General features: G+C 56.8%; 299 protein-coding genes, 5 tRNA genes, 2 rRNA genes and 1 pseudogene (1 of these 307 running past the window's edge). 158 read left to right on the top strand and 149 right to left on the bottom strand.

The genetic code is table 11. The features are described 5' to 3' along the window. The 3 genes from ACGY09_RS19265 to ACGY09_RS19255 all read left to right on the top strand — a co-directional run. Positions 1–497, top strand: partial view of an FHA domain-containing protein gene (locus ACGY09_RS19265; RefSeq protein ID WP_373653329.1) — the 3' portion only. Its footprint begins 208 nt before the window's first position; 497 of the gene's 705 nt are visible here — the last part of the coding sequence; its start codon lies off the left edge, out of view; its stop codon occupies positions 495–497. Positions 498–544: 47 nt separating this feature from the next. Further along, positions 545–952 carry a hypothetical protein gene (locus ACGY09_RS19260; protein ID WP_397569028.1) on the top strand — a complete coding sequence of 136 codons (408 nt, stop codon included), beginning with the start codon at positions 545–547 and terminating at the stop codon, positions 950–952. An 81-nt stretch (positions 953–1,033) separates the two neighbouring features. After that, entirely contained in the window at positions 1,034–1,840 is an 807-nt protein-coding gene (locus ACGY09_RS19255; protein ID WP_397569027.1) for a class I SAM-dependent methyltransferase, read from the top strand. A gap of 125 nt (positions 1,841–1,965) precedes the next feature. Here ACGY09_RS19255 and ruvX read toward each other — a convergent pair whose 3' ends face one another. Further along, positions 1,966–2,481 carry a Holliday junction resolvase RuvX gene (gene ruvX, locus ACGY09_RS19250; protein ID WP_397569026.1) on the bottom strand — a complete coding sequence of 172 codons (516 nt, stop codon included), beginning with the start codon at positions 2,479–2,481 and terminating at the stop codon, positions 1,966–1,968. Between the two features lie 481 nt (positions 2,482–2,962). Between ruvX and ACGY09_RS19245 the strand changes: the two genes are divergently transcribed. From ACGY09_RS19245 to ACGY09_RS19220, 6 genes are all read left to right on the top strand, one after another. Continuing rightward, positions 2,963–3,658, top strand: a complete 696-nt coding sequence (locus ACGY09_RS19245; RefSeq protein ID WP_397569025.1) for a hypothetical protein — start codon at positions 2,963–2,965, stop codon at positions 3,656–3,658. A 181-nt stretch (positions 3,659–3,839) separates the two neighbouring features. Next, a complete protein-coding gene (gene rph / locus ACGY09_RS19240; protein ID WP_397569024.1) occupies positions 3,840–4,595 on the top strand; it encodes a ribonuclease PH in 756 nt (251 codons plus the stop codon). Positions 4,596–4,981: 386 nt separating this feature from the next. After that, entirely contained in the window at positions 4,982–6,187 is a 1,206-nt protein-coding gene (locus ACGY09_RS19235) for a serine hydrolase domain-containing protein (RefSeq protein ID WP_397569023.1), read from the top strand. Positions 6,188–6,322: 135 nt separating this feature from the next. Beyond that, positions 6,323–7,378 carry a DUF4838 domain-containing protein gene (locus ACGY09_RS19230; RefSeq protein WP_397569022.1) on the top strand — a complete coding sequence of 352 codons (1,056 nt, stop codon included), beginning with the start codon at positions 6,323–6,325 and terminating at the stop codon, positions 7,376–7,378. A 61-nt stretch (positions 7,379–7,439) separates the two neighbouring features. Next, the gene (locus ACGY09_RS19225) at positions 7,440–8,051 is read left to right on the top strand and encodes a carbohydrate-binding family 9-like protein (protein ID WP_397569021.1); all 612 of its coding nucleotides are present in this window, start codon (positions 7,440–7,442) and stop codon (positions 8,049–8,051) included. Between the two features lie 228 nt (positions 8,052–8,279). After that, on the top strand, positions 8,280–10,373 hold the full coding sequence (locus tag ACGY09_RS19220; protein ID WP_397569020.1) for a thioredoxin-like domain-containing protein: 2,094 nt from the start codon (positions 8,280–8,282) through the stop codon (positions 10,371–10,373). A gap of 173 nt (positions 10,374–10,546) precedes the next feature. Here ACGY09_RS19220 and ACGY09_RS19215 read toward each other — a convergent pair whose 3' ends face one another. Then, complete coding sequence (locus ACGY09_RS19215) at positions 10,547–12,004, bottom strand: type I 3-dehydroquinate dehydratase (protein ID WP_397569019.1); 1,458 nt, start codon at positions 12,002–12,004, stop codon at positions 10,547–10,549. A 203-nt stretch (positions 12,005–12,207) separates the two neighbouring features. Between ACGY09_RS19215 and ACGY09_RS19210 the strand changes: the two genes are divergently transcribed. Continuing rightward, positions 12,208–13,236, top strand: a complete 1,029-nt coding sequence (locus ACGY09_RS19210; RefSeq protein WP_397569018.1) for a bifunctional oligoribonuclease/PAP phosphatase NrnA — start codon at positions 12,208–12,210, stop codon at positions 13,234–13,236. 229 nt (positions 13,237–13,465) lie between these two features. Here ACGY09_RS19210 and ACGY09_RS19205 read toward each other — a convergent pair whose 3' ends face one another. Beyond that, positions 13,466–14,980 (bottom strand): hypothetical protein, encoded by a 1,515-nt coding sequence (locus tag ACGY09_RS19205; protein WP_397569017.1) that lies wholly within the window; start codon positions 14,978–14,980, stop codon positions 13,466–13,468. Between the two features lie 484 nt (positions 14,981–15,464). On the opposite strand from ACGY09_RS19205, the gene ACGY09_RS19200 reads away from it, so the two are divergent. Continuing rightward, entirely contained in the window at positions 15,465–15,887 is a 423-nt protein-coding gene (locus tag ACGY09_RS19200) for a MerR family transcriptional regulator (RefSeq protein ID WP_397569016.1), read from the top strand. A 1,002-nt stretch (positions 15,888–16,889) separates the two neighbouring features. On the opposite strand, the gene ACGY09_RS19195 is transcribed toward ACGY09_RS19200, so the two are convergent. From ACGY09_RS19195 to ACGY09_RS19180, 4 genes are all read right to left on the bottom strand, one after another. After that, positions 16,890–18,056 carry a hypothetical protein gene (locus ACGY09_RS19195; RefSeq protein ID WP_373653343.1) on the bottom strand — a complete coding sequence of 389 codons (1,167 nt, stop codon included), beginning with the start codon at positions 18,054–18,056 and terminating at the stop codon, positions 16,890–16,892. 197 nt (positions 18,057–18,253) lie between these two features. Next, positions 18,254–19,117, bottom strand: a complete 864-nt coding sequence (locus tag ACGY09_RS19190; RefSeq protein ID WP_397569015.1) for an ion transporter — start codon at positions 19,115–19,117, stop codon at positions 18,254–18,256. 128 nt (positions 19,118–19,245) lie between these two features. Beyond that, positions 19,246–20,361 carry a hypothetical protein gene (locus tag ACGY09_RS19185; RefSeq protein WP_397569014.1) on the bottom strand — a complete coding sequence of 372 codons (1,116 nt, stop codon included), beginning with the start codon at positions 20,359–20,361 and terminating at the stop codon, positions 19,246–19,248. 71 nt (positions 20,362–20,432) lie between these two features. Further along, positions 20,433–21,848 carry a c-type cytochrome gene (locus tag ACGY09_RS19180; protein ID WP_397569013.1) on the bottom strand — a complete coding sequence of 472 codons (1,416 nt, stop codon included), beginning with the start codon at positions 21,846–21,848 and terminating at the stop codon, positions 20,433–20,435. A 99-nt stretch (positions 21,849–21,947) separates the two neighbouring features. Here ACGY09_RS19180 and ACGY09_RS19175 point away from each other — a divergent pair, with 99 nt between their 5' ends. Continuing rightward, positions 21,948–22,799 (top strand): SDR family NAD(P)-dependent oxidoreductase, encoded by an 852-nt coding sequence (locus tag ACGY09_RS19175; RefSeq protein ID WP_373653347.1) that lies wholly within the window; start codon positions 21,948–21,950, stop codon positions 22,797–22,799. Between the two features lie 187 nt (positions 22,800–22,986). Continuing rightward, the gene (locus ACGY09_RS19170) at positions 22,987–23,589 is read left to right on the top strand and encodes a hypothetical protein (RefSeq protein WP_397569012.1); all 603 of its coding nucleotides are present in this window, start codon (positions 22,987–22,989) and stop codon (positions 23,587–23,589) included. A 328-nt stretch (positions 23,590–23,917) separates the two neighbouring features. On the opposite strand, the gene ACGY09_RS19165 is transcribed toward ACGY09_RS19170, so the two are convergent. Further along, positions 23,918–25,306: a peptidylprolyl isomerase gene (locus tag ACGY09_RS19165; protein WP_397569011.1), complete on the bottom strand. Its 1,389-nt coding sequence runs from the start codon at positions 25,304–25,306 to the stop codon at positions 23,918–23,920. A 451-nt stretch (positions 25,307–25,757) separates the two neighbouring features. Between ACGY09_RS19165 and ACGY09_RS19160 the strand changes: the two genes are divergently transcribed. The 4 genes from ACGY09_RS19160 (at position 25,758) to ACGY09_RS19145 (ending at position 35,228) form a co-directional block, all read left to right on the top strand. Further along, on the top strand, positions 25,758–26,903 hold the full coding sequence (locus ACGY09_RS19160) for a redoxin domain-containing protein (RefSeq protein WP_397569010.1): 1,146 nt from the start codon (positions 25,758–25,760) through the stop codon (positions 26,901–26,903). A gap of 1,965 nt (positions 26,904–28,868) precedes the next feature. Further along, positions 28,869–30,032, top strand: a complete 1,164-nt coding sequence (locus tag ACGY09_RS19155; RefSeq protein ID WP_397569009.1) for a hypothetical protein — start codon at positions 28,869–28,871, stop codon at positions 30,030–30,032. Between the two features lie 478 nt (positions 30,033–30,510). Next, entirely contained in the window at positions 30,511–31,065 is a 555-nt protein-coding gene (locus ACGY09_RS19150; RefSeq protein WP_397569008.1) for an ECF-type sigma factor, read from the top strand. Between the two features lie 251 nt (positions 31,066–31,316). After that, entirely contained in the window at positions 31,317–35,228 is a 3,912-nt protein-coding gene (locus tag ACGY09_RS19145) for a protein kinase (RefSeq protein WP_397569007.1), read from the top strand. Between the two features lie 213 nt (positions 35,229–35,441). On the opposite strand, the gene ACGY09_RS19140 is transcribed toward ACGY09_RS19145, so the two are convergent. Together ACGY09_RS19140 and ACGY09_RS19135 are read right to left on the bottom strand one after the other, a co-directional pair. Further along, the gene (locus ACGY09_RS19140) at positions 35,442–36,347 is read right to left on the bottom strand and encodes a PEP-CTERM sorting domain-containing protein (protein ID WP_397569006.1); all 906 of its coding nucleotides are present in this window, start codon (positions 36,345–36,347) and stop codon (positions 35,442–35,444) included. A 1,420-nt stretch (positions 36,348–37,767) separates the two neighbouring features. Then, positions 37,768–38,682 (bottom strand): sugar phosphate isomerase/epimerase family protein, encoded by a 915-nt coding sequence (locus ACGY09_RS19135; protein ID WP_373653822.1) that lies wholly within the window; start codon positions 38,680–38,682, stop codon positions 37,768–37,770. Positions 38,683–39,143: 461 nt separating this feature from the next. Here ACGY09_RS19135 and ACGY09_RS19130 point away from each other — a divergent pair, with 461 nt between their 5' ends. Beyond that, positions 39,144–40,118, top strand: coding sequence for a tetratricopeptide repeat protein (locus ACGY09_RS19130; protein ID WP_397569005.1), 975 nt, complete (start codon positions 39,144–39,146; stop codon positions 40,116–40,118). A 169-nt stretch (positions 40,119–40,287) separates the two neighbouring features. On the opposite strand, the gene purH is transcribed toward ACGY09_RS19130, so the two are convergent. After that, a complete protein-coding gene (gene purH / locus ACGY09_RS19125; RefSeq protein WP_397569004.1) occupies positions 40,288–41,895 on the bottom strand; it encodes a bifunctional phosphoribosylaminoimidazolecarboxamide formyltransferase/IMP cyclohydrolase in 1,608 nt (535 codons plus the stop codon). A gap of 368 nt (positions 41,896–42,263) precedes the next feature. On the opposite strand from purH, the gene ACGY09_RS19120 reads away from it, so the two are divergent. After that, positions 42,264–43,538: a purple acid phosphatase family protein gene (locus ACGY09_RS19120; protein WP_397569003.1), complete on the top strand. Its 1,275-nt coding sequence runs from the start codon at positions 42,264–42,266 to the stop codon at positions 43,536–43,538. Positions 43,539–43,832: 294 nt separating this feature from the next. Here the strand turns inward: ACGY09_RS19120 and ACGY09_RS19115 are convergent, their stop codons facing one another. The 3 genes from ACGY09_RS19115 to ACGY09_RS19105 all read right to left on the bottom strand — a co-directional run bounded on the left by ACGY09_RS19115 (position 43,833) and on the right by ACGY09_RS19105 (position 47,538). Continuing rightward, a complete protein-coding gene (locus ACGY09_RS19115; RefSeq protein WP_397569002.1) occupies positions 43,833–45,341 on the bottom strand; it encodes an HTTM domain-containing protein in 1,509 nt (502 codons plus the stop codon). Positions 45,342–45,595: 254 nt separating this feature from the next. Next, the gene (locus ACGY09_RS19110) at positions 45,596–46,078 is read right to left on the bottom strand and encodes a hypothetical protein (protein WP_397569001.1); all 483 of its coding nucleotides are present in this window, start codon (positions 46,076–46,078) and stop codon (positions 45,596–45,598) included. 431 nt (positions 46,079–46,509) lie between these two features. Beyond that, entirely contained in the window at positions 46,510–47,538 is a 1,029-nt protein-coding gene (locus ACGY09_RS19105; RefSeq protein WP_397569000.1) for a DUF1559 domain-containing protein, read from the bottom strand. Between the two features lie 1,137 nt (positions 47,539–48,675). Here ACGY09_RS19105 and ACGY09_RS19100 point away from each other — a divergent pair. From ACGY09_RS19100 to ACGY09_RS19050, 11 genes and pseudogenes are all read left to right on the top strand, one after another. Next, on the top strand, positions 48,676–49,329 hold the full coding sequence (locus ACGY09_RS19100; RefSeq protein ID WP_397568999.1) for a DNRLRE domain-containing protein: 654 nt from the start codon (positions 48,676–48,678) through the stop codon (positions 49,327–49,329). Positions 49,330–49,470: 141 nt separating this feature from the next. Further along, entirely contained in the window at positions 49,471–50,829 is a 1,359-nt protein-coding gene (locus ACGY09_RS19095; RefSeq protein WP_397568998.1) for a DUF1501 domain-containing protein, read from the top strand. 197 nt (positions 50,830–51,026) lie between these two features. Continuing rightward, entirely contained in the window at positions 51,027–53,501 is a 2,475-nt protein-coding gene (locus ACGY09_RS19090) for a PPC domain-containing protein (protein ID WP_397568997.1), read from the top strand. Positions 53,502–53,560: 59 nt separating this feature from the next. Further along, positions 53,561–56,011 (top strand): DUF1549 domain-containing protein, encoded by a 2,451-nt coding sequence (locus tag ACGY09_RS19085; RefSeq protein ID WP_397568996.1) that lies wholly within the window; start codon positions 53,561–53,563, stop codon positions 56,009–56,011. Positions 56,012–56,133: 122 nt separating this feature from the next. Further along, positions 56,134–57,837: a c-type cytochrome domain-containing protein gene (locus tag ACGY09_RS19080; RefSeq protein WP_397568995.1), complete on the top strand. Its 1,704-nt coding sequence runs from the start codon at positions 56,134–56,136 to the stop codon at positions 57,835–57,837. A 46-nt stretch (positions 57,838–57,883) separates the two neighbouring features. Beyond that, positions 57,884–58,594 (top strand): PQQ-binding-like beta-propeller repeat protein, encoded by a 711-nt coding sequence (locus tag ACGY09_RS19075; RefSeq protein ID WP_397568994.1) that lies wholly within the window; start codon positions 57,884–57,886, stop codon positions 58,592–58,594. A 96-nt stretch (positions 58,595–58,690) separates the two neighbouring features. After that, positions 58,691–59,883: pseudogene (locus tag ACGY09_RS19070) on the top strand (ISAs1 family transposase). Between the two features lie 129 nt (positions 59,884–60,012). Then, positions 60,013–60,444 (top strand): hypothetical protein, encoded by a 432-nt coding sequence (locus ACGY09_RS19065; protein WP_397568993.1) that lies wholly within the window; start codon positions 60,013–60,015, stop codon positions 60,442–60,444. A 1,138-nt stretch (positions 60,445–61,582) separates the two neighbouring features. Beyond that, complete coding sequence (locus ACGY09_RS19060) at positions 61,583–61,975, top strand: ArsR/SmtB family transcription factor (RefSeq protein WP_397568992.1); 393 nt, start codon at positions 61,583–61,585, stop codon at positions 61,973–61,975. A 17-nt stretch (positions 61,976–61,992) separates the two neighbouring features. After that, positions 61,993–62,655, top strand: coding sequence for a carbonic anhydrase (locus tag ACGY09_RS19055; RefSeq protein ID WP_397568991.1), 663 nt, complete (start codon positions 61,993–61,995; stop codon positions 62,653–62,655). Positions 62,656–62,685: 30 nt separating this feature from the next. Further along, positions 62,686–63,627: a bestrophin family protein gene (locus tag ACGY09_RS19050; protein WP_397568990.1), complete on the top strand. Its 942-nt coding sequence runs from the start codon at positions 62,686–62,688 to the stop codon at positions 63,625–63,627. A 475-nt stretch (positions 63,628–64,102) separates the two neighbouring features. Here the strand turns inward: ACGY09_RS19050 and rho are convergent, their stop codons facing one another. After that, positions 64,103–66,229: a transcription termination factor Rho gene (rho, locus tag ACGY09_RS19045; RefSeq protein WP_397568989.1), complete on the bottom strand. Its 2,127-nt coding sequence runs from the start codon at positions 66,227–66,229 to the stop codon at positions 64,103–64,105. Between the two features lie 1,563 nt (positions 66,230–67,792). On the opposite strand from rho, the gene ACGY09_RS19040 reads away from it, so the two are divergent. Continuing rightward, positions 67,793–72,322 carry an amidohydrolase family protein gene (locus ACGY09_RS19040; RefSeq protein ID WP_397568988.1) on the top strand — a complete coding sequence of 1,510 codons (4,530 nt, stop codon included), beginning with the start codon at positions 67,793–67,795 and terminating at the stop codon, positions 72,320–72,322. A 113-nt stretch (positions 72,323–72,435) separates the two neighbouring features. Here the strand turns inward: ACGY09_RS19040 and ACGY09_RS19035 are convergent, their stop codons facing one another. Beyond that, a complete protein-coding gene (locus ACGY09_RS19035; protein ID WP_397568987.1) occupies positions 72,436–72,672 on the bottom strand; it encodes a hypothetical protein in 237 nt (78 codons plus the stop codon). Here ACGY09_RS19035 and ACGY09_RS19030 point away from each other — a divergent pair. Next, positions 72,645–72,730 (top strand) — tRNA-Leu (locus ACGY09_RS19030). The genes ACGY09_RS19035 and ACGY09_RS19030 overlap by 28 nt on opposite strands. Before the next feature lie 320 nt (positions 72,731–73,050). On the opposite strand, the gene ACGY09_RS19025 is transcribed toward ACGY09_RS19030, so the two are convergent. Beyond that, complete coding sequence (locus ACGY09_RS19025; protein WP_397568986.1) at positions 73,051–73,662, bottom strand: hypothetical protein; 612 nt, start codon at positions 73,660–73,662, stop codon at positions 73,051–73,053. Positions 73,663–73,933: 271 nt separating this feature from the next. Further along, a complete protein-coding gene (locus ACGY09_RS19020; protein ID WP_397568985.1) occupies positions 73,934–74,674 on the bottom strand; it encodes a hypothetical protein in 741 nt (246 codons plus the stop codon). Between the two features lie 509 nt (positions 74,675–75,183). Between ACGY09_RS19020 and ACGY09_RS19015 the strand changes: the two genes are divergently transcribed. Further along, positions 75,184–76,827, top strand: coding sequence for a hypothetical protein (locus ACGY09_RS19015; RefSeq protein ID WP_397568984.1), 1,644 nt, complete (start codon positions 75,184–75,186; stop codon positions 76,825–76,827). Positions 76,828–76,964: 137 nt separating this feature from the next. Next, the gene (locus ACGY09_RS19010; protein ID WP_397568983.1) at positions 76,965–78,179 is read left to right on the top strand and encodes a PQQ-binding-like beta-propeller repeat protein; all 1,215 of its coding nucleotides are present in this window, start codon (positions 76,965–76,967) and stop codon (positions 78,177–78,179) included. 151 nt (positions 78,180–78,330) lie between these two features. On the opposite strand, the gene ACGY09_RS19005 is transcribed toward ACGY09_RS19010, so the two are convergent. Both ACGY09_RS19005 and ACGY09_RS19000 read right to left on the bottom strand, forming a co-directional pair. Then, complete coding sequence (locus ACGY09_RS19005; RefSeq protein WP_397568982.1) at positions 78,331–78,915, bottom strand: redoxin domain-containing protein; 585 nt, start codon at positions 78,913–78,915, stop codon at positions 78,331–78,333. Next, the gene (locus tag ACGY09_RS19000; RefSeq protein ID WP_397568981.1) at positions 78,912–79,934 is read right to left on the bottom strand and encodes a YheT family hydrolase; all 1,023 of its coding nucleotides are present in this window, start codon (positions 79,932–79,934) and stop codon (positions 78,912–78,914) included. Before ACGY09_RS19000 ends, ACGY09_RS19005 begins: the two co-directional genes overlap by 4 nt. A gap of 509 nt (positions 79,935–80,443) precedes the next feature. On the opposite strand from ACGY09_RS19000, the gene ACGY09_RS18995 reads away from it, so the two are divergent. Together ACGY09_RS18995 and ACGY09_RS18990 are read left to right on the top strand one after the other, a co-directional pair. Then, positions 80,444–83,023, top strand: a complete 2,580-nt coding sequence (locus ACGY09_RS18995) for a CehA/McbA family metallohydrolase (protein WP_397568980.1) — start codon at positions 80,444–80,446, stop codon at positions 83,021–83,023. A gap of 117 nt (positions 83,024–83,140) precedes the next feature. After that, positions 83,141–85,132: an alpha/beta fold hydrolase gene (locus tag ACGY09_RS18990; RefSeq protein WP_397568979.1), complete on the top strand. Its 1,992-nt coding sequence runs from the start codon at positions 83,141–83,143 to the stop codon at positions 85,130–85,132. 303 nt (positions 85,133–85,435) lie between these two features. Here the strand turns inward: ACGY09_RS18990 and ACGY09_RS18985 are convergent, their stop codons facing one another. The 6 genes from ACGY09_RS18985 to nusA all read right to left on the bottom strand — a co-directional run bounded on the left by ACGY09_RS18985 (position 85,436) and on the right by nusA (position 94,999). Continuing rightward, on the bottom strand, positions 85,436–86,188 hold the full coding sequence (locus ACGY09_RS18985; protein ID WP_397568978.1) for a YebC/PmpR family DNA-binding transcriptional regulator: 753 nt from the start codon (positions 86,186–86,188) through the stop codon (positions 85,436–85,438). Positions 86,189–86,324: 136 nt separating this feature from the next. Further along, entirely contained in the window at positions 86,325–88,610 is a 2,286-nt protein-coding gene (locus ACGY09_RS18980; RefSeq protein WP_397568977.1) for a tetratricopeptide repeat protein, read from the bottom strand. 124 nt (positions 88,611–88,734) lie between these two features. Continuing rightward, complete coding sequence (locus tag ACGY09_RS18975) at positions 88,735–89,652, bottom strand: hypothetical protein (protein ID WP_397568976.1); 918 nt, start codon at positions 89,650–89,652, stop codon at positions 88,735–88,737. Positions 89,653–89,698: 46 nt separating this feature from the next. After that, positions 89,699–90,190 (bottom strand): 30S ribosome-binding factor RbfA, encoded by a 492-nt coding sequence (rbfA, locus tag ACGY09_RS18970; protein WP_373653398.1) that lies wholly within the window; start codon positions 90,188–90,190, stop codon positions 89,699–89,701. 74 nt (positions 90,191–90,264) lie between these two features. Then, complete coding sequence (gene infB / locus ACGY09_RS18965; protein ID WP_397568975.1) at positions 90,265–93,189, bottom strand: translation initiation factor IF-2; 2,925 nt, start codon at positions 93,187–93,189, stop codon at positions 90,265–90,267. Positions 93,190–93,574: 385 nt separating this feature from the next. After that, a complete protein-coding gene (gene nusA, locus ACGY09_RS18960) occupies positions 93,575–94,999 on the bottom strand; it encodes a transcription termination factor NusA (RefSeq protein WP_373653400.1) in 1,425 nt (474 codons plus the stop codon). A gap of 562 nt (positions 95,000–95,561) precedes the next feature. Between nusA and ACGY09_RS18955 the strand changes: the two genes are divergently transcribed. Further along, positions 95,562–97,004 carry a tetratricopeptide repeat protein gene (locus ACGY09_RS18955; RefSeq protein ID WP_373653401.1) on the top strand — a complete coding sequence of 481 codons (1,443 nt, stop codon included), beginning with the start codon at positions 95,562–95,564 and terminating at the stop codon, positions 97,002–97,004. A 371-nt stretch (positions 97,005–97,375) separates the two neighbouring features. Here the strand turns inward: ACGY09_RS18955 and ACGY09_RS18950 are convergent, their stop codons facing one another. The 8 genes from ACGY09_RS18950 to ACGY09_RS18915 all read right to left on the bottom strand — a co-directional run bounded on the left by ACGY09_RS18950 (position 97,376) and on the right by ACGY09_RS18915 (position 105,557). Beyond that, a complete protein-coding gene (locus ACGY09_RS18950; protein WP_397568974.1) occupies positions 97,376–98,692 on the bottom strand; it encodes a beta-ketoacyl-[acyl-carrier-protein] synthase family protein in 1,317 nt (438 codons plus the stop codon). Positions 98,693–98,800: 108 nt separating this feature from the next. Further along, positions 98,801–100,042, bottom strand: coding sequence for a beta-ketoacyl-ACP synthase II (gene fabF, locus ACGY09_RS18945; RefSeq protein WP_397568973.1), 1,242 nt, complete (start codon positions 100,040–100,042; stop codon positions 98,801–98,803). Positions 100,043–100,045: 3 nt separating this feature from the next. Next, positions 100,046–100,282, bottom strand: coding sequence for an acyl carrier protein (acpP, locus tag ACGY09_RS18940; protein ID WP_373653404.1), 237 nt, complete (start codon positions 100,280–100,282; stop codon positions 100,046–100,048). A gap of 254 nt (positions 100,283–100,536) precedes the next feature. Next, positions 100,537–101,445, bottom strand: a complete 909-nt coding sequence (fabD, locus tag ACGY09_RS18935) for an ACP S-malonyltransferase (RefSeq protein WP_397568972.1) — start codon at positions 101,443–101,445, stop codon at positions 100,537–100,539. 29 nt (positions 101,446–101,474) lie between these two features. Next, positions 101,475–102,482, bottom strand: coding sequence for a phosphate acyltransferase PlsX (gene plsX, locus ACGY09_RS18930; protein ID WP_373653406.1), 1,008 nt, complete (start codon positions 102,480–102,482; stop codon positions 101,475–101,477). A gap of 6 nt (positions 102,483–102,488) precedes the next feature. Continuing rightward, positions 102,489–102,668 (bottom strand): 50S ribosomal protein L32, encoded by a 180-nt coding sequence (gene rpmF / locus ACGY09_RS18925; protein WP_373653407.1) that lies wholly within the window; start codon positions 102,666–102,668, stop codon positions 102,489–102,491. A gap of 137 nt (positions 102,669–102,805) precedes the next feature. Further along, the gene (locus ACGY09_RS18920) at positions 102,806–104,185 is read right to left on the bottom strand and encodes a DUF1501 domain-containing protein (protein WP_397568971.1); all 1,380 of its coding nucleotides are present in this window, start codon (positions 104,183–104,185) and stop codon (positions 102,806–102,808) included. A 460-nt stretch (positions 104,186–104,645) separates the two neighbouring features. Further along, positions 104,646–105,557, bottom strand: a complete 912-nt coding sequence (locus tag ACGY09_RS18915) for an FAD-dependent oxidoreductase (RefSeq protein WP_397568970.1) — start codon at positions 105,555–105,557, stop codon at positions 104,646–104,648. A 435-nt stretch (positions 105,558–105,992) separates the two neighbouring features. Between ACGY09_RS18915 and ACGY09_RS18910 the strand changes: the two genes are divergently transcribed. Next, positions 105,993–106,331 (top strand): hypothetical protein, encoded by a 339-nt coding sequence (locus ACGY09_RS18910; RefSeq protein WP_397568969.1) that lies wholly within the window; start codon positions 105,993–105,995, stop codon positions 106,329–106,331. 111 nt (positions 106,332–106,442) lie between these two features. Here the strand turns inward: ACGY09_RS18910 and ACGY09_RS18905 are convergent, their stop codons facing one another. The 6 genes from ACGY09_RS18905 to ACGY09_RS18880 all read right to left on the bottom strand — a co-directional run bounded on the left by ACGY09_RS18905 (position 106,443) and on the right by ACGY09_RS18880 (position 114,974). After that, entirely contained in the window at positions 106,443–107,837 is a 1,395-nt protein-coding gene (locus ACGY09_RS18905; RefSeq protein WP_397568968.1) for an MBL fold metallo-hydrolase, read from the bottom strand. A 232-nt stretch (positions 107,838–108,069) separates the two neighbouring features. Next, positions 108,070–109,155 carry a Holliday junction branch migration DNA helicase RuvB gene (gene ruvB, locus ACGY09_RS18900; RefSeq protein WP_397568967.1) on the bottom strand — a complete coding sequence of 362 codons (1,086 nt, stop codon included), beginning with the start codon at positions 109,153–109,155 and terminating at the stop codon, positions 108,070–108,072. 289 nt (positions 109,156–109,444) lie between these two features. Continuing rightward, the gene (locus ACGY09_RS18895; protein WP_397568966.1) at positions 109,445–111,049 is read right to left on the bottom strand and encodes an ATP-binding protein; all 1,605 of its coding nucleotides are present in this window, start codon (positions 111,047–111,049) and stop codon (positions 109,445–109,447) included. 21 nt (positions 111,050–111,070) lie between these two features. After that, on the bottom strand, positions 111,071–112,573 hold the full coding sequence (locus ACGY09_RS18890) for an ATPase domain-containing protein (protein ID WP_397568965.1): 1,503 nt from the start codon (positions 112,571–112,573) through the stop codon (positions 111,071–111,073). 444 nt (positions 112,574–113,017) lie between these two features. Beyond that, positions 113,018–113,521 carry a GNAT family N-acetyltransferase gene (locus tag ACGY09_RS18885; RefSeq protein ID WP_397568964.1) on the bottom strand — a complete coding sequence of 168 codons (504 nt, stop codon included), beginning with the start codon at positions 113,519–113,521 and terminating at the stop codon, positions 113,018–113,020. Positions 113,522–113,552: 31 nt separating this feature from the next. Further along, positions 113,553–114,974, bottom strand: coding sequence for a DUF1501 domain-containing protein (locus ACGY09_RS18880; protein ID WP_397568963.1), 1,422 nt, complete (start codon positions 114,972–114,974; stop codon positions 113,553–113,555). Positions 114,975–115,572: 598 nt separating this feature from the next. On the opposite strand from ACGY09_RS18880, the gene ACGY09_RS18875 reads away from it, so the two are divergent. Both ACGY09_RS18875 and ACGY09_RS18870 read left to right on the top strand, forming a co-directional pair. Then, positions 115,573–117,372 (top strand): hypothetical protein, encoded by a 1,800-nt coding sequence (locus ACGY09_RS18875; RefSeq protein ID WP_397568962.1) that lies wholly within the window; start codon positions 115,573–115,575, stop codon positions 117,370–117,372. A gap of 26 nt (positions 117,373–117,398) precedes the next feature. Then, a complete protein-coding gene (locus tag ACGY09_RS18870; RefSeq protein WP_397568961.1) occupies positions 117,399–119,660 on the top strand; it encodes an ATP-binding protein in 2,262 nt (753 codons plus the stop codon). A 198-nt stretch (positions 119,661–119,858) separates the two neighbouring features. On the opposite strand, the gene ACGY09_RS18865 is transcribed toward ACGY09_RS18870, so the two are convergent. Next, positions 119,859–121,523 (bottom strand): arylsulfatase, encoded by a 1,665-nt coding sequence (locus tag ACGY09_RS18865; RefSeq protein WP_397568960.1) that lies wholly within the window; start codon positions 121,521–121,523, stop codon positions 119,859–119,861. Positions 121,524–121,831: 308 nt separating this feature from the next. After that, the gene (locus ACGY09_RS18860) at positions 121,832–122,602 is read right to left on the bottom strand and encodes an RNA polymerase sigma factor (RefSeq protein WP_397568959.1); all 771 of its coding nucleotides are present in this window, start codon (positions 122,600–122,602) and stop codon (positions 121,832–121,834) included. Positions 122,603–122,903: 301 nt separating this feature from the next. Between ACGY09_RS18860 and ACGY09_RS18855 the strand changes: the two genes are divergently transcribed. Then, positions 122,904–125,021 (top strand): serine/threonine-protein kinase, encoded by a 2,118-nt coding sequence (locus tag ACGY09_RS18855; protein WP_397568958.1) that lies wholly within the window; start codon positions 122,904–122,906, stop codon positions 125,019–125,021. A gap of 121 nt (positions 125,022–125,142) precedes the next feature. Here ACGY09_RS18855 and ACGY09_RS18850 read toward each other — a convergent pair whose 3' ends face one another. From ACGY09_RS18850 to ACGY09_RS18830, 5 genes are all read right to left on the bottom strand, one after another. Continuing rightward, positions 125,143–126,435, bottom strand: coding sequence for a PP2C family protein-serine/threonine phosphatase (locus ACGY09_RS18850; protein ID WP_397568957.1), 1,293 nt, complete (start codon positions 126,433–126,435; stop codon positions 125,143–125,145). Between the two features lie 466 nt (positions 126,436–126,901). Then, positions 126,902–128,248 (bottom strand): phosphoglucosamine mutase, encoded by a 1,347-nt coding sequence (gene glmM / locus ACGY09_RS18845; protein ID WP_397568956.1) that lies wholly within the window; start codon positions 128,246–128,248, stop codon positions 126,902–126,904. 34 nt (positions 128,249–128,282) lie between these two features. Then, the gene (locus ACGY09_RS18840) at positions 128,283–128,627 is read right to left on the bottom strand and encodes a hypothetical protein (protein WP_397568955.1); all 345 of its coding nucleotides are present in this window, start codon (positions 128,625–128,627) and stop codon (positions 128,283–128,285) included. A gap of 280 nt (positions 128,628–128,907) precedes the next feature. After that, the gene (locus ACGY09_RS18835) at positions 128,908–130,449 is read right to left on the bottom strand and encodes an MFS transporter (protein WP_397568954.1); all 1,542 of its coding nucleotides are present in this window, start codon (positions 130,447–130,449) and stop codon (positions 128,908–128,910) included. Positions 130,450–130,638: 189 nt separating this feature from the next. Next, positions 130,639–131,193, bottom strand: a complete 555-nt coding sequence (locus ACGY09_RS18830; protein ID WP_397568953.1) for a hypothetical protein — start codon at positions 131,191–131,193, stop codon at positions 130,639–130,641. 226 nt (positions 131,194–131,419) lie between these two features. Between ACGY09_RS18830 and ACGY09_RS18825 the strand changes: the two genes are divergently transcribed. The 6 genes from ACGY09_RS18825 to ACGY09_RS18800 all read left to right on the top strand — a co-directional run bounded on the left by ACGY09_RS18825 (position 131,420) and on the right by ACGY09_RS18800 (position 138,649). After that, positions 131,420–133,336 carry a hypothetical protein gene (locus tag ACGY09_RS18825; RefSeq protein WP_397568952.1) on the top strand — a complete coding sequence of 639 codons (1,917 nt, stop codon included), beginning with the start codon at positions 131,420–131,422 and terminating at the stop codon, positions 133,334–133,336. A 138-nt stretch (positions 133,337–133,474) separates the two neighbouring features. Beyond that, positions 133,475–134,380: a hypothetical protein gene (locus ACGY09_RS18820; protein WP_397568951.1), complete on the top strand. Its 906-nt coding sequence runs from the start codon at positions 133,475–133,477 to the stop codon at positions 134,378–134,380. A gap of 288 nt (positions 134,381–134,668) precedes the next feature. Then, on the top strand, positions 134,669–136,162 hold the full coding sequence (gene glpK / locus ACGY09_RS18815) for a glycerol kinase GlpK (RefSeq protein WP_397568950.1): 1,494 nt from the start codon (positions 134,669–134,671) through the stop codon (positions 136,160–136,162). Positions 136,163–136,164: 2 nt separating this feature from the next. Then, a complete protein-coding gene (locus ACGY09_RS18810; RefSeq protein WP_397571888.1) occupies positions 136,165–137,736 on the top strand; it encodes a glycerol-3-phosphate dehydrogenase/oxidase in 1,572 nt (523 codons plus the stop codon). Positions 137,737–138,026: 290 nt separating this feature from the next. Next, positions 138,027–138,287 carry a hypothetical protein gene (locus ACGY09_RS18805; protein ID WP_373653430.1) on the top strand — a complete coding sequence of 87 codons (261 nt, stop codon included), beginning with the start codon at positions 138,027–138,029 and terminating at the stop codon, positions 138,285–138,287. Continuing rightward, on the top strand, positions 138,284–138,649 hold the full coding sequence (locus ACGY09_RS18800; protein WP_397568949.1) for an STAS domain-containing protein: 366 nt from the start codon (positions 138,284–138,286) through the stop codon (positions 138,647–138,649). Before ACGY09_RS18805 ends, ACGY09_RS18800 begins: the two co-directional genes overlap by 4 nt. A gap of 287 nt (positions 138,650–138,936) precedes the next feature. Here the strand turns inward: ACGY09_RS18800 and ACGY09_RS18795 are convergent, their stop codons facing one another. From ACGY09_RS18795 to ACGY09_RS18760, 8 genes are all read right to left on the bottom strand, one after another. After that, positions 138,937–142,233, bottom strand: coding sequence for an efflux RND transporter permease subunit (locus ACGY09_RS18795; RefSeq protein ID WP_397568948.1), 3,297 nt, complete (start codon positions 142,231–142,233; stop codon positions 138,937–138,939). Between the two features lie 124 nt (positions 142,234–142,357). Beyond that, positions 142,358–143,677: an efflux RND transporter periplasmic adaptor subunit gene (locus ACGY09_RS18790; protein WP_397568947.1), complete on the bottom strand. Its 1,320-nt coding sequence runs from the start codon at positions 143,675–143,677 to the stop codon at positions 142,358–142,360. A gap of 637 nt (positions 143,678–144,314) precedes the next feature. After that, positions 144,315–149,045: a PVC-type heme-binding CxxCH protein gene (locus ACGY09_RS18785; protein WP_397568946.1), complete on the bottom strand. Its 4,731-nt coding sequence runs from the start codon at positions 149,043–149,045 to the stop codon at positions 144,315–144,317. 169 nt (positions 149,046–149,214) lie between these two features. Beyond that, the gene (locus ACGY09_RS18780; protein WP_397568945.1) at positions 149,215–150,651 is read right to left on the bottom strand and encodes a DUF1501 domain-containing protein; all 1,437 of its coding nucleotides are present in this window, start codon (positions 150,649–150,651) and stop codon (positions 149,215–149,217) included. Positions 150,652–150,763: 112 nt separating this feature from the next. Next, positions 150,764–151,762: a WD40 repeat domain-containing protein gene (locus tag ACGY09_RS18775; protein ID WP_373653436.1), complete on the bottom strand. Its 999-nt coding sequence runs from the start codon at positions 151,760–151,762 to the stop codon at positions 150,764–150,766. Between the two features lie 312 nt (positions 151,763–152,074). After that, positions 152,075–155,761 (bottom strand): PQQ-binding-like beta-propeller repeat protein, encoded by a 3,687-nt coding sequence (locus ACGY09_RS18770; protein WP_397568944.1) that lies wholly within the window; start codon positions 155,759–155,761, stop codon positions 152,075–152,077. Positions 155,762–155,768: 7 nt separating this feature from the next. Continuing rightward, positions 155,769–157,286 (bottom strand): serine/threonine-protein kinase, encoded by a 1,518-nt coding sequence (locus ACGY09_RS18765; RefSeq protein ID WP_397568943.1) that lies wholly within the window; start codon positions 157,284–157,286, stop codon positions 155,769–155,771. 126 nt (positions 157,287–157,412) lie between these two features. Further along, positions 157,413–158,027 (bottom strand): RNA polymerase sigma factor, encoded by a 615-nt coding sequence (locus ACGY09_RS18760; RefSeq protein WP_397568942.1) that lies wholly within the window; start codon positions 158,025–158,027, stop codon positions 157,413–157,415. A gap of 446 nt (positions 158,028–158,473) precedes the next feature. On the opposite strand from ACGY09_RS18760, the gene mfd reads away from it, so the two are divergent. Further along, complete coding sequence (mfd, locus tag ACGY09_RS18755) at positions 158,474–162,175, top strand: transcription-repair coupling factor (RefSeq protein WP_397568941.1); 3,702 nt, start codon at positions 158,474–158,476, stop codon at positions 162,173–162,175. 25 nt (positions 162,176–162,200) lie between these two features. Here mfd and ACGY09_RS18750 read toward each other — a convergent pair whose 3' ends face one another. From ACGY09_RS18750 to solA, 4 genes are all read right to left on the bottom strand, one after another. Further along, the gene (locus ACGY09_RS18750; RefSeq protein ID WP_397568940.1) at positions 162,201–163,820 is read right to left on the bottom strand and encodes a DUF6798 domain-containing protein; all 1,620 of its coding nucleotides are present in this window, start codon (positions 163,818–163,820) and stop codon (positions 162,201–162,203) included. Between the two features lie 269 nt (positions 163,821–164,089). Beyond that, the gene (locus tag ACGY09_RS18745; RefSeq protein WP_397568939.1) at positions 164,090–164,305 is read right to left on the bottom strand and encodes an RNA polymerase subunit sigma; all 216 of its coding nucleotides are present in this window, start codon (positions 164,303–164,305) and stop codon (positions 164,090–164,092) included. Positions 164,306–164,458: 153 nt separating this feature from the next. Further along, the gene (locus ACGY09_RS18740; protein WP_397568938.1) at positions 164,459–165,622 is read right to left on the bottom strand and encodes a S1C family serine protease; all 1,164 of its coding nucleotides are present in this window, start codon (positions 165,620–165,622) and stop codon (positions 164,459–164,461) included. A 627-nt stretch (positions 165,623–166,249) separates the two neighbouring features. Next, positions 166,250–167,407, bottom strand: coding sequence for an N-methyl-L-tryptophan oxidase (gene solA, locus ACGY09_RS18735; protein ID WP_397568937.1), 1,158 nt, complete (start codon positions 167,405–167,407; stop codon positions 166,250–166,252). Positions 167,408–167,749: 342 nt separating this feature from the next. On the opposite strand from solA, the gene ACGY09_RS18730 reads away from it, so the two are divergent. Beyond that, on the top strand, positions 167,750–168,166 hold the full coding sequence (locus tag ACGY09_RS18730) for a hypothetical protein (protein ID WP_397568936.1): 417 nt from the start codon (positions 167,750–167,752) through the stop codon (positions 168,164–168,166). Between the two features lie 81 nt (positions 168,167–168,247). On the opposite strand, the gene ACGY09_RS18725 is transcribed toward ACGY09_RS18730, so the two are convergent. Both ACGY09_RS18725 and ACGY09_RS18720 read right to left on the bottom strand, forming a co-directional pair. Beyond that, the gene (locus ACGY09_RS18725; RefSeq protein ID WP_397568935.1) at positions 168,248–169,183 is read right to left on the bottom strand and encodes a hypothetical protein; all 936 of its coding nucleotides are present in this window, start codon (positions 169,181–169,183) and stop codon (positions 168,248–168,250) included. A gap of 231 nt (positions 169,184–169,414) precedes the next feature. Beyond that, positions 169,415–171,508, bottom strand: a complete 2,094-nt coding sequence (locus tag ACGY09_RS18720) for an ATP-dependent helicase (protein WP_397568934.1) — start codon at positions 171,506–171,508, stop codon at positions 169,415–169,417. Between the two features lie 1,090 nt (positions 171,509–172,598). Here ACGY09_RS18720 and ACGY09_RS18715 point away from each other — a divergent pair. Continuing rightward, positions 172,599–174,824, top strand: a complete 2,226-nt coding sequence (locus tag ACGY09_RS18715) for an RND family transporter (RefSeq protein ID WP_397568933.1) — start codon at positions 172,599–172,601, stop codon at positions 174,822–174,824. Between the two features lie 376 nt (positions 174,825–175,200). Here ACGY09_RS18715 and ACGY09_RS18710 read toward each other — a convergent pair whose 3' ends face one another. After that, positions 175,201–175,386 carry a hypothetical protein gene (locus ACGY09_RS18710; protein ID WP_373653449.1) on the bottom strand — a complete coding sequence of 62 codons (186 nt, stop codon included), beginning with the start codon at positions 175,384–175,386 and terminating at the stop codon, positions 175,201–175,203. Positions 175,387–175,610: 224 nt separating this feature from the next. Between ACGY09_RS18710 and ACGY09_RS18705 the strand changes: the two genes are divergently transcribed. After that, positions 175,611–176,261, top strand: coding sequence for a hypothetical protein (locus ACGY09_RS18705; protein WP_373653450.1), 651 nt, complete (start codon positions 175,611–175,613; stop codon positions 176,259–176,261). A gap of 506 nt (positions 176,262–176,767) precedes the next feature. Here ACGY09_RS18705 and ACGY09_RS18700 read toward each other — a convergent pair. Further along, complete coding sequence (locus ACGY09_RS18700; RefSeq protein WP_397568932.1) at positions 176,768–177,613, bottom strand: tetratricopeptide repeat protein; 846 nt, start codon at positions 177,611–177,613, stop codon at positions 176,768–176,770. A 535-nt stretch (positions 177,614–178,148) separates the two neighbouring features. Beyond that, positions 178,149–178,222 (bottom strand) — tRNA-Arg (locus ACGY09_RS18695). A gap of 217 nt (positions 178,223–178,439) precedes the next feature. Here ACGY09_RS18695 and tpx point away from each other — a divergent pair. The 3 genes from tpx (at position 178,440) to ACGY09_RS18680 (ending at position 180,873) form a co-directional block, all read left to right on the top strand. Further along, entirely contained in the window at positions 178,440–178,952 is a 513-nt protein-coding gene (gene tpx / locus ACGY09_RS18690) for a thiol peroxidase (RefSeq protein ID WP_373653452.1), read from the top strand. A 266-nt stretch (positions 178,953–179,218) separates the two neighbouring features. Beyond that, a complete protein-coding gene (locus ACGY09_RS18685) occupies positions 179,219–179,878 on the top strand; it encodes a hypothetical protein (protein ID WP_397568931.1) in 660 nt (219 codons plus the stop codon). Positions 179,879–179,937: 59 nt separating this feature from the next. Then, positions 179,938–180,873: an SGNH/GDSL hydrolase family protein gene (locus ACGY09_RS18680; protein WP_397568930.1), complete on the top strand. Its 936-nt coding sequence runs from the start codon at positions 179,938–179,940 to the stop codon at positions 180,871–180,873. 225 nt (positions 180,874–181,098) lie between these two features. On the opposite strand, the gene ACGY09_RS18675 is transcribed toward ACGY09_RS18680, so the two are convergent. After that, positions 181,099–181,842: a HEAT repeat domain-containing protein gene (locus ACGY09_RS18675; RefSeq protein ID WP_397568929.1), complete on the bottom strand. Its 744-nt coding sequence runs from the start codon at positions 181,840–181,842 to the stop codon at positions 181,099–181,101. Between the two features lie 226 nt (positions 181,843–182,068). On the opposite strand from ACGY09_RS18675, the gene pruA reads away from it, so the two are divergent. Beyond that, positions 182,069–185,158: an L-glutamate gamma-semialdehyde dehydrogenase gene (gene pruA / locus ACGY09_RS18670; RefSeq protein ID WP_397568928.1), complete on the top strand. Its 3,090-nt coding sequence runs from the start codon at positions 182,069–182,071 to the stop codon at positions 185,156–185,158. A 132-nt stretch (positions 185,159–185,290) separates the two neighbouring features. Here pruA and ACGY09_RS18665 read toward each other — a convergent pair whose 3' ends face one another. Then, on the bottom strand, positions 185,291–186,214 hold the full coding sequence (locus tag ACGY09_RS18665) for a hypothetical protein (protein WP_397568927.1): 924 nt from the start codon (positions 186,212–186,214) through the stop codon (positions 185,291–185,293). Positions 186,215–187,186: 972 nt separating this feature from the next. Further along, entirely contained in the window at positions 187,187–189,112 is a 1,926-nt protein-coding gene (locus ACGY09_RS18660) for a hypothetical protein (RefSeq protein WP_397568926.1), read from the bottom strand. A gap of 455 nt (positions 189,113–189,567) precedes the next feature. On the opposite strand from ACGY09_RS18660, the gene ACGY09_RS18655 reads away from it, so the two are divergent. The 3 genes from ACGY09_RS18655 (at position 189,568) to ACGY09_RS18645 (ending at position 192,511) form a co-directional block, all read left to right on the top strand. Continuing rightward, on the top strand, positions 189,568–190,407 hold the full coding sequence (locus ACGY09_RS18655; protein WP_373653459.1) for a SirB1 family protein: 840 nt from the start codon (positions 189,568–189,570) through the stop codon (positions 190,405–190,407). 28 nt (positions 190,408–190,435) lie between these two features. After that, on the top strand, positions 190,436–191,110 hold the full coding sequence (tmk, locus tag ACGY09_RS18650) for a dTMP kinase (protein WP_397568925.1): 675 nt from the start codon (positions 190,436–190,438) through the stop codon (positions 191,108–191,110). Between the two features lie 135 nt (positions 191,111–191,245). Then, positions 191,246–192,511: a C45 family autoproteolytic acyltransferase/hydolase gene (locus ACGY09_RS18645; protein WP_397568924.1), complete on the top strand. Its 1,266-nt coding sequence runs from the start codon at positions 191,246–191,248 to the stop codon at positions 192,509–192,511. Between the two features lie 158 nt (positions 192,512–192,669). Here the strand turns inward: ACGY09_RS18645 and ACGY09_RS18640 are convergent, their stop codons facing one another. Both ACGY09_RS18640 and ACGY09_RS18635 read right to left on the bottom strand, forming a co-directional pair. Then, on the bottom strand, positions 192,670–193,965 hold the full coding sequence (locus tag ACGY09_RS18640) for an NAD(P)/FAD-dependent oxidoreductase (protein WP_397568923.1): 1,296 nt from the start codon (positions 193,963–193,965) through the stop codon (positions 192,670–192,672). A 210-nt stretch (positions 193,966–194,175) separates the two neighbouring features. Next, on the bottom strand, positions 194,176–195,195 hold the full coding sequence (locus ACGY09_RS18635) for an ATP-grasp domain-containing protein (RefSeq protein ID WP_397568922.1): 1,020 nt from the start codon (positions 195,193–195,195) through the stop codon (positions 194,176–194,178). 327 nt (positions 195,196–195,522) lie between these two features. On the opposite strand from ACGY09_RS18635, the gene ACGY09_RS18630 reads away from it, so the two are divergent. Further along, positions 195,523–196,722 (top strand): Gfo/Idh/MocA family protein, encoded by a 1,200-nt coding sequence (locus ACGY09_RS18630; protein ID WP_397568921.1) that lies wholly within the window; start codon positions 195,523–195,525, stop codon positions 196,720–196,722. A 5-nt stretch (positions 196,723–196,727) separates the two neighbouring features. Continuing rightward, complete coding sequence (locus ACGY09_RS18625; RefSeq protein WP_397568920.1) at positions 196,728–197,207, top strand: hypothetical protein; 480 nt, start codon at positions 196,728–196,730, stop codon at positions 197,205–197,207. Between the two features lie 235 nt (positions 197,208–197,442). Here the strand turns inward: ACGY09_RS18625 and ACGY09_RS18620 are convergent, their stop codons facing one another. The 4 genes from ACGY09_RS18620 to ACGY09_RS18605 all read right to left on the bottom strand — a co-directional run bounded on the left by ACGY09_RS18620 (position 197,443) and on the right by ACGY09_RS18605 (position 203,232). Further along, a complete protein-coding gene (locus ACGY09_RS18620) occupies positions 197,443–198,018 on the bottom strand; it encodes a carboxypeptidase-like regulatory domain-containing protein (protein WP_397568919.1) in 576 nt (191 codons plus the stop codon). Positions 198,019–198,599: 581 nt separating this feature from the next. Next, positions 198,600–200,072 (bottom strand): SDR family oxidoreductase, encoded by a 1,473-nt coding sequence (locus tag ACGY09_RS18615; protein WP_397568918.1) that lies wholly within the window; start codon positions 200,070–200,072, stop codon positions 198,600–198,602. Positions 200,073–201,154: 1,082 nt separating this feature from the next. Further along, positions 201,155–202,540 carry an ATP-binding protein gene (locus ACGY09_RS18610; RefSeq protein ID WP_397568917.1) on the bottom strand — a complete coding sequence of 462 codons (1,386 nt, stop codon included), beginning with the start codon at positions 202,538–202,540 and terminating at the stop codon, positions 201,155–201,157. Next, on the bottom strand, positions 202,537–203,232 hold the full coding sequence (locus ACGY09_RS18605; RefSeq protein WP_397568916.1) for a response regulator transcription factor: 696 nt from the start codon (positions 203,230–203,232) through the stop codon (positions 202,537–202,539). The genes ACGY09_RS18610 and ACGY09_RS18605 overlap by 4 nt, the downstream gene beginning before the upstream one ends. Before the next feature lie 191 nt (positions 203,233–203,423). Here ACGY09_RS18605 and ACGY09_RS18600 point away from each other — a divergent pair, with 191 nt between their 5' ends. Further along, positions 203,424–203,978, top strand: coding sequence for a hypothetical protein (locus ACGY09_RS18600; RefSeq protein WP_397568915.1), 555 nt, complete (start codon positions 203,424–203,426; stop codon positions 203,976–203,978). 76 nt (positions 203,979–204,054) lie between these two features. On the opposite strand, the gene ACGY09_RS18595 is transcribed toward ACGY09_RS18600, so the two are convergent. Beyond that, positions 204,055–205,302 carry a rhomboid family intramembrane serine protease gene (locus ACGY09_RS18595; protein WP_397568914.1) on the bottom strand — a complete coding sequence of 416 codons (1,248 nt, stop codon included), beginning with the start codon at positions 205,300–205,302 and terminating at the stop codon, positions 204,055–204,057. A 737-nt stretch (positions 205,303–206,039) separates the two neighbouring features. Here ACGY09_RS18595 and ACGY09_RS18590 point away from each other — a divergent pair. From ACGY09_RS18590 to ACGY09_RS18580, 3 genes are all read left to right on the top strand, one after another. Then, positions 206,040–206,927, top strand: coding sequence for an alpha/beta hydrolase (locus ACGY09_RS18590; protein WP_397568913.1), 888 nt, complete (start codon positions 206,040–206,042; stop codon positions 206,925–206,927). Positions 206,928–207,247: 320 nt separating this feature from the next. Then, positions 207,248–208,372 (top strand): FtsW/RodA/SpoVE family cell cycle protein, encoded by a 1,125-nt coding sequence (locus ACGY09_RS18585; RefSeq protein ID WP_397568912.1) that lies wholly within the window; start codon positions 207,248–207,250, stop codon positions 208,370–208,372. A gap of 239 nt (positions 208,373–208,611) precedes the next feature. Continuing rightward, positions 208,612–210,000 (top strand): DUF1501 domain-containing protein, encoded by a 1,389-nt coding sequence (locus ACGY09_RS18580; protein ID WP_397568911.1) that lies wholly within the window; start codon positions 208,612–208,614, stop codon positions 209,998–210,000. Between the two features lie 57 nt (positions 210,001–210,057). On the opposite strand, the gene ACGY09_RS18575 is transcribed toward ACGY09_RS18580, so the two are convergent. From ACGY09_RS18575 to ettA, 3 genes are all read right to left on the bottom strand, one after another. Further along, positions 210,058–211,437, bottom strand: coding sequence for a GntP family permease (locus ACGY09_RS18575; RefSeq protein ID WP_397568910.1), 1,380 nt, complete (start codon positions 211,435–211,437; stop codon positions 210,058–210,060). Positions 211,438–211,887: 450 nt separating this feature from the next. Next, positions 211,888–213,096, bottom strand: coding sequence for a Gfo/Idh/MocA family protein (locus ACGY09_RS18570; protein WP_397568909.1), 1,209 nt, complete (start codon positions 213,094–213,096; stop codon positions 211,888–211,890). Between the two features lie 355 nt (positions 213,097–213,451). After that, entirely contained in the window at positions 213,452–215,125 is a 1,674-nt protein-coding gene (gene ettA, locus ACGY09_RS18565) for an energy-dependent translational throttle protein EttA (RefSeq protein WP_397568908.1), read from the bottom strand. 372 nt (positions 215,126–215,497) lie between these two features. Between ettA and ACGY09_RS18560 the strand changes: the two genes are divergently transcribed. Both ACGY09_RS18560 and ACGY09_RS18555 read left to right on the top strand, forming a co-directional pair. Further along, complete coding sequence (locus ACGY09_RS18560) at positions 215,498–216,949, top strand: DUF1501 domain-containing protein (protein WP_397568907.1); 1,452 nt, start codon at positions 215,498–215,500, stop codon at positions 216,947–216,949. After that, positions 216,946–217,989, top strand: a complete 1,044-nt coding sequence (locus tag ACGY09_RS18555; protein WP_397568906.1) for an endonuclease/exonuclease/phosphatase family protein — start codon at positions 216,946–216,948, stop codon at positions 217,987–217,989. The genes ACGY09_RS18560 and ACGY09_RS18555 overlap by 4 nt, the downstream gene beginning before the upstream one ends. Positions 217,990–218,114: 125 nt before the next feature. On the opposite strand, the gene ACGY09_RS18550 is transcribed toward ACGY09_RS18555, so the two are convergent. Continuing rightward, on the bottom strand, positions 218,115–218,759 hold the full coding sequence (locus ACGY09_RS18550; protein ID WP_397568905.1) for a DUF1080 domain-containing protein: 645 nt from the start codon (positions 218,757–218,759) through the stop codon (positions 218,115–218,117). Between the two features lie 189 nt (positions 218,760–218,948). Beyond that, positions 218,949–220,013 carry a DUF1559 domain-containing protein gene (locus ACGY09_RS18545; RefSeq protein WP_397568904.1) on the bottom strand — a complete coding sequence of 355 codons (1,065 nt, stop codon included), beginning with the start codon at positions 220,011–220,013 and terminating at the stop codon, positions 218,949–218,951. 298 nt (positions 220,014–220,311) lie between these two features. Here ACGY09_RS18545 and ACGY09_RS18540 point away from each other — a divergent pair, with 298 nt between their 5' ends. Next, positions 220,312–221,418 (top strand): Gfo/Idh/MocA family protein, encoded by a 1,107-nt coding sequence (locus ACGY09_RS18540; RefSeq protein WP_373653483.1) that lies wholly within the window; start codon positions 220,312–220,314, stop codon positions 221,416–221,418. 903 nt (positions 221,419–222,321) lie between these two features. Here ACGY09_RS18540 and ACGY09_RS18535 read toward each other — a convergent pair. Beyond that, positions 222,322–223,827 (bottom strand): IS4 family transposase, encoded by a 1,506-nt coding sequence (locus tag ACGY09_RS18535; RefSeq protein ID WP_397568903.1) that lies wholly within the window; start codon positions 223,825–223,827, stop codon positions 222,322–222,324. A gap of 551 nt (positions 223,828–224,378) precedes the next feature. Then, positions 224,379–226,454: an HlyD family efflux transporter periplasmic adaptor subunit gene (locus ACGY09_RS18530; RefSeq protein ID WP_397568902.1), complete on the bottom strand. Its 2,076-nt coding sequence runs from the start codon at positions 226,452–226,454 to the stop codon at positions 224,379–224,381. 293 nt (positions 226,455–226,747) lie between these two features. Here ACGY09_RS18530 and ACGY09_RS18525 point away from each other — a divergent pair, with 293 nt between their 5' ends. The 9 genes from ACGY09_RS18525 to ACGY09_RS18485 all read left to right on the top strand — a co-directional run bounded on the left by ACGY09_RS18525 (position 226,748) and on the right by ACGY09_RS18485 (position 243,409). Beyond that, positions 226,748–227,782: an AAA family ATPase gene (locus ACGY09_RS18525; protein ID WP_373653490.1), complete on the top strand. Its 1,035-nt coding sequence runs from the start codon at positions 226,748–226,750 to the stop codon at positions 227,780–227,782. 404 nt (positions 227,783–228,186) lie between these two features. Further along, positions 228,187–229,098, top strand: coding sequence for a DUF58 domain-containing protein (locus tag ACGY09_RS18520; RefSeq protein WP_373653491.1), 912 nt, complete (start codon positions 228,187–228,189; stop codon positions 229,096–229,098). Beyond that, the gene (locus ACGY09_RS18515) at positions 229,095–231,095 is read left to right on the top strand and encodes a BatA domain-containing protein (RefSeq protein ID WP_397568901.1); all 2,001 of its coding nucleotides are present in this window, start codon (positions 229,095–229,097) and stop codon (positions 231,093–231,095) included. The genes ACGY09_RS18520 and ACGY09_RS18515 overlap by 4 nt, the downstream gene beginning before the upstream one ends. Next, complete coding sequence (locus ACGY09_RS18510; protein ID WP_397568900.1) at positions 231,092–233,308, top strand: hypothetical protein; 2,217 nt, start codon at positions 231,092–231,094, stop codon at positions 233,306–233,308. The genes ACGY09_RS18515 and ACGY09_RS18510 overlap by 4 nt, the downstream gene beginning before the upstream one ends. A 377-nt stretch (positions 233,309–233,685) precedes the next feature. After that, positions 233,686–236,979 (top strand): hypothetical protein, encoded by a 3,294-nt coding sequence (locus ACGY09_RS18505; RefSeq protein WP_397568899.1) that lies wholly within the window; start codon positions 233,686–233,688, stop codon positions 236,977–236,979. A 129-nt stretch (positions 236,980–237,108) separates the two neighbouring features. Then, entirely contained in the window at positions 237,109–238,137 is a 1,029-nt protein-coding gene (locus tag ACGY09_RS18500) for a hypothetical protein (protein ID WP_397568898.1), read from the top strand. 163 nt (positions 238,138–238,300) lie between these two features. Then, on the top strand, positions 238,301–239,176 hold the full coding sequence (locus ACGY09_RS18495) for a hypothetical protein (protein WP_397568897.1): 876 nt from the start codon (positions 238,301–238,303) through the stop codon (positions 239,174–239,176). Positions 239,177–239,395: 219 nt separating this feature from the next. After that, positions 239,396–240,463, top strand: a complete 1,068-nt coding sequence (locus ACGY09_RS18490; protein ID WP_397568896.1) for a prenyltransferase/squalene oxidase repeat-containing protein — start codon at positions 239,396–239,398, stop codon at positions 240,461–240,463. Between the two features lie 156 nt (positions 240,464–240,619). After that, positions 240,620–243,409, top strand: a complete 2,790-nt coding sequence (locus tag ACGY09_RS18485) for a TlpA family protein disulfide reductase (protein WP_397568895.1) — start codon at positions 240,620–240,622, stop codon at positions 243,407–243,409. Positions 243,410–243,557: 148 nt separating this feature from the next. Here the strand turns inward: ACGY09_RS18485 and ACGY09_RS18480 are convergent, their stop codons facing one another. Continuing rightward, on the bottom strand, positions 243,558–244,598 hold the full coding sequence (locus ACGY09_RS18480; protein WP_397568894.1) for a methyltransferase: 1,041 nt from the start codon (positions 244,596–244,598) through the stop codon (positions 243,558–243,560). A gap of 565 nt (positions 244,599–245,163) precedes the next feature. Here ACGY09_RS18480 and ACGY09_RS18475 point away from each other — a divergent pair. Beyond that, positions 245,164–253,515, top strand: coding sequence for a right-handed parallel beta-helix repeat-containing protein (locus ACGY09_RS18475; protein WP_397568893.1), 8,352 nt, complete (start codon positions 245,164–245,166; stop codon positions 253,513–253,515). Between the two features lie 228 nt (positions 253,516–253,743). Here the strand turns inward: ACGY09_RS18475 and ACGY09_RS18470 are convergent, their stop codons facing one another. From ACGY09_RS18470 to ACGY09_RS18435, 8 genes are all read right to left on the bottom strand, one after another. Beyond that, on the bottom strand, positions 253,744–254,433 hold the full coding sequence (locus ACGY09_RS18470; RefSeq protein ID WP_397568892.1) for a DUF1080 domain-containing protein: 690 nt from the start codon (positions 254,431–254,433) through the stop codon (positions 253,744–253,746). Positions 254,434–254,620: 187 nt separating this feature from the next. Continuing rightward, on the bottom strand, positions 254,621–256,012 hold the full coding sequence (locus tag ACGY09_RS18465) for a Gfo/Idh/MocA family protein (RefSeq protein WP_397568891.1): 1,392 nt from the start codon (positions 256,010–256,012) through the stop codon (positions 254,621–254,623). 377 nt (positions 256,013–256,389) lie between these two features. Next, on the bottom strand, positions 256,390–256,953 hold the full coding sequence (locus ACGY09_RS18460) for a DUF2617 family protein (protein WP_397568890.1): 564 nt from the start codon (positions 256,951–256,953) through the stop codon (positions 256,390–256,392). A 301-nt stretch (positions 256,954–257,254) separates the two neighbouring features. Then, positions 257,255–258,982: an NADPH-dependent assimilatory sulfite reductase hemoprotein subunit gene (locus tag ACGY09_RS18455; RefSeq protein ID WP_397568889.1), complete on the bottom strand. Its 1,728-nt coding sequence runs from the start codon at positions 258,980–258,982 to the stop codon at positions 257,255–257,257. 516 nt (positions 258,983–259,498) lie between these two features. Beyond that, a 5S ribosomal RNA gene (rrf, locus tag ACGY09_RS18450) occupies positions 259,499–259,608 on the bottom strand. 75 nt (positions 259,609–259,683) lie between these two features. Then, positions 259,684–262,500, bottom strand: a 23S ribosomal RNA gene (locus ACGY09_RS18445). A 308-nt stretch (positions 262,501–262,808) separates the two neighbouring features. Next, positions 262,809–262,881: transfer RNA gene (locus ACGY09_RS18440), tRNA-Ala, on the bottom strand. A 5-nt stretch (positions 262,882–262,886) separates the two neighbouring features. Then, a tRNA-Ile gene (locus tag ACGY09_RS18435) sits at positions 262,887–262,960 on the bottom strand. A gap of 356 nt (positions 262,961–263,316) precedes the next feature. Here ACGY09_RS18435 and ACGY09_RS18430 point away from each other — a divergent pair. The 3 genes from ACGY09_RS18430 (at position 263,317) to ACGY09_RS18420 (ending at position 267,903) form a co-directional block, all read left to right on the top strand. Continuing rightward, entirely contained in the window at positions 263,317–264,297 is a 981-nt protein-coding gene (locus ACGY09_RS18430; protein WP_397568888.1) for a glycosyltransferase family 2 protein, read from the top strand. 65 nt (positions 264,298–264,362) lie between these two features. Beyond that, positions 264,363–266,429 carry an asparagine synthase (glutamine-hydrolyzing) gene (asnB, locus tag ACGY09_RS18425; protein ID WP_397568887.1) on the top strand — a complete coding sequence of 689 codons (2,067 nt, stop codon included), beginning with the start codon at positions 264,363–264,365 and terminating at the stop codon, positions 266,427–266,429. 124 nt (positions 266,430–266,553) lie between these two features. Further along, entirely contained in the window at positions 266,554–267,903 is a 1,350-nt protein-coding gene (locus ACGY09_RS18420; RefSeq protein ID WP_397568886.1) for a DUF1501 domain-containing protein, read from the top strand. A gap of 2,128 nt (positions 267,904–270,031) precedes the next feature. Here the strand turns inward: ACGY09_RS18420 and ACGY09_RS18415 are convergent. From ACGY09_RS18415 to ACGY09_RS18395, 5 genes are all read right to left on the bottom strand, one after another. Next, on the bottom strand, positions 270,032–270,523 hold the full coding sequence (locus ACGY09_RS18415) for a hypothetical protein (RefSeq protein WP_397568885.1): 492 nt from the start codon (positions 270,521–270,523) through the stop codon (positions 270,032–270,034). A gap of 71 nt (positions 270,524–270,594) precedes the next feature. Further along, entirely contained in the window at positions 270,595–271,557 is a 963-nt protein-coding gene (locus ACGY09_RS18410) for a DUF1559 domain-containing protein (RefSeq protein ID WP_397568884.1), read from the bottom strand. A 304-nt stretch (positions 271,558–271,861) separates the two neighbouring features. Beyond that, positions 271,862–272,929 (bottom strand): RNA 3'-terminal phosphate cyclase, encoded by a 1,068-nt coding sequence (gene rtcA / locus ACGY09_RS18405; protein WP_397568883.1) that lies wholly within the window; start codon positions 272,927–272,929, stop codon positions 271,862–271,864. After that, entirely contained in the window at positions 272,930–274,447 is a 1,518-nt protein-coding gene (locus ACGY09_RS18400) for an RtcB family protein (RefSeq protein WP_397568882.1), read from the bottom strand. It lies immediately after the preceding gene. Positions 274,448–275,436: 989 nt separating this feature from the next. After that, complete coding sequence (locus ACGY09_RS18395; protein WP_397568881.1) at positions 275,437–277,017, bottom strand: RNA-binding protein; 1,581 nt, start codon at positions 277,015–277,017, stop codon at positions 275,437–275,439. Positions 277,018–277,221: 204 nt separating this feature from the next. Here ACGY09_RS18395 and rtcR point away from each other — a divergent pair, with 204 nt between their 5' ends. Beyond that, positions 277,222–278,823: an RNA repair transcriptional activator RtcR gene (gene rtcR, locus ACGY09_RS18390; protein WP_397568880.1), complete on the top strand. Its 1,602-nt coding sequence runs from the start codon at positions 277,222–277,224 to the stop codon at positions 278,821–278,823. 131 nt (positions 278,824–278,954) lie between these two features. Here the strand turns inward: rtcR and ACGY09_RS18385 are convergent, their stop codons facing one another. Continuing rightward, positions 278,955–279,461, bottom strand: coding sequence for a hypothetical protein (locus ACGY09_RS18385; protein WP_397568879.1), 507 nt, complete (start codon positions 279,459–279,461; stop codon positions 278,955–278,957). Between the two features lie 596 nt (positions 279,462–280,057). Here ACGY09_RS18385 and ACGY09_RS18380 point away from each other — a divergent pair. The 5 genes from ACGY09_RS18380 to ACGY09_RS18360 all read left to right on the top strand — a co-directional run bounded on the left by ACGY09_RS18380 (position 280,058) and on the right by ACGY09_RS18360 (position 285,758). Then, a complete protein-coding gene (locus tag ACGY09_RS18380) occupies positions 280,058–281,107 on the top strand; it encodes a hypothetical protein (RefSeq protein WP_397568878.1) in 1,050 nt (349 codons plus the stop codon). 232 nt (positions 281,108–281,339) lie between these two features. After that, complete coding sequence (locus ACGY09_RS18375; RefSeq protein ID WP_397568877.1) at positions 281,340–282,395, top strand: hypothetical protein; 1,056 nt, start codon at positions 281,340–281,342, stop codon at positions 282,393–282,395. Positions 282,396–282,457: 62 nt separating this feature from the next. After that, entirely contained in the window at positions 282,458–283,447 is a 990-nt protein-coding gene (locus tag ACGY09_RS18370; protein ID WP_397568876.1) for a DUF1559 domain-containing protein, read from the top strand. Positions 283,448–283,600: 153 nt separating this feature from the next. Further along, a complete protein-coding gene (locus tag ACGY09_RS18365) occupies positions 283,601–284,653 on the top strand; it encodes a hypothetical protein (RefSeq protein WP_397568875.1) in 1,053 nt (350 codons plus the stop codon). Between the two features lie 202 nt (positions 284,654–284,855). Beyond that, positions 284,856–285,758 carry a WD40 repeat domain-containing protein gene (locus ACGY09_RS18360; protein ID WP_397568874.1) on the top strand — a complete coding sequence of 301 codons (903 nt, stop codon included), beginning with the start codon at positions 284,856–284,858 and terminating at the stop codon, positions 285,756–285,758. Between the two features lie 251 nt (positions 285,759–286,009). Here the strand turns inward: ACGY09_RS18360 and ACGY09_RS18355 are convergent, their stop codons facing one another. After that, a complete protein-coding gene (locus ACGY09_RS18355; protein ID WP_397568873.1) occupies positions 286,010–287,914 on the bottom strand; it encodes a redoxin domain-containing protein in 1,905 nt (634 codons plus the stop codon). A 629-nt stretch (positions 287,915–288,543) separates the two neighbouring features. Between ACGY09_RS18355 and ACGY09_RS18350 the strand changes: the two genes are divergently transcribed. The 3 genes from ACGY09_RS18350 (at position 288,544) to ACGY09_RS18340 (ending at position 292,522) form a co-directional block, all read left to right on the top strand. After that, complete coding sequence (locus ACGY09_RS18350) at positions 288,544–289,350, top strand: hypothetical protein (protein WP_373653524.1); 807 nt, start codon at positions 288,544–288,546, stop codon at positions 289,348–289,350. Positions 289,351–289,478: 128 nt separating this feature from the next. Further along, positions 289,479–291,578: a serine/threonine protein kinase gene (locus ACGY09_RS18345; protein ID WP_397568872.1), complete on the top strand. Its 2,100-nt coding sequence runs from the start codon at positions 289,479–289,481 to the stop codon at positions 291,576–291,578. Beyond that, complete coding sequence (locus tag ACGY09_RS18340) at positions 291,575–292,522, top strand: hypothetical protein (protein WP_397568871.1); 948 nt, start codon at positions 291,575–291,577, stop codon at positions 292,520–292,522. The genes ACGY09_RS18345 and ACGY09_RS18340 overlap by 4 nt, the downstream gene beginning before the upstream one ends. 174 nt (positions 292,523–292,696) lie before the next feature. On the opposite strand, the gene ACGY09_RS18335 is transcribed toward ACGY09_RS18340, so the two are convergent. Next, positions 292,697–293,008 carry a cupin domain-containing protein gene (locus ACGY09_RS18335; protein WP_397568870.1) on the bottom strand — a complete coding sequence of 104 codons (312 nt, stop codon included), beginning with the start codon at positions 293,006–293,008 and terminating at the stop codon, positions 292,697–292,699. Beyond that, positions 293,005–293,463 carry a hypothetical protein gene (locus tag ACGY09_RS18330; RefSeq protein ID WP_397568869.1) on the bottom strand — a complete coding sequence of 153 codons (459 nt, stop codon included), beginning with the start codon at positions 293,461–293,463 and terminating at the stop codon, positions 293,005–293,007. Before ACGY09_RS18330 ends, ACGY09_RS18335 begins: the two co-directional genes overlap by 4 nt. Before the next feature lie 373 nt (positions 293,464–293,836). Here ACGY09_RS18330 and ACGY09_RS18325 point away from each other — a divergent pair, with 373 nt between their 5' ends. The 3 genes from ACGY09_RS18325 (at position 293,837) to ACGY09_RS18315 (ending at position 297,612) form a co-directional block, all read left to right on the top strand. After that, positions 293,837–294,382, top strand: coding sequence for a DinB family protein (locus ACGY09_RS18325; protein WP_397568868.1), 546 nt, complete (start codon positions 293,837–293,839; stop codon positions 294,380–294,382). A 155-nt stretch (positions 294,383–294,537) separates the two neighbouring features. Then, the gene (gnd, locus tag ACGY09_RS18320) at positions 294,538–296,010 is read left to right on the top strand and encodes a decarboxylating NADP(+)-dependent phosphogluconate dehydrogenase (protein WP_397568867.1); all 1,473 of its coding nucleotides are present in this window, start codon (positions 294,538–294,540) and stop codon (positions 296,008–296,010) included. Between the two features lie 519 nt (positions 296,011–296,529). After that, entirely contained in the window at positions 296,530–297,612 is a 1,083-nt protein-coding gene (locus tag ACGY09_RS18315; protein ID WP_397568866.1) for a GNAT family N-acetyltransferase, read from the top strand. Between the two features lie 141 nt (positions 297,613–297,753). On the opposite strand, the gene ACGY09_RS18310 is transcribed toward ACGY09_RS18315, so the two are convergent. Beyond that, positions 297,754–298,476 (bottom strand): alpha/beta hydrolase-fold protein, encoded by a 723-nt coding sequence (locus ACGY09_RS18310; RefSeq protein ID WP_397568865.1) that lies wholly within the window; start codon positions 298,474–298,476, stop codon positions 297,754–297,756. Between the two features lie 169 nt (positions 298,477–298,645). Between ACGY09_RS18310 and hpt the strand changes: the two genes are divergently transcribed. The 10 genes from hpt (at position 298,646) to ACGY09_RS18260 (ending at position 313,425) form a co-directional block, all read left to right on the top strand. Beyond that, positions 298,646–299,164: a hypoxanthine phosphoribosyltransferase gene (gene hpt, locus ACGY09_RS18305; protein ID WP_397568864.1), complete on the top strand. Its 519-nt coding sequence runs from the start codon at positions 298,646–298,648 to the stop codon at positions 299,162–299,164. A gap of 219 nt (positions 299,165–299,383) precedes the next feature. Then, positions 299,384–301,015 carry a hypothetical protein gene (locus tag ACGY09_RS18300; RefSeq protein WP_397568863.1) on the top strand — a complete coding sequence of 544 codons (1,632 nt, stop codon included), beginning with the start codon at positions 299,384–299,386 and terminating at the stop codon, positions 301,013–301,015. A 554-nt stretch (positions 301,016–301,569) separates the two neighbouring features. Continuing rightward, positions 301,570–303,027, top strand: coding sequence for a DUF1501 domain-containing protein (locus ACGY09_RS18295; RefSeq protein ID WP_397568862.1), 1,458 nt, complete (start codon positions 301,570–301,572; stop codon positions 303,025–303,027). 76 nt (positions 303,028–303,103) lie between these two features. Further along, positions 303,104–303,457, top strand: coding sequence for a hypothetical protein (locus ACGY09_RS18290; protein WP_373653536.1), 354 nt, complete (start codon positions 303,104–303,106; stop codon positions 303,455–303,457). A 217-nt stretch (positions 303,458–303,674) separates the two neighbouring features. Beyond that, entirely contained in the window at positions 303,675–304,325 is a 651-nt protein-coding gene (locus ACGY09_RS18285; protein ID WP_373653537.1) for a sigma-70 family RNA polymerase sigma factor, read from the top strand. A gap of 89 nt (positions 304,326–304,414) precedes the next feature. Next, positions 304,415–306,097: a serine/threonine protein kinase gene (locus tag ACGY09_RS18280; protein ID WP_373653538.1), complete on the top strand. Its 1,683-nt coding sequence runs from the start codon at positions 304,415–304,417 to the stop codon at positions 306,095–306,097. Between the two features lie 194 nt (positions 306,098–306,291). Further along, positions 306,292–307,149 carry an efflux RND transporter periplasmic adaptor subunit gene (locus ACGY09_RS18275; protein ID WP_397568861.1) on the top strand — a complete coding sequence of 286 codons (858 nt, stop codon included), beginning with the start codon at positions 306,292–306,294 and terminating at the stop codon, positions 307,147–307,149. Between the two features lie 1,346 nt (positions 307,150–308,495). Continuing rightward, on the top strand, positions 308,496–309,287 hold the full coding sequence (locus ACGY09_RS18270) for a phosphoadenylyl-sulfate reductase (protein WP_397568860.1): 792 nt from the start codon (positions 308,496–308,498) through the stop codon (positions 309,285–309,287). Between the two features lie 48 nt (positions 309,288–309,335). Further along, a complete protein-coding gene (locus ACGY09_RS18265) occupies positions 309,336–311,849 on the top strand; it encodes a PSD1 and planctomycete cytochrome C domain-containing protein (RefSeq protein ID WP_397568859.1) in 2,514 nt (837 codons plus the stop codon). Positions 311,850–311,961: 112 nt separating this feature from the next. Next, complete coding sequence (locus ACGY09_RS18260; protein WP_397568858.1) at positions 311,962–313,425, top strand: DUF1501 domain-containing protein; 1,464 nt, start codon at positions 311,962–311,964, stop codon at positions 313,423–313,425. Between the two features lie 88 nt (positions 313,426–313,513). Here the strand turns inward: ACGY09_RS18260 and ACGY09_RS18255 are convergent, their stop codons facing one another. The 3 genes from ACGY09_RS18255 to glgP are packed head-to-tail and all read right to left on the bottom strand — an operon-like array spanning position 313,514 to position 318,271. Then, positions 313,514–314,767: a dipeptidase gene (locus tag ACGY09_RS18255; protein ID WP_397568857.1), complete on the bottom strand. Its 1,254-nt coding sequence runs from the start codon at positions 314,765–314,767 to the stop codon at positions 313,514–313,516. A gap of 1 nt (position 314,768) precedes the next feature. Beyond that, positions 314,769–316,055 carry a hypothetical protein gene (locus ACGY09_RS18250; protein WP_397568856.1) on the bottom strand — a complete coding sequence of 429 codons (1,287 nt, stop codon included), beginning with the start codon at positions 316,053–316,055 and terminating at the stop codon, positions 314,769–314,771. A gap of 53 nt (positions 316,056–316,108) precedes the next feature. Continuing rightward, on the bottom strand, positions 316,109–318,271 hold the full coding sequence (glgP, locus tag ACGY09_RS18245; protein WP_397568855.1) for an alpha-glucan family phosphorylase: 2,163 nt from the start codon (positions 318,269–318,271) through the stop codon (positions 316,109–316,111). Positions 318,272–319,121: 850 nt separating this feature from the next. Here glgP and ACGY09_RS18240 point away from each other — a divergent pair. After that, positions 319,122–320,069 carry a GNAT family N-acetyltransferase gene (locus ACGY09_RS18240; protein ID WP_397568854.1) on the top strand — a complete coding sequence of 316 codons (948 nt, stop codon included), beginning with the start codon at positions 319,122–319,124 and terminating at the stop codon, positions 320,067–320,069. Between the two features lie 390 nt (positions 320,070–320,459). Continuing rightward, positions 320,460–321,974 (top strand): chromosomal replication initiator protein DnaA, encoded by a 1,515-nt coding sequence (gene dnaA / locus ACGY09_RS18235; RefSeq protein WP_397568853.1) that lies wholly within the window; start codon positions 320,460–320,462, stop codon positions 321,972–321,974. A gap of 172 nt (positions 321,975–322,146) precedes the next feature. Here dnaA and ACGY09_RS18230 read toward each other — a convergent pair whose 3' ends face one another. Next, positions 322,147–322,824, bottom strand: coding sequence for an HAD family hydrolase (locus tag ACGY09_RS18230; protein ID WP_397568852.1), 678 nt, complete (start codon positions 322,822–322,824; stop codon positions 322,147–322,149). Between the two features lie 1,433 nt (positions 322,825–324,257). Here ACGY09_RS18230 and ACGY09_RS18225 point away from each other — a divergent pair. The 3 genes from ACGY09_RS18225 (at position 324,258) to ACGY09_RS18215 (ending at position 327,138) form a co-directional block, all read left to right on the top strand. Further along, the gene (locus ACGY09_RS18225) at positions 324,258–325,211 is read left to right on the top strand and encodes a DUF1559 domain-containing protein (RefSeq protein ID WP_397568851.1); all 954 of its coding nucleotides are present in this window, start codon (positions 324,258–324,260) and stop codon (positions 325,209–325,211) included. 209 nt (positions 325,212–325,420) lie between these two features. Beyond that, on the top strand, positions 325,421–325,798 hold the full coding sequence (locus ACGY09_RS18220) for a hypothetical protein (protein WP_373653550.1): 378 nt from the start codon (positions 325,421–325,423) through the stop codon (positions 325,796–325,798). Positions 325,799–325,812: 14 nt separating this feature from the next. After that, positions 325,813–327,138, top strand: a complete 1,326-nt coding sequence (locus ACGY09_RS18215; RefSeq protein ID WP_397568850.1) for a carboxymuconolactone decarboxylase family protein — start codon at positions 325,813–325,815, stop codon at positions 327,136–327,138. Positions 327,139–327,324: 186 nt separating this feature from the next. Here ACGY09_RS18215 and ACGY09_RS18210 read toward each other — a convergent pair whose 3' ends face one another. The 3 genes from ACGY09_RS18210 to ACGY09_RS18200 all read right to left on the bottom strand — a co-directional run bounded on the left by ACGY09_RS18210 (position 327,325) and on the right by ACGY09_RS18200 (position 331,674). Beyond that, positions 327,325–330,273: an FAD-binding and (Fe-S)-binding domain-containing protein gene (locus ACGY09_RS18210; RefSeq protein WP_397568849.1), complete on the bottom strand. Its 2,949-nt coding sequence runs from the start codon at positions 330,271–330,273 to the stop codon at positions 327,325–327,327. A gap of 45 nt (positions 330,274–330,318) precedes the next feature. After that, on the bottom strand, positions 330,319–330,888 hold the full coding sequence (locus ACGY09_RS18205; RefSeq protein ID WP_373653553.1) for a YqgE/AlgH family protein: 570 nt from the start codon (positions 330,886–330,888) through the stop codon (positions 330,319–330,321). 315 nt (positions 330,889–331,203) lie between these two features. Next, a complete protein-coding gene (locus ACGY09_RS18200) occupies positions 331,204–331,674 on the bottom strand; it encodes a hypothetical protein (protein ID WP_397568848.1) in 471 nt (156 codons plus the stop codon). Positions 331,675–332,167: 493 nt separating this feature from the next. Between ACGY09_RS18200 and ACGY09_RS18195 the strand changes: the two genes are divergently transcribed. Further along, the gene (locus ACGY09_RS18195) at positions 332,168–335,464 is read left to right on the top strand and encodes a response regulator (RefSeq protein ID WP_397568847.1); all 3,297 of its coding nucleotides are present in this window, start codon (positions 332,168–332,170) and stop codon (positions 335,462–335,464) included. Positions 335,465–336,249: 785 nt separating this feature from the next. Here ACGY09_RS18195 and ACGY09_RS18190 read toward each other — a convergent pair. From ACGY09_RS18190 to ACGY09_RS18170, 5 genes are all read right to left on the bottom strand, one after another. Next, positions 336,250–336,618, bottom strand: a complete 369-nt coding sequence (locus tag ACGY09_RS18190; protein ID WP_397568846.1) for a hypothetical protein — start codon at positions 336,616–336,618, stop codon at positions 336,250–336,252. Between the two features lie 635 nt (positions 336,619–337,253). Further along, entirely contained in the window at positions 337,254–340,097 is a 2,844-nt protein-coding gene (locus ACGY09_RS18185) for a PSD1 and planctomycete cytochrome C domain-containing protein (protein ID WP_397568845.1), read from the bottom strand. Between the two features lie 228 nt (positions 340,098–340,325). Beyond that, positions 340,326–341,306, bottom strand: coding sequence for a DUF4351 domain-containing protein (locus ACGY09_RS18180; protein ID WP_397568844.1), 981 nt, complete (start codon positions 341,304–341,306; stop codon positions 340,326–340,328). A gap of 37 nt (positions 341,307–341,343) precedes the next feature. Beyond that, on the bottom strand, positions 341,344–343,737 hold the full coding sequence (locus ACGY09_RS18175) for a hypothetical protein (protein WP_397568843.1): 2,394 nt from the start codon (positions 343,735–343,737) through the stop codon (positions 341,344–341,346). Between the two features lie 416 nt (positions 343,738–344,153). After that, complete coding sequence (locus tag ACGY09_RS18170; RefSeq protein ID WP_397568842.1) at positions 344,154–345,209, bottom strand: DUF1207 domain-containing protein; 1,056 nt, start codon at positions 345,207–345,209, stop codon at positions 344,154–344,156. Positions 345,210–345,800: 591 nt separating this feature from the next. On the opposite strand from ACGY09_RS18170, the gene ACGY09_RS18165 reads away from it, so the two are divergent. Beyond that, a complete protein-coding gene (locus tag ACGY09_RS18165) occupies positions 345,801–345,965 on the top strand; it encodes a hypothetical protein (RefSeq protein WP_397568841.1) in 165 nt (54 codons plus the stop codon). A 152-nt stretch (positions 345,966–346,117) separates the two neighbouring features. Here the strand turns inward: ACGY09_RS18165 and ACGY09_RS18160 are convergent, their stop codons facing one another. The 5 genes from ACGY09_RS18160 to ACGY09_RS18140 all read right to left on the bottom strand — a co-directional run bounded on the left by ACGY09_RS18160 (position 346,118) and on the right by ACGY09_RS18140 (position 354,258). Continuing rightward, entirely contained in the window at positions 346,118–346,987 is an 870-nt protein-coding gene (locus ACGY09_RS18160; RefSeq protein ID WP_397568840.1) for a hypothetical protein, read from the bottom strand. A gap of 45 nt (positions 346,988–347,032) precedes the next feature. Next, a complete protein-coding gene (locus ACGY09_RS18155; RefSeq protein WP_397568839.1) occupies positions 347,033–350,023 on the bottom strand; it encodes a sigma 54-interacting transcriptional regulator in 2,991 nt (996 codons plus the stop codon). A gap of 782 nt (positions 350,024–350,805) precedes the next feature. Continuing rightward, positions 350,806–352,977 carry a hypothetical protein gene (locus ACGY09_RS18150; protein WP_397568838.1) on the bottom strand — a complete coding sequence of 724 codons (2,172 nt, stop codon included), beginning with the start codon at positions 352,975–352,977 and terminating at the stop codon, positions 350,806–350,808. Continuing rightward, positions 352,970–353,851: an ABC transporter ATP-binding protein gene (locus ACGY09_RS18145; RefSeq protein ID WP_397568837.1), complete on the bottom strand. Its 882-nt coding sequence runs from the start codon at positions 353,849–353,851 to the stop codon at positions 352,970–352,972. Before ACGY09_RS18145 ends, ACGY09_RS18150 begins: the two co-directional genes overlap by 8 nt. A gap of 17 nt (positions 353,852–353,868) precedes the next feature. Continuing rightward, positions 353,869–354,258 carry a GntR family transcriptional regulator gene (locus ACGY09_RS18140; RefSeq protein WP_397568836.1) on the bottom strand — a complete coding sequence of 130 codons (390 nt, stop codon included), beginning with the start codon at positions 354,256–354,258 and terminating at the stop codon, positions 353,869–353,871. A 431-nt stretch (positions 354,259–354,689) separates the two neighbouring features. On the opposite strand from ACGY09_RS18140, the gene ACGY09_RS18135 reads away from it, so the two are divergent. Further along, complete coding sequence (locus ACGY09_RS18135) at positions 354,690–354,944, top strand: hypothetical protein (RefSeq protein WP_397568835.1); 255 nt, start codon at positions 354,690–354,692, stop codon at positions 354,942–354,944. Between the two features lie 286 nt (positions 354,945–355,230). On the opposite strand, the gene ACGY09_RS18130 is transcribed toward ACGY09_RS18135, so the two are convergent. The 6 genes from ACGY09_RS18130 to ACGY09_RS18105 all read right to left on the bottom strand — a co-directional run bounded on the left by ACGY09_RS18130 (position 355,231) and on the right by ACGY09_RS18105 (position 361,481). Beyond that, on the bottom strand, positions 355,231–356,805 hold the full coding sequence (locus ACGY09_RS18130) for a M14 family zinc carboxypeptidase (protein ID WP_397568834.1): 1,575 nt from the start codon (positions 356,803–356,805) through the stop codon (positions 355,231–355,233). 115 nt (positions 356,806–356,920) lie between these two features. Next, complete coding sequence (locus ACGY09_RS18125) at positions 356,921–357,607, bottom strand: hypothetical protein (protein WP_373653567.1); 687 nt, start codon at positions 357,605–357,607, stop codon at positions 356,921–356,923. A gap of 321 nt (positions 357,608–357,928) precedes the next feature. Beyond that, positions 357,929–358,090 (bottom strand): hypothetical protein, encoded by a 162-nt coding sequence (locus ACGY09_RS18120; RefSeq protein WP_397568833.1) that lies wholly within the window; start codon positions 358,088–358,090, stop codon positions 357,929–357,931. A gap of 208 nt (positions 358,091–358,298) precedes the next feature. Beyond that, positions 358,299–359,444 carry a methionine adenosyltransferase gene (metK, locus tag ACGY09_RS18115; RefSeq protein WP_397568832.1) on the bottom strand — a complete coding sequence of 382 codons (1,146 nt, stop codon included), beginning with the start codon at positions 359,442–359,444 and terminating at the stop codon, positions 358,299–358,301. Between the two features lie 161 nt (positions 359,445–359,605). Further along, positions 359,606–360,481, bottom strand: coding sequence for a DinB family protein (locus ACGY09_RS18110; protein WP_397568831.1), 876 nt, complete (start codon positions 360,479–360,481; stop codon positions 359,606–359,608). Between the two features lie 4 nt (positions 360,482–360,485). Beyond that, complete coding sequence (locus ACGY09_RS18105; RefSeq protein WP_397568830.1) at positions 360,486–361,481, bottom strand: response regulator; 996 nt, start codon at positions 361,479–361,481, stop codon at positions 360,486–360,488. Between the two features lie 586 nt (positions 361,482–362,067). Between ACGY09_RS18105 and ACGY09_RS18100 the strand changes: the two genes are divergently transcribed. After that, positions 362,068–362,295: a (2Fe-2S)-binding protein gene (locus ACGY09_RS18100; RefSeq protein WP_397571887.1), complete on the top strand. Its 228-nt coding sequence runs from the start codon at positions 362,068–362,070 to the stop codon at positions 362,293–362,295. Here the strand turns inward: ACGY09_RS18100 and bfr are convergent. Beyond that, on the bottom strand, positions 362,265–362,747 hold the full coding sequence (gene bfr / locus ACGY09_RS18095; RefSeq protein WP_373653572.1) for a bacterioferritin: 483 nt from the start codon (positions 362,745–362,747) through the stop codon (positions 362,265–362,267). The two genes, ACGY09_RS18100 and bfr, sit on opposite strands and share 31 nt — an antisense overlap. A 515-nt stretch (positions 362,748–363,262) precedes the next feature. Between bfr and ACGY09_RS18090 the strand changes: the two genes are divergently transcribed. Then, positions 363,263–365,482: a serine/threonine protein kinase gene (locus tag ACGY09_RS18090; RefSeq protein WP_397568829.1), complete on the top strand. Its 2,220-nt coding sequence runs from the start codon at positions 363,263–363,265 to the stop codon at positions 365,480–365,482. A 918-nt stretch (positions 365,483–366,400) separates the two neighbouring features. Here the strand turns inward: ACGY09_RS18090 and ACGY09_RS18085 are convergent. Both ACGY09_RS18085 and ACGY09_RS18080 read right to left on the bottom strand, forming a co-directional pair. Continuing rightward, positions 366,401–366,823 carry a hypothetical protein gene (locus tag ACGY09_RS18085; RefSeq protein ID WP_397568828.1) on the bottom strand — a complete coding sequence of 141 codons (423 nt, stop codon included), beginning with the start codon at positions 366,821–366,823 and terminating at the stop codon, positions 366,401–366,403. 863 nt (positions 366,824–367,686) lie between these two features. Further along, the gene (locus ACGY09_RS18080) at positions 367,687–367,857 is read right to left on the bottom strand and encodes a hypothetical protein (RefSeq protein ID WP_397568827.1); all 171 of its coding nucleotides are present in this window, start codon (positions 367,855–367,857) and stop codon (positions 367,687–367,689) included. Between the two features lie 222 nt (positions 367,858–368,079). Between ACGY09_RS18080 and ACGY09_RS18075 the strand changes: the two genes are divergently transcribed. The 7 genes from ACGY09_RS18075 (at position 368,080) to ACGY09_RS18045 (ending at position 377,491) form a co-directional block, all read left to right on the top strand. Further along, complete coding sequence (locus ACGY09_RS18075; protein WP_397568826.1) at positions 368,080–368,298, top strand: hypothetical protein; 219 nt, start codon at positions 368,080–368,082, stop codon at positions 368,296–368,298. Between the two features lie 468 nt (positions 368,299–368,766). Further along, a complete protein-coding gene (drmD, locus tag ACGY09_RS18070; protein WP_397568825.1) occupies positions 368,767–370,767 on the top strand; it encodes a DISARM system SNF2-like helicase DrmD in 2,001 nt (666 codons plus the stop codon). Between the two features lie 68 nt (positions 370,768–370,835). After that, positions 370,836–374,096, top strand: coding sequence for a hypothetical protein (locus ACGY09_RS18065; protein WP_397568824.1), 3,261 nt, complete (start codon positions 370,836–370,838; stop codon positions 374,094–374,096). Then, the gene (locus ACGY09_RS18060) at positions 374,093–374,875 is read left to right on the top strand and encodes a hypothetical protein (protein WP_397568823.1); all 783 of its coding nucleotides are present in this window, start codon (positions 374,093–374,095) and stop codon (positions 374,873–374,875) included. The genes ACGY09_RS18065 and ACGY09_RS18060 overlap by 4 nt, the downstream gene beginning before the upstream one ends. 213 nt (positions 374,876–375,088) lie before the next feature. Then, on the top strand, positions 375,089–375,322 hold the full coding sequence (locus ACGY09_RS18055; protein ID WP_397568822.1) for a hypothetical protein: 234 nt from the start codon (positions 375,089–375,091) through the stop codon (positions 375,320–375,322). Between the two features lie 60 nt (positions 375,323–375,382). Beyond that, positions 375,383–376,792, top strand: coding sequence for an IS66 family transposase (gene tnpC, locus ACGY09_RS18050; RefSeq protein WP_397568821.1), 1,410 nt, complete (start codon positions 375,383–375,385; stop codon positions 376,790–376,792). A 264-nt stretch (positions 376,793–377,056) separates the two neighbouring features. Next, complete coding sequence (locus tag ACGY09_RS18045; protein WP_397568820.1) at positions 377,057–377,491, top strand: hypothetical protein; 435 nt, start codon at positions 377,057–377,059, stop codon at positions 377,489–377,491. A 25-nt stretch (positions 377,492–377,516) separates the two neighbouring features. Here the strand turns inward: ACGY09_RS18045 and ACGY09_RS18040 are convergent, their stop codons facing one another. Both ACGY09_RS18040 and ACGY09_RS18035 read right to left on the bottom strand, forming a co-directional pair. Then, complete coding sequence (locus tag ACGY09_RS18040) at positions 377,517–378,707, bottom strand: ISAs1 family transposase (protein ID WP_397568819.1); 1,191 nt, start codon at positions 378,705–378,707, stop codon at positions 377,517–377,519. A 458-nt stretch (positions 378,708–379,165) separates the two neighbouring features. Continuing rightward, positions 379,166–382,984 (bottom strand): UvrD-helicase domain-containing protein, encoded by a 3,819-nt coding sequence (locus ACGY09_RS18035; protein ID WP_397568818.1) that lies wholly within the window; start codon positions 382,982–382,984, stop codon positions 379,166–379,168. 199 nt (positions 382,985–383,183) lie between these two features. On the opposite strand from ACGY09_RS18035, the gene ACGY09_RS18030 reads away from it, so the two are divergent. The 6 genes from ACGY09_RS18030 to ACGY09_RS18005 all read left to right on the top strand — a co-directional run bounded on the left by ACGY09_RS18030 (position 383,184) and on the right by ACGY09_RS18005 (position 388,277). Beyond that, positions 383,184–383,663: a 3-hydroxyacyl-ACP dehydratase FabZ family protein gene (locus ACGY09_RS18030; RefSeq protein WP_373653588.1), complete on the top strand. Its 480-nt coding sequence runs from the start codon at positions 383,184–383,186 to the stop codon at positions 383,661–383,663. A 93-nt stretch (positions 383,664–383,756) separates the two neighbouring features. Beyond that, complete coding sequence (gene fabG, locus ACGY09_RS18025) at positions 383,757–384,512, top strand: 3-oxoacyl-[acyl-carrier-protein] reductase (protein ID WP_397568817.1); 756 nt, start codon at positions 383,757–383,759, stop codon at positions 384,510–384,512. A 144-nt stretch (positions 384,513–384,656) separates the two neighbouring features. Further along, the gene (locus ACGY09_RS18020) at positions 384,657–385,052 is read left to right on the top strand and encodes an acyl carrier protein (protein ID WP_373653590.1); all 396 of its coding nucleotides are present in this window, start codon (positions 384,657–384,659) and stop codon (positions 385,050–385,052) included. A gap of 323 nt (positions 385,053–385,375) precedes the next feature. Continuing rightward, on the top strand, positions 385,376–385,882 hold the full coding sequence (locus tag ACGY09_RS18015; RefSeq protein ID WP_397568816.1) for a 3-hydroxyacyl-ACP dehydratase FabZ family protein: 507 nt from the start codon (positions 385,376–385,378) through the stop codon (positions 385,880–385,882). A gap of 82 nt (positions 385,883–385,964) precedes the next feature. Then, on the top strand, positions 385,965–387,245 hold the full coding sequence (fabF, locus tag ACGY09_RS18010; RefSeq protein ID WP_373653592.1) for a beta-ketoacyl-ACP synthase II: 1,281 nt from the start codon (positions 385,965–385,967) through the stop codon (positions 387,243–387,245). A gap of 21 nt (positions 387,246–387,266) precedes the next feature. Further along, on the top strand, positions 387,267–388,277 hold the full coding sequence (locus ACGY09_RS18005) for an alpha/beta hydrolase (RefSeq protein WP_397568815.1): 1,011 nt from the start codon (positions 387,267–387,269) through the stop codon (positions 388,275–388,277). Here the strand turns inward: ACGY09_RS18005 and ACGY09_RS18000 are convergent. After that, entirely contained in the window at positions 388,237–389,628 is a 1,392-nt protein-coding gene (locus tag ACGY09_RS18000; RefSeq protein WP_397568814.1) for a hypothetical protein, read from the bottom strand. The genes ACGY09_RS18005 and ACGY09_RS18000 overlap by 41 nt on opposite strands. 850 nt (positions 389,629–390,478) lie before the next feature. Here ACGY09_RS18000 and floA point away from each other — a divergent pair. The 3 genes from floA to ACGY09_RS17985 all read left to right on the top strand — a co-directional run bounded on the left by floA (position 390,479) and on the right by ACGY09_RS17985 (position 393,124). After that, a complete protein-coding gene (gene floA / locus ACGY09_RS17995; protein ID WP_373653595.1) occupies positions 390,479–391,438 on the top strand; it encodes a flotillin-like protein FloA in 960 nt (319 codons plus the stop codon). A 96-nt stretch (positions 391,439–391,534) separates the two neighbouring features. Next, complete coding sequence (locus ACGY09_RS17990; protein WP_397568813.1) at positions 391,535–392,149, top strand: redoxin family protein; 615 nt, start codon at positions 391,535–391,537, stop codon at positions 392,147–392,149. A gap of 57 nt (positions 392,150–392,206) precedes the next feature. Next, the gene (locus tag ACGY09_RS17985) at positions 392,207–393,124 is read left to right on the top strand and encodes a putative DNA-binding domain-containing protein (RefSeq protein WP_397568812.1); all 918 of its coding nucleotides are present in this window, start codon (positions 392,207–392,209) and stop codon (positions 393,122–393,124) included. Between the two features lie 158 nt (positions 393,125–393,282). Here ACGY09_RS17985 and ACGY09_RS17980 read toward each other — a convergent pair whose 3' ends face one another. Continuing rightward, complete coding sequence (locus ACGY09_RS17980) at positions 393,283–393,735, bottom strand: hypothetical protein (RefSeq protein WP_397568811.1); 453 nt, start codon at positions 393,733–393,735, stop codon at positions 393,283–393,285. Positions 393,736–394,055: 320 nt separating this feature from the next. Here ACGY09_RS17980 and ACGY09_RS17975 point away from each other — a divergent pair, with 320 nt between their 5' ends. From ACGY09_RS17975 to ACGY09_RS17965, 3 genes are all read left to right on the top strand, one after another. Then, on the top strand, positions 394,056–396,524 hold the full coding sequence (locus tag ACGY09_RS17975; RefSeq protein ID WP_397568810.1) for a DUF1553 domain-containing protein: 2,469 nt from the start codon (positions 394,056–394,058) through the stop codon (positions 396,522–396,524). A 191-nt stretch (positions 396,525–396,715) separates the two neighbouring features. After that, positions 396,716–397,747, top strand: coding sequence for an aldo/keto reductase (locus ACGY09_RS17970; protein ID WP_397568809.1), 1,032 nt, complete (start codon positions 396,716–396,718; stop codon positions 397,745–397,747). A 477-nt stretch (positions 397,748–398,224) separates the two neighbouring features. Next, positions 398,225–399,604 (top strand): DUF1501 domain-containing protein, encoded by a 1,380-nt coding sequence (locus tag ACGY09_RS17965; RefSeq protein ID WP_397568808.1) that lies wholly within the window; start codon positions 398,225–398,227, stop codon positions 399,602–399,604. Positions 399,605–399,993: 389 nt separating this feature from the next. Here the strand turns inward: ACGY09_RS17965 and ACGY09_RS17960 are convergent, their stop codons facing one another. Next, a complete protein-coding gene (locus ACGY09_RS17960; protein ID WP_397568807.1) occupies positions 399,994–401,196 on the bottom strand; it encodes an ABC transporter permease in 1,203 nt (400 codons plus the stop codon). A 33-nt stretch (positions 401,197–401,229) separates the two neighbouring features. Next, entirely contained in the window at positions 401,230–402,345 is a 1,116-nt protein-coding gene (locus ACGY09_RS17955; RefSeq protein ID WP_397568806.1) for a Gfo/Idh/MocA family protein, read from the bottom strand. A gap of 749 nt (positions 402,346–403,094) precedes the next feature. Here ACGY09_RS17955 and ACGY09_RS17950 point away from each other — a divergent pair. Further along, positions 403,095–403,796, top strand: coding sequence for a hypothetical protein (locus ACGY09_RS17950; protein WP_397568805.1), 702 nt, complete (start codon positions 403,095–403,097; stop codon positions 403,794–403,796). A 263-nt stretch (positions 403,797–404,059) separates the two neighbouring features. Here the strand turns inward: ACGY09_RS17950 and ACGY09_RS17945 are convergent, their stop codons facing one another. From ACGY09_RS17945 to ACGY09_RS17935, 3 genes are read right to left on the bottom strand one after another with little or no spacing between them, the layout of a single operon-like run. Further along, positions 404,060–405,193, bottom strand: a complete 1,134-nt coding sequence (locus tag ACGY09_RS17945; protein WP_397568804.1) for an alpha/beta fold hydrolase — start codon at positions 405,191–405,193, stop codon at positions 404,060–404,062. 37 nt (positions 405,194–405,230) lie between these two features. After that, entirely contained in the window at positions 405,231–406,070 is an 840-nt protein-coding gene (locus ACGY09_RS17940) for a hypothetical protein (RefSeq protein ID WP_397568803.1), read from the bottom strand. Then, positions 406,070–409,681: a tetratricopeptide repeat protein gene (locus ACGY09_RS17935; protein ID WP_397568802.1), complete on the bottom strand. Its 3,612-nt coding sequence runs from the start codon at positions 409,679–409,681 to the stop codon at positions 406,070–406,072. Before ACGY09_RS17935 ends, ACGY09_RS17940 begins: the two co-directional genes overlap by 1 nt. Positions 409,682–410,615: 934 nt before the next feature. On the opposite strand from ACGY09_RS17935, the gene ACGY09_RS17930 reads away from it, so the two are divergent. From ACGY09_RS17930 to ACGY09_RS17915, 4 genes are all read left to right on the top strand, one after another. Further along, positions 410,616–411,719 (top strand): SGNH/GDSL hydrolase family protein, encoded by a 1,104-nt coding sequence (locus ACGY09_RS17930; protein ID WP_397568801.1) that lies wholly within the window; start codon positions 410,616–410,618, stop codon positions 411,717–411,719. 607 nt (positions 411,720–412,326) lie between these two features. Next, positions 412,327–412,890, top strand: coding sequence for a hypothetical protein (locus tag ACGY09_RS17925; RefSeq protein WP_373653611.1), 564 nt, complete (start codon positions 412,327–412,329; stop codon positions 412,888–412,890). Positions 412,891–413,150: 260 nt separating this feature from the next. After that, positions 413,151–414,623, top strand: a complete 1,473-nt coding sequence (locus ACGY09_RS17920) for an aldehyde dehydrogenase family protein (protein WP_397568800.1) — start codon at positions 413,151–413,153, stop codon at positions 414,621–414,623. Continuing rightward, positions 414,611–415,723 (top strand): DSD1 family PLP-dependent enzyme, encoded by a 1,113-nt coding sequence (locus ACGY09_RS17915; protein ID WP_397568799.1) that lies wholly within the window; start codon positions 414,611–414,613, stop codon positions 415,721–415,723. Before ACGY09_RS17920 ends, ACGY09_RS17915 begins: the two co-directional genes overlap by 13 nt. A gap of 763 nt (positions 415,724–416,486) precedes the next feature. Here ACGY09_RS17915 and ACGY09_RS17910 read toward each other — a convergent pair. Beyond that, positions 416,487–417,050, bottom strand: a complete 564-nt coding sequence (locus tag ACGY09_RS17910) for a pyridoxamine 5'-phosphate oxidase family protein (protein WP_397568798.1) — start codon at positions 417,048–417,050, stop codon at positions 416,487–416,489. A gap of 344 nt (positions 417,051–417,394) precedes the next feature. After that, positions 417,395–418,375 (bottom strand): methyltransferase domain-containing protein, encoded by a 981-nt coding sequence (locus tag ACGY09_RS17905; RefSeq protein WP_397568797.1) that lies wholly within the window; start codon positions 418,373–418,375, stop codon positions 417,395–417,397. A 365-nt stretch (positions 418,376–418,740) separates the two neighbouring features. Here ACGY09_RS17905 and ACGY09_RS17900 point away from each other — a divergent pair, with 365 nt between their 5' ends. The 3 genes from ACGY09_RS17900 (at position 418,741) to ACGY09_RS17890 (ending at position 422,737) form a co-directional block, all read left to right on the top strand. Continuing rightward, positions 418,741–419,835, top strand: a complete 1,095-nt coding sequence (locus ACGY09_RS17900) for a hypothetical protein (RefSeq protein ID WP_373653616.1) — start codon at positions 418,741–418,743, stop codon at positions 419,833–419,835. Between the two features lie 105 nt (positions 419,836–419,940). Next, the gene (locus ACGY09_RS17895) at positions 419,941–421,377 is read left to right on the top strand and encodes an aldehyde dehydrogenase family protein (protein ID WP_373653617.1); all 1,437 of its coding nucleotides are present in this window, start codon (positions 419,941–419,943) and stop codon (positions 421,375–421,377) included. A gap of 49 nt (positions 421,378–421,426) precedes the next feature. Next, positions 421,427–422,737, top strand: coding sequence for a PQQ-binding-like beta-propeller repeat protein (locus tag ACGY09_RS17890; protein ID WP_397568796.1), 1,311 nt, complete (start codon positions 421,427–421,429; stop codon positions 422,735–422,737). Positions 422,738–422,921: 184 nt separating this feature from the next. Here ACGY09_RS17890 and ACGY09_RS17885 read toward each other — a convergent pair whose 3' ends face one another. Further along, positions 422,922–425,903, bottom strand: coding sequence for an MMPL family transporter (locus ACGY09_RS17885; protein ID WP_397568795.1), 2,982 nt, complete (start codon positions 425,901–425,903; stop codon positions 422,922–422,924). 966 nt (positions 425,904–426,869) lie between these two features. Between ACGY09_RS17885 and ACGY09_RS17880 the strand changes: the two genes are divergently transcribed. After that, entirely contained in the window at positions 426,870–427,250 is a 381-nt protein-coding gene (locus ACGY09_RS17880) for a hypothetical protein (protein WP_373653620.1), read from the top strand. A 197-nt stretch (positions 427,251–427,447) separates the two neighbouring features. On the opposite strand, the gene ACGY09_RS17875 is transcribed toward ACGY09_RS17880, so the two are convergent. Further along, entirely contained in the window at positions 427,448–428,587 is a 1,140-nt protein-coding gene (locus ACGY09_RS17875) for a PLP-dependent aspartate aminotransferase family protein (protein WP_373653621.1), read from the bottom strand. Positions 428,588–428,852: 265 nt separating this feature from the next. Here ACGY09_RS17875 and ACGY09_RS17870 point away from each other — a divergent pair, with 265 nt between their 5' ends. From ACGY09_RS17870 to ACGY09_RS17860, 3 genes are all read left to right on the top strand, one after another. After that, entirely contained in the window at positions 428,853–430,061 is a 1,209-nt protein-coding gene (locus tag ACGY09_RS17870; RefSeq protein ID WP_397568794.1) for an inositol monophosphatase family protein, read from the top strand. 32 nt (positions 430,062–430,093) lie between these two features. Continuing rightward, positions 430,094–431,617 carry an ArnT family glycosyltransferase gene (locus ACGY09_RS17865; RefSeq protein ID WP_397568793.1) on the top strand — a complete coding sequence of 508 codons (1,524 nt, stop codon included), beginning with the start codon at positions 430,094–430,096 and terminating at the stop codon, positions 431,615–431,617. Positions 431,618–431,851: 234 nt separating this feature from the next. Then, positions 431,852–433,018: a type IV pilus twitching motility protein PilT gene (locus ACGY09_RS17860; RefSeq protein ID WP_373653624.1), complete on the top strand. Its 1,167-nt coding sequence runs from the start codon at positions 431,852–431,854 to the stop codon at positions 433,016–433,018. A gap of 122 nt (positions 433,019–433,140) precedes the next feature. On the opposite strand, the gene ACGY09_RS17855 is transcribed toward ACGY09_RS17860, so the two are convergent. The 3 genes from ACGY09_RS17855 to ACGY09_RS17845 all read right to left on the bottom strand — a co-directional run bounded on the left by ACGY09_RS17855 (position 433,141) and on the right by ACGY09_RS17845 (position 437,707). Continuing rightward, a complete protein-coding gene (locus ACGY09_RS17855; protein ID WP_397568792.1) occupies positions 433,141–434,229 on the bottom strand; it encodes a hypothetical protein in 1,089 nt (362 codons plus the stop codon). A gap of 430 nt (positions 434,230–434,659) precedes the next feature. After that, positions 434,660–435,922 (bottom strand): DUF1501 domain-containing protein, encoded by a 1,263-nt coding sequence (locus ACGY09_RS17850; protein WP_397568791.1) that lies wholly within the window; start codon positions 435,920–435,922, stop codon positions 434,660–434,662. A 135-nt stretch (positions 435,923–436,057) separates the two neighbouring features. Next, on the bottom strand, positions 436,058–437,707 hold the full coding sequence (locus tag ACGY09_RS17845) for a DUF1549 domain-containing protein (RefSeq protein ID WP_397568790.1): 1,650 nt from the start codon (positions 437,705–437,707) through the stop codon (positions 436,058–436,060). Between the two features lie 260 nt (positions 437,708–437,967). On the opposite strand from ACGY09_RS17845, the gene ACGY09_RS17840 reads away from it, so the two are divergent. Next, entirely contained in the window at positions 437,968–439,224 is a 1,257-nt protein-coding gene (locus ACGY09_RS17840; protein ID WP_397568789.1) for a hypothetical protein, read from the top strand. A gap of 344 nt (positions 439,225–439,568) precedes the next feature. Here ACGY09_RS17840 and ACGY09_RS17835 read toward each other — a convergent pair whose 3' ends face one another. Further along, on the bottom strand, positions 439,569–439,973 hold the full coding sequence (locus tag ACGY09_RS17835; protein ID WP_373653629.1) for a hypothetical protein: 405 nt from the start codon (positions 439,971–439,973) through the stop codon (positions 439,569–439,571). Between the two features lie 334 nt (positions 439,974–440,307). Between ACGY09_RS17835 and rfbF the strand changes: the two genes are divergently transcribed. The 12 genes from rfbF to ACGY09_RS17775 all read left to right on the top strand — a co-directional run bounded on the left by rfbF (position 440,308) and on the right by ACGY09_RS17775 (position 452,875). Next, positions 440,308–441,123 (top strand): glucose-1-phosphate cytidylyltransferase, encoded by an 816-nt coding sequence (gene rfbF, locus ACGY09_RS17830; protein ID WP_397568788.1) that lies wholly within the window; start codon positions 440,308–440,310, stop codon positions 441,121–441,123. Between the two features lie 15 nt (positions 441,124–441,138). Next, positions 441,139–442,188, top strand: coding sequence for a GDP-mannose 4,6-dehydratase (locus tag ACGY09_RS17825; RefSeq protein WP_397571886.1), 1,050 nt, complete (start codon positions 441,139–441,141; stop codon positions 442,186–442,188). Further along, on the top strand, positions 442,107–443,372 hold the full coding sequence (locus ACGY09_RS17820; protein WP_397568787.1) for a class I SAM-dependent methyltransferase: 1,266 nt from the start codon (positions 442,107–442,109) through the stop codon (positions 443,370–443,372). Before ACGY09_RS17825 ends, ACGY09_RS17820 begins: the two co-directional genes overlap by 82 nt. A 150-nt stretch (positions 443,373–443,522) precedes the next feature. After that, entirely contained in the window at positions 443,523–444,065 is a 543-nt protein-coding gene (gene rfbC, locus ACGY09_RS17815; RefSeq protein WP_373653633.1) for a dTDP-4-dehydrorhamnose 3,5-epimerase, read from the top strand. A gap of 22 nt (positions 444,066–444,087) precedes the next feature. Next, positions 444,088–444,999, top strand: a complete 912-nt coding sequence (locus ACGY09_RS17810) for an NAD-dependent epimerase/dehydratase family protein (RefSeq protein ID WP_373653634.1) — start codon at positions 444,088–444,090, stop codon at positions 444,997–444,999. Further along, positions 444,983–446,203 (top strand): class I SAM-dependent methyltransferase, encoded by a 1,221-nt coding sequence (locus tag ACGY09_RS17805; protein ID WP_397568786.1) that lies wholly within the window; start codon positions 444,983–444,985, stop codon positions 446,201–446,203. Before ACGY09_RS17810 ends, ACGY09_RS17805 begins: the two co-directional genes overlap by 17 nt. Before the next feature lie 64 nt (positions 446,204–446,267). After that, positions 446,268–447,281: a glycosyltransferase family 2 protein gene (locus ACGY09_RS17800; protein WP_397568785.1), complete on the top strand. Its 1,014-nt coding sequence runs from the start codon at positions 446,268–446,270 to the stop codon at positions 447,279–447,281. Beyond that, positions 447,271–448,266: a glycosyltransferase gene (locus ACGY09_RS17795; protein WP_397568784.1), complete on the top strand. Its 996-nt coding sequence runs from the start codon at positions 447,271–447,273 to the stop codon at positions 448,264–448,266. The genes ACGY09_RS17800 and ACGY09_RS17795 overlap by 11 nt, the downstream gene beginning before the upstream one ends. A gap of 23 nt (positions 448,267–448,289) precedes the next feature. Continuing rightward, positions 448,290–449,123 carry a glycosyltransferase family 2 protein gene (locus tag ACGY09_RS17790; protein ID WP_397568783.1) on the top strand — a complete coding sequence of 278 codons (834 nt, stop codon included), beginning with the start codon at positions 448,290–448,292 and terminating at the stop codon, positions 449,121–449,123. Between the two features lie 246 nt (positions 449,124–449,369). Then, complete coding sequence (locus ACGY09_RS17785) at positions 449,370–450,329, top strand: lysophospholipid acyltransferase family protein (protein WP_397568782.1); 960 nt, start codon at positions 449,370–449,372, stop codon at positions 450,327–450,329. A gap of 291 nt (positions 450,330–450,620) precedes the next feature. After that, positions 450,621–451,295 carry a penicillin-binding protein activator LpoB gene (locus ACGY09_RS17780; RefSeq protein WP_397568781.1) on the top strand — a complete coding sequence of 225 codons (675 nt, stop codon included), beginning with the start codon at positions 450,621–450,623 and terminating at the stop codon, positions 451,293–451,295. A gap of 170 nt (positions 451,296–451,465) precedes the next feature. Then, positions 451,466–452,875, top strand: coding sequence for a COG3014 family protein (locus tag ACGY09_RS17775; RefSeq protein WP_397568780.1), 1,410 nt, complete (start codon positions 451,466–451,468; stop codon positions 452,873–452,875). Positions 452,876–452,972: 97 nt separating this feature from the next. On the opposite strand, the gene ACGY09_RS17770 is transcribed toward ACGY09_RS17775, so the two are convergent. From ACGY09_RS17770 to ACGY09_RS17755, 4 genes are all read right to left on the bottom strand, one after another. Beyond that, complete coding sequence (locus tag ACGY09_RS17770) at positions 452,973–453,998, bottom strand: hypothetical protein (RefSeq protein ID WP_397568779.1); 1,026 nt, start codon at positions 453,996–453,998, stop codon at positions 452,973–452,975. A gap of 327 nt (positions 453,999–454,325) precedes the next feature. Continuing rightward, a tRNA-His gene (locus ACGY09_RS17765) sits at positions 454,326–454,398 on the bottom strand. Between the two features lie 98 nt (positions 454,399–454,496). Further along, entirely contained in the window at positions 454,497–455,300 is an 804-nt protein-coding gene (locus tag ACGY09_RS17760) for a hypothetical protein (protein WP_397568778.1), read from the bottom strand. Positions 455,301–455,461: 161 nt separating this feature from the next. After that, complete coding sequence (locus ACGY09_RS17755; protein WP_397568777.1) at positions 455,462–456,550, bottom strand: VWA domain-containing protein; 1,089 nt, start codon at positions 456,548–456,550, stop codon at positions 455,462–455,464. 318 nt (positions 456,551–456,868) lie between these two features. Here ACGY09_RS17755 and ACGY09_RS17750 point away from each other — a divergent pair, with 318 nt between their 5' ends. Beyond that, positions 456,869–457,813: a hypothetical protein gene (locus ACGY09_RS17750; RefSeq protein WP_397568776.1), complete on the top strand. Its 945-nt coding sequence runs from the start codon at positions 456,869–456,871 to the stop codon at positions 457,811–457,813. Between the two features lie 222 nt (positions 457,814–458,035). Here ACGY09_RS17750 and sucD read toward each other — a convergent pair whose 3' ends face one another. Together sucD and sucC are read right to left on the bottom strand one after the other, a co-directional pair. Then, a complete protein-coding gene (gene sucD, locus ACGY09_RS17745; protein WP_397568775.1) occupies positions 458,036–458,935 on the bottom strand; it encodes a succinate--CoA ligase subunit alpha in 900 nt (299 codons plus the stop codon). 119 nt (positions 458,936–459,054) lie between these two features. After that, positions 459,055–460,242, bottom strand: coding sequence for an ADP-forming succinate--CoA ligase subunit beta (gene sucC / locus ACGY09_RS17740; protein ID WP_397568774.1), 1,188 nt, complete (start codon positions 460,240–460,242; stop codon positions 459,055–459,057). Between the two features lie 478 nt (positions 460,243–460,720). Between sucC and ACGY09_RS17735 the strand changes: the two genes are divergently transcribed. After that, a complete protein-coding gene (locus ACGY09_RS17735) occupies positions 460,721–461,152 on the top strand; it encodes a hypothetical protein (RefSeq protein WP_397568773.1) in 432 nt (143 codons plus the stop codon). The last annotated feature ends 221 nt before the right edge of the window (positions 461,153–461,373 follow it).

Raw genomic sequence — 461,373 nt, 5'->3', positions numbered from 1 at the left:
ATGGCCATGCGGTCCAGATGCGGGTTCTGCAACCGGGTGACATCATCGCTGTCGGGCGATGTCTACTGCTCCTGTCGGAACAGGAAGATAGTGATCTAACCCCGATCGGTGGTGCAGACCAGACGTTTTACGCGGGCAGCGGCATTACCTACGACGACAGCAAGGATGACGACTGCGAGTTTTTCGCACCGTTGCCACGCTCACCGGAAGAACCGGTTGAGCCATTTCAAAAAGGCTGCCCGGAACTTCCGATTCGGCTCGACGCGCTGCAGCGAGTTCAACTCTCTGACCTGCTTTCTTATGTTCACGAGCAGATCGGCCGTGTCGTCAGGAATTCCATTCAGGAAATTGAGAACCCTTCTCCCGAAGAACTGGTTTTGGACAATCCCCAGGAACGCGTTTTCCGCTGCGACTGGGAAAACTGGTCACATCTGGTCGCGCTGCACGCAAAGCTGGCAGAGTGCGTTTGCGCCGTCAACAACCCCGATCATTCGTGATGGACTCGGTCGTTCGAGTCGACCTCAATGGTGATGTGCGGTCCTCTATGTCACACCCTTCGCGCATTGACCGCCGACAGTTCGCCGGAAGCCTGCTCGCGGCTACGAGTGCCGGTGTCCTGTTAACGACTTCATCGGGTGTCGCGGCAGAGGACGACAATCCCCCCTTGGAGAAACCTCCGCAGGATTCGCCGACTGAGGCCAATCAAGAAGAAAAGACGACTGAACCTGCTCCTGAAACAGCTCCTGAAAAGACTTACCCACCCCAGGAAATCCTTCTGCTCACCTGCCTGATTCAGCGTTATCCGAGCAAACATTTTGACGAGACAGCCTTGCAGGGAATCCACCGGGATCTGCGTGGCGACCTTGTACGAGGTCGGATTCTCAGTGAATTCCCCTTAAAAAACTCGGATGGACCTGGATTTGTTTTTCAGGCATTGCCCATTCAAAAATAGATGCCGACAAAGACCAGTCGGGCTCGTCCATTCCCCGAATCGACGAGTTGTCGCTGGTACTGTCACACGTGCGAGAACCCCATGATCGACGAAGAATATCGTCGGCAGAATCGAGCGGCCTGGGATCGACTGTCGGACGGAAGCCAGTTTGCCCATCGGGCCACTGATGAAGAATGCCTGGATCCGATCAAGACCCTGGACGGCCGTGGATGGCTGCCCAAGAGTGTCGCCGGAATGGACGTCCTGTGCCTGGCCTCGGGGGGCGGCTGGCAGTCGATTCTATACGCTGCCGCAGGGGCCCGTGTCACAGTCGTCGACTTGAGCGAAGGGATGCTGAGTCTTGATGAACGCGAAGCTGCTCGTCGCAGGCTGTCGGTGAAAACCATTCATGCGTCGATGGACGACCTGTCCATGCTGGAAGACCAGTCCTTTGACATCGTCCACCAACCGGTCAGCACATGCTACGTCCCCGATCTCTTACGGGTCTATTCCGAGATCGCCCGTGTCTGCCGCGATGGAGGCGTTTACATCAGCCAGCACAAACAGCCAACAAGTGCCCAAATCACTCATCGCAATGAACGCAATCACTTCGTGATTGGCATCGAATACTATCACGAAGGCCCCCTTCCCCGCACGGAAGATACGTCCTACCGTGAACGGGGCGCTGTCGAGTATCTGCATCGCTGGGATGAACTGGTGGGTGGACTGTGTCGCTCGGGATTCGTGATCGAAGATCTGCGGGAACCACGACGGGCCGATCCCAAAGCTCCCGTCGAGCATTTCGGCTACCGGGGCAGGTTCATCCCCCCGTACGTCCGTATGAAAGCCCGCCGACTGCCACGAACAACTCAGCCCGAACCCCGAACACCGCAGATCTGGATCCCCTGACGCGAACGGACTCCACTAAGTTCGCTCGCTCCGGAGGCTTTCCCCGACGTTGCCCTTCGTCCACGACTTGAAGGGGGCCAATACAACGCGAAACGTTCAAGTCTCTGTGGCGACACTTAAGGCGCTCAACTTGCGGGCTGAGTGCTGCTCGCCGCACTCGGAGCCGGAGGGGGCACGATTCGTTCCGGGGCATCGAGATAAGACTGCAAGATGACCTTGGCCGCCAGACTGTCGAGAGGCTGCTTCCGTTTAGACGGCGATTCACCCCGCATCCAGATCAGTAGTTCGGCTTCGGCGGAGGAGTATCGCTCGTCAATGTAGACCAGAGGGATTGATGTCTGTGCGGCCACCCAGGTCCCGAATTCGCGGACCTCTGCGGCAGCGGTCCCCTCTTCTCCATTCGTTCGGATAGGAAGACCGAGTACGATCCCCACCGCACGGTATTCCTGAATCAGTTCCCGAATGTACTTCAGATTTGCCGCCGGCTGCCGAACCAGCCACGTCTCAACCGGGACGGCGACCGTCTGATCGGAATTCGAAACAGCCACCCCCATCCGCTTGGTACCGTAATCCAACCCCAGTAGCGCTCCCTGCTTGGGCAACAGGGTTCGAGTCGGCTCAGTGGAAGGGTGATCGGTCATTACAGGCACTTGTCAAAGTAATAGGGCGTCTGGGGGACTCATCGAGGATGGGGCCTCAGCCATATGAACGTCGCCCCACGGACACTCCCGGCGGACCAAAAATCAGCCATACGGAGCGTTCCTGACAAGTCCCAGAGTCCAAGTTATCAGATTCCCCCCGCATGGTCATGCCCTCGGCGTTTCCCTTCGAATCGCACCATCTTAAAAAAACGGCATGGCATCACGAATAAATCAGCTCCGCACAGCTAAACCAGTTCTGCACCTCGACCTGAACCGGCGTGGAACACGCCGAATCCGTTCTGATACTTGACCGCAACTTGCGGGACAGTCCCCGACAAGCGAGCCCGAATGACGTCGACGGAATCTGGATTTCTGGCTACAAGTCTCCGGTGCAGTGGTGCGAACTCTCAGGTGCGGAGGCTCCGCGACTGCGACCGATTTTGGTTCGGCTCTCGCCATTCTTGTCTCAGATCAGGTTGTCATGGAATCGACACTTCATCGTGAACTTAAGCTGCTCTACAGCGGTTCGGCAGAAGACGTTGAAGTCCAGGTCGATGGTTATCGGATCGACGCCGTCGTTGATGGGACTCTGTTTGAAATCCAGCAGGCGTCGCTGGGCGCTCTTCGCAGCAAAGTCCGTGCACTTCTGGATCGTCATGAAGTCGTGGTCGTGAAGCCACTCGCCTCACGCAAACGACTCATCCGGCGTGCCAAAAAAGATGGCCCGGTGATCTCGTCGCGTTTCAGCCCGTTGCGGGAATCGATCTTCCACTTGTTTGAGGACCTGGTCTACTTCGTCGATCTTTTCCCGCACCAACGATTGACGCTGGAAGTGGTGCTGACGGAACAGGAAGAACATCGCATCAGTAAGGTCCGGCGGCGGCGATTCGGTCCCGACTACCGCGTGGAAGACAGACGCCTCGTGCAGGTGGTCTCGTCGCATTCGCTGCGTACCCTGGCAGACCTGCGAGCTCTGTTGCCGGTGACGCTGGTCTCTCCCTTCACCACCGAGGATCTGGCGCGCGAGGCGCGGATCCCCCGGTGGATCTCGCAGAAAATGGCCTATTGCCTGAGAAAAACCGGTGCCGTCAACGTCATCGGAAAGAGAGGCCGATCCATCCTGTACGAGCTCCCCGTTGAAAAGCTGACGAAGCGAAGAACGCGGAAAGCTGCCTGATCGGATCATCCCATCAACCGGCCTGCGAGCGCCGGCAGAACTGTCCCCCAGGCCTTCTGTCTGAACGGGACATGGCAGAAACGAGTCTCTCGCATTGAACGCGATGTGCTGCGAGAATACGTTGCTGACCAATCTGCAAATTGAATTTTTCTGCGACGAAGAGCAAACGAACGAGACCCCCATGCGCCACGACCAGCGACAACCCGAAGAATTGCGACCGATCCGAGTTCAACGCCACTTTGTTGGAGCAGCCCCCGGCAGCGTGCTGATCTCTGCCGGCAAGACGACGGTGCTGTGTACCGCCAGCATTGACAGCACTCTTCCCCCCTGGAAGGCCAACTCCGATCCCGCCACACTTTCTGGCTGGCTCACCGCCGAATACTCCATGCTCCCCGGCAGCACTTCGCCACGAAAGCGACGCGAACGTGACAAGATGGACGGCCGCACGACCGAAATTCAGCGACTCATCGGACGCAGCCTGCGCTCAGCACTCGATTTCCGCGCCCTTGGTGCCCGCACGATCGCCATCGACTGCGATGTGCTGGAAGCGGACGGCGGCACCCGAACGCTGAGCATCACGGGGGGGTTCATTGCCTTGTGCGATGCCATCGCCTCGATTCGTAGCGAACTCCCTGCCGATCGCCCCGTCATCGAGCGCAGCATCGCGGCGATCAGTGTCGGCGTCGTCAACGGGACGCCAGTACTGGATCTGGATTATGTGGAAGACAGCACCGCCGAAGTCGATATGAACGTCGTGATGAGCGGTACGGGCCAGTTCATTGAAGTGCAGGGAACCGCCGAAGGCAAACCCTTCTCACGCGAATTCCTCAATCAGCAACTCGACCTCGCTGCAAAAGGGATTGAACAACTGACTCGCCTTCAGCGCGAAGCCCTCGGCCCCGACTGGCCCTCCTTCGACCCCTCCATCACGTGCTGAATCAGGAAAGCATTTGACACAGTGGGAACGTCATCGCGTGCCGGTCCACGATCAAGTGACAATCAAACCGCTTCGCTCCGAATCCGCGCCATTATGAACAACCCTTTGCGTGACGAGGTGACCAACTTTCGTCACGCGAAGGCCATTTGCACAACTCGTGGGCTTAATTCGCGGTCTGAAGCAGTACGATAATCGGCGCGAATTGGACTCGTTTGCTGCCGGTGTTGCCGGAGATATCCGAGTAGCTCAATCACACCGGCAGAGAAATTGCAGGGGTCGACTGGGGCGCGGGCATCTGCTGAAGTAGGATCTGATCCGGCAAAGCGAAAATTCATTGAGCGGAATGTTGACCGCAAACTGGGACGGGACACGCGAGGACGTTGAGCATGAAAAGCCAGGGACTGACGAAAACGGGACTTGATCGGCTGAATCGAGTTCTTTGCGGATATGTCGAACGGAAGGAAGTTCCCGGGTTGGTGGCGCTGGTGAGCCACGTTGACCAGGTCCATATCGAGGGACTGGGGACCATGTCGGTTGGCGAAGACGCTCTCATGAAGCGAGATACCCTGTTCCGGATTGCGTCGCTGACCAAACCGATCACAGCCGTTGCGGCCATGATTCTGGTGGAAGAATGCCAGTTGCGGCTGGATGAATCGATCGAAACGTGGATGCCGGAACTGGCGAACCGACGCGTCCTGAAGTCATTGGCATCGGAATTGGACGACACGGTTCCCGCCGCCCGCCCAATCACCTTGCGTGATTTACTGACCTCACGCATGGGGATTGGCAGCGTGCTGGCTCCGCCGGATACGTACCCGATCCAGAAGCGGATTCGCGAAGATCACATCGGCGGTGACCGCCCTCCTCTTCCGACGCTCATCTCGGGAACCGACGAGTGGTTGCAGAAACTTGGAGCCCTGCCCCTGATCGCACAACCGGGGGAAAGATGGATGTATCACATCAGTCAGGATGTTCTGGGCGTCCTGATTTCGCGCGTCTCGGGTCAGTCACTCGGGGACTTCATGCGTGAACGGATCTTTGAGCCTCTGGGGATGGAAGACACCGCGTTCCACGTCCCCGAGCAAAACCGGGATCGGCTGCCCACTTGTTACAATTTCAATCGCGAGACGCAGGAGCTGCATGTCTACGACGACGCTCAGAACAGTGCCTGGCATGCGGAACCGGCGTTTGAATCCGGCGGCGGGGGACTCGTTGCGACGATCGAAGACTACTTCGCGTTCACGCTAATGATGCTGAATAACGGTTGGCACGGACGCAAACAGATTTTGTCCCGCGCATCGATTCAGCTCATGAGGTCAGATCAACTGACGCCAGAACAACGAGCGGGGTCGGAGGTCTTCTTCGGCCGTCACGGCAGCTGGGGATTCGGTGTGGGAGTCGACATCTTCCGCGACGACATCTTCCGCACACCCGGCCGCTTCGGGTGGGACGGAGGACTGGGAACCTCGGCCTACATCGATCCCGCCGAAGGGATGATTGGCATTCTGATGACGCAAAGTCTGTTGCATTCCCCCACCCCACCCAAGATCTTCACCGATTTCTGGACGCTGGCATACGGAGCAATGGAATAAACCAATTCTCTATCACTGAAAACAGGGAACCGGAACTCGTCGTGCTTCGGCATCACGATTCAATTCATGAGCCAGTCCCTTTGACCCGCTTTGTTCTCGCATCTCAGTTTCCCCCTTTAAGAAGCGATTACCCTGATGAATCGTCGCACCTTCCTGACGACTGCTGTGGCTTCCACCGTAGGAAGCGCGATGGTCTCCGGTCAATCAGACAATCCTCGTAAACAGACCCGGGGTGTCGTTCTTTATCCGTTCGATTTGTCTCTCCGCGACTGGCCCGAGCGATGCGCTCAAGCCGGGATCAATACCATCGGGCTTCACGCGGCCCAGCGATTCAATGTTCTGATCAATTTTATTCAGAGCGACGCGGGACAGAGCTTTCTCAATCGGTGTCGACAACTGGGAATCGAAGTCGAATACGAACTGCACGCCGTCGGCGAACTGCTGTCGCGCGAACTTTTCTATAAAGATCCAACGCTGTTTCGCCTGGATGAACACGGGAATCGTACTTTCGATTCGAACTGTAATCCGTTCTCGAAAACAGCTCTCGACCTCATCGCGGAAGAAGCCGTTCGCATTGCGAGAATCCTCACGCCGACGACCCATCGCTATTTCTACTGGCCCGATGATGGGGCGAAATGGGACTACAGCGAACAAGCCAAAGGACTGAATGCCAGTGATCAGGCACTGATTGTCGAAAATCACATTCTGAAAGCCCTACGAAGGGAAGTGCATCCAGCGGCAACGCTTGCGCATATCAGCTACAGCCACACGCTCGCTGCTCCAACCCAGATTCGCCCGGAACCCGGCATCTTTCTGGAATTCGCGCCGTTCGCACGCGACCTAAATAAGCCGATCTCTGACCGGGAAGCCAAGACTCGCAGTACGAACCCTGACCCCAGCACCAATTTCGGGTATCTCGACATCCTCAAGAAGAATATGGACGTGTTTGGAGTCGAGAATACACAGGTCCTGGAGTATTGGCTGGACGTGTCGTTGTTCTCGCGCTGGACCCGGCCCGCCGTCAAAGTCCCCTGGAAAGAAGAGGTCTGCCGGTCCGATGTGGCGACTTACCGCCAACTCGGTGTACGAAACATTACGACCTTCGCCACGTACATCGACGCCGACTATGTCCAGAACCACGGTGATCCGCAGCCCGTCCTGAACTCGTACGGAAGAGCCCTGGCACAATAGCAGCCGGGAATCTGTTCGCAGCCACCGGCATCCCGACGATGATCATTGGAGTGCGTCTCGAATGAAGCCCACACTGTTTGTCTTTTTCCTCCTGATGAGTCTCATCGGAACCACAATCTCAGACTTTACGTTTCCCTGGTCGGATAAGCCTGCTCCACCAACGACGTTCAAAGCAAAGGTTGTGGGGGACCGACTTCACTTCTCTTTCGACGTCACCGACTCCGACGTGATCTGCAGTAAGGAGTGGAAAGGAGAATCGACAGTCGATCACGAGGATCGCGTCGAAATCTTCATCGCGAAAGACAACGACCTGCACGACTACTGGTGCATCGAAATCGATCCGGAAGGACGTGTCCATGACTACTATGCCCGGCATTACCGCAAGTTTGACAGCAAGTGGAACTGCCCCGGATTGAAAACGCTCGCTCGACGTACCGACCACGGTTATGAAGTCGAAACGAGTCTGCCGCTCGCGACACTCAGCGATCTTCTGGGCGAACCGATTCAAAGCGGCAGTCGGATTCGTATCGGTCTGTTTCGGGCCGAGTTCTACGGAACAGCCGAAGGTTCACGCGGCGAGGCGAACGACAATTGGATCAGTTGGGTCAAACCCACGACCCAGAACCCCGACTTTCATATCCCGTCCGCGTTCCGTGAATGGCAGGTTCCCTGAGGGGCGCGAGAGACGAAGTGAAAAGGGTGTCCCCTGCTCACGGGTGTCTCCAGTCAAGGTTTCGTCCGCGCACGAAGATCGCCGCTCTGCAACAGGGTAGTCACGCTCATCAAGTTGACCAGTCGATTCACGTGATGGAATTCGACTGTTAGGATGCGTTCGGGTCGGTATGGAACTGGCCGGGAGTCTGATTCGTTAATTTGAGCCGCGACAATGGAGATGCGTCTGATGAGTCTCGTGCTTTCGAACCTCAAACCATCGTCTTGGACGGTCCCGCTCGGGGTCGTTCTCTGCAGCCTGTTCCTTCTGGTAGCATCAGCGACTCCGGTTGTCGCGCAAGAAGCCAAAGTGGCCGAACCGGAAGGCGTTGAAAATCCCTTCCCCCGACGACATCCCTCACCCGAACTGGATGGCGGGGTTGAATGGCTCAACGCGGCCGGCCCAATTTCAGTCAAAGATCTGCGTGGCAAGATTGTCCTGGTCGACTTCTGGACGTTCTGCTGCATCAACTGCATTCATGTCCTGCCCGATCTGGCGTACCTTGAACACAAGTATCCCAATGAGCTCGTGGTGATCGGTGTTCACTCCGCCAAATTTGACAACGAAAAAGAAACGGGAAACATCCGCAAAGCAATCCTGCGTTACGAGATTGAACATCCCGTCGTCAACGATGCCAATATGACGATCTGGCGTAAGTTCGGCGTGAACTCATGGCCCTCGCTTGTCGTCCTCGACCCGGAAGGATACTACTGCGGCTATGTTTCCGGAGAAGGAAATCGCGAACTGCTGGAAGAAGTGATCGAACGACTGATCGCCTACCACAAAGCGAAGGGGACACTGGACGAAACCCCCGTCCGCTTCGATCTCGAACGGAACAAGGTCAAGGATACGCCACTGCGTTTTCCAGGCAAGATCGTGGTCGACGAGCAGCATGGTCGTCTGTTCATTTCTGACAGTAACCATAATCGCATCGTCGTCAGCACACTCGACGGCAAGTTACTCGATGTCATCGGGGCCGGCGCCATTGGGCACAAGGATGGAGGCTACTCAGAAGCTCAGTTCGATCACCCGCAAGGGATGGTACTGGTCGATCAGACCTTGTACGTTGCCGATACCGAGAACCATCTGCTGAGGACCGTCGATCTGGAACGCAAGACTGTTTCGACACTGGCAGGAACCGGGGAACAAAGCCGGACGCGTTCTCCGGGGGGGCCCTTGCTCCAGACAGCATTGAATAGTCCCTGGGACCTGACCGTCGTCGATGGGACACTGTATATCGCGATGGCCGGCCCGCATCAGATCTGGGCTCACAAACTGGGCTCCGAAACCCTCGCGCAATATGCCGGCTCGGGTCGAGAAGACATCATTGATGGCAGTCTGGAAGAATCCGCGCTGGCCCAGCCATCAGGAATCGTCAACGACGGCTCGTTTCTCTACGTGGTCGACAGTGAAGGCTCATCCATCCGCAAGATCTCGACGAATCCCGACAACGATCTCACGAGCCCGACAGGTGAGGTTACGACGATTGCGGGGACTCACGACCTGCCACGCGGCCGAAGTTTGTTTGAGTTTGGTGATATCGACGGTGCCGGTGAAGACGCACGGCTGCAGCATCCGCTGGGACTGGCAATTCATAATGGGACACTGTTCGTTACCGATAGCTACAACCACAAGATCAAGCAGGTCAATCTGGAAACCCGCGAGGTGAAAACGTGGACTGGAAATGGCCAGACCGGTACGACACTCGAACCTCTGCAGCTTGCGGAGCCTGCCGGAATTGCGATCGCCGGAGGTAAGGCCTATGTTGCTGACACGAACAACCACCGTATTGTCGTCATCGAGATGAATACCAGAAAGTCAACAGAATTTATGATTACGGGACTGACTGCCCCCCAGCTTTCCGACAGCCCCTTCGCCCTTCCCAGCGAACCCGTCAAGGCGACCGAAATCGAGTCCCAGGACCTGAGTCCCACCGACAGTATCGCGATCCAGGTTGAGCTTGAACTGCCCGAAGGTTTCAAGTTGAACGAGTTGATGCCGGTCTCATATCGACTCAAAGCCGATGAAGGTCAGACTCTGTTCGCAGACGACCAGCTCGGGGTCAAGCAGGAGATTGAAGCGAAAGGGACGTCGATCAGCCTGTCGCTGCCCGCGGTCCGGAAAACGGGAACCGCCACGGCCATCCTCTCGTTGACTTACGGATACTGCCGTGACGGGAATGGTGGTGTCTGCAAGGTTGGGACTACGCACTGGAAGATCCCCATCGCCACGAAAGAAGGAGCAAGTGGAAAGGCGATCAGCCTCAAGTCCGTCGCAAAGTAGGTCCGGGGACACCCCGGCGTGACCACGATGCGTGATCCAGCTCTTCCACCATCAAATCGAAAAAGCCACACGCGGCAGAATTGTCGCATGTGGCTTTCTCACTGGTACAATTTCAGACGGCGTGCAGAAGGGAGGAAACCTCCCGCAAACCCAGAGCATTCCGCTCGTGCCGCTCAGTCCATCAGCCCCTCTGCAATCGCGGTCGGTGGAAGGTCCTGACCCGTCAGTGACTTGAACAGGGCACCAATGTAACTGACGAAGACTTCGGCGGGATCAACAACCTTACAGTCGCGACCACGCGCCTCCTGTGTAAATTCCGACTCGCCCGGAAGTCGGCTGAGATCCATGACAGTCATGCCTGGCCGGAACAGCGACGGATTGAGCGGCGTCTTCTTCGAAGCATAGTCGAGCGTGTTCGTCGTGAGCACGATCACGTCCACCAGCGTTTCGTACAGCTTGGCAACGGGGACATAGCGCAACTCGCATTCGCGAGCGATCTTCTGTGCCTCAACCTCGTCCCCCGAACAGATGCTGACCAGCCCGTTCCTTCTTTTTGCCCCTTGAGCCAGCGAGATTGCCAGTCCGTTCGAGCCGATGATCAACGTGTTTCGACGGTCCAGAGGCCGATCCTCGGCAGACTTTCGCCCCATTTTTTCTTCCAGGGCCCGCACAGCCGATTTCCAGATCAGGTTGTGTGCCTGCCAGCCGTCGGCCCCTTTAATGACTACGTCGCTGTGCTGCGCCGCTTGAGCCACATCGTCCCCCTTGGACGCCAGCCCCATGACTCGACGCCCTGCATCCGGGGTGGCAATCATCGCCGGAACCTTCAGGATATCGAGCATCTTGGGGAGTTGATCGAGGGACTTGAAGTCCAGCGGCAGACAGCGGGTGTTCATGCCCAGAATGTCGAAGCCTGCGTTGAGAATCTTTGAAATCGCATGTTCCATGACTCCTTCGCCAACCACGCCGATAAATCGGGTCTTGCCATCTACGCTGCGCCAGCGGTAGACATCATCCAGCTCCCCCACCGTCGGCTGCCCCGGAAAAGCTTCCATCCCCTTCTCGAGCGCCGCGTAGATCCAGGGCGAACCATATTTCCGCCCCAGCAGCGAAAACGTCAGCCCACTGCGTCCCAGTCCCAGACCGACGACGGGAAGCACCCGCTTCTGGCTGGCCACCGCCAGCAACGGCCAGGCAGCCTCGAGGGTCTGGGTAGGCCACGTGAACTTGACGATGTCTGCCTGACAACGAGTCGCTTCTTCAAATGCCTCTTCGACATCGTTCAGGGGGCGAGTCAGGCTGGCGAAACTGACCACACGCTGAGTTTTACCAAAGCGGGGAATCTTCATCGCTGAAACGGGATCAAGTTCCACATAGTCGGGACCCGCGATTATCGCCTGGCGAAGTAGTGCCAGCCGTTCGTCTTCGGTCCCGTCAAATTTTCCCCCTTCTTGCGGAGGCCGGCAGGAGATCAGCACCGGCTTCTTGCATCCGGAGATCATGTCTTTGACGTCCGGTTCTTTGTGCAGGCGGTCGAGGCAAACTTCGACCAGATCACATTGATTCGCGGCGTTGTAAATGTCGACTTTTGCCAGTTGACGCGATTCGGGAGTGACAGAAATGCAGATCATGATGTCGAGACAGGCTCCAGCACGAGAAATGAGATTGACGTCAGTTTAGCCCAGTATTACGCCTTTTCGCAGTCTCATCGTGTTGAGAGAGACTCGTCAATCGACAGATCATAAGGATGTCAGTCTGTCGATTGCCACACGGAATTTCCGTAACCCTTCTGTACGACTTGCCAAGGAGACTTCTCGAATCCTACGATGTCGCGATGAACATTAACTGGGAACCATTGCGTCAAATTATCGAAGATCACCAGCACTTTGTGATATCCAGCCATGTGCGTCCTGATGCGGACGCCATCGGTTCCGAAATCGGTCTCGCCCGAATCCTGGAGTCGCTGGGAAAGTCTGTTTCGATCGTGAATTCATCCGCCACCCCGGCGAATCTTTACTTTCTGGACCCCTCGCGTCAGGCACAGCAACTGGGAGCCGCCAAACCAGAATTGGTAACGCAGGCGGAAGTCCACATCATTGTCGACACCAGCTCATGGACTCAGTTGTCTGACGTCGGCAAGTTGATGCGGACATCGAGCTCAAAACGGGTCGTGATTGACCATCACGTCAGTTCTGACGATCTGGGCGCCGTTGAATTCAAGAACACGTCCAGTGAAGCCACAGGATCGCTGATTTTCCAGCTTTCGGAAGCGCTGAATGTCAAACTGAGCCCCGAGGCGGCAACAGCCCTTTTTGCGGCCATCGCCACCGACACCGGTTGGTTCCGCTTTCCTGCGGTCTCGGCCGAAACCATGCGAATCGCCGGACGACTGATCGAATACGGTGCCTCCCCTCAGGCCATCTATCGCGAGCTGTACGAACAGGGAAGCCTCGCCAAAATGCATCTAGTCGGCCGAGCTCTCGGTCGGATGAAAGTCGAATGCGATGGTCACCTGGCGTACACCTACATCGAATGGAACGAGTTCACCGAACTGAACGCCGTTCCCGCCGATACGGAAGACCTCGTCAACGAATGCCTGAAAGTGCTCGGAACCAAAGCCGCTTTCATCGCGATCGAACAACAGAATCGCCAGGCAAAGTTCAGCTTTCGAAGCCGGTCTGAACATGTCAACGTCGCGGCCGTGGCGGAGACATTTGGAGGAGGTGGACATCGAATGGCCGCCGGGGCGACGCTTCCCGGGCCCTTCATGACCGCGTTTGCGAGTGCGCTCGAAGCCATGCGAAGTGCAGTCCTGGCCGCTAGTGCTCTCGAAGCAGCTCCTGCCCCTGAACCCGCATCCTGAATGCCACTGTTCAATGATAGCTGCCGAATCGTCGTAGCGAACAGAGGTTGGTGAGACGACGACCAGCCGGCACCGGCAGGTCGCATCACACTTACGGAACAGAGGTCTTCCTTTCCGAAGGGATGCGATTTACTGCAGGCTGGCCGTGGTACACTGTTGTGAGGGTGCACCGTTGGGAGGTTTCGCGATTGGCTCTCCTGTCTCATAGCGACTAGCCTACCAGCGGGCCTCAGAGTCGTTTCAAAATATCCAGTGCTTTCGCTTCGAACAGGGGTTGCCATTCGGGGGCCAGAATACAGTCGCTATCTTCCTGGGCGTTACCGACATTCAGCAGTTGCTCTGTCGTCGGAGCATAGTAGATATAACCGTTGGTATAGCCCCCCACGAAGGTGGGCTGGTGCGGTGAATGCTTCTTGATATTCAGCCCGATCTGGACTGTCAGCTCGCCCGGAAACGTCAGCAGCAGAAAGTTACCGACCCGTAGACCGACGACTTCGACTTCAACGGTTCTCTTTCCTGCAGCGACATTTTCGGCCTGATGTTTCTTCAGCAGCGCCAGGTTAGTTTGAACTCGGGTCAGGTGCTCCATCGTCTCAATGTTCTCGATGTACTGCTGAATGTTTCTACGATTATCCGCATCAAGCTTGCTGAGATCCGAACGGCCCAGCTTCTTCTCCTGAAGATATCGGTGTGAGTAATAGGACGGAAACTCATCCGACAGGCTATACTTTACGACCAGCGGCATGAACGTCTTCAGGTTGAGTGTCGTTCCTCGTAGCGACTTCAGTAGTCGCTGTAACTCATCCTCCATCGCGGCGATCCGCTCTGCGACATCCGCACGGGGTAGTGCCAGCGTCTCATTGATCACCTGCAGACGGGCATCGTTCCCAACCTTAATCTTCCGCACTCCCTGCAACGTGCTGAGCCCCAGAAGATTGCCGAGTGGTTCGGCCGAGCGAGGATGCTCGACATCCTTGTAGAGCACCGGGTTGATGTCCCCCCCGCATCCCTGCAGAAACAGAGCGATGGTCCCTTCGCTCAGGTTATCCTCGATGACGCGACTGGCATACCCAATGATGTCCGCCGTGTTTCCTCCATTTGCCGCACCCTGAATCGGATGGCAGGCAAAGTTATAGAGAACCGCCAGCGTCGTTCCATCCATTCGGTCGAGCCGCAGAATCCCGATCTGGGGATCGATCGGACCAACCTCAGCCACCTCGTCATCCGCAGGCATCGAGTACGCGTGCCGGACATCGACCACCCGGCCACTTTTCAGTTTGAGCCGGCGATTCTCCATGATTCGGTCTTCGTGTCCCTCCCCTGCTCCGACCTTGACCGGGACCAGATTCTGCATGGCAAGCGTCACCGCTTCGACGGTCAGATCATCCGTATCTGCGCGAACGATCCCATGACAATGACTGGCATTCACCAGAAAGTTTTTGGGATTGATGCCCAATTCTTTTTCCAGTCGAGCCCGCACCTTCGGGAGATAGTCGTTCTTGATGTAGCCGATCTCGCCGATCGCGACCGCGTCGACCGTCACCAGCGCGACGAGTGTATTGTCGCTCTTGATCACCAGAGCCTTCGCATACAGTGGGTCGTTGACCGGTCCCGCGTCCCGATCCGTGATATCGACCTTCGCGGCACCGGCCATCAGCGATGCCGCGTTCGCTGATGGCACGAGAATGCCCCCGATGAGAACCATCGTGATCGCTGCTAACCACCGTCCGAAAAGCAAGTTCATGGGATTCTAATCCTGTTCCAGTAGATCAACGCAAAGGAGGTCTCGAACCCGTCCGGAAACGCATAGACGGACATTGTTCCGACATTAGTCCGACTGAGCAACTCGCAGGACGATTCTCGTGAGCCGCTAAAATGTTCGTGGGGGCTGATCGTACCGCAATCGGCGATCGCCCAGCCCTCCACGATTGACCCGATTCAGACTGTCCAGTCTTGGAAACCCACCCGGTCGCTGGCTGCCCTGAGAGGAAGGGACAGACGATCATCAATCCGCGTTGCGCGTTGAGAGACGATCTCCTCAAACGCAGATCCGTGAATTCGGAAAATATTTGGAGGCCGGTTCTTGACTCCGTAGTATGGTACGGAGTCGATAATGAGTCTCAGTGAAAGCGACAGAAACCGCTGAAAGACGATCAAGCAACGGTCTGTGATCCCGGAAGTCTCGGGAAGCGGGCAGTCGCCGTCTGACAGCGGTGGCGGAGAAACGCATGGCGACGTTTACGATCGGGGCACTGGCTAAAGAGGCGCACATCGGCGTCGAGACAGTGCGATTCTACGAACGTCAGGGACTGCTGGAACCGCCACAAAGGAAGGGATCAGGTTACCGTCAATACGACGAACAGACAGTACAACTATTGCAATTTATTCGCCGAGCCAAACAACTCGGCTTTACCCTGAAGGAAATAAAAAGCCTTATTGCATTGCAATCGGATGTGGCAGCGCCGCGTAGCGAAATTCGGCGGCAAAGCCTGCAGAAGATTGCCGAAATCGATGCCAAAATTGCAGACCTGCAGCGAATGCGAAGCGACCTGAAGTCGCTTGTTGACCAATGTCACGGGGATGGGTCCATCCAGGGATGCCCCATCTTGGACGCACTTCACGGAATGGATCACGACTGTCACTCGGGTTGAGACTATGTTTAACAGGCACACTATCACCGCTCTGACTTGCGTCTGCCTGGTTACCAGCAGCCCATGGCTGGCGGCGCACTCAGCCTGTTGCTGCACCAAACCAGCAGCGGTCAACAAGCCTGTTGCGGCCTGCTGCCAGACCAAAGCGAAAACGGCTGCTCAAGCGAAGGCGAAAGTTCGTCACTGCTGCGCCAAGCCAGGCACTCAAGTCCACCTCACGAAGCTGACCTGTCCCTGCTGTGTGAAGTCTATTCCACAGCCCCAGCCGACGAAGGTCAGTTCATTCACGGGCGGGGACGATGTCGCCTCACTGGCTTGGATCTCCGCTGCTGTTACACCCATTTCATTGAGCCTGGCGGCCCTGACGAGCCCCCAGGCGAACTCTACGATATCCGGCCCGCCGCTGCTGGCCCTTTACTGTCGATGGCTGAAATAAAGCATTCGAAGCCTCATCACTTCTTTGCTTCACGTTTCAATCATTTGTCAGTAAGGAATTTTGCTATGAACCGTTTTTCATTGCCCGCAATCGCAGCAACCCTCGTTTGTTCATTGACCTATGCACTCGCACCAATCGGTGCCACTGGGAACCTCCTCTCTCAGGCCTCCACTTGTTCGTGCGTCGAATGCAAGTGTCCTGATTGCAACGGGGGTGTCTGCACCTGTCCGACTTGTGAATGTGTCGGTTGCGGTTGTCGCGCCAATGCCGCTGATGCCACTAGTGCAACTGCCTCGCTGGCACTTTCCAGCTGCTGTGCGGTCGCCAGTGCGACGGCCGCTGCTTCTAACTGCAGTTGCTCACCCGGCGAATGCACAGCAGGTTGCTGCGAAAGTGCAGACTGCGCCGCCGGCGTCTGTCACGTCAAATAACCCTGCGACGGAGCGTGAGTGCCGTCGATAACACGACCTGCGGGAGCGACTTCGGACGCTCCCGCAGGTTTCTTTTTTAAATACTTCTTGAAGATCCGATGTTCACGTCGAACTGCGCCAAATCCGCAGGGCGGGTCAATTTTTGCGGGTTAGATCGTGATAGTGATGACGTCCCCCATTCTGCCGGGCCAGACGCTTAAGGAATGAGTCCTTCGAGAGGTCTGCCTGGATTCCAAATTCCACCACGTGAATGGTCGCCTTGCTGCGATTCCGTCGTTGAATTTCACGGAGTTCCTGTGCGTCGAGTTCCGGCGCGTCGGCATCCGTCAACACAAACACCGTGTCCGGCCTGAAGCTGAGTGCCAACAGAATCGCCGCCATCCGATCGGTACCTGAATCGGGCTGAATCCCGTTGATAAACTGCTTGGCGGCTCGCAGATTGACCGAAGTGGCGGCGACAAGCTTCGTCTTGTCCTGGGGACGGCCAAAGGTGTGAATTGCCAGGTTGAAGAAGATGATCTGAAACTGGGTGTCTGGATTGAGTTGCTGCAGACTTTCCAGCAGACGTCGTCGAGCAAGCTCCATGGCGCGATGCTGACGCATCGATTCCGAAGCGTCGATCACGTAAACAATCCTTCGCGTCGTGGAAGGAATTCCGAAGAACTGAGTTTGTCGTCCACCGGCAGCGGTGCTCGGTCCCTTTCCGTTACCGCCGTGGTCTGCGGCATCCGAATCGCTTGGCGCTACAGCAATCTCGTCTGTGTTAGAACCCGTTCCTTCCGAGTCCACATCCCCGTGCTCCTCGGTCGATTTCGTCTGAGAAGTCTCGACCGCGGCGGTTTCAATCTCCTCCTCGATCTCAGAGACGTGTTCCCGGCGACTCGTCGCCAAGCTGATGGAAGACGCGTCTGTAAACAGATTCTGTGATTCCGCAACGGTGGACTCGGGGGCGTCCGTATTGAAAACCGAGTTCGGATCAATCTCTTCGACGGCCAGCAGTTTCGGAGCCGACGCGGCGGGTGCTGGGGCGGCGGCTTCACTCACAGTAAACGCCCCGGATGAGTCTGCATTCGCAAGCGCGGTGTCCAGCTTTCCGCCCGATCCATCCCCCTCTGACGCATACCAGTCAACTGAAAAGACTTCTGTATCGCCACGACCGAACGTCCCTGCTCCGAAGGGACTCGTATTCGCCACCAGAAGCAGCAGACCCAGAACCAGGCCGTGAAATGCGATCGATGCCAGCAGGAACCTGCAGTTCGTTCCCCAGGATTGGGGACGCCCCCGCATCGCAAAATATGTCAAATTAGCGACCTTTCGCAGATTGCTCAGTCCCGCGTATTTCACGCGCCGCCACGACTACGCGCTGCACGTCACACATCTTTCAAATCCCTGCGACTGGGGGAAGGCCAGATTGGGGACAGGGGCCAGTTTAAGGGAGGGCTGACCGAGACAAAGACAGTAGAGTGGTCCTGCTTTTGCCAGAAAGCGTCCGCTCCGATTCACCTCTCGGCAATTCGCAGAATTTCCTTCCGAGCCGCTTCTGACAATTCGGGCCAGCTCGCCATGATTCGGGTAAGACGGGGATCGGTATTCGCGGACGATTTCGCCTGGATTGCATCCAGGCGACTTTGAATCACGACCAGTTCGGATTGGATAGTCGCAAAATTGATGTCACGGCGTGCTCGCGCTGGCTGCAGGATCCACGAGGTGACGGAACCGCTGAGCATACCGAACATCCCCACTCCGCAAACCATGACAATGCTGGAGATCATCCGCCCGATCGACGTGGTGGGATACTTATCCCCGTAGCCCACTGTCGTCATGGTCGCGATTGACCACCACAAGGCGTCAGAGGGAGTTTTGATATTGGCCCCATCCACCTGCTCAACCTGAAGGATTGCAATGCTGGAGAGTAGCAGCAGCAGAATCGAGCTCAGGATCACCGTCAGAAGGGTACCGTCCGCTCGGTGATGCTGCAGGTAGACACTCATAATTCGCGCTAAACGGAATCCTCGCAAGACGCGCAGAATGCGGAAGATCCGTACCACCCGGCCAAGCCGCAGCGCGTCCAGTACAGGGATGCTGGAGACCAGATCGACCCAGCCCCAGACCATAAACTTCAGTTTGTTTGGAGCAGCGATGAACCGAACGAGGAAATCAATGAAAAAGATACCGCAGATCACGTTATCGACGGCGTCGATGATCTCGGCATCCTCGGCCGGAAGGTGGATGAATGTTTCCAGTCCGAGCATCAGTAACGAGAAACAGCACAGCAACACGATGAACAATTCGTATGGCCGCAATCCCGTTTCCGTCTCAGCCTGCGGTGCGGACAATGTCAACGGGGTCTCAGAGGAACTCATTTCCGCATACCTTCTTCAGCCAGCTCAACGACCATTCTCTGGTAATCAGTCAGATCCCTTCCCTGGAGATGGCCGAATACTTCTGAGGCGGACGTTAAACAACTGCACGGAATCCGCCAAGTACAAGTTCAAGCGTTGCTCGTCGTGGTTCCCGTCCGGACCAACTGGATACACCAGACGATCAGCAAACTGACCACAACCGCCGCCAGCAGAAAGACTCCAAATCCCCCCACTTTGGCCGCTTTTGCGTGGAGATCAGCCAGGCTCAGCAGATCGACCGCGCTAAGGCGAACCGCTTCCCGTAAAACGGAAATGCAGACTAAGGTCGCCAGTGACCCCGCAGACACGAATCCCAACAGAAGGAGCGAAAGGCGATTCTGTCTGAACATCGAAATCCAGCCACCAATCTGCAGGCCGACCCCCAGAGCCCCCATCATCAGGTACGGGCGTCCCACATTGCCAAACACCAGCCCCTTCGCAGACGTTTCAATGACCAGAATATAGGTCGCCCCTGCCAGCACACTGACAACTAATCCGCCGATGGCCATCCGCGATAACGCGCGCGTTCCCCAAGCGTCCTGCCCTAATTCATTCTGTGCACCGTCTCGACTCACTCTCTCACGATAAAACAACTGCCACCCCAGAATGACGCACATCGTGGGAAACGAACCTGCCAGCCAGACCAGCATTCGCACGATGACTTCCGTGTACGTGAATGGCAGCTGGCCAGTCGTGTAGACCTCCGGCCAGGTCGATCCCCGATTGGCAATCAGGTGATTGGCCGTCCAGCAGAACCCGACAAAGACAAAACAGGCGGACGTCACCAGTAGAACTGCGACGCGAACGAGATAGGGCCACGTCCAAAGCCGGTGACTTTTCACGAGGTAGGTCAGGTAAAATCCGACAATCAGCACGGGGACGACAATCATCCAGCGCCACCAGAGCAATAGATTCGCCGTGTAGAACTGGTGCTGATAGACGATCTGAATAAACAGTAGCGGAGCCACCCCTGCCGTAATGGCTGCGCTTAGCAGAAACGGGATCCACTCTCTCAGTGTGGCCAGAAGAGGTTGTTCTGCCCACGCGACCGTCTCTTGGCGTTGTGAGAGGGTGAACCACGTCAGGCACAGGCTGCCGGCGAGAACATAGTGCATGAACGCGTGATGCAGAACAAAGGTCAGAATATACAGCACAAGATAGAAAGCGGTCGCCACGGGGAAACCGAACGGAAATGCACTATCCATTATGGGGCCCAGATGAGGTTCGAATCCAGGATCGTTGGTCGATACGCGCGGCTGATAAAGTCAATCAGCAACTAAGGTGATGCGGTCCGCTTCTTGTTCTGCTCAAAATCCCCCTGCAATGTCCCCGCCTGTTTCAGCCAGGATTCAATCTTCGCAATCGTTTGTGAATCGTCGCTCACCGGCCACTCCTTTGGATGTTCGCGGTTCGACCAGTTGAGGTACTGTACCAGTGCCTCGACCTCTTCTGCGTTCCCGGCGAATGGGGGCATGAACGGTTTTGTATGCTGCAGCTTCGCAATGTTCATCCGCATCTGGTCGTTGTCCCACGACCCCGTCAACTCTGCCACGGCATTCGTCCCATGGACCGTATGACAAACACTGCACTGACGTCGAAAAACCTTGGCACCCATTCTCACCTGATCGTTGGCGTACATGTCATCATTCCGCAGCCCGTACGGATCATGTGCAGTACACCCCGTCTCGCGCAGGGATTCCACTTCACCCGGTTCGATCGCGTTGGAATACAGGACCTTGCGGATGGAATAAGGCTTACGCGAACCTTCACGCACGAACTCACCCCCGGCGGTCGCACCGAACGCGAGCAGCAACAGCAGCGAGGCGGTTGCGCCGTTGATGTAAAGTCGCTGCATGACCATTCCGATGATGGCGTATCCGCCGATCGCGAGTGATGCACCAATCGAGATATTCAGAAACAGCATCATCGCGGGACTTCCCCCCAACACCCAGCTCCGGCTGTCGGGTGGCATCGCCAGCAGAAACCAGATTCCCAGCACAGGCATCAGCGCCATGGGAATCAGCAGGTGCGCCGCGCGATTGATCAACCGGCGCTGGGCATCCCGATCGAGGGTACTCATCAAGTTCGTGACGACGCATCCGACCAGCCCCGCCAGCGTCAGCGAAACCACGGTCCGAAAGAACAGGCTGGGCCAGAAGCTGGGATTGAAAAAGCCGTCGACAATTGACCGTGTCTCAAGCCAGTGGCCCGGCGTGAGCTGCCAGGAAAGAATGCCGTTAATGATGAACAAGCTCATCCACGACGCCCCTGCATAGATTGCCAGCAGCGTCATCGCGGCGCGATCATTCAGTCGGGCGTGATAACGATAGAACGCATAGCCCGAGACAATTTCAAGACAGAAGAAAGTCCACTCGGTCGCCCACAGCCAATGGAAGTTATCAACCATCGCGCCGATCGTGGCGGGACTGACCTGGATCGCCGTCAGCCAGATCCCGACCCCCGTCAGGGCCCCCAGTACGAAGCTGACCAGGACGACGACTTTGAAGTACCCCTCGACAAACTGGCGAGCGTGTCGATCGCGTCCCGTCATGGCCAGCCACTGAAAGTAGCAAAGCAGGAATCCCCCCCCGACCGCAAATTGGGCGAGAAACACATGCACAATCGCCACGGCTCCCATCACCAGCCCGGGCATCAGCGGCCCGTAGTCATTCACCGGAAATACATGCGTCATTCCAATGGCCCTCCTGCAACGAGTTGTACCATTTGACCAGCGCCGTTGCACTCGGTTGCATGCGGGCCAGTAACAATTCATGCTGTCGGTGTGAGAGTCATGCAAAAAGACAGCATCAATCGAAATCAGGGGATTAATACGGTGAGCGATGTACTGGCAGGCAAAGTTGCGTTGGTAACAGGAGCAGGACGCGGTCTGGGGCGCGCTTTCGCTGAACGGCTGGCAGCCATGGGATGTGCCGTCGGGATTCATGGCATGCGGGAAAATGGTCCGGCCGAATACGGGGAAGGAACCACCCTGACCGATACGGCAAACCAGATCGCCACCAAGTACGGTGTCAAAACGGTGAGAGTTCTCGGTGACCTCACCCAGAATAACGAAGTCGCTCGAGTCGTCGAGGAAGTGAAACAGGCACTGGGCCCCATCTCGATTCTCGTCCATAACGCAGGGGGTGACATTGCGGCAGCGGGAGGAAAACCGAACCCAAACGATGCGGTCAATATCAAGGAAATTGACGTCCGAGCCGTACTCGATCGGAACCTGATCAGCACCATCTTCACCTGTCAGCATGTCGCACGCGGAATGATGGACCAGCGCTGGGGTCGCATCGTCACCATCAGCTCGATCTCGGCCTTCAAAGGCAACGAATCGAGCTGCATCTACTCCACCGCCAAAGCAGCCGTTGTCGAATATACCCGTTGCCTTGCGGCCCAGCTTCGCCCGTATAATATCACGGCCAATACACTGGCTCCAGGAGATACGCGAACGGGTCGCTTCCTGGGAACGCGGTCGGTCGCCGAAGAACGGCTCGTCACCGACGGAACCCTCGACCGCATCGGTCTGGTGGATGAAGTCGCTCGCGTCGTGGAAGTCTTCGCCGGACCCCTCGGTGACTTCATCACCGGGCAGGCTCTTCGCGTTGACGGGGGAAGCCAGTGCTGGCCAGCCTGAACTCCCAGGCAACTTGAAACGGACGGGATTCCTCACACACACGTTTGTCGTCGAAGTGGGCCAGAGCCGACTGCAAGCGGCTCTGGCTTGCAACTGACGCATCACATGGGTGTGACGAGAGCCCCCCGGTAAAATGGTATTGAAACCTCCCCCTTCCCCAGTGATGCTTGAAAACGGGTTGATCATCATGAGAAAGTGGCTTTCACTCTGTTTGTGTGGTTTGTCTGTTTCGGGATGTGGACTAGCGGGAGTTGAGACGGACATTCCGGTCCCGACCGCGAAAGCGCAGCCGCTGGGGGGTACTCCCAAGCAGAATGAATCGCCCCGAACAACTCTCGAACCGACAGAGCGATTGATCGGTGGCGTGAAGTTCGAAGTTCCCGCAGGATGGGAAGAGAAAAGTCTCTCAAGCTCAATGATCCTGGGGGAGTACTCGCTTCCGGGTGAAGCGGGCAACGCACGTCTGACGCTGTCCACTGCGGGTGGCGGCACAGCAGCCAACCTTGAACGCTGGCGAGGTCAATTTCAACCCGGCCCGAATGATCCTCCCGCAAGTGAAACAGCACTCACCGCAGCCGGAAAGGAAGTCACACTGCTGGACGTGCACGGCACGTTCAATGACTCGTTCGGCGGGGGAGGCCCCAAGCCGAACTGGCAACTCCTGGGTGTGGCCATTCCGATCGACCCGGACCACAACTACTTCGTCAAGTTAACCGGTCCCAGTGAAACCGTCACCGCCCGACGTGAAGAGTTTCTCAAGTTCGTCTCCTCAGCGCGGTTCGAGAAATGAACTGAGTCTTAAAAAAGTCTCCGGCTGCCGACAGACCGCCGGGATTGGTGTCGGATCAAGGGTACAACAGAGGTAGACCAAGCCTCTGCATGACCCACTCGCGGACAACATCCGAGTGAGCCTCAACGACGGGACAGCGCGAGGTTGCGGCCCGTTTCTTATGGACGGGCATTGCGGCTTACGTGGGGTGAGGGAACTCGGTCCCCTGCTTGCCAGTCATGCTCCTTGCCCTGAGCGATGACCATTCACGATTGGAGCCCCTGTCGGGTCGCCACAGCCTGAGCCTGATCGGCATTATCTACACGTATCTGCGTAACGCAACCGCGAATCACTCTGAGGCGAAATCGGGGATCGAGTACTGGGTCTCGATCACGGCGTTGGCGAAGAGTTCCTTCAAAAGTTTCTTCGGACGGTTCTTGTTTCGCTCTTCCGTCAGTGTCTCTCGAATTTCTTCGTAGACATCTTCAAACGGCTTGCGGCTCGCTTCCTTGCGTCCAATCACGCGTACAACGCATACGGAATCGCGGCCCTCGTGGACCTCGCTCAACTTCTTGACCGGCATCTCGAACAGCTTTTTCTCAAGCTTCGTGTCGGCCAGGTTTCCTGTTTCCATCCAGTCCCAAAGGCCCCCATCATTGGCCGTGGGTCCGTCAGAATACTTCCTGGCAACCTTGTCGAACGAAACACCCTGATTGAGCTCGTCGATGGCCTCCTGCAATTTTTTCATCGCGGCCGACTTGCTCGTTTCCGGCGTGACCGACACTTGAATCTGCTGCCACTTCACTGTGGCAGGTACCAGAAATTTGTCGGGATTGGCTTTGTAATACGCGACCAGATCAGGCCGTTCGATCGGATCGGGCTTTTCTGACTTCGCCACGAAATACTCCATCGAGAGTCGGTCGAGAGCGAAGTTGTCTTTCACATTCTGAAGGGTGGTCCCCTTCTTGTTGAGTTCCAGTTCCAGCTCCGTCTTGTTCGTAACCTGCAAATCCTTCTTCAGTTTCTCGACCTCTTTCTCAAACAGTTGATCGATGTGGCCATTCATCTGCTTCATCTGATCAGGTTTGAGGCTACCCTTCATCCGCTCGACAAGAACTTTCTTCTGAATCTGCGCGACGATATCTCGCTGAATCAAAGAGTAGCGAAGTTTTTCGTAGTCATCCGGCGAGGGTAACTGCTGGCTGCCGGTCTGATTCTTCGGATCACTGGCAAAGGCCTGCATCTGCTCGCGGACACTGATCAGATAACCGGAATACCGGTCGAGCACATCACCATTCAGGATCGGTGCACCGTTAACTGTGGCCGCCACTTGCGAATTGAAGATGGTCGTATCATCTTCCCAGCCGGCCCAGGGATTCTTATCGAGTGACGCACGGACCTGTGTAATGTCCGAACCATCGTCTTCAGGCAGGTCTCCGCTGTCTTCCTCGTCGCTGTTCTGCGCGACCATGACTTCATCATCGTCGTCGTCGTTTTCGATTCGCTCAACGCGCCGGGGGGCCTCGACCATCACGGGATTTTCGTGTTTCTTCTGCAGCGACTTGCAGCCTGTTGTTCCCAGGGACGAGACAACCAGGGTCAAAAGCAAGGCAAGACGCAGCATGCGGGCGGGGTCCTGAACTAACGGAAATCCCAACGTGCGAAGCACCGAATGAACTGGCAGACCGCGACTTGACAGGCCGTGAGCCGGCAGTCCCGACGGGTCGGCGGCGGTCATTTCTGCCGTATCCTTCGTCCCGAAAACATTCAGGAATCCGGCCGGAAGAAATTTCGAGCGGGCTCGCGGGGCCTTGTTCACACTGGAAGAAGAGTGATCACAGCGCGACGACAGATCACAGCGTACGGAGGTTGGGCAAAGTCGCGGATTCATAGTGACTATCCCCTTATTTCCGTAGGTTGGGTGATGGGCGCGCAAGCCCCGAGCGATGATGAGACCACTGATCGATCAAGGCGAGTTTTGACGTGATGGCGGGTTTGTAGTCAAACCGTCGTTTTTAAGGCAAGATCGAATTATGAATGGGGCAAAAGAGATGCTCGCCCCTGTCGCACGTTGGCTACAGTTCGGCTTGTCCGGTTCCTACAGGACCGTTACTCTCTGAGTACAGCCGTTAAGCCCACGTTCCGTCATGTGGCAGGCATCCCCTCGGAAAGGCAGGTTCAACTCCTAGATGATGATGAAACAATTTATCGCGGCCTGTGCCATCGCTGTCGCCACATTGACGCAAGTAGTTTCCGCGCAAGAGCTCACGATTGGATCCAAGGCTCCGAAGCTGGAGCTGAAAGAGTTCATCAAGGGTGAAGAAGTCAAAGGCTTCGAGAAAGGTAAAATCTACGTCATCGAACTGTGGGCCACCTGGTGTGGACCATGCCGCGTGACCATCCCGCACTTGACCGAACTGCAGAAGAAATTTGAAGACGTCGCCATTATCGGTGTCGCCGTTCTGGAAGAAGATCAAGCCGCTGTCGCTGACTTCGTCAAAGAGATGGGCGACAAAATGGACTACCGCGTCGCGCTGGATCTGGTTCCCGAAGACGCCGAACCGACCGAAGGGAAGATCGTCACCAACTGGATGCAGCCAGCCGAACAACAGGGGATTCCCGCCGCCTTCATCATCAATGGCGATGGCAAGGTTGCCTGGATCGGGCATCCGGGGCAAATGGAAGAACCATTGGAAAAGATCGTTGCAGGAACATGGGACCTTGAAGCAGAAGCACAGAAACTGGCCGACATGAAGGCCCTGCAGAAGAAGCTGACAGCCACCATTGGCCGGTTGCAGGAACTGTTTAAGGAATTCAGCGACGACGGTGATCCGAAGGATCTGCTGGCCGAACTCGACACAGCTTCGGAAGAAATTCCTGACCGGGCCGAGATGTTCAACCTGATCCGCTTCCAGGTCCTCGCTCTGTCCACGGAACGAAGCGACGAAGCGGTCGACGTCGGCAACAAGATTATCGAAACAGAGCAAGGCGAAGATCCGGGCCTGTTGAGCAACATGGCTCGCGTCATTGTCGATCCCAACCGCGACCACAAGGCTTCACCCAAGCTGTTGAAGTTCGCTCTGAAACTCGCACAGAAGGCCGATAAGCTCGTCGATGGTGAAGACGTCATGGTGGCAGACACCCTCGCCAAGGCTTACTTTGACACCGGCGACGTCGCTGAAGCAGTGAAAGCGCAGGAACGGGCCATCGAACTGGCCGAAGGAACCCGTGCGGCCGCAGATCCCTCCTTGAAAAAGCGGCTGCGACAGTACAAAAAGGCCCTGGACTCGGCGAACGAAAAAGAAGAGAAGCCCGCCGAAAAGCCTAAGAAGTAATCCCGACCAGTTCGTCACACTCGACGACCGCTGATGCTCTGGAAAGGACGACTGCCACACGCAGTCGTCCTTTCTTTTTTGCCCGGCAAGTGGTGCTTCACGGAACGGTAAGTCCCCACCTCAGAGCCGTAATGACGGGAACCGTTAGCGGTGAGACAGTGTGTCCGCCCCGAAGCGGCATCGAAAAGCCCCCAGACACAACCTGGACTCGACGAACACCAACAGGAGACCAGCCGGCCGTGGGGGCCAAACCCCGGTTTGGTCGCGACTGATTCCGCTGCGGAAAATCTGAGACAGGCCCCCTCTGCGGTGACTGAACCCTATTTCCAACGAGCAGCCAGCGACTCATCACCTTAAAGCGCTACCTTCCGCAACCGCTTCGAACAGCGCGGGAGGTGGCATCGTTCGTACCGAATTGTCAAATAGCGAAACGTGCATCGACTCAATTTCCGGCTGCTTACAAAGCCGGGACAAGAGGCCTCCCTGGGACCTCTCAACTTTCGTCCGTCAGCATGTCATTGCGGGAAGTGGCCCTATCGTCTGCTGATCAATCGGAGGCTGGCACTGCCCAGGCCCCCTGCCCCACTCTGTAACCTGCCGGGTCCTGGTTCCTCCCGGTATGTCGGCTTCCCCAAAGCCATCCAAGACTGGAGTGCCGCATCTTCAACGACGTAAACTCACGTCTTAATCCGATGACGTGAACGGGATTGTCAGCCACATTCCGAAAAACCTTGGCCAGCCGGGCCAGTCGCCTGAAAAATGCTTAAACCTTTACTATCCCAACATATGGGACTGGCCACCGACTGGCCAAAGTTTGGCCAGCTGGCCACCCCGTTCCCCTCGTCATTAAGACTCATCTGAAGGTGGCCGTGACGATCGTAGAAGCGGCGTCCCATCGCTTCATCTTCTCCACTCAAAATCCAACCTCATGTCACCACAGTACTTCCTCCTTCCCACCCTCACTCCACTCCCCCCTTCTCATAGCCGCCTCAGATTCAGCCCGGTAGCTGCGGTTGCCCCATGCAGTCTGGCCACCGTTTTTGTGCGCGAGGATCCCTTCGAACGCCCTGACAAGGATGCGGATTCCAGTCTTCCGCGCGCAGACACAACACCGATAGAGTTCTGGCCTCGGCGCTCCTCACCCGCTGGCAGCGGATTTTGGAGTACCAGCAGTGTCAGCAACAAACAGAAATGCGACGAGTCCAAGTATCCAAACCTTTGGAACAAACGCACGCTTCATCGCCGAGCAAACAAGCCATCCCGACCGGAACCGGTCTCCCCACAACCAGCCCAGCGCGGAGATCGCCGCAATCGCCGCCTTGGGCTGGCCTGTGGATGCCGCTCAGGCAAAAGAATCAAACGCTGAACCGTATTGAGCGCAACAGGATATGCTGCGTCCCCAACCCCCATGTCCATCCCCCCCCCCCCCATGTCCCTCCGGCCCAAAGGGCCATCCATTCCCATAGCCCAGCCCATCGGGCTGGGATGTGATTCGATTAAACATCATCAGGCCTGAAGGGCCGACCGTTCGAACGCATGCCGAGCCGCAACCAAATCATATCCGGCCTCTGCCCGTCATTGCGGACCCTGTTCTGCTCCATCTCATCTGGCTCTTCTGCCTACCCCTTCAACAGAATCCGCTATGTCCCCGTTTATCCACGTTCTTAGCAACAGCTCATTGACAAACGCCGGGAATATCTGGACTCTAAATCGTCATCCATTCAAAGAAATCTCGGACCCGCTTGCGAATGATCGTTTTGTCGACCTGCCGCGGCGCAGGCGGTATGAACGATAACAAAGTCCTGTATTCAACATTGATGAAGATATAACAGTCTCAATCCCATCTTGGGTCGACTTTGTCGTTTCACGATAGATCACTTCGCTAACGACTTCCCCGCACTTCGGTTAGAAATCGAGTTAGAACCGTGACGATCAAGGTCAGGATGCTCTTCGGAGAACTCCGCAATGATGCTTGTCTTTCGGGTCATGACCGCTGCGTGCCTGCTGAGCCTCCTGCTGCGTCAAGTTGATGCGCAATCACTTGACGCCTCGACCGTGTATGAACCCGATGTCAGAGAGGTTCTTAATTCGGTCCTGAAGGAGCGAGCACGCCTCAAGTCCTGGAGATTTCAAGCCGTTGTGACCCGGAAAGACGACCGGTGGAATCAATCAACGCGGTCCGCCCTGCTCAGCATCTACGATCACGCGTCACGGCGCATGCGACTCGAAACCGAAGGCGATGCGAGATCGGTCCTCACGTCGAACCTGGAGCCACCGTGTGATCCGTCAGATCTGGACCGGACGCCTGAATCGCTGGCTCGGTTGAGGCGTCATAGTTGCAGGTCTTTCATCGTCGACCAGCACGACTATCGTGTGGAATGGTACGGAATCGGTAACACCCAGTCCCCCGACGCTGAGACGACGCACGCCCATCTTCTGAACAATCTGGAGACTCCGCCCTACCGCTGTTCACCGGCCATCGACCCGCGATCTGCCGGAGTGCTTGATCAGACGAGTCCCACCCTGCTGGCATCGCTGGAATCGTGTCTTGTCCATTTCAACGACGGTGCAGAATTAGCGACCCTGGATCGCTCTGACGCACCACAGCTTCGTATTGTCTTCGATTACTCGATACCCGTTCGTCGAGTCATCCACATCGACCAGGAACGAGGGTACACAATCACACGGTGCGACACCATCGTACTGACCGACGACCGTTCCGAACTGGTGACCCCTCGTACGACATCGGCTGCTGAATGGGAGCAGTCCGACCTGCCCGACGGGCCATGGGTTCCGACGAGAGCCTCGTGGGCGGACGTTGATCGAAATGGAAGCGTGAGACGAACGTCGTACGCGTTTCAGTGGCAGGAAGTCAATCCGCAAAGCTTCGACGACAATTTGTTTGATGATCGAATCAACGAAGAATATGGGAATGATCAGATCCTGCTCGACAGCCACACCGCTAGCGTCACGGAACCTGAAGAGCCGTTTACCGCCGGTGCATTCTCAACACCGCAACCGGCCGTAGCCACAAATCCGGCTGTCGTGCCATCGCAAGATCCCTGGCTGTGGGCGATGAATCTCGCAGTGCTGCTGGGGGTCATCACCATGCTTACCCCGCGTCTGTAAAGTCCTTCGCTCGCAGCCGCGAAACTCACGTCAACCGTTCTTTACAACGATGCAGGCTGAACCCGCCTGCCGACGGCAGGCAGACACATGTCCATTCGAAACGACGGCGAGTCGCTCGACGGTTTCGGCTGCGCGCTGTGCCGCTGTCCCCCTCGTTAAGCTTCGCTCGCACCCGGCTGTCATCCGTGGTCGTAGACGAGACGTGGACTCCCGGACGTGCGACGTACTCACGGCTGCCTCCGCTTTTGATTCCAGCAGAAGTGGAAATGTCGGTTGTCTGCGTAACGATTCTCAATTGACGAGTTCGCCAGACGATATCGAGCAATTTCTCGTTTGAATTGGCGCCTGTGCCCTGTCGCCGTATGGTTACTTCACATTCACGATTTCAAGACATGAGCCCTCTGTGACTTCTATTCCTCGGGCGTGGCATTCCCCAAAACGCCTGAGTGAATGCACCGATTCGACTGAGATCTGCAGCATGTCTGAAATTACCGCTGTTCTTGATGAAATGCGTACCGGGGATGCGGATGCATCGGCAAGACTTCTGCCGCTCGTCTATGCAGAGCTTCGGCGAATTGCCGCTTTTCGGATGAGCCACGAAAAATGTGGCAACACCTTGCAGCCCACGGCCCTGGTTCATGAAGCCTGGCTCCGGATGGCAACTTCTCCTTCGGGAAATCAGTGGGAAAATCGACAACACTTTTATGCCGCAGCCGCTGAGTCCATGCGCCGCATCCTCGTCGATGCCGCCCGACACAAGGCGGCTCAAAAACATGGTGGCAAGTTTTCCCGACTTCAATTGAGTGAAGACGAGCTTCTCTGTCCCAGTCCCGCAGCAGAAATCGTGGCGGTGAACGATGCGCTGGATCAATTGGAGGAGGACGATTCTGTGGCCGCAGAATTGGTAAAGCTGCATTACTTCGGCGGACTTTCGCTGGAGGAAGCAGGAGAAATGCTCAACCTCTCAAGAGCGAGTGCATATCGCGTTTGGACGTATGCGAAGACCTTTCTGCGAGTCCATTTGACGGATTAGTACAAGCCCAGAAAAAGAACCGCCAGATTGTCTGTTCAATGTCTTCTTTTCTGAGACATTTGCGAGGGAATTGCCGCCAATCTCTTTGCGACAATTTGTTTCAACACTTACCCCGCGTGAGTTCCCCCTCTCCCGGTCGGGTAAGTTCCCGCTGAAGTTTCCGGGTGAACTTTCAATGTGAAAAGGTCGGTCCACGATGTCGAGAGTCATCCGCGCCACTATTCTCGCTGGTTGGTTGGGAGGGAGGTTTTGTGTTGGATGACACTGCCCATTCAGCGCGAGAGATCTTTCTCGAAGCCATTGAAAAGCATCAGCCACATGAGTGGCTGACTTTTCTAAAGTCAGCGTGCAACGGTGACGAGTCGATTCAACGGCGAGTCGCGGTATTGCTGAAAGGTTACGAGGAGTCGGGGTCATTTATGGCGCGCCCCGCGACTGCGTTTCTTACCGAGATTTTTGACCTGCCCCCGGAATTCGAGAACCCCGCCCACACGATTTCCGAAATAGGACGTTTTCGCCTCATTGAACGAATTGGTTCTGGCGGGTTCGGAGTTGTCTTCCTGGCCGAAGATCCTGTGCTTCAGCGGCGAGTCGCGATCAAGATTCCGCGGCCCGAGACGGTCTCCACGGCGGACCTTCAGCGACGATTCGTTCGCGAATCACAAATTGCCGCTCAGCTGATGCATCCCCATCTCGTCTCGATCCATGAGGCGGGGCAGGCCGGGTCCGTCAGCTACCAGGTGACATCCTTCTGCGCGGGTGGCAGCTTGGCCTCCTGGCTTCGATCGGATGAGGTTCCTACCAGACTTGCGATTGACCAGCCTGACACGGGGGGTTCACGGAAGTCGCATACGTCCCCACAACGGCAGCTTCCGATTGCAGTCGCGGTTGAACTATTAATGGGACTCGCCGAAGGTGTGCACTACGCTCACGAGAGAGGAATCCTGCATCGTGATCTCAAGCCATCCAATATTCTTTTGCACCCAAAGTGGGACTTGTCCGGCAAAGAGAGTCGAACTTCAGAGCCCCTCTCTTCCACTGGAAACGCATCACTCCCACCGCTGGAATCAATTGCAGAGGGAGACTCAATCCTTCCGGGATCGGTACCATTGGATCAGCTTTGCAAGCTGTTTCAACCGATGATTTCCGATTTCGGGCTGGCCAAATTTTATGATGAGACTGAAATTGCGGCACCATCGCAAACAAGTGGCGAAACGACATCCGCGCGGCAAACCTCGCTGATGGGGACGCCAGAGTACATGGCTCCGGAGCAACTCAATGGACAGTTGGGGATCATCGGACCAGCGACGGATATTTATGGACTGGGAGCGGTACTGTATGAGGTGTTAGCGGGCCAACCTGTCTTTCCACATGGGTCATTTCCGCCTGTCCGGAATTCGGTCGTTCGGCAAACACCCCCGCGTCTCAGGCAACTACGACCTGAAGTCCCGCGAGATCTGGAAGCAATTTGCCTGAAATGTCTGGCTAAATCGCCGTCGCAAAGATACAGCTCCGCTAAGCAACTGGCAGAAGATCTCGAATCATTCTTACGAAATCAGCCCGTCACCGCCCGCTCGTGGAGTTTGCACGAGCGACTGTTTAACTGGACACGAGGACGGCCCGCGGTTGCCACACTTTCGCTTGTTGCCGGGAGTTTGTCTTTAGGATTGATTTGTTTCGGAGTGTGGCACCTCTATCAACTCAATGAGTTGAATTTCAAACTCGTTTCGACGATTCAGGAACGTGAACTTCAAACCCGCGTCGCTCGCCACGCCCGGTCCATCGCAGTGGAGCAGGCAAAAATTGCCCAAGAGCAAAGTGATCTGGCGAATCAACAAAGTTATCGTTCTGAAGAGTTAGCATGGCTTGCCGGTCAGCGAGAGTATGCTGCAAACATGTGGCGAGCCGCCGAACACCACCAGAAGCGGCAATTGAGCTCCATGGGAACGGTGCTGCAAGAATTCATTCCTCGGTTCGATTCGCGTTCAAACGACGTTGTTTCGATCAGACGCAGTGAACCTGCAGGGACCGGAGCAGCTTATCGAGTACCGGAGTTTACAGGTCCAGAGGATTCGCGCGGGTTTGAATGGTATTACCTATGGAATCAAGGCCTCAATCTCCTTGAGCTGAAAGGCCATAGCGAGTCAATTGTGGATGCCGCCTTGACTCCTGACGGTCGAGTTTGTTTTTCCGTGGGACAGGATGGAACCGTTCGCCGCTGGGATCCGAAAACGGCATCCCTTCTCCAAACGTGGTCGCTAGGTGAACCCGCGACCCGACACCAAGCCCGGATCAGTCGCGATGCAACACGAGCCATTATCGCGAGGAATATTGCGGAACAGCATCTCTGGGAAGTACTTGCCTGGGACTTAGTTCAGGGAAAGATGCTTCAGCGATTCATGATTCATGAAAATGAATACGGAACGATTGCCATTTCGCCTGACGGGACGTGGGGTGTGATTGCAAGTGACAACATCGACAAAAGCACTCTCCGCCGAGCTCGGGTGAGTATCTGGAACTTCGACTCGGGACACTTCCATCATATCGAAAGCATGGATTCCCTGGCACTGCCCAACAGTGGAACGCGGGCGATTGCCGTCTCCCCCGACCATGCTGAACTGGCCATTTGTCTTCATCAGGGTTCTTTGAGCGACCAAGCGCGAATGCAGCATCGACTCCTTCGGGTCAGGCTGCATGGGATCGACGGTGAGCCATTGGACCGCTTATCAGTCCCCGCAAAATTTGGCCCCTGTGAATACGTCAAGGAATGGGAACCTGGGATTGGCCTCTCACTCACCTTTTCCCCTGATGGTCAGCAGCTCGCACTTTCGACTCACTTTCCACCTCGTGTTGAACTGTGGGATTGGCCCAATCGACGACTGATCGGAGCGGTTCCCAATCTCTCCGAAATCGGCACCGGATTGTCGTTCGATGCGAAGGGGAAATCTCTCGGGTTTGGCACCTATGTGAAAGTCGCAGCAAAGGCGACTTCAGGAGCCAGCAATCCAGCCAATGCGTCGGACTCTTTTCGTGCAGACTTCAGGCTCTGGAGTACCTCACTGAATAGCCTCCAATCGAGCGGCTACCCGGCCTATCAGGAGATTCAAACAACTCGCTTTCACGAACCTTCGTCCACCTGGGTCATCGGCGAGTCGAGTGGTCGACTGAGTCTTTGGCGTCCTGAGACGCCGGTCCCCTATCACGATCTCCCTGGTCATCGACCAACCGAGGCGTGGGGACTTGCCTTCGCTCCCGATGGCAAAACGCTCTATACCGTCGGTGATGATTCCTGCCTGCGTGCCTGGAACATGAAGACATTTGAGGAAATCACCAGCTCGCGAGAGCATCAGGCTCTTGTCTCCTGCATCGCTGTTTCGCCGGATGGACGTTGGATTGCTACCGGCAGCTATGACGATGAGGTGATCATCTGGAAGGCACAGCCGCTCAGCGTCCATGCGATCTTAAAGGGTCACACCCACGATCTTCGAGCTCTGGCGTTCTCGCCAGACGGTCAGTCACTGGCGAGCGCAGGTCGCGATCGAGTGATTCGATTGTGGAGCGTTCCCGAGGGAACCCTCAAGGGGACTTTTGATCGTGACGGAGGCGTCGTCCGTGCCATCGCATTTTCGGAATCCAACACAATTATCGAAGGGAGTGCAGACGGAAACATCGTCGTCTGGCAACCTACGGGAAATTCCGAAAAACTCCGTACCATCAATTCGGAGATCAATTGTCTGGCTTTGTCTCCTGCAAGTTTGATTTGGCCTCAGTTGACGGCACAGGGTGTGCCTTCATCGATGCCGATTGTCAAATCCCTGGGAGCAGGAGAACTGATGCTGTACGGATCAAAATTCGGCACCTTCAAGCTGATGCACATCCCAACCCGACAAATCTGGTTTGAACACACTTACCCTGGAGTGAATATTCGATCGGTGGCCTTTTCACCTGACGGACGCATTTTTGGTGTTGCGGGGGATGACCGGGCAATACACTTGTGGCACGTCGCATCACGACAAGAGGTTCTGACTTTCTCGGACTTGCCACACTCGGTCAACCAGATTGCGTTTTCACCTGATGGCCAGGTGCTTGCCGCTGCTCTTCATAATGGAACCGTGCGGCTGTGGCTCGCGCCCAAAGTCGGTGACCAGAGAATCAGTCCGTAGACAGCGTCTTCAGGCGTCTTTCGCAAGTGCGGCGCCGCCATATCGTGGCGCCCTCTTGGGTGAGGAGGCAAAACAAAAGACGCCCTTCGCGGAGCGTCTTTTGGCGATCATTGGTCAATGGTGAGTCCGTGTTGCACAGACGCGTCGCGTTGAAACAAGAGTTTTACTCTGTGAATCGTGCTTTGCGGGGCACCACACTCAACTGAGAGCGATCTAGGCAGCGAGCCGACGTCGACGATAGGCCGAGAGAGCAACGCCAATTCCGCCCAAGCCAGCCAGAGCGAGAGTTGACGGTTCGGGGACGGAGGAGACGTTGGGAGACACCATGCCTGAACCGAAGATCAGGGAATAACCATGACTTTCCGGAGTGGTGCCGTCTGCAAAGGTGATTGACTTTAGGGTCAACGTATTGATGAAGTTGGAACTAGCAGATCCATCGTCAGAATATGTATAAGCAGCGAGATTATAACTGAATTCCCCATATCCGTCGCTTAAATCCAGCCTGCTGTTCACTACATCACTAATAATGAGCGATTGATCTTCGGGATTCCTATAATCTGTCTGAAGTTCGGCATAATAAGTTTGGTCCGAAAAATAACCGAAAACAGAAGACCAAATGTTTCCGATTTCGCGGTCGGTGCCCGAACCTTGCGTCACAAGTTCACCTTCAATCGTGAAATTAAGTACGAGGCTGTCGCTCAAGCGATGCCCCCCCACAGGAGGCGACACTAATTGAACGCTGTCACTCCAGGTAATATTACCTTCGGCCGAGGAGATCACTCGCCCACTACTCGCCGCGTACACTCCTAAGTTCCCGTTTCTGGAAGTGATAGCCGAAGACGTGTTCACTTCCAGAATACCCTCTTTCGTCTGGGAATAGCTGATCAAACTTTCTGATTCCGATATGCCGACATCGGAACTATAATTGAAGGACCTCGATTCGTACTCAGGGTCGTACATTATGTGCCCGTCCCCGTCGGTCTTGTTGCCGTACCCCGTTCCGTAGACGTTCAGCTGTCCGTATGTAACCGGCCCCGCATGAACAGTGTTGCCACTGAGCGATGAGATGAATGATATGATGGTGATGCCAGTGACGATCATACCTGTCGCGGCGCGCATCTTCGAATTCCTTGAAAAACAGCATTTGGCCGTCGCGTTCATGAGTCCACCAACAAATCGCATATTACCTGTGGTCCGAAACATAGAAGCCTTTCTCTCGACAATTGTTCAATAATTCGGTCGTGTCCGTGTTGCTCTGCGGCGAGTCCTCAAACACGTGTCGATTCGTGCGATCGCGAAGTGAATCTGAAAACACCGAAATCACTCCTCTCAAAAGCTTTCGGCGCGTGATCTCGATCGACATCGCCATGCACACTTCCACCTCTCACTTTTGAGCGAGAATTGACAGCTGTTTGTCTCAAAGAATCTCAAAGAATTTGAGAGAATATGAGAATTACGGAGCCGGTCGTGATTGATACTGCCGCCTGGAGGTGTCCGAGGCCGTTCATTGGCAGATGACGATGCGGGAGTGTGAATGAAGCTTGGGACGCGCCCAGCCATCAGTTGTCGGGTGATTGATTGCTCAAAACACTCGCAAGAGAGACAACACGGAGGCCAGGGTCCTTGCGGAGATGTTGGCGCTGGATCGGTTTCCCGATTGTCTCGATCGCCCCTGCGACAGAGCGCACATCGGTCCTCTGTTCTTCGGCGGCCACACGTTCGTCGGCGAATGGCCGCCGTTCGAAACAAGATTCGTCGTCGATTGATCGATGAATCCCAGCTAACGATCGCGATCAAGACACCAGGCCAACTTGATCTGGGAGGCTTCTCGAACGGTCTCAGGAAATCGTCACGCCATCCACGAACGCTTGTACCTTCAGCCTATTTCAACGCATTGCTGTCAGTCATGCTGGCGCGGTGGCGAGGCGGACCAAGTTTCCGGCGAGCTGGGATCTCTTGCTGAATCTCCTCAACGGGTGGCCGAGACTACCGGCATGGCTAACAATCGGATGAAAACCGGGGACGGGCTCGAATGGCAGTGTCGTGCTGGAAGGGGATTTGAGCACAGACTTTCTCAAGTGGAACCTTCAATCGATTCGAGGCCGCTGCATAAACTCGTACTGCTTCAGTTGCTTTTTGAGCAGGCGGATAGAAGCACCCGATGATAATGAACACTCCGAAGAACAAGGAGACGCTCCCGAAGCCCCAGGAAAACGCCGCAAGCCGCGATGCACTGCGAGCCATCGTCCACTGAAGTCCGATCAACAAAACATCGAGCATAACTGTGAACAGCATCTAGACAAATCAGAAATTCGACGTTTACGAATCCTCTTCGTCCCGTCCGGATGCGCACTACTGCACCCGGGGTCCATCGGCTGTGTCAGCCCTGTTCATGGGTGAGAACATCCGCCTGAAAACACTGGTCCGCCTGTCTGCTCGAAACGACAGCGAGGCGCTCGGCGAGCATTGAGACTCAGTCCCTCTTCTCGTCCGAGCGACCTGGCAAATCGTGATTCCGTTCGAGCGTGACGGACATCGCCTACTTCTTGCCGAGCATGCGATCCAGGGAATCGCCGGTCTGATAGACCAGGGCTTCGGGCCAGTACTGGTAAGGGTGGAAGTATTCGAACGTCAGATAGCGGTCGTAGCCGGTGGCTTCGAGTGCGTCGAGGACCGCAGGCCAGTTGGTCGTACCGTCCAGCAGTGGGCGGAATGCTTCCAGCGACGAATCAGTCCCCTTCTTCGTAAATTCCTTCAGATGGACGTTTCGAATCCGCTTCCCGAGATACGCAATCCAGTGCTCGGGGAACTGGTACTGCATGATGTTCCCGGTATCAAAATGGACCTGCAGGTACTCGGACTGGAATCCATCGACGAAGGCCGCCATCTCCATCGGGGTCATCAGATAACCGTTGAAGAAGATGTTCTCGATGTTCATGTGAATCTTCAGTTTCTCGGCGGTCGGCAGCAGCTTCCCGATCGCTTCTTTCGCGCGCTGATCACAGACATCATTCGCGACCGGTTCATAGTCCGTACGCCAGGGAATATGGACGGCTCCGGGAACCACCAGCAGATTCTCGGTTCCCAGATCATGCGCGGCCTTGGTCATGAGCCCCGCGAGTTCCATGGCACGGGCGCGCTTGGCGGGGTCGTTGCTTGTGAGCGGATAGGGCCAGAAGAGGAACGAACACAGGCCGCTGATCGCAATCCCGATCTTGTCCGCCAGTTGACGGATTTTGGTGAACTCGGCCGTACCCGACTTGGGCGAGAGTTCGCTGTCCAGATCGTAGTTCAGTTCGATCCCATCAAAGCCTGCATCTTTCGCCAGGCGAAGACATTGTTCGAGCGACATTTTCTCGGGGTAGGGAAACGCCCAGAGATTGATCGACTTCTTCATTGCATAGCGTTTCCCGCGGGTGACCCCGGTGGCCGCCGGTTCAGCGGCAGTGGCCATTCCCCAGGGTCCACGCATGACCGCCGTCGCGGCGCCAGCGGCAGCGATTGCCGATCCGAGAACCTTCCGCCGACTGAAACCGTGAGTTGCGTCTGGCAGTTGCGAATCTGACATGTGATGACTCCTCCTGAGGTGAAATCATGGGATTGAACAAAATTGATCGATGTGAGTCGATCAGGATCTTACCCCCGAGAAGTCGGATGTGGGACTGAGCCGGAAAAATTCCGGGCTGCCCCGCACGCGATGACGCCCAGGGCGAGACGACGCCGGACACGCCACGAAGACGAGTCGGGTGAAAAACTTGAGAAAATTTTCTGTCCGCCGCAAATTTGACTCAAGCCCGCCAGACCGTGCGACCGAACTAGTGAAACTGGACGTGGGCCGGTCTCGCACTCATTTCTGTTGATGTCCCTTCAACCGAGTCACCCCGCGGTCCCTTCCCTGCAGCAAGGATTTTGGCCATGCGGATTGTCGCAATCACTTCTGTCGCCATGGGATTCTTCCTGCAATGCGGCTGTGTCTCGACCTTGTCACCGACCGCGACCCCGAGTCGACTGCAAGCCTACCATGATCAGATTGCCGGGCAATACGTGACGGCGAACGACATGGAGCGACAAGGCGATTACGAAGGTGCTCGCCAGATCTATCTCGACCTGCACGAAAAACACCCCAGAAACTCTGACTACCTGCATCGTCTGGGTGTCGTGAGTACGAAGCTGGAACGGTATACCGAAGCTCAAAGTTACTACAGCCAGGCTCAGTCGCTCGATCCGACCAATGTCAGGCTGCTGGCAGACATGGGTTACACGTTCTATCTGACGAAGAATCTCGCTGAAGCCGAGGTGGTGTTGCGAGAAGCGCTTCGTCACAGTCCCAACGATCCACGGTCGACGAATAATCTGGCTCTGGTTCTGGGATTAAACGGCAAGATGAACGAGTGCATGGGACTGCTGAGCCGAGTGAACACCCCCGCCGAGTCACTCGCCTGCATGGCCTATATTCACGCAGAGCGAGGCCAGCTTGAACTGGCCGAGGATCGCTATACGGAAGCATTAACGCTCGATCCCAACCTGAAGAATGCCGCGAAAGCACTGGCAGAACTTCAGAAGCGGAACCCCAGCCAGAACCTGGTTGCCCAGACGCTTCCGGATACGGCTCTTGCCGACGACACCCCCATGAATACTCCGCGTCGCGAATCGTCCCCCATCCGGCAGGTGAATGCCACGCAGCACATCGACATGGATGTAGACCTGGAACCCCGGCGCTCACAAGTGGTCACAGCCGACTTCCATGACGACGCCGCCGGCTTGGGAGAGCAGAACCTGCGCGATGCCCGGTTTGAACTCGATGAGATGGAATTCTCATCGGGCAATTCCGCAGCGGCCCGTCCTGAGGAGTTAAGCGAAGAGACGTCCGACTGGGATGCGGAGCAGTAGTCGCGGTTCCCGAACGCCATTCCGCCGTAGGGGCCGATCAAATTCGGCCTGAAGAGACGATGAGGCGCCGTCTGGTCCAATGACCGATTGAAATCAAAAAACCGACCACGTCCTGTTGGGGGCGTGGTCGGTTCAGGTTTTTACGACGTGTGACGATCCGCACCGATGATCAATGTCGGAAATGCCGGCGGCCGGTGAAGATCATGGCGATGCCGAACTCATTACAGGCGGCGATGACTTCGTCGTCCCGTTTCGAACCGCCCGGCTGAATGACGGCCGTGATTCCCGCCTTGTGAATCTGATCGATGCCGTCGCGGAACGGGAAGAACGCGTCCGAGGCACACACGCCCCCTTTTGATCGCTCACCCGCTTTGTAAGCAGCGATGTAACTGGAATCGAGGCGGCTCATCTGTCCCGCACCCACCCCAATCACCTGCCCTCCCTTGGCGAACAAGATGGCGTTGGATTTCACGTGCTTGCTGACCAGCCAGGCAAACTCGAGGTCCTTTCGCTCTTCCTCGGTCGGGGTTCGCGAAGTGACCACGCGCCATTCGGACACGGCTTCTGCGGTTTCATCGCGGTCCTGAACCAGCAGCCCACCCGTCACCCGGCGCGACTCCTGACTGACCGGTCGTGCATCGAGCATGCCGGGGCACCGCAGCAGCCTGACGTTGGCCTTCCATTTCGGCAGGGTCGTCAGCTTTTCGAATGCGCCACCTGAGAAGGAAGGAGCAATAATCGCTTCAATGAAGTGGCCCGGAGCACACAACTGATCGGCGGTCGCTTCGTCAACTTCACGGTTGAATCCGAGGATCGATCCGAACGCGCTGACAGGATCACCGGCGTCTGCCTTGACGTAGGCGTCGGCAAGCTGATCAGCGACGGCGCAGCCACACGGATTATTGTGCTTGATCACCACCGCAGCAGGCTGAGCGAACTCACGCACGATCAGCATGGCAGCGTCAAGATCCAGCAGATTGTTGTACGAGAGTTCTTTTCCATGCAGGATTTCAGCCGCGGCCAGTGTGGAGGGTGCGGGAGAGGACTCGACATAGAAGGCTGCCCTCTGGTGAGGATTCTCGCCATAGCGAAGCGAGGAACGGCGTTCGTACGACAGAGTCAACTGAGTCGGGAAGGCGGCATCCGTCTCGGCAGCACCGCTTGCTGCAGGAGCGGTAGCACCCTTGGCAAACTGAGCAGACAGGTAATCAGAAATCGCGCGATCATAACGGGCCGTCATTTCAAACGCGGCAGCGGCGAGCTCGCGGCGGAATTCCAGCGTCAGGCATCCTTTGGCCAATTCCTGCAGAACTCGCTCGTACTGCGCAGGATCGGTCACCACACCGACGTACTTGTGGTTCTTCGCAGCCGACCGCAGCATGCTCGGCCCACCGATGTCGATCTGCTCGATCGCTTCCTCGATGGTGACACCCGGCTTGGAGATGGTTTCGACGAACGGGTACAGGTTGACGACGACCAGTTCAAACGGCGTGATCCCATGGGCGGACATCGATTCTGCGTCAGACTTCAGATCAGGACGGCCCAGCAAACCTCCGTGGACACGGGGATGCAGCGTCTTGACTCGTCCGTCCATCATCTCCGGAAAACCGGTGTACTGAGCAACGTCGATGACCGGAATACCGGCGGTTTCAAGGGCTTGACGCGTCCCACCGGTCGAGAGCAATTCAAAACCCAGCTGCACAAGCTGCTGGGCAAAGTGGACAAGCCCCTGCTTATTGCTGAGACTGATCAAGGCACGTCGCGAACTCACTGTCATGGATCCAACTTTCGACTGGCGGAAAAACCGTCAACTGCGGCAAGAGTAAACAAATTCTGATGGATGAGACATCCATTCCTTCAGTTGCCAATCATACAAAAAACTCGGACAGGATTCTTTCGTACGCAGGTCTGTTGGAACGATCATTCGAAACCCTGACAGTTTCGCGACGTTCCCAGCGATCTCCTGGAAATGCCCCGAACGTTCATCGAAATTGCCCGGAACCTTCATCTGCTCTTCTTCCGAAATTGAAGAATCAACCCACTCGCCAAGGATTGCGGGTCTGGGCTTGACTTCGGCCATGGGATTTGGGCTGCATCGGTCCAGGTGAAATGACAACATCTCTGACCTGATGAGGGAAACATTCCATGTCACCGTTGAATCGTCGCAGTTTTCTCAGCACATCCCTTGGAGGTCTTGCGGCGGCATCTGCCTGTCATCCTTCGCTTTTGGCACAGGACTCAAGCTCACTCGCAGAGGCGTCGAACCCTGCGGCCTCATTCGCACCGGATACTCTTTTTCTCACCTGGCAACGAGATCCGACGAGTACAATTACGATCCAGTGGCTGGGGGCTGAAACCAGTGCGGATACTTCCATTCAGTTCGCAACTCTGGAGGCCCCTGTCTGGCAGATCGCCAAGACGATCACCAAGCCATACACGAACACTGATCTGAAAGTGTTTCGGTGCGAGTTGACCGGGCTTCAGCCAGGACAAGAATATCAGTTTCAGATTGCCAACGCCGCCGAAGTCTATCGGTTTCGCACCATGCCCGGCAAAGCGACGGATACCTTCCAATTCGTGTCAGGAGGCGATTCCGGTGTTGGTCTTCATGCGATCAATACCAACATACTCGCCGCCAGGCAGGAACCGTATTTTGCGTTGATCGCCGGGGATCTCGCCTATGACAATGGACGGTCTCCCGAGACGTTCGCGAAATACCTTCAGAACTATCACGAGCACATGATTGACGCGCAGGGGCGACTGATCCCTATGGTGGCCGCCATCGGGAATCACGAAGTAGATGGCGGTTACAAGAGGCAGAGGCAGGATGCACCTGCCTACCTCAGCTTCTTCGACGGATTCTACCCCGAAAAAACATACGGGGTGCTGGACATCGGCGACTATCTCAGCCTCGTCGTGCTGGATACCGACCACATCGCCCCGATTGCTGGCGAACAAACTGACTGGCTCAGGCAAACCCTCGCGGATCGACAAGAACGGCCGCATCTCATCGTTGCCAATCACGTCCCTGCCTATCCCTCATACCGGTCACCACAAGGAGCGAACGACCATCTCGGCACAGGGGAAGAGCAGCGAAAACACTGGTGCCCATTGTTCGAGCAGTACAATGTTGACGTGGTTCTCGAACACCACGATCACACCTTCAAAAGAACGCATCCTCTGACGAACGGATTGCGCGACAAACATGGTGTGCTTTACCTGGGTGATGGATCATGGGGCCAACTCCGCGTCCCGAAAACTCCTGAAGAACGCCCCTACCTCGCCGCAGTCAGTTCCGCATACCACATGACGGTCCATCGACTGGAAGGTGATCAGCGGTTCCATATGGCTATGGAACAATCAGGCAAAATCGCCGATGTCTGCATGACAACGAGTAAGCGTCCTGCAAAACGGGGTTGAGCGCATAACGTTCATGCCGGCCCGCAGCCACGATACATGGAGCTGACAGGGCGGGGGCAATCCAAAACCGGCCCCCCCCGCCCTTGTTGCTGGCAGACCCGGAAATCTGCGAATCAGGTCCTGTCCCAATCACGATTGAAACGAGCCCATCCGCTCGCGCTGAGCAAAAGAGATCACCTGCCCGTCAAACCGTCGGCCATCAGCACCGCTGTAACGACATCCTTCGCGAGCCTGTGCTTCGCAGTTCAATCGTCTGTCGCTGACGCTGCGATTCGACCTGGAACCTTCTCGCCGCTATTTCCGCCCGACTTCCTTGACGTCGATCAAACGCTCCCATTGGGACGGGGGGATCATCCAGGGATCTTTTCTTAGCGGTTCAGTCAGCGGGCGAATCCAGGATCGTTGGTAGTAACCTCTTGGCTCTTTCGACAGATCGACCGTCGGGTCGATGAGTAATTGCGGTTTCCGACCGTTCAACGACGTCAATACAAGAGCTCGGACTTCAAACTCCCGACCGGTCAGTTTCAAATAGTCCTCGGAGATGAAATGCGCGAGATGCAGGATCATTTCAGGGTCACGAACGAATCGAATCTCCTGGTCAGGCGTAATCCACTTTCGCACATCGGGATTCCAGCTCAGCCCCGTTTGGGGATCGGTCACCAGATAGCGAAAGCCGCTCGTCTTCCCTCGCAACATCATCCGCCACGAGAAATGATGTCCCCGTTCGGTCCAGCTGGTGTCTCCCTCTTCCAAAAAATGAACCAGAGGCCATGCGAGGTGAAAGAGGCAACAGAGCCCTGCAAACCCCATCGCCGCAAATCTGCGCCGAAACATCCAGGGGCATGGATCCTCAGCGGAATGAGCTTGATTCAACGTCGCCTCTGCCGGCCTCACTCCCATTTCTAAACGTGAAACAGGCACCTCGTTGAGCGCGGATTCCGCGCTGATCTCGGGATTACCGCGAAGCCCTCTCACTATCTTCAACAGTCTGTCAAGGGAGGGACGTGGCCAGTCGGGACTGAAGAAGATGGTCGTCGCCACGATCATGAACCAGGGAAAAACGTGAATCGAATCGAAGACCATTGAATTGATCAGATGGAACGCCAGACATATCAGATAAGCAAGACTGCGTGTCCGCTTCCAAATCAGGAGCGGAACGACAAGTAAATCAAATAAAGCTCCCCCCCAGATAAACACCTGAACCACCGACTCCAGCGTCAGCCAGGGGCCAATGAAAGGGAGATCCGACCGGGAAGCCAGCATCTGGCGCAATGGGGCTCCTGCAAACCAATCGTGATTCAGTTTCGCAACTCCCCCGAAGAAATAGGGAAGCCCCACATGAAACCTGAGCAGCCAGACTGACCACGCCGCGATCGATTCCGACCGAAGTGATGGCCACAATATAGAGTCGATCGACCATAAACGGTGGGCGGGGATGAATACCATCAACCACCCTAGCAGCATGAGCAAATAGTAGTGATTCTGATAATTCGTTCGATCGAGCAACAGAAAATACGTAAACAGCAGTGCCAGCGACGGAGTCGTCGCTCGGTAGAGCAGCCCCCCCGCAACGAACAAACCCAGTACGGACATTGCGACAAAAAAAAGTTTCATCCCATTCAGCGAGAATGGCTGAACCCAGTCGAAACCGTAGTAAGTAAAATGAAAATCCGGTTTGACGTACAGTTCGTACGCTCGTCCTGCAACAAGATAATCAATTCCGAGCCACACCATCACCAGACCGAATCCAATTCGAAATACGACTACTGACGCACCATCGACAGGTGTGAAGAGAAATCGCATCCATCTTCGACACCACCCGTCCACGGTGGTTGCTTCTCTCTCAAGGCTCTGCTTCATTGCGCTGTTATCTGCTGTTTGAGCGACCGTTTCTCTTGCCAGCCTGAGGTTCATCTCAATCGACTGGTGGAGGTGACAGACCAATCTCTATCACCTTGTCCGACGGATGATCACCTTCGCGGAATTTCGTTCTCTGCGAGGGGAACAAAAGTTCTATTAAGCTTCTGCGCCGCCCACTGGAAACGTGATATCCGAAATCATTGGATATCAAGTTTCGAATCCGCGTCATCCGCAGCAGCACCGCCTGTCAATCTGACCGGGCGGCCGTTTCCCTTCTTCGCTGGTTTCGCTGGCAGCGTTACGTTGATGGTGTTGGTCTGACCCGCAACGATCTCAACTTCCATCACATTCTTCTCGGAATTGGTGGCGCAATCACAGCTCACGCTTGCATCACCTCCAACCCGGACTCGATGCTTACCAATCACGGCACCGTCATTTCGTCCATACGTCGACAATTGAAACGCACCATCGTGATCGCTAAATGCAAACCCCTGCTTACCGACTTTGGCTGATTTCCCAACTACCATCGGCTCGAAATAGACTTGAACATTTTCGACGGGCTCGCCATTGCAAAGTACGACCCCCTCAGTCCGCGCCACTGCGAATCTTTCACTTCCTGACCCGCAGCCAACGCACAAAGGGAACGTGACAGCCACTAATACTGCAATTCTCTTGATCATTATCTCTTCCTTTCATCCCAATCACTCAAGAGGAACAGTTCGTTCCTCGCCTGATGGCGGAAACTGAACTTGATTTGCTCATAAACTCTGACACGGAAGAGATTCCCTGACGGGCTTCTGCTACCTCCAAGCCCCGGCCACAGCATCCGTGTGTTCGATTGCCTCAGTTTCCATGCGAGCTTCGGTATCGCAATCAGCACCGGGTTGCCGCTCGGCACATCCGAGTCAAGCTTTCCTCGAAGTCACAATCCGACTTCATTCCTTATCCATCCCAGGGCATGGCACCATAAATGCCATGCCCCACGCCCTACCCCAGCTCGATCCTGGAATACACCTCGTTGCCTCTCAATACGAGGACTGTCGATTCGAGGAACACGACATCTTGCTACTTAAGAGACTGCATAGGCGCACACGTCGCTTTGGCCAGACTCCTAAAACTCACCGATCGTGTTTCCATCCCGAACACTATAGAGGTTGCAAAGAATCTCGATCGCAACATTCTCGCTCACGAAACGAACCGAACCGTCGCAGAGCGTAAACTGAGCTCCACCGGTGTGATAGCTGAAGGCATTGTCATCGTTATTGGCAAAGTACATCGTGGAAAAGTTAACAGTTGCATTGATCGGAGAGTTTGTCCGCCCGTTCGTCCGTACGGTCTCATCGTTACCACCACCGGGCGCACCGATCCAGATCGGCCAGTCATTGAAGGCCGTCGGCGCGGTCGTTCGGCGCGAAGCAGCACTCGTCGTACTGGTAACATACGTTGACTCTGCCACCGCGATCGTGTTACTCAATCCATCGATCACGTCACGAAATGCCTTCCCGCCCCCTTCCCATTGCTTGTGCATAATGCTGTCATCGCCATAGCAACTTCCACCCGCTGTCTTGTAAGACGAAGTCGCATATCCGACGATCGCCGGATTGCGGGGCGGAATCGATCCCCCTCCCACCAACTGCGAGCCTGGAATCTGCCACGACGCTGGAACCGTCGTGGGGAGTGCTGACGACGGACACAAGTAAGCGGGAAGAACAGTCTCACCACCGGGAACCCGCAGAGCTCCGACGCCGTAGTACCGTTCGCGAGTGGGAACGTCGCTGACAACTCCAGGATAACCTTGAGGATTGATTCTATTGTAAAGATTCGCCTGATCGATGTAGGGAAGAATGGAAACCATCCAACCAAGCCCGTCATCCTGGAAGGAGGTGTTCGTCGCTTGTGTCGCTTCTGTCGAGATTGACGCACCCCACAGTGCAGCAGGAAAGCGACCAAAAGTCCCTTCATAATTATGCAGTGCCAATCCAATCTGCTTAAGATTGTTCTTACACTGCGTGCGGCGTGCTGCTTCACGCGCCTGCTGTACTGCGGGCAACAACAGCGCGATCAACACTGCGATGATGGCAATCACCACGAGTAATTCGATCAGCGTAAACCCACGCGGCCGCCTTCGAGATACCAGCATTTCTTTCTCCAATCTCAGATTTGAATCAAGAACGACTCTCGCAGCACCTGGACGTCCCCGCGAGCCCCCCAACGCGAGGGACATTGCCAATCCAGTTCCCCATCATTCCCGTACGAGCCGGATCGAGCACCCGTTCGCGGGCCCATGAACAATGCTGCGAAGGAGAATTTACGCATCAACATGAATAACAGATGAAGGGTTAGTGAAATCCTTTTCGCTCTCTTTAATTGTGCTGCAGGCTGCTGAGGTTTGGGAATTGTGTTCGATGTAATCCCTATGGCAGATTAGTACTCACGCGAACCCAGGTGCCTGGCATTCTTTCTTTCGGATCCAGTACTGCATGGAGTCCTGATGTATGCCGAAGCCTGACGTTGATTCTGATGATCAGGTGAAGTCGATCTCGAGACTTTGGCAGCCCCCCCCTTATCCACTTTCCTAACTGCCCGCCAGGCCCCCGGAACAGACACCACGCGCAAGACAACCCCGCCATCGGTTTTCGGACTTTATTGGAGCCAAACCCGCTCTCCAACATCCTCCTGCAACGCGTTGACAACCCTCCCCGAGTCCCTGGCTGAATCATCGAGCAGACCACACGACTTCTGAGTTTTCACTCATTCTTAATGATTGCTTCTTGATTCATTTTCTTTAGCTTGGACAATCGCTGCACCTGTGAGACGAATCCGACTCTGTACGTGCAACGTTGACATCTAGAATCTGAGACACTTCATCCGGCGTTATTTCGTTCTCAATGCTTAAACACTGAAGAAGCTGAAGTCCTGATTGGAGAATCCGTTACGGGAACGGTGCTGACGGCCTTGGGTCTATGTCCGTTTTAAACCTACGTTGGTTTGCGCTGCGAGCTTGTGAATTCGCCTTCGAATCGCCCTGCATTCCGAGGATGAAACGTGATTGAAGACAGATGTGGCAACTGTGACGTGTTCGCCCTCAGCAGCCCCCATCGAGAAGCAGCGAGTTACGTCACATCTTGGCTTGACCTGTGGTGCGGAATTGGACGCGCATCTCGTGCAGTATGAGTTCCCCATGAATTGTCGCTCAGCGTCGATGCCAGTTCCTGCCCTTTCGACAGACAGTTAATTGTTACGTTCTTCGGTTGTAACAAGGAAGATTAGGATACACATGAGCTCTGTAATCAAGACTGTATTTACAGGAGTGGCGCTGGCAGGACTGACCTGTCAGTGCATTTCGGCCCCCCCGAAGTCTCGTACGGTTTCATTTCAAGAAGGTGCTAATGGCTATGCAGGCACCGTCGATACAGAGATCTGGGCGTTGGCGACGACGACGATTCTGGCGGCCAATCCCAATGCCTCATCTGATTCGAACAACGACGGAGGGGAAAGCCAGGTTCTGCTCCGATTTGATGACATCATTGGTGACCAGAAGGGTCAGATAAACCCGCATGCTCGAGTCATCTCTGCCAAGCTACTGGTGAGCGCATTTGACCAGGGTGATACGGTCAACCTGCACCGGATGCTTGTCCCATTCGACCGTGCAGCAACCTGGAATAGCGTCGTCGCGGGCATCTCGGCCGACGGTTTTGAAGCGTCACGGCATAAAGACAGCTTTACCTTCGGGAAGATCTCAGCCAACGCGTCAGAAATCGTGTTTGATGTGACAGACACGGTCCAGTCCTGGGTCAATGGGGATGACAACCACGGCTGGGCGTTTCTCAACACCGGAGGAAATGGATGGGACTTTTACACATCGGAGGCCGAAATCCTGTCACAACGTCCGAAGCTGGTTGTGGAGTTATCTGACGCTCCAGTTCATTAGCCTTGTCTGTGCAATCAATTAAGAGTCGCGTTCGTTATATGTTCCGACCACCACACAACAGATGATCGTCTTTTGTGGTCCCGACGTCCCGTTTTCACTTCACCAGGTAGTCACTTACTCGCTCATTCAGGAACGAAAGCTATGTCAGAACCTGCTGCCGGCACGTGGTTCAGTGATCCCGCTCATTTTCAGCGACCCAGTCGTCGCGACATCTTGAAGGTCGGTTGGCTGGGAGGACTAGGACTGTCGCTGGGTGATCTGCTTCGGCATGAATCTGTCGCAGCGTCAAAGGGACGCAACATCCCCGCAACGGCAAAATCGGTGATTCACGTTTATCTGCAGGGTGGGTTTGCCCACATGGATAGCTTCGATCCGAAGCCGGATGCACCGATCGAATATCGCGGAATTCTGGACCCGATCAGTACGTCGTTGCCCGGAGTCCAGTTCAGTTCACACATGCAGGAAATGGCAAAAGTCGCCGACAAGCTGACAGTCGTGCGCAGTATGTCACACACAGAGGTGGATCATGCACGTGGCGAGCATAGTATGTTTACGGGATATCGTCCCAGTCCGGCACTGGTCTACCCCAGTGTCGGAAGCGTTGTCTCGCACGAGTTGGGTCCTCGCGGTGCCCTTCCCCCTTACATCTGCATTCCAACTCAGGGAAGTCAATACTTTGGTAGTGGCTACTTGAGCAACTCCTGTGGACCGTTCGCCTTGGGGACGGATCCCGCTCGCCCCGGTTTCACCGTGCGAGACCTGAGTCTGCCCAAGGGTGTCGATGAGCAGCGTTTTTCTGACCGCAAGTCGTGGAAGGAACTCGTTGATGACCATTTCCACCACACGGAACGTGACGACTCTTTGACGACCATGGATTCATTTTATCAGCGGGCCTATGACCTGCTCGACTCACCTCAGGCCCGTCAGGCATTCAGTCTGAAAGGGGAAACGGAAGAGACGAAAGAGCTTTACGGAATGAAGAGCTGGGGTCCCATTTTGCGTCCTTCTGCAGGAGCAAGGTTCCTGGTCGCCCGTCGACTGATTGAAGCAGGTGCCCGTGCCGTGACCGTGACCTATGGGGCCTGGGATACTCACGCTTACCACTATCGAGGCATCGAGACTCAGTCGCCCGATCTCGACAAGGCCTTTGCCGGCCTGATCCGAGACCTTGATCAACGTGGAATGCTCGATTCCACACTGGTCCTGATTACCAGCGAATTTGGCCGAACTCCCAAAGTGAACGCCGGTGGGGGTCGCGATCACTGGCCCCGTGTGTTCAGCATCGTCATGGCAGGAGGTGGAGTTAAACGAGGTCACGTCTATGGATCATCTGACGGACTGGCCGCAGAACCGGTCGATTCTCCACTCTCCGTGGAAGACTATACCACCACGGTTTACCACCTGCTCGGAATCGATGCCAGCAAGGACCTGATGACCCCAGGCGATCGCCCGCAGCAAATCGTGCTGGGAGGCAAGCTCGCTACAGGGCTGTTGGCATAGTCGTAACAGTTGTCCTTCGGTGGCGGGGGAGGGATTGTCATCAGCTCGGCAGCTCAGACGCCAGTTCCGGACGTGAGACAGAACCCCTGTTCGAGATTCGGTGGAATGGTCTTTCCGCTGCGTGACGACCTGCCCTCTGACCACCCGGGGACAGGGACAACGTTTCTCTCGTTCATACGCATCATTTGGATTTCATTATGCGAATCATGCTGACAACAGCGTTTCTTGTGGGGCTGCTGAACACGACTCAAGCTGCCGGTCCTTCGGTTGAGTCTGTGATACCGGCAATCGGACAACGCGACACCAGTTTCACTCTCAAACTCGTGGGAGCGGGGTTGTCGAAGGCCAGCGAGCTAATGCTCTATTCTCCTGATGTTGTCTGCACCGAGTTGAAACCCGTCACGGACAACGAACTTCTGGCGACGCTGAAGACGACGCACGACTGCCGTCCCGGCACATATGCATTTCGGGTCCGTTCCCCGCAGGGAGTTTCGGAACTGCGGATCTTTCGGATCACTCCATTTCCCGTCGTAAATGCAGATGAACCTAATGAATCCCTTGAAGAGGCCATGTCGCTGGACAGGAATGTCACGGTGACCGGTCTGCTGGAAAAAGGAGATCGGGATTATTTCAAGCTGAGACTTCGCCGAGGAGACCGACTCTCTGCAGAAGTGGAGGCGGTTCGATTGGGGGCGACCATGATCGACACGGTTTTGACCGTCTTAGATGCGGAAGGAAAAGAGCTCGCCAGTGCGGATGACACACCTCTTTTCGGACAGGACCCCTATGTGTCGGTGATCGTCCCGGAAGACGGAGATTACTTCGTACGAGTTCAGGAAGTAAATCTGGATGGGGACGATAGCGGTTACGCCCTGCACGTAGGAACTTTTCCGCGTCCTTCGTCCGTCTTCCCAGCCGGTGGCCGAATTGGAGAAAGTCTTACGGTTCGCTTTCTGGGAGATGCCGCGGGGCCGTTCGAACAGAAAGTCCAGCTACCAGCTTCACCTGACAACACCCATGGCCTGTTTGCCAGTCATCTGGATACGACCTCACCAACCGCCATCCCCTTCCGGATTTCACCCTTTGAGAATGTTCTTGAGGTGGAGCCAAATGATGCCGCTGGGACTTCGTCAAACCCAGCAATCGATCTCCCTGTCGCTTTCAATGGTGTTTTAAGCCAGATCGACGATATCGACCTGTTTCGATTTCGCGTGAATGCCGGTCAGCGATTTCAGTTCGAAGCGTTTGCAAGCCGCCTCGGTTCACCCGCCGATACAGTGATTTCCATTCTAGATTTGGACGGAAGTATTCTCGTCAGCAACGACGATGACGGGTCTCACGACAGTCGGCTGGTATTTCAAGCTCCCCGCACAGGAGAGTATCTGCTGCGGGTCGTTGATCAACGTGGAGCAGGTGGCGAACACTTTTTCTACCGGGTCGAGGCCACTCTGACACTCCCAGCCCTCACGGCTTTTCTGCCACGCCCCAATCGACTGTCACAAGAACGACAGGCGATTTCTGTACCGCAGGGAAATCGAATTGTCACTTTCCTGGGAGTCAACCGAAAAGGGGTGACGAGCAAAGTGCAATTAACTCCGCAGGGACTTCCCTTGGGGATCAAGAACTTCCCTACGACGATTGACTCCGATCGCTTCCAGGTCCCGGTCGTGATTGAAGCGGAGGCGGATGCGCCAATCGCGGGGGCCCTGGTGCAGTTGAACGCGACGGGAAGTGCGAATCAGTCAACCGTGACAGGGACATTTCAGCAGGTGGTCGATCTGATCAATATGTCGGCCGACCGACTTTATCAGTCGGTCAGTGTGGACCGCCTGATGATCGCCGTGGTCGAACCGGTTCCGTTTCGAATTGAACTGGAACCGTTGAAGTCGCCACTGGTCCAGGATGGTTTCGTGGAATTAAACATTCACGTGCACCGCGACCCGGGATTCAACGACGCGATCGATATTACGTTTCCCTTCCTCCCGCCGTGGGTTGATGGACCGCCACTCATTACTGTCCCGGCGGACAAGACAGTCGGAACATACCTGGCTCACGCACACCCGCAGGTGGAACCTCGGAAGTGGACAATCTGTGCCGAAGGACGAGTCTCTACAGGGCTTTCACGGGGTCCCGTTTCCGACGACATCGAGATGGCTCCTGCCCCTCGAGGTCGCGGTCGACGCGCACAGATCGACACGGCAGTTTCATCTCAACTGATCGAACTCGACATCACCAGATCCCCGGTTAGTGGAACGATCGGCCGAGTCGCCGGCGAACAAGGAACGACACTTCTCGTCACTTGTTCCATCGAGCGGAATGGCGAACTCCCCCATCGACTCATCGCAACGCTCGAAGGATTGCCGAATCGCGTGCACGTCGAACCCGTACAAGTCGACTCCCAAGCGAAACAGGTCACGTTTTCGGTCAAGCTGGATCCCACGGCACCCGTTGGCGAATTTGACAGCCTGGTCTGTCGCTTGACCGGTACCCGGGATGGACAGTCTGCCTCATTCAACCTTGGCAGGGGTGGGCTGCTCAAGATCGTTCCTCCCGGCGGCCTCGTCACCGACGCTGAAGGGAGACCGCTCAGCCCGCTAGAGGCTTTGAGAAAAACACAAACTGAAGCCGATCCGGAAAACACCGTCGGCGGCAACAAGGCAAGCTCTCGTTAACAAGATCATCCGCGCCAATGGAACTCGCCCCTCGCCCATTATTTGTGAGCCATTCTCCTATGACGTTCTTACATCGCCTGGCACCGTTGTCGGTTGCCCTGCTCCTGACCGCTTCAATCGCCCCTGCGGCCGAAATGAAGAAAGTTGAAGATCAGGTCGCGCCCCGTCTGCAGGCATTTCCTGCAAAAATCTCACTGACCAATCGTCGAGAATCACAAGAAGTCGTCGTCCAACTTCTTGCAGCAGATGGCAGCAACAAAGACGTGACTGATTTGGCCCGGATGGAGATCGCCCTGCCCGCCGTCGCCCGGTTAGCAAGCGGATTCGTCGAACCGCTAGCGGATGGCCAAACAGAACTCGTGATCCAGTACGAGAGTTTTTCGACACGCATCCCGATTGAGGTATCTCATTCAAAGGATCCGGCCGAGTTTCGGTTTCGTAACGATGTATTGCCTGTCTTGACCCGTGCCGGTTGCAACACTGGCAAGTGTCATGGATCTGCATCGGGGAAAGACGGTTTTCGACTAAGTCTGTTTGGATACGATCCGGCAGGTGATCACTATCGCATTACGCGCGAGTTGAGCGGTCGTCGGATCAATCTGGCGGCACCAGCGGATTGCCTGCTTGTCAACAAAGCGATTGGGCAGGTCAATCACACGGGAGGCCAGTGCATTGAGCCCGATACCGCTCACTATCAGACATTAATCCAATGGCTGACAGCCGGAGCACAGCCAGATCCGGAAGATACCGCAAAGCCCGTTCGGATCGAAGTCTTACCGCAAAATGCGATCTTCCGTGCCCCGGGCGACGACCAGAAACTGCTGGTCACCGCGTACTACAGCGACGGCACCGATCGGGATGTCACCGACCAGGCTGTCTTCATTAGCAACAATGATTCCGCAGCCAAAGTCTCCGTTGACGGTATCGTCTCGGCAATGGGGCCCGGAAGTGCATTTGTGATGGCCCGATTTGATCAGTTCACACAAGGGGCCTCGATCATCGTTCGTCCCGGAACGGCGTTCCAGTTCCCAGACATTGCAGCTCATAACTTTATCGATGAGCACGTCCACGACCACTGGCGCAATATGCACCTGCTTCCTTCTGAAGTCTGTAGCGACGAAGTGTTCATGCGACGTGTTTATCTTGATCTGATTGGTCTGCTGCCATCAGCAGAAGAGCGTCACTCGTTTCTCAATGACCAAGCGAGCGACAAGAGGGAGCGATTAGTCGATCTGCTGCTTCAGCGGGACGAGTTTCTGGACCTCTGGGTCATGAAATGGGCCGAGACGCTCCAAGTCAGGACAAATAACGGAGTCAGCTCCAAAGGACTCATGCTCTACGACCGGTGGCTGCGAGACCGGGTTCGATCCGGCGAATCAATTGACAAGATCGTTAATGAACTGATTCCCGCAACCGGAGGGACATTCGAGAATCCTGCCACGAATTATTTCCAGACGGAAACGACACCCGAACTGCTCGCCGAAAATGTGGCTCAGGTTTTTCTCGGAACACGAATTCAGTGTGCCCAATGCCACAACCACCCGTTTGATCGCTGGACCATGGACGACTACTACGGCTTTGCGTCGTTCTTCAGTCAGATCGGTTACAAACAGGCCCAGGATCCACGCGAACTGACCGTCTTCAATTCTGGTGAAGGTGAGCTGCGACACCCTGTCAGGGGCGAAAAGGTTCTGCCGAAGTTTCTCGGTGAAGCAGGTCCCGACCTCAATCCCGAAGACGATGTCCGGAAATCGCTCGCCGACTGGTTAACCTCTAAAAGAAATTCAGAATTCGCCCGAAACACGGCAAACATTGTCTGGTCTCACTTCTTCGGTATCGGGATCGTCGAGCCGGTCGACGATATCCGGGTCAGCAATCCCCCTTCTAATCCGGCTCTCTTTAAAGCACTTGGTGACCGATTCGTCGCATACAATTTTGATTTACGATCGCTTGTAAGAGACATCTGCAACTCTCGAACGTATCAATTGTCGACACATCGCAATCCCTCGAATGAATTCGACGAACGCCACTTCTCTCATGGACGAATCCGGCGACTCCGTGCCGAAATCTTGCTTGATTGCATCAATCAGGTGACTCAAGCTTCGGATCGCTTTCCTGGTTTGCCGGAAGGAGCCCGAGCAGTGCAGATCGCCGACGGTCGGACCCAGAACTACTTCCTGACCACATTCGGACGATCCACACGTCAGACCCCCTGCACATGTGAAGTGAAAACAACTCCGACTCTGTCTCAGGCTCTGCATCTGCTCAACGGCGAAACGACCTCTGGCAAAATCGCTCAAGGCGAAGTCGTGGAATCCCTGCTTGAGGAGGACTCTGATCCTGTCGCCGTCGCGAATCGGCTCTACGAGAAGTGCCTGTCTCGTCTACCCACAGTGAAGGAGTCGAAGGCGATCCATGACAAGCTCGCTGCTGCAACGGACACACAGGCGGCACTGACAGATCTGTTCTGGGCACTTCTGAATTCAAATGAATTCGTTTTCAACCACTGAGTCATCACTGCCGGTTGAAAACATGAGACGGGCACCTCGGATAAGACAATTTCTCGTTGATTTCGGGACGGCAGCGGAACCAGTCCCCACTTTTCAACACACTGATAAAAGCGAGTCGTCAAGTGAAGTCATTTTCCTCTGCGATCACCACGTTCTCATCACTGATGATCGCCCTTTATGCCTCAACCCTCCTCGGGCAAACGAACTCTTCGAGCACCGCCATTGTTACCTACGATCAGGTGCAACCTGTATTCAAGAAGCATTGCGTCAGTTGTCACGGCATCGAACGTGAACGGGGCGATCTGGACCTTTCGTCGACAGAGGGAATCAAGTCGGGCTCTTCATCGGGACCCGTCGTGATTTCCGGCAAGCCTGAAGAAAGTCTGCTTTACGCCGTGACTGCACATCTTGAATCGCCCCGGATGCCGCCAGGGAAAGCGAAGATTCCGCAACGGGAACTTGACCTGATCCGAAGCTGGATCGAAGGGGGACTGCGAGAAAAACCCGGAAAGTCCATTGCCGCGACTTCGGTGAAGAGTAAAGCCCCTTCAACCACGGCAGCGACTAAAGAGCCTGTTCCGAATTCGATCACTCGATCACTGCCCCGCCTGACTGCCGTGACGGCACTGGCGATCAGTCCCAAAGATGGATCCGTTGCCGTATCGGGCTTGAAAGAGATCCTGGTGTTTCCTCAAGGAGGGGCGACACCTCCCAAGGTCGTTCCTTTTCCGGAAGGCGATCTCCATGCGCTGCGATACTCGCGCGACGGTGAATGGCTGATTGCCGGCGGAGGAATCGGTGCCGAATCGGGCAAAGTCGTCGTCTTTAATGCCGCAACCGGGCAGAGACTGTTCGATGTCGGCAACGAAGCCGATGTTGTGCTGGCTTTTGATGTCTCACCCGACCGTCGATTGATCGCACTCGGTGGTCCCGGCAGAAACGTGAAACTCTTTCGCACATCAGATCAACAACTCGTTCATACATTACAAAAACATACGGACTGGATCTTGTCGATTGCGTTCAGCCCGGACGGCTTGCTCCTGGCCAGTGGTGATCGATTTGGTGGTCTGCAAATCTGGGAAGCTGCAACAGGAAAGCCCTTTTACTCGTTGCGCGGACACACCGGTTCAGTGACTGCAGTTGCCTGGGGAAAAACTTCTGACAACCTGCTATCCACTGGTCAAGATGGATTCCTGCGATTGTGGGACATGCATCAGGGCTCACCCATCAGGACGTGGAATGGCGAGCTGGGAGGAATCGTCTGTGCAGAATGGACGACATCCGGTGAGATTGTCGCAGGTGGACGGCGGAAACAGTTCGCTGTTTTTGACCCACAGGGACAGCGACTGCGGGACTGGACCATGTCCGATGAAGTTGTCGAACTGGCGGTCAACTCCGATGGAACTCAGGTGATTGCCGGAGACGCATCAGGACATCTGGCAGCCCGGTTCATTGCGAATGGAGAGTCGGCTGGGGACTACTTGATTCCCGTCGCAGAACATTCATCGAGCGAACGTACAGGCAACGCGGCCGCGTCAGCTGCACTCTCAATACCGCAGCGCAAGCCACGTTCAAAACCCGTCAATGCATCCTCCACTGATCATGCCTCGATGAGTTCACCATCGCCCGGTGCCTCATCTGAAGTCACAACCGATGAAGCGAGATTACAGAAAACACTCGAGGCGCTTCACGATACGGAGGCTGCGATTCGGGCCACGGAAGAGTCTCTGGCAAAACTCAAGACTTCTGCAGCGGCGCTGCGACAGCTGATCGAAGCCCAATCCACTCAAGCTGAGAAGGCGAAGGATGCAGCAAAAGCAAAATAGGTCAGCGTCACGCGACGATTGAAGTGTCTACTACGAAGGATTTGATGTGAAACTGCGATCAATACTGCTGCTACTGACTTTGATTGCCGCATGCGTCGATTCGACAAACGGCGAAGACTGGCCGGGATGGCGTGGCCCCCGTGGAGACGGCATCAGTCTGGAAACATCCGCACCGCTGTCATGGTCTGCAACTGAAAATATTGGCTGGCGCACTCGATTACCGGGAAATGGACTCTCTTCTCCGATCGTCTTGGGAAGCCGCGTATTCGTGACAGCAGGTGACTCGAGCGATGAAACACGCCGGGTAATCTGCCTTGATGCAGCAACGGGTGAAATCCTCTGGAACGTCTCGGTCCACCAAGGTCCCGGTGGCACCATGCACCGATTCAACTCAACGGCGTCGAGTACCCCGGTCAGCGACGGTAAACTCGTGTTTGCGACATTTGTTGATGACCGCGGACTGTACGTCGTCGCCCTGGACTTTGATGGGACGATTGTCTGGGCTAAGAACCCAGGGACGTTTTACTCGAATCACGGATTCGCTGCGTGCCCTGTCATTTACGGTGAGGGAGTCATCATCAACGGACAGCAGGACGGCGAAGCGTTTGTCTGTATGCTTCGCCGAACGGATGGTCACGAACTCTGGCGTCACATCCCGACGACGAATCTCCGTTCCTTTTCCACCCCACTGTTAACCACCGTGGAAGGAGAGGACCAACTCATCCTGACCGCAGGGCCAGCGCGCACTCGGCGGTAAATAGGTAAGATGGGGTAACTTGCGCCAGGGGCCTAATCATCATACCTTGATGCGATTGTTTGCGACAAGAAGCGAGCTGCGGCATTAAGGTGGATCATGGCGAAGAAAGACTCTGGTAGCGTTCGTCTGAGCTTGGATGAAATCATTCCGTATTTCGCGGAGCTCGAGGATCCTCGTTCTTCCATCAATCAGAAGCATCCCCTCGTGAGTGTCATCGTGATCTCCATCATGGCCGTGCTGGGTGGTTGCAGTGGCCCTACGGGAATCGCGGAATGGGCAGAACTGAAGAAGGACTTCCTGCTGGGTCTGCTCGACTTGCCGCAGGGAATTCCTCGCAAGGATGTCTTTCGTCGAGTGCTGATGTCGTTGAACCCCGGCGCCTTTCAGGCGTGCTTCACGCAATGGCTGGAGGCCTTACGGGCCGCAGCGGCGGAGGTTCTGGATCATGATCAATTGCTGCTGGCGATTGACGGCAAAACATTACGCCGCAGCCATGACCGGAAGAAGGGGTTGGGGGCTCTGCATTCTGTCAGCATCTGGGCCAGCGAAATGGGCTTGAGCCTTGGGCAAGTCGCGACTGACGAGAAATCCAATGAAATCACGGCGATTCCCGAGATATTGAAACTCGTCGATCTCCGAGGCGCGATCATTACGATCGACGCCATGGGAACCCAGACAGCGATCGCCAAACAGATCATTGCGGCGAAGGCCGACTATGTTCTCGCTCTGAAAGGGAATCAAGGATCCTTGTACCAGGCAGCGACGGATTATCTCGAAGAACAGATGCAAACGGATTTCGCCGATGTGGACGCTCGTCGGCACACAACGACGGAGACCGGACATGGTCGACGGAGACCGGACATGGTCGCACCGAGACACGTACCTATGTGCAACTCCCCATTCCAGATGTTCTTGCGGGTGCTGATCGCTGGGCGTCACTGAAGACGTTAGGGGCGGTCATCTCGATGGTCGATCGTGGAGGCAAGGAAACCGTCGACATCCGGTATTTTATCAGTAGCCTCCCCTTGGGAGTGAAGTGCTTTGCCAAGGCCGTTCGCAGTCATTGGTCGATTGAAAACAGTTGCCACTGGACCTTGGATGTCACGTATCGAGAAGACGAGTCCCGCATCCGAGAAAAGCAACTTCGGGAGAACATGGCGTGGCTCAACCGACATACTCTTTCGCTGCTCAAGCAACAGCAAAACAAGAAAAGCGTCGCCATGAACCGCAGAAGATGTGGCTGGGATGATAACGTGATGCTCAAAACACTAATGGGAATCAAGAGTTAGTACGCGCTGGCCCTGATCCTGACCGGTTCAGCCAAAACCCTTGGTCTGAACCCGAACACTGGTGAAACGGTCTGGCACGCGGATGGACCAAGTCAGAAATTTGTCTGCACACCTGCCGTCGGCCATGGGATGGTCTTCAGTTTTGGTGGTTCACCCGATAAGCACGCGATGGCCTTACGACTGGGAGGACGGGGTGATATCCTGCAATCCGGACTCGCCTGGCGAAACGAAAAATCCATGCCGTATGTCCCATCACCCATCCTGGTCGGAAATTACCTGCACATCATTAACGACAATGGTGTCTATACCTGCCTGGAACCTCGTACCGGCAAGACTCTCAAAACAGCTCGAAAGTTTGGATCGGTCTACAGTTCTCCGATCGCCGTGGCTGACCGAATCTACTTCTTCGAAGATTCGGGGAACTGCACAGTCATTCAAAACAATGACCGTTTTGAGGTACTCGCTCAGAACGCACTCGGTGAACCTACCCAGACGACCCCCGCCATCAGTAACGGCAGACTCTACATCCGCACTGACTCACATCTGGTACAGGTTAAGTGACCAGCGTATCGCATGGTCTTCAGCAGACGTGACTGAACATCAGGCGTCTTACCTCGCTCAATCCACCCACGGCGAGCAGGTTGTCGCGACCAAGATCACTTCGCGGAAATTAGCCAACGCACGGGAGCATGATGCGATCAATCGAGTGCTCCTTGTTCTCGTTACTCGCAGTCGTTTTAAAAACCTATTCTGCCGAATGTGGTCAATCGAGTTCTGGACGAGAACCCAGGTGCAAGCGGGTTGACTGTATGAACGGGCTGGCACCGCGAACATTTTCATATTCACGGAACCACTGGCTGGGTGGCGAAGTTACTGTCAGACAGACCAAAACAAAGATCGACTGGGCTGTAGAAATGGCTCAGTCGCTCGAAGGTCGATAAGCGACGTCAGTAAAAATTATTCTGGCCTTCGACCATCTAAACACGCTCACTAAAGGTCTGTTTGACGAGGCATTCGAACCGGGCCGTGCCCGAAAACTCGTCCGACGGATCGAGTTTCACTACAGCCAAAAAAACACGGCAGCTGGCTGAACATCGCTGAGAATGAACTCCACTCGTCACCCGTCTCCCCTTCCCTCTCTCCCCCCTGCAGACGCATCTCCTGATTTCACAAGCATGATCTGACAGGGGTGGATCTCTACGCGGGGCGCTGGGTTCGGGGCTTGCGAGCCCTGGATCGCGGCGTTCAACAGACTCCGTTCCGAACGCTGCACCGCCCGTCCTTTGTCACCCGACGTTGTCACTCTCCCGCTCTGCCGGTGAAATTCGCGACACTTTGTACGGCATTTGTGTGAGCCGGCAATGTCAGCATTGCCGATGGAAACCTTACGAAATTTTCATCCCAACCGCCTTGAACTGCGTTAGGGTCCTCGCCTCACCGGCCCGCTTCAGCCGGCTCAAAGGATTACAAAAATTCACACCCGCAAAACATGCGAATACTTAAACAATTGAAATACAATGATTTACAAACTCCAAAACCAATGAAACCAGTGCTAGAACCTGTGCTCAACAAGTTGTTTTCTGGCAAAATCGGGGGTGGTCATGGGAAAACCCTGCTTGACTCAAAACTTACGAAAACGTAAGATTTACACCTACTTAGATTCAAATGTTTGAATCCATAAGACGAAAGGGACTTGCTCATGTCACACAAGACTCTTGTCGCCAAACAACTCGCAGAACTTTTGGGCGCACTCTCGCACCCCCACCGCATTCGCATCATCGAAGAGTTACGAGACGGTGAGCAAGATGTGAATTCACTTCAGCTCGCACTGGGAATCAGTCACTCCGGCGTGTCGCAACACCTCATGGTACTTCGAGCCAATCGGCTCGCGTCCGAACGGCGTGAAGGACGCCACGTCTTCTATCACCTTCGCCAACCCGCGATTGCAGGCTGGCTGCTGAAGGCGACTCAGTTCCTTGAGAAGGGAACGGTTGAAGCGGACGAACTACGAGAAGCGATCGACAAAACCCGCAAAGAATGGGCGGCCAGTTCGGATCAGTCCCATGTCGAAGTCCAAACCCCAACTAAGTAACGAGAGGCATCACGATAATGCAAAAGCTGATCAAGGGCATCCATCAGTTTCAGGAAGAAAACTTTCGACCCCTGCAGGGACTGTTCGAAAAGTTGTCCAAGGGACAAAATCCAGAGACACTGTTCATCACCTGCTCGGACTCCCGAATTGACCCGAATCTCCTGACGCAATCGCAGCCGGGCGACCTGTTCATTCTGCGAAATGCAGGAAACATTGTCCCTCCTCACGGAGCGGCGAATGGGGGCGAAGCGGCGACGATCGAGTTTGCTGTCGCAGCCCTCGGTGTCAAAGACATCATCATCTGCGGCCATTCTCACTGCGGTGCGATGAAGGGGCTTCTGGAGCCTGAGGCCGTGGCGACTCTGCCCGCCGTTTCGTCCTGGCTCTCACACGCAGAGACAACACGCCGCATCGTCCAGGACAATTACGGCCATCTGGAAGGTGACAAACTGGTCACCGCCACGGTCGAAGAAAATGTACTGGTTCAACTTGAGAATTTGCGGACCCTGCCCGCCGTAGCTTCGCGCCTGGTCAAGGGAGATCTTCATCTGCATGGCTGGGTCTATAAAATTGAAACGGGCGACGTATTTGCTTACGACTCAGCCGAGGGGCAGTTTGTTCCCGTGTCGCAGCACCAGCCCAGTGAAGCCCTCAGTCGGCGACGTACGGTCACCATCTGACATGTACACTGCACCCTGTGGAGGGAAAGCATGACAATCCGTGACTCTCGGAAATTCTGGCGTGAAGCGTTCACCTGGCATGGCTCAGTCACCCCCCTGGTGATGCCCAATGTCCTGTTATTCGGTCTGTTTGCGACCGTCGTCTGCCTGCTGGCATGGCTGGAAGAACGCTACTATCAAGTTGAAATCGGGCTGGAAATCGCCCCCTTTGAAATTGCCGGGGCGGCACTGGGCCTGCTGTTGATTCTCCGTACCAACGCAGGACACGATCGCTGGTGGGAAGCCCGAAAACTGTGGGGTGGAATCGTCAACCAGTCTCGAAACGTCGTCATCAGTGCCCTTTCCTACGGCCCTGAAGACACCGTTTGGAGGACGCGATTCGTGCGTTGGGCCGCAGTATTTCCGCATGTTTCCCGCTGCCAGCTACGGGGCGAACCCCTGTCGCCGGAGATCACTGAACTTGTCGGCCAGAACACCGCAGAGCAGATTGGTGCGTCAGTGCATCCCCCCAGCTACGTCGCCATGCAGATGGCGACGCTGCTGCGGGAGGCCTATGAAAGTGGCCAGATGGACCGTTTCGCATTCATGCAGATCGATCGCGAACGTGCCACGCTGATTGATCATATTGGTGCCTGCGAGCGAATCCTGAAGACGCCGCTGCCAAAGGTCTATGCCATCAAGATCCGGCGGTTCCTCGCCCTGTTCCTGCTCACGCTGCCGTTTGCACTCCTGCACCGCATGAGCGGAGCATGGCTGGTTCCCGTGATCACAATGATGGTCGCTTATCCCCTGATGGCACTCGACCAGATTGGCATTGAACTTCAAAATCCTTTTGCCAAGGCCAATCTCAGTCACCTGCCGATTGGGGATATCTCGGCCAATATCGAAAAGAACCTGCTCGGCTTCCTGCGCGAAAAAGAAGAAGCCGCGATCGACGAAGAACTGCACCAACGGCTCAGCCTTCATCACTGACACGCACACCCTGGGCATCAGATGATACACAGCACAAGCCGGCCATTCCTCCACCCAGGGTGGAGGAATGGCCGGCTTGTGAATTTATCAAGCGGGGACTTCGTAGCCCTCACTCGACGTCACACTGAGTGACGTGCCAGTGATTGACCCAGTCGAGCCCCCTTCAGCACTCTGCACCAGGCGACTTCCACGACCTTCGACTCCCTCTGCCCCTCCATCGCGATCACCACCAACGGAGCCATGGAGCAGCCTGATTGGCGTGCCTTCGGGGCGACGGGAAGGTGCTGACCATACCTGCTTTGTCGTCACGGAGGGGAGCCACTGCTGCACAGCACGTCAATGCGGCACAATTTACAACCCGCAACGGAATCACGTCATCAGCACGGGAGAGAGCGCAACAAAAAAACCGCCCGATACGTCATCGACGCAGGGGCGGTTTTCAAATTGCGATGCCTCTTACAGAAGCGGCGATTCATTAAAGGATCGATCGGACTTTCGCCAGGAAGTCGGCGTTGGTCGGATACTTCTGCAGGATCCGAGTCAACTGTTCCATCGCTTCGACCGGGCTCAGAGAAACCAGGCTGCGTCGCAGCAAGGTGACCCCTTCCAGCACTTCGGGCGACAGAATCTTTTCTTCGCGTCGGGTACCCGATTTGGAAATATCGATGGCTGGCCAGATCCGTCGTTCGGCGAGTTCCCGGCTCAGCACCATTTCCATGTTTCCGGTCCCCTTGAACTCAAGGAAGATCGCCTCGTCCATACGGCTGCCGGTCTCAATCAGAGCGGTCCCGACCACGGTCAAGGAGCCCCCTTCATCAAACTGACGAGCCATACCGAACATCTTCTTCGGAATGTCCATGGCCTTCACGTCCAGACCACCGGTTCCCGTGCGACCCGTGTTCGTCCACTTGTTGAACGCGCGGGCCGTTCGAGTGATGCTGTCGAGCAGCACGAAGACGTCACGGCCGGCCTCGGCCATTCGCTTTGCCCGCTCGAAAACAAGCTGGCTGACACGAATGTGGTTTTCGACTTCGCGATCCAGCGAGGAAGCAACAACTTCCCCCTTCACCCGGCGACGCATTTCCGTCACTTCTTCAGGACGTTCGTCAATCAGCAGAACAATCAGGTAAATGTCCGGATAGTTCGTGCTGACCGAGTCTGCGATTTCCTGAAGCAGCATCGTCTTGCCTGAACGTGGCGGTGCCACGATCAGAGCCCGCTGCCCCTTGCCGATTGGCGTGAGCAAATCCATGACGCGCATCGTGATCGGCGAAGCACCCGTTTCGAGCTTGATCTGCACGTTCGGGTTGATCGGCGTCAGCGAATCAAAGTTCTTGATCTCGGCATACTGCTCGGGAAGACGACCTTCAATCGACTGAATCGAACGAAGGCGGGGGCCCTGCCCGCGGCCACCGGGAATGCTTTCTCCGGTGATCAACACCCCTTCACGAATGCCATACTTTTCCAGCAGTGAGCCGGACACGAACGAATCGGTTTCCTGCGAAACATAGCCCGCTTTCGGATCACGCAGAAAACCGTATCCCTTCGGATGCAGTTCCAGAATCCCCTGGACCAGCGTCACGGAGTCTGGACTGACGTTACGATCCTGATTCCCGCGGGGCTCGGAATAGTTGCGGTTCCCCCCGGGGCCGCTGTACTGCGAGCGCCGGTTGTCCTGTGACGGACGTCGCTGACCGCGACCGGAAGACTGCTGGCCGTAACCACCCTGGCCCTGCTGACTGTAGCCACCTTGACCCTGCTGATTATATCGCCCCTGTTGGCCACGCTGCTGGGGCTGGTTTGGCTGTCCGCCCCCTTCGGCCTGTCCACCAGGACCACGTCCGCGTCCCCGACGACGGCGACGGCGACGATTCTGTCCACCTTCCTGGAAGCCATCTGGTCCGGTTGAGTAGCCGTCTCCACCTGACTGGCCGCCATTGGCACTGCCGGCCGATTCAAGCGAGTCACCCGTAGAGGACTCGACGTGATCCTCAGGTCCGAAGCTCTCGGCGGTGCTTCGGGACTCGACAGTATTTCTGGGCTCAACGGTACGTGAAGTTGATTCAGCACGTGAAGTCGATTCAGCCGGTACTTCTCGCGGTGCTCGTGGTTCGCGAGGCGCTCGCGGTTCCCGGCCTTCGCGAGTTGATGTTGATCGCGATTCAGACGAACGGGATTCTTCTGATTGACGGGCTGCACGACTGGGGGCTGCAGCAGGAGTCGCTTCAGGCGACTCAACGGGAGCAGCCGCTTCGGGAGTTGCTTCTGCACTTCGACTCGCTGCGGTGGAGCGAGTACGGGTACGGCGGGGCCGCTCGGTGCTTGCGGTCGTGGCCGCACTCGAATCAGCGCGGCGGGTTCGCGTGCGGCGTGGAGCAGGTTCGGCTTCCAGCGCCTCGAAGTCCATGTCTTTTTCGGTGGGATAGCCTTCTGTTTCCGCTCGCACTGCCGCGATCTCGTCCAGCACATCTTCGATCAGCGGCTTAGCCGTCTGCGATTCCGCGCCACTCTCACGCAGTTCGTTGGATTCGGCCGCATCGACCTTCTTCGTACGGCGACGCACGACGCGCTTGGGAGATCCGGAACTTTGCTCTGCTGTCATAAACACTTCCATTGGCTAAACACGCTCAGCAAGAGCGGGCAAGAATACCTCAACGCAGTCGAACGGCGGCTGCCATTCGGCGGAGTACACATCGGTCCAGATAGGAATCCCCAGCACATCCAGGCGGGTTCCGTTCAAGTTGTCTGACCCCGTCAAACGGGATCCAAGATGAAACAAACGAAGAAAAAAACGTTTCCAAAACTGATTGATCAGGGACTGTCAAAAGGCAGCTCAACACCCGAAGGACAATTCCTGCGATACGCACGAGAAACCGAACCCAGCTTCGCTCGATCGTTACTGTCCCCGCCTGTGGCGAAAGACCGTAAATTTTGACCTGAATACGAAAAATTCCTTACCTGCCCGACATTCTCGACTGCAAAAGTTTTCGTGAACCTCACATGCGAGCGCGATTGGGATTCGCTTCGATAGAAGTGTTCTCGACGAAAACGAGCCGGTGCCAGGCAAATCCAACTCGTGAAAACACGTTGAGTGATCGTCGAAAGCCTAAAGCGGAATGCAAGCAGAAAGCGTTCCGAACTGAAGAGCTAGAGGACGAAGAACTCAAGATGCCACAGCCCCCATTTCTTTGAACACCGAACTGCAACGGATACCGTCACAACTCGAATTCTTGGGAACCGTCACGAACACGGGGACATCTTGCGAAGCGAGGTGACTCATTGGACAGGCCGTTGAGTCAGTGCCTTTCGGAAAGCACGTATCGACATTGGGATCATATCGAGCTTAAGAGTTATGTCAATTCAAGTCTTTTGCACAATTCCCCAATTTTCATCAGAGTTCTCCAATGAGATCGGAAATTCGCTGAAATTTCCCTCCTCTGCCTCTGACCGGCACCCTCAAAGGATGCCTTTTTTCGCTGCAAAACAGACCTGTTCAGCCCCTTCCATCACCCTCTCAAATCCCCTCGTCACACTTCCCGCAAAACCGACGGAAACGACGAATTTTCACCCGCCACGCGCGCGTTGACACCTCCCTTTTCTCCCGCATCGCACCATCATCCCAATTGAGCCGCACCTCCCTGGCCCCAAAATCGACTCTGCAGTCCCACCCTCGTCCGAGCAACAAACCCTCTCACACTTCGACCGGCTAAGCACAAAGCCAGGACAATCCGTTACACCAGCCGTTGCTGCCCATCGTCTACTGATTGCGTTCGCTCAACTCCCAAGTCCTGTAGCGTGCCTCTGGTTGGAACGTGTCTGGAACAAGAACCATGCGCTCATGTCCGCAGATGCAGACATCCCCCCCCAAAGCAAAAAGACCGCAAGAGTCCCGAAACTTGCCCAGAATACCGCTGGTCAACGGGGCCATCGAGACATTAGTCTGCACCGTGAATGCAGCTGCTCGTCTTCCCACCGAAACGAAACTGTGATTCATTCGGTCCCTGACCGGACTTCGCGGCAGTTCCTGACAGATCTTCCGTCAACTGGGCCAGCCCCCGCCCCCAACGCCGGATGGCTCTCAACACCGCCGCCCCCGTCCTCACCCGAGGCTGACTTGTGCCCCCCGGATTGCGACTCGTTTGGAACTTACACCAGGAATAACACGTTGCGTTCCCTCTCCAATGCCTCGCTCTGCCGCTTCACTCAAGAATTTTTGATGCTGCTGATCACGCTGCTGATCGGTCTCAGCCGGGCCAGCGCCGACGACCATCAAGGCTATCAGATCCAGACATTTGCCATCCGTAACGCGCGCATCGTCACAGCACCGGGGCAAGTCATTGAAAGGGGAACGATCCTTGTGGATCACGGCCGTATCGCTGCAGTGGGCCCCTCCGTTGAGATCCCCCGGGATGCCGACATCATCGAAGGGGAAGGGATGACAGTGTACCCCGGCTTCATCGATGCCGGGGCGACCGCCTTTCTGGACGACTTCAAACCAGTCCCGGTGGAAGGCCGACCATTCGATACGTCCCGCTATGCCCTCGCCGGCATGCGCAGCGACAATCGCAGCGGATTGACTCCGGAATTCTCCGTCGCCGAACACCTGAAGCTGGCAAAAGAGGATCTCGACAAGTACCGCCAGGCGGGTTTCGTCGCCGTCCACGTCCTGCCCAGTGGCCGCATCGCCAGCGGACAGGGAGCCGTCATCCGATTGGCTTCGCTGCCACGCCGTGAAGCGTTGCTGTCTCCCAGTTCGTTCGCCACGTTCCAGCTTTATGAACGAGGCGGCGACGAATACCCCTCGACCAACATGGGAATTCACGCCCACCTGCGACAGACATTCCTCGACGCCCAGCGACATCAACAGCAGCAGCGATTGTTCGCCGGGAACGCTCCGGGCATCGACCGCCCTGCCTCGGACCCCGCGCTCGACGCCTTCAACGCGATTCGCTCCGGGCAGACCCGATCACTGTTCCTCGCCGATATCCGCGATGACCATGATCGGGCTCTGAACTTCGCTGCCGAACATCAGCTTCGCATCGCCATCTGGGGGGGGAATGAAGCCCATCGATTGGTCGACCGCTTGAAGGCAACTCAGACCGACCTGATTCTGCACGTCGACTTTGGCGATGAGCCCAAGTCCGATGCCGCCAAGTCCACCGACGACGAATACGCCGATCTCCCCGAGTCACCGCAGGTCACCGCGTACAAGCGTGAACTCTGGAAACAGCGGATCGCAGGACTGGCCAAACTTCATCAGGCGGGCGTCCGTTTCGGCATTTCCTCCCGCGACGGAAAGTCACCCGAGAGCCTGCTGAAAGGTCTCCGTCAGGCGATAGCAAACGGTCTATCATCGGACGGAGCCCTCGCCGCACTCACCACGCAGCCCGCAGCGATCCTCGGCCTTGACCGGGAACTCGGAACGATCGCCGCCGGCCGCCCCGCCTACTTCATCGCCCTGACGGGCTCTTTCGATAACGACCAGTCGAAAGTCAAACACGTGGTCATTGGCGGACAGAGGTACGAATACCATAAGGACGCCAAAGCCGCCCCACCGACCAAGGCCACCGAGTCCCCCACGTTACAGGTTGCCGGAAAATGGGCCGTCGAGATCGCCTCGACCGACGCCAAGGTTCGTGGAGATCTCGAACTGACTCAATCGGAAACCAAGCTCTCCGGCCGGTTCGTCTGCGAGCAAGGGGATGGACGCATCACATCCGGATCGATCACCAAAGACGGGCTCGAGTTCGTCGTCTCGATCGGAGCCGGTGATTCCTCCGTCAGCCTGAAGTTCGAATCCACCAGCCCCGCCAGTCCCGCCAGCCCCGCCGACGCCAATCCCAACGAAACGACCCCTTCGGCTGACCCGGTGACCGACAGCCTGCGCCCCCGGCAATTGCAGGGAACAATCAAATCCCCCTTCGGGGCCCCCACGACCTGGACAGCCACCCGTATCGAGGCCCCTGCGGTGTCCCGGCCGGACGTGCAGCTTTCAGGAATCGATACCAGCGACGATCCTGCGGATTCCGAGGCGAAGGAAACCGCCACCGGTGCCAGTGCGCTGGCGCCCGCCAACAATACGGTCACCCCTGCGGCGGCTTCGTCACCGACCCCGGCCAGCCCCCACGAACAGCCGATCGAAACACCCGCTCACCGCACGGCACGGCCACTGGTTACCGGTGGAAATATCCTAATCAAGGATGGAACCATCCTCACAGGTACCGGGCTGACACTCCCCCGCACTTCGATCCTGATCAAGCAGGGAATGATTGTCGCCATCGGCGAAGACCTGCAGCCGGAACCGGGGATCACCATCATCGATGCCACCGGGCGCTTCGTCATGCCGGGGATTATCGATACCCACAGCCACATCATGATTTCCAACGGCATGGCGGGAATCAACGAAGCGACCGCGTCGATCGTCTGCGAGGTTCGCGTCCGTGACGTCATCTACACCGCAGATGCAAGCGAATACCGAGCCCTGGCTGGCGGCGTCACCACCGCTCGTTTGCTGCACGGTTCCGCCAACTGCATCGGCGGACAGGACGCCGTCGTCCAGCTCAAACACGGTACCACCGTCGAGGAACACCTCTATCCCTACGCCAACTCAGGCGTGAAATTCGCCCTGGGTGAGAACGTCAAATATCGCGGCGGCCGCTTCCCCAACACGCGACTCGGCGTCGAAGCGACACTCAACCGCGCCTTCCTTGAAGCACTCGACTATCGCCGCGTCTGGCTGGAGCATGAACAGGCCAAACGCCGAGCAGGAGGTGCCGCCGATCAATTGCTCGAACCACGCCGGGACCTGCGGCTGGAAGCACTGGTCGACCTTCTGGACCATCAGAAGTTCATCCACTCACACTGCTATCGCGCCGACGAAATCCTGATGCTGCTACGCGTGGCCGAGAATCACGGTATCCGAGTCCGCTCGCTGCAGCACGTGCTCGAAGGCTACAAAGTCGCTCCCGAGATCGTAAAGCACGGGGCCAGTTGCAGCACGTTCGCCGACTGGTGGGCTTATAAAGTCGAAGCCTTCGACGCTGTCCCCCATAATGCGGCACTGCTCCATGAAGCGGGCGCAAATGTCGTCATCAAGAGTGATGACTGGGAACTGATCCGTCATCTTTACGTCGAAGCGGCCAAGACCGTCCGTTACGGCAACATGCCGCCTGACGTCGCCCTGCAGGCGATCACACTCAATCCGGCCCGGGAACTCGGCTTGTCCGACCGACTCGGTTCAATCGAAGTCGGCAAGCAGGCTGACATTGCCATTTTCAGCGGGCACCCCTTGAGCGGTTTCTCTCGCTGTGAACAAACCCTGATCGCCGGAGAACCCTACTTCATACGTGAAAAACAGCCGAGTGTCATGAGTACCGCAGCGGTCCAGCGTTCCGCCAAACCTCCTGAACTGGTCCTGCCGAAACCGGAAGAGCGAGTCGGCAAGATCGACCTCTCTGCCGCCACCGCCCCCCGGTTCGCCATCGTCGGAGCGACGCTGCACCCCGTGGATGCTGCGGACATCCCCGATGGAGTGCTGATCGTCGATCAGGGGAAAATTGTCGAACTGGGTGCGGGTCTGCCCGTCCCTGAAGGAATTCCCGTCCTCCAGGCCACCGGCCTGCATGTGTACCCTGGACTGATTGACGCCGGAACCTCCGTGGGGCTGATCGAAATCGGCAAAGTCCGCGAAACGAGCGACCTCAGCGAGATTGGGCGTTTCCAGGCCGACCTGCGTGCCGGGATTGCCATTAATCCCGATTCAGAACTGATCCCCGTCGCGCGGACCGGAGGAATCACGAATACATTGTGCCTGCCTGCGAGAGGAGCCAACATGACCTCCCACGGCCGGGCTTATGGGGCCATCATTCCCGGCCGCACGTCACTCGTCCAATTGGCGGGCTGGACCATGCCAGAGATGGTTCTCGACATGGAATCAGGCCTGCAACTGCTGTGGCCTCACGGCGACAACCGTAAACAGGCCATCGAAGACCTGTCGAACCACCTGAAAGCCGCGCGACTCTACGACAGTGTCCGAAGTGAACCTGCCTCGACCGACAGTGCCCCATCAACCAGAGCCAATCCGCCCAAGCTGCTGGTGGATCCCCGCTTCGAAGCGCTTCGCCCGTTCGTACGAGGAGAGAAGACGATCTACATCGAAGCAGAAACAAAGCAGGAGATCACCGAAGCCCTGCACTTCGCCCGCAAAGAAAAACTCAAAATCGTTCTCTGCGGTGTCACTGACGGCTGGAAAGTCGCCGACAAGATCAAAGAAGCCAATGTTCCCGTCATCGTCGGCCCCGTGATGCGAAAACCGATCGACGACTTCGATCCCTTCGACGCTCCTTACGCGAACGCAGGCCGACTGTACGAGGCCGGAGTGAAACTCTGCTTCCGTTCTGACACGGCCTCAAACAGCCGTAACGCTCCGTTTGAAGCAGCGATGGCCGTCGCCTACGGCCTGCCAGAAGCCGAAGCTCTGCGAGGCGTCACACTCAGCTCTGCCGAGATCCTCGGTGCCGCCGACAAGCTCGGGTCGATCACGGCGGGAAAACAGGCGAACCTGCTGATCACCGACGGGTCTCCTCTGCAGCAGACAACGCAGATCAAAGGAATCCTGATCCAGGGCCAGCCCTACCAACCCGAAAGCCGCCAGACCCGCTTCTACGAAAAATACCGGGCCCGACTGAACAAGTAATTCGCCTCGCATCACTCACTGTGTAAGGCCCCCTCCGACCCAAGCGACGTGAGAAACCCATGCAGCAATCCATCGGAGCGAGAATCAAGCCGGTTCACGCTCCGATAGACGCCTCAGCGACTCCAGCCCCCCTCCTCCAGCCCCGGCCTCATCAGAGCAGCGCGCAACGCGATTCGGGCCAGCGCGGTGCAGCGGGAGTCGCGCCGTGCACCACCGGCAGGTCCGAAACCCGGCATCGCCAGCTCCGCCGGTTCCGGAATAATTCCCCCCCCACCAGTCTTGCAGTGCCGCCATCCCCACGCCACAATCCCAGACTCCACCCGGCCGAGTGGCGAAACAGGCAGACGCACAGGACTTAAAATCCTGTGGGACGAAAGTCCCGTGCGGGTTCGAGCCCCGCCTCGGCTAATAACTTACGGCGATTCTGAGGGATAACTAAAAGTCTTGATCCACGTATCATCAATGACCGCAATCAGCCGCTCCTCCAGATTTGAGCCTCGTGGGAACTAAAAGGTTGTCCACCAGCTTTCTCAGTCGCCTCGCCATGTTCACGTCACCATTGGTCATCTCCAGCGACTGGTGCTGAATAGAGCCCCTATGAATCGCTGCACCGAGCGCCGAAAACGCGACGTGCGGATTTTAGTTTTCAGACCATGGCATGTTGCCATTCTCTGTCGAGCATTCATGGCCTTTCTCGCCAGCGTCTTCTCATCGCCGTTTGGACTAGCTCACTTTGCTTTCGATCTTTGAATCTCGATGGAATACCACTCTGTGACGATGCGGTCCGACCACTTTCGTTCCGGGGTCGTTTCAACGTCGAGAATGGAAGCAGTCGGCGCGTCCTGGTCTGGACGCGCATCGATTTCAGGGACAGGAATCACGTATTTTGGGACCCCGTTGCCGGAACCGATGTGGAACGTGTGGCCCTCTTTCGTCCCAGAGATATCAAATTGCCAACGGCGCTCTTTTTGAGCCCCAATGACCAAAATCTGCTCGACATCAGTGTCACTCAACGCTTCTCTGCGAGGACTCTTCAATCGGATGGGAAACAGGATCGGCGAAATGCCTCTTGCCGTGACAACATATGCTGACCACTCGAATCCACGCGGCAGTCCCTCAACATTGTTCACATCGATTATCCTGTTTGTCTCGACCCGGAATTCGGACCGGTCGGGATCGATCACGAGGAATGAAGAAATCGATTTCTCATCACGCGCGTCCGCCGCAAGATGCAGGTCCTGCCAGACGTGATGAACTCGCATGTAGCGCTGTTGAACGTCGGCATCGCTCATCGGACGGACCGCAGCCACGAATGTCAGGAACAGGAAGACAGGATTCATAAACCTCCCTCGCGATGATTTCCGATAGGGCCGGCATCCCAACGCCGCCTGCAATCGACTTCGACGGGTATCACATCAGGGAGGGATCGGTTCGTCCAGATCAACCTGTCTCGGGTAATCGGAAGGAGACGCCGTGCAACAGAGCCGCCGCGATGGTATGAGCGTATGAGACAGCGATCCCAAGACAGTCGGCGCGGGTCACCTTTGTCATGTCATTCAATGAGCGGTTTCAATCGCTGAAAAGCAAGGGGCTGCTTCGAGGCTGTCCATTTTAGTTCAAACTTTCTTCGTCCAGATCCGTAATCAAGCTGGTTGTAGTGGGAGAGGTGAACTCTTTCTCGAAGGGAACTTCGGCTTCTGCTTCGGCGGCTGTCTCAACTTCATCTTCGGCTTTCAGCAGGACGTGAGGGATCAGGCGATGTGTTGTAATCCCCGCTTCGATCCCTTGTGGAGTCATATGATGTTCGACCCCGATAACAATCATCTTGGAACCCCCTTCGGGGACGACGATCTCGCCGACCCGTGGGACCGCCGGCGCGAACACACCGTGCAGTCGGTTCCGTGCTCCGGCCGTACAGTCAACGAGTTCCATAAAATGAGTTGCCCCGTGCCAGTTCCGTTCTGGAGGTGACGACCGCTTTAAATGGTGAAACAGGGAGTCTGGTTCTTCAATCAACTTTTCGATCGCAGCAGGAAACCGTCCCTGCATCCGGCACAGTTCGATGATCTTTCCCGCATCCGACTGATCGACATTGTCGCTCCGAAGTCGCCGCATCACATTGTTCGTATCTGAAGTGGCTTCTTCGTTCTCGATCTCCTGAAGGAATGCCTCGACTTTGGCCTGCGTCTCTTCGCTGATTCCGTAAGAATCGATCTCTGCATTCACGATACTTTCGAATCCATGCAGCAGTCCGAATATCCGGGTGGCTTCGATCGAGTCACCTCCTTCCCACCGCTCGAGTCGAAGTAATTCAGCCAGAATCAATGACGACGGAACATGATGGCTGTTCATGACTGCAACCCTTTCTGGAGAGAGACCTCGCTTGCTGCCACCCTGGACCAGACGGTCGCGGCGCTCAGTCCAAATCCTCCAAGCAAGCCTTATACCAGTCGTAAAGTCCAATCAACGGATTCGGGAGGGGGCGATGGTCCGACCTCAGGTCAAAGATGGTGACCGTCGCATCGTTTAACGAGAAACCTCTTCCACTGATGCTTTCATGCGATTCGTTGTGCCCGACACGGGTCATTGCATCGGCTGCGATTAGCGTGACGGACCTTGCATTTAACCCATGCCCCCCTGTGCTTCCTCGGCCCGATCAGGTGGAGCGGGATCACTCCCACTGCGCGCCGGCGGACCGCCCCGACGTCAAATTTGTCGTGGTGGGTGAGTTGTATAAATCGACACGGATCCACAAAGTCTTTTTGATGTGATGCGTCAGCACATCGCACTTTGAACGGTCGCGGCCAACCTCTTCGTTCGCGACCTGGACGACTTGCAGAGGAATTCCAGAGGCACCCCCGATGATGCGCCGACTTTTTTTCCTGGCCGTGATAACCGCTTCAAACAGCTTGTTCGCGGCTGACAACCAACAGGCTCAGACCACGTCGACTCCGGTGGCAATCGGGACACGACGCGAATTATTTGTGGAATCGACGCTCATTGAGCGTCTATCCGGCAAGGCCGAATTACGACTGCATGCTCCCATCGCGAGAGAAATCGTGCTGGAACACGGGGAGCCGTGGGAAGGGAGCGGCTGCGTCTATCATAGCCTCTTCAAAGATGGTGACCTCTACCGGATGTACTATGCCGCGGGACACCTCAAGGTGACGCCTCAGGGTGTCGATGCCGGGTCGCACGGCCAGGTTTGCTGTTATGCCGAAAGCGATGACGGAATTCACTGGCGTAAACCACATCTGGGACTGCATGAGTTCAACGGCAGTAAGGCGAATAACATCGTCATGGTCCAGCAGAAAGTGGGCAACGCCCTGTCCGTCCCGGGAGAGCCCGCCGTCTTCAAGGACGGAAACCCTGCGGCACCACCGGAAGCCCGCTACAAGGCGCTCCTTCCCGCTAATCGACTGCCGAACGACTACAGTCGCGGTCTGCTCGCATTTCAATCCCCCGACGGGCTGCGCTGGACTCCGATGAGCGACCAGCCGGTCATCACCGACGGCGCATTCGACTCGCAGAACCTCGCCTTCTGGGATGCCGAAAGCCAGGTTTACCGCGCTTACTGGCGTTATTTCACCAAGGGAGGCTACGACGAAAAGACCTGGGACCCGCAAGGGGATCGCGCCATCCGCACGGCGACGTCAACCGACTTTCTGAACTGGACCAACCAGGCCGACCTGGCCTACGTCGACTCCCCGTCCGAACAGCTCTACACGAATCAGGTCAAGCCCTATCATCGAGCCCCCCATCTGCTGCTGGGCTTTCCCATGCGGTATATCGAGCGGGGGCACCAGGATCCCCCGGGCCACGAGTCGCGGGTCAGTGCCACGGCGACCCACATCGCACGCTGGTCCCCTGCTCTCCGCGCCCTGCCTGAATACGAGAATCGGGTGTGGCGGTCGAGAACCAATGAACGATATGGTCGAGCGATCACCGAAGGCCTGCTGATGGCCAGCCGCGACGGTGTCACCTTTCACCGGTGGAATGAAGGCTTCCTGCGGCCGGGAATCGAACGGGACGGAACCTGGAACTATGGACATCAATGCATCGCCTGGCATCTGGTCGAAACGAAAGGGACGCTGGAGGGGGCTCCGAACGAGCTTTCCCTGTACGCAGTGGAAGGGTACTGGACCGGGAACAGTGATCAGGTGCGACGATACTCGCTCCGCCTGGATGGTTTCGTGTCGGCCTGGGCTCCGATGCGCGGCGGAGAGCTGGTGACGAAACCAATCACCTTCACAGGAAAGCAGCTCTCGCTGAATCTGGCCACCTCCGCCGCAGGAGGGATCCTGGTCGAGATTCAGAACGAACAAGGTGAACCATTTCCCGGCTTCGCTCTGAAGGACTGCGAAGAGGTCTTCGGAGACACACTGGATCGAAATGTCACCTGGAAGTCTCAGGAAAGCCTCGCCCACCTCATCGGCAAGTCCGTGCGAATTCGCTTCGTACTCCGTGACGCAGACCTCTACTCGTACCAGTTTCGGGATCAGTAATGAGACAGGCAAGAAAACCATCGAAGCGACTGGAGAAGTTCCGAAGCCCCGGCATCGAACAGCAGCGATACGCTTGAACTCTGCTTCGCTCTGCTATCTACTCAGTCAGCTCGGGTCCCGTCTTCAGGAGAATTGCCGTGCGTGAACTTGGGTTTCTGGCCATCTGCCTGTTCGTTTCCACCGGCCTGTTCGCAGGGGACTCTCCTCAATTTCGAGGTGCAGGCGGCGAAGGGCATTCGGACGAAACAGCACTACCGCTTACCTGGAGCGAGACGGACAACATTCGATGGAAGACCGACATCGCCGGTCTCGGCTGGTCGACTCCCTCGATCGCCGGAACCGAAGTCTGGCTCACCACGGCTCTTGATGAAGGAAAGTCACTACGAGTCATCTGCCTGCATCGGGACACCGGCAAGGAACTGCATAACGTCGAAGTCTTTCACCACGACGATCCCGGGCCCGTGCATGGCAAGAACAGTTATGCCTCTCCCTCCGTATTAATCGACGGGCCGCAACTGTTCGTGCACTTCGGCAAACTGGGAACAGCCTGTCTGACGCGTGGCGGAGAAATCGTCTGGAAGACAGAGCTTCAGTACAACCACCGCCACGGACCGGGCGGCAGTCCCGTCGTGTTCGATGATTTACTGATCATCGCGTGCGATGGAACCGACGTGCAGTATGTGACGGCCCTGAACAAGAAGACGGGCGAGGAAGTCTGGAAGACACCGCGCGACGGCAAAATGGCCTACTCGACTCCGCTTCTCATCGAAGTCAACGGGCAGCCGCAACTGGTCAGTACCGGGGGAGAGTGGGCGATCGGCTACGAACCGCGCACCGGCAAAGAGATCTGGCGGTTCCGGTATCCGTCCGGCTATTCCAACGTGCCGCGTCCAGTCCACGGGCAGGGTCTCGTCTTCCTCTGCTCAGGTTACGACAAGCCGTGGATTTATGCGGTTCGGCCTGACGGGACGGGTGACGTGACCGAATCACACATGGTGTGGAAGCTTGATCGCGGGGCACCGCTTAATCCCTCCCCCCTGCTCGTCGGCAACGAACTTTATCTAATCGCCGATAACGGAATTGCGACCTGCCTGGATGCGAAAACGGGAAAGCAGCACTGGCAGAAGCGACTGGGTGGCAACTTTACGTCATCGTTACTCTTTGCTGAAAACCGGATCTACCTGCTGGATGAACAGGGAAAAACCTACGTCATCGCTCCCACGAAAGAAGCGTATACCGAGCTGGCCGTCAACGAGCTTCCCGGGCGAACGCAGGCGACCATCGCGGCCGCAGATCGATCGCTATTTCTACGGACTGACACCAGACTCTATCGAATCCAGACACCGCAGTGATGCCAACAAGCATGACGAGAGGGTCAATGCACGTCTGACGCGGGAAATCAGAAACAGGCTCGCTGCGCGTGACGGCAGGCAGAATCTGCAGGCCTCGACGGAAACTCGATACCGGAACAAACACCTTGTCCGGCATCGGTCGAGTCAGGGTTTATTTCTTCGCGAGTGACTGTATCAGCTGATCGATGTCATTCTCGGGTTTGGGCACTGGGCCGAGATGCGCCACCATGCCTCGCCGGTCGATCAGGAAGACCCCGGGAAGGGTCTTGTCATTGGCAGGATTCAGTCGTCCCCAGCGCCGATGAATGCGAAGCGTTCCTTCGGGAGATTGCGGATCGATATCCGAGACGATCGGGAACGGGAATTTCCCACCGGCTCTCTCCATGGCCGCACGATTCTCCTGGGGAATGGTCGCCGTCACTCCGACCACCTTGACGTCATGTCCCTGCAGTTCGGCATAACGATCCCTCAGTCGCAGCAGATTGGTGTCCTGGTCGGCTCCGGCCTCTCCGTCGAAGAACACCACAATGATGCGGTGGCGCCCCAACCAGGAATTGAGACGAACCAGATGACTGTCCGAGTCGAGAGCATCGAATCCCGCTGCAGGACGCATGATCGTCGCTGCAGCAACCTGTTCTTCATAGCTGTGAGGCTTATCCGTAACAATTCGAGCGACCGAGACGATCGCAATCACAACTCCGAGGAAGAGCACCAGGCCGAGACGCCAGTCTTTCAAGATAATGTCCAATCCACAATCTGCTGGTCGAGCCAGGCTGGTCCGCGAGTCGTCACGAAGCCAATATGCCCCCCGTACCGTGGAGCCCGCAACAGAATCGAAGAAGAAAGCGATGTGTCCAGAAACGGCGTAAAAGGGATTACGGGATCATCTTGAGCAGCAATCAGCAGCGTCGGAACCATCACCTGGGACAGATACGAACGGGAACTGGACTTCTCGTAGTAGTCTGCCGCCGAAGCAAATCCACAAACCGGTGCGGTGAACGTTTCATCAAATTCCCGCATCGTACGAGGCGGTCGATCGAACCAACCCGCGGGAATGACCGAATCGGGCCGGGCACTCAGTCTCCGACGAACGTTCTGGATGCACGTCTTGGTGAAGTAAGCGTCGTAAGCACGTGCCAGCCCCATCCCGATGAAGTCGATCGTCAGCGAAAGATCGATCGGCGGGCAGACGGCAACGGCTCGCGAAATCCCATCCAGGGGTCCCCTTTCACCCAGAAATTTCAGAGCGATGTTCCCCCCCATTGAGAAGCCGATGAGACTCACGGGAGACCCCGGGCATAGCTCCTGCACCGCTCTCAACGTCGCCAGCAGATCGTCGGAACGACCGCTGTGGTAAGGGTACCGGGCCAGCGTCATCCCCGCGCCGCAGCCACGAAAATCCATCCGCATCGTCCGGACGCCGTGCTGACACAATTGCACGGCGATTCGCTTCATGTAAGGACTTTGATGCGAACCCGCGAGTCCATGCAACATGATGGCAACGCGATCACCGGGCTTCCATGCAACAGGGCAATCATCATGGAAGACAACTCGGTCACCGTTATCCACGCTGACCAGATGCTGCACGGTCGGCGCGGCGAACGTCAGACGATCCGTGTTCCGGCCGAACAGATAGGTTCCGGCCAGTGTCTGAACATGGCCGTTCCGAAAGATCCAGGGAGGTTGGAACGAGTCCCTCGGGCGAGCAGGTCCGTCCAGGGACGAAATTGCAGACTCGGTCGACATCGCGGACATGATTAGAAGAAATCCTCCCAAAACAAGGTCGTGTATCATCCTGACTCTGAGCAATGTCGTCTAGAGAGAGTAACGGTGAAACGCACCTCTGTTCAACCTTGTCTGGCCTGCACGGGGACCCCACACGTCCGGCTGCAACGAGGCCCCGACATCACGAACAGAGCAGCTTCCTCAAGACCAATCACGGCCCTGATCGCCCCTCTCATCACTGCCGCCGTCCGATACGTTCTGCAGAGGGACGCGGTACCGAGTGCGTCGGAGCCCCTCTGCCCCCTTGAATCATGCTCCACAAAAGAGGATTTGAACAGCCGAGTTTTCGTTTACGAAGGGGAGCTGACTGTGAAGCTGACTGTGAAACAGAGCGGCCGAGTTGGACACAAATACGAATTGTCGTTGAAACAGGAAATTTCCCGCCCCCCGGTTTGGAATCTGGCAGGGGCCATTTTAGAATTTGCCTGCTGATTCATGGACGACGTGAAACGCTTGCATCAAGAACGAAGGGCCTGCTGATGAAGTCTTTGATGGCAGTGCTGGGAACAGTCCTTTTGCTGGGACTGGTCGTCGGTCTGGGAACCGCTCGTCAGGTGATAAAAACCGGTGAAAGCTTCGTTGAAATCGGAGTTTTATCGGAAGAGACCTGGAATCGGTTCGTCGCGGATGGGAAGGAGGTCGACTCGATCTACGGCGACATCGCCCTGCGGAACGATTACCTCTCTGCCGTGATCGGCCAACCGATCGCCACCAGACACGCAAACATGACCGTAAGGGATATCGCCGGGGCGCTCATCGATCTGGCCGTTCAGTCCGCTCCCAGTGATCAACTGGCCGCGTACTATCCCGGTAAACGACGATACCCATTCCGACAAGCAGCCATCGTCAACGCCGAAGGGGCCGAAGTATCGCTCGATCAACCCTATCGTTCCGGTCAATCCGCGGCGGTGGTTCTCAAGGCCGAAGCGGGTGAGGACCGACCTGAAGCCACGGTCCGCTATCAGTTAGGTCCCCACGATCGCTTTCTGACCGTCGTGACCACGCTCACGAATCGCTCGAACAAACTGCAGTCGGTTCCGCTGGAAGATGATTTTCGCGTGGACGGCGGCAAGGAAGAAATGCTGCGGACACCTAATGGCACCGTTGATCAATTCTGGGTGGAAGACCGCTACTGGGATCAGGCCTATGGGTTAGATGCCGAAGGTTTGAAGCTGCAACTGACCAGCGATGCTCGAGTCACGGCCATCAAGTATGAACGTCCCGACGGCGCGACAAGCGTCGCATTAGAACCCGGTCAGTCCTACACGTTTCAACGTCGTCTTTATCCCGGAAAGAACCGGCTGGAAGTCAACGCAATTGCGCGGGGCCTGACTGCCGGAAATTCGACGGCACACCAACTCGTCGTACTCAACAAACGTCATCGTCCCATCCCGCGGACGCTGGTGGAATTCAAGCTGGGCAGTACCTCTTACGGGACTGCTCGAACCGACAACGATGGACGACTGAAGGTCGTGACCCCCAGCGAACCGGTCACAGTAGACCTGTCAGCCTTCGGGAACAAAATTGCGGCCAACCTGCCACTGAAGACGGATGGTCAACCCGATGTACTCACGGTCGACTTTGATCCCGGAACCGTGACGGCGACCATCACCGATGGCCAGCAGCGACTCATTCCCTGCAAGGTGGAGTTCAAACCACTCGACGGTCACTACAAACTTGACTACGGTCCGGAAAGCGGCGAGTTTGCCGTTCGGAACCTCATCTACACCCCCAACGGTAAATTCCAGAGACTGATCCCCCCCGGTAAGTATGCGGTCACGATCAGCCACGGCCCCGAATTTGACGCGGTGTTCACGGAACTCGACATCTCGCCCGGTGAATCGGCCTCTCTGGTCGCGTCGCTTTCCCGTACGGTCGAGACGCCGGGATGGGTCAGCAGTGATTTTCACAGCCACAGCAGCCCTTCGGGTGACAACACCTCCAGCCAGTTAGGTCGCGTTCTGAATCTGGTGGCCGAGCATATCGAGTTTGCCCCCTGCACAGAGCACAACCGGGTCAGTACCTACCAGCCACACATCGACCGGTTGGGGATCGGTTCGCAAATGATGACAGTCTCGGGGATCGAACTGACCGGCCTGCCCCTGCCACTGAACCATCAGAACGCCTTCCCGATCAAACTGGTTGAGCGAACGCAGGACGGAGGGGGACCTGTGACCGGCCCTGATCTCGAATCGCAGATTGAGCGTCTGGTCCTGCATGATGGACGCAGCGAGAAACTGCTGCAGGTTAACCACCCGGACCTCGGGTGGATGTTTTACGACAAAGACGGAGACGGCAAACCTGATTCTGGTTTTGAACGCGCCTTCCCCTTCATGGATGTGGTTGAAATTCATCCGATCGACCATGTTCTGGAACTCGGCCCGATCGTCCAGCGAGGGACTCGGCAGCAGCCAAACACGATCTTCAACTGGCTCCAGTTGCTGAATCAGGGATTCCGGATCTACGGCGTCGTCAACACCGACTCACACTACAACTTCCACGGATCGGGCTGGTTACGCAACTGGGTCCAGTCATCGACGGATGATCCTGCGAAAATTGATCCCATGGAGATGGTCCGTTCCGCTGAACGGGGACGCCTGGTGATGTCGAACGGTCCTTACCTTGAGGTCCAAGCTCACGAATCAGGTCGCTCTGAGCTTCACGTCTCTGGTGAAGACTTGAAAGCCCCCAGCGGACGGGTGTCTCTGAAGGTTCGTGTGCAGTGTCCCAACTGGCTCGACGTCGACCGATTGTTCGTCCTCGTCAATGGACGTGTCCATGAGCAGCATAACTACTCACGCGAGAAAACCCCCGATGCCTTCCGGGGTGGAGTTGTGAAGTTCGAACGAACGCTCGACCTGGAGATATCGTCCGATGCTCACATCATCGTGGCAACCGGAAACACTCAAGGAAAACTAACAAACATTTACGCTACAGACGTCGGGAATGCGCGTCCTGCCGCAATGACGAACCCGATCTTTGTTGACGTCAACGGGGACGGATTCCAGGCGAACAAAGACACACTGGACGTTCCACTTCCCACCAAGTTCTCCAGGTAAGCGGCCCTGCACCACCGACCTCGCTGGCTGCAGGCCCCCCATCGGCCCCGGCGCGGACGGTCCCAAACATGATGATCCGAAGGGCGATTCCCTCACTCCTTTGACTTGGACAAGTTCATGAGACGAATACCGTGCTTGCGCGTTTACCAGACGTCTGTCGGCTTCGGCATCATCGTGTTGACCATGGGATTACTGGGACACCACCGGATGTCAGTCGCTGCCGAGGGTGTGAAGGAATTGGGTCCACCGGTCGACGTCAGTTTCATCGCCCGCCTGGATGGAACAGAGCAGCGTTACGTGATTCAGAAGCCACGTGATTCTCGCGAAGATCAGCCGTACAGCCTGCTGATCGCGTTGCACGGTCACGGGTCAGACCGCTGGCAGTTTGTGAACGATGGGCGGGGTGAATGTCGTGCTGCGCGCGATGCCGCCGCGCAGCATCAGATGATCTACGTCTCTCCCGACTATCGTGCCAGAACATCCTGGATGGGCCCCGCCGCCGAAGCAGACATGCTGCAAATCATTGACGATCTTCACCAGCAATTTCGTATTGAAAAAGTGATCGTCAGTGGTGGATCCATGGGAGGAACATCTGCCATGATCTTCGCAGCACTCCATCCAGAAGTGGTCGACGGTGCGGTCAGTCTGAACGGGACCTCGAACATGGCCGAGTACGAGGGATTCCCCAAAGAAATTGCCGAGTCTTACGGCGGAACGAAAGCCGATGTTCCTGCGGTCTATCGGGCACGCTCGGCCGAACTGTTTCCAGAACGACTGACAATGCCCGTGTCATTCACCACGGGAGGACGGGATACTCTTGTTCCGCCCGACAGCACACTGCGGTTGGCCGCGGCGATGAAGGATCGGGGGGCACCTGTCAATCTGCTTCACCGGCCTGAAGGGGGGCATGATTCCAGTTACGAAGATTCGCTCCAGGCCTTTGAGTATGTGATCAACAAGGCGCTGGCGGTCCCCGAGTTAACGCCTCGCATCACGCTCAAAGAAGGCCCCGTGAAGGTCGTTTGCCTGGGTGATAGCGTTACCGGTGTTTACTACCATACCGGCGGACGCCGCGCGTACCCGGAAATGCTGGAGGTCGGACTCCGGAAGATTCTGTCTCGCGAAGACATCACTGTCATCAACGCGGGGATCAGCGGCAACACCACACAGGACGGACTGAACCGTCTCGACACTGACGTGCTCGCTCATCATCCACAGATCGTCACGATCAGCTTCGGATTGAACGACGTCACCCGGATCCCCCTCGAGACATTCCGGGCCAACCTTGAGTTACTGACGAAACGATGCCGCGATGCGGGTAGCGAGGTGATCCTCTGCACCCCCAACTCCGTGATTACGACTGCGAGTCGCCCGATCGAAAAACTGCTCACCTACTGTGACACCATTCGCGCTGTAGGACGAGAAATGAACGCCCCCGTTTGCGACCAGCATCTCAGCGGGACAAAGCTCCTCAGACGAGCACCCTGGACCTGGCGTCTCACGCTAAGCGACGAGATTCACCCCAATATGGCCGGCCATAAGAGAATGGCAGAAGAACTCTGCCGAACAATTACGGGCAAGGGAGTCTCTCTCGATCAAGTGGGGCCACTCCATCCGTCCCTGCCTCGTCTCGCGTCGCTGCTGAAAGAAGACCGGCCCATCAAGGTCCTGGCGATGGCACCTTACAACGAGCTGATCGGCAACGCGATCAAGAACCTGAAGCCCACCGCACAAGTGGAGGTCAGTGGCTGGGAACCCAAGGGCAAATCGATCGCGGCCCTGGAAGCCGAGTCCAAAGCGCTCGTCCGGAATCTCAAACCCGATCTCGTGCTCCTGGCCGTGCCACGAAGTGCGTCTGCGAAAGTCGACGAGGAATTCGTACGCAATTTCTCATGGATCATGAACTGGGCACTCAGCTTCGCTCATCAAGAGTGGGACTGCATCGTTATTCATCCCTCGGTCGCTGACCCCGACTCGAAGGGGTCGACAGACGAGACTTATCGTCAACTGGTACACGCTCAGGATCTGGGACTGATCGATCGGAAACCCGATGACCGCGCGACGGCCGCAGAACTACTCTCGAACGGAATCAAACAGGCGGTCGAGTAACCGGAAACACCGATGTAGCAGGGATACAGTGCGCCGCGGACATTCCAGGCGTTTGGAAGACTGCTTCCCAAGGACGGGATGCGTCGAAAAAAAGAATCCTTTCCTGACAACCCTCAAGTAGACCGCCCGTTTGAATGCTGTCGCGATCACGGGGTTCCGCTGGCGATGCCGCGGTTCGCTTCCTGTCGGACGGCTTGAAGAAACGAAGGAAGCGGAAACGGTCACGCCCACCCCTGAGGCCGTCTCGGTACGGGGTGACCGAGGTGAAGCAACGACCGGCCTGCAGAGCGAGTCGGCGCGCGATCAGCCCGCTTCTAACTGAGCAATCACTGAGTCGGGAATATTAAAATTCGCCGTCACGCTCTGCACATCGTCGTGATCTTCGAGCAGTTCCATCAACTTCAGGACAGCTCGAGCCGCTTCGACATCGAGATCCACCGTGTTGGAGGCGACACGCATCACTTCCGCCGATTCGGTAGGAATCTTGGCCGTTTCGAGGGCAGTCGTCACCGTTTGAAAAGCATCAGGAGTACAACTGACTTCAAACATGTCACCAACCTGCTGCACATCGGATGCTCCCGCCTCCAGAGCAACCTCGAACAGCTGGTCTTCGGCAACGGCTTTCGTCGGAATCTGGATAATTCCTTTGCGTTCGAACAGATACGCGACGCACCCCGTGCTGCCCAGGTTTCCGCCGTTCACTTCGAATATCTTACGAATTTCGCCCGCAGTCCGGTTCCGATTTTCCGTCAGAATTTCGCAGAGAATGGCCACACCATTTGGCCCATAACCTTCGTAAATGACCTCGTCATAGGTTTCGGTCTCAAGTTCCCCGGTCCCCTTTTTGACCGCCCGGTCGATCGTGTCGTTCGGCATCGAGGCCTTGCGGGCGCGGTCGATTGCGTAGCGTAACGCCAGGTTCGCGGCAGGATCACCGCCGCCGCGACGTGCAGCCACGATGATGTAACGTGAGAGCTTGCCGAAGAGTTTTCCTCGTTTTTTATCAACAAGGCCCTTCTTGAACGCGATATTCGCCCAGTGGGAATGTCCTGCCATATTTGGTTAAGTCAGATTCGAAGTAATGCGAGGGGTAAGGGCGCACCCGGAATGGTCTCGGGTGCAGAACGGGTCGGGCGAGAGAATAATCTGCTCGGCAAGCAGTCTCAACCCCGGTAACAGCAGACTCGCAGGTTCAGGGTGAGCCCTTCTCTGCTGGCTTGGGTCGTGACTGAGCTCCGTGCTGTTTCAGCTTCTCCCGAATCCGTTCCATCAGCTCTACGTCAGGAGAATTTTCTTCTTCGGAATGCTCAAGGGCCGTCTGCCAGGCTTCAATGGCCTTTTCCGTCTGCATGGCTTTCAACAAGACATCACCCAGATGATCCCATAGGGTTGCGTCGCCGCCGAAACTGTTTTGAGTGGCCTGCTCCAGAGGCGGAATGGCCTCTTCAATTCGGTCCAGCTTGAACAAGACCCAGCCCAGGCTGTCCAGGTACGCCGGATTCTCCGGCTCGGCCTGCAGGGCTTTGCGAATCATTTTCTCGGCCCGTTCCAGGTTCTTGCCCTGCTCGGCCCATAAATAACCCAGGTCGTTGTTCGCCTGCGAACTTTCAGGATCCATTTCCAGGACCTTTTCGAGGATTTCCTCTCCCTTGCGCATCTCACCCTTCTGAACGTAAACGTTCGAGAGGCTGAACTGGGCACGAGTGATGACTTCGGGGACATCCGGGAAATCCGTCATCACCTGCTCCAGCTTGAGGAGGGCTTCATCCCAGCGGCGGGCATGGGTGTAGATCCCCGATTCAAACAGGCGAAATTCGTAGTTGTCGTCATCCAGTTGAATCGCTTTTGTGATCGCTTCGAGGGCTTTGTCAATCTGATTGTCTCGCGTCAACACTTGCGTCAGCGAGAAGTAGGTCCAGGCCCTCCCTTTTTCCGTCAACTGACCGGACTCGAGGATTTCGTGGTAGGCCTCAGCAGCGACGCGATATTTACGCAGGCGGGCCATTGTGTCCGCAAACTCGATCTGAGTGGCGATCTTCGGCCGATTCGGGCTGGGAGGAAGTGACAGTGCCAACTGGAAGAACTCTTCTGATGCATCCGCCTCTTTCAAGGCAGCCGCCAGCTTGGCCAGCAGAATGGCTTCATCGAGCTTCAGTTCGCCTGCTTTGGCACGTGTTCGGCCCGACTCAATCAACATGGCGACGAGCGCCTTGTCTTCGGCCAAGGCTTTCACTTCGGACTCCAGCGACGCAATCGCTTCTTCACCCCGAGCCATACCGCGACCGAGTGCGTCAAGCAGATCATCCGACTTCTGCATTTTTCGTAAGACACGAGCGAGTCCTGCATACCCCGATGCGTCCCCGCCACTTTGCAGCATGGTGTCGTAGATCTTCCGGGCACGCTCCAGCTCGTTTACGTCCGTCAGACGTTCCGCCAGGTAATACTGGAGCGCGACGTTCTGTGCGTCATTCTCTGCCAGCGTTTCCAGGCGTCCGATCAATTCGTCGGATTTATTGAGCTTCTCGAGAATCTCAGCCAGCAGTCGATAGGCGTCACGCCCCTTCGACGTCCGCTGCGCATCAAAGTACTTCTGGAGTTCCGCAAGAGCCTCTTCAGGCTTGTCTGAAAGCAGGAGAACTCGCGCCCGGTTATATGCCAGATTACCAGCACCTTGCCGGGTCGTTCCGGCCAGTTCAAATGCTTCGAGCGCAGGTTTCAGGCGATCGCCGTCGAGCAGAATCTGCCCAATTCTCTCGTAGGTTGAAGTGGGATCAGCCAGCAGGCTCTTTTTGGCGCGGGAATCGAGACCGTACTTTTCCGGATCTTTGATGGCGTCAAACAGAATTTCGTAACAGTCCGCCGCCGATTCCTTCTGTCCGGTAACGGCATACAACAGGCCAAGACTCTTGTTGAGTCCCACATATTCCGGAGAGGTCTTGAGAATTCGAGGCGATTTAATCGCTTGCTCCAGGTGCTTGATGGCTTCTGGAAGCTGCCCGGAAATCGCCGCCTGCCGAGCGAGCAGTTGCAGGATTTCAACGTCATCCGGATCGAGTTGAACGGCCTTGGATGCATAACGAACGGCCGCTTCCAGGTTCTCGTGCTGCAATTCCAGCGGAACCAGTTCCCGGTAGATTTCGACCGCTTCGGGATCGAGTTTCACCGCTTTTCGGAAGGCGTTCAAAGCCTTGCGAGGCTCGTTTCGATGTGTTGAGTCGAGGAGTCGCCCCGTCATGTACCACGACAAGGCTTCATTGCGGGCGGTAATTGCGGCGGAACGAGGCACCAGGGGCTTCAGCGGCAGAGCGACATCATCCGATTCCTGCTGCTGATAGCCTTTGACATCAGGTGACTCTGCCGTCGAAGAAGGAGATTCGGCCTGCGGCTTCTGGGGTTCATCCTGCGACAAGGCTGGCTTCGTCAGACCGAAGGCAAGAAGTCCCACAAGCCCTACTCGATACCGAAGTAAATTGCTCATCGCCCAATCTCCTCGCAATCCGATTTGATGATATTCAGTATTCGTTCTTCCGTGTGATTGGGAAGCCTGCTCGAGTTGATTTACCTTAATTCGCACAGGGAAAACGATGCCAAATACCGCTCGTTCAGCGACTCTTCTTGACCGGCTTCTTCGCAGCCGCAGCCTTTTCGACAACTGCGGGGGCTTTGGCCGCAACGGCCTTCTTGGTCGCCGGCTTAGCCGCGGCCGCTGTGTCTGCTTTGGAAGTCTTGGCAGCTGCTGCCGGTGCCGGTGCAGCCGTCGCAGCGACTTTCTTGGCGGCACTCGCCTTAACCGGCTTCTCGAGGCCATTCTTGAACAGACTCACCAGCCGATCCGCAGCCGTGTCGGTGTCGTACCCTCCTTCTGGAGGTGGGTACTTCGCAGGATCAAACGCCGGTTGCAGCGACTGATCACCGGCGACACAACGCATCGTGAAAACGAAAGTCTCCACCTCCGCCTTGCGGACGGCGGCTTTCATCATCTCGCCAATTTGTTCAGGCGTCTGACTCGGTACCGCCAGACCAAGCCAAATCAGCAGACGGGCCAAGGCTGGATCGATCGGGATCAGGTGGGCCCCCGTGACTTCATGCAAGGTGTAGTCACGCACAAACGGCGACAGATCCTTGATCTTCGCCAGTTGTTTTGTAGCCAGGTCGAGCGTCTTCTTCCGAAGGTTCTCGAACTCGAAAGAGTAAGACTTATCAAACACAAACTTGAGGACCGAAATGACACGGAAAGCGCGCCATTCAGAAGCGGTCTGGCCCGCAAAGGCCCGTTCGATTTCGCCGACGCTGCTGACCCGCACTTCGTTCAGATCAGGAAATTCGGAAAATAACCGCTGGAAGGAGAGGTCTGCTTCCTCGACCGTTGAGTCCTCAAGACAAATGGCATACAGCATCGTTTCCAGGACAGGTTTGTTTCCCTTCGGGATCTGGACCTTGTACTGTTTTTTGATGATTGGAAACAGCTTCTTGAGAAGCGCTGCCCGATCGGACGCCTTGGCACGGGACGCTGCTACCATGGGCTTGTCTCAACTCCGTTCTGGAACCATCTACGACGAACTTTGATTACCGCAAGTCGGCACTTCCCGACTCGCTCTCGTCGTCAACATCGTCGGTATCACTCTCATCATCGTCGCCTTCGTCGTCGTCAGATTCGGCGGTGTTGCTGTCGAACTCGGACTCTTCCGAATCAACCGCGCCTGCAACACCGTTCTCGTCTGGCATCACTTGACGCAACGTCTGAGATGTTTCTGCACTGAACTTCACACCAGGATCGAGGACAAACTTCAACACAGGAGTGTTCTTGGTCTGCAATCGATCCGCGACCTTCGCCTGAATATAGCCTCGCGCCGATTCGAGGCCGTGCATCGTGAGGGACTGGGCTTTCGCATCCCCCATGATTGAGACGTACACCTTGGCATTGCGTAGATCACCACTCACTTCTGCCCGCAAGACAGTGACGTTCTTCACACGTGGATCCCGAAGTCCGACGAGAATCGTCATGCTGACCGATTCTCGAATCGCTTCTGCAGCTTTGGCAACGCGACGCGTGTTCATGAAACCCCAAACTATCGATCGACAGGACCGCCGTGGTGACGGCAAAAAATACCATACGCCTCAAGTCGCGAAGACTATTCCAGCTTTCGTTTGACCTCTTCGATCTTGAACGCCTCAAGCAAGTCACCTTCCTTGACGTCGTTATAGTTCTCGAGACGAATACCGCATTCCATCCCTTCACGAACTTCGCGAGCATCTTCCTTCTCACGCTTCAGCGAAGCGATGTTGTAGGTATTGATGACACGCTGCTCGCGGATCAGATGAATCCGGCTGGAACGTTCGATGGTCCCATTGAGCACGCGACAGCCCGCGATGGTACCAAACCGCGTGATGCTGAAGGTTCGCAGCACGATCGCTCGACCGGTTGCCACTTCCTTCTGCTCGGGCTTCAGCATTCCTTCGAGAATCTTGCGAATCTCGTCCATCACCTCGTAGATGATGTTGTAACGCCTAATCTCGACACCTTCCTGCTGCGCCAGCAGTTGAGCCCGATCTTCCGCAATCACATGGAAGGCAAAAATCACAGCATTCGAAGCGGATGCCAGATAAACATCGCTTTCGTTCACCCCACCGACACCCTGGTGCAACAGCTTGACGCGAACTTCCGGATGCTCAAACTTGTTGAGTTCGCTGCGAATTGCTTCCAGCGATCCCGGAGTATCCGCTTTGACGATCACGGCCAGATCGCGAATCTCGCCCTCGGTTGTCGCATTGAGGATATCCTCGAGCGTTCGCTTGCCACCCATATTCGCCAGAACGGTTGCTCGCCCCTTTGAGCGACGCTCTTCAGCCGCTTCGCGAGCCGCGTCAACGTCTGGCAGAACCAGGAATTGCTCACCCGCACCCGGTACGATGTCCAGACCGGCGATCTTCACTGGCGTCGAAGGCAGAGCTTCGGTCAGTTCTTCATCACGCTCGTTGTACATGGCTCGGATTCGGCCATAGGCACCGCCACACAGGACAACATCGCCAACGCGGAGCGTTCCTCGCTGAACGATCAGCCATGCCAGTGGACCGCGACCTTCATCACGGAATGCTTCCAGGCAGGCACCCGAAGCAGGACGGTTGGGATTAGCGGTGAACTCATGAAGCTCGGCCGTCAACAACAGCGTATCGAGCAGTTCAGGCAATCCCTGGCCGGTCAGACCCGAGGTTCGGATTACTTCGACGTCACCACCCCATTCGGCCGCGAGCACGTTATGCGACGACAACTCCGTCAACACACGCTGTTCATTTCGCTCGGGCAGGTCGACCTTGTTCATGGCAACGACCAACGGAACCCCGGCGGCACGTGCGTGCGAAATACACTCGACCGTCTGAGGCATCACGCCATCGTTAGCCGCCACCACGAGAACGACGATGTCTGTCACGTGTGCACCGCGAGCACGCATTTCACCGAAGGCAGCGTGACCAGGTGTATCCACAAAGGTCAGCTTACGACCGTTGTGTTCGATCTGGTAGGCCGCGATGTGCTGGGTGATTCCACCATGTTCAGACGCAGCGACGTTCGCAGAACGCAGTTTATCGACCAGCGTCGTCTTACCATGGTCGACATGCCCCAGAATCGTAATGATCGGAGGACGAACCTGAAGATCTTCCGGCTTGTCTTCACCTTCAACGACTTCAGTCACTTCGTCCTCGATCGTTTTCGGACGGTGGATCTGCAGATCGACACCCAGTTCCAGGCAAACCTCGACAGCAACGTCTTCTTCGAGAGCGGAGTTGATGGTGACCATGTCACCTCGTTGCCACAGAATCTGCATAATCGATTTCGCAGGTCGTCCGATTCCTTCCGACAACGAACGAACGGTCAACGGAAGTTCGAGTTCGGCGGTCGACTTGAGCGGCACTGGCCCCGAGCGACGCTGTGGCTTCGGCCGTACACGCGATCCCCGGCCACCGCGATCTTCGTCTTCATCGATGTCCTTCAGCGTGACTTTGCGTCGCTGGTTACGGGCATCCTGAAGAGACGCACCACCGACGTGCTTCTTGACCTTGCCGTCATCCGGTTCGTCGTCACCAATCTTCTTCTTCGTAGTCGTGGTTTCAGCACGCTTGCGAACAATCGGCCCGAGCGGTGCATCCTTTGGCGGACCGTCAGCATTGAAACGCTGGGTCGGTCGCTGCGGTGCCGCCTCTTCCGGCTTGGGAGCCTTCATCGACGGAGGAGCTTTGAATCGCGGAATCTCAGCGATCAACGGCGCGACGGTCTTGGCCTTCTTTGCAGAGGCAGACCCCTTCGCTCCACCCATCTCATTCGTACCACGAGACACCATGACACGCATGGATTTCTGTGGGGGAACAGGGGCGGCGAAGTCCGAACGGGGCGCCGGCGGCGGCGACAATACCGGCCGTTCTTCGGCGGCAGGAGTCGGACGACTTTTAGGAGGAGCAGATGGGGGTTCTACAACAGGTTTCGCGACTGCGACCACGGGCGGAAGCTCTGGAGGTAATTCGGGGATCGGCTTTGGGGCCACGACAGGCGCAACCGGCGCCGACTTCTTCTCCAAGACAGGAGCGGGTTGCGTGGGTACTTCAACTTTTTCTTCGACAACCGGTGGGGTTGGAGGAGTTACGACAGGCGGCGCCGGTGGTACCGGGGCCGGTGCGATCTCTTCCGTCGGCTGCACAGGTTCTTCAACTTGCGGCTCAACTGGCGGCTTGGGTGGAACCGATTCAGAGGGGCGAGATCGAGGTACCATCAGCGGTGGCTTGGCACCCATGACTCGGATCGGCCGCGATTTCACGGCAAGATCGGCAACCGGCTCACGCGTCGCTGCCACAGGGGGCGGAGCTGCGGCCGGGGCTGCCGCCACGGGGGGCGCAGCGGTAGTGGAGCCACTCGACCGAATAATCTCCATCACCCGATCGCGCTCTTCTGGCGAAATGCTCGCCAAGGCGGAGTTCTTGATCGTAATTCCTGCCTTCGTGCAGAAATCAATCAAAATCTTGCTGTCGATATCAAGCTCTTTGGCAAGAGCGAAGATCCGGATTTTCAAACGCGAGTCCTTCGTGGGGAAAAGCCCGACCGGTAGTCCCGGCGTGTCTGCAACAACAAAGAGTTCCGCCGGAACACGACGTACGCACTCCGACACCCCTTGCCCGAATTCGTTTTTACTCAAACGCCATCAGGTGAGGCCGACCCAAACCCGCCAACCCCAATCGGTCGCGCGAATCGAATGACCCCTCACCGCCTGTACCTCGTTCGTGTGATGATGACGAAGTTGAACTTCGGGCTGCCAACCCTAATCGGCACGTCCTACGGGCTTCTCTATTTCCCTAAAAGAGGCGTCTACTCTAAATAATCACCTCAGATCAGAGCCGCGAGCGGGTTTCATCTGAAGTTAGACTCGAATTCGAAGAGACCCAAGTTTCTGCTTGCACTCAATCTACCGAGGGACTTGACTCATTCCCAGTCCCATGAGCGTCATTTGCAGCAACTCCACTCCCTTTTTCCTCGCCAGCGTTACTATCGGGTTCACTTACCGAACCATTGACCTCTGCCAGCACCACTTCATTCTGTTCAGCAACAGGAGCGGCCTTCTCGGCTGCTCGCTGCTTTCGCTGTTCCTGGTCTGCCTTGTCATTATCGTGGCGTGAACCGGAAGAAGAATGAGATTTTTCCTGTGCCCGTCGCTGACGCTGCTCCTGCTCGAGCCGCTCACTCTCTTTCTCCGCGTACTCCACGATCTCTTCGCACTGCTCCTCGGTCAGACTGCCCATTTCCGCCAATTGATCAGGCTCAATGACAGACAAGTCGTCAAAACTGAGAAAACCTTGCGCCACAAGACTTTCCGCCAAATCTGGCGTTACACCTGGAGTTTCCGAGAAAGCTTGAACAGCACGTTCGAGCTGCTCATCAAGCTCCTCTTGCGTCATGACTTCGATATCCCAACCCACCAGCTTCGAGGCGAGGCGAACATTCTGACCTCGCTTCCCGATAGCAAGGGACAGTTGGTCATCCCGCACCAGCACGATCACCCGCCCCAGCATCGGGCAGAGGATGACGTCCTCAACCTCAGCCGGCTGAAGCGCATTCGGCACCAGCACTTGCAACGAGTCATTCCAGCGAACGATATCGATTTTCTCGTCGCCCAACTCACCCGTAATATTCTTGATTCGAGCCCCGCGAACACCAACACAGGCACCGACGGCATCGATATTGTTGTCAATGCAACTGACCGCAACCTTCGACCGATATCCGGCTTCGCGTGCCAGCGAACGAACTTCGATAATCCGTTCAGCGACTTCCGGGATCTCAAGCTCGAACAGTCGACGAACAAACTCAACGTGCGTACGCGAGAGTATGATCTTTACTCGACTGCCGGACTTGCGCACCTCCAGCACAATCGCCCGAACCCGATCACCAACCCGAAATCCTTCGCCAGGAATCTGCTCTCCGCGGGGAAGCAGGCCTTCAACCTTACCGAGATTGACGATGGAAGCCCCGCCCTCAATCTTGGCGACAGTTCCCGTAACAATCTGATTCCGTTGATCGACATATTCGTCGAACAGAGCATCACGCTCTGCTTCGCGAATCTTTTGAATCATGACCTGCTTGGCAGTCTGGGCGGAAATTCGTCCCAGCAACTCGCCAAGCGCGTCCGAGTCGACATCCTGACCATTCGTCTTGACAGTAGGGTGCCCCGAAGACCGATCGACATGGACCTCGATTGCCTCTTCTTCGCCGTAGTGCTTGCGCGCCGCCGAAAGAATAGCCTGCTCGATCCCTTCGAACACGATCTCCTTATCAATACTCTTATCTCTGTGAATCGAATCGACGATTCGCAAGAGTTCGGGGCCGTTCATTTCTCTACCTCTCAAACCAATACCGAGCGGCGAAGACCACGACAACAAGCAACCGCCACCAAATCCCACCTCATAAAACAAAAAAAGCGGGCACAAGTCCCACTTCGTTCGCGACCGAATCCACCGACCGGACTCGACCATGACACCTGCACACAACCGAAAATCGGCCGCGTATCGCGGTGTCGACCAGGAACCTGTCGTTGTTTCAGGCTACATGGACAATGACTCCGCTCAGAAGCTGAGACTCAGGACCACACTTCATGGACGCTCATTCCACATCATTTCGCCTGAAACTGAAAACCAGTGTCTGCCGACATGCAGAGGAACGTCCGTTCCATGCAACTGCCAACATACTCTGACTTAGCCGCGGTGTCAAGGAGTTATGTTGTCTGATCCTGTCCCCACCCGCTGCGGAATGAAGCAATTATAGCGAGTGTGGAAACTTGGATGCATCCTCCCTTGAAGCTGGGATGGGGGCGATCAATGACCCGATGCTTTCTGCATAACATGTTGACGTAATGATCCGTTCCGGATTGAATTGCAGGATGCAAGGATGAGTCGCATGTCAAAACACTTGGAGTTCGCCATGTTTCGTAGCCATTGGATTGTGTTCGTGCTCTGTTTTGGGTCGATTGCCTCAGGTCAGGCCAACCCCGAACACGAAAAAATGAAAGCGGAAGCAGAAACCGCCTACCAGCAGGCCGACTTTGCGAAATGCAAGGAACTCACCAGCAAGGTCCTGGCCCAGAACCCCAAAGACCATGCCGCAATGTACCTGCGAGCCAGTTCCCGAGTCGAACTGGGTGTTGTGAAGCGAGACGTTGCCGAACTACGGGAGGGGATCCAGGACGCCCGGGAATCACTCAAGATCGGCGGCAGTTCGGAAGTTAACTATTACCTCCCCTACCTCTATGGGATGATCGCTCTTGCAAACATGGAGGATAAGAAAGAGCACGCCAATGTCGCGGTCGACGTGGCCACCAAAAACGTGCTCAACCGAACCAACCTGAAGCCAGAACAGCGCGCCAACGTCCTGTACCAGCGCGCGGCGGCCTACATTCACCTGAAAAACCTGAATTCTGCCATCGAAGATTATCAGGCCGCGATTGAAGCATTCCCCGGACATCTCGGCTCTCACGTAGGACTCGCAGAAGCCTATGTGGTTTCTGGACAAGCGGATAAAGCACTTCAAGCGTTCTCCGCCGCAGTCGAGACATTCCCCGAAAATCATCTCGTCTACAACAACCGGGGACTCTTCCTCCAGCAGCAGGGGAAATCCCAGGAAGCGCTCGCGGACTTCAACAAAGCCCTCGAACTCGACAAGAACTTCGCAGTCGCCTACACGAATCGTGGTTACACTTACCAGGCGGCAGGAAACCTTGCCGACGCCGAGAAAGACTTCACACGAGCCATCACGATCGAGCCCAATAACCCGCTCTTCACAAGCCTGCGAGGAACATGCCGCCTTTCGCTCGGGAACACAACCGGGGCTATCGAGGACTACACCAAAGCAATCCAGCTGGCTCCCCAAAACCCGGTTGCTCACGCCGACCTGGGATTCGCCAACTTCTTCTCCAAAAACTACGCTGGTGCTGTCAAGGCGTTTGATGAAGCCATCCAGATCGACCCGCGAGCCATGCGCTACCTGAACCCCTGGCTACTCTGGTCACTTGTCCTGTCGGGTAAACCTGACACCGTCGGTCAGATTGCCAAGGAAAGCGAAGACAAGGCAGAAAAAGAACGCGACTGGATCGACGCTCTCGTCCTGTTCCTCAGCGGAAAGCTTTCAGAACAGCAACTGGTCAACTTCGTTTCCACGACCACCGACGCCAAAATGAAGAACGCACAGCTCTGCGAAGCCTACTTCTTCATCGCCGAACGACGATCGCAGGCGAACGACAAGACCAACGCGACAGCGTTCTACAAACAAGTGATTCAAACCAAGGCGACACAGCTCTCTGCCTATCGCGGAGCCCAGTACGTCCTGCAGAGCTTCGGAAAATAATGCCCCGCGGAGCGACATCGATGAAGCCCGGTTCCCCCAGGAACCGGGCTTTTTTTATTCGCGTCGGGAAGATTCCCGCTGTAAACGCCACTCGATCCGCTTGAAGAGATCGACACTCACCAATAAGGCCCCGTCCAGGGCCCACGAAAAACGGGAAGCCTGACAGGTAACCTCGCTGTCGCAAAGGGACAACGAACCCTCAAGAATACGGTCTCAATCGGAAACCGCGCGGGCTCGCATCACGATATCCGCATGCTTCATGCGGCAATGAATCAGACTTCCGCGCTACGTCGGGTTGCAGTCGCTCAAGGACCTTCAGCTACTGAAACGCCAGTGCGGCCCCGATCATCCAGCCCCAAAACAGCCAGCGCTTATGCTCCCACCTTCACGATTGAGGCGGCGGCTTGACCGATCTTGGTGACGTTAATGCTCAACACCACGTTATTCGAAGTGGGTTGTGGCTGGCCGACGACAATGTTCAACGGACAAGCCGGATCCGGCGTCTCATAGTTCAGGGTCTGAGGAATGACTCCGTGAGTCAGACTGACCACCGAGGCGGCCAATTCCAATAGACCAGATCCTGCACCGGAATTCCCGATGAAGCTCTTAATCGCCGTCACGGGAATGTTGCGGCCTAAATCACTTCCGAAGACATCGTGTATTGCCGCGGCCTCCGCGATATCGACTTCCTTCGTCCCCAGACCGTGAGCATTGATATGCCCAATCTGATCGGGAGTCAGATTCGCATCTCGCAAAGCCCCGCGCATCGCATTCGCCAAAGCGAGACGATAATTCGCCTCTTGATTGGTGTTCGTGACACACGAGGAACCCGTTCCGAGAACGCGACCCCAGATCTTTGCGCCACGCTCTTCGGCGTGTGCACGATCTTCCAGAATAAACGAACAGGATCCTTCGGCCACCACACGACCCGCTCGATTCAGATCGAATGGTCGAGCCCGACGCTCGGGCTCTGCCGGAGTCCGAGCCAGATCATCCCACAGGGCCTGGTGCAATGTTTTGATCGGGTGCAGCGTCGTACCTGTCACGCCAACAATCATCATATCCGCAGCACCACGAAGCAGAATCCGCATCGCTTCGCCGATGACAGTATTCCCCGAGGCGTCATCGAGTGTCAGCGAGTTACTGGGACCGCGCGCATCGGCCGAAATACTGATATGGCAGGCCGGCATATTGGGCAAGTAGCGGAGCAACCACAATGGCTCCAGCTTGGTCAGACCCTTCTGCCCCCATTCGGAGGGCTGGAATTTCGTCGTCCCTTCCTCGCAACAGGCTTCGCAGCCTTCCAGGAGGACTTCAGGAGGACTGAGCATGAGGTTGGCGCCGAACTCGACACCGAGCCGCTCATGGTTGATTTGACTGAGATCAATAGCGGAGTTCTGGAGCGCCAACAAGGCGGAGGCAACACCGAGCTGAATTTCCCGGCACATCGCCTTCAAATTCTTGCGTTGTTCCTTCAGATACACCTTGCGCGCGGACTCATCGGTGAAGTCCAGCACCTCGGCGCATACCCCGTCAGGAGCGGCAAAGCCCGGGAACAACTTGCCGTGTCGAATCCCCGACTGACCGGTGGACAAATTCTTCCAGAATTCGTCCACACCAATGCCGATGGGGCTGACGATACCGACGCCCGTGATGACAACTTCCCGACTCTCTGAACTTTTGGTCACGATTTGGTGCTCATTGGCGGCCGGCCGTCTGCCCCCCTCCTTCGCCCCAGGCGAGTGCCGCAGCGAACGATGAAGCATAGACCGATAAAAACATCAGACAAACATCCGTCAGTTCACTCGCCCAACAACCAGACAGGCGTTGTGACCACCGAATCCAAAACTGTTCGACATCACTCGATTGACAGCTAATTCCCGAGCCTTGTTGGGAACGTAATCCAGATCGCAATCCGGATCGGGGTTCTCAAGATTGATTGTAGGAGGAATCAGCCCATGCATCAGAGTCAGGACAGCGACAACGAATTCAACGCCGCCCGAAGCACCCAGCAAGTGACCTAGCTGACTTTTCGTGCTCGAGACGCAAATTCTCTTCGCTTCCGACTCAAACACGCGCTTGATTGCATTCGTCTCGGCCTTGTCCCCGAGCGGGGTACTCGTGCCGTGAGCGTTAATGTAATCAATGTCGCTCACTGAGAGGCCAGAATCTTTGAGTGAAAGACTCATTGCCCGAGCGGCGCCTGTCCCTTCCGGGTCAGGAGCGGTCATGTGAGTTCCATCCGACGACATCCCGTAACCGAGAACTTCGCCGAAAATTGTCGCGCCTCGCTTCTTCGCGTGCTCCAGTTCTTCGAGGACAACGACTCCTGCCCCTTCTGACAGGACAAAGCCGTCGCGATCTCGATCAAACGGCCGGCTGGCCGTCTCAGGAGCGTCATTGCGAGTCGACAGGGCACCCATGCGAGCGAATCCCGACAGCCCCATCGGGGTAATTGCCGCTTCGCTGCCGCCAGCAACGAGAATATCAGCAACGTCATGCTGAATCAGGCGAAACGCATCGCCGATGGCATTGCTTGCTGATGCACACGCTGTGGCCACCGCACTACTGGGACCCTTCAGCCCGAACTGGACTGAAATATTCCCGGTTGCGGCGTTCACCATGAGCTTCGGGATCATGAACGGCGAGACTCGAGAAGGACCACGATCGAACAGCTTGGCATGCTGCTCTTCGATCTCGTTCAACCCTCCGATTCCGCTACCGATGATGACACCGCAACGATAGGGATCCGCTACCGACTGAAAGTCAATTCCGGACTGTCGAATCGCTTTCTGAGCCGCCGCAAGCGCAAACTGACTGAAACGATCCAGTCGCTTGGCTTCCTTCGAGTCAAAATGCTCATCGGGGCGAAAGTCCTTGACTTCGCCTCCGAAATTGACCTTAAAGTCGGAGCAATCAAATCGCCCCAGTCGGCTGATCCCGCTTCCGCCTGCGCACAAGCGGTCCCAGAACTCAGAGACTTCTGAGCCCAGCGCGGTGATCACCGACATTCCTGTCACGACGACGCGTCTGAACATCCGTCACTGCTTCTCCGTGATGTATTTCACTGCATCACCAACTGATTTGATTTTTTCCTGATCAGATTCGGGGATCTGCACACCGAATTCGTCCTCGAACTCCATAACGAGTTCGACCAAATCGAGCGAGTCAGCTTTAAGATCGGCAACAAGTTCGCTGCTCAACTTAATATCTTCTTTGGGAATATTCAGTTGCTCACTGACGATTCCAACCACTTTCTCTTCAATCGACGACGCCACGCCTCACTCCTTTGGAGTCGAATCTAGAAACTTGTACTGACCATCACGGCGATCGTGGTGGATTTTGCAGTGTCAATCCGCAGAGGGAAATAGTTCAATCTGGCTGATTTGCGAGGGTATACAGGGTTTGAAGAGTTATGTAAACGGCAACAGAAATATCGGAGGAATCAAATTAGAACCAACCGAGTGCCCATCCCTGCCGTTCAGGGGAATCACTTCTGATTCACTCCCATGAAACCTCCTCGTCCCTCACATCAACTATCGTTTACCGACTGGCAATCCACTTTCCGATCGATCCGCTTCATCAGCGACTTCAAAACCTTCCCCGGCCCGACTTCAAAGAACTGATCACAGCCTGAGGCGAGGAGTTGACGCACACACTCTTCCCACAAGACAGGCTGAGTCACCTGCTTGATCAGAATCTGACGCAGCTCATCCGGGTCACTGTGGACCTTCGCATCAACGTTCGAAACAACGGGAATGCGACCCGGCTGAATCTTGATATCTTGTAGAATGCTTTCGAGCCGCTCGCAGGCAGAGGCCATCAGCGGGGTATGGAACGCTCCGGCCACGACGAGCGGCTTGGCACTTCCCCCCGCCTCGGCAATCAGCTCAGCAGCTCGTGCACACGCCGGATTATCGCCTGAGAGCACTGTATTTCCAGGACAAAGAAAATTGGCGAGCCAGATCTGACCGGCGGATGATGCGTCGTCACGAACCTTGGCAACCTGTTCCGTATTGAGCAACAGGGCACTGACCATCCCGGAAGGATTTGCATCGGCCGCCTGCTGCATCGCTGCGCCACGTGCCTGGACAACTCGCAAACCGTCTTCGAATGACATCACACCGGCGAAAACAAGTGCCGTGTACTCGCCGAGACTGAGGCCAGCCGCCATCGAACAGTTCTCGACCACGTCAGGCTGTTCGGCCCGCAGCATTTCCAGTGCGGCTAAACTGCTGACGAACAACGCAGGCTGGCTGATGGCTGTCGTGTCGAGCCGTTCAGCCGGCCCTTCGAAGCAGAGTGACGCCAGATCAAAGCCAAGCACATCCGCGGCACGGTCATACAGCGATTTTGCCTGAGGGAATCGCTCAGCAATGGTTTTCCCCATGCCGACGTGCTGGGCACCCTGACCCGGAAACAGAAACGCAATCTTTGCCACATTTCCCTCGACATTCGACTGATTCTGCGTCAATCGACCAAAGCAGACGAACTCGACAGTTCGTCCACAATCTGCTCATTAATTCTGCGATTCTTGAGAGTTGTGGCGACGCGCAAAGCGTTATAAATCGAGCGAGAGTTGCTGGAACCGTGGCAGATGATGGCGATTCCATCAACCCCCATCAGTGGCGCCCCACCCGCTTCATGATACTCAAACCGCTTACCCAGCTTACCGAAGGCCTCAACTGCTTTTGACTTCTCCTGATCTAAAGCTACCAGGACTTCAGCAGAGACAGTCTTCATCAGCATATCGACCATCCCTTCGGCGGCCTTAAGCAGAACATTTCCGACAAATCCCTCACAGATCACCACGTCGGCACCTCCCTGATAGAGATCCCGGCCTTCGACGTTCCCGACGAATCGATCACGGAAGGGACTTTTGGCGAAGAGAGCGAGCGAATCGCGGACGTCATCAGTCCCCTTCCCGTCTTCGCTGCCGATATTCATCAGCCCGACGGTCGGACGTTCGATACCCAGCATTTCACGGGCATAAATGGAACCCATGGTTCCGTACTGCACAAGATGCTCTGGACGGGCTCCCGGATTGGCCCCAACATCCATCAGGACCGTCTTGCCCTTGGTCGTCGGAAGCGCAACAGCAATCCCCGGCCGTTTCACTCCCTTGAGGAACAGTCGGGTGCGCAAACCGGCAGCGACGACAGCACCGGTATGACCGGCGCTCACGACAGCATCCACCGCCTGCGTTGCCATCAATTGCCAGCAGACGATGATCGAACAGTTAGGCTTTTTGCGCAACGCCTCGACAGGCTTTTCGCTCATTTCAACCCAACCATCGGCGGGACGAATCGACAGCCGACGATCATCAAAACCGGAAGCCGCCACCAGCGACCCGAGTACCCCCGGATCACCGACCAGCGTCACCTGAAGTTCCGGATTTTCGCGAAGAGCCTCAATCGCTCCATCAATGTTGGGCTGTGAACCGTAGTCCCCTCCCATCGCATCCAGTGCAATCCGCATAGAGGACTATTCCTCGATTTCGACGAGTGTTCGCCCCATGTAATCGCCACACGTCGGACAAACGACGTGGGAAGGGATCTTCGATTGGCATTTTGGACAGTTGTGCAGCTGAATCGGGGTCAACGCGTCATGACTTCGACGACGACGTGAACGACCTTTGGATTGACGACGCTTTGGTGCGGCCATGTTGAGTTGTTCCCAACGGATCGAGGCAAAAAAAGAACGGTGGAAATAGACCCGTCATCCAACATGGCGACAGGCCCTCCCGACCGAATGAAGAGGCAGATGGTACGCGAACAGGAAATAACGGTCAAGGAAGGACCTTACAGCAATTCCTGGATCACTGCTCCCGGCTCCAGCGCCGGCGTTGGCCGGCCACTGTGATTGAGGAAATTCATATTCGGATCCACCCCAAGTACATGGAAAATAGTGTGATGGATATCGGCCGGGGTGACAGGCCGGTCCAGTGGAACTTCGCCGAGTCTGTTCGTTGAGCCGATAATTCGGCCCCCCTTCACACCTCCTCCACCGAGGAGGCAGAACATGGCATTCCCCCAATGGTCGCGGCCGGGGCTCCCCATGCTCAGCGGAGGACCGCCGTTTCCACCGTCGTTCATGCGGGGTGTCCGGCTGAACTCGCCACAGAGCACCACGAGCACGTCGTCCAGCAATCCTCGCTGCGACAAGTCTTCGAACAGGGCCGAAACCAGCTTATCCACGATGGGTAGATAATTTTCCATCCCCGTCTTCAGGTCCCAGTGATGGTCCCATCCGCCAAAGTGGACAGTCACAAAGGTGGACCCCGCTTCGACCAACCGTCGTGCCAGCAGAGTGCTCTGACCCCAGCTATGTCGACCATAACGATCGCGGGTGCGGTCATCTTCCAGGCCGATATTAAATGCCTTGCGAGCGGCACTCCCTGTCACCAGTTCCATCGCCTGCCGGTCGAACCGGTCCATGGAATCCATCATTCCACGCGTTTCAACTGCCCGACTTAACCGGTCGATATGTTTAACGAGCGATGCTCGATCATCCAGCCGGTCGATCGTCATTCCCGACGGCATCTGCAGGTTCTGGACATCGAACGTCGCCGCATTCGGATCTCCGTCGGTTTCAAAGGGATTGTGCGAGGCCCCGACGTAGTTGGCTCCGAAGTATCCGGGACGCAATCCGATGCTCATCCCATAGGGGACCGCGACATACGCTGGCATCCCCGGCTGGCGGGCTCCGCTCATCCTGGTGGCGATTGAACCAATGAAGGGCGATTTCCCTTGTGTATCCGCTCCGCTGACCCCACCCCGACCGGTCAACATGTAATGGCCAGCCGTGAAGTGATCGCCCGTTCCATGATGGAGCGAACGAACAATGGAAAATTTGTCGGCACACTTGGCCTGAAGCGGAAACAGCTCGCCAATCTCGATTCCCTCGACATTGGTCCGGATGGGATTCCAGATCCCCCGGCACTCAGCCGGAGCCTCGGGCTTGAGATCGTAGAGATCCAGATGACTCGGCCCACCATCCAGCCATAACAGTATGACACTGGTTTTCTTGCCAGGAATCCCCTGCTGAACTGAAGCCTCTTTCGCTCGCAGGATCTGCGAGAGACCCGTCGAGGCCATTCCGGCCACACCCAACTGAACAAAACTGCGTCGAGTCATTCCGTCGCAATAACGATGAGTTGAACCTGAATCCAGTCTGAACATGGGTGGGCTTTCATCTTCCAGCGGAGGGATTTTGGGCGGGCTGGCAATATATCGGTCGGCTTTGATCTTAATCGACGCTGACTCTGATGGTCAATTATCTTTCGCCACGGGAGTGGTGAGCGGATTTCCATCATTCCGTGGCATGCCCCATCTTATCCCCTTTTCATTGCAACCTCGGATCAGGCGATGCTCTTTCCTCGCTGCTCACGCAGCGCACTGAAGACATGTACACACTTGACCCATTCCACAGAAACCACGGCGACTGGAACACGGGAGGAACACCTCATTCACCAGCTTCTTCTCCCTTCACCAGGCCAAACGGGAGACTCTGCAGGATTGAAAGTCACCTCCCCGCAGACCGAACTCGACGAGGGGCTCTGCCAGGTTAAAGCGAAATGATCGCGACCAGTCGATCGCGATCATTCGCTTTTTCAGATCAGGGCCGAGTTCAGTCCCTTCGTCAGGAGGCCGAGACGAGTCGACTTCGTTGAGAGCTGCGGCCAGAGAACCCCACGACATCGCCGACAGCCACGACATGAGGAGACCACGTCTGACCGGCAGAATCGCACCAGACCCTTCCCCGTTCGTCCAAGCCTACGTCGACGGCTTCGAGATTCAGACCTCGCGTATTTCCCTCGCGGCCGACGCAGACCACAATCACGTCCGCCCTGAGAATTCGACCGCTCGCCGTTCGTACCGCAGGCTGACGGTTCTCAATCAATTCTGTTCCGATCACTTCTTCACCCAGTCGAAACGCGATCTGCATCGATTGAAACAGATCGAAGGAATCGTCGAAGATCTGAAACAGATCGAACAGACTGATGTGCTCGTCGACGACGGTCACATCGACCCCGAGGCGCGCGAGCGTCAGGGCCGCAGTTCGTCCCGTCACCCCGGCTCCGACAACAAGAGCCGATCGCGGGATTTCATCCAGCTTCATGAGCGTTTCCGCAACGACGACTCGGCGGCCATCAATCTGGAATGAAGCGGGCTGGCGCGAGACGGTTCCACACGCAATCACAAACCGCGCCGCCGACGCCAACTGATTCTGCTGCCCCGCCCTAATTTCGACAGACGTAGGCGCGACGAACCGGGCCCTTCCAGGAAACTGGTCGATTCCGGCGGCCCGCAGCAGAGAATCCTGGCCTGAACGGAGTTGATCGGTCAGTCGCTCGATCTCACTGCGCCACCCCCACATGGTCACACCACGGCGCCGCTGGACCTCCAGTTCCGCCCCTTTCGCCAGAATCTCGGCCGAGGGGGGCTGCTCATGGTCCAGAACGATGGCGGCTCTGTGACCGAGGCCCGCTGTCGTCACGGCACGGTCAAGGCCTTCGCGATCGTCACCAATTACCAGCAAGTCGTAAAACATGGCCTTCTCCGCGTCAATTTGGGTACTATGGAGAAAATCGACCAACCACAACCTACGCGTGAACAAAGAGTTTCACGCTTGCGAAAAGTTTGCCGGTTACCGGCGAAGACTCCGATTACAGGGATTGTGCCACCCGTTTTCTGGGCTGACTGCGAAGTCGTCCACGTTTCGGGTCAGGTAACTGCACAACGAACTCGCATACTGCTGTTCGGTTTGTCTCCCGTAATATCAGCGATGCTAGAAACAGCCGCGTCCCCGGACAGATTGAACGGGAACGACGGGCGAATCGATCTTGGGAACTCAGATCGGTTGTTTAAAAGATCTGCTGATCCAAATCAGGGTAGAGCCCGTTAGCAGGATGCTGTGCAGCTAGCTCCTCGAGCCAGTTGGGGGGCGCCATTTCCGTGCCGTTGATACGCGTGCTGGGGCACTGCCATGTTCGACTTCGACGACGATGTCCCCAACGATGACTGGAACAAGTGGGGATGGGGTATTTGCGTTCCCATCCTGCTCCTGTTGACGGCATTCTTGCGGCTGGCCTACCGACACGATTTTCCAGGAGGTCGTGCCGCTCATCGGTTAGCACTCTCGGGAAAGGACGCCCCCTGGCTGGCTCTGCTGCTAATCTCGATTGCCCTCTTGATTCACGTCCGGTATTTCTGGACCAATACCGAGAGACTGGCTCCGTTTGCTGACTTGGGAAAGCTCGTTGCACTGCTCATGTTCATTGGCAGCCTGGGCATGCTGCTCGCAACGCATGTTGTCATTCTCTGAGTCAGGCAGTCCGCAGTCCTGGCATTACCCTGCCTTGGTTAACCCGGAGCCGGGGCTTGTCGAACATGCTGCGATGAAGTGAGCGTCGCTGGTGACGTGACACCGATGAGCTCAAACCTCAAACGATTCACCGAACTGAGGGATCGTCGGAGGTTCATCACAAACGTGATCCAGTAGCTGTGAGAGCGCGACGGCGGATTCCTGTTCGCCATGAACAATGAAGGCGCGGCCGACACCCCGCACGGCCCCGAGACCTTCAAACCACCATTTGAAATCTTCCGCATCCGCATGAGCTGACAACCCCTGCAGGACTTCGACATCAGCCAGCAGTTCAATGTCTTGATCAAGAACACGGACAACCGGCATCCGCTCCTGAATACGACGTCCCAGCGTGTTTTCCGCCTGGTACCCGATTAACAGCACAATGTTATTGGGATCCTGCAACCCGTGCAGCAAATGGTGGACGACCCGGCCGGCCTCGCACATTCCGCTGGCAGAAATCACAGCGAATGAACCTTTGCGCTGATTCAGCCCCATACTTTCAGACTGTGAACCGATGTAGCGCAGTCCGGGAAAACTGAATGGATCGCGATCGGACTGCAGCCGACGATGAAAAGCCGCGTCCAGACTGCTTGCATGCTTCCGATAGATGGACGTGATTTCGTATGACAGAGGACTATCCACAAACACGGGAATCGACGGAAGTTCCCCCGCGTTGTGCAGCTCATTCAGAAAGTAGATGAAGGTCTGCGTTCGGCCGAGACTGAATGCAGGAATGATCACCCGCCCCCCCCGCCGGGCAGCTCGGTTCAGAATCGCCTTGAGCTGCGTCTTGATGTCATCTTCCGGAGGATGAATGCGGTTGCCGTAAGTGGACTCGGTGATCAGGACATCGCAGCCTTCTACACGCTGCGGGTTGTGCAGCAGGGGTGTACCGCGGCGTCCGAGGTCGCCAGTGAAGACAATCCGCTTCCAATCCCCCTTGTCCCGAATTTCGATTTCGGTGATGGCCGAACCCAGGATGTGACCCGCTTCCTGAAACCGCAGCCGGAGATCTTTTGAGAGCTCGTGCCATTCGCCATAGGGAATTGTCTCCAGCAGTTTAACGACTTCCGTCACGTGGTCGTCGTTATAAAGTGGCAGGATTCGCGGCGCGTCGGGCGGATGCTTTCGGTTCAGATATCGCGCATCTTCTTCCTGAATATGCGCACTGTCGTGCAGCATGATGTCGGTCACGTCTGCCGTCGCAGGGGTGCAGAAGATCGGTCCCCGAAAGCCCGCCTTGTAGAGGCCCGGCAGATTACCACAGTGGTCAGCATGGGCGTGCGAAAGAATCACGCCGTCCAGATTCTTGGGGTCACAATGAAATTTTTCGTTCTTCCGGCGCGCTTCCAGACGGTGTCCCTGAAACAGGCCACAGTCGAGCAGAATTCGCAGGCGATCCGTTTCAATCAAGTGCTGACTGCCTGTCACTTCACCCGCCGCACCGAGAAATGTGATTTTCATGTGAGCATCCAAATTGAAACGCGGAACGAATGAACTTTAACTTCCATCATCGGGTCGCTTCGTAAGTGCTGGGAATGACAATTGTAATTGACAGGCCGACAGAAGCTTGACGAATGACCAGCAATGGACGGGGACACACTTCCGTACCAGTCCCCTCAGGAAATGCACAGCAACTTTCATGCGCCGCAGAGCAGAGCCCTTTCTACGCTTCCAATCCCCGCCGCAAAGGGTACTAGAACAGCCGCTTCTGGGCTCCTTCTCCCCCCGGTGGGTTCAGCCCGAGATGATTGAGTCCCGCTGCGGTAATCATCCGACCTCGCGGGGTGCGCTGGATGAAGCCGACTCGTAGCAGGAACGGTTCCACTTCATCTTCCAGCGTATCGGCGGGGACGTTCATCGTATGTCCAATCGCCGACAGCCCGGCTGGCCCCCCGGTAAAAACCGTGCAGAGCGTCTGCAGATAACGCCGATCCTGCGCCTCCAGACCGACCGAATCAATTTCGAGCATCGCCAGGGCATTTTCCGCCGCGACGTGCGTGATGTTTCCGTTTGGTTCCCGGACAGTGGCGAAGTCACGCGTCCATCGAAGCAGATTGTTTGCTTTACGCGGAGTCCCTCGGCTTCGATCGGCGATTAACCGGGCTGCATCCCCGACGATTTCCGTACGCAACTTTTTCGAGTTCCGATACACGATCTCCTGGAGTTCGTCCAGATCGTAGAAATCGAGGTGTTCGCGATGCACAAACCGGTCTCGCAGGGGGGCTGTCAGCATCCCACTGCGTGTGGTCGCGCCAATCACCGTGAACGGTTTGAGCTTCATATTAATCGTGCGTGCGTTCAGTCCTTCGCCCAGAACAATATCGACACGGAAGTCCTCCATGACGGGATAAATGAACTCTTCCACGGCGGGAGGCAGTCGATGAATCTCATCGATGAACAGGACCGAGCCATAGCTTGCGTTCGTCAGGTACGACAGGAGGTCCTTCGGCGCTTGCAGGGAGGGCCCCGAAGTGATCTGGCACTCAGTCCCCATTTCGCGGGCGAGCGTCATCGCCAGTGTCGTCTTCCCCAGCCCCGGGGGCCCGTCGAACAGAATGTGCCCGAGAGCTTCCTTGCGCTTCAGCGTCGCATCGAGAACGATTTTCAGCCGATCGACAACCTTCTTCTGTCCCACGACATCATTCAGTTTCTGCGGTCGCAGCTCATCATCCAGCTTATCATCGTCGGGATTGAAGTCTCCTGACAATCCGGGAGGAGCGGGATGGGAAACTCGTTCGGGATCCTCACCGCCCCCTTCAATAATTTTCTTCCGTGCCATCTTTGATCACGATCCATCACAAATTGAAAAATGCGTACTTGCATCGGTTCACCGTGACGATCAGAACAAGTCTGAAACAACGGCATCCGGCCGATGGCAGGGCGCCGGCACCTGCAACCGCCACTGAGGAACACTTGGTGAATGTAACTGCGGTTTAGTCCAGATGACAGTCAATTACGCGATGAATGACGGTTCACGCCAGTCCCTACGTTGTGAATGTGCCTGGCCGGACAGGGGAGTCCACCTGGCGGAACAGGCCGAGAAAGAGGAAGAGCGGAAATTGGCTTGATCAAGTGTGGGCGATCTGGCTGGGGCTGATCAGTCGCAAAATCGTGGCGAGAAGCTCTGCCGGTTCCACGGGTTTCGCCAGATGGGCCTGGAAGCCTGCGGCGATGGAGCGGCTTCGATCTTCGACACGGGCAAATGCGGTCAAGGCGATGGCAGGAGTCATGATGCCATCATTTCGCAAGGCTTTGATGAATTCATACCCGTCCCGATGCGGCATGCCGATGTCGCTGATGATCAAATCAGGCCGGAAGGTCGCGAGCTGGAGTCTCCCTTCATCGGCCGAAGCCGACGTCAGCATGATCGCCCCACGGTCGGAAAGAAGTCGCCTCATCAACTCTCGAGCATCGAATTCGTCGTCGACCACCAGAATTTTCAAGCCCGACAGCCCTTCTCCATCGGCCCTTGCCAGGGGCGTCGCACACCCAGCAACTGATTGCCGCTCGTCGAGCGGCGAGGACGACGACGCGGGAAGCCGGACAAGGAAGGTCGAACCGGCCCCCAACCCCGGGCTCGCCGCGTGAATCGTTCCCCCGTGCAACTCGACGAGATTTTTGACGATCGAAAGTCCAAGCCCCAACCCCCCGTGCCGCCGTGTGGTAGACCCGTCCGCCTGGCTGAACCGTTCGAACAGGTGAGGCAGAAATTCCGGCTCGATCCCTTCACCGGTATCCGTGACGCTGACCTCAACGCACGAATCAACCTGCTGACAACGTAGGTGCACAACCCCATCGATCGAAGTGAACTTGACCGCATTCGTGACGAGATTCCAGATCACTTGTTGCAGCCGATTGAAGTCGCCGTACACGATGGGTAACGGGACCTCGACGACCCGTTGCAGACGGATTTTCTTCGCCTTGGCAGCGGGAAGGACGGCATCGATCGCCGCGTCGATCACATTTCCCATGTCGACCGGCATGATGTCCAGGTTGATCTTGCCAGAGATAATGCGGCTCATGTCCAGCAGATCTTCAATCAGTTGGGTCTGCATCCGGACATTCCGGTCGATGACAGTCACTGCTTCCCGTACCTGATTGGCATCGTTGGGCTTCATCTTGAGAAGCTGAGTCCAGCCGAAGATCGCGTTCAGCGGTGTTCGCAGTTCGTGACTGAGCGTGGCGAGAAACTCGTCTTTGATCAGGTTCGCGCGTTCTCCCTCACGCCTGGCAGCCTGTTCGCTCTCAAGAAGCTGCTGAATCTGGTACTGCCGCCGGCGCGCGCGCAACGCCGCCTGCACTGAACTGACGACAGTGGAGGTTGAAGCGGGCAGTTCGATGAGAGTGACGTTGGTTAATTGGCCAACAAATTTGCTGGCCGCTGGTGAAGGTGTCCCCTGAAAGAGCATGAGGACAACGGGCAGGTCTGACCAGGTCTGCTGCTGTTTCAGCGTGGTGAGGAAAGCGTTAATTCCGAGCTGAGTTAGGACTTTTTCCGTCAGCAGGACCGCACCAGCACCTCTTCTCACTTCTTCTGCCAGGTGAATCATGTCAGTACATGGAAATGGGTGCATTCCCGATTTCGCCAGAAGATCGCACGTGACTTCACGGTCACGACGGGTGGGGGGGAGAAACAGGATCCGTTCTCCGGAGTTCAGTTCGTCACTGCTCACGTTGGTTTCCTTTTCCCCGACTCAACTCTTGGATTTGTCTAGACTGCTCGTATCAATCGGGACGCCATTCAAAATTCCACGGAAATGAGTGAGCGGTTCGCTGAGGTGAATCCCATTACTGTCAAATCTCAACTCCCGAATCGTCTCTTCGTGTGCTCCACTTCGCTTCTTCACCACTGAGATTGCTTTTTTTACCTGGCCCCCATACTCGAAGAATCGAAACGCGACGACGGAATCAGCGAGATAACTCGTGTCCACAGGAGTCTGCATGCATGACCCGATCATGCCATGCTGGGCGACAATCATCAGCGTAGTCACGCCTTGTCGTCCGAGATAAGTCAGTAGTTCGTGTAGCTGAGGCGTCAGAAACTTCTCCTCAGGCATTGAATGCAAGTATCCATTCAAGCTGTCGATGACCACGATCCTAGCCGAGTCAACCTCAACGGCATGTCGAACGAGGGAGACGAATTCGCCGGGTGTCATTTCCGTGGGATCGATCTGCTGGACTCGAACTTCTCCCTTACTTAATCCCTGCTTCAACTGAATTCCCAATGCCGAAGTTCGTGTTTCGAGAGTTGCCAGACTTTCATCAAATGCAAAGATGGCAGCGTGATCCCCTCGGTTAGCTGCTGCGACTGCATACTGCACGGCCACACTGGACTTCCCGGATCCAGCCGGGCCGACCAGTAACGTACTTGTCCCGCGGTCGGGTCCGCCTCCCAACAGGTCGTCCAGTGCCGCGACCCCACTTTGAATTGGTCCCTTCCGGTAAGGTTCGGAGTGATCCGCCGCCACCAGACGCGGAAAGACCTTCAGCCCCCCCTGGCGGATGACGTAGTCATGATAGCCCCCGCGAAAGTCTGTGCCTCGAAACTTCATCACCTGTAGACGGCGCCGAGAAGTGCCATAGGCAGGCGTGAACTGTTGCAACGAGACGACGCCATGAGCAATGCTATGCAACTGTAGATCCCCCGCTTCGCCTGTCATGTCATCGAGCAACACGACGGTACATTTGCGACCACTGAAGAACTGCTTGAGGGCGAGAATCTGCCGCCGGTACCTCAAGGGACTCTGAGCTAAAAGCCGTACCTCGGACAGAGAGTCGAGCACCAGTCGCGAAGGTTGGACCCGTTCGACTGCGTTCAGGACTCGTTTCGTTGTCTCCGCGAGCTCCACCTCTGACGAAAGGTACATTGTAATTTGCGAATCGCTTTCCAGATCCGACTCATCCGCCGTTAGCTCAATGATTTCGATACCATCAAGAGACCATCCATGCGACTCGGCCCCCGCACACAATTCATCCTTGGTCTCTGACAGCGAGATATAGAGGCATTTCTCGCCCGCCTCGATTCCTGACCGCAGGAACTGCAGAGCAAGGGTCGTCTTGCCAGCACCCGGATCTCCTTCCACGAGATACATTCGGTGAGGGATCAATCCCCCCATCAGAATATCATCCAGACCACTCACACCTGTGGCCGCCCGATCACGATGGGTGTCCCGTTCGATTTGGTTTTCTTTTGTCATGTGATTAATCCCGCCGCGATGCGAATTGAAGTGGCCCAATGAACTTCAAGTCATCAAGCACGACCAGTTCCCTGGCCCTTGAAGTGTTTCCGCGATGAAATTGCAACAATTCCTCAACAAACGAGAAATCCGGTTGCAGGCGAGAGTTTCGCATGACGTGCCGGGTTCTTGATGGTGATCCACTCCAGTGGTTGATAAGCGATCAATCAATTATTCTGAGTGCTGGAAACAAGCGAAAATGAACTCTCCTGCGTCATCAAATTCGATCGCCCGAAGAGTGTTCCTGATAGCTCCGGAAGGTGGGAGCAAATTTTAGGCCGATCGATTCCAGAAACTATTGGTCGTCAAAAATGGTGGCCCACTCAACAGTCCACTGTTCCGTCCACAGTCAAAGGCGGGATCTGCTGAGGCGCACGATACCCCTCACAGCGCTGCACGCTGGCTTCACGATTCCAGGCTCGCGAACTCGGTCGAATACCGGACCAGTCCCTGGCCCCGCGGTGCCGCATGCTCGGCGAACTCCAGAACCTGAAAGGCATCGCCCCCACCATAGTCATCGAACAGACCGAATTGGCGTGCGGGTTGAAAACCAAATCTACGGTAGTACTGTGGCTCACCGAGTACCACACACCACTGGTATCCCTCGCCCCGGACCGCCCGCAGGCCGGACTGAATCAATGCCGCAGCAATCCCTTGTCTGCGATGTGACGCAGCCACGCAAACGGGAGCCAGGCCTGCTCCTCGTTCGCCCGAAACGACCTGGACCGGGCTGAACGCGACATGCCCCACAATCGTATCGTCCAGTTCTGCGACAAGTGAGGTAATGAATCGCCCGTTCGCTCGCAGCAGATTCACCAGTCGCGCCTCCTGGGGGCCGGGGAATCCTGCCAGATGCAGTGCGTCAATGTTCGTTCGATCTGCGACGGTTTCCGGACGTATGCTCAACATCGATCTGGCCCATTCCCGTGTAAGTGCAAAGTCAAATCCGGAGTATTTCGGATACGGGCTCTCCCGTGCTTGCGGGATGAGTGAACCCGTCTAACCCAATACGCGAATTTGGGTCAATCCCCATCGCTTTGAAGAGCGTCGCACTGAAATCTTCGGGAGTGACAGGCTTATCGCGCACATAGGAGCCCTGGGGGTCAGATGCTCCGTAGACCAATCCCCCCTGCACTCCTGCTCCCGCAATCAGGGCGGAATAACAGGCGGGCCAGTGATCTCTTCCCTGCTCGAAAATCCGGGGAGCACGGCCGAACTCCCCCACCAGGACGACCAGTGTCTGTGCGAGCAATCCCCGATCATCCAGGTCTTCCAACAGCGCTGAAACCGCCTGATCGACACGCGGGAGCGCAAAGCCAAGTCCGAACGAGCCACTGCCGAAAATACTCCCCAGGTGCGAACCCGCCGACGGACCGTGCATATCCCAGGTTTGCGTGTGCACGAATTTCTCTCCTTCGGCCACCCCACACCAGGCCGTGACACTGACCTGACGGACACCCGCTTCCACCAATCGCCGCGCCATCAGCAGGTTCTGCCCCAGCGGGTGATGGCCGTAACGATGACGCATATGAGATGATTCGCGAGACAGATCGAATGCCGCACTCGCGTGAGTCCCCGTGATCAGGTCGAAGGCCTTCTCCTGGAATCGCTGGAATCCGCTGACGGGACTCTTTGAAACGCTTTGTCCCTCCTCCGCATCTGCCGCAATGAGCCTGTCAGAGAGTGCCTGCAGCAGCTTCTGTCGGCTTTGCAGTCGCTCAGGCGCGTTCCCTTCCAGCGGATCAAACCCCGCAAAGTGAAAGTCGCGGGCACTGGGGTTATCGAGATCGGTTCCGACCCGCAATGGTCCGTGACTGACGCCCAGAAATCCCCCTTTCAGATAGCGGGGCTCGACATCGCCTGCCAGATTCTGCAACCAGACATAGGAAGGGATGTTCCGGCGCGCAGGCTGAAGTCGTGAGATGACGGAACCGAAGTAAGGCGTTTCGGGCCTGGGCATGCTATGCCCGGTCATTGCGACATGCATCCCCCCATCATGTCCGGGATTCCCATGCGTCATGGAACGAATGATGGTGAACTTGTCCGACTGCTGCGCCAGTTGAGGCAGGTGCTCGCAGACCTCCAGTCCCGGCGTCCGCGTCGCGATCGGTTGAAAGGGTCCACGAACATTGTCCGGCGCCAGGGGCTTGAGATCGAAACTGTCGATGTGACTCGCCCCGCCGTACTGCACGATGAAAATACATGAGTAGCCAGGCTCCGGCCTAAGAGATGTCGATGTCCGCCCTGGCAGTGGAGCTTCGGCAGCAAGCTGCCCGGCACAGCCCAGTCCGAAAACTCCGAGACATCCCTGATGAAGTAAACGGCGACGTGACACTGGCAGTGAATGATGGTTGCCCCACATGCGCTCGTCTCCAGCTTGTGGATTGCAGGATCAAAATCGCGGGCGTGAATGACCATGAACGACTGTGTTCGTTAGCCCCCTCGCTCTGAACTGCAAGGAGTGACCTGGCAACGGGACATCCTCGGTCTCTCGTGACCTTGTTCCGATCGCAATCGCGCACGGTCCGTCAGGCTACCGAGATTCACGCCGTCGTTGCAACACCCTGTCTTCCCATCAGATCCCGTGTAAACTCGAAGGGGCAACGTCGAAAATGGTCTCTGAAACAACGAGTCAAGAGAAACCTGTCCCCGGGAAGATAAACGCCCAAATCGCGGTTCACGACCCCGGCGGAATCTGGTATGAGGCGCATCGGAAGGTCATCGCACAGTGTTTCTCGCTGGGATTCTCCAGCAGCACGCCGTGCGCACAATCGGCACCGCCACGATGCCTGGGAGAGCTGACAAAGCATGAGCAGCGAATGGCCAGCGGCCTGCTTCCCGCTTGACTGGCGGTACTTTCCCCCAGCACGATAAGTCAGCAGGTTCTGATGAGCGAAAGAGGCTGCCGGGATGCAAGCGGCATCGTTCACGATCCGGAAAACGTTTGAGATATGACAAACATGGATCCACAGTCGAATCCGACCAAGCCTGCGCGGAAATCCAAACAGGCCAACCCCGCCACCAGTTTCGCTCACGCCATCCTCGAATTGCTCGAACGCCGCCCCCCTGAAGCCCCTGCCTGGGTGACTGGTTCAGAATTGATTCACGAAGTTCCGGAGCTGACGGCCGAAATCGTCGCCGAAGCCCTTTCCACATCCCCCGCGAAAAGCCGAGTGATCGTCATTCGCCCGCCAGCGCTCGACAGCCCCGTCATGCTTAAGGAAAAGCTCGACGTCTGTGCGGCAGATCGTCGTTTCCTGCAATGGCTGACGGAACAATATTGCACGGCCGAAACGCCCGTCGTTTCTCTGGGGGAGCTCACGCAGGGACTGGATAAGCGGTTGAAAAAGCTCGTCGAGGCCTACTGGCCCCTCCATCGGGAACAGCTCCCGGTGGGACTGACACCGAAGCTGTTGCAATACGGCCGCAAAAAGCTATTCGCGATTCACGACCAGCGTTTCGCATTGCCCGAAGAGGAACTCAGTCAAAAACTCGTCGAGGCCCTGCACACTCAGAAACAGTCCGGCGGCGATGGATACCCGGCGGGCTGGGAGACGCTGGCGTCTCTCGCCGGAAGTCTCATCGATAACCGGCTGCTGCAACAGGCCGCCTCTATCCCACCGTTTACGAACCATGCTCGAGAACTGACGGAAGGGCCGAATCCGCTTCACGCGTTCATCGGCGATGTTTCGGACATTCTGCTGACAGATGCCTTCCTCAGGCAACTTGTCCAGGCGACCTGCACAGCCGCGCTTCCTGAAGTCAAACTTTCCGTCCTCGCAAAGCAGGTTTCCCGAGATCTGCGGCCATCGTTCGTTGATGGTTGGCTGAAACAGGCCGCTCAGCGACAGGATCTCGGCTTTGGGACTCTGCATTCCGCCGCAACCAAGAAGAAAACGGATGTCCTGATCCGCGACAAGCGGTTCCCCCCTCCCGAACTTGCCCTGGCCGAGGAATTCGTTCGGTACGTGGCAAAACGGAAAGCAATAGGCGAGCGAGCCTATCCGGTCCCCCTGCGTCAGTTGCTGGATGCGAACGCAAGTTACACCACGACAACGATCCGGAATAAGGCCCTGCAATCAGAACTGTTTCGATCGCAGGTGACGATTTCCCTCGCCGAAGTGGCTGATGCCGAAGTTGTCCTGCGGGGCGACGAGGAACAACTGGGCCGCTCCCCGGCCCTCCTGCTGGCAACGCTGCGGTCGCTGCGCAGTCATGATAATCATGCTGTCGCGATCGACAAGCTGGTGAGTTACAAGTCGCTGCATCCAGCCGTCAGAACCAGCCTGAAACTTCACGTAGAAGAGGCGATCGCGAATCACTCGCTGCCGCGGGGGATCGGCGCCATTAGCATTTCCAAAAAATGGTCCCTGTTCTTACTGGATGACGTTGTTGGAGCGACCGCCGAGCCCCCCGCAGCGGTGAACCTGCCAGTGCCCTCCTCGACTCCTTCGCAGGCTCCGGACAGGGATGGCAGTCGCTTCGCCGAAGACTTTGATGCGGCATTTGCGAGACTGGACGGAAAGCTCGGGCTGCCGCACTACGCCAGTCTGGTCGATCTGCGTCCCGCCTTACCGCAGTATCCCCGCGATATCTTCGATCGTGAACTACTCAATCTTCGCCGGGCGGGAAAGTACTCCCTCAGCCTGGTCGAAGGGAGATTCGGCCTGACTGACGAAGAACAACAGGCATGTCTGATCGTCGACCATGTCCCTCACCTGCTCGTACAGAAAAAATCCAACGGATCCCACACTCACTGATCCCTTTTTCGGAAAAGGCCAAAGTCATGTCACTGTCGGAACCGACTCGGGAGATGTTTGCCGAGCATCTGCGGTATTCAAATCCGTTCGACGAGAACCGCGTCACGCAGACTGATTCCCTCAGCAACGACGTTCCACAAATCCATGCCGAGGCCTTCTCACAACTGACACTGCGCGCCGAGAAGACGGCTCAGAGTGATGAGATGGGCTGTGGTGTCGTCGTAACGGGCCCTCCCGGGGTGGGGAAAAGTCACCTGCTGGCACGCTTTGGAGACTGGGCACGACGCGAAAAATACCCGTTTGTCTACCTGCTGAATCTTCAGTCCGGTCCCCAGGACATTCTGCGCACGATCCTCAGGACGTCGATCAGCATTCTCACCAAAGGCCTGGCCAAGGCCCCTGCACAAACTCGATTGTATCGGCTGGTGAGCGTCGCCCTGAATCAGGCTCTGGCCGCGAAAGGGATCACTCAGTCGGTCGAACTACCGACAGCCAGGCAGGCCTATCTGTCGCTGCTCAGCCATCTGGATGCCGACCCCGCCATCTATCGCGTCCTTTGGATTTTCTTCGACGATGTAATCCATCAGGCCAACGGACATCCCTCGAATGGACGAGCAGAACTGGCGAAACGCTGGCTTTCGGGGGGCTATCTTGACCCCGTCGAGGCCAGCCAACTGGAACTGACCGTTTCCAGCGTTTCAGAAGAAGGCTGCTCTCTCAACCTCGAGCAGATGAAGCAGGTGCTGAAAGTCTTGTGTCAGTTCGCCGGATTTCGACGTCGGTCATTTATCCTCTGCTTTGACCAGGTCGACACACTCAGCGAAGAACAGGTCCAAAGCTGGTCTGCCACCACGCACGCTCTCCTTGATACGTGTCCCCGCCTGCTGGTGGTCACCAGCGGCGTTGACGATACGTTTATCCGCTGGACCCGTCATCAACTGATGCCTCAGTCCAGCTGGGACCGTATTCGCCAGTTCACGATCAGTCTGTCGGGCATCGACGCCAACGCGGCGAAATCCATGGTCAAAGACCGTCTGGATGGAGCTCTTCGTCCTTTCGACGCCCTACCCGAAGTCTCGGAACTCCGTTCGCGCGATCCCCTGTTTCCTCTCTGTGAAGCGTGGGCAGTGCGTCATTTGAGCGATGAATCAGGTCAGAACAAGACTGACCTGCGTCCCCGACAGATCATTAACCAGGCCGGCAGCGCCTGGGATCACGAGGCCGCTGCGGTGCAGACTACGGGCTTTGCTGACTGGCTGCAGTCATGGTCCAAGCCCGGACAAACGCATGAAACCGCGCCCTCGGTCAGCGACGTGGATCTGTCGGATTTGTCGGGGCTGATCGACCAACGCATTGCGGCAAAAATTGAAGAGCATCGTCACTCGCGTCTATTGCGACCGGAAGAACTTCCGGTCGATGCGGGCAACGTGCTGGGACTGCTCAAATCGATCCTGGCGGCCTGTGAAACGCTGGATCCAGCCACACGGCTGAAGTTCTATCCCCATTTCGGAGGCTTGATTCCCGATGCCGTGAAAAACCGATCGAAGCCCGCATTCCACCTGATGGCGCAAACGTCATTCGATTCCTCCGATGCCCCACCGACGACAATCGGAGTGGCGATTGCCGAAGCTTCCAGCGGGCTTGCGGCCACGAATCAACTCAAGCGGATTCTCGCCGCACTGGAAGGGCCCAATTCTCCCGATCGCGCCATTCTCATTGTGGACGGTCGGGAACCATTGCAACTGGCAGAGGCCGGACGGTCTCAACTGAATCAACTGCAACAGAACGAGCATCGCTTCACTCTGCAGACACTCGATTTTGCTCAATATGCCACTCTCGATGCTTGCGAGGCAGTCGTCGGACTGGCGCGGGCGGGCGATCTGGAGGTGGTTCTCCCAACAGGAGAAAGCCGACTGATCACGGAAGCCGAAGTCTACGATTCCCACCACCGCCATCAGCGGTATCTTTCGCTTCCCGTCATCTGCCAATTGCTCGGGACCTGTCTGGACAAGCCGGGGGTGCCAGCATCACCGATGAATCTGCAGCAGTTGGAACAAGCCGTGTGCAGACAATTGGAAATGTCTCCCGGCCTCACGACGATCCAGCTCGGAAAGTGGTGGATCGACCAATACGAACCGGATGCAGATGAGCAACGGCGGGAACTGATCCATGAAGGATTCAAGGAAGTTGTGCTGAAGCTTCACGACGAAGACAAACTGCACGCGACGGCGATCAATGACTACTACCAGATCTACCCGACATCCAGGCGGGCGGATCCGACAACCTGATCCCTCAGGAACGTGCAGTGTGTCGTGCCGGTCCACCCCGGTTTCCGCATTGATGCGGTCGCCGGGACGAGCACGTCGCCAGAAGTTTTTCCAGAATCACGCTCCGCGATCGCATTTTCGCATTCGCAACAACGTCGCTTTTCCAGGTCATGCGAACGGCGTCACCCCATTCAGAGCGTGACGACGTTTCCTGTGGCTTCAATCTTCCTGGCTGAGGGTTTGGAACTCTTCCAGTTTTGCTTCCCAGAGCTTCTGAAGTTCTGAAAGCTTCTCGGGAAACTGCATTGCCAGATTCCGGGTTTCGCTTCGATCTGCTTTCAGGTCAAACAGTTCCCAGGCTCCCTCCACCCCCCAGGAGACGATTTTCCAGTCACCTACGCGGACGGCCCGATTTCCCTCATGGAACCACCACAGATACTCGTGTGGAACGGTCACATCCTGTGCGAATGCCGGAATGAGACTTGTCCCTGGCGGTGCTGGAACAGGCTTCCCGTTCCACGTTTCCGGCCGCTTTGCTCCCGTCACTTCGAGCACGGTCGGAACGAGATCCACGAGGTGCGCCGGAGTGTGGCGAAGAGTCCCCTTTTCGGTGATTCCCTCAGGCCAGTGAACAATTAACGGGCTTGAGATCCCCCCTTCGTGCACCCAGGATTTGTGCATGCGGAACGGAGAATTGGACATTGTGGACCAGCCGGGTCCCAGTCCCAGATACGACCGACCGGATCCCAGTGGAGCTTTCGGATCGTGGCCGTCGCCGCGAATAATCTGCTCTGCGCTCGCTCCGTTGTCGGAGACGAACATGATCAGTGTATTGTCGAGAACCTTCATCTCCCTCAGTTGATCGATAACGCGGCCAATCTCGCGGTCCATTCGATCAACCATCGCCGCATGGATGGCCATCTTTTCGGCCTGGAACAGACGCTGCTCTTCCGTCAAATCGTTCCAGGCCACAGCGCGACCAATTTCACCGGGGCCCACTTTCTCATGAAGGACTGCTTCGGTCGGATTCCAGCGAGGTGCCGAATTTTCCAGCCGGGGAGCCAGATCGCAGTTGATCAGCCCCAGCTCTCGCTGGCGGGCAAATCGTTCCGATCGCAAGACGTCCCAACCGGCCAGATACCGATTGCGATACCGGGCGATGTCCTCGGGCAGTGCATGCAGCGGAAAGTGGGGCGCCGTGAAGCACAGATACTGAAAGAACGGTTGATCGCTGAACTGCCGGGCGTGTTCCTTCAGGACCTTGATCGAATGGTCGGCGATGGCGTTGGTCAGGTAGAACCCGGAATCGCGGGGGACGGCGGGCAGACGTTGATCATCCTCCGTGTGATTCTGCGGATAGAAATATCGGTCATGGTCTTCGATCGTATAGGCATGGTCGAAGCCATTCTTCATCGGCGAGCCATCGATGTGCCATTTGCCCGAATGGTAGCTTCGATAGCCCTGCTCCCTCAGCATGGTCGGAAGAAGTTGCGCCCAACCGGGCCGAATCCCGCGGCCTCCGGCACTGGGGACCTTCGGCATCGAATCGCGACGTACCTGTTGCGCGTAATAGCCGGTAAGAATCGCCGCCCGCGAAGACCAGCATCGCCCCGTGCTGTAACACTGCGAAAACTTGAGCCCATTCGCTGCGAGCCGATCAAGCTGCGGGGTCTCGATCTCACCTCCATAGCATCCCAGGTCCGAGTAACCCAGATCATCCGCCACGATGATGAGCACGTTGGGCCGTTTGCCTTCGGCGGCAGACAAACTGCCTGCTGCCAGACACAAAACCGCAACCAGATACCCCAGCCAGCGCTTGATCACCTCTCCTCGAGGGACCTCCGTACCCGAGAGATGCGGTGCAGACCGTAATGAGACTCTCACTGATGACTCCTCAGTTGGGAATTTCCTGCTTGCTGTTTTCAATCGATTAATGTGCATCCGGTGCGATGAATCGCCGTTGTGCACGAACGCCGAATTGACCGACGCCGCTCACCAAGACGAGCGCTGTGCCACGACGGGCGACCATCGCGACAGGTGACCATATCGCATGGCCCGCGTGAAACTCAACCAGTACCCACCGGGTTATGAGACTCTGAAGGTTGGCTGCTCGATGGAGTCTCGTTGGCCCAGACACTGATCCTCTGGCTAGACGAGCACAATTCCCCACCTGCGCCGGATCCGTTGCCGAATCACTTCGAGTGGGGGGAACTGAGAACGACAAACAAATAGCGAAGTTCATCCTCGATATCGGCTTTCGTCGCGACAGTCTGGGCGATCTCATCCCGCAGCAGAGCCCGATAACGTTTACGCAGTCGATGTGCGGCAACACGCGCGGCCGCTTCTGTCGTGTTGAGTTCCGCAGCCACGTCCGCGTAACGGATCGAGTCCTGATCGACTGTCAGAAACGGCTGCAGAGTTTCGAACAGGGCCTGTTTCTGTGCCCCGCGGTACTCATCCCGCAGACGATCAAGAACTCGCTCAAGCAAGGCCAGCGCCCATTGCCGCTCGAACAACCGCTCAGGAGTGATCTCGTGCGATGGCTCCGTCAAAAAACGGGACTCGCCCGATTCCCAATCGAACGGCAGGAGATCGAGCGACACGCCTCGTCGACCTCCTCCTCGCTTCACGGCATTTTGCTGGTCCCAGTGGTTGCAGAGAAAGTGTTCGACCGCTGCCAGCAGGAACGCCCGGAATCGCCCTTTGGCAGGGTCGATGTTCTTGAGAAAGTCCTGTTCGAGCAGTTTCGCGAAGAATTCCTGAGTCAGGTCCTGAGCCTCATGCCTGTCCCGGCAACGCCGACGCAGCAGCGCATACAACGGATACCAGTAAGCCCGGCACAGATCTGCCAGCGCCGTTCGCGCGTCTGCCGTCGGGCGATCCTTGGCAGACAAGACCAGACTCCACCGCGTGGTCGCAAACCGCGCCGACTGTCCCATTGCAAACGAAGAATGACGAGACATGGTGTTTCCACTGCTTCGGTCGATCGATCATGAGCATAACATACCCACGCGAATGAGACATTCGAATGATATTTTGCCAGGGATCACTGCAAGATCACGATTAAAGACGCAAACTCTGGTGTGCGCGATCGCGGAACGCAACTCCGCCATCGGGGGATGATCGGTGGAAGAAAGCCACCGCGATGGAAGAATACCTCCCGAATTCGACACCGATGGCAGGATTCTTTGTAACGTTTTGTTGAAGATCCTTCTTAATACAGAAGAGACTCATTTCTTCTGTATCTCACCCACAGGTCTTGCCATGAGCGAATCCGAAAAATGCCCTCGTTGTGGAAACGAGTTACCTGCCAACTTTCAGTCGGGAGTCTGCCCGGCCTGTCTGTTGCAGCAGGGTCTCTCACCCAGCACCTTCATGAGCGGTGCGGCATCAGACAGCTCTCGCTCTCATTCCGGAAATCGCCGCAGCTGGATTCCCCCCACCCCGGCAGAACTGGCCCCCCGGTTTCCCCAGCTCGAAATTCTGGAACTCCTGGGTCAAGGTGGCATGGGTGCAGTCTACAAGGTCCGGCAACGGGACCTGGACCGCCGGGCCGCGCTCAAAATCCTGCCCGAAGAAGTGGCGCAGGACCCCAATTTTGCCGAACGATTTCAGCGTGAAGCGCGGGCACTGGCCCTGCTGGGCCATCAGCATATTGTCATCGTCTACGAGTTTGGACAGCGGGATGGTGTTTATTTCCTGCTGATGGAATATGTCGATGGCGTCACTCTCAGACAGGCCTTGCGAGCTGGCCAGATCACGTCAGCCGACGCGTTGGGTATCGTGACGCAGATCTGTGACGCGTTACAGTTCGCCCACGAAGAAGGGGTCGTGCATCGGGACATTAAGCCCGAGAACATTCTGATCGACAAACGGGGTCGCGTGAAAATCGCCGACTTTGGTCTGGCAAAACTGCTGGGAGGTCCTGCTGACGTCCCCATGCTGACGGGCACGCACCAGGTGATGGGGACGCCGATGTATATGGCTCCGGAACAGATGGAGGGGACTCGCAGCGTCGATCATCGCGCCGACATCTTTTCGCTGGGAGTTGTTTTCTACGAACTCCTGACGGGCGAACTCCCGCTCGGTCGTTTCGCCCCTCCGTCACAGAAATATCAGCTCGACGTTCGCCTGGATGAAGTTGTTCTGAGAACGCTCGAGAAAGAGCCGAACCGCCGCTATCAGCAGGCAAGCGAAGTCAAATGCGACGTCGAATCGATCCGTTCCCCTGTCATCTCCCCTCAGGAGAAGCAAAAGATGAGTTGGGCTCAAAAACGTTTCTGGCTCAGCCTTGCGATTCTCGGGGGATTGCTCGCGATCGCTCTGTTCAAAATGATACCTCCGTTTCCTGTCACAAATTATGCGAAGCTTCAGAAGACGATTAATGAACTTCAGAATGAAAAGAACAATCTGAGTCTCCAGCTACTGCGTATGAGCACGATTTCTCCCCCGGCTCTTCAGCAAAATCCTGATGGGCAACCCGCATCGGACGACCAATCCATAAGTGACGACCCCAATGAAGCTCTTGCCATCGTTCAATTCTCCGATGAGAAACCTCGATTAAACCCGAATTTTGCAACAGAAGTCCTCACGTCGGAGCATCGGCAGAGTGTCAACGAAATCCTGAGCAAGGTACACGACCGTTATCTTGCCTTGGAAAAGACCCATACGAAGTTTGAAAGACGAAAAGATCAAACGGTTCTCGCTGAAATTGCGCCGTTCCCCGACGAAGTCGCTGAACTCGAGAATGAACTCTGGACCGCGCTCGACTCGCAACTTTCCCGGCCCCAACAGAAATTCCTCCGAAACACCTTGCCGCTCTATTCCGAACTCACCCAGCCTCCACCGCTCATTGACTCGAGCAGTCAACGTGCGTCAGAAGCGGCGATGGAAATGATGGCGTCAGGAGGCATGGGAATGGGTATGGGTGCAATGATGGGAGGAGCATCGAATATGCCGCCAGCAATGCCGGGGGGAATGAGTCCCATGGGTGGAGAGCAACGACATGAATTCGGCCTCTACGCACGTTATCCGCAGCTTTTAGGCTGGAAAGCCAGCATTCTGCCACTTCGAATCACTATGGGTCGTCGCGGCAAATGGTTCCGCTGGTCCATTGAGAATGACAAGTTCTCAGAGAAATTCTCAGACGGGACAGTTCGCGATCAATATCAGCAATTGGACTCAGGCGAAGCCCCTGATTTGCCCACCGGACTACGACGATTCTGGAAGTTCCAGACACTGGAAGCCCCCGTACTTCGCGAAGAGTCAAAGTTCGAAGAAATACCAACTGTTGAGCCCCCCGCAACTCCCTCAGAGCCATCGGCGCCAGAGATTCCCACAAATCCAGCGGAGCCTGTCACGAATGGTACCTCTGAAGATTAAAGCCGGAAACACGACAAAACTTCGGAACCGGAGAAAAGTCTTTCTCGAAGAGCCATTCCCGCTGTTGGCGGACCTGCTCGGGATTCAGTCATCCGTCATTCGTGACAAAAGTGGGACAGGGCTATACCAGACGTGCCACAATCATCGTTCGGTCGTCGTCAGCGGGCCGGCCATTGGCAAATCGTTCAACGGACCTGAGCACAGAATTCAGCAGCGCGTTGGCCAGTAACGAACATTTCTCCAACTCGTGATCGAGCCGTTCCGTGCCGAAGAACTTACCGTCGGTGCTTTGCGCTTCGGTGATGCCATCCGTATAAAAAATGATCTGGTCCCCCTGCTGCAGTTGAAGCTCTGCTTCTTCGTAGTGAGTTTCTTTCACGATACCCAAGGGCAGTCCGCGGGCCTGATCAAGCGACAGCAGCGAGCCATCCTGACAGCGTTTCAGCCTCGGTGGATTATGACCGGCACATGCGTACGTGATCACTCGCCGCGCCGGGTCATAGATGCAGTAAAACCCCGTCACAAATCGCGACGACGTCCCGATGTAACGGGAACAAAGGTGGCAGTTCAGGTATTCCAGCAACTTCCCGGGTGGCAATGGGGGACCTGGATGGGTGTGAGCAATGCAATGAGTCACCGCCATCAGCACTGCCGCCGGGGTTCCATGGCCGCTGACATCAGCAATGAAAATCCCCCACTTCCCATCCGGCATGGGGAAGAAGTCGTAATAGTCCCCCCCGGCTCGCTGCGCCGGCTGGTAATAGCAGGCGATATCCAGTGTCGGGATGGAAGGGAGCGACGAGGGCAACAGCGAGCGCTGGATATCCCCGACCGCTTTCATCTCGCGGTCCAGCACCTGATAGGCCTGTCGAAGCTCTTCCTTCAGCACCAGGTTGCTGGTCGCCCGGCCGAACAGATTACTGCGCCAGACGAGATCAGGGATCTGCTCTTCTTCAAACCCATTCGGCTCCTGCTGGAGCATGATCACCATGTTCATCGCCACCCCCTGATCATACATGGGAACGGCGAGTAACGATCGATAACCCTGGAGAAGCTCGTACGCCGGCTCAGCTGGGTCGAGCTGCAGATCATTGATGAGGACCGGCTGGTCGCCATGAATCAGTCGTCCCAGCAGGCCCCCCTTCAGCAGCGGAAGCCGATCCGGCTCTTTCCACGGATTGATTTCCTGAGACCACGACGTGTTGCGGGTGACACGGTACCAGGGTGCTTCAAGGCCACGCCGGCTGATCGAGATACGACAGTCGACCGAGAGCAACTGCTGAATCTTCTCGCCGTACGACTTAACCATCGCCTGAGGATCCGTGTGCTGACTCATGTCACGCATCATATCCACGATCACATCAAGCCGTCCCTGCCACGTGGTCGGCTCATTCACTCGGCTTTGCGTCGTCATCGTCATCATTCCTGACTCGAACTGGATCGGAACGTCTGAGATTCTCACAGAATTCGCGCCGGTTGAAAACTTGACCACAACCGCATCCATAAAGATTGATGCGGGATCCCTTCTCCCAAGGGGGATTTCCGACAGGACCGGCTACTGGAACAGACTTCATGTCAGGCAATACCGAATGGACCAGCGGTTCTCTGAGACGGGGCGTTTGCACTACCTCGCGAATGTGACACGGAAGGAACTGCAAACGGCGTCGGCAGATTGTGCGAGAGAGAACTACTGAGAGGAGTTTGTAATCACAAGCCCCGGCGTTTCTGGAAGGGCGCACGACGAACGTTCATCACCTTGCGTGACGTCCTTTGCGGAGGTTCGAGACGATTTCCCTGACACGCAGGGAAATTCATGCAGCCCCCGTTTGCAACAGCGTTGCCATACTTAAGCGGTGCCGCAGGAGTTTTTTCACCCGCGACTAGACCACTGCTTTTTTGGCCAGGGCCACAGCTTCAGCACACAGGGCGATGGCTTTCGCTTCGTCGGGAGCTTCGGCAATCACCCGAATGATCGGTTCAGTGTTGCTGGCGCGGACCTGGACCCAGCGGTCAGGCCAGTCCAGACGCAAGCCGTCCCCTTCCGTCGCGGTGGCGGACGAATAAGCGTGGCGCAGGGCGGCACAGGCTTGCTCGACCCGTTCACGCGGGCAATGCAGTTTATCCTTGACGATCGTGTACTTGGGCAACGTCTCGATCCATGCGTTCAGGGTGGTCCCGCGAGCAACCAGTGCGTCCAGCACGTACGCCATACTGACGAAACTGTCGCGCACGAACCCCACCTGGGGTTCGATCACCCCCCCATTCCCTTCACCGCCGATCAGCGCTCCGACTTCACGCATCTTCGCCACGACGTTGGCTTCCCCCACGTGGGACCGATAGAAGGGGCAGCCGTACTTCTCGGCGATATCCGCCGTCACGCGACTGGTAGAACCATTGACGACCACTGGCCCTTTCTTGCGGGAGAGGACGTGATCGACCGCCAGCCCCAGCGTCAGTTCTTCACCGATGTAGCGTCCCTTGTTGTCGACAATCGCCAGGCGGTCTGCATCGGGGTCCTGAGCGAATCCGACGTCGGCCCCGTGTGCAACCACGGCAGACATCAAGGTCGAGAGATTCTCTTTGAGTGGTTCGGCGGGATGTGCGAATTGCCCGTCTGCGACCCCACCCATCACGATGACTTCACAACCGAGCTCACGCAATAACTGAGGGCCCAGCAAACTGCCGGAACCATGGTTGCAATCGAGCACGACCTTGAACTTGCGAGACTTCACGGCAGGGACGTCGATCAGTTCGAAGACACGTCTCTGGTGCTCACCCGTCGGATCAGCAAAGAACTCCACGGATCCCAACCGGGACCACGGCCGATAGTCCGGTGACCCATTGATCACGCTCAGCAGTCGCTCACCCGTGCTTTTGTCGAAGACACTTCCCTCTGGTGAAAAGGGTTTGAGACCATTCCATTCGATCGGGTTGTGACTGGCAGTGAGTTGCAGTCCTCCGGCCGCCTTCAAAGCGGTCACCATCACTCCGCACGTCGGGGTTGAGGCGATTCCCAGATCCAGCACACGGCATCCGGTCGACAACAACCCCGCCAGCACGGCGTGCCGCAGCATTTCACCCGTCGAACGACCGTCACGAGAGAGAACCACGGTCCCTCCGTTGACGATCGTTCCGAGTGACGCAGCAAAGCGAGTCACGTATTCTGGGTCGAGCCCATCACCGATGACACCGCGTAAACCCGAGATACTCAGAATCCGTTCTGGCATTTCTCTTCCTTGAATCACCGGTGGAAAAAACGACCTATCGATACATGCTACCGCCAAAAATCCGTGCTAATCCATAGTACAGTCGCGCCTTGCGCTGACAGGCACGAGGGCGATCGGAACAGGCACAGGCGGCGGTCATGTTTGCGAGGAACTGCCGATCACATTCCGCACGAGGAATCCCGCTGCCGGTGTAACACGCGTCATGGGCGGCACATGCCGGGCGGAAATCGGCACCGTGGAACCCCTGAGGAATCAATCGGTTCCCGCCAAACGAATTCCCGGGACCGCAGGGACGCCACGGAGGACACTCGGCCTGTGCAGTGGAACTGATCGGCATACTCGCACAAGCGAAAACAATCGCCATCAAGAAAGTTCGCATTTGACTTAACCTCAAAATCGCAGCCTGAAACCCACAGAGCCGGACTTAGATCCTGCCCCCGGAGGAAAAGCCTCCTGTCAAGGAATGTTGGCGACTCAAAAGAGGAAACACAAGTTGAGTTGAGTTTTCCTATAAAACAAAATAGCCATCACAGAATAAATAGGTTGACTTCGATCGACGATACCTTCTTTTTCGGATCGACAGTCGCAAATACCTCTCTCCGATGAACTTGCTGCCCGAGAGGGCAAAAACGACCGAAACGAAAAGAACAGGAGGGGAATCACGCTTCCTGCTCGATTGCGACGTCTGGTGGACTGTAGAACGCCGCGACGGGTAACATCAGAGCGGCCGCCATGCCGAACAGCGACGCGTAGGGAAGCATCAGCGTATCCACCAGCAGGACTCGGCCTGCAAAGCAAACAGCACCCGCGGAAGCGATACCAATCCAGTTGATCAAATTGTTGGCCCCGATGATCCGCCCCTTCTGCTCCACGGGTGCCGAGGCCTGCAGGAAGACCTGTAGCGGGACACTGTAGAAGCCGGCAAACAAGCCCACACAGATCAGCGCAACCACACTTCCATAAGGTCCCAGCAGCGTCCCACGGTAGAACCGCTCGGCAGGGCTGAGTCGTTGATCGCGGGCAGCGCGCTCAGCGGTCTTGTCCGCGACCTCACCTGTCGCTGCCACCTGCACCTGCTGATCCCGTTCAGTCTCAGAAATAGTCGTAGTCTTCTCCGCGCCAACTCCGGCAGTCCCTTCGACTGCTGGGGTTCCGGCCGAATTCACAGCGACTGCGGTTGGGTTGGCAGGAACGGACACGCCCGCGACGGACTTCAACTCGCGAATTTCGTCACGAACTTTGTCCCAGCCCGGGCCGGGCAAGGCGAGAGCGAGAAGGCTGAGCGTCAGTCCCCACGCTCCCATCCTCACAATCCAGCCGCGGACTCGATTTTTCGAAAGAATCCCCGCCACGACGCAGCCAAGCGCGATTCCCACCCCCGTACTGGCGGCCATCATGCCGGTGATCAAATCATCCAGATGAAACTGCTCCTTCGCCAATGCATTGATCGCTGGCGGATAGACAGTCCCCCCGACGAACCAGAACGCCGATGACATCAAGAGCACCCAAAGCAAGCTGGGTGAATTTCGGAGAAGCTGGCGAGTCTGAGATGCGATCAGCAGTGAAGAGGCGTCGAACTTCAGATTGGGTTGTGCGACCGGCGTAGGCCGGATCGCCAGCGAGGTCACCAGCCCCAATAAAGCGATCACCAGGCAGGGGAGGCTCGCCAGCCAGAGTGTGGAATTAAAAAAGTACTTTGCCATGCCGGCCGCTGTCAGACCGAAAATAATGGCCAGGAACGTCGCCATCAACATCATCCCGTTGGCTCGCGGCAAGTCCTGATCGCGCAACATTTCGGGCAGGATGCCGTACTTGGAAGGGCCGAAAAAGGCACTATGAGCCCCCATCAGGCAAAGGACCGCCAACAGGAACGGAAGACTATGCAGCAGGAACCCGATCATCCCCAGGATCACAATCAGCACTTCGGCCATTTTGCACAGAACGATAATGGTCCGCTTGCTGAATCGGTCTGACAGAAATCCCGCAAAGCCAGAAATTCCGATGAACGGAATGGAAAACAGGACGAGTCCTAATCCCTGGAGGTCCCGTCCCCCCTGACTCGCCTGATCGAGACAGTCGAGCATGACAAGTTGCTTAAACAGGTTATCGTTAAAAGCACCAAAGAACTGGGTCAGATTCAGCCCCCAGAAGCTACGGTCCTGAAACAGTGGCGGGCGAATAAGGGTCGCTTCCTGGGTCATGCTGGGCAGGCTTTCTCACAAAACAAAGATCGAAGGCGATCCAAGATCAACGCTGCCGGATTCTTGCAGGATATTCTGGATCAGGAAAGCCAGACTTGCCGACCGGTTTTCAGCAACCAGGCAGGCCGTACACACTGGATCCGACAGCCGTAAAAGCGGTGAGGCAAGCTCAATTGCGATGGACGCAACTCATTCTCGGGATTCTTCGTAAACAAGTTCCCCACCAGAGTACTCAGCCCTTTTGGAATAGTCTGGAAGCTCGATCAGGTACAGAGTTGAGTTTTTCTGATCCTCAGGACGAAAACCCACCAGATACACAAACCTCTCGAACTCACGCGGATTCATCCGTGCTTCAAGTTTGTAGTAAAAGTCGGGAATCAAGCCATAGTCGTGATATTCTTCCCTGTAGGCTGACAAGAATGGCAGAGCTTGAACCGCCGAGGGAAAGATCAACATCTTGCCCACCACCACGAACAGGCACGCCAGGATTCCGCAGACAAAGCTAATCAGCAACGGTGCCGGGTTCTTCATTAACCGGCCTCTATTATCAGGTCTCTGCAAGACAACCAAAGTCAGTCCGCCCCCCGATTCGCTTTCTGTCACCTTTTGAACCTGAAATTCACCGGGAAAGGTTTCTGTCCAGTCCACCCACATCGCCCCTTTCAAGGCCGCGGAATCTGCGATGTGTGCACGGGCCCGCGCACACATCGGACGGTCGACAAGTTCCATAATCAACGCAGACATTGTACAACGCACATCATCATTGCGCGTAGTGGATTGCGTCGCTGCTTTCGACTGAGCGTACGAGAAGCTCAAGCCCGGACTGAACGCGTGATGCGACCACTGAGCCGACCGATCTGTTACCCTTCACGATTCGGTTCCGCAGCAGTTTCTCTCGGCGTCATCCGGAATGAGCACACCGCGCGGTGACTACAAGTAAACACGGTCAGGACGGCGAGCGGTAAAATCCATGTCGATTCAAATTCCATGTCCGAACTGCGGAAAACACCTCAAGATTCCCGATCGAAGTCTGCTGGGACGAAAGGGAAAATGTCCTAAGTGTGCGCACACGTTCGTGCTCGCGGAGCCAACCGTCGTTCCCCCCGAAGCGACCGGGTCCCCGGCACCCCCGCCGAATCGTACCAGCGAAGACTCTGCTCCGTCGTCCTCGAAGACAGAAACGGTTCCGTCGGGCCAGATCCCGAGTGAGCCAGTGGCTTCCCCGCAGGGTGCCCCTCCCGATTTCAACTTCAGCGTTCCACCTGAGCTGGCCGCACTCGACCGGATTGCCACCACCAAAGGAACAACGGAGCGACTGAAGGAACGACAAAAGCAGAACTCCCGTCGCAGAAATATCGGCCTGGGGCTGACAGGACTGGCCCTGGCGGTCATTGCCGGTATGGTGTTTATCGTTCCCCGCTTCACATCCAAAACGTCGTCGGAACTGCCCAATCAGGCTTCGTCTGACGCCGCTTCGCAGGAGCACGACGCCGTGAGCGAGGCCGGTTCGAACGAGGGCCCCGCCCATTCGAGCCCGACTCACGGCAAGCCGATCGAACTCCAGTACATTCCCTTCGGATCGCAGGTCGTGCTGAATCTGAGACCGGCCGAACTCTGGAAGCCCGATAGCCTCGGAGAAGAAATTCGCTTCTGTGCCCCGGCACTCGCTCAGTTCATTGAAAAGACACTTCAGGATCTCTTCCAGCGAAAACCCGAGCAGGTCGAAGAGCTGATGATCTGCCTGATCCCCGGAATGCGTGGGACGCTGCCCGATGTTGCCGCTGTCGCACACCTGACCGAAGAACAAAAACGCAGCCAGTTGATCGAACAATTCGGCATGCGCGATGACAGCTATTCTCAACCTGTTTACATTTCGGAACAGCGCGCCTACATGATCGTCGATCAGCGGACGCTGGTTGTCTGCCCGAAAAGCCAGGCACAAGAGATGGTCGATGCCGTGACGCAGCGACACCCCGCCGAAGCAATCGACCCGCTGCTTCCCTTTACCGATCGTGATCGACACCTGACCGCAATCTTCAATCCACAAACACTGACACTGCAGGAGACCTGGTTTCCGCAGAACGTCCTGCCTTTGATTCAGAACTCCGTCGACTGGCTGGGGGATGATGTCGAAACCGTCGCCTGGAGCATCCAACTGTCGCCCGACGAATTCTTCTCGGAAATCCTGCTGCACGGAAAAGGTGTGACCGGCAAGAAGGCGATCCTGAAGCTGGAGAACGAGCTTCAGGAGAAACTGGCCGGACTTGCCGAACACCTGCTTCCCTATTTCCAGCAGATGAACCCCCAGGAAAAAGGCAAACGGATGGTCATTGGACGCGTCCCGGCGATGATGGAAGTATTCTCGATGGCAACCGAGTTCCACCACGGACCAGAGCACGTTCAACTGGTCACCAGCCTGCCCGATGTCGCCGGTCCCAATCTGGTGCTGGGAGCCATGCTGTCCTGGGAAGAGTCCACCAGAACAGACTTCACGAAGTCGCGCCCCCTACCTGCCGACCCGAAGCAATCCAAAATTCCGGAACAGGTCGCCGATCGGCTGCAGATGCGGATCGATGTCGATTTCCGTCGAATGCCACTGAATGAAGCATTCGACTTCATCGCCGGGGAAATTAAGACACCTATTGAAATCGATGGCGACGCACTCAAACTGGGGGGCTTTACCAAGAATATTGCACAAACCTTCAAGATGGATGGAGCTCCCGTAAAGGACGTCGTCTTAAAGATCTTCGCAGACTCGAAGGGGATTGATCCCAAACCTGAAAAGACGTTAGTCATCATCGTTGATGAAGCCAGGAAGAATCTCCTGGTCACCACCTTGGCCGCAGCCAGCGCGAGCGGGTTGAAACCATTTGAGCTGACGAAATAAATTGAGAAGACGAACGGCAGGTCTGTTCATCTGCAGTCCTGCCATGCTGTTCCGTAATAACATCACTTCTTTGAGACAACGTGAAGGATTCGGTCACTCAAGTTCCTTCTCCCCTTCTTCTGAAAATTGGTTCTCGTAATGTCCGGTCGTTCTTCCTGTCCTGAATGCGGTACGACTCTGCGGATTCGCGATCGTTCGTTTATCGGCAGGCGGGTCAATTGTCCGGAGTGCAAGACCGCACTGCGCATCACTGAAACGACCGGCGACGGACAATACGGGATTCGCCGACTCACCCCTGACGAGCTTGCCAGTCACGAACATGCTCGCCGCAGCAGGAAGTCCCCGCAGGACAAAATTTACGTTGCAAAAGCGCCGACCTCGACGACGTTTCAGCGCCTGATCAGTTCTCCCCTCACCGCGGCGTGGCTCTTGGCAATTGCGATTTCCGTGTTCGTCGCTGTCCTTGCTCTGCGTCCCAAGCACCGTCTGGTCCCTGCACCGCCCCCTTCCCCCATCGACGTCACCGGAATGCCCACCGAGACGTTGCCAGAGAACATCGATACCGACCAGCAACCCTCGCCAGCCCCCGTCGGCGCATCGGATCCCACACCCCCGGTTGCCGTCGTGCCATCACCGGTCGAGAATCCTGACGTAGTTGCCAGTGCGCTCGAACCATTCAATCGCGACGCTCCCCTGCCTCCGCACCTGGCCCAGGCTCCAACCGACATCATCCCGGAGGACGAGAGCCCGACGTTTCCACCCCCGCCGCCGAAGGTGGATGTCGAGGGAAAGCTGACTCAACGGCTGCTGCTCTACAAACAATCGAAGCCAGTCAGTCGTCGGGACCTGTTGGAAGCCCTCCAGGAACACCTGGGAGCCCCCATTCTCTATGACGACGATGATCTGGGCCGTGATCGGTTGAGCAAGACGATGACCTTCGAGCTCGAAAACACGACGGTCGGGGGAGTGCTGCAGACGATTACCGATTCGGCCGGCTGGACCATCCAGATCGAAGCGACGGGATTGCGATTGCGAGGAGAGTAGATTGCGATCCCCGACAATATATTTCGCCTGCCGCAGCTCGTCACGTCCTCCTCAATGACAGTTGTCTCTCCGCTCTGCCCCTTGACCTCATGGAAGCCGCGGTCCCTCACGAGGGGGCGCTTCAATTCAAAAATGTCGGATGGTCTCCAGCGACGAAGCGGCGGATTCGCGTGATGGATTGCACCGGCGCGGGTACAATGAGAGGCGTCCCAATCACCGCAATCGAAATCAAAATCTCAGGTCGGCAGAACCCTTCCCTTCACGCCGCATTTCGTGAGTATTGCATTCATGCCCTACGTACTCGCACTCGACGCCGGAACGACCAGTTGTCGGGCACTCATCTTTGATGAAACGGGTCCTGTCTGCCAGATCGCACAACGCGAATTCCGGCAGCATTACCCCCAGCCCGGCTGGGTCGAACACAACGCCCACGACATCTGGGAAACGCAGCTGTCCGTGGCGCGACAGGCGATCGAACAACAGGGAATCCATGCCCGCGACCTTGCAGCGGTAGGGATTACGAACCAGCGTGAGACCACCATTGTCTGGGATCGTAAAACCGGTCAGCCGATCTGTCCGGCAATCGTCTGGCAGGATCGACGTACCGCACCGATGTGTGATCGGCTCCGCCGCGACGGGGTTGAGGGACTCGTCACAGAACGAACCGGACTGGTTCTGGACGCTTATTTTTCCGCAACGAAAGTTGCCTGGATTCTGGATAACGTCTCCGGTGCGCGTGAGCGGGCAGCAGCAGGAAAACTGGCCTTCGGGACTGTCGATACCTGGCTCATCTGGAATCTGACGAAAGGGAAAAGCCATCTGACAGATGTCACGAATGCCTCCCGGACGCAGCTTTTCAACATCCATACCCGGCAGTGGGATGCCGAACTGCTCAGTCTCTTCGGAATCCCCCGGGCAATGCTTCCGGACGTTTGTGAATCCAGTGGTCAGCTCGCCGAAGTCGCCGCAGAACAATTCGGAGCTGCAATTCCCATTGCGGGTATCGCGGGTGATCAGCAGGCGGCACTCTTCGGACAACTGTGCGTCCACCGAGGCGAAACCAAGACAACGTACGGGACCGGTTGTTTCATGCTGCAGCACACCGGAGACACTCCGGTCGCGTCACGTAGCCGGTTGATCACGACCATCGCTGCGGCACCTGCCGGCCAGGTCGCTTATGCACTCGAAGGAAGTGTCTTCATTGGCGGGGCGGTCGTGCAATGGTTGCGAGATGGATTACGGGCGATTGTCTCATCTGAGGAGATCCGCGACCTTGCCGGATCGGTTCCAGACAGCGGCGGCGTCTACTTTGTGCCTGCATTTGCCGGCTTGGGAGCCCCCTACTGGGATGCAAATGCACGAGGAATGATCATTGGTCTGACACAAGGAACCACCGTCGCACATATCGCCCGTGCTGCGGTCGAGTCGATTGCGCATCAAGTCGCGGATCTCGCCGCTGCGATGCAAAGTGACTCGGGCGTCACGCTGCCGGAAATGAAAGTGGATGGAGGGGCAACACGGGATGACCTGCTGCTCCAATTCCAATCGGACTTGCTGCACGTCCCTCTGGTTCGTCCAGCGGTTACCGAGACCACGGCGCGCGGGGCGGCGTTCCTGGCAGGTCTGGCAGCAGGCGTCTGGACCGACGTGTCTCAACTGGCCACTTTAGAAAAGATCGATCGACGATTTGAACCTCGAATGGATCAGGCCGTTGTGACCCAGGCCCGGGAACGCTGGAAAAGGGCCGTCAGTCGCTGCAAAAACTGGGAAGGAGATGAATGACTATGAAACGGGAACAGATGCGAGAACGTCTGGAGAGTCGTCGCACCCCCTGGGACATGCTCATCATCGGTGGCGGCGCGACAGGTGTCGGGGTCGCGGTCGACGCAGCGTCACGCGGCTACGAGGTCTTGTTGCTTGAACAGCATGATTTCGGGAAAGGGACCTCCAGTCGCAGCACGAAGCTCGTGCATGGCGGCGTCCGTTATCTGGAACAGGGGAATATCTCGCTGGTGATGGAAGCGTTGAAAGAACGGGGACTCCTCCGTCAGAACGCCCCACATCTGGTCCATGATCTGGCCTTCATCGTTCCGAGCTACACCTGGTGGGAATCCCCCTTTTATGGCTTCGGGCTCAAGGTCTACAACCTCCTGTCGGGGCGGTACCGCTTCGGCCCCACAAGTCGTCTGTCGCGTGACGAAATCCTGAAGCGGCTCCCCACCATCAAGACCGAGGGCCTGCAGGGAGGCGTCGTTTACTATGACGGACAATTCGATGACGCGCGGCTGCTGATCAATCTGGCGACCACCGCCAGCGAACGAGGAGCGGTGCTGCTGAATTATATGGAAGTCACCAAACTGCGACGTGATGTCGACGGTTTTATCAGCGGTGTCGTGGCACGGGACCGCGAGACAGATCATCAGCTCGAAATCGCTGCCCGCGTCGTCATCAATGCCACCGGAGCTTACTGCGACGCAGTCAGAAAAATGGCAGACCCCGCGGCGTCGACCTTGATCGCACCCAGCCAGGGAATTCACCTCGTTTTTGACCGTTCGTTCCTGCCCGGTAACTCGGCCATCATGGTTCCCCATACTCCTGACGGTCGCGTGATGTTCGCCATTCCCTGGCACCAGCATACGCTCGTCGGAACTACGGACGTTCCGCTGAATGACATTCCGATCGAACCCGTGGCCACCGAAGAGGAAATTGACTTCATCCTTGAGACCGCGGGTCGCTATCTGAGCAAGCCCCCCAGAAGGAGCGACATTCTGAGCGTCTTTGCGGGGATCCGCCCCCTTGTCCGTACAGGAGACGGCACCAATACGGCGGCACTTTCTCGCGACCACACGATTCACATCGACCACTCAGGCCTGTTGACGATTGCCGGTGGCAAGTGGACGACCTACCGGAACATGGCCGAAGACTGCGTCGATCAGGCCGCCACATTGGCTCAATTGCCTGAGCGACATTGCCTTACGAGAACGCTCGCTGTACACGGTGCTGCCTCGTCCGCCAGCGTGACGTCACATCTGGCAGTCTACGGATCCGATGCCGTCAGAATCGAAGATATTGCCAGCGCAAATCCCGAACTGCGAGATCGGCTCGACCCTGCGCTCCCGTATATCGGGGCCGAAGTGATTTTTGCCGTACGGCACGAGATGGCCCGAACGGTCGAGGACGTGTTGGCGCGACGAACCCGATCTCTGTTCCTGAATGCCAAGGCAGCGGTCGAAATGGCTCCACGTGTCGCCCGCCTCATGGCAAGAGAGTTGCCACGAGATCAGGCCTGGATTGCCGATCAAATTGCCCAATTTGAACAGACTGCAGCCAGCTATCGGGTATCCACAAACGTCTGAAAGCTCTACAAAAAAAGGGGTTTCGTCGAATTCCCCCCCTGAAAAATCTGGTAGTCAGGTGGTCATTCACTCGACCGGAACTGAATTTGCCTGTCAGACACTTCCAGCACTGCTAGACGCGGTTCAGTTCTTGAACCGTTTGCCAGTTTGGTCCAGGAAGGCTACCAGTCCTACTTGGGCTTCCTCAGGTTTTCACAATCGCTTCGCGAACACTTCACACTTGATTTTTACACTTTTCATCTCCAGCACAGTTTTTATTGTCTGGAATACCATTTGCTACGTGGACCGCCATGAAACTCACCGAAAAACATCTCGACAAATCGACCGACAGCTTGTTTGACCATATCCGTGCCAAGACCTTCGGCCGGTTGCACAAGCTCGACATTACCCAGAATTCTGAAGGCCGATTTCGCATTTATGCGGTAGCGCATTCCAGGTTCGTAGGACAATTGACGGAATGGGCCGTTTTTGAACGTGTTCCGCCGCAGGATGTTGACCTGGAAATCTTTGTCAGATTGCCGTCACCTCCCCTTACTGAGATCCATTCATGACCGCAGTACTTGCTCAGAGTTTTTATGTCGAACAAGTCAACGATGTGACTGTCGTGTGCACTATGGTTCCTGCCATTGTCGACGGCAACTACGAACTCATTTCTGACGAGCTTTTCGAACTTGTGGAACATATCACAGCACACGGTCCGATTCAGGTTGTGATGGATCTGGGCAGCTTGAAATCGATTGACGATTGGGGCGTCGCCATGTTGCGGGCCTTCGATGAAACAATCGAAAGCTGTGGTGGAGTTACCATTTTCTGCCGCCTCTCAGACAACGTGGCTGCAGCTCTGCATGAGAGCGGATTGAGCAGCAGCCTTCGCATCTGCGAGACGTGTGCTCAGGCCGTCTGGTCCTTCTAAGGCAGATCCTGCCTTGCAAAACTTACGACGCGGTACAGATCCCGTTGTCGATTTTGCTTCTACTGCCCCCTCGGAAACTGGTCGCGCGCGATCCCCGTGGAATCATTGACCGCATGAGACGCACGTGGCGCAGACTTTCGTCATCGTGCTGATGTCTCGCCCGGATCGCCACCCCGGCGTCACCCAACGTGTGACATCACCGGTCAGAAGTGTTTCCGTGCGTAGAGACAGACAGACTCTGCACGATGGATTTCAAGGAGGAAGCCGAGCGAACCGACGACGACGGCCTAATCAGCATCACCAATCGCACTACGGATCTCATTGCGGACCGGCGGTTGAGCGGATCGCTTTCGCACCATCTTTCTGACGGGCGCCAGCGTGATCACTGCCAATACAAATCGAGCGACCCTGGCGGGGAACGAGTTCGCTAGCCACTGCCACCCCGACATCTTGTCGATGACGTAGAAGAAGACGGGTGTCAGGAAGATCCCGAAGAAGGTCACGCCGAGCATTCCGCTGAAAACCGCCGTTCCCAGGGCACGACGCATTTCGGCACCCGCACCGGTGGCAATCACCAGCGGCACGACCCCCAGAATAAAGGCGAACGACGTCATCAGAATGGGTCGCAGTCGCAGTTCGCATGCATGCAGAATCGCCTCTCGGGCAGGAACCCCTTCACTGCGGCGATACTTTGCGAACTCCACGATCAGAATGGCATTCTTACACGCCAACCCGATCAACACGATGAAGCCGATCTGAGTGAACAGGTTGATGTCCATGGAGGCAATCGCCACGCCCGTGATGGAACTCAGCACGCACATCGGCACCACCAGAATCACCGCCAGTGGCATCGACCAGCTTTCATACAGGGCTGCCAGTACCAGGAACACAAATACAACCGATAAAGCGAAGACGATGATCCCCGTATTCCCCACCATCCGCTCAAGATAGGTGATCTCGGTCCACTCCATGGACATCGTATTGGGAAGTTCGGTGCGGGTCAGTGCTTCAACCTGTTCGATGGCCTGCCCCGTACTGAATCCCGGTTCGACGTTCCCGTTAATTGCCGCCGCGGGATACATGTTGTACCGAGTCAGAACAAGTGGTGAGCTGATTTCGCGCACGGAGGCAATCGCGGCCAGAGGAACCATCTCGCCCATGCGGTTACGAACTCGCAACCGGCCCACATCCTGAATTTCGTCGCGGAATTGCGAGTCGGCCTGAACGACAACTTGCCACGTCCGGCCAAAGCGATTGAAGTTATTGACGTAACGGGACCCCAGATACGCCTGGAGCGTCCCGAAGACATCGTTTAGCGAAATCCCCTGCGTTAAACAGGCACGACGGTCGATGTCGACGAACAGTTGAGGTGAATTGGCCTTATAGACCGTGAACAGCCCCGTCAGTGCTGAGGCGGACGGCTTGTTTCCCTGAGAAACGATGTTATCCGTCTGCTCCTGCAATACCTTTAGCCCCACTTCCCCACGGTCTTCAATCATCAGCTTATAACCACCTGCACGCCCCAGTCCGCTTACCGCAGGGGGAGGAAACACGTTGATGATTGCTTCCGGAATCTCGGTCGCGTACCGCTTCCGTAATACTTTGAGGATTTCATCGGCTTGCATCGACGGATCGCGCCGATGGTGGAAGTCTTTCAAGATGATGAACATCGAACCAAAGTTTGATCCGTACGCACTGAGCACGAACGAGTTGCCAGCGACGGAGTTCACGTTCTTGATCCCCGGTGTTTCCAGCGCGATTTTCTCGATACGTGCAACCACATCACGGGTACGAATTGCCGCGGCGGAATCGGGAAGCTGGATACTGGCGATGAAATAGCCTTTATCCTGCGTCGGAATGAAACCCGTGGGTAGGCTCTGGAACGTGGCATTCGTCAGCCACAGCAACCCGACATACGCCACCAGCACCAGAATCGGGACACGCAGGAGCCCGCCCACAATCCCAATATACAGCCTGGTGGAAAGTCCGAAGGTACGGTTGAACAGCCAGAAGAACCAGCCGAACAGAGTATCGATCAACCAGGTTAAAGGATCGCGTCCCGCCGACTTCGGCTTCAGCAGCAGCGCCGCCAGCGCCGGACTGAGCGTGAGCGAGTTGAAAGTCGAAATGATCGTAGAGATGGCGATCGTTAACGCGAACTGCCGGAAGAATTGCCCCACAATCCCGGAGAGGAAAGCGCACGGGATAAACACGGCGCTGAGCACGAGTCCCACAGCAATGACGGGGCCCGAAACCTCTTCCATGGCCCAGATCGCGGCTTCTCGCGGAGAGAGTCCCTTCTCGATATAGTGCTCAACCGCTTCCACCACCACGATGGCATCGTCAACCACGATCCCGATCGCCAGCACCAGACCGAACAAGGTCAGATTGTTGATGCTGAAGCCGGTGATGGCCATTGCCGCAAAGGTCCCCACGATCGCCACAGGAACCGCGATCAGAGGAATGACCGCAGCCCGCCACCCCTGAAGGAAGATCAACACGACGAGCGCCACCAGAATCACGGAATCGCGCAAAGCCTTAACGACCTCTTCAATCGATTCCCGAATAAAGGGGGTCGTATCGTAACCGACTTCGTAGTGAACCCCGTCCGGAAATGACTCCGAAAGCTCTTTCATCTTATTCTTGATGAGGTCGGCCGTTTCCAGCGCGTTCGCGTCAGGCAACTGAAAAATCGCCAGACCCACCGTCGGCTTACCATCAAAGCGGTTGCTGACGTCCTGGGAGCGTGCCCCCATCTCAACGCGACCAACATCCTTGATGCAGATGATTTCGCCTTCGCCCGACATACGGACAATGACGTTCTCGAATTCTTCGACGGTGGAGAGTCGGCCCAGAACATCGATCGGCAGTTGCCGCACGACGTCATTAACGTCCGATTTGGGTGGTGTAGGAGACTGACCGATCTGGCCAGCGGCCACTTCCAGATTTTCTTGACGCAGTGCGTTGACGACGTCGCTGATTCCCAGTTCCCGCATCGCCAGTTTGTCGGGATCGACCCAGATTCGCATACTGTAGTCGCGCTGACCGAACACCAGCACTTCACTGATCCCCGGAAGGCGAGCCAGTTCATCCTTCACTCGCAGCACGGCGAAATTGCTGAGATATAGCTGATCGTAGCGATCATCCGGACAATTGAGACTCACGGTGAGCAGAATGTCAGGAGAACGCTTTCTGGTCGTCACGCCAGTCTGACGAACCACATCGGGAAGAGAGGGAATCGACAGGCTGACACGGTTCTGAACGAGCACCTGTGCCAGGTTCAGATCGACGCCCGGTTTGAAAGTCACCGTCAACGTGTAAGAGCCGTCACTGGTACTTTGTGACGACATGTAAAGCATGTTTTCGACGCCATTGACCTGCTGCTCAATGGGTGCCGCGACGGTCTGGGCCACCACCTGGGCACTGGCCCCCGGATAATTGCAGTCAACCTGAATCGTAGGCGGGGCGACGGGGGGATACTGAGCGATGGGCAGTTCGAAGACCGCAAGACCGCCCGCCAGAGTGATCAGGATCGACAGGACACTGGCGAAGATCGGTCGATCGATGAAGAACCTTGAAAACATGAGAACTCTCGTCAGGTGACGCCAGGGTGGGATCGTTGCAAAGTGACAATCAAACCACCTCGCCAGGTTGGGGATGGAACCCACCCGCAGTCAGCCCGCAGTGGATTCCTCTCCCCAGGAACTGTCAGGGACGGCCAAGCACGTCCGTGGTTGCCTTGGCTTCGATGGCTTTATGCCCGCCTGTCGAACTGCTCTCTGGTTTCCGATCGATCGATTTGGCGGGAACGGATTCTCCTCCGGAAGCCGGCGATGCTGCCGATTCAGGACTTTTCTGGGCCACCAGTTCGGGGTTCACCTTGATCCCGACGCGAGCACGCTGCAAACCCGAGACGATCACGCGATCTTCGGGGCCGAGTCCCTCTTCAATGACGCGGCGTCCTTCTTTCAGCAAGCCGATCTTCACGCGGCGATAGGTCACGACATCTTCATCGTTGACGACATACACATAACGCTGCCCCTGATCGGACCCGAGAGCTTCTTCCGGAATCAGCAGGGCAGGATGAGGATTACCAATCGGAACATGCAGGCGGATGAACATCCCCGGTTGCAACAGCAGGTTGTCGTTGTCGACGGTCGCACGCAGGCGCAGGGTGCCCGTGGTCGCCGAAATGTGGTTATCAAGGAAGTCGATCTCACCCGTGCGGGTAAATTCGGTTTCGTCCGCCAGCGCGAAACTGACGTGATACTTAGAATCGCGTGGCGAAGGAATCTTCCCTTCCCGGATCAGTCGCTCGACCCGAAGTACGGTTCGTTCGTCGATATCGAAGTAGGCATAGATCGGATTCAGTGACATCACGGTCACAAGCGGTGTCTCGTCGGCTTTGACCAGGTTACCGGGATCGACCAGTCGTCGACTGATACGTCCGGTAATCGGCGACGAGATCTTGGTGAACTCGAGATTCAGTTCGGCGATTTCCCGGGCCGCGATCAAACCATCGACTGCCGCCCTGGCTTCCGCGAGGTCTGCCGACACCAGATCCAGATCGGCCTGCGTGGTATTCTTCGTGCCGAACAGCTTGCGAATACGTTCTTCTTCACGTTTCAGGCGATCGACACGTGCACGACCTTGTTCGACATTGGCGCTGGCCCGGGCGAGTTCTGCGGCGTACGGACGTGCATCGATTTCAAAAAGTGGCTGATCTTCCTGAACGTTCGATCCGTCGACGAAAAAGGTTCGATCCAGATATCCGCTCACTCGCGACCGAATTTCGACCGCCTCCCGGGCGACCAGTCGGCCGGTGGTCTCTTCAAACTCTTGAACTTCTTCCACCACGGGCACCGCAACGCTCACCACCGGGGGGGGGGCTTCTTTGGACGGTGGAACTGTCTTCTGGCACCCCGTCGCCAGTACGCCCGCAAGCAAGACCATGGCCCGTGGAGAACGAGATACGAGACTGCGGATGACGACTGAACTCACGTCAAAGCGAAAGGGGAATATTGGCATAAGACGAACCTAACATAGCCCAATGTTATACAGGCAGGAGGGTAGGAAGCAGCAAACCGGAGGGACCCCTAGGCAGCGATCTCTATCTTAGGCTGTCGAACCACTCCGAGACAACCGGTTTGCGTCCTCACTGCATCCAATTCAGAATATTGAATTCCCAGCCTTGGAGCCGATAAAGAACACCTGTCCACTCGACCTTGTACGCTCGATTCCTTCGTGATTTTTCGGAAGAATACGGGGAACCGGAATGGGGCTGACACACCCGTATTCGCTCGAGAAACAAAGTACTTGACGTCTCGAAAACTTAATCCAGAAAGGGGAATCAGTACACTCGCGCACGATCGTCCACATCTGCGTGACCTGAATTCTGATTTAAGGTTACTTCCGATGGGGTTATACCTTCATAACCTCACACGGCTTCGTGTCGCGCTGCGGTCAACGGGATCCAGCCGGAAAGTCCTGCTCCCTTTGATGTGCAGCGCCCGGCTCTCGGCGCGCTGCAATTCGTTCGGATATCCAGTTCGGATATCCACACAGCAACCGGGCCTCGCTTCGCCTGCATTGCGCGAAGGCTCCCCGACCGCGTGAGATCTTCCTCCCCAAAGCGAACCCTCAGACGACCGCGGTCAATTCCTGCCTAGCGATCCGTCCTGGTCAGCTTGATATAGTCCAGGCCGACCATATAGCCCTTCACCGCATTCGGGTTCGCACCGGTAATCTGGAAGCCCAGTTTGTGCGTCCCCTTGGTCAATCTTCTGATCCCGAATGACAATTCGCCGGTTGTGACGACATCGATATCGTAGCAGTCGGCCGGAGCGCCGATCGGTTCGTCATCAAGCAGAAGTTGCACGATTCCGTAGTCACGGGCCATCGTCAGGACGGCATCGATCTCATAGGTTCCTTCGGTTTCCACCGGCAGTTCCAGTTCCAGCTTCGCTCCCGGGGATGCCCCCGTCCACCAGAGATGGTCGTTCCCTGACCACTTATCCTTGGTAAAGCCTGCCATGGGCTGACTCGACACATTCCCTGCGGACTTCCCAACGATCTTCAGCCCCTCGCCTTCAATGGCGTTGGGAACGCGACCCGTTTGCGGATCAATCGGCCCCTTGGGTCCTCGTAGAGCAACCTGGTGGGGCGACCCCAGATAAGCGATCAGGTCGCGCTGTTCGTCTGGTGTCAGTTGGTTCATTTGGCCTTCAGGCATGAGCGACAACTCAGAAAGAGTTCGCTCATCGATATCTGACTTCGCGACCACAACCGTGTCATTGATCGTCCTGAGCGTTACCGCACTGTCCGTTTCCTTTTGGATCAATCCCGAGATCACTCGGCCATCCGTCGTCGCGATGACTGTCATGCGATAGTCCTTCCCGACAATCGACGAGGGATCCAGAATGTTCTCCAGCAGGTAATCGACGTTGGCACGATTTGAACCCGTGATGTCGGGACCGATCTTGCCCCCTTCTCCAAACAGGACGTGACACGCGGCACACGTTTTCGCGAACAGGCGACGGCCATTTCCGAGATCCGCCGTCTTCAACCGGGCCGGGGAAAGACCTTCCTTATGCTTGGCAATCAGGGCGAGTTTGTCACTGGCCGTGGGACGAATATCGCCCCAGACCGACTGAATCCGTTTCGCCAATGCCTCGTCCTTGAAGCCGAGCAACTGCTGAACATGGTATGCATGCACATCGGTCCGCGGCACGGTCCCCTTCTCGATCGCGTCGAACAGCTTTTCTGCCGACCGGGGACGGCCAACCAACGTGTTGATCGCATCGCGCTTTTCGCTGTCGGGAAGCTTGCCATAGCGTTCAAGAATCTGGTCAGGAATCTTTGGCTTGTCGTAGGCCCCCAAAGCCCGGATTGCGGGACCACGCAGTTCAGTCTCGTCGAGCACCGCCAACAGAGAATCTGCCGCTTCGGTGTCACGACCTTTCACAATCAGTTCCAGAGCTTTCTGGCGTTGGGGAAGCGGCGCGGACGAATCCTGCAGCAGGGCTCGCATCCGCGGCAAAATTCGTTTGTCGCCAAAGGCGACCGCCACCTGGTCCGCCCGTGATCGAATTTCCGCATCGGGGCTGTTGACCAGTCGATCGTAGGCAGGGGTCCACGCTGCGGGCTGCGGAATATTGACGCGGCCTTCAAACGCCTTGTTGATCTCTTCGAGAATCTGCTTCTGCGTCGCCGGTTCCGAAGCACTCGCCAACCACTCGATCGCCGCATTCAATGTCTTCTCTGTTGCTGCCGCTCTGCGGACAATGTATCGAGCGACCCGTTCAATCCGGGCACCTTGGGCCATCGCAATGGCTCGTTTGGGATCCGCTTCAACCAGCGGTTCAATTCCGTACCACAGCACGAGTGGCAAATTGTGGTCATCGGCATCCTCGCCGTGTCCGACCAGAGCTGACGCCAGTTCCCAGCGCTGTTCCAGCGGAAGTCGCTGCAACGCCGACGCCAGGTAAAGCCGGACGACCGGGGATGAATCGGTCTTTGCCAGCGTCACCAGCGTGGCAAGTTCACCCGACGTAACGGCTCGGTCTTCGAGCATGAGCTGAATCGCCCACGCCCGCAGGTCTTCATTCTCAACTCCGGGCAATGCGAGCAGTTGCATCCCCAGATCATGATCAAGTCCGAATACCGCATGGATCGTCCACACGATACGCAGCTTCTGTGGGACGCCGTCTGCCTGGTCCAGTTTCTTTCGCAGAGCCGACCGAATTTCCATCAGCGAGGGGCTGCCAGCCTGTTGCTTTTCCGCCTGAGCGACGGCTTCCTGCAGCCGCCGGCGTGCCATCCTCACATACCATTCATTCGGATGGTCGAGCAGCGCTACCAAATCTGGCAGCCGGCTCCCGGAGAGCGTCTGAAGCATTGACTGAATCTGCTTCCGGTCGGGGCGCCCGGTCCCCTCATACGCGAGATTGTAGACGCGTCCGTTCGTGCGATCCCAGATCTCGGGATTTGTCCGGTGGCAGGCATTCTTGTCGTACCAGTCAATCAGGTAGACCGAACCATCGGGTCCGTACTTCAGATTGATTCCTCGGAACCATCGATCATTGGCAATCAGCGTATCGGGGGCCCGCTTGCCGATATAGCCCGATCCGGATGGCTCGAGCAGACATTCGTTGATGCGGTTGCCGTGGACATTGTGCATAAAGATCTGGTTACGATAGCCCGCGGGCCAGTTGTCACCCAGATAGATCATTGCCCCGCAGTGAGCGTGCCCACCTCCGGCTGCCAGAGTATCGGCCGGTGCGTGTGGTTCATGCCCCCACCAGGCATGGTCGGCCAGATTCCCTACGTAGTGGGCGTGGTCAGCAATGGTCTTGATGTCTTCGAATGTGTAGGGATTAAAATGCTGCCCCCCCTGCCGGTGATAGCGTCCCCCCTGCACCATGTGCCACAGGTGCGGAATCACACAAGCAGTGATGAAGGCGTGACCGCGATCGTTGAAATCGACTCCCCACGGGTTACTGGTTCCATGCGAGAAAACTTCGAACTGATGTTTCGTCGGATGATATCGCCAGACACCCGCATTCAGTCCCTGACGATCCTTGTCAGCAGTTCCAGGCTTCCCGACTTTTGAATGTGTGAAGACTCCGTGACAGCCGTAGAGCCAGCCATCAGGTCCCCAGATGAACGAGTTCAATGTCTCGTGCGTATCCTGCCACCCGAACCCGTCCAGCAGGACGGTCGCTCCCGTGGGAACATCCCTGGGGAACTGGACGTTCGCATGGCTCACAGGGTTCGGAACCTGATCGGGAACATCGTCGCCGTCCTGGTCAGGGATGAACATCAGATAGGGAGCGGCACCGACCCAGACGCCGCCGAAGCCCAGTTCCAGACCGCTGACCAGATTCAGCCCTTCAATGAAAACTTTTCGTTTCTCAAACCGGCCGTCGCCATCCGTGTCTTCGAGAATCACGATCTTGTCCTTGCCTTCACCGTCGGCGGCACGGATCGGGTAGGTGTATGCCTCGGCCACCCACAGACGGCCGCGATGGTCAAGCGTGAATGCCACTGGCTGATGCACCAGTGGCTCGCCCGCCGCGAGGCTGACGACAAATCCGTCCGGCGCAGTCATGTTCGCTGCCGCCTCTTCCGGAGAGAGTCCCTCGGCCATCGCAATTGACTTTTTCGGCTGAGCTGCTTGCCACTCCGCTTTGGTGACCTGCGAAACCGTCTGACTGAGAACGTGACAGCCTTTCATGCCCCCCACGACGATGTCAGGCCGTTTGTCTCCATTCAAATCCCCCACGCTGAGCTGCCGCCCGACCCCGGCTTCGCCATCGATCTGGTAGGGAATCCAGTTGATACCCGACGTGCTTCGTTCCAGCTTGAACCAGTACACCACGGCCCCCGCGTCCCACATGGGACTTTGCTCATGATGGGACCAGTAGGTCTTGCCCGTGACGATGTCTTTCAGGCCGTCGCCATCCATGTCGTGCAGCGCCAAAGTGTGCAATTCGGTAAACAGCACTCCGTAGGGGCTTTCTTCCCGTTTCTCGCCCATGATCAGATGTTTGACAAAACTGATCTCATTCCCATCTCGCGTCTGTTCGTACCATGCGAGCCCAAATGCGTGTGCGTTCAGGCTGGTGATGACGTCATTGTCTCCATCCCCATCCACATCATACGCAAACATGTCACCTCCCCCTGCCCCGGCGAAGGCAAAAGGATGCAGTTTCCAAAGAGGATCACCGGCGAGTGACTCGGGCTGTTCCAGCCATCCACCTTTGAACAACAAATCCAGACGGCCGTCGCCATTCACATCACCGACACCCAACCCATGGCCAAACGGAGTGTCCGCGATTTTGTCACTGATCACATGGAATGTCTGATTGGCGAAAGACTGTCGGGGATCGAACGCGATATATCCGAACACGCCATCACGTGCGAAAACCAGTTCGGGCTGAGCGTCGCCGACAAAGTTGACGAACTGAGGTGATTCATTCCCCACCTGATCGGAAAACTGATGGCGTTTCCAGTGTTTGTCGAGATTCTTCCCCTGCGGATTTTCGAAGATGAAACCCGGTGTTCCGGGAAGTCCCACGGTCAGGACATCGTTCCAGCCGTCACCGTTGAAGTCGTAAACCCACGAAAAGAAGTTGTCGGAATAACCCCGCCGGTTCTGCGACTTGGCGGGATAGATCTCATGTCGACGCTCAAACTTCGGGCCTTCCCACCAGTAGGGCCCATGCACGATGTCGACGATCCCATCCTGGTTGAGGTCCCCGAAGCTGGCCCCTTCAGAAAAGTAATCCTCCGTGAGCGGCTGTCGCTCGAACCGAGTCAACAGAAACTCTTCAGCGCTGACCGTTCCACTGACGGTCACGAACAGGCACAGCAATGAAAACAGGGAATAGCGCATCGTTGAAGATCTCATCGCGGCATTGAAGGCAAACCAAATTCAGTCAGGGAGAGCTGCCAAGTATGGCATCCCTCTACGGTCAGGACAAACCACTTTCAGCGTGGGAACCACGACCGGAGCGGAAGTACAGCGATCGAGACTGGACGAGCCAGGAAGGAGGGGACCCTCTTCAACTGAGGATCTCGTGAATTGTATTACCACCGTGCGCGATTGCGAGCGGACGTCCGAGACGGTCGGGGACTGTCATGTGCGGGTCAATTCCCAGCAGGTGATAGACCGTCGCAACCAGATCGCCGGGTGAGACAGCATGGCTGACGGGATACGCAGCCTGCCAGTCGGTTTCGCCGAAGACCATTCCCTGCTGCACACCGCCGCCGAAGAGCAGGCTGAACCCGCACTGAGGCCAGTGATCTCGACCCGCCTTGGAATTCACTTTGGGAGAACGGCCCATTTCACCCATCACGATGATCAGGGTCGAATCGAGCAGCCCTCGTTGTTCAAGATCTTCGACGAGAGCAGGGACGCACTGATCCAGAATGGGCAAGTTATACTCCTTGAGCATGCTGAAATTGTTTTCGTGCATGTCGTAGGAATGTCCGTACCGCCCGAAAATCTCGGCGTGAACGCTGATAAACGGGACCTGAGCTTCAACCAGGCGCCTCGCCACCAGCATGCTCGATCCGTTCAGGTCCCGTCCATACCGCTCGCGCAGGGCATCCGTTTCCTGATCGAGATCGAACGCGTCGCGTGTTCTGCTGGAGGTCAGCATGTCGAACGCGTGCTGCTGGAACTGACTCAATCGATCAAGGACGCCCGAGCGGCGAGTCTCTTCAAATTCGATATCGAGTTGATCGAGAATCGACCGACGGCGACTCAATCGGTCAACGGTAATGCCGGGCAGTTCGTCCAGCGAAGGAAGCCGCGGTTCGCCCAGCGGCAGAACCGGGTCGTAGTACGATACCTTCGGTTCCCGCTGAAATTTCGGGTCGCAGACGGCGAACAGCGGGTCATATTGGCTACCGAGAAAACCACCGTAGGGTCCGGGTCGTCGAATCCCCGGATACATGGCACTTTCACCCCAGCCGGGATAACAGGGAAGGCAGACAGCGCCCGGCATCCCTTTGGGGCTCATTCCCAGGTACTGACAGATGGCTCCGATATCGGGCGGATCTGTCGGTTCTGCCTTGATCTGGGCGAAGCTGCCGTCGGTAAATCCCGTCATGATCGGCAACGGATTGTGTGCGTTATATCCGTGAGACACCGTTCGAATGAGACAAGCCTTGTGCATCAATCCGGCCACGTTCGGAAGATGCTCGCAGATTTGTAAACCGGGGACTGACGTTGCGATGGGCTGAAATTCGCCCCTGACTTCCACAGGTGCCAGTGGCTTCATGTCAAACATATCCAGTTGACTGGGACCACCGAGCAGGTTGAAGAGAATCACCGACTTGACGCGGCCTGCGGGCTTTTGCGGTGACGCTTCCGACGCATGAAGCAATCGCGGAAGACTGAGCCCCCCGAAGAGTGATAACGCTCCCACTCGCATGAGTTCACGACGAGTGACTCCGTCACACAGTTTCGCAGCACCACCGAGGATCGTCAGCATCGCCTGCACCCCTGTGAACCCACAACCTATCAGCAGAAGTTTATCAATCTTCTGCCGCTGAGGAAGTCACATTCAGGTTTCACTGCGGTCTCCGTCAGATCTTCGCAATGAATCATCGTTTACTTTTACGCCCTTCGTTGAGACGCTGAATCAGATCGACCCGACTCATTTCGCGATTCTCAGAGATGGACCATGTACGAAGTGTTCCATTTCCGCTGGTCGAATAGATCACGTCGCTCGATCTGGCAAAAGCAATTCGAGGGAATTCCGCCTCGACAGGCAGACGATGCAGCGGTGTCCCCTCTCTCGCATCGAAGATCTGAATCCCCGCAGCGGGGGATGTTGCGGCCAGCCAGCCACTCTCCCGCGTGAAAGCAAGGCTGATGAACGGCACCCCTTCAGACATCTTCGTCAGCCAAAGTTTTTCACCACTCGGGGCGTCATAGACAATCACGTTCCGGTCTTGCACGACCGCGAGCAAACCGCCGTCATCGGAAAACAGCAGTGACTTCACATGACGACTGTCATCGCGAAATGAGTGAATCCTCACTCCATTCATCACGTCATACAGGGCAATCCCATTTGTCAATGTCGAGACGGCAAGAACCTGGCCACGTGGGTCCAGAGCCAGTTTTCCTGCGGGGATTTCCAGGGTGAAGTCGACGACCAGCGGATCGTCTTCGGAAAACTTCCAGTAACGGGCGAGTGTTCCGTTGGCGACCCGGATTCCGGACTGACCATTCGCAGCCAGGTCGGTCAACAACCGCTGGCATTCTGGAACTTGTTCAGAAATGAGAGTGGCACCATCCCGAATGATTTCCACTTCGTTGTCCTGGTTGGAGTACAGAACGGTTCGGCCATCAAAGCTGATTCCCCAATTGCCGATCGCATCATTGCGGCGACGATACACGGGTTGGACTTGATTCGTCTCGAGATCGACGGCAATCAGTTCCCACATCCCGAGTTGACACCAGAGTGTCTTTCCGTCGGATGTCATCGCGGTTCTCATGATCTGCTGAACTTCAGCGTGAAGCTCATCAGAGTTGCCACCTTGATCAGGAATGAAGAGCGAGTGGCACCCGATAAACCCGATCCAGATCAGGCTCGTCACGATAAACACTTCCAGTGCCAGAGTGAGGATCGAGTGCCCGCTTCTGTCCGGGCGCCGGGACTCTTTCTGCGCAGAACAGCGATTCTTTGTTCGCTCGTCCAGGGCCCCACCCGGGAAGCACTCAAGGGGTCGAGTGCCGTCGGGATTCGAACGAGTACGGTATCGCTTCATCGAAAATCTCCGCAGAGTGAGCCCGTTCCGTGAGGAACCACTGGTCAGCCACATCCGATCGTGTGAGCGCACGGCGATCCACGCTCGCCGCTTCCGCACGAGAAAAAAGAGAGAAAGAAGGCAGCGGGTCGAAGACTGAAATCAGTCGTCGCAATAATCGCCGCTGAGATAGATCAGCCGCTGTCCATCCGGCGTCCAGGACATGTCAAAGTTATTACGCGTCGGATCCTGACCAGGCACAAGCTCTACCGAACCAGGCTTGTCAGGGTCGAACTCATACAGTTGTTTCAGCCCCTTGCGAGCCGAACAAACCCCTGAAAAAACAATCCGATCTCCAGCAGGATGCCAGGCAAAGTCCGTCATTACGTTCTGGCGGAATGTATGATGAACCTTCAGATCGGCAATGTCGTCAATTCCGGTCATCGTCGTCGTGCAGATATCGCGTGCGCCGTTGGAACGAACACCCACAAAGCAGAATGACTTCCCATCCGGTGACCACGTTCCATTAGAGACAATGTGAATGAAGGGATTGGATCGCCCCCCGATAATGGTGCGATTGGTCCCGGGTGTCAGGTCCAATACCGTAAGTTCAGGGCTGAAGGTCACGGCAACTTTGGTACCATCGGGCGACATCTGACCACCTGATCCAGGCCTGATAAAGGTGCGTTCCTGAGACTCCCGATCAACGCGCCAGATGCCCGAACGGGGTTCCTGACGCGTACAGAGCAAGTACCGGCCGAAAGGGAACCATGTCGGCATCTGGCCTGAGCAGATGCGTTTCGGGGGCCCACCATCAATCGGCATGACAAAGATCTGCATATCGTCTGAGTTACCAAGGGGAGCCGCGTCAAACGCGATCCATTGACCGTCGTGAGACACCGCCGGAGATCCGACCAGGGGGTGCCCTTCGAACTGATACAGCAACTTCAATTCGCTCCCGTCCCGACTCAGTGAAAAAAATTCGTTCGGTTTTTTCTCGAGTGGTTTCGCGGAAATTCGCGTCACAGGCTCACCCCGAAGCGGAGTGCTTGCCGGCGTGCTGTTGTCGCGCCCGGAAGTGGCCTTCGCAGAATTCTCCTCGGACTTCGGGGTCACCAAGATCGGGGCCGAACGGTTAAGCGTTGAGCTACTGAAGCTTCCTCTCACAGAACTCGATCGAGCGACAGACGGTACAGACTTCGGGTCACTCCACCGAGTCTCCTCACCCTCAATCAATTCTGTAGCACGTCGTTTCACAATCTGGGTTCGTTGAGCCTTTCGTTGTTCGAGTTGCTCCTCCATCCGACTGAGCCGTGCCTGCATCTCCCGTAATCGAGATTGCTCGATCTGGGTCTTAAGATCCAGTGCTTTGGCCAGTGTCTCTTCCAGTGCCTGTCGCGCGTCCTGGATGGCATCTGACTCAGGAGTGCCAACCGGACTGACCTTCAACATCTGCCGAATCTGTTCGGCTTGTCGAGTTGATCGGGATTCATACTTGGCAACCTCATCCTGCAGCCGTCTCACCTCCGCAGAATCCAGCGCCAGTCGCAGTTTTTTTTGAGCATCTCCGGGAGCCACCAGCTCGGGTCCCCCCTGCACCGAATCCGGCTGAACAACATCCGGTGAAGTCCATTCGCCACTCCTGGATGACAGGACGTAGATCTGATCTCCAATTTTGACGGACAGCGTATTCCGCAAATGAACCGGCTCCGCATCCCTCACGATCTCAGGCGGAAGTCTTAACATAGCCCAGCGACCAATCTTGCTGCTGTACCCAAAGATCTGTTGATTGATCACGACACTTGCGAAGACATCGCTTAATGTCGCCTTCTTCAACCTCGACGAACCATCGTCTGGATTTGCAACTGTCAGAGTGTCCCACTTGCCAAGCGACGAACTGTAAGCCGCGATACCGTCCTTTGTTTCCACCAGCAGCACGTCAGCGCTCTCCAGACGTGACAATGGATTATCGGTTTTCAAGGAACCTGGTTCAGCCACGGATGAGTCAGCGGAGGGTGTCTGAGAATTCGGCTCAACGGTCGGCTCACGGGCAGGCGGTTGTGCCGGACGACTTCCTTGACCGGACACAGGTCCGTCGATTGTTTCAGCTAAGGGATTTGACGTCGCGGAGACTGTCGTCTCGTCCGTCCGCCGTGCATCGCTTCCCGGAGAATTGGCGCCGGACTTGAGAGCATAGAGCCGATTCTGACTGGCCACATAGAGTGTGTCGTTCGCCACAATCGGCGTCGTCCGGATAGACTTGTCGAAGCGATTCTCAGCGAGAACCCGATGAGTCTTTGATAGTTCGAAGACCACAACATCCCCACCCACGTCGCAGATGTAGACTTTGTCCTCCACGATTAACGGAGAAGACTGGACGGGCGAAAACATGTCGTGAGTCCAGTAAACAACTGGCTTACCCTCGTTAACTTGCTTCGCATCCAGGCAGTGCACAACGCCTGACAGGTCGGGCACAATCAGCAGATCATTCTTAATCGCAACACTGCTGACCGTACGATGCAGGATCTCTTCAAATTCAATCTTCCGATTCTCGTTACGGTCGCTTTGGTCGTACTGCCATCGCAGGGCCGAGTTGGGATTCGGAATTGCCTGGTGTCCCTGCGTGGGATCAATGGCCGCCAGCCGTTGTGGGGGGACTTCCTTCCCTTCAGAGTCGACCGCCAGTTCAATGCTGACGTCCCCTTCACGGGTCGGATCGATGCAGTACAGCATCCCCGCTCCGTCACTGCTTTCCTGGTCTTCCCCCATCCCGATATAGAGATAGCCATCGTAGAATACCGGCGTCGCCACAATCGGATTACGGATCTGATCAGTCCCGCCGACATTGACCGAGTATTGGACCGCTTTGGGATTTCCATCAAATTTCCAGAGGAGTTTGGCTCGCCCCAATCCGTCTCCTGCCGGGTCAAAGCTGTAGATCCATCCGTCGCCCCCGGCCATGACCACCTGGTCTCGTCCCCCTGCATGGAAGATGCAGGGACTTGACCATTGGCCGTGCAGGATGTTTCCTCCCGGCGAACTGTCGGACCAGATCAGTTCGCCAGTCGACTTGTTCAGGCAGATGAAACTGGGTGCCTTAGCGGTCGGAATGCTCAGATGATTCGAATCCACGCCGTTACCCGTGATGACAAAGCAATATTCCCCCAGGCACGTGATCGAGCAGGAACTATGCTTGTGAGGGGTCACTCCCAACTGCGTCATCATGTCGAAGTGCCAGACAATGTCGTCCTCGTCCCGATTCTTATTGCTCTCGGACTTATACGGTCCATCGTTCTGGGCATCGTGGAACCCTTCCGTATCGAGACAGACGACTTCCGCACGTCCCGTCACGTACCAGAGGCGATTCCCCTCGCAATAGGGCGTTGAACAGTTCCCCAAACTGGCGACGAAGTTGCTTCGCCCCGTTGCCAGCATCAGCGTGGACGCCTGCCACAGGAATGCGCCCGTCTTTTCTTCAAACGCAATCAACGCCCCCAGATTCATCTGAGAGGGATAGCGCTTCACGTACCCGTGTGTGTTATTCGTTCCGACAAAGATCTTACCATTTGCGACGACGGGACTTCCGTTCGTCTGCGAGCCAAGTGGCACTGACCACAGGACATTCTCTCCTGTGCGGACATCCCAGTGAACGGGGATAGCTGTCCCGGCAGGAGTATTGTTTCGTCGAGACGAGCCGCCCCATTGAGGCCAGTCGAGGGGACCGACTCTCATCGCCTCCAGACTTTCCAGTACATCCCGGGTGGGATCAAACTTCTCGTCAGCCGCAGCGTGCTGGAACAGGACGAGACACGCGACAACTGCGGTGATCATTGAACGGAAACTTGACATGACAACCTCAATTGTGCTTCGAATCGGTGAATTCAGAGTCGTCCGCCAGTGTCGCCTCGAGCAGTTCGACCAGCTCTTCGACAGCGTCCAGTTCCGAAGCGGTGTCGTTCCAGTGCGGCAGAACGGGCACTGTCCTGGCTTCCTTTTGTGCATCGCTCGCTCCAGCCGCATCGATACCGTCCAGTTGCTGGAGATCGCTACCAAGCGACGTCACTAGCGAATCGGTCCGGGTGGAGAGATTCCACGTTCCCCAGGCAGCGAGCGTGCAAAACCCCAGTCCAATGACTGTCCTGCTGACCAGTCGCCGGGATCGCCCGGCGCCAGCGGAGGCGGAGCGTCCTTCCTGCGGCCGCAACTCCCAGTCACCGACACCTTGAGGAAAAGGGACCGTCGTCGGTTGCTGGACGTGCGCCAGACAGGCTTCGAGGAGATTCGAAACATCCTGAGCCCGGGCGAAGCGACTGGCCGCATCTTTCGAGAGCAGTTTCATGACGATCCGCTCAAGCCACGCGGGAATGTCCGGATTGATCTCTCGAATCGGGCGAGGCGAGGTTTCGCGGATCCGGCGCAGAATTCCGAAGGTCGTTTCCGCACGAAACGGCGGCCGACCAGTACACATGGCGTAGAGCACGCCTCCCAGGCTGAACAGGTCCGAGCGGCGATCAACGGCGTCACCATTCGCCTGCTCGGGTGACATATACTGTGGCGTTCCGGCAATGATTCCCGTGCGAGTGAGTGTCGCGTCGTCGACTGCTCGGGCCAGGCCGAAGTCCGTCAGCAACACCCGATCGACATTATTCTCCAGCAGGATATTGGCCGGCTTGACATCGCGATGCACGAGCCCCTGGGAATGAGCCGCTGCCAATCCCGCCGCCGTCTGCATTCCGATGCGAAGGATATCCTTCAGTTCAAGTGCCCCTTTCCGGTCGAGTCGTTCCTGCAGCGACTCACAGGCAACCAGGGGCATCACCAGAAACGGCAGTTTGGCCGTTGCATTCACCGAGTGGATCGCCATCACGTGAGGATGGACGACCGCGGCAGTCGCCTGGGCTTCGCGGGCGAATCGACGCCGGGCCGCACCACTGGTTGCCAGATTGGGCGACAGGACCTTGACCGCCACATGACGATGAAGTTCCTGCTGATAGCATTTCAGCACGATCCCCATCCCGCCCCGTCCAATCACTTCCAGCACTTCATACTCACCCAGCCGTCCCAGCGATCGGTCGTCGTCGCTGGGGTCCAGAAAGTCGACCGCGAAGTCCGAGGAAAAGTGCGAGACGTCCTCGTCGTAAGGTGGGGGACTGTAATTCGTCATGACCGTGCGACGAGCGGCGCTGCGTGCGAGTCGCTGACTCGCTTCTTCCCACCAGTTGGTTTGAGCGGCGAGGACTTCAAAATCCCGACGACAGTCGTCGCATGAAGAAAGATGCTCTGCAATCAGCGACTCTTCCGGCTCGGGAAGTGATTCTGTCAGCAGCTTTTCAAGCTTCGCGTGATCGCAATGCTGAGTATGTCGATCGTTCATGGCACGAGGCTTCACTACAAGGTTTTGTCGGAGCAGATTCTTCTACAATCGCAAAGTCAGTTACAAGGTTCGAAGAGATCACCCACTAGCCGGTCCGCCATCCGGAATCCGCGCATCAGACTCAGGTCACGTATCACGCTCAGCCTCAAATCCCTCGACGATCTGCCGCAGTCGGGCGATGACCCGGCTGCGCGCGACATAGACGCTTCCCGTCGTCATTCCCAGGCTCTCGGCCACATCTCCGATCGGTTCGTTCAACACGCAGGTGCGCCAAAACGCTTCCCAAGTTGAAGGCTGAACTTCGCGCCGAGCCCGATCGGCCGCCGCGTCGAAAATCTCGTTGCGATATTCTTCATCGAACGCGGCACACGTCCGATGATCGGGCTCGGGCAGACTCTTGAGCACCAGGAGCATGTCGGAACCACCCACTCCGCGACGCGCCGGCCCCCGTGCCGGAACTCCACGCTGGATGAACTTCAGTGCCAACCGGCGAGCAATCGTAAACAGCCACCTCCGAAATGAGGCTTCGCGGCCATCAGGTTGCCATTCCTCCACCGCAAGAGCGACCGCCATGACGACTTGCTGGGTGACGTCCCGTGCATCCGCCTCCTGCAGCCCCCGCTCCCGCAGCATTCGCAGCAACAAAGGTTCATACATGGCAATGAATTGGGCCCACGCCTGCTGATCCTGGGGATCACGCAGCCGCAACATCAAACTCGCACGGGTCTGGGGGTCTACCATTCATGACGCTCCAAATTGCTGCGTATCTATTCCACAGACGCCGGCGATCTTACACAGGATTTTTCATTTAAGACAGAATAACTAAATCGTTATGAACGGCGATGCTATTCTGCCGAACTTCGAGACATTGCGGTAAGCAAAAACTCAAACTTTGCCGGGATCTCCGTGATCTTCAGGAGAATTCGATGGACCGCTTTTCCCAGCCTGCCATCGCGATTGGACGTCAAATCCTGATTCGACCGGGGCACAATCGCACGTTCTTCGTCCACCCGTCCGTTCCTCTCGCGAATCCGGGGTGAGTTATCTATGATCCTTGAAATGATCGATTGATAGACTTTTCCCGCATCGCCCAGACGGGCTGTGTTGGGATGTTGTCGTTTGCGCCGCGGCAAATCAGGAGATTGAGCTGCGGCCTCACTCAGTTATGGATGGCAGCAACAGAAAATATGATTGCACAACTAACGGACCTTCCTGGCCGGATGCTGACTCAACCGGGAATGGCAGACGTGATTGCCCGGTTGCGCGCAGGCCAGGATGCAACCGTCGACGGCGCATGGGGATCCTCCGCTTCCCTAGCGGCCGTGACTCTCAGTCAACAGGCTCCGGGTACGTTGATCGTTGTCCTGCCACATGAAAAGGATGTGGACGGGTTCATTTCGGACGCCAGTTCGTTCGGAATCGAGCCGGACAATTTTCCCGCCTGGGCTGCTGTCCCGCACGAACTGAGTATTACCGATCCCATTCTCGGTAACCGGCTGCGGATTCTGCGCGCATTTGAGTCTGCATCTCCCCCGCGAATGATCGTGACCACGATTCACGCGCTGCTTCAGCCGGTCCTCACCCGCGAAGCACGTTCTGTCGCTTCTCGGACAGTTAAGGTCGGGGACGAGCTCGATCTGGACGAACTCACCACCTGGCTTGTTCGTCATGGATTCGAAAGAACAACGGCCCTGGAACTCCCGGGCGAGTTCAGCATCCACGGGGGGATCGTCGATGTTTATTCCCCCGATGCAAGCGACCCGGTGCGCATCGAGTTGTTCGGTGACGAAATCGAATCGATCCGCCTGTTCGACGTCGAGACGCAACGAAAGGTCAAGGACCTGACCGAAGTCGATCTGGCCATCGTCACGCAACTCGGCCACGAAGGGGATGCTGCACCACACACCCCTGAGCCGCAGGAGGGGGGGACGGTCAATGACACGGTCGCTCTTTCGAACCTGAACGCCTCGGCACTGGACTCACTTCCTGAAGATGCCTGGATTGTTCTTTACGACCTGTCCGAGATTGTCATGGAAGGGGGGCGATACCTTGACCGGATGTCGGAACCTCGCGGCCTCTTCAGCGTTGCATCGACCTTGGAACGATGCACCCGACGGCCCTATGTGACGATCGCTCCCTTGCTTGCAGAAACCACGTCCCCAACCTGCCATTTACAGGTCGAATCGATTGAGCGCGTAGGGGGAATCAAAGGTGAAGCACTCAAGTCGCTGGTCGAAGTCCTGAGGGACGACGAGTCGGTGCTGATCGCCTGCCATAACGAAGCCGCACGGACTCGATTGAGCGAACTGCTGACCGAGGTTTTCCCTGACCCGGCGACCGTCGAGGCTCAATCCTCGTCCGATGAGGGCGCTGCGGGACGTGGCACCACGGAAAGGGATCCAGCGTCACCCCCCTCCCCTCATGCGGAACCACAAAGTCCTGTTTCCAGGAAAAAAGGGACCGACGAGAAACCATCCATCGCCAGAGAGTCCACGCCGATCAGCCGCGCAAAAATGGATAATGCGGCCGGCGGAGGCTTGAAGAGGTTTTTGCGCAACGCGGCGAAAGACGCCACACCCGCTAGCGCCAGCGACAAAACTAACACGGAAGCGGCGCCCGCTCAGAAAACACCTTCCACCCATACAACGTCCTACATTCCGGAACTGAGTGCCACGAGCCTGGCCGCAGATCCGATCAGCACTCATCCGATACTTTCGCGGATCCGTCTTTGCGTCGGTCATGTAGGCCGCGGGTTTCGACTGCGATCAGATCACCTGATCGTGCTGGGTGACAATGAACTGTTTGGCCGGTCCGAAGTCCGACGTACCACGAAGAAAAGCAAAATCGAATCGCGAGCGATCGACAGCTTCCTGGATCTCAGCCCCGGAGATCTGGTCGTACATCTCTCGCACGGGATCGCCCGTTTCCGGGGGATGGAGATTCAGCAGAAGGGAGATCACACCGAGGACCACCTGGCGCTGGAGTTCGGTGGCGGCGTAAAAATGTACGTCCCGGTGTCGCTGATCCATCTGGTTCAGAAATACATCGGCGGTGGGAAAGCTTCACCTGAGCTTTCGAAACTTGGAGGATCCAGCTGGGCGACCAAGAAGAAACGCGTCGCAGAAGCGGTCTGCGACATGGCTGCCGATATGATCAAGTTGCAGGCCGAACGTGACATGAAGCCGGGCCTGCAATGTCCGCCCGACAGTCACTGGGTCGAAGAGTTTGATGCAGCCTTCCCTTACACCGAAACCGTGGACCAGTTGCTGGCGATATCAGATCTGAAGAAAGACATGGAGCAGTTACGCCCCATGGATCGACTGATCTGCGGTGACGTCGGTTATGGCAAGACCGAAGTCGCCATGCGCGCGGCCTTTAAAGCCGTCGATGCCGGTCGTCAGGTCGCGATCCTGGTTCCCACAACTGTCCTCTGTGAACAGCACTTCCGCAGTTTCAGCGAGCGAATGGCCGAGTTTCCGGTCAACATTGCGTCACTCAATCGTTTCAAGTCTGCCAAAGAAGTCCGTGATACCCTGGCCGGCCTCGCGGATGGCACGATCGATATCTGCATTGGGACCCATCGCCTGGTCAGCAAAGACGTCCGCTTCAAAGATCTGGGGCTGCTGATCATTGATGAAGAGCAGCGGTTCGGCGTTGAGGTCAAAGAACTGCTCAAGCATCTGCGACTGGAAGTCGATGTGTTGACCCTCTCCGCGACCCCGATTCCGCGCACACTGCATATGTCACTGGTCGGCGTGCGAGACATCTCGAGCCTGGAGACCCCTCCTCAAGACCGGCAGGCGGTCGAAACCCATATCTGCCGCTGGGATCGGGAATTGATCCGGTCTGCGATCGTTCGTGAACTGAACCGTGACGGACAGATCTACTTCGTTCACAATCGCATTTACAACATCGAATCGATTGCAGATCAGATCCGCAGCATCGTCCCCGAAGCCAAAGTCGACATCGTTCATGGGCAGATGAGCGAAGATCCGATGGAACTGGCGATGTGGAAGTTCGTCCAGGGTGAGACTGACGTTCTCGTCGCGACCACGATCATCGAAAGTGGACTGGATATCCCGAACGCGAACACGATCTTCATTCATCAGGCCAACAACTACGGCCTCGCAGAACTGCATCAGCTACGCGGTCGCGTCGGTCGGTATAAGCACCGGGCTTACTGCTATCTGGTGCTCGAAGAGGGAAAGACCCTGACGCCTCAGGCTTCGCGAAGACTGAAAGCGATCGAAGAATTCAGCGAACTGGGGGCCGGTTTCAAAATCGCCATGCGCGATCTGGAAATCCGCGGTGCGGGAAACATTCTTGGAACCGAGCAATCCGGACACATCGCCTCCGTTGGTTATGAGCTCTACTGTCAGTTGCTGGAAAACGCGGTTCGTGCAGCCAAACGACAGCCGCTGCGTGAACATCGACACGTGGAAGTGAATCTCCCCGTTACAGCATTCCTTCCGTCCGAGTACATCCCCGAGGGGCGTCCCAAGATCGAGATGTACCGCAAGTTTTCAACCGTTGCGACGCTGGAACTGCTGGAAGAATTGAAGACCGAACTTCGCGACCGATATGGGCCGTTGCCCGAGCCCGTTGAAAAGATGATTCAGATCCGCGAACTGCAAATCCTGGCGGTCCAGTGGCAGATCGATGACATTCATCTGGAGCCGGGGTACGTCGTCTTCGGATACCGTAATCCGAAAAAGATCGCCAAGCTGGCACGACTGAGCTTCGACCCCATCCGCATCGTGGACGAACGCGAAGCCTGTCTCGTCCTGCCGCCCAAGCCACCTGAACCGGAAGAACTGCTCGGGCTTCTCAAGCGAGTCCTTCAGTCGGAACTCCCCAAGTTCGCGGACAAAGGCTACCACAGCGACTGACCAACGGACGAACAGCCACGCACGACTAATCGAGACTTTCCAGGTCGTAGACCTGGAAAGTCTCGTTCTTGTAGGCGGGGGTCAGTTCCATCGGACCCAGTCGGTCCGTCAGCAGGTGCGTCGCACCGGTCCGGGCTCGCAGATCCTTGAGTTCTGCGTTCGAGTACAGTCCATCCGCGTAGTTTTCTTCAAACCACTTCTGCAGGAAGTTCAGCCGGCGATTCCATTCGACGATCCCCGCGGCATCCTGTGGACAGTCCTTGAAAGAAACATATTCCGCACGACGTGCAAACCACTTGAATGCCCATCCGTTACTGGGCGATAGAACCAACGCGTCCTGCTTGAGATGGGTGTCGATCCAGCCACAGGCATCCAGCCAGTCGTGGCGATTCTCGCGCGAGTAGCGGTTCTGGTCCGTCCGGGAATGGGCCAGCAAGGCGGCTCCCAGAAAGCAAACCAGCAGCAGCCACTGCGGTTTCCAGATCAGACCAGCAAGACCGGGTGAGCGTGGTGCCACCAGCAGAGTTCGTTCAAGCACACTGACCAGACTGATGCTGAAAGCAACGGGCAACAACACGTCGGCCAGCCGAAAGGGATAGAATTTCAGCAGGTTCATTCGTTCGGCAAAGTACGGCATCAGTTTCGCCGGACGAGGTCCCCAGCCGATCAGAATGCCGACGAACGCGAAGACGACCGCCCACAGCACGATTCCATCCAGGCGGATTTTCGCCAAGGTGCGCCCACCCCATGCCACGCTGCAGACCCAAAGAATCAGCAGAATTGCGTAGCCGACATACGACTGGGCGGAAAACATCATCGGATCAAGATGATGGGCGAGGCGGAAATAGACCTGCAGGTAAGTCCCGGCGTAACGCGTCTGGGCCGGTACCGTTTCGGTCAACAAACGGAAGACCGGGATCAGTCCCGGTAGCGAGACAACCGTGAAGATGGCTACTGCAATCCACGCCTGACGGGCTGAGTGGCCTGTTGCTGTCGAGGCCTGCGGATTTCCCATTTCGGCCGCAGCGGCATCTTGCCGCTGATAAAGCAAGCTGGACGTGAATGACCGGCGGTACCGGCGGGAATCCATCACGAAACTGACGATGCGACTCAAGGCATACGCCAGAACACCCCAGACACCGACGACAGGGTGAAAACTGATCGCCAGGCCCGCCCAGAGAGCCGCGCATCGGGGTCGCTGCTGAAGCGTCTCGGCAAAGGCCAGCAGCAGGAACCCATAGCAGGGAACTTTTCCCTCTACGCCGCCAACAAGCCACTCACCCGAAAAATTGCCGATCGAGGCCAGAGTCAGATAGACCCAGGCGACCCACAGACTGGACCACTGCGAGCAGAAGATTTGCGAGAGGCTTCGGGTCCAGCCCAAGGCGAGCAGAAAATAGACGATGCCCCGCCCCGCCCACGCCGCCTGATCCAGCGAGAGAACCTGGGTCAATGCCCCGATCGTCGCATAGAACACCGTATGAGCATTCGGAGAGGTTAGAAAGAAATCCGGTGCACACCAGTCGGGCTGCCAGTAATGGAGTGATTTGCAAAGATAATGAGGCTCGTTCGCGCCGGGAACCGGCGCGGCCAGAGCGCTATAAAGAAGAAATGTTGCCCATACTGCGATGAGTACGGGCCACATTGGTTTTTTGTGCGCTTCACTCATGACGGGCGGGCAATCAGACATCGGCTAAAACCCCAGGCGGGCCATTCGCCGATGATACGGCAATACACAGGCAATGACCGCTTCACCGCTCACGTAACGCGGTGGCCGGCTGCAACGGAGACAGGCGACCTGCGGAATGAGACTGATACTCGTCACCGAATCGACAGGACACATTCGATTCAGAGGGGCGCAGATCGCGATGGCCAGGTCTGCGGCAGAGTCCAGGACCGCATCCGCAAGCAGGATTATTTCTTCTTGGTGGCGGCCTTCTTCAGGGCGCTCTTCTTGGCAACAGCCTTTTCGGCTTTTACAGCCGTCTTCTCAACCTTCGCAGCGGCGACCTTCTTGGCGGCGACCTTCTTAGCAGAGGCAGCTTTCTTTGTCGCTGTGCCACCGAAAATACGGTCATAGTTCTCCCAGAACTTTGGTGTTGTACCAGTACGAACAATTGGACCGCCCATTAAATACTCCTCGTATGATGAATCAAGATTGCGGCCGGCATCCCGCGATAGGTTGATAACATTGCCGTAGAACAGTTTGCGCTATCAGACGCGCGACGATTCTTCAATCGATAGACTCGACTGTCAAGCGAACCGCGCGTTGTTCACTTGAAATTACTCAGCTCGTTCGACCGATTCCGGTGTCCCCAGCTTCAGCGGGATCGTAATCCGTCTCCCTTCGCGTACGATTGTCAGCATCACTCCATCACCCGGTTGCTTCCCTTCGATGTACCCGAGGAAATCGTCGGCAGTCACGACTTTCTGATCATCAATGGCCACGATCAGATCTGCGGCCGATCGATCTTCGCGGTTCAATGTAAAGGGACCTCGCCGCGTCTTGGTAATCTTGGGACCACGTAATCCTGCTCGCTCGGCCGGCCCGTTGGGTCGCATCTCGGCGATCAAGAGACCCTTCTCGGTTTGATAGACTTTATCAATCCCACTTTCCGGTCGGATGACCCGCCCATTCTTGAGAAGTTGCGGAACCACTCGCGAGATCAGGCTGACAGGAATTGCAAAACCGACTCCCGAACTTTGCCCCGATGTCGTGGCAATGGCCGTGTTGATCCCAATCAAACGTCCGTGTGAATCGAGCAAAGGCCCCCCCGAACTTCCCGGATTGATGGCCGCATCAATCTGGATGATCGATTTGATCTTCCAGTTCCCGTGGATCTGCAGAGACCGATTGAGGCTCGAGATGATTCCCGTGGTAAGCGTTCGCTCGAGACCAAAGGGATTCCCCAGGGCAAAGACCCGCATGCCGACGCGCAGGACGCGTGAATCCCCGAACTGCACGGGAAATAACTCACCTTCGATGTTCTCGATCTGGATCACGGCCAGATCATTTAGTGGGTCTGCCCCGATCATGGTTGCCGTGTAGCTGGTTCCGTCGTAAAGGGTCACATTGATTTCACGAGCCCCTGTCACGACGTGGTAGTTCGTAAGGATATGTCCTTCGTGATCGATGATCGCTCCTGAGCCTGTCCCCTCGGAGTGTTCGGTCAGTAAGAGTCGCTCGGTCTTCACCGATTTGGCGGTGATGTTCACGACGCTCCGATTGACCGCTTCGTATACGGCAACAGAGATCGCCTCTTCAGGAGAGAAGCCATCTTCGTCGTAGATTCGCGAGGTACTCGGGCGGACTCGCTCGACAGGAGATTCCATCCGCGTTCGCCGATCTTGTGCCGTCAATACCCCGTCCACAGGCCCTTGAGTCATCCAGATTGTAAACAGACTTGCCAGCACGGCGGATAACAGACAGCCCAGAAAAAACCGCATGATGCACCTCGTTGATCTGGCGAATGACTGAAGAGACCTGCGAGTCTGTTGCCATCCCGGCGGCACACTTCAGTGCGCGCCCGCCAGCACTCTCAATACTGATGGATTGAAACATTCCGAAACTCGCCCGCCCGCCAATGTTCTCGACAGGCAATCACGGTTCGTCCTGACATCTGGTGATACCCTCGAATGAATCCACGAAGCAGACTGCCGTAACCCTGCGCCGTCCCGTGCGTCACTCACCGAATCACAGGTTCCGCATGCATCTGACCAGACGCAAACACTCCATCATGGCATCCTGTGATACTTCGTGGTGTTCTAGGAGAAAACGGGCAACAGCGGAAGATGAAGTCATACCGGAACCGCTTCATGCGCGACCAGAACCGACTGCCGCTGGAGTTTGCCACTTACCGTTCACTCGAAAGTTCGTCGTCCAGACCAGATCTGGCTCTGGAAATTGGGGGACGGACAGAGCACTCCTTTCCCCCGCGCCGAGTTGTTACCCGTTACCCGTTACCCGTTACCCGTTACCCGTTACCCGTTACCCGTTACCCGTTACCCGGCGCTAAGCTGAAAATGCAATCAGCCGATTTGTAAGTGCTCAGATGATACCGGCGGGCCGGAATATCATCCCCTGAGCGCAGGACGCGAAGTACCGAGAAAGCCGATCGGCAGCGAGGTGGTTCCTTCGAGTGCCAGATCCGCCAACGCTTCGCCGACGACCGGACAGAATTTGAAACCATGTCCCGAGAACCCTGCCCCCACGACGATGTTCCTCCAGACGGGATGAGTATCAATCACAAAGTGCTGATCGGGAGTCACCGTGTACAGACAGACCGAATGGCGAACCGGATCCGGCAGCGCGTCGGGGATGAATTGCTCGACGAACGACTGGAGCCGGACCAGGTCTGAGGGATGCAGTTCGCGATCGACTGTGGCGGGATCGTCAACGGGGTCCCCTCCGGAATGTTCTGCCACTTTGATCGTGGTTCCGTCCAGGCTGGGAAATCCATAGAACGTCCCGTGCGGCAGTTCATAGAAGTAGGTCGGGGCTCCCTGGTCTGCCGCCAGTCGGGGCTGACGAAGGGGGAACCAGCAGACAGTCTTGCGAAGCACACGGAGTGGCAGATTTGCTTGCTTGAGCAAGTCTTTTGCCCAGGCCCCCGCAGTCACGACAAGTGATCGAGCCTGATACTGACGGCCACTCGTCCGCACCTGCACCGTGGTGCCGTCCGTCGACCAATCCAGTACCGGCTCACTCTCGCGGATGAGAGCGCCGTGACGAACGGCCTCGTCGATGTGGGCTCGCACGCAATCATCGACGAGCAGCGTCCCCGCGCCTGATTCAAAGGCGACCGCGTGTTCCGGGGGAAAAACTAATCCTGAAAATCGCCGTTGAGCCTCTTCGGGGGACAGATTCTCCAGTTGCAGTCGATGGAGTTCCGCCGATTGCCGAGCCCCGCGGATCGTCTCTCCTTCAGGGGGGCCTGATAACACGAGCCCCGTCGGCAGCAAGAGCTTTCGTCCCGTAGCGGACTCTAACTGGCTCCACAGGTCATAGGCCCGATGCAGCAGGGGAACATAGTCGGGATGTTCGAAGTAAGCTTTCCGGATAATCCGCGATTCGCCGTGCGAGCTACCGCGATTATGGCAGAGCGGATACTGCTCCAGTCCCAGTACTCGGACACCACGGCGCGCCAGTTCAAGACACGCGGCCGAACCCATTCCTCCGACGCCCAGCACGATGGCATCGAACATCCGGTCATCGTCAGTTGGCGATTGCATAGGCGATCTCGTTCTCATCCGCTGCTCTAACACTGCATCGTCAAGCAGTGTCTCACGAAACTCAACTGGTGGGAAGTTCACCGCGGCTGCTACCGGATGCTGATGGTCAGCAGGATCAGGGATCCAGTCGCGGCGGCCCCGCTTGACGCCCTGAGGAACGTCGAGCGGGTGGAGCAATCCACTTCCAGCAATTTCGGGAAGCCACCGCATGAGTCCGCCGGAGTGACCTTGCACGGTTCAGCCGAAGTTGGTTGGATCGATGCCACAACTTCAGTCCCTCACACCCGGAACATGTTTTCATCGAAGTCCGCTGTCGATTTCACAGCTCTCGGAGAATGTGGCATGGGTGACTACTTCCAGTACCGGCGTCGATGGATCGGTATCCCGATCCTGTTCGTGACTTGCCTGATGGCCGGGGCTCTGGTCGATAGTTATCTTCGCTTTCGACTGATTCAGGTCTATGAAAACCCGCGTGAATTTGTTTACTGGTCACTCTTGTCACAACGAGGCAAACTGACGCTGACAAGGCATGCGACAGGTATCTGGTTCGGCCTTCCAATTCAGTTCCATCGAACGGGTCGTCTGACGAATTGCGAAGACATCGATGGGATTCCCTACTGGTATATCGTGTCGCCTCTTACCGTGCTCTCCGCCTGCCTGCTGCTAACTCGTCCAGCCTCATTCAGAAAGAGAACCCCGACTCCGAACAGCCGCAACCGGCTGATGGGGACGCCCGTTTTCGGCGTGCGCCCTTCGTAGTCACCGCCCCCCTGAACGTGTTGTCGATGGAAAGAAGATCGGATACTTCTGCCTCGTGTCCCTTCGTGCCAAGCGACCGCACTACGGACGCGGACCGAGTTCCGGAAAGAAACTTCCTCCAGCATGTTGTGCAGCGACATCTCCCAGCAAGTCGCGCCACATCCGGTACGGGTCGCCGAACACGTCCTGCCCCAACTCAAGATCCGCGATCGAGGCGGCGAGTTGTCTGATCCCATCCGGGATTGTAAACGCATTCTCGAGGTACAGCAGGCGAACCCCCACAGCCTCGCGCCCCATCACCTCCATGCCCGCTGCAATCTCGATGCTGTCGCGCCGCGCAAAACCGACACCACACACGCCGATCAGACAGCGGTCCCATTCCTGTCGAGTGCTTTCTTCCGCAAAACGGCGCAGTCCCGTGACAACCGATTCGTAGACCGCTTCGCCGACGGCGGTGACGACCTGATCAAGATCAGGCTTAACCCGGTTCATGGCGGTCGAAAAAATGTCGGCACTCACCGGCTGACCTGCGACCCAGCCTTCGGCCAGTCCCCGCAGCGTCTGCATCACGGCCGATGCCGCAGGAACGATGGCTGCAGGAAGTGTTTGAGGGATCATCATCTCGGCCCCCTTGACTGACTGGGCCAGGAGTGCGGCATCCGACTCGGCCGACTTCCGATCACGCGAGCGAACCAGCCGGGCCGCCGTCGCCTGGGCTGCAATGACGGCGTGCATCAAACCTTTGACATCACGAAGCCACGCAGGAGGTGCATACGAACGTACGGGAACACCAAACTCCACGCGCCAGATCTCACCCGTCCCGATCAAGGTGAGCCCAGCCAGGGGCGTGGAGGGCATGAGCTCGTCTCGATTTTTGCGATAGAGATCGCGAAATGTCATATTCAGGCGATCTGCGGGAGTAGCTGGCTCCTGGGCTCCTCCGGGTGCGCCGTTCGCTGCTTCAGGATCCAGCGCCGCCGCGGCCGCAACGACACCACCTGCATTGAGTACGAACATTCGACGATCCATCTGGGACATCATGAGGCCACTCCGCAAAAGGAACGAATTCGATCTGCGGAGTGTAACCCTCCGGTGTTTCACGAGTGAACCACTCTGCAGGATTTATCTGGGCGAAACCGCCTGTCTGCTCTCGGCCTGCCAGGTTCTCCTCCCGTGAAGAACAAGCTCTGGTCTAGAAGACTCAAGCTAGCCTGGGGGGAAGTGGACCGAGCGGACCACGGGTGCCATTCAATGAGCGTCTGAGCTGGACGAGTCTTCACCGAGCTTCCGCAGCATCTCTTTCAGGAATCGCGAGGGCTTGGTGTTGTAACGCTTGCCCCACTTCATACGTGTCTGGGCATAGCTGATCGTCAGCAAATCCTTCGCCCGCGTGATACCGACATAGGCGAGTCGCCGTTCCTCTTCGATGGCCGAAGGATTGTTTTCCAGCTCATCCGTGATTGACCTCTTGTGAGGCAACAGCCCCTCTTCGAGCCCCACCAGATAGACATGAGGAAACTCCAGTCCCTTGGCACTGTGCAGCGTCATCAGTTTGACGGACGTCTGCTCCATCGAGTCGTCTTCGCCAAAGTTGCGGTCGTTGCCGTTCAATGAGGACTGTTCAAGGAAATCGGAAAGTCCAGGATTTGGCGTACGTTCCTGGTACTCCTGAAGGGCAGAAATACATTCGTCGAGCACCGCGGATCGAGCCAACTGCTGGTCGGCCGCCGAATACTGCTTCTGGATTTCCCCTTCGTAATCGATATCGTGAATCAGCGAGCGTAGCGTCTCAGCGAGATTGGCACCTGGGGCTTCGAAGCGCTGCTGATAGTCGGCCAGCATTCGACGGAAGTTATCGATCGCCGTCGCGGTCTTGGGCGAAATCTCTTTTTCCGCGACCGCGTCTGGAATGACCTGCCAGATTTTTCGTCCGCACTTCACAGCGCGTGCCAGCACACGCTCGATCGATGTTTCGCCAATGCCCCGGCTGGGTGTGTTGATGATTCGCAGTAGTGACGTCTCGTCCGCAGGATTCGACAGCAGCTTGAGGTAGGCCATGATGTCCCGGACCTCTTTCCGGTCGAAGAACGACTGGCCGCCGATCAACTGATAAGGGACGCGCACGCGTCGCAGTTCCGATTCAAACAAACGTGGCTGTTCGTTCGTCCGGAACAGGATGGCGATATCTTGCGGTGGAACCTTCAGATGGTTCACCAGATAGCTGATGTCCCGCACGACACCTTCGGCTTCGGTCTGTTCGTCGGCGTAGGGCTTAATCAGGGGAGTGGGCCCCTCCTTGTGTGCAACCAGCGTCTTGTCGTGGCGGCCCTGGTTGTGTTTCACCAGTTGATTGGCCAGTCGAATGATTTCGCTCGTGCAGCGGTAGTTGTCCTGCAAACGGACGATTTTTGCCCCGGGGAACTGATTCTGAAAGTTGAGGATGTGTTTGACCTCGGCACCGCGCCAGCCGTAGATCGATTGGTCATCATCCCCCACCACGCAGATATTGCGGTGCGGCTTCACCAGTGCCGACACGATTTGAAACTGCATTTCATTCGTGTCCTGGTATTCGTCAATTTGAACCTGTTCGAACTTTGCCTGCTGGCGCTGCAGGACCTCGGGAAACTGCTCAAACAACTGCGAAGTCAGCAGCAACAGATCGTCGAAATCGACCGCACCGGAGGCACGCAGGCTGAGCTGATAACGCCGATAAGCCGACGCGGCGAGGAACCCTCGATCGTCATCGGAGTACTCGGTCGCCAGTTCGGGCAGCACCCCTACCATCTTCCACCGGCTGATCTGGGCCAGCAGATCCGCAGGCCGCAGCGCGGTTTCTGCGACCTTGATGTCCCGCAGCGCCCGGCGCGCAGCAGACTCCTGATCACCACGATCGTAAATCACGAACTTACTGGGATAGCCGAGGGCTTCGATCTCTTCGCGCAGGATTCGCACGCAAAGAGAGTGAAACGTCGAGATCACCGGTCGACTGCTCGGCCGCCGTCCCATGAAATGGGACATACGCTCGGCCATTTCCTTCGCCGCTTTATTCGTAAAGGTCACTGACAGGATCCGGCTGGCCTCGACCCCGTTGCGAATCAGCTCGGCCATGCGGAAGGTAATCACGCGGGTCTTACCCGTTCCAGCCCCCGCCAGTACCAGCAGCGGGCCACTCAAAGTCACCGCCGCATCCAGTTGCGACGCATTCAACTCCTTCAGAGTGGCCCCTGTGTACAGCTGTCGACTTTGCGCAGGGGGACTGCTCGGCTTGGGCGGTGACGAGAAATTCCCCGGTTTCGGAGCTGCGGTACTGAGAAAAGGCGAATACGGTAACTGCGAAGACACAGCCCATCCTTGAAAGAAAATTCAGACGAATCCAGCGACATGGCCGGGCCCCTGCCTCGGTCCGCCGAGCGGTCCATGCGACACGCGGCGTCACCGGCAGAACGCGTCAGAGTACATCTATCCCGTACTGACTGTCCAGCACATCGTTTCACATCCTGTTTCGTCCTTCCGGTCGATGCAGCTTTTCTCAATCGCGCTGAATGAGCGAGTTCCCTCTGAAGTCGCAATGCCACTTCCAGGGCAGCAGCGGACCAGCCAGCATTTTCCTCGATTTCAAGGAAACTCCCTGACGAATTTGCCGTACACCCCTTCACCTCCCGCCCTTGAACAGCCTGAATCTCAATTCAGAAAGAGAGAAAAATCCTCGGGTTGCCGAGCTCGGAACCGCGGGAAGAGCCGGATGTCCGGGATGACGGAAGCTACCGCTTATTTCATGATCACTGATCGATCAGAGTCTCGCTCCAGCCAGTCAGCGAAAACCCGGCCAGCGAACCCAGGCACTGGTACGCAGGGATGCAACCTCAGCGGCCGCCCCCTGCCCTGATCCACGTGTTCTGCATTCCGTGTTCTGCTGTAGACCGGGACCGAACGGGCTCTTCTTTTGTCGATCGAACAGTCCTCTTCAGGCCCACGAGCCTGACGCCTGTTCTGTTGATCGAACTGAAATCCACCTCAGATCAAGAGACGCACGGTCGGGCAATACGGGAGTCCCGGACGGGCTCTTCAACAATCTTGGGCCTGTCGGCAAAGTTTACCCGAGAGGGGCTTTCGTCGCGGATCGGCGGTCCTTCTGAATTCGTGCGCATGAAACGATCAAACCAGGACCTGAAACCGTCGAGAAATTGTAATGAGAATTGTAAACGGTGCACAAAACGGAACATCGCCACCGTGCTGCCAGAGGCTGATCTGGTCATTACCCCTGTGACGCCCAGATCAAAAAATACGCGTGCTGCGAATTGCGAGTCATCGCAATCGCTCCCGGAAATTGTCAAGGATTCGACACCTGAACCATCATTGGAAGATTACCTCGCTTTCCGGCCTATACGACAAACGCTGCTCGTTGCTTAGCCAGAAAGAGACGTCGCACTAGATGATATCCCAATTCTATCGACGATACAGCGTCACAATCCTTTGGCTGGTAGGATTGAGCTTTCCGTGGCTGTGGTACCAGGCCGAACAGATGCCGGCCAACAACGACATCGAAACCTGGCTTCCGCGCGAAACGCCAGTCCGCTTGCTCTATGAAGAGTTCAAGCAGGATTTCGGTGCGGAAGAGGTTCTGGTCATCGGCATCCCGCAAGAGCTGGTGACATCCAAGCTCGTGGAAGCATTCGCCAGCCGTATGGAACGGCTCGAGGGAATCCGCCACTGCTGGACACCCGACCGGATGACGGCGCGGATGCAGGAATTCGGCGTCGATGAAAAAGACGCACGCGAACGCCTGGACGGCCTTCTCACGTCCAAATCAGGCGAGCTGATCGGCATTGTCGCTCAATTGACTGACTGGGGGATCAAGAACCGGGCCCAGGTCGTTGAAGACACCAAAGAGACACTCACCTACTGTCAACTTCCCCTCGAATCGGTGGCTCTGACAGGTGCCCCCGTGATCGTGACGGAACTTGATCGACTCGGCAGTCAGAAGACCAGTCGTCAGTTCTTTTTGCTCACCATCGGTATCAGCCTCGGCCTGCTGTACTACTCGTTTGGCCACTGGGGATTGTCGCTCGCGGTGCTGGGAACAGCGCTGTGGGGGATCTTCCTGAACCAGACCATCATGTGCTTCATGGGCGGCGAGATGAATTTCATCATGGGCTCGCTGTCCGTGATGGTCATGATCTTCACCTTGTCGATCTCGGTTCACGTTGTCAGCTACTACGATTCCGCCCATAAAGAGGGCCATCCCGAGCCGCTGACCGCCGCGATCGTCGAATCATTCAATCCCTGTATGCTGTCGACGCTCACGACCCTGATGGGCCTGATCTCGCTCAACGTCAGCACCATCCTTCCGGTCAGCCAGTTCGGCTACGCAGCCGCCTGCGGCGCGGTTGTCGCGCTGATCGTGGGGCTGGGGATCACCCCGGCACTGCTGACGGTCATGCCCCATTGCATGGTCCGCTCCGTGCGGTACCGAATCAATTTCCGCTGGTGGGGTTCACAAGTGGCCGCCCATCGCGGACTCGCCCTCGGCGGAGCTGCCGTACTGCTTGGCATCACGTTTCTGGGCATCCTCAAGTTGGAACCCAGCATCAATCCGACGGAGTTTTTACCTCGTAACAGCAAGATATTGTCTGACCTCCACCGTATCCAATCCGACTTGACCAACGTCGATTCGATCGAAGCTGTTGTTGACCTGGGAGGCGAAAAGCTCGCCTTCATGGACCAGCTCCAGAAGATTCGTACAATTGAAGCCAAGATTGCCGCCCACCCCGGTGTCCGGCATACGCTGTCACTGGCGACGTTCTTCCCCGAAGAAATGCCAGACAGCACCATGGCGGCCGCGCGAATTCTGGGTCACGCCAAGTCGTACTCTGGCGAAGAGGGCTTTGTCGCCGCCCGCCAGAGACTCTGGAGAATCTCAGCCCGAATTCGCCATGACTCGGGCCTCAATCCGGTCGAAGTCCTGAATCAATTGACCGAGCAACTCGCCGACGAGCCGCTCCATTTCACAGGACTGACCCCGCTGCTCAAGAATGCTCAGCAGGAAATTTTCGACGGGTTCTGGGAAAGCTTTACCGCCGCCTGTCTCACCATTTCGATCGTGATGATTCTTTCCTTGCGTTCTGTGGTCGCCGGCATCGTCGCCATGATTCCGAATATTATTCCGATCTGGCTGGTGTTCGGGAGCGTCGGTTTCCTGGGAATGCCCGTGGATATCGGCATGATGATGACCGGCAGTATCGCGTTGGGAATCTCTGTCGACTGCACCTTCCACTTCCTCGTGAAATACCAGGCAGCATACCGGAATGGAGCCAGCTCAAAAGAAGCCGTGCTGCAATCGCTTGAGCACTCCGGCGAACCGATGCTGGATTCCACCTTGATCTCGGCACTGGGTATGCTGGCCCTCTGTTTCAGCAGCTTCGCACCAACGGCCCGATTCGGCTGTCTGATGGCCTCGCAGATGCTGGCTTCCCTCTTGGGCGAACTCGTCATTCTGCCTGCGATGCTGTGCTGTCGCCCCGGCCTGCGACGGCAAACCGCTCCCGAAGCGGCAAATGAACCTGTCACCGCCAGCAAGCTGGAATCGGTTCCGCAGATTCACCCGTTTCCTGCAGAACTGCCTGCCCCATCTCGCCGAGCCCGAGCGGTGGCACGCTAATCCCCTTCGACGCTGTCACGACTCCGTTCCCTCTCCTCGCGATGACCGAGTGAGGGAACAGAGTCGTCAGGTGTGCTCAGGTCCCTCGCCCCTCTCTTCACGGGCGAGTCGAACCAGGCGCTGACCGAACGAGTCGCCGTCGAGGTTTCCTCCCGACCGACGCGCAATCGGGCTCAACGTTCTCCGGACCGTTCCTCGCGCCGAATCCTGACGGAGGTAACGACGCCCTCTCTCACAGTCAGTGGCCTGCAGCGCGTCAAAGTTCAGGCCGGCTTGCTGGTCACTTGAACGGCTCAGCGGTGCGCTGACTAACACATTCGTCTGCTTGCATGCGTCGAATCGTCACCCTCTTAATGAGCGGCCCATGGCCTTACGCTCAAAAACAAGACACCACTCGCCGGCACGCCGCCTGCCCCATCTCCAGTCCCACGAAGAGGATATGGCGTCCAGAGAACGGACGGATCAAAACTGTCGCCGACTTGCGCAGCTCTTTAAGCGACTCACTTCGCATCTGCTGATCGCTTAATTTTTCAATATGATTGTCGCTGGAAGCGACAAACATATTGGACACCCGTCCTTTTTGTCAGAGAATCAATGTTGAGCAAACCGAAGTTCAGGAATTTTCCCCTTTCGATTCGCTTCATTTTTTATAACCTCACGCATAAAACCAAAAAGTAGGTGACAAAGGCGCACGCCTGACCAGTTTCCTCTAAAATCTCACAGACATCGCGACAGGAGCTCAGTCACGACGTCTCAATTCACACTTATCCTCAGGCTTCGATTCCGATGACCCCGGTCGCCAGCTTTTCGTCCCTCCCAGTCCTTAATGAACTCGTCACCAAGGTGAGGTGGCGTCCCGAGATCGGAGATCCGGACCTCTTGAGCTGGACCATCACCATCAGCCATCTGGTCGCAGGATTAATCTGCCTGAGAATCGGCTTTCAGCGTTTCCAAGGGACGCCCCTTAAGGGCCAGTCTGCTTTGCAGTGGGTTTGGCTGATGCTGGGCTTCAGTCTGATCTTTTTTGGATTGAACAAACAACTGGATCTACAAATACTTCTGACAGAGGTCGGACGCATTCTCGCCAGAGATGCGGGCTTCTTCGAGAAGCGAAAAACCATTCAGGCGATCTTCGTTGCCGTGTTTGCCACAGCCTCGACGATCTTCGTGTTTGGACAACTGTACTTCACGCGACATCGCCTGCATGAGTTCGGATTCGCGCTGCTGGGGATGATGTGCCTCGTCGCGTTCGCCATTATTCGTGCCGCCACGTTCTACCATCTGGAAAGATATGTGAACCGTCTGCCATTTAACGGCTCCTATTTGAACGCGGCGCTCGAACTGGGTGGCTCGCTTCTTGTCTCGCTCGGCGCTGTCCTCGCCCTGCGTCGCACCGCCAACGGGTCGAACGCCCCCTCTACTGCCACCGCGCGCTAAACACGCCTCATTTGCGGCGGAAATCATGCTGACGGGCTCTCGTTCTTTGGCTCGACAGGCATTTCCACTCCCGTTCCGCGTGGCATGAGCTATTCCGAACGGAACTAAAACGAGGGTACATGCGGGCTGCAGACAGTATCGTCAGGTTCCATTTGATGCCTTCCGTCGGTTCAGCAGGCCGCCTCAGACAGCAATTCCGTTTGGACAGCAATCGTCAAGACACGGCACCTGGAATTACTTCCTGCAGTAAGCCACTTCACTGATAGATTTGCTCACCGCGAAAGTCGTAGCAAAAAATTCAATTTCCGCTTCAGTCGCGACCATTCAGAACAAAGAAGGGTGGCGCATCGAAAACCCGGCCGGCGTTACTGCGGAAAAGGATAACACCGACCGGGTCTCATTGGGGTTTCCCCCGCAGATGATGCTGCTGCAGTCCGCGGCCAAAGCAGCGCGCGACTCGAAAGCCCACCGTCATCGGTGACCGCAGAACAGAGAGACGTATTCGGTCAACCGACAGAAAGCACTTCCGCGCGGCAGGCGGCCTGCGCCTCGGCCAGGAACTCGCTGACCAGGAGATAGGGAGCGATGGCGGTTGGGGGGATGGAGTCAGCGGGCAGGTTATCCATTCGCACCCGACAGGCATGCGCTCGCACAGGATCGACGCCAGCCTCGTAGAGAAAGGCGAGTCGCTCTAAACAGCACCGGCACTCGATCTGGTCCAGTTGCGACGCAGACAAATGACGAACCCAGTCCAGCGCCCGGGAAAGATCGCCCGTCTCGGCGACGATCTTCGCAAGCCCCAGTCGATAGATCGCCTTTTCGGGTGCCAGCGAGATTGCCCGTTTCATGACCGACATCACCAGCGATGCCGTCGCACCGCTTCGAGCCAGATAGTAGCCAAATTCATAGACAGATTGGGCATGGTCGGACTGCATCGCGACCACGCGACGGGCGACTTCCAGGGCCCGAGGCGATTCGTTCAGCGAATCCAGCCGCGAAGCACAATAACGAAGTATATCCGCAGGGACTTCCGGACCGTTGGCGACAGACGCATAAATATCGCGTGCATCACGGTACAAGCCCGACTGCAGGTAGCAATCCGCGAGAGCACACCAGGTTGACGGGCGAAGCGGTACAAAGAGCATCGCTCGCTCCAGCCGACGACGCCCGGCAAAATAGTTCTGGGCTGCGCGTTCGAACAGGCCCGCCACCTCACACAGCCTGCCGTTCTCGGTATCAGCAGCCCAAGCCTCTCCCGCCAGACGGGCCGCTTCGCCCCACTGACGAGCCCTCGCCAGTGCGATCAACTGCTCCAGCAATCCAATTCCAATCTTCGCCGTCTCAGCTTTCATGGTACATTTCCCACGCTTGATTTGAGGCACTTGCGAGAAAACTGACGAATGCTGACCGGCGGTCAGCATGGTTTGAGGTGAGGGCTGGCTCGCATCGGTCAAAGCTGGCTGGCATAATCTGAGACTGAGTCTCAGTGTCAATATATTAACCTTCGAGCCACCGATTGCAAGCGGAAAATGCGATTCGCCCCTGACCAGCGATGGCAGACCCCCATCAGACAGTAACTGCGGCGTGAGTCAGGACAAGAACCTCACAGACTGCCTGACCGAGCCGAACAGCTCACAGCAAGAACCACCCCTCGCCCGGTGCTATGCGCAAAGGAATCCCTGATGGAAGCAGCCTGGACCTGCATAGATCTGCAGGAGAGAGAGACTCAAGGTCGGTAAGAGATGACCTGATCGAAGGGGGGGGGATGAGAGCACCCCACCTGTCAAACAACTGTTGGCTCGCGCGGGCGAACAGCAGTCCCGCTGATCAACACCACAACGCGACGAAGCTCACAATACACCCCGATACTTCATCGGACGTAAAAAATGTTCCCGGCTGGAGTCGAACCAGCAACCTTCGGCTTCGGAGGCCGACGCTCTATCCAATTGAGCTACGGAAACTTGCAGGATTTGCCCGCATCAAGCGCGAGCGGCGGGTGGCATGAGCCACTGAAGACGGCCGCCCCCTCGCATCTGCGATCCCCAGATTATGCGGCTTTCGCGATTGAAAACAAGCGCTCCGGGGAAATCGGAGGTTTGCTTGTATCTACAGGGTGAACTGCAATACTGCACGCGCCGTTATTGAACACCCCTTTCCCGTTGAAACAAGGACAGAGACATGAAGCGAATCGGTGCGACGAAGCTCAAAGGAAATCCCGTCGACCTCAAGGGGCGCGCGCTCGTCGTGGGGGACCAGGCTCCCGATTTCTGCCTGCAGGACAACACGCTGGCCAACGTCACTCTCGCATCCAGTGCCGGCAAGACACGAATCATTGCCACGATTCCCTCGCTCGACACCCCTGTCTGCCACCTCGAAACCAAGCGGTTCAACGAAGAAGCCAAGAAACTCACAAACACGGAAGTGCTGGTGGTTTCAATGGATCTTCCGTTCGGTGCAAAACGCTGGTGTGGCGCGGAAGGGATCGACACGGTCAAAACACTGAGCGCTCACCGCTGCACAGAGTTCGGCAGTGACTACGGCGTACTGATTTCCGGCGGCCCACTGGATCGCTGCTTCGCTCGAGCAATTTTCGTGATCAATTCCGCAGACAAAATTGCCTACGTCGAATACGTCAGCGAAATCTCCGAGCACCCCAACTACGAAGCAGCGCTCGCCGCAGCCAAAGGCTGATCCGACAGGCTTCAGTACCGCGCCCCCCTCGCCGCAGCGCCCGCTCAGGGTGCTATCAAGCGAGACAAGGAGGAATCCGCCGAAGCAAAAACGACTCCCGAAGATTTGGCTCTGTCCGATGTGATGAAGTCCCGCTGAATCCGTATTTGCGCAGAGACAGACTTCGGGTAAGTTTTCGCCCAGAATCACTGGAGTGGCTCTGCAGCGGGTGGAACCCGCCTGCAGCCATTCCGGAGCATAATGCAGAAATCACGAAAGGATTTGCGATGCACCTGCGTTTTCTGGGGATGTCGACGTTATCCGTCCTGGCAGTCGTTTCAACCGTGGTTGTGTTGAGTGCTGCGGACGCCCCAAAAGGAAAATCGAAAGAGGCGAAGGACACCAAGGCAGCTAAACCTGCCAAGACTCAGGCTCAAGCTCAGACACAGGCTCAGGAAGATCCGGGCATCATCAAGTTTTCAACCGCCCCAGCCGCGGTCCAGAAAACCTTCAAGGAAGAGGCCAAAGGGGCCAATATGGAATTGCTCGGCACCGCCGCTAATGATCAGGGAGCTTTCTACAAAGCGACATTGATCTTCGGTGCGGCCAGCTATGAAGTTGCCGTCGCTGAATCCGGCCTGTTGCTGGAAAAAATTCTGCAAGTCACCACCACCGAAGTGAGCCTGGATGACTGCCCCGCCCCGGTGAAGAAAACCCTGGGTGAAGAAGCCAAGGGCGCAAAAGTCGAAGGGGTTGAAAAGCTCTCCGAAGGAAAACGCGACCATTATGTATTTGATGTCGCCTCCTCCAAAAATGCTTACCAGATCGTTATCATGGACGACGGCACCTTGATTTCGAAAGTTGTCGACCTTTCAGGTAGCGATCCGGTCCCTGCACCGGCTGAAGCAAAGGCCAAATCGAAAGAGACCGGTACCCGAAAGAACTAATTGTGTCGATTCCGGCACAATTTCGACTGCAAGTGGTACTTTAGTCTTAAGGAAGTGGCATGCTGAAGCGTCTCGGTTGGATTGGCCTGGTCGTCGCACTGTTTGCGAACCTGGCAAGTGTCACAGAAGCCGGTTCGATCTCAAGTATTATTGCCTTCGGCGATAGTCTGACCGACACCGGAAACGTCTTCCTCGCCTCTGGCGGCACTGTTCCAGCATCACCTCCGTATGCTGCGGGACGCTTCTCAAACGCTGCGATCTGGATCGACTGGCTTTCCAGTTCCAGGGGGCTGGGTGTGCTTACCCCCAGCCTCGCAGGGGGCACCAACTACGCAGTGGGAGGGGCCGAATCGGGATCAGGATTCAATCCACCCTTCATCCCCAACCTGTTGTCACAGGTTGGAGGATACCTCTCCAGCGCAGGGGGGACTGCGGATCCCAACGCTGTTTATGTCATCTGGTCAGGCAGCAATGATTACATTAACGGCGAGACGAACCCGAACGTCCCCGCCTCCAACATCGCTTCGGCCGTCTCTGCACTGGCCTCCGCCGGGGCAACTCGATTTATCGTGCCCAACATCGTACCAATCGGGAGTACGCCGCGCGCCCTGGCGACCCTGACGGGGCTGGAACAAGCACAGCTTAACGCATTAGTAGCCCAGACGAATCTGCTACTGAAAGATGCGCTCGACGCATTGGCGCTGGCGAATCAAATTCAGATCCATCAGCCTGACATTCATGGTTTGTTCCTCGATGCTCAGGCAAATCCGGCTGCCTACGGCTTTACCAACACGACCTCAGCAGCTCTTGCCGACGGTGTCCTGGATGCAAAAGGATATCTTTTCTGGGACGATCTCCACCCCACCGGTGCCGCACACGCGCTGATTGCGTCCGCTTCATTCGCGGTCCCAGAACCGTCAACCGGCGCGTTGAGCGTTCTGGCCGTGACCTGCATTGGCTGTTACTACCGCAGCCGACGCAGCCAGGCAGCATAAGCCTTAGATCGAATGCATCTCAGTATTCAAGTCGGCTTGATCAACTTCGATCAAGCCGACTTCGTTTCGCCTGGTCGCATTCGCGGGACTGCATGGCAGGCGTCACGGGAAGGACTCGCCGCTGGCGGCGGCCATCGCCCGGCCCCCTGCTCTCACTGCCGCTTCCGATGACAAGCAATCCGCTCCTGTGCCTGTCTCCAGCGAACTGGATACCGCCCCCCCACTCTATTTCGCGATCAATTTCTGAAGCGATTCCTGAGCGACCCTCGCGACTTCCGAATCTTCGTCTTTCGCCGCAGTTTCCAGACCCTCAATAATTCGCGGGTCGGAATTACCCGCCTTTCCCAGTGCGACAGCAATTCGTTCGCGGACGATCGGTTCGCTATCGTCAAGGAGTGGCAGCAGCTTCTCGATGACTTTCTCACAAAGTCCCGGCCAGCGAACAAACGCCGCAGCCACGGCTTCGCGCACCTCACCCCGTTCTGTCTCGAAGCGGCTTTCGAGCAACGGCAGAAACCGCTCCAGATCCGACGCGCTCAACTCATCCGCTTCCACCAGCGCATCCACCGTCGCTGCGACCATCAAAGGCTGCGTTTCCTCTTCGCCGAGGAACGAGAACAGCGTCTGAACCGCTTTCTCCTGTTGAGGGGATTTGCGACGAACAAGTGCCCGGGCCGCTTCAAATCGCGTGTCCGGATCTTCATCTTCAAGCAGCATCGTCAAAGGAGTCTCTGCGGCACCCGCGTCGAGTGGACCTGGTGTTCCGAGCAACTTGGCAGCAGCGGCCCGTACAGTTGAATCAGCGTCGGTCAGCCCTTGTTGTGCCAGCCGATTGACTTCTTCTGCAGACCCCAGCAGTCCGATAGCCTGGAGGGCTCGCAGACGTTCTTCTGCAGACTCGGCATCTGAAAACAAGGCAATCCAATGCGTCACAGGCTGATTGGAAAAGGGGTGTGGAATTACGGCCATGATCGTACTTTCCTGTCAAAGAGATGGATGTCACATCTCGGAATTTCGAGATTCTGGCAATCTCATTACCGAATCGGTTCATTTTGAGATGCACTCTACCCAATCATGTCGGCCCTCGCATAGAATTGGGGTCCGCCGAAGTCCGGCTGGCCCCTCCGAATGATGTCCCGTCGGAGCGGTTTCTGCATGATTTTCATAATCTTCTCCGACTTGCACGGATGCGATTTTGGCCAAAAAGTCCGCTCGAAAACTCACTGAAAATGAAGCGCCGCAGCCCGCGGTGACAAAGCTGTCGTCCGACGAGCAGCCTGCCGTTCCCGCTTCAGCATGGGATGTGGAAGCCGTCGAAGCCGAGACGCACCGTCTTGGTACGTACATCTGGGAACACCTTTCCCGTCGACGCCCGTCCATGTTTGAACGTCGCTGGTGGGATGACCGCATCCTCGGCGCGGCGATGGCCGATGAATCGCTGAAAGTTCAGATGTTCCGGTTTGTCGACGTCCTTCCGCGACTGAAGACGCACCGCGACGTGACGCGACATCTGCAGGAATATTTTCAGGAGGTCAAAGAACACCTTCCCATCGCGATTGAGATGGTCCGCTTTGGCGTTGAGCACCTGTCGCCCGAATCCGTTCTGTCGCGCGCACTGGCTTACAATGCACGCAACAACGCGGCACGAATGGCCCGACGATTCATCGCAGGCTCGAATGTCAGCGAAGTGCTGACCGCAGTGACCAGTCTGCGCAAGCAGGGTTTCGCCTTCTCGCTCGATCTGCTGGGAGAAGCGGTCATCAGCGAACCCGAAGCCGAAGCCTACCAGCAGTCGTACCTCGAACTGATCGATGGTCTGGCGCCTGTCGTAAACGCCTGGCCGGAAAATGCGCAGACCGATTACGACCATATCGGTGCCATTCCCCGTGTGAACGTTTCCATCAAGTTGTCGGCACTCGTCAGCCGCTTCCGCCCGGTCGACGGGGCAGGGACTGCAGCAGCGGTCAAAGAGCGTCTTCGCCCGCTGCTGCGAAAGGTGCGAGAGCAGCAGGCGTTTCTCAACGTCGACATGGAACAGTACGCGTATAAAGACCTGACTCTCGAGATTTTTAAGCAGACGTTGCTCGAGGACGAATTCCGGGACTGGTCTGACGTCGGCATTGTCATTCAGGCTTACCTCCCTGACGCCGAGCGAGACCTCGCCGGACTGCTGGAATGGTCAGTGAAACGGCAGACCCCCGTCTGGGTTCGCCTCGTCAAAGGGGCTTACTGGGACTACGAAACAGTGGTCTCCCACAGCCAGAACTGGCCGACCCCGGTCTTCGAAGAGAAATGGCAATCGGACGATTCTTACGAACGCCTGACGAAACGGCTGCTGGAAAACTACACCGTTCTTCGACCTGCCTTCGGCAGCCATAACCTGCGGAGCCTGTCCCATACAATCGCCTGTGCGAAACAGTTGAACGTGCCGGAAGGGGCGTTCGAACTTCAGATGTTGTACGGCATGGCCGAGGAGCAGGCCCGGGCGTTCAGTGAGATCGGACATCGCGTCCGTATCTACACTCCATTCGGACAACTGATGCCGGGAATGGCCTATCTCGTACGACGACTTCTCGAAAACACGTCGAACGATTCGTTCCTGCGTCACAGCTATGATGAAAATGTGAAGATCGAGGATTTGCTGATGAAACCTGCCCACGTTGGTGCCACGACGTCGCCGAAGAAGAAACCACCTCGACCTGCATTTGCGAATGAACCCGTCGCCGACTTTTCTCGCGAAGAGGTCCGCGAGGCCATGCAGGAAGCCATCGACGAAGTTTCGTCGGATCTGGGTGGCGATTATCCCATCGTCATCGGGGGCAAGGCGATCCACGCGCGGCCGATGCTCCTTTCTCGCAATCCCTCGCATAAGCAGCAGGTGGTCGGTAAGGTCGCCGCAGCCACGGCCGACGATGCCATTCTGGCGATCGATACCGCACGCCGGGCATTCCAGAGCTGGTCGCGGACAGAAGTCCAATACCGGGCTGAGTACCTGGAGCTGATGGCCAATGAAATGCGGCAACGGCGGTATGAGCTGGCCGCGTGGGAAGTCGTGGAATGCGGTAAGCCGTGGGCAGAAGCGGACGCCGATGTCTGCGAAGCGATCGACTTCTGCATGTACTATGCACAGCAAATGCGCGAGCTCGACGCTCCGCAAAACGTCGACCTGCCGGGGGAAGAGAACCGCTATTTCTACCGCCCGCGAGGTGTCGTGGCGGTGATCGCACCGTGGAACTTCCCGCTGGCCATCCTGACCGGGATGACGGCCGCAGCCATGGTGACAGGCAATACGGTCATCATGAAGCCGGCAGAACAATCCTCTGTCGTGGCAGCCAAACTGCTGGAAATCATTCAGGCTGCAGGTGTCCCCGATGGAGTGCTCAGCTTCCTGCCGGGATCGGGTGAAGACGTGGGACCCGAACTGGTCGGCAGCCCCAACGTCGACTGCATTGCCTTTACCGGCTCACGCCAGGTCGGCCTGATGATCAACGAGCAGGCTGCAGCGCCCCACGTTTCGCAGCTCGGTGTCAAGCACGTCATCGCCGAGATGGGCGGCAAAAATGCGATCATCGTCGACAACGATGCTGACCTGGATGAAGCGGTCGTGGGTGTCGTGCAAAGTGCGTTTGGCTATGCCGGTCAGAAGTGTTCGGCTTGCTCGCGAGCGATCGTGCTGGAAGATGCGTACGACGAATTCCTCGCTCGACTGATCGAAGCAACGAAATCGCTGAAGGTCGGTCCCGCCGAGGATCCTGCGACCGACATTGGTCCCGTTATTGACGAAGAAGCCGCAACACGCATCCTGAAGTTCATCGAACAGGGCGAAACCGAAGGACGTCTGGTGCTGGGAGAAGTCGATCCCGCCCTTTCGTCAGAAGGTTTCTACATCAGCCCGCATATTTTCGTGGACGTTCCTTCCGATGCCAAGATCGCCCAGGAGGAGATCTTCGGCCCGGTTCTGGTCGTCTTCAAAGCGAAAGACCTGACCGAAGCACTGACGATTGCCAACGGAACGGACTACGCGCTGACCGGGGGATGCTACAGCCGCAGCCCCGCGAACCTGAAGCGGGTTCGGCTGGAATTCGCGGTTGGTAACCTGTATCTCAACCGTCCGATCACCGGGGCACTCGTCGGTCGCCAGCCATTCGGCGGATTCAAGCTCAGCGGGATCGGCAGCAAGGCGGGTGGTCCCGACTACCTGAAACATTTCCTGATCCCGATCAACGTGACAGAAAACACGCTCCGACGGGGCTTCGCCCCCGCCGCGGAATCGGAAGGGGAATAAAACGAATCATCATGGGAGTCTGCCAGCAAGCAGACTCCCTTTTTCTTTTCCGCTGAAACCGGAATGTGATTTCTCCGTGGCGTGTCGGTCGAAATACGTCGCAGCCACGTCCGCGTTAGAAAGTCATTCTGGTCAGCGACGGTGCGGCAGTGATTCCACGATCCGCATCGCGCGCGAGAACTCTTCCAGACGCCCCACGGGGTTTAAGCCCCCGACTGCCCGACGACAGAACTGATCAATCAGGATTTCAATCTCTGACCGTTCGTCATGGAGATGCTCCTCTGCCGCCTGCTCGGCTGCTTCCCAGCGAATATAAGCGCGATCCCGCAGAACGGCTCGTCCGCGGACACACGTGACTTCGCAATTCAACCCACCTGACGACTGATGCAGTCTGGCCGTGCGATGACGTGGACTGTTTCCCGATGGAGCAAACTCGAAACGGATCGACTCGCATCCATCGCTAGCCTGTGTGACGACCTGCGTCTGCCCCATCAGATCCGCACACCAGTCGACGATGTGAGCAATCTCAAGTGCATCGGCGTCAAGATTACAGCCCACCTGGATCTCTTTCACCGGGCCCAGCCTCGTGGCGATCAACTCACGCAAACGGCAACTGGCAGGAGTGAATCGGAGTCGAAGTTCCGGCATCCAGCGATCATCGGGAATGACTGCATAGCTGCCCAAGTCCGCTGAGGGAGACTGTTCTCGCAGCAGGCGGTGCAGTTCCGCGGCCCGGCGCAAGATGGGTGAAGCCAGGTAGACAGGCTTGCCGCTCCGCGCGATAGAGTCGAGGGCCCCTGCCCCCAGCCAGCCGGGATCAAGAATGAGCAGTCCCTGCAGCATGGAGCGATTCAGCATCTGATGCAGACTGCCGACAGGCTCCGCTTCAAAATCGGCCGCAACCGAGCGCGCCCGGGCTTCAACCGTGTCGTAGGTAAGTCGAATTGTTAACCGTTTTTGCAATCGCTCGATCGCGGGTCGATACAGCAGTTCCCAGCTTGGCCCGAGGCCAATCAAACCGAGACCAACTCGATCACGTCGCGACGGGTCGACCATTCACATCATTCGCCATGGAAGCAAAGGGATACGCGCTAGACCTGATCGCGCACTGGAAGCAGATATCTTAAACCGCTCCCAGGGAGAATGACAGTTCGGAACGCCAGCTGCTGATTGTCTGGATGAGAATCAGCTCCACACGAAGGATCTCCATCCGGCTCATCTCCTGGTCCCCACAACGGCTCGTGACAGATTTCCAGACGACGGTCCTCGATTGCAGAGTGAGTTGCCCTGAGCAGGGCCCGATTGGGGCCGTCCCGTCACGCCTTGGGTCGGTTTCGAGCACGTTTTACGGACTGGCGATCACTTCCTTCGTACACCGCACTCGGCGGCACCACGTCACAGGCAACTGCCATCTGGCAAGTTGCCGGCGGAAACAAATCACGGGGAACCACGTAGCACTGACAAAAGAAATACCAGCAAATCACCGACCGTCGCCCCAGGACGAATTATCTCCTCCCACATCCTGTCAGAATCGACGCGAACTCGGAATCTCCTCTGAAATTCCAGCTTGAAGATTAAAGGAGTCAGGTCATCGACACCCCACATCAAGAGCCCCAACGGATCATCAAGGTAAATCGGCGGTACGGTTGGAATCCCCTTCTCGTCCTTCACGGAGTTCGCAAGGATTTGCAGGATTTTACGTTGCACCGACGTCAGGTGAGCCATATCTGGCGGAGGCCGATTCACGATTTGAACAATCAGTTCGTTCTCAATCGACGTCAAACATCCATATCGAAACTCATTGGTGCGACACCACTGCTGAAACCACCTGACAATTGTAAATCGTGATAGAGAAAAGCGGGCCTGATACTCAGTGACCCATGTTTCGTAGTCGGGAGGCGGCCAGAGCGAGGGTGGTACGAGCATGACTCTCCAGGTTTCAGATCACAGGATCTGCTACGATCGTCTTCGCCACGACTGTGCTGCGACGGTTGTGAGCAAGCAGGCACCTGCCAACTCAAATGGTCATCATTGCACAGGGACTGCTGGGGATTCGGCCTGCGGCATCAGGTTTCCTTTCGAGTCGATCAGCAGCGGGCGAGACTCTGCGTCTACCAGCCGGAAATAAAGTGCCCAGCCTCCAGTCGCTTGAGAGACCTCAACCAGGAACAGATTGGCTCCCTTCCGCAATTCAATCGATGCTTCATCGTCATCGGGTCTCGCAGAGCGGAGCGCCAATTTTTCCTGGACGATGTGACCGTTGAGCCAGATCCGCAGGCCGTCGTCGCTGCCGGTCAGCAGTTTGACCGTCTGGCGTTCCGGCGAATTGAATCTCAGCGCCGCATAGCCCGCCACGTTGACACGATTTTCCTTGGGAAAGTGAGGCTCGAAATCGATCAATGCCTCGTCGCTCTCCACAACCGGGGCGGCCAGTGCCTTTCGTTGGATTTCAGTCAGCGTAGACGATGTTGCGGCTGGAAATTGCTGATGATCGGTCCAGGGGAGCCACTTTTTCGCGAAACGCCAACTGCGGATGAAGTTTCCTGCCTGCTGGAGTTGTGAGAGACTTTGAGAACGACTTTCCCCCTCATCATCGATGGCATTCACCGTCCAATCTTTTCCCGGGGCCAGTTGCCTGATCTCGTCGGCACTGAGCACAACTTCTTTCGGGGGTGACGTCCCCTCTGACCAGAAGTCGCGGAACCCACGAGCATCATCGTTGACCGAGAACGAGACGTACCTCACCCCCCGCTCCGCTCGAACCCGCAAGTCACCTGTGGACCGATCCAGACGGAACGTCGGCCATTTTTGTTCGGTCCCGTACCGACGTTCATCGAGCTGAAACCACCGACTCGCGCGCAGAGATGCGGCACTGACCGGTGCAAAGTAAGCGACATCACGCTCTGCGATGGGGATCGGTTGTTCGTTGTGCTGACTGCGTGGTTCAATCAGCGTGAATGCCCGATTCAGATGGTCGAAGCCGCGTGTCATGATGCACAGGTTGTCGGTGCAGTGCGGCAGTCCAAATGCATGCCCCATTTCATGCAGGGTCGCTCCCATCGTGGTGGCAGCAGTGGCCCACACGGTCTTGCGTCCGGCACTGTCTTCGTGAACTTTTTGTGCGTCGATCGGGGTCTCATCGCCGAAGACACGGAAAGTGTCCTGCAAGGTACTCGGCCACGTGAAGATACTTCCACCACCGAACAACCCCAGCTTGCCTCCCCCGAGCGCCGTATGCGCAAAGACTTTCTTCTGGACCGGATCGAACCGAGTGTACGCTGCGATCACAATGTTCTTGGAATGGGAATCAGGAAATTGATGGCCAACCCACTCGTTGACGTGGCCGTACCAGTCGTTGTCGCTCATCCCGTAGTAATAGGACGCAGGCTTTTCTCCCTTGAGAGTATGAATCTTGATCCGACCACTTTTATCAAACTCAAGATTGAATGTATGTCGCCCCAGGCCGATGTCGTTCAGCCGCTCTGCGGTGAACGTCTGCAGCAGCTTGATCGCGGTATCGAGTTTATCGGTATAGTTCTGCGGATCCCCGTCGAACTGAGACTGGTAGTCAGTTTCCCCGCTGCTGTCGGTCATGTAGATGACTCGCACAAAATAGGGGTTCGTCTGAGGCTTGTAGTGCAGCACAAGTTCGATCGCGTTCGCTCCAGCACTCAATCGCAATCGGTTTTCACCCGGGACCAGTTCTGCGAGTGCTCGAAAATTCCCATCCAGGGCAACACCAGTGATTTGACGTGAAGGTCTTTGAGACGACCTGTTCTCAACGACGACCTCTTGCGCCGATCGATCTTTCAGTTCCCCGCGCAGTAGCGCCACAGGATACCGAATTGTCGAACCCGACTCGTGATTGGTGACCTTGATTTCCTCTCCCTGCACCGGTGCAGCCAGCAGAGCCGCGAACGCACATCGCAGCAAGAACCAACGTGTCGTTGTCATCAACAGCCCCCCAATTGTCCGCTTTCCGATCGAATGATAGTCGCGTTATTCGGAACACTCTAATCTTTTCGAACGACGGAATGACAGGGGCGTGCGACAATGTCGCAAAGCACTCGTGTCGTCAAAGCATCCGTCCCGGCGGATTCACCATTTGAGTCGCACGATAGCCCGACGAGAGACCGGAGCCGCTGCTTTTCCGAGGGAAATTCAAGATGGCGCCGGGTGTGGATCGAAAACATTCACCACTTGGGCAGTTCATCGGCTGTCATTGAAAGACTCACCGGCGTCAGCGGCCACGCTCTCATTGAGCCACCTGTCGCGGCTGGAATCCACTTATGCAAATCGGATCGCCTCACGCTGATTTGTTGTTTGGAAATAGTCCATCTCGACGTATTCCCCCTTAAACCGTAGAATTTAATCAATGCCGTCTACCAATCCTTTTGGACACTCGTCCGATGCCCGTTGACACCAGATTCACTGCCGATCACGAATTCTGCAAGCTGTTGGCACGCCGACAGGATGTGGATCTGATACGCGTGTCGCTCGAGTTGGCGCGAGACGCCCAACCGAACCTGAACTTTGACCATACCCTGGAATGGATCAACCGGCGTTCAAGTGAGCTCCGTAGCCACATCACTCGCTTGAGATCCGACCGGGATGTGCTGAATGAACTCGTACGTTGCCTGGCGGGTACCCACGGGTTGCACGGGGACAAAGACGCTTACTTACGTGCCGAAAGCAGTTATATCAACAGGGTGATCGAGACGGGGGTCGGCATTCCGATCAGCCTGTCGATGGTCTACGTGGCAGTCGCGCAAGGTGCCGGAATCGAACTGAACGGCGTTGCCGCCCCCATGCACTTTCTGACCCGCATTGACACCATTCAAGGTCCGTTCTTCATCAACGCGTTCCACGCGGGTGAGGTCCTTAACTACGACGACTGCATCGAATGGATCGAATCGCTGAGTGGTCTGAGCAGCGAAGAAATTGAACGATCGCTGGAACCAGCCCGCCCTCGCGAAGTGGTTATTCGAATGTTGAATAACCTGAAGGCGCTGCATGTGACGCAAGAATGCTGGGAACAGGCATGGCGTGTCCAGTGTCGGTTACTGGCACTGCATAACGAGGCGTTCGATCAGCGACGTGACCTGGCCCTGATTGCAATTAAAGCAAACCGTCCCGGGGTGGCGGTCGATCTCTTGCAGAGGTGCTTGAAGGACTGTCTGAACAAAGATCGTCCGATGCTCCTGCAACAGTTGCGGACCGCTGAGCACAATCTGTCGAAGTGGAATTGATCAACGCACAATTGAAGGGTCTGCGAATTTGTGTCTGCTTATTGCCATCGAGGGAATCGATGGGTCCGGCAAAGGGACCCAGGCCGCGAAACTCCATGCTTATCTGCTTGCCAGGGGCCGCAAAAGCGCGCTGCTCAGTTTCCCACGCTATCAACAGACCCAGTTCGGACTGAAGATCGGTGAGTTTCTCAACGGCAAATTCGGGACCCTCGAAACCGTCCACCCGCTGCTCGCGTCACTCCTCTTCGCGGGGGACCGCTTCGAATCGCGGGAACTGATCGAGCAGACCATCGCCAGTCACGAGATCGTCGTTTTCGATCGCTACGTCGCGTCGAATGTGGCTCATCAGGGAGCGAAGTCGAAGGGACAAGAGCGAACAAAGTTGATCGAGTGGATCCTGCATCTCGAACACACGATCTATCAACTTCCCCACGCTCATCGAAATCTCTTTCTGGACATCAATGTCCCGCTGGCCCAGCAACTGATTGCGGCCAAATCAAAACGGGACTACACCGAGAAAAGCGCCGATCTCCAGGAAGCGGATACCGACTACCTGCACCAGGTTCGTTCGGTCTATCTGGAACTGGCGACGGGGCCGAACTGGACCACGATTCCCTGCGAATCGCCGCATGGCCTGCGAACAATCGACGAGATTGCAGCGGATATCGTGGCAACCGTGGAATCGCTCGCCGGAGCCCTCTAGACCTTCTCCGGAAGGCGACCGAGGTTTGGGGAAGCAGGTCGATTCGGCCCAGTAGTCTACTCTCTGTGTCCGTCTTGCTTTAGGATGTCAGAGGTCGATTCACCTCACGCATCCCCCCTGCTCAGGAGCCCGGTCGTGATCCGAATTTCTCACCGTAGTGGTATTCTGCAACTTGCTCTCGTGGCGCTCTTCGTCAGCTCCTCGGTCGACCCGTTGCAGGCCCAGTCAGCTCCCGCCGAACAACGGGAACAACAGGCCGCACTGACGATTGCACGGTGCGGACAGGGGTGGCTGGAAACCATCGACGGATACCCGGTGCTTCACCTGAAGGGAACCCCTTACGAGATGGGGTTTCAGCACGGGGCATTACTGCGGGAACATTGCCGCCAGAATATGAAGGCAATTCTTGTTGATAAGGCAGAGGAGGTCAAACTGGTTGACTTCGGGCCGATTAAGGTCACGCCACGCACGGCGATCGACATGATCGTGGCGTTTCAACAACCTCATGTAGCCCCCCGCTACTTTGAAGAGATGGACGGGCTGGCGGCCGGATCCGGCCTTCCCGTAGCGGACGTGCGCGCGGGGAATTTCATTCCAGAACTGTTTCATTGCAGCGGCTTCGCACTCGCCAAGTCAGCCACGCAGAACGGGAACCTGCTGCACGGGCGGGTGCTCGACTACGCCATCGACTGGGGACTGCAGGACCATGCCGTGATTGTCGTCTATGAACCGGATGGTCGGTTGCCATGGGTCAATGTGAGTTATGCGGGTTTCATCGGCTCGGTCACCGGGATGAATATCGAACAGATCTCCGTGGGGGAAATGGGAGGCGGGGGACTGGGACACTGGAATGGCCGGCCGATGGCCCTGCTCGTACGCGATGCCCTGGAGACAGCCAGTTCGCTCGAAGAGGCGATTGCGACATTTCGGGATGGCCCCCGCACTTGCCAGTACTACTACGTGATTGCGGATGGCCAGACGAATGAAGCAGTCGGGATGGAAGCCTCATGGGATGTCTTCTCGGTCATTAAGCCGGGGGAATCACATCCCCTGCTACCCAATCCGGTCAAGGATTGTGTGCTGCTCTCTGCTGGCGACCGCTACCAGGAACTGACTCGACAGGCACAAACGGGCTACGGAACCTTTACCGCAGAAAGTGCACTCCGTTTGATGGACCGCCCCATCGCGATGAAGTCGAACTTGCACAATGTTCTGTTCGAACCGGCGACATCGAAATTCTGGGTTGCCAACGCGACATCCGACAAAAAGCCTGCCGCAGAACAACCGTATGCAAAGTTCCAGCTCTCGGAACTGCTCAAGCGGCGCCCCGACCCGAACAGTCGCGAGCTCCCCAAGCCCGACCGGATCAGCCAGCGCCCCGTGAGCTCACAACCAAACTGACTCGCACAACTCAAGCGGACAGCACGGTGCAGACCGTGCTGTCCGGGTCAAAGATCGGCTGAACTGAAGAAACGGCTTCATCGACCGTTCCACAGAATCTCGCAGCCACTTTCACATTGTTCGGGGTCGCGCTCGCCTGAACTTCAAGTGGTGAGGACTTAAGAACGAGTCGTCGTCTCGGGGACCGCCGGCCTTTCGCGCGGGGCGTTGAATCTCCATTCCTTGGTCACGATCAGACGGGCACCGCGGCGGAATGACAAATACGACCAGGCCCACTTCGAAACAACCAGAAACCGGTTCTGGAACCCGGTCAGGTAATAGATGTGAACGACCAGCCAGATCACCCAGGCAAAGAAGCCAGCCAGTTTGTAACCGCCCACCTCCACAACAGCGCGACTGCGTCCAATCGTCGCCATCTGCCCTTTATCCACGAACTGAAATGGCTTTCGCGTTCGTCCCGCAAGATCATCACGAATCAGTTGAGCGAGATAGCGTCCCTGCTGCATGGCAACGGGCGCTGTTCCGGGTAACGGCCGCCCTGTCTGATGCGTGAAACTCGCCTGGTCACCCGCAATGAAGACTCGTGGATGCCCTTTGACGCTCAGGTCCGGTTCCACGACGACACGCCCCTGCCGGTCGACTTCAAACCCCGCCGCCTGCCCGAGTGACGAGGCTTTCACCCCTGCGGCCCAGAGGACGGTAGCTGACGAAATTCTTTCGTTGCCAATTTCTACCCCGTCTTCGTCGATTTTGGTGACAGCACTTCCGGTCCAGATCTGAACCCCGAGTTGCTCCAGATCGCGCGCCGCTCGCGACGACGACTTCTCGCTGAACATATTCAGAATGCGGGGCCCGGCTTCCAGTAGAACGACACGGGCCGAAGCGGCGTCGATGTTGCGAAAGTCTCGAGCGAGAGTAAATCGGCTCATTTCACCAATCGCCCCAGCCAGTTCCACGCCGGTCGGGCCTCCACCGACAACCACGAACGTCAACAACCGCTTGCGAGCTTCCGGCGAAGTGCTGCATTCCGCCTCTTCATAGGCAGACAGCACCCGTCGCCGAATCTCGGTCGCCTGCTCAAGCGTTTTCAGTCCTGGTGCGTTCTCTTCCCATTCGTCATGACCGAAATAGCTGTGTCGTGAGCCGCACGCGAGCACGAGGTAGTCATATCCGACTTCTCCAAAGTCCGCGCAGACGCATTGTCGCTGCACGTCAACGGACTGGACTTCCCCTTGAAGGACACGGACGTTGCGGTACCGGGCGAGCACGCTGCGAATCGGCGCAGCGATCTCTGCAGGGCTCAGCCCCGCCATGGCAACCTGGTACAGGAGTGGCTGAAAAAGATGATGGTTGGTTCGATCAAGCAATGTCACATCGAGATCGGCAACGTTGCCCAGTCCCTTGGCGAGATTCAGACCCGCGAAACCACCTCCAACGATCACAACACGTGGCATGAAACGAGATCCATTCGAATTAAAGAGCAAGTACAGGCAACCTGACTAAACCGCCGGAGCCGGGCGTGCTGAAGTTGAGGTTGATTTCCCTGCCCCTAAATGTCAATGCCTGAAACGAAACATGCGGAACTAAATCGTCTTACATGTTAATGGCCTGATATGAATCAATTTAAAAGTCTTATCACAACAAAAAACAATGATATGACGGTGCTAACATTCCGGCGTGAATTCCAGCTTGTCGAGCGTTTCTTCACTCGGTTTGAGCAGATGCGATGTTTCAAATCGATGCGGCAGCCAATCGCAAGGAAGCAGTTTCGGACAGACCCTTCGGTACCCCACATAGGATGTAGTCAGACGTGGGTTTATCTCGATGAGAATCGGTTCCCCCTCCGGGGTCAGTACCAGGTCCATCCCCACATACCCTGCCAGGCCGTCGATCGCACGATAGACGCGAACCACCAGTTCGTGAATGGCCTCTCTCGATGCATCAGGTAAGACTGCAGGAATCAGGCCACCCCGATATTGAAACCGTCCATCGTCTGACAGTCGCTGCTCGGCAATCGGCAGAGACTCCACGTGACGCCCCTCGAGGCTGATGTTGAAGCCCATCGAGAGTGCACGCCCCGCGAGATAAGGTTGCCAGAGGCAGTGGTCTGTTTGGCCTGCAAGTTCATACTCGGCCGCTGCCTGCCGGAACTCATCCCGGTTGCGGACCAGAAACGTCAGGCAAGACCCTGCACCGTCGAGTGGCTTGAGCACGATCGGCCCCGCATCGAGTTGCGGCTCTTGCGCAAAATCGACGAGATGCGTCCGTGGAGTGGGAATCCCCAGAGCCTGCAGAAAGTGAGACAACCGAAGTTTGTCTCCACACAGTTCAATCGCCTCGGGCGTGCAGTTCCACGAAACCGCCTGTGAGGCTCGCACAATTCGGCATCGCTCGGCAAGCATGCCATCGGTCTCGGGCGCGATAACGAGGACATGGTCTACGTCATGAATCAATCTGGCAAACCACTTCGCTTCCTCCGCGGCACTTTCGACGATGATTGTCTGAATCGGCTCAGGAAGCGCCAGACCGCGTTCTAAAGTTGTCACCACAACCGTCCCGGGAAGCCTCGCAATGTCCACAGCGACAGCCCGCAGCATGGCGAGCCCTTCTCGTCGCATCGACGCCGACACACGTGCGCCCGCGCACGCTCCACCCACGAGATATTCAGAAACAAAGACGCGCACGATGACTCCGCTCAGGATTCTTCTCCATCGCCAGCCGATCATAGCCGCTGAATCGCGCTCACGTCAGCGGGAAATCAAGCAACTGGCCGGGGCCGGCAACGGGGAACTTCGTGCGGAGAACAGCCCTGAGCTCGAAGAGATCGAATAATTGGCCTTACAAGTGAGCTGGGAGTCACCGCCCCAAAGAGGCTGAGATCCTGCAATCGATGGCAAACTGCGGACCGAGCCGATATGCTCCAAATTCATTCGAAAGGGGTTTCTGACAGGCATTTCAACCCCTTTCGAACTCTCCCACACTCCTGATTCGGCATTCTTGAGGAACATATCATGGAAACGACCAATGGCTCTCTCAACCGCAAACTGCGAATGGCGCTCGTCGGCGGGGGGCAGGGTTCGTTCATTGGCCGCGTTCACGCAACCGCAGCCGTGCTAGACAATCGAGCGGCACTCGTCGCTGGTGCGCTCTCTTCGGATCCCGCCCGCGCCAAGGCGTCGGCTCCGGCCTATGACATCGCCGAAGACCGCGCATACACCTCGTTTGATGAACTCTGCAAGAAAGAAGCAGCGCTGTCGGCCGACAAGCGAATTGATTTCGTGACCGTCGCCACGCCCAACCACACCCACTTCGCCGTGGCCAAGGCAGCGCTGTCAGCCGGGTTCAACGTCATCTGCGACAAACCAATGACGTTTGATCTGGTGCAGGCCGAAGAATTGCTAACTCTTGTTGAAAAATCCGGTGCGGTCTTCGCTGTCAGCCATAACTACACAGGTTACCCACTCGTCCGACAGGCACGCGAGATGATTCTCGCGGGGGAACTGGGCGAGATTCAGGCTGTTCGATCGAACTACATTCAGGGCTGGCTGCGCACCCGGCTGGAGGAATCCGATCAAAAGCAGGCCGCCTGGCGCACGGATCCATCCAAGTCAGGCGCCGCAGGCTGCTTCGGCGATATTGGAACTCACGCTTACAATCTGGCTCGCTTCATGACCGGGCTGCTGCCCGATAAGGTCTCGTGCCACCTGAAAGCCTTCGAACAGGGCCGGTTACTGGACGACTACGGCCACGCAATCATCCGTATGGAAAACGGCGGACTGTGTACCGTGACCGCCAGCCAGATTTCGCATGGTCGTGAAAATGACCTCTTCATCGAAATCGACGGTACCAAAGGGGCACTCTCGTGGCGGCAGGAAAATCCGAACGAGATGATCGTCCGCCAGAACGGAAAGCCACACTCGATCTACACACGCGATCCGAATGCCCCCTACATGACGGGTTCCGGAAAGGCGGCCTGCCGGTTGCCGAGCGGACATCCCGAGGCCTTCTTCGAAGCGTTTGCCAACGTCTACCGGTTCGCCTATGACGACATGGTCAAACGGGACGCAGGTCAATCATTCGATCGACAAAACAGCATCTACCCCAACATTTATGACGGTGTCGAGGGGATGTATTTCATTCAGCAGTGCGTCGCAAGCAGTGCTCATGACGGTGCATGGCTGCCGCTGAAACACCCCGCAGCACGAAGATAGTCGGTATGACTGTCACCGAAACCTTTGAGTTACTCAGCTACGTCGTCACGGTCATTGGTTTGCCCATGGCGATCTGTATTTTTATTTATGAGCAACGCAAGGAACGTGACAACGAAGAGGAAGAAGCGTATCAACTGCTCGCAGATGCCTACAACGACTTTCTGCGACTGGTGATTGCCAATCCCGATCTGAAACTCCGATCCCAGACTGCCTGTGGTGAACTGACCGAAGAACAACAAGAACGTCAGCAAGTCATCTTCGAGATGCTGATTTCGTTGTTCGAGCGGGCTTACCTGACTGCTTATGAGGAACGAATGAACCTCAAGCAGCAGCGCCGCTGGCATTCCTGGGACGATTTTATGCGAGAATGGTGCCGTCGAGACGACTTCCGTGCGTGTCTGCCCAGACTGCTGCACGGCGAAGACCCCGATTTCGCAGACTACATCCGGAAGTTAGCGGAGGAAGAGAGCCCTTCTGTCCACTGATCGGCATTCGGGAACAGATTCACCCTGCGTGCCGCAGGTTTCGGCACGATTGTGACGAACACCTCTGATCAACCCTGCCTACTCTGAGTCAGAACGGCTGATCGTGCCTCGTCGGGATTCCTGGCTGGGGTAGATCACGAACCGGCCCCGCTCCCGGTGGGAAAACGAAAGAGCCGCCAGAAGGTGCGACACAACTTCTGGCGGCCCGTCCTCATTCGAAGCGATTGCGATTGTTTCACGGCGAATGAGGTACAGGATTATCGTCATTATTGTTGTTATTGTTCAGGGCAATCACGAGAGCGGCGATCGCAATCCCCGCAACGATGATCCCCGCAGCACACAACAAGACTCCTGTACCATCATCACAACATGTTCCGCACTGGCCACGGGCCCCGTTCTCACCCAGAACGAGCAGACCTTGCGTGCGGGAAGAAGGTGGAGCCGCTTTCTCAGTCCAGAAGCGATAACTCCCCTGGGTGGCACCGCAACTCACCTGATAGACACCTGATTTGACATTCTTGATTGCAAACCGGCCTTCGCTGTCCGTCACGGATTGGCCGATCACGGCCGAACCCCGCTTGACGATGACTTTCTGACCTTCCACCGGAGTTCCGCTCTGATCAACGGCCCGACCATTGAAGACGTTACCCTGCCCGAGCGTGACATCGAGAGTGGCATTTTCTGCCACAATCTTCACAGCTGGCTTCGCGGGGACCCGTTGTTCTGCCAGCAGACGAGTTTGAGGAAAAACCACTCCTGTCGCGGCCAGAGTGACAAAAGCATACTTAATGAAGGCCAATCCCTTGCTCATGTCCGGGCTCCTAATGTTTGTCTTAAGAACGTTTGGTCACCGCCCAATCGGACGGTTCCAGGGTCATGCTCTGCAGGTACTAAGCCGTAGAAAAAATGCCCCTCATGAGTAAAAATCGGAATTCTGCCCCTCGAACTTCTGTGAAAAACCCGAAAATTCCGAAAATTCTTCGTAATCGACAAAGTTTAACATCGCAAAAACTGCCGAAATGCGAATACGCAGCCGGTTCGCATTCAGAAAGGGCGATACGAAAACCTTGAACAGAGCGATCGCCGAGGTAGTGGTTCCTTACGAGGAACGAGAGGGGTGACGGGCGAAGAGAGAAATCCACGAAAAAGGAGCGAGACACCGACGGCCCCTGGAGAATCCAGGCTGCGAGTCGGGAACCAGTTTTCGTCCTGAGAGTGGCCAAGGTCCGTTCGGGGACGATCGGCATTGCGACAACAAGGTCGCTACCCTGCGTCAGGCAAAGGCCCGGCGAGTAGCGCAGCAGAGATCATGAGTCAAAACAAACGCAAAGCGTCCCCAAGCCACCTCGTCATTCGAGATCGCTTGGGGACGGCAAGTGAAAAAAGGCGAGACTACCGGACCGGTGCGGTCACCAGTTGGTCGAGGATCTTTGCATAATCACCGACGCCATGGCCATTGCCGGTGATTCGGACCGATCCCGAATTCAGCCCCTGTCGCCATGTCGTACGTCCCTGAACCAGATCAGCAAACGTGTTGATGTCCAGATGACAGGTCGCGGCACGGTCGGCGTGAATACCCAGTTCGACCGAGATCAGTTCATGACCACGTGCGATCAGTTGCCATTGCCCGCCACCGTGTCCGGCGATGTCCAGTCCAAGCACTCGCTCTTCAGCTTCGGTCTGGAGGGGAACGCCGGCCTGATCGATCAGCGGTTTCAAATGCGTGGCCGCATCGAATTCCGGTTCGATTGGCTTCTTACTCGGGGTGGGGAAGCCGTTCTCGATGGCGATTCGAGACAACTTCATCAGCAACTGCCGATCGACGTGCGGACAGGGCAGTTGAGGCATCGCCAGATCCGTGTTCGTTGTGTCGAACTCGGGATCCATTTTCCAGTACGAGTTGTAGACGCGAATGTGTTCGTAGAACAGCATTTCCGACTCAGACGCATCGTCAGGACGTTCGCCCGCCCCATAGAACGACGCGCCGTAAAATCCGGTCGCCTGTTCCAGTACGTCACGAATGAGTCGTACAGTAACGGGATGCTTGGGCGTTAAGTGATAGGTCTTTCCGTGCCAGCGAGCGTGTGTGATGACGTGCGCCATGACGGCAGAGACCCAGTCCACCGGCACCAGGTGCTTGGTTTCATTCCCTGTCAATGTCAGACGAACTTGGTCCCCCCCCACGAGGCCGGTTTCGTTCGGGGAGTAGGCACGGACAATCGTGTGGACCAGCTGCAAGGCTGCGTAGTAACCGTGGTAGGTTGTCGTCTGTCCGGTCTGGGAATCACCGATAATGATTCCCGGTCGAAACACGGTCGGTTCATCCAGGAAGTCCGCTTGCCGAACAAGCGTTTCCGATTGAAGTTTGCTGCATTCGTAATCGTTTGAAAACTGCTGCCCGACGTTCAGTTCTGTTTCCAGAACCTTCCCCTGCCTCAGCCCCGCGACGTACGCGGTTGAGACATGGTGGAATTTACGAATTCCCGCATTGCGGCAGAATTCGAGGACGTTGTGAGTCCCTTCGATATTGGACTTCCAGGGCTCGCCCTCTTTACTGGTCGAGTGAAATGTCAGACTCGCCGCATTGTGAATCACTGCGGTGCAGTGTTCTGCCGCCCAGCGCACATCGACTGCATCCATCCCCAGATCGGGCTGGGAGATATCCCCCTCAATCACGACAGGTCGCGAGAGTGGCTTCCCCAGCTCTGCATCCCAGGCACAAAGGGCCGTTTCGATACGCTGGCGTGCGGTCTGCTTTCGATTGGGTCGAACCACCACCGCTACAGGAACGTCACGAAGAAGCAAATCGCGAAGCAAATAGTTACCGAGCAGCCCGGTCGCCCCGGTTAACAGGTGATAACTCATAAAGTGCGGTTCCACGGAGAATTCAAATGTCCTGCATTGGGCCGTGCGGGACCAGGATCGTGATTCAAAAGCCAGAACTGATGTTCGTCGGTGCTTCGAGTTCCACGAAATCGTGGGCTGCCTCGCGAACTGGCTAGCGTCGCATATCCTGTGCGACAACGTTCTCCAGCGGACGCTCCTGTCCATCGATCGGGGACACGGCCATGTCACCCAATCTGTCCGTCAGAGTCTAGCTCGTCCTACAAGGCTATTTCAATCGTCTGCGCGCCGACCAAAACCGCACGCATCCTCCCGCCGCTGAAAAAGTTTCACCACGAGGACCATTGAGAACACTGAGTGCAACCGCTTCGGTGAGATAATCCGGCAGCCGTAACTGCCGATGTGACTGGCGTTTGCCGCAAAACGCAACGCACAGTCTCGCAAATCGCTTCTTGAGCTGAAGTTTTCCCTTCCGTGAAATCCCCTGATTTTTTCCTCCATCGCCTCGACAATACTTACGGGAGTGTAATTTTCCTTCCGAAAGCTGACTGTACGCGGCCATGGGAACACCGGCTGCGATATCGTATGGAGAGTTGCTCAAGAAATTGCCAAGCCGAAGCGGGGAAACCTTCTGCTGGAAAGCATTTCTGCCGAGGCTTCCCCAGTGAGCACGAACGAGGTGCGGGCCTGCTAACGCTCCTATTGAATGCCTTCGCGCAGGGTTCTCTGGAATCGACGGGCATCATTCCACTTGGGAAGGAGAGGGACTGCTCCGACTATGCCGTGGACGATATCCATAGAGACGCCCATTCCGACCATAAGAGGGAATCACCGGTTCATTGAAGTCGAGAACCCTTTTCAACAGGTCAGACCATTCTCTCATCCCAGCGATTGAACGAGAGAGAGCTCTCGAAAAAGTCCACTTGGACAAGGCATTCATAATAACCTCCCGCAGTACCTTCGATTCGGAACGACTGGCGATGACGTTGGTGTCACCTGCCTGAAGTCATGCTAGGACAGCGGGATAAGGCCATCGTGAAGCGACTTTAAATTCCCCTTTATTCTTCACCCTTTGAACAATTCCTCTCACGTCGACCGGTCTGTCATGGTGGAAGACGAACTCGGAAGGTACTCCCCTTCCCCGGTTGACTTTCGCATTCCAGCCGCGCGTTGAGGGATCCTGCAAGTCGCTGGGCGAGAGCCAGTCCGAGCCCCTCTCCCCGTTCTCCAGAATGGCGTGCCGCTCGCGTTCGATAGAACGGATCAAAGATGGCCGAAAGATCCTCGGTCGCAATTCCCTGGCCACGGTCAGCAACTTCCAGCACACACTCAGAACCGCTGCGAAATCCATTCACACGAATCTCTGAGCCCGGTGGACTGTACTTCATCGCATTAGTCATCAGGATCTCCAGAATCTGCTCCAGCAGATCCGGCCGGGTCTCACAAATCAGGGGTGATTCGCAATTCACCTGAATATCCGTCCGACGCACATGGCAGGACCATTTCGTCAGATCCTGATGGAGCCACTCGCACAAGTCGACCTCCTGCGTGGGGGTCAGCATCGATTCCTCATCAGGACGAGCCAATCGCAGTAACGTTTCCACGGTTCGGTTCAGCCTGAGAACCTCTTCTTGAACGATCGACAGCGTCTGGCGATACTCTTCACTTGAGCGTGTTCGACGCAAGGCTAACTCTGCATGCCCCTGAAGGATTGTCAGGGGGGTCCGCAGCTGATGCGCCGCATCACCCGCGAACTGCCGTTGCCGTTCGTAGGCCAGAAAGATGGTATCCAGCAATTCATTAAACGACTGCCCCAATTCCTGCAGTTCGTCATTGGTTTCGGCCACCGTCAGTCGTGCCTGCGTGTCGTCGCTGCGGATCTGGCGAAGGTCCTGCGCCATCATTCGAACAGGATCAATCGCCCGTCCCACAAACCAGCGTCCGAGCACAGCGGCAACCAGCCAGCAGAGGATGGGAAGGACAACCAGCACCAGTGCGAGCAGCCGCAGAAGTCCCCACAATCGGGCAAAGTCACGTGCGACGACGATCGTGACATGACTTTGTTCAAGTGGCGTCCTCTCAACAAGCGGCTTTGGATTCGGCGCACTCAAGTCCTGCTGCAGGAATTTCCAGTTCGCTCTGTCTCCGGTTGATGTCGACTGCCGGGCCATCAGCCAGGCGGCATCGCTCGGAGTCAAATTGCGTGACTGGTCGAGAACTCGCCCGTCGTCCCCGACAACAATCCAGCGAATTTCGTCACCACCCCGGTCCGCTCCTAACATGACCGTATGATCTGACGGTTCCCACTTCACATCGTCATCTTCGACCTCAACAGCCGCTACGAGGGTCTGCAGGGCTGTTTCCAGTTGCTCGTCGAATCGTTCGGTGAGATATCCCCGCGCCGCACCGTAAATCAAGAGCGAGTTTCCGAGCAGAATCATGGCGAGAGCAGCGAGAAAGAAGAACGAAACCCGGCTGACCAGTTTCATGGGTACGACTCGCTGTTTGAGGAATGTTCGAGAAAATAGCCCATTCCCCGGCGAGTCTGGATTACCCGAGGGCCGTACGCCTCAAGCTTCTGCCGTAGCTCTTTGACGTGAACTTCCAGCGTATTCGATAATCCGTCGAAGTTTTCGTCCCACACCGATTCGTAGATGCGAGTCCGAGTCAGCACCTTTCGCGGATTTCGCAGAAAGAAACTGAGCAGGGCCAGTTCTTTCGTGGTCAGATTCAGCGCATGCCCGTCACGAGAAGCGCGCTGAGTGGCCAGGTCGATCCGGATATCCTCGAACTCCATGGTTAAACTGTCGGACTGATCGTGACGGCGAAGCAGCGCCCGCACGCGTGCCAGCAGTTCTTCAAACGCAAATGGCTTCGTCAGGTAGTCGTCCGCACCGGCATCCAGGCCGGTGACACGTTCCGAAATCGCATCGCGCGCCGTAAGGAACAACACAGGCGTCGACCGATTCTTCTGACGAAATCGCCGCAGAACCTGGACCCCGTCCTCGACCGGTAACCACCAGTCGAGCAGCACGAGATCCCACGTGTCCCCCTGAAGCCGGTCCCATGCGGCCCGACCATCTTCCGCATGCTCAACAGAGTACCCCTCTTCGGTCAGCCCCCGAACCAGAAAGTCGGCGATTCGCCGTTCATCTTCGACCACCAGGATGCGACTGCTCATGCCGGGTTCCCACAGGACACAAAAATTCCACATCCCATCTTAGGGTCCGTTGGGGTCTGCGTGACGGCTTCAACAGAAAGATAAAGACGAATTTAGAATTCGCTCAGCTTCACCTTATGAGCCACTTCTAGGATGCCCCTGCAATGAACGGTTTTGCCCCGGCAAGTCTCTGACAAATGAAAGTGAATTCCATGATGACCCTGCAATCCTGCTTTCTGAACGTGTCATCCACCCTGCGCGACATCCTGTTCTCTCGTCCCGACGGCGAGTGGACGATGCATGACACGCTGCGAATGCATCATCCCCTGGCGTCCGAGACTTCACGCCACACAACACGGGTCAGTCTGTGCGGCTATGACTCGGAATATGATTTCGAACAGCAGTGGAGCAGTTGGGATCAATCTCGCTCATCAAGGGGCTTGAACGCACTGGTCATCCTGAACCAGCAAATTCAGTCGGACTTGAGTGAGGTGATCTGCAGACGGCACCCCGCGCGCCGATTGATCCTGACCCCGACTCTGGGACATTGGCCTGGCACCGACAGTGCCGCGGATCTCGCACTGTCGCACAATGCACTCGGATGGAGGTCCATCGAAGTCTGCCGAGATACGAGACTGGCTCTGCAAACGGCGACCAGGCAAACCGAACCGGACGAACGACTGGTCATCTTCTGGCCCGCGCCACTGGAATTCGCGGGGTTGCTGGCAATCGGGCACGACGAAGGGGTCCTCCGCCCCGTGATGTAATCCCCGTCCGTGATACCAACTCGAAAGGGTCGTCAGAAACAAGATGACAGTCTGTGGCCACTTCGAGCTCGAGGCGCTAAAACAGCGTTCCTTCGACGGCGTCATTGAATTGATCCGGGGCGAGAGGTGTTTCTTCGCCAGCATCTGCTCGCATAAAGGGTTGGGAGGGCAACTCGAGTTTCTGTTCCAGTGAAAACTGCGAGACATCCGCCGGTGCGGTGGTCAGTGGAGAATCATCCCCTCCCCCGACTAATTTTGAGGATGCGCCGGCGCGGATCTGGCTCAGCCAGACGGCGGCCTGGCTGCCGAAAAACCGTAACAGCACTCCTTCTGCCGCACGGCGCTGCTGTATATCTAGATGACGCCACAATCGTCGGGTCCCGTCAATGAGTCGCGGATCGGCGGGATGGATCGACAATCCCTCGATCAGTCGCGCCCAGGCTTTGGGCAGGTCACCCTGCTGCTCCGCATTCTTTGACCAGGTCAACCACGCCCCACTCAATGTCGGGTCGAACAGGACAGCCTGTTCCAACCGCTCGTCAGCAAGGTCCAAATTGGCCGTCTGAGTCGCCCGATACCATTGATACCGGCCGACCCAGAAAGGATGCGCAGCCAGCATCAGGGCGGGCAGCATCCAGAAATGAGCCAGCACGACTGCCGCTCGCACAATCGTCAGGTGCCCCACCGGGCCGGACATCAGCCAGGCAATGCAGGCCCCGTAACAGAACCCCGCCAGATGAGCAGCGTTCGGACAGTCCCAGATTCCCGCGATCGAAGCGAGCCACCCTAAACCGATCAGACAAACCCCGGCAACACCTGCGTCTGCGGGGAAGATCTCCGCAACGTCGCCATGAAACCGACGCAGCACGACGAGAGCACCAAGAATCGCACAAATGACACCCGACAAGCCGGTGATAGCCTGCCCGAGACAAAGCTGTGCCATGACAGGAATACAGAATGCCGGGAACAGAAACAGCAAGACTCGAAAGCTGCCCCATCGCTGTTCCAGTCGATGCCCTGCGTACCACATCCCAAAGAAACAGAGCACCAGGTGGACTGTATCTTCATGGTGAAGCGGCGTAACGGGAATCCGCCACCAGTCCCCATTCCAGACATCCAGCGGACCGGACAGTTCTGTATCACCAGCACTCCGCACACCATCCTGCAGAACAGACTGGTGCAGCATTTGAATCGCGCCCCAGTTCCGCTGGACGTCCCGCAGTATCTGCTGCTCCGAAATGGCCTCGAACTGACAACTGAGGAACAGTGTGATACAGAGGACCAGCGATTCTGCGGTCACTGGACCGAGTCGAATCCAGTTCATGGTGACAATTCCTCTCCCTGACGAAAATCGACATCCGTGCCCCTCAATTCCACCGTGTGACTGACCTCACTCCCTGATTCATCCGACTGCTCTCCTGTTTTTCGGACCGAGCATCGAAGTCGAATTGCAAATTGAGATCGGAAGAGGTCAATCGACGGAACGGCATTCTGTTCTCTCGCCCCGACTCCGAAATCGGCATGGTCTGCAAATGAACAGATCTGCGAATCACCATTCAGCGATACGATGCGTCTTCGTCAGTCTCATGTCACTGATTTTGCAGGACCGACTCACTTTTCGCCAGCAATTTCGTAGATCGCGACCTCTTTCAAACGACCGGCAATATCCGCAAGGGTTGATTTTTGACGGGTTGGTCGGACCGGCAGGTCTGCTGAGATTCGCACAGACGTTCACTTAAGACCCTTATCTGCACATTTTCAGTCTCTCCCGGCAGGGCTCGCTGAAACGAGAAAGTCACCAAAATCGTTAAACTTCCCCACGGCGAGTTCCGAAAAACAAACGTGATTCCACTGAATTATTTCTGCAGGTGAGTACCACCGCACCCGCAGGTCCTGGCGACCGATTTGAGTATCGAAGTCGTTTGTGATGGTTACCTAAACCCTGACAGAAAGATTGCGTGCTGTCATACGCCTGATCGCTGTTCCGCGCAACCTCGTCAGAGTGAACCGGGAATGCGGACTGGATGCCAACAATACTCCTCAAACGTGTGACATCTGGCTATGCGTTGGGCAGCACTTGTTTCACTGACGGCGATGCTTCTCGCTGTATCGGGATGTCGAGCCCTCGGCCCGTTCTCCCCGTTCCGGCCGCTGGAGCAGTTGCTGGTTTATCCTCAGTCAGTCGCCCCATTCTCTCCCTTCTACGAAGACGCCGGGGGTCAGCCGGTCTGGATCAATTCGGGAACGAACGATCGAATCGATGCCCGGTATTTCGCTCATCCCAATCCTCAGGCCGTTGTCCTGTACTGCCACGGAAATGTGGGGACCGTCGACAAGTGGGCCATCCTTGTCGGACGCCTGTCCAAATTGCACCGCGTCTCGATTCTCGTATTCGACTACCGCGGATACGGCCGGAGTTCGGGAATCGCGCATGAACGCGCGGTCTTCGAAGACGCGCAGGCGGCGCGGAACTGGCTGGCGAATGAGAATGGAATTCATCCCAGCGATGTCGTGCTCATGGGCCGGTCGTTGGGCGGAGCCGTCGCTGTAGATCTCGCGGCGAACGGAGGGGCTCGCGGCCTGATCCTCGAAAGCACGTTCTCGTCATTGCCTGACGTCGCTCGCCAGCATGTTCCGCTCCTCTTTCCCGACTGGAACATGACGCAGCGGATGAACTCAGTCGAGAAAATCAGAAACTACCAAGGTCCTGTTTTCCAGAGTCATGGCGATACAGATCGGCTGATACCGCTGGCGCTCGGCAAGGAATTATACGCCGCCGCACCGGGTCCCAAGCGGTTTGTGATTGTCCCGGACGCGACTCATAATGACGATCACATCCGTGACTGTGCCGTCGAACGGGAACAGTTTCTCCGCAATCTCCCCCCGCCGATGTCGCAGACCGTTATGCTGCCACCGCGCGAATTCATCCTGACGTCCTACCACGAGTGAATCCGTGCACGCCAGCTCTGCCGATGCAGCCGTTGAGGACGTTACGGGGACGCGTATCACGCTCGTTGGAAAATCTGGCGTCAGCCGACGCGGGTCTCGGGCTGCTATCGAAGCCACTGGAGAAGAAGTGACCGCCCGGAAAACCGCCACCGATTGATCCGACGATCGTTCCCCTCCTGATCGCGGCCCGTACCGAAGGAGCAACCGCGACAAACTGATCTTGCCGAAGTTCGTTTCAAATCGGATAACGACCTCCGTTTCCAACAGGGATGGACTTGTTCGAAGTCGCATCGAGCATCGGGAGATCAGGAGGAACTCGCGTGTCGACAGTGGAATTGCTCAGGCGTGTCCCCTGGCTGGTGGGCCTCTGCGCCGTGGCGCTGCTGATGATCGGGCTATCCGGGATTGCACGTGCCGATCAATTAAACGAAGGACCGAATCTCTTTCCCAAACAGGTGACGTGGGCTTTTGTGGCACTTCCCGCACTCGCCCTGGCACTGGCCGTCCCCTACCGAACCTGGAAACCCGTCGGTCATCTGCTCTTCGCCGCTTCCCTCCCTCTCCTGGTCATTGTGCTATTTATGGAGAAACGAGGGGGAGCCCGCTGCTGGATCCAGCTCGGTTTCTTCGACCTGCAGCCCTCGGAAATCGTCAAACTGACATTCATCCTGGCAATGGCTCAGTATCTGATGTACCGGGACAACTTTCTGCGCGTCAGCGGGCTGGTCGCTCCCTTCGCTCTGACACTGGTCCCCCTCGCTCTCATCCTGCTCGAACCAGACTTGGGATCGGCTCTACTCTTCGTGCCAGTCCTCTTCGGGATGCTGTTCGCTGCGGGAGCCCGCTGGCGGCATCTGGCCTGCGTTTGTCTGCTCGGAGTGGCAGTCTCACCCCTTTTCTGGGCAAAGATGAGTGCCGAACAAAAGTCACGTATCACAGCCCTGTTCACTCAGGTCGACGGTGGTCCCAACCCGGGTGGCGACCGCTGGCACCAGCACCAGTCAAAGGTTGTCTTGTCACTGGGTGGACTGCAGGGAAGCGAATTCGGCGGGGCTCGGATCGACGATCCAGACGCCTACCGCTTATTCGCCGCCCAAACAGACTTTGTCTTTTGTCTGATCGGAGAACGCTGGGGATTTATCGGAGCCGCAACCACGTTGTTGCTTTACCTGACCTTCTTCGCCCTGGGACTGCGCGTCGCTGCGCGGACGCGCGAGCCCTTCGGTCGACTGATCGCCGTCGGCATCGTCACCCTCTGGGCCACGCAGACGATTATCAACACAGGAATGACCGTCGGACTCTTGCCGGTCATCGGCATCACCCTTCCCCTGATGAGCTATGGAGGCTCGAGCCTTCTGATGACGGCGATCAGCCTCGGATTGTTACTGAACGTCGGGGCTCGGCCGGGTTACGAAGTGGCGGGAGAGCCGTTTCAGTTTGATTGACGCACCCTTTCCTCTGGGGTGCCGTTCCTCTGTTACGCTCATCGATGTCACGCGTGTCGACGAGTTCTCTACGGAATGGGTTCGCTACGGCACGCTGCCATTCACTCAAGCCGCACATGTACATGCTCACACCATCAGCGACTACATCAGAAAAATCGGGTTGTTCGCATCGGACTTCTCCGATATCGTGACCAGTTACTCCCCGCCCAACTTGATCCCACCCACTGGAGACTCCTGCGTTGTTAACGCTTCTGGACGCGCATCCGCGCTATGGTCGTCGAGAGATGTTAAGCATCGGAGCACGCGGGCTGGCGGGACTCGGTGCGGCGAACTGGTTGGCCAGTTCCGCCCTGGCCACTCCTAAATCGCTCCCCATCTCTGACAAGTCGGTCATTCTTCTGTTTCTGCATGGCGGGCCCAGCCAGTTCGAGACATTCGACCCCAAGATGACGGCACCAGTCGGAATTCAGAGTGTCACGGGGGAAATCCAGACGGCCCTTCCCGGTATCACGTTCGGCTCGTCATTTCCTCAACTGGCCCAGCGTGCTGACCGCCTCACCATTGTGCGATCATTCGCCACAGGCGACGGCAATCACGACATCAAACCGGTCGTGAGCAAAGAGACCTCAGGGGCAAACGTTGGTTCGATGTATGCCCGAGTTGCGGGTGCCAATCGTCCCGAGTCAGGCATGCCGACCAATGCCATGTTGTTTCCCCGTTCGGTGGATGCATCCACCGGCCCCGAAGTCACGGCCTTTGGGAAAATGGATTCACCGGGTCCTCTGGGTGCCGGCTTTGCTCCGTTCGTTCCCGGTGCGGGTGGTGACCTGCAACAGAATCTGGAACTGAAAGTCTCGATCGACCGACTCGGTGATCGACGTACGTTGCTGACGGAACTCGATCGTCAGCGGTTTCAACGGGACGAACGTGGTGGCATCAGCACAACAGACCCGCTCCAGATGCAGGCCTTCAGCACGCTGCTCGGTGGCGTCGCAGGGGCCTTTGATTTGTCCAAAGAAGACCCCCGCACGATCGCTCGCTATGACACGGCGCCGCTGGTCAGACCCGATCAGATTGACCGGAAGTGGAACAACTACAACCACTACGTCGATAACGCCAAGTCACTGGGCAAACTGCTGCTGCTGGCGCGGCGTCTGTGTGAAGCCGGTTGCGGATTCGTTACGGTCACGACCAGCTTTGTCTGGGACATGCACGCCGATGTGAATAACGCAACCATGGAAGAAGGGATGCGTTACATGGCCCCGCCGCTCGACCACGCTGTCGCGGCGTTCCTCGACGATGTCGAAGCACGAGGACTCAGTGAAAAGATCATGCTGGTCGCGACGGGTGAAATGGGACGCACTCCCCGCATCAATCAGAATGGGGGACGAGATCACTGGGGCAACCTCTCACCCCTGCTCATGGCCGGGGGAGGACTCCGAGCCGGTCAGGTGATCGGGCAATCCAATCGCGATGGAAGTGAACCGTCCTCCCAGCCGATCAGGATCAAAAACCTGGTGTCGACCATGCTGCAAACACTGATCGACCCCGCTGAACTCAGGCTGATGCCGGGAATTCCAAGGGAAGTCCTTGCTGCCACCAGCGAACCTCCAGTGGAAGAGGTCTAACCTGCGCTCACTTTCGCGTTTGCGACGACCGACGCCATTGCCGAAAACCCGTTCCGTCTACGCCAGCAGGACGACAGTGGCCGTTGCAATCATGGGCCCCACCACCGAGACCATCGCAATATCACCGTATGACTGCCTATGAGTCGCACCGCAGATCAGCAGCAACGTGATGACAGCTCCATTATGCGGCAACGTATCGAGGCCTCCGCACGAGAGCGACGCCACCCGATGAAGTACTCCCGGATCCAGTCCCGCTGCTAATCCCCGTTCGTAAAATGTCTCCCCCAGCGCTTCCAGAGCGATACTCAGTCCTCCGGAAGCCGAACCGGTAATCCCCGCCAGGACGTTGACACTGATCGCTTCGGAAACCAGCGGCCTCGCAGGCGCGATCCCCACCATCCACTCTTTGATCAGCGTGAATCCCCCCAGCGCGGCGATGATAGATCCATAGCCGAATTCTGAACCGGCGTTGAAGACAGGCATGAGCGAGCTTTGTGCTCCTGCTGACAGAATTTCCTTGAGGTCACGTCCTCGCTTCCAATGGAGTGCCATGAGACACAGGATGGCTCCTGACATGGCCAGAATGGTGGACCAGATCCCCTGCACTTTCCCGAGTGTTGTCGCTCCGAACCGCTTCTCCCCCAGGTAGTCGGCCTTCCAGCCCGGAACGAGGTACTGAGAACAGACCAGGTTTAACACGAACAGGCAAACCAGGGGTGCCAGTGCAATGAACAGAGGGGGCGGAGTGATCGAAGGCTCGGACGGCGCCGACTCCGTTACCACTGCCCCGTGGTCACCATACCCTTCGTTATGCTCGTGAGCCTGCCTGGCTCGCCAGTTCAACCAGAGCATCCCCAACCCAAACATGATCGCCGCCGCAAGGCAGCCCATGCCGGGAGCGGCAAACGAGGTGGTCTTGAAGAATGGCATCGGAATCAGATTCTGGATCTGAACTGACCCCGGTAAAGCGGTCATCGTGAAAGTAAATGCCCCCAGGGCGATCGACGCCGGAATCAGTCGCTTCGGCAGATCCGCTTGCTGGAACAGGGCCACGGCGAGCGGAAATACGGTAAAGACCACCACAAACAGTGAGACCCCACCATACGTCAGAATGGTGCACGTCAGCACCAGTGCCAGAACGGCCCGTCGTGCCCCCACCCACCGCACGATCGCTTCCGCAATGGACGTGGCACTGCCCGTTGCCTCCATCAGCTTGCCGAAAATGGCACCAAGTAGAAACAGGGGGAAATAACGGACAATGAACAGGCCCACACTGTCCAGAAAGATCTGTGTATACGTCGCCAGCAAAGGGAGTTCCCCGTCGAAAGCCACCGCCAGCAGAGCACACAGCGGAGCGATCACAATCACGCTGTGATTGCGATAGGCCAGAATCATCAACAGGCCCAACGAAACGAGAATTCCAACGACACTCTGCATCCCATCGTTCCCTTTGACGCGAACACCCGGGTCAGGCGATGCTGGCAAAACACCGCTGACAAACTGCGAGGAAAGCCTTCCGCACGGCCACCATCCCGATCAACAGATCACTCGAAAAGAGAAGCGTAGGAGTCTACGCCCGCTGAGCCGAATTGCAAATCGCTCAACCGGCCCGAATCAGGCCCTGTGCGCATCAACTGGTCGCAATCACACCCGCCAGTCCGTTGTCCGGTCGAGCCGTCTGGAGTCCCTCTGCACTTGGGAAAAAGAGGGAGAGTACCCGAGATTACGGCAGCGTTCCGACGAACTCCCACCCCAAGACCTATCAACGCACCTCAATACCGCCTCTCTTTCAGAGGTCACTGCCGCACGGGCAGACCGGGTGGCATACAACGCCCGGACAGAAGGAGTCTCACCCTCATCGTTACGCGTGAGCAGACGCGATGTTTCCTACGTGAGCAATGTCAGCGGATTCACTCTTGTCCTGACCGGCAGATCGACGGGTCGACCGAGTCGGTGCGACTCGAATACGGAGACGATCATTTCAGTGATCTGGCGGGAGTCCTCCGCCGAACAGAGGGTCTCTTTATCGTGCTCGATGCAGTCCAGCAGATCGTTGATCGCAGCGAGATGCCCCCCCTCGTACGATCCGTCTGTCCGCGTTTCCGGCTTTCCGATCCCCGCGGACGTGACCGGTTCCCACGACTTGCCCGAACGCCCTGGCGACCAGGATGGATCCCTGAGAATCTGTGCTTTTGCCAGATACCCACTCTCCATCTCGATGATCCCTTTGGAACCAAAGACCTGAATCGCGAACCGCGACGGATTGAGCCCCATTCCCTTGCGCGAGGCAAAGTGCCCGAAAACGCCACCGGGAAAGGTGTACGTCGCCTGGATGTTGTCACCCGCCAGCGGCCCGATCCCTTCTGCCCCGGCAACGACGTCGGACTTCGTAACTTTGTGCCCCTCTTTCAACACCGTCGCCGAACACGAAGTGGCGTTCTCGCCCGCCAGCGAGCGCATCAGTCCCAGCATGTGAGACCCCAGAACCCACAAGTCCTCACCACCCCCACGCTGGTCCTCTTTTCCTCTCGCCCGCAGCTCCAGCACGTCGCCAATCTCGCCATTCTTGATGAGCGACTGAACCACACCAAGGACGGGTGAGTACTGACTAACGTGAGCAATCCCCAGTTTGAGGTTTTTCTTCTTGAGTGCCTCGACCGCCGAATCGCACTCTGCGAGTGTCGGGCAGAATGGCTTTTCCATATAGACATGGCAGCCCGCTTCGGCCGCCGCAACGAGCATGTCGTGATGCTGGTCAATCCACCGGGGGCAGATTGCCACGACATCCATCGGAACCTTCTCCAGCATCTCGTGGTAGTCGGCAAAGGTCTTCGCCGGATTCGTCCGCTTGCTCGCCTTCTCACGCCCCGCCGGATCCGCATCCGCTAAAGCCACGATTTCAACATGGGGCAACTTCGTGAACGCGACATCGACTCCATGCCCGTAGTCCCCCTTCCCGGTAGCTCCGATGATCCCCACGCGAACCCGCTTCCCCTGCGCTGCACGGGCGATGGAGCCTCTTCCGGAAGCCAGTAGCGAAGACGCGACGATGGCAGAAGTGCCTCGCAGGAAGGTACGGCGCGATTGCGATTGCATGTGATGCACTCCATAGGCCTCGACGAGGGACAGTCTCCAACGAACTGTCGACAGGCAATGAGCAACTGACGCTATCACGTTGACGACCGAAATCAAAATCTGCACGGATTTCAAATCCCTCTCTCGGAGACGATCCGACAAGCGACCGTGCTTCACTCGCGATCAGGCAGAAGTCTGGAGGGTCCGCATCAGAAAGTGAGATTCCTCTTCGGTGGATTTTTCCCGGCCCGGCTCAGTCGTATTCACCCTCCAAAGCATCGTTGATTGCAACGGGAAACAGCAGAGTGCGGCCCGGTTGGACCGCCCTCGTCGTTCTGGCGTGATTCGTGACGTGACTCTGATCGGAAGAGTCTGGTTACTTCACGAGTTTCTTGTACTTGATCCGATGAGGTTGTTCGGCCTCCGCACCGAGTCGTTGCTTCTTCACGAGTTCGTAGCTTTCGTAGTTCCCCTCGTGGAAGTAGACCTCACTGTTACCTTCAAACGCGAGAATGTGTGTGGCGATACGGTCCAGGAACCACCGGTCGTGGCTGATCACGACGGCACACCCACTGAAACTCTGAATCCCGTCTTCCAGCGATCGCAGCGTTTCGATGTCCAGGTCGTTGGTCGGTTCGTCCAGCAGCAGAAGATTGCCACCGACCGTCACGGTCTTGGCGAGCAACAGTCGATTGCGTTCCCCCCCGGAGAGGAACTTGACCTGCTTCTGCTGGTCAGGACCTTTGAAGTTGAACTTGCCGCAGTATGCGCGGGTGTTAATACGAACGTTGCCGTAATGCAGGAAGTCCGCGCCACCCGAGATATTGTCGTAGACAGTTTTCTCGCCATCGAGCGTCGTACGGTTCTGCTCGGCGTAAGCAATCTTGACCGTTTTCCCGAGCGTTACGGTTCCGGAATCGGGCAATTCCTGGCCCACGATCAGCTTGAACAGCGTCGTCTTACCCGCACCGTTCGGGCCGACTACGCCGACGATCCCGGCCGGTGGCAGCGAGAACGAGAGGTCACTGATCAGCAGGCGATCGCCAAAGCTTTTTGAGACCTTGTCGAACACCACCACCTGCTCACCCAAACGAGGACCGGGCGGAATCCGCAGTTCGATCGATTCGTCGCGTGACTCCTGCTCTTCAGCAACCAGTTTCTCGTACGCTTCGAGTCGAGCCTTGCTCTTTGCCTGACGGGCTTTGGGCGAAGACCGGACCCATTCCAGTTCCCGCAGCATCATCTTGTCACGAACGGATGCTGCCTTCTCTTCTTTACGCAACCGTTCGGTCTTCTGTTCCAGCCAGGTCGTGTAGTTCCCGTGCCAGGGGAAACCGCGTCCCTGATCCAGTTCGAGAATCCACTCGCAACTGTTGTCGAGGAAGTACCGATCGTGCGTCACAGCGACGATGGTCCCCTTGTAGTCATGCAGGTGGCGTTCGAGCCATGCGACCGACTCGGCATCCAGGTGGTTTGTCGGTTCGTCCAGCAACAGCATGTCAGGGTGCTGCAGCAGCGCTTTACACAGGGCCACACGCCGTTTTTCGCCACCAGACAGCGGACCAATTTTTGACTCGAGCGGAGGAAGCCGCATCGCGTCGGCAGCGATTTCAAGTTCTCGATCAAGTTCCCAAAGGTTCTGGGCGTCGATCTGTTCCTGCACCTTCCCCTGCTCTTCGATCAGCTTGTCCATTTCCTCAGGCGACAGTTCTTCGCCGAATTTGGCATTGATTTCATCGTAACGAGCCAGCAGGGCTCGCTTGGCTTTGACCGCTTCGTTCAGTTCGTCCATCACCGTGTGTTCGGGGTCGAGCACCGGTTCCTGCGGGACGTAGATACAGTCGAAGCCGGGGGTCAGCTTCGCTGTCCCCATGAAATCCTTGTCCTGGCCGGCCATAATTTTGAGGAGCGTCGATTTACCCGCACCGTTCGGGCCGAGAACCCCGATCTTGGCACCTGGGTAAAAAGAAAGATTGATCCCCTTCAGGATCTCATTCTTACCGTGGAACTTTCGGAGATCCTCCATCGTAAAGATGTACTGTTCGCCCATGGACTTTCGTGTGCTCCTGTCTGTTTCGTGCTCGCGGCGTTCACCCAGCCTGAACGGCCGACTCTCCGCGTAAGAATTCGGAAATCTGATCCAGTATTCTAGACATGCCGCGCCAAAACAGAAGCATCGCTCTGTTTATTCCCTTTTCTGCAAGATGACACCCCCTGTCACGCCGTCCGCAGGGGCCCTTTGATGAGCTGCGAACCAATCGGAAGGGCCTTGAAATTCCTGAGGTACTCACGTAGTCCCCTTTTGCGTAGAATCAGTCACACGCAGGCCACTGGCCAGGGCGCCAACCCGACCAGGGTTTTCGACGCTAAGTCCTGCCACAATAACGACTAGCAAATTGATGTCTGACGAATTGGAAATGCCATGAATCTTGAACAGTTCGCCCGCCAGCCAAGCACCCGTCGTGAATTTCTCGCTCGTTCGGGAACCGGACTCGGCGTTTTGGGACTGGCAGGGATGCTCACCAACGGACAAGCAGCCGCCGCTGCAACCGCCCCGGCGGCAGCGGGCTTGTCTCCGATGACGGCCAAGCCGGCTCATTTCCAGGGAAAAGCCAAGCACGTCATTCATATTTTCCTGAATGGCGGCCCGTCGCACGTCGACACGTTCGACCCGAAACCCTCCCTGACGAAGTACGCGGGGCAAGTGCTGCCCATGCCCAACCTTCCGACGGAACGTAAGACCGGTGCGGCACTTGCGTCCCCCTTCAAGTTTCAGAAATACGGCGAGGCAGGGATCGAAGTCAGTGAACTGTTTCACCACACCGCCCAGCACATCGACGATATCTGCGTGATCCGGTCGATGCACGCGGAAGTCCCCAATCACGAGCCCTCACTGATGCTCATGAACTGCGGCGACGGTCGACTTCCCCGGCCCAGCTTCGGTTCGTGGGTCACTTACGGGCTCGGAACGGAAAACCAGAACCTGCCTGGCTTTGTTGCGATGTGCCCCAACGGATTGCCGATCACAGGGGCCCAGAACTGGCGTTCCGCATTCCTTCCCGGCGTCTTCCAGGGAACGTATATCGATACCCGCCATCAGGCGATCGAGCGGCTAATCGAAAATATCCGTAACGACCAGCTCGGTCGAGGCGAACAGCGTCGACAGCTTGATCTGCTGCAGGAACTGAACCGGAAACACGCCGAGAAACGAGCCAACGAAGCGGTGCTGGAATCCCGCATCCACTCGTTCGAGCTCGCCTACCGGATGCAGATGGAAGCAACCGACGCCTTTGACGTCCAGCAGGAGCCCAAACATGTCCTGGAAGCCTATGGGTCCAGCGTTCAGGCGCGGCAACTGCTGATCGCACGCCGTTTGATTGAACGGGGTGTCCGCTTCGTCCAGCTCTGGCATGGCGAAGGACAGCCGTGGGACAATCATGACGACCTCGAAGTGAACCACCGCCGGCTGGCCGGAGAATGCGACAAGGCCATCGGCGCACTATTGACGGACCTCAAGGAACGAGGCCTGCTGGACGAAACACTCGTCCTGTGGGGCGGTGAATTCGGTCGCACGCCCACCGTGGAACTTCCGACCCCCGGTTCGAATGCGGGTAAGATCAACGGGCGTGACCACAACCATCACGGCTTCACCGTCTGGATGGCGGGGGGTGGCGTGAAGGGTGGTTATGTCCATGGTGCGACCGATGAATTCGGCTTCCGCGCTGTCGAAAAGAAAGTCTCTGTTCACGACCTGCACGCAACGATGCTGCATCAGCTCGGTTTTGATCATACCCAATTGACGTATCGCTACGCCGCGCGGGATTTCCGGCTGACGGACGTTCACGGGGAAGTCGTGCGGGACCTGCTTGCATGAGTGCCACGGTAACCGAGGCAATCGATCGTTCTGTCGCTGATCGCACCACGCAAACCCGGTTTGCCAAAGTGGTGCGATCATTGCGTTGGTTCGTGGCCCTGGTGATCTGGGGCCTGATCGCTGCGAGTCTGCTGCTGCGTTTCACCGTTCAGGATCAGTACCACCGACTGGCGGTCCTCTACTACCTCACGCCGCTTCCAACGCTTCCCTTCCTGTTTTTCATGGCCGGGTGTCTGTGGGGAGCCCCCGTTGACGTCAAACCGGCTCGATTTCAGATGACACGCAGGCGACTGAGCTTGATCGCCAGTCTGGTTTGCGCTCTCTGGGTCGTCCGTTCCGAGATTGTCGTCCGTGCCGCCCCCCCCGGCGAAGCCGAATCCACCGTCGTCTTCTGGAACACCGCTCATCTGGGACGAAGTGTCGATGACCTGGCAGAGAAGCTGATGAGCTGGCAGCCCGCCGTGATCGGCCTCGTCGAAGCCGAGGGTTACTACCCGAAAACGGTGGCCAAATGGCGGAAGGCGCTACCGGATTATCAGATTGCTCCTACCCATTTCGGCGGCCTGCTCGCCGTCAAAGGGACGATTGTCCGCCAGATGAACCACAAGCTGACCCCGTGTTCATGGTGCGACCAGTTCGACCTGATCGTCGGGAGCGACAGTTTCACTCTGCTGCTGGTGGATATCTCGGCCAATCTGAATCTGCCGCGCAATCAACCCCTGCGGGACCTGGCAGACCTGGCCAGAAGTCTCGACGACCGGCCGCTGATCATCATGGGCGACTTCAATACACCCGACGATTCCCCGTTGCTGAATCCTCTACGGAAGACCTGTCAACAGGCATTTCGCGAACGTGGCTCGGGCTATGCCGCCACCTGGCCGATGCCGTTCCCCGTGCTGACGCTGGATCAGGTCTGGTTCAACAGGCAGGTCAATGTGTCTCGGTGCGACGCTCACTGGTCCGTCTACAGCGACCACCGCCCGCTCGTGAGCAGTGTCTCATTCCTGCGCGAACCCGACGCCCGAGCAACAGCCGAGTGACGGCTCGCATTCCACCCTGAGAGCCTGTCCCACACCCTCACGAGTCAGTTCGCCCCGGCATGCCGTTGGTAGACGGATCTTGAAACACCAGATCCATTCCCACGTCCATCAATGAGACACAGAATTCAGTCTTTCAAGGATCGAATCTCGATATTTCGGAACTCAACCTTGAGCGGTCCGCCGCTGTGGACCTGCAGGCCGATCACCCCTTTACGGGCGATCTGAGGATCTTTTTCGTGGTAGTCGACGGTGGTGACACCGTTGATTTTGAGGACGATGTGATCCCCCTTGGCACGGATCAGGTAGGTGTTCCAGTCCCCTTTCTTGAGTGATTTCTCAAACCCTGCAGGGGGCTTCACCAGAACTTTGTTCCTGCGGGATTCGTCATACAGACAGCCCCAGTAGTTTTCGCCAATGTCGGCCTGATATCCAGAGACTTCGGTACTGTTCTCGACTCGCTTCGATCGGAACTGGATGCCGGAATTTCCGACTCCCTCCTTCAACCGAAACTCCAGCTTCAGCTCGAAATCGTCGAATTCATGCTTCGTGACAAGAAACTGATTGTGCTCGATTCCGGGTGAGTCACCGACAATCGCATTGTCGGCAACCTTCCACAGTTTCATGTCCCCTTCCCAGCCCGTCAGATCTTTTCCGTTGAAGAGAGGACAGGATTCCGCCTCTGCCCCCAGCACATACGGACTAAGCAACAGCGCGCCGAAAAGCAGGGCCACGCAGGACTGGGCAAACGAACCTAGAAGGAAGAATCGCATAGTAGCGCTACTTTCTGTTCAAGCGACTCGGTGTGGGTACAGACCCGGCTTGCCGACGACCGATGATCAATCGTGTGTTCCTCGGTCGAGTTATTCTGGTCGAATCGCCCTGCAAATGGCAGTCTGATTCCCGGTCGGCGTCATCAACGCCTCTGTACTCGCCGTCCGTTCAGAGGACGCTCCGTACGTTCAGAAATCTCCCAGAGCATCATTGCCGCTGATCGTCGTCATCGACTTCAGCGTTTGAGGGTCAATCTTTTCCGAGATGAACCGCACCGACCCATCTGCCAGAAGAACTTGCACCCCACCCCGATGATGCGACGAAGCCCAGCCAGGGGACAGCCCCGGCGTAGGACTCGGCAGATTAATCCCTGCAGGTTGTGTCTCGACATTCACATCCCGCGGTTCGGTCCAGACGATGTCGAGACCGCAAGCTTCGACAATCAGCATTGTGGAACTGGTTCCGTCGTCAATCTCCCCACTGCGGACCCCTGTCCCAACCGTTCCCGGCCCGTCAATCATGGCACAATGGCTGTAGTAGCGTCCCTGCTCGTCCCGGGTCAGCTTATTGACATGCAAATGCTCTCGCGAGGGACATTGATAGAAGCGAACGGGAGTTCGGGCAACCGGCTCGTTTCCGGTCGAATCCCAATCAGTCGTGAAATCGTACTTTTCGTAGAGTTCCGATTGGTCCAGGTAGGGAAGAATGGCCGTTCGCCAACTGTGCGGCGGATCACCATTCCTTGATCCTGGAAACGTCGACTTGGCCTCTTCGAAATTTCGAAAGGCGAGACCAATTTTCTTGAGACGATTACGACATTCAGTACGCCGGGCAGCCTCCCCCGCGTGCGGCACCGCAGGAAGGAGCAGAGCGATAACAAGTCCCAGCGACAATACCATTCCCAGTGCAGCGAAGACTTGCCGCCCGATACCCCTCGATTCTAACTGATCCGAAGGAATTCGCCCCCGCATGAAGGTGAGACAGACGCCGAAAGCCAGAACCGCCCAAATGAAAGCAATGTAGCCGTAGATAAAAGGGCGAGCCGTCGCCGGAAACTGTCCCCCCTTTATCACAGCGAACAGTGTGAGAACACCTGTCCCCAGGAACCAGATTGCCAGAGCGAGCGGCCTCGCCGGGCGATACGATTGCCGATAGGCAGTGACCATCGCCCCGACGGCGAGCGTCAACAGCACCAGATGGACTCCGATAACCCCTGCCCTGGGAACAGAACTATACTCGTGCAAGTAATACATGCCGTCATCCGGGAACAGTCGAATTCAACCGCTTGAAGCCTACCATTTCCCAACGAAGCTCGCTAATCGTGAGACGAACAAGCCTGTTTGCAATCAGAAAGCTCGTCTGGAACAATTCGCCCCCGTCGGAGTCCGCCGTTACGTCAAGCCCGGGTCTGGTGTGTCATTCACTAATCCAGGCCTCGGTCGGCCCGCATGAAATCCGATCGACAACCGGACGGCGTAAACCCGGGAGTCGATCAGTCGCCACATCCGCCGCACGCGTTCTCAACTGCTTATTGAATACGGAAAGATCGAAATGGCCAACGAAAAAGTCCGCATCGCGATTATCGGAGCCGGTCTGGTTTCCGACTTTCATCATGTACCGGGGATCCGTGTTGATTCCCGCTGCGAACTGGCAGCCGTCTGCGACCCAAACGAACAATTGCTGAACCAGCGCAAGAACGAGTGGGGGCCTGCTAAGTACACCACCGACTACCAGGCCATCGCCGACGACAAAGACATTGATGCCGTCATCATCGCGACCCCAAACTTCACTCATAAAGACATCGCCCTCGCCTGTATCGCAGGCGGAAAGCATGTCATGTGCGAAAAACCGCTCGGCGTCAGCTATGAAGAAGCCGCCGAAATGTACCAGGCCGCCAAGGCGAAAGGAGTTCGCCACATGACGGCGTTCACCTACCGCTTCGCCCCTTCCATGCGTTACCTCCGGCACCTGGTCAAAAGCGGCTCGCTGGGTGAGCCCCGGCATTTCCGCAGCCAGCGATTTCTGGATCTCCCCGAGACGAGTTGGGGCTGGCGGCAGTACAAGAAACTCGCGGGAGCTGGCGATCTGTACGACATGACCATCCACCGGATCGACTTCGCCCAGGATCTGATGGGACCCATCCAAAGTGTCTGCGGTGCTGTCAAAACATTCGTCCCTCGCGACAAAACCGTCGATGGAAAAGCCTGCGAGCCGTCTGAAGTCGACGACTGGTCAGCACTCATCGGAACCTTCCAGTCAGGCGCTGTCGGCGTCTGGGAAGGGAGCACCCTGATGAAGGGACACCACAACAGTGGCGTCGGGTTCGAGTGGGCTGAAGTCAACGGCAGCGAAGGTTCCGCCGTCTATCAACTGGTCGACCCCAACTACATCCTCGTCGGCAAGCACGGGGGAACGATGGAAAAATCCCTCGTCCCGGCCGAATTCATGAAGCCAGAAAACAGCCCACGAAATCCCGCCGAAGGAAAGCCAAGTACGGTATTCCGCTACGACCTGGTTTACGAACTGGTCAGCGCGATCGTCGAAGGCCGCGATGCCGTCCCCGGATTCGATGACGGAGCCAGCGCACAAGCCGTCGCCGACGCCGTTCTGCAATCCTACGCCGAACGCCGCTGGATCGACGTCCCTCCGACGAAATAGAAAGCTCATTACTCGTTCCCCGGCTCCGGCTTGGGAACGAATTTCCTCATCACTCCGCGACTCACAACTTGGCACCAAGCTGAGACGGGGCACCAAGCCAAACTGATGAGTCCCATGCTGGCCTCACACTCATGTTGAACAGCCGTCAGCGCGCGTGCGGGGTAAAAGCCCCGCACGCAGCAGCACGGTTGATGGGCACAAGCGAGGCGAAATCCCCCCGCTCGTGCCCATCAACTACGTCAGCCCCCGGCGATTCGCCAGCGAGCGCTCCCCTCTGGGCCGCAGCCGCGATCGCGACCGCCTCCGCAGGAGACGGAAGCGACACGTTTTCCCATATTGTCAAATAACAGTCATTCGATGAGCAAACCAAAGTCCCCTGGCCAGCCCGGCCAGTCGCTCAGGTTCGCTTAAACCGTGAACTCGCCAGCACATGGGACTGGCCACCGACTGGCCAAGGTTTGGCCAACTGGCCACCCCGCCTCCCTCTCCACAATGTTGCGTCCTCTCATCCATACCTGGAACACGCTCCGCCTCCCAAAGAAAACGTCCAACCCGCCAAAAGCTCTCCACCGACCCCGTGTCTCATCGTACCACACAAGTCTGCCTTAACGGGTTCGTGAAACGCGATGTCGGTGGCATCCTGACCTTTGTTTCTGGGGGCGAATGAGGTTCAACGATGGAGAATGATTGGAGACGGGGTCCACCCGAGCGAGGAGCCGGATGAGAGAGAGCACGAGAGTGGGGAACGATGCTCTTGTGTGGCTGCTGGCGGGTTGCCAGAGCGTACATCAGCGAGCGAGCTCGTCTTGAGCGTGGTTACTCGTCGACGGTTCCGACCGTTGGAGAGACCTGCGGGAAGTCGGTGGGCTGGCGGTGCTCAGGAACAGTTGATGACGTCCTGTGTCATACTCTGCCTCGACCCCGATCGGATCTGCGGGAGGGGTCGTCATTGCAGAGCTGGTCACCACCGCGGGGCATTCTTGCAGAAGCCTCGGGTCCAAAAGAATTCCAGGCCTGGGAGAGGTCATGCAGACGTTGAAGACCCAGCCACAGCGTTTGGGAGCCCGGTTGAGTTTTCGGACGCATCACGTAACCACCCAACGAGGCAATCATCCGGACCATTTCGTTCAGCGTCGGGGGGCTCTGGGGGAGTACGTTGTTGTGCGTGACCATGTAAACGGGTTTCCATTCACAAGGCTCGAAGATGACTTCGCAGTCCGGGTCGGGACACTGCTGGCTGAGCCGACACAGATATAAGATTTTCCACGCAACGATCGAGTACACCGCAACGCAATTCAGCAGTCGATCCATCTCCTCGAAGTACCGTTCTTCAATGCGGCAACCTGATTTCAATGTTTTGAAATAAACTTCGATCTGCCAGCGGATGCCGTAGTATTTCACAATCAATTGAACCTGTTCGAGGTTATCGATCGGCAATGTTGTCAGAAGAATCCATTGGATTGGCTGTTGTCCTTCTGGAGGACTTGGTTCTTCTATCAGGACAACATTCAACGTCGCTTCAAGGAGTTTGCGGTCGGGGCGGTGAGGTGGTCGAAGTGTGACCGTCGCCGTGCGAATTTCCACTGCCGCGACCCGAGCATCTCGTTCTAGTGTGCGCTTTCGTTTATTCGCCTTCACCTTGGGAGTCCGACGGCTCACTTTGACGCTACACGACAACAAACTGGGTGACGCCCGCAGTGTTTCCACCAAATTCTTGGGGTGATTGCTCAGAACCCTGTTGTCGTGGCAGGCGCGTACCAGTAACTGCAATTCCTGTCCTTCACCCGTGTTTCGCGGCTCGGCGAACAGTTCGTAGATATCTGCTTCACTATCTCCCACACAGATGCACTGGGTGTCAGGGCAGACTTTGGCGACCTCTCTCGCCGCTCGAAGGCCTTCCAGCCAGCGGAAACTCTCTTTGTCTTCGATCGGAGTCGCCATGCGTCTATCTCGCTTTTCCGAACGAGGGACCTGCGTCTCAATCGATTTGCGAACCCAGGTCTTATTCCAGGTTTCGCCCAGAGGAATCCCGTTGGTATCAAAGGCAATCAACGGATGAACGAACGCGCCAAAGCGTGTTTTAAACTCGAGCGGGCCGCTTTCTCTGACTTGCTGCCTGGGGCGAGTGACATCCAGTTGGGTCGTGTCTTGAACCAAGACGACCACGTCTGTTTGGCGAATTCGCTCATACGTGGCGGCGACATGGGGAGAGCGGATCGCCTCGGGGGACACCTTCGGATTATCGCAGAACCGATAGGCCCCTTCCATTTCGGCGCGCCCCTTCATCGCGGCAGGAATACTCATGTTCGGCTTCTCAGAGACGCGTTCCATGATCCTGACAAATCGCTTCGTCAACCGCTTGTCACCGAATTGGGCGGTGTCCAACTGATCAAGGATCATCTCCGGCATGGCAAGGACTTTCACGAGAGAATTGAAACCAATCCTCACGCAATCCTTGCGTGAACACGTCCTATGATGACTCGCTGTCCAGGTCACACACAAAAACGGACCACGAAAATCGCTTCTATTCAAATAAAAACAACTCACGACAAACCAACATCGGCAATAACCGCCGGAGGACCGAGAAGACAAAGATGTGTGGTACGATGAGACCCCGCGTCGGTCGGAAGCAACGACTGGCCAGCTAAGGAGCTCGAAGTCACGACGTGTGGCCGAGGAAAAAAAGTCAGGCCGCTCTGGTTTCCGTTCGTCCATGTCCACCAGACCAGCGTTCGTCGAACCGAACTACCCCAACGAATGCCGAGTCCAGCCGCGCGAGGAAGAAGCCGTGTGATGTGAAACTCCTCGCTCGACATTGCTCATCTTTCGACAACAAACATTCCAAGCACGTAGTGTGATCAACGGCCAGCAACGCGGCGAGCCCGACCATCCAGACGTTTGGAAGCGAGTACGTCAGCGCGTCGGTCGACATCTGCGCGGCTTAAAAACGGGAGCACGGACTACCACCAGAGGTATCGTTGCACGAACTCAATCACGTCGCCGAACAGGACGTCGCCCAGGCTGGATTCGCCGCAACTGATGCGGGCCCTGACGTCGGCGCCGATGGCTCGAGACGGAAGCTGGTTGGAGTCGAGTGAGGCTCGTGCCTCGAGTACCGTTCCTTTCTCTTCGTCCGTCACGATTCGAGTACCGAGGGAGGTGAGCGTCGCTTGAAAGCTGGATTCGGGACTGGTCAACATCCGGTACTCGATCGGCAGGTTCGGCCCGGAGGCCTCCTGAGCTTTCAGAATGCGACCGACACGGTGTTCTGCGATTTCCAGTTCGAGCTGCCAGTCTCCCTGATCGTCCATCACTTGCAGCAATAGCTCGCCGCGTCGTACAGGCCGGTTTTCCAGTAGCTGCTGCACCTGGAATGTGGTCACAGTCCCCGTGATCGGCGCCAGAATGGTCAGTCGTTTCAGACGCTCTTTGAGGATTTTTTCCTGTTCGAGGGCTCCGTCGATTTCGACTTGCGTCTCCAGCGCTTTTCCCTTCGCCCGCAGCTTCTCTTCGGTTTTGACCTGCCGCTCAGCCTCGTCGGCTTGTGCTTTCAAGGTATGCAGCAGCTTTTGCTTTTCCTGCAGTTCACTACGAACCTTGACCAGTTCCGCACTCAGATCATCGTTGTGCAGGATGATCAGCGGTTGGTCTTTCTCGACGTGCTCTCCCCCTTCCACCATCAGTTCCTGGACTTGGCCGTCCCACGGAGCGAAGACTTCGCGCTGGGTCACCGGCATCAGTCGTCCCTTCCCTTCAACGCGGTATTCCCAGGGGACAAGGATCAGAGCTGAAGTCGCCACCAACAGAAGTCCCACGAGCACCACCGCGATCGCCAGTCGACGCCCTCGCAGCCATTCCATGCAGCGCCCCGCCCAGCGCCATAACGGCAACAGGAAGATCGTGCTGTGGGAGCGAGCGTTATAGCTTGCTGCCGCGATGTGATCGGAAACCGAGTCGAGTGTGTGCTTGAGCTGTGTCGACGGTGTGCTGCTCGACATCTGTTCGATGATGAGGGCACCAATGGCAGGTCGTACAACCGGCTTGGGCTTCCCGTTGCCGGGAGGTTCGTCGGGCTTCACCAGTCGCTCGGGCTCCAGGAGAGGGGCGATCATCAGAAACCGCGTCCCCGATTCCTGAATGAAATCGGCCAGGGGTTCTTCGAGTTGCTGGGGAACATTCTGGATCGAACCGTCGTAACGGAACGGCTCGCCCGAGGCGAGCACCAGTTGCGTCAATCGCCGCATGGCGCGGATCAGGTTCCCTCGCGGATGGACGGATTCCTGCCCGCTTACCGCCGTGATCACAGTGCGTCGACCTCGTACCATCGCCAGACTGACCCGATCAACAGCGAACAGCAGTCGACCATCGTTCACCACCACGTTCGCCACTTCATTCAGATCCAGACTGCGCTGCAACGACAACACATAATCCAGCACAGGCTGAGAATCGATGAGCGGTCGTTTTGACACCGATGCACGGCTGGCCGTCATCGGGGATCCCGCCAGCACGGGCGCGGCAGCAGCAGCAGGCCCTGCACTCGCGACTTCCAGGCTCGGTTCAGCCCCCCCCGCCGTCTGACGGACGTTCGGAGACGTCTCCGTGGAACTTGTCAGCAGCGGGCTAAGCTCTCGACCGCGCACGGAAATATGCTGCATCCACCCCATCCGCTGTTGTTGCGGCAGATTAGGGCGTTCCGCAATCAGAATGACCCCCACGTAACCGGGAGGAATCGAGAGGGGGACGAGGAATAACGTCGCGTGTCCGGTGGGTCCCGCAGGAAATGTCCCCGCCGTATCAACAGACAGGGGACGCCCCTGCTTCAGAACTTCGGCCAGAATCTGCTGGAGCAGCGTTTTCTCGGTATCGCCACGGAAGAAGCCACTTTCCTCAAAGCCGCTGGCGGCGACGAGATTGAGCTGCCCGGTGCTCCCGAACCAGAGCGCCCCCACCGTCGCACCCAGCTCGCCGAGCAATCGACGCAGGAACTCACCCGCATTTGTTGGGGGGTTGCCTGAAAACTGCTCGTCATTCGACATAGGAAAAGCCCTGGCTAAAAATTCGCCGATCGGAATCGGCAGAGTATCTTTTCAGAGGCCTGTTTTCTGCAAGAGCGATGCAAAGAGACATGAGCGGAACGAGTCTTCCTTTCCGCTGAATTCCGTCAAAGTCGAGTTTTTGACACTTTTTTTCTCTCAATCGGTTTGGTATCACTTTAGACCGATTGTCTCAAACACGGCGAGAACGCTCGTTCACTTCGCATCTATTCATTCGCCGTAAACAACTGGGTGGCAAACCGAAAATTTCGGGATTTGATCAGGGGAATGGATTGATGACAAATTCGTCCAGTTCGGTGCCCACAACGGATCTCAGCGACAACGATGTCGGCGCGATTGATCGGCTCCGTCAGCTCTACATGCGACTCAAGAAGGAGTTAGGGCGCGTTATCATCGGCCAGAATGACGTGATCGAGCGACTGGCGATCTGTATGTTCGCTCGCGGACATGGACTGCTGATGGGCGTTCCCGGACTCGCCAAGACATTGCTGGTCAGTAAACTGGCCGAAACGATGTCGCTCGATTTCAGCCGCATCCAGTTCACCCCCGACCTGATGCCGATGGATATCACGGGGACCGACATTCTGCAGGATAATGCGGAAGGACGGCGCGAATTTACCTTCGTACGGGGCCCCGTGTTCGCGAACATCGTGCTGGCGGATGAAATCAACCGCGCTCCACCAAAGACACAAGCCGCCATGCTCGAGGCGATGCAGGAGCAGAAGGTGACCGTGGTCGGCAAGACGTTCAAACTCGATTCCCCCTTCTTCGTGCTCGCTACGCAGAACCCGGTGGAACAGGAAGGAACGTATCCCCTGCCCGAGGCTCAACTGGACCGCTTCATGTTTCTGATCGAACTGGATTACCCTTCGGAAGAAGAGGAAATACAGATCGCCCGGACGACGACCGGTGCGGCACTGCCGGAACTTGAGCACCTGATGACGGCGGCGGAAATTATCGAGCATCAGCAACTGGTTCGACGTGTTCCTGTTCCAGACCACATCTACCAGTATGCCGCCCGACTGGTCCGCAAGACACGTCCACGAGGGACCTCGGCCCCGGCGTGGCTGAAGCCGCTGGTCGCCTGGGGAGCGGGACCGCGAGCCGTCCAGTTCCTGATCCTCGGTGCCAAGGCACGTGCCGCCCTGCACGGAAGCTATATGGTCCGGCTGGAAGACATTCAGGAAGTCGCGGTCCCCGTGCTGACGCACCGCGTCATTACGACCTTCGCCGCTCAGGCCGAGGGCCTCGATGCCAAACAGATTGTCAAACGCCTGATCAGCGAAACAATCGAAGAACAGTCAAGGTAAAGACGATCAGTCGCTTCGCAACTTCAAGGCGGGTCGGGCCGCCCGTTCCGTCGATCACGGGACGTGAGGCCCTGTCGACCCGTGTCGTGTCCGCAACGGCGACTCATGAAGTCGGAAGCAGCCTTTGTCTGCAGCCTGATGCCATAACGAAATGATTTCGTCCCCGCAGCCTGTCTTTATCCGCCCACAACCCTTGAGGACTAAGTCATTCAGATTTGCATTCGTCTCCTGTCCTCACAACTCACCGTGTGAGGCCGAGAAGGGGAACAAGTCAGCGTCGCTGACGGACTGGTCGCGCAGTCGGGTTCGATGATCAATTAGGACATCTCCCCACTCTGACCTCCAGGTGTTCTGCCTACCAGGAGACGCAATTCTTTCAGTGAATGTCATTGCACGGAGCGCCCATGCTTTCGGATCGACAGCCTCGAAGTTTTCTGGACGCCCAGGTGCTCTCGCGGCTGTCCGGGATTCCGTTGTTCGCACGTCGGCCCATGCAGGGGAATGTCTCGGGCCGTCACGCCAGCCCGCATCGCGGTTCCAGCGTTGAATTTGCGGAGTACCGGAAATATGTCCCGGGCGATGATCTCCGGCGACTCGACTGGCGTGCCTACGGACGTTCCGATCGGTTCTATGTCAAAGAGTTCGAGGCCGACACCAACCTGCGCTGTTGCTTCGTCCTCGACACCAGTGGTTCCATGAACTTTGGCTCGACCGGTGTCACGAAGATCGAGTATGCCCGGCGGATCGCGGGAACTCTGAGCTATCTTGCCAGCCAGCAGGGGGACGCCGTGGGACTGGCCTGTGTGGCGGATGGTGTCACCCAGAACCTGCCCCCCAAACGAAATGCCGCACACCTGCGACTGGTCCTCGATCAACTGGAGCAGGCAAAACCCAAAGGAGATACCCAGTTGGCGGCCGTCCTGCACGAACTGGCTGAAACGATCCGGCAGCGGGCACTGATCATCATTCTGTCAGATCTGTTTATCGAACCTGCATTGCTTCAAAGCTGTTTCCAGCACCTGCGGTTTCGACACCATGATGCTGCGGTGTTTCATCTGCTCGACCCGCTCGAGCTCAACTTTCAATTCCGTCGGCCCATGCGGTTTCTGGATATGGAAGGGGGCCCCGCCATCTTTGCGGAACCGAATGACATCGCTGACCGCTATGACAAGGCACTTCAGCTCTATCTGAAGGACCTCAAGCAGGTGGTCCTTGAATCCGCGATCGACTATCACAGGATCAGTATCGACGAAGACTACGAACAGGTTCTCGTCCGGTTTCTGGTCAGTCGCGCCCAAGTCAAGGGGATGAGATGAGTTTCCTGCAACCCTGGTTGCTGTGGGGGCTTCCACTGATCGCCCTGCCGATCGTGATTCACCTGATCAATCAGCGTCGTTTCCAGACCATTCAGTGGGCGGCCATGATGTTCCTGCTGGCCGCACATCGGATGGCACGCGGCTATTCGCGTCTGCGGCAATGGCTGATCATGCTGTTCCGCATGCTGGCCGTCGCTGGTCTGATCTTTGCCGTGTCTCGCCCCCTCGCCAGCGGATGGCTCGGGCTGGCAGCCGGAGGAAAGCCCGATACCACCATAGTGCTGCTCGATCGGTCCCCCAGCATGCAGCAGCGGGGCGTCGGGACGGGCGATTCCAAGCTGGAAACGGGCAAGCAGCAACTGGTGCAGACGCTGCAGACACTCGGTTCAACACGCTGGATCTACATCGACAGCACCGCCCACGAAGCTCAGGAGATTGAATCTCCTGAGGCCATCCTGAACCTTCCCTCGGCCAGTCCGGCCAGCGCCCCGGCAGATCTGCCTCTGATGCTGCAGTCCGCGCACGACTACATTCGCGACAACCGCACGGGCCGCACCGAAATCTGGATCTGTTCCGATCTGCGCGAAAATGACTGGACGGCCGAAAGCAGTCGCTGGTCCACACTGCGCGATGCGTTTCTGGAATTTCCACAGGGTGTGCGCTTTCATCTGCTGGCGTACCCTCAGTTGCCTGCGACCAACACATCGATCCGCGTGACCGAAGTGAAACGACAGATGACCAGTGACGGTGCGGAACTGCTGGTGTCGCTCAAAATTTCGCGTGGAGGAGCGGACTCGGAAAAACTGACCGTCCCCGTGCAATTCGATATTGAAGGGGCAAGGTCCCTGCTGAATGTCGAACTGACCGGGACGGGCACGGAGATCAAAGATCATCGGATCCCTGTGGAAAAGAAGCAGGAACGGGGCTGGGGCCGTGTCTCGATTCCTGCCGATGCGAACCCCTCTGACGACGACTTCTACTTCGTTTTCGACAATCCTCCCCCCCGCAAGACGCTGATCGTCGCCGAGGACCCGCAAGTGGAACGGCCGCTTCAGCTCGCGGCGTCGATTCCTCCCGAGCCCTCGTTCGTCTGTGAAGCGAATGTGATCGGGATCGAACAACTTCCGCTCACCGAATGGGATCAAGTATCCCTTCTACTCTGGCAGGCGACTCTTCCCAAGGGTGCGGAGGCCGAATTAGTTCAGTCGTTCGTCGATCGCGGCGGGCAGGTCGTGTTCATGCCGCCGAGAAATCCCGGAAGTGAAGAGTTTTCCGGAATTCGCTGGAACGAATGGACCATCTCAAACGACAGTATCCCGATCGAAACCTGGCGAGGTGACGAAGATCTGCTCAGCCGGACACTCAACGGAGCCGCGTTACCCGTGGGTCAACTGGAAATCCACCAGTACTGCAGCCTGTCAGGTGAACAGACCCCGCTGGCCACGCTGAAAGGAGGTGCCCCTCTGCTGGCACGTGTTCCCTCGAAACGAGGCGGTATCTATTTCTGGGCAACGACCCCCGCTCCTCGTGATTCCTCATTGGCGACCGACGGCGTCGTGCTGTACGCCTTCGTTCAACGAGCAGTCTCGGCCGGCGCGGCAGTCCTGAACAAAGCACGCCAGCTGGATGCGGGGGACGCAGCGGGGGAAACCCCTTCGACCTGGACAACGATTGTCGAAGGGGATCAGGGGCTTTCGACCGAGTCCCTGTATCACCGTGGAGTCTACTCCGCGGCCGATCGACTGATCGCGGTCAACAGACCCGAGACTGAGGAGGAATCCCGTGTTCTCGCAGAATCCCGCCTGACGGAACGTTTTCGTGGATTAAACTTTGTCCGTGTCGATGATCAGGCCGGCAGCCTGAATTCACTCATCCAGGAAATCTGGCGGGTATTTCTGATTACCATGCTGATTTCCCTGATCGTCGAAGCGGCTTTGTGTCTGCCCAAAGTCCCCCGGAAACAGGACGCAGCTCGCACAGTAGGGGCCACGGCATGAACACGGTCCGCTCATTGACCTTCGCATGGGCTCCCTGGTCCGTGATCCTCTCCCTCGTCATCCTGACGATCACGGCGGGATTGTGTTACCTCGCCTGGAGCCGCACCGGTTACCGACGCTCGATCGGATTGCTGGAACTGATCCGATTTCTGCTCGTCGCGATCGGTGTCGTGCTGTTCAATCAGCCGGAATGGGTGGAAGAATTTCGCCCCGACGAGAAACCGACCGTTGCGGTCCTGTGGGATGATTCCGCCAGTATGGGAACGATGGACGTTACCAACCGCGAAACGGCCTCGACCACCGTCAAAACGCGAAGGGAAGCCATCCAGAAGCTGACCGAAGAATCGTTCTGGACCTCGGTGCAGGAACGGCTGACGGTCGTCGTGCAACCGATCAGTTCCACCGAGCCGACATCAGAAGAGGCGACCAGCCGCGGAACCAATTTGTACGAGCCGCTCGCCACAGCACCTCGCCGGTTCAAAAACCTGCACGCCGTGGTATTAGCCTCAGATGGTGACTGGAACGAGGGGGAGCCTCCGGTTCAGGCTGCGGCCGCCCTGCGATTACGGGGTGTTCCCGTCTTCAGCGTCCCGGTCGGCAGTTCATCCCGCTTACCCGACGTGGAATTGTTGAGCCTCGATTCGCCCACGTTCGGTATCACGGGCAAGTCGGTACGAATTCCCTTTACCATCGAAAGCACCCTGCCCCGCGAACATGTGGCGACGATCAAACTGAAGGTCTCGGACGGAGAGGAAATCACCAAGGAAGTCCGGATCTCGCCCATGGGCCGCACCAGTGATTTTGTTATCTGGAAGCCGAAAGAGATTGGCGACTATACCCTTACACTCGACGTTCCCAAGCACGCAGAAGAGCTCATCGCCGATAACAACCGGCTCTCGACCCCCATCGCAATCCGGGAAGAGAAACTCCGCGTGCTGGTTGTGGAATCGATTCCTCGCTGGGAGTATCGCTATCTCCGCAACGCTCTCTCCCGCGATCCGGGGGTGGAAGTCTCGTGCCTGCTCTTTCATCCTGGCCTCGATAAACCGGGGGGCGGAAATAAAGACTACATCAAACGGTTTCCTCAGGGATTAGAGGAACTTTCCAAGTATGACGTCGTCTTTTTAGGGGACGTCGGACTGGAAGATGGTCAGCTTACCGCCGAAGACTGCCGCCTGCTGAAGGGTCTCGTTGAACACCAAGCGAGTGGTCTGGTCTTTATGCCCGGGTGGCAGGGAAGGCATACGTCGCTGATTGAGACCGAGCTGGGAGACTTGTGCCCCGTCATTTTCGATCCCTCTCAGCCCGGAGGATGGGGTTCGCGCACGCCCAGCCATTTTGAACTGACCGAGTCGGGTCGCCGCAGCCTGCTCACCAAGCTGGCCGATACTCAGGACGACAACATGGAAGTCTGGGAAGGTCTGCCCGGTTTCCAGTGGTACGCCCCTGCCCTGCGTGCGAAGGCCGGGTCAGAGGTGCTGGCGGTCCACAAGGACGTCGCGAATGAGTTCGGCCGCATTCCCCTGCTCGCCACTCGAACATTCGGGGCGGGCAAAGTGCTGTTCATGGGAACCGATGGGGCCTGGCGCTGGCGAAAAGGGGTCGAAGACAAGTACCACTACCGCTTCTGGGGACAAGTCGTCCGCTGGATGGCCTATCAACGAAATATGGCCAAAGGTGAATCCATGCGGATGTACTATTCCCCCGAGCAACCCCAAGTACGCCAGACGATCGCCCTCAGTGCAAACGTGATGGAAAAAAGTGGTGAACCGTTACCCAAAGGGGACGTGACCGCACGAATCGTCGCCCCTTCAGGAAAAGCAGAAACCGTCCGTTTCACCTCGTCAGGCGATGAGTGGGGCGCCTTCACGTCCCGTTTCACTGCTGATGAACCGGGCAAGCACGACGTCATCCTGAGCTGTAAGCAGACAGATGCGACGCTCGAAACATCATTTTTTGTCCAGGGAACGGCCGTCGAGAGACTGGGCAGAGCGGCCCGGCCTGAAGTGCTGGAAGAAGTCTCTCGCGTCACGAGGGGAGAAGTGATCAGCCTTGATCGACTGGAACAGGTCCTCAAATCACTCGCGGCACTCCCGGAACCACCCCCAACCGTTCGACGCGTTCAGCTCTGGTGTCACCCGCTCATCGCGTCACTGATCGTGGTGCTGCTGGGGGTCTTCTGGGTAGGTCGAAAAATTGTGGGATTAATTTAACGATCGGAGAATCAGGCGTTGACTGACGAGGCCATGCAGCCACAGAGGAAGACAGCCGGAACTGTGATGGTCACCCCGAGGAGAGGTCGTCCGTTTATTCGTGGTGCCATATATGGGCTGATTAATCAACTAAGTTTCGAAGCATGCAACAGTTAAACCTGATCCGATAAATTAGCGATTGTCCGAGGAAGCCTTCTCAACCTCTGACATAGCGATACTGCCTCGTTTGATACTGTATAGAGACATTTGCCCCCAGTGATGAGATGTCTTTGAGCTTCCCATGAAATTCTTTTGACATCACCCCGTACGCTGTAAGATAAGTCACTCGGCCGCTTGCACCCGCTACGAATCAGTCCGTGTTCCAGGAGATTGCCGAAATGAGCGTTTCACAGCCCCATGCCGGTCTGAAACTGCCATCATCGTTAAAGAACCAGCTCGATGACTTTCGGCGGCGCGTCTGGACGATCAAGACGATTGAAGCCGCGGGCGGGGCGCTGTTCGGGGTCTTCGTCTCTTACCTGATTGTTTTCGGACTCGACCGTCTCATCGATACACCGCAGTGGGCTCGAACAGCAATTTTCATTGTGGCTGTCGCTGGCTGTGCGTATGTCCCAATCTACCTGCATCGCTGGATCTGGGGCCATCGCCGTATGGAGCAACTCGCCAGACTACTCTGCGTCCGCCACCCCAGCATCGGTGATCAGATGCTGGGCGTGATCGAACTTGTTCGGAACGAATTTGAGCAGAACCGGTCGCGGGCGCTGTGCGAAGCCGCGATTGAACAGGTCGCCGACGTTGCCAGCAAACGCGATTTCAGCAATGCGGTCCCCAACCCGCGACATCGCATGTGGGCCTGGATGGCCGCCGTTCCCGCTTCGGTCGCCCTGCTTGTCCTGGCGCTGTTCCCTTCCGCCGCGTCGAATGCCTGGGCCCGGTTTGCGGCCCCGTGGCGGCCCACACCACGGTACACATTCACCAATGTCGAACGCCTTTCCGACCATCTGGTCGTACCGCATGGTGAAGCGGTCACCGTGCCGGTGAAACTGCTGGAAACGACGAGCTGGCATCCCGCGAAAGGGACCGTGAAACTCGGAAGCCAGCTCCCTTTGACCGCAGAACTGAAAGACGGACGCTATGAATTTGCTCTGCCTGCTCAGATCGATCCCACTCGACTCGACCTGCGAATCGGGGACGCTCGACAGCAGACGCGAGTCGAGCCGATGCTGCGTCCGGAACTGACGCACATCCTGGCCAATATCAAGCTCCCCGCTTACCTGAACCGCCCGCAACCGATTCAGAAGGACATTCGGGGTGGTTCCGTAACCGTGGTCGCTGGCAGCTCCACTTCATTCGCCGTGACGGCCACTCGGCCACTGGTACAGGGAGAATGGCTGCAACTCGATCACCCCGAGTCCGCCGCGACGACATCACACATCGAAGGCTCGGCCGACACCGTGACCAGCCCGGTCTTCGCCATCGACTCTTCTCGCAAGCTGCAGTTCCAGTGGAAAGATGAGCACGGCCTGCAAGGGAAAGAGCCACTCACCATTTCCGTCAATGCCCGCGAGGACGAAGCTCCTTCGATCTCTTGCGAAGACCTGCCGCGACAACGGGTTGTCATTGATTCTGAAACCCTCTCGTTCAAGGTCCGCGCCCAGGACGACTATGGCATCAAGGTCGTGGGGATCGAATGGAAGGGGGCCGACAAGACGCTGGTCCTGAAACCCGCCGCCGGCGAACGAATCCTCGCCGCAGGTGACAGTGAAAAGGAGCTGCTGGAGCTCACGGGGACCTTTTGTGCCGAGACGCTGGGAATCGAACCGCAGCCGGTGAACGTTCGACTGTTTGTCGAGGACTTTTTCCCAGGACGAACCCGCACCTACTCTGTACCCTTCGTTCTGTATGTCCTCAGCGCCGAACAACACTCCATCTGGTTGACAGAACAGCTCAGTAAATGGCATCGACAGTCTCTGGAAGTGCGAGATCGTGAGATGCAGCTGCACCACACGAACCAGGAACTGAGGATGCTCTCGTCCGAGGAACTGGATCAACCTGAAAACCGCCGACGCGTCGAAGTGCAATCCACGGCCGAACGGGCCAACGGACGCCGCCTGACGGGATTGGTGACCAGTGGTGAAGATCTGGTCCGACAGGCGATGCGCAATCCGGAATTCGGAGTGGGACATATCGAAAAATGGGCCGAGATGCTTCAGATCCTGAAGGACATCTCGGGAAATCGCATGCCCAACGTGGCCGACCTGCTGAAGCAGTCGTCGCAAGCCCCTACCCTGGCTAGCGCTCAACCACCCAAACCCTCAGGCCCCATGGCAGGACAGAATCGTGCGAATGGTTCTGGTGGCCAGCAAAAGCCCGGCGAAAGTCCACCGAAGCCCCCTGTCCCTACAGTAGCGGACGGCGAATCAACGCAGAATCCCGGACCGAAGAATCCGGGTGAGCCTGAAGAGCCGGGCAAGAGCAACTCCAATCCACGGCTGACACTTCCCGTGACCACGGTCATGTCGCCAGGCAATTCCAAGCCCAAGCCCCCTGCTCCCGCCGGTCAAAAGCTGGAGGAAGCGGTGAAGGCGCAGCAGGACCTGCTGGCCGAGTTCGACAAGATCGCGGACGAACTCAATAAGGTACTTGCCAATCTGGAAGGAAGCACACTCGTCAAACGACTGAAGGCCGCCTCACGCAAACAATACGTCATCGCGGGGAAGATCGGGGATCAGGTCAGCGGTGCATTCGGACAGAAAGTCAAAACCGCAGGCCCCCTGAAACAAATGGTTGAGGAAATGTCGAAGCAGGAAGCAGACAGCAGCCAGGATCTTTCGATGATCATGGACGATATGCAGTCGTACTTCGAACGTCGCCGTTTCCAGCGTTTTAAGACCGTCCTGGAAGAAATGCGAACTCAGGACGCCGTCGGCAGCCTGCGTCAGATCGGCGATGACATCAAGACCGAGACCGGCATGTCGATCGCCCAGTGCGAGTTCTGGTCAGACACCTTCGATCGATGGGCCGATGATCTGGTCGACCCGGCCTGCAACGGGAAGTGTCCTGGCGGCAAGTCCAAGGCGAGCCTCCCGCCGTCAATCGTCCTGGAAGCCATGCAGATCCTGGAGGCCGAGGTCAATCTGAGGGAAGAAACCCGCGTCGCCGAACAGGCCCGCCCTGCTATGGCAAAGACCGAGTACCACGATCGTGCAAAACAACTTTCGACCACACAGGATGAACTGTCTGAGCGAGTCGCCCAGTTAACGGTCCGCATTCGAGAATTGCCGGATGGTGAAGAAGAGTTCGGAAAAGAAATCGCTTTGTTGAATCGAGTCGAACTGGTCATGGATGAAGCCACCCAACTGTTGAGCGAACCGAACACCGGCGCAGCTCCCATTGGTGCCGAAACCGAGGCGATCGAACTGCTGCTTCAGTCAAAGAAGATTAATCCCAAAGGTGGCGGCGGAGGTGGATCGTCACCCGGTGGCGGTGGTGAAGGGACGACAAGTGATACGGCCATTGCACTGGTCGGTGCCGGCGTGAACGAGAAGGAAGTTCGCGAAGACCGGGGAGTCTCCCAGTCCACCGGAGAATCAGGAGCCTCACTTCCCGAAGAGTTCCGTGCCGGACTGGATGAATACTTCAATCGCCTGGAACGAGATAGCTCAAAATAAACTTGTGAATCGAGGATATCGGAGCGGGCATGACGATTTCTGAGCGGACGTGCACTTCAGATCCTGGAAAGCTGGATTCAGGCACTTCCCGCTTCGAATTGGGAACACCGATTCTGATTGGAGAACAAAATGACTGACGCGAAGCGGTCACTATACATTGTACCGCTGCTATTTTCGGTCGCTCTCGCTGGTCTCGCTGAGGGAGACGACGGCATCACGGTCGTGATCGAAGCAGGTGAGGCTGCTGCGGTTGAGGCCGAGGAGACACCGCTCATCGAGAAACTGGCCGCTCCCCTGCAGCTCTTGTTTGGAGGGAATGTCGGTAACGTGATAGCGCCCGTCCTCGAACTCGCCCCCGGTGTGGACGGGGCTCAGAATGAAGCCATGCTGCAGCAGTATCAGGCCCAGTTTCGTCCCTACGTGCTGGAAGAGCTTGCTTTTGTTCGCCTGGTTTGTAGCCAGCTGACCGTGGAACAACGGAAAAAGATTAAATCCGCCAGCGACGAAGCTCTCAAGAGCGCAGCAAAGCAACTTGCTCAGGCCAACTCAGGTCGGAATGGGCCCTTCGCCAGACCGGTCGATCCGCGTACGATTATCGTCGAGGGAATCCAAAAGGCTTTGAAAGAGAATCTCCCCACAGACCTGCTGGAACGCTATACCCGTGAATCAGGCGATCGAAAAACCGTGAGACAGCAAGCGGCCATTCTCTCGACCATTTCACGGTTGGACGGCGCCCTTTATCTCACATCCGAGCAGCGAGAAACGCTCGCCGGGAACTTCCGCTCACACTGGCAGGAAAGCTGGGAAAACTGGCTGATGATCAGTATGTACGGGCCGGAATATCTGCCCAATGTTCCTGCAGAGGTGATTAACCCCTCTCTCAGCGACGAACAGAAGGCGGTCTACAACACCGTTCAAAAGATCGACGTGGGAATGTGGTGGGGCTGGCAGCAGCCACCGGATGACCCGTGGTGGGGCGAACCTCAAGGAGGTGATGCGAATGGTGCCGTCAACGTAATCATCAATCAGCTACCCATGATCATTCAGGGGAACGCCGTCGACGTGATCGCCGTCGAAGTCGAGATGAACGAAGTTGTCGCCCCTGCGAATGCGGACGGTGAAGAAGTGAAGGAGGGTGACAGTGACCAGCCGCGATGACCACCCTGCCTGCCAGGGGCATAATACTGGCGGGATGCGCCCCCACGGATCCGGGGGGAATCAGATGCTTCTCGACACAGCCGCACGATTGATTCGCAATTGCGCGCTGCGACGTTCGTTTCTGCTCTCAGTTGTGTGTTCTCTGGCCTGCGCAGGGATGTTCATGGGAACTGCCCTCCCTTTGTTCGCAGCCCCCGATGATATCGAGCAGAAGCAGGAAGCAGTCCCCGTCGAAATCGGCGTCTTTCAAATGGACGAGAACAATTTTGACGCAAACGTCTTCCAGCCGAGCGGCAACCCCAAGCAGGCCCGCCAGTTGATGGAACAAAGGTTTAATCTGCAACTGGATGAGCTGAATCGAGTTTGCCAATTGACGGAAGCTCAAAAGCAGAAGTTTAAACTGGCAGCCGGCGCCGACCTGCAACGGTTTTTCAACGAAGTCGACGTACTGCGAAAGAAAGTGACAAGCGGCAAGCTGAACCAGAATGACTGGAACAATTTCTGGCAGGAAGTTCAGCCACTGCGGAACCGCCAGATGACCGGATTATTCGGTGAAACGTCGTTCTTCTCCAAGACGATTCGTAAGACACTGACTGAGGATCAGCTGTCGAAATACGACGCTGTCATGAATGACCGAAGACGCTTCCGTTATCGGGCCGCAATTGAAGTGGCGCTGACGAATATGGAACGGGTCATTCCTCTTAATCAGGCACAACATAATGAAATCGCGAAGATACTGCTCGACGAGACCCGACCGCCCGAAGTGTTCGGGCAGTACGACCAGTACGTGGTGACATATTATCTCGCAAATCTTCCAGAAGCCCGCCTGAAAGGACTGCTGGAGGACCATCAATGGAAATTGATGAAGAACCAGCTTGACCAGAATCGGGGCATGGAACAGTTTCTCATTCAAAACGGCATTCTTCCCAAGGAGAAAGAGCGTCCCAAATTGTTGAGAGCCCGGGTTCGACAAATGGTTCTCCACGACTCCACCGCCGCCGATGCAGAAGTCCCGGCAAACAAGCCCGACACCCATTGAGAAATCACCCGTGATTGCAGAGCGATTTCATTGCTGGGAGGAAGCAGCTCTTCTGTTCGCTCACGGAAGTTTCCCTTCCTCATCGACCACGATGACCCTTGATACGCGACGGCGGAATGAGACGACAGACCGCTTCGCAGCTTGAGACTTTCCGATAAGATTCCCTGCATCCCAATTGTATGACGGGCACTCATACGCTCCGACCAGTCAGGAAGACCTATGATTCAACCCAATCGCCCCTGCCTCGTCGCACTGATCATGACCATCGTGGCAGGTCTTAGCGCCACGCCCGCACAGGCACAAGCCCCCTCGATCCGGATTGGCGAGGTCGTTCCACGTGATGTGAGGGAGATCTACGAGAAGGGGCTGCAATACTTAGTCGCCAACCAGACCGAAGCGGGTGACTGGAAGGGGGGCGGAGAACAGGGTCCCGGTGTTACCGGTCTGTGTTTGATGGTCCTGCTGGCCAGCGGCGAAGATCCGAACTTCGGGCTGTACAGCAACAACGTCCGTCGTGCTTTGCGAAGTATTATTTCCGGCCAGGATGGGTCGACCGGCTTCTATGGCGGACAAGGACATAGCAGTATGTATAACCACGGCTTCGCCATGCTGGCGCTCGCCGAAGCCTACGGCGCGGTCGATGATCGGAACCTGTGGACAGGGAACGAAGCCAACCGTCGTACCATCGGACAATCGCTGGAACTTGCCGTCCGGGCTGCCGTCACGTCCCAGAAGAAAAATTCGTTCGGTGGATGGCGGTACTCGCCCGATGCCACCGATGCCGACACATCGGTCAGTGGAGCCGTCCTGGTGGGGTTGCTCGCAGCAAGAAACGCAGGAATCGAAGTCCCGGACGAAGTGATCGACAAGTCACTCAACTACTTCACCAAAATGACATCCCCTTCCGGACAAGTCGGATACTCGGGCGGCTTCGGGGGCTTCGACGAATCATTCGCCCGGATCTCGATCGCCACCCTGGTTTATTCTGTCGGTCGACGAAAAGACCTGTCGCAGTTCAAGGCCACCCTCAATTATCTGGTCCAGCGACTGGACAATGTCACTCAACAGAACTGGCCAGAATACACCCGCTACTATCAGGCTCAGGCCTTGTTCCAGGGCGATGTCGAAGCCTGGGAAAAATGGAACAAGCTCCTCGTCAGACATCTCAAACAAATTCAAGCCGTCGACGGCAGTATCCAGGGTCAAATGGGCACAACGCTCGGCACTTCGATGTCCTGTCTGGCACTTGCTCTGAACTATCGCTTCTTGCCCATTTACGAACGATAAACCAGAGATGGATTGATGTTCCTCACCGACGCGACGAAGCGGCGGACTGTGCCAATCGGACTGGTTTGAAACATTCACGCGTGACCAATTGAGGAACCGCCTACTGTGATCGATCTCACTTCCTCCCTCGAGATAGCTGGTCTGCGACGAATGGGCATGCCACTTCGACGGGTGACGTTTTTGCTGATCTCCAGTCTGGTCGCAGCTGCGTCCGTCTCGGCTGAGACACCGGCAAACGTCAGCCCTCAAGCCGTCCTGCATTTGACGAATGGTGACTACATTACGGGGTCCCTGACGCCGTCGGCCAACCCGGAGACATTCGGCTGGCTGTCCCCGATCTTCACCCAGCCGCTCGCCTTCGAACTGGCGGGTGTTCAATCGATTCACTTTCCGATGCCGGACAAGCTGCCGACTCACGCCGGCGATTACTGCGTTACCCGCACTGGTTCCGATGTCCTTTTCGGCAGTCTCGTCGGCATGGACCCCCAATCTGTTGTCCTCGACGTCAACCATCTCGGCCGCGTGACGATCGACCGATCCACGGTGCTGCGATTGTTCCGAATCAAAGGAAATGCCGAACTGTTCTTTGTCGGCCCGAACGGACTGAATGGCTGGAAGGCATCGGGAGCCGAAGAAGGCTGGCGGGAAGATGCCGGAAGCCTGGTCGCCGAGAAAGCGGGAGCGACCTTGTACCGCGACTTCGGCATGCCAAGTCTGGCGAGAATCGAATTTGAACTCTCGTGGTCCTCGCAACCCAGTTTTGAATTCGCCATCGGGGTGAACGATGAGGCTCGAACGGTCATGCGGGCGTTCAGCTTTGAAGCCTGGGAAAACGACATCATCGTCAAACGCGAAGGAGAGAAACTGGCCGACATTGCCAGCCTTCAATCCAATATCGGCAAATCCGGGCGGATCCATTTTCAAGCATTTCTCGACCAGCAGAATGGCCGATTGCTCGTCTATTCTTCGGACGGAAAAGATCTGGGTGAATTGAACGTCCCGTTAGCAGAGCCCAAAACTTACGGCGGTTTGCAGCTCACGAATCGCAGTGGGAATATCCGCCTGGAAAGTCTCCGCATCAGTCGCTGGAACGGCGACCTTCCACTTCAAGTTGCCAACGATCAGTCACGCATCCATTTTCGGGATGGAAAAATTGTTTATGGGTCCATCGCGTCGTTTGATGCGGCCGCGCGCGAGTTCATCGTCGGCGAAGGGGCCGATGCCACCAGAATCCCCGAAGATCAAATTCAGGACGTATTCCTGTCACAAGCAGAAGAAGTCCCACCGCCCCCCCTGCGGGTCGCCTTCTTCGAGGGTCACAAGCTCAGCGGCAGCCTGATCGATACGAGTGAAGGGAAAATACGACTGAAGGTGCCCGGCATCCAGGAAATCGTGACCGTCCCCACCGAGCAGTTGCAGTCTCTGTTCGCTGTGGCACCGCAAACCGAACAGACAGGGACACAGGATTCGGCACATCCACGAGGACGACTGGAGGCCAAGGGGACACGCCTGCATGGCTCACTGGTCGACACTCCCGAGAACACGTCTCAGCCCCTGGTCTGGCTGGCGAGTCGAAGCAACACCCCGGTCCCGTTCAAGCTGGGATTGTCCGCACGAATCGTCTACCGCGAACCACCTCCGTCAGTCGCATCAGAGACGATTGAGATGCAGCAACAAGTCGCTCAAGCTCGCATCCGTGCCCGTCGCGGAGGAGGGATCGTTGGTCAGATTCAGTCGCTGTTTACGGACGGAGACCCAGGCAACAAGAAAAAGAAATCGTCCAAGACATCGGAAGCCGTATTACACTTACGAACTGGCGACAAGCTGCCATGCAAAATGGTCAATGTCGACGAAAAAGGAGTCCTCCTTGAGTCAGACGTCTCTGAGATCAAGTTCGTTCCAAACGAAGAGGTTCAGGCACTGGAACTGATCCCCGATGCGCCGGCCACACAAATTCAGTCACTGAAGCGTCAGCGTTTACTCACCCTTCCCAGGATGCAGCGAGACAACCCTCCCACGCATCTGATCCGTTCTGTTGATGGAGACTACCTGCGTGGTCGCCTGATCTCACTGGATGCTGAACAGCTGCAGATCGAACTGAGGCTGGACCCCAAAATCATCCGGCGTGATCGGATTGTTCGCATTCTGTGGCTTCATCCCGACTCGGCCGAGGATGGCGACGACCCGAAAGGACAGGAGAGTACGGCTGAAGTAAACGCCGAAGAGGGATACATTCAAGCCTTGCAAAACGACGGCAACCGGTTGACGTTCACTCCGGAAAAACTGTCCGGAGAGATCCTCACGGGTCGGAGCGCCGTGCTGGGAACTTGCCGCGTCAACCTGCAGCAGGTGGATCAGATCTTGTCAGGTGATGCTGTAAAACTGGCTGCCGCCGGTCTCCCCTTCCACGACTGGAAACTGAAGCCGGCGGCGGAACCGCTCGCCCCGAGTGAAGGCTCGGAAGAAAGCGGTGAGGGGCAGGATTCGTCATTGGTCGGCAAACCAGCACCAGACATCAATCTGAACATGCTGGATGGAACCAAATTCAAACTTGCGGACCACAAGCAGAAAGTTGTCGTACTCGACTTCTGGGCCTCCTGGTGCGGTCCCTGTCTGCAGGTCATGCCCCAGATCGACAAAGTCGCTCACGAGTTCGCCGACCAGGGTGTTGAACTGTTCGCTGTGAACCTCGAAGAATCTCCAGACAAAATCAAGGGGGCACTTGAGCGACTGAAGCTGTCGACAACAGTGGTTATGGACAGCAACGGTCGCATCGCCGAGAGATACGGTGCCACATCAATTCCGCAGACCGTTATCATCGACCGTGAAGGGAACGTTGCCCGTGTTTTCGTCGGCGGCGGAGCCCGGTTTGATGAACGACTTCGATCGGCTCTGACGGCCGTCCTCGCAGGTGAAGCGCCCAAGTCTCCGGCCGCGGCCGAATGACCTCTGCGGAGGAATCGGGGGCTTATCAAGCGGTCACGACAAACGTTCGGGGGGCCAGTTCGAACGCGTCAGCCCACTTGCCGTTGAAACCGTTCAACGCCGGGTGGGGACGTTGACCGCCCCCCTCTGACCAGTATGGTCCCGACTGTTACGTTTTCTCTGCCGACAGTAATCCGCAATGAATCAACGTCGGCACCACCTCCCCTGTCACCAGTCCGGCGTTCTGCATCCACGTCCGGTACTCTTTTGCACTGTAGGCCCTTCCTTCGGTCAGCGTAAATAACGCGGCAGAATACAGTGCGATCGGCAGCGGTCCATCCAGTTCGTCGTTCAGGAAGACATCGTGAATCACCAACCGCCCTCCCCTGGCCAGGGAACAGGCGGACTTTCTGACAAGCTGCTCGCATTCGGGCTCATCCCAATCGTGCAGAATATTCGACAGCAGAATGACATCCGCAGCGGGAAATGGATCCGCGAACATATCTCCTTCGATCAGTTGCAGGCGATCCGATACACCGTACTGCTCTGCAAACTCCCCGGCGACTTTGAGCACCTCTGGCCGGTCGAACACGATCGCACTCAGGCGCGGATTTTTCTGCAGACAGGCGATGCTGTAGATTCCCGTCCCGCCCCCGACATCGAGCAGAACGCCCTCGGTCATATTCAGTTTTTCAGCCAGAACCGGTGCGACGTTCTTGGCCCGGCCTGCCAATGCGAGCGTCAGGCGACGGGCAGACGCTTCCTGCTCCATGGCCGACTCCAGTCCGTCCCGATAGATGAAGGCAGCTCCTTCGTCGCCACTTTTTGCGTGAGCGGGTCGGTTGGTCCGCAGCCGCGCGACCATCTCGGTCACACCGGGACTTTCTGCTGCCAGTCCGATGTAGTCTCCGACAAAATGATCCTTTCCGGGAATCAGATGATTCTCAGCAAGTGCGGAAAGGGAGAAGGTTCCACTCCGGTCGACGTCCAGTAACTGCATGGCGCGCAGGGCCGTCAGCAGAACAAGCGCGGGTCGCTGCTCGAGCTGCAGTTCCTGCTTTAGCTCGTTGAGGTTCATCGGGCGCGCAGCCAGGCGCTCGAAAAGTCCAAAGTGAGCCACCGCGGCGGTGAGTAACTCGCTGCCATAGCTCCCCCGAAAATGGACGAATAACGAAGTGGGGTCGAGGGACGGAGATACGGCTTGTTTCATCGGGCGATGTCTCGTCGAAGTAGCGAATGCGGCGGGTACCTACCTTGGATCCGTAGCCGTGGTGGCGTTCCAGCACACAGTGCCAAAAGGTGATTTCTGTGAAAGATTCAGCAGGCGAATGCCTGGTGAAACGGGCTTCGCCTCATGGTAGCCCTTTTCGTCAGGCATGACAGCGATGTACAGAGTGAGTGTCGCTGATCACCACTGGATACCCGTTTCCGACGTGTGGACGCGAACACCTCTCTCACTGATCTTCTGCAGCGGGAAGATCGAGCAATGTGCTGCTGCGGGACAGTCATCGCCTGCCTGATGGCAGAAACTGCCGATCGCAAGCCGGTCGATACAGAAGGACTTTTCGCGCAAGTCGTTATTTCACGCAAGATCCTCACAGTCCGTACAGTTTCACTCATCAGACTGCGTGACAAAAGCCGAATAACGATGAGACGCGATAAATTCGTCACAGTCCGCGCACCCGTTGCGGGCTGAAGTTGGGAAGTATAGGTCGACCCAGTTCGACTTTCGGCTGGAAATGCGGATTCACGGATCCTGCTGGAGAGAGACGTCCATGCAACGTGTGAACATTGGCTTCGTGTGCCTGTCGTGGCTCGTTTTGGCCAGCGCAGTCTCCGCGCAAACGGCAGTCGATACCTATTCCGATTCAGGGGTCGCTGAAGTTCAGAACTTCAGTGGAGGCGGCGTGCTGCAAGGCACCTACTTCGACATCCGGCACATGACGGGTGACGGGGTGGGTTACCGTGACAGCTATAGCCAGATTGGCGTGTTCACGCCCATCTGGGTCAATGAAGACGCCTTCATTGCTCCCAACGCCCGGCTGATCATTACGAACAGCTCACAGATCGGTGTGAACGCCGGTCTCGTGGGTCGTAAGTATGTCGACAGCCTGGACCGGATCTTCGGTGTCTACGGCTACTACGACGACGACGAGAACTACCTCAACAATCGGTATAGCCAGTTCAACGTGGGTGCGGAAACCCTCGGCGAATGGTGGGACCTGCGAGGGAACGGGTATTTCGTCAACGGGAGCAACGATAACTTCGTCGCCCCGCTCGGAATCAGCGGAAACCCCTACTTCGTCGGCAACTCGCTCGCCTTCAACGGATTGCAGCTTCGCGATCAGTCGATGAGCGGGGGTGATATGGAGTTTGGTGTCCCCGTCTCGGCATCAGCTCAATGGCTGCGAGCCTACTCCGGCTTCTATGCTTATCGCACCTCAGAACAGAACACCTTCGGTTACCGTGGACGAGTCGAAGCGATGATCAGCAACGACCTGACGGTCGGTCTGGTCATCAACCAGGACCGCCTGTGGGGTACCAACCTGAACGCCACAGTCGATTTCCGTTTTTCGGGTTTCCAGCCCACCCGCTACTTCCCCAATCTCTCTGTCCGCGAACGCATGCTGAACCCCGTTCAGCGAAACTGGCGTGTTGCCACCCACACCTACAATCAGCAGGTTGACATCGCTGCGATCAACCCTGAAACCAACAAGCCTTACTTCATTACACACGTTAATAACAGCAACACCAGCGGCGGCGACGGAACCTTCCAGAACCCATTCAAAAATCTGCCAGGCAATGCTCCCGGCGATATCATTCTGGTGCATAACGGCAATTCCAGCGAAGCCAATCCTGTCACCGGATCAATCATCCTCTCGGACAACCAGCGACTGCTGGGTACGGGCCGACTCTCGACTGTTGACCTCTACGCCCGTTACGGAAATACGATCTACGGCAACTTCGATTTGCCCGGGACCAGCAATTCGGGGATCTACCCCTATATGAGAAACGACAATGCCAGCCTGAATGGTGGCAGTGTTGTGACTCTTGCCAACAACAACGAAGTTCGCGCCCTCAATTTCACCAATTCGGCCGGGGACGCAATTCGTAATACCAGTGCAGGGTCACGCAACTTCCTGCTGCACAACCTGGAAATCAGCGGCAATGGTGGTCGTGGAATTGCCCTCACCAATGCTTCGGGCGGCGGTGTGATTCGTGACATCAACGTCGGCACAGCCAACCACGCCAATCCGTTCGGCTACGGCCGAAACGCAGGGGGCGGGATTCAGATCGATACGGCTGTGCCAGGTCTTGACCTGTTCATGTCCAACGTTCAAATGAACGCCGACGCCAGCCAGCCACAGCCCTTCGGCGTGAAGCTGAACGCAGACGATTCCTATCTGAACGTGATGATGAAGAATGTCTTCACGAACGGTAACGGAACCGGTATCCAGTTGAGCGAAACCAGCCAGCAGCTCACCGCTTACATGGACAACGTACGCTCCAACAACAACTCCAATGCCGGTATTCAGATCGACGGCACCGGCGGTTCTATCACGGTCTTCGGAACCAATGTTGCAGCCATGCAGAACGGCTCCAACAACCTGCAGATCGGTACGCAAGCGGCTCCAATCAAGACCTCGACAGTCGGCGTCACGTTCTCAGAATCCAACTTCAGCAACAGCGTGGGTGGATCGGGTATCGTCTTCAGCCAACTGGGCGGTGCCGGCACTCTTAACCTGACCAACGTCAACGCGATTGGAAATGCGGTCGACGGCCTGGGAATCTACGCCACAAACAACACGTTGATGAACGCCAACGTCCGCGACAGCCAGTTCCAGAATAACGTGCGTGACGCCTTCCATGTCGAAGGAACCCTCGGCTCGACGGTCAACCTGTTCGTAGACCCAACCGACGCCTCGGGAAGTGGCCGCGATGCTCTCCACTATCGTTTGAATGATTCGCGACTCAATGTCGCCTTCCTGGAAAACAACCTCAACAACAGCGGTCGCAGTGCGGTCCACGGGGAACTGTCTCAGAACTCGGTCGTGAACCTCTTCTTCGACTACAACACCGCTCGGAACTCGGGTGGCGATGGCTTCTACCTGAACGCCACTGGCAACTCGTTTGCAAACCTGGAATTCAGCCACGGAACACTTGCTAACAGTGGTCGCCTGGTGAACGGATCCAGTGCCTTCAACATTATCTCTGACAACTCGACCATTAACCTCTTGTCGAACCTGTCGCCTGCAAACAACATCGCTCCCAACGGATCGGTCAGCAACCAGGCTTACGGTTTGAAACTCGACCTGAAAAATGCCAGCCTCTTCAACGGCAACATCTACAATGGCGACTTCTCGGACACGCTGGTGAACGCTGTCCGCATCGATGCCACAACGGGATCTGACGCCGCTCTGACCCTGCTCAATACCTCGGGCAGCCGCAGCGGATCTGACGGATTCGTCGCCAATGTCGACTACTCTCGCGTGATGACCGACTTCACCAACAGTGACTTCAATAACAGCGGCCGTGACGGGATGAACTTCAAAGTCTCTAACGGCGGAATCCTGAACTCACGCTTCAACAACAGCAGCCTCAGCAACAGCGAAAGAAGCGGTATCTACGGTGACGTCAGTGGCGCCGCCTCAGTCGCCTCGATCTCGATGCTGAACGGCAGCAATATCAACAACAGTGGTGCGAACGGCGTCGAATACATCATGAATGATGGTGAATTCAACTTCGCGTCGCGCAGCTCGTCGATTTCGAACAACGGTCAGAACGGTGCCGGCAGCGGTGTGCTGGGTGTGATCAACAACGGTGCGGTGAATCGCCTCGATTTCGCCAACGCCACGATCAACAACAACGCTGACAACGGGATCTTCGTCACCAGCCGCAACGATTCGATCGTTCAGGCGTCGGTCAACCTGGGCTCGGTTGATAACAATGGCACGAGCCTGATGTCACTCCGTGGAAACGACGGTATCCGTCTTGATATCGAACGATCACCATTCAGCTTCCTGCAGGTCTATAACGGTGCCAGTGTCAGTGGCAATGGTAACGACGGAATCTCGATTCGAGCTGACCAGGGAACCAACTTTGTCGGAGCCATCGGCACCGACATCTACGGTCGGGCTGGCCAGGGAGTCCGGATTGTCAACAACGGCGTTGCACTGCCTCCCTTCGTCAACAGCCGAACCGGCCTGGAAGTCGTCGCCACCTCCAACTCGCAAGTTGGCCTCAGCTTGAACTCGGTCACACTGGGGAACACCTTCCCATTCGGTTCACAGCAAATCGGCATGAACCTCTTCGCGAGCGGCAACAGCCATATCGATGCTTCGGTGGTCTCAAGCAACCTGTCGAACAACGCTGCGAATGCAGTGAACACGACCGTGACCGGTCCAAGTTCCGAGATCAATCTGGCGATGGCGAACGTTCAGGCCGACCGCAGTGGTTCAATCGGTGGTCTGTTCAATGCCCTCAACGGCGGTTCCTTGAATGTGTATACCTCGGCGAATACCTCGTTCTCACAAAGCGGTGGTGCGGGGATGTTTGTACGGGCTGATGGAGCCAACAGTGTCGCCAACTTCAACCTGGTTTCGACCAGCCTCGACGCGAACGGTACCTTCTTCGGTGGTCAGGGCTTCTTCGGAGTCGCATCCAACGGCGGCAACCTGAACACCGCCATGGTGACCTCGTCGGTCTCCAGCAACGCCAACCAGGGTATCCAGCTCACAACCAACAACCCAGGTTCGCTCACCCGGATGAACGTGGTTGGATCCACTGTCGACTTCAACGGATCGGAAGGCCTGTTGATCAACGTGGGTGACGAGGGCGAAGTTCAGTATCGCTCGATCGGCAACTCGTACAACGGCAACGGCAACAACGGAGGACTTGATGGTGTGAACGTCACCGCCGTCGGCAATGGTGCCTCTGATTCGGCCAAGGCCCTGCTGCTGTTCTATGGTGACACCATGGACTTCAACGCAGGCGACGGGATTTCGCTCACGGCCCTCGATGGTGCGACTCTGACCACCTCGATCGAAGCCGGAACATCGGCCTCGAGCAACGGTCGCTACGGAATCCAGGTCGACGCATCCGGTACCAACACCAAATTCAACCTGTTGATGACGGGCTTGAACACCTTCGAAGGGAACGTCCTGGGCCCGATCGCAGGATTGGACTTCTCGTTCATGGATCAGGCTGTGGTTTCTCTGACAGGCTCCTATGACACGACTGGCGTCCAGGCAACCTACACCAACGTCAACAACGGTCTGTTTGCTCTGTCGGGTCCCGGAACGGTGAACTCGGCAACCGGCGACGGCGTCAACGTCCAGATGACCAATGTCACCAACGGCTCGGTACTGATCAATGGGGTTTCGAGCATCAACGATAGCGTGGGTGACGGCATCCAGATCGGAATGAACAATGTCGCAAACGGTGCCATCAACCTGTTTGGCCCCACCGAAATCGCTCGAAGTGGCGGTCGCGGAATCGACATTTCTCTGACCGACACGACTCTGGTCAGCAACCTCGGCCTGAATGTGGCTTTGGCTCCTGTCGAAGTTCTGACGGTTACCGACAACCTGAGCAGCCCGCTGAACAACCAACTTCCTGTCCCTGTCGTCAAGGAACTGCTGTCGCTGGGAACCGTGGCCAACACCGCTCTGATTGTCCAGGGCCAGACCGTGACCAACAGTGGTGCTGAGGGAATCGCTGTAACCCTCAACAATTCGTTGATTGAAGCGGGTGAGACCTACTTCTCGCAGAACTCTGTGTCGCAGTCCACGGGGGACGGAATCCTGATCACTGTGAACAACTCCATCGCAGACGGGATCAAGATCGTGGGAACCTCCAGCAATTCAAACACCGGCAACGGTCTGAACATTGTTGGAAACGGCGCTTCACTGCGTGACCTGACCATCAGCAGTGGTGGCACCGGGGTTAACACAGGACTCGACTTCACGATCACGGGCAACACGTTCCCCGCCGGTGGGGGTACCTTCAACCTGATCAACACCTCGGGGACATCCACGGCTGACGTGACCGGGTTCACCCTGGACACTTCAACCTCTGTCTCCGGAGCAATCTTCAATACACAAGGTGGGGCCAATTACCCCTTCACACCTTACAATGGCACCGACGTCACCACGGGTCTGGCTACTGTGAATGGAACCGTGGTTCCAGTCCCCGGAGCTGACCCCTATCCTCCAACCCTGGTTGACGATTTCAGCCAGCTGCTGGAACTCACCTTCACCAGCTTTGCTCCCGGTGAAAACTTCCAGTGGGACAACGACTTTGACCTGACGCCCGGTGGAGACGAAACTGTCTACGGCAGCGACCTGATTGGTTCGACGATTCAAGTTGACTACACCGGTGGACTGACCCTGGGTGGCACGCTGGTGGCTCTGCCTGGAAACCCCGAAGGATCGCACTTCGTGGCCACCACGGGGAATATCGGACAGAGCTCCTTCTCAAGCAACGGTGCTGACGGGATCCAGTTCAACCTGAACAACACGGATCTGTCAAACCTGACGGTGGCGGGAGCTGTGATTCAGTCCAACGGCACCAGCCAGGTCGGACACGGGATCGAATTCACCGGTAACGGTGGGACGGTCACGAACAGCACGCTCGATAACATCACGCTGGTTGGTAACACCGTCTCGCTGAATACCGGTGATGGGGTGCGACTGGTCAATGCTCAGACGGTCAACTCGACGATCAACATGATTATCAACGAGAACTCGATCAGCCAGAACACCGGTTCCGGACTGAATATGACTCTCGTCAACGGCGGTCAGGATCTGCGAGCCAGCATCGCCCGCAACATGATTACCGAGAACGGACTGAACGCTGCGAACCCTGCCCTGAACGCTGCCGGAATCAACGTGGTGCTCGGCGACAATGCCAACTACACGGGTGGATTTGACAGCAACACCATCAGCGGAAACGGCACTCAAGGTGTCAATCTCCAGATGGGTCTGAACGGTCAGATTACCAGCAACTTCACCAACAACGTGATCAATGGCAACCTGGCTGAAGGGATCAACCTGGCTCTCAAGAATGGTGGTCACTTCGAAGGGGCCCAGTTCTACGGCAACCAGATCGGTACCGCAGCGGAGCGTAACGGTGGCATGGGTGTGAAGCTGGTTGTGCCTGATCAGGCCAGCTTTAACTGGAACCTGGGTGATACAACCCGTGCCGGGAACGAAATCACCGGTAATACAGACGCCGGTGTGGGAATCCTGATGACGGGTGGTTCAACGGGTGTCCTGAATGTCGCAAACTCGACCTTCAGCAACACGGTTAACGGACCAGACCAGAACTTCAACGGCGACGGCCTGCGAACCTTCCAGCAGGGTGCCTCATCCCTGACCGGAACCATGGTTCAGTCGACCTTTACCAACAACGTGGGCAACGGTGCTCAGATGACCGTGACAGGGAACAACCTGGGTGTCTTCGCCTCTCTGAACAACTTTGTTGTCGGTGGTGCGACAGCGGACCTCGGCAACACCTTCACCAACAACGGAGCGAACGGACTGGAATTCTCGCGAACGGCTGATGGTCAGATCAACAACATGACCATCCAGCACAACCAGTTCCTGACCAACTCGGGCAACGGTCTGGCTGTCCTTGCAGCGAACGAGTTCCGCACCGACACCTACACGATCAACGATAACCGTTTCGTAGCGAACAGCCTGAACGGCATCCTGTTCGACGAACGTGCAGATGCCAATATCCGAGCTGACATCGCACGTAATACTATCACCAATAACGGGGCCAACGGAATTCAGTTGATTGAACAAGTCAACAATGCTTCCGACCTGCGTGGCACGACCGGCACCTGGACGCAAAACCTGATTGCGAATAACGCAGGGGATGGTATCGCCCTGAATGGACGGACTGTCGGTCTGGTGATCTCGAATAGCCAGATTACCCTCAACCAGCAGAATGGTATTGAAGTGACAGGTGCTGGTTCGTTAACCATCGACCAGAACGAAATCACCTACAACGGAACCTTGGCGAACCTGAATACCGCTGCCTTGAACGCAGGTATCAAGATGGACGTGGCACCTACCAGTTCCATCGTTGTTACAAACAACCTGGTTGACAACAACTTTGGCGACGCGATTCAGTACCAGATTTCCGCAGGCTACAGTGGTTTCACGAGTAACGTTGCGATCGTGAACAACGAAGTGACCAACAACCATGGTCGTGGTATTAACATGATCAACCGTGGGTATAACACCACCAACGCGACAATTTCCAACAACTATGTTGCAGCGAACAGGCTGGAAGGTGTCTACATCGTCAACACCGCCTCGACAACCCAGGCCATCTGGGCATCGAGCACCACACCGCTGGTGGCGGACGGGAGTGTCTTCTCAAGTCCAAACCTCAATCTCGTGATGGACGGAAACACGGTCATCGGCAATGGTCTTAACAGCGACCTGACCGGTACCGGCCTGGTCATCCGAATTGGTACCAGTGACGGTGGCTATGGCTCAACCTTCGCCGGTGGATTTGCGAGCCAGGGTTACGGTGGGGTCGTTGCGAGAATCGATAACAACTTCCTCGGGGGTAACTTCGGTGATGACGTCCTGTTCCACTCGTTCGTCTCTACCGTTACACCAGTAACCTCAGCCGGAACATGGAGCCCGACCGAATTCCAACTGGATGCTTACCAAAGCGATCCACTGTCGCGATTTGACCTGACCTATCGCAACAACACGACGGATCCAGGTTCATTCGATCAGTTCGGAACGTCGCTGGGTGGATTCGCCTCGCGTAATCAGGCTCTGGTTGCCTTCTACAACAATGCCGAAGGCGTCTTCAAATCCCGTCAGTTTGATGCTGACCCAGCCGGGCCGTTTGTCGGTGCAGAAAGAGCTCGTAACGCGACCCGACTGGCTGCTCGAATTCCGTTCTACAACGCACCCATCGGAAGCGCGGACTTCTTCCTCTATCCCGGTATGGGCCAGAGCGTCTGGCGTGCCAGTGCGGACAGCGATCCTGTGTTCGTTCGCGATGGCTTCCCATACACCAACACGGGCGACGCGAACGGTTTCTTCCTGAACGGGGTTGGAAACAACGGCGAACTGCCTTACGGATGGGGAACATTCTAACGACCCTGACCTGACGGTTTAGCTCCTGCGGGCTGAATCCTCAGAATCAACGACGAGCACCGTCCTCACACCCCAGGACGGTGCTTTTTTGTTTCCCGCTCATCCCCCTGCCCCGACCTCCACGGGCGCTGCGAGTTCGGATCACCGTCAAATTGGTCCCGATTCCCATATCTGTATGTAAAGCGGTCCTTAGAGCGGCGATCACCGTGGCAAGCCCTGATTCAGCACTCATTTCAGCGGCAGCAGTTTGATATTCCGGTACCAGCAGTCGCTTCCGTGATCCTGCAAACCCAAATAGCCCTTGCGAGGATGCTGCTTGTAAGCGACATCAAATTTGTGCATCGTTCCATCAGGACGCCGGTTCGGCTCAGGCCACTCATCCAGATCGATTCGATTGACATGCTCACCGTTCAGGACAATTTCCAGGATATTCCGGTTGCTGGTAATCACCATCTGATTCCACTCCCCGGCAGGCTTCATCGCGTTCTTCGCTGGCTTGACCAGATCATAGAAGGCCCCCGTGTCGTGGAATCCCGCTGTCGTCGTGTCATCAATGGCGACTTCAATTCCATTAAAGCCGACATCCTTGTCGGGGCGTGGCGTCAGCGGAAACGTTCGTACAAAGATCCCGCTGTTGCACTTTTTCGAAATCTTGAATTCCAATGAAAGCCGGTAGTTCTCCCAGACTTTCTCGTGCACCAGCATGTAATCGCAGGGATGAGGATTCAGACTCCCCTCCTGGACATGCGTTTGAGGCAGTGGCTTTTCCTTGGGACTTATCCAGCCTTTGGTGGAGTGACCATCGAACAACAGGATCCAGCCTTCCGCTTTCTCCTGCTCCGTCAGAGTGTTCTCCTCGGCGAGTATCGTTCCCGCACCGGCGATCAAAACCACTGCCAACATCAGAAAGAGGCGCATCGATCCTCTCCTTCGAATATGAGGTGATATCAGAAGCAAGTCTCTTACTCCCGTAAACGACAGCCGCAGAAGCAGAACACCGCCAGAGATAGAACCGTCAGGTACGACGAGGACACCCGGCGAAAGCGACGGATGGCGGGGCCCTGGTCAAGTCTGTCACAATCCGAGCACACCACAGCACCGGCGGTCACAACGTCCAGTCCGTTCTGTACTCGGTCTTCACGAACTGGTTCAGTTCCGGCACATTCTTGACGCGGAGGTTCTCACTGTCCCACTCCAGCCGGGTCCCAGGTGCGCGCAGTGATAACACACCGAGCAGGACCGTCTCGGTCATCGGGCCCGCATAGTCGAAGTTGTCCACTGGACGCTTTCCCCCTCGGATCGCCTGGTACCATTCTTCGTAGTGCCCGGGGGAGCGGTCGAATGTCTTCGGTACCGCCGCCGCTTCCTCCTGCAATTTGGCAGGCAGCACGTGAGGCATCCCGCCGTGTGACGAATGGAACAGCTTCCCGCGGGTACCGACATAAAGGACACCGTTGTCAGGCAGTTTCTGTCCAGGTCCCATTTCGGCCGGGGTCGGTGGCATCAGTCCGCCGTCATACCAGGTCATTCGGACAGGTGGCAGTTTTCCTCGCGCAGGAAACTCGTACGTGATGATGGCGGCAATCGGATAGGTCTCGAAGTTGGGCTGATTCTTCTCCAGCACAGATCCGTCGAGTGTCGTTCGGGACTCGACGGATGTCGGGGCTCCCAGATTCAAGGCCCATACCGGATGATCAATGATGTGGCACCCCATGTCACCCAAGGCACCTGTCCCAAAATCCCACCACCCCCGCCAGTTGTGAGGTGCGTAGGCCGGGCTGTAAGGCCGCTCGCGCGCGGGTCCCAGCCACAAATTCCAGTCCAGCGTCGCAGGAACCGGGGGCGTCTCGGCAGGTCGACCAATCCCCTGCTTCCAAAGCTTGCCCGCACGATCAGACCAGGCGTGAACCTCCGCCACGTCACCGATGATCCCCGCCTGAATCCATTCATTGGTGAGTCGAGATCCCTCTGAAGCGTGTCCCTGATTTCCCATCGAGGTGATCACGCCCGCCTGCTGAGCTGCCCGGGTCAGCGCACGACATTCATGAAGAGTATGGGTCAGGGGCTTCTGGACGTAGACGTGTTTCCCCGCCTTGATCGCCGCCATCGCGGCCACACCATGGATGTGGTCCGGCGTCCCCACCGTCACCGCGTCGATATTTTTCGCCTCGCGGTCCATCATCTCGCGAAAATCCTGATACCGGCGTGCTTCCGGGTGAGCATGAAACGTCCCGGCTGCGCGGGTCTCGTCCACATCGCACAGGGCCACAAACCGGGCTCCGAGTTTCGTGAACGTGGCAATGTCACCTCCCCCCATGCCGCCACACCCGATCCCCGCCATCAGGGGGCGTTCCGACGGAGGAGTTTGACCGGGACCACCGAGTACGTGTCTCGGCACAATCGTAAACCCAAACGCGGTCGACGCGGCGGCAGCTTTTAAGAACCCGCGACGAGAAGAACCCGCTGCGCTACGGGACGAACTCGGCAGATTGGTCATGGGTGTTCCTGCATCTCGAATGACGTGGGAGCCAGAAAAGAGAGGATTCCGGTTCACAGCAGACCGCTGAGGACCGATCGAATCACACCATACCGAGATCGCCCGGAAACTATCAACCAGTGCTGATACGAAATCAGTCCTCCCTTTGATCGCTCATCAGTCCCCCCGTTGAAGGAGCGAAGTGAGGCCGCAGAGCGAACGACTCACTACTCAGGTTCCGCTTGCCACGACCACAGTGAGGCTTTGTTCGAAACGAAGCGTCAGTTCGCGGATCGCTTGCCGAACGAACGGGGCATGAATGTGAAAGAGAAGTCAGGCCGGCGGTGAGCTCGCCCTGCGGGATTGGCCTGCTGCAGACGGAACGGAGAGGACCGCGCTCATTTGTCAGCCGGGAGGTCATTCTGCACAAAAAGAGACTGAGTCTTCACGATGGCGCTGTGCTCGGGAAACGTATGGAACGCATACACCAGAATGCTGTCGCGTGCCACTTCCATGCGGATCAGACTGAGCGGACCGGGCAAGATTCGATTGGCGGCCGGCAGGCGAATGGACAAATCCGCACGGTTCAGATCCTGCTCAAGCTCTTCATTCATTCGCAAAAAGATATCCAGGTGGAGTCGCTCTAATTGGCAACTGACGTCATAGCGCAGCCCCGTTTCAAACTGGACCGATTCGGTTTTACAACCACGCAATCGATAGTCGATGATTCGACTGAACGTCGGCACCACTTCCCGATGATCGACGATGACTTCGGTCAGCGAGTGACTGGCGGTCTGCAAGGCGAGTACGTGTCCCGAGGCATTCAGCCGTACGTCCAACTGCATTACGGAGTTCGACAATGTGAGACTGGTACCCCGTTCAAACAATTCGGGATGGAGTGCGCGACAGAATGTCCGCAAAGTTAGGTCTGAGACGTCGGGTCGAATCACCTGAGCTGACATGATACCCCTCTCCAAGCCAATCACAGCGGATGATTGTACGGCCCGCCGCCCGGGCTTTGCCATGCCCAACCTGAATGGAATTTCCCTCACCCAAAACCTCCCTCGATAATTCAGGATCAGGGCGACAGTTCAAGTTTCTGTGATTGGGAGCAATTTCAGCAGAGACCCCCTGCGACCAAACGAAACTGCCGCAACCGAACAGCACGTTCAATTGCGGCAGTTTTCAATCAGTCGTCCCGACAGCGAAACGGTCTCGGGATCAGAGATCGGGAGTACCGTCCTTCACGAGGCAACACCGCTTTTAGAGTGTTGCCACCTCGAGAGCCTGCATGGCGGCCTGCCCCTGTCGGTGACAGAAATCGCCGAAGCTTTCACCATTGATCCGATTGGCTTTGTAATGACGGAGCGTCACAGCCAGAGTCGAAGCGACCTTTTCCTGTGGGACAGAGTCTTTGTAGATGTAGGCCAGGCGGGTCCCCTCGGCGTTTCCACCCAGGTAGATCGTGTACTTGCCTGCGGCTCCCCCCACGCCAGCCTGCTTCCCGACCAGACCAATATCCGGTGTGTAGGGTCGGGCACATCCGTTGGGACACCCGGTCATGTGCACCGCGATTCGGTCGTGCTGAATTCCGAGCTTCGCCATTTCGACTTCCAGTTCGTCGATAATGCCTGGCAGCGCCCGCTCGGATTCCGTAATCGACAGACCACATGTGGGAAAAGCGGGACAGGCGATCGAGTATCGTCGCAGCAGGGTCAGTTCATGATCCTGCTTGATCCCGTGCTCGAACAGGATCCGCACGATATCGGCCTGGTCTTCCGGACGAATATCGCAAAGGATCACCGACTGAAGCGCCGTTAACCGCGTGGGCATGCGATACTTCTCAATCAGCGTCCGCAGCCCGGTCTTGATCCGGCGCTCTCCCTCGTCCTTGATCCGTCCACACTCGATATTGATACCGAGGAACAGTTTGCCATCTCCCTGCTCGTGCCAGCCGATGTGGTCATCGACATCAGTCACTTCCACAGGATGCGGCGCGGGGAGCTTCTGCCCGTAGTACTCTTCAACTTTGGCTTTGAACCATTCCAATCCGTAGTTGTTGAGCGTGTATTTCAACCGGGCAACCTTGCGGTCTTCACGGTTGCCGAAGTCTCGCTGCACCTTGACGATCGCTTCCGCAACGCCCACCACTTGCTCGGGCAGCACAAAAGCGAGCTTCTGGGCAATCGCGACGAACGTCTTCTCGGCACTCGGAGTTTTCCCCTGTCCTCCGCCGACCAGAACGTTGTAACCAACAATCCGATCTCCCGCGACCACAGCGAGGAAGCCAAGATCATTCGTATAAACGTCGATGCAATTGTCTTCGGGCAGCGCGATCGCCGTTTTGAACTTCCGCGGGAGATACACCTTTCCGTAAATCGGTTCATCCACAGGGGTGAACTCGGCGACATTCGTCTTCTCGCCCGATTCATCCGTCAACCAGATCTCATGGTAGGCGGTCGTCCGCGGCTTGAGGTGCTCGGCAATCGCATCGGCCATTGCCTGCATCTGATCATGAACGGGGCTGTTCTTGATCGGTGCGGGACAGCACATCACATTTCGCTCAACATCACCGCAGGCCGCGAGCGTGGTGAGCAGGGTCTGATTAATTCTTTTGACTGCTGCTTTCAGATTTTTCTTGATCACACCGTGGAGCTGAAAGCCCTGACGAGTGGTCACGCGGAGCGTTCCGTTCCCCAGTTCGTCACAGATGTCGAGATGATCCAGGAACTGCTGGGCCGAAACCTTCCCCCCCGGAATTCGGGTTCGCACCATAAAGATGTACTGCTTGCCCTTCGCCGTCCCGTCAGGATTCTTGGCTTTCCGGGAATCGCGGTCGTCCTGCTGATAGATGCCGTGATTCTTCATCACCTGCTCGGAATCTTTCCCGAACTCGCGATCGTGCAGCAATTCCTCAGCCAGAGTCCCTCTTAACTGACGGCTCCCTTCCTTGATCTCTTCAATATGGCTTCGCTTCACCGGTTCCGACATCTCGCAACGCTCCAACTCTATTCTAAAAGACCCGCAAAGGGTGATCCGCCGACAGGAGGACACACCCTTGTCATCTCTGGTTCAAGTGCAACGGAAGTATAGAGAAGCAATCCACTTCCCCCAAGATGGGAAGAATGCATTTCTCATTCAGCGGAACCCGGAAAACACCCGGCAAACACCCGGAAAACGGTATCCCGCCGAAACGGATCCCCCGCCCCAGACGCTAACTGGACTCTCGCGGCTTGACGGTTTCAATCCGAGGTCACAATTCAGAGTCCCTCGTCACCAAACTCAGAAGGTCGGCACCCGTTCCAGCGACCGGGCAAGAACCTTGCCAGCCATCGAAAAACCAAAGGTGGAAGCTCTCTGACACCGAAAAACCCATCCTATGCACCGAACCTCTCCGCTCCCCTTTCGTTCCAGCCGTCGAGGTATGCCAACAGCGGGCAACGGAATTTGTGCAGGTACGTAAAAAAAGACCCACGAGCAAGCTCATGGGTCTTTTTCTTGTAAAACGCCCGGCAATAACCTACTTTCACGCTTGTAAGCACTATCATCGGCCACAAGAGCTTAACGGTCGTGTTCGGAATGGGAACGTGTGTTTCCTCTTGCGTATGGTCACCGGACTTTATTTCTCAGAGGCTTTCACCTCAGTGATAACAAAGTTTATGCGATAAGAGCTGGCAAGATTCTAGAACAAAGTGGTCAAGTTGTCGTCCATTAGTATCGGTCAACTGAGACGATTACTCGCCTTACATCTCCGACCTATCAACCTGGTCGTCTTCCAGGGGACTTCAGGATTTCTCCATCGAAACCTAATCTTGGGAGAGGCTTCGCGCTTATATGCTTTCAGCGCTTATCCCGACCGAACTTAGCTACCCTGCAGTGCCACTAGCGTGACAGCAGAAACACCAGAGGTTCGTCCCTCCAAATCCTCTCGTACTAAAGAGAAAACCCCTCAAGTTTCGTACGCCCACAGCAGATAGGGACCAACCTGTCTCACGACGGTTTAAACCCAGCTCACGTACCACTTTAATCGGCGAACAGCCGAACCCTTGGGAGCTTCTCCACCCCCAGGATGTGATGAGCCGACATCGAGGTGCCAAACCACGCCGCCGCTATGGACGCTCGGGCGTGATCAGCCTGTTATCCCCAGAGTACCTTTTATCTGTTGAGCGACGGCCCTTCCATTCGGAACCGCCGGATCACTAGGTCCGACTTTCGTCTCTGCTCGACTTATAGGTCTCGCAGTCAAGCACACTTCTACCCTTGCGCTCTTCGCCTGATTGCCAACCAGGCTGAGTGTACCTTTGAACTCCTCCGTTACTCTTTGGGAGGAGACCGCCCCAGTCAAACTGCCCAACTGACACTGTTCACCATCCAGATTCATGGATCAGTGTTAGACTCCAAACAGGCCCAGGGTGGTATTTCAACGTTGGCTCCACCGACACTAGCGTGCCGGCCTCATCGCCTCCCACCTATCCTACACAAGAACTGTCTAAAGCCAATATCAGCCTACAGTAAAGGTTCATGGGGTCTTTCCGTCTAGCTGCGGGTACGTGGTATCCTCACCACAACTGCAATTTCACCGGGTTGCTGGTTGAGACAGTGCTCCAGTCGTTACGCTATTCATGCAGGTCGGAACTTACCCGACAAGGAATTTCGCTACCTTAGGACCGTCATAGTTACGGCCGCCGTTTATCGGGGCTTCGGTTGCGGGCTTCAGGCAAAACCTTGACCCTCTTCCTTAACCTACCGACACCGAGCAAGCGTCAGACTCTATACGTCCTCTTACGAGTTAGCAGAGTCCTGTGTTTTTAGTAAACAGTCGCTAGAGCCGATTATCTGTGGCCCACCGAAATGGGCACCCCTTCTCGCGAACTTACGGGGTCAATTTGCAGAGTTCCTTAACCAGCATTCTCCCGAGCGCCTGAGGCTACTCGCCTCGCCTACCTGTGTCAGTTTTAGTACGGTCGTGTGCTTTGATCTTAGTGGCTTTTCTTGATTGTGCTTCAGTTCGCTTCGTCAACAAGGACTCGGGGTTTCCCCACGGGCACTTCTAACCGCCCGACGCCCATTCACACAACGTCCCCACATCGCCCACACATCGGTGCAGGAATATTAACCTGCTCTCCATCGTCTACGCCTTTCGGCCTGAACTAAGGGGCCGACTAACCCTGGGCGGAATTACCTTCCCCAGGAAACCTTAGGCTTTCGGCGAACAGGATTCTCACCTGTTTTATCGTTACTCATCCCAGCATAAACACTTCCAACACCCGCTACTGCTCCTCTCGGTACAGCTTGAACTGTGTTGGAACGCTCTCCTACCACTCGCTTACGCGAATCCGCTGCTTCGGCGTTTTGCTTAACTCCCGATCATTGTCGGCACTAGAACACTCGACCGGTAAGCTATTACGCACTTTTTAAATGGTGGCTGCTTCTAAGCCAACATCCCGGCTGTCACAGTATCCTAATGTCCTTTGTGACTTAGCAAAACTTTGGGACCTTAGCAGGCGATCTGGGTTGTTTCCCTCTCGACCGTGAAGCTTCTCCCTCACGGACTAACTGCCGGGTATTCGATATGGTATTCGGAGTTTGGTTAGGCTGGGTAGGCGGGTAGCCCCCCATGCCAATTCAGTCTCTCTACCCCCACATCGAAAAATACCGACGCTAACCCTAAAGTTATTTCGGAGAGAACGAGCTATCTCCAGGTTTGATTAGACTTTTACTCCTCCCCACAGGTCATCCCCTAATTTTTCAACATTAGTGGGTTCGGTCCTCCACGCAGTATTACCCGCGCTTCAACCTGCCCATGGGTAGTTCACCTGGGTTCGCGTCTACCGCCACCGACAAATACGCCCTATTCAGACTCGGTTTCCCTGAGACTACGGCCCTGAAGGCCTTAATCGAGCCGATGACAGTAACTCGCTGGGTCATTATTCAATAGGCACGCCGTCACCCACGTAAGGGGCTCCGACAGCTTGTAAGTGTGTGGTTTCAGGTTCACCATCCTCCCCTACAGGGGTTCTTCTCATCTTTCGCTCGCGCTACTTGTTAACTATCGGTTGCCAAGGAGTATTTAGCCTTGGGAGATGGGCCTCCCGGATTCAGTCCAGGTTCCACGTGACTGGACCTACTTGGGTACCAGACAAAAAACTGAATTACTTTCGAATACGGGGCTGTCACCCTCTGTGGCCTCGCTTTCCAGCAAGTTCTTCTAGCATTCAATTCTCGAAAGTCTGGCCCCGCAACCCCACAAACCGAAGTTCATGGTTTGGGCTATTTCCGTTTCGCTCGCCGCTACTCAGGAAATCGAAATTTCTTTCTTTTCCACCAGGTACTTAGATGTTTCAGTTCCCTGGGTTTGCCTTGCATGCCTATGAATTCAGCATGCAATCATTCAGGAATCCCGGGATCAGAGCTTGTTTGACAGCTTCCCCAGGCTTATCGCAGTCTTCCACGCCTTTCATCGCCTCTTGGCACCGAGACATCCTCCACACACCCTTAATAACTTGACCACTTGGTTTTAGAATCTTGAAATTTGTGTCGCCCGCACACCATTCGTGCGTGAGAAACAACACAACAAGAACACCAAGCTCTTATCGCTTAAACCGAGTTGTCAAATATCGTTGCGTCGTTTTCAGCATTTGCTGTCGGCGTCGCGGGAGGGAGATCTTATTCTCGTTTCGACTTGCCGTCAACTGTCCGGCTCATCTTTTTTCGAGTTTTTTATTTCCCTGGGAGACTCACTCATTTCTGTCGAAATGAGACCCATCCCACTGCCTCACAACAGTCCTGGCAGCTTTCGCTGCCGGAAGTTGTAAGATGGAGACGACCGGGGTCGAACCGGCAACCTCCGGCTTGCAAAGCCGGCGCTCTCCCAATTGAGCTACATCCCCTTCAGTGGGCGTACGTGGATTCGAACCACGGACCTCAGCTTTATCAGAGCTGCGCTCTAACCAACTGAGCTATACGCCCTCAGCGAAACCGCATGTAGGTTTCGTCTTTGGAGGGAAGGATGCTAGAGACTTTCTCGCGCAGTTTCAAGTCGTTTTTCAAATCCACCCGTACGAATATTTTTCGCCTCGCTTTTCTGCCTACCCCTTCACCTCTTAGATGCAGGTCGATGCACGTCACCCCTTCCTTGATTCATCTGGACCTGATTACGAGTTTGTGAAAAAATTCCGTCACCGCGGAAACTCTCTGCGGCTTCTTGATGTGACGTGAGTCGCCACCTCTTCGCTCAACATGGGATCGGTTCGTCGATTGAGCACACGGAATCTCGCAACTGCGAAATCCCTCTCGCAATTGTGACGTAGGCAAGGAAGGCCCGCATGAGCGTGTCTGTGATTGTGCCCATTTATAATGAGGCCGACAATATTCCCCTGTTGTATGAGGCCGTGACGAAGGTCATGCGGCAACTGGCTCGCCCCTACGAGCTGATCCTCGTCAACGACGGCTCAAAGGACGGCTCTGCCCAGCGGCTGGAGCAACTGGCACTCAAAGACGCCGCCGTGAAAGTCATCGAGTTTCGGAAGAACTACGGGCAAACAGCGGCCATGGAGGCGGGGATGCAAGCCGCATCCATGGAGAACGTGGTACTGCTCGACGGGGACCTGCAAAACGACCCCACCGATATTCCCATGATGCTCGAGAAGCTCGACGAAGGCTACGATCTGGTCCACGGCTGGCGAAAGAACCGGCAGGACGCCTTCCTGAACCGGAAACTCCCCTCGCGAATCGCCAACTGGCTGATTTCCCGTGTCACCGGCTTCCCCGTCCACGACCTGGGATGTTCCCTGAAAGCCATGAAGCGTGAAATCGCTCATGAATTGCACCTCTATGGAGAGATGCACCGCTTCATCCCGATTCTGGCCCATTGGCGCGGCGCCCGCTGCGTGGAAGTTGTGACGACACATCACCCCCGCCGGTTCGGTGTCTCCAAATACGGCATTTCCCGCACCACCCGGGTCCTGCTCGACCTGATGACGGTGAAGTATTTCATCCAGTTCGCGGTCAGCCCGATGAAATTGTTCGGTACAATGGGCCTCGTCTGCTGGCTCGTCAGCATCATGGCCGGTATGGCGACCATCGGCATGAAGCTGCGGGCAGACGTCGACATGACCGGCAACCCCCTGTTCCTGCTGACGGCCATGTCGGCCATGATGGGGATGCAGTTCCTGTTCTTCGGGATGCTGGGAGAACTTTGCTCACGTATCTACTTCGCGGCCCAGAACCAGACCAGTTACGCCATCCGCCGAACCTGGAACTTCGATACCCCGACGTATCCGATCGAACAGCGACGAGCGGCCTGATCAGCCGAGCAGACACCCGGTCCTGACATCACCTTCCCTCTTGACTTCGGATTGACCGAATTACGATGTGTGGTCTCACCGGGTTTCTCACCTCACCAAACCACCTGTCTGCCAACAGAATGCAGGCGATCGTCGGCACCATGGCCGAAACCCTGCATCATCGCGGACCTGACGATCAAGGAACCTGGTGCGACCCCGCTGCCGGGGTCGCCCTGGGGTTTCGCCGCCTCTCCATCGTCGATCTTTCTCCCTGCGGTCGTCAGCCGATGACCTCCTCATGCGGGCGATTCATCATCGCCTTTAATGGAGAAATCTATAACCACGACGAACTACGGGCCGAACTGACCACGTGTGGCCGCACCTTCCGAGGCCGGTCCGACACCGAAGTGCTCTTGGAAGGAATCGCGGCGTGGGGAATCCGCCCCACGATCGAGCGCTCCGTCGGCATGTTCGCGATCTCCCTCTGGGACACTCAATCGGGCGAATTGACCCTGATCCGGGATCGCCTGGGAAAGAAGCCCCTCTACTACGGCCGGTTTCCACAACGTCCGACGCCCCGAATCGCGGATAGACCGACGGCGACAACGGCAGAAACCTCAGCGAAACCTGCTGGTTTTTCGATTCTGTTCGGCTCGGAACTGAAGGCCCTGCGGGCGCACCCTGACTTTCAGGCCTCCGTGAACCGCGAGGCACTGAACGAATTTCTGCGACAGTCGTACCTTTCGAACCAGTCGATCTACGAGGACGTGATCCCCCTTCCACCGGGGACCCTGCTGACTCTCCGGCCAGACCGCGACACGCTCCCCTCCGCAACTCTGCCCGAACCGACACGGTACTGGGACTTCCGACAGGTGCGAAGCCAGGGGCAGAGTCACCCCTTCACGGGTTCTTATGCGGAGGCGGTCGACAAACTGGATGAACTGCTGACCGACGCCGTCCAGCGACGCATGGTCGCTGACGTCCCGCTGGGTGCATTCCTTTCGGGCGGCATTGATTCCTCGCTGGTCGTCGCGTTGATGCAGAAGTGCTCGTCCCGGCCCATCAAGACGTTCACGATCGGTTTTGACGTCGAATCCTACAATGAAGCCCCCTACGCTGCCGCAGTCGCGCGGCATCTCAAGACCGACCACACGGAAATGATGGTCACCTCGACCGCAGCGCGCGACGTCATCCCCCTCTTACCGAAACTGTACGACGAACCGTTCGGCGACTCCTCCGAAATTCCGACCTATCTCGTCAGCCGCCTCGCACGACAGCATGTCACTGTCGCGCTGACGGGGGACGGCGGAGACGAGTTATTCTGCGGTTACCGCCGCTACTTCGAAGCGCTCGACGACTTTTCGGCTCAGTCGACTGGTTCACGCAGTCGGGCAGCCCGGATCGCAGAGAGATTACGGAAACTTCCTCCCTGGGTCCGTGCGAGTCTCAGCCACACGGGACGAGTCGCCGCGAACCTCTCCTGGGGACGAGTGCAGCGACTGCTTTCAAGAACGGTCGATGTCCTTTCCGAGACCGGCCCCCACGACCGCTACCTGCGAAACATGTCGCACTGGCGGGATGCCGACGGTGCCGTCAGAGGAATCTCCCGACAAGTCCCCTCCCCTTCCTCCCGGTCGATCATTCGTGATGAACCTGACAATCCCCCCTTTCCTGCCGAATCGCCTGCACAGCTGCAGCAGGACTGGCAGGCTTATGACACTCTCACCTATCTCCCCGGCGACATCCTGACGAAAGTCGATCGTGCCAGCATGGGGGTCTCACTCGAAGCACGCACCCCGTTGCTCGACCACCGCGTCGTCGAGTTTGCCTGGACGCTCCCCCACGAATTCAAGGTGCAAGCCGGTCAGGGAAAACGGATCTTGCGGGATGTGCTGGCGAAATACGTCCCTCGCGAACTGTTCGAACGCCCCAAAGTCGGCTTCGGTGTCCCGATCGGCGACTGGCTACGTGGTCCCCTGCGCGACTGGGTCGAAAAGCTGATCAACGAAACCCGCTTAAGCGAGGAAGGTTTCCTTAACCCGCGAGTGATCCGGGAACGCTGGGAAGATCATCTCCGTGGGGCCGACTGGAGTTATCTCCTTTGGGACGTCCTGATGTTCCAGGCCTGGCTGGACGAGTATTCCCACCGTTAATCAGCGCCAGATCCCTCGCAATGCCCGGGGAACGCTTCCCGATTCGCTGTAGACATGCGGCCGGTAAACTTCGTAGGCTGTCACTTCGGTCATTGTTGATATGTTGAGCGAGGAAGCCCGCCCTATGTTGAACCTACTGGGAAAACAGCACCGTTTGTGTGACGGCCTCAGTCGTCGGTCGCTTCTCAAGATTGGCGGACTGGCCATGGGGGGCATCAGCCTTCCCGATCTCTTGCGTGCCGAGTCGCTCAGCGGAAAACGCTCACACAAATCGGTCATCATGGTCTTCCTCTCGGGCGGTCCGCCACATCAGGACATGGTCGACCTGAAAACGGATGCTCCCGTCGAGATTCGGGGCGAGTTCAAACCGATCGCCACCAATGTCCCCGGCATCGAAGTCTGTGAACTCCTTCCGATGCTGGCTCAGCGGCAGGATCGGATGTCGATCATTCGCTCGCTGGTCGGTTCCGAAGGGAGACACGCTGCCTTTCAGTGTATGACCGGACATAGCGTTCTCGGACAACCGGCCGGGGGATGGCCGTCGTTTGGATCAGCCGTCTCCCGCATTCAAGGCCCCGTCGAACCGGGGACCCTCCCCTTCGTCGGGCTGTCGACACGGATGCGGAACGCACCGTGGGGGGACCCCGGCCAGGCAGGCTTCGCCGGACAGGCCCATGCCCCGTTCGCTCCGAATGCCGAACAGGCACAGCTCGGCTTGGCAGGGATCAGCGTCGAGAGTCTGCGTAACCGCAAACTCCTGCTGAATGAACTCGACCGCCTCAAGCACGAAGCAGAAACCAGCGGCGCACTGGATGGACTCGAAGCCCAGTACCAGGCCGCGTTTGGCATCCTGACCTCCAGCAAACTGGTCGATGCCCTTGATCTGGAACAGGAAGATCCCGAAATTCGAGATCGCTACGGTCGAGGCGCACCGGAAAACGCGGGCTACGGCGATGCCGGGCCACTCATGAACGACTATCTGCTGGCGGCACGCCGACTGGTCGAAGCAGGAGCCCGTGTCGTGACGCTCGCCTACGGCCGCTGGGACTGGCACGGTCGCCCTCATGGAACAAATTTTGAAAATGCCCGTGACCATCTGCCCGTTTTTGATCAGGGTCTGAGTGCCCTGCTCGACGACCTTCACGAGCGCGGCCTCGATCAGGACGTCTCCGTGATTGTCTGGGGCGAGTTTGGCCGAACACCCGTCATCAATAAAAACGGGGGACGGGATCACTGGCCGCAAGTCAACTGCGCCTGGCTGGCCGGGGGCGGCATGCGCACGGGACAGGTCATCGGTTCAACCAACCGGCTGGGCGAGCACCCCAAGGAACGCCCCGTCCATTTCCAGGAAGTCTTTGCCACGCTCTACCGCAACCTGGGAATCGATACGACACAGACGCTATTGCCCGACCTGACCGGCCGCCCGCAGTATCTGGTCGACCCGATCTACGAACCATTGCCCGAGCTTCTTTGATAGCAACATTCCAATAACACTCTTCGGCAATCAGGCAGGGCTCCCAGCCAGCAACAGGATGTGGAACGGACTGAAGGAGTGGTCATGTCAAAGATCGTCGTCTTGCTGGACCCCACTGCAAACCACGCTGACGTGATTTTTCGTCTCCACAAGGCGACGGGGCGAAGCATAGGTGACGTTCGCAACTCCATTTCAAGCAACTCCCCAATTCTCGAGAAGGAATTGTATGAGGGCGAAATTGATTCACACGCCGCCATGATTCGTGCATTCGTTGCCCTGACCGAAGAGCACTCCCTTCCGTGTAAAATCTACGAATTGCCAGAACACGAGGAAGACAACGTGTTCGTTTGTTGAGAAGCACAGAATTGATCCAACCATCGCTCAACACGTTAGATGCAGAAGATAAGACCAGGACACAGCGACCTGCCTCTCCAAACGAATGGAATTGACTGATGCAGGCATCTGGTTGTGCGTGGGTCTCTTGAGCACGCTTTACGAAAACGTTCTGGCATCTCGCTCACAAAGATCGATTCCGACACCGTCGAGGCAACGCTTTATCCCACTGAGCAGAACCACGAGCGAGGATGAGGTAGAAGCAGTTTCAAATCCCGATACACGATTACTGCTGCATCTGGCTCTTCAAACAGAATTCAATCGGCAAATTTTGCAGAAGGGGGTTTTGAAACTGTTTCTAAGGTCGAAAGAGGCACCGCATGAAAGACGTCCATTTGTCCCACGTGTCTCTCCCATGCTGGTGACTTCATGTGACCCCGGTATCATTTCGCGACTTCACTCAACGCCGCCCGATTCTGGACCAAATCTCTAAGATCGCACAAAAGAATATTATTGCCGATGCGACGACAGCCATTGCGATTTGACGAAACTGTAAGAAGAAATGCCCGAGAACCGTGCAGATTAGAACAATAAACAGTATTTCTGTATTGACGTATCGTCTTCCACTCATTTTCTAACGCGCCTTATATGCCCGGTATAAATCCTGTGATAACATGTATAACTCGTAGGCAACCCGAGTTGTGAAGTACCCGGCACCACCCCAGATCGTTGGGAACGGCGGCACTGGGGAAACAGCAGATATGGTTCTCTACGCGCGATTTCTCCACGTCTCGCTTGTCACCTTCGAAGTCTGCGCCGGCACCTTTATCAACTGATCGGGAGCGAATACACTGGATCCACAACTGATTTGCCCACCGGACACAGTGTCACATAACCAGGAACAATCGGTCGCCACCACGATCCACGCCACTTCGGCACATAATCGGGCCGACATTGCTTTGGGCCGCTTTCTGCGCAACTAAATAAACTGCATTCGGTTATAAGATATAGACAATCACATGGAGGACGCGTGGACACGCAAACGTACCCGTAGTCGGACCATCCAAAGACATTAAACTCAGCATTCAAGATATCCTTCTCAATGTGCAGCCACTCAGCAGCGCCTTTCTCAGTCACGCAAAAATGAATGCTCTCCTCGGTGGACCAGTCTTGCGGTAAATTGAGTACTCCTTCCTCGTCAGGGATTGGATCGGGACGACCTACGCGAATAAGACCTTCGACCTCCAATTCTCGCACGCATCCTCGCACGGCGTCAGGTCCTTCCCAGTCTCTTTCCAAATAAAGCGGCGGATCATCCACATACACCGTCCCTGGGATGGTGCAGTACGACTGCAAGTTTCCCTCGAAAGCCCCAACTTCGGGCGTCCCAAGCGCGATTAATCTTAGGGCGACGAATCTCAATAACGTTGTCTCTGTCGCAGCGAGATAGGCATACAGACGGGGGACAATTTCCGTTCCGTCAGCAAAATCCTGCTCAGCCGCTCCCTCCGGAACCAACACCCGTTCAGAGCCATGTGTTGCGTAACTCCAGATCCTCGCATTGTCCGGGCGTTGCATGAGGCGATCCTTTTGATGAATGGGTCCCTGATTCGTATCCATTCCGCTGGGCAGGTCCATTGCTCTACCGGGAAGACTATCTATTCCATTGGGTACTCTTTCCGTACGAGAAGCTGCTGTGCGAACCAGACTCGAAATTCCAGGCCCGCAATGTCAACACAATGAGGGGTTCGTCCAACTTGACGTTATCCATCGATGCTTCCTGCGATCGAAGAGATTACCTCCGTTTGCCTTGATCCGCGATGACTTTCACCGTTGCCCGAGCGACGAAGTTGCCGCCACCAAACCATTCTGCTTCGAGTCGATAGGTGCCCGGTTCTAAAGGTGCGTTGGTAAAAATCTGGACCTCCCCCGAGGGTTCTTCCGGCGTCCCCATACCTGATGCGCAAATGACCGGAGGCTTTCCGTGACGATCCTGATACATCGAAAGAATGATTGGCAGCAGGGGCGCATTCGGCTCTCGCTCGACGGTTCCTTGAAAACAGAGCCTCGTTCCTGGAACAAAACTCTGCGGGATTTCTGTTTCAGGAACGAGGCTGCGGTCCTGTGTTGGCAGGCAGAACACAAGATCGACGTCAATCGCGCTGTCGTTTTCGTCCGCAGCCGAATAATCGACTTGTGGCAGCGGAGGACGGAGCAAATAGATAACGAGCAGGACCACCATCCCGATCACAATCATGGCGGTGGAGAGAGCCCGCCTGGACAGCATGTTTTCTCGACCTGTCATCCTGAAGTGCACTCTCGCCAAGGGGTCGGCATCCTCATCTCCTGTAGCGGCGCCTAAAGATCCGGGGCTGCGAAAAGATCCTGGGTTTCGAAATCGTTCCGGGAACCCGCCTGCCGCCACAACGCGGCGTCGACGGCGGGTGAAACAGTCCCCACGTGGCCATCACAGTAGACGACGTGGACGCTCGACCGATGGTGGCTGGCTGCCGTATAGATTCCCGTCTGGACATCGCTTCGGTTGAAACAGCTTGGCTGCATCGGGGGCAAGGCGTGGTTATAGGTGGAATACCCAATACTCCCCTGCGTCCACCGCCAGCCATGCGCAAGATTCGATCCACGCCATCCCTGCTGCCACGCATTCGCAGGAATCGAAGCACATTCCGCGAGAAATGCCTCTCGTTCCTCGAACGGATATCGCTGCGGTGTGTTGAAGACCATCCGGATCGCTTCCGTCGAGTTTCCGCCCAGCGAGTGAAGGACTTCCGATACCAGGGCCGTACTGGAGGCCCCGTCGGTAATCTCAGCGAATCCGACTGGACCATCCGGGAACTGGGGAAAAATCGTCTCCAGATGCCGGAACACGCCGTCATAATTCAATTTTGACGTGCCACTTCCTGAATTCCCCAGATAACTGGTGGCTGCGTAATCGACATCCCCTTTGAACACACGTGGAGCGGCATCGGCCGGACAGAAGTAGATCTCGATCGGTATGTGGTTGATCGCGGCCGTCGGATCACTCGCCGACGTATTCACCAGATTGTAAAGAGGCGTCTGATCGATGAAGGGCAGAATCGAAACGTGCCAGCTTCCGCTGTCAGAAACACAGGGGGGAAACACGCCATGAATCGACTCGTAATTGTGGAGTGCAGCACCAATCTGTTTCAGATGCGAACGGCACTGAGTTGACCGAGCGGCCTTACGTGACGCCTGGATGGCAGGCAGCGCGATGGCCAGCAGCAATCCCATAATGACGATTGCCACCAGCAGCTCAATCAGGCTGAAACCACCGCGTCTCATACCAGGGACCTCGTCTGGTAAAACGAAAATCATCGCTCGATCTCAAGGGGACTCTTCCACGCGTCGAGCAAACGACAAGTCATCTTCGCCAAAACCAAAATCGCAGATGCGAAAACAAAAAGCGAGGCCGACACCGACATCCCGCGCTACCGATGAAAGTCAAATGCCACTGTATGACCGTCCTCGGGCATGCAGTGCTCGTCGTCCCATGTCCTCCAGTATCAGGCGGCGTGAAGACACTGCTTCTCCAGATACTCCGACATTTCTTCCGGAAACGCTCCTGATGTCAGTCGGATGCGACACCTCAATCTTCGCTGGATTTCGGCCGGAGAATCACAGTTGTTTGCTGAGTTCGTTCGTCGCGGGACACGTCAATCTCAATCCCCATCATCCGTCGAATGACTTCCATATGAGTCGTCGAGTGCCGGGTCAGCGGACTTGTGCGGAACGATCCACCACGGCGGTGCGTCCCTGATTGCCAGGCACTGATGGCGAGAGGCAGCAAAAGCTGATCTGCCAGATGCTCACCGACCGGGGCTTCATTCTTGAGATAGTTCCGGGTATCGCGGATCACTTCGCTGGCGACATTTTCCGCGCTCGATCCGATGCGGCCGAATCCCGTCGTCACTTCTGTCACCTGTTCGTATTCCAGCATCGTGTAGACGATATTCCCAGGACCGTGCGCGGTGACCTCGAGCACCTGAGCCGAGTCAGCGGGCCAGTTCATCTTTTTCAGGATGGTCTGTGTTTCTCGTTCAGCAATATGTCGAGGCAGATTGGAGACCAGCCCCATCGCCGATCGCTTTTTGAGTTCGCCCCGCTCCATCAGGTCAAAGCCATTCAAGCTGCCGGAGGGCTGGATCGAGACCGTCAAACGCCCGCCTCCTGCGGGGTAGAACCCATAGCGTTCCAGTTCCACAGACACTCGGGGCCCCATGCGGTTGATCAGAGGGAGATACGCGTGCTGCAGGAAGTCGAACGGTGGAGCCCACTGATTGTGCGTTCCCCCTTCCAGAGTCACGGTAGAAGGGCCGTCTGCAATGATCAGGGCCGGTAGGATCGTCTGCAGTACGAGTGTCGTGCTTCCTGCGGTCCCAATGCTGAAGTGATAGTTTCCGGGTGTGATCCGTTGAGGGGAAAACCGGATCGAGCGAGACCGCACTTCGGCTCCTGTCACTTCGGCATTCCCGATGCGGGCTGCAGCCTGAACGGCGGTCAGGTGCTGACGCATCAATCCCGGTTTCGCTCGCCCGGCGCGAATGTTCTCAATGACAACAGGTTGGCCGGTCACCAGCGACAATGTCAGGGATGACCGGACGATCTGCCCGCCCCCCTCCCCCAGAGAACCGTCAATACAAATTGCCTCGGTCATTTAATCATCCGCCTTATCGCCGTCCTTGATCACGAACCGTGCTTTCAGCCGGGCGACTTCCGTTGCCAGTCCCGCCATTTTCACAGACTCGATCACTTCGTCAAAGTTCTTATACGCCGCCGGAGCTTCGTCTTTGGGATAAAGACGGCAGTTCGTCAGGATATCTTCGTTGTCAAACGACTGATCAATACTTTGCTGGTCCAGTTCGCGGATGGCTCGCTTACGTCCCAGTACCCGTCCTGCTCCATGATTCACGCTGTAACAACTCAACGCCGCTCCTTGTTCCGCAACCATGACACTGGAACCGGCCTGCGGGTTCCCCGGTAACAGGATAGGATGACCCGTTGATTCATACATCGTCCCCTTCAGTGCATGATGTCCCGCCGGAAAGGCCCGAGTCGCTCCTTTCCGGTGAACCCAGGAGAGGCGGTTGTTCACAACTTCCTGTCGAACAATGTTATGACTGATGAAATAGACAAGCTGTCCGGTCACGCCCGGAATCACTTCCTGGAACGCCTCCAGCACCAGCGCGTTGATCAACAGGTGGTTCAGTGTGGCAAAGTTGGCTCCCAGAGCCATGTCATCCAGGTACGCGTTCGCTTCGGGAGTTCCCAGTGGAGCGTAAACCAGTTCCCGATCCTGTCCGGGGAGCGGGATATTCCAGCTTTCAAATTTCCTCTGCAGCGTCTTGAACTGGCCACTGGCGAGAGTGTGCCCGATCCCGCGCGATCCGCAATGAGAGAGGAATGCGACATGCTGATCCTTCAGGCCAAACACGTCGGCGGCCTGTCGGGCGCGGTCATGGTCTTCCACCTGAACGACTTCACATTCACCAAAATGATTCCCGCCACCATACGAACCTAACTGATGAATCTGCCTCTCGAACGTGGGGAGGCCGCCGGAGTCAAGGTGCGTTTGCAGACGCTCGCCCAGAGCGGAAGCGGTTCCGTCATGTCCAAAGTGCTGAGCGTCTTCACAACGCCGAGCCCACTCGGCAGGAATTCCAAGCTGCTGACAGACCGACTCGGAAGCCCCTTCGACCAGCAGTTGCTTGCCGAGCTGTTCATAGACGATGCGGGATTTCTTCACATGTCGTTGTCCCCGCCCGGTTCCCGTCGGCGTCCGTTCACAAATCGCATTGATCAGGGCGCGACGGGTGGATCGATCAACGATCTGATCCGCAGGAAGACTCAGTTGCAGCAGGCTCATCGAACACTTGATGTCCACACCGACCGGCCCCGGATAAACATGTGTCGGCGACACCAGCACGCATCCGATGGGGGCTCCATAGCCCACATGGGCGTCTGGATTCAAGACGAGGTCCGTCACTCCAGGAGCCAGCCGCGAGTTCACCGCCTGTTGCAGGCATCCCTCGTCAAATGTCTGCCGGATCGCGTCCGTCCCGATCACCGTAATGGGGGGTGTCTGCGTCCCCGTCGGAAGAATCGCGGTCGCCTCGGAAGTGGGAATGAGCGTGTGAATGATGAAATTCCTTTCAGCTTCCGGAAGCGGTGGCACTTGCTGAGCCCCCGTGGAAGTAGGGTCGTGAAGTGGATGTCCTGTATCTGGAACGGTTTGACTTCCGATTGTGGAAGAGACCCCGGGCCGTTGGCAGGATGCGAATGGATATTTATGGAATGCGGGACACTTGCTACGGGAATAAAAAGACCCCTCATCACGACGAGAGTTTGATGAAACGTTGACGCGCTCTGCCAGACTGAGCTACGGCCCCGGACCCGTCCCTGCGGGTGCAGGAATGATCTACATGTGTCAGTGATGTGACCTATGTCCGAGTGGAGCCGATGGGATTCGAACCCACGACCTCGGGTGCTTAAAACCTTGTAGTTTCATCTGCATTCGTGATGAGGAGTCTCACTCGTCGGGCTGCCGTTGCGGCAACCCTGTTCGTGTCAGGTCACGCGACCTGAGTCTTTCTCTGAGCGGGACGGGGGCGAGAACGGGACGCTCTGCGATATCAAGAGCAATGACGTCGATTTCATAGGAGATTCCGTTTTCGTTTGACCAAAGGGAGACGACCTGAAGTTCGTCGAGAAGACTCACCGTGTGACGAGTTGATGCTGAGATGTGTTACATGGGTGAATGTAATCCCAGCGGCATTCGAACTGCGAGTTGTCTTCACAGGATCACTGAATCCAGGCGGACAAGATCGGCGAGACATGAGTCAAGTGCTCTACCGGGCTGAGCTACGCGCTGATGAGTCAGCACGGCAGGATTCGAACCTGCGACCGTTTGATTAAATGTAGTCTCATCAGCATTCCGCATGGATTCAGTAATCCTGTTGTGTTTCAAAGGGGGCGGACGAAACTCGTGCTCAACCACACACGTTAGTTCCGTGTTGGGGCGGATGTGGCTTGGTGGGAGCTTCGTCTCCCGTGGCGCTTTCGCTTCGGATCAAAGTATTATTTACTCTCCTGACATTGGATTGGATTCTGCACAAGATCAGCGGCAGGATGCCGCTGCCACGAGAGATATTCATGCCGCAACGCTTAGAGCGTCATCTGTTCAATCTGGTTCATCCAGTAATTGTCACCCGCGCGATTACTGGCGACATCCGCGATCAGTTGGAACACCTGATCGCTAAACCCTCCGACGTTAAAAATATCGGCTCGCTCGACCACTTGCGTTGTGGCATAGGGCTGAATGTCGATACAGATCATCTTCGCTTGAGGGCTTCTCGATTTAAACTGGTTCCACTGTTTCATCGTTTCTGTCGCCCGGGCTCCGTTAAACCGCCCGTAGTGAGGGGAGTCCAGCCATGACTCGTTATCCGACACGTAAACAATCAGATCACCGGACGCACGGCTGGCATTCAAGTACGTAAGCGGAGCACTGCAGTTCGTCCCTCCTGCCGGCAACGACGACAGCTTTTGAGCGTTCGTCATGACCGAGTCTCGAGGGTTCAAGTGACATTTCACGACATCCGATTCAAACGGAATCACTTCTGCTGTCGGGTTGTGTCGCAGGATCGCCGCAGCCACCAGAGCAGCCACATCGACGCAGCGAACCTGGGTTGTCGATCCCGCTCGTTCTCCCGTGACAGGTGAGTGCATGGATCCCGAAACGTCCGGGAGGACATACACCTTTCCGTCAATCCGGGGAATATTGCTGATGGCGATTTCCATGGCACTCTGCAACCCGTCGGCAATGGAGGGGGGAATCGAATCTGAGATATTCCGGTAGGCGGCCAGCAACTGATACGGAAAGACTTTCGCTTGCTTGATCAGGTGAGGGTCGCTCAACCGCGTGGCAATGAGGTTGGTCAGTTCGGGGCTATTGAAGACCCCGTGTCGCGAAAAGGTATTCAGGTTCATGCGAGTCATCTGCCAGGAACCATTCCGGGCAATCTGCTGCCAGTCCTTCTCGGTCAAAGGAAGGCTGGCCAGCATTTGAAAGGGGACATCCGGAACAGCCACCTTTCCGGGGTTGGTATTTCGCTTGAACTTCTCGTACTGCCGAACCAGCGGCGGCAAGGCAGCAGCGTCATGCTCCCGACCGATCAGGTAACCCAGTAATGCCGCTCGTGATGGGGTTTCCGGTTTGGGGTGGACCATCTTGATGATGTCTGCCAGCGAAGGGTCGTTACCGATCGATCCCGTAAATAATTGCGCGTCGGTTCGAGAGGCAATCCACTGCACGATCAATCGCTTGGGAAGCGTTCCCAGGCTCTTTCGTCCAATGACGCCCGACCGCATGATCTGCACGAAGTTCCGCAACATCTTTGGATTATCGATCACGCGATCGAAAATCTCTGCCAGAAGTCCCGGTGATTTGACCGAGAGCACCGCACACAGCAAAGCAGGCAGGTCTTTCATTGCCCCTTTGGTCCGCGCATACAGGGCCACGCGGGCGATCAACTCGGGCTCGACCTGATGACACAGTCCCAAGACCTGCGACAACTGGTCTTCCGCCGTCGCATAGAAGGTCTGGTTCAGGCATCCCGTCGACGCATACTGAGCCAGGGCCTGCTGCGGGGACCGCCGATAAGCAGCCCCCCCAGCTTCGTTTGCGGCGTTCGTCTGAGGCAGTAATGCTCCCCGAACCGATTGAAATAAGGTCTTGCTCGCCATTTCGTCTCTCCGTCCCAACGAGTTTTTGGTTTGGCGGCAGAAGCAGATAGCTTTTGGCGTGCCATTCAACATGCAGACGGAAATAGAACGTTGTAAGCCATACTCATCAAACGGGATAAAACTTTCTTTCACCTAGGGCGGAACTGTGCTAACGTGGCGACACGACATCTTTTTCGATAGAAAATTATCTTTTTGGATAGTGTTATGCGAACAGTCGTCATCGGGATCGTGGGAACCGTCATCGATTCAGGGTCGGCCGAGGATCGCTGGCAGAAGTGGCGTCCCACGATTGGAATCTGTCAGCAAGAAGAGCTGCTGATTGATCGCATTGAATTGCTGCACGAAGCGCGAGATGTCGGGCTGGCGGGACAGGTTTCTGCCGATATTGGAATCGTCTCTCCCGAGACCGAAGTTCGAATGCATCTGCTGGAACTCGATGATCCGTGGGATTTCGATCATGTCTTCACGCGACTGCTCGACTTTTCGCAGAACTATTCGTTTCGCCCCGATGACGAGCGCTATCTGCTGCACATCACCACAGGAACGCACGTCGAGCAGATCTGCCTGTTCCTACTGGCTGAGTCGCGGCACATCCCCGGCCAACTGCTGCAGACCTCGCCTCCTCCACGCAATACGATCGGCGCGGGACGATACCGCATCATTGACCTCGACCTCTCGCGCTATGACGCTCTGGCCACTCGGTTCCACCGGCAGCAGCGGGAAGCTCGATCCTTTCTCAAGTCGGGGATCGAAACACGGAATGTCCGGTTTAACAAACTGATCGAGAAAATTGAAAGCGTCTCGATCGCCAGCACGGCCCCGCTGTTGATCACCGGCCCGACCGGCGCCGGAAAGTCACAACTGGCCCGAAAGATTTATGAGCTGAAGCGCCAGCGAGGACAGTTACCGGGTGACATGGTCGAAGTGAATTGCGCCACACTGCGAGGTGATCAGGCGATGTCTGCCCTGTTCGGCCATGTGAAAGGCTCCTTCACCGGTGCCACCGGCCCCAGGCCTGGCCTGTTAAAATCTGCTCATGGAGGACTGCTGTTCCTCGATGAAATCGGAGAACTGGGGCTCGATGAACAGGCGATGCTCCTGCGGGCAATCGAACAGAAACGGTTTCTCCCTGTCGGATCCGACAAGGAAGTGGAAAGCGACTTTCAGTTGATTGCGGGAACCAATTGCGACTTGAAGGACTGCGTCGAACAAAAGCGTTTCCGCGAAGATCTTCTGGCCAGAATTAACTTATGGACGTTCTGCCTTCCTGGACTCAAGGACCGCCGCGAAGATATCGAACCAAACCTGGACTATGAGCTGGAACGACTGACCGCATCCCAGGGGCGAAAAATCACCCTCAACAAAGAGGCTCGGCAACGGTTCCTTGCGTTCGCTGAATCACCGGCCGCCACGTGGAACGCAAACTTCCGCGACCTCAACGCCGCCGTCATCCGCATGGCGACACTGGCCCCCAGCGGACGAATTACGGTCAACGAAGTCGAGGCCGAGATCGAACGACTGCAAGACGCCTGGTCCCATTCTGGAGCGTCCCGGCCGCGATCCCCCAGCGCACTACCACCGTTAAATTCCATCTTGAGCGACGAACAGCTGGTTGCGATCGACCCATTCGATCAATTTCAACTGGCACACGTTCTGGAGGTCTGTCAGTCATCCCGCTCACTCTCGGACGCCGGCCGGAAACTGTTTGCCGTCTCACGCCTCGACAAAAAGATCCCTAACGATGCCGACCGTCTCAGAAAATACCTCGCCCGTTTCAACCTCACATGGAAGGATGTGGGAGAATAGCTGATCGTTCTGTCTTACCCCTTCTTCGCATCCGTCTCCGGTCTTCGCTCGTCGCTCGTCGCTCGCGGTTGTCGCTCGCGGTTGTCGCATTCGTTGTGGACGCGGCCCGCCACATGTGGGATCCCCGCGACTCAGCCGCGAAATATCGAATTGGGCTGCTCAAGTGAAGTCGATTCATGCTGAGCTACGGCGGGCTTACGTGACTTCCCAAGCAGAAGCCACGCGGAAAGCAGGGTAGGAGGAAGAACGACAGACCAGTAAGGGACGATCCAGACTCTCAAATCATAACCGTCGGTTTGCGATCGACCGTAAACAAAGCCTCCGGCAGCCATTTCCCGCATGGGGCAGTCCAATGGATAGGACGAGTCCCAGCCGTCGACGGTAGGATACTTCCTGAAGCGAGGATGGAGCCGAGCATACAACCACCCGTCATGAATCCCCGCTGGGGGACGCGGCACTTCTCTCGCCCAAACGATCCCCCCCATGGTCAGGACTAATCGTTGGTAGGAGTTCTCTCGAATGAATCCGATCTCATCTAAGATCACCAGACTTCGGATCCATCCCACCATCAGCACGCACGAGATCGCCAAGGCAACGAGGCCTATCTTGCGTCGACGTGGTGCGAAGAACTCTCGCATGCTTCCCCCAGCCTTATTGGACCCGCGTGACCCCTTCCGCTGCACTCCCCTTCGTTCCACGTGGCTCAGTCAGTCATGTGATCATGGTCACGTGACCATGCTAGTCAAGATGATTTGCGAGTGACACTGACGGATGATGCTCGATTCAAGAGCAGTTGACGGGGACGGTCACGGTCGGCTCGGCGGGGAGATCCCAAAGTCGCTTTGGAGGGCCGACTTCGGGCATGCAGATCGCGTTCCTTAATCACACATTGAGCAGAGACACCCTTCTCTAAGGGACTGACGGATCCCAGGCAGTGGCACAAAATCGGAGCCGCTGAGCTCAACTTAACAACGCGTTCGTTAGTTCACGCCATGCAGCCCATCTGCCGCGTGAAGTTACATCCGATGCCTCTGGTGCCTCACGCTCGATATGAGACACCGTCGAAGGAGTACCTCGACTCTGGCTCCACAGCACAGCCTTCATGATCCCATTGTAAACCAAACGCAATCGTTTTTTTGCTTGACCCTCGACTACCTGCAATTCATTCTAATACACCCTCTTGAGCAACCTGCTGCAATACTCTACAGTAGAACTGACACTTCGGAGTCGAATCATGGCTCGCTTGAATGCCCCTCGCATCAGAGAAGGTTCGCTTCAATATGGCCTTGTATATATCGGTATGGTCGTACTTCTGCCCGCTGCCTCGATCGCGGAACAACCCACTCTTGATGAAGCGATGAGTGCACTGGAGCGCTGGCGAGCTTCGTTTACCAGCATTCATATCACCTACGAGATCGATGCGGGTGTCATCGAGAATTCAGTGCCACGCCCGATAATCACGCTGGGTGAGTATTACTGGTCAAAAGCGAAGCGATTCTACTGGCACGAACGAGTGCTCGAGAACGGAAAGCTACTCCATCAACGACTTGACTGGGGGGACGGTACTACAGGTGGCCGGGCAATCTATCCGTTGGGCGAAGATCAGGCCGACGTCCCCCCGACGATGATCGATTATGGCCGGACCGTAGCGGGAGGCTATAACGGGGTGCAGGGAAGAATCGTGACTCCGCTTGACGGGATCTGGCAACCACAAAGCTGTCGCTGGTTGCCGGAAGTCCTCAGGGAGCAGCAAATCACATCTCGCGCTGTATCGAAGGACGGAGTGGAACTTCTCGAAATCACTTACCACAAGCCGATGGACAATGCCCCGATAACAATGCTGCTGGACCCGCGCCACAGCTATCTGCCGAGAAGCACACTTTGGGGATGGGAGGGTCATGTGAGTGAATACAAACAGTTTCCCCCGGGGATCTGGATAGCCACGATGGGCGTGTTCGACATGCAAGAGAGAAAACAATCCTGGAAAATGACCAGTGTCGTCTTCAACGAGGATATCGCGGACGAAAAAGTGCGTCCCCCGAAGCCGGGCGATGGAACCCGAATCACGGATATGACCCAGCGGAAAACCTGGTTTCATGGATCGCCACCTCCGATTCCAGACCCGATTCAGGAGAACGAGACTTCACCCGTGCAAGGAGATGGGTCCCCCATCGTCGCCAGGCCACTCACTGGAATTTGGAACTGGTTACCGTTGTGGCTCAGTCTTTTGGGAATCTTAGCATTAGCAATTTCGTTTTTTGCAAGAAAGCCAGACCGGACTTAAACGTGGTTTCAGAACCGTATTTTACACGATCAGACGATCACCCATTCTCATCAGTCGATGCAGCAGAACCTGATTATTGCATACAGGCTCAGGGCCATCGCAGATGATTTCGTCATGCATACTGAAGACCGCTGTTGCTTGGCACATCATCAGACGGGCTTTCTTACAAAAGATCTCCTTGGCCAGATTACAGTAATCTTCCATTCCAGCATTGTCTTCTGGGGGACAAATCATGGCTCGCCCGAAAGTTCTCTGCATTCAAGAACATTCGCTTCGGCGTGGCCTTGCATACATCTGCCTGACCTTACTTATGCCCGTTGCCGCCATCGCGGAAGAACCAACTCTTGATGAAGCGATGAGTGCACTGGAGAGCTGGCGAGCTTCGTTTACCAGCATTCATATCACCTATGAGATTGATGAAGGGATCCTCGAAAATTCCTCGGCTGAATCCGCCATGACAACCGGCGAATACTACTGGTCGGAAGCGAAGCGATTCTATTGGTACGAGCGATTTACCGAAGACGGAAAGCAACTAAGTCAATATCTCGACTGGGGGGATGGCCGAATCAGCGGCCGGGCGTTTTATCCCCGAGGGGCAGGACTGGAAAAGGAGCGACCATCTACGTTAGTCTACGGACGAATTGATCCGCAGTCACCTAACGGAGCCGTTGGAAGAGCAGTGACTGCACTCTATGGGCTCTGGCAGGCCCCCACTTGTCGCTGGTTACCGGAGATTCTTCGCGAGAAGCACGTGACATCTCACGTGGTCTCTTTAGACGGTATTCAGTGCTTGGAAATTGCCTACCAGGACGATCACGACAAACCGCACATCACTCTGGTCCTGGACCCCCGTTATAGCTATTTGCCGAGAAGCATGCTCACGAGTTGGCACTATGAGGTGAGTCAATTTAAGCGTTTTGCACCGGGAATCTGGATGCCTGTCGCCGGCGTTCTCGACTTGAGAGAGAGGAAACAAGCCTGGGAAATCACCAGTGTTGTTTTCAACCAGGATATTGCCGATGAAAAGGTTCGGACCCCGCTTCCCGGCGATGGAGCACGGATCACAGACATGATTCAGGGCAAAATCTGGTATCATGGAACTCCTCCGCCGCGCCAAGGTCAAAGCGAAGAGACCGAACCGTCCGCCATTCCCGGCACAGGGAACCCAATTGTCGCCCAGCCACATCGGTCGACCGAGAATTTATTACCTGTGTGGTTGACCCTGATTGGGGGTCTGGCACTTGGAATTTCCGCCTTCCTCGGCCTCCGGCGTGGGAACTCGTCTTAGAGGTTCCTGTCATTCCCCATCTGAGTTTTCTCGATCACGGAAACGGAAATCCGGTTTGCACCATGAAAAAGCGGGAAATGATCGCTGATGCCGGGCGGCAGGGTTTCTCTCTGGTGGAACTGCTCGTTTCCATTGGGGTGATCAGCCTGCTCTTGGCGATCGCCATGCCTGCCGTTCAACACTCGCGCGAGGCTGCGCGTGCGACGGTCTGCAGAAATCATTTGCGGCAACTAGGGATTGCGATCCACGAACATGAAAGCGCGAAACAGGCCTATCCACTGACGCGGACCCATTGGGCGACGGACCCAATCACCCCAGGAAGATCTCTGCATGTCGAACTGCTTCCGTACCTGGATTTCGCCACGGCCTACCACAAGGTCGATTTTGATGAGATCTATTCTGATTATGAAAGTGCACCGACTGCGTTTGTCGCCTCCAACCAGGAATTGCTCAGCGTGACGGTGCCCGTTTTTCTTTGTCCATCAGACCGACAACGCGTGGGAGCCTGTAATTATCGATGTTCGATGGGAACTGCAGAGTCCATTGAGATCGCTGACGGCTTCTTTGTGAACAACGTCGTCACGCGGCCAGCCGATATCACCGACGGTCTTTCCAACACGGTCATGATGGGGGAGCGCGTCCTGGGAAGCTTTTCACCAACCGTCGATTACTGGCGAGACATTCTCCTCGTGCGAGGCGGAATCCCGTCGAACGATGCTGACGGCTGGACAGAAGGCTGCACTGATGCGGCACTCAACGCCAGCTATGTTGGCAGTGACAACTATTCAGGGGGAACGTGGCTTCGCGGAGGGTGGCGCAACACGTGGTACCACCACGGATTTCCGCCGAACCATTCCGTCCCCGATTGCGCCTTCGCCGGCCCCAACTCAGGCGGAGGTTCCGGCCAGTACTCGGCGCGCAGTTATCATTCGCAGACGGTGAATGTGGTGTTCGGCGACGGGGCAGTACGGGCCATCTCGCAAAACATTGCCGTCCCGCTGTGGCGTGCACTCGCCACCCGGAGCGGTGGCGAAAACGTTTCCGATTTCTGATCGGACGATGGCCGTTCCCGGAATCTGATTGACACGATGCGCTCGAAACTGCACTTTGGTGCAGTCCATTTCGTCGCGTTCGCAAATACTGCCTGATTGATTGTTTCCAACAGAACATGCCTGCCCCTCGTCACATTACAAGAGGCACCAGCGATGGCTCGTTCGATGGTCCAACATGCCTGTCTGCGGGGGCCGGGAAGTCTTCTTTATATCGGCCTGCTGTTGCTTCCACGTTCCGTCTGTCAGGCAGAACCACCTGCACTTGCTGAAGCGATCACAGCACTGGACAACTGGCGTGCGGCGTTCAACAGCATTCATATCAATTATGAAATCGACGAAGGGGTCATCGAGGAACCACCACGGGGCCCGCTGTTGACGGTCGGCGAATACTACTGGTCAGACGCAAGGCGGTTTTACTGGCACGACCAACAGTTCCGGGATCGAAAGATGCTCGGTCAGAATCTCATCTGGAGAGACAGTTTTATCAGCGGATGGGCGAGGTTTCCTTCTGGGGAGGACCAGGAAAAAGTCCCACCTACCTCCATCGAATTCGGCCGAACTATCAACGGCGGTTTCAATGGCATTCAGGGGCTCATCGTCACGACTCTTCACGGACTTTGGCAACCACAGACCTGTTGCTGGTTACCGGAACTTCTCAAAAAGCAGCAGCTAAGCAGTCGTGTGATTACCGCAGAGGGTGCCCCATGCCTGGAAGTGACGTACCAGAATGAGATGGATACAGGCCCGACAACACTCGTGCTCGATCCGCGCTATGGGTACCTCCCGAGAAGCGTCACGGGCGGTTGGGAGACTCAGATCAGTGAATTCCAGCAGTTTCCCCCAGGAATCTGGATGCCGACGGCGGGTGTATTCGACATCATTGAACAAAAGAAATCCTGGAAACTCACCAGCGTCGTTTTCAACCAGAACATCGAGGACGAGAAAGTTTCGATCGCGGAACCGGGGGAAGGTACGCTCATGATCGATCGGGTCCAGGGGAGTGTCTGGATCCATGGAACACCTCCCATTGTTCTTGAGCCAAAAGAGGAGGATGAAAATGACCACCGACAGGGCGACGGCAGGTGCGGCGGACCGGGGTTATTAGTGAACGGAGTCGGAAAACCGCTACCAGTTTGGCTGGTCGTTCTGGGGTCGTTGAGCCTGTTCGTGGGCACCCTCGTCAGCCGCGCGCGTGAGCTTTTCTAACGTCCGCAACCTGCTTGTCGGGCGATCTCGAAGCTCACGGACTGTGTAAGTTGCGGCTCACCTTTGGCCGGCCCGCCCACAGAACATCTCCACTCCGTTGTCTCTTGCCCCTGATTTTGTTCTTCTCTTGAGAGGATCAGAAGTCGGACCCAAGGTGGGAAGATCGCCGGAACAGAAATTTTCTTGTAACGCGGATTATGAGATGACACAGACGTTGAGACTCGAGCCGGTACGGACGCTGACGCATGGCAACGCCGTATTTTCTGCCGCGTTCTCTCCCAACGGGAAGCAGATCGCAACGGCGAGTCTCGACAATACCGTCCGCCTGTGGAACCTCTCCGATGGCGAAGTGCTCACCACGCTGAAGGGGCACGGTGACGGGGTCTGTTTCGTCGATTTCCATTCCGACGGCCGCATCGTGACTGCCAGTCTCGACCGAACCTTGCGCATCTGGTCGGCTGACGGAAGTCAGGTCCTGACGACCTTCATCGGGCACCAGGATTACCTCACCTGTGCTGCGATCGCGCGCAATGGGACACTGCTGGTGTCGGGCGGATTCGACAAGACGGTCCGTGTCTGGGACAGCCAAACGGAACTGAATGTCGTCGTCTGGACCGGCCATACCGAGAACGTGCAGTGTGTCGCAATCAGTGGCGACGGAAAGACGGTCGCTTCGGGAGGAGACGATCAGACGATCCGATTGTGGAATGTCGAATCACAGTCAGTCAGCAAGGTGGTCATGGGACATTCCAAGGGAGTCGAGGGACTCGCCTTTTCCCCCGATGGAACCCTGCTCGCCTCTGCCAGCGTGGACGGGAGCGTCCGATTGTGGTCCCGTACCGGCGAACCGGTCGCCACACTTGAGCAGATCCCGGTGCTCGTGAAATCCGTGGTCTTCTCACCGGACGGACGCTGGCTGGTTTCGGGTGACGGAATCGGAACAATGCGAGTCTGGGACACGGCCACTCTGCAACTTGTGCTGACGACTCCGGCTCACAAAAACTCGATCCACAGTCTGACATTCAGCCGAGATGGGACGCACTTCGCCTCGGCCGGATTCGACCGGACGATTCATGTCTGGAACGTCGTCGAGAAACAGGACTGACGCCACCCGATTCTCATCCATCATTCTCATCCATCCCCTCCGGAGAGCACCGGTTGACCGGTCTGCCGGTGTGCGCAGCACAAGAGGTCTCTGCCACAATCCATGCGACATGACGGTCGATTCAAGATGGACGGCATCTTTACCGAACAAACCTCTTGCGGCTGACGCCGCCCCGGTAGCCGCGATGACGCGACAACCGGGGCTACCCGTGAGGAATTCAGTCTGGATCGACGGAGATCTGCTACGCCGGACTAATTCTTTTCTGACGAAGATTCTTTCAACAACTCGGATTCTCGCGGGACGGCGACGTCGAAGTAGCCGAGCAACATTTCATCCCAGGACTGCTCGCCCCACTTCACGGTCTTGGACGGGTCGGGATTCGCCAGGTTTCGGGCCGAATTGTCAAACGCGGCGAAGGACTGGATCTTCGAACCGCGAGGGATCAAACGGGGTTCAATCAGCTTGTAGGCCGTCTGCCAGTTGAAGTCGTAATGGGGCACATCCAGCAGCACTTCCTTCGTTCCGTCATTGTGGGTGAGTTCGTAACGAAATGACTTCCCTCGCAGATGCATGTGCGGCGAAAGGGACAGGAGCTGCAAATCCTGCGGGGCGGTGACGACACTGGAGGAGAACGCCTGATTGTCCAGTTCCGGCTGGATCTTGAACTTTGTATTCACGGTCGAAACCGTCCGGATTTCGTGTGTCACCTCGGCAGGATCGGCGAACAGCAATCCGATCTGCGTCCGATCTTCCCGGGCAACTCCGTTCGGCGTGTAGTGCATCTGGAAGATGAACTTCGCACCAGCCGGGATCCGTTTCGCCATCCCTTGAGGGTACTCACCCACGCGCAGGCCTGGAACGAATGCCGTCAGCATCTGCCGGTCACCGTCACGGACTTCTCCATCGGTGGAAATGAAGACAATCACATGATGCACAACCGCGCGGCTTCCTGGAATGATTTCCGCCCCCGTAATCCACTTGTCTTCCGTCAGTCCGGGATCGACCGAAAAATACTGGTAGTCAACCGTCCCTTCGGCAGGAACCGTGAAGGGAGTCTCTGACATCCAGACAACGTGGTCAGGCTGCCGGGGAAGCTGCCAGCCTTCTGTGTAGGTTGGTGGAGGAGGAAGTTCCGCTGGATCACCTTCGGGGCTCCCGGCGGCGACCCACTGCTGCAGAAGCGAGAGTTCTTCCGGAGTCAGTCGCCGTTCGTTGGCGAAATGTCCGTGTTCGGGTGAGGCGTGCCAGGGGGGCATCTGACCGGTCTGAGTGACTTCCAAGATCATGTCAGCCCATCCCGCGACTTCGTGGTAGTCCGTCAGACTGAATGGAGCGATCTCGCCGGGGCGATGACATTCGACGCAGTGTTTCTGCAAGAGGCGCGCGATCTGATTGGAATAGGTCACGGCACTGTCCGCAGTACCAGTTTTGACCGGTCGTGACCGCCCGATCAGGCAGCCGACCGCCGTCGTCTCAGTCACGCTGACCGGCGTTCCCGCAAGAACTTCGTCGATCGCCAGTTTCAGATCCTCGCGCGTCGGGGCCGGCCGGGACTTCCCCCCGACGGAATACTGATCGTCGACTCGGCCCCGGTATCGGACGACGCGTTTGGCATCCAGCACGAAGACTTCCGGCGTGCGCGTCGCCTGCAGATCGTCTACGACTTCCTGGTTCAGGTCTTTGAGAATCGGATACGTCAGACCGTTCGTGCGAGCGAACGCGGCGATTTCCGTCAACGAGTCCTGTCGATTGGCATCGATGCCTAGAAACGTGACCCCCTGCCCGGCATAGCTCTCAGCCAGCTTCTGCAGTTTGAGGGAATATTGCTTGGCCAGCGGGCACTCCGTCCCGAGCACGGCGAGCACCAGGACGGGACTCGACTGGTAGTCATCCAGCGAGTGAGCCTTGCCACGGTAATCGATGAGCGAGAACGGCGCGACGGACTTTCCGAGCAGGAATGGGCCATCCTCGGCCGCGGCAAGTGGTAAATTGCGACTCAGCACCAGCATGACAAGGCAGACCAGCCCCGCATTGACGAGCCTGTGCGACGACCGAGTGGCCCCCGTCTCGCAGTGTGACGCCAGAGGCCCGACCGTTCCTGTCACTTGCGGGCTGGCCTGAGAACTCTGTCGGGCATAACAATCCAGATCGCGCATCAATCCAAATCCTTATTCTGACCAAAGCCGAAACTTGCGACGGGTTGACCACCGCCATTCCGATTCGGCTCTCAACAATCCGATGCAAAAGTCTTACCGCTGTGACACACTTCAGGGAAACTCAGGAAAACGCCGTCATTTCCGCTTTCGATACCCGTGCGGACAGCACGAACGAACGGTGACACAACAGGAGATACTCTACCCCGCCAGAACGCCTGTGGTTTCAACCCGCCCCATCGCCACTCGTCCCCAGACCCGCTCCTCAAACATGGCTCAGATGGCATACTGAGAGATCGTCGCGCGGCGGGGATGGAATGCATTCTCTTTTCGCCGCCAGCTTTTGACAGAATCACGGGGTGTCGGAAGCTGGGGAACCAGCCATTCTGGGCGGATCGGAGGTCTCAGGACACGCGGAGAGTACCATCGCCGCAACCTTTTCCACATTAAGACGTTGCACCACCCCACCCCGACCCATTTCCACTCCAAAAGAAGGATTTCCACTTTTCGTCACGAAATTCCCGGATTTCTCCCAAGATTCGAATCCCGCCAGCGAATGACTGAGCAACACGGCAGGAAACACGCCGTTCGCTGTCGAAATTTCGCAAGTGAGACGTTCAGGGGGATTCGCGATGATTAAGAAAGGTTTACTGGGACTGGCTGTAGCGGGGTTGCTCGGCACCTTCGTGTTCGGGACCGAAGCGGTCAGCTACCTTCGCGCCGGTTGCCGCAATGTCAAGAACGCCGTCAAAGCGGAAGTCCCGATCGAGTTTGAAGCCGAGCGAGCACAGACGCTGGTCGAACGTCTGGTGCCGGACATTCGGCAATGCATGCATGTCGTCGCCGAACAGCAGGTCGATCTCGAAAATCTGCAGACCCTGCTGACTCAGAAGGAAGCCGATCTCACGAAGCAGAAAGAGGCGATCTTGGCGTTGCGAACCGACTTGGGAACAGGCAAGGGTTCTTTCGTCTACGCACGTCACTCGTACACCGCCAGCGATGTCCGACGGGATCTCGCGTCCCGGTTTGAGCGATTCAAAGCAGCGGAAGAAATCCTGGCAGCAGACCGCAAGATCCTGACCGCTCGCGAACAGGCCCTGGCCGCCAACCGGGAAAAGCTCGAAAGCATGATGCAGGCGAAAAAAGAACTGGAAGTGAAACTCGAACAGCTTCAGGCCCGCATCCACACAGTCAAGGCGGCAGAGACTGTCAGCCAACTGGCCATTGATGACTCGAACCTCAGCAACGCACGCAAGCTGATCAGTGAATTGAACAAACAGCTTGACGTGAAGCAGAGAATTCTCGATGTGGAAGGGAAGTTTGTCGGCCTGATTCCAGTCGAGACACCGACTCCCGCTGCTCCTGCCGACCTGGACCGACAGATCGACGCCTACTTCAGCACACCACAGGCTGACGATACGTTTGCCGCCAGAGACTGATCCGAAGTCAGTTTCGTCAAAGTAACGGGTTTTGAATGATCTGAATGTGCGTCGATATCGTTAAACTGGCGGTGACTGCAAAGTGACCGCCAGTGAGTGACCGTGTCCCACTTCCGATACCCCCACGTATGCGATTCACCTACCAGTCCGGAGCTCAGCCCCTCGCGGGCTTCACCATCCAACGCGGTATTCACCGCGGCGGGTTTGGCGAGGTGTATTACGCGCGCAGCGACGGTGGCAAGGACGTCGCACTGAAACTGCTGCATCAACAGGATCAGGATATTGAAATCCGTGGAGTCACCCAGTGTCTGAATCTCAAGCATTCCAATCTGATCACACTGTTTGACGTCAAAACGGACGAGCACGGCGATTACTGGGTCGTGATGGAGTACGTGGCGGGTTCCAGTCTGGAAGACGTTCTGGCTTCGTTTCCGGATGGTTTGCCCTTAGCAGAAGTTGCGGCCTGGCTGGACGGATTGGTCGCCGGAGTGGCTCATCTGCATGACCGCGGGATTGTGCACCGGGACCTGAAACCCGGCAACGTCTACCGCGAGAACGGCGTCGTCAAAGTGGGGGACGTGGGGCTGTCGAAACGACTCGGCAGCGATCATCGGCGACAGCATACGCAAAGCGTCGGAACCGTCTATTATATGGCACCTGAAGTCGCCAGAGGCCAGTACGGTCCCGAGGTGGACGTTTACTCGCTGGGTGTGATGCTCTACGAGATGATTACGGGTCGCTTGCCGTTTACCGGAGAAACGACGGCCGAGATCCTGATGAAGCATCTCACGGCTCAGCCGGATCTCACCCCCGTCCCGCGTGAGCTACGTCCAACCGTCGCGCGTGCGCTGGAAAAAGACCCCACCCGACGGACGGCGACCGTTCGCGAGCTGGGGCAGGATTTCTTGCGAGCGACGCAGCAGCACCGTTTGCCAATGGCTTCTGGCGCCGAAGTCTCTTCCGCCCCCCCTCTGTCCGGGCAACGATTCCCACAGCGGACAGCCGACGTTGTCTCGTCAGAACCGACCACGATTCCGGCGAACTCATTTCTGCCCCCCCTTCCTCGGGGTTCTCAGTCTGCCAATTCCCCTGCTGGCGCCTCCAGCGAGGCTCCCTGGCGACGCCAGCACGCAGACTTGGAACGAAAGCGTCAGCCCGGTGGAGGCGGAACGTCGAACAGTCGATTTACCCGATCGGAACCATGGCTCCAACCCGAGCAGTGGCTGCAGCTGTGCATCGTGCTGGGAATGGTGTTGCTTCTGACAGGCTCTCTCCGGGGTGCGTTCCCGCTGGGAGGCGTCCGGATTACCCCGGTCCTGGGGTTTGTGATCATCGCGTTGCTGGTCGTGCCCACGGCGGGCATCGCCGCGTTGCATTCGCTGAAGTTGCTGCTCTATCGGATCGCCGATGTCGACCCAAGGCAAAAACGCTCACCCCGTCCCGGAACAGCCCCCTACTCTGCCCCCGCGCCGTCGTATCCCGAAGTTCGTGCGGAATTCGTGAGTCCTGCCCCTGCGCGGCGTGCTGCCGCCGCCGTCGCAGTCGAGCCGAGGTTCCAATTTGACGATCGCCCCTGGTGGGAACGACTGCCGGAACTCGCCAACTCACTGGGCTATGCGGGACTGGTCGCCAGCCTGCTTTCCGCCGGTGTCTACGCGGCACTGTCCATTCCGCTCAGGCAGGACCAGCCGATTCCGTTTATGCCGCGTCCCGAATCGGCGATTCTGTTTCTGGCCACGGCCATTATCGGCTCATGGCTGATCCTGATCGGACACACCCTGTCATCCGGTTCTCACTGGACGAATCGCCAGCGCTGGCTGTTGCGACTGACCACAGGTGCCGTCATTGGTTCGATCGCGTACGCCCTGGATGAGTTCCTGCTCGTGAATTATTCCCCTTCTGCCTACAGTGCACGATCCCTCTTCAGGTCCCTGGGGGGCCACCCACTGATTGAGGGAGGTTCGAATCCGACGTGGCTGGCCTACGCCTGGTTCTTCGCTGGCTGGCTGGGTCTGCGGCGCTGGTCGCAGGAGATGGACCTGCACCGGAAGGTGCCGTTCCGGATAGGAACGGTGGTGACCGCCATCCTGACCGCATTCCTCATGTCGTGGGTCTTCCGGTTCCCTCAGGTCTATGCCATGCTCTGGGCCGGGACCATTTCCATGACGGTGCAACTCGCCTCCCGCTGGTCTCCCCTTCGCTCCGTTAAAACAGGAGCCACTCGATGAGTTTCATCCTGTTACTTGGACTGGGGGCGCTGGCCGTTGCGGGCATACGTCTCATTAAAAACCTTGTTCGCCGAATCACGCAAGCCCCTTCGTGGCCTGCGAACTTCGCTCGGCAAGGAACATCCGAGCTCAATCCCTTACGAGTGTTGATCTCAACCTGGTTCGGACCGACCGCGGTGCTGATCCTGTTCGTCGTCATCAGTGGGCTGCACGAGCGGAAGCTCGCCCGCTTTTACACCCCCTCGCACCGCTCATCGATAACCCCCACGCAAGTCACAACATCCGCGGCAGAAGGAATTTCTGCACTTCCTGCACCAGGCACGCAGGCCGTTCACGGCGAGGATGAGGATGATGACGACGAGGACACGGCCGTCACGAATCCTCCGAATGGAAAACCAGCCCCTCTGAACTGGATGGAAGTGGGAGACACGACCGTCGGCGAAGTCCGGCAAATCGTCCTTGCGAGCAAGCTCTGGAGCACCGCCGAAGAGGCGGCCCGCGAGATTGAACCACGCGCCGCCGCACTTGTTCGCGCAGACTTCCAAAGCCGACACCCCTCGGCTTTCTCGACGAGCAGTTCGCTGCTGCTGCCGGATGATGGAATCCTGCAATCCGCTGTGAAGAAACGCTACGTGGAAACGGTCGAACAGAACTTTGGTACGTTTTCGGCCCCGATGTACCGCTTGTGGCTGCAAATCGAGATCTCGCCGGTTGTCCGGACCGAGATCTACCCGCTGTGGAAAATAGCCGCTGTCGACAGTCGGATCATCGCACTGGGAACGCTGATCGCCACGCTGACACTGCTGGCGAATAGTGCGGCCGCCTTCTCGCTGCTGTTGAGAAAAACACCACAGCGATGGTTGAGATCGGGGGTGCTCATCGGAATGTCGTCTACCGCGTGGATCGTGGCCGAACTCTTGCTGATCAACCGACTGCACCATTGATAGTGTTGAGGGTGTCTGCATCACGCTTGCTGCATTCCCCTCGCAAACCAAGTCGAGGATCTCGCGTTGCCGATTGCGACAGCGAGAAATTCGGAATGCCTCACGCGCAGCGTGCCTCATGCTGCCTCGTTATGCTGAGTCGTTGTCGACGAAGGCCGGGCGAGCGACACCAGCTCAATAGAAAACGGCCAGCCAGACGGTGGGCTCATCGGGAGTCGTCCAGTCGACCCGATGTCGCCGGTGAGCGGGTATCGTCAGAGAATCTCCTGGAATGAGTTCCACAAGCTCATCCTCGAACATGATTCGGGCGGCCCCTTTCACGAGCATGATCCATTCGTTCTCGGACTGGTCGTACCAGAAATCCGAAGGGGAGGCATGCCCGTGTGAGACAATCTGTTCGATACGCAAGCCCGTCGCCTGCACAAGCGTCGTGAAGACCTCCTCGGCCATGCCGGCGGGAAGATTGTCCAGCAGATTCCGTTTCATGCGTGCAGCCTCGAATTCACAAACGTGGCCAGTTCGTGAGGCTGATCGGTCCCCACCCGCAACACTTCGCCGTCCGACTTCCGGAACACGACGCAGTCTCGTCCCCACAGATTCCAGACCCAGCCCCCGCGTGGGCTGAGATGAATTCCCCAGCCGTCCAGGACCAGTGTCCGCCCCACCTCAGCCGATTCAATATCAGCATACTTCAGCCGCGTCTGGAACAAGGGGATCGGTCCGAACCGGATGAGCAACTCATCTCCCTCATCCTCGACACGCAGGTAGTGAAACGACCCCGCCAGCAGCAGCACAAAGGCGCCCGTCAGCGGAAAGGTCCAGGAAATCGCTGGGTCATGGCGTAGCACGACCCCCAGAACGAAGAGCAGGCAAGCCGACCCATAGAGCAGGATGCACAGGGGTGCCCGCTGCTGGTGTGAATAACGGCTGTTGTCGTTCATGGAGGGACCCCGTTCCGAGGGAAACTGTTGCGAAGGACCGCCGTTCTGTGCAGACCGTGACGGCATGAAAGTAACGGTGTCCTGAAAAAATCGGATCACGGGATTTCTCTTCGGATCTCCGCCCGTGAGAATTTCGGAAAAAACTCGCCCGCTCAGCACGGTCACCCTCAAAAGCACCCCATGCATCAACGAACAAGTGGATGAAGATCATAAAGTGAACCCAAATGGGGGTGGCCCCCTCTTCAAGCAGATTGACACAATCGTCCGACATGATTGCCTGCTCAATTCAAGGGTCCGGGCAAGTCGGCCGGAAGAGAGCATTTCCGAGCTCCGTTCACCCAATCCAGATCACTCACGAGGGAAGATTTCCAGCATGAATGCAGTGGATGTAATCAAGCGGCTTCATCAACATCGGGCCTGGTCAAACGCCAACCTCCTGAGCACCGCCCGGGAATTGACGGATGAGCAACTCCATTCCATCTATCCCATTGGTCAGGGATCGATCTGGAAGTCGTTGACTCATTTGTTCGGTGCCGAACACGTCTGGCTGGGTGCTCTTTCAGGGGATGATGCGGCGGTCGCACCCGGTGACGTGGCTGGACAACTCCCCGGAAATCAGCTGGGTGAAGGACGCATGACACGGCTCGATGATCTGGTTGCCCGCTGGCAGGACCTGGATCGGCGCTGGGACAGTTATCTCGCGACACTGACTCCCGAATCGCTGGACGAAACTGTCTATCGCAAGGTTTCGACGACGGGGGTTCGCTTTGGAACGCGTTGCAGCGACATTCTGTTGCACGTCTGCACGCACGCTCATTACACGACCGCTCAGATCATGAATATGCTGCGGCAGACAGGCCTGGAAAAGCTGCCGGAAACCATGTTGATCAGTCTGGCTCGACTTGAATCAAAATGCTGACATTCGATTTTTGCGGGAATGATTGAAGAATTGGGTTGAATTGCTCGATTCGGGCTCGCACGCTTACAATATCGCCCCTCAACCGTCCAGAAAATCTTTCCAGTGTGCATGGATCGGACGAGTTGTTTCATCCCGTGGATTGGAATTATCGCAGCATGTCTCAGCATGATATCGGTCTGATCGGCCTGGCCGTGATGGGTCAGAATCTCGTTCTCAATATGGCCAATAACGGTTTCTCCGTCGGGGTTTACAACCGAACGACCACGACCACGGATGAATTTGTCGGGGGTCTGAAAGACGAGCCCGCCGACAAGGTACATGCCGGGACCGCCGATCGCATTAAGGGCTACCACACGCTCGAATCATTCGTGAGCAGCCTCAAGGCCCCCCGCCGGATCATGATCATGGTCAAGGCGGGTGCTCCCGTCGACGGCGTCATTGAACAGCTCAAACCGCTGCTCTCTCCCGGCGATATCATCATCGACGGCGGAAACTCGGACTTCGTCGACACCAACCGCCGCGACAAGGAACTGCGCGAAGCCGGCTTGCGGTTTATCGGAACCGGTGTTTCCGGCGGAGAAGAAGGAGCCCTCAAGGGCCCCAGCATCATGCCGGGGGGACACCACGACGCCTGGCCGTTCGTCAAGGAAATCTTCCAGAAGATCTCGGCCAAGGTCGGCCCCAACAACGACATTCCCTGCTGCGACTGGGTCGGCGACGCCGGTGCCGGCCATTACGTCAAGATGGTTCACAACGGGATCGAATACGGCGACATGCAGTTGATCTGCGAAGCCTATCAGATTCTGAAGAATGGCCTGGGGCTCACCAACGAAGAACTCTACCAGGTCTTCAAGACGTGGAATGAAGGGGAACTCGAAAGCTACCTGATCGAAATCACGCGTGACATCTTCACGGTGAAAGACAAAGAAACGGGTGAGTTCCTGGTCGACAAGATCCTCGACACGGCTCAGCAGAAGGGGACGGGCAAGTGGATGAGCCAGCACGCGCTCGACCTGGGTGTCCCCACCACACTCATCACCGAAGCGGTCTACGCGCGTTGCCTGTCGGCTCAAAAGGACGCTCGCGTCCGCGCCAGCGCAATTCTCAAGGGTCCCGAAGACGCCAAGTTCACGGGTGACAAGGCTCAGTTCATCGAAGACGTCCGCCAGGCCCTCTACGCCTCAAAGCTTTGCAGCTACGCCCAGGGCTATGTCCAGCTTGACGCTGCCGCGAAAGAGTTTGGCTGGAAGCTCAACAATGGCAACATCGCCCTCTTGTGGCGCGGCGGCTGCATCATCCGTTCTCGCTTCCTGGGCGATATCAAAGCCGCCTTCGACAAGAACCCGAATCTTGAAAACCTGCTGCTGGATGATTTCTTCCGTAACGCCGTCCAGAAGGCTCAGCCAAGCTGGCGCCGCGTCCTTTCGACCGCCGTTCAGCTCGGTCTGCCGGTTCCCGTCTTCAGCGCCGCTTTGAACTACTTCGACGGCTACCGACAGGCCCGGCTTCCCGCCAACCTGCTGCAGGCCCAGCGCGATTACTTCGGGGCTCACACCTACGAGCGAACCGACAAACCACGCGGCCAAATGTTCCACTCGGAATGGATCCAGGAACGCAAGCTCAGCTAGTCCGGTCTGGGCTCAACGGAGAAACACCACAGCATGATCGGCCCCGGTCATGCTGTGCGTTTTCCCGTACCAGAACATCGACAAGAGCATGGCTTCTACCAAGACTTCGAAGCAGTGGCATTCTGATCGTTTATTTTCGTCGGGACGATCAAGACAATCGCGCTGGGACTGGTTTTGCACACGCGAACGCGACAGGTGTGAATCCCGTGGGAAAAAGTTTCAACCTCGCTCATCCAGTTTGAGCCCCCTTTTCCCAAGTGCTTCCGCCACCGATCGCGAACGCTAACGTATCTTCGCAAACTATTACGGGGTCTTGACCTCAATCCTTTGGACTACGCCGAAAGCAACGGAGTTCTCTGAATTGGAGTTTCGAATTCGGCTCTGGGAAAGACGATCTGTGAGGTAAATGGGTCTTGCCCTGCTACTCACATTTGACCACTAGGCTTCGCGCCGACGCCCACATCGGCTACACCCCCTGAATTCGTCATTAAATATTGAGTGGCTCCGGAGCTGGTTTGGATGCGTTGCGACTTTATTGGGCCTGATTCAAGTTTGTGGGGTCGGTTTCTTGCCGACTGCACACACGACTTCTATCACCTCCCCCAATATGTCACAATAAGTGCCCAGGACCGGATGTGTGCGCCCAATGGTGATGGCTCTCCGCTGGCCTTTCACGCTGAAGACGACCACGGCCGTCGTTTTCTTTTGACGTTCATCGTTCGCCCCGTCCCCGCATCGTGCTCCGCCACCGAGGCACTCTACGACGCCATCACTCCCTACGGCTATGCCTGTCCCCTGGTCATCAATCCCGACCAGGGCCCCATCGAGCCCTTCCTGCAGCAGGCTATCAGCCGCCTGAAAGAGTGCCTCTCCGAGCGACGGATTATTGCGGCCTTCTCGAGGTCACACCCGAATATTCCCCTGCCACTGGAACCGCTTCGCCAGACGGGGACCGTGGTCGAGCACGGCCAGACAGTCTCCATCGACCTGACGCTGCCGCTGGAAGAACTCTGGCATCAGACGCGAGCCGGTCACCGCAGCGAGATCAATCGCGCGAGAAAAAAGGGATTCACCGTCGAGATTCAGTCGGACTGGCGAGACTTCGACGAGTTTTTCCGCGCCTATACCGAAACCATGCAGCGCGTTAACGCGAACGAGCACTATTTCTTCTCACGCGAGTATTTCGCGCAACTGAGGGCCTCCATCGGTGACGTGCTGCATCTGGCGATCTGCCACAAGGAGGGGGCGGTCACATGTGGAGCACTGTTTTCAGAAGTCTGCGGTATTGTTCAATACCACCTGAGTGGAACGACCGAAGAATTCCACAGCCAGTACCCCACGAAAGTGATGCTCGATTCCGTCCGGACCTGGGCCAAAGAACGAGGCAATCACACAATGCATCTGGGAGGCGGCTACGGTGGATCCGAAGATTCGCTGTTTCAGTTCAAAGCGGGATTCTCACATCTTCGCTCACCGTTCTACACCTGGCGGCTGATCGCGGACCCCGTCACCTATCAAGACCTGTGCCGGCAATGGGAAGCCCGATCCGGCAAGACGGCAAGTCCCCCCGACGCATTCTTTCCTGCCTATCGAGCACCGTGAACTCTTCTATTCACGCGAGTCGGCGGAGGCTGGTTGAGTAGGCCCCGCGCTGGCAGTCCTTTGGGGGGTCCCTATCCCCGGTGAAATTGGTCCACCGTCTCGCCTCGGTCGTCGCCAGAGACTTGGTCAAACCGCCCCGCCTCAACGAGCCTCCGCAACGGCTCTGGCCAGGAAATCGATCACTCTGGGAGCCATGGCGTTGGCGTAGTTCCACCCGTAGCCGCCGTGAGTCGTGACGAAGTCGTCTTCGAACGCGATGCCCGTCGACGACAACTTGCTGGCCAGCGTGAGCACTCCGTCAAAACAGTACGGGTCGGCCGGATCGCAAAGCAACAGTTGCCGCCGGGGGTAGTTCAGCGGATGCAGGTGCAGGATGGAAGTCCGCTGTCGTGCGGCTTCCGCATTCTCAAAAAGTGTGTCGAGCGACGTGCCATGTCCCCACCAGGTTTCGAAATCGATCTTCGGCGAGATCGCGACGACAGCAGGAAACTTCCGGGCGTGACGGTAAGCCAGTTGCAAGGCCCCCTGCCCCCCCATCTCGACGCCGCAGACACCAATCCGCGGGGGTTCGATCTGCCATTGCTCTGCACAGTATTTCGGGATGTGTTCCGACAGGTAGTCCAGAGGACTGGTCAGCGGGTCGTAAGGGGGATAAACGACGTCGGTCCACCAGCAGTGCTCACCGAGGGGGCAAAGGCCGATCAGATTGTGCTTGGCGAGTTCGCTCGAGTAGGTCGGATTGTCCTTGATCGTGACACCGTCGTAGCCGTGCAGAAACAGGACAATCCCTGCGGGCTTGAGGTCCTCACCCGGCACAAAAACGTCGACGGACTTACCCGAAACCTGCGTCGTTGACCAATTCATGAACGACTCCCGCAAGATTGCTTCGCCTGCCGACGATCTTCACAATGACTGAGCACATCCATCACGCGTCTGCCGGTCGCTTGTCCGCACCACCGTGATCGATCAGGCAGAAGACAAACACGCACGGCTGAATCACTGCACCCTGACTTTTGGGAATGAACGACGACGGATGGTTACATTACTGACAGAGCAACAAATTGCCGAGCGAGTCGCAGAATTAGGACGGAAATTCACGGAGATCTATCGAGGACGACCATTAACTGTTCTCGGCGTATTGAACGGCAGCGTCATTCTGGTCGCGGACCTCATTCGAGCGATCAACATTCCCCACCAGATCGGTTTTATCCGCGCGTCCAGTTATCGGGGCGAAACGACAGTCCCCGGTCAGCTAACCATCAGCACGGACCTGATGCCCATGATCGAAGGACGCGATGTCCTGCTGGTGGACGATATCTTCGATACCGGGAAGACACTGGTCCGCCTGGTCGAGGAACTGAAGCGGCACCATCCTGCGAGCATCGCTACGGCGGTCCTGCTGTGGAAAGAGGGACGCAGTTGTGTCGACATCACGCCCGACTTTCACGGCTTTGTGATTCCCGACGCGTTCGTCGTCGGATACGGCCTGGATTACGATGACAACTACCGGCATCTGCCCCGCATCGAAGTTCTCGAACCTCACGACTTGTGATCCCCGTTGATCTGAATTGTCCTGCCGCTGTTTCGCGATCGATCGGGTTTCCCCCGATTCGATTTCCCCGCGATCCGATTTGCTCTCGATCCGATTAGACGCTGAACTCGGAAATTTGTTGCTGTTCGCTGTTCGGGAATGAGGATAAAATTGGCTCACCGAAAACAAGGGACCTGACGGGGTTCGCGGTGGGTATTGAACGGGACGGAGAAATGACCGATGGACGCTGTTCGTCAGACGCCGGACCCGCGAAGCCTCACTGCCACGTACCTTCGCGTGGCCTCGTCACGTTCACCCATCCCCTGTCCCGCAAACAGGGAGTTGTCTCGCCATCGCATCAGCCTCTGGTCCCTGCTCGGACTGCTCGTGATGGCCGCAGCGACCCCTGCTGGCGTTGCGGCGGCGGAAACGGTCTGGACCGTCGAGAAATTGAACGACACCAAGCCATGGGACAGATTCCTCGACTCTCCTTTGGCGATTCGCGTCGAAGGGAGAGTCGGTGGGTTCGGCGGTGGTCAACTTCGACTGCTGCGGTGTGATGCCAAGTTCATTGTCGATAGTCAGAAGCTGCGGAACGTCATTCCGAAAAGCACGATCGAACTCACGGGACGCTTTCGCAAGGTCGACTCCAAGCTGGAATTTGCCGTTGAAGAGCTTCGCGTGGTTCCCGGCTATGTCGAACAGTTCGAATCCCGTGCCGCACGACTGAAACGCGCCACCTCTGCCGAATGGAATGAGCTGGGAGACTGGATCGCCGCCCTCGGTCGCTTCTACGAAGATGCAGACCTGCTGAAAAAAGGGGACGAAGCCTACCTCAAGGCGATCGAAACGGACCACGCCAGCCTGAAACCGGATGATGCCGCAGGACGATTCGAACTGGCGGCCAAAGTCGACGAACGGAAACTGCCAGCCCGCCGCAAAATGGAACTGCTGCATGAAGGGCTGCAGATTCAATGGCAGACCATGCAGAAGGCCACCCCCGTCGATCTGGCCACATGGCAGGACTTTGCCGAGAAACTGGGGGACCCGCTCCCCGGCACGACCACTCCGCTGACCAGCCCCAATCGAGACCTGCAAAAGCGATATGAACTCGACCCGGTGGCCACCTACCGCAAAGCAACGGATGAGCAGAGAAGCCAGCTGCACCGCTTCTTCTTCATCTCCGCCACCCGCAAACGACTGCTGCACGACGCGTCACTCGATGGGCGTGATGGCGAACGAATCGCGGAGCAGATTCTCGAGTTGATTCCCGAAGAATCCGAACTGGCAGAAGTCCATCGCCGACAGAGTCTGGCGTATCGGGTACTTCACGTCGAATCGGCGACCCGATCCGAGATCGAAGATCTCGCCACCCAGCTTCGCGAAAGAAAGCAGCAGGAAACGGCGGATCAGGCGCTCCTCAAATGGGTCAAATCGCACGAATCGCGGCTGAAGGGGGACGGAATCGTCGGCCTGCTGCAACTGTCCGAAGAGTACCTCACGCTGCTTCGGAAGGAATCTGAAGCCGTGGAATACCTGTCCGACGCACATCGGATCGACCCCGGATACGAAGAAGTGAAATCACGCCTCGCCGCCTTGGGCTACGAATGGCGGAACAGTCGCTGGGTCAAGTCCGTACCGGGAAGGCCTGCCGGCGTTACGACACCCGAGGCCTCGCCCACAGGGATCTATCTCGGCATGACCTCAACCGCTCTTCGCGAGATGCTGGGTGAGCCACGTTCCCTGACGCGAGCGATTACCTCGCGGGGAATCACCGAAGTCTGGAGCTACGGTCCCCCCGGAAATTCGCGTCTGGTGATTCGACTGGAAAAGAAAAGTAACAGCCAGGAACCCAAGGTGACGAATTTTTAAATTACCGACAACGGCACACTGCCGGGTCCAGACTCAGGTCCAGTCCCAGGTCCAGGTCCAGTCCCAGCGGGTAGCCACGGTTGACGCGTCTTCGCGGCTACCGTGGCGGCGACAGCCGCAAGAGGTTTTCCTCCACTCAATCGCCCCTCCCGCCGAGAGGTCCGCCATTCACCGTTCGCGCGATCACACAAATCCCTGTCCGGCCTCAAGAATCTGCCTGACTGTTGAGAATTGCTTGAAGATCCCCGTGCAATCCTTCAATTCGATCGCAGTCTCAAGGAGATCACGGCGTTTTCAAGTACAGTCATCGAGGGGCAACGCCCCGACGGAAACCACCTGATGTGATCCTGCACCCCATTCCCGGCGTTTCCATTCTCGACGTTTCCATTATCGACGGTGACAGAGACTGGGAACAAGGTGCGTCGGTATACTCCACGAGCCCCCGTCGTCACAATTTGAACAGGCGTTCCCGCTGGACTCGAACCGATTACAATGAGTCGCCCGTGCGAGTCGGCGCGCTTCGCCCGTCAAGAAACAACGAAAGGTGATTGTGAATGCCTCAGCCAACCGATCGTCGTGACTTCCTGTCGTGGTCGACGCATGGGCTGACCTCAACGGCTGTCTGGCATGTTCTCAATCAGAACCAACGTGCCGGGGCCGCGACAGTGACGGGAGAAGCCCATGACCCGCCACCGCACCTTCCCCCCAAGTCCAAACGAGTCATCCATCTCTACATGTGTGGGGGACTGAGTCACCTCGATTCGTTCGACTACAAACCCGCGCTGGAAAAATATCACGGTCAGCCGCTCCCCTCGTCCGAGAAACCCGAAACGTTCTTCGGGAAGGTCGGTCCGCTGCGGAAGAACGACTGGAACTTTCAGCGGCGCGGCGAAAGTGGACTGTGGGTGTCGGAACTGTTTCCGCACATTGCTGAAGTGGCGGATGAACTGACCGTCATTCGCAGCATGGTCGCGGACTCGGCCAATCATACTCCGGCCACCTTCCAGGCCAACACCGGCTTTCGTTTGAATGGCTTCCCCGTGCTGGGCTCGTGGCTCTCGTACGGCCTGGGCTGCGAAACCGATGAACTTCCCGCTTACGTCGTCTTGCCGGATCCACGCGGACTTCCGGCGGGGGGAACGATCAACTGGTCGAACGGGTTTCTTCCAGCTCGCTATCAGGGGGTCGCGTTCCGGACCAAAGGGCAGCCGATCGACGATCTGTTTCCTGCGACCCCGGCAGGAAGTGAGACTCCCCGCTCGTTCTCGGCCAGCAGCGAAGCGAAAACGCGAGAGTTCATCGCGGCACTCAATCGACACCATCAGCAGACCAGGCCCGAATCCGATCTGGTCGCGCGCATGAAAAGTTATGAACTTGCCGCGAAGATGCAGCTCTCTGTTCCTCATGTCACCGATCTGGCCGGGGAAACCGCACAGACGCAATCCGACTACGGACTGGATCGCGAAGAGACGAAGGACTTTGGACGAAGCTGTCTCCTGGCCCGCCGACTGCTGGAACAGGGGGTCCGATTCGTACAGCTATTTGCCGGTGGCTCATTTGGTTCGCCCCGGATCAACTGGGACGGACATGAAAGTGTGAAGGAAAATCACTCACAGGAAGCCCTTCGCGTTGATCAGCCGATTGCGGCCCTGCTGCGGGATCTGCGTCAACGGGGAATGCTCGACGACACCCTGGTCGTCTTCACCACCGAATTCGGACGTACTCCCTTCACCCAGTCTGAAGCGAGTATCCTTGGGGCCGGCCGTGATCATAACATGTATGGCTTCAGCGTCTGGATGGCCGGAGGGGGACTGAAGCCGGGGATCAGTTACGGAGCCACTGACGAGGTGGGCTGGAAATCCGTCGATCGACCCGTGACGTGGCCCGATTTCCATGCCACACTACTGCATCTGCTGGGGATCGATCACGAACGGTTAACTTACTATCACAACGGAATTGAACGACGACTGACGAATGTCCATGGGGAAGTGATCCATGACATCCTGAGCTGACGAGGGGCCCCGGCCAACCGATCGACCAGTCGTCGATCATGACTCCATCACGCATAACGGAAACGCGGACGGTTCTATGGCGAAGTGCGAACTTGGATATCTTTGCGAAGTCTGTGGAGCGGAAGTCGAAGACATCACGCAAAGCGATCTGTATCTCCGGTACATCCTCGGTGAAGTCGAGGCCCGCTACCTGATGACGGCCAAAGAACGGCACTTGCGCTGTAACCCCGTCGCAGCTCAGTTCATCGTCGATCCCGAATTTGAACCGGTCAGCGTGGAAGGACCATTCGACAAGCGACTGCTCGACCCGGCCGAAGTGACCAATCGGGAAGAACGAACAACGCGCGCCTGGCGACGCCTGCAAGAGGTGCGCAGCCTGGGAATCCCGATCAGCGAATACCCCCTGGACCGGATGGAAGAATCACCATGAGTCCCCCTTCCCACTTCGTGATGATGCCGCCAGCGAACTGGAATCAGCCCTTTGTGAAATTGCTCGCAGGCGTCTTCGTCAGCCAGCCTTCGTCGGAGAACAGACCCATTTTCAGAAACCTCGCCGGGGATGACTGCCGCGATCAGTAGCCTCCTGCCAATGGGGCGAATGAACTGCCCGTAGACTGACTTTTCCAACCTGTTTCCTACGGATCCTTATGCCGCTCTGGCCAGAACAGACTGTTACCCAGAACCTGCTGGTGAATGCCAGACAGGGAGATCGCGTCGCGGTGAACCGGCTGCTGGAACGGCACCGGAATTCACTCAGAAAATTGATCCAGTTGCGACTGGACCGGAAGATCGCGCAGCGAGTTGATGCCAGCGATGTTGTCCAGGATGTTCTGATGGAAGCCAATACGCGACTTCAGGAATATCTGTCAGATCCGCGGTTACCGTTTCATCTCTGGTTGCGGCAACTGGCCAAAGACCGGATGATCGACATGCACCGTCGACACCGGGGAGCGCAGCGTCGCAGCCTGGACCGCGAACAGTCGATGACGTCCCCCCAGTTCGCAGATCAATCAGGGCTGGATCTGATGGGTCAGCTTGCCGATCAGGAACTGACTCCCGCCGCCGCCAGCATCCGCAAGGAACTGGAATCCCGATTCCTGATCGCCCTTGATCAGCTCGACGACGAAGACCGTGAGATTGTCGTGATGCGGCATTTTGAGCAACTGGGGAACAGCGAGGTGGCCGAGGCGTTGGGACTGTCGGCAGCGGCGGCCGGGATGAGGCATCTCCGGGCTCTTCGTAAGCTGCGAGCGATCCTGGGGGATCGGCCCTCTCAAACGGAACAGCCCCATGAATAGCCTGACCACGTCTTCGACGGAACAGGTCATCCGGCCCGTTGCGGCAATGCACAGCGACCTTCGGTACCGGCTTCCCACGGAATAACTCCATGTCACTCAGTCATGATGATCTGCTGGCATCCCTGCTGGACCGCCTCCTTGAGTCGTCCCGTCAGGGAAACTCACGCGAAGTCGAAGCGATCATTCAGGAACATCCCGAACTGGCGACCGAACTGCGTGAACTCTGGGCGACCATGCAGATTGCGGATGACTTCGCCAGCATCTCGGAAATTCTCGACGATAAAGCTCAAGAGCCCGAACACAAAGACGGGGAGAACCCGCCGCTCGACTTTGGTGACTACGAACTGATCGGGGAACTGGGTCGCGGCGGGATGGGGGTCGTCTATCGGGCCCGTCAGAAAAGCCTCGACCGGATCGTGGCACTGAAGATGATTCTGCGAGGGGACCATGCTTCCTCATCCGACATCGCCCGATTCCGCGCCGAAGCGGAATCTGCTGCACAGCTTCATCACCCGAACATCGTCAATGTCTACGAAGGGGGGGAAGTGGACGGGCGGCCGTACTTCAGTATGAAGCTGATCGAAGGGACAACGCTGACAAAACTTCTGGCGGATGGCCCCCTCCCTTCGCGCCAGGCCGCCGAGATGCTGGCACCGATCTGCCGGGCGATTGCCGATGCCCACCGTCGTGGGGTACTGCACCGGGATTTGAAGCCTTCGAACATCCTGATCGATCTGCAGGGACAAAGTTACGTCAGCGATTTCGGCCTGGCCAAGCGGCTGTCGGGTGACTCTGTCGACGGCGAGAATGGTCTTACTGCCGATGCGAACCTGACGATGACCGGCGCAATCCTGGGAACGCCGGGGTATATGGCACCGGAACAGGCCGCAGGACGCCGGAGCGAAATCAGTGCCGCGACGGACATTTATTCGCTGGGTGCAATTCTTTACGCCATGCTGACGGGACGGCCTCCCTTTCAGGCGGCGTCCGCCGTCGACACGGTGTTGATGGTCCGGGAACAGGACCCTCTGCCTCCGCGAATGCTGAATCCGAAAGCGGACGCCGACCTGGAAATGATCTGCCTCAAGTGCCTGCAGAAGCCGGCGGATCTACGTTATCGAACGGCCGATGCCCTGGCCGATGATCTGGAAGCCTATCTCAACAGTGAACCGATTTCGGCCCGTTCGACGCAGATCTCTCAGATGATCGCGCTAGCCTTCCGCGAAACGCACCATGCGGCCATTCTGGAGAACTGGGGCCTGTTATGGATGTGGCATAGTCTGGTCGTCATGCTGATCTGCTTCATCACGAACGGCATGCACTACCAGGGGGTCGAATCCCGCTGGCCATACGCCACGTTCTGGTCGGTCTGTTCGACCGGTTGGGCCTTCATCTTCTGGGAACTGCGCCGCCGGTCAGGCCCGATCACATTCGTGGAACGGCAGATTGCGCACGTCTGGGCAGGGAGCGTCGGCTCCAGCATGTTTCTGTTCGGTCTGGAATGGATTTTGAACCTACCCGTGCTGTCGCTCTCCCCCGTTCTCGCACTGATCGGGGGAAACATCTTCTTCGCCAAGGCCGGCATCCTGTCCGGAAAGTTCTACGTCCAGGGAGTGGTCCTTTACCTGACATCGATTCTGATGGCCCTGCTGCAACGCAATCCTTCGATCGATTTCGGAGTGTCGCTGTTCGGCGTCGTCCTGGGCGGCTCATTCTTTCTCCCGGGGTTGAAATACCATCGGCAAAGAACGCAAAACTCGCGCGGATTGTGACGGTTGCCGCGATCGGTGATGACAGCATGCGCTGGTCCGCATTTCGGCGTTCCTGTCATGGACGAGCTGATTTAAACTCGCATCTTTAACTCGCGTCGTTGCGATTGGAGGAGGGTGGGCCTCGTCGGTTCTCTTCCGTTGCACCGATCAGTTGTGTTTCCATCCAACGAGTGCCGCAGCCGGGGATCTCTTTCATGAATTCATTGTTTTTGAGTGGTTCCTTGTTGTTGCTGGCAGCAGCCGATCCCTCCGACAGCATTACCATTGAAGGGGCACAGCTCACTCTGATTGAACATGCCGAACTCTCCGCGCGGGAGTCTGGCGTTCTGAGCGAGATCATCGTGTCAGAAGGAAAGACGATTGAGGCCGACGCCCCTCTGGCGATACTCGACGATCAGGACGCGAAGCTGCTGAAAGCCCGTGCGGAAACCGAGGTCGAGATTGCCCGGACACATGCCGAAAACGATCTGCGGATCCGCTTTGCCAAAAAGTCGCTGGACGTAGCGCGGGCGGAGTTGAAACGATCACTCGACTCGTTCAACAGGTTCCCCAACAGTGTCTCGCAAACTGAACTCGATCGACTCAAGTTGCTGGCCGACAAAGCAGAACTCGACGTCGGACTGGCTGACATTGAAGTGGCTCAGGCCAAATTGACTCTCAAGCTGAAGCAACATGATCTCGACCGGGCGACGCTGCAGCTCGATCGGCGAACGATCAAGGCCCCCTTCCCCGGAATCGTCGTGCAGTGGAAGCGGCAGCGCGGTGAATGGGTCGATGCTGCGACCCCGGTCGCCCGGTTCATCCGATTGAATCGACTCCGCGCCGAAGGGTTTCTGGCATCAAAGCAGGCGACCGGTTCACTCGTCGGCCGTGAAGTGACATTCGTCGTCGACGGCAAGAAGCACCAGGGGAAGTTGAACTTCGTCCACCCGGAAATCGACCCCGCGAACCAGCAAGTCCGACTCTGGGCGGAAATCCAGAACGACGATCTGTCACTTCGCCCCGGCCAAATCGGCACGCTCGAAATCAGCAATACCGAGCCAAGCCGCTGATCCCCTGCGGGCTCACCCTCACACAGGATCAAAGAATGAATGACTGTCGCGCAACTGCAATGGACTCGACTCAGAAAAAGAGGGGAACACCGCTACTACGACAGTCATTGATACACCACCTCGTTTAAGTCATGAGCAATTTGTGAACGCCTTCATCGCCGCAAGCTGGTTGCCATAGAATACGCGCAAGTCATTCTTCCACCGCTTCATAGTACCGATGGTGTGCCAAATCTTATTCCATTCAGAGAACTGAGTTTTCTTGCGTACGTTCTTAAAGGTACGGCAAGTAGTAAATACGTCGTTAGAACGGTCGCGGGAATGGAGATTGACCAGTAAGGAACTCGGTAACACGCTCGTTTCGTTTTCGTCTTTGAACCATCTGACGCTGTCGAGGTCACTTCACGCACTCCAACTGCGAATCCCAGCGTTCGCCAGTGCCAGAAGTTTCTCCACACCGGGTCACGATAGACGTCTGTTACGTTTTCAAAATCACTTTTCGATGTGAAAGTTAAGTTGGCATTGAACGGATTAGCGTCTTTTTCCCAGAATACACCTCCGTGACTTGACGCCATTTGAAACCCTTTCGACCAGACAAGATATTCAATCCGGTAGCTGCCCACCCACGCGGCCATCAGCGCTAATGACACAGCCAACATCATCAAGCCGACTCTGCGTTTCCAACTGTGAAAGAAACAACGGATAAATGAAAAGAATTCGCCCATATATCTGCTCTCGCTTGTCAGAAAAGGGGTCAAGACTTTCCTGAGTCTACGAGTCAGTGCTGAGACGTCAAGCTTCAGACAAAAAGTCTCTATTTTTCTCCAGGACGTTCGCCTGTTGCGCACACGTTCGCCCACCGACGTGCCACGGTGCCCTCCGACAGAACGGGGGATGCGGGCGCCACCGCGCAACTCTGAGTGCCGGTCGCCCAGGCATCGGTTTGCCAGCATCGGTTTGGTCGTGCAGAGACAAGATCGGATTCTGACCTTGTTCAGTTCGCTCACTTTTCACTGAGGTCGCCAGATTGTTGAGACAAACTCGTCAACCGATAAGCAACACTCCGGTCCGTCGTTCCCTACAGGTTGGGCGCGAATCGTTCGCATCAAAGTCCGACGGATGAAGCTACCCAACTCTGCCTTTCATCCCATTGCGACTATTTCGCGATTTCTGCTAAATTTTGAGGTTGCAGTCCGTGAAGCCGTATGGTGACAGATGCACAGAAAATTTGTGCCGGATAGACGCAAGACATTGATTTCATTCCACGTAGCCTGACCTGTTGAGGACAGCCGTTGGATTGAGTTGGTTGGTGGGTACGCAGACATCGTACCGAGAGGAACAGCGGATTCATGGCGAGACTTACGCAGAGCGACCTGAATGAACTCAATCAGTCTTTTGAACAAGATTCTGCCATCGATCTGCTTCGCTGGACAAAAGAGATCTTCGGAGATCGAGTCGCAGCACTCTCGGCCATGCAGCGCGCGGGAAGCGTCGTCTGTCACATGATCGGACAGCAGAAAGTCAACATTCCCGTCCTGTTCGTGGACACGGGTGTCAACTTCCAGGAAACACTCGAGACGCGAGACCGGATCGCGAAAGACTATCACCTGAATGTCATCACGCTGAAACCTGAACAGACGATGGAAGAGCAGACCGCACAGTACGGGATTCTCTACCTGACCCCCGAAGGCCAGAAGCAGTGCTGCGCAATGCGCAAGACTCAACCGCTCCTCCAGGCCAAAGGGCAGTACGATTGTCTTGTCGGCAGTCTGCGCCGTGCGGAAGGGGGCCGGCGGGGTAACATCCCGATCCTTTCGATCGATACCGAGATGAACTGCGTCCGGATCAACATTCTCGCCAACTTCACCGATGAGCAGCTCGAAGAATACCTGGTCAAACACAACGTCGTGGTGAACCCGCTGCACTCGCAAGGCTTTACCACGATCGGATGTAATCGCTGCACGACTCCCGTCCTGCCGAATGAACCCAAGCGGGCAGGACGTTGGCGGCACTTGGGAACCTGGTCGGCCTACTGCGAAATCAACCCGACGGACCGAAAGGGAGGACTCTCGAAAGCGATTGACCTTCCCCAGGATCTGATCGACCGCCTGCTCGGCACAAAGACAGACTTCGCAATCTAGGTCGAGATTCTGTGAGTATCTTCGAATCCAACAGATTGGCGACAAACCATGAAGCTGGCGACTGCGACGACTCACCTGATTTTCGGATCGACCTTCCTCTTCCTGAATTCCGCGAACACCGCCAGCGGGGGGGACGCCCCCCCTCGCAAAGTGGATTTTTCGCGCGACGTACGGCCGCTCCTTTCCCGGCACTGCTTTCAGTGTCATGGCCCCGACGAACAGGCTCGTCAAGCAGACCTGCGGCTTGACGAGCGTTCTGATGCAACGGGTGAACTTCCCGGCGGGAGCCGAGCCATCGTTCCGGGCGACCCCGCTGCCAGTAGTCTGATCGAGCGGATCACGACCCCGGATGCCTCGCGGGTGATGCCTCCCCCTGAGATCGGCAAGCCCCTCGCCCCTGCAGACATCGAGATCCTGCGTCAGTGGATCCAGCAAGAGGCCGAATACGCCCGCCACTGGTCCTACATTCCTCCGCGTCGCTCACCCGTTCCTGTCAAATCGACTTCCGAACGGCCGGACAATCCTTCGCAAAACGAAATTGATGCCTTCGTTTTCAGCCGCCTGCATCAGGAAGGACTTGCCCCCGCCGGTCCCACCGAACCGGAACTGCTCCTGCGCCGTGTTTCGCTCGATCTGACCGGACTACCCCCCTCTCTGGAAGAAGCCAACCAGTTCCAGGCCGATGATCGGCCGGATGCCTATGAACGAGCGGTCGATCGGATTCTGGCGAGCCCCCTCTACGGCGAACGGTGGGGGGCCATGTGGCTGGACTTGGCACGCTACGGCGATTCACAGGGATACATCCATGACCCGCCACGATCCATCTGGCGCTGGCGCGACTGGCTGATCGAAGCACTGAATGCCAACCTGCCCTATGACCGCTTCACGATTGAGATGCTCGCCGGCGACCTGCTGCCCGATGCAACAGATTCCCAACGCATCGCCACGGGCTTTCATCGAAATACGACCAACAATACCGAAGGGGGCTCTAACGCCGAGGAGTATCGCCATGCGTCGGTTGTCGACCGGGTCAATACGACCATGCAGGTCTGGATGGGAACGACGTTCGGCTGCGCCCAGTGTCACACCCACAAGTACGACCCGTTCTCGCATAAAGAGTACTACGAGGTCTTCGCGGTCTTCAATTCGACCGAAGACAGCAACAGCGAACCGCCCCTCCTCGAAATCGCGCATGTCGGCCGCGAGAAAGAACGTGAACGGAATCGGCAGATCGTGGCGGAAGCCCGGAAACGTCATGAGGAACAGACGGTCCTCACCGATTCGAAAGAGCCAGACTGGGAGCAATCCGTCGATCGTGCCACGCTGCCTGCCGACCTAATGGAGGTGATCACCCGCAGCACAGAACAGCGTTCCGAGGAACAGCAAAGGAAACTGCGTGACCACCATCGAACCACGGTCCCCGAATGGATGGCCAGCCAGGCCGCACTGGCGGCAGCGCAGGGAGAACTCGACAAGGTCGAGACCACGACACCGGTTTTCAAGGAAGGGGCCGAGCGTCCCACCTACGTCGCCATTCGGGGTGAATTCCAGAACCGGGGCGAACAGGTCCGGCCCGGGGTTCCCGCCGTGCTGCATCCCCTTCCCCCCGAAGCAAAGCTGGATCGGCTGCGATTTGCCGAGTGGCTGATGGATTCCGCAAACCCGCTGACCGGTCGCGTGACGGTGAATCGGCTCTGGCAGGAACTGTTCGGAATTGGACTGGTCGAATCGAGCGAAGAATTCGGCAATCAGGGGGAACCTCCGTCGCACCCTGAACTGCTCGACTGGCTGGCCACCGAAATGATTCGAACCGGCTGGGATACCAAGAACATGCTGCGGAGGATCGTCTCTTCGGCCGCTTACCGACAGTCCTCGTACGTCAGCGATGAACTGGCCCTTCGTGATCCGAACAACCGTTTGATCAGTCGAGGTCCCCGCGTTCGCCTCCCGGCAGAGACCGTGCGAGATCAGGCCTTGTTCGTCGCCGGGTTGCTCAGTCCGAAATTGTACGGCCCACCCGTTCATCCTCCGCAGCCCGTCAACGGACTGGCAGCGGCCTTCGGGCAAAGCACCGACTGGGAAACGAGTCGCGGCGAAGACCGGCACCGACGTGCTCTCTACACCCGCTGGCGGCGAAACCTTCCCTACCCGTCAATGATCACCTTCGACGCTCCGGAACGAAGTGTCTGCAGCCTGCGACGAACTCGCACCAACACGCCGTTGCAGGCGCTCGTGACGCTGAACGATCAGGTCTACGTCGAAGCGGCTCAGGCACTGGCTCGCCGAATCATGACGGAAGGGGGCGACACCACAGCCAGCCGCGCGGCCTACGGGCTGCGACTGGTTCTCACCCGATCCCCGGCCGAACAGGAAACGAACCGGCTGGTCCAACTTCATCAGACAGTCCATGCGACGCTGGAGACCGATCTGGCGAAGGCCACTCCTCTGGCGACCAAGCCGCTAGGTCCGCTGCCTCTGGCGTCGGATACGGTCGAGGCTGCCACCTGGACGGTCGTCGGCAATGTCCTGCTGAACCTGGACGAGTTCCTGTCGAAACCCTGAGATCCGAACGGGCCCCGATTGCCCCCCCACGCTGCTGCCAATCGAATCGACCTCGTGACTTGTGCCCGATCTGCCCGGCAGAGACTCAACCCTTACTCTCAAGGGACCCCAAATGAATCCACTCGCGACGTCTTCGATCGAGGCTCTCGCCCATGTCACTCGCCGACATTTTCTCGGCAGCGGATCCCTGGGGCTGGGGGGATTGGCGCTCAGCTCATTGCTCGGACATTCCCTCGAAGGGGCCTCATCCGCCGAAGAACCGTTCGCACCGACAGCGTCTCATTACCCGGCCCGGGTCAAGAACGTCATCCTGCTGAGTGTGTCGGGAGGACCTTCGCACCTGGATCTGTTCGACTATAAGCCCGAGTTGGTGAAGCGCGACGGTCAGGACTGTCCGGCATCGCTGACGGACGGCAAGCCCTTCGCCTTCACGAGCGGCACCCCCAAGCTGCTGGGGACACCCCAAAAGTTTGCTCAGTACGGGCAGTCTGGTGCGTGGGTCTCGGCGGCAATGCCGAACGTAGCAGCGATTGCCGATGAGCTGACCTTCATCAAATCGCTGCACACGGACCAGTTTAATCATGGCCCGGCGGAACTCTTGCTGCTGACGGGTATCCCACGCACGGCCGGTCGACCCTCAATCGGTTCATGGGTCACCTATGGACTGGGCTCTGAAAGTCAGGATGTCCCGGGGTTCATCGTCTTTACCTCCGGGGGATCACTCCCCAGTTCCGGAAAAGCCGGCTGGGGAAGCGGGTTTCTCCCTTCGGTCTATCAAGGGGTTCAATGTCGTACCGGAGGGGATCCGGTCCTTTATCTTTCGGACCCGGAAGGGATGGATCGTTCCCTCCGAAGACAGAGCCTCGACGCGCTCAACGATCTGAATCGAATCCACGCCCAGCAACTCAAGCAGGCCGAAACCGCGACCCGGATTGCTCAATACGAGATGGCTTTTCGAATGCAGGCGGTCGTTCCAGAGCTGATGGATCTTTCGCATGAACCGACAGGGTTGCTGGAAGATTATGGAGCACAGCCGGGTGCAGCCAGCTTCGCCAATAACTGCCTGCTCGCACGCCGCCTCGTCGAAAAGGGAGTTCGGTTTGTCCAGCTCTCGGACTGGGGTTGGGACTTCCATGGTACGAATCCCAACGAAGACCTGCGTGATAATCTTGTGAAACGGTGCACGCTGATGGATCGTCCGGTCGCGGCACTCATCCGGGACCTGAAGAATCGCGGACTGCTGGACGAGACGCTGGTCATCTGGATCGGTGAATTCGGACGAACACCATTCCGCGAAGGACGAACGGCCGCCGGGCCCTACGTCGGACGGGATCACCATCCGTTCTCGAACACCATGTTCATGGCGGGAGGAGGTCTGAAGCGAGGCTATACGCATGGCGCCACGGACGAGTTGGGATTCAACGTTGTAGAAAATCCGGTCCATATCCACGACATCCAGGCAACGATCCTGCATTTACTGGGCCTGGACCATACGAAGCTAACATATCGCTTTCAGGGACGGGATTACCGACTGACCGATGTCGGTGGAAAGGTCGTCCAGGAGGTACTGGCCTGATGACCAACGGCCGAGTTGCGGGCGCGAAGTCAATATCGCCCCAAGCTGAGAGGGCCGTCGAGTTACTGAAGAACAGGGCTGCATCCGGTCACGGTGTCTTTGCAGCGACGACTTCAGCCTGTCGCATCACCCGGAGAATATTGCCGCTCATGACCTGATGGACTTGGGAGGCCGAGTAGCCCCGATTCAGCATTTCCTGAGTGATCAGCGGGTAGGTAGAGACATCATCAAGCTGCACGGGAAGTAACGTGATGCCATCGTAGTCGGATCCGATGCCGACGTGATCGATCCCCGCCAATTTGACGATGTGGTCAATATGGTCAACCACATCATGAAGACTCCCTCGCTGGATGGGATTCTCGAGGTCCCAGCGTTGCCGGGCAATCTTGTACTCGGACTCGTTGGGATACTTCTCGCGAAGTTCCCGATTGACCTGAAACATATTGGCTCGTTTGCGAGCCGAGTCGGGATGAACGAATCCCGAAAAGAAATTCACCATGACAACTCCACCGTTTTCTCTAGTCAGCAGCAGCACATCGTCCGGAACATTTCGAGGATGGTCTGCGACAGCGCGGGCGGAAGAATGCGAAAAAATGACGGGAGCTTTCGTAATGCGGAGCGCGTCTTTCATCGTCTCTGCCGAGACGTGCGAGAGATCGATCAACATGCCCAGACGGTTCATCTCGCGGACGACTTCTTCGCCGAATTCCGTCAGGCCACCATGCTTTTCCTCATCGGTCGCGGCATCCGCCCAGGCGAGTGTGTCCGAATGGGTCAGCGTCATGTACCCTGCCCCCAGCTTGTGCAGTCGACGAAGATTTTCGATCGAATCTTCGATGCAGTGGCCCCCTTCCACTCCCATCAGCGACGCAATTTTTCCGCTCTTCTGGATCCGTTCGACATCCGACGCCGTACGGGCCAGCTCGAACGTCTCGGGGTATCGTTTGACGATCGCCCGGACGAGTTCGATTTGCTCGAGCGTCTTAAGAAGAGCCGTTCCGTCTTCCGAAGCGGAGGCGGGTACATAGACAGACCAGAACTGAGCCCCCACGTTCCCCTGTCGTAAGCGAGGGATATCGGTATGCAGCTTGGGAACATGCTGTGAAAGATCAGCACGATCCAGCGAGGACGCAAAGTCGGTTCGTATCGCCCAGGGGAGATCATTATGACCATCGAAGACAAAGCCTGCGGAATGGATTCGCTTCGCTTCCTCCGTCAGCACAACCCGAGGTCGCTCGTCTCCCCACACGACGGACGTGAGGCCTCGCAGCGGCAACGACGAACTGGCAACGCTGAGCAGCAACACCAAAGTCTGGACGGTTCGAAGACGCATCGGGCTCATCTCAGTTCAGCTCCTGCATTTTCTGTGGTGACACACCTTGATAGGGAATCGCATTGCAGCGGAAGCTGCTGGCCAGCTTCTCGACCGCTGCCCGGTCGGGGTACTGATTCACCGTCCGTTTGCCCGTCCACCGGTTGGCCGGACCTTCGATCACGACACTTATCCTGTTCAGGCCGAACTGTTCACAGATCGCCAGCGCAACCCCGACTTGAAACCGATCCTGCGGGTAAATGGGAGCCCGTACGGCATCCAGTGACCAGCGATCGATCCGGATCGAATACCACTCGTCATTGCTCCAATGTGGGGCGAGATACTGATCCAGTGCAGGACGGACTTTCGCAATTTCATCGACAGGGACCAGCACCGTAACTCGCTCAGGATGTGATGCATAGACGGCCCATGCCGGCCAGTGATCACAGTAGCCGAACGATTCGAATGCAGGCCACAGCATCGCCGCTGCCACGATCACGGTCGCCAGTCGATTCCCCCGAACAACGGGGCTTGCAACAGGATCAGAGGGAGCGACAGGCTCGCTGGAATCGCGGTTCTGGTCCGGGAGTTCGGCCCTCGCTTTCGCAAACAGGCATCCATTCTGAATAAGAAAGAACAGATTCCAGATCAACACCCCCGGCTGATGGCCGTGTCCCAGCGGCCCCAGCGCGAGTATCAAGCCGACATGCATGACGGTCGCACCAATCAGGGCGACTCGGCGAGTTGATCGGAAAGCGAGACCGAATGCGATCAGAAACTCGACCAGCGGAATGAGGGCGGGCAGCGTGGTGATGACCTGCTTCGGCAAGCCCTCACACAGCGACAGCAGCCCCAATGATTTACAGAACCCCGCCAGCATGAAGTAGCCATGCGTGGCACTGAATGCGACATCGACCTTCGACCAGGCAGACCAGAAATAAATGCTGATGACCAGCCATTGCCAGGCCCGTCGTGCCGTCTGCCCATCCGCCGCCGCAAGGATGAGCGACAGCAAAACGAACTGCCAGGCCCACGGCTGAAGCCGATGCTGGTTGATAACGATCAACGCAAGCGTACTGACACCAAGACCGACAGAAGCAACCCGCTGCACAGGCGGGTTTGCCCCGAACATCATCCCCGTCAACGAGGCGAGCAGAATTGCGAGACACAGCCACTCAACAGAGGCCCCTCCGTGTCCGGCGGCTTCGATCAGTGCAACCCGTGGAAAGGCCGCTGTGGGGATCCACAGCGGCCAGGTCGCCACAATCAGCGACATATGTCCCAGGGCGAGCACTTGGACGAATCGACGCCATTTCACCGGACTCTCTCGATCATACTGAGACAAGATGGAGATCCGCTGCGGGGAATCGACTACGACATCCGTGCCATACTGCACGAGACACCGCCGGCCGCGGGAATGTAGGCGTGATTGACGTAGTCCATCACCATGCGGTCGGCATTAAATCGCCATCCCAGAGTTCGAACCGACCGCTTCATGCGGGCAATCCATTCCTCGGGCAATCCATCTTCCTGATTCCGGTCGAAGTAGAGCGGGATCACCTGATCCAGCAAGACTCGGGTCAACGACTTGGCATCGCGATCATCCTGAATCGAATCATCAACATGTGTATGACCGTTGCCGATGGCGAACCCGTTCTGACCGTCGTACGCTTCGGCCCACCAGCCGTCAAGGATCGAGCAGTTGAGACCACCGTTCAATACGACCTTCTGACCACTCGTCCCCGATGCTTCCAGCGGACGACGAGGATTGTTCAGCCAGACGTCAACACCTTGAACAAGATGACGCGCCAGGTTGATGTCGTAATCCTCCAGCAACACAATCTTGCCCTTGAAGGCAGGGTCTTGCGTCAACTGGAAAATCCGCTGAAGAATGGCCTTACCGTAGTCATCAGCCGGGTGAGATTTACCCGCAAAGATGAACTGCACCGGATGAGCGGAATCGCAAATGATCTTTCCAAGGGTTTCCACGTCCCTCAAGACAAGGTCCGCTCGTTTATACGGAGCGAACCGACGAGCGAAGCCGATCGTCAACGCTTCCGGATCCAGCAACGTCGACATTTCCTGCTTTTCCGAATCAGGAAGACCAAGACGTTCCGCCCGTCGCAACATGCGATTTCGTGCGAACTGGATCAAACGGTTCTTGAGCGACTGATGGGTTTCCCACAGTTCACCGGGGGTCACATTCTCAAACCCCGCCCAAACTTCAGGTTCACCGGAACGAACGTGCCATTCCAGCGGCAGGACTCGGTCGTACAGGTTTCGCATCTGCGGGGCCAGCCAGCTCGAAACGTGAACCCCGTTGGTAATGTGACCGATCGGAATTTCTTCTTCGCTGCGGTTGGGCCACAGACCCGTCCACATCCGGCGACTGACGACGCCGTGCAGGTTCGATACGGCATTGGCGCGACGGCTGCACTTGAATGCCAGAACCGTCATGCAGAACGTTTCGTTCGGATTGTTGGGATCGACACGTCCCAGCCCCACCAGTCCGCCAGGTCCGATTCCCAACTGGTCGGCGATCGGACCGAGATGCTCTTCAAACAAACCCCAGTCGAAGCGGTCATGACCGGCAGGGACGGGAGTGTGAGTGGTGAAGCAGCAGCGCCAGGCCGTCATGAGCAGGGCTTCATCAAACGAATGACCGTCATTGACCATTCGCATGCGGATGAATTCCAGCGGAGCGAACGCCGAATGTCCTTCGTTCATGTGAAGCGCACAAGGCTGATACCCCATCGCCGTCAGTGCGCGGGTTCCACCGATTCCGAGGACCAGTTCCTGGCGAATTCGAATCCGTTGATCCCCACCGTAAAGCCGTGCGGTAAGCTTGCGATCTTCCGGAGTGTTCTGCTCAACATTGCAGTCCAGCAGGAACAACTTGACCCGGCCGACGTCGACCTGCCAGACCTGGGCGTAGATGGGGCCGTTACGAGTTTCCACCTGAACCAGCACATGGTTTCCGTCAGGTGTCTTGGCCGGCTTGATCGCCAGACGACTGCTCTGCACGTAAGGATAGACCTCACGCTGCCAACCTGTCGCATCGATCTGCTGAGAGAAGTAACCTTCCTGATAGAAGAGTCCAACTGCGACGAGAGGAACTCCCAGGTCGGATGCACTCTTCAGATGATCCCCTGCCAGAACACCCAGACCGCCCGAGTAGTTCGGCAGCGATTCGTGAATACCGAACTCAGCCGAGAAATACGCAATCGGGTTATGCCCCAGTACGCCGGCATGTGTGTCACCCCAGGTATGCTTGGACGACATGTATTCCTGCCAGCGGCGGTAGGCATAGTTTACGCGAGAATGCAGGACGACTTCGCGGCCCCGGTTCTCGAGTTGCTCGGGTGTGAACTCGCGCAGAAACACGATCGGGTTATGGTCCAAGTCAGCCCAGCGGACGGGATCGATGTCACGGAAGATGGAAACGACTTCCGGTTGCCAGCACCACCACAGATTGCGAGCGAGCGCGTCCAGCTTTTCATACAAACTGAGCTGACAAGTTTGCGACAGAGCCATGGATTCTAATTTCCCTATGAGAAGATGTCTTTCCCGCACCGATGCCGGCCGACGTCAAGAACTGACCGCCGCGTTCGCTGCTGCCGAATCCCGAATGGTCAAGTTAACACCAACCAGGCATGGCGGATTTCCCTGCCTCTTCTTGCGTTGCAAATCCAGACGTCCAGTGGCACGTCCGGGTTCTCCGGTGACGCAATTTGCGTTTCAGGATGACCTGACCAACGAACCTCCAAATTGTCGCTGGGCAGGCGTCGGAAGTCGTAATCATGACGAACGCCCCCCAGATTGCCAACCGAGTGACGCAAATGGCAAGCCAGATGAACAATCGTCCCGTGACGTTCTGCAATCGTGTTCTTCGATGTCAGACCCAGCAGGATCGCGGGAGAGAAATAATAGCACTCATGCCACTGCTTCGAGCTCTTCGCAGAAGCAGTGCTTCTTCATTGTTTGGATACCGAAAGACAGCACTGCATGACCGAGGACGGTCATACAGTGGCATTCTCATTTTTACCCGCACCACCGAATCAAGCACGTTGTCATGAGGAGATCTCCCGCCATGCCACTGCTTCGGAGTCTTCGCAGAAGCAGTGCTTCTTCTTCGTTTGGATACCCAAAGTCAGCACTGCATGACCGAGAACGGTCATACAGGGGCATTCTCATTTTTACCCGCACCACCGGGGAAGAGGGTTACAGGGAACGCTCCTTACAGACGTTCCTCACAACCGTGACGCCATGCAGATCGAGAACATGCTGAACGATCAGGCATCCCTGCCTTGCGTGTAACAGTCGATCTTGGTGGACTGCTGGATTTCCATCGACCGCTCATTCCTTCATCGCGAATTGATACACAATGACAATCACGGTTTCACGGGTCGCCGAAGAGGATCGCGAGACTGCGCTGCGACTGCTGTTCGCTCGATTCCCCCAGGAAGAGCATTCGTTACGCATTGAGGAAGCTCTTAAATCGGCACAGCAGGGAAGTCTCGACCTGAGTGGATTGCTGCTGGCCCGCGAGGACGATGCTCCGGCAGGAGCTGCGTTGATGATGAAGCAGGCAGACTGCGTCGCTCTCGTCTGGCCTCCTGTCATCAGTGACCAATCGATCGATGCCGCAGAAGTGGAACAGGCATTGATGGGAAAGCTCTGCGAAGAGATTGAGAGCTCAGAGGCCAAGCTGGCGCAGTGTCTGATCAATCCCGAGGACACATCCGAGACCGAGTTGCTTCGCAGCGCTGGCTTCATTCACAGCGCGGACCTGTTCTTCATGGCTCGTCATCTCTCACAGGAGGATAGGGATGATGCCGGGTTGCAGCAGGAGACCGATCAGAACGAACTTCAGAGTATTGCCTTCAGCGCATCCACTTCAGACCGATTCGAAGGTGTGATCGAGCAGACCTACCATCAGAGCCTTGACTGCCAATTCCTCAATGGACTGAGGACTGGTAAAGACGCTGTGACCAGTCACAAACTCTCTGGCCAATTCGATCCGCAACACTGGCAACTTTATTCGGCAGGGCCGACGGATGTGGGTGTGCTGTTGATGAACCCCCACTTCGATCAAAACGGAATGGAGCTAGTTTATTTAGGCGTTATTCCCGGATTTCGTGGCCGCGGAATTGGAAGACGCATGTTGCAGGCAGGGATTCGCACTGCCGCCAGGGCGGGACTGAGCATGATCTTCGTGGCAGTGGACTGTGGAAACGCCTACGCAAACAATCTTTACAGCGAAATGGGGTTTGTGGAACTGGCGCGCCGACGTGTTCTTGTCAGACCTTCTGTGGAAGTGGCACGGAAGTAATCCACACGGTTTGAACAATGCGGTGTAGACATGCGAAGCCCCGAATTCTCCCTATTCAAAGTGGCAAGTTCGTTCTAATCAGGGACTTTCGTATCTGTCGGAAAGGTCAATGAAGAATGTGTGAAAAAACTCTCTCTGAATGATTTGACTCCCGCTTCCGACGAGATAGGATCGTGCCCACTTGGTGACTTCACGACGAGGCTGATGAATGGCTCACACCAACCATCGGTCTCTCATTTCTGGTTAGCTCTACCGCTCTCAATCTCCAACTTTTGCCGATGCGTCGGTGAAGTTGGCGCGTTGTGTTCGCACTGTCAGATGGATCTGGGGCGCATATTTTGTGCGCCGACGGAAGACTGGCAGCGGTCTGGCTTGTTAAGGGGGTGCAAGATGCAACCCGGCATGACGCCGACCGTCCGCGCAGAGGTGAGCTCTGCGATTAACGACGACATAGACACGACATTGACACAGGCAGTACTGCATGAAATACAAGAACGACTGGGAGCGAAACGCTTCGCACTCTGGTTCGACGGTAAGGTCCGATTATCAATCTCGGACGATTGCCTGACAGTCGCAGTAGGAAGCCCTTTCCTGCTGAACTGGATGCAACGGCAATTCCAGTCTGAACTGACCGGTGCAGCTCAGTCGGTATTGGGACATTCCGCCCAGTCGCGGTTTACTGTCGACGCCAGCCTTGCCGTGGCACGGCCGGCGGCACCGGTACAGGCTCCCCCCGCCGCGAGTTCCGCAAAGTCGGCATCCGCCCCTGCGGCGAAAGCTCGATCTGCATCGGATCCCGTGACGGTCGTCGTCCCGGCCCAGAGTGTCGTCGCAAGCGCGACGTCTCCGTTATTGCCCAGCCGCAGTCGGCGACTGGCCGATCTGAGTGACTTCATTCCCGGCCCCCAGACGGAACTGGCACTGACAGCCGCCCGTCAATTGGCCAGCGGACAGCAGGTCCCGTTCAACCCACTCTATGTTTGTGGGCCCGTCGGTACGGGTAAGACGCATCTGCTGGAGGGCATCTGCCGGCAGCTCAAACGCGCGCAGCCTATGGCAAATGTCGTTCTGATCACTGCAGAGGCCTTTGGTAACTACTTCACGCAGGCCTTGCGAGATCATTCACTTCCCGGCTTCCGGCAACGGTTCCGCGGGGTGGATGTGCTGATCGTCGACAACGTCGAATTCTTCGAATCGAAGCGAGTCTTCCAGGAAGAGTTCCTGCATACGATCACAGACCTTACTGATCATGGACGCCCGATCGTTCTGAGCGGAACTCGACACCCCCGACTGCTGAACAAATTGAGCGACGAGCTGGTCTCGCGTTTTCAATCAGGTCTCGTCTGCCGTCTGGAAGCGCCTGACCTCGCGACGCGGGTGAAGATCGTCAACGCCAAAGCAACACGGATGAAGGGGAGCATCTCTCCGGAAGCGTTGCAGTACATTGCTCAGCGATTCCAGTCCAACGTGCGGGAACTGGAAGGGGCACTCAACTGCCTTCAGACGTACTACACGATGATTCACAAGACGGTCACGCTCGCCTCCGCTCGGGAAATCCTGGCGGATCTGGAACGTGACTGTCTGCGGCTCATCCGAGTCACCGACATTGAGCGAGTCGTCTGCAGCCTGTTTGGGGTCAAGCCGAAGGACCTGCAGTCCATGAGTCGAGTCCGTACCCTCAGCCAGCCTCGTATGCTCGCGATGTTCCTGGCTCGCAAGCATACCCCTTCGGCCTATGCCGAGATCGGTCAGCATTTTGGCGGACGAAACCACAGTACAGTCATGTCGGCCGAACGAAAGGTCAAACAATGGCTGGAACAGAACGAGAAGATCAAAGTCGCTGCCCAGAGCTGGTCGGTGGGCGAACTGGTGCAAACGCTGGAACAGCAGTTGATGGCAGGCTGAGCAGGTAAACCGGCGCAGATTAAATCTGACGCCGGAAGTCCCGCAAAGAGACCCAGGGAATGCTGGTCTCAACCCCGGATGGGGACGAATGGGGCGTCGGGTTCGAGCAGGACAAGAACTCGGCCCCGGTGATCCCGCCAGACCCTCCGACGGAAGCAACTTTAAGGCGTGGCTAATTCAGCCCCGCTGCCGCGAGCCATCGGGTGACGTCTCTCAGATCGTCCAGCAGCAAGTCCGGTTGATGAGGCTCCAGTTCGTCGACAGAGAAGATCCCTGTCGCCACCGCCAGGACTTTCGCACCTATCGCTCGAGCACACCGGATGTCCGATGGGGTATCACCGATCACCCAGACTCGATCGGGTTCGACATGCGGATGTCGAGACTGTACCTGCTGCCACGCCGTTCGTGCGACGTCGTCACGATCCAGATGCAGGTCGCCGTACCCGCCGACCGAGAAATGGTGCGACAAACCATAGTGGGCCAGCTTGAGCTTCGCCCCCTCAGCAAAATTCCCCGTGAGCAACCCTAAATGCAGGTTATCGCGAGTACTCAGCGATTGCAGCAGTTCAGGAACGCCGGGCAGAATTGTTCCCGGCCGCGTCTTCAGTGAATTCGGCAGTAGCCGAAAATACGACTTCAGATAGCGATCCCAGTGATCGTCATTAACGTCAATTCCATGGAACTTGAACAGATCCATGGCGATAGCGCGATCGGTTCTTCCAGCTGTCGGAATCCCCGACACCGGTCCGGCAGCACCGAATTCTTCCGCCAGCGACTGTTCCATTGCCGCCTGCCCTGCCCCACCCGCATCAATCAACGTTCCGTCGATATCGAAGAGAAAAACGTTCATCCCTAACAAGACCCCGGTTTAATTCGAAACCCATTTCATAGTTTTAGCGTCGGCAGATCGCCGTTATTCGCAGACACAACTTTACACAACCGGCCTCCGGGTGGCGATCTCGACGTGAGACCCATCAGGTCGACCGAGTTCATCGTATGCCAGATAAGTCTCGGGTTAGCAGAAAAGCGAACTCGAAAGATCGTCGCTGTTCCCATGCGATTCCGCTAACCAAATCGATTCGGACTTGCGAACCAGGAAAAAACGAAGTAGGTTCGAGTCAACCTTTCACAAATAGACAGCGTCAACCGAGCCCTGATTCCCAATCAATGATGCGCAGGCATGCACGCCATGACACACAGGCGCTCTAGTCCTTGTGTCTAATGCACAGAAGTTGGACTCACACGACGACGAAGTGAAGACGAATACCATGTGCGGCAGAGCAACAACGGGCAATGATGATTCTGGACGATCCGTCCAGCGTATCGTCCGCTGTTCGTGCGGGCTGCTCATCGTGCTTCTGTTCATTCAGGCTTCCGCCAGCACTGCGATCGCATCATGCGGTGATTACCTGCACCGCGGGCCCGAATCGCACGACCAACTGATGCTGCAGATCATGCTCTCCGACGAGGGACTTCGGTCGGAAGCTCCGATGCCGTCAGATCCCAGGACACCCTGTCACGGACCTCGATGTCGCAGCACCCCAATCCCTGCAGCGCCCTCGGTGCCCACCAGCTTGATCGAGCGGCAGTCCGAAACGGCAGCCCTGCTGACGAGCGAACCAGCCATGCTGGTGGAGTGGTCCGCACCGATTTTTCCTCTCTCTTCTGCGAAGCTCACTTCACGTGAGTGTTCGATCTTTCGCCCCCCCTGCAACTAATCTGACAGGTGCACGAAATGGCTCAAGGCAAGCGGTATTCCCCTTGCGCAGCCAGCGATTGGATACCGGCCTCCTCAGACCATAGTGTTGCCAGCCTCATGAAGTTCTGCTTCTCGGGACTGCCAACGAATGTCATCGCTTGAGGGGTCCAATCCGGTCGTCGATTTCCGCAGACTTCACTCGCTGAGAATCTGCTTTTCGATCGACGTGGCCCTCGCCTGCGGACTAAGGATGGGAACCTCGCATCCGGAAACCGTAAAGGCGATTCCGCTCGAAGGAGCCTTGGGCTGAAGTCGAGACTGTTGCCGCTCTCTTGCGCCTGGATAAGGACAAAGACAGAGCGACCCTCGTGCATCGTCGTTGTCATGTGATCGGGGAAGCCGATCTGCCGGATGGGCAGGTCAGCCCCCATGGGCCTCATCGCGAAACCGCTATATCTGGCCACTTGAGGTGATGGGTAGCGAAGCCTTGCTCGCACTCCGCACGACGTGAGTTGCCTTCCGTTGTTATTTCCGTTGCTTTTTTCAACCTGCTTGTCTTTTTGTTTCACTACAAAGGTTTCAACATGAAAAAGTCGTTTCTCCGTCGCCACGGATTTACACTGATCGAACTGCTGGTGGTGATTGCCATCATTGCCGTATTGATCGCCTTGCTCCTGCCCGCTGTTCAGCAGGCGCGCGAAGCCGCTCGACGCACCCAATGCAAGAACAACCTCAAGCAGTTGGGTCTGGCAATTCACAACTATCATGACACGTTTGGCTGTCTCCCCATTGCGGACGTCAATGGTGCGGTCAACCCGGTTTCGGCTCACGCACGACTCCTGCCTTACTTTGAGCAAGTCAATCTCTACAACATGATTGACTTCAATGTCCCCTATGATCATCCCAACAATGCCGTCGCGCGAAGCAAGGAAGTCCCTGTATTCCGCTGCCCGTCAGACCCGACTCCGCTGCCTGCGTCGATCGGTGGAAGAAACAACTACTACTGGAATGCTGGCTCGGGAATCGTGATGTACTCTTCGGGAGCAACTGGACAACCCCCGTCAAACGGCATCGTTTTCCACAATCGCATGTTCCGTTTTTCGGACATTACGGACGGCTTGAGCAACACTGCCGCCATGTCGGAAAAATTGACCGGGGACGGCAGCAATGCTGTGGCGAGCCCCAAGACGGATACCTTTCAGCCCGGAACCTATCCCACCACGCCAGACGAAGCCCTTCAGGACTGTAACGCCGTCAACGTGCAGGATCTGGCGCGGCAAGGATATTCGAACGTCGGCGGCCCCTGGATTCAGCAGTATCACTCGACGAACCAGTACAACCACGTACTGCAGCCGAATGGACGTTCATGCATGTTCCCCCCAGGCCGAATTGCCACGACAGCAAACAGTCAACACACGGGCGGAGTTCATTTGCTGCTCTGCGATGGCTCAGTCAAGTTTGTGAGCGAAAACCTCGCCCTTCAAACATGGCGTGCACTGGGAAGCATCAACGGGGGCGAGAATCTGGGAGAGTTCTAGAACCTCCTGCTGCTGGCTAAACACTCGATTATCTCTGCCCTGCGATCGATTGATCCCGCTTAACGAGCGTCCCCGCAGCATCAGGCTCTTTGCGATTACGAACCACGCTCCAGTTTCCTGACGATGACTGACAGTCAGGATTTCCGTCCTGGCAGATCACTTTCTTTACAAGGTGACAATCGTAGACCTTTCGAGACGGATTGAGATTCATGAGACAGCGACTAAACAAATATGGGGGCCTCGGATGGGTGCTGCTTGTCTGTGCCGCCGTTGGATGCGGCCAGTCGGGCCGCACCTACGTCCTCGATGAAGAGCTTGCACGGTCTTCGCTTGAAGATGCCCTGCAGGCGTGGGTCGATGGACAGACCCCGGAAGACCTTCAACCGACGATTATCATGGGTGATCAAGGTTGGGCAGAAGGTCGAAAGCTGGGATCGTTTGAGATCCTGCCCGATGAAGAGACCACGGATGGATCCAATCTCTACATCCGGGTGAAACGCAAGTTTGCAGACGATAACCGCACCATGGAATCGAAGGTGACCTACATCGTTGGCACCTCCCCCGCGATTACGATTTTTCCCCAATGAAGAAGAGGTCCTCAATGCTGATCAAAAAATGGTGGCTCTGCCTACTGATTCCGATTGCCAGCACATCAATGGCACTGGCCGACTCCGACCTGGCTCCCACACGCCCGGAAATGAAGAAGCGGATTCAGGCTCTGAAAGAGCGAACTTCGCGTCTGCCATTACCACCACCGACCGAACAGGAAATCGCATCAGGACGACCGCTGGTCAACAATGGACGTCTTCGCGCACTGTATCTCCCTCCCGCCTGGCAGTCATTTCTCGTTCCCGGGTGGGGAAGCAGTTCGGCCACTCGCCCCAGCGGAGGAACCGCCGCACTCCTGAAAAGGATGGAAGCCGATCCCTCTTATGGGTTCAAGACTCGTCTGTTCTGGATTGTTTCACGTGCCAATGACTGTCAGTATTGCCTAGGACACCAGGAACTGAAGCTGAAGCGAGTCGGCATGACTGATGACCAGGTCGCTTCGCTGGATGCCCGCTGGGACCTGTTTCCCGCCAGGGAACAGGCCGCGATGAAGGCCACGCGAAAGCTGACACTCACCCCGCACCTGTTTACTCAACAGGACCTCGCTGAACTCAAGCAGCAGTTCCCTGACCCGGAAGTGATCGACATCATTTACACCGTCAGCCGGTACAACGCAGTCAATCGCTGGACGGCCTCAACGGGGATCCCCCAGGACCAGTCCTTCGGTGGCGAAGAGCACAGCGAACTGGACACTCCCACATCCCCCGAGTTCTCGAACCTTCCCTCGAAGGTGATTCCCACGGAACTGAAGCCGCGGCCAGAGTGGGAAAGCCGTGACGATGTCGAGGCAGCGATTAAGAAGGCTCACGGAAGAAAGCCCGGCGTCGAACTCCCCAAAATGGAGAACGCCAAGAAGGTCCTCGCTCGACTCAGCCCCGGCGTCACCCCTCCAGTCTGGTTCCAGGCTCTGTCCGACCTCTCTGTTGCACTCGACGCGTGGGGGCAGAAACAGGCTATGGCACGTGAAGGAAAAACGTCTCCGGAACTCCGCATTCTGATCGCCTGGGTCACCTCACGGGAGAATCGAGCCTGGTACGCCGCAGAACATGCACGAGCCCGCTACCTGGCTTCATGTGGGGATGAAGGAGTTTTGTATTCGTTCAAACAACTGGAAGGGGCTGCAAGCCCCGCAAACGCCGAAGCCCTGCGCTTTGCCCGCAAGCTGACGACGCTGCCGCAGACGATCGTTGACGAAGACATCAGTCGCTTGAAAGAACATTTCAACGATTACGAAGTGGCGGAAATCATTCAGACGACCTGCGACGCCAACGCGTTTGACCGCTTCACCGAAGCGCTCTGGCTGCCGCTGGAAGACTGATTTGGAGGTGTTGGCTGCTGTCAGCCATTGCCTGCCCGGACCACCGCAGATGGTTTGAATGCCCTGTGCCGACTCACACTTTCCGTAGAGCGGCACAGGGATTTTTTACGGCCAACGACAGAGAACTCATGAGCGAGTAGGGAGTGGTGTGACGCATCCTCAGCGATTTATTCCGCACCGACGCGGTCACGACGTCACCAGCTTCTTCAGATTGGGCCGCAACCGTTTACGAATCTCGGGCATCAGCCCATAAGCGAGTGCCAGAACTTTCAATGGGTGCAGCGTCGGCGTAGGCGACTGCTGTTCCATCTGAAATTTGCAACTGCTGCATTCGGTCATGCCAAATTCGATTTGGTCCGATCGCATTTGCTCGATCAGGTTATGTCCGATTGCGAGCGATTCCTCAAAGTTTTCACGCGACAGCCCAAACGTGCCAGCCATTCCCGAGCAACCATGATCGGTATCAGTGATCACGAGTTGGGGAATCAAACGACAAATTTGTAGCAGAGGGGTATCCTTTCCCAGCGCACGCAGATGACAAGGCGTGTGATACGCAGCGGTCAACGGCAGTGATTGAAAATCGGTCCGCATCTCTCCACGGGCCTGAAGATCCGCCAGAAAGTGGCCCGCTTCCACAACATGGTCCGCAACCAGCTGGACGTCGGGATGATCCAGTAGCCGTGGATACTCGACCTTGAGGCACAACGCCGCAGCCGGCTCGGTACAGATGATCGGACAACCCTCGCGTGCAAACTCCGCCAGCAGGCGGATGTTATCCGTCGCCAATTGGCGGGCAGTTTCGACGTCACCGATCGATATGTGTGCCATACCCGATCGGTGTTGTGACGCGGGGACATGGATCCGGAAACCCTGATGCTCCAGTATTCGCCCGAGGGCAAACGCCAACTCAGGATCGTGCGCATTCGCGTAATGATCAACGAAGTACACGACCGGAATGGGATCTCGCAATGACACGGGAGGTGCCAGCCACTCGCGTGGTGCGCTGCTCAGAAATGTCTTATGAGCAAATGCCGGTAACTTCCTCTGACGAGCTACCCCCAGACCACGCTCCAACAGCCACCGCACAGTCCGGTTGGCAATTAATGGATTGATGAACCACGCCATCCGGCAGAGTGACTCGCTCCATCCATGGACCCGCGACAGAAACCATTCGGACATCCGCGGACCGTTCGCCGCCACGTACTGGGCTTTGGCCTCGAGCATCAGGTGCGGAATATTGACTTCCGTAGGACATTCCAGTTCACACTGCTTACAGTTGAAACAGAAGTCGGACAAGCGACGCATGTCACTCGAAGCGAGTTCGTGTGCGGCAAGTCGTCCATCGACGATGGCCCGCAGGGCGTTCGCCTTGGCGCGAGGAGTCCGCGCCTCGGATGTCTCGCGACGGAAGAAGGGACACATCCGTGAATTGGGTTCCTGCGTCCGACATCCCCCGCAACCGTGACAGGCGGTCACCGTTGCCCCGAGTTCTCCCGCACTCCAGTTCAACTGCAACTCGATCGGAGTAGACGTTGGCTTGATCTCCGGGCGAAGATGATTGACCGTAAGATGCGGATCGTCACTCAGGATCTTATCGGGATTCAGCAATCGATCCGGATCGAAAAGGGACTTAAGTTGCTGGAAGACCCGATAGAGTTCGCCGTACTGCGACGGAAGGAACGCGGTCCGAGAGTAACCCAGTCCGTGCTCGCCACTAATCGATCCGCCAACGGAAATCGCAGCGTGATAGAGATCCCGTGCAAGGTCTTCGAGCAGCAACGGATCGAGAGGCGACCTGAGGAACGGTCGCATGTGGACCTGCCCGACGGCCGCATGGGCGTAGAGCGACGCCGTCAATTCATGCTTCTGCCAGATCCGTCTGGATCGCGCGATGAACTCGAGCAACATCTCGGGGGGAACAGCAATGTCCTCCACAAGTGGAACCGGAGACGTCTCACCCCGTGCCCGATTCAATAACGGAATGACCGCACCAGGCAACGACCACAGAAATTCGACCTCATCGAAGGTGGTCGCCTCGTACAACATCCGGCCGGGATCGGGCAAATCCTTGATGACCAATTGAACGTCGTGAATGCCTCCAGCGGCTTCTGGGTGGCTGAATCCCGTCATCTCGACGATCAACGCGGCTTCGGCATTCGCCGGAATCAAGGAAGCGAACCGCGCGTCCAGATCGCGCGCCATGGACAACAGCCGGCGGTCGATCAGGTCGCAGGCACTGGGCTGCAGTGCAGAGATCGGTTGCACGGCCTGAATCGCCGAATCCAATGTTTCGAAACCGATCAGAAGCGCACTACGCCAGGCCGGTAGAGCAGACGTCCGTAGTGTCGCGGCAGTGAAGAGCCCCAGAGTTCCTTCCGAGCCCACCAGAAGTCGTGGCAGCAGGATCCCGGAATCTGTCAGAACGCCACGCAGCAGATAGCCGGCTCGATTACGGACTTGTCGTTCCGGCTGCTTTTCCAGGATTAGTTTCGCATTGCGGACGAGCAGTCCTTCAATCCGCTCGAGCAGATGACTTTTCCACTTCGTCGCCTCATCGACGTTTGACTCCTCTGTGAAACGTTCATGAGTCGGCAGGGGTTCATTCCCTGCCTCAAAGCGAACGCCGTTCGCCGTCACCAGTTCAATACTATTAACATGGTCGCGGGTCGACCCGACGCGAATGGAGTGAGAGCCTGCCGCATCCAGGGCGAGCATACTTCCGATGGTAGTAGTATCACTGTTGGCGGGGTCTGGCGGAAAATAGCGCCCCGACTCTCGCAGCACATGGTTGAGCCGACTCAGCACAACACCGGGCTGAACACGGACAGTCTGCTGTCCCACCTCCTCAACCGCGTGCATATGGCGAGAGAAATCGACAATGATTCCCGCCCCTAACGCCTCCCCTGCAACGCTGGTTCCTGCTCCGCGGGGGATGAGAGGTAACTTTTGTTCGGCGGCGTAACGGACCAGCGTCTGGACATCGTCGCGGTCATGCGGGAATGCCACGCCGAGCGGAGTTTCCTGATGCAAACTTCCATCACTGGCGTAGATCGATTGCGCAAGAGGATGACAGACAATCTCCCCTCGGAAGATTCCCGCCAGGTCTTCGATGAGTCGTAACTGTCGAACGTCCACAGGTAGGTTCGGCCTTTGCCCGTATAGAAATCCGTCCTGCAAACCTTAGTTTGCCGAGGGATCCTTGACCCGATGAGGCAACAGGTGGTTGGATTCGTAGAACTTCTGCAGAAGAGTTTCGTAGACTGAATAGGGATCTTCGTGAAATACCATTTCCCGATTGCCGGGATAGGTTAACCAGTCCCCCCGCTCGATCTCTCCTTCCAATTGTCCGGGCCCCCAGCCAGAGTAACCCGAGAAGACACGGAACGAGTGAGACGGTGGCGTACTGGCGACCGCTTCTCCGATGACCCGTTCAAAAGCTTCGGGGCTTCCGCCGACGAACAATCCCGGCAGGATCGCGGGCCCGGTGTCTTCAAAGCTGGCGTCGTCATGAAGTATGACAAGAGCCGTAGGTTCCACAGGCCCTCCCCCAAAGACGACGTCATCCATTTCCGGCAAATCAAAGTGCCCGGACAGAGCGTCGGAGACCTTGACGGAAAGAGGTCGATTGATGACCAGACCCATCGCACCATGCTCGCCATGTTCGAGCATCAAGACGACCGTCTTATAAAAATTATCATCCCGCAGCCGTTTAGAGGCGATCAAAAACCGACCTCGGAGCGATTCGGCCATACTGGCACCGTCTGTGTAGCGATTTGGAAAGTGAGTCAAAATGGTAGATCGGGTACCCTCAGGGCGATTCTACTCTCCCCAGGTCACCAGCGAAACCTGAAGCAGAATCTTACTGTCACGGAGCCACACCACGGACGATCGTCTCTGCTAAAACAGTTCCCCGATTTGAATGCTCACTGTTCCGGTGGCAACAAACTGAAATTGTTTGCCGCGTGAAATATCAGCATCAAGATGATGCCACGGCAGACAGATCCCATCTGGAGTCGCGTCCGGCTTCGGTCGTCGTCCGAACGCGAGAGATTTTGCCCGCTGGCGTCAGTCATTCACCGATTCCGATCGATTGAGTGATTCGCTGCGGAGTTCTTCGTTCCCCGCCCCGATCAGCACGGGAAGATCCGCTTCTTCTGAGACTTCCTGCCCCTCGCCACTTCCTTGACCGCGGGGCCAGATGTGGAACCCTCCTTTGTGGGCCAGGCTGAGCTCCCAGACGCCCCAGATTCCTCTCCCCTCGTTGTACCCCTGATACGCAACATCATGCGCGCCAATGTACCGTTTGGTCCACCAGCATTTGCCAGACTCTTTTTCATAAGTTCCTTTAAAGAGAAACTCGCCGACGGAATCACGTCCATCTCCCCGGAGTGTCCCGTCGCGAAAGACCAGATGAAGTTCCATCTGGAAACGCTTCGACGATCCGGGCTCAAGGTAATACCCTTCCCATGCCCCGGACGGAAACCGATCATCCTGCTCCAGTGTCGGATCAGTTACATCATCAATTGGTCGTGACATGGAAGGTACCCTGATTGTCAAAATTGCAAAGTTGCTCAGTCGCCTCGCGATTTTTCGAGGGTGACCAGACCGGGTCAATGGATATTCCCCGCGGAGCAATTCTCGTCCCCATTTCACGTCCGAGGCGAGATTTTCAACCGAACTTTCACGGAGTGAATGAGTTATATTGGCGACCTCTCGGCGGAGGTCGCTATAGTGAGGGGGTCTCGAAAGATTCGAGCCAATTCCTCCCCACTTTTCCTGTGGTTTATTTTCAGGGCGAAACCGATTTCGACTCGCCATGAATGACGCTGTTTTCCGAAAAAAGAGATTCGCCTGCTGTCCTGATTCGAACAAAGCCTGAATCCAGAGTTTGTGGAGTGAACTGATTGAACCCAAGGTTTCAGGAAGGTCTTGCCTCCCTTGAAATCAAGCTTCCCAGACTCTGAATGGAATTTTGCCTGAATGCGCGTCCCCTGTCCCGCCGGGGGTGTGCGGACCGAAGGATGTTGAGATGCCTCGACTTATCGTGGTGGAACGCGATTCAGGGCGCCGTGATTCGCTCCAGTTCGTGCTGAACCGAGCAGGTTACGAGGTGCTGGCAGTCCCCGCGGAAGAGGCGCCGTCGCGGTGGAAAGAGGCCGATCTTCTCATCATCGGTGATTCCGACCTGCAGATCCTCAACAGTCTTCCAAGGACAGATTCAAAACCGGTTCGCCCGGTTCTGGCTCTGATCGATCCCGGGAACTGTGAATCAATTCTCGCCTGCCTTCATGCGCGAGTTGCGGGCATGATCTCACGGCTGCGAACTCCTGACGAAATTCTTGCCGAAGTCCGCAGGTTCACGAATCCGTTGAAATCATCAGCGACGGAGGATTCGCCCCCGAGTCCTGCAACGGCAATCCCCCGCTTTGATCCCGAACTTCCTCGCGAAAGTCTCGTAAAAGCCTTGCAGTCGGCCTGCAATGACATCGTCTGGTTGCAGGACCGTTACGAGAATGAACTCTCGCATCGGCACAAAGTCGAACAGGCTCTTATGGAGTCGGAGGTCTTCTACCAGTCTCTGGTCGAGACTCTGCCTCTGGCGATGCTCAGAAAGGATCTGAACGGGCGGTTCACCTTCGCCAATCGATTGCTGTGCGAAGCCTTCAATCGGCCGCCCGAAGCGATTATCGGACATGTCGACTACGACTTTTTTCCGCGTGAACTGGCGGATAAATACCGTGCCGATGACCGAAAAGTGCTCGAACAGCGGAGTACTCTCGAAACCATCGAAGAGTTCCAGACGCCGAACGGGGATCGGCGTTATACGCACGTGGTCAAAAGCCCGGTCTACGACGCTGCAGGGAATCTGGCCGGGATTCAGGGAATCTTTTCCGACGTGACGGAAAAGGAATGCGCCGAAAGGGAACTCGTACAGACCCAGGCACGACTTCAAGCGGTGCTGGATGCAGCGACCCAGGTGGCGATTATCTCGTCAGATCTGGACGGGAAAATCAATCTCTTCAATACCGGTGCCGAACGGATGCTCGGATACACCAAGGAAGAGATGCTTGGCAAGACACCAGAGATCTTTCATCTGGGATCAGAAATCGAGGCCCGTGCGGCCGAGATGTCACGCGAATTTGGTCGGCCGATCCAGGGGATGGACGTCTTTGTGGAACATGCACGACGTGGAGAGCACGACGAGCGGGAATGGACGTACGTTCGGAAGGATGGCAGCCACATCCGAGTCGCGCTCTCGGTCACAGCCAAGCGAGACTCCGATGGCAACGTCTCTGGCTTCCTGGGAATTGCCCTCGACATCACAACCCGTCACCTCGCCGAAGCCGAACTCCTGAAGGCGAAGGAAGCGGCAGAATCGGCGAACCGTGCGAAGAGTGACTTCCTGGCCAATATGAGCCACGAAATCCGCACGCCGCTTAACGCGATCATCGGCATGACGGAACTCGTCCGAGACACGGAACTCGACGTGACCCAGCGTGAGTACCTTGCTCTGGTGCAGGAGTCAGGCGAGTCACTTCTTTCGGTCATCAACGACATCCTCGACTTCTCCAAAATTGAAGCGGGCAAGCTCAGCCTCGAATGCGTCCCCTTCGACCTTCGTGAACTGCTGGGCGATACCGCGAAATCCCTCGCGCTCCGCGCCCACCGGAAGGACCTGGAACTTGCTTGCCACGTCGCGACCGGGGTTCCCGCAATCGTCGAAGGAGATCCCCACCGTCTGCGGCAGATCGTCATGAACCTGGTGGGCAACGCCATCAAGTTCACCGAAAAAGGGGAAGTGGTCCTGCACGTCGATGTGGAAAGCAGCACCGACCACGACTTGTACCTGCATTTTCGTGTGACAGATACCGGCATTGGCATTTCCGCCGATCAGTTGCATACGATCTTTGAAGCCTTCGAACAGGCCGACACATCGACGACGCGACGCTACGGGGGCACAGGACTGGGTCTGGCGATCTCGTCGCGACTGGTAGAACTGATGCAAGGGCGCGTCTGGGTTGATAGTGCGCTGAATCAGGGAAGCACGTTTCACTTTCTGGCCCGTTTCGGCGTCTCGTCCGACGAGGCCCTCGCCAGCAATTCAACCATCTATCCTCCGATGCTGCAGGGACTTCCTGTACTGGTCGTTGACGACAACGCCACAAACCGCCGGATTCTGATCGAAATTCTCAACAACTGGTCGATGAAACCGACGGCCGTGTCGAGTGTCGCAGAGGCTGTCGATGAACTGAAAAGAATGGCCGATGCGGGAAATCCCTACGGTCTGATTCTGACAGATGCCAGCATGCCGGATGTTGATGGCTTCACGCTGGCTCGCCGGATCCAGGAAAATCGCGTTCTGTGCCGGTCGATGGTCATGATGCTGACGTCCGCGGATCGCCCGGGAGATCTGCGACGCTGTGAAGAACTGGGTGTCGCAGCCTACCTCGTGAAACCGATCAAGCAATCCGAACTCCTCGATGCCATCCTTGTGGCTGTTGGCGGGCAGTCGCCCTTAAGCGGAGCACAAGAAACCCCCGCATCTTCTGCGAGGAAATCGGGAGCCCCCAAGTCGATCCTGCTGGCAGAAGACAGCCTGATCAATCAGAAGCTGGCTATCGGATTGCTCGAGAAGTGGGGACATCGCGTTACGGTTGCGAACGACGGCCGCGAAGCAGTGGAACTTTCTCAGCGGGGTGCTTTCGATCTGGTTCTGATGGACGTCCAGATGCCCGAACTGGATGGGCTGGATGCGACCCGGGAAATCCGGCGCAGGGAACTGCTCACCGGAGAACATATCCCCATCGTCGCAATGACCGCCCACGCGATGAAAGGTGACCGCGAGTTGTGCCTGGAATCAGGTATGGACGACTACCTGATGAAACCGATCAGGGCCGAACAACTGTTCCAGGTACTGGAGCGGATCGGGGCTGGTCAAGTGCTGGTCGGAGCCGCAGCCAGCAACACCACCGCCAGCGATCGCATCGACTGGGATCTGGCACGGCGGGCCGTCAATCACGACGAGGATCTCCTGCGGCAAGTCGTCGAGGCATTTCTGGAGGAAGGCCCTCATCTGCTCCAGACGATGCGATCATCCAGCAGTGAGGGAGAGTGGAAGCAGTTTCAGCGAGCCGCACATACCCTGAAGAGCGGCCTGCGAATGTTCGGAATCAACTCGCTCGCCGACGAGGTCGAACGATTGGAACTGGCTGCGAAGACGGGGGAGTTGACAAGCGCCTCCGGCACACGCATGGACCAGATCACCAGCCGTTCACGCGGCATGCTGTCTGAACTTCAAGCGTTCTCTGCAAGCACGACGACATAATCACGGCTCAACACAACTAGACGAAGCCCAAGCCCACCCGTCTGGCCACAGTCAAATCCCCACGGAGTGAGCGTTTGCAGGAGCACTCGGCATGAACACGTAGAGGCTCCATTCATCCATCTGTTGTCAAACAGCCGGATGAGCACTTGCAAATAATCTACGATCTCAAAAGACGATACACGAAATCGATAAGGCAGTATCCAAGCATCCAAAGACACAATAGACCTGGTAACCCAACGGTTACGAACTGCCCCAGAATCTGCCAGCGCGAGAAACGCCCGCCAGGATTACCACGAAACGCCCACTGGCAAAGGTTCACGTAAAACGGGCCGTATATGATTGCACCGAGCATAAAACAGACTACGACGAGCAGTAGGAGGTATCCCATCACTGTTTTCTCTCAGCGTGAAGCCACATCATTTGTACGAGTGACTCAACGATGGAAAGTATGGGTTCGATTCAGCGGACACGGATCACTCATTTGAAGCCGATTTGAGATTAACAAGTGAATCTTCGCCTGAATTCAGGGCGGACTGGAGCAGCCCCAGCGGAGAGCAGCTCAGAGGGATCCTCTTTAAGAGACTGCCGAAGATGTGAGTCGCGATCCGAAGCTGGCATGAAATCTGGTGCGAAGTCAAAAAGGAAACGACGGCACATTGTGACGAGTCAGGATTTACGGAATCAAGGTTGAGGAACTGGAGATTTGTCTTGGGAATTTTCCTTTAATTTCCTCGGAGCCAGATTAATTGGCATTCTGAACTATCGTCGAATCAACGAAAGCGCCCCTATCGACAGCAAATATTCCTTGGATGGACGTCCCCCAGGTAGACACCGTGCTCTTCGAGCTGCCAGATTGCGATTTTTACGCGGGGCCAGTCGTCCTCGAAAATTTCTGCCAGAGCGGTAATTTGATCTTCGTCCCGTTCAATTGGGCGTTCAATCAACGCATCAACGAAGTCTAGAATATACGGAGGCATGACAACTGACATTTCGATCACTTGTTGACTCCTGTCAAAATCAATCAACTCGGGGATGTGAAATCCAGCAACTTCGAAAACGCCCCAACGTTTTAGATATTCGTAGATTTCGAGTTCGGACTCGAATGGGGCTTCGTAGTAGAATGCTTTGACGGCAGACGCTCGGGACGTCTGCATGACGTATCCGTCTTTGCCAAACCCGAACACGTTCTCCGTTGTTAGACCTCTTGTTTTAAGGTATCGTTGCGCATTGAGTTCCGCCTTTTTCATGTTGTGATTGTTCATGTCATCTACAGCACCTCTACCGACGTACTCCGCGCGAGTCAGACTCGAACTGCGCGTCGGTGACCGTACATTCGAGCTGGCGAGCGTGGCACCTTCGAAATGCGTTCTGAGGGAACCGTTGGAACTTCCCGCCTGCACCGCAGAAATTGCGATGTTCGTCGATGACACGCTTTCAATTTGGCCTGTCAGAATACCGAATGGTGTCGTTCCGTTCGACAGGCATGTCACAACTCAATTGATGGGAAAAATGCAGCGAGTGAGCCCAATCCCGAAACGGCTTGACGATTGATCGGAGCGATAATAGAAGCCCCCCTGTTTCGCTCACCTGACTGTAATTCCGCCAAAGAGAAATCTGAACCTTACGCCGACTGATCTCAGATATGCCGGCCCGAAGCGGCGGGCGCGATCGAGTCACCATTCACACCCTCAAAGCATCCTAACCGACCCGTTTCAACCGAAAGGGTCGGTTAGGAGTAGTCAATCAATCGACGCATCGAAAGAAGTGATCTGATGCGTTTGATTGGGGTTCAGTCGACGAACATGAACTCATTGGTCATGAGCAGGACCTGAGCCAGCCTGTCCCAGGGTGAAAGTTTCTCGCTGTCCGACGTCTCCGCCGTGCCCAGGAACTGCAGCGCGACACTCCGTTCGTCCACTGTTGGCTGACGTCCGAAAACGCGTTGATACAGATGCTCAAGACGCTCGGGATCATTGCTGGCCATCGCTACACAATCGGCCGCCAGCCGCCTTGATTGCTCCTGCATGAACGGGGAATTCATCGCGAACAACGACTGTTGCGGCACTGTCGTCTGAGGACGATCCGATGCCGATGCATCAGTGTCCGCAAAGTCGAACGCTCGGAAAATCCCGGGCAAATCATTGCGGTTAATCAAGGTGTAGAGCGTCCGTCGCGTCGTGGCTGGGTTCATCACACCATCAAATGGTTGTCCCCCGATGCGATCATCAAGTTTCCCAGAAACGGCCAGCAGGGAATCGCGGAAGGATTCGAAGTCCAGTCGCTGTCGCGGCATTCGCCACAGCAAACGGTTCTCGGGATCGACCCCACGTGCAACCGGGTTTTCCGCAGCGGACTGCTGAAAGACGGCCGAGGCCATGATCAGCCGGTGCAACTTCTTTAGCGACCAGTTCATGGGCGACTCGGGATGGTCGAGACCGCTGAGTTCCGCTGATAACCAGTCGAGCAATTCAGGATGTGAAGGAGGGAGCCCGCGAGTTCCGAAATCGCTCGGAGTCGCGACGATCCCCGTCCCGAAGTGGTGCTGCCAGACACGGTTCGTAATGACTCGTGCTGTCAGGGGATTTTGCGTATCAACAATCGCTTCCGCCAGATCCAGGCGCCCACTGCCTCGCGCAAATGGTTTGCGCTCGGGCATCGAAACGACCTCAAGGAACTGCCGTGGAACCGGCTTGCCGCGCCGTCCCGGGTTACCGCGCACAAAAATGACGGGATCATTCAGGGCCCCATCACGGACAATCATCGCGCGAGGGGGAGCCCCAGGCGACGTCACCTTCAGTGCATCAACATTTCTCTTCAGATTCGTGATCTGATCAACAATATCGCGACTGAACGCGGGACGGGCTTCGTCGAGAGTCAGATTTGCTGGAGACTTCTCGCCATACAGCAGTTGGCGAACTTGCTCCGCATTGGGGTCGGCAAGTCCAGCGGCCTCGGGGGTCGCTTTTTGCAGTTCCGTCCACTGAGAGCGAAGATCGTCAAACAGGTTGCCGTAAAGACGAGCAAGCTCCAAAAGCGTCGTTGGCTTCTGAGCGACGATTGTTTGCCGGACGAGAGGATTAACCCGTGCGGCTTCCTCATCGTTGGCCCATGAGTCCACCATCTGCGTTACCGCAGCGGAAAAATCTTCGGGCTTCTCCACTTTTGAAAGGACAAACCAGGGAACCAGGGCCGGATGTGGCTGTGCGACATTGCGATTGAGCAAGTCTTTCCAGCGCTGCACGACGGGTCGACGAGGTTCGTTAGCGCCGTTGAACGCGACAGGAGTCTGATTCCAGGCTGGGATCTCCTTGGCGATCTGCTGCAATGAATCACCTGCAACGACACGAATCTCTTCGGCCAGTTTTGGAATGCTCTCTTTCTCATAGGCCAGCACGTCGGCTTGCCGCTTTTCCAATTCGGCAAGGAACTGGCGATAGGCGGCCTGATCTTTCGGCAGACCGATGACAGGCAACTCCTCGGGTTCCGTGGTCGAAGCAAAAACTCCGTACAGCGAGTAATAGTCTGCAGTCGGGATCGGGTCGAACTTGTGATCGTGACATCGCGCACAGCCGACGGTCATCCCCAACAGTCCTCGCGTTACAACGTCGATACGATCGTCGATAATGTCGTTCTGGTTGTTCAGATACCGCCGGCCGACGGTCAGAAACCCGAGTGCCGCCAGACGCGAATCTTGTGACTCGGCGATTCCCTGCTCGCCCTTCTCGTTGAGGACAACCAGGTCAGCCGCAATCTGCTCAACCACGAACCTGTCGTAAGGAAGGTCCGAATTCATCGCTTCGACCACGTAGTCGCGGTAAGTGTACGAATAGGGATAGCGGGGCTCTGCCGTGAAAACATAACCCTTGGAGTCAGCATAACGAGCCACGTCGAGCCAGTGTCGGCCCCAACGCTGTCCGTAGTACGGCGAAGCCAGCAGACGATCAATTAACCGCTCGGCCGCGTCAGGTGACTGATCCGCCAGGAACTCCTGCACCTGATCGAATGTGGGCGGAACACCCCACAAGTCCAGCGTCGCACGGCGGATGAATTCATAACGGCTCGCCGGTGGCGAGAGCGTGATGTCCTTTTCAGCCAATGATTGGGTGATGAACGCGTCTACCGGGGTTTGAACCTGGGACACCGGCACCGCTTGCGAATGCGGGTTCCCGGGAAGCGAAGTCAAATGAGGAATCGCGGGACGCTTGACGGACTTGAACGCCCAGTGATCCTTTGGATCGGCGGCATCGACCACCGACTCGGCGGGCCACGGCGCTCCCATGGACAGCCACTGCTGGAAGTCCGCAATTTGCTCGGCGGGCAGTTTTCCTTTGGGAGGCATCTGCGTATCGCCATCGGCATACTCAAGTACCTTCAGCAGGCGGCTTCCTTCGGCGTTCCCCGAAAAAACGGGGCCGCCGTCGGTACCCTTCAAGAACCCCGCGTGAGTATCGAGCCGCAGCCCCGCTTCCTGCTTTTTAGAACCATGGCATTCGAGGCAATGCTCGACGAGAAGTGGGCGAACCCGCTTTTCAAAGAAATCCAATTGCTCGGGCGTGGGGGCCCCTGCCGCACTCGCAGCGGAAAGGGCAACGAGCCACACCGAACAGTGGGCGATTCGAAGGAGATTTTTCATCGTGGCAAGTTTCCAAAGGCTGGAAGACACCTGCGTCTGCTGAAGATCAGCGACATTGATTGCCGGGCTTCAGTAATCGTATTCAGACGGACCAGGGGAATATTCGACGGTGAACCGACGACATTCCGTGATCATCAGGTGAAATCGGTGTCGTTTTACTGGCGGGGGTGGAGTGCAGTTTTTAGCAGTGAATTCTTGAGCAAGTGGCTCAGCGGTGCGGTAAGCGAATCAATGACCTGAAACCTGTAGCCAGTGTTCAAGATCAGCGAGGGAATGAAAATCCAGCAGTGCTTCCCCCAGTTGGTGGCTCTGCTCCAGTGAAAGTCGGTGAATCTTCTGCCTCAAATCATCCGGTACGTCCCCGCACACTCGGACCAGTTGCCGCAAAAGCAGTTCCTCGCTTCCTTTGAGGAAACCTTCTTCTCGTCCTTCTTCTTTTGCTAATCGTTCTACCGAGGTCACGTACGGCATACGTAACTCCTCTTCATAAGCGATCAAATCTGAGCGGAATCGGCGGTCCAAATCAGCTCTCAAACGCATCATCCAGTCAATCAGCCGAAAGAGCTCTCTTATTCTATCGGAAGAGTACCCCAGCGTGTAGAGGTTTCGTACCAACTCCGTCTTCGCACTGAATCGCGACTCTGGGTCACCCGTCGTCCTGAGGGCGGCAATTTGAGCTCTCGAAACCTGAGCGACCAGTGACACATTGTCCACCCAGTCTGATTCGAGTCGTTCCACGATTTTGCAGACGGGAAACTGGCGATGGCTCAGGAAGCCACCCATTTCAAAGCGATGTTCACGGGGCATCCAGCTTTTTCGTAAATCGGCCAAAATCACCAGCGTCAAAATCTCCTGGCGAAACATCCACTTGAGCCCAGAATGGTAAAGATCGAGCCGAAAGGCGAAATCCGCCTCGTACGAGGTCTGAATCTCCAGATGACACAAAATCCACTGCTCGTCGCCAGTTTTCAGACGAACTTTAAACAGAACATCAACTTCACTGTTCTTTTGACCAGACTGACCGACGATCTGGCTGATTTCTTTGTCCAGCCACTGCGGTTCAAAGCTCCAGTCAACCAATTCTGCCAGCGCGGGAAAACAATTCTCGACCGAATCTCGCAAGTGCGAGCGCAGTAACTCTTTCCACGCCCCGTCATAATCACTTTCCGGCGTCTCGCTCTGCGATCCAGAAATGGAGTCATTCGTCATAAATCGAACTTCATCGAGAGAGGGACTGCACCAGAAGTCACTGTTTTTCCGCCTTGATGACCCAGATGTCCGTCACGTAGTGTCGCTGTCGCCAGTTCAGTTCGGATTCGTCCATCTCTTCCCATGTGAGGGTGATTCGGCCATCGGCCAGCGTCTCCGCAGGAACCTCAAAGATCTGTTCAGTCACCTGGTCGAACGTCTCGCCGGTTCTCAACAACTTCGCCTTGACGCCATCGATCACCAATGGGGACGACCGCTGAGCAAAAAGTTTTACGATGTAAGCTGAGGAACTGTCGAGATTGTTGTAGGTGATGCCTTGCGGGATGCGGAACAGGTAAGCGTGCCAGGCCTGTCGCAATCGATTTCGCTTTTCCCCCACCCATCGCTGGTTGGGCCGGGGATGGTCATCCTGATGGCGAAGCGCGTCTCCTGCCAGCAAGAGTTTCGGGATACGAGGGGAACGACCAACGTGACCGACGACGTCGTAGTAACCTTGGTCGCCCGGATTCTCCCAATTGATGATGACCTCAATCCGTTTCCGCTGCGTCGCCACGTCGGACAGTCTGACGACCGCTTCTAACTGATCTTCCAGCCACCAGCGGTTATTGAGCGGGTAGTTCACAAAATCGAGGACCGCTCCTCGCTCGTAGCCCGAAGCCTGGTACCGGGGAACGCTGGTCTGCAGTCCAATTTCTTCAAAAAGTGTCTCACCGAATTTGTTGAGCTTTTCCAGCCCCTCTACGTCGACAGGTTCGGTCGCGGCCCGTTCGAGAATCTGACGTGCGGCACTGATCGTAGAGAGGACATCGGAATGACTCGACTCGGCCAGTTTGGCCAAGGTCTGACGTTCGAGATCCGTCTCATAGAGAAGTCGCTTTCGGGTGTAAGCATCGTAATAGGCTCGGAACAAGTGCATCTGAAAACGCCACGGACTTCCCGCAGTGACGATGCGTCTTTCAAGTTCCTGCCACAATCGCAACGCCCCTTCGATGGAGCCGTTCTCCGCAAGGGCTCCGCGCAAATTCGTCTCCAGTGAGAACAAACCGTCTGCCCCGACCTGGGCAAGGTCACTGCGGAAAAAGAACCGGGCGTACTCCTCTGCCACATGGCGCGGATCGACCTGAGGATTCCAGCCAAGCTGTGACCACAGGTTCTTGTTGAAGTCATCGTGCACGCCGTCGGAATAAGAAAGAAAGCCGTTTGTGAAGGAATAGTCCATCCGGTAAACGGCGGTGTAATCGACAGGGCGAGGGTTAACGCACTCACGGCCCAGGGTCATACCCAGCGCCGGATCGAGCCACGGGACAGGATACTGACATCGCACGGTGTGCGTGATGTCCGGGTACCAACGGAGTTGATACGCATCGGCAAGTCGGCGACGTGTCGCCTCCATCGGAGGACTTCCCGGCCCCATCACCAGCCCACCAAACCAGACCGGCTTATGTTCATCGAGATAGTGGAAGAGGAAGTCCACGTCATCCGGTTTGAAATGCTGTAGCGACAGCCAGATCTTCGCTTGGGGATGATACTTATTTACCAGTGATGCCATCCGCTGTAAGAACGGCACCAGATGCTCTGCTTTATTCTCCCCCGGATCTCCCCCCGGAACGAAGATGGCATCCAGCCGCTTGACCTGCTGGTAGTATGCCTCCTGCTGCTCGAGGAATGCCGCTTCCTCCGTCGCGTTCGGCAGCTTCACGAGCACCGGTACCCAGATCCAGTGATCGAGATCATACCGATCACACAACTCTGCAAATTTGATATTCATTTCCGGGCGGGAATATTTCATCAATGGACTGAGTTTTCCTCCTTGCCAGGGAATGTTCTCAACTGCATTGGCTCCGAAAATGACGAGTTCGCGAAAGTACTGATCAAATTGATCAATGCTCCACGCATCCCAACTATTCGCTGTATCCCGATATCCCAGCTGATGACCACGCAGGGGCCTGTCGGGTGACTCACTTGCCTGAAACCCGAACGACAACGTGATGCGCCCGTCATGCCAGTTCAGGTTCCGCAGCAGCTTGCCAACGCCGAATAAGGCTCCTCGCGAATCACGGCCCGTCACGAAGACGATCGCGGGCCCCTGTTCATTTGCCGGAGTCAACCGAATTGAGAACGATTCCGCCGGTTCGGGAACGGTGGCAACGACAGAATTCGCCCGCTCTGACCACGCCGGTGGTGCCACTCTGGTTGAGATGGCGATGATGGCTTTTGCGTCAACGGGCCATTCGGTCGTGACCGGCAGCTGGATCCCAGTTCGACGCTGCAACTCTTCAACGAGAACTGTCGGGGCGATTCGTTCTGCGGCAGGTAATTCGCCCCCCCGCGTGACGACGATCGCCTTCGAGAGATCGATCTCGTGAGCCCAAACTGAAGAGGTCATCGTCAGTACGAGGACGACGATACAGCCGAGGGATTGACGGACCATGAAGGAGCCTTTTCACGGGAAATTTCCGCAGACTGACTGCTGGCGCGCCTCCAGACACAGGCGCACAGGTCGATTGAAACGCGTGAGTGAGAAAGACAACCACTGCAGAGGTCCGACATCAAAATCGGACGACGCCGAGCTTACCACTGGGTCTATTCGCAAGCAATTAACGCAGTCCGGCCCTCGGAGCGTCCGTCGTCATCCAGTCACTGTGTGATGCGACCGCTTACCACGGGCGAGTTCTGACATCGTCCGCAGCAAAGCAGAAACCCCGGTCGTCGCAAACATGCGACCACCGGGGTGACGTGTGAAACAACTTTTCTTCCGATCGCACTGATTGTCAGCATGTCAGGGGGAGGTCTTGATTGGGAGCAGCGTTTGCCCGTCGATGGGAGGAACGATGGTCTCCACTCAGATCAAAAGTCGAACCAGATCCCCGCCCCGATCATCCGATCTGATTGTCCCACGAATGACCACTGCATCGAGGGCCCCTCGTAATAACTGACACCCGTTCGCAGCGTATGATTCGATACCCCACGCCATTGCCATCCAGCTTGGACGGTAATGCTGGTGGTATAGTTGAACTCCTGTCGAGTGTGACCATTGATCGCTGCGAACGGTGCCCCATGCAGACCGAAAACCAACGGGGAGTACTGAATACCATACTGCAGTTCCAGAGGTTGAGCACCGTCCTGAGCAAACACGGCCCAGGCAATCTCACCATAGACTTGCAGATTGGGACTCATGACGTCGCGTGTCCATCCAATGATCAGCGAATCTCGAACATAGTTAAGACGTTCAAAACCGATGTTTCGAATCAGGTACTCGTCCCCCACATGCGAACTGAGATGGTAGTAGCCTGCTTTGAACGCGTTGGGACCTCGACGATGAGTGATCAACCATCCCGCGCGGAAGTCAACCGCCTCAAGGTCATCCTCGTGTCCCATGTCCACACGGGGCATCGCCGCCCCTTCGAGGTCGAACTGCCAGCCCTGGGGGTTCACCGAGTTCGTCGTTCCGTAACGCAAAAGGCCGACGTGAGCACCGAGAGTGTTCTCCCAGATCGCTCCTTTACGCCCATTTGCCGCGTAGAAGACAGACGCCATTCGAGACTCTTTTTCACCCGCCAGATAGGCCTTGTACATCAGCCCCACAGGAAGCACCTGCCACTCGTAGCCAGGTCCGTCGAAAATTTCATCGAAATTCGACGAGGCGACAGGAGCCGCTGGCGCGGCGGGTGTGACCTGTGACAGCGGAGGCAAACCTTCCGGAGTCAGATAGGCGGGTGAATCCCCCCCCACAGCCTGCTCCGTCAATCCCGGTGACTCTGTAGCCGAAAAATTGACTTGCCTGACTTCCGATTTTTCTTTTATGGGGACGACACTTGCGAGGTTGTAAGGGGGGGCCGGATGACCCTCACTACCTCCCCAGGCCATCGTCGTCAGGCATGCACTAAAGATCAGAGTGCTCACTTGGATTTTGTATGTCCGCACGTCTTGTCCAGTCCTGCTCTCAGTTCAAGTTCGAAACCGTATTAGGTGGTCGGTGACCTTCGAGGTTCTGCTTTAAAAGCAGATCGGCTTCCTACGCTTGGCAAGAACGCTTTCACTGGCTCAGTACGAATCTCTTGTCTGAAAACTACACCCGACAAACCCCATACAACTGGTACGACTGGTCCCGTCTATTCCACACGTTCGACAAGTCCGCTTCACACGTGATGCTCCGTTGATGCGGCACACATTGCACAATCAACGACAGCGAGCAGACCTGCGTCATCCCCACAGCAAAACGACTCAAGCCAGTCAGAGGAATACCACGTCAACACGTACCAGTGAGAGGACTGATCCCAGATGTAAGGGAGCTGCTGATTTGGGAAACTTTTCCGAGACTGTGGCCTTTAAGGCGGCCAACCTGGAAATATCAAAACAGAGTCAATTGCAGGTCGTATCGATTCGCAAAACAGGCTCATGAAACCTTGCACAAAAGCAATGAAATAAGCAGCGGTCAGAAGAAAATGGGACTTCGGGTCCTGAAGAAAATGAACCGCGATGGTTCCTTGAATCATGAACGTTGAACATCTTGATGTCCCGGAAGCCCGCACGCGGCGGCAGGCCGTCGCTCCCCTGCGCGATGCCGAAGGAAAGGACGAACCATCACCCCAAAGCCCGAGCAATCGCTACAACCCAAACAACCCACACAAGCAGTCCCGGCAACGGAAATTGAGCTGACGGCACGACCTTTCACGCACCTGCACGCCGGGTTCCGACTGGACAAGAGTAGGCTGATCCGGGCTCCGACCAATCCCAGATTTCAGGGGACACGATGGCAGCCGGTGCGTCGCAAAAGGATGCTTATCGTGTCGCCAATCCCCTCGGTTTCCTCATTGGGAAATCCCCTCTCCCATGTCGGGTGGGTCTTCGAATGATCGAGGCTGAGCGTAGAACTCGCTGAGGTCGAGTTTTCCTTTCGCCTCCGCTTCCAGCAACTGGATCCGCTTTTCCATGCGTTGTAACCGCATTTCGAGGTGGGGCGGCAACTTCAAATCGCGGGAGGATTGAGAACGAGGGACCGCAGGATATCCCAGCTGACGCTGCAATGCGGCGAACAGTAAAAGCGGGTCTTTCCCACGGTTCGCCTTGGCAATCCGCCCCTCCTGCCGGCTGAACAGTAACGGGACGGTGGGGACTTCATGGGGGTCGACCAGCTTCCGCCGCTCTTCCAGATAGAATTCCGATCGAAAGTAGATCAGGTCCGCGAACTCGACAGTCCCCAGCTGCAGTCGAGACCTCAGAATCCACTCGCGCCAATCGGCATTGTAGACAGGATCTTCCGAGATCGCGGTCATTCCCCGATCATAGCCCAATCGGTTTCGCGAAATGCATTCGAACTGATAGACAAACAGTCCGGCGGGGTTCCCGTTCCCGGCCCGATAGCGAGCTTCCCGTTCCAGAATTTGCAGCGCGACACGTTGATCGAACTTGGTGCGGTCTTCTTCAGCCTGCTTCATGACGAACGTCTGAAACGGCGCGAAGTAATGCTTCAGCAGTGCCATCCCCTCGCAGAGACGCCCTTTCAGCAGCATCTCTCCTCTCAGGACATCGAGAGCGAGCGGCAGCTTCGTCGTCCCCAGGATCTCTTCCTTGATGCTCGTGAGGATTTCCTGGGACGGCAGGTCTTCGTCGAGTCGTTCCAGGAACGTCTTAAAAAAATATGCCTGCTCGATGTATTCCTCACGATCGAGGATTGCCATTGGTGTCTCTCAAGTCCGTCAAGATCAGGGGGTGATTCGCCAACCTTACCGCGGCAGTCGTCCAAACCGGGGCGAATCCGCCGGAGGATTGTCGTCAATCCCATACTTTTTCAGCTTGCTGAAATACGTGCTGCGGGGCAAGCCGAGGCGGCGCGCGGCCTTGGTTTTGTTCCCATCGCAAGCGTGCAGCGCTTCCACAAGGATTCGCCGCTCAGACGCGGGATCGTCCGCCGCGAACGTCTGGCTTGCAATGGTCTCTGTCGTACTCAGATCCCAGTTGGGCGACCCTTTGTTCACCGTCGAAGTTGTCTTCTGAATGTCGGCAGGCAAATCGCTAAGTTCGATTACCTCATCGTCGCACAGGACCACGGCCCGTTCGATGACGTTCTGAAGTTCACGAATGTTACCAGGCCATGAGTACTGCATCAGGGCATTCAAGGCGTCATCGTCAAAGCGGGTGACTCGTCGCCCCCCTCGGACCGCTGCCGATTTGAGGAAGTAAGCCGCCAGATCGAGAATGTCGTCCGGTCGCTCTCGCAGCGGCGGCAAATGAATGCTGATGACGTTCAGGCGGTAGTATAAGTCCTCGCGAAATTTGCCTTCGGCGATCAGCCGTTCCAGGTTCTGATGTGTCGCCGCGATCATGCGGACGTCGACCTGAATCGTTTTGGTCCCCCCCACGGGCTCGAACTCACGCTGCTGAAGCACACGCAGCAGTTTGATCTGCGTCTCGGCGGAAATATCGCCGATTTCATCCAGAAACAGCGTTCCCCGATGAGCCAATTCAAATCGACCTGGTTTATTCTCATGAGCTCCCGTGAATGACCCGCGTACATGTCCGAATAATTCGCTTTCGAGCAAGCCGGACGAGAATGCGGCACAGTTCACACTGATCAGCGGTCCGCTCCGCCGTGAACTGTTCTCATGGATCGCTTTCGCCAGCAATTCCTTCCCTGTCCCGCTCTCGCCACGAACTAGAACACTCGTTTCACTCGGCGCGACTTTGCGAACCATCTCCAGCACCTGGTTCAAAGCCGGGCTGCGTCCAATGATCGAGTCGCGACGGAACTCGGTCCCGGTTGCAGTGACAGGTTCAGACCGTGTCGTCGCGATCTCGGCCTCCAGCATGGCGATTCGCTGACGTTGCTGCGCCAACTGATCCACTTTGGTTCGCAGTTCTTCGTTCAGATGTTTTAGGTTCTGATGCACGTTGGCGCAATGAAGCGCGATCCCGGTGATCTGTCCCAGCGCCGTAAGGAAGGTCAGATCTTCGGCCGAATACATCAACCCATTCTGCTTGCCTCCCAGAACGACGATCCCGGTAATTTCGCCATTGGTTTCCAAGCCGTGGACGAGATCCGCTTTCACCAGCCTTAACAGACTTTGCGTCGGCGACAGATCATCGCGCGACACGGACGTGACGCGCTGAAGAGTCGGATCGGTCTGAAGCGCCTGGCAAAATTCCTCCGGTGCGGAAAACTGCATGGGAAGACCGGCGGAAACTCCTTGAGCACCCGCGAGTCGAAAAGTCGAAGTTTGCGAATCGCGAAGATAAAGTGCCGTCAATTCGGACTGCAGAACGTCTCGACAGGACATCAGCATTCGTTCGGCGAGAAAGTCGACATCAGCCAATCGCCCCGCCGCCTGATTCATCCGCTGGAGCGCCTTGTCCAGCCGATACTTTTCGCGAAAGAAGCGTCGATCGACAAACGTCTGCCAGGAATCCCTCAACCAGATCAGCAGCACGACAGCGAGCATGAGAATGCCCGCAATGATCCAGGAAGGCTGCTCCAGAGCCTGGGCTTTGCGGATCGTCATCGCCAGGGTTCCGCAGGAAATGACAAAAGCGACGGTTGCTGTCGCGGCATAACTGAGGACGTAGTACCACATCCCGCGGTTGACGATCTGATCAATCAGCATGAGTTTGTACCGGACAATCCCGACTGCGTATGCGAACATAAACAGCAGACTGGCCAGGAACATGGGAATTCGCCCTCCCCCCAGCGCAAATTCGGCCCGGTAGAAGAAGGCGAGATAGAGTGCATAGCCAATAAAGAACGAGGCGGCACAACCAGCGCGCAGGATCCAGCGAACCTGGTTCTTCTCAATGGGATTACGGGCCGTAAACCAACTGTGCGTCAGAGCCCCCAAAGCGATCAGAAAGTACACCGCAGCCACGGCAAAGTAGCTGTAGACACCGATTCTCAACCAGTTCAACAGCATCGAGACAAGTTGCGAATTGAATTCCGCCTGTGGGCCCATCGAATGAGGCAGAAACCACAAGCCGCCGTCCACGGCGAGAAACGCCATGATCGTCAGAAGTGGAATGGCGTAGATGGCAGCGACAGTGGCAATCGGCCACTGAATCAGCGGTCGCTTCGAACGGGGGTAAACGAGAAAAAAGTGAAGAATGACGGCCGGGAGCAAGATTGCGCAGACAGCGAAGGGAAGATTCAGCCAGAAGTTGCTGCCGACCGTCCACCAGTGAAAGCCCCCCACGAAAGCGGCCAACGTCACGGTGCACATCACAAAGAAGAGTCGCGCGGCGTCATCGAACGGCCGACTCCAGAAGCCGACCGCCCCCACTGAAAAAATAATCAGTTCGAGCAGGAACCAGACGAGAGTCAGACCCACTTCCCGCATCGGGACCGCTTGGATCTTGATCGCTGTGGAGACTGGCTGAGCGTCCGTCGATCGGACAAATTTAATCGGAACGTAGTTTTGCGCATCCTGCCGGTGCGGACCCGGAGTGTTCGGGCGAAGCTGAAGATCCCGATTTCGGATGGCGAACTGTTCTCGCATAAAATCGAGACTGGTTTTAACCGGTTGACCATCCAACTCAATCAAGACGTCCTGGGGCTGCGGTACCGGTTGCCCATCCAGGGCTTCGACCCCGATTGTATCTTCGATGATGATGCCGGAGGTAAGGCCGGTAGGCCCGACGAGAAGAAAACGAAGGCGAAGGTCGGGGGCTGTGGCGACAACCACCATCACCACAACGCAGTAGGCGACGATGGCGCCAGCAAAAACCGCCAAACTCCCCCTAACCATCCAATTTGTGCGATCCATCGTCTGTCCGATCTGGTTTCGAGGGGGCTTTCGGCGCCGAAAGCAAACGCTTCGGCGCTCATTTGGAAAGGTTTATTCTTCGGCGCGCGCCGAAAATCGTCCTCTGCCACAACCATCTTGCCCCGTTGGAGCCTGAAAATCAATGAAATATTGAATGAGATTCAAAACTTTGTGCGCCGAAACATCTTTGGCACAAGGTTAGCTTTGCATTTCTCACGTGACGAGCAACCGCCACATGATCTTTCCCAGCCCGAACCCCCAGCGAACAACGAACCCGTTGGCTGTGAACTGCATGGCCCCCTCTGAGCAGTCTCTGACCCACTCTGCTCCCCGGAACCCAATCGCCAGTACACCCAACATAGTTGACGGACGCAGTTCTCTGGGGGTTCTTTTTCTTATACTGAGGCGGAGCTGTCACCAGCACGTCTCTTCCGGTCAACGGATGGAGCAGGATGCAGTCGCCCTCACGGATGGGGGCGTTTTTCTTTTTGTACGTGCTAGTCCGGCCGTGCCCGTGTGGAATCCCCGAATCAAGACCGAGGGTTTCTGCGATACGTACCTGGAACTCTTAAGAGCATATTCTCGCTTGGGAGTAGAAACTCCCAGCGGCTCTGCACGGATTCTGCTGCGGGCATCCCGGTCCGGGGGGATCAAGCATCCCGCTAAAGTGAAATCCACATCCGCAACGGATACCTGATTCGGATTCCTCTTTTCTAATGATCCGCGTGACAAAGCTCTGCAAGCGTCGTTCATTGCGAAGAATTGCCCACTTCCCAGTTCATCCAACTCCGGTAAGCCAGCCCCACCCCCACCGTCGAGGAAACCAAGAACGTGGAAAAGGTTGCGGCCAGGATCACGGCGGGTTTCAACGTTGTCAGATCGAGCGGGAATAGAATAGGAGCGATGATTCCTGATACCACTGCAATCCATCCAAGCACCGCAATCAGAACCACCACCCTCTGCGATTGCACTGTCATCGCCCAAACTCCGATGACATAGACAGCGACCAGCACGGTCACGATCACGGCATTCACACTGAGAATTGCCGGGATCGTCCACTGACCGAAACGCCCGGTGCAGAGCAGCCAGTTCCCATACACGCCTGAAACCGCGGCGATAGGCCAGAGGTCACTCAGCAGCCCGCGGAAATTTGTTAGAACCCAGTCTCGGCGTGAACTTGGTCGCAAGAGTTCGAGGGACATCATCGGGCGGCGATACCAGGCAAAGCACAACGGAAAAAGAAGTCCCGAGCCAAGGAGTTGTAGACACCCGAAATCGATCACCGGGGCTTGGGATAGCCATTCAGTGGGCATTAACAGGGCCTCCCCCACCTTCGCAATCACGACCATCACAATCATGTTGGTGATCCACCCATTCGTTGTCAGGATAGCCGCCGCTTTCCACTGACTAAGCGGCGTCACGAGGTAGCGACCGCGGATTCGTTCCGCGAACTGTTCCATGCGCGCATCTACCAACCTGTATAAGCGCTGCTCTCGTTTCGCCGACGTAGACTGTAGAGACGCTTGGGTTCTTACCCAGCCCTGCCAGCCCGGCACATCCACGCAGCTCAGCGGGACATCCCCCCCGCCTGACTCTTCCAGCCCTCGCAGCAGCCCAGCGTACCACCGCGCCAGGTCGTACGCCCCCCAGCAAGTCGCTGCCATGAGGAAGAACGCGGACCCAACCTGCTCCCCTCGCAGGAACCAATCCAGTTCCAGACGATTTCCGTTTGTCAGCAACAGACAGAAGGAGAGCCCGAGTGCCATAGATTGAACCGCGACCCAGTTCGCCACGCCGGGGACCGGGACGCCCGAGAGGCCACCAATCCACCGAGAAAAGCGGATCAGTACTGCAAGGAGTACAATTGGCAGGCCGCTCAGGGCCACGCTGGCTAGGTAAGCACTTCCGGCTTTGTGAAACAGAAGGCACGACAGTCCCCCCGTACAGAAAACGATCGCTCCGGCAGCACTGAAGTGACTTCTTGCGAAACGGGGTGTCAAAAGGCGATGAGATGACACAAACTGGGGGGATAATTGGATCGAAAGACCGACGTAAACCAGAAACCCGAAGACCAGGATCAGATTCACTCTTTCAAGCCGAACGGGGTCGTACGCATGCGGCCGGACACGAATCCGGGGTAGAGCCTGTTGCAGTTCGGACAGGACATTGGGGAACGCCGGTGGTAATTCCACCAGGAAGAGTCGCTTCAATCGCGGGAATTGCCTGAGTTCGTCGATAACCTCTGGAGAAACTCCCGCCGTCGAGGGGACGATACGCGTAGACACAGTCTCTAGCTGATGCAGGCCTCGCCATTCTCGCAACCGCAACAGGCTGACTCCTCGTGGGTCGTCGCAAATCAAGGTCCTCAAATTGGGAGGCCAATCGAGCTTCACATTGGCCTGGACCTGCTCGAAGCTTGTGAATCTGAGAAAATCCAGACGAGTCTGGTTTTGCCAGGCACGTGTTCCTGCCGGGGTCAGATGCCGCGTATCATGAAGAGTTAAAGAGACAAAACGATGACGCTGGCAAAGTTCCGTCAATTCATCATCGGTGACACCTTTGTAGACGGTTAGCGATTCCAGGCGCGGCATGGCACCATCAGTCCACAACGGTGCGCATTGCGAAAGATCCATCACCTTCAGTGTGCGTACCTGGGACCAATTGATCGAGCGTGACGCGTCTTTCCCAAATGTCATGTCGACGACTGGATCGGGTGCTGCTGCCGTAGGATTTGCCGAATTGAGAGTCCTGGATCGGGCCACGTCCTCCGGATCCCTTGCAACCGCCACTGCGATCCCTGCCCCCACCAGCCCGGCCACTAATGCGAATCCCCACATGAGCGGACGAGTGCAATACGACAACCAGACGGCCCTCCATCGACGGGGACGGGCAATGACGGAATTTCGAGGAAGATCAGACATGGTGATACTCCAGAAAAATCTCTTCGAGATTCAGGTCTTCCACCACCACGTCTGCTTGCCACTGCCGTTTTAATTCGGACACAAGCTGATCATCAACCCGTGTGACCGCCGCCACGGCCTGCTTCCCGTCCACAGCACAACGCAAGGCTCCCGGGATTGTAAAATCCGCCGGAAGTGAGGATGCCGCCTTAATCCGAAATCGCTTCACCTGATCCTTGACGTTATCAAGCTCGTCAAACAGAGCGATTTGCCCCTCTTTCAGAATTGCCAGATGGGAGGCAACCCGCTCCAGATCCGAAGTGATATGTGTCGAGAACAGGATGGTGTGCTCGTTCTCCTGACAGAGTTCGAGCAACGACCGCAGAAATCCGCGTCGTGCGACAGGATCCAGACTCGCCACCGGCTCATCAAGAATCAGAAGCTCAGGTCGATATCCCAAGGCGAGCACTAGCGCCAGTTTCTGCAACTGACCGGGGGACAAAGGGCCGATTCGATGTTCCAGCGGAAGCTCCCATCGATCGAGCAGTGTCGCTGTCCACTCTTCATCCCAGTCCTCGTAGAACGAGGAGGTGTAAGCAACGATGTGCTTCACCTTCATCCACGGATAAAGCCGGACGGTCTGAGGAACATATCCCAGTCGACTTTTTGCCGAGGCACTGAGGTTCCAGGAATCCTCTCCAAAGAGATTGACTGTCCCCGAGGTCTTTCTCAGCAGGCCAAGCAAACACTTGATGAGAGTGGATTTGCCCGAGCCGTTCGTCCCCACCAACCCCACCATGGCCCCTGCCGGTACGTCGAGATCAACGCCAGTGAGCACCTGCCTCGAACCAAAGGTCTTCTTCAGGGAATTGATTGTAATGACGGAATCAGCCATCGGGAGGTCCCCTTCCTTCACAAGTTCCGCTCTTTGAACACCGCTTCGACAACGGAAATCGCCTGCTCCTCAGTCAACTTCAGTTGCCACGCCCGCGTCGCCAGCTCTTCGGCGACCGGCCGCAACTCTTTCTGCCGTTCAGAAATCGTCGTCCGCGCTCCGGAATTTGTCCCAGGCTCCGAGGCGAGGGGGACCCGCATTCCCACCCCTCTCTCTCGCTCGATCACACCGTCTGCTTCCAGACGGGCGTATGCCTTCGAGACTGTCATCATGTTGACCTCGAGTGTCGCGGCCAATTGCCGCACACTGGGCAGCCTGTCCCCTGCCACCAGCCTGCCACTGGAGATCATGGAACGAACCTGATCCATGAGTTGCCGGTAGATCGGCACTCCAGATGTAGGCTGCACAGCGAATTCGAGAGGGTTTTGTTGCATTTGTGTATCACGACAGTAATACACTTTGAGATGAAAGTCAATTTCGAATTTCGACTTGGACCGGGACTTGCTTGGAACGCCTGCCTGGATCGGAAACCGCCGCGACACCCGTTTGATCGATCTGCCGCATCGATCGGTCGCGAAGGTCAAATGAGAGCAGCGGAAGACAGCCTCCAGGTGCTTCAAAACAGCACACTGAGCAGGCGGTGTGGGGAGGCCCTGTAGCCTTCAATCGCCTTAAAAACAGGGCTCATCAACAACACAAAGAAAAACGTGATGGCTACTGTAAGAACGTTCGCGTCATCGACCAGAACCAACCGATGTTAGTTCCAGAAGTCGAACAAGCCCTGCCTTCAGGCCAAAAAACTCATTGGATGAGATCGACCGCAAAGGAGTAATGCACCATGGCACTGATTGAGCTGACCGCCACGCCTGATGCGTCTAATCAGAATCCATACTCCGATGACGTCAAGCAGATCTTCGAGGCCCTCCTCCGAGCGCTGCAGGCAGGAAACGGTTCAGCAGCAGAGGCCGCCTTCGCCCAACTGAAGCGAAGCTTTCAAAAAGGTCAGCGTCCCGCCAGCCGGAAGAATCGCCGGAAGGTTGTGCAAAAGCGACCTAAAACTCCCCCGACGCTCGTCAACAATACCCCCGCGTGAAGTCTTGTCAAAGAAACGGATCCTCGATTCGACGATTGTCGAAATTTCCAATCATCCGCCTGATCCCTGAAAACATGACAAACGATCCGGCGTGCGGACTCCTTTAACAGGGTCTTTGCCTTGTTCACCTGACGCGGATCGAACAAAACAACACGAAGCTACACAACGAAGTCGCGACCCGTAATGTAGCCAGCGCCTGCCACCACTCTTGTGGCGACAGGCACTGGCTGCAATCGAGATGTTCTCGGATGGGAAATCCCACTCATCAAAGAGCGCTCAGGCCGCGTTACTCCGGTGGGGCCGGAAGTTCCTGATAACCACGATTACGTGGATTTCGCGAAATCGGTTCAATCGTGGAATAGGGAACGGGGCTGCCATTTGCATCTAGGTCCACGCCATTCTCTCCCTCACCCGCACCGAGAGGTCGCCCAACCACTGCAGCCAGCACCTGCGATTGAACCTGGGTCCAAGCCTGCTGCCAGTCGTTGCCAACGCTGACCTTGAGCGACAGAACGGCAGCCTCCAACGTTCCGTCAGAGAAGTCTTCCAGCGAACCAGGACTGAGTTCAGGATCCAGCAGCACAGGTTTCAACTTCGCATTACGCTCAAGCTCAAGTGCCAGGGGTTTTCCGGATCGGTTGTAGAGGACCTGCGACGGACCTGTTGTCGAAGTGAGGTGAATCACACGACGCGGACGAAACGTGTACAGCGTGTCCAGGATCACACGTGTCTCAACTTCGCTGGCAGGGACAGCAAACGAAGGGACGCCGACCACCTGCCGATATCCTCGGCTGGGGAAATTACGGTTGAGTGGCACACCGCGAGAGTTCGTCTTCACTTTCCGAACCAGACCATCCGGGTTACCAGCCCGGAAGAACACGACTTCGACGTTCTTTGTGAGGTCCGGCCGGCTGGCCATTGCATCCGCCAGCAACTCGAGCCAGCGCACAGCAACTCGATCCTCGCCATTTAAACCGGCGATCACCAGTATCCGAGTCCCCGTCGACCCGAATTGGGTGGAATGCATTTTCCGACCTTCGGTCGTCTTGCCAATTACCTTCCACTCATACCCCACGATTGGCTTCGACGTCTGAGGCGCTGTCGCCGGCTGCGCAGGAGCGGTCATCGTCTTCACCACAGGCGTAGCCTCCTGCCGCGAAACGTTTGTAATTTCCGATCCTGTGACAGCAGGAGCCTCGGCCGCACTCTCCGCAGGCCCTGACTGAGCCACCTGGGGCACCGCTGCGGGAGCTTCCTGAGCCTGTTCGGCGACCGTCGCGACGGGGGCTGGTTCGGGTTCTTTCTCCGTTTTCAGAGCTTCAGTCTGTACCGATTCAACCTCTGCTGCAGGGGAACTTGCAGCGATATTTGCAGCCTCTTCCTGCTGAATACTTTCCTCGTGCTGGATGAGAATCTGTTCAACAACCTGATCGATCGCCGCTCCGGGATCGAAGGCAATCCGCTGCAGATCATCCAGTCGCGTCGGCGGAAGTCGCGTTGGCTTGGATTTGGCCACTTCTTCCGCGGGAGTCTTATCCGCGGCGTAGGTGTCGATGGCCGACTGGGTGACTTGCCTCAATCGCTGAAAGGCATCGTCGAGCGGCGCATCGGAATGACCACCATGCTGGTTCGCGAAGTCATCGAGCACCGACTTCGTGTGCAGGTGCACGCGATTCACGAGTTCCTTCACAGAGCCTCGCGAGACTTCAGACAGACGCAGGTACTCGCGCTGCGCCTCTTCCTGAAGCCGCGCTGCGGCCGAAGGAGCTTCGTAAGGCTCACCTACCGAGGGTGTTCCCTGAAGATAAAAATACCCTGCCGTGGCGGCAGAAAGAGTCGCAAGCGTCATCAAAGTTCGCACGGTTGTCATCTCCAGACAGAGAATGGGGGCACTCCGTCGTGCGAGGCAGGTTGCATTCAAGTATACGCGGGCAGATCAAGGAGGCGGGGGTCGTCTTCCGACCGACATGCGAATCTCAGTCCAAGTCGATTCCCAGTCGCGTTCTCATTTCTTCAAACCGCCGCGCGAACTCATCCGTGGACGAGTGAATATGTTCGGCTTCGGTAATGAACTTGATCTTTTCCATTCGGGGCAGGCCGTAGTCATCGAGGATGTCTTCGAACTCGACAAGTTCCTGGCCATAGATGATCAACAGCTTATGTTCATCAAGTTGGATCTCCCTTGGGATTTCAGGATTAAGAACAGCGACGCCGGTACATCCATCCCCCAGCAGCAAATCTTCAAACTCGTAAAAACTGCTCTTCAGCACCGGCAGATCAATATCTTCTCGATACAAGTCGTGATGACTTCCCCGGCGACGATCGTGGCTCGTTTCCAGGACGACATCGACTTCGTGCCCAAGCGGTTCCAACAAGTCGAGGAACAGCTCCAGGAGGATTTCGCTACTGGCGGCAGCCATTATGACCGGGATCCGGATCCCCGATTCCTGGTCATGGTAGAAGTCGTGGCGATATCCGGCCTGAGGCACGATTTGCAGATCGTATGAGGGCCGAACTGCGTCTGTCAGCGAAAAGTTGCCGTATCGTCCTACCTTCAGATGAGCCTCGAGTTGCTCGTCACTCAAATTCTCGAAGCTGCTGCGTCCCTGCTTCGACTCACCGTCGCGATACGTGTTCTTGAAAAAATGCTTCAAGAACCCCATGACATTCCCCTCTCGCCTACGGTTTGGATCGACGCGACATCTCGCAGCGAACCCAGACGTGGATTTTCAATGCTTCAGAGACCGCCATTCGATCCCGTCATTGAATGAAATCTAGCACCCGTTTTGAGATTTCAGCGGAATCAGTCTTGTTCTGACGAGTGGAATTCCTAGGTAAATGTGCCACTCAATCCGACGATACCGGTCGAAGAGCTTCTGACATCAGACGGAAATTTTCTCGAGCGAAAACCTGGTCGAGTCGACGCTGGGGCGCAATTCCATGGGGCATCTCCTCCGCAGCGTAACAATTTGACGGGAAACCGCTTATGCCAGGAACACATCCCCCAAATGCGATGCATCGATCTTGTCCGACCAGCGGTCCTCGCACCACATACAGTCCCCACCCCTTAGACCAACGCGGCAGAGTTCCGGAGACAGGCTCTCCCACAAGCCACGCAGGCCGGTCGCATTGACAGGCAGCTTCATCGAGTCCCTTCGCGTGACTGCTCGCTGCCCCCTGCTTGACGCTCCCCGCAATAGTAGCCCCTGCACCACAACCAAGTCTCAATCGATCAGTCAGTCATCTCCTGGAGCCGAGAAACCTTGGTCCATGAAACAACGAAAGAACCCCGCCGGGGACTGAGCCTGACAGGGTTCTCTGTTTGCACTGACTTTACTGCTTATACCGGACAGATTACAGACCGGCAGCCTTCTTGAGGTCAGCAGCCTTGTTGGTGGCTTCCCACGTGAAGTCGGCATCGTTACGACCGAAGTGTCCACCGCTGGCGGTCTTGCGGTAAACAGGTCGACGCAGCTTGAGGTACTCGATGATCGAGAGCGGAGTCATCTTGAAGTGCTCGCGAACCAGTTCGACGATCTCGTCTTCGGGAATGACATTGGTGCCACTCGTGTCGACGTGAACGCTGACCGGTTCGGCAACGCCGATGGCGTAGGCGAGCTGAACTTCGCACTCGCTGGCCAAACCAGCGGCAACGATATTCTTGGCGACGTGGCGTGCCATGTAAGCGGCAGAACGGTCCACCTTCGTGGGATCCTTGCCACTGAATGCACCACCGCCGTGACGGCCCCAGCCACCGTACGTATCCACAATGATCTTGCGACCTGTCAAACCGGTATCACCGTGCGGACCACCAACAACAAAGCGACCCGTTGGATTGATGTGGTACTTGGTGTTCTTGGTCAGCAGTTCAGGCGAGATCGACTTCTTAATGACTTCATCGATCACGAAGTTCGAGATATCTTCCTGACTGACGCTGTCCGAATGCTGTGTCGAGACAACAACCGCGGAAATTCCGACGGGTTTGTTGTTGGCATCGTATTCCACCGAGACCTGGCTCTTGGCATCAGGACGCAACCAGTCGACTTCCGTCTTCTGACGGGCTTCGGTCAGACGGTTAATGATGCGGTGCGACAGGGCGATCGGCAGCGGCATCAGTTCTGGGGTCTGGTTACAGGCATAACCGAACATCAAACCCTGGTCGCCGGCGCCTTCGCGATCGACACCCATGGCAATGTCTGGGCTCTGGCTATGAAGTGCAACGAAGACCTTGCAGGTCTCGTATGAGAAACCGATATCATCGCTAATGTAACCGATATCTTTGACAACGTCGCGAGCGATCTGCACGTAGTCGAGCTTGGCCTGGGTGGTAATTTCACCGGAAAGAACCACGAGGTCCGTCGTGCACAGCGTTTCGCAGGCCACGCGAGAACGGGGATCTTGAGCCAGAATCGCGTCGAGCACGCCGTCAGAAATCTGATCTGCGACTTTGTCAGGGTGACCCATGCTGACAGATTCGCTGGTAAAGAAATAATTCGTCATCTGGCTTCGAAACTCCGATCAAACGCATTAATGGATCGTGAAATTGATAGGGGGACAGTGAATTTCGACATCAGCATGCATAAGCATGCCCCGGCGGTCCTGCCCACGGACTTTTAAACTCTTGGCCACCTAACTCGAGGGACGATTCTACGAGGACACTGTCAAACTCTCAACCCGGCCGATTCGGCCCCCCGAAGTGACTCTGCTTTTCCTTCGATAAATTTCAAGTGATGCGTGATGTGGCCCGTCACCCGCTGCAGCAGCACAAGTAATGAAACGGGGCCGTCCGTCGAGTGCTGGCCGGTCCGGTCGAAGTCGCTCGACTTCAAGGTTCTCAAAATTCGAGCCACCTGACGCCGAACAGAAGCAATCAACTCCAGCTCTTCTCGAACGTCACGCTGGTCATAGGCGAGTTTCGCTGCAAACAGGTCCGGATCACCGCTCAACATTGTCGGATTATCTTCGGCCACGACTCGCTTCATCCGGTCGGCGTAGACAATCTCAAAATCGGAAAGGTGACAAACAATCTGCAATACGCTCCAGACCCCCGGAGGAGCAGGCGTCTTGAGCTGCATCGAGGGAAATCCCGCGACAGCCGCAGACAGCTCCCCAGCACCCCGTTCGTATCGGGCGACCAGGTCCTTCAACGTATCTGGCCAGCTCGCAACATTCGGGGGGACACTCAACGCGATGAATGCTTCCTCGCGCGACTCCATGATGGGCCAGATCTGATGAAACTTGGCGACCTCCAGAACCTCCCGGCCAACAGGCGAGGGATTACAGATGACAAGTCGCCCCCCTTGGCGCGAAATGTCATTCCACAGAACCCGGATCAGCTCCAGCAGGCTCGACCCGAAGAAGGGAGCTTCAGCCAGATCCACGATCAGCTTGCTGCACCCCATGCAGCGTCGCTGCTCTCGAATTTCATCGAGTTCATTCAGAATATTGTGATCGGCCAGGCTGCTGACACTGGAAGCCAGCTCCAGAACCATGATGTCGCCGGCAGACTGCGTTTGAATCAACTGACGAAGAGCCATTTCTTCATTCCTTCAGTCCTGTGAAGACAGAACCGCTGGCAGAGTGTTTTCCCGACTGAGCACCACTGGAGCTGTCGTCACCAGCCTCGGTCGACGGAGCCTCCTCCGGAATCACGATTTTGCGCCGTTTGATCAGCCGCACTTCATTTCCAACCGAGTTGTAATGCACCTCGTCCATGAAGGTATGCATCAGCAGCAACCCACGCCCGCAAGGACGTTCGAGATTTTCAGGATCCGTCGGATCAAGTAGACAGCTCCGGTCAAAGCCAAAGCCATCATCCCGAATCACAAACTCGACTTCGTCCCGCGTAAAGCGGCCCGTGACGTGAATCCGCCGAGCCGACCAGGGAAGCGACTTGACTCGCTCAAGCGCCAGATCGTAGTACGCCCGATGATCCGTTTCCCGCAGCGACGAGCAGAGCTCCAGATTCCCGTGAAAGCAGGCATTCGTCAGTGCTTCCTGTAGCGAAACACCGATCCGGACCCGATCCGATTCGTCACAGACCCCCATCTCCATCACCTGATCCTGGAGATACTGCACCATCGACGAAATCAGTTCCTGGTCGTTCTCCAGACTGAACTCCACCTCTTTTCGACTGAGTCGCTGCTTGAGCCGCAACTGCGCCCGGTTATGTTGAGCCGCCTGCAGAACCTGAGTCGCTGTCTCCGCCAGATGAAGATTCAACTTCCGCTTGGAGACATAACTCGCGGCACCCGCTTTCAATGCTCTCACGGCAATTTCTTCACTTCCCCGGGCTGTCATCAGGATGACGGGAACAAACGGATGGATTTCACCAATGACCTTCACCAGCTCCAGGCCATTGATCGCAGGCATGTCGAGATCCGTCACGACCAGATCGGGAACGTGCGCCCCCATCTTAGTCAGCGCATCGTTTCCATCGGTGGCGTACTCCACACTCACTCCGTCAACTTGAGTGAGCAGTCCTCCCGCGCGGAGACGATCAGTCGTAGAATCGTCAACAACCAGGATGGTAGGCATAATCAAAACTCGGTGAGTGCCATGAAAAAGTGACGGCGGGCCATCATCAAACCGGCAGGAAGCCCACCCGGTCGCTGATTGATCAGGACCTCGACGTATTCGATCGAGATGGTGTCATTCTATACACCCTGACTGCGGTACGAGCGGCACACCTCGTCCGCCCCCTAAGATGCTGCCACCCCTCGTAACCGTCCGCAAGTGTACGACCCTCTCGATCCCTATTTCCAGACGACCGTCTTCGTACAGCCGCCAGACGATTCCCCGGCAGTTCCCCATCCCCTGACCGCGGGTCTGCTGACACGAGACAGGCACCCCGCCCACTCGCATCGACCACCTCATCAGCGACCGCGCGACCAGACGGATCAGCAATCTCAGAGCCATCAGGTCGCCTCGTCACGCCGACGCGAATTACCGTGCGCGAATGCGGACGCGCATTTCCTGCGAGAGTCGGCTTGACGTGTGAACACAACGAGCTACGATGGATTGAGACTGAGTCTCAGTATGAGGAGCGCCAGTGATCAGTTCCGCCGAGTCTACCACAGTAACCCAGAATCACGCCTGCGAAGGGACGTGCTCCAGTTGCAGCATGGTCGGGAGTTGCGCTGTCCGCACAGTCTGCCGATGTCTGAAAGTCGCTGAAGATACCATTATCGAAGCGATTCGCACCGGCGGTGCCACCTCTGTCCGAGACCTGAAACTGATGACAGGGGCAGGCGACGGTTGCGCCGCCTGCCACAGACATCTCAAGCAGTATCTGGCCATCTATCTGCCGCCCGTGGCGGATCACTCGACCTCTTCACCCAGCATGTGCTGAGCGAGATAGTTTTCCAGCCCGATCTTCTCGATCAACCCTAACTGGGTTTCCAGCCAGTCAACGTGCTCCTCGGAATCCGTGAGAATCTCGAGCGCGATGGCGTGGGTTCCGTTGTCCTTAATCTTGATGCACAGGTCGACCAGTTCGTTGTAGGCCGCGACCCCACTGGTTTCGAGCTTCAGATCATTCTCGAACTGCTCTTTGACGTCGCTTCCGACGCGGATCACGTCATAGCGGGCAATCTCAGGAGTTCCTTCCAGGAACAGCACCCGGTCAATGATCTTGTCGGCGTGCTTCATCTCGCCGATCGATTCTTCATAGTGCTTTTTCGCCAGCTTCATCAAGCCCCAGTTTTTGCACATCTTCGACTGGCAGAAGTACTGGTTGATCGCCGTCAATTCGATTGTCAGAGCGCGATTGAGAGCGTCAATGACCTGAGTGTTGCCTTGCATGGAATACCTCAACCTGAAATTGTGTTGTGGAGAAATCGTGTTGTGAATTTGTAAAACGACGCACGGCCTGATCAACTCCGTTCGCCCCCTGAACGAATCGCCCCGTGCGAGCCATTCCTCCGGTTTTCGCAGCCTGGTTTTTCGCCGCCAGGTAAAGTTCTGCAGCAGGACGGATCGAGTCGAAGATGAGACCGAAAGCGTTGAGGTCGCTGTGACGACGGCTTGCACGAACAGCCAATTCGCCGCATCGCTGTGACTGGTAACTCCCTCAAAAGTCGAATCACGAATCATACGGCTTTAGATGGGGAATGCAACCAATTGCTGGCCGCCTGACAGCCCCTCAAGCTGTCTAAATCTTGAATTCGCCAGTAATTGCGAGTCTTCCACCGAGACGATACCTTGACCTCCGAGACCACCGCCGGTGGGTCCCCAGAGCACACCAGCATCCCGGCACGGATGAGCCCGGTCCACTGGTGTTCGCGAACCGCTGTCACGTGCCGGACGACTGAATCCCCATGCCTGCTGAACCATCCCCGCCCAAATCCACCGTGAACCATCAGTTTTCGCGTTCGCACATTGGACGTGCTTCGCGTCTATTCACTAGCGACACGAAACTGCAGGCGACCGGGCGATTCCTGCGACGGGAAATCTGGGCCTGGCCCCTGATCGCCGCAGTCCTTTTCGGAGGTTTGGGTTATTGGATCTCCGGAGCCGTCGAAGCGGTCATGCATCAGGAACGGTCGGAAGAACTGAGCGTCATCGCCGACGCTACCGTCAACGCTCTTGAGATCTGGATCGATGACCAGCGGACGATCGCCCGGTTGTTCGCCGAAGACCGCGAATTGCGCCCGCTGGTCGCCGAACTCCTCGCCAAACTCGATTTACCCGTGGCCGATCGAAAACTGCTGCAGGCCCCTGCCCAGGATGCCTTGCGACAGCGACTGGAAAATCGCCTCACCCAGTCCGGTTTCATCGGTTACTTCATCGTCGCGCCGGGGGGAACCATCCTCGCCGCCGATCATGACGCACCGGTCGGAAAACCAGTCGATCAGTACCGCAAACATCTTTACGACCAGGCTCTTTCAGGCGAAATCGTCGTCTCCAAACCCTTTCGCAGCCCGCTTCTGCTGGACGACGAGAACGGACAATTGCAGCAGAACCTTCCGACGATGATCGTGATCGCCCCCATCGGAAATGACGCGGGAGAACCCCTCGCCGCACTGGGAATACGCATCCGGCCGGAAAATCAGTTCAGCCGCATCCTGCAGGTCGGCCGATCAGGTCAATCGGGCGAGACCCTTGCCTTCGACAGCAACGGCCTGCTGCTCAGCCAGAGTCGCTTTGACGAACAACTGAAGCAGATCGGCCTGTTACTCGATCAGCCCGAAGCTCATTCCACCCTCAGCGTCGAGCTGCGTGATCCCGGGGTCAACATGGTTAAAGGAGGTCGCCCGCAAACACGGCGGCCCGAACAGCCCCTCACCCGCGACGTTGCCGACGCCGTACAAGGAAATTCCGGAAGCGATGCCGATGGCTTCCGGGATTATCGGGGAGTCATGAAGGTCGCCGCCTGGCGCTGGCTCCCAAACCACGATTTCGGTGTGACAACGGAGATGGATGTTGCCGAAGCATTCCTCCCCGTTTACCTGCTGCGCCGCTCATTCCGGGCTCTGATGGCCCTGCTGACTCTCTCGGCCATCGCCATCTTCATCGCCATGCTCTACGCAGCCCGCCAGCAACGGTCGCTGCAGGATGTCACGATCGCGGCCATGCAACTGGGCCAATACGCCCTGGAAGAGAAACTGGGATCCGGCGGCATGGGGACCGTTTACAAAGCCCGGCATGCCCTGCTCCGCCGCCCCACCGCTGTGAAGCTCCTCAGCCTGGAACAGATGTCGGAGTCTGCTGTCGCTCGCTTTGAACGGGAAGTTCAACTGACCAGTTCGCTCAGCCATCCCAACACCGTCAGCATCTTTGACTACGGCCGGACACCCGACGGTATTTTCTATTATGTCATGGAATATCTCGACGGCATGAATCTGGACGACCTGGTCCGAAGATTCGGTCCCGTCCCCGAGGCACGGCTGGTCTATTTGCTGAAGCAGGCGTGTGGAGCGCTGGGCGAGGCGCACGCGGCGGGGCTAGTCCATCGCGATATCAAACCGGCGAATATCTTTCTGACGTCACGCGGCGGCCTGTTCGACTTTGTCAAAGTCCTCGATTTCGGATTGGTGAAGACATTGACCGCCGCCTCGGAGGCCAACCTGACCAACCCCAACTCGGTCACCGGCACCCCCTACTATCTTTCCCCCGAAGGAGTCAATCGCCCCGATCAGGTGGATACGCGGTCAGACGTCTATGCGTTAGGTGCTGTGGCCTATTACCTCCTGACCGGGACTCATGTCTTTGAAGGAGGTACGGTGGTCGAGATCTGCCTGAAGCACACGCGGGAAACGCCGGAAACGCCATCCCAGCGGCGCGGCCAACCGGTTTCTCCTCAACTGGAATCGCTCATCATGAAGTGTCTGGCGAAATCGCCCGACGAAAGGCCCAAAGACGCGAGCGATCTGCTCCGGACACTCGAATCGCTCGAAGTGACTGGAACCTGGACCGAGACTCACGCTCAGTTGTGGTGGGAAAGCCACGCCAGCCAGAACCTGACCAGTGCCTCCACAACGGTCCTCTTGCCGAACTCCCTCCCCACCGAGGACGGCGCGTCCGACCAGACACGCTGAGCCTCCCCCGGTAACCTTGCCCCCCCGCTCATCCTGCGGCGAATGACCGGGAATCACGACATTCCTGCCACCATCTTTTCCGCCACCGTCATCCTGACACCGTCCTGACGAGTCCCGGCGGAGCCACGATGACGTCCCGAATTGTCAAAGAACAAAAAAACCATCGACTCAGCTTGAGGCCCGTCACGAAGCCACGGCAAGAAACCAGCAGTGACAGGGAATCGCGAACGGAAAAACGCCATTCCCAAAATTCGCGGGCCAGCCGGGCCAGTCGGCCCAAATGACTTAACTCTCAACTAATACAACACATGGGACTGGCCACCGGCTGGCCAGGATTTGGCCAGCCGGCCAGCCCGATTCACTGAAATCCGTGAACCCGCCCCCGTAGCAGCGGCATCCTGCCGCTGGCCTTCCTTCCCCAATAACCCCGCACACGCGCACTCCTTCCCGCAACCAACTGAAACCACCAACAGAAAGCAGAGTCACAAGCCCCTCCCGCCGACTCAACACCAGCCCCGTACCTCCCCCCCAGCCACCTGAACCACACCCCCAAAAAGAACAGCTCGCCACAAAAAGGTCGTCCCGTTCACTGAGCCAGGTAGCTAGTCAACTCGACCTCTCCATCCGTGTTCTCTCACCGGCCGACAGATGATTTTCCAAAGTCAGCAGTGTCGACAACAAACTACATCACCGCGAGTCCAAACATCCAAACCTCTGGAACACGACTCCCAGCTCGATGCCAAGGGGAAGAAAAGGAGATCAATCCAATCTCTACGATCTCCTCGCTGGAAAATCAGCAGCCTGCCCGGTGAACTGCGTTCCGTTCCTGACATGGCAACGGACGCATCGTCCGCGCGAGATCTATTGCGCGAGTTCCCGTCAACCAACGAGGGAAGACATCCCCACTTCCATTCGGCGTCAGTCGCTGCGGTCCCCGTTCGGCAGATCAATCGATCCGGGTGGAAATACCGTTGAGCGGGCGGGAAGTGGCTCACCACAGTAGAGGCACTTACTGCGTCGCGCCGAATTGGCGTGGCGACATTTCGCACATTGACTCACAGGCGCCGGCTGCCGCAAACGACCATCAAGCGTGCCGTCTCGCAAATCAATTTCTTCGATTTTCGCTTCAACTTCCTCTTCCGTGAGCTGGCCTTGCTCGCAGAGGATCTCGGCAATGGCCATTGTCGACATCGTCAAGCGATCGAAAGCTTCCTCGAGTTTCTGCAGGCGGATTTTGAGCAGTCGGATTTCCGCGTGTGCGTCCGCAGCGGCAGCCTCCGCATGTTGACTCTGAAATTTCGCCTGACTGATCTGAGACTGTTGAATGAGATCCCAAAGCATACCGATCACTCACCAGGAGCCAGAAAAGGGGATGACGTGCAGCCTGATTCTACAAACACATCACAGCCCAGGTAATGACCCAGCAACCTCATCCCGTGCGTTTCCCCGATTTCAAAACTGCGAAACCCGTCCACACCAGTCCCTTCGCCGAATTCCCTCCCCACTGAGGACGGCTCGTCCGACGAGAGTCGCTGAGCCTTCACCGCGAAGCCCCCCAAACCTAAGGCCAGCACCATTCAACCTGAATCTGCGTTTGCTCTCTTCGGTGGAAAATCACTTCACCCGTGCACTGAACTCAATGAATTCCGCCCCCAGCCAACCGCCATTGCCTCAGCAAACAACGTCCGCGCCCCCCTCCCCGTTCCCACACGGCCTGAAAGGCCAGTACATATCAGCCCGGGGCAAAGCGCCGCGGCGAAAGCCGCGCAGCGACGCCCCGGGGTAGAATGATCGTTGCCATCGCCCTGATAAGGGCGCCACAAGACCACCAAAAGGGACATCGCCGAATTCCACACCCGATTCGCCAGCCTCACCCGTTCCGGTAGAATATGTGAGGCCCTTAGTTGGAAGGCGAAATAGTGAACCAGTCACCTTGAAGACGTTGAGTCTCTCGTTGTCCCTGAGCGTCTTCAGTGCCAACCCTCGGTATTCAACAGCAAACATGCCTCAAGAGCGAGATTCCTACGAGGTAAGGAGCCACCTCGTGGTGGGATACTGCCAAACAGCATCATTCCGGCAACTGACTCGATCCGAAGGAAATGCTCAACATGATTTGCTGCACGGTTCCCATGCACACGGTCCTGGCCGCACTCACGCACTACTTTTTCCTGGACAATTACCGTGTCGCTGCATTGTTCATCGCGTCAACGATCTGCGGTATTGTCGTCGCTTTGATTTTGAGGAGAAAGATTCCGCCATACAGTCTCGCAACCGCATTTGTTGCGGGTACGATCTTTCTTATCCTTCTTCTCCAAAATGAAGAATTCTTCCGACTCCTGTCCGACAAGAACGCGGTCCAATACCTGCTGTTTCATACTTGCCTCCTCTTCTCTGTCGCAACGTCGCTCACGTGGCTCATTTCCTGGGATTCAGAGCGATTAAAGAACAAGAAATCTGGACGCAATAAATCACCCGGGTCCATGAAACGAACCCCCTCCTCGCCATAAATGCGGACACCTTGAACCAGTAGAGGGCGCTGTACCCCCACATCCGAAAACCGGGGGCTGAAGATCGATAATCATCTGTCAGAGCCGAAGATGAAGCCTCCCGCCATCCTGCGGAAGAACATGCTGTTCGTCCGCAGCGAACAGGGAGGTCATCGCGCTGCGACCCTGCTTAGTCTGGTTGGCAGTGCCAAGTACTGCGAGGTAGAACCGTGGCACTGGCTGCGGGCGGCCTTGGAGGCCCCCCCCAACGACTACGCACTGGAGCAGCCCCACCCGACCGGACAGACCAGCTCCCCGATCACTGGCTGAAGGCCATCTCGAGCACCGCTGGCAGATCGAAACGATCCGCAAAAAAGAACGCCAAAGATCAAAACAACAAAAAGCCAACAATAGAAAGAAACGCTGAACCCCCGATCTCATCCGCGGGGGCCTACCTCGCCGTGCGCTTACTGTTTTCAAGGTACGAAGCGATGTGATTCACCGCAACGCCGAGTACGCGCGTAGTTTCGTTCGCATCCGTGAGCCACGCTTCCGTCGCTTTGTTGACGATGGCCTGACGAACCAAGCGATTTGGCGGCAGCTGCTGGTCCAGATGAATCCTAGCCTTGAATCAGGCGGGTGGATTGACGAATTGGTCGGTTGTACTTTCTCTGAAGTATCGATAGCGTGCAGCATTACGCAACACCTCTTGTTCAGACGGTAAGTGGGTTGTGAGCGCAGGGTGCAAGTAACAGCTACGATTGACATGATTTCAGCACGAGCGCGGGCCACCATTCTATGACGAAAGATATTTCCCTCCTTGAACCTGGGCGCATTGCTCGGGTTCACCAGCGAACCTACCTAGTAGAAGAAGTAGTATTCCCACCCCGCCGTTCATCTGACTCCACACGCGTTCGATTGTCATGCGTCGATGACGACAACCAAGGGCATCCGCTCGAAGTCCTTTGGCAAAAAGAACTTAATCCCACGGTCGTGACGAGCGAAGCATGGGAAGATGTCGCTTCAAAAAAATTTGATGACTCACGAATTTTTGCGGTGTACCTCAACACGTTGAAAAGGAACTGCATCACTTTTACTGATCCCAAATTGTTTCAGTCGCCATTTCGTGCCGGAATCCGGCTGGATGCCTATCAATTAGAGCCGCTCCGCAAAGCTCTCCGACTTCCCCGTGTGACCCTGTTCATCGCCGATGACGTCGGGCTCGGCAAAACGATGGAAGCAGGTCTCATCGCTGGAAAACTCCTTCTGCGGAAAAAGGTCAAGGAGATCGTCGTTTCCTGCCCGCCATCGAGGTTGTTGCAGTGGAAGGAAGAGTTGGCGGCGCGTTTCGGACTGACGTTTGAGATTCTCGACAAGGATTACATGAAGGACGTCCGCCGTGAGCGAGGCTTCGGGGCCAACCCGTGGAGCACGCACACGCGGTGCGTGATTTCGCATCGTCTGTTGAGCGATGAGTCATACGCCACACCTCTCCGCGACCTACTGGGAACATTCCGCAGCGGATCGATGCTGATTCTCGACGAGGCCCATCACGCGGCACCATCCAGCGGGCAGAAGTACGCGATTGATTCGCAGATCACTCGCGCCGTGCGTAACTTGGCCCCCCGTTTCGAGCATCGCCTGTTTCTCTCGGCCACGCCCCATAACGGTCACTCGAACAGCTTCTCCGCCCTGTTGGAATTCCTCGACCCGCAGCGATTCTGCCGTGGCGTTCGTGCCACCGCGAAGCATCGTGATGAGGTCAATGTCCGACGGATCAGAGAAGACTTTCGCGAAGTCCAGGGAGGGTTTTCCAAGCGAAAGGTGGTCCAGGTGAGGATCACTGGGTTGCCGCCCGAAGCGCCGGAACTGAAGCTCTCGCGGCTGCTGGATGAATACCGGGAGCCCCGTGAGGAACGTCTCAAGAACGAGTCCAAGCGAAAACAGTCCGCCTCGGGACTGCTCATCACCGGCCTGCAACAGCGGTGGCTCTCGTCCATCGAAGCGTTTGCTCGTACACTGAAAGTGCATCGGAACACCGTCAAGCGGCAGTGGGAGAAGTTGCAGGGCGCAGCCCAGAGGGATGAGGATTCGACTCCATCACTCGATCTGCTGACCGACAGCATCGATTACGACGACCGAGCCACGCTGGGGGAGGAGCAACTTCGAGCCGAAGAAGACGCCCAGTTCGAGGCTGCATCTGCGGCCTCTTTGGAGGCGCTCGATGACATCTCATCCCAGCAGTTGTTTACTCACGAACAAAAGCGGCTCGATGAAATGACGGATATCGCCGAACAGGCGCGAGGCACGTCCGATGCCCGCAAGGTGAAGTTGATCGAGTGGATTCGCGCCCAGATATGCCCCCACCTTGGGAAGCCGGGGGCTACCTGGAACGACACCCGTGTCCTGATCTTCACGGAATACGACGACCCCAAACGCTATCTACTCAGTCGTCTGGAAACCCCGATCAAGGACAGCGACCGCGCCGCCAATCGCCTCCTAGTCTTTCATGGCTCCACTGGAAGCCTACGGCTGGCACGACCTCGCCCAGACCGACCGCTGCGAGTTCCTGCTCGATTACGAGGAAGACGACGAAGAGACCGGCAAGAAAGTCAAAAAAGAAAAAGCCCTGCCGACTCCGCTGGCCCGACGACTTCCGCGACGAAGTCCCCGCCCGCCTCCTCGAACTCAACGAACAACGCCACAAGGAAGAACTCCACGCAGGCAAACAGCTCGACAAGACCGAGAAGCCCCCGAATCCCAAACGTGGCCGATTCTGATCAGGCGGAGATGTTCTGAAGTAAAAATGGACTTTTTGTTGCCAGCTTCAGTGTCGGACCCCCGAAAACTCCTACCGGAAGGACAACATGACAGACGCCAAGATCAAACCGGGTCTGCTCACGTCGTTGCAGATAGACGATTCACTTTTTGCTGATCTTCAGTCTCGCGACGTAGCACTCTGGCTCGGCACAGGCGTAGGGACGGACGAGGAAGGGCAAGAGGCCATTGCGTCACTCGCATCCCTGCCGTGGCTGCTTGTACTGTGCGAAAGTTCAAGCGGTGGCCTCGCGAAACGATTGGATTATCACAAGAACGATCCACGCCTCACGGCACACCGAGGATTTTTGGATGTCGTTGCGGCAAATCCCGAGGACATTTCGCTGCCGACCAGAACACTTCCGGTCTTCATGTTGAACGGTCGCGACGACTCCGACGATCCCTCAGAGAAGCCATCACTGACCCGCCAGAAGCAACAACTTCGGCGGCTGAATATGCTGAAGCGCCTTCAGGATGAGAGGCCGCGACATCTGATTGTCGTCTCGTCCGGTGACGGCTCAATCATCGAGGAATTGGCAGACCTCTGGGACGAAGGCTTTCGTGCTCGGCTCACGTTTGTCTCATCGGCAGTTGATGAAGCCGAAAAACTTAGTAGTGCAGTCGTAGCAGCGTTTCGCCTTGGTTCCGCAACGGTAATTCAGCAGGGCGCAGCTGCTTTTGCCAATGACATTGTCTCTCGAAGTCAGCGTTACATTGAGACGGAGAGCATCCTAGTCCGAATTCATGATTCGGAAGAACGTACTCGTGTCATTGATGTTACTTCCTGTGAGCGTCCCGACCAGCCTCTTCTTGATCGGTACGATCTGATTCAGGAACGACATCTCGTAAGCCTACAACCTGACGAACTTTCCGAAGAAGAACTGGACGCATTTTTTCATCGCTCGTCGGAGAGTTGGCGCCCATATGCTGCGGGTGTGCCTTGGATCGCGAATTTCTATCCTGAACGACAATTGCTGAAAGCGCTGAAGAAGGCTCAATCGGCCGCTGGCGAGGAAAATCGGATCGTGCTGCTGCAAAGCGAGGCCGGAGCAGGCGGCACGACACTAATGAAGCATCTTGCATACGTTGCTGCAACTAACGGCTACCCGACTCTGGTCGCGCGTCAGTTAGACTTCCTGCCTGAGCCTCAAGAGCTGACTGGGTTCCTGCATTCCTTTCACATGGTGCATAGTGAAGCAGCGTGTGAAACGTCCTCCGAGACCGCTGTCTGCATCGCGTTTGACGCCCAGCACTGGTTCGGGCGAGAGAATGAGGCTGCTGCGTTTTTCAAAGCCTTTGAGCGAGCCGGGCGGTCCGTTGTCATTCTGTTGGTTGCAAATGAAGATGGTGCCGCTCGGATTCCATCTGAAGCAGTCATCACTTTGGAAACGAATCTCAGTCATCGTCTTTCAGAAGACGACGCTGTCGATCTCGGGAAGCATCTCAACAGATTCCTAGGGCCGAAAGGAAAATCGCGCTCCGAGTCGGAATGGAGGCAGTTTCATCACGCCAACGCTCCAATCATCGGTGACTTTGGTGCATCGAATGTAAGTTTCTGGATCGCACTGGAATTCTGGCTCAAACGTCAGATGAACTTGGGCGACTCGATTCAGGAGTGGCTTTACAGCCAGTTCTCCGGCGCTCCGGTTTCGCTCGCAGTCAAGCGTCTCATCTTGCAGATCGCAGCACTGACAGTCGAACGCGTGGCTGTGCCGGAAGAGTTCATGCAGATGCCGACCGGTTCATCGCTTCCGGCTACGTTACAACTTGAAGACGCGAGAACACACTGTCCTGCGCTCGGGCTGACGAGGAACCAGTCTGCGACGCAACGTCAGTGGAGTCTCGGCCATCCCCAGATCGCCCGATATCTCTTGAACATTGCATTTCGTGATCGTCAGCTACTCACAGCCTTGGGCCTTCCAGAAGCCGAGACGCCAATCGTCTTCAGGTTAGAATTGCTGCGATCGATTGCATGTCATCCACTTTTGGGTAGCATTCGTTACAAGTCTCTTGCCGTCGAGTTCGCGCAGTCCGTATTCAAACTTGATCGCGATGGCAACAGGGAGTTTTTCGCAGAATGGAGTCGGGTTCTCGGAATTCTAGAGTCAATTCCTGAACGAGTGTGGGAGACGAGCCGTGTCTTCAATCACCACGTCGCGATCTCTCGTCGCCGCATTGCAATTGATGAAGAGTTCTTTCCTCTCACTGCTGCGCAGAAATACGAACAGCTTGAAGCCGCTGCCGAGCACATCACATTCGCGTTGGAACATATTGACTCCAGCGATGATGACGACAGCGATCTGAATCTGCTCAATTCTTTGGCTCGCTGCTATCAGGACCTAGCCCAGTTAGTGCTGACGACGGACGGTTCCCCTGACCGAGTAACAGCGTTTCGCAATCTAGCCTCGGATTGCATCCGGCGCGCCAAAGAACTCAATGCCTCAAATTCCTATGTGTTGGAAACACTCGCGAAGGATCTTATCCAAAAAGCACAGTCGATCAAGGCGTCTGACCCCGCGAATGCAGCCACGGCCGCTTGCGAGGCTCTTACTCACGTTCGTCAAGCGCTGGCTCTTGAAAGCGGGTTGAGCCGCCAAAGCCGGCTCCGGAACCTCCTGTCACAGAGTTTCGCCTTGCTTTGCCACGACACGGTGAGCACACAGATTCAGACAATGAGATCGAGGGGCGACACGATCGGTATCGTAGCTGCCGCATGGCTCGAATTGCGACGTGGTGTTGATCCATGGACGCCGTTGCAACTCGACTCAATCGACAATGAGCGGATCGATCTTGCATTGGCAATACTCGATGAGGTTCCGGCTGGGAAGCAGACGGAAATGGACTTACGCCTGACATACGATCTCGTATCGCAGCGCGAGCCATACAACTTCAGTCGGCAACATGACATTCTCGACGCCTTTGTTCAGGAAACCGCTCGAACCGACTACCAGACACGGCTTGAATACGCAATCCTCCTGTTTCAGACGGGAAGAATCGCTGTCGGTAAGCAGTTGTATGACGATCTCAGGCATGATCTGCGCCGGTCCGATTTATTCGTGACGATTCCGAACCGATTGAAGATTCTTTGTCGTCAGGGCAGCAGTGAGCCGCAGGTCTGTACTGCTACCGTCGTTGAAGAACGTGACACAAGATCATGGGCTGCCGTCCAAGATCTAAAGAGGGAGCGAGTTCCTTTCAACCCCAAGGAATTCGATCGGAAGAGGATGCCCGTCGGACAGAGGTTTCAGTGTTACATAACGTTTGGCCCAAACGGTCCATTCATCAAGCCGGTGAAAGGGGCCAGCAAATGAGAAGACGACACACAACATCGAGCGAGCTTGTTGTCGAGCCGCACGTCTTTCGCCCGGGGCAGCTTGTTAGGGAGACGGCTCGTCGCTACGGATGGTCAATTGGTCTGAATAACTTAATGGTCGAGGGCACCACGGATGAATCGTACCTGCGAATGGCGAACCAGCGATATGTTGAGTCTTGCGGCCTTAGCCTAATCGGGAGTGACTTTCACGTATTTGCAGTTGGAAAACTTGGCAACGGCGGTACCGACGCAATCAATGAGAAGTTCAACAATCTTTCAGAGCAACTCCGCAATGATCCCGTAGATGGCAATGGTAATCGGATTAGAGTTGTCGCGTTGTTTGACGATGATCCGCCGGGAAGGGGAATGTTTAGTCGAATGAGAACGCGGTACATGCCGTGGAGTGATATTTTTCTTCTTCGAAGACATTTTCCGCGAGATACGCGGGACTCGAAGGAATTCGAGGCAAAGACAAATGCACTCAACGCGGAATACTTTGGAGACAAGCAATTCTTTTGTGAAATTGAAGATTTGATACATCGATCACTAATTGACCTGTTCGTTGAATCAGAAAAAGGGTGTCTACAAAGGGAGATTCGCTCGATTGGCAATGGATTCCATTGCGATTTGCACGGATGGGCGAAAGGCAAGCTTGCCGAGTTTGTTAAGCAGGAGGCAGGATTGGCTGAACTTGGCGGACTTGTCGAACTGCTGAAGACGTTTCGGTATTTATTCGATCTCCCTGTGGAGGGGAGTTCAGGCGATCCGGTCACTTGAAGTGGCGGCGTAAAGGTCATTCCAGTTCTGCTGGTCGAGGCAGTCATTATGCGAACACCTAGAGCAATACGAGGCAATCTTGTTGACGCCTTGCAGATCGACGAGTGACACGTGCGACAAAAGTCTTGGTAGAAAACGGCGTGTCTTCTTCGTTTAGCCTATCGGTCTGCGTTTGTTCGTGCTACTTACCACGCTTCTTGCTTATGGAGCGATGTGGTACGGTATCTGGAAGACCCTCGACAAACTCCGCTGTTTGATGTTTTCGCCAACATCCTGTCGCCGACGGCTTATCAAAAGCTGCGTCGCGGCTGGCAGCACTTCTTCCGTTCCGCCATCTTGAAGCGCATGCCCGTGGACAAGCTGGCTGATCATTGTCATCCCGGATTGGGGCGTCCGACGAAAGAACTCTATTCGATGGAGGGCCTGCCGGATGAGCATATCCTCTGACGTCGGACCGTAACTGTTAAGTCATTTTGGGCTTTTCCAGTGGCCAGGGTTTGGTAAATTTTGAGCATCCTGGATGATGTTGCGTTACTCAAAGAGCAGGTAGCGGCTTTGCTGCATCGCGTGGCGAAGTTGGAAGCCCAGGTTGCGGAGCGTGATGCTCGGATCTCGGAATTGGAAGCGGAGCTGGAACGGGTTCGCCGTCAGGGTTACAAGCCACAATCCAATCGCAAGCCGCCTGCGGGAAGTGAGAAGCAGGATCGTCGCAAGAAGCCATTTCGGCAGCATCCCGGCGTGTTTCGTGATCCTCCGAAACTTGACGACATCTCCCCTGATCAAGTCGAATGCCACGAGGTGGTGATCGACTCGTGCCCCTGCTGCGGCAGTCGCCGAATCAAGCCGACGGGCCGTTTTGATGATCATCTTGTCACTGATATTCCTGAGCCGAAACCTGTCTACCATCGCTATCGGCGACTTGAGTATCAGTGTCAGGACGGTGGAAAAACCAGCCAGGGTCGTGCGGAACTGGAACTGCCGGGCAGTCATCTGCGACCTCGCGCACGGCTGCTGAATCTGTATTGCCGGGCTCATCTGGGGATCTCGCTGGGCAAAAGCTGCGATCTGTTGTCGCCGTGGTCGGGAATTCCGTTGAGTCGGGCGGGAGCGCTGGGACATCTCGCTTGGGGCGGCAAGCTGTTCGCTCCCGTTGTGACCGATCTGCTCGATCTGTTGCGGCAGCAAAACTTGATTCACGCCGATGAAACGGGCTGGCGCATCAATGGCAAAAACGTCTGGGCCTGGTGCTTCTCGAATCCCCAAATTGCCATCTACCTGATTCGGCATTCTCGAAGCGGTGCCGTAATTCGCGAGGCACTGGGAGACTCGCTGCCCGGTGTCTTGGTGACGGACTTCTACGCCGCCTACAACGCGATGGAAGCGACCAAGCAGCGCTGCCTGGTCCATCTGCTGCGAGAACTGCACAGCCTGCGCCAGAAAGTCCCTGCGATCTGCGTCAAGCGGATCATCGAACCACTGATCACCTTGTTTCAAGACGCCATCGCACTCGGCAAACGGCGTGAAGAACTGTCGCCGAAGGCTTATACTCAACAAATTGATGCGATTTCAGACCGCTTCGGGGAACTGGCAACGACGATCAGCACAAACACCCATGTTAAACGCATACTCAAGCGATTGCGGACGTATGCAGATGAACTCTTTACCTTTTTAGATCATCCACACATCCCCCCAGATAACACACCAGCCGAACGAGACATTCGAAGTGTCGCCGCCACGCGTGCCGACGGCGGAGTGAATCGGACGGATTGGGGTGCGACAGCCTTTGCAAATATCAAATCAATCGTTCAGAGATGTCACAAGCAAGGCCGTCAGTTCCTTCAATACGGACTCGAGTTGATCAGTGCTGTCCAAGCCGGGCAACCCACCCCACTGCCGCTCAGTCAGAATACCTCTTGAACCACCCACATCCCTCGAAAACAACGTAACTCGCATTCGAAATCGCCCCCAAAAATGAGGCGAAGGGGCTCGGCGCGCTTAACAGTTACTTTCAGGAAGCTTCAATACCGGTCGAATCAAATTTACGGCAAACTTTCCGTGCTCTCCTCCCGCTTCGCCATGTGCCAACAATCCAGATCGTCCAGCACCACGAGATCGCGTTCGCAACGAGCGGCGTGATGGAAGACCTCGTAGAGACTAACTTTATGAATAGAGGTAAGTAAAATGCGCAACGCAATTACGGTATCTTGGCTATGCTTGGCGATCTTTCAGATCGCAGGATGCGGGAAAATTCCATTGATATCCGAAAATCGAAAGAATTTCCCCCCTTGGGAAAAGTGTCCTGAGCAAGGCGGGCTTCGCTATGTCGAAAAATTTGTGAGAGATCCTGGGCACGACCCTATTTACCTTGCCCTAATGTCTTATGAGTCTGATACAGACCTAGAACTAGTCGTAAATACATTTGGTTTGATTCAAAGCTCGCTTGACAAGGAATCAGAGTCGCGTGCGAATAATCTGACGCCGAAACCTTCATGGTTTCCTTTAAAGAATGCTAAGACTCTTTATGTTTTCCCTGAAAGTTTTGGGCAAGGCTACTCATCGAATCTGTGGGTCGACCCAGACAGCAAAATGATGCTACTTGAACGGACTTGGTGGTAACCCCGGATAGCAAGGCCAGCGCATATCAAACATATTGACGAGTAATAACTTGTGTAAGGAAGTCTGTGTTCATTGAGCATCGGATCATCTTTCCGCGGAGGCTGTCTTTGATGGGATGGCTCTTGAGCAGCGTGACCGCGAAACGCCTGAGCCAGCTGAGGTTGTTTCCCAGCGTCCGTTCGCGCGTGCGGCTATCGTCTTCGCGGAAGGTCACATCAAGCACCCAGTGCATCGATTCGATACTCCAGTGGCCGCGGACAGCCTCACTGAAGCGTTTGCCGCTGAAATAATGACTGCTGATGTAGTAACGAACCTCGCAACTTTGTGGTCCGTTCCCCTGTTGTGACAACCGCAATGAATAACCGATGGCCTTCACCCAAGGCCACTCTTTCTTCAGCGGGAAGTCTCCCGGGACTACGGTCAAGTAATAAGAGCGTTCATCGAATCGACCGTGCCCCTTCTCGTTTGTCTCATGACTGTGATACTTCAAATCGTCTAGGTCAGTCTCAAGATGTTTCGCAAAGTAGTCTTCTATCGCCTGGCTCAGTGTCGGTTGGTTGTCTTTCACTGCGATGACAAAATCGCCCCCGCCATCGACGATCTGTTTTGCAATCTCTTTCTGACAGCCCATCGCATCGATCGTAATCAACGAATTGGTGAGACCAATTTGGCGGAGAAGTTCAGGGATTGCTGTGATTTCATTCGATTTTGCCTCCGTGGCCACTTGTCCCAGGGCGATCCCTTCTTCGCTTGCCCAGGCGCTGACGATGTGCAGCGCACTCAGTCCCTCAGCAACAGAACGCGAACCTCGACACGTCTTCCCATCGATCGCAATCAAGCGTTTCTTATTCTCTTTACCATCCTCTTCGGAGGATATCAGCTGGCTGGCAATCCATTGCTGAAAGCACTTCTGAAACGCTTCGGGGCTAAGCACCATCAGCAAACGTCGAATGCAATCGCGCGAGGGGATGCCGTTGGGCAGCGGCAAGAATTCCGACAACCATTCCTGACGATTTGCTGCCCAGCGATGAATGGCTGTGGGACCGTCGCTTCCGCAGAGGATTCCGCAGACGGCGATCACGATAATGTCTCCCAACAGGTGCTTCCGATTCCGTTCATGCCGAGGATCCGAAAGCGACTCGAAGTAAGATCCAATCGACTCGACATTCACCAGCTTTTCCGCCATGAAAGGATGCCCCGCTCCCGAGCGGCTCATCTCGTCCTGTGTCGATCAACAGAGAGTCCCACGAGAAGTGCCATGTCTAACATGTACCAGCGCAAAGGTCTTTGCGCCAGTCTTCCCAAATCGCCTATCTATGCGCGCTGGCCGTGCCCCGGATAGATGGGGAAAGGAGACGGGGGCAGGTCTCATTTAGTGGCGTCGCAAGTTGTTAGACTTTTTGATGGCATGCACGAAACGCATTTGTCCGGCAGGTGAAGTCTTCCAGGCTAGAAGCAGTTTCAAAACCCTCGTCTGCAAAACTTGCCGATTGAATTCTGCGTGAAAAGCCAGATGCAACAGTAATTACCTATCGGGTTTTGAAACTACTTCTAGGCGTACTTTGGCTTTCCTGTCGCGGAACGACAGGGCTACTTGGGTTGAGCCAGCCTTGATTGCCTGAACCCTCTACTGGGCTGATGAAATACTGCCTACCGTGCCGATGGACTACTGTGCTAACGAGCCTCGAAGTGGGGCGGCAGGTTGTTCTGGGGTGTTGTTCTGAGGGAGTTGAACGCGTTGCTGACGCGCTGCTGGACCTTGGCCCAGCGGGTGTCGGACCATTCGAGGGTGATTCGGCGAACTTGGGGTCGGAATACGACGAGTGACACTTCGTGCGGTCGTACTCCGAACCATTGCTGCACGGCGTAGGCGTACAGCCGCATCTGGATTTCATACGGGGCCAGCAGTTGTTCGACTGGGACCTCGAGCGGAAATTCTCCTGTCTTGTAGTCGATGACGTGCCAGCCCTGATCGGCCTGAATTAGCAGATCGATGACACCGGCAATCATCGGATCGGGTCGCGGAACAGGCCGCGCACCGGCCTCCGCAGCCTCGGACTTGCCCTCCTTGGGCCTGTCCTCCTTCAGGTTCGATGGCCAGGGGAGGAAGAATTCCACCTCTCGCTGAGTTGATTTGTAGCCGGCGAGTTCCTGCGCCAGTGGTGAACTGAAAAATTTCGTCAGCATCATCTCGGCCTGACGAACGACTCTTTGTGGGATCGCATCGGGGCTCCGCTGCACGGCTTGGGTGAGCAATTCTTCCCAGCCGTCGGGCTCGTCAAAGCGGGCCACTTCCAGCACTGCGTGAACCAGCGTTCCCAAGGCGGTCGCCTGATCGGGATCAATGAACGATTCGGCATCCTGTCCCCGTTCCCGTTCCTGCCCCCTTTCCTGTCCCGGATGCGGCGTGATCTGGTGAGGTGCCCGTAGCGTCGCGTCGATCTCTTCGAGACGTGACACGCTGAGAACCGCCAGATCGTTTCGATCCGGTCCATACACGCGGGAGGTGACGGGGAACTCGCCGGGCTCTGCGTGCAGCACACGTCCGGGAATTTCTCCGACCGCGATGTGTTTTTCGTGATGCAGATGGAAGCGAGGCACCTGACACGCTTCACGATGAATGAAGACTTCCGGAACGGTGTCGCGTCCTCCGGTCCCAAACTCCGAAGTCCCCAGCAGGGGATCCATTTTCAGCAGGCCGGTACTGACATCAAACCGGGACTCAAGCAGGATTCGCCAAGGGGATTGAGCGGGCTTCTCAGGCTCGATTCCGGCGGACAGAATCAGGTAGTCGGCCGCTCGCGTGCAGGCGACATAAAACAGGCGAATCGTTTCCGCCGCATCCGCTTCATCCTCGTCCAGCTTGTACATCTTCAGGCCGAGGTTATCGACCTGACGTCCGAATTGTTCCGGCTGCTTGATCAGTGGCCCCAGCTCGGGATGCAGGATGGCTGAGCCGCCTCGCGGTGGCCCCTTCCGATCGATGTCGGCCACAATCACCACGGGAAACTCCAGCCCCTTGGATTGATGGATTGACATCAACCGAATGACATCTCCCGACTCGGGCTGCGTGGTGGCGAATTCCTCACTCGACTCTTCCAGCACCGAAGTCTGCAGACGGGTGACGAAATCCTTGAGGGTGTAAGCGTTGCCGCGATCGAACTGCCGCGCCATGTCGATCAACTTTCGCAGATTGGCGAGTTTACGTTCCCCGAGAAACTCGGCCAGCAGAGAAGCGTCGTAACCGGTCCGCTCAACCCCTTGATTCAGCAGATCGGCAAGCGGAATTCGGTCCTTCAAATTACGAAGATCGCTCAGAACTTCGTTTGCAAACCGAATCCGGGACTTTTGATCGTCGGGTAGAAATGCGGGTGGTTCCTGCTGCAGTGCGTGGTGAAGCGAAGGCTTGTTTCGGGACAGGGAACGGTGACCTGGCCCCTGCTCTTTTCCCTCTGCGGCAATCTGTTGCGAGGAGGCAGCGACCTCCTCTGCCCCTTTCGCCCCGGAATCCGAACTAGTGGCCAGTGCCTGGATCGCGTCGTCGCTCAGATTGAAGAACGGCGACCGGAGCACGCCGACCAGCCCGATCAGATCATCAGGATCATCGAGATAACGACACAGGTTCAGCAGGTCGAAGACTTCCTGCTGCGCGAAAAATGCCTTGCCGCCGACGAGGTAGTATTCGAGTCCATAACGACGGAGAGCCGCTTCGTAGTCCTGGACGTTCGACAAGGCACGAAACAGGATGACGATATCACCCGGTTCGGTCCGGCGCAGAATCGGATTCCCCTGCGCGTCCCTGGCATGACTTCGAATCCGCGGCGTGGGGTCGTCCAGCAATGCAAAGATTCGCCGCGCGATCCAGTCTGCTTCCCGTCTTCGCAACTGGGGCGCGTTGGCGCGAGTCTCCTCGTCCTCCTCTGCCGTTATCGCTTCGCCGACACCCGATTCCTCTTCCTGCTGACGGGTCTCGACGACGTCGTACCAGGCGAAGAGAAACTCCACGGCCGGTGTCGGCGAATGCTGGACCTTCTGGAACGGGTCGAGCGGCTCGTACTCCTCCAGTGACGCAGAAAAGAGGTGATTCACGAAATTCAGCACTGCAGGCTGACTGCGAAAGTTCACATTGAGGGGCAACCGCCCGTGCGGGGGGAGCTCGGCACTCATCGACGTGAAGACGGTCGGGTCGGCTCGGCGGAAGCGATAGATCGACTGCTTGCGGTCACCGACCATGAACAGCTTACCGGCGGTCAATGCGGCACCGCACAGGCTGCGAACGACGTCGGCCTGAACGGGATCGGTGTCTTGAAACTCATCGACCATCAGCAGACGAATGCTGGAAGCGACTCGCTGACGCACGGCTTCGTGATCCCGAAGCAGATCCCGTGCATGCAGCAGCAGATCGTCGAAGTCGAGCACCCCCTGAGCCCGTTTGGCAGCGGCATACTCGGCGGCGGTCAGTTGGGTCAGACGGACGGCACGGCAGGCTAGTTCCGCAGAGATGGCGACGTGCTGCGGGTCAAATTCCAGTTGCTCCCGCAATTTGTCGACAGCCTTGCGCATTTTCTCCAAGACTAATTTGGCCTCTTCCTGCCGTTCGTCCGAGACCCAGTCCTTTTTTCCGCCCCCTCCTTGGACGCGGCACTGATCACGAATGTCTGCCAGCGTTTGCTCGACATTTGCCCAGGGGGTCTCGGGATGCAGCAGCGTGCTCAGGATGCCAATCCGCTCAATCATCGTCGGGTTCTTTGACGGCGATCCGGATAAGGCTTCCCGCAACCGCTCTACGAGAGGGGCTTTACGGAAGTTGTCGACCAGGCGGGGCACATAATCAGTCTGCCACTTCTGCAACCACTGGGTTGCTAGTAACTCGGGCGTGACCTCGCTGAAAGCCGCAAAATCTATCTGGAAACGCTGCAGGGTGAAAGCTCGCAGATGCTCCCGAACCCGTTCGAGACCGAACTGCACAGTGAACGCGACGGCATCCTCATCCCCCTGCTCCAGCAGTCGGTGGAGTGTATCCCGGGCGACGCGTCGTAACAGCGTGTCGGCCAGGGCCGGTTCGAGGACTGTGAACTGGGGATCGAGTCCCGCTTCGACAGCTTGCGACCGCAACAGACTGGTGCAGAACGAGTGAATCGTGCTGATGCGTGCCCCGTCCAGTCCCCGCAAAATTTCCAGCCAATGGTCAACGTGATCGGCTGTGCAGGTTTGCAATTGATGATGACAGGCTGCACGAATCCGGTTTCGCATTTCGCGAGCGGCGCGATCGGTGAAGGTGATCGCCACCAGTTGATGCAGATCGATGGGCGATTCGGCACTGGTCCCCGCGGGCTGCAGACCTGCCAGAAAACGCTGTGTCAGCACGAATGTCTTGCCGCATCCGGCCCCCGCAGAAAGGGCAATGGAAACCCCGCGGCGGTGAATGGCATCACTTTGTTGGGGGGTGAACGAGGGGGATTTTCCCACGGATCGACCAGCTTCGTCACTCATAACCGATTATTCCAAAAAGGCTTACATCCACGAGCAGCGTGAAGAGAGTTCCGGGGTTGTGTGGTATTCTCGACACACTATAGAATGAACTATTTATGGTCGCTCGTGTGTGAGTAGGATTCTTGCAAACCCGACCTGCAGTAGCACGCGTTGCCTGAGTTCACGATCAGTGCGACGGTGCGGAAATGGACGTAGTTGAATGCGATTTTTGCTGATTGACCGCATTACGGAGTTGGAACCGCAGAAGTCCATCACGGCACTCAAAAACCTGTCCTTGGCCGAGGAATACCTGGCGGATCACTTTCCCGGGTTTCCCGTCATGCCAGGCGTGCTGATGCTGGAGACGCTGATTCAGGCTGGCGGCTGGCTGATGAGGCACGCGGACAATTTTGCTTACAGCACCGTCATGCTGAAGGAAGTGCGTGCCATCCGTTACAATAACTTTGTGACCCCGGGAAACACGTTGATCGTGAAGATGGCGGTTCGCAAGCAGGCAGGCACAACCTGGGAGTTTAACGGGTCCGGAACGGTGAACGGTGATTCGGCGGTCTCCGCGAAGCTCACCCTCGAAGCATTTAATCTGCGTGATCAAAATCCATCACTGGCAGACTCTGATGCGCTTCGAATTCAAACTTACCGGGACATATTTCAACAGATCTGGACACCCCCGCAAGCCTGACGCGTTTTCGCGGCGCCGGATAAATTCGCAATGGAACTGAGACGTATCTGACGCTGGTCGGCAAGATACGGCGATTTTTGAGGATCTACTACGATGAATGTCTCTGAACGTGTCGCACTCGTTACTGGTGGAAGTCGCGGGATCGGAAAAGCAATCGTCTTCGCACTCGCCAAAGCCGGCGCGAAAGTGGCTTTCGTCTATCAGTCCAACCAGGAGGCCGCTGACCAGATCGTGACCGATCTAACGTCGCAAGGTCATGAAGTGTACGCGATTAAGGCTGATGTGTCGCAAAAATCGGAAGCGGACGCCGCCATCGAGAACGTGGTGTCAAAATGGGGGCGCCTGGATATCCTCGTCAACAATGCGGGCATTATTCGCGACAAACTGGTGCTCGCGATGTCTGCCGAAGAATGGCATGAAGTCATCAATACGAATCTGTCGAGTGTCTTTAATTTTTGTCAGGCCGCAATACGTCCGATGATGAGTAACAGGTTTGGTCGAATTGTGAATATGTCGAGCGTCGCCGCTGACTTTTCCAATCCCGGCCAGGCCAACTATGCGGCGAGCAAGGCGGGGATCGAAGGATTTTCTCGTTGTCTCGCCACCGAGTACGCCAAGCGGGGCATCACAGTGAACTGTGTCGCTCCCGGATTCATCGAGACGGACATGACAGTCGCGGTTGTGAATGCTGCAGGAGACAAAGTAAAGAACTCCATTCCCGTCAAGCGATTGGGGAAGCCAGAAGATATTGCCAACGCGGTGTTGTTTCTGGCGAGCGAAGAATCCAGCTACATCACAGGCCAGGTGTTGAAAGTCGATGGAGGACTGACACTTGGTGGTATGGGTTAATTTTTGTCAGGAACATGATTTGACCGATTGATGACTCACTCCATCCGTCGGGATAAATCGATTTATTTGAATTTGGGTGAAAATTAGAAATGAACTGCCGGAAGCCAATGTGGTCCGGCACGGCAGTTCTCAGGAGAATCTTGGATGCCATCTCACGACGAAATCTACGAAAAAGTAAAAGCGACACTGATCGACGCCCTGGGGGTCGATGACGACGATGTCACGCCCGCGTCACGCTTGAAAGCCGACCTGGGAGCGGAATCGATCGACTTCCTCGATATCGTCTTCCGTCTCGAAAAGAACTTCGGGATCAAGATTCCCCGCAACGAACTGTTCCCTGAAAGTCTGTTCGCCGCGGATTCCGGCTTCGCCGAAAACGGGAAAGTCACCGAAAAGGGTCTCAGCGAACTGCGAACCAAGCTGCCCCACGCGGACTCGGCCGCCATCGACAAGCTGGCTCAAGATCCCAAGGTTGAAAACGTCGAAGACCTGTTCACCGTCAACATGGTTGTGAACTTCCTCGCTTCGAAGCTGAACTAGTTCACGAGCATTCCAATGAGAACTGCTCTCATTGAACAAGCGATACCTCGCTGCTTCGGAGAAATCGACGAAGCAGCGAGATCCCTTTTTGCGCCGGTCTGACGGGCACGGGGATCAACGACCTTCTGCGTTCAGTGCCCTGGTCACGGCAATCTGCCCGCCCCAGTGCTCTGCGGAATGTCGCTCGCGCGCGGGATGACCAGCAGAAATAGACATTTACACGGAATTAGCCACACTGTCAGGAAAGACCGTTTTGGACATTGAGGGCTCTGGCCCGTCCAAAATCGTGGCGACCCGACTGTCCGAGATGGATCAATAACATCATGCGCTGGATCTGGATTGACCGGTTTGTTGAATTTGCAGATGGCTCTCATGCCAAAGCGATCAAGAACATCACTTTGGCGGAAGATCATTTGCACGACCACTTTCCGGGCTTTCCCGTGATGCCTCCGTCACTGATGCTGGAAGGAATGGCACAGACCGGCGGCATCCTTCTCGGAAAAGTGAATGATTTCAACAAGGTTGTCATTCTGGCGAAGGTGCCAAGAATGACATACCACAGCTGGGCCATTCCCGGCGACACCCTGACCTATACCGCGAAGTTGATCGATGTGCGGGACGAAGGGGGCATGGTCGAAGCGACAGCCCACGTCGGCGATCGACTGGTGGCGGAAGGCGAAATCGTCTTCGCTCATGTCAGCGAGAATGTCGCTGGCGGAGTCCGAATCGATCAGAAGAATTTCGTTTTTTCCATGCGATTGCTGGGAGTGATGGATGTTGGAAAAGCGGGTGACGGAGGCAAAGAAGATTCCACGTCAGGGAATCCGTAACTCCGTCGCAGTGCTCGCTTCCACGAGAATCAGCTAATCACGTCAGAGACATCCATCAAAGAATTTATTCTTGGAGTTCAACATGAGACGGCGAGTTGTCGTCACCGGTATCGGAGCTATCACCCCGATCGGTAATACTGTCGAAGAGATGTGGAAGTCACTCCAGGAAGCCAAGAGCGGAATCGGTCCGATTACGCACTTTGATGCTTCGCACTTCCCGACGACATTCGCCGCCGAAGTCAAAAACTTCGACCTCAAGAACTACGTCGATGATCCGCGACGGTTCGAGCATTGCGGCCTGAACATCCGGTTCGCCATTGGCGCAGCCCGTCAAGCGGTCGATGATTCCGGTGTCCTCGACAGCGTCGACCCGTCACGGTTCGGAATCTATCTGGGTGCGGGCGAAGGTCAGCAGGATTTTGCCCGCGTGATGAGCCTGATTGCCGAGTCGCAGCACGACGGTCATGTCGACCTCGAAGCGTTCACTCGCGTCGGACTCACCCGCCTGCACGCGCAGCAGGAACTGGAGCAGGAACCGAATATGCCGGCAGGCCATCTGGCCAGCCTGTTCGATGCACAGGGACCGAACCTGAACTGTCTGACCGCTTGTGCGGCATCCAGTCAGGCAATCGGCGAAGCGACCGAAATCATTCGCCGTGGTGACGCCGACGTCATGCTTTCGGGCGGTGCCCACAGCATGATTCACCCCTTCGGTGTCACGGGCTTCAACCTGTTAACCGCGCTGTCGACCCACAACAACGAGCCTCAGCGTGCCTCGCGTCCGTTCGACCGCGACCGGGACGGATTCGTGCTGGGCGAAGGTGCGGGGATGGTGATTCTCGAAGAGCTCGAACACGCGAAGAAGCGCGGTGCCCGGATCTATGCAGAACTGGTCGGCTATGGTTCCACGGCGGACGCCTACCGCATCACCGACATTCATCCTGAAGGTCGGGGTGCTGTCGCCTGCATTAATATGGCTTTGCGCGACGCCAAGCTGAATGCCGAAGATATTCAGTATATCAATGCTCACGGCACCAGCACAGAAGTTAATGATAAGGTCGAAACCGCGGCGATCAAAACATCGTTCGGTCCCTCCGCGTACAAGACGCCCGTTTCCAGCATCAAGAGCATGATGGGCCACCTGATCGCCGCTGCTGGAAGCGTTGAAGCGATCACCTGCCTGTTGTCGATGCGAGACAACGTCTTGCCACCGACAATCAACTACGAGACTCCCGACCCTGACTGCGATCTGGACTACGTCCCCAATCAGGCTCGCGAGGCTCAGGTCCGTCGTACATTGTCGAACAGCTTCGGATTCGGTGGTCAGAACTGCTCATTGATATTCGCGGAATTTGAGAGTTAGTTCTGTCAGAGGAAATGACAATTGTTCTGGCTGTCAATTCTCGTGGCCAGCGTGGTCGCAGTGGATGTTATTGTCCAGTGCATCTATGTTCGTCTCGTGCTGCGGATCTTCGAAACGAAGCCTCCTTTCTCTGTCCCGCCTGTACCACGGGATCCGGCTGCGGAAGAGGTCTCGTTTCAAACTCGCGATGGAATTACTCTCCGGGGAAGTATCCACTTTAACGGCCAGAGCGTCCCTCGGGGTGTCATCCTTTTCTGCCCCGAACTCGAAGGAAGCCACTGGTCGGCATCGATCTACGCCCGCGGGTTACTGGAAGCGGGCTTCAAGGTCGTCGCCTTTGACTTCCGAAATCAGGGTGAAAGCGAGTCCCTGCAGGGGTATTCCCCGCTGCACTGGGCCACGGAGTTTGAAGTGGAAGATGCCCTTTCGGCCCTCCGCTTCATCGCCAGCCGACCAGACCTCAATCACCTGCCGCTGGGAGTGATGGGGGTCAGTCGTGGATCGACTCCCGCATTGATCGCTGCTGCCCGGTCAGAACGTGTGAAGGCCGTCTTCTGCGAGGGTGCCTATTCCACCGATGCCCTGCTGGTACACTTTATTTCCCGCTGGGCAACCCTCTACGTTCCCCGTGTCTTCCTGCCGCTGTTGCCAATGTGGCACATCCGCCTGACATCGGTCCTGGTTCGCTGGACCAGTCAACTTCTGCGGAAACGCCCCTATGTGGTTCTGGAGAACTGGCTGCAGCTGCTCAGAAATCGTTCTGTACTGCTGGTCGCTGGGGAACGTGACAACTACGTCCACCCGGATGTCGGGCGTCACTTGTACCGCCGTCTGGATTCTCCGAGGGCGAAACTGTGGCTGGTCCCCGCCGCCAAGCACAACCGCGCCCGGCACGTGGCCCCGATCGAATACGATCGACGTATCAGTGATTTTTTCGATTCGTCGCTCGACCCGCGCGAGACGCTGTCGAATCAACGCCCGCACCTGAAAGTTACTGGTGCAGCGATCGGCGGGGATCTGTTGCTGAAATAATCTCGTTAATTCCGGTTTGATTGAACCCCTTATATCCGTCATCCCGCTGCAGAATCTCGAGGTGCGACCCTAAGGCCCCCTGAGAGAGAAACTGGTTGGCCTGAGCGTCAGTGATTCGACCCGCCGCACGAAGCCGCTCGACTCGTTCAGGCCTGACCTTCCACTGCTCGCCTCGCGTAAACGCCTGACGCAGATACGGGAAATCCGTGAACGGCGGCATCGTATCGATCCCAGCCTCTTTCAACTGATCGCGCGTTGCAGAGAAGTCGAACTGGCATTCGAGATGGTGCATCCCGGCCTGCAGAAATGCTTCGCCATGCAGGGCACACCACAGCCCGACTGTCCCCAACTGGGCTCGGGCGGGAAGCGGTTCGTGTGAGAAGTCCTGGGCCAGTTCCTCAGGAGAAAGATCAACGTCCGCAAAGATGGTGACACCCGTCACAGGGTGTTCAATGACCTGGGCTCCCCAGCCCGCTTCGCGGCCCGCGTAGAAGCGCTCGCGACACACAAAGCCCAGCTTTTCCAGAAATGCGATCAGCAGCACAAAGGTCTCACGGCTGGAACGATAGGTGTGATGGTCGTGGTTCGCCCACCCCAGCCCCAGGACTGCTTGCCGGGCAAGTTGGATTCGCCCCGCTCGATTCCGCTGCTGCCAGTACTGTCGCTCGGCTTTGAAGAACAGTTCACAGGCCCGGTCGCGTCCGAGGTCCTTCATCGCCGCATCAGCAAGCTCTCCCGCCGCAGCAAAGCCTTCCGCGTCCTGTTCAAAGTCACGCCGGCGAAGCAGAAATCGTTCGTAGTGCAGCGCGACGAGAGCCGTGATGAGGGAATCGGCCGCTGAGGGTTCAAACGCCAGGGTTCCATGCCGTTCAACGACGATCACATCGACACCTGCATCGCTGGCGACGCGAGCTCGCCGCAGTGCAGACCAGGGTTCCCCTTCAATCGCAACATCAGTCATTTCGTGAGCAAACAGAAAATCCGCCACGGACTCGACCTTGATCGCCAATTCGCGCCTTTTCCCCTCGATCACTCGAATCCGGGGAAAGAGTCCCTCAGGATGATGCCAGGCAGCTTCGCCGCCCTCTGACTTCGTCTCGACATATCCTACGCCGGGCAATTCGCCGAGTATCGGGTCGACGTGGGGAATCCCAAAGTGGTCGATCCAATCGAGCAGGCGAGTCCCCGTTTCGTCCAGCATCCGCTGTGACAGCGCTGCCCCGAACGGGCTCTGCTGCAGGCATTCATTCAGAAGTTGATGGACAAAGCGTGCCGGCGCGGGCTGAGGCTTCCAGGAGTGTTCGGTCAACTTGGCGAGAGAATCGTTTGCTGTCTGCAGGACGGTAGCCATGTCTGAATCTCCTGAAAGAAATGTGCGGATCCACAGACCCGACATCCGTGCCGAGGATACTCCAACGCATTCCAGCAGTTCGGTCCTCGTCACTGAGCTGGCGTGAGACAGCGACGGAGGTCAAAACATGCAGGATTTGACTGACGATGGAATTGTAGGGATGTTCGTCCAGCGGCGGCGAGGCTGCCGTGACGCGAGAACCGGAAATGTCTCGCCACACCGAATGTTCGTCTTACCCCGTTTTCCAGACATCGGTCCGGCGAAAGCCGACAACTTTTGTCCGAGAGACTCGTGATAACGGCGAATCCCGCCGATTTATATTGTGCGTGAAACAGTTCACGAAACGTCAGTTACACTTGTAAAAAGGCAACGAGCGATCCTCCTTCGACAATACCGCCCCGCACCATACAAGACCTCGCGGTCGACTGTGATGTGAATTGTGTTGCGACTGGATCACCCTGAAATGCGTCCCGGCCGTGGTTCCCTTGCAATTCTGGCGGGAAGAGCAAGGCGACACTTCCACGGTCTCTCAAAAAACCGCAGTCACAGTAATGTGGCTGCGGTTTTTGTTTTTACGAATCGAATTGAGACAGTCGCTCGACCATTCCCCCCGTGCATCCTAGAATCGATCCGCTGCTCGAGATGATCCGGATCAGGATCGGACCACGGAATCAGAGACTGCCTCCCATCACCGCTGTCTCCTCCCACAGAATCCGATTCTGGCGATCCAGTCAAAGCGGCAGTAACGGAGTTGACCATCTGACCGGGGTCGCGCATCCCGTAGTGAATCCCCTCGCGTAGTGAATCAGGTTACGACAGGCACCACTGCTCTCGTTCAGGAACGACTTCGATGAGTAAAGAGACGATCCAAGCCCTGATGATCATCGTAATTGGCGCTGGTGTTCTCCTTGTCGTGGTGGGTCTTGCTATCTTCGCAGCCTACTTCAGACTCTGGCTGCGAGCCTTCGTCACGCGGGCGAAAATCAGCCCGCTTGCACTCTTCTTCATGTCGCTGCGTAAGGTGAACCCGACCGCCATCGTCGACGCCAAAATCATGGCCGTGCAGGCCGGTCTGAAAGAGGTGACGACCGAGCGGCTGGAAGGGCATTATCTGGCCGACGGAAATATCAAAACGGTGGTCCGGGCACTGATCGTCGCTCATCGTGCCCGTATCAATCTGAATTGGGATACCGCCGCCGCTATCGACCTGGCAGGACGAAACGTCCTGGAAGCCGTTCAGACCAGCGTCGATCCTAAGGTGATCGATTGCCCGGACCCGAAATCATTCGGCCGGACCACGCTCGACGGTGTCGCCAAGAACGGGATTCAGTTGAAAGCACGTGCGCGTGTGACGGTTCGCACCAACCTCGCACAGCTCGTCGGCGGAGCCACCGAGGACACGATTGTCGCTCGCGTCGGCGAAGGGATCGTCTCGGCCATCGGCTCGTGTAACACGCATAACGAAGTTCTCGCCAATCCCACGCTGATCGCCAGAACGGTGCTCGCCAAGGGACTTGATTCCCAGACCGCCTACGCCATCGTTTCGATCGATATCGCGGACATCGATGTGGGTGACAACATTGGCGCCCGCCTGCAGGCCGATCAGGCGGAAGCCGACATGCGAATTGCCCGCGCTAAGGCCGAAGAACGACGGGCCCGGGCCGTGGCTGCCGAACAGGAAATGAAAGCACTCACCGTCGAGAATCAGTCGAAGGTCGTTCTGGCCGAGGCGGAAATCCCCCTTGCCATGGCGGATGCCTACCGATCGGGTTGCCTGCGAGCCCAGGACAACCACAACGGTGCGGCATAACGTTTTTCAAGCATTGTGGTTCACAACCGTCGCCTTGTGAGACATCAGGGCCCTCGCGAGGTCAAGCCGTATTCATTGAATGAAGGAACTGCGCTGATGCGTCTCTCCAACCTGCTGGCGGTCATCGTCACCTGCCTCGGTCACCTGACTTGCACTGCCGGTGAATTCAATGAAGTTCTGAGCATCGGTCAGGTGGCCCCCGCATGGGAAAAACTGCCCGGCTCCGACGGAAACCCTCATTCGACCGGCGACCTCAAGGAAAAGCAGGTCCTCGTCGTCTCGTTCACCTGTCTCAGTTGCCCGACCGCTATCGACTACGAGGCCCGATTCGACGCCCTGTCAAAGCAATACGGCGGTCCCGACGGCAAGGTGGGGTTCGTTGCCATTTGTGTTAACCAGATTGCACCCGACCGCCTCGACAAGCTGACACAACGGGCCAAACAACAAAAGCTCTCCTTCCCTTACCTGTATGACGAATCGCAAAAAATCGCCAGGGACTTCGGGGCCACGTTCACCCCTGAATACTTTGTGCTGGACCAGGACCGCAAGGTCGTCTACATGGGAGCACTCGACGATTCGACCGACGCGGAAAAGGTCACCAGACGATACGTCGAGGAAGCCATCAACACGTCCCTCAAAGGCGAAACCCCCGAGGTCAAGGAAACAATTGGTCGAGGCTGCCGGGTACGCTACGCCCGCGAACGTAAATAACCGCAGATCGCGGACGGGTCTTCGGATCCCCCCTGCTCTTCCTGAACGAACCCCGCAATGTCGTCCGGCCCCCCTCCCCTCGACGTGATTCAGAGCTGGCTGCAATCCGTCATCACGGATCCGCTGGGGATCGAAGCAGGAATCGCATCCTCTCCGGCGATGGAACGATTCGCGACCAGCGTCTCCGATGTTGAGTCAGTCATACTCCCCTCGCAGCGCCTGAGCAGTCTCGATCGGCTGCGCATTTACGGCAACGCTTACTTCGGACGCCTGCTGGACTGCCTGCGTTCTCAGTTCCCTGCAGTACGGCAGGCGGCGGGTGACGACGCCTTCGATGGCCTGGCATTCGGCTATCTCGTCAGCCACCCGTCGAAGAGCTACACCCTGGCGGAACTGGGTACCTCGTTCGAGTCCTACCTCCGGTCGACCCGCCCCCCTCGCGAGAGCAATCCCGGGAGTGCTGAGTTCGATTTCGCCGACTTTCTGATCGACCTCACACGCCTGGAAGCCGTTTACAACGACGTTTTTGACGGTCCCGGCCCGGAGCGAGTCCCGTCACTCAGCGCGGATTCTCTCGCCGGTTTATCGCCCGAAAAATTTGCGGCATCGGTGCTCCGGTTTCATGCGTCTGTGCGACTGAGGGAGTTCGGATTCCCGGTTCACGAATACGCCACCGCCGTTCGCCGCGGAACGCCACCCACTCTTCCGAACCCCCGCCCCGTGTATCTGGTGATTACGCGCCGTGATTACATCGTTCGCCGGTTCGAAGTGACTCGCTCCCAGTACCATCTCTTGTCGGCACTTTACCAGCAACAGCCCGTCGGCGTGGCTCTGCAGACTTTGTGCGGCATTCCCGAATTCGATCTCGATTCTCTGAAGAACGACTTGCAGCATTGGTTTCGTGAATGGACCGCAGCACCGCTATTTGCCGAAGTCCTTGAAGTGACGCCCGCGAACGCCATCCAACGACGCTAAAACCCGCCCCCATTGACGAGTGAATTTGCGATTAAGCAGGCTGTCGTCCTGTCGCACCGCTGGAACAGCGACCTCAATTGAACCGGCGTGACAGGTAGAGGAATTCAATTTGACATCAGACTATCGGTCATGAAGCCCGGACCGCAGGCGATATATTTCTAACTAAACCAGATCGCACCCTGGTTTCCGTCAGCATCGAAAAAAAGACTGGCGGTTAAGTACGCCGTTCCGAACAGACAGGCGAACAAGGCAACAATACAAGCGATTGCCGTGACGAGAGATCGCCATTCGCGCATGCCGCGTGTTCGAATCAGGTAGACGAAAATCCCGAAGATGAAGAAGAAAATCAGAAACAGCTTCATCACGGGACCCAGACGAAAAGATCGTTCCGCCGCATCCGTGAAGCACCAGGCCACACCCAGGATGGTCACTGGCAATCCTAGAATCAAATCGATCAGCAGGTCATCTTCTGGAGTGAAACAAAGAGCGATTCCCAGGAATCCGACGTACAGGAACAGCCACTCCAGAAGACGCTTTTTCTTTCCTCGATACAGATAATCGGCTGCAAGTTGCCTACGCCGCCCGAATTCGGTTTCTCCTGCATCGAGCACTTAAGAACTCCGAATCTGAATGTGCTTGCTTGGACGCCACTCTCCCGGATGAATTGTCGGGGTAGATCTGGGCGAACCAGTGCGTCTAGTCAAACTTCCAATCTCGGTGGATTCGACTCACCGAATGTTGCAATTCTGCGATTCTCCTCCGGCGAATTCCAGAGAAGGACGAGGAAAATCGCTGCTTGTATCAACACCGACTCTCAAAAATGCCCTGACGGATGCATTTGCATCTGATTATTGGATCGATCATGATGGCTCCTCCATCCGGCTGATCTCCTGATCGGCCTGAAGCCCTGCCGAATGTCTGGAGCCCGCCAATGCTATTCCGTCTGTTGCTGGCTTTACTGGTTTCCACTGTCTACGGAATGAAGCCGGTCTTCTCTGCGGACGCTCTGTCAGTCATCCCCCGCGAAGTCGTTCTCAAAGGCAATTTCGCTCAGACTCAGTTGCTGGTTACCCATCCGGGCGCCGAAGCGACGCGCGCAGCAGACCTGACTTCTCAAGCGGAGTTCGCCACTTCCAACGAGCAGGTGGCCGTCGTGACAGCGGCGGGACGTGTCATTCCGCGGGGCGATGGCACGGCGACCATCACCGTCAAAGTGGGTGAACGGGTCCAGTCGGTAAATGTCGTCGTCACGGACGTCGTGGCAGAGCCGGTGGTTAACTATCTCGAACAGGTCCGACCGGCACTCTACAAAGCCGGCTGCAACATGGGTGCCTGTCACGCAGCCCAGCATGGACAGGGTGGATTTAAACTGTCTGTCTTCGGCTTTGATCCCGCCGAAGATCGAACCGCAATGGTGCGGGAAGCTGTTGGCCGGCGAGTCAATCTGCTCGAACCGACAGCGAGTCTGCTGCTACAGAAACCGACCATGCAAATCCCCCATGGGGGAGGACGCCGGCTGGATCGGGGATCCCGCGACTATGAAATGCTCGTCGCCTGGATCCGCGGGGGGGCTCCCGGCCCAGGAACGGAGCGTCCCGTGTCACGGTTGATTGTGACCCCCGCCCAGCGAAATGGCGAACCGGGCCTGACACAGCAGTTGCGAGTGGAAGCGGTTTACTCCGACGGCCAGACACGCGACGTCACTGCCTGGGCCAAGTTCGATTCGATGGACGAAGGGCTCGTCAATGTCTCTCGCGAGGGATTCTGCAAGGTCACCGGACGAGGCCAGGCCCCGGTCATGGTCCGCTTTGAAGGCCAGGCCGAAATCGCGATGTTCGTGATTCCCTACGGTCCCCCGGCCCAGCTTGAAGGCTGGGTCGACCATAACGCGATCGATACCCTTGCAGCGAATAAGTTCCGGGAACTGGGGATTGAACCCTCACCGCTTTGCGACGACACGACTTTTCTGCGCCGCATCTTCCTGGACGCCACGGGCACCTTACCGACGCGGGCCGAGATTGAAGAGTTCCTGGCCAGCGCGAACGATACGACATCCGTCCTTGAGCGACGGACGCACTGGATTGATCGTGTCCTGGGTCTGGTTGATTCGCCACGCAGGGGACTCTACACCGAACGCTATGCCGCCTACTGGACACTGAAGTGGTCCGACCTGCTCCGTAACAGCAGCCGTGAACTGCAGGAAACGGGAATGTGGGCCCTGCATAACTGGATCAAGGGGGCCTTTCGGGCCAACGTCCCGTTTGACAAATTTGTCTCGGAACTGGTGCAGGGAAAGGGTTCGAGTTACTCCAATGGCCCCGCCAATTATTTCATCGTGAACAGCACCCCGCAGGTGCTGGCCGAGTCGACGTCCCAACTGTTTCTGGGAACGCGACTGACGTGTGCGCAGTGTCATCATCACCCGTTTGAAAAATACAGCCAGGACGACTACTACAGCTTTGCCGCGTTCTTTGCACGCACCGGCCTGAAGTCGAGCCAGGAATTCGGTTTGTTCGGACTCGAACGGGTCGTCGTGATTCGCACGGGAGGTGAAGTCCATCAACCACGCACGGGACAGCGAATGGCTCCCAAGCCGCTCGACGCCGGACCGGTGGATCATCCGCTCGATCGGCGCATCGCTCTGGCCCAGTGGATGACCTCACCAAAGAATGCCGCGTTCTCTCGCGCGACCGTCAATCGCTACGTCGGCTTTCTGCTGGGACGGGGACTCGTGGAACCCGTGGATGATCTGCGAGCTTCCAATCCCCCCACCAACCCGGCCCTGCTCCAGTTACTGGCCGACGATTTCGTCGCACACAACTTCGATCTCAAGCACCTGATCCGAACCATCATGGTATCCCGGCTTTATCAACTCGATTCCCAGCCCACGCCCCAAAACGTCGCGGATTCCCGCTTCTACAGTCACTTCGAAGTCAAACGTCTGGCGGCCGAGCCCCTGCTGGACGCCATCGACGACGCTGCAGGGACACAGACCAAGTTTCAGAGTCTGCCACTGGGGACCCGAGCGATCGAAATCCCTGATGCCGAGTATCCCGACTATTTCCTCAATACGTTCGCCAAACCGCGCCGTGTGAGTGTCTGCGAATGCGAACGGTCGCCCGACGCCAATCTGGCTCAGGCGCTGCATACACTCAATGGGGATGTCATTGCCACCAAGATTGCCGCCAGCACGGGACGAGTGGAAAAGTTGCTGAGCGAGAAAAAGTCGCACGCAGAAATCGTGACCGACCTGTATTTCGCCACGCTAAGTCGCCCACCCTCTTCGGCGGAACTCAGTGCTACCGAACGCCTGCTGACGGAATACACGACGCCAAAAGAATGCTACGAAGACCTCCTGTGGGCTTTGATTAACTCGAAAGGATTTTTGTTCGTTCGCTAGAACGTCGCCGTTCCAGTCGTGTCCGCACTTTGTTCGACTCAAGACAGCGTTCGACGCAAGACAGCAGAATGGCTCGAAGAGAGCGAAAGGGCCGGTACGATACTCTTCGGAAGTGTCATGCAGCACTTGATAACAGCGTTCCTGACAGAGCATCAAAAAAACTCTGTCGCATCGCAGGGGAGATTAACCTGATGGAATATCGACAACTGGGCGGCTCGGGTTTCAAGGTGCCGGTACTGAGCCTGGGGACAGGAACCTTTGGGGGTGGCGGCCCGCTGTTCAAAGCCTGGGGGGCGACCGATGTCGCCGAGGCCCGGCAGCTTGTTGACATCTGCCTGGCCGCCGACCTGACCATGTTCGACACGGCCGATGTGTACTCACAAGGGATGGCAGAAGAAATCCTGGGTGAGGCGATCAAGGGGCGAAGAGACAAGCTCATCATTTCGACCAAGGGGACGTTTCGCACGGGTGTCGGTCCCAACAACCTGGGATCCTCGCGGCAATATCTGATCCGGGCCGTTGAAGCGAGCCTCAAGCGATTGGGGACCGATTACATCGACCTGTATCAGCTCCACGGTTTCGACGCGATCACCCCCATCGATGAAGTCCTGCAAACGCTCGACGGATTGGTCAAAGCCGGAAAAATTCGCTACATCGGCTGCTCGAACTTTTCCGGCTGGCACCTCATGAAGTCTCTGGCCCTCTCGGAAAAATATGGCCTCACCCGATACGTGGCCCATCAGGCCTACTACTCGCTGGTCGGTCGCGACTACGAATGGGAACTGATGCCGCTGGCTCTCGATCAGAAGGTCGGAGCGGTGGTCTGGAGTCCCCTCGGTTGGGGACGCCTCACCGGAAAAATCCGACGAGGAAACCCGCTCCCCGCATCCAGCCGACTCACCAGCAAAGTCGCGCTCGACGCCGGACCGCAGGTGCCCGAGGAATATCTCTACACGGTCGTCGACGCACTGCAGGAAGTCGCGAATGAAACGGGAAAAACAATCCCCCAGATCGCACTCAACTGGCTGCTCCAGCGTCCTACGGTCGCCACGATCATCGTCGGCGCACGAAACGAAGAACAACTGAAGGAGAATCTCGGTGCGGTCGGCTGGAACCTGACACAGGAACAGGTCGCGCGACTCGACGCCGCCAGCCAGACACCACTGGCTTATCCTTACTGGCATCAACGCGGTTTCGCGGAACGAAATCCACCTCCCGTGTAATCGCAACGGTATAATATCCCGGAAGCACTGTCTGGTTTATCACGCCCGGCAGTGCTCTGCTTCCCGCATCAAGGAGATGAAAAAGGGCGCTGAGAAAGCCCCCGCCTCGACCGCAACCGATTGACAGCTCCCGGTCGGTTCGATGACAGGTCGTGTTGACCATGAGGAGCTGTCCCGTAACCCCGCCAACGTCCTGCCTGAACGATGCCGCTTTTGCCTCACAAAAACTTGAAATTTGACATCCCAAAACTTTCGACTTTCAAGGCTGAAACAGCGATGTGAACATGAGAGCACGCAAACTCAGGTCATTTAGACGGAAATGCCCCAACCTGCCTGAACAACATACGAACCGCTGCCAGTTTCCGGATTCCGAACAACAGATCAGTGACTCTTGATCCCCATTGTTGCCTGGAATGCCGATAAACTATGATTGTGATTGGCTTGCTTTTGTTTTGATCGACTGCGGAGACACGACCTGTGAACCATCCACCCTATTCCGACCATCACCGCAATGTCGGGGAGTTGACTGCCACACGCCGGGGATTTCTCGGTGCCACAGGAGGCGTCGCGGCAACGGCGCTCTGGTCAGGACTTTCTCAGGCGGCCCTCGCACAGCCGGAAGCATTCGGCAAAGCCAAGTCTGTGATCATGATTTTCAACTGCGGTGGTCCCAGTCACATCGATTTGTGGGATCCGAAGCCGAACGCGGGTGACTCGGTCCGGGGACCGTTCCAGACGATTGATACGAATGTGCCGGGAATCCATGTGACGGAAATGCTTCCACGCATGGCCAAAATGGTCGACAAGCTCGCCATCCTGCGAACCGTCAACCACACGCAGGCGGGACACAACTCGGGGATGTACTATTCGACGGTCGGACGGCCCTACCGGATCGACAGCACCCTGATCAATCCCAGCCCCGCCGACTACCCCAGTCTGGGAACCCTCGTCGGCTGGCTGGCACGACGTGACGGCTACAGCAGCGGCATTCCGCCGTATGTCATCGCGCCGTACCCTCACTGCGATAGTACCGTCTACATCACCCCCGGCCAGTATGGTGGCTGCCTCGGCATGCACTACGATCCGCTGGTGCTCGACGCCGATCCGAACGACAAAGACTTCAAGGTGCGCAACCTGAAGCTTGATCCCAGCCTCACCCCCGACAAGTTCCGGGAACGATTGAGCCTGCTGAATCAGATGAACCAGAAGGGGATCGCGATCGCCTCCCCCTCGGCCACGGACATCGACCTCTATCAGTCCCAGGCTGCGAGTATCGTCTCGACCGACAAGGCGTCGGAAGCGTTCGATCTCTCGAAAGAGACCACAGAACTGCGAGACCGCTATGGGCGTCACACTTGGGGACAGTCTCACCTGCTCGCCCGACGGCTGGTGGAATCCGGCGTCCGCTTCGTCTCGGCCGTCAACGGCCGCAGCATCATCTGGGACACCCACCTGAATAACTTTGACCGGATGAAAAAGAGCCTCGTTCCACCGATGGAACAGGCCTATGCGACGCTGCTGGAAGACCTGGAAGATCGAGGTCTGCTCGACACCACCCTCGTCATCTGGACCGGTGACTTCGGCCGAACCCCCATCATCAACAAAGACGCCGGACGGGACCACTGGCCGCAATGCTACACCGTCGTGCTGGCGGGGGCAGGAATTCGTGGAGGGCAAGTCGTGGGTGAATCGGACAAGACCGGTGCCTTCCCCCACTCACGCCCCATCTCACCTGCCGACATCAACGCCACTGTCTTCACAGCGATGGGCTACGACCCGCGTTCGATCACGTACAGGATGCTGGACGGCCGCCCCATCCCCCTCTCGGAAGGGGCGCCAATCCGGGAAGTCCTCTAACGCAGAGTGGTGCTCTAACGCTGAGCGGATCAAGCGATCCATTGATTGCTCCGACAGCAGGCAATTGATTTGCTGATTTATGGATGCGATTCACTGGTAAGAGCCAGTTCGATAACGCCGCCGTGCGCTCTCGAACCAGAACATCCCGCGACGAATTGGGAACCGGTACTCCGACCGCTCACCAAGCGCACTTCCCCGTGATTTGCAGGGTTTTCACAACCGAAGACTCACCCCCTAAACCCCGTTTTCAACTCGAATAATAGTGAGCATGCCACTGTATGACCGTCTTCGGTCATGCAGTGCCCTGTCTCACAGCCAGGAAAGAAGCACTGCTTCTACGAAGACTCCGAAGCAGTGGCATCAGCCCAACGATTAAACCTGGACATGCACTAATTGGTTTTAGGCTGTCGCCACTGATCCAGTGCCACGGCAATAATGATGATGATCCCCAGCAGCATGTCCTGAATCGGATTCGTCACCCCGAGCGCTGTACAGCCACTGGTAATCGCCGACATGATCAGGGCTCCGGTCAGCGTCCCCAGGACGGAAGCGCGCGCCCCCTTCAGGCTGCCGCCGCCAATGATCACCGAGGCAATCACCTTGAGTTCCAGCCCCAGCCCCGAGGTCGGATTGCCAACCGACAAACGGGAAAACTGGCACAGCCCCGCGATCCCTGCGAACAGCCCCCCCAGCACATAGATCGCAATCTTGTTGCGGCGAACATCGATCCCACACAGGCGGGCTGTCGCTTCGTTGGAACCAATCGCGAAGACATATCGCCCGAAGACGGTGAAGTGCAACACAGCCGCCAGGATCGCCGTCAGCACCAGCGTCCACCAGATCCCGACGGGCAATCCGTAGACCAGCGCCGTCGGACGGTTGCTGAGGAGATTCTGCAGCCAGACGGGCACCTGCGACGCGATGTCAGGCCGAACCGTGGTATTGTCGGCCACCCACTTCGCCCATCCGAGATAGATCTGCATCGTGCCTAATGTCACGATGAACGGAACCATCTTCAGATAACTGATCAGCAGGCCATTGATCAGTCCGCACAGACAACCCGTGCCAATGCCGATGAACAGAGACAACCAGGGGGTCCAGGGTGACCAGCGGACAGATGCCGCAGTGACTGTTTCGCGAAGTGACGTGAGCGATTCGATCCTCGATTTCGCCTCAGCGACGACCGCGTCTTCTTTCGCTCGTTTGAGATCGTCTTCCGCCACTTTCAGCTTCTGGTTCACTCCCGCCAGATTCTCACCCACGGCCAGCCGCAAAGCCAGATCTTCCTTTAAGCTCCAGGCAAGCATCGTAGCGGCGAGCGCAATCGCGGTTCCGACCGACAGATCGATGCCACCGGCGATGATCACCACGGTCATCCCCAGTGCGGCGACAGCGACAATCGCGGTTTGAGTCGCGACGTTTCGCATATTCTGTTCGGTCGCAAACATGGCCTTGGGACCATGCGTCCATCGGTCGGCAATGGTGAACAGCAGGATCACCGCAAATAGAGCAAGAAAAGGTCGCAGGAGACTGACAATCCAGTTCCACGAACTTCCGACCACGGAACTGGAAGCACTCAGTTGACTGGCCATGTTACAGTAATTTCCCCAATTGCACGTGATGACCTACTTCGAGACGGGCCGCTTCGGATCCTTCAGCAGCGGCAGCGAGACCCGTTTTCCGGTCCAGGCCGACTGATAGATCGCCAGCACAATCTCCACCGCCTTGCGGCCCTCATCCCCGGTGATCTTCGGTTTCTTACCGAGCTGGATGGCTTTGATGAAATCCTTGATCTGTTCCATATGCCCCAGGCAACTGATCGCCTTGGGATCGCTCGCTCCCCCCTGGCTTTCCTGACGGTTCATCAGCTTGTCTGTAATGGCTCGATCTTTGGGCTTGGGCTTTTCGAACTTCCACAGCAGGACATCATCCTGTTCGACAATCACCGATCCCGCCGTTCCATGGATTTCCGTCTTCTTCAGCAATCCGGGCCAGGCAGTCGTGCTCGCGGTGATCGTCCCGACAGCGCCGTTCTTGAACTTCAACGCGGCAACACCGACATCTTCCACTTCGATGCGGTCATGCCCCAACGTGGAAGTGACGGCGCTCACTTCACTGACCTCCCCCATCAACCAGTACAGCAGATCGACGTTGTGGATCGCCTGGTTCATGTAGGCCCCCCCGCCGTCCAGGTTCCACGTTCCTCGCCAGCCCGTCTTGACGGGAGTCTTGGCTCCCTTCGGTTGAGGGCCGTCGTAGTATTCCTGTGACCGCCACCACTTGACGAACGTATCTCCCAGCACCAGCTTGCCGAATCGTCCCTCGGAAATCGCTTCTTTCAGAGCGATGTTGGCGGGACTGAAGCGGGACTGGAAGATCGGGCAGAGCATCACGCCGTTCCGCCGGCAGGCTTCCAGAATGGTGTCGCACCGTTTGAGCGTAATCTCCATCGGCTTTTCGATGACGATATGCTTTTTGGCTTCGGCCGCTTGGACGGCCGGTTCCATGTGAGCCCCGCTGGGCGTACAGATCGAAACAATCTGAATCGCCGGATCCGCCAGCATCTCGTCCAGGTCGTAGTATGCTTTCACGCCGGGATAACTGGCTGCAAAGGCGTCTGCCGAAGCGGGAGTCTGACTGTAGCACCCAACGAGCTTTGTCCCCTTAATCCGCTTGATCGCTTCGGCATGGAAATTGGCAATCATTCCACAACCGATTATCCCGAATCCGACTTGAGACATGATGAGCCTTAATCTGGGTGCAGTAAGCCCCATGCGTCATCGGTCAGAAACAGGGTTGAGCCAGGATTGTGCAGGCATGCTCGACAGATCGGCGTCAAATCCCGAGGCACATCACAATTCCCATCGCCCAACGCCGCCCGCTCAAGGACAAGATCACGCACGGAGGTTTGGTGGAGCCCCCGATTCTACCGCCCTCGTGCTCCGAGTTCGATCGTACGATCATGTTTCCCTGTAAGCGTGCCATTTCCAAGCCGCAGGCCAGCCAACACCGTGCAGCCCAATGAATGGGATCCTCCTCATTGGATAGCCCTGGTTGTCGCATCCTCGCGGCTACAGGGGCGGCGCGAGCCGCAAGAGGTTTTTCGTAAGCGCCTCCCTCCACCCAATGATCGCTCGCCTCGCAAGCCGTGACGTATTAGTCTCGGCCACCCCGACATTAGCAGCGTGCAAAAGCATCTGCTCTGTTCCCAGTGTTTCTATTGAAAGCGAAGCCATGACAATCATCGGCATGTTCTGCCGTTCCGTACGGAAGTGGCCGACTTTTACCTGAATTCCCATTCGTCCTGCGGCAATCCTCTGAATTGCCACGATCCTGGAACGCATTGAAATTCTGGGCAGATTCTTAGTGCCTGAGTGACGCGGAACGGGATTGGAGCGTCCGAGAGTTCCGCTTGAGTCTCCAGACAAATCCAATCTACAAACGGTGCATCCAGTCCAGGACACCGAATTCATCTGCAGGATGGGTGACCATGTCGAGATCAATGCCGTCGGCCTATCTCCAGATTGTTGTTCTGGGACTTGTTTCCGGTTGTGCAGTCTGGTCGCCCGTCACGATTGTGACCGACGATTCCCATCCTGAGCCTCTGGTTGCTTCGTTAAGAGAATCGGACGGCACAAATGAGATCGTTCGATTGATCCGAGAACCCGGTGATGGAGGGGAACTGAAAGTCAGCGGAGTTCCTCTGGGTGATCTTGAATCCGCTCTCTCCAGCCAAAATCAGGTCTCTACGCAATCCCTGTTGCAGCAGTTTGAGTACTGCAAGCTCGTCGCGGTTTCGACATTTCCAGACCTGAACACGAACGCCTCGACAGGAGATGACGAAACGACAGCGGCACATCAACCGACTCAGCCGGAAAAACGGACCCTCGCGGGACGAGTCGTCTCTGTCGACGAAGATTCCATCGTGTTGGACGAGGTCGTTCTGATTGACGAATCCGCAAGACACACGTCAGGCATTCCGATCGTCCAGAAAGTTCCATACGTCAATCGCCTATTCAAAAACACGGGCGTGTCGGTGCAGCCTGTGGCGATCCCGGGCCAGGTCCATGTCCCCCTTCGCGATGTCCAGCAGGTCGAAAGTGTCGCCGCGACAAGTTGGCCATCCGTGCAGCAGAACGGCTTTCAACGGATCGGAATCGACTTCGACTTCACGATCCCGTCACAGCGCTGATCTTCGCGTTCTCACGGTTTCCTCGTTCACGAGCTGGAGCTTAGGAGAGACGAGAGGGCGATTAGGTATTGAAATCATGGCCTGATTCTTGAATCCTGGATCAGCCAGGAAATCCCCGCGTTTCTGGGTCTCAGATATCGCTGGTCACAAGCAATGGAGTCGAGTCGATCCGGAGTCGGGGGAGCCAGTATCTTGCAATGCGGCGGGGTGCAAGCCATGGCGACCCCAATTGTGATTCAAAAAAGACTGCAGCAACCCGCGACTCACGACAGAATACCACGCGTCCAAGCCATTACACGCGCATCCTCACAGGCGGTGCCATGCCTTAGGTTCGAGAGAAGCGCCGTTCGTGACGCGTCCGAAAGCTGCATTGCCGTCGCACTCAATCTTGGGACCGTATCGTCGCCGCCGGCACTTCGACCGGGGATGGGCACGCCCTTCGAGTCAAACTGAATGGACACGTCCGTCTCCTGATCAATTCCCGCCAATTGCCACCCATCAATGGGAGTCGGCAACTCAGGCCGTCCCAGCCATTCGTGAGCATCAGCCGTTTCCTCGAGCCGGGCTTGAAAGTCGTCCCGTACATCTGGATCGGGATGAGCGTTCGCCGCGACCAGCCCCGGTGGTCTGGTCGCGTTTAAGTACAAACCGGCGTGCGTCGTCCCGTTGTTCAACGCAGCATGCCAGTGCTGGCTGTTGTCCGGAGGAAAGTATCTCGTCGGCAGTAGTTGCACGCCGCCCGGCAGGCCGCTCATATTCCCGACAAACCCAGCCCGGCTGTTACCAAGAATGAGCCGAAACGTTCGGTCCGCGACCCCGTTGCCACCGTCTAACCCCCGCACTAACCCGGTAAACAGACGCCGATACAGCACCACCGCTCCCGCCGCGGGCTGACACACGAACAGCACGCGTTCAACGGCCCCGCTAAGATCAGGGCTCGCTTGCAACGCCGCCCGGAGGACCAGCCCGCCCATGCTGTGCCCAACCAGAGTTACCTTCGGTGCGCCGGTCGCCTCCAGTGCCCGCCGGATTTTGTCGGCTGCGAACTCGCCGAGGGAACGCAGGTCCTGCCGCCAGTCGTAGCCGACGGCATACACTCGACCGTTGTCGGCCAATTCCCGAAGTCCCTTCAGGTATTTCCCATAAAATGACCAAACCACCCCGCCCCAACCCAATTCAAGACTTTGAGCCTCGCCCGGGACCGCCTCTACGATCACCCCCGCCGGTTCCGTGAAGTGCAGTTGTTTCCGGTTGTCGTCGTCCGACCGGAACGGCCATAACGGCGCCCACCACACCATCCGAAGTGTTGAATCCGGGTCCCAGTATTGGCGGCTGTTCGGGAAGTACAACCGCGATCCCATGATGCCGGGGAAGAACAAAATCGGTGTGCTTGGCATGTTCGTCTTCGTTACGGATTCGGGGGAAGGGTTAAGTTCAGTTCGTGTTTTCGAGTTGCCGAAGCAGTTGCTCCGCTTTCTCCGGAGTGGCTGCCGTTCCAGTGGGATGAATCTGGAGGGGGACGCCGCGGAAGGTGCCGGTGACGGCGTCAGCACTGGTCGCTGCCCGACCGACGCTCGCCCCTTTTAATGTGGACTCTAGTTCGAGGGACGCTGCTTTCGGGACTCGCTTGGCAAACATGCGTGGGGAAGCCATCTCAAATTGCACAGCACGGCCATCAGACCCCACCCCACTCCCGGTACTGCCAGCAAGGTGCGGGGCGGCAAGTCCGGCTTTCGTCGACACCGGCTCATGATCGGCCGAACGGCTGATCTGATACCGTTCAAGCCCGTCGAGCGTTTCAAGTGCGAATTCCGCGTTCGCCGTATAGCCGGAGAGGTCGAGCAACAGCGGCCCGGCAGGGTGTGTAGCAGTTCCCGCGTCGGCCGCAGTCAGCCCGCGCGCCACGCCTTGGGCGGGAGTGGCGTGCGAAGGTTTCGCGGAGGCCAGCAGGCGATCAAATTCGGCATCTGCCGCAGAGTCTTCATGCGGCGTCGTGAGAGTCAATTCAACCAGCGGCCCGTTGCCGAACCGCAGGAGAGCAGCTTTCAACCGACCGTCTGGAAGCGTCGCCGACACGGTGACTACTTCAGCCCCGTTTGCAGCACGGGCTGGTTCGGATACGGAGGTGTCGGTGGCGTTGAGGAACAATTCACACCGATCGCGGTAATCCTCCCCGGCTTTCACCAGATTGATTACGGCCCCGGAAGGAGCCGCAGCGCGAACAGTGACCCGTCGCTCCCCGGCCAGGAACCGATATTCGCTCGCGTCTCGCATTACCTGTCCCCCATTTGTTGTCGAAGCAGTTGCTGGTACTTATGTGCCTCGGGGTATCCACGATTCGTTGCTTCGCGTGCGGCCCACGTCAGTAGTTCGACAATCTCCGTTTGGTCATCCGGCCTTCCACGAGCTACAAGAATCAGGGCGAGGGTGGCACGACCGCCGATCAAGGACCACATGTCCCAAAGCCGTTCGTATACCGGAAGTACATCATGTCGGTAGACTCTTAAAGCCTCGTCCAATTCCCCCCGAGCATGCAGGATATCGGCGATCTTCCCCATAGTCACCGCTTTCTCCTGCACGGCTGTGAGTTGCTCGAACACGGGCAGCAGTTCCTGTCTGAGAATTTGCAACGCTTCGTCCAACTGCCCCTTCGCCCGCAGGACGTCAGCAATTTTCCCCATCGTCACCGCTTTCTCCCGCAAGTCCCCCAGCCGCTCAAACACCGGCAGTTCTTCCTCCAAGCGGATCTTCAACACGTCGTCCAACTTCCCTTGCTTGTAAAGAATGTCGGCAATTCTTCCCATCGCCAAAGCCTTGGACCGCACGTCTCCAAGCTGCACGAACACTGGCACCAGCTCCGTCCTGAAGATCTGTAACGCGTCATCTAATTGCCCCTGAGCCTGCAGGATCTCTGCGATTTTCCCCATCGTCCAAGCCTTGTTCCCAACATCACCAAGACGATCGAACACTGGCAACTGCTCCTCCCGGCGAATCCGCAACGCTTCCTCCCACTGTCCCTGCGCCTGGAGGACGTCTGCGATCTTCGACATAGTCACGGCCTTACTCCGCACGTCACCAAGCTGATCGAACACCGGCAACTGTTCTTGTCGGCGAATCCGCACCGCTTCTTCCCACTGCCCCTGCGCTTGGAGGATGTCAGCGATCCTTCCCATCGCCACGGCCTTGTTCCGCACGTCCCCGAACTTCTCATATACCGGCAGTTGCTCCTCCCGGCGAATCCGCAACGCTTCATCCATATTCCCCTGTGCGTTAAGGAGGTCGGCGATCTGCCCCATCGTGACCGCCTTGCGCTGCTCGTCCCCGAGTACATCGAGCATCGGGAGGAGTTGTGCCTGGATGACCGTCATTGCTTGGTCCAACTGTCCGCGTCCGATGAGCTGATTGGAATACTGGAATAGTACAGATGCGACATCCGTATCTGGCGTTGCGCGGCATCGTTCGATAGCTTCTTCGATAGTGGCGAAGGCTACGTCGCCCTCACCGTGGAGTTGCAGGACGTTCGATAGACCACTGAGAAGGCGGAAGTCACGACCAACAGAGGCGATCGCCTCCTCGTAAACGCTGCGGGCTTCCTGGTATCTATTCGATTGATGGAAGATGAAGCCGATTCGATCCGCAACGGGGACTGCCACGTCCGCCCGTCCAGCGAGGCATGCCAATCGCAACAACTCCAGCGCTTCTTCCTCCGAAGTTGGTTTGCTATCCCACCACAGCGTCTTTAGAGCGACCGCGGCGAGTTCTGCCGTCTTGACTGGATCGGGACGAAGATCGGTCGCAATTTCCGACTCCAACAACTGCGGAGTGCGATACGCATCGCCGTTGGACTCGCGCTCGCAGAGCCCAACGGCGACCGCGGCGTCCAAGTCCTTCTGCACCTCGGCCTCCGGCCGACCGCCCGCGACCATTGCGATCGCACCGAGCGGAACTGGCAATCGGTACACCAGTGCCGCCCCAAGCAATCGGCGGGCCGACTCCGGCAAACCATTCAGCAGTTCGCTTAAACAGACTTGCTCACGAAATTCGGCCGCAACCTTCTCCATCGATTTCAGGAGAGCGTCGAAATCGATGTCCGACGTTGCCAGCAGTTGGTCCAGTCGTTCCAATAGTCGGGGATTGCCGTCGGCAACGGCTTCCACGCGCTTGCGAATTCCGTTGGGAGACTTGGATAAATTTTGCAGGAAACGCCGCTTCCGCTCCACCTCGCCAGCCGACATGGCAAGCATCGATTCCTGGTAGAAGAAATTCTTGTGTGACGTGTTCAACTGGAACCGGCTGGTAATCAGACATCGCCCATATTCGAGCTGATCGAATGCTGCCACGATCCCATCCAGCACGGCCACCGCCTCGGAACTGATCTTCGGCGTCCCCCCCTCGGTCTGATAGTTCTGCTCAAAGTCGTCCAGGATCAGTAACGGTGGCGGGCCGCCGTCGTCTCGCCGTCTTTCGAGGAACCTTCGGAAGCGAAGAGTGAGCGGCGAGTGAGAACCTTGCAATTCATTCCTCTGCTCGTCCGTCAATTCCTTGACACTTTCCATCACACGCAATAGCGCCGGTTCGTCCAGAACCCCGACCAGGACGATGGGGTCGAATGTGGTGAGGCGGTCGCACACCCGCAAAGCGACCGAGCTCTTGCCCACCCCACCGGTACCGAACACGACGACCCCAACACGGCGCTCGATGGGCATACGCAGGTGACGGATGACCCGCTGAAGAGGACGCCGACGACCGACGAATTCGGTGCGACTGACAACGGCATTACCCACGTTCAGCGACTTCGTCAGGAATCGGCGACCGTGACTGGGGAGAAGAGCGGGCTTTCGCTTTGGTGTGTTCGGCGCGGTCACCACCGGACCGAGTGTCTCACCGGAGGCGAATAGCCGCAGCAGGTGCCAGTGCTTCGCATTCCTGTCCGCGAGGTCGCGGTGAACGTGAGCCAGCGCTTCAACGACAGACACCCCCTGGCCCAATCGCTCGTACAGGGACCCAGCCGCCATCGTGGCATCAATGTCGTATACGGGCCGCCCCCAGCCGAGAACCGCCGGGAATTTTCGGTCGAGAAGTTCCTCCGCAAGTGATCGCATGGCTCCCCCGTTGGGGGACTGCGCCGTCCGGCATCCCGACAAGAAAGCCAGCCGGGGGATATGCGGTATTGCTCGGGCGATCTGTTCCGCAGACACCCACTTGGGCTTACCCGTATCATCTTCGGTCAAAAACTTAGGCCCATCGCCATGGTGATCGGCGTGGCCGGTCAGGTGGACCACATCGATCGCATTCTCGCCGAAGCCCGCCGCCAGGACTTCGAGTTCATCGAGAGAACCCGTTTCTTCAACAGATAAAGTGATGCGGTGCCGATCCGTCGACCGGAGGATGGTCGCCTCTTCAGCCTCGAAGTTGAGCTCGTTTACCCCGAGTGGACTGCTTGCCATGAACAGGACATGCAGCGCGCGATTGTGAGGTTCAGGTGCGGACGGCCCTTTCGTTCGCCAGCGGATGGGAATGATAGTGGGATTGGCCGCGCGGACAAGAAAGGAAACGCCGTCGTGCAGAGTTTCCCACGGCAACGGAGCAAGGACGGGATTCGCATCGATCAGTAACGCGACGGTAGAACCACGCAACTGATCGAGTTCTCGGGCCAGCCAACGGTCGGAGCCGTCAAGCCAGTCATACAGCCGCTTCCCGACGGTTACGAGGTCCGGATCAGAGAAAGCGTAATAGTCTGCTTCTGCACGATCCAGCAGGCCTTTCAGGTCCGCCGACGTCACCTCCCGTTCGGTGAACTTGTTAGGGTCGTCCCGCCAATATCGCAGCGTGTAACGCTCGGCCCCCGCGGGCTTAATCGTGATATGGAGCGTGCGAACAGCCATCTCGACTTTCGGTATTTGTGTAAAGTTCTCATCGAAGGGAATCTGATTACTTCGCCAGAGTCATGCCGAAAAGTGGTTTTGCCCCAATCAGTCGGGATCACAGAACCTGAACGTGTGACCTCGTGCATCCAAAATCGATGTTCTAACCAACCTTTGCGACATGTCGCTGTCAATTTTTGCTCGAGACGGAGGAGCATATCCCGAGGCTCGGATGCAGCCAAGTGCATCACTGGTTTTCAGGATTGGAGGAACAAGTATCCTTTAAAGTCGACATATTAGATTAGAGCGATTTCACGTGATGTTGCTGGGAGAACTTAGCGATATCGATGAATTAGCGTTCTGTCTCACGAGAGGCCTTCGTTGTAAACTCGACATCAGCATCCTTGGACAGCCCGATAACGGCTGGCACACTGATGCATATGCGTAAAGATCAGGCTAGTAAATTGAATATTCCGAATAGACTTCATGAACACGGTAACGCGTTTGCGGTTCTTCGCGAACCCAACTGCAGGCCATGGGACATCGCACACTTGACGATTTCCATTGTGACCCCGCAGACTTCGCGATGATCGTAATCGTTGAGCCAGCATTGCTGAATCATGCCCAGGTGACTCACGATCGCTCGGAAGCTTCGACCGATTTGTCTTGTCGTATTTGTCTTGCAGCAAACGTCGGACTGACCGGCAATTCGATAGAACTGCTTGAGACCTCTTGTTGCTCTGCAACCCAGGCGTCCAAAGCGACGTCTGGGCCACCCGGTCACCGACTGGGCTACTCGGCCCATTTCTGTCGAGAGACCGTTTTATTCCAGGTCAGCTGAGTCCGCGCATCGTGTGGCTACGCCGTTCGCGGTATGATGCCAATCTCGCCCACTGGGTGTGCCTTGCTTGAGAACAATTGATTTCCCCGCAACGTCCACAGGAACAGGAAGCTGATGACTGCTATTTTTCGATTTGCATTGATCCTCTCTGCCATGTTCGCCGCATTGCCCATCCCTGCCTTCGCGCAGGAGGTGAAGTGGCATGATGCTGCGTCGTTTGAGATCGAAGGGCGAGGTTGGACTCAGACGGAAGGGATATATGACCGCCTTCCTGATTCCGCCAAAAGCAAGGTTTCGCAGCAAGTCTGGGGTTTGAGCAAGAATAACGCGGGGGTCTGCATTCGCTTTGTCACCGACGCGGCAGTCGTTAATGCCCGGTGGTCGGTCACCAGCGATACGCTCGGGATGCCTCACATGCCCGCGACCGGTGTCAGTGGTATCGACCTGTATGCCCGAGCGGACGATGGCAAATGGCTGTTTGTCGGTAACGGCAGGCCTCATCATCAGGATAACAACCACGCCGCATTCACGTTCCGCGGGGGTGCAAAAGCGGGACGGGAGTGCCTGCTGTATCTGCCTGCGTACAACGGCATCAAGTCACTGGAGATCGCCGTGGCGCCGGGGGCTCACCTGGAGAAGCCGCAGCCCCGTCCGGAAGAGTTACGCAAGCCGATTGTCGTGTACGGCACCTCGATCGCTCAGGGAGGCTGTGCTTCGCGACCGGGCATGGTCTGGACCTCGATCCTGGGCCGGATGCTCGACCGGCCCGTCATCAACCTGGGCTTTTCAGGCTCGGGAACGATGGAACACCCCGTTGGAGAAGTGCTTGCCGAGATCGACGCGGCCGCGTTCGTCATCGACTGCATCTGGAACATAAGCGATGATCCTGCGATCTATCAAGAGCGAGTACGAAAGCTGGTGCACGCCATTCGCCAGCGGCACCCCGACGTGCCAATCCTGTTCGTCGGCCAGTCGGAAATTCACCCCGAGTCGCATCCGACAAAATCCACTCAAGGCCAGGAGGCGGCGGTGCACGCCTTACAGGCAGAAGGGATCAAAGGGCTCAGCACCTTCCCCGGCACGGACCTCGTCGGCGACGACGGCGAAGGGACCGTCGACGGTGTTCACCTCACCGACCTCGGCATGCTCCGGCAGGCACAGGCATTGTTCCCCATCGTCCAGGAAACGGTTCAGGGAAATTCCGGGAAAGGAAAATAATCGCCCTCCGGTGGGTCCCCGTACCCTAGCCGCATTCATCTTGCTGGCCTGAAAGGCCAACACAGATCAGCCCGGGGCAAAGCGCCGCGGCGAACGCCGCAAAGCGACGCCCCGGGTAGGCAAACCGGGTATCGACGCCCTGTAAGGGCATAAGAGACCCAAGAACGCCGCAACGGATCGAATTCGGTCCACAATACGTTTCGGGGTTCAACACATCGATCCAGATAACCCAACCACGTCGCAATCAATTCTGTCGCCCTTACAGGGCTGGAATCCATCGATCCCAACGAACCCGGGGCGACGCTTTGCGGTTGGCACCGCGTCGCTCTGCCCCGGGCTGGTTTGTTGATGCCTTTCAGGCATTCGAGAAAACCCCACTGCACAATGGGCCGGGGAGACCATGCACATTGGGGTGGGGTCACCAGACGTCGGTGACATCGCATGTCCGGCTGAATCCCTGCCGGCCCGACAGACCTGCTGGCAACAAGATAAAAGCCCATTCAGTTGCAGGAAACGGCTGCGTGGTTCAGACTGTGCCTTGATCGTGCCGCACTGTCATGTGAAGGCACTCGGACCTGGAATTTTCCACACGGAAGGACGTTTTAATATGGCTCGATTCAAGCTGCTCGCCTGCCTGGCGATTGTGTTGTCCTGTGCAGGATTGGGATGTAACCCGCAATCCGATTACAAGTCGGTCGATGAAGCCAAGAAGGCTCCTCCCCTTCCCGATCATGACCACGGTCATGGGGCCAAGGGTCCTCACGGTGGGGGGCTGGTCGAACTGGGTGCGGAAGAATATCACGCCGAAATCCTGGTCGATCATGACACGGAATCGGTCGTCGTCTACGTGCTCGGCAAAGACGCGAAGACCGATGAGTTTGTTGCTGCTCAGGACGTGACCATCGCCCTGGAAGGGAAAGAGCCTCTGACGCTGAAGGCCGCACCAAAGCCTGATTCCCCCGAAGGCAAGACCTCGAAATTCGCCCTCGAAGACCACGACCTGGTCCATGCGTTGATGGATGCCGGGTTCCTGCATGGCGACCTGCGGATCACCATCGGCGACAAGCCCTACATCGGTCACATTGACTACCATCTTGACGGCTCGTCCCACGACGAACATGGCCATGATGAACATGGTCACGACGAGAAAAAGCCGGAAGAAACGAAATAACTTCCTGCCTCCGAATGAAAAGCACTGTCTGACCGACCTCGATCAGACGGTGCTTTTTCTTGCCGGTCGACGGAATCGAAAGAAGAATGAAACGATGACTTCAATCAGGACGCCACGCGGGATACCGTCGTCGTCAGAACTTTGATGCATCGGTCGGTTCGCCCGCCCCAGTTGCCCAAACCTGCAGTTGTTCTCGTCCAGTAACCCCGCCCTTTCCCCGCGACGATGGGGGTCAGGGCCTGATCAGATTGGCTTGGAACATGCCGACTTGGCCCAATCAACTTTACATTGACGGAACCTGGGTCGATGGTGCTGAGGGTCGCACCTGGACTGTCGTAAACCCGGCAAACGGCTCGACACTCGCCGAAGTCGCTCTGGCGAGTCCCGCAGATGTCGACCGAGCTGTCCGGGCCGCTCGCCAGGCCTTTGACGAAGGCCCCTGGCCCCGACTCGATCCGCTCGTGCGGGGGCGGATGCTGTTCCGCCTGTCGGAAAAAATCCGGGCGAAGATCGACGAGTTGGCGCTGACCGACACCTTGAACGTGGGGAAGCCAATCCGCGATACGACCGGCTTTGATATCCCTTGTGCCGCAGACCTGTTCGAAAGCTACGCGGGGCTGCCCGACAAGATCGCCGGGAAGTGCTATGGCACCCTGCCCGACAACGTCACCATGCAGTTCCGCGAACCGATGGGGGTCATCGCGGCGATTGTCCCCTGGAACTTTCCGCTCACGAATGCGGCCATCAAACTGGCCCCGATTCTGGCGTGCGGCAACACCGTCGTCCTGAAACCGTCAGAAGTGTCTCCCCTGTCGGCACTCATGCTGGCCGAACTGGCTCACGAAGTCGGCATCCCGGCCGGTGTGCTGAATGTCATCCATGGCACCGGTGCGGAAGCGGGTTCTGCGCTCGTCAGTCATCCTCTGGTCGACAAGATCACCTTTACCGGTCGGCACCAGACAGGGGTGCAGATGCTGGAAGCGGCCAAGATCGGCATGAAGGGAGTAATGCTGGAACTGGGAGGGAAAACTCCGAGTCTCGTATTCCCCGACGCACCGATCGACCATGTCGTCAACGGAGTCATCACGGGGATTTTCTACAACCTGGGCCAGGTCTGTGTGGCGGGTTCTCGTCTGCTGGTCCATGAAGATCTGCATGATGATCTGCTGGAACGGATCGTCGCCAAGGTGCAGAACCTGCGGCAGGGTGACCCCACGGACCCGAGCAACCACCTCGGCTGCCTCGCCACGCCGCAACATCTGGCGACCGTCGATCAGTTCGTCGAAGGTGCGAAACTCGAAGGAGCTCGTTGCGTGCAGACGGGCACACGCTCATCCGACCCCAGGAACTGCTTCTATCCTCCGACGATCTTCGATCGCGTGACCTCGCAGATGAAGATTGCCCGGGAAGAAGTCTTCGGCCCGGTCCTCAGCGTGCTCACCTTCCGCAACGAAGAAGAAGCTGTACGACTGGCCAACGATTGCGATTTCGGCCTGATGGCCAACTTGTGGACCGCCGACGGAACACGGGCACTCCGCATTGCCCGTCACTTGAAGGCGGGACGGGTTGCCATCAATGGCGGCGGGGCCTTGCGTCCCAATGTCCCCGTCTTCGGCTACAAGCTGAGCGGCATCGGTGCGGAACTGGGTTACGAAGAAGCGGCACACGAATACATGAATTCGAAAGCCGTCATTTACTCTCTCGGAACGGAAAAATCTCCATGGCCGGAATAGGGGCTGATTCAGGACAGGACACACGAATTGGACTGCCGGTCACGGAACTCGACACACCGACTCTGCTGCTGGACCGGGCCGCCTCTGATCGGAACCTGGCGACGATGGCCGCCTATTTCCGGGATCGGCCTGCAAAGCTGCGTCCGCACTTCAAGAATCACAAGTGCGTGACACTCGCCAAACGCCAGATCGCCTCCGGGGCAATCGGGATGACCTGCGCCAAGCTGGCCGAAGCCGAGATCCTGGTGGAGCACGGGATTGAGAATGTCTTGATCGCCAACCAGATCGTGGGGACTGCCAAGACCAATCGCCTGGCCCAACTGGCAAAAAAGGCTCACGTCGCCGCCGCCGTCGATGACTTCGAGCAGGCCGTGGCAATTTCCCGTGCGGCGACCGCCGCCAGCTCTGTCGTCAACCTGCTCATTGAAGTCGACATCGGAATGGGTCGCTGTGGAGTTTCCCCCGGTGAACCCGCGCTGGAACTGGCACGACGCCTGACCGATCTGCCCGGCATTCGTTTCGCTGGAATTCAGGCTTATGAAGGGCATCTGGTCAATGTATTGGATCGGGCCGAGCGGACCACGCGCGCTCGTGCGGCGATGCAGCAGGCGGTCGATACGCGCCGTCTGATGGAAGGGGCGGGAATCCCCGTCGGCTGCATCAGCGGTTGCTCCAGTGCCACCTACAATTCCACCGGAGCACTGGAGGGTGTGGATGAAGTCCAGGCGGGAACGTATGCCACGATGGACGCCCAGTACCACCGGCTCGCACCCGAATTCGACATTGCCATGTCCCTGCTAGTCCGAGTCATCAGTCGGCCGGCCCCCGGCAAGGCGGTGCTGGATATCGGCGTGAAGGGGGCAGGCTGTGAGTTTGGCGTTCCGAAGATCCGGGATTACCCGGACGTCGAAATCCCGTTCTTTCTGGCCGAAGAGCACACCGTTGTGAACAACGCTCCCGACTGGAAGATCGGTGAGGTCATCCAGTTGATTCCGACCCACGCCTGCACGACGTGCAACCTGCATCGCGAGCTTGTTGTCCATGAGAACAACATCGTCGTCGACATCTGGCAGATCGAAGCGTCGGGTGAACTTCGCTGAGGAGGCGACGGTAACGCCCGGGTGACGCCCCAGCGAGGGGTCGCGGCCCCTGCGGAGCTCCGCTGACACCGCGACAACACCCTCACAACTTGCGATATTGACTTTAATCGCACTTATGAGTAACATCAAGACTCGTCGTGAGTCCCCCTGCGCCGAGATCGTTGATGAACGGGGATCAGGTTCAGTCGAAGTTGTTCAACCTGCTCAATTTGAGCAACTTCGAACCCATCGTTTCTCCCTGAAAACAGGGATGTTGCTCAACTTGTTCAACTTGCTCAAGGTTTTTTTCCGGCCGAGAATGATCGCGCGGGGGGCGGCAGGGCGAGTACAAGCGTCATGACGCCCGCAGTCCGGGGAAGATCCGGGATGGCGCAGCCTCGCACATTGCCCGCATATTCAAAGTACGGTGCGACACCGAGCCGATCCTGTTCTTTGACAATCAACAGACCCATCATCTGAAGAAGACCGGCGTCTCGTCACGATCGAATCTTCGTCTTGATGCCACGGCTTCGGAGTCTTCGAAGATGCCAAGTATGACCGTCCCTGAAACACGCCAGAGCACTGCATGACCGGGGACGGTCATACAGTGGCATTTGAGATCTCTCGACAGTACAGGAGAGCGTTTTCTCGATCGCGCCTTCATGCCACTGCTTCGCAGTCTTCATTCAAGCAGGTTTACCCTGCTTCTGATGCAAACCAGTTCTGAAACAAGCCAGAGCACTGCATGACCGAGGACGGTCATACAGTGGCATATTCCGCAATCTTATGGGGTTGTCTGGCCATCGGTTGCCTGATGACCTGTCATACTCTCAATCACAACGCGATAAAAAATCGGTGTCAGGTGCGACTTGTCGACCTGCCCATGGCGTGACTTCCAGACACTGCACCCCGGTTCCCACCATTCGGGGTGTGCCTGAAGTATCTGCCATGCACGTTGACGTTCATCCGACATATTGACGGGGTGTGAATCTTGCTCACGGATTTGCACCCCGGCACCTGAGACAGAACGCTCTGGCCGCCGCTGGGATGCATCATTCGGCTCAGGAATTTCTCCGAGTTCCTCAAACCGCCCCGTGATGATGACACTCGTCCAATCATAGACCCCGTTGATCTCATCGGCTTCGACACAAACACGAGGATTACCCCGCATCCATTCGATTTTTTGCCCCAGAGTCGTGAATCCATAAAGCGAATGAGTGGATTCATGCAGCCCAAGATAGACCGGAACGAGATAGGGTTGATTCTCATGAGCGCAGGCCAGCCGTACGAGGCGATTGCGGCGGAGCACTCGAAAGCATTCCTCCTGAGACAATTCGCGAATCAGCATTACCAATCCCCTTTCCACTTCCGGTCAGCGTGAAGGTGAAATTCGGTCCCGATCGATCTGGCGAGGCATCTCAGCAGTACGTCGCCTCCCACAAATGGGGGTCCTACTCGACGGATCTCTGTTTCGTCGATCAGCAAACCAGAGAACCGTGACCAGAGCGGGGCAACGAACCTGTAGAGGAGAAGCCATTTCGCATCATACGACTCCGCAGCCCGACATGGGTAGCCTCTTTCCCCACTCGAAGCGAAGAGATCGGCGAGGAAAGCCACGTGACATCTGGACGAGATACTGTGGAGTCAACTGCGGAGGCCAGTCTCACGTCTCATATTCCGCAGGGGACGCCGTTATGAGCCTGAGTTTTGTTTGATTCCCGTCACGTTGACGCCGCTGCCGATCAGCAGATTCTGGTTGTAGACCCAGCGATAGATCGCCCCTGTTTTTTCGGGGGGCAGCAATCGCAAGTCCGTAAAGCCAGCGGCCTCAAACCATGACAGGAGTTCCGCTTCGGTGTGGTGGTACTGGTACTGGGGAGCAAACCAGTCGAAGGTATCGCAGACACGGTTTTCCCGGTTGGGATGAGCACTGAAATTCACGACCTTGTTCAGGACTTTATTGACCACTGGAATTCCTCCCAGCCAGCCTCCCCATTCGCACCACCGTTCCAGTTTTTCCGGTGCCATTTGCGTGGTATGACGACGAAGACTTGTATTGAGCCGCTCCTGCCACCACTGATTGCGGCGGTAGAGCCAGACGGAATAGCGTCCTCCCGGTTTCACGAGTTTCGCGACCGCGTCAAACACCGACCGTGTGTCGGCATCATGATGCATGACCCCAATCGAAAACACAAAGTCGAACGAAGCAGGCTCAAGCGGCAGTTGCTTGAGATCCGCCTGCAGAAACGAAACGTTCGGCAGATGAGCGCAAAGTTGTTTTGCCTTGGAGACGGCCCGACTGTGATCGGCGCCGATCACGGTCGCACCGGCTTCTCCGCAGACTTTGCTGTAGCGTCCTCCGCCACAACCGGCATCGAGCACTTTCAGCCCATGAAGGTCCTCCAGGCGAACGCCTGTCTTCGCCTGAAATGTGGCACGGTCCTCATCGTCATGGGCAACTTCGTATTTCGTCCACTGCCGACCGAAACTGGCCAGATGCTGATCCTGAATGAAGCGGGGAATCCCCTCCTCAAGCGGGACACACATCCCGCAGCCGCTGCACTGAAGGGAGTCGCTGCCCGCTTGAAATGCCGCTCCACAACCAGTGCAGCGCAGAAGTTCCACAAGGCCGGGCGAAATCTCGCCACGGGTCGATCGATGAGCCGATTCCAAAGGAGTGTCCTGACTGCAACAAATAGATAACGGCAACCTGTTCGCCAGTCAAAAGTGTCATCCACTTGTGTCGCGGGAGCAACATCACCGCAAATTTTTCCCTCACCCTGCGCGACAGAAAGTCCCGGTCGCACAACGATCTGCAGTCGCACAGAGCGACGTTCGCGCCAGAGCGAAGATGAAGCACTTCGGCGGCACTCACCACGGCCCGACAGCGCTCAGATGTCGAGCAGGACGGTAACAGGTGGCGCCTACGAATTCCGGTTCACGGGGGTGCTGCCCCCGCCACCAGTTTGAAATCGCTATCTGGAAGACTATCATTCGGAAACGTTTGCTTTCCTCCCACCGCAAAGGAAATCCCGCCCGTGAGTTCACTTGCCATCCTCGCTTCGAACGCCAAGTCACAGCTCGATGCCCACACCTACGAAACGGTGCAATGGCATTTCCACGAATCAACCGGGAGCCCGTTCTGGCTCGAAAAAGCAAAGACCTACAATTTTAACCCGCTCAAAGAGGTCAACTGCTTCGACGATCTGAAGAAGTTTCCTCTGTTTGAAGATGAGTGGCTGCGCGGTGGGCCCATCAGCCGCTGGATCCCGAAAGGCCTGGCCGGAAAACCTGCCTATGTCTTCGAGACCGGTGGAACGACCGGCATTCCCAAAAGCCGAATGGTCATCGAAGACCATTGGATCGATTACGAGAACTTCAGTCACACGCTGCCCGACGAATATTTCCCGAAAGGGGCGAACTGGCTGATGCTGGGCCCTTCCGGCCCACGTCGTCTCCGTCTGGCCGTTGAACACCTCGCTCAATACCGTGGTGGCATCTGCTTCTGTGTCGACCTTGATCCTCGCTGGGTCGTCAAGCTGCTGAAGAAGGGAAAGATCAAGGAAGCCGAAGACTACAAAGAGCACGTCATCGATCAGGCCCTGACCATCCTTTCGGCAAACCACAACATCCAGTGCGCCTTCATGACGCCCAAGCTGCTGGAAGCACTGGCCATGCGGCTGATTGATGAAGGGTCGAGCATTGCCGAGAAAGGGATCAAGGGGATCTTTGCGGGTGGTACCGAGTTCACCCCACAGTGGTACCGAACCTGTCGCGAAGAGTTGCTTGGTCCCGATGTCTACATCACCCCGACCTACGGGAACACGTTGATGGGTCTGGCCTGCGGCAAGCCCTTCGATCCTGCGGACAACTACAAGATTACCTATTACGCTCCGCAGCCTCGCGCGGTCATCGAAACGGTCGACTTCAAAGACTACAACCAGCTTGTCGGCTATGGAGAGACCGGACGCGTGAAGCTCTACACGATGACGAAAGAGCTGTTCATTCCTGGCTTCATGGAACGGGATGAAGGGGAACGCGAGATGCCCCACGAGAAATATCCCTGGGACGGCATCAGCGGCACCCGCCCCTTCCACGAGTACGCGAAGACCACCACCGTCGGTGTCTATTAATCGCGTCAGGCATCGAGAAAACCAGAGTCCGCGGGCCGATCATGCTGTATGAAGGCCCGCGACTTCGTGCATTCACTGGCGGCATCTTTCTGTGAGGGCTGAGTCATGTTTGATATTCCCATTCTTCGCTTCGGTCAGACCTACGAGTCAATGGAAAAACAACCGGTCGTGCACTTCGACACGGGGGAACCAGTGGCGCAGCTCCATCAGGCCACCGGAGCCATGGTCAAACTGGACCTGAAGAAATCACAGAAAGCCCGCGAGGCCCTGCGATCACTGTCGATCGCGCAACTGATCGGCATTTGCAAGTCCGCAGCAAAGCTCTATCTGGAAGAAACTCTTCCGTGCGGCAATGGGTCGCTCTCACCCGAAGAGTTCTGTCGAATGCAGTCCGCGACGACCGGACTTCCCGAACATATGTGCGCGACGAACATGCGCAAGAACGCATTCGTCCTCGGACACATGGACGAAGTTCTCGACGCACTGACACGCGGCCTTCCCTACGAGATTCTCGAAAAGGGATACGGAAAAGAATCACGGGGTGTCATGGTTTCCTTCCAGGCGACCACTCCCGTTTTCGGTATGGTGCTGCCGAATAATTCACCCGGAGTTCACACGCTGTGGCTGCCTGCGATTCCGATGCAGATCGGACTGTGCATCAAGCCCGGCTCACAAGAATTCTGGACCCCTTATCGAATCACTGAAGCCTTCTTCAAAGCGGGACTGCCGCGCGAAGCCATTTCGGTCTATCCCGGTGGCCATGATGTCGGGGGGGCGGTCATGACCGACTGCCAGCGAGCCATGATTTTCGGTGGCCAGAACACCGTCGATCAGCACGCGGGAAATCCTCGCATTTCCGTCCACGGCCCCGGCTTTTCCAAGATCATTCTCGGCGACGACGTCGTGGACCGTTGGGAAGAGTACATCGATCTGATGGTCGACAGCGTCATCGCCAACAGCGGTCGAGGCTGTATCAATGCCAGCGGAATCTGGGCTTCGCGCCATACCCGTGAGATTGCCGACGCGGTCGCACAGCGTCTGGGCCCCATCGCACCACTCCCCCCGAACGACCCGAAATCGGCTCTCGCCGCATTCACCACTCCTGGTGTAGCTGACGCGATGAATGCTCAGATTGACGAAGGTTGCCAGGCCGAGGGTGTCACGGAAGTCACCGCCAAGTATCGTCAGGGAAGCCGACTCGAAAAGCGAGAACGGTGCGACTACCTCCGTCCTACCGTTGTGCATTGCACCGGCCCCGATGTCCCTCTGGCGAATACCGAGTATATGTTCCCGTTCGTCTCGGTTGTTGAATGCCCGCAGAACAAGATGCTCAGCCAGATCAAGCAGACTCTGGTCTGTACCGCACTGACCGAAGATCCCAAGTTCAAGCAGCAGTTGCTCGACGCGACCAACATTGACCGCTTGAACATTGGCAAGGTGAAGACCATGCAACTGAACTGGCTTCAGCCGCATGAAGGGAACATTGTCGACTTTCTCTTCCGGAATCGCGCGTTCCAGGATACTCCACCCGCTGCACACTGATGCGGGCGAAGTCAGTCGTCTAACGTCACTGTCTCATAACAGGATTCCCGTGAGAACCACAGAATTTTGTCGCGTCTGCTGGTGTGCCCTGTTCTGTTGTCTGAGCATGGCGCTGGCGTCGATGGCCAGCGCCGGGGAAAAAGGGATTGCCGACTTTCCCCGGCTCTCGGCAGAGAATGACTGGCCCTGGTGGCGAGGTCCACAGCGGAACGGGATCGCCAGTAGCGCACCGGTTCCGACAACATTCAGTGAAACGCAGAACCTGGCCTGGAAAGTCCCCGTACCCGGCCGGGGACATGCATCGCCCACAGTCGTCGGGACCCGCATTTTTCTCGCTACGGCCGACGACAAACAGCAAGTGCACTCGATCCTGCGGTTTGATCGGAAAACAGGGAAGCAGCTTTGGAAGACAGACGTCAACCAGGGTGGTTTCCCCGAGAAAAATCACGAGAAGAACACCGAAGCGACACCTACCATCGCCAGTGATGGCGAGCGGGTGTTCGCAACGTTCTACCATCATGACAAGATCGAGTTACTGGCTCTCGATTTCGAGGGTCAGTTGATCTGGAAGAAGGATGTCGGCCCGTTCTATCCGAAGATGTACGAATACGGATACGCCCCTTCACCCATCCTCTATCAGGACACGGTGATCGTCGCAGCCGAATATGATGGTGATGATTCGTTTCTCACGGCCTTCGACCGGAAGACCGGCGAACGACGCTGGCGAACCGCTCGACCACGAATGGTGTCGTATTCGTCCCCGGTCATTGGCAATGTCGCGGGCAAGGATCAACTGCTGATCAGCGGAGCGCTGAAAGTCAGTTCCTACGATCCCGTCGATGGCAAGGCCCTGTGGTCGATCGAAGGGACGACCGCCGCAACGTGCGGGACAATGGTCTGGGAGGGAGACACCGTGTTCGCCAGTGGCGGATACCCAAAATCCGAGACCATCGCCGTGAAAGCGGACGGCAGCGGCAAGGTCGTCTGGAAAAACAACCAGAAATGCTACGAGCAATCGATGCTCGCGCATAAGGGGTATCTCTACGCTCTGACCGACAACGGCATTCTATATTGCTGGCGGGCGTCTGACGGCAAGGAGATGTGGAAAGAGCGGCTGAAAGGTCCGATCAGTGCTTCTCCCGTGCTGGCGGGGGATCACATCTATTGGGCAAATGAACTCGGCACGATGTACGTCTTCCGTGCCAACCCCGACAAGTTCGAACTGGTAGCTGAGAATCAGATCGGCACAGACTCGTTCCCCAGCCCGGCAATCTGTGGCGGTCAGATCTTCCTGCGAGTCGCCACCGGGACGGGGACGGAACGTCAGGAATGGCTCTATTGCTTCGGCGGACAGGACTGAACGCCCGCAAGGCCACTACCGATCGGTCGCTGTCAGCAGGCACCCAGTGTGATTTCCTCGCCACAGTGAAACTCACTCGCCACAGTGAAACTCACTCGCCACAGTGAAACTCAGGAGTCCAGCGACGTTCAGCAGGTAGCATCACGGACAGCATCAGGTGCGGGAGTAACACTTCTGTCGTGGATCAGGCCACACGGGCCGCCTGGTTCAGTCGGTTCATTGCAGAGCTTTCGACTGAGACGGGGGCCGCATCCTGATCAAACTCCGTGTCGAGCACACCTTCTCCACGAGACCCCTTCGTCGACAGGCCTCGATGACGTGAGAACAGGCACAGAATCGAAGGGAGCATAATCAGCGACACAAACATGCACGATCCCACCCCAATCGTGAGAACGGCTCCCAGACTGTACAGACCGCGGTGGGCCGAGATCATCATGCTTCCGAAACCGACCATCGTCGTTGTGGACGTCATCACGATGGCGTTAATCGTACTCGGCGACGGACAGTACACTTCATTCGGCTTCGAATGAAAGTCATGCATGATATGCACCCCATTATCCACGCCAATTCCCAGAATGAGCGGCAGGATGATGAGGTTCGCCGGGTTGAGGGGAATGTCGAGGATCACCAGCACACCACAACTGATTCCCAGCCCCACCACGGGAGGAAACATCGCCAGGATCGTATCCATGACGGCCGTCCGCCCGAGGAAGAGCGACAGGACCAGGGTCATCACAGTAAAGACCGCCAGAAGGAGACCGGGGTTGTACTGCAACTGCCCCGTCACCATCAGAATTCCCGCGATGAGGGCCATCACCGCAGGGGGGAAGAATGTCCAGAACAATTGATTTCGGGTAGAAAAGTCCATGACCAGCGTGACGAGAATCACACCGAGTGCATATAACGCACAGATCTCATAGCTTCGCTTGATCTGACGAGCTGCTTCGTAATTCTGCAGCGGCGTTCCTGTCGCGTCGGCATCCACTGTCCGAACGTCGTGCACGAATCGCTGCAGCGGTTCCATATCCCAGATCTGATCCTTGGGGAAAATCTGCAACAGCCATTTTCCCTGCGGACTGACAAATCGCGACCTCAGTTCGATCGGCAGATCGTCTGCCGTCACAGGCTCGGGATTCGAAGCCGAAGCGATGGCCTGAAACTGTGCCAGAAGTGCGTAGGCCATGCGATACTGGAATTCGCCCAGGAACTCCATTTGTCGCTGTAGCGACTCTTCATCCAGTGCATTCAAGATCGAGTCGATCGAACTGGCAATCCGTTGCGATTCCGGGTCACGACGCGACTTGAGCAGATCATAGAGTTTTTCCAGGGCCCGACCATTCGCGGCGGGCATAGCCGCCTGGGGCTCGGGAGGTGCCGCAGGAAGCTGAGACAACTGCGCATGGTAGCCCTGAATGAGCAGCCGTTTGGCCTCGGGCAGGGATTCTGGGATGCGTGTCGCAAGTTCCTGTACTTCGCGAACAGTCGGCAGCTTTTCAAACTTCTTTTTGAGTTCTCTCGCCTCCTCTGGAGAGTCAGCAATGGAAAGGGCATAGAGCAGCGAATGCTTGGAAGACTCGAAAATGTGGTTCTGTGCTTCGACCGATTCCAGTCCTTCAGCCTGAAGGTGCAGGAGATTATGATCATAAACGACGAGTGGCTTCGGCACTGGCCCTGACCAGTCGAAGCTCCGATAACCGATGAAACCCAGGAAAACCGCGGACGCCGTGAGGATGACCCAGGGATAATTCAAAATGGCGGCACGCAGAGTTCGCGCTTCGAAGGGTTTGGGCAGTTCCAGCAGTTCTGTCCGACGATCCGCCACGGCGATGGCGGCGGGAAGAACGGTGAACGCCGCCAGTGCACACAGCAGAATGCCTCCCCCGGCGATCACTCCCAGTTCCGCAACCCCCAGGAAATCAGTCATCGTGGCGCAGAAAAACGCCAGCGATGTGGTCACGGCCCCTGTCACGACTCCAACGCCGACACCCTCGGTCGTCGCCACAATCGCCTCGATCAGACCCATTCCCTGATGCCGTAGCTCCAGATAGCGGGACAGGATATGCACGGCGAAGTCGATTCCAAGCCCCATCAACATCGCGGCGAACGACACTGACAGGATGTTCAGGTGGCCAATCATCAGCGTCGTGTAGCCGAATGACCAGGCCATCCCGACCGCAAGCATAAACAGTCCGAGGAATGGATGTAGAAATCCACGGAAGCCGAGAAACAGCAGAATGGCGACACCCACGAACGAAATGACCGAGGCGGTGGTCGAGTCAGCCATCGACCGCCGCATTTCGTCATTCTCGAGAACCGAGATCCCGGTCAGCAGGAACTTCACGTCCGGGAACTTCTGCTGGGCGTCAGCCAGCAATTTCCGGACAGCGTCGATGGCAAGAGTCGGTCCCTCAAAGGACCCCTTGTCCTGCACGGCCGAAGCCATGACGAACCCCATCGTCCCTGTCTCATTCAACATATAATCAGACTGCTTCCCCTGCTCTTCCATCTCGTCCGGCACGGACAGAATTTCAGGCCAGGGATTCGTAAAGCGGTCACCGTCCTGCATCGTGTTCTGCAAACTTGTGATGAGCAGGTCCGTATGATGCAGGAGTTGTTTTTCCATTTCCGGATCGTTTTTGACCCGAGACAATTGGCTTTGAAGGCGTGTGACGACACCATCAAGCGTAATCAGACCCCAGTTGCCATTGAGAATGGGTCGGAACGACTCCAATCGTTCTAGTCCATTGGCGAGGGTCTTCGCGGGCAGGTACTGCAGCCCCTTCTCCGGAAGTTTCCCCGGATCAATCCGATAGAGTACGTTGCTGAACAACTTCGGTTGACCGGCCAGACGGGAACCGACATCGTCGATGGCTTCCTTCAGCGCCTCGCTGCGATTGCTTTCGATGACAACGATGATGTCGTCGAATTGACCGAAGTCCTTGGTGTAATTAATCCAGCGCTGATAGAAACCCGCCTCGGGATTGATCAGATCGGACCGGTCTGTCTTGAAATTCAGTCGCTGCGTCGTGAGATAGACGCAAAACACGGCCGACAGGACGACGATCCCGATTGTCCACCAGGCGCGACGAGCACACAAACCGGTCAAGGAACCAAGCGATTCCGTGAGAACGGATTTTGAAGGGGGTTCTTTGACTTCTTCCGACATTCAAACGTCTCGGCAATCTGGTTCAATTGTGGCGACAGGAATGATATCGGTAATTTTCCGATCATCGCAAGCGGTCTCATCACCAGATAGGTAAACCAGATAACCTGGAACATCAGTTTCAAATCGCGAAAGTGGGAAACCGGCAATTTTCGGCGAGAGAGGCTCCCCCCATTGGGGCCAGTGACCGCCCCCGCAACCTCGTCCACGGCCACCAATCTCGCTGAGAAATTTCTCCTGGACCGATGCATCAGCAGAGGGATTTCTCAGAAAAGCAACTACTCCGTACCGAGCGAGGTGCATGAAGAATTCTCGGGGCGACCTCAATAGACTACCCAGTCACCCTGATAAAACCACATGGTTTACGAAGCACAGCCCCTATCACAGGTAACTTGCCTGAACGGGTGGATTCGTTCGGGATGCCGCCCGATAACTCCTCAGCCCGGGAACGATGCGAAAGCTGACTCACCGGGAGAGATTGATTCGGCGGTCCGCGTGGATCTGCTCACTGGGAGACGAGGTTCCCGGCAGACCAGCCTGCCCCGCGCAGCACCCGAGACTTTCCACCATGACCATCATGTGGGGAGACGGCTGGCAATCCTTGCAGAAGAGCTACCCAACTACTGACGTATTCAAACAGACTGCAAGGTTTCCCTGGACTGCTGGATCGAATTCTCACTCGCCGTCGTTGAACCACTCTCGGTTCGACGACGGCGATTTTTTTATACTGCTGCAAGACTCTGCAGGTATGCGGCAACATCGCCCAAGGTTAGTGAAGCTCTGCCCGCGATCAGCGCATTATCCCACCGCCACCAACTTCGGCTTCCCGCAGAGAACATTTTCTACCGCTGATTCTGCCTAGACATTACGTTGCGAAACGGGATTCGTGAGACGACAGGTTCAGCGGCATGCCGATTGCTATCCTCGGTTCTGTGATGTCAAAAAACACTGACTTACAGAATAAATCTCATGATCGCAGCTTCCCCCCAATACGAATTCACGCACGTGGAGCACCGCGAGCTTGAGTATCTCTTGCTGGGGGATCTCAGGCAGATCCTGGAAGAGCCTGAAGGGCCACATACCGCCTGCTGGCTGTTGGCCATTCTCGACATGATTCTCGTGGGACGTCCTCGGCTTCGCCGGGCGGTCTACCTTCCAGTGCGAGTTCCGGAAGATCCCTACCAGCCACGCACTATGGAAACGAGATCACTGATCGAAAAGCTGAGACGCCTACGCGATCGGGTGGCTCATCGTGCAGGGCACGCGGCACTGGCCAATGAAATCCGCGATGAACTTCGAGAAGTCATGCTCGACCGCATGAGCTCCGCCGGCTGTTTGTTTGACGCCTGAGACGGCCCAGCGAACATCCCGTCGGTCCGCCCCCGGGGGTTCTTTCGCCAGACTGCCGCATTCGCTCGGGATTCTTCTCAGCCCACAAAGCGCCGGCCGGCCACACCTCCCTGCACATCTCTCCAAAGAACAGACCGACGCAGCGAAGGTAACTCAGAAGCCCCCTCACTACGTCGTGAAATGCCCGTTCAGTAAGCTCAGTCTGCCAGAGCGTTTGTGAAATCGGCAATCAGATCGTCAGGATGTTCGATCCCCACGGAAACACGCAGCGTCGAATCGGTGATTCCCGCTTCCCGGCGTGCGGCTTCTGACATGGAAGCATGGCTCATCGAGTCTGGGTATTCGATGAGTGACTCCACACCGCCCAGGGATTCAGCCAGTTGGAACAATTTCAGACGTTCGACGACCCGCTCAACGGCAGGACGTCCGCCGTCGATTTCGAAACTCAGCATCGCGCCGAAACCTGACTGCTGACGCTTGGCCAGTTCGTGCTGTGGATGATCCTCGAGACCGGGATAGTAGACGTGCTTGATCCGGGCGTGTCCGTCGAGGAACCTCGCCAGGGCCATTGCACCTCGCTGGTGAGCTTCCATACGGGGACCCAGGGTTTTCACGCCGCGGAGCACCAGCCAGGCATCGAAGGGGGAACAACCGAGGCCCAACGCATTGACGACATAGCTGATTTTTTCAGCATGCTCTTTGGACTTCGTAACGACGCAGCCACCCACCACGTCCGAATGGCCATTCAGGTATTTCGTCGTTGAATGCACAACGATATCAACCCCATGGTCGAAGGGTCGCTGGAAATAGGGAGAAAGGAACGTGTTATCGGCGATCGTGATCGCCCCGGCTTCCCTGGCGACTTTCGCGATTGCCGACATATCGACGATGTTCAGCAGGGGATTGCTTGGGGTTTCGATCCAGACACATTTGGTTTTCGGAGTGATCGCCTTGCGAACTTCCTCGGGATCGCCCATCCGGACGAAGACGAAATCGATTCCCATGCTGCGGAAAACCGCGTCGAACAGACGGTACGTACCGCCGTAAATATCGTGACCGGCGATAATCTGATCACCGGGCTTGAAAAGGTGCATCGTCGCCGTGATCGCCGACATCCCGGTACAGGTGGCTCGGCAGTCGATTCCACCTTCCAGGGCGATAATGTTTTCTTCGAGAGCACGTCGCGTCGGATTGCCACTGCGCGTGTAGTCAAATCCGCGATGCGTTTTCAGATCGTCCCAGCGAAACGTTGAGGACGGATAGATCGGAGTGGTGGCACTATTGAAAGTTGAGTCTTTATCCACACCTACGTGGACACACCGGGTCTCAAACTGCATGTATACAATCCTTCAACGGTTCGACGGCACAATTTGGCCGATATGGTAAGGCCGAACTTCGGGAACAACAATCCCGGGGCTGACAATCATCGACACACAGGCATTCGAGATGGTTCATCGCGTCCGATTGCGCGTTCAATGCCTGATCAACCTGGAAAATCGGCTCGGGTGACTCAAAACATCGTGTGACAGTCGCCTCTGATCCGCCGCCACGCTAATCTAGGCACACGAATACTACTCTTTTGACTGATTCTGGAATCTGCTTGTGACAACGCCGACTGCATCGCTTCCGCCGTCATCTGAAATGCAATCACGCCTCGAGTTTGGAATCCGCGTCGCACGCGAGGCCAGCGAACTTATCCTGCGGTACTACCAAGCCACCGATCTGGCCGTGGAGCGTAAGGGGGATTCTAGTCCCGTCACAGAAGCCGACAAGGGAGCCGAACTGCTAATTCGTAAGGAATTGGAGCTCGCCTTTCCAAACGACGCGATCCTTGGCGAAGAGTTTCCCGACAAGGTCGGCACGAGCGGATTTCGCTGGATTCTGGACCCCATCGATGGAACCAAATCCTTCATCCACGGTGTTCCGCTGTTCGGGACACTCATTGGGGTTGAATACGATTCGCGCTGCGTCATCGGTGTCGTTCGCTTCCCTGCCCTCAACGAAGTCGTCTATGCCGCGAAAGGGTCAGGCGCCTGGTGGCAGATCGGCGATCGGGAACCCAGACGGGTGCGCGCCTCTGACGTCAACACCTTTGACGAAGCGACGTTCTGTACGACGAACATTACCCGCTGGCAGAAAATCGGCCGTGCCGACACCCTTCAGACGCTGCTGGATTCGGTCAAGCTCGCCCGGGGATGGGGTGACTGTTTCGGTCACATGCTGGTGGCAACCGGCCGTGCTGAACTGATGATCGACCCCTCGATGAATCCCTGGGATGCCGCGGCGCTGCTGCCGATCGTGGAAGAAGCGGGGGCGTGCTTCGTCGACTGGAAGGGCGATTCGACGATTTACGGCGGAAACGGCCTTTCCGTGGTGAACGGCCTCAAGGATCAGGTCCTGGGCCTGCTGAGAAAAACGTACGAGATCGACGGTGAGAACTTCAACACCCTGGAAGAATTCTACGACGAGATCGAGCGGGTCCTGATTCCGGGGGTGGCATGGGGTCGTAATCTCGACGCTTTCAACGATCTCCTGCGAGGGGGTATGGGAACTCCTCCCGGCGGGTTTATCCTTCGTTGGAAGAATGCCGCCAAATCCAAGGTTCGACTCGGATTTGTCGAGACAATCCGTCAGCTGGAAGCGCGACTGAAGAATTGTCACCCCGCCAATCGCTCGGTCGTACAGCAGGACCTGAAACTTGCCCGTTCCGGGCACGGAGCCACCGTCTTCGACTGGCTGGTCGAAGCCATCCGGGATCATGGAGCCGACGGAAAAGAACCTGACGATGGCGTGGAACTCATTCTTGAGTAAATGAACCGAAATTGTCCGACAGGAGTCCGAGCATGGCAGGATGCCAGCGACGCAATTTGGCCACGCTCATTCTGGTGACATTCATTTGTCGCGTGGCATGGGCGGCCAGCCTTGAAACGGGACAGGACGAGGCCTACCACTACCTCTACACGGTTTATCCTGACTGGAGCTACTTCGACCACCCTCCCATGCTGATGGTGGTCGCTCGACTGGGAATTGCTGCTTGCGGAGGATGGCTGCATCCCGTCTCCATTCGGCTTGGCTTTATTCTGCTGTTTGCAGGCTCAACCTGGGTCATGTACCAGTGGACCAGGCGCTTCTATGGCGAACGCGCGGGGTTCTACGCCGCGCTCGCTCTCAACCTGAGTGCATACTACACGGCCGCAGCAGGAGCGTTCGTACTCCCAGACGGACCGCTCCTGTTCTTCGCATTACTGACGATGTGGGCTGTCAGCGAAGCTCTGATTACCTCTCCGGGCAAACTCCTTCCCTGGGTCTGGGTGGGGCTCGCCTGTGCGGGAGCCATGCTCAGCAAATACCACTCGGTCTTCCTTCCCCTCGGAACACTGGCTTACGTCCTGGCAACCCCTTCCGCACGCGGGAACCTCCGAACTCCCGGTCCCTACCTTGCCGCGGCCATTGGTTTTCTCGGACTTGTTCCGGTCCTGATCTGGAACTCGCAACATGACTGGGCGTCGTTCGCATTCCAGAGCTCACGTGCCGTAGGACTTCAGTTCCGGCCCGAGGGCCTAGCTCTGATGCTCTTCGGTCCGATGGGATTTCTGTTCCCCTGGATCTGGTACTCATTCGCGCTGATACTGGTGACACGGATCCCCCGACTGAGAAGCGCAACGGGAATCGACCGACTTTTACTGTTCATGGCTCTGCTTCCTCTCGTTCTCTTTACGGCGGTCGCCTGTATCCGACCGATCCTTCCACACTGGCCCCTGTTCGGTTTTCTGCCACTGTACCCCCTGGTCGGTGCGGCCTGGGCCGAAAAATCCCTGAGCCAACCGGTCGTGGTTCGTCGCTGGATCATCTTCATGTCGACCGCATTGATCCTCATCGCGGGAGCCTTCCTGACACAAGCCCGCTTCGGACTCGTCCAGTTCCCGTTTCGCGATCCCTGCATCGAAATCAGCGGCTGGGAATCCGTGGGTGAGGAACTGCGAACCCGAGGAATCGTCGATCGCCCCGACACATTCCTGTTTACCGATCGGTGGTACGAGAGTGGCGAGCTGGCATTCGCCGTCCGCAATCGAATTCCCGTCACCTGCTATAAAAAGGGAGACGCACGCGGCTTTGCTTTCTGGAGTCGTCCCGAAGACTGGCTGCACAAGGATGGAATCCTGATTGATTCAGATCGGCGTCCAGACCTGATCGAGGAATACCGCCCCTACTTCCGCGAAGTCGAAGCACTGCCCTCCATTGAAATGAAACGAGGTGGCCGACTTTTCCGCGTCCTCAATGCCTATCTGTGCCGCGATCAGATCCGGCCCTATCCGTACACCTATGTCCGCAAATCTCCAGAGAACTTTGAGCAACGCTTGCCGTAGACTCCACCTCTCCTGTTAGAATTCAATGGCTCTGTGTGCGAGCACTCTCGATCATCGGGTGTTGTGAACACCCCCCATTGGAAGTGACTCAACAGCATCGGCGATTCTTGACCCTCTTTCAGCAGAAGAGCACCACGAGTCCCTGATGAGTTCGAGTAGCAATCGATCACGGACGCCCATCAATCAAGTCTTAGTCATTCGCAGGTTTCAAGAGAGACTGTCTGGAGTTTGCTCATGAGTGGTCACGAAGAAGCAACGAGTTCAAAAGCGGGCGCCGGGATTCGTCTGGGCACGAAGCGAGAAGACCTGCCTGTGAACAAACTGTTTCGGGCGCTAATCGAATTTAAAGGTTCCGACTTGCACCTTCAGGTCGGTAAGCCGGCCATTCTTCGCGTCAAAGGGACCCTTCAGGCACTCGATATGCCGCCCATTGACGAAGAGAAAATGCGCGAGCTCTGCTGGCCCCTGATGGACGAACGAAACCAGGAAATTTTCAACAACACAGGGGGTGCCGACTTTGCTCACGTCGTCGAGCACAAAGGCGAATCCTGGCGATTCCGCGTGAACCTGTTCATTCAGATGAGCAAAATGGGAATGGTGACTCGTAAGGTCGAGCGCAGCATTCCCAACTTCGAAGGTCTGTTCCTTCCCCCCGTTCTTGAACAACTCTGTGTCTACGACCAGGGGATGGTTCTGCTGGCCGGGGTGACGGGTTCCGGTAAATCGACCACCATCGCGTCGATGCTCGACTGGGTGAATCGCAACCACCGCAAGCACATTCTGACCATCGAAGACCCTGTCGAATTCGTCTATCAGGCCGACAAGTGTCTGATCAATCAGCGAGAGCTCGGTCAGGACGTTTCAGACTTCCATACGGCAATGAAACACGCGGTGCGAGAAGACCCCGATATCATGCTGGTGGGGGAAATGCGAGACCGTGAAACCTTCGAAACGGCAATGCACGCTGCCGAAACCGGGCACCTTGTGTTCGGTACGATTCACGCGTCGTCCGCACCTTCAACCATCGGCCGTATCCTGGACTTGTTCCCCCAGGCCATGCACCGCGCGCTGCGATCGTCCATGGGCTTCAACATGAAGGCGATCGTTGCTCAGAAGCTGCTGCCAACGATCATGGAAAAGCCAACTCGTGTTCCGATCATCGAGATCATGATCTTCAACGGCACGATCCGCAAATTGATCCTGGAAGAACAGGACGAAAAACTTCCCGCGGCGATTCGAATCGGCAAGGACGAAGGGATGCAGCAGTTTAACGACAGCTTGTATCACTTCGTGACGAAAGAGTTTGTCAGCCGCGCGGCCGCCTTCGAAATCAGCCCCAACGTGGAAGAATTGAAGATGATGCTCAAGGGGATCAACGTCAAATCGGCCGGTATTCTCTAGACCGTTGCTGATTGCCATCTCGACCTCGTCACTCTCATCGTGGCGAGGTCTTTTTTTTGACTGGATCAGAACGGAATGAGATCGCGCCTCAGCCACCGCTCGAATCCTCAGACACCCGGGACCTAGAAAGAGTGGTCCCACTGGTCGCCGATCCCTTTAATGCGGATGGGCGAAAATTGAAATTGAACCCGTCCCAGCACCTCAGCAGGCCTGTCAAAGTATTCCTGCAAGAGCTTTTCGAGCGCAGGATCGACTTCACCTTCTGAACGTGGCTGAAAGTGAGATAGGATCAGTAACTGGTAGGTTCCCGCCTCAACCTCCACGCGAAATTCCCCCCGCTCGTCCGTGGTCGCCGCGGTTCCTCCCAGCGCCTTGATCGCCGCATCTGCAACCCCTTGATCGGCCGGACTGTCGGCGGGCCGAAACCCGACGGACGAGAGTTTGACGGTCCCCACCCGTTCAGCAGGAAAGAGAATCAGCCGCGCTCCCCGATCCGGCTGACTGCCTCCTTCGGGGGTCTTATACAGAATGCGTCCGGTCAACTCGCTTACGGGGAGCGGGTCCGTCTGCGATGTCACAACTCCCTGCGAAGTTGGCCAGCCCACTTCAAGGATTCTTACGAACCGCTCCGTCAACATTCCCGCCACGAACAGCGCGGCACAGATCACCACCGACCTCAGCGGAGCTGCATTCGGCCGCGACGTAAGTGGCAATGTCCGGTGTTCGTCCGAAGACAGGCCGGGCTGTCCCGTAGACGCACCGGCCTGAGCTGACAGGACCGCCAGTTCTTCCAGTAGCCCTCGTTCACTGCCGACATCCACTGCCGAGCCGGGCGAAAGTGACGCATTGACGGGAGGAACAATCACGACCGGCGTCGGAGGGAGTGGAACTTCGATTGGAATCGGTTCGGGCAGCGGCTGGGGAATCTGATGCTCAGCAGAGCCATCATCCAGTGGATCCGCTGAGGCCGAACGTACCGGAACATCCTGCTCGGCAGGAAGGTCAACCAGTCTCGCCAACTCGTCGAGTGCCCGTGCCAGATGAGCATCTTCCTGATCGAGGACAGGCGCCTCGACCGGGGCAACGGTCCCCTCCGCCACGGGAACGCGGATGGACTGGCCGCACGTCGGACAGTCGACGAGCCCCCCTGCCTGGGCTCGAGAGATTCCCAGAAACTGATGACAGTAGTTACAGCGGAATTTGATCGGCACGGTGACTCACTATCGCAAGAGGCCCGCGTGCCTCCTCACGGGTCGCCCACGGACTTCAATCACAATTGGCGGCCGTCTTACAAGACCGCTGGCAGATCATCAGAACTCGAGAGAACCACAAGCCGTCTTCGGTGATCTCACGATTTAGGAGGCAGAGGAACACGGTACTCTGATCTCTGACCGTCTTCAATCCGCACAGGAAGCAGCCGCTTGGGAACAAGTGGTCTTCCGGCACATCGTGCAGCGCCGCCTCCCTTTGTTCACCGTTTCTACGAAGACTGACTGATGACCACAGACTTACTTCCTGCATCTCACCTGCGGGACAGGCAAATCCATCTGCCCCCCGCCTTCCCGAGGGCGAGCCAGACCGCAGACATCATGGCGTGTCGGCACCACAGGATCAGCAACTCATGCAAAGCTCGGCAAATCGTCACGTCCCTGCGATCAGCCGCTCAATCGGTCGTCCCGAGCAAAGCTTCATGGGACGCCCAATGGGAGTAATGACTTCCTTTTCATAATCGACACCCAGACGTCCAAGAATCGTCGCGTAAAGGTCTGCAACTTCAATCGGGTCTTCTGGACGCGTTTCATCGCCATGGGGGTCAGTTGCTCCGATCAGCCCTCCCTTGCGGAGTCCTCCCCCGCCGACCAGACACGAAAATCCACTCGGCCAGTGGTCTCGTCCGCCCAGCGGGTTGATCGTCGGAGTCCGACCAAACTCGCCGGTCACGAGTACAATCGTCGACTGGAGCAGATCCCGCTCGACAAGGTCCTTCAGCAAAGTCGCAAGTGCGGGATCGAGAGTCCGGGCCCGAGCCGCCTGTACCTCGTGATTATTCGCATGAGAATCGAACCCTGACAGTGAAACTTCGATCGACCGAACACCGACTTCCAGCAGTCGACGTGCAACCAGACAGCCACGTCCGAACGGGGAATCGCCGTAGGCAGCGCGCAGTTCCGCCGGTTCAGACTCGATGGAAAAGGCTTTGAGCTGTTCTGAGGTCATCATGCGCAGCGCCGCATCAACGGTGTGCTGGTGCAGCGTCTGCTCGGCCTTCGCCCTGCGACCTCGCTCGAAGGATTTTGAAATCAGTTCGAGATTGGCCAGTCGCCGCCCCTGACGTTCCTGACTGACGAGCGGCTTGATATTCTGGCCCGTTTCACCCGGGTTGAAGACACGGTAAGCGTCGAACCTGTCTCCGAGGAAACCACCGCGCGGAGGAAATTCGGCCGCACCGAGGGCCACGAACTGCGGAATCTCAACCCCATCACTGGGCCGTTCATGGATGGCGATCGAGCCGATACTCGGATGGACGAGCGTCGGTTCCGGTCGATATCCCGTGTGAAGCATGTACGACGCCCGCTCGTGGTCACCTTCATTGGAGACGAGCGACCGGATCAACGAGACGTGGTGCAGTTGTTCCGCCACCTGAGGATACAGATTCGCGATTTCGACACCCGGAATGGTCGTCGGTATGGCGGTGACATCCCCGCCGATTCGCGTCCCCGGGTGAGGATCCCATGTCTCCAGTTGACTTGGCCCACCCCCCAGCCAGATCGTGAGAAAGGATTTCGCCCGCTCATCCCCCCGCTGGTCCGCCGCACGCAAATCCAATCCCGGCACGGCGAACGACAGCCCGCAGGCGGATGCCATCAGCCGCAAAAAGTGCCGTCGAGAAGGTTGGTCAGACATTCGAAATGATCCTGTTCCTTCCCTCGTGTCAGAGGTCCGGATGTGGGTAAAGGGATTCGCCGTGAAAGCAGACAGTTCGGACGAACAAAGCCTCCATTCCGACCGCTCGATTCGCCGAAGCCACACAGACCTGCCTCAGTGCCCCCAGCAGAACTCAGGCGAATTGAACAGTGTCCAGAAGAGATCCTCTACGACATAGGCGCGGTCGTCACCTTTGGTTCCTTCCAGTTGCGGGATCAATGTGGCCCGTTCTTCGGCCGTGGGATGACGCGTTAAGCAAATCAGAAAACAGTTATCCAAACAGGATTCGTCATTGGGGGCCATGCCCGCAATCCGACCTGCGGCACTAAAGATCGTGCTCTTGGACCACTCAGCCGCAAACTCACTATTCATGCGCAGCAGCGCCTGAGGAATCGTTCCCGCTCGCTCGGTCAGTTCTTCATCACCAAGATCACCATACTCTTTAACGAAATTGAGTTCTTTGAAGAACCGAATGGCACGCATCGTCCAGTGTGAGTTGTGGTCCAGCGTCTTGATGGACGAGGCCTGCAGCATCGCGCCAATCACCTGTTCAGGACGTAACCGGCTGATCGGAAACGCTCCCCAGACCTGCTCGATGAGTTCGACATTTTCCCCTGTTTCAAACGAAGGGTGTTGCGAGGAAAGTCGAAACGGACGCGATGCAGCGATGACAGTAATCAGACGTTTCAAGTCGCAGCCGTGGACGCGGAAGTCGGCCCCGAGCACGTCGAGCAAGTCCGTCGGGACAGGATGCTCATCACCGGGATCAGGCAGATCATCGACTGGCTGAATCCACGGCTTGCCAAACATCAGCCCCCAGACGCGGTTCACAATGGCGCGGTCGAATCGACGATTCGCTGGATGAGTCACCCAGGCGGCGAGCCGTGCTCGCGTCGTCCCCTCTGATGGCATCCACTCTTCGTGATAGGGGACAGCGGGTACCACGTCCCTGTCGTTTAATGTGACTCGATCCTGCAAGCGATAGGGTGCCACCGTCTTGTCGACCTGATTATCCTCGACGCCCACAGGCGAGATATTCAGCTCACCATAGCACGCTGCGAGACCTTCAAACTGCGACTGCTTCCAGTTGGCAAACGGATGGTTGTGACACTCAGCACAGTCGATTCGCTGCCCCAGGAAAGCACGCGCCGTTCGTCCAGCCAGTTTGTTGTGGTCGACGACACCTTCATTCACGACCGCCGCCACGAAGTTGACTTCCGGCTTGTCCGTCCAGAGACCTCGTTCCGAGATCATGGCCCGCACAATCTCGTCGTAGGGGCGATTCGCATGCAGTTGATCGCTCATCCATGCCCAGAAGCGGTCTCGACGAAAGACAAGCACCTGCCCCTCTTCCGCCCCCACCAGAAACCGCGAGAACCTTCGCGTGAAATAGTTTGCGAAGCGTCGGTCGGCCAGCATTTCCGCCGTCCATCGCGCAATCCGGTCACTCCCATAATCGGTCTCAAATCGCCGGATTTCCTCGAGTGACGGGGCCGTTCCGTGCAGCACCAGCGACAGTCGTCGAAAGAGAGCCAACTCGTCCGCCGGCAGCGCGGGTTCAATCTTCGCTTCACGCCATTGATCCGCGAAGAGCTGGTCGACTTGCGCCACGATGGAACTGATATCCGACGTCACCGCCGCAGGCATCGTGGGCCGTGCCGGAATACTCGAACTTCTGGCAGCCGAGACAACAAGCACAACAAGGCCGGCGACCACCATCAGCGGCGCCAGCGTCGGTCCCCAGTTTGAGCGAACGTTCGTCACGATATTCGTCTCACGTTAGGCGTCTGTGTCTGGCTTTAGCCGGCCATCTCGATCAGTCGAACTCGTCGCGCAACGAGATCCCATCATCACCAGTTCAACAACATGAGTTCCTGACAGACGCTTTGTGGTTGGTCCCAGACCTCGTCGTCCTTTCTGAAATACCTTTGGCCCCATCGGAAAGTTTCACGCCCCCCATGCAACCGTTCCCATTCTAACAGGGTAGAATCTGTCGCCCGCAGAAAAACCTTGAGGATGTCGTTGTGCATGAATCCGCACCCCACGTACTGGAACAGGTCGGTGCTCCACTCGAGGAGTTCACGAGCGACACCGCTGAGCACACGACCGTACCGAGCGAATTGGCTCCGGCACCCGCTGATCCATCCCCTGACTTTCATCATTTGCGGCCCTTCCCTCATCCCCTGAGACACCCGCTGAAAGCGGCGTATTGGGTCTGGGAACTCGGATTCGGCCTGGTCAGCCTCGTTCTGTTCCTGGCCGCTCTGGCGGCGATTCCGATCGTGAATTTTCTGGCGCTGGGATATCTGCTCGACGCCGAAGGGCGTGTCGCGAGAACGGGTAAGCTAAGGAACGCGTTCCCCTTGCTCCCCTTAGCGCCGAAACTCGGCTCCATCGCCGCGGGCCTCGGGTTCTGGTGGTGGGCGGTTCGCTTCGTCGGGGATGCCGCAAGTGATGCCAGGCTGATCGCCCCCGCTTCACCGGTCGCTGCCGCCTGGCAGATCGGTCTGGTCGCCTTCTCTGCGTTTGTGTCAGTTCATCTGACACTGGCAATCGCTCGTGGTGGGCGTTTGTCGCTCTTCTTCTGGCCTACCCCCCTGAACGGACTGTGGCTCTGGAAACGGTGGCGGCAGGGTGATTATCTTCGCCTGGCCGGAAATACGGTGTACGAATTCATCGCAGCTCTTGGGCTACGGTATCACTTCTGGCTGGGGGCAAGAGGATTTGCTCTGGCATTCGCATGGCTGGCCGTTCCCACAGCACTCTTTGCATCGCTGCGTGACACATCCAAGCCCGGACAAGTCATCCTCATGCTGTTGGGAGGTCTCATCCTGCTCGTCGTGCTGAGCTGGGTACCGTTTCTGCAAGCGCGCTTTGCAGCAGAAAACCGCTCACGTGCCATGTTCGAACTGCGTGCAATTCGCGAACTTTACCGCCATGCACCACTCGTCATGTTTCTCTCCATCGTGATGCTGTACGCTCTTTCCCTGCCGCTGTATCTCTTCAAGATCGCCGCACTTCCCCAGGACGTTTACTGGCTGCTGACGCCCATCTTCATCGCGACAATTTATCCGGCGAAGATCCTGATCGGCTGGGCCTACGCTCGAGCGACACAAGTCCAGCAACGTGCCTGGCTCGTTCTGCGATGGAGCCTCTCCCTGTTGCTCATCCCTCTGCTGGGATTCTACGTCTTCGTTCTCTTCTTTACCCCGGCCATCGGAGCCGCGGGCCGAGCCGTACTCTTCCAACATCACGGCATCCTTCTCCCCTGGCCCTTCTAACCGTATCCATTTCACTCACCGGCGAGTTCCCCCATCTCGTCTGACCACCACATCGACACTTGCGGACATTCGTGTGCAATATCCGCGATTGCTCTGCAACGCTTGTCCTGCGTTACAGACCACGGGACGAGCAGGTGGCCAAATCTAAAATTGTGAAGAGAAGAATGGTTCGAGACGATTAGGGATGAGACCCCGGCCCCCTTGAGTGTCATGCTCCAGTTCACGCAGGCGGCGGTGGTTGAAGCAAAGCTGACCATGGTCCGGCCTGTCGGCAGGCCGCTTCTCCCTCTGTCCAGCCACGTCGGGGTCAAGTGATATGATCGGCCAGTTGCCGTTCCCGGTTCTCATTCCGGTGGAGCGAACTCCAGAAACGGTGATTCATCAAACGGTGTTTCGATCTTCATCTGTGACAGCATGAGGGCGGCATCGGGGTCGGGGAAGTCCGTGGTGATCCGAAACTGAATCCTTCCCGCCTTTTCGTTCGATGCCACCTTCGCTCGAAGTGCCGCCACCGCCTGCACGATCATCGAATAGACCACCAGCATATCGGTGAATGGCAGATCGGTCAGGTTCGTCCCGAATCCGACCGCAAAGTACTGATGACGCAGTTCCGACAGCGGGAGACCCGCGATTGGTTCCGTCGCCCGGATCGTGCAATCCAGGACAGTTGTCTCTTGCCAGTTCGACAAAATTTCCTGCTGAATACGAATGCATCGATTCATTCGTGACTGACTAAATGACTCGCGCATCGTCCGCCTTCCTCTGGCCAGGTTGAAAGCCCCCACGTGGGAATAACACGCTGCGGGAATTTATTCAATCCCCGTGCAAACCGGCAAATTGTGCCGCTTCCATCATCTTCCACGACGCCGATTTGTCGGAAATTCAGCACTCGCGGACCTCAATCACGCATTCAATCGAGGGATTTTTCAACTTTGGATGATCTTGACACTGTGGGAGGCCACTCTTACATTCCGCAGCCGACTTGTCTCGGGGAAATTGTCAAAACGACAATCGTGAGACATCCTGGTCCAGATTCATTGATGAATCTGATCCGCTCCCAAATGGATTTGTACGGGGCAAATAATGCGAGTCGTGATTCTCGCCGGAGGTATGGGGACTCGTCTTCAAGAGGAAACGACGACCCGTCCAAAACCGATGGTCGAAATTGGTGGTAAGCCAATTCTCTGGCACATCATGAAGCACTACGCCCACTTTGGGTGCAATGACTTCTATCTTGCCCTGGGTTATATGGGCGACTTCATCAAGAACTACTTTCTTGATCGCTATAATCTCGCGGGAAACCTCTCGATCGACTTCATGAAAAGTTCCGTCAAACGGTCCGAAGTCGAAGTTGACCGCTGGTGCGTGAATCTGATCGATACCGGCATCCAGACAATGACCGGCGGACGAATTCTTCGTTTACGTCGCTGGCTGGCCGACGACACCTTCATGATGACTTACGGCGACGGGGTCTGTAACGTCGACATTAACGAGCTTCTCGCCTTTCATCGCCGCATGGGGAAAATCGCCACTGTGACCGCGGTTCGCCCCCCCGCTCGGTTTGGCGGACTGACCATCGAAGATGGTGTCGTCAACTGCTTCACCGAGAAATCGGTCAAAGGGGAAGGCTGGATCAACGGTGGCTTTCTGGTCTTTGAACCGGCCATTTTCGAGTACCTGTCGAACGACTCAGAAAGCCTGGAAATCGACGCTCTCAATCGCGTGGCGGCGGACGGGCAACTGGCGGCGTTCGAGCACGAAGGTTTCTGGCAGTGCATGGATACGCTGCGAGACAAGCACTACCTCGAGCAACTCTGGCAAAGCGGTAATCCGCCGTGGAATACCTGGGATCAGGCAACCCCGCCTCCCGTGATCAAACTACACCCGAAAGCGGCGTGATCGGACAATCTCATGATGCATAGCGTCAACCGTTTTGACAAATCATTCTGGCGAGATCGACGCGTCTTCGTGACGGGTGCGACAGGACTCGTCGGCGGCTGGCTGATTCGGCGGTTGCTGGAAGCCGAGGCGGATGTCGTCTGTCTGGTCCGTGACTGGACTCCGCATTCCGAGCTCTATCAAAGTCGCATGATCGATCGCGTGACCGTCGTCAGCGGCGATCTGTGCGACCAGTCGCTGATCGAACGGGCTCTCGGGGAATTTGAAATCAGCACGGTGATCCATCTGGCTGCCCAGACGATCGTCGGAATCGCGAACCGCAATCCCGTCTCGACATTCGAGGCCAACATTGGTGGGACCTGGAAGCTGCTGGAAGCCTGCCGCCGCTCACCCAGGGTGAACCAGATTATCGTCGCCTCTTCAGACAAGGCGTACGGTGAAGCCAGGACACTTCCCTACACGGAAGAGACCCCGCTTGAAGGACGCCACCCCTACGATGTCAGCAAGTCCTGCAGCGATCTGATCGCTCAGTCGTATGCTGTCACCTACGGGCTGCCGGTGATCATCACGCGCTGCGGCAATTTCTATGGCGGCGGCGACCTGAACTGGAATCGCATTATCCCCGGAACGATCCGGTCGGTCTTCCGCAATCAACGTCCCGTCATCCGCTCCGACGGCTCATTCGTTCGCGACTATTTCTATGTCGAAGACGGTGCTGCCGCATACATGTTTCTCACCGAGCAACTCGCACGTCGCCCGGAACTGGCGGGGTCGGCATTCAATCTGTCGACCGAGATTCAACTGTCGGTGCTGGAAATTGTTCAGATGGTCCTGCAGCAGATGGGATCGGACCTGGAACCTGAGGTGCTGGGCGAAGCCTGTCACGAGATTCCTCATCAATACCTGAGTGCCCGCAAAGCGCGAGAACTCTTGAATTGGCAACCTTTGTTCACATTGGAGGAAGGCCTCCGCAGGACAATCGAATGGTACACGAATTATCTTCAGCCAACGGCAAAGCCCACCACACCGACGCGGAGTGTCGAATCTGTGGCCAGATCGGCCTAAACTCGATCCTCTCCCTCGGTCACACGCCGCTGGCCAACGCACTGCTGCGGGAAGATCAACTGAATCAGGCCGAGTCCTGCTGGCCACTCGAACTGGCCTGGTGCCCCGATTGCTCTCTCGCGCAAATCACCGAGACCGTTCCGCCGGAAATTCTGTTTCGGGAATATGCTTACTTCTCGTCGTTCTCCGACACCATGGTCGCGCACGCGCGGACCATTGCTGACCGGATTCGAACAGAGCGAAAGCTCGGTCCCCAGAGTCTGGCCGTCGAAATCGCCAGCAACGACGGGTATCTCCTGCAGTGGTATCACAAAGCGGGAGTCCCGGTCCTGGGCATTGAACCCGCACAGAACATCGCCAGGGTCGCCCAGGCCGAGCGTGGGGTCCGGACCATCAGCGAATTCTTCGGGCGCCAGATCGCCGAAGACCTTGTCCGATCCGGGCACAGGGCCGATGTCATTCATGCGAACAACGTGCTGGCTCACGTCGCCGATCTGAACGGTGTCGTCGCCGGGTTTGCCACCCTGCTGAAACCGGACGGCATCGTTGTCGTTGAAGCTCCGTATCTGAAAGATCTGATCGACCACGTCGAATTCGACACGATCTATCATGAACATCTCTGTTACTTCTCGCTCACAGCGTTAGCGCGGCTGTTCCAGCAGCATGGCCTGACGATCGTGAATGTCGAACGTCTGGCCATTCACGGCGGGTCGTTGCGAATCTTCGCCGCTCACTCTGCCTCCGCGCAGGTACAGCCGTCCGTGACCAAACTGCTCCAGGAAGAAGCGGCCTGGGTCCGAAACAACGACATCTACGGTCAATTCGGGGCTCGCGTCGAGTCTCTGCGTCAGAGCCTGACGGGGCTGCTGACAGATCTGAAGTCGCAGGGGAAAAGCATCGCCGTATATGGGGCATCGGCAAAGGGAAGCACCCTGCTGAATTACTTTGGAATCGGCGCGGATGTCCTCGATTACGTGGTGGACAGAAGCACGATCAAACAGGGACTTTACACCCCCGGGACGCGACTGAAGATCTGTGACCCCGCGCGGCTTGTCGAAGATCAACCAGACTATTGCCTGCTGCTGACGTGGAACTTCGCAGACGAAATCCTGAAGCAGCAATCAGCCTATCGTCAGCAGGGGGGTAAATTCATCATCCCGATTCCTGAGGTTCGGGTCGCTTGAAGTGCGTGTCACCCTTGAGCCAGGTGGCACCCCGGGAAGGTCAGACATTGCCCCCCCCCTTCCCTCTGCTCGAAAAACACGAAAGCCGCAGGAAGAGCCTTAGAACGTCCGTCAGTTTTGATTCGTACCGCGGGATTGCTCAAAGAGATTATGAAATTCCAGGAAACATTGATCCAGGGTGCCTACGTGATCGAGCCTGAACGGCTCGAGGACGAACGGGGATTCTTCGCCCGTACCTGGTGTCAGCAGGAACTGGAACAGCAGGGTCTGGAGACCGGCATCTCGCAGTGCAACCTGTCGTTTAACCATCGCAGCGGCACACTCAGAGGAATGCACTATCAGGCCGCCCCGCATGGTGAAACGAAGATCGTCCGCTGTACGAGGGGGGCCATCTTCGATGTGATCGTCGATCTGCGTCCCGATTCCCCCAGCTACCTCCGCTGGTTCGGCATCGAGTTGACCGCCGAGAATCGACTCATGCTATATATTCCGCCGTCCATCGCTCACGGATTTCTGACGCGCGCCGATTCCACAGAAGTCTTCTATCAGATGTCGGTTCCATTTCATCCGGCGAGCGCTCGTGGCGTTCGCTGGGATGATCCCGCGCTCGGGATCGAGTGGCCGCAATTGCCCGCCGTGATCTCCGAACGAGATCGTTTGTACCCCGATTTTGATGTGCCATCCGTTTCGTAGCTTCTTTTGAGGTCGATCCGCAATGAAACGGGTTCTGGTTACCGCTGGCAGTGGCTTCGTAGGTCGCCACTGTCTTCCAGCTTTGAGTCAGCGAGGCTACGAGATTCACGTCATCTCGTCCCGGCCTGCGTCAGGCTCCCTGGGAGATTGGCATCAGGTTGATCTCATGGACCCGGTGAGTGTCAAGGGCCTGATTCGCGAGGTACAACCAACGCACCTGTTGCATCTCGCCTGGATCACAGAACCCAGACGCTATCTGACGGCCCACGAGAACTTCGATTGGCTGATCGCCAGCCAGTCGCTGCTGCGGGCGTTTCATGACCACGGCGGCCAGCGAGTCGTCATGTCCGGCAGTTGCGCCGAGTATGACTGGAAGGACGGAGTCTGTCGGGAAGAGACGACGCCGCTCACCCCTGCTTCGTTCTACGGTCAATGCAAACATCTGCTGCAGATGTCGCTGGCGAGTTACGCGCGACAGACAGGTCTGAGCTGGGGTTGGGGACGACTGTTCTTCCTGTATGGCCCTTACGGTCACACATCCCGCATCCCCGGTGTGGTGATTGACGCGCTGCTGCGAAATCAGCCCGCCCGCTGCTCCCACGGACTGCAGCAGCGTGACTTCCTTCATATCGCCGACGCCGCAGACGCACTCGTCACACTGCTGGAGAGTGACGTACAGGGTCCAATCAACATCGGCTCGGGCGAGCCCGTTGCGATTCGCGAGATCGTGCTCCAGCTTGCCGACCGGATGGGCCGCCGGGATTTGATTCAACTGGGTGCGATCGAGTCGGCGCCGGGCGACCCTCCGCTGGTCGTCGCTGACGTGAACCGTCTTTGCAATACCCTTGGCTGGAAACCCGCCCACAGTCTGGCAACAGGACTGGACGCGACACTGGAATGGTACAGAGGAGAATCCCATGACATTGCCTGCTGAGAATTGTCCGGTCTGTGATTCCCCGTCGACCAGTTTATTTCTGGATCGTCCCTCGGTCCCGGTCCACCAGAACCTGCTGATGGCCAGCCCCGAAGAGGCTTCACAGATCAAACGTGGCCGCCTCGCTATGCATGTCTGCTCCACATGCGGTTTCGTTTTCAACCGTGCCTTCGACGACCGGTTGATGAGCTACAACCAGAACTACGAAAACACACAAGTCCATTCCCCCGCATTCAATGAATACGTCGATCAGCTTGTGGGCACAGTCCTGCGTGATTCCGGCATGCGCGGTGCAACGATTGTCGAGGTGGGCTGCGGAAAAGGGGATTTCATCAAGCGTCTGTTGCGAACGGATCCCCGTGCCCGCGGGTACGGTTTCGATCCCAGCTATCTGGGCCCCGATGTCGTTCTTGACGGACGATTGAAGTTCGAGAAGCGGTTCTACGATGCCAGCAGCGCTGACCTCAAAGCCGATATCGTCATCTGTCGACACGTGATCGAACACATTACCCGACCGAATGAAATCGTTCGCGCGGTGCGCAGTGCCGTCGAGTCCAACCCCGAAGCGCATGTGTTTTTCGAAACTCCCTCCGTCGACTGGATTCTGGAGAACGAAGTGACATGGGATTTCTTCTATGAACATTGCTCTCTCTTCACCGCGGCATCGCTTTCGACTCTGTTCACACGAAATCGCTTTCACGTGGAATCGGTGCGTCACGTCTTTGGTGAGCAGTACCTGTGGCTGCACGCGCGGCCCACGGCAGTCACCCCACAAGTGACGCTGCAGCCGGGAACGACTCCGGAAAACGCCCGCAGGTTCAAGGACGTCGAAGCAAGACGAAACCGAGTCTGGCGGGAACTCATTCAGGCCGAGTCTGCAAGAGGCCCGCTGGTCGTCTGGGGGGCGGGGGCGAAAGCGGTCACGTTTGCGAATCTGGTGGACCCCGATCATCACTGGATCGAAGCGATCGTCGATGTGAACCCCAGCAAGCAGGGGAAATACCTCGCAGGGAGTCAGCACCCGATTATTGCCCCGGACAGCCTGCAGGAACTGCAACCTACCTGTGTGCTCGTCCTGAACCCCAATTATCGAGACGAAATCTCGCAACGTCTGTCGAGTCTGGGCCTGTCCACGGAAATCATCGACTTGATGCACGATGGCGTTCTGTCCGAGTCGGGCCAGCTCGAGGCTCCAACAATCTGAGCCGCGCTGCAAGTACACTCTGGCCCGCTGTGTCCCGCCGGGGACAAGTGTTGAGGACCCATTGATGCCAAATCCACTGATCTCGATCGGAATGCCCGTCTACAACGGAGGCGAGTTCCTTCCTCGCGCCCTCGATGCCCTCCTTGCTCAGACGCATACCAATTTTGAGCTGATCATCTCGGACAACGCGTCCACTGATGACGCAACCAGACGTGTGACTGAAGAATACGCCCGTCGCGATTCCCGCATTCGACTGACACGGCAGCCGGTCAACATCGGCGCTGTCGCCAACTTTATCTGGGTTACGCAGCAGGCCCGAGGAGCCTACTTCATGTGGGCGGCTCACGACGACTGCTGGTCCCCCATTTACCTGGAAGTCCTCGCTCGCAAGCTCGACGAATGCCCCGCGGCCGTGCTGGCAACGCCCCTCTGCCAGGTCGAAACGACGCTGCGGGATGGTAGTACGCAGCAGGAGCGAATCCCCGCTGCTCCAAATCAGAATCCAGACAAGACACTTCAGGTCTATACAGAACACTTCAAAGCCTGTCTGTGGCTCTACGGTCTTTACCGCACGAACTGGATCCAGCAAACGGCACCCGAGTGGAAGCAGTATCCCATGCTCTCAGGAGATGTGATCTGGCTATGGGGCGTCCTGCTGACCAATCGGGTTGTGGGTGACGAAGCGGCGATCTTCTATTACACGTCAGACCACCGTGCACGTCGCCGGCTGACCTATCGACAGACCATGCAGATGTGGGGCATCGATGCCTGCCACATGACGCGACTCAGTTGGCAACGACTTCCTCCCGGCCAGCGCGTCGGTGGTGTCCTGAAAGCATGGAAGTACGTCTATCTCCATCATCTTCGCCGCAAGAACATTGTTCAGACCGCAATTCGGATTGCCAAAATTTCGCTCCTGTGGTGCTGGATCGGACTCGAAACGGGAATCCGCCAGGTCCTGGGAATGGGTGCCCAGACGATTCGCTGCCGAGCCCTGACCGAGCCCTCGAAAGAGACCGTCCCCATGAATACTTCACGCGACAACGAAGTGAAGCAGGAGTCACTGAATGCCGCCTGAAGCCATACGCGACATGCCCCACCCCGTCGGGGGACGGTCGGGGACCATTTCAATCGCCCTGTGTACGTATAACGGCGAGCGATACCTGCCCGCCCAACTGGACAGCTACCTTTCTCAGTCGCGACTTCCCGACGAACTGGTTGTCGGTGATGATGGATCGACCGACTCAACAGCCCGACTGATAGAGGACTTCGCACGCGTCGCGCCGTTCCCCGTTCGGTTCTTCCAGAATCCACAGCGACTGGGTGTCGGAGCAAACTTTGATCAGACCCTGCAGCGCTGTGCGGGTGAATTCATCGCGCTATCCGATCAGGACGATGAATGGAGACCAGACAAACTGGCACGTCTTGCTGCATTGCTGGGGCAGCACCCGCAGGCAGGCTACGCGTGTTCCGATGCAGAGATGATCGGCAATGATGGCCAGCCGCAGCATCATCGACTTTGGGAACAGTACCGCTGCACGCCGCACGAGTTTCTGCAACAGGGCGACTCCAGCGCCCGCCACCTGCTGCTCCAGTCCGATCGGATTCTCGGTGCGACGATGCTCTTGAGGGCCAACTGCATCCGCGCGCTGTCACCCATTCCTCAATCCTGGGTCCATGACCACTGGCTGTCCGTCATGTGTGAACTGATGGGCTATCATGGCGTTGCTTCACCAGAACTGTTGACCCGCTATCGTCTGCATCCCGGCCAGACATGCGGAGTGCGTCGGCCGGTCGGACGCTATCGCCAGAAGCGGCTCGGCTTTTCACGTCGGTGCGAACAGCGACTTCGACGGCGCGAACGCCTGTCGGACCTCCGCCTGTTTCTGGAAGAGCGGCTGATACCCGTTCATCCGGAACTGACGCGCTGGCAGCCCGTCATCGCCCAGGCCGAAGAACTTGCCGATCAAGCCATCTGGCGAGACAGTCTTCCCTGGTGGCGCCGAAAGCTCATCCGACTCCAGCAATGGTGGCAAGTCAAACCCACACCCTCACGCGTCTGATCGCATCACGGAACCGACCCAGCATGAAGCCCTTTGTCTCCATCATTGTCCCCCACTTTCAGACGCCCGAACTGGCGAAGCTCTGCCTGCGCAGTATCCGGAAGTTTACCCACGACTACGACTATGAGGTGATCTTGGTGGATAACGCATCGAAAGGAGCCGCCTCGCTCGACTACTTGCGCAGTGTCGAATGGATCCGATTGATTGAACGGACGGGAGACATTGCGACCGGAAGCCTGGCCCATCGCGAGGCTGTCGCCATCGGATTTCAGGAAGCGCGCGCTCCGTTTGTGCTGACCGTTCATACGGACACCATCCCCATTCGGGAAGACTGGTTGAAGTTCCATCTCGACCCGATGCTGGCCGACGACTCAATTGCCGCTATCGGAACCGATAAGCTGGTGCTCCGTTCCCCCCTTCAGGAATCGCTGAGACAAGTCGAAGACATGCTCACATGGTGGAAGCGGTTTCGGCCCGTGCGAAAGAACAATCGACAGCCCTATATTCGCAGCCATTGTGCGCTCTACCGTCGCCGCATCATGGATCAGCACGGATTGACGTACACCGATCACGCCACTCTGACCGCCGGTCAGGGGTTGCACCACGACCTCGTCAAACTCGGTTATGAATGTCGCCTGCTCGACCCACGCGATGTCTCGCAACGGGTCGTCCATCTGAACCATGCGACTGAATTGCTGTTACCGGAACTGCAAGCCGAAAGCCGGCTGCTGCACCTGTGGCGAGGAAAGTCACGTCTGCGTCGGTTCTTCCAGCAAGCAGAAATCCAGCAACTTCTCGAAGATGCCTCATTGGATAAAAATATGAACACACGGAAGTCACTGAAGGTCGCCAGTTGACACGCGCCACACGGCCGGACTCGGTTGGGGACAAGGAGACAGTGTTCGATTTTGGGAGCAGACCCGGCAGACGAAGTTCGCGGACCTGTGGCCTTTTCGCTGCACAATCCGCTATGGTAATCGTGCCTCATCTGATGAGGATGTTTCATGGAATGAAATGAGCGAGGTCAGGTCACCACGTTTCTGCAGAACCAGCTGCTGGACGCCCCGTGAAGGATCTGACCACCACAAGGAAGTGCTCACGTTATGCTTTCTCTGCGTCATCGACTTGAATATCTCGTCTTTCAGACATTCGTTTGTGTGATTGACTCCCTTTCACCTGCGGCGACCGCCTGGGTGGCAAGGTGCCTGGCGACAGTGATCCATTACTGGCTGCCCCGGAAATGGACGAGATACAAGGTTGCCTCTGAAAATCTCGTGCGCGCCTTCGGTGACCGCTATTCCGAGAAAGAGATCGAAAATCTCGTTTACGAAATGTGGGTTCATCTGTTCCGGACGATTGCCGAGACCGTACAGTGCCCCCGCAAGCTGCATCTGCACTCGTACCGGAAGATCGTCGACTTCGCCGACTTTACTAGCACCAATGAAGCGATCTGTTCCGGACGGCGTGTGCTGATGCTCGGCGGCCACTTCGGAAACTGGGAGATTGGAACGGCCCTGTTCGGTCTATGGGGGTTCCCCATGGGAATCGTCGCGCGCGAGATGGATAACCCCTACCTGCATGACTGGTTCCGTCGCCAGCGAGAAACTACCGGTCACCGGATGCTGCTGAAATCGGGCGATTTCGATGAAATGGTGGCCCTCTTGTCTAAGGGAGGAAACCTGGGTCTGCTGTGCGATCAGGATGCCGGTCCGAGAGGTGTCTTCGTGGATTTCTTCGGCACGCCCGCTTCCACCTTCAAATCGATCGCTCTGCTGGCGCTGGAGTACGACGCTCTAGTGATGGTGGGCTATTCGATTCGGCTGAAGGACGAACCGGGCAGTCAGCCCTGGTCCCGCTTTGAAGTCGGTTGCGAAGCCGTTATCGACCCGCGTGAACTGAAAACCGATGACCCGGTGGGTGAGATTACGCAGCAATTCACCTCCGCACTGGAACGGGCAATCCGGCGAGCCCCCGAACAATACTTCTGGATCCATCGCCGCTGGAAAAGCGAACCTCGCTCGAATAAACGAGCGAAACCCGTGCAACAGCGTCTGGCTGGCTGAGTCCTGCCGGAATCATTCAACTTATCCAAGAGGTCATCTTACCTGTCGAGTGCTGCGGGCGAGACCATTACTAAAGAGAGCTAGGAACAGACCGAATTCAGGTTGAGATACCGGCAGAACCTGCCGAAAGCCGTGCCGAGTCGGGAAAGCCGCCTGTTCCTGTTTCGTCGTTACAATTATTATTCTCCCACGACTAACAGGTTGGCACCACGATTGAAGTTTGCGTCTGTATTGGTCGAAGTTGAAAAAAACGCGTTCGCGAAACGATTCGACAATTTATGGGAGCCAGCCATGGATCGGCGGCAGTTCTTTCACCAATTCAGTATCTCGCTTGCGAGTCTCGTCGCAGTGACCTCGATCGGTTGCAAGGGGACTCAATACGCTCATGTGCTCAGCCCCACCGACACCAACATGGTCGGAAGCCATACTGCGGGTGCAGAGACATGGGAGCCACTGATTCAGCAATCCGTCGGTCAACTGCTCGCTCGAGAGCAAAGCTCTGTCACACTGGCCTCGCACAACGGCGAGCCCTGCAAGAAGCGCATCTGTTTCCTGCACGTGGACAATCGCAGCTCGGAAGAGATCGGTGACTTTGGCGATCAGATCTATCAAAAGATCGACACGATTATTAACGGATCAGAAACGTTTGAACTGGTCAATATCCGTGCGGTGAAAGCAGCCCTTCAGCAGGCAAATCTGCGTCCTGATGACCTCTATACTCCCAGTGCGCGACGGAAACTGGCCGGGGTGATGGAGCAGGAACGCGAGCCGATCGATTACTTTCTGTACGCGACGATTACCTCGGGCACGACGCGCAGCAATGGCAAGGACTACCAGCGCGACTACCTGTTGACGCTGGAACTGGTCAACTTCGAAACCGGTCATACAGAAAAAGAATCGGCCGAATTGCGCAAGGGATATCATAAGTCCAAACTTGGTAAACTTCGGAACTATGGACAGGGTTGAAACGAGCATTGGTAACCCCGTCCAACCCCGAGTCCATTCGTCTGAAATTGGACGAGAGACTTCATTCCGGATCCGATGACGTTGACGAAGTGACACAGAGGGGGAGCAGTAGACTCTCCCCCACGTCTCACCGTGAACGAAGGCCGGGAGTCGAATCTGCCGAGGTCGACATGAACATTCCATCGCCTGAATGTCGCAGCGCTGTTGCAAGCGGTTCGAAGCGACGGGCGTTTTCCTGCTGCTCGCGGATTGCCGTGCTGCTGCTGCTGTTCAACTGCGGTTGCAGTACGCATTTTGACCGACTTCAACCGATCCGGACTGCTTTCTTCGACGGCAATCTGCCGATGGCGCAAGAAGCCCTCGCCAAAGAACTCAAGAAGCGGAAGGGCGAGCAGGATGTCCTGATGCTGGATCAGGCTGTCATCGAACTCGCTTCAGGCCGCCCCAAAGATGCAGAACGGATCCTGCGCCAGGTTCGCGACCGCTTTGATGAACTTGAGGGGCTCGACGCGGGCAAGGAAATCGCCTCGATGCTGACGGACGATCAAGTGCGTCCCTATGCCGGGGAAGATTATGAGAAGGTGCTGATCCGCGCGATGCTCTCGCTCTCGAACCTGATGTCGGGCGGGGGTGATGCCGGTGCTTACGCGCTGCAGATGGTGGATAAACAACAGCAGATCATGCTGGCCGTAGAGGAAAAGTATAAAGAAGAAGATCAGTCCGCCGTACTCGCTTACAAGCAGGTGGCACTAGGTCCGTATATCCGCGGAATGCTCGCCGAGGAATCTCCGCTGACACTCAATGATGCGTTACGGGCACGGGTGCAAGTCGCAAAATGGGAACCGAATTTCCGCGACGCCAAGGTCGATATTCACCGCTGCGAGCACGAAGTTGCCATGCATAGCGGGCATGGTGCCCTGTATGTCTTCGCACTGGTCGGCCGAGGCCCGATCAAGCAGGAAACGGCCGAGGTTCCGACGCAGGCGGCGTTACTCGTGGCAGATCGAATCTTCGACGCACTGGGAAAACGGAACGTGACCCCGACGCTCGCCCCTGTCAAGATTCCCCGCGTCGTCAACTTTGTTCCCGTGGCCGACTGTGTCTCCGTTCAGATCAATGGCGAAATGGCCGGAAAGACGGCCACACTGGTCGACATCGGAGAAATGGCCGTGCAACAGCAGCAGGCTCATTTTCCTGCGATCATCGGACGAGCCGTGGCCCGCCGCGTCATCAAGAAAGGCATCCTGTACGGTGCTCAGGAGATGGCCGATGTTCAGAAAGGTTCGCTCCTCAGCCTTGGCGTCCTCGCTGCGGGTGTCGCCTGGGAAGCGACGGAGTCTGCCGATACGCGATGCTGGGGTCTGTTGCCCGACACGATTCAGGTTTTCCGGGTCGAACTGCCGGTCGGTGAGCACACGATCACGCTCCGTCCGTCGCAACGTCAGGGGGACTTCGGGACGCCAGCACAAACCAAAGTGAGAATCAGAGAAGGACGTCATACCTACCTGCTGGGGAATCTGCCAACGTCCCGGTTCGTAGGAGAACTGCTGACATCGTCCCGTGAATATGACGAAGAATGACGGGCTTTCTCAAACTTCGTGTGGCTGATTCAACAGAGCACAATTCGAGGGTGGGGAGAACGCTTTGGATACTTCTATCCCTGATATTCTATCTCCGTTATTTGAAGTGCAGTTTCATCCCTTGGACGACAATAATCCCACCTGCAGTGGTAAACGGTAATGAGTAGATCAGCCAGTCAAACCGCTTGAGTTGTGCCAGCGGGGATTCTGCTCGATTCAGTCCTTGCCCTCCAGCAGCGCTGGCCTCACCGCCACGATTATCAGTGCGTTTCCCGTGGAACCGACCGCTGCCCGATTCCATGGCAGCAATTCCTGCCCCCACAGCGTGAGAAGGCATTGTCACTTTCTCGTCTTCAATATCTTCGTTAAAGACGAGGCGATCGACTCTCCAGCGACTTTGCATGGCGTTTCCGTCGCCGAAATCATAGGTCCCCTGCTCGGGCATCCAGATCCCCGGCTCGAACAATTTGAAGTGGGTGACCTCATAGCGCTGTCCCGCTTCGTAGATTCTGGGCTGATAACTGTATCGAGGATCCAGAACCATGCGATTGCATACCGCACTCTGAGGGAGTCTGAATGAGATCTCCAGACACTCTGCTCCCTCACAGTCGACGACTTGGTGCTCGATATCACACGGTGGAACGGGAACTGTAAACCAATCCAATTCGGTGCAGTTCCACAGAGCGGCCAGGGGGGTGACAACCGCGTTGTAGACACCTCTTCGTTGCCCTGGAGGAATGGGAACCGCCATTACAGTTCCCTGCGGCCAAACCCATCCCGCCAGTGCACCATCGCAGAAGTATTTTCGACGACCGCTGGGCCGTCCATTCTGAAACGACTCCTCTCGCCACAAGAATCGGTCGTACTGAGTCCAGTAGTATTCGCCCGACGTCGTCAATTGTCCGTGATCCGGCTCTGCTCGATTGGATTGCTCCATTTCGTAGTGCATGTGCAGACTGTCAAACGACGAACGCCACTCGACCAGTGCTTGAATGGCGGCATCCAAAGTCGGCGGAGTGGCTCGGCCCGTCGCGGGAACCAGGAAGAAAACCACGATAATGAAGCATGAATCGATATAGAACCGTGATCGCCGCAGCGTTGAAGCCGCCCGTAGTCGCCCCATGTTGTGACCCTTCTGAGAAGAGCAGCCGAAGACATGAAGAAGCAGGGACTAACACAGATAAGCGGAAATTATAACGATGCGTTTCCAGAACCTCATCTAAAAAACAAGAATCTTGCCGCAGTCGGTTCAGACTTTGATGGATCACTTGATGAACGAAGAGACCGTTGATTCCGTCGTCAGAGCGGGAGGCCGCAGGTACCACCCCTCGCCAGGAAAGAACGGGGTCGACCTCGGCGGACGGGCGACAGAGAGAACTTGCCGACCCGGACGTGCCAGCCATGCTGCATGGCACCGGACGTAAAAAAGCCCCGAAAATTCGGGGCTGAGGGTGACTAACCGGGCTCGAACCGGCGACATCCAGAACCACAATCTGGCGCTCTACCAACTGAGCTATAGCCACCATGCAAATTTCAGAGACAAGATTGTAACCACACTCGCCAACGATGCAAGCTCGATTGTTGACGATTTACCGGACAAAATTGGCCCCGTACGGGGGGGTTAATGAGGAAACGGCAAAGTCGCTTCCTGATACTCTTTCGTATCCAGCAGTTTCATGGATTCGCCCAGAAAGCGGAACTTCACTTCGTCCAGATTTTCTTTCAGGTACAGCCGTTCAAAAAAAGCACCACGTTCAACCAGGTCTCTCCCTCCGTGACGCGTTAATGAATCCAGACGCTCATTGTTGATGACCACCAGGGAGTGCAGTGCCTGCGTACGGGCATCGACGGCACTGTTGATTTCTTCCTGAGCCCATTTCAGCGTGACTTCAGACGTGCTTCCCGCGGTGCGAGAAAGTCGTCCAATATTCTTTACGAGATGAGTCGCCAACATCATCAACCGTGGATGCATTCCGATCGCAACGTGGTCCAGTTCGTGACGACCCAGCACCGATGTGTGCCACTGGTCCCGCTCTATATTTTCGGGAAGCTTGATCATGTGCGAAATGGAAGGCTTGATCGTCGTGAAAGCGGGAACAATCGAGACATCCAGAACCTTCCCCTTGGTCCCCTTCCAGCGGACGTTGTGATTGTATTTGTATTCCAGTGAGAGATGGAAATCAGTCCAGCCATCAAACGGCTTTGGCCGCTTGTTCGCCGGGTAAAACTCGACGTCCAGACAGCCCGAGTTTCTCGCTTTCTCAATCCAGACTGCAACTTCCTGTTCTCGAGTGTTGCACGTCGATGAAGGTTCAGGGGATTCTTCCGAGCATACGAACTCGCCTGCCAGGCAAAGCAAGAGAAAGAGGCACAACATGCGACAGGCGATACGGCGCCCGTGAGACGAGACAATCGACAATAGCATCCAGAGGCGATCCAAATTGACAGGACGGTACGAAGTGGGCCATGACCGTACCTTCGCCCCTTACGACGGTCAATTGGCTACTTACCCCAAATTCTCAAATATTCGGTTAAACCTTGGCCGAGTTTACGACAGCCCACGCGAGATGACTCGAAACACTACAGTCACTTAAACTTTGTGACGTCGTAGTAGCGATATGTGCCATCGTTCTGACGCGCCAGCTTTCGCAGGAAGTTCTTCGCCCCGCTCGCCTCAGAGACTTCCGGCCCGACCCCAAACTCGATGCTGTGAATACGCGTCTTATTCAGGTTCATCCTTTTGAGAGAAGCGAGATCTCCCTCATAGATGGGTGGCTCCTGTCCATCCGTCAGAAAGAAGATCACATCCGGTGCCAGCCGCAGTGCCAGTTCCAGTGCGGGAACATGTTGCGTTCCCGTACCGGGTTGAATCCCCGCAATCTTCTGTTTTGCCAGGGTCTTGTGAAGTTCTGTCGCGGCATAAAGCTCGGGCTTGTGGGCATCCCTCAGATGAAGCACGACCGGTTTGTCGTCGTAGAAAATGATGAGAAACTGCTGATCCCCTTCTAGCGCCTGCAGACTCGACACCAATGCCGCCTTGGCCACTTGCATCGAATTGTTGCTGGTCATACTGCCGGACGCATCAATGACGAACACCACCTTGGAACCTTCATCGCGAGTCCCCATGAAAGCCGCTCCAGGTGCCCCACCCTGGGTCCCCGTCGCCGCCGGCCGTTTTCCCCCTCCTGACCTTACCGGCTGACGCGGATCGGTAACGGTTGCTCCGGCAGGCAAGTTCACACCCGGACCAATCAGCATTTGACCGTCATCCTGAGGCAGAGACGTTTCCACCGGTGGCTGATCCGGAGTGACCTGAGTCGGAGCAAACGTATCCCGATTCGCGGGAACATCCGGTTGAGTCTCCACCAGTTCCCCGTCTCGCGCTTCACCCGGAATCAGCGCGTCGGGGTGAGCGCCCCGATCCTTGACCACGATCCCCACTTCACGTGACTCTTCCTCGGAAAATCCTACGGGAGGCCTGTCACAGCCGCGCAGGGAAATCGCAAAGAGGCCGAGGAAGGCCACGTGCGCGACGAACGATAAAACAGTCGACATGAACAGAGCGTGAGGAATCCAGTCAGGCAGCCCTCTCCCTGTCGAACCGCTCGATGGGGGATGGGCGGCCCTCTGGCCTGCTTTCACCAGCGAAGGCTCAAATCGATTCGCTGGCTTCACGTCTGTCTCCTGATCTGTGTCCGTTAAGGAGTCCCCTTCAGGACCTCCGCGTCCCTCGTTTCTCATCCTATCACCCGACGCTGGGCGTGGGAATTTCAAGTCTGGGCGTCTCAGCAGTGAGACCACGCCCGGGGCATCCGATGAATTGCAAGCGGACCGCCTGAGCTTCTGAGCATCCCCCAAAGCGGGTATCGTGGCCGATCGCGCCACACAGACATAGAATACCGTGAACCTGAAAACTCCTCGAATCGTGTCTCGACATCAACGAAGAGACTCAGCGGTCCCCTCTGACACTCTCTCCTCAAGACAGGTTGATCCATGTCCCGCTCGTTGACTCTCATGCCGGCCTGGGTCCCTGGGGTTCTCAGATTTGCCGGGGTTTACAATCTGGCATGGGGAATCTTTGTCATCCTTTTTCCGCAGCTTCCGTTTCGCTGGCTGGGACTCCCTGACCCAAACTATCCCTCACTGATCCAGTGTCTGGGTATGGTCATTGGTGTCTATGGAATCGGTTACTGGATTGCTGCCCGCGATGCTGCCACGCATTGGCCCATCGTTCTGGTGGGACTACTCGGCAAAATTTTCGGACCAATTGGCTTTGTTTACACGGCCCTGCGAGGTGAACTTCCCTGGAACTTCGGCGCGACCATATTGACGAACGATCTGGCATGGTGGATCCCCTTCACTGCCATTCTGTTTCATGCCGCGCGGATCAACGAAGCCCGTCGCACCACGACCGAAGGTCTCACACTCGAACAGGCGCTCCGGGCTGCTGAGACCCCCGATCATCGAAATCTTTTTGACCTCTCCTTCGAAGTACCGCTTTTACTCGTGTGCGTCCGCCACCTGGGGTGCACTTACTGCCGCGAAACGCTGTCTGACTTGGCGAGACAACGAGCCCAAGTGGATCAGGCAGCCCTGCGTCCTGTCATCATTCACATGGGTTCTCCTGAACAGGGTCGCGAGATGCTCTCCCGGTTTGGCCTGGACGATGTCGCCGCAGTGAGCGACCCGGACCGCCGACTCTTCCGAGCCCTCGAACTTCCCTTCGGGACGCTCGGTCAACTGATCAGCGTGAAAACCTTCTGGCGAGCGTTGGTCGACGGAGTTGTCTTTCGGTATGGATTTGGTCGTTTTGTCGGGCACGGCCTTCAGCTTTCCGGTGCTTTCGTGATCAAGAATGGCCGGATCGAACGAGCCCTTCGCCACAGCTCCCCAGCGGATCGAACCGACTTCTCACAGTTCAGTTGCCCGGTGAGATGACGCTCCTCTCTCGGACAATCGTCACCTGCAGATTCGAATTGGGGAATCGACATCCCCTGTGACGAAGTAAAGGTTGAAACAAAACAGACAGTCCAACACAGAGCGAGCCACAGGTAAAACTACCTGTGGCTCGCTCGTTGATCAGAGGCCCGCTTGCGTCACGCAGGCGGTGCCATCGGAATGCCGGCTTATGGGCGGAAAGCCCACTCGACGTGCATTGCTTTACTTACGCTTTTCGATCGCGGCCTTAACGGCGGCCCCCATGTCTGCAGGGCTCTTGGCGACGACGACACCAGCGGCTTCCAGTGCCGCCTGCTTTTCAGCAGCAGTACCACTTCCACCCGAGATGATGGCACCGGCGTGGCCCATTCGTTTTCCTGGAGGAGCTGTCGAACCGGCGATGAAGGCAGCAACGGGCTTGGTCACGTGCTGCTTGATGTATTCGGCCGCTTGAATTTCTGCGTTTCCACCGATTTCACCGATCATCAGGATCGATTCGGTCTTGGGATCCGCTTCGAACATGGCAAGCAGATCGATGTAGGTGGTCCCGATGATTGGGTCCCCACCGATACCGACGGCGGTGGTCTGACCCATGCCGATATTGCCCATCTGCCAGGCCGCTTCGTACGTCAGCGTACCGCTCTTGCTGATCAGTCCGACGGAGCCCTTCTTGTGGATGTAGCCCGGCATGATGCCGATCTTGGCCACACCGGGGGTGATGATCCCGGGGCAGTTGGGGCCGATCAGACGGCTGCGGCTGTTGACCATCGCCCGCTTGACGCGAGCCATGTCCAGCACAGGAATCCCTTCGGTGATGCAGACGATCAGATCGATCCCCGCGTCAGCCGCTTCCAGAATCGCGTCACCGGCGAACGGAGGTGGCACGAAGATCAACGAGCAGTTCGCGCCCGTCTTCTTCACAGCCTGCTCAACAGTGTTGAAGACGGGGAAACCATCGATTTCCGTCCCACCCTTGCCCGGGGTACATCCACCAACGAAGACGTCTTCGCCGGGACGGTGCTCTTGGGCATAGGCTCGGCACTGCTGGGAATGGAACAACCCGGACTTCCCGGTAATCCCCTGGCAAATGATCTTGGTATTTTTATCGACAAGAATGCTCATAGTGTTTGTCGCTGGCCTTCAGAAAGAACGAATAGGAATTTGTTGTCTGCTCAATTGTGGTTCTGGTGACGCGAGAAATCCGAGAAGTGACGTCGCCCGTCACTCCTCGATTCTCAACTTCACGCACCCAGCGACTTGACCGCCTTCTGAGCGGCGTCGGTCAGATCCGTTCCCACGATGATTGGCTTGCCGCTCTCGGCCAGCATCTTGCGAGCGAGATCCACATTGGTTCCTTCCAGTCGAACCACCAGCGGAACCTTGATTCCGATCTTGTCGTAGGCGGTCAACAGTGCGGTCACGATCGTGTCACACTTCATGATGCCACCGAAGATGTTGACCAGAATCCCCTTCACGTTGGGATCGGCGAGAATGATGCGGAATGCTTCCGTCACCTGGTCAACATTGGCGCCACCACCCACGTCGAGGAAGTTCGCGGGTGCTCCCCCGTGATACTTGATGATGTCCATGGTGCTCATCGCCAGTCCCGCACCGTTCACCAGACAGCCGAGGTTTCCGTCCAGCTTCACATAGCTCAGGCCGGAAGACTGAGCCTGCACTTCCATCGGCTCTTCTTCGGACAGATCGCGATGAACGAGCAGATCCTGGTGCCGGAACATGGCATTCTCGTCGAAGGCCACCTTCGCATCACCAACAACCAGATCCCCTTCCGCGGTCACGACCAGCGGATTGATTTCGACCATGCTGCAGTCACGGTCAATGAAGAACTGGGCCAGCTGTGTCAGCAACTTCTCGGCAGCGCGGACGGAAGGACCTTCCAGTCCGAGGCGATAAGCCAGATTGCGTGCCTGATATCCACGAAGACCTGCTTCGACGTCGAACGGCTCGTGCAGGATCTTTTCAGGAGTGTTGTGGGCGACGACTTCGATGTCCATCCCCCCTTCGGTCGATGCGATCAGAATCGGGCCACCGGTTTCACGATCAACGACAACGCCCAGGTACAGTTCCCGGGCGATCTTGAGGCCTTCTTCGACCAGCAGCGTACTGACCAGCTTACCTTCTTCACCCGTCTGGATCGTGACCAGCGTGCTGCCGAGCATGCGTGAGGCGTTATCCTTCGCCGCCTCGGCCGACTTCACCAGAACGACACCGCGCTGTTCGGGGTGCTCTTTGAAAGTTCCTTTACCCCGGCCCCCGGCGTGGATCTGCGATTTGACGACAGAGATTTCGCCACCCAGAGTGGTATAGGCGGCAGCCGCTTCTTCGGCGGTCTTGGCCACAATGCCTCGAGGAACCTTAACTCCGGCAGCAGCCAGCAGCTGCTTGGCCTGATATTCGTGAATCTTCATTGTTTGTCCTGTGGATGCGACGGCCAAAAACTGCCAGTCGGGGTTTTCTACCGACCGGGCGTCCCCGCATGATAACTCCCCAGATGCGATTGTTCCACAAGACCGCGAATGGACGAAAAACTCCCTCTCCACCCCAGATTCGCCACGCCCGCAGGGATCTTGCGGCAATGCCCCACCAACAACGCCCCACCAGAAACGGGGTTCGCGAAGATCAGCCAGGCCGCATCAGGGGAACCAATCGGAAATGCCTCCCCGCTCTGCCCGTTTTTCCGCTCATTCGCCCCTGAGCATCGGATCAGTCCTGTGAATCCCCGTCGTTTCCCCCGAATGAACTCCGCTCGAACCAGAGCCCTGATGGACATCGGGAGCCACGGATTCGGGATGTCGCTAGTGCCACCACCATCCTTGATCGGTTTTTCGATAGAGCGGAACTGGTCCAGATCACAGTCAAAAACGTCTGTCTGGAGAAAACCGAAGAATGTCGAAACGATACCAATGCGCCCACCGGGTCCAGCGCCACGGAATTACGGGCCAGACCGAACCATTCAAGACAATCACACTGAAACTGGTCTCGTTTGAAGCGCCCATCGGCAGGCAGACGACGAGCAACAATTCCGCACGACGTGAGCAGGTATGGCGTCTGAGCAATTCGCCATTTCCGCACGCCATCGGATCCGAGAACCGACATCGCCAGCCCATCCCCGCCCCCAGCCCGGAAATGCAGAAGGATTGTTCTTACCCCAACCTCTCAGAAATACGACGGGGGACCGCAGGACGCTTCGCGAGGGGAAAGATCGACCAGGTCACGCTGCGCATTGTCGGCAACCACCCCTCTCGCACCCGGCCTATTCGCACCCGGCACGAGCCAGAGACGGCGGCGGCGAGACTTGTTTCCCGAGTTTTCAAATAACGGCTGTACCAATCGTTCAGTCTGCAGCGGTCAGAAACCGCACTGCATCAAAGTTCCGCCCAACGAACGTCCGCCAAGGGAAAAGAGGCCCCCCGTGCCGCAGATGCTGGCCAGCCAGGCCAGTCCCCGAAAAACACCTAACTCCCGATCGATGCAGCAGATGCGACTGGCCACCGACTGGCCAAAGTTTGGCCAGCTGGCCAGTCGCTCCCCGGTGTCAC

Origin of the sequence: Schlesneria sphaerica (assembly GCF_044336245.1) — a bacterium.
GTDB classification, from domain to species: domain Bacteria; phylum Planctomycetota; class Planctomycetia; order Planctomycetales; family Planctomycetaceae; genus Schlesneria; species Schlesneria sphaerica.
The sequence above is the reverse complement of the archived record's forward strand: the minus strand, read 5'-3'. Positions and strand labels throughout refer to the sequence as shown.

What these genes read in the sequence shown, in the direction of transcription:
- rbfA (WP_373653398.1), bottom strand. Translation starts at nt 90,190, where the DNA reads ATGAACACGCGTCGCGTTGCCAAAGCTGCAGAAGCGATTCGAGAATCG.
- ACGY09_RS18850 (WP_397568957.1), bottom strand. Translation starts at nt 126,435, where the DNA reads ATGACGACGCAAAGCCGAGTGAATGAGCCGACCACGTGGCAGGGACGG.
- ACGY09_RS18805 (WP_373653430.1), top strand. Translation starts at nt 138,027, where the DNA reads ATGAAACTCACCGAAAAACATCTCGACAAATCGACCGACAGCTTGTTT.
- ACGY09_RS18105 (WP_397568830.1), bottom strand. Translation starts at nt 361,481, where the DNA reads ATGCCTACCATCCTGGTTGTTGACGATTCTACGACTGATCGTCTCCGC.
- ACGY09_RS18475 (WP_397568893.1), top strand. Translation starts at nt 245,164, where the DNA reads ATGCAACGTGTGAACATTGGCTTCGTGTGCCTGTCGTGGCTCGTTTTG.
- ACGY09_RS18855 (WP_397568958.1), top strand. Translation starts at nt 122,904, where the DNA reads ATGAGCGAATCCGAAAAATGCCCTCGTTGTGGAAACGAGTTACCTGCC.
- rtcA (WP_397568883.1), bottom strand. Translation starts at nt 272,929, where the DNA reads ATGACCGAGGCAATTTGTATTGACGGTTCTCTGGGGGAGGGGGGCGGG.
- ACGY09_RS18150 (WP_397568838.1), bottom strand. Translation starts at nt 352,977, where the DNA reads ATGTCTGATCTTCCTCGAAATTCCGTCATTGCCCGTCCCCGTCGATGG.
- ACGY09_RS18180 (WP_397568844.1), bottom strand. Translation starts at nt 341,306, where the DNA reads ATGACGAATGACTCCATTTCTGGATCGCAGAGCGAGACGCCGGAAAGT.
- ACGY09_RS17880 (WP_373653620.1), top strand. Translation starts at nt 426,870, where the DNA reads ATGATCGCAGCTTCCCCCCAATACGAATTCACGCACGTGGAGCACCGC.
- ACGY09_RS17990 (WP_397568813.1), top strand. Translation starts at nt 391,535, where the DNA reads ATGCGTCTCTCCAACCTGCTGGCGGTCATCGTCACCTGCCTCGGTCAC.
- ACGY09_RS18515 (WP_397568901.1), top strand. Translation starts at nt 229,095, where the DNA reads ATGAGTTTCCTGCAACCCTGGTTGCTGTGGGGGCTTCCACTGATCGCC.
- ACGY09_RS19205 (WP_397569017.1), bottom strand. Translation starts at nt 14,980, where the DNA reads ATGAACTTGCTTTTCGGACGGTGGTTAGCAGCGATCACGATGGTTCTC.
- ACGY09_RS18110 (WP_397568831.1), bottom strand. Translation starts at nt 360,481, where the DNA reads ATGGCTCTTCGTCAGTTGATTCAAACGCAGTCTGCCGGCGACATCATG.
- ACGY09_RS19150 (WP_397569008.1), top strand. Translation starts at nt 30,511, where the DNA reads ATGTCTGAAATTACCGCTGTTCTTGATGAAATGCGTACCGGGGATGCG.
- ruvX (WP_397569026.1), bottom strand. Translation starts at nt 2,481, where the DNA reads ATGACCGATCACCCTTCCACTGAGCCGACTCGAACCCTGTTGCCCAAG.
- ACGY09_RS19025 (WP_397568986.1), bottom strand. Translation starts at nt 73,662, where the DNA reads ATGAATCCTGTCTTCCTGTTCCTGACATTCGTGGCTGCGGTCCGTCCG.
- ACGY09_RS18540 (WP_373653483.1), top strand. Translation starts at nt 220,312, where the DNA reads ATGGCCAACGAAAAAGTCCGCATCGCGATTATCGGAGCCGGTCTGGTT.
- ACGY09_RS18715 (WP_397568933.1), top strand. Translation starts at nt 172,599, where the DNA reads ATGATATCCCAATTCTATCGACGATACAGCGTCACAATCCTTTGGCTG.
- ACGY09_RS18765 (WP_397568943.1), bottom strand. Translation starts at nt 157,286, where the DNA reads ATGAACGATCGACATACTCAGCATTGCGATCACGCGAAGCTTGAAAAG.
- ACGY09_RS18410 (WP_397568884.1), bottom strand. Translation starts at nt 271,557, where the DNA reads ATGAGACGCGGTGGTTTCAGCCTGATTGAGCTGCTGGTGGCAATCGTC.
- ACGY09_RS18575 (WP_397568910.1), bottom strand. Translation starts at nt 211,437, where the DNA reads ATGCAGAGTGTCGTTGGAATTCTCGTTTCGTTGGGCCTGTTGATGATT.
- ACGY09_RS17970 (WP_397568809.1), top strand. Translation starts at nt 396,716, where the DNA reads ATGGAATATCGACAACTGGGCGGCTCGGGTTTCAAGGTGCCGGTACTG.
- ACGY09_RS17975 (WP_397568810.1), top strand. Translation starts at nt 394,056, where the DNA reads ATGCTATTCCGTCTGTTGCTGGCTTTACTGGTTTCCACTGTCTACGGA.
- ACGY09_RS19020 (WP_397568985.1), bottom strand. Translation starts at nt 74,674, where the DNA reads ATGAACAGCCATCATGTTCCGTCGTCATTGATTCTGGCTGAATTACTT.
- ACGY09_RS17850 (WP_397568791.1), bottom strand. Translation starts at nt 435,922, where the DNA reads ATGTCTGACCAACCTTCTCGACGGCACTTTTTGCGGCTGATGGCATCC.
- ACGY09_RS18780 (WP_397568945.1), bottom strand. Translation starts at nt 150,651, where the DNA reads ATGCTGACGATCCTCGGTGGTGCTGCGAAACTGTGTGACGGAGTCACT.
- rfbC (WP_373653633.1), top strand. Translation starts at nt 443,523, where the DNA reads ATGAAATTCCAGGAAACATTGATCCAGGGTGCCTACGTGATCGAGCCT.
- ACGY09_RS18915 (WP_397568970.1), bottom strand. Translation starts at nt 105,557, where the DNA reads ATGTTTTACGACTTGCTGGTAATTGGTGACGATCGCGAAGGCCTTGAC.
- ACGY09_RS19130 (WP_397569005.1), top strand. Translation starts at nt 39,144, where the DNA reads ATGCGGATTGTCGCAATCACTTCTGTCGCCATGGGATTCTTCCTGCAA.
- ACGY09_RS18290 (WP_373653536.1), top strand. Translation starts at nt 303,104, where the DNA reads ATGGCGAAGTGCGAACTTGGATATCTTTGCGAAGTCTGTGGAGCGGAA.
- ACGY09_RS17885 (WP_397568795.1), bottom strand. Translation starts at nt 425,903, where the DNA reads ATGTCGGAAGAAGTCAAAGAACCCCCTTCAAAATCCGTTCTCACGGAA.
- ACGY09_RS17960 (WP_397568807.1), bottom strand. Translation starts at nt 401,196, where the DNA reads ATGGCCAGTCAACTGAGTGCTTCCAGTTCCGTGGTCGGAAGTTCGTGG.
- ACGY09_RS18420 (WP_397568886.1), top strand. Translation starts at nt 266,554, where the DNA reads ATGTTGAACCTACTGGGAAAACAGCACCGTTTGTGTGACGGCCTCAGT.
- ACGY09_RS18340 (WP_397568871.1), top strand. Translation starts at nt 291,575, where the DNA reads ATGAGTTTCATCCTGTTACTTGGACTGGGGGCGCTGGCCGTTGCGGGC.
- ACGY09_RS18680 (WP_397568930.1), top strand. Translation starts at nt 179,938, where the DNA reads ATGCTGAAGCGTCTCGGTTGGATTGGCCTGGTCGTCGCACTGTTTGCG.
- ACGY09_RS18550 (WP_397568905.1), bottom strand. Translation starts at nt 218,759, where the DNA reads ATGCGATTCTTCCTTCTAGGTTCGTTTGCCCAGTCCTGCGTGGCCCTG.
- ACGY09_RS18045 (WP_397568820.1), top strand. Translation starts at nt 377,057, where the DNA reads ATGCGCAACGCAATTACGGTATCTTGGCTATGCTTGGCGATCTTTCAG.
- ACGY09_RS18385 (WP_397568879.1), bottom strand. Translation starts at nt 279,461, where the DNA reads ATGCGAGAGTTCTTCGCACCACGTCGACGCAAGATAGGCCTCGTTGCC.
- ACGY09_RS18870 (WP_397568961.1), top strand. Translation starts at nt 117,399, where the DNA reads ATGTCACTGTCGGAACCGACTCGGGAGATGTTTGCCGAGCATCTGCGG.
- ACGY09_RS18215 (WP_397568850.1), top strand. Translation starts at nt 325,813, where the DNA reads ATGCTGATCAAAAAATGGTGGCTCTGCCTACTGATTCCGATTGCCAGC.
- ACGY09_RS18465 (WP_397568891.1), bottom strand. Translation starts at nt 256,012, where the DNA reads ATGACCAATCTGCCGAGTTCGTCCCGTAGCGCAGCGGGTTCTTCTCGT.
- ACGY09_RS17985 (WP_397568812.1), top strand. Translation starts at nt 392,207, where the DNA reads ATGTCGTCCGGCCCCCCTCCCCTCGACGTGATTCAGAGCTGGCTGCAA.
- ACGY09_RS18740 (WP_397568938.1), bottom strand. Translation starts at nt 165,622, where the DNA reads ATGCGGTTTTTTCTGGGCTGTCTGTTATCCGCCGTGCTGGCAAGTCTG.
- ACGY09_RS18770 (WP_397568944.1), bottom strand. Translation starts at nt 155,761, where the DNA reads ATGTCAAGTTTCCGTTCAATGATCACCGCAGTTGTCGCGTGTCTCGTC.
- glgP (WP_397568855.1), bottom strand. Translation starts at nt 318,271, where the DNA reads ATGGCTCTGTCGCAAACTTGTCAGCTCAGTTTGTATGAAAAGCTGGAC.
- ACGY09_RS17810 (WP_373653634.1), top strand. Translation starts at nt 444,088, where the DNA reads ATGAAACGGGTTCTGGTTACCGCTGGCAGTGGCTTCGTAGGTCGCCAC.
- ACGY09_RS18910 (WP_397568969.1), top strand. Translation starts at nt 105,993, where the DNA reads ATGTTCGACTTCGACGACGATGTCCCCAACGATGACTGGAACAAGTGG.
- ACGY09_RS18810 (WP_397571888.1), top strand. Translation starts at nt 136,165, where the DNA reads ATGAAACGGGAACAGATGCGAGAACGTCTGGAGAGTCGTCGCACCCCC.
- ACGY09_RS18535 (WP_397568903.1), bottom strand. Translation starts at nt 223,827, where the DNA reads ATGCCGGAGATGATCCTTGATCAGTTGGACACCGCCCAATTCGGTGAC.
- ACGY09_RS18820 (WP_397568951.1), top strand. Translation starts at nt 133,475, where the DNA reads ATGTCCGGTCGTTCTTCCTGTCCTGAATGCGGTACGACTCTGCGGATT.
- ACGY09_RS18380 (WP_397568878.1), top strand. Translation starts at nt 280,058, where the DNA reads ATGGCTCGCTTGAATGCCCCTCGCATCAGAGAAGGTTCGCTTCAATAT.
- ACGY09_RS18875 (WP_397568962.1), top strand. Translation starts at nt 115,573, where the DNA reads ATGGATCCACAGTCGAATCCGACCAAGCCTGCGCGGAAATCCAAACAG.
- rho (WP_397568989.1), bottom strand. Translation starts at nt 66,229, where the DNA reads ATGACAGCAGAGCAAAGTTCCGGATCTCCCAAGCGCGTCGTGCGTCGC.
- ACGY09_RS19135 (WP_373653822.1), bottom strand. Translation starts at nt 38,682, where the DNA reads ATGGCCACTGCCGCTGAACCGGCGGCCACCGGGGTCACCCGCGGGAAA.
- ACGY09_RS18200 (WP_397568848.1), bottom strand. Translation starts at nt 331,674, where the DNA reads ATGTCACGACCAATTGATGATGTAACTGATCCGACACTGGAGCAGGAT.
- ACGY09_RS17920 (WP_397568800.1), top strand. Translation starts at nt 413,151, where the DNA reads ATGCCGACTTGGCCCAATCAACTTTACATTGACGGAACCTGGGTCGAT.
- ACGY09_RS18980 (WP_397568977.1), bottom strand. Translation starts at nt 88,610, where the DNA reads ATGAGCAATTTACTTCGGTATCGAGTAGGGCTTGTGGGACTTCTTGCC.
- ACGY09_RS18795 (WP_397568948.1), bottom strand. Translation starts at nt 142,233, where the DNA reads ATGTTTTCAAGGTTCTTCATCGATCGACCGATCTTCGCCAGTGTCCTG.
- ACGY09_RS18335 (WP_397568870.1), bottom strand. Translation starts at nt 293,008, where the DNA reads ATGAAACGGAATCTGCTGGACAATCTTCCCGCCGGCATGGCCGAGGAG.
- nusA (WP_373653400.1), bottom strand. Translation starts at nt 94,999, where the DNA reads ATGAACGGCCCCGAACTCTTGCGAATCGTCGATTCGATTCACAGAGAT.
- rpmF (WP_373653407.1), bottom strand. Translation starts at nt 102,668, where the DNA reads ATGGCCGCACCAAAGCGTCGTCAATCCAAAGGTCGTTCACGTCGTCGT.
- purH (WP_397569004.1), bottom strand. Translation starts at nt 41,895, where the DNA reads ATGACAGTGAGTTCGCGACGTGCCTTGATCAGTCTCAGCAATAAGCAG.
- ACGY09_RS19120 (WP_397569003.1), top strand. Translation starts at nt 42,264, where the DNA reads ATGTCACCGTTGAATCGTCGCAGTTTTCTCAGCACATCCCTTGGAGGT.
- ACGY09_RS18620 (WP_397568919.1), bottom strand. Translation starts at nt 198,018, where the DNA reads ATGAGCAAGGGATTGGCCTTCATTAAGTATGCTTTTGTCACTCTGGCC.
- ACGY09_RS19060 (WP_397568992.1), top strand. Translation starts at nt 61,583, where the DNA reads ATGTCACACAAGACTCTTGTCGCCAAACAACTCGCAGAACTTTTGGGC.
- ACGY09_RS18185 (WP_397568845.1), bottom strand. Translation starts at nt 340,097, where the DNA reads ATGAAAAATCTCCTTCGAATCGCCCACTGTTCGGTGTGGCTCGTTGCC.
- ACGY09_RS18490 (WP_397568896.1), top strand. Translation starts at nt 239,396, where the DNA reads ATGATTCAACCCAATCGCCCCTGCCTCGTCGCACTGATCATGACCATC.
- ACGY09_RS18415 (WP_397568885.1), bottom strand. Translation starts at nt 270,523, where the DNA reads ATGCTGTCCAGGCGGGCTCTCTCCACCGCCATGATTGTGATCGGGATG.
- ACGY09_RS17760 (WP_397568778.1), bottom strand. Translation starts at nt 455,300, where the DNA reads ATGCTATTGTCGATTGTCTCGTCTCACGGGCGCCGTATCGCCTGTCGC.
- ACGY09_RS18555 (WP_397568906.1), top strand. Translation starts at nt 216,946, where the DNA reads ATGAGTGCCACGGTAACCGAGGCAATCGATCGTTCTGTCGCTGATCGC.
- ACGY09_RS18975 (WP_397568976.1), bottom strand. Translation starts at nt 89,652, where the DNA reads ATGGTAGCAGCGTCCCGTGCCAAGGCGTCCGATCGGGCAGCGCTTCTC.
- ACGY09_RS18990 (WP_397568979.1), top strand. Translation starts at nt 83,141, where the DNA reads ATGAGACGAATACCGTGCTTGCGCGTTTACCAGACGTCTGTCGGCTTC.
- ACGY09_RS18295 (WP_397568862.1), top strand. Translation starts at nt 301,570, where the DNA reads ATGCCTCAGCCAACCGATCGTCGTGACTTCCTGTCGTGGTCGACGCAT.
- ACGY09_RS17785 (WP_397568782.1), top strand. Translation starts at nt 449,370, where the DNA reads ATGCTTTCTCTGCGTCATCGACTTGAATATCTCGTCTTTCAGACATTC.
- ACGY09_RS18595 (WP_397568914.1), bottom strand. Translation starts at nt 205,302, where the DNA reads ATGAACTGGATTCGACTCGGTCCAGTGACCGCAGAATCGCTGGTCCTC.
- ACGY09_RS17940 (WP_397568803.1), bottom strand. Translation starts at nt 406,070, where the DNA reads ATGCGAGACGCGAGCGAATATCGGTTCCTGGCCGGGGAGCGACGGGTC.
- ACGY09_RS18615 (WP_397568918.1), bottom strand. Translation starts at nt 200,072, where the DNA reads ATGAGTTATCACCTGTTAACCGGGGCGACCGGGCTGCTCGGTAACTAT.
- hpt (WP_397568864.1), top strand. Translation starts at nt 298,646, where the DNA reads ATGGTTACATTACTGACAGAGCAACAAATTGCCGAGCGAGTCGCAGAA.
- metK (WP_397568832.1), bottom strand. Translation starts at nt 359,444, where the DNA reads ATGACGAATTATTTCTTTACCAGCGAATCTGTCAGCATGGGTCACCCT.
- ACGY09_RS18360 (WP_397568874.1), top strand. Translation starts at nt 284,856, where the DNA reads ATGACACAGACGTTGAGACTCGAGCCGGTACGGACGCTGACGCATGGC.
- ACGY09_RS19050 (WP_397568990.1), top strand. Translation starts at nt 62,686, where the DNA reads ATGACAATCCGTGACTCTCGGAAATTCTGGCGTGAAGCGTTCACCTGG.
- bfr (WP_373653572.1), bottom strand. Translation starts at nt 362,747, where the DNA reads ATGCAAGGCAACACTCAGGTCATTGACGCTCTCAATCGCGCTCTGACA.
- ACGY09_RS18665 (WP_397568927.1), bottom strand. Translation starts at nt 186,214, where the DNA reads ATGGTCGACCCGTCGCGACGTGATCGAGTTGGTCTCGGTTTGATTGGC.
- ACGY09_RS19110 (WP_397569001.1), bottom strand. Translation starts at nt 46,078, where the DNA reads ATGATCAAGAGAATTGCAGTATTAGTGGCTGTCACGTTCCCTTTGTGC.
- ACGY09_RS18760 (WP_397568942.1), bottom strand. Translation starts at nt 158,027, where the DNA reads ATGGTAGACCCCCAGACCCGTGCGAGTTTGATGTTGCGGCTGCGTGAT.
- ACGY09_RS18745 (WP_397568939.1), bottom strand. Translation starts at nt 164,305, where the DNA reads ATGGGCGGTCCAATTGTTCGTACTGGTACAACACCAAAGTTCTGGGAG.
- ACGY09_RS19185 (WP_397569014.1), bottom strand. Translation starts at nt 20,361, where the DNA reads ATGGATAGTGCATTTCCGTTCGGTTTCCCCGTGGCGACCGCTTTCTAT.
- sucD (WP_397568775.1), bottom strand. Translation starts at nt 458,935, where the DNA reads ATGAGCATTCTTGTCGATAAAAATACCAAGATCATTTGCCAGGGGATT.
- ruvB (WP_397568967.1), bottom strand. Translation starts at nt 109,155, where the DNA reads ATGGCACGGAAGAAAATTATTGAAGGGGGCGGTGAGGATCCCGAACGA.
- ACGY09_RS18220 (WP_373653550.1), top strand. Translation starts at nt 325,421, where the DNA reads ATGAGACAGCGACTAAACAAATATGGGGGCCTCGGATGGGTGCTGCTT.
- ACGY09_RS18375 (WP_397568877.1), top strand. Translation starts at nt 281,340, where the DNA reads ATGGCTCGCCCGAAAGTTCTCTGCATTCAAGAACATTCGCTTCGGCGT.
- ACGY09_RS18165 (WP_397568841.1), top strand. Translation starts at nt 345,801, where the DNA reads ATGAACGTTGAACATCTTGATGTCCCGGAAGCCCGCACGCGGCGGCAG.
- ACGY09_RS18510 (WP_397568900.1), top strand. Translation starts at nt 231,092, where the DNA reads ATGAACACGGTCCGCTCATTGACCTTCGCATGGGCTCCCTGGTCCGTG.
- ACGY09_RS18500 (WP_397568898.1), top strand. Translation starts at nt 237,109, where the DNA reads ATGACTGACGCGAAGCGGTCACTATACATTGTACCGCTGCTATTTTCG.
- ACGY09_RS18700 (WP_397568932.1), bottom strand. Translation starts at nt 177,613, where the DNA reads ATGAAAGCTGAGACGGCGAAGATTGGAATTGGATTGCTGGAGCAGTTG.
- ACGY09_RS18085 (WP_397568828.1), bottom strand. Translation starts at nt 366,823, where the DNA reads ATGCTTTGGGATCTCATTCAACAGTCTCAGATCAGTCAGGCGAAATTT.
- ACGY09_RS17750 (WP_397568776.1), top strand. Translation starts at nt 456,869, where the DNA reads ATGTCCCGCTCGTTGACTCTCATGCCGGCCTGGGTCCCTGGGGTTCTC.
- ACGY09_RS19160 (WP_397569010.1), top strand. Translation starts at nt 25,758, where the DNA reads ATGATGATGAAACAATTTATCGCGGCCTGTGCCATCGCTGTCGCCACA.
- ACGY09_RS17865 (WP_397568793.1), top strand. Translation starts at nt 430,094, where the DNA reads ATGGCAGGATGCCAGCGACGCAATTTGGCCACGCTCATTCTGGTGACA.
- tpx (WP_373653452.1), top strand. Translation starts at nt 178,440, where the DNA reads ATGAAGCGAATCGGTGCGACGAAGCTCAAAGGAAATCCCGTCGACCTC.
- ACGY09_RS18625 (WP_397568920.1), top strand. Translation starts at nt 196,728, where the DNA reads ATGACTGTCACCGAAACCTTTGAGTTACTCAGCTACGTCGTCACGGTC.
- ACGY09_RS19235 (WP_397569023.1), top strand. Translation starts at nt 4,982, where the DNA reads ATGAAAAGCCAGGGACTGACGAAAACGGGACTTGATCGGCTGAATCGA.
- ACGY09_RS19090 (WP_397568997.1), top strand. Translation starts at nt 51,027, where the DNA reads ATGCGAATCATGCTGACAACAGCGTTTCTTGTGGGGCTGCTGAACACG.
- ACGY09_RS18355 (WP_397568873.1), bottom strand. Translation starts at nt 287,914, where the DNA reads ATGCGCGATCTGGATTGTTATGCCCGACAGAGTTCTCAGGCCAGCCCG.
- ACGY09_RS18230 (WP_397568852.1), bottom strand. Translation starts at nt 322,824, where the DNA reads ATGAACGTTTTTCTCTTCGATATCGACGGAACGTTGATTGATGCGGGT.
- rph (WP_397569024.1), top strand. Translation starts at nt 3,840, where the DNA reads ATGCGCCACGACCAGCGACAACCCGAAGAATTGCGACCGATCCGAGTT.
- ACGY09_RS17800 (WP_397568785.1), top strand. Translation starts at nt 446,268, where the DNA reads ATGCCAAATCCACTGATCTCGATCGGAATGCCCGTCTACAACGGAGGC.
- ACGY09_RS19170 (WP_397569012.1), top strand. Translation starts at nt 22,987, where the DNA reads ATGAGAAAGTGGCTTTCACTCTGTTTGTGTGGTTTGTCTGTTTCGGGA.
- ACGY09_RS18310 (WP_397568865.1), bottom strand. Translation starts at nt 298,476, where the DNA reads ATGAATTGGTCAACGACGCAGGTTTCGGGTAAGTCCGTCGACGTTTTT.
- ACGY09_RS18120 (WP_397568833.1), bottom strand. Translation starts at nt 358,090, where the DNA reads ATGAAGCTGCCTGTCAATGCGACCGGCCTGCGTGGCTTGTGGGAGAGC.
- ACGY09_RS18495 (WP_397568897.1), top strand. Translation starts at nt 238,301, where the DNA reads ATGGGAACTGCCCTCCCTTTGTTCGCAGCCCCCGATGATATCGAGCAG.
- ACGY09_RS19180 (WP_397569013.1), bottom strand. Translation starts at nt 21,848, where the DNA reads ATGACGCATGTATTTCCGGTGAATGACTACGGGCCGCTGATGCCCGGG.
- ACGY09_RS18705 (WP_373653450.1), top strand. Translation starts at nt 175,611, where the DNA reads ATGACCCCGGTCGCCAGCTTTTCGTCCCTCCCAGTCCTTAATGAACTC.
- fabF (WP_373653592.1), top strand. Translation starts at nt 385,965, where the DNA reads ATGAGACGGCGAGTTGTCGTCACCGGTATCGGAGCTATCACCCCGATC.
- ACGY09_RS18015 (WP_397568816.1), top strand. Translation starts at nt 385,376, where the DNA reads ATGCGCTGGATCTGGATTGACCGGTTTGTTGAATTTGCAGATGGCTCT.
- mfd (WP_397568941.1), top strand. Translation starts at nt 158,474, where the DNA reads ATGATTGCACAACTAACGGACCTTCCTGGCCGGATGCTGACTCAACCG.
- ACGY09_RS19000 (WP_397568981.1), bottom strand. Translation starts at nt 79,934, where the DNA reads ATGTCCGCGATGTCGACCGAGTCTGCAATTTCGTCCCTGGACGGACCT.
- ACGY09_RS18955 (WP_373653401.1), top strand. Translation starts at nt 95,562, where the DNA reads ATGTCAAAACACTTGGAGTTCGCCATGTTTCGTAGCCATTGGATTGTG.
- ACGY09_RS18145 (WP_397568837.1), bottom strand. Translation starts at nt 353,851, where the DNA reads ATGGCTGATTCCGTCATTACAATCAATTCCCTGAAGAAGACCTTTGGT.
- ACGY09_RS18255 (WP_397568857.1), bottom strand. Translation starts at nt 314,767, where the DNA reads ATGAGCCCGATGCGTCTTCGAACCGTCCAGACTTTGGTGTTGCTGCTC.
- asnB (WP_397568887.1), top strand. Translation starts at nt 264,363, where the DNA reads ATGTGTGGTCTCACCGGGTTTCTCACCTCACCAAACCACCTGTCTGCC.
- ACGY09_RS18365 (WP_397568875.1), top strand. Translation starts at nt 283,601, where the DNA reads ATGGCTCGTTCGATGGTCCAACATGCCTGTCTGCGGGGGCCGGGAAGT.
- ACGY09_RS19115 (WP_397569002.1), bottom strand. Translation starts at nt 45,341, where the DNA reads ATGCGATTTCTCTTCACACCTGTCGATGGTGCGTCAGTAGTCGTATTT.
- fabF (WP_397568973.1), bottom strand. Translation starts at nt 100,042, where the DNA reads ATGTTCAGACGCGTCGTCGTGACAGGAATGTCGGTGATCACCGCGCTG.
- ACGY09_RS19225 (WP_397569021.1), top strand. Translation starts at nt 7,440, where the DNA reads ATGAAGCCCACACTGTTTGTCTTTTTCCTCCTGATGAGTCTCATCGGA.
- ACGY09_RS17950 (WP_397568805.1), top strand. Translation starts at nt 403,095, where the DNA reads ATGTCGAGATCAATGCCGTCGGCCTATCTCCAGATTGTTGTTCTGGGA.
- ACGY09_RS18520 (WP_373653491.1), top strand. Translation starts at nt 228,187, where the DNA reads ATGCTTTCGGATCGACAGCCTCGAAGTTTTCTGGACGCCCAGGTGCTC.
- glpK (WP_397568950.1), top strand. Translation starts at nt 134,669, where the DNA reads ATGCCCTACGTACTCGCACTCGACGCCGGAACGACCAGTTGTCGGGCA.
- ACGY09_RS19055 (WP_397568991.1), top strand. Translation starts at nt 61,993, where the DNA reads ATGCAAAAGCTGATCAAGGGCATCCATCAGTTTCAGGAAGAAAACTTT.
- ACGY09_RS18175 (WP_397568843.1), bottom strand. Translation starts at nt 343,737, where the DNA reads ATGGTCCGTCAATCCCTCGGCTGTATCGTCGTCCTCGTACTGACGATG.
- ACGY09_RS18315 (WP_397568866.1), top strand. Translation starts at nt 296,530, where the DNA reads ATGCGTTGCGACTTTATTGGGCCTGATTCAAGTTTGTGGGGTCGGTTT.
- ettA (WP_397568908.1), bottom strand. Translation starts at nt 215,125, where the DNA reads ATGGGCGAACAGTACATCTTTACGATGGAGGATCTCCGAAAGTTCCAC.
- ACGY09_RS18260 (WP_397568858.1), top strand. Translation starts at nt 311,962, where the DNA reads ATGAATCCACTCGCGACGTCTTCGATCGAGGCTCTCGCCCATGTCACT.
- ACGY09_RS18640 (WP_397568923.1), bottom strand. Translation starts at nt 193,965, where the DNA reads ATGCCACGTGTTGTGATCGTTGGAGGTGGTTTCGCGGGTCTGAATCTC.
- ACGY09_RS19255 (WP_397569027.1), top strand. Translation starts at nt 1,034, where the DNA reads ATGATCGACGAAGAATATCGTCGGCAGAATCGAGCGGCCTGGGATCGA.
- ACGY09_RS17835 (WP_373653629.1), bottom strand. Translation starts at nt 439,973, where the DNA reads ATGCGCGAGTCATTTAGTCAGTCACGAATGAATCGATGCATTCGTATT.
- ACGY09_RS18280 (WP_373653538.1), top strand. Translation starts at nt 304,415, where the DNA reads ATGTCACTCAGTCATGATGATCTGCTGGCATCCCTGCTGGACCGCCTC.
- ACGY09_RS18605 (WP_397568916.1), bottom strand. Translation starts at nt 203,232, where the DNA reads ATGAGCAGTCGCATCCTGGTGGTCGAAGATGAACGGCGAATCGCCGAC.
- ACGY09_RS19100 (WP_397568999.1), top strand. Translation starts at nt 48,676, where the DNA reads ATGAGCTCTGTAATCAAGACTGTATTTACAGGAGTGGCGCTGGCAGGA.
- ACGY09_RS18030 (WP_373653588.1), top strand. Translation starts at nt 383,184, where the DNA reads ATGCGATTTTTGCTGATTGACCGCATTACGGAGTTGGAACCGCAGAAG.
- fabG (WP_397568817.1), top strand. Translation starts at nt 383,757, where the DNA reads ATGAATGTCTCTGAACGTGTCGCACTCGTTACTGGTGGAAGTCGCGGG.
- glmM (WP_397568956.1), bottom strand. Translation starts at nt 128,248, where the DNA reads ATGCCAGAACGGATTCTGAGTATCTCGGGTTTACGCGGTGTCATCGGT.
- ACGY09_RS17780 (WP_397568781.1), top strand. Translation starts at nt 450,621, where the DNA reads ATGGATCGGCGGCAGTTCTTTCACCAATTCAGTATCTCGCTTGCGAGT.
- ACGY09_RS18840 (WP_397568955.1), bottom strand. Translation starts at nt 128,627, where the DNA reads ATGCGAACTTTCTTGATGGCGATTGTTTTCGCTTGTGCGAGTATGCCG.
- ACGY09_RS17735 (WP_397568773.1), top strand. Translation starts at nt 460,721, where the DNA reads ATGTCGAAACGATACCAATGCGCCCACCGGGTCCAGCGCCACGGAATT.
- ACGY09_RS18075 (WP_397568826.1), top strand. Translation starts at nt 368,080, where the DNA reads ATGAAGCCTCCCGCCATCCTGCGGAAGAACATGCTGTTCGTCCGCAGC.
- ACGY09_RS18190 (WP_397568846.1), bottom strand. Translation starts at nt 336,618, where the DNA reads ATGCAGACGTCCCGAGCGTCTGCCGTCAAAGCATTCTACTACGAAGCC.
- ACGY09_RS18275 (WP_397568861.1), top strand. Translation starts at nt 306,292, where the DNA reads ATGAATTCATTGTTTTTGAGTGGTTCCTTGTTGTTGCTGGCAGCAGCC.
- ACGY09_RS18135 (WP_397568835.1), top strand. Translation starts at nt 354,690, where the DNA reads ATGGCACTGATTGAGCTGACCGCCACGCCTGATGCGTCTAATCAGAAT.
- ACGY09_RS18100 (WP_397571887.1), top strand. Translation starts at nt 362,068, where the DNA reads ATGGTCGGGAGTTGCGCTGTCCGCACAGTCTGCCGATGTCTGAAAGTC.
- ACGY09_RS18460 (WP_397568890.1), bottom strand. Translation starts at nt 256,953, where the DNA reads ATGTCAGCTCAGGTGATTCGACCCGACGTCTCAGACCTAACTTTGCGG.
- ACGY09_RS18885 (WP_397568964.1), bottom strand. Translation starts at nt 113,521, where the DNA reads ATGTTGAGCATACGTCCGGAAACCGTCGCAGATCGAACGAACATTGAC.
- ACGY09_RS17770 (WP_397568779.1), bottom strand. Translation starts at nt 453,998, where the DNA reads ATGGGGCGACTACGGGCGGCTTCAACGCTGCGGCGATCACGGTTCTAT.
- ACGY09_RS17790 (WP_397568783.1), top strand. Translation starts at nt 448,290, where the DNA reads ATGAAGCCCTTTGTCTCCATCATTGTCCCCCACTTTCAGACGCCCGAA.
- ACGY09_RS18860 (WP_397568959.1), bottom strand. Translation starts at nt 122,602, where the DNA reads ATGTCTCGTCATTCTTCGTTTGCAATGGGACAGTCGGCGCGGTTTGCG.
- ACGY09_RS17915 (WP_397568799.1), top strand. Translation starts at nt 414,611, where the DNA reads ATGGCCGGAATAGGGGCTGATTCAGGACAGGACACACGAATTGGACTG.
- dnaA (WP_397568853.1), top strand. Translation starts at nt 320,460, where the DNA reads ATGCAACCCGGCATGACGCCGACCGTCCGCGCAGAGGTGAGCTCTGCG.
- ACGY09_RS18090 (WP_397568829.1), top strand. Translation starts at nt 363,263, where the DNA reads ATGCCTGCTGAACCATCCCCGCCCAAATCCACCGTGAACCATCAGTTT.
- ACGY09_RS18785 (WP_397568946.1), bottom strand. Translation starts at nt 149,045, where the DNA reads ATGCGCTATTCCCTGTTTTCATTGCTGTGCCTGTTCGTGACCGTCAGT.
- ACGY09_RS18020 (WP_373653590.1), top strand. Translation starts at nt 384,657, where the DNA reads ATGCCATCTCACGACGAAATCTACGAAAAAGTAAAAGCGACACTGATC.
- ACGY09_RS18790 (WP_397568947.1), bottom strand. Translation starts at nt 143,677, where the DNA reads ATGCCAATATTCCCCTTTCGCTTTGACGTGAGTTCAGTCGTCATCCGC.
- ACGY09_RS18825 (WP_397568952.1), top strand. Translation starts at nt 131,420, where the DNA reads ATGTCGATTCAAATTCCATGTCCGAACTGCGGAAAACACCTCAAGATT.
- ACGY09_RS18000 (WP_397568814.1), bottom strand. Translation starts at nt 389,628, where the DNA reads ATGGCTACCGTCCTGCAGACAGCAAACGATTCTCTCGCCAAGTTGACC.
- ACGY09_RS19015 (WP_397568984.1), top strand. Translation starts at nt 75,184, where the DNA reads ATGATGCGCCGACTTTTTTTCCTGGCCGTGATAACCGCTTCAAACAGC.
- ACGY09_RS17795 (WP_397568784.1), top strand. Translation starts at nt 447,271, where the DNA reads ATGCCGCCTGAAGCCATACGCGACATGCCCCACCCCGTCGGGGGACGG.
- ACGY09_RS19105 (WP_397569000.1), bottom strand. Translation starts at nt 47,538, where the DNA reads ATGCTGGTATCTCGAAGGCGGCCGCGTGGGTTTACGCTGATCGAATTA.
- ACGY09_RS17935 (WP_397568802.1), bottom strand. Translation starts at nt 409,681, where the DNA reads ATGGCTGTTCGCACGCTCCATATCACGATTAAGCCCGCGGGGGCCGAG.
- ACGY09_RS18985 (WP_397568978.1), bottom strand. Translation starts at nt 86,188, where the DNA reads ATGGCAGGACATTCCCACTGGGCGAATATCGCGTTCAAGAAGGGCCTT.
- ACGY09_RS18675 (WP_397568929.1), bottom strand. Translation starts at nt 181,842, where the DNA reads ATGGCCGTAATTCCACACCCCTTTTCCAATCAGCCTGTGACGCATTGG.
- drmD (WP_397568825.1), top strand. Translation starts at nt 368,767, where the DNA reads ATGACGAAAGATATTTCCCTCCTTGAACCTGGGCGCATTGCTCGGGTT.
- ACGY09_RS18330 (WP_397568869.1), bottom strand. Translation starts at nt 293,463, where the DNA reads ATGAACGACAACAGCCGTTATTCACACCAGCAGCGGGCACCCCTGTGC.
- ACGY09_RS19175 (WP_373653347.1), top strand. Translation starts at nt 21,948, where the DNA reads ATGCAAAAAGACAGCATCAATCGAAATCAGGGGATTAATACGGTGAGC.
- solA (WP_397568937.1), bottom strand. Translation starts at nt 167,407, where the DNA reads ATGCAATCGCCAACTGACGATGACCGGATGTTCGATGCCATCGTGCTG.
- ACGY09_RS18430 (WP_397568888.1), top strand. Translation starts at nt 263,317, where the DNA reads ATGAGCGTGTCTGTGATTGTGCCCATTTATAATGAGGCCGACAATATT.
- ACGY09_RS18730 (WP_397568936.1), top strand. Translation starts at nt 167,750, where the DNA reads ATGGGTGACTACTTCCAGTACCGGCGTCGATGGATCGGTATCCCGATC.
- ACGY09_RS17775 (WP_397568780.1), top strand. Translation starts at nt 451,466, where the DNA reads ATGAACATTCCATCGCCTGAATGTCGCAGCGCTGTTGCAAGCGGTTCG.
- ACGY09_RS19260 (WP_397569028.1), top strand. Translation starts at nt 545, where the DNA reads ATGTCACACCCTTCGCGCATTGACCGCCGACAGTTCGCCGGAAGCCTG.
- ACGY09_RS18205 (WP_373653553.1), bottom strand. Translation starts at nt 330,888, where the DNA reads ATGGCCGAATCGCTCCGAGGTCGGTTTTTGATCGCCTCTAAACGGCTG.
- ACGY09_RS18590 (WP_397568913.1), top strand. Translation starts at nt 206,040, where the DNA reads ATGCGTTGGGCAGCACTTGTTTCACTGACGGCGATGCTTCTCGCTGTA.
- ACGY09_RS18195 (WP_397568847.1), top strand. Translation starts at nt 332,168, where the DNA reads ATGCCTCGACTTATCGTGGTGGAACGCGATTCAGGGCGCCGTGATTCG.
- ACGY09_RS19085 (WP_397568996.1), top strand. Translation starts at nt 53,561, where the DNA reads ATGACGTTCTTACATCGCCTGGCACCGTTGTCGGTTGCCCTGCTCCTG.
- ACGY09_RS18545 (WP_397568904.1), bottom strand. Translation starts at nt 220,013, where the DNA reads ATGTATTACTTGCACGAGTATAGTTCTGTTCCCAGGGCAGGGGTTATC.
- ACGY09_RS19200 (WP_397569016.1), top strand. Translation starts at nt 15,465, where the DNA reads ATGGCGACGTTTACGATCGGGGCACTGGCTAAAGAGGCGCACATCGGC.
- ACGY09_RS18835 (WP_397568954.1), bottom strand. Translation starts at nt 130,449, where the DNA reads ATGACCCAGGAAGCGACCCTTATTCGCCCGCCACTGTTTCAGGACCGT.
- ACGY09_RS18065 (WP_397568824.1), top strand. Translation starts at nt 370,836, where the DNA reads ATGACAGACGCCAAGATCAAACCGGGTCTGCTCACGTCGTTGCAGATA.
- ACGY09_RS19215 (WP_397569019.1), bottom strand. Translation starts at nt 12,004, where the DNA reads ATGATCTGCATTTCTGTCACTCCCGAATCGCGTCAACTGGCAAAAGTC.
- ACGY09_RS18995 (WP_397568980.1), top strand. Translation starts at nt 80,444, where the DNA reads ATGAAGTCTTTGATGGCAGTGCTGGGAACAGTCCTTTTGCTGGGACTG.
- ACGY09_RS17945 (WP_397568804.1), bottom strand. Translation starts at nt 405,193, where the DNA reads ATGCCAAGCACACCGATTTTGTTCTTCCCCGGCATCATGGGATCGCGG.
- ACGY09_RS19210 (WP_397569018.1), top strand. Translation starts at nt 12,208, where the DNA reads ATGAACATTAACTGGGAACCATTGCGTCAAATTATCGAAGATCACCAG.
- ACGY09_RS17930 (WP_397568801.1), top strand. Translation starts at nt 410,616, where the DNA reads ATGACTGCTATTTTTCGATTTGCATTGATCCTCTCTGCCATGTTCGCC.
- ACGY09_RS18285 (WP_373653537.1), top strand. Translation starts at nt 303,675, where the DNA reads ATGCCGCTCTGGCCAGAACAGACTGTTACCCAGAACCTGCTGGTGAAT.
- ACGY09_RS19245 (WP_397569025.1), top strand. Translation starts at nt 2,963, where the DNA reads ATGGAATCGACACTTCATCGTGAACTTAAGCTGCTCTACAGCGGTTCG.
- ACGY09_RS19095 (WP_397568998.1), top strand. Translation starts at nt 49,471, where the DNA reads ATGTCAGAACCTGCTGCCGGCACGTGGTTCAGTGATCCCGCTCATTTT.
- ACGY09_RS19155 (WP_397569009.1), top strand. Translation starts at nt 28,869, where the DNA reads ATGATGCTTGTCTTTCGGGTCATGACCGCTGCGTGCCTGCTGAGCCTC.
- ACGY09_RS18880 (WP_397568963.1), bottom strand. Translation starts at nt 114,974, where the DNA reads ATGTGGGGCAACCATCATTCACTGCCAGTGTCACGTCGCCGTTTACTT.
- ACGY09_RS18395 (WP_397568881.1), bottom strand. Translation starts at nt 277,017, where the DNA reads ATGGCGAGCAAGACCTTATTTCAATCGGTTCGGGGAGCATTACTGCCT.
- ACGY09_RS18525 (WP_373653490.1), top strand. Translation starts at nt 226,748, where the DNA reads ATGACAAATTCGTCCAGTTCGGTGCCCACAACGGATCTCAGCGACAAC.
- ACGY09_RS18505 (WP_397568899.1), top strand. Translation starts at nt 233,686, where the DNA reads ATGAGCGTTTCACAGCCCCATGCCGGTCTGAAACTGCCATCATCGTTA.
- ACGY09_RS18040 (WP_397568819.1), bottom strand. Translation starts at nt 378,707, where the DNA reads ATGAGCCGCTCGGGAGCGGGGCATCCTTTCATGGCGGAAAAGCTGGTG.
- ACGY09_RS18630 (WP_397568921.1), top strand. Translation starts at nt 195,523, where the DNA reads ATGGAAACGACCAATGGCTCTCTCAACCGCAAACTGCGAATGGCGCTC.
- ACGY09_RS18125 (WP_373653567.1), bottom strand. Translation starts at nt 357,607, where the DNA reads ATGGGGTTCTTGAAGCATTTTTTCAAGAACACGTATCGCGACGGTGAG.
- ACGY09_RS18265 (WP_397568859.1), top strand. Translation starts at nt 309,336, where the DNA reads ATGAAGCTGGCGACTGCGACGACTCACCTGATTTTCGGATCGACCTTC.
- ACGY09_RS18560 (WP_397568907.1), top strand. Translation starts at nt 215,498, where the DNA reads ATGAATCTTGAACAGTTCGCCCGCCAGCCAAGCACCCGTCGTGAATTT.
- ACGY09_RS18530 (WP_397568902.1), bottom strand. Translation starts at nt 226,454, where the DNA reads ATGTCGAATGACGAGCAGTTTTCAGGCAACCCCCCAACAAATGCGGGT.
- ACGY09_RS18080 (WP_397568827.1), bottom strand. Translation starts at nt 367,857, where the DNA reads ATGAAACAGCAGGTATTGGACCGCGTTCTTGTCGGACAGGAGTCGGAA.
- ACGY09_RS17875 (WP_373653621.1), bottom strand. Translation starts at nt 428,587, where the DNA reads ATGCAGTTTGAGACCCGGTGTGTCCACGTAGGTGTGGATAAAGACTCA.
- plsX (WP_373653406.1), bottom strand. Translation starts at nt 102,482, where the DNA reads ATGCGGATTGCACTGGATGCGATGGGAGGGGACTACGGTTCACAGCCC.
- ACGY09_RS19065 (WP_397568993.1), top strand. Translation starts at nt 60,013, where the DNA reads ATGGTCTTCAGTTTTGGTGGTTCACCCGATAAGCACGCGATGGCCTTA.
- ACGY09_RS19190 (WP_397569015.1), bottom strand. Translation starts at nt 19,117, where the DNA reads ATGAGTTCCTCTGAGACCCCGTTGACATTGTCCGCACCGCAGGCTGAG.
- ACGY09_RS18480 (WP_397568894.1), bottom strand. Translation starts at nt 244,598, where the DNA reads ATGAAACAAGCCGTATCTCCGTCCCTCGACCCCACTTCGTTATTCGTC.
- ACGY09_RS18610 (WP_397568917.1), bottom strand. Translation starts at nt 202,540, where the DNA reads ATGAAACTGGTCAGCCGGGTTTCGTTCTTCTTTCTCGCTGCTCTCGCC.
- ACGY09_RS18300 (WP_397568863.1), top strand. Translation starts at nt 299,384, where the DNA reads ATGGACGCTGTTCGTCAGACGCCGGACCCGCGAAGCCTCACTGCCACG.
- ACGY09_RS18160 (WP_397568840.1), bottom strand. Translation starts at nt 346,987, where the DNA reads ATGGCAATCCTCGATCGTGAGGAATACATCGAGCAGGCATATTTTTTT.
- ACGY09_RS18570 (WP_397568909.1), bottom strand. Translation starts at nt 213,096, where the DNA reads ATGCAATCGCAATCGCGCCGTACCTTCCTGCGAGGCACTTCTGCCATC.
- ACGY09_RS18270 (WP_397568860.1), top strand. Translation starts at nt 308,496, where the DNA reads ATGGCGAGACTTACGCAGAGCGACCTGAATGAACTCAATCAGTCTTTT.
- rtcR (WP_397568880.1), top strand. Translation starts at nt 277,222, where the DNA reads ATGCGAACAGTCGTCATCGGGATCGTGGGAACCGTCATCGATTCAGGG.
- ACGY09_RS18600 (WP_397568915.1), top strand. Translation starts at nt 203,424, where the DNA reads ATGATGACCCTGCAATCCTGCTTTCTGAACGTGTCATCCACCCTGCGC.
- ACGY09_RS19165 (WP_397569011.1), bottom strand. Translation starts at nt 25,306, where the DNA reads ATGACCGCCGCCGACCCGTCGGGACTGCCGGCTCACGGCCTGTCAAGT.
- ACGY09_RS18800 (WP_397568949.1), top strand. Translation starts at nt 138,284, where the DNA reads ATGACCGCAGTACTTGCTCAGAGTTTTTATGTCGAACAAGTCAACGAT.
- ACGY09_RS17925 (WP_373653611.1), top strand. Translation starts at nt 412,327, where the DNA reads ATGGCTCGATTCAAGCTGCTCGCCTGCCTGGCGATTGTGTTGTCCTGT.
- ACGY09_RS18655 (WP_373653459.1), top strand. Translation starts at nt 189,568, where the DNA reads ATGCCCGTTGACACCAGATTCACTGCCGATCACGAATTCTGCAAGCTG.
- ACGY09_RS19220 (WP_397569020.1), top strand. Translation starts at nt 8,280, where the DNA reads ATGAGTCTCGTGCTTTCGAACCTCAAACCATCGTCTTGGACGGTCCCG.
- ACGY09_RS17820 (WP_397568787.1), top strand. Translation starts at nt 442,107, where the DNA reads ATGGTACACGAATTATCTTCAGCCAACGGCAAAGCCCACCACACCGAC.
- floA (WP_373653595.1), top strand. Translation starts at nt 390,479, where the DNA reads ATGAGTAAAGAGACGATCCAAGCCCTGATGATCATCGTAATTGGCGCT.
- ACGY09_RS18750 (WP_397568940.1), bottom strand. Translation starts at nt 163,820, where the DNA reads ATGTGGCCCGTACTCATCGCAGTATGGGCAACATTTCTTCTTTATAGC.
- sucC (WP_397568774.1), bottom strand. Translation starts at nt 460,242, where the DNA reads ATGAAGATTCACGAATATCAGGCCAAGCAGCTGCTGGCTGCTGCCGGA.
- ACGY09_RS18725 (WP_397568935.1), bottom strand. Translation starts at nt 169,183, where the DNA reads ATGTTCGTACTCAATGCAGGTGGTGTCGTTGCGGCCGCGGCGGCGCTG.
- ACGY09_RS18710 (WP_373653449.1), bottom strand. Translation starts at nt 175,386, where the DNA reads ATGTTTGTCGCTTCCAGCGACAATCATATTGAAAAATTAAGCGATCAG.
- rfbF (WP_397568788.1), top strand. Translation starts at nt 440,308, where the DNA reads ATGCGAGTCGTGATTCTCGCCGGAGGTATGGGGACTCGTCTTCAAGAG.
- ACGY09_RS18455 (WP_397568889.1), bottom strand. Translation starts at nt 258,982, where the DNA reads ATGTCGGAACCGGTGAAGCGAAGCCATATTGAAGAGATCAAGGAAGGG.
- ACGY09_RS17910 (WP_397568798.1), bottom strand. Translation starts at nt 417,050, where the DNA reads ATGCTGATTCGCGAATTGTCTCAGGAGGAATGCTTTCGAGTGCTCCGC.
- ACGY09_RS18345 (WP_397568872.1), top strand. Translation starts at nt 289,479, where the DNA reads ATGCGATTCACCTACCAGTCCGGAGCTCAGCCCCTCGCGGGCTTCACC.
- ACGY09_RS17860 (WP_373653624.1), top strand. Translation starts at nt 431,852, where the DNA reads ATGAGTGGTCACGAAGAAGCAACGAGTTCAAAAGCGGGCGCCGGGATT.
- ACGY09_RS17955 (WP_397568806.1), bottom strand. Translation starts at nt 402,345, where the DNA reads ATGTCTCAAGTCGGATTCGGGATAATCGGTTGTGGAATGATTGCCAAT.
- ACGY09_RS19140 (WP_397569006.1), bottom strand. Translation starts at nt 36,347, where the DNA reads ATGCGCGCCGCGACAGGTATGATCGTCACTGGCATCACCATCATATCA.
- ACGY09_RS17825 (WP_397571886.1), top strand. Translation starts at nt 441,139, where the DNA reads ATGCATAGCGTCAACCGTTTTGACAAATCATTCTGGCGAGATCGACGC.
- ACGY09_RS18890 (WP_397568965.1), bottom strand. Translation starts at nt 112,573, where the DNA reads ATGACAAAAGAAAACCAAATCGAACGGGACACCCATCGTGATCGGGCG.
- ACGY09_RS18240 (WP_397568854.1), top strand. Translation starts at nt 319,122, where the DNA reads ATGACAATCACGGTTTCACGGGTCGCCGAAGAGGATCGCGAGACTGCG.
- ACGY09_RS17805 (WP_397568786.1), top strand. Translation starts at nt 444,983, where the DNA reads ATGACATTGCCTGCTGAGAATTGTCCGGTCTGTGATTCCCCGTCGACC.
- ACGY09_RS19230 (WP_397569022.1), top strand. Translation starts at nt 6,323, where the DNA reads ATGAATCGTCGCACCTTCCTGACGACTGCTGTGGCTTCCACCGTAGGA.
- ACGY09_RS18685 (WP_397568931.1), top strand. Translation starts at nt 179,219, where the DNA reads ATGCACCTGCGTTTTCTGGGGATGTCGACGTTATCCGTCCTGGCAGTC.
- ACGY09_RS18470 (WP_397568892.1), bottom strand. Translation starts at nt 254,433, where the DNA reads ATGCGCCTCTTTCTGATGTTGGCAGTGGTTTTGATCGCCGGTGCGGGA.
- gnd (WP_397568867.1), top strand. Translation starts at nt 294,538, where the DNA reads ATGTCTCAGCATGATATCGGTCTGATCGGCCTGGCCGTGATGGGTCAG.
- ACGY09_RS18920 (WP_397568971.1), bottom strand. Translation starts at nt 104,185, where the DNA reads ATGTTCAGACTGGATTCAGGTTCAACTCATCGTTATTGCGACGGAATG.
- ACGY09_RS18905 (WP_397568968.1), bottom strand. Translation starts at nt 107,837, where the DNA reads ATGAAAATCACATTTCTCGGTGCGGCGGGTGAAGTGACAGGCAGTCAG.
- ACGY09_RS18660 (WP_397568926.1), bottom strand. Translation starts at nt 189,112, where the DNA reads ATGACAACGACACGTTGGTTCTTGCTGCGATGTGCGTTCGCGGCTCTG.
- ACGY09_RS18060 (WP_397568823.1), top strand. Translation starts at nt 374,093, where the DNA reads ATGAGAAGACGACACACAACATCGAGCGAGCTTGTTGTCGAGCCGCAC.
- ACGY09_RS18350 (WP_373653524.1), top strand. Translation starts at nt 288,544, where the DNA reads ATGATTAAGAAAGGTTTACTGGGACTGGCTGTAGCGGGGTTGCTCGGC.
- ACGY09_RS18225 (WP_397568851.1), top strand. Translation starts at nt 324,258, where the DNA reads ATGAAAAAGTCGTTTCTCCGTCGCCACGGATTTACACTGATCGAACTG.
- ACGY09_RS18485 (WP_397568895.1), top strand. Translation starts at nt 240,620, where the DNA reads ATGCCACTTCGACGGGTGACGTTTTTGCTGATCTCCAGTCTGGTCGCA.
- ACGY09_RS18830 (WP_397568953.1), bottom strand. Translation starts at nt 131,193, where the DNA reads ATGTCTGCGTTGATTATGGAACTTGTCGACCGTCCGATGTGTGCGCGG.
- ACGY09_RS17895 (WP_373653617.1), top strand. Translation starts at nt 419,941, where the DNA reads ATGTTTGATATTCCCATTCTTCGCTTCGGTCAGACCTACGAGTCAATG.
- ACGY09_RS18370 (WP_397568876.1), top strand. Translation starts at nt 282,458, where the DNA reads ATGAAAAAGCGGGAAATGATCGCTGATGCCGGGCGGCAGGGTTTCTCT.
- ACGY09_RS18325 (WP_397568868.1), top strand. Translation starts at nt 293,837, where the DNA reads ATGAATGCAGTGGATGTAATCAAGCGGCTTCATCAACATCGGGCCTGG.
- ACGY09_RS18035 (WP_397568818.1), bottom strand. Translation starts at nt 382,984, where the DNA reads ATGAGTGACGAAGCTGGTCGATCCGTGGGAAAATCCCCCTCGTTCACC.